The organism is Sphingomonas japonica (genome assembly GCF_006346325.1).
Taxonomy (GTDB): Bacteria; Pseudomonadota; Alphaproteobacteria; order Sphingomonadales; family Sphingomonadaceae; genus Sphingomonas; species Sphingomonas japonica.
In genome coordinates, this window is the sequence record NZ_VDYR01000001.1 from 1,124,845 (window position 1) to 1,582,885 (window position 458,041).

The window sequence follows — 458,041 nt, forward strand, 5'->3', positions numbered from 1 at the left end:
GGCACGCTGGGCGGGATCGGCGAACTGGCCCGCTCGGCACTGACGCCCGATGCGCCACCCCCGCCTGCCGCGCCGCCGCGCCGCGCCGGTCCGTTCGGCGCGATCGAGGACTGATCGGATGAACGACTGGTTCGCCAGTCCCGGGCTGTGGTGGCTGGCCGCGGCTGCGGCGTTCGCGCTCGTCGAATTGCTGGTCCCCGGCGTGTTCCTCGTCTTCCTTGCGCTCGCCGCGGGGATCACCGGCGTGTTCACCTTGCTGTTCCCCGATCTGCCGGTCGCCGGCCAACTCGCCAGCTTCGCGGCATGGGCGGTGGCGTCGGTGCTGATCGGCAAGCGCTGGTATGTCGACTATCCGGTGGTCAGCGCCGATCCGCTGCTCAACGATCGCGCCGCGCGGCTGGTCGGCGAGCAGGTGGTGGTGACGCAGGCGATCGAGAACGGCCGCGGGCGCGTGCGCCTGCACGACGGCGAATGGCCCGCCAGCGGGGCGGATGCACCCGTCGGTACGCGGCTAAGCGTGGTCGCGGTCACCGACGGGGTCGTCGTCGTCGAGCCGCGCCCATAACATACGCTCGCGCGGCAACGCCTCCGGCATCTCGTCGCGGATGAAGGCGAGCATCGCCTCTCGGACGTCTGCACGCAGATCGAACGTCTTGCCGGCATCGGCGCCGCTGACCAGCGCGCGCGCTTCGATCGCATCGGCGCGCATTTCGGTCACCTGTAGCCCGACGACACGGCCGTCCCAATTGGCGTTGGCCGCGACGATCTCGGTCAGCTTGGCGCGCAGGCGGGCGATGTCAGCCGCAGGGTCGAGATGGAAGAAGGCGGTGCCGAGCAATGCCGAGCTGCTGCGCGTCCAGTTCTCGAAGCTCTCCTCGAGGAACTTGCTGACGGGCACGATCAGGCGCCGGTCGTCCCACACCTGCACCACCACATAGGTCAGCCGGATTTCCTCGATCCGTCCCCATTCGCCGGCGACGATCACCACATCGTCGATGCGGATCGGTTCGGTGAACGCCATCTGGATTCCGGCGATCAGGTTCTTGAGGGCAGGCTGCGCCGCCGCGCCGATCGCCAGCCCGGCGATCCCCGCCGATGCCATCAGCGTGACGCCGACGGCGCGCACGCTGGGAATGCTCAGCAGCATCAGGCAGATGGTCACGAACCCGATCGCAAACACCCCGATCCGCGACAGGATCGCGCTCCGCGTCCGCCGCCGCCGCGCGTGGAGATTGTCGGCGACGCTGATGTCGGTGCTGATCTCGATGGCGCGGACGCTGCCGCGGGTCATCGCGATCGCCAGCCAGCCGATCAGCGCCGGTACGATGAGCCCGGCCGCCTGGATCCACAGCGCGTTCTGCGTCGTGTCCAGCGTCAGATACGGCCGCACCGCCGCCAGAGCGAGCACTGCGAACAGCCAGCGCGACGGCCTACGCCCCGCTTCGACGAAGACGTCATCGACAGACCCCGGCGTGCGCGCCGCTAGCTTGGCGGCCAACCGAGCGAGCAGCGCATGGATCAGGATGGCAAGGCCGATGGCGCCAAGCGTCACCGCGATGTCGGCGGCCAGTGTCGGCACCGTCCAGTCTATCCAGCGATCGAGCATGCCGAGTCAATGCGGCGGTCCGCCGATCGTTCCCCAAAAGAAAAGGGACCCGGCGGTGTACCGCCGAGCCCCGATTCCCCCTCTTGACCAATTTCTAGAGTGCGGCGCTGATCCCGACCGAGAATACGCGGCCAAGCCGATAGCGGTTGTTGAACACTTCCGTTTCGTCATCGAACGTCTGCGATTCGCGATATTCGGTGCCGGTCAGGTTGCGGCCTTCGAACTTGATCTCGAAATTGGCACCGCCGACTTCGAACCCCTGCCGTGCGACGACGTCGAGCCGAATGCCCGGCGTCTCGATCAGGTCGGGCAAGCGCACGCCGTCGGCGACCGGGCCGCGATTGGTCACGCGCTCACTGGCATAGTTGAACAGCAGCGTCAGCTGCGACAGCGTCTCGGTATCCTCGATGCCGATCTGGGCATTAACGACATGATCCGACTGCCCCGTCAGCGGCGCGCCGTCGCGGAACAAAAGGTTAGCCGCCTGGAAGGTGTCGTTGATCGGGCTCGACACCAGTTCGTCGCCGATTTTGATCTCCGACTGGGTGTAGGTGTAGTTGGCGAGCAGCAACAGCCGCCGCGTCGCGAACAGATCGCCGCCTAGGAAATCGAGCGGGATGTACTTCTGGGCTTCGATCTCGGCGCCGTACAGTTCGGCTTCGGGCGCGTTCGAAAAGCCGGTCTGGATCGATTCGCCGCCGCCGGGCAGGAACGCGATCTGCTCGATCGGATTGTCGATCTTCTTGTAGAAGCCGGCCAGCGTGAAGCGCTGATCGCGACCGAAGAACCATTCGTACCGCGCTTCGGCATTAATGAGTTCCGAATCGACGAGGTTCGGGTTGCCATAGAACAGCCGGTCGGATTCATAATCGCGATAGACCTGCCGTGCCAGCTCGCGGAACTGCGGTCGGGCGATCGTCTTCGATCCGTGCAGGCGCAGCTGCATGTCCTCGGCAAAATTCCAGGTCATCGTTGCCGCGGGCAGGAAATAGTCGTTGGCGATGGACGTCGGCGTGATGTCGGTGCCGGTCCCGGTCGGATCGGGATTGACCGTTTCGGTCGCATCTTCATAGCGCACGCCCGCGGTCAGCCGGACGCCGTCGAGCAACTCCGCCTCGGCCTGCACATAGCCCGCGTTGACGGTCAGTTCGGCTTCGTACAGCGGCGCATTGCCCGCTGCACCGCCGAAGGTCGAAGTGTTCGACAGGACGATGCCGTTCTGCTGGATCGAGAAGTCGGACAGCAGATAGTCGGGCCGCAGCTGCTGCTGCGCCAGATCGAGGTTGTTGGCCAGATACTGGAACGAGAAGAACGACGACTGGCGATCCGTGTCGGTATAGGCATAGCCCGCCGACAGCGTTACCGGACGGCCGAAATCGAATTCGTCGCTGACATCGGCGTTGCCCGACCAGATATCCTCGTTGAGGTCGCTGAATGCCACCGTCGCCGAGTTGTTGGTGAGGTTGTTGGTATAGTCGCCAACCAGCACATTGTAGGTGTAGCGGAAGAAGCGCTCGTAGGGCGACTTGCGCTTGGTGTTGGCATAGGCGCCGCGCAGGTCGAGGTCGAACCCGCCAAATTCGAATTCGCCGACCAGCTGCGACGTGAACAGCTGTCGCTCGAACCAGTTGGTGTTCTGTTCGATAAATGGCTGGACGCCGTCCGGAGTGGCCGGCGTGTTGGCGCCCGTGCCCGCACCCAGCCGACCCTGCTTGAGCGTGTCGTGGACATAGACGTTGGTGAAGCGGATGCGCTGCTCGCCGAACTCGAGCCCGGTACCCAGCAGGCCGTTCACCAGGAGGCGGTTGTCGGTCAGCACGGTGCGAAAATCGCGGGCGATCTGGCCGTCCGCCGACACTGACGTTTGCTGGATCGCATCGCGCGTGCGCCAGCTGTTGCTGAGGCCACCGGCGGCGATGAAGCCGAGCCGCGACGAATCGCCGATGTCGAACGAGGTGCCGCCGCTCAATTCGCCCGACCAGTTCGCCGGGATATGGAAATTGCTCTCCAGCAGCGTGGTCGGCGCGTTCGACAGTTGCCCGATCAGCGTCGGATCGGTGACGTTGGTACCGGCATTGCCCGCATCCTTGATGAAGCCCGGGACAGTCCGCTCGCCATCGTCATAGCCGAACACGTCGGCGCTGCCGCCGTCATAGACATAGCCGAGTTCGCTGGTGGTGACGGTGTCGAAAGCGACGGATCCGCCGACCTGAAGAAAGCTCTCCTCGGGCACGGCACGAGTCGTCAGGTTGATGACGCCGCCGCCGAATTCGCCGGCATAGTTGGCGGAATAGCTCTTTTGCACCAGCGCCGAGGCGACGATGTTGGTGGGGAAGATATCGAGCGGCACGACGCGGCGCAGCGGCTCGGGGCTCGGCAGCGGTGATCCGTTGAGCAGCGACGACGAATAGCGATCGCCGAGCCCGCGGACATAGACGAAGCCGTTGCCGACGACGCTCAACCCCGTCACGCGCTGCAATGCGCCGGCGATGTCGCCCTCGCCGGTGCGCGCGATGTCCTCGGTCGAAAGCACCTGAACGACCTGCGGCGTCGAACGCACGACATTGGGGATGTTACGGCCGATGACGACGATGTCCTCGCCATAGTCGTCGCCCGCGCCGGGTGCGGAGACCTCGACCTCCTGCTCGGTCACCGGGTCTTCGGTCGGCGACACTTGATCGACGGGCGTATCGCCGCCGGCATCGGGGCTGACGGTCGAGGACGCAGGAGGCGTCGTGGTCTGGGCAAGCGCGGCAGGCGCGACGAAGACCGTCGTGCCCATCAGCAGGCTTGCGAATGCGAGGCTCTTTTTCATGGCAAGGCTTCCGAAATCAGGGGGTCGGTCTAACGCGAAAGCCGCGGGGAAAAGGGGTTTTCGCCCTTTTCCCCGCGGCCTCATGCGTGTGCCTTACGTGCTCGGGACCGCGGTGCAGTCGCCGCTGGTCGCGCCGAAGTTTCCGCGGTTCGAGTTGCAAGTCCAGCCCTGATACCAGGTGTCGTCAGGACCGGAGATCGCGCCGATATAGCTCGTCTGGACGAAGAAATTCGCATTTCCGTCGAGCGTGCGGGCATCGAACGGGGTGACCGCCAGCGCCGCGGTATTGGGCAGATAGGTGCCCGTCAGGCCGGCAGCGTTGGTCCCGTTGGTGACGTTGTTGGTGCCGGCGTTGACCACCGCGGCCTGCTCGGCATTGGTGACCGTCACATCGCTCTGCGTCGTCTCGGCCGACAGCGGCGTGCACGCGAAGTAGATCGAGTCGAACGTCGGCGGTCCGTTTTCCTGCAGGTCGGGGTTGGCAGGACGGATCGTCGACTTGCCGCCATTGTCGGTCGTGCCGGCCACGATGTTGAGGCATGGCAGCGACGACGACAGGATGCCGTTGGCAAATGCGAAGTCGGCACCACCGCGCAGGCGCAGCGCCGCGTTGGTGACCTGGTTGGTGTTGACGAAGGTGAAGTTGGCGATCCGGCCGAACTGACGCGGCTGCGTGTCCTCGTTGCCGTTCGAATCGATCTCCATGACGTAGTTGTCGGTCTGGGTGTTGTTCGGCTTCTGGAGCACCAGCGCAAACTGGATAAACCCGCGCCAGCCCACATCGGTATCCAAGCTGTCGTCATCGGCGCCGGTGATCACCAGATACTTGGCGTTGACCGTGCCGCCGAACACCTCGATGCCATCGTCCGAGCTGTTATGGACCTGGATGTTTTCAAGCGTCGTGCCCGATCCGACACCGCCGGTGGTCAGCCCCTGCAGCTCGTTGCCTTCCGAAATCTGAGTGCCCGAATAGCGGATCTGGACATAGCGCATCACGCCCGAGCTGTCGCCGGCAGTGGCGCCGCCGTACAGCGCGTTGCCGGTACCTTCGACGACGTTCTCGCAATTGACCGATCCCCCCGGAACCGTCGCCTGGCAGTTCGAGATCGGAGCGCGGCCGGCGAGGATAACGCCGCCCCACAGGCCCTGGCTGTCGTCGGTGACGTTGCCGGTCAGGTTGTCCTGCGCGGTGAAGATGATCGGCGCGGTCTCGGTGCCTTCGGCATTGATCGTCGATCCGCGATTGACGACTAGGAAGTCGTTTGCGGCGTTGGTCGTATTGGCAAACAGCACCACGCCCGGTTCGATCGTCAGGCTACCCGCCTGCCCGCCCGTACCCGCGCCGCCGCGATCGACACCGACGTCCACGCGGCCATTGATCTGATACGCGGTACCGGCGCGCGCCGGCAGCGTCAGGTTGCTGATCAGCGTCGGCAGACGGCATGAGCGGAAATTGCCGACGGTGCCGACATCGGTGGTGCCGCTGGGGCAATCCGCCGCGGGCTGACCCGGCGTGTCGGTGGGAGTGGGGGTCGGCGTCGGCGCCGGGGTCGGTGCGGGCGTGCCCGGGACAACGATGACCCCCTCACCCGGCGAAGCGACGCTCGACGCGCCATCGCATGCGCTGAGCGCGGCGCCGGCGGCGCTGGTGAGCAGGATGAGGCTGAGGCGTTTGAAGTCGGCCATGAAAATCTCCGTTCCGGGTTTCCGGTTTGCGCTGGCGGGCAGGACTGCCCTTCGACCGACTCGGTTGTCCCCCTGTCGATCCCCAGCCCCCGCTAGAGGCCAAGCGTGACGGTTGGATGCCGTTTCCGGGACGGTTGCGTTACGGATGCGTGACGGAATGAAGACTCATGTTGCGTTTTGATGACGAGCGCCATGCGGCACGATGGGACCAGCCGATGTCTGTTGCATTGGCCGCGACAAGGGGATCCGCGGCAGTGCGCGACGTCGTGCGATCCATGCCGGCGAGACGGTCAGCCGCTGCTGCGAAAGACCATGAAAAAACCCGCCGGGATCGCTCCCAGGCGGGCCTGTGATCTGGTGGGCGCGGCAAGGATTGAACTTGCGACCCCACCCGTGTGAAGGGTGTGCTCTACCACTGAGCTACGCGCCCGAAAACGGGAAGCGGGCGGATAGACCGAAATGCTCCGGTCTGTCCAGCCCGCCAACCGTTCCGTCAGGTCCGTTCGATCAGTTGACCGAATCCTTGAGGCCCTTGCCGGCCTTGAATTTGGGCTGGGTCGATGCCTTGATCGTCATCGGCTCGCCGGTACGCGGGTTGCGGCCGGTCGATGCCTTGCGCTTCGACACCGAAAAGGTTCCGAACCCGACGAGGCGGACTTCGTCACCCTTCTTGAGCGCGCCCGAAATCGAATCAAACACGGCCTCGACGGCCTTGCTTGCATCGCCCTTGGTCAGTCCCGAATGGTCAGCGACCTGCCCGATCAGCTCCTGCTTGTTCATAACCCTCTTAACCCCTGTTATTGTTGCACTAGGAATGAATTTGGACTCGCGGCCTCACGCCGGTGCGACAGTAAGGCCGCGAGTTTTCCGCATGTCAAAGGGATTCCGCCCTTTTTGCGGCAGAATGACGGGATTTGCCCGCTTCAGTGCCGCATCGGCTCGCTCAGTCCCGAAACGGGATGGATCGGCTGCGCGGCCAGTTCGTCGGCATCGGTCCAGTCGATCGCGGTGAGCTCGCTGGTCAGTGCCAGCTTGAGCACTTCGTCGACATGGCTCACCGAAACGATGGTCAGGCCGTCGCGGATCGTCGCCGGAATGTCGGCAAGATCCTTCTCGTTCTCCGCCGGGATCAGCACGGTAGTGATGCCGCCGCGCAGCGCTGCGAGCAGCTTTTCCTTGAGGCCGCCGATCGGCAGCACGCGCCCCCGCAGCGTCACTTCGCCGGTCATCGCGATGTCGCGGCGCACCGGCACGCCGGTAAGGGTCGATACGATCGCGGTGACGATGCCGATGCCTGCCGACGGACCGTCCTTCGGCACCGCGCCTTCGGGCAGATGGATGTGGATGTCCTTGCGCGCGAACAGGCTCGGCTTGATGCCATAGGAGGGTGAGCGCGCCTTGACGAAGCTGAACGCGGTCTCGATCGATTCCTTCATCACGTCGCCGAGCTTGCCGGTGACCTTCGCCGCGCCCTTGCCCGGCACCGTGACTCCCTCGATCGTCAACAGCTCGCCGCCGACCTCGGTCCAGGCCAGCCCGGTAACCGCGCCGATCTGATGCTCCTCCTCGCCGATTCCGAAGCGGTATTTGCGCACGCCCGCAAACTCACCGAGATTGTCCGGGGTTACGGTGACGCTTTCGGCCTTACCCTCGAGGATGCGGCGCAATGCCTTGCGCGCGAGCTTGGCGATCTCGCGCTCGAGCGTGCGCACACCGGCCTCGCGCGTGTAATAGCGGATCAGGTCGCGCAGCCCGGCATTGGTGAGTTCGAACTCGCCGTCCTTGAGGCCATGGGCCTCGAACTGCTTGGCGATCAGGTGGCGCTCGGCGATCTCGACCTTCTCATCCTCGGTATAGCCCTCCAGCCGGATGATCTCCATCCGGTCGAGCAGCGGCTGCGGCAGGTTGAGCGTGTTGGCGGTGCACACGAACATCACGTCGGACAGGTCGACGTCGATCTCCAGATAATGGTCCTGGAATTTCGCATTCTGCTCGGGGTCGAGCACTTCGAGCAATGCCGACGCCGGATCGCCCCTGAAATCCTGACCGAGCTTGTCGATCTCGTCGAGCAGGAACAGCGGATTGCTGGTTCCCGCCTTTTTGAGGTTGGTGACGACCTTGCCCGGAAGCGAGCCGATATAGGTGCGGCGATGGCCTCGGATTTCGGCCTCGTCGCGCACGCCGCCCAGCGACTGGCGAATGAACTCGCGCCCGGTCGCCCGCGCGATCGATTTGCCCAATGACGTCTTGCCGACGCCGGGCGGGCCGACCAGGCACAGGATCGGGCCTTTCAGCTTGTTGGTGCGCGTCTGCACCGCCAGATATTCGACGATCCGGTCCTTGACCTTCTCGAGCGCGTAATGCTCCTCGTCGAGCACGCGTTCGGCCTCGACCAGGTCCTTTTTCAGCTTCGACTTCTTGCCCCACGGCAGACCCAGCAGCACGTCGAGATAGTTGCGCACCACCGTCGCCTCGGCAGACATCGGTGCCATCGTCTTGAGCTTCTTGAGCTCGGCAGTCGCCTTAGTCTTGGCTTCCTTCGACAGCTTCAATGTCGCGATCTTCTGCGTCAGCTCGGCGATCTCGTCGCCGTCGCCCGACTCGCTCTCATTGCCCAGCTCGCGCTGGATCGCCTTCAATTGCTCGTTTAGATAATATTCGCGCTGGGTCTTCTCCATCTGGCGCTTGACGCGGCTGCGGATCTTCTTCTCGACCTGCAACACGCCCAGTTCGCCCTCCATGAAGGCGAACACCATTTCGAGCCGCTTGCCGGCATCGACCTCGACCAGCAGCGATTGCTTGTCGGCGACCTTGACCGCGATGTTGGCGGCGACCGCGTCGGCCAGCCGCGAGGCGTCGTCGAGTTCGGCCAGCTGGACCGCGGTTTCCGACGGCAGCTTGCGGTTGAGCTTGGCATAGTTCTCGAACTGGTCGATCACCGATCGCATCAGCGCGGCTGCTTCCGGCGTGTCGCCGCCGCGCTCCTCGACGGGATCGACCTTCGCGGTCAGATGGCCTTCGCTGGCATCCAGCTCGGCGATCGACGCGCGCTCCTTGCCCGCGACCAGCACCCGTACGGTGCCGTCCGGCAGCTTGAGCATCTGCATCACCTCGGCGGTGACGCCGATATCGTAAAGATCATCGCGGCCAGGATCGTCGTTGCCGGGATCGAGCTGCGCGACGAGAAAGATTTCCTTGTCGTCCGCCATCGCCGCTTCGAGCGCGCCGACCGATTTGTCGCGGCCGACGAACAGCGGCACGATCATGTGCGGGAACACGACGATGTCGCGCAGCGGAAGGACGGGATAGGTCTGCTTCATGGATACTCCGGTGCCCGTTGCGGGCGGTTACCGACTGTATATGGTGACAGCGCGGCGTGCATCAATCGTCAACGCTGTGGTCGGTCGGACGGGGGAACCAGATGTTTCGCAGCCTGCTTGCATGCGCTTTCATTCTGACGTCGGCATCGGCGTCGGCGCAGACCGACCAGTCGGGTGCCCCGCTCGCCCCCGAACAGCGGGCGGTGACGCTCGATACCGCCGACGTCGCGATCGAAGTGTTTCCCGATGCCCAGGCGATCACCGGTGTCAGCACCCTGAACTTCGTCGCGAAGGACAGGCTGGACCGCCTGGTCGTCGACCTCGACGACAACTATGCGGTCGGCAGCATCGCGATCAATGGCAACGAGTTGCCCAAGGGTAGCTGGACCAATTGCGACGGCCGCATGACCATCGCGCTGGCCGCGCCGATCGCGGCGGGCACCCGCTTCGCCGCGACGATCCGCTATGCCGGCAAGCCGCATGTCGCTACTCGCCCGCCCTGGTTCGACGGGATCATCTGGGAAAAGACGCCTCAGGGCGCTCCGTGGATCGCGACCACCGCGCAATTCTCGGGCTGCGACCTCTATTTCCCGTGCATCGACTATCCGACCTATGAGCCGCAGCGGCTCGACCTGCACCTGACCGTTCCACAGGGCCTCAAGGCGCCGTCGAACGGTGTGCTGGTCGGCGTCGATACACTGCCCGACGGGCGCACCACCTGGAACTGGCGCGCGCGCAATCCGACACTGTATGGCGTGGCGCTCAACATCGCGCCCTATGTCGAGCTGTCGGGCAGCTACCGCAGCCGATACGGCAACCAGATACCGATGTTCTACTGGCATCTGCCGGGTCGTGAGGCGCAAGCGGCAAAGCTGTTCGCGGAATTCGCGCCAACGCTCGATTTCTTCGAAAGCGTCATCGGCCCCTATCCCTTTGCCGACCAGAAGCTCGGCGTGGTCGAGACACCGCACAAGGGCATGGAGCATCAGACGATCAACGCTTACGGCAACGACTATGCCAAGACGCCGTTCGGCTTCGACGACCTGTTCCAGCATGAATTCAGCCACGAATGGTTCGCCAACCAGCTGACCGTCGCCAACTGGGACGATTTCTGGCTACACGAGGGCTATGGCGCGTACATGCAGCCGCTGTACGGCCGCTGGCGCGAGGGCGAGGCGGTGTATGCGACGATGATGCACGAGTCGCGCCGCGGCATCCGCAATCGTTTTCCGGTCGTGTCGGGCAGTCCGAAGTCCGCGACCGACGTCTACCGGCCCGAAACCGGTCCGGCGGGGGATATCTACGTCAAGGGCGCGTGGGTGCTGCACACCCTGCGAAACCTGATCGGCGACAAGGCCTTTTTCGACCTGACGCGCCTCGCCGTCTATGGCCGCACCGATCCGCGGCCCGGCAATTTCAAGCCGGTCTATCGCACTACCCCAGAGTACATCGCCTATGCGAGGCAGGTGACGGGCCAGGATCTGCAATGGTTCTTCGACGTCTATCTGTACCAGGCGGCGCTGCCCGAACTCGTCCAGACGCGTACCGGCGACCGCCTGGTCGTCGAATGGAAGGCGCCGAATGCAAAGCCTTTTCCGCTGCCGGTCGAGATTTCGATCGACGGCAATGTTCGCAAACTGCCGATGACTGGCGGGCGCGCCGTGCTGACCGTCCCGGCCGCCGCGCACGTGGTCCTCGATCCCAACTCGCGCACGCTGCGCAAATCGGCCATCATCGACGACTATCAGGCCTGGCAGGCCGCCCAATACCGCAACCAGGGAAACTGAAGACCATGATCCGCCCGCTCCTCCTCGCTGCCTCCTCGCTCGCGCTGATCGCCGCTGCCGATCCGGGCAAGCCGCCGCTGACCGAACTGACTGCGGCATCGGGAGCGCCGCTCGATCCGGCGACCGAGAAGCTGCGGTTCGACACTGCCGACCTGGCGTTCGAGATCTTTCCAGACCGCGAGGCGATCGCGGGCGTCGCCACGCTGAACTTCACCGCGACCGCGCCGACCGACCGGCTGGTGATCGATCTCGACCGCAATTTGCCGGTGTCGGCGATCGCGATCGACGGTCAGGCGCTGGCCAGGACCGCGTGGAGCAATCCCGAAGGACGCCTGACGATCACACTGCCCCGCCCGGTCGCAGCGAACGGCAAGGTCTCGGCGAAGATCAGCTATGCCGGCACGCCGCACGTCGCGATCCGCGCGCCGTGGGACGGCGGCTTCGTCTGGTCGCAAACGCCGGGTGGCCAGCCTTGGGTGGCCACTGCGGTGCAGGGATCGGGCTGCGACCTGTTCTGGCCGTGCGTCGACTATCCGACCTATGAACCCGACAGCATCACCATGCACATCACCGTGCCAAAGGGGCTGAAGGCTCCTGCCAATGGCAAGCTGCTCGGCGTCGATGCGCTTGCCGATGGCCGCAGCCGGTGGAACTGGCGCGTCACCGATCCGACCAATTACGGCATCTCGCTGACGGTCGCGCCGTACGAACAGATCAGCGGCACGTATCAAAGCCAGTTCGGCAACACGATACCGATGTTCTACTGGTATCTGCCCGGCGAGGCCGAACAGGCTAAGGGGTTGTTTGCCGAATTTGCCCCGACGCTCGATTTCTTCGAAAGCGTGATCGGCCCCTACCCGTTCGGTGACGAAAAAGTGGGCGTCGTCGAGACCCCGCATCTCGGCATGGAGCACCAGACGATCAACGCCTATGGCAATGGCTACAAGAAGGCTGCCGAGGGGTTCGACTGGCTGTTCCAGCACGAGTTCGCGCATGAATGGTTCGCCAATCAGCTGACCGCCGCCAACTGGGACGATTTCTGGCTGCACGAAAGCTTCGGCGCGTACATGCAGCCTCTCTACGGCCGCTGGCGCGAAGGCGACGGCCGCTACACCGCGATGATGCTCAAGCAGCGCGAGACGATCGCCAACAAGTTCCCGATCACGTCGGGCGAGCCGCGCGCGGCGGAGGATGTCTACAAGCCCGAAAGCGGCCCGGCCGGCGACATCTACGTCAAGGGATCGTGGATGCTGCACACGCTGCGCAACACGATCGGCGACGACAAGTTCTTCGAAGCGACCCGCCGCCTCGTCTACGGGCGCCCCGATCCCAGGCCCGGCAATTTCGAGCCGCGCTTTTCCTCGACGGCCGAATTCCGCCAGATCATCGACCAGGTAACGGGCAAGGACTATGACTGGTTCTTCGACGTCTATCTGAGCGAAGCGGCGCTTCCCGACCTCGTCCAGACGCGGACGGGCGATACGCTGGCGCTGGAATGGAAGGCTCCCAACGGCAAGCCTTTCCCGCTGCCGGTCGAGGTTTCGGTGGACGGCAAGGTCCAGGCCGTCGCGATGACCGGCGGCCGCGGTACGGTGACCGTTCCCGCGGGCGCGCACGTCGTGATCGACCCGATGTCGCGCATCCTGATGCAATCGGACAGCATCGACGCGATGCAGGCGTTCCAGGCGAAGGCGCGCACGCAATGAGCCTGTGGCCGCGGCGTGCGGCCGAAATGGCGGCGATCTTCATGATCGGCGACGGGGTGCTCGGCCTGCTCCAGCCGCGCCGCCATGTCGAACTGTGGCAGGACGACGCGCTGGGGTCGCAGAAACTGGTCGCGCCGTTCCGTGATCGCCCGGGCCGCCGCCGGGGCTATGCGCTGGTCCAGATCGCGGCGGGCATCGCGCTCGCCACGCGCCAAGCAAGACGGTAGTCGGACCGATCGCGCTGTCCGAACATTGATCGGACATAGCCGACGGAGAACTGAATGCCGCTGACCACCGCGACTACCCAATCGCCCGATCACGCGCCGATGCCGTGGCGGGATGCCCTGCCGGTCTGGACGCTGGCGATGCCGCCGGTCGGTCTGGTCGCGGTCGCGATTGGACTCGCCAAGCTCGGCACCATCGGCATCGTCGCCGCGACGCTGATCCTGATCGGCTGCGTCCTCGCCGCGGTTCACCACGCCGAAGTCGTCGCGCACCGCGTCGGCGAACCGTTCGGCACGCTAGTGCTGGCGGTCGCGGTGACGGTAATCGAGGTGTCGCTGATCGTGTCGCTGATGCTGGCCGAGAGCGGCGACGCCTCGGCCCTCGCCCGCGACACCGTGTTCGCGGCGATCATGATCATCCTCAACGGCATCGTCGGGCTGTGCCTGCTCGCCGGGGCCGCGCGCCACCGCGAACAGCGCTTCACCCAGCGCGGGGTCAGCGCGGCGCTGTGCGTCCTCGCGGCGATGGCGGTGCTGTCGCTGGTACTGCCCAACTATACCTCGACGACGCCGGGGCCGACCTATTCGGCGTCGCAGCTGTTGTTCACCGCGGTCGTCTCGCTGATCCTCTATGGCACCTTCGTCCTCATCCAGACGGTGCGGCACCGCGATTATTTCCTTCCCGGTGGCGAGGGCGTCGCCGCCGACGTCCATGCCGCATTGCCGAGCAATCGCACGGCATGGGCTGCGTTCGGCGTCCTCGCCGTCGCGCTGGTGGTCGTCGTGCTGCTCGCCAAAGCGCTGTCGGCGACGGTCGAGCGCGCGGTGCTCGATGCCGGCCTGCCGCTGGCGATCGTCGGCGTGGTCATCGCCGCGCTGGTGCTGGCGCCGGAAAGCCTCGCCGCCTATCGCGCCGCCAAGCGCGACCGGCTGCAGACCAGTCTCAATCTCGCGCTCGGTTCGGCGCTGGCGACGATCGGGCTCACCATCCCGACGGTGGCGGTGGTGTCGCTGATGCTCGATCTGCCGCTGACGCTCGGCATCGACGGCAAGTCGGTCGTGCTGCTCGCGCTGTCGCTGTTCGTCGCGACGCTGTCGCTGGGCACCGGGCGCACCACGGTCCTGCAGGGCGCGGTGCACCTGGTGATCTTTGCCGCCTATCTGTTCACGACCGTCATTCCCTGACGGGTCAGCCCAGTCCGCCCATCGCCCGCGCCAGCACGTCACGCTCGACCAGCACCTGCGCGCGTCCCGAGCGCTTGGCGGCATAGAGCGCGGCGTCGGCGCGCTCGATGGTGCGGTCGACCGGCTCGTCGGTCACCTCCACCAGCCCTGCGGAAAAGGTCGCTATATGGTTGCCCAGTTCGGCGATCGGGCGGTCGCGGATCGAAGCCGCCAATTGCTCGAGCACGCCTCTGGCATGTGCCTCGTCGGCGCGCGGGAAATACACCGCAAATTCCTCCCCACCCCAGCGTGCGACGACATCGTCGCGGCCGACCGTCGCGCGCAGCCGGTTGCAGAAATCACGGATGACGCGGTCACCGGTCGGGTGGCCATAGGTGTCGTTGATCAGCTTGAAGCGATCGAGATCGATCAGCGCAAAGGCGCCGCCGACCCGCGCATGGAACAGCGGATCGGCCTCCAGGAAAAAGCCCCGGCGATTGAGCAGCCCGGTCAGCGGATCGCGATGCGCGGCTTGGTCGAGTGCGCTCAGCCGCGACTGCACCGCCGCTGCCGCCTCGCTGACCCTCGCCAGCAATTGCCCCATTTCGTCGGGTCCGGCCGTGCCCGATCCCCCGAACGGCTCGCCGCGCTCGATCGAGCGCACACCCTCGATCGAGATCTTGAGCGGTGCCAGCAGCTTGCGGATGCCGATCATCGCTCCGGCGGTGCCCAACAGCGTCGCCGCGAGCAGCAGCCAGGTTTCAGTCCAGGCGATGCGTCCGCGCAGGACTTCCCAACCGACGAATGCGATCAGCGGGATGTGCGTACCGACAAAGCATACGGCGAACAGCCGCAGCCCCAGGCTGTGCGGGAACAGAAACTGGCTGGCTCGATAGAAACGCACCGCTCATCCTAAACCACTGCGACGAGGGCCGTGTCGTGCCGCTCAGATCGAGCCGAACCATGCGCAGGACAGCGTGAATCTGCTGGTAATGCATGTGGTTAATGGCGCGGTACGGTGACGCACGGGAACCAACACGCCGCTGGCCGCGCCGCGTTGGCGAATGCATCAAAAAGGGCGGCGACATCGCTGCCGCCGCCCCATCCGATGTCCCGTAAAATGCTGGATCAGGCAGCGTCGCCGGCCTTTTCCTTCTTGGCATAGACGCGGACCGGTTCCTTGCGGCCTTCGATCACGTCCTTGTCGACCACGACTTCGTCGACCCCGTCCATGCTGGGCAGGTCGAACATCGTGTCGAGCAGAATGCCCTCGAGGATCGAGCGCAACCCGCGCGCGCCCGTCTTGCGCGCGATCGCCTTCTTCGACACCGCGACCAGCGCATCGTCGTTGAAGCCGAGCTTGACGCCCTCCATGTCGAACAGCTTCTGATACTGCTTGACCAGCGCGTTCTTGGGCTCGGTCAGGATCTTCATCAGCGCTTCGGTGTCGAGGTCCTCCAGCGTCGCGATCACCGGCAGGCGACCGACAAATTCGGGGATCAGCCCGAACTTCAGGAGATCCTCCGGTTCGACCTGCTTGAGCGTCTCGCCGGTCTTGCGCTCCTCGGGAGCGGCGACATAGGCGCCGAAGCCGATCGACTTGCCCTGCAGACGATCGCCGATGATCTTCTCCAGCCCCGAGAACGCACCGCCGCAGATGAACAGGATGTTGGTCGTATCGACCTGCAGGAACTCCTGTTGCGGATGCTTGCGGCCACCCTGCGGCGGCACCGACGCGGTCGTGCCCTCCATCAGCTTGAGCAGCGCCTGCTGCACGCCCTCGCCCGATACGTCGCGGGTGATCGACGGGTTCTCGGCCTTGCGGCTGATCTTGTCGATCTCGTCGATATAGACGATCCCGCGCTGTGCCCGCTCGACATTATAGTCCGACGCCTGGAGCAGCTTGAGGATGATGTTCTCGACATCCTCGCCGACATAGCCGGCCTCGGTGAGCGTCGTAGCATCCGCCATGGTGAACGGCACGTCGAGGATACGCGCCAGCGTCTGCGCGAGCAGCGTCTTGCCGCAACCGGTCGGCCCGACCAGCAGGATGTTCGACTTGGACAGCTCGACATCGGCGCCCTTGGCACCGTGGTTGAGCCGCTTGTAGTGATTGTGCACCGCCACCGACAGCACGCGCTTCGCCCGCTTCTGACCGATCACATAGTCATCGAGCACGTCGCAGATTTCCTGCGGGGTCGGCACCCCGCCGTCCTTCTTGCTCACCAGCGCCGACTTCGTCTCCTCGCGGATGATGTCGTTGCACAGTTCGACGCATTCGTCGCAGATGAAGACGGTCGGACCCGCGATCAGCTTGCGCACCTCGTGCTGCGACTTGCCGCAGAACGAGCAATAGAGGGTGCTTTTGGAGTCGCCACCGCTCAACTTCGTCATCTAATCCATCCTTGACGTCCATACGGACGCGCTAAACCACCCGCCATCCTACACGCGGGCTGAAATCCGGCAATCGACAAAATGGGGGGAGCGCCGCCCCCCACCGCGTCAGCTTGGCGCCCCGCCGCTGCCGGTCGCCGAGTTGCCGCCATCCTCGGGCACGCCCGGGCGCTTGTCGTAGACCTCGTCGACAATGCCGAACGCCTTGGCCTCGTCGGCCTCGAGGAACGTGTCGCGATCCATCGCCTTCTCGATCGCCTCTAAGGGCTTGCCGGTATATTTGGCGTAAAGCTCGTTCATCCGGCGACGGATGCGCAGGATTTCCTTTGCCTGGATCTCGATATCCGAAGCCATGCCCTGTGCGCCGCCCGACGGCTGATGCACCATGATCCGCGCATTGGTCAGCGCGACGCGCATCCCCGGCTCGCCCGATGCCAGCAGAAAGCTGCCCATCGACGCTGCCTGCCCCATGCACACCGTGCCGACGCGCGGGCGGATATACTGCATGGTGTCGTGGATCGCCATGCCGGCCGTCACCACCCCGCCCGGCGAGTTGATGTACATCCAGATGTCCTTTTTCGGGTTCTCCGATTCGAGGAACAGCAGCTGCGCGGTGATGAGCGAAGCCATCCCGTCCTCGACGCCGCCGGTGACGAACACGATCCGCTCGCGCAGCAGACGCGAAAAGATGTCGAAGCTGCGCTCGCCGCGGCTCGACTGTTCGATGACGATAGGAACCAGGGCGCTCATAGGGTCGTGCATGGAAATCCCGCTCATGTGGTTGAAGCGCCAACATCGGCGTTGGACTGCCGGGGCGCAAGGGGGTGGGTCAGCGCGTCCCGTCGCCCGGCGCAGGGTGCGCCAGATACGCCAGCCGCCGCACCTCGCGCCGGCCGCGCACCACCGTGTCGAGGATCAGCCCGGCGAACAGGTTGAGCGAGGCCAGGATCATCAACCCGGTGACGAGGATCGCCGTCGGAACGCGTGGCACCAGCCCGGTCTGCGCATAGGTTATCGCCAGCGGTACCGCGAGCACGAATGCCAGCACGGCGAGCGCCAGCGCGAGGATACCGAAGAACAGCATCGGTCGCTCGATCCGGTAGAGCGTCGCGATGGTCTGCGCGATGCGGATGCCGTCGCCCCAGGTATTGAGCTTCGATTCCGATCCCTCGGGCCTTGCGAAATAGGGCGTTTCCACCTCGCCGACCGGCATCTTGAGCTCGAGTGCATGGACGCTGATCTCGGTTTCGATCTCGAACCCCACCGACAACACGGGAAAACTTTTGACGAAGCGGCGCGAGAAGACGCGATATCCCGACAGGATGTCGGTGAAGCTGCGCCCGAACAGCCCGGCAAGGATGCCGGTCAGCGCCTTGTTGCCGAACTGATGCCCCCGGCGATAGGCGAGGTCGATCTGGCTCACCCGGCTCCCGACGACCATGTCGAGTTGCTCGTCGACCAGCCTCGCCACCAGCGCCGGCGCCGACGCGGCGTCATAGGTCGCGTCGCCGTCGGCCATGACATAGATGTCGGCGTCGACGTCGGCGAACATCCGCCGCACCACGGCACCCTTTCCCTGGATACGCTCGGTACGCACGACGGCGCCCGCTTCCTGCGCGACCTGGGCGGTGCGGTCGCGGCTGTTGTTGTCGTACACATAGATGGTGGCCGACGGCAGCGCGGCGCGGAACCCCGCCACCGTCTGCGCGATGGCGGCATCCTCGTTATAACAAGGCAGCAATACTGCGATCCGCGGCGCCGACACCATCTTCCCCTTGAACCTTCTCCCCAAAGGAGAGGGGCGTGTTACTCCGCGGCCGCTTTCTTCTTGGCAGGCGCCTTCTTCTTGGCCGGCGCCTCACTGACCGTGTCGTCCTTGCTGGCGGCGGCGGCCTTCTTGGCAGCAGGCGCCTTCTTGGCCGGAGCCTCCTCGCTCACCGCCTCGGCCGGAGCAGCAGCCTTCTTGGTTGCGGCCTTCTTCTTGGGCTCGGCAACTTCCGCCGGCGCGTCCGGCTCGGCCGGCTCGACATCCTTGGCGGTCGTCTTCTTGGCAGCCGCCTTCTTCTTGGTAGGCTTGGCGGCGGGCTCGTGATCATGCCCGCAATCCGGTCCGTGGACGTGCGGGACCATGCCCTCCTCGCTCTCGATCGCGGCTTCCAGCTCCTCGCGGCTGACTTCGCGCTCGGTCACCTCGGCCTTTTCGAACAGGAAGTCGACGACCTTGTCCTCATAGAGGGGTGCGCGCAGCTGCGCCGCCGCCATCGGCTCGGACTGGACATATTGCATGAACCGCTCGCGCTGATCCTGCGGGTACTGCTGTGCGGCCTGCGCGACCAGCCGGTTCATCTCGGCCTGGCTGACTTCGACGCCGTTCTGCTGCCCGATTTCTGACAGCAGCAGGCCCAGCCGCACGCGCCGTTCGGCGATCGCGCGATATTCGGCGGTCTCGCCTTCGAGTTCCTTGAGCGCCGCGGCCGGATCCTCCTCGCGCTGGGCTTCCTGCTGCAACTGCGCCCAGATCTGGTTATATTCGGCTTCGACCATGCCCTCGGGCACCGGGAAATCATGCCCCGCCGCCAGCTGGTCGAGCAATTTGCGCTTCATGTAGGTGCGCGTCAGCTGTCCGGTTTCGCTCTCGATCTGCCCCTTGAGCAGGCCGCGCAGCTGTTCGAGGCTTTCCAGCCCCAGCCCCTTGGCAAGCTCGTCGTCGATCTTGGTTTCGCCCGCGATCCGCACGTCCGTGATCTTGAGGTCGAACGTCGCCGGCTTGCCCTTGAGCGTCTCGACGCCGTAATCGTCGGGGAAGGTGACGTTGATCTGCTTCTCGTCACCCTTCTTGACGCCGACGATCTGGTCCTCGAAGCCCGGGATCAACCGGCCCGATCCGATCTCGATCGACATGCCCTCGCCGGTGCCGCCCTCGAACGGCACGCCGTCGACCTTGCCGACGAAATCCATCACCACCAGGTCGCCGGTCTTCGCCTTGTGCTTGGCGGGGGCGTCGTCATACTGCTTGTTCTGCGACGCGAGCTGCGCGATCTGCTCGTCGACCTTGGCGTCGTCGGCGGACACGATCAGCCGTTCCAGCTTCAGCCCCTCGATCGACGGCGTCGGCACGTCGGGCAGGATTTCCAGCTCGACCTTGACCTCGGCATCCTTGCCGCTGGCATAGCCGTCGGCCAGTTCGACCGAAGGCTGCATCGCCGGCCGCAGGTTGTTGTCGGCCACCAGCTTTTGCACGCCCGACTGGATTGCGGTGTTGAGCGCATCCTGCGCGATGGCCTCGCCGTGCATCTTGCGCACGAGGTTCGCGGGCACCTTGCCCGGCCGGAAACCGGGCATCTTGATCTGCGGCGCGACGCGGCGAACCTCGGCATCAACCTTCTTGTCGATGTCCTTGGCGGTGATCGTGATCGTGTAGGCGCGCTTGAGGCCCTGGTTCAGCGTCTCGACAGTCTGCATTCTCGCTCGCGCTTTCCTGATAGTGGAAATGGAATCATTGGTGCGGCCTCCGCCCGCAAAGCCGGGCGGAGCTGGTGCGGGCGAAGGGACTCGAACCCCCACATCTTGCGATACTTGGACCTAAACCAAGCGCGTCTACCAGTTCCGCCACGCCCGCTGAAAGGACACCGTCGGTCGGCGGCGTCTATAGCAGTCATGGGCAGTTGGGCAAGACGCCGAAATCGGCGTCCCGCGCAACGTCCGGCGCGGCAGCGCGTTGATGCGGCGAAGGAGACGTCCATGCCCGTCGAACCCCCGATCCCCGAGCGGCCGAGCGAACCCGGCCAGCCGACCACCCCGCCCGACGAAGCGCCGCCGCATCCCGGTCAGCCCGGCAACCCCGGTACGATGCCCGATGCCCCCCCACCCGAGATCTCGCCCCCCGCCCCTGATATCGACGTGCCCGACCCGATGCCCGGCGGCGACCCCGGCATCGCGCCGGGCCAGCCGGTGGCGTGAACCCGTTTGCAAAGGACCGCGACATGACCGACCCCGATCCGCATCCCGACAGCCTGCCAGCCGCCGACCATGACGATCGCAGCGACATCGAGCGCGCGGTCGAAGGCGAGAATCGAGACATCGAGAACGTGCAGGGTGGCGACACCTCGCCGCTCGAACCCAGCGGCGTTCCCGATGGCGTCGGCGGCACGGGCGGGGTAACCAAGAACCAGGACCGCGACGCGCAATAAATTTCGGCTCAGTCTTCCCCGACCCGCCGCGCGCGCACGACCTTGACCGGTGCGGCGGGCATCTCGCCCTTGAACGCGCCCTGTGTTGCCTTGGTGGGGTCGATCGGCGTGTCGAGAATCTTGACCAGCACGTCGCGCCCCTCGACGATCCGGGCAAAGGCTGCGTAGCCCAGTTTGTCCGCAGGCGCGTTGCCCGCATCCATGCCATAGCTGTTGTCGCCGACCATGATCGTGAATTCGCCCCGCGCGCTGCCGGCTTCCAGCCGTGCGACCGACAACACTCCGTCGGTGTGCGACAGGCCGGTCGCGCTGGTCGGCTCGTGCGCGATCGGCGGAAGGGTCTTCTTCGGGTCACCGAGCGCGCCGAACTGCACGAAGCCGAATTCGGGCTGCACCTTCACCACCCGGTAGAAGGTCACGCCGTCCAGCTTCTTCTCATCGACATAGCGCAGGAAGTTCTTCCCCGTGATCGGCGCCTTGTCCGTGTTAACCTCGACCGTCATCGTTCCGGCAGTCGTCTCTATTGCGACGCGCGGCAGGCTGGTTGGCGGCGCGTCCTGCGCTGCCACCGGCGCCGCGAACAGTGCGGCCAGCACTGCGACGATCGACCGCATCAGCCCAGCGCCTTTTTGAGCAGATCGTTGACGACGCCCGGATTGGCCTTGCCGCCCATCGCCTTCATCGTCTGGCCGACGAAGAACCCGAACAACTTGTCCTTGCCGCCGCGATATTCGGCGACCTTGTCGGGGTTCGCTTCCAGCACCCTGGCGATCTCCGCTTCGATCGCACCGGTGTCGCTGGTTTGTTTCAACCCGCGTTCCTCGACGATGGCACCTGCGCCCTGCCCGGTTTCGAGCATGATCTCGAACACCTGCTTACCCAGCGTGTTGGAAATCGTGCCGTCGGCGATCAGCGCCAGCAGTTCGGCGCCCTGCGCTGGCGACACAGGCGAGGTCTCGAGGTCTTTGCCCAGTCGGTTGAGCGCGCCGAACAGGTCGGACATCACCCAGTTCGCCGCCGCCTTGGCCGACACGCCGTCGCCGCATTCGGCCAGCAACGCCTCGAACCAGTGCGCGGTATCGGCTTCCGCCGTCAGCACTGCCGCATTGTACGGCGACAGGCCCAGTTCGGCGACGTAGCGGTGCCGCTTGGCATCGGGCAATTCGGGCAGGCTGGCCCGGCATTCGTCGAGAAACGCGTCGTCGAGTTCGAGCGGCAGCAGATCGGGATCGGGGAAATAGCGGTAGTCGTGCGCGTCCTCCTTCGACCGCATCGAGCGCGTCTCACCGCGATCGGGATCGTAGAGCCGCGTCTCCTGGACGATCTTCCCGCCCGCTTCGAGCACGTCGACCTGGCGCTGTGCCTCATGCTCGATCACCGCCATCACGAAGCGGACCGAATTGACATTCTTGGTCTCGGTACGGGTGCCGAATGCGTCGCCCGGCTTGCGCACGCTGACATTGACGTCGGCGCGCATCGATCCTTCCTCCATATTGCCGTCGCATGACCCCACATAGCGCAGGATCGAGCGCAGCTTGCGCACATAGGCGCCGGCTTCGGCCGGAGAGCGCATGTCGGGACGGCTGACGATCTCCATCAGCGCGACGCCCGACCGGTTGAGGTCGACATAGCTGCGCGTGGGATGCTGGTCGTGCATCAGCTTGCCGGCGTCCTGCTCGACATGGATGCGTTCGACGCCGACATCCTTGGTGACGGCGTCGGGATCCTTGTCGTCGAGGCTGATCGCGATCGTCCCCTCGCCGACCAGCGGGTGGTAGAGCTGGCTGATCTGATAGCCTTGCGGCAGATCGGCGTAGAAATAATTCTTGCGGTCGAACCGCGACCATTTGTTGATTGCCGCATCGATCGCCATACCGGTGCGCACCGCCTGGCGAATGCATTCGCGGTTTGGCACCGGCAACATCCCCGGCATCGCCGCGTCGACCAGCGACACCTGCGTATTGGGCTCAGCCCCGAACCGCGTGGATGCGCCCGAGAACAGCTTGGCGTTCGACGTCACCTGGGCATGGACCTCAAGGCCGATCACGACCTCCCAGTCGCCGGTCGCGCCGTGGATGCGGTAGGTGGAAGCGTCGGTGTCAGCCATGAGGATGCGTCTCTGGAGTAATTAGGGTGAGTTCGGGAAAATATCGATCTAACCTGCGGTCGCGTGTCATCAGTGCGGCGCCAATGTAGGCGGCATGACCGCCGATCAGAAAGTCGGCAAGGATCGTATCGCGCGCGCCACCGCGTTGACGATAAAGTTTGAATGCCTGACCGGCGCGCCAGGCAGCAACGTCGTCGATCGGCCAGCTTTCGATGCCAATGTCGGAGAAGTATTCCGATTGTTCATCGACCGTCCGAAAACGTGAAGCCGTTTCGGCTCGAATTATCAGGTTGATCCCAAACGTCTCACTATCGGCGAATGCCTCCATCGACGCCCGCGCCCAATCGCCCTCCGCCGAGCCGATTTCGATCAGGTCGATGACAACGTTCGAATCCAGCAGGATCAAGGCAATGGTTCACGAAAGTCGGCCATGTAGTCGTCGGTGCTCTGACCCGTCCTTAAATGCCGGTACTTCTCTGCCGCAGAATCGATCCGCGCCCGCATCGCCTCGCGGCGACGCTTGCGTTCCTCAATTCCCAGCGACCCCTTTCGAATGACGGCCTCTTCGCCCCCGCGCCAGTCGATCTCAACCGGCTCTCCGGCTCGCAGGCCGAGTGCGTCGCGCACGTCTTTCGGGATCGTGACTTGCCCTTTGACAGTCAAATTGGTCATCTTGCTCATGGTACAGGTAATACCATAGCGGGTATTACCTGTCTATTACCACCACACTTCCGGCCGCGCTGCAAAGCCGGCGCGTTGTTCGATCGCCAGCCCGGCGTTCAGCACGCCCTGTTCGTCGAGCGGTCGTCCGATGATCTGCAGCCCTAGCGGCAAGCCGGCCGCGTCTAGGCCGCCCGGCACGCTCATCGCCGGCAGCCCGGCGAGTGATGACGGCACCGTGAACACGTCGTTGAGGTACATCGCCAGCGGATCGGCGACCTCGCCCAGCGCGAACGCCGCCGATGGCGCCGTCGGCGTGAGCAGCACGTCGCACGTCTCCCACGCCTTTTCGAAATCCTGCGCGATCAGCGTCCGGACCTTTTGCGCCTGGGTGTAATACGCATCGTAATAGCCTGCCGACAGCACATAGGTGCCGATCAGGATGCGGCGCTTGACCTCGGGTCCGAACCCGGCCGCGCGCGTCGCGGCGTACATGTCCTGCAAATTGGCGCCGTCGGGCAGTTCGCGCTGCCCGTAGCGTACGCCGTCATAGCGCGCGAGGTTCGACGACGCTTCGGCAGGCGCGATGATGTAATAGGCCGGCAGCGCGTATCTGGTGTGCGGCAGCGACACCTCGACGATCTCGGCTCCGGCGTCGCGCATCCACTCGATGCCCTGGCTCCACAGCGCCTCGATCTCGGCAGGCATGCCATCGACCCGATACTCCTTGGGAATGCCGACCCGTTTGCCCGCCATCGATGGCGACAGTCCGGCCTCCCACTGCGGCACCGCAAGCTCGAGCGACGTCGCGTCCTTGGGATCGAACCCGGCCATCGCCTCCAGCATGATCGCACAGTCGCGCACGTCGCGCGCCATCGGCCCCGGCTGGTCGAGGCTCGACGCGAACGCCACCACGCCCCAACGCGAGCAACGGCCATAGGTCGGCTTGATCCCCGAAATGCCGGTGAACGCGGCGGGCTGGCGGATCGAGCCACCGGTGTCGGTGCCGGTCGCCGCCGGGCACAGCCGCGCCGCGATCGCCGCCGACGATCCGCCCGACGATCCACCCGGCGCCAGCGCGGCATTGCCGCCGTCATTGCGCTTCCAGGGCGAGATCACATTGCCGAAGAAGCTGGTCTCGTTCGACGAACCCATCGCGAACTGGTCGAGGTTGAGCTTGCCGAGCATCCCCGCCCCGGCGTCCCATAGCTTGCCGGAAACCGTCGATTCATAGGTCGGTACGAAGCCTTCCAGAATGTGGCTGGCCGCCGTCGTCTGCACGCCTTGCGTACAGAACAGGTCCTTCATCCCGATCGGCACACCCGCCAGCGGCGCCAGCACCTCGCCCGCGGCGCGCGCCGCATCGGCGCGCTTTGCGGCGGCGACTGCGTGGTCGGGGGTTTCGACGATAAACGCGTTGAGCGCCTTGGCCTTGCTTACCGCGATGACAAATGCGTCGGCGACGTCGCGCGCCGAGAACGCGCCGCTGCGGACGCCGTCGCGGATCGCCGCGACGCCCAGATCGGTCAACTCGGTCATTATTCGATCACCTTGGGCACCGCGAAAAAGCCGTGCTCGGCCTGCGGGGCGTTGGCCAGCACCAGGTCGCGCACGTCACCATCGGTGACCACGTCGTCGCGTAGCCGCAGCCTGTTGGGGATCACCGCGGTCATCGGTTCGACGCCGGCACAGTCGACTTCGCCCAGCTGCTCGATCCAGCCGAGGATGTTGGACAGGTCGGGCGCGAGGCGCGCCGCCTCCTCCGGGGTGATCGCGATCCTGGCGAGGCTCGCGATACGCTGCACGGTTGCGGGTTCCACAGACATGGCAGCGCGGCTAGCACCCGGTTTCGACCGCTTCAAGCGTCCAGCCGCCCCCGCCCACGGTTGCGCCATCCGCATCCATGTCGCACGGGAGCGAAATTGCCGCCCGGCAGTTTATGCTGCATTGCACAATGGAGAGCCGCACTTGGCCCGCAAGTTCCTCTATGTCGTACTGGTATTGATCGTGCTCGCCATCGCTTCCGCCTTTGCCTATCGCTATTTCGGCGCGCAGATCCTGCGCCAGACGATGGTGCCCTCGGCCGCGTTCCAGGCGCAGCCGGCGATGCCCCGCACCACCTATGCCGATGCCGATATGTGGATCGCTCGCCCCGACAAACCGAACAATCCGGCACTGTGGGTCCCTGAGGGGTTCGCCGCCGCCGAAAGCCCGCCCGCCGCGGTGTTCTTCGTCCACCCGACGTCGTATCTCGAGCGGGCGCAGTGGAATGCCCCGCTCGACAATGCCGAAGCCAACAACCGCGCGGCGATCTTCCTGCGCGGCCAGGCATCGGCGTTCAACGAAGTCGGCGCGATCTGGGCGCCGCGCTATCGCCAGGCGACGTTCGGCGCGTTCCTTACGAGCGAGGATAGCGCGAAGCAGGCGCTCGGCCTCGCCTATCGCGACGTGCTTGCCGCGTTCGACCAGTTCCTCGTCGAGGTCGGCCCCGATCGCCCGATCATCCTTGCCGGGCACAGCCAGGGGGCGCTGCACCTCACCCATCTGCTCAAGGATCGCGTCGCCGGCCAACCGCTCGCACAGCGCATCGTCGCGGCCTATGTCGTCGGCTGGCCGGTTTCCAAATCCGCCGACCTCCCCGCGATGGGGCTGCCCGAATGCGCCGCCGCCGACCAGACCGGCTGCATCCTGTCGTGGCAGAGCTTTGCCGAACCTGCCGACCCGTCGCTGATCCTCGACACGTTCGACGCCACATCGGGCTTTACCGGCGTCTCGCGCGCCGGGACCGCGATGGTATGTACCAATCCGCTGACCGGCACGCCCGACACCGCCGCGACCGCCGACGTCAATCTGGGCGCGCTGTTCCCGTCGAGCGACCTGACCAGCGCGACGCTCGAGCCCGGCCGCGTGCCTGCGCGCTGCGAGGGGCGCGGGCTGCTGATGATCGGATCGGGGCCGGAGATGGGACCCTATGTTCTGCCGGGCAACAATTACCACGTGTTCGACTACAGCCTGTTCTGGGCGAACGTCCGCGCCGACGCGGCCCGACGAATGGCGGCGTTCGCGGGCATGACCCCGGACGGTGCCGGAACATAGCGCTCGACTCCGCCGCCTGCGCGCGGAAGGAAGAGCGGGCCATGATTACCGCCGATCGCACTCCCTTTCGCCAAGCCCTGCCCGGCGGCGGCCGGTTGCTCGGCCTCGATGTCGGCACCAAGACCATCGGTACCGCGCTGTGCGACGCGGGCTGGACCTTCGCCAGCCCGGCCCCGCTCATCCGCCGCCGCAAGTTCACGCAGGACAAGGCCGATCTCGTCGCGCTCATCGCTGCGCAGTCCGTGCGCGGCCTGGTCATCGGACTGCCGCTCAACATGGACGGCAGCGATTCGCCCCGGACCCAGTCGACCCGCGCCTTCGCCCGCAACTGCGAGGATATCGCCCTGCCGATCCTGCTGTGGGATGAACGCTGGTCGACCATCGCCGTCGAGCGCGTGATGATCGAACAGGACATGAGCCGCGCCAGACGTGCCGAGCGGATCGACTCGATGGCGGCGGCGCACATCCTCCAGGCCGCGATCGACGCGCTGGTTGCCGGGTGAGGGCTCGCGCATCTCAATCGCGGTGACGATAGGCTCCGTCGAGCAGGAACCGGCGGATCGCCGGATCAGACGTGAGCCCGGCAGCGATCGCGGCTGAACGTTCGGCTTCAATGGCGTCGCCCGCAAGCGAGGCAATCCGGGCCCGGGCCGCCCACCAGGGTTGATAGCCCTCGATCCCTTCGATTGCGTCCAGCATGCCAAGCGCTGCGACCGCGTTTCCGCACTCGGCATGCGCCACGGCGCGTGCCGACAATGCCCCGGCCGTCGGAGCGAAACCCGCCAGCACGTCATACAGACGCGCGAGCGGATACGCGAAGCGCTCCCCGGTCAGGCGCTGTTGGACATGCAGCGACTGGATCGCTGCTTCGGTCTGGAACCGCCCCGGCCGCGCCTTTGCCGCGGCGTCGCGCAACAGCGATTCCGCTTCCCGCAACTTTGCCGGTTCCCAAAGGCTGGTATCCTGCGAAAGAAGCGGCACGAACTCGCCATCGGCGTCGCGGCGCGCGGGCCGGCGCGCCTCGCAATAGAGCATCAGCGCCAGCAGTCCGATCGGCTCGGGTTCGTCGGGCAGCAGTCTGACCAGCACGCGGGCGAGCCAGATGGCTTCGTCAGCCAGACCTGCCAGCCTGCCATCCGCCCCCATCACATCGTCCCAGGCCGTGCCATAGGCGGCATAGATGGCGGACAGCACCGCCTCGATTCGCTCGGCTAGGTCGGAGGCGTCGGGCACCCTGAAAGCGATTCCGGTATCCCGGATCCGCCGTTTGGCACGCACCAGTCGCTGTCCCATGCTGGCCGGCGATATCAGATAGCTTGCTGCGATCGTCGCGGCGTCGACCCCAAGGACCGTTTGCAGCATCAGCGGTGCCTGTACTTCAAGCGCGATCGCCGGGTGCGTGCAGGCAAACATCAGTTCCAGCCGCCGGTCGCTCCACCCCGGTTCGCCAGCGATTGCCCGCTCCGCATGCAACAGCAGGACGGTTTGAGCGCCCCGGACTGCCGTTCGGTCGCGTTCGGCGCTGCGACCGGCGCGGCGACGCGCGACGGCGATTAGCCAACCCAGCGGGTTGCCCGGGACGCCGTCGCGGGGCCATTGCTCGAGTGCGGCGGCAAAGGCGTCGGCCAGCGCGTCCTCGGCCGACGCGATATCTCCGCTTCTTGCTGCGACGATCGACAGCAGCCTTCCGTACGACGATCGCGCCGCCGCTTCGGCATCGCCTGCCGCGGTCCGGCGCGATCGCCCGTTCATCGCCGCGCGCTCAATGGACGGGAGCGGGCAGCACTGGCCGGATTTCGACCGACCCAGCAGTGGCGCAGGGCGCGCGCGATGCCCATTCGAGCGCGCTGTCGAGATCGGGGACATCGATGATCACATATCCGCCCAGCATCTCCTTGGTATCGGCAAAGGGGCCATCGGCGACATGCCGCCGGCCTTCGCCAACCCGCAGCGTGGTCGCCGTTTCGGGCAGTTGCAGCCCGTTGCCACTGACCATCGCTCCACTTTGCGCGATGGCGCCCATATACGCGGTCCACCCTCCCCAATAGGCGGCGGCTGCTTGCGGATGGTCGCGCTTGGCCATCTCGGCAGCGGTTTCGTTGAACATCAGCATATAGTGCATCATTGGTTCCTTTGCGTCGATCCGCGCGGCTTACAAGAGGCCGCGCAAGCGATAGCGAAACCGCTCATATCGATGTGCGATGGACGGGCGCGGTTCAGACCGCGCGACTGAAAAAATTTGTGGCAGCGATTCGGCGCGCGACAGCGCCCCGGCCACCCGCGCAGTTGGGAACTCCCGGATGCAACCTATCTGTCATCCGATGCCGACCCCTTCCCTTGCCGCTCCCGTCCGCCGGGTCATCATCCGCGAAGTCCGCGCGCTGTTCAACGACAGCGCGCGGGGGCAGAAGCCGGTGCCGCGGTCTGACAATGCGCTGTTCGCGCCGACCGACGTGACGTGGCGCGTCCACGGCGACGTTATCGCGATGCTCGCCGGCGGCGTATCGTCGCTGCTCCTTCAGATGCTTCATCCCAAGGTGCTCGCGGGCGTGTGGGACCATTCGAACTTTCGCGCCGACATGCACGGCCGCCTGCGGCGCACCGCGCGGTTCATCGCGCAGACCACCTATGGCGATCGCGATGACGCCATGGCGGCGATCGACCGCGTGCGCCGCATCCACGACCATGTCGGCGGCACGCTTCCCGACGGCAGCGCCTATCAAGCCAGCGACCCGCATCTGCTCGCCTGGGTCCACGTCACCGAAACCAGCAGCTTCCTGAACGGCTGGATCCGCTATGGCGAGCCGCGCATGTCGCGCATCGACCAGGACCGCTATTTTGCCGAAGTGGCGCGGATCGGTCAGGCGCTCGGTGCCGATCCCTTGCCGACGACGCGCGCGCAGGCGTACAAGCTGATCGCGTCATACCGCCCCGAACTGATCGTCGATGCCCGCACGCGGGAGGTCCAGCGCATCCTGCTGGCCCAGCGCGCGCCACGCCTCGTCGCCGAACCGTTCCAGGCGATGGCGATGCGGGCGGGGATCGACCTCCTTCCCGTCTGGGCACAGCGGATGCACGGACTGGAAGCAGGCATGCTCACCGCGCCGCTCGTCCGCGCCGGGACTGGCGGGATCGCACGGACGCTGCGCTGGGCCTTTTCCTGATTGCGAAACCGCTGTCCTACAGCGCTCCTGCGTGCTTTATGCCTGGCATGAATCGCGCAGCCGCCGTCTCTACCCGCACCGCCTTCTTGAACTGCGCTGCGAACCGGAGAAAGCCGTGCGACACTCTCCACTTTCTCCACTTTACCGGCCATCCAGTGCTCAAATGGTTGTCGCTTCGCAAAGCCGCGGCTAATCGGCGCGCTTGATGCAGGCGTCCGATCACAGCCCGTCCGCGGTCCTCAAGGGCCGCGAGGCGTTTCCGCACCGGCACCTGACCGGCATCTCCGGCCTTCAGCCGCACGAGATCACCTTCCTGCTCGACGAGGCCGAGCAGTGGGTCGGGGCCAACCGTGCACATGCCAAGAGCGACAAACGGCTCGAGGGGCTGACGATCATCAACGCGTTTTTCGAGAATTCGACTCGCACCCTCCTGTCGTTCGAGATCGCGGGAAAGCGGCTTGGCGCCGACGTCGTCAACATGCACGCCGCGCAAAGCTCGGTGAAAAAGGGCGAGACGCTGATCGACACCGCGATGACGCTCAACGCGATGCGCGCCGACGTCATCGTCATCCGCCACGGCAGTTCGGGCGCGGTGCAGCTGATCGCCGACAAGGTCGCCTGCCCGGTGCTCAACGCCGGTGACGGGCGGCACGAACACCCCACCCAGGCATTGCTCGACGCGCTGACGATCCGTCGGCGGCGCGGGTCGATCGCCAACCAGCGCGTCGTCATCTGCGGCGACATCCTGCACAGCCGCGTTGCCCGCTCGAATATCCTCGCGCTGACGGCGCTCGCCGCGGAAGTGCGGGTCGTTGCTCCGACCACGCTGATGCCTGCCGCGATCGAGCGGATGGGCGTCACTCCGTTCACCGATTTCGATGCGGCGCTGGCGGGCGCCGACGTCGTGATGATGCTGCGGCTGCAGAACGAACGTATGTCGGGCGCCTTCATCCCCTCGACCCGCGAATATCACCTGCGCTACGGACTCACGCCGGAACGGCTCGCGCGCGCAGCCCCCGATGCTCTGGTGATGCACCCTGGTCCGATGAACCGCGGCGTCGAGATCGCCTCGAGCGTGGCCGACGATCCCGCCCGCTCGGCGATCACCGAACAGGTCGAGATGGGCGTCGCGGTGCGCATGGCCTGTCTCGACATCCTGACCCGAAGCGCGCGCGGCGTGGAGGGTTGGGCATGAAGACGCTGCTGCACAACGCGGTTCTGGTCTGTCCGAACGGCGGCGAACGCCCCGGCAGCCTGCTGATCAAAGGCGATGCCATCGCCGGGGTCGGCACGCTCGATGCACCGTCCGACGCGGTGGCCGTCGATTGCGGCGGCAAGCTGCTGGCGCCGGCGATCGTCGATCTGGGGGTGTTCGCCATCGACAAGCCGGCTTTCGCGGCCGGCGGCATCGTTCGCGCCGCACTGATGCCCGACCAGTCGCCGGTGCTCGACGATCCCGGCATCGTCCAGCGCGCCGCCGCGATCGGCAAACCCGAATTGTGGGTCCACCCGCTGGCGGCGGCAACGCGCGGCGTCGGCGGCAGCGACCTCGCCGAGATCGCAATCCTGCGCGATGCCGGCGCGCGCGCCGTCGCCACCGGGCGCCACGCGATCGCCGATGCCGGGGTGATGCGCAAGATCCTGGCCTACGCCGCTGATTGCGGAATGGCGGTGATCGCGCATGCCGAGGACACGGCGCTGACGGCGGGTGCTGTTGCGACCGAAGGCGAGACCGCGACCCGGCTGGGCCTTGCCGCCGCCCCGGCGCTTGCCGAGGCGCTTGCCGTTGTGCGTGACCTGATGCTGGCCGAGGAGACCGGCGCGCGGCTGCATTTTCGCCAGGTCACCACCGCCGCCGCGTTCGACCTGATCCGCGCGGCCAAGCGTCGCGGCGTCAAGGTGACCTGCGGCATCACCCCTGCCCATCTGGTGCTCAGCGATATCGCGATGACCGATTTTCGCACCTTCGCGCACCTGTCCCCGCCCCTGCGCGGTGAATCGGATCGACAGGCGGCGCGCGCCGCGATCGCCGACGGCACGATCGACGTGCTGACCTCGGGGCACGACCCGCGCGGACCCGAGGAAAAGCGCCTGCCCTTCGCCGATTCGCAGCCCGGCGCTGCGGGAGCCGAGACGCTGCTCGCGCTGGCGCTCGGGCTGGTGCGCGATGAATTGTTGCCGCTGGATCGGCTGTTCGCGCTGCTTGCCCGCAATCCGGCGCAAGTGCTTGGAATAGAGAGCGGAACATTGACACAAGGCGCTCCCGCCGACCTCATTCTGATCGATCGGGATGCACCGTGGCGGATCGACGCCGACGCGATGCGTGCCAAAGCGGGCAATACCCCGTTCGACGGCCTGCCGGTTCAGGGCAAGGTCGTGCGAACCTTCAAGGGTGGTGTCGAGATCGCATTCTAGGTCAGTAGTTTTGCGGCAAAGTCACGCACGTCCCCGCCGATGTCGCTGCGCGCCAGCGCCAGCGCCAAATTGGCCTTCACGAACCCGGCCTTGTCGCCGCAATCGTAGCGATCGCCGTCGAAGGTGTAGCCATGGAACGGCTGCTTGCCGATCAGCTGCGCCATCGCATCGGTCAGCTGGATTTCGCCGCCCGCGCCGGTGGTGGGATTGTCGAGGATGCGCAGCACCTCGGGTTGGAGGATATAGCGCCCGGGCGTCATCAGATTGGACTTGGCGGTACCGCGCTTCGGCTTCTCGACGACCTCGAGCACCTCGGTGACGCGCCCATCCCTCCTGCCCGGCGTGATGATGCCGTATTTGTCGGTTTCTTCGGGCGCCACTTCGAGCGCGCCGATGACGTTGCCGCCATGCTCGGCATAGACCTCGACCATCTGCGCCATGAAGCCGGGCGTGCCGACCATCAATTCGTCGGGCAGGAACACCGCGAAGGGCTCGTCGCCGATGATGTCGCGCGCGCACCACACGGCATGGCCGAGCCCGAGCGGTTCCTGCTGCCGCACATAGACCGGCGAGCCCGGCTTCTGGCGGATATTCTCGATCGCGGCGAGGCTCTTGCCGCGGCTGCGCATCGTGTCCTCGAGTTCGTAGGAGACATCGAAATGATCTTCGAGCGCGCCCTTGCCGCGGCCGGTGACGAAGATGATCTGCTCGATTCCCGCCTCGAGCGCTTCTTCGACTGCATATTGGATCAGCGGCTTGTCGACGACGGTAAGCATCTCCTTGGGCATCGCCTTGGTCGCGGGGAGGAAGCGCGTGCCGAGCCCGGCAACCGGAAACACGGCCTTGCGCAGCGGCTTGATCGACATGGAATTTCCCCTCTTCGTGAACGGCGCCGACCTAGTCGTTGCGCAGCAGTAGCGCAAATCGGGCTCGGCTTAGTGCGGTCTTAAGCCCCGTCCGCTATGTCCCGCGCATGACCGACCGTCCCCGCATCCTCGTCATTTTCGGTACCCGCCCCGAAGCGATCAAGCTGTTCCCCGTGATCGCGGCGCTGCGCGCCGATACCCGCCTCGACGTGCGCGTCTGCGTCACCGCGCAGCATCGCGGGTTGCTCGACCAGGTGTTGTCGATCGCGGAGCTCGTGCCCGACATCGACCTCGACCTGATGGAGCCGGGCCAGAACCTCGACCGCCTCACCGCGCGGCTGCTGACCGGGCTCGGCGAGGTCATGGATGCCGAGCGTCCCGACCGCGTGCTTGTTCAGGGCGACACCGCCACCGCAATGGTCGGCGCGCTCACGGCTTATTACCGCAAGACCCCGGTGGGGCATGTCGAGGCGGGGCTGCGTTCCGGTGATATCTACCAGCCTTGGCCGGAGGAAGTGAACCGCCGCATCGTCGCGCCGATCGCCGACCAGCATTTCGCGCCGACGCAGACGTCTGCCGATGCGCTGCGCCGCGAGAATATCGATCCAGCGACGATCCATGTCACCGGCAATACCGTCATCGACGCGCTGCATGCCACCCGGAAGCGAATCGCCGCCGATCCGTCGATGGCTGCCGGCCTTGATCCGCTCATGCAGCGCTTTGCAGGCAAGCGCCTGATCCTCGTCACCACGCATCGCCGCGAGAATTTCGGCGACGGGATGGAGCAGATCGCCCGTGCGATCGGACGCATCGCCGACCGCGACGACACCGCGATCCTGTTTCCGATCCATCCCAACCCCAATGTCGTATCGGTGATGGACGCGATGCTTGGCGACCGCAGCAACGTGGCGCGCATCGATCCGCTCGATTATCCCCATTTCATCCGCGCGCTCGAGATGGCGCACATCGTGCTGACTGATTCGGGCGGCGTTCAGGAGGAAGCCCCGGCGCTGGGCAAGCCGGTGCTGGTGATGCGCGACACCACCGAGCGCCCCGAGGGCGTCGCCGCGGGCACCGCGCGGTTGGTCGGGCCGCGCGAAGACCGCATCGTTTCCGAAATCTTCACCCTGCTGGACGATAGCAATGCCTATTCGGCCATGGCGCGCGCCCACAATCCGTTCGGCGATGGCAAGGCTGCAGAGCGGATTGCAAGGGTCGTCGCGAATGGTTTCGGATTCTGAGCTGAAGGTCGTTGTCCTGGGGCTCGGCTATATTGGGCTGCCCACCGCCGCGGTGATCGCGCGCACCGGCGCCAGGGTGCTCGGCATCGACGTGCACGAGCATGTCGTCGAGACCGTCAATTCGGGCAAAGTGCATATCGAGGAAGTCGACCTCGACGGACTGGTATCGGGCGTGGTCGCGCGCGGCCATCTGCGTGCCTCGACCCGGATCGAGCCCGCGGACGTCTTCGTGATCGCCGTCCCCACCCCCTTCGACGCGGACCACGCGCCAAATATCGGCTATGTCCTGCAAGCCGCGACGACGATCGCCACCGTGCTCAAGCCGGGTGACGTCGTCATCCTCGAATCAACGTCACCGGTCGGAACCACCGACAAGGTGCGCGACATGCTGTCGCAGCTGCGCCCCGACCTCAAGGTCCCGGGCCGCACCGGCGAAAGCGCCGACATCGCCATCGCCTATTGCCCCGAGCGGGTGCTTCCCGGCCGCATCCTCGTCGAGCTGATCGACAACGACCGGGTCATCGGCGGGATCACCCCGCGCTGCGCGCGCAAGGCACTGCAATTCTATCGCCGCTTCGTCCGCGGCGCCTGCGTCACCACCACCGCGCGCGCGGCGGAAATGACCAAGCTTACCGAGAATGCATTTCGCGACGTCAACATCGCCTTCGCCAACGAACTGAGCCGCGTCGCCGACACGCTGGGCGTCGATGTCTGGGAAGTAATCCGCCTCGCCAACCGCCACCCGCGCGTCAACATCCTGCAGCCTGGCCCCGGTGTCGGCGGGCATTGCATCGCCGTCGATCCGTGGTTTCTCGTCCACGGTGCCCCCGACGACACGCCGCTGATCCGCACCGCGCGCGAGGTCAACGACGCCAAGACCGACCATGTCATCGCCAAGGCGATCGCGATGATTGAGGCGATGCCGGGCGTTCCCGTCGCGTGCCTCGGCCTCGCGTTCAAGGCGAACATCGATGATTTCCGCGAAAGCCCCGCGCTGAAGGTAGCGCTCGCGCTGGCGCACCGGTTCGGCGAGCGGGTGCGCATCGTCGAGCCCTACGCCGCCGCGCTGCCCGACGCCTTTCTGGGAACCGGCGCAGCACTGATCGACATCGATGCGGCGATTGAGCGCTGTCCGATCTTCATCGCGCTGGTCGATCACGACGTGTTCAAATCGGTGCCGCTCGATGAGCGCGTGGACAAGCACGTGTACGATACGCGCGGCATCTGGCCGGATCAGCCGCGATCGGCTTTCCACGGCGCAGCGTTTCGGCTCGCCGGATAACTAACGTCCAGGCCGCCGATTGGACAGCGGCATCGCATGCGGGTATGTGCGCGCCCTGCCTGGCCAAGCGTCCAGGAACAAAATCGATCCTTGTCGCTTCCACATGCCTTGATCGCCATGAAATTCCTGTTTCGCAAACCTCCCGTCGCGTATCGAGACTTTGCCGCTGCACCGGGCGAGCGGATTTATGCCATTGGCGACGTCCACGGTTGCATCGATCAGCTCGACGATCTGCTCGCGAGGATCGCTGTCGACGACGCGGCCCGACCCGCCGCCAGCACCAGTGTCATCTTTCTCGGCGACCTGATCGATCGCGGCCCGGCCTCGGCGACGGTTGTCGAGCGCGTGATCGGGCTTGCGCAGGCCAGCGACCGCGTGAAGCTGATCCTGGGCAACCATGAAGAGATATTTCTCGAGGCGGCCCGCGGCAAGGCAAGTGCGGCCAAGTCGCTGCTTGCGATCGGCGGCTATGCCACGCTCGCAAGCTACGGAATCACCTCCGAAGAAGCCGATCACGGCAGTTTCGAAGATCTGGCGGCGACCCTGCTTCAGCGGATTCCGCGAAGCCACGTCGATTTCCTTGCGCGCGGTCGCCAGTCGATCCGTTCCGGAGACTATCTCTTCGTTCATGCCGGCATCCGCCCCGGCCGGGCGCTGGATGCACAGAATGTGCGCGACCTGCGCTGGATTCGCGAGCCGTTCCTGTCGGCTGTTCGCAATGATGGCATGATGGTGGTGCACGGCCACACGCCAACCCGCGACGTCGACATCCGCGAGGACCGCATCGGCGTCGATACGGGCGCCTATATGAGCGGGACGTTGACCGCGATCGGCATCGAGGGGCGCGAGCGATGGTTTTTGACCGCCAGCGGTCAGCAGGCCAACCTCGCCGCCGAATAGTCAATCTAGCGGCATATCGCGCGTAGTTAGCAGTTCGGGCATGATTGGCCGCGCCTCGATTTGAGCGATTGCTGCAGCTTCGCGCGCCAGCATTGCCGCTCGCTGCCGTGCATTCATATGGGTGCCGCTGGCCAACAGCCCGCCGCCGACGCGCCGCCCGGCCCCAAGCCAAAAGCGCTGGGCGGCGCGAGGATCATACCCGGCATTGGCCATCAGATAGGCGCTGAGACGGTCAGCCTCGATCTCGGTCTGACGCCACAGCCGCCGGTTTCTGCCGAACTCTCGAAATAGTCCCCGTGCGACGCCCGCTCGAGTGAGGCGATCGGGGTGATCGAGAACGATGTGGGCGAACTCATGCGCCACGACCGCGGCCAGCTGATCGTCCTCGGGCAGGCGATTCATCAACTCCGTGGTCACCTGGATCGTCTGACCATCGGTGCCGGCATTGTCGGTGGCCGATACCTGGGCCTCCACTCTCCCGGCGCAAATGCGCTCCGTGGGAATTCGCAGCGTGCGCTGCCGGCCGCGATCGGCCAGGCTCACGTCGACCGAACCACCGCTTCCAGCCTGTTCGATCGTGCGCAGCGCCTGTTGCACGGTCGTCGCGCTGCGCACGTTGGCGGCGGCGATGTGCGTCAGCGAGCTGGTGTCGGGGATATCGAATGCCGCCGCGGGACTGCCTGGCAGCACACCCTCGACACCGATCGCAGCCTCAAAGCCGAACAGCTCGGCCGCGGCCTCCTCGTATTGACCCAGATACGCAGAGCGAGAGTGCAAGATCAGGCCGGTCGCAGGAACCAGCGTCTGGCACAGCGCGGCATTCGCTTTTGCGATGCGATAGAAGATGCCGGCCAACCGCAGATCCGCCGCTTGCAAGGCTCGAAGATCGGACTTGCGATCGAGGCCTGTCCCAGGTGCCGCTGCCGGCTTCAGCGGACGCGGCTCCGCAATGCCGGGAATCACGGTCAGTGTTGCTGCCACGCAACACAAGCGGAGTATCATTCGGCCCGTCCAACGCATCGACGCGGTTCTAGCTCGCGCGAAGGGGAATGCCAGTGGCTGCATCGCGGCAGATTTGCGGCGGCACGTGGAAGCGAGATGTCGAAAGTTGCTTGTCATATCCGCGACAAGCGAATATTGCGGCTTCGCAGCATTATCTACGAAAAGGGAATTGACGATGCGGATTGTAAAGTTTGCCGTGATCGCCGCCGCCACAGCGGGCATGATGTCGTCGGCGGTAGCGTATGCCGGCCAGTCGACCCGCTCGGGCTCGGCACTGCCGACCGCCAAGGCGCAGACGGCTCCGGTCTCGGGCGTCCGCTCGTCGGCCAACCTGAAGAAGAAGAGCAACCTCGGCGCCGAAGGTGCAGTGATCGGCGTCGCGGCTGCGGCAGCGATCGGCCTCGGCATCTACGTCGCGGTTGACGAGGAAGATGGTCCGGAAGTCGACAGCCCGGGCTGAATTCTCTGTCTAAGTTGTTTGGTATGAATGCAGCGCCGAATTATCGAGTGATAATCGGCGCTGCATTTTTTTGTGTCGCCATCGTTCTCGGTGGCGGCGGCAGTCCATCTCCAGCCCCGGAACTCGCGGTCGAGCTTTGCGCATTGATCGCCGCGGTCCTGTTCGTAGCATGCAGTCCCGCCAAAGGCGGTATGCCTCGTGACTGGGCATTACTGGCGCCGATGCTTGCGCTTCTGTGCCTGTGCATCGTCCAGCTGCTGCCGCTCCCGCCGTTACTCTGGAAGGCGCTTCCAGGCCGCGAACCGGTCATCGCCGCACTCGAGCTGGTCGAAAAATCCGATGAATGGGCGCCGATCTCGGTATCGCCTTATCGAACGCTGGCAAGCGCGCTGGCGTTAATCCCACCGATCGTCATGTTCGGCATCGTTTCCACGCTTTCCAGAGCTGAGCGCTCATTGCTGCTGCGCGTGCTTGCCGCGCTCGGTCTCGCGAGTGCGGTCGTGGGGGCAGTCCAACTGGTTGGCGGCCGGGCAAATTGGCTGCGTTTCTATGAGAATACGCATCTAGGCTTCATCACCGGATTCCAGGCCAACCGAAACGCTGCGGCTGACCTTTTGCTGATCGCTGCGTTAGCGGTGCTCGCAAGTGCGCGAGCAACCCCGCGCATTTGGGAATCCACGCTCGGCAAATCGGTTACCCTCGGTGCGATCGGGCTGTTGGCCGTCTCGACCATCCTGACCGGCTCGCGTGCGGGTGTGGCGCTGATCCTCGTTGCGGCCGTGTTCTGCGTCCTCATGCTTTCCTGGCACCGCGTATCTCTGCGGCGATGGATCATCGGGGGGGGCATCACCATATTGGCCGGTCTGGCGATTGTGGCGACGTTGAACGGTAACGCAAATCTCAACCGGACCTTCGAACGATTTGCGACACAAGAGACGCGGACGGCGATCTGGTCGGACACCAGCTATGCAATCCAGCAATACTGGCCCGTCGGCTCCGGGATCGGGACGTTTGAGCCGACCTTCATTGCCGCCGAGCGACTAGAACTGGTAGATGCCAGTCGACCCAATCGCGCCCATAACGATTATCTGGAATTCCTTTTGGAAGCCGGCTTGGCAGGCATCATCCTGGTCCTGTGGAGCGCAGCAATTCTGGCGATCCGCTCGGTCGGGCAGATCCGCCGCCCGCCAAGCCGTGAAGCAAAGCTGCACGCCGTCTTCGCGCTGGGAGCATTGGCCGTTTTTGCGTTGCATTCATTGGTGGATTATCCGATGCGCTCGATATCGCTCGCATGTGTTGCGGCATTTGCGGTCGGGCTGCTCACGCGGACGACTCACCAGTTGATGCCGATCGGCGTGAAAGCGGATCAGGGAGAAATTTTGAAATGAACTGGGGCCGATTGGCGACGTCGTTGATGCTCGCAGCGACCGTCGGCGCATGTAGTTCGGTTGCTCCGAACCTCCCCCGCGGTGCGAGCGCCTATTCGGTAATTCCCGCCGCGTCTGGAACGGATACGACAAGAAATTACGAGATCGGTCCGCTCGATGTGCTGCAGGTCACCGTCTTTCAGGAGCCCGACTTGTCGTTTGACGAGTTGCAGGTCGATGCGGCGGGGAATTTGCTGTTTCCGCTGATCGGTGATGTCAGGGCCACCGGAAAGACCGCTCGCGACCTCTCGCTGGAGATCGCGCAACGGCTCGGTGAACGCTATCTGGTCAATCCGCAGGTCTCTGTCCTCATCCGGTCCTCAGTTTCCCAGCGGGTCACTGTCGAAGGCAACGTGACCGAGCCCGGTGTTTATGACATCCGCGGCACCTCGACGTTGCTGGAGGCGCTCGCGCGAGCCAAAAGTCCTACTCGTGTCGCAAAGCTAGATGAAGTTGTGGTGTTCCGCGTCATCGACGGCACGCGAATGGGCGCAGTATTCGACGTAAAAGCAATCCGGGAAGGCGAGGCAGATGATCCGGTGTTGCTAGGCGGAGATACCGTCGTGGTAGGGTTCGACTCGGTCAAGGGTGCATTCCGAGACTTCCTCACTACCGCGCCGTTCTTTGCCGTCTTCAGTCGGTTCTAGTTCGTATGAGGAACGTCAAGTGAGTATTGGTTCGACCTCTGCGGAATCCGGCCGGAACGGATATCTCGATCTCGACGGCGATGGAGAGCGTTCGCCATATCCTGCCGGATTTGGATTGGACTTCCGCCGGATCTGGGTGCTGTTGCGCCGCAATGCGCTGATTATCGCAGGCATCGTGACCGTTGCGGCAATCATCGGTCTGATTGCGACGCTGCTGATGCAACCGACCTACATCGCGGAAGCAAGTGTGCAGATCGAGCAGGAAACCGATCGGGTGCTGGAAAGCCAATCGGTGGAACCGGTCGCCGCATATCAGGATGCCGATCGCTTCCTGCAGACGCAGACGGACATTCTGCGCAGCCGGGCGATGTCTCGCCGTGTTGCGCAGGCGCTCAATCTGCTGGACGCGAATTCATTTTTTGAAGCGATGGGCACAGAGCCGCCGGAAGAAATTCCTGGCATGACGCTTCAGCAGGCCAAGCGAGATGCGGTTGTTGATCTCTTGCTCGAGAACCTGCTGATCTCGCTACCTCAGGACTCGCGCTTGGTCACCATCGGGTTCCGCAGCCCCAATCCGCGCCTGGCTGCCCGGATTGCCAATACCTACGCTACCGAATTCATCCGCAGCAATCTCGAACGCAAGTTCGAGAGTTCCTCTTATGCCCGGGACTTTCTTTCCAAACAATTGGCTGAGACCAAGGCGCGGCTGGAACAGTCCGAGCGGGAGGTAAATGCCTATGCCCGACAAGCAGGATTAATTCGCACCGAAGATGACGTCGAGGGTGGATCCGGCCAGCAATCAGTGACGTCGGCGAGCCTGGTTCAGCTCAACGCCGCCGCTAACGATGCAATTGCGGCACGCATCGCTGCCGAGCAGAAGTGGCGCTCGGTCGAACGCACTCCGGCGCTAAGCATTCCCGACGTGCTTGCAAACCAGGCCATTCAGGGGCTGCTCCAGCAGCGATCGGAGCGCACCGCCGCGTTGCAGCAAGAACTAGAACGGCACAGGGAATCGCATCCAACTGTATTGCAGCTGCGGGCCCAGATTGGTGAAGTCAATTCGCAGATCGACACGCTTGCAGCGGGGATACGCTCTTCGATCTATAATCAATATCAATCTGCTCTGCTGCGCGAACGGTCCCTAATCGCCGAGGTCGGGCAGTCCAAGGGCGCGCGGTTGGCCGAGCAGGACCGCGGAGTTCGGTTCAACATCCTCGCGCGCGAAGCGGATACCAACCGAACACTCTATGACGGGCTGTTGCAGCGGTTCAAGGAAGTAAGCGCCGCGGCGGGGATCAGTTCCAACAACATCTCGATCGTGGATGAAGCCGAACAGCCGACCGAACCAGATTCACCGAAGTTACCGCTGAACCTTGCCTTGTCGATCCTGATTGGCCTTGCTGCTGCGTTGGGCATTGTTTTCATCCGCGAGCAGTTGGACGACGCAATTCGCGCGCCTGAGGATGTCGAGACCAAGCTTTCGGCAACGACGCTTGGCATCATCCCTGCTGTAGATGAAAGACCTATCGATCAGTTGTCCGATCCGCGCTCACCTGTCAGCGAAGCGTATAACGCGTTGCGAACTGCTCTGCTCTATTCGACATCCGAGGGCCTTCCGGCGAGCATGTTTGTAACGAGCAGTCAGGCAAGCGAAGGCAAATCGACAACCAGTCTGGCAATCGCGGTCGGACTGGCCAAACTGGGCAAAAAGGTTGTGCTAATCGACACCGACTTGCGTCGGCCCGCGATGCACATCCTGCTCGGGTTGCCCAATGGCCTGGGGCTTTCCGATCTGTTGACCTCAACCCAGTCGCTTTCTGCAGCACTGCGTCCAACTTCTCACGAGAACCTCTCCTTTGTTTCGTCGGGACCGGTTCCGCCAAGCCCGACCGAGTTGCTTGGTGGAATGCGGTTTCCGGAGATCGTCGCCGAGCTTGAGGCAGATTTCGACGCCGTTGTAATCGACGGGCCACCCGTGCTGGGCCTTGCCGACGCCCCTATCGTCGCAGGGATTGCAGCCGGAACAGTCTTTGTCGTCGAGGCCAATCGCGGGCATCGCGGCGGCACCAAATCAGCCATGCGACGTTTGCGTTCGGCTCGTGCATCGATCCTTGGCGTCGTGCTGACGAAATTCGACAACCGCAAAGCCGGGTCGGATTATGGCAATTATGGAAATGACTATTACAGCTATGGTCATCACCAGGATTGATGGATGGTTGACCTGACCGCAGATCGACCGTGACCCTGACGCGCAGTCTTGTTTGCGGGTTGGCGGTCATTCCGTTGGCTTTGCTCGGCCTGATTAATGCGCAGCAGCGTGGGGTTGATCTAGGGCTTGAGCGGGAAGCTGCCGAGTTTGGTGGAGAAGATGCCTATGCGCTGGCGGTGCGGGCAGTAGAGATCGGTGAGTTGCCGACTGCCAAGCGTCATTTGAAAGACTATGTCACGAGCAGTCCGATGGATGCCCGCGGGCTTTCGCTGGTTGGAGGACTGGCAGCGCAGGCTCAAAATGCGCTTGGCACTGACGCGGCCTTTCGGGCGGCTGCGTTGCTCGGTTGGCGCGACGTCCCAACCCAGCTTTATTGGTTTTCGACGGCACTTGCTGCGAACGATGTCACAACCGCCGCACAGCGGCTCGACGCGCTACTTCGCACTTCAACTAGCACACAGCTAACCGAACCCTTGCTCGCAACGCTTGAAGCCATCCCGGCCGGTCGCGAGGCCGTCACGGCACGTCTGGCGCTCAACCCGGACTGGGCGGCGAGTTATGTACAGTCCGTATCCACCCTGCAGAACGAGCAGGCCACTGCACGGATGGACGTCATTCGTCGCGCGCATAATGCCGGCCTGACCGTGGCTTGCGAGGATATCGGCTACACTGTCAATGCGCTCGCACGAAAGCAAAGTCTCGACATGGCGTTCGCTCTGTGGTCGATCGGTTGCGCGAATGGTCAGGCTCGAGCGAACACGTTGCGCAATGCCGATTTCGAAGAACCGCTTCCGCAGGCAGCAAGAGCGGAGTCGCCATTTGACTGGGCACTCTCCTCAAGTGGATCGATGCAGGTGTCGATCGAGCCCATTTCCGGACGAAGCGGCAACGTGCTTCAGATACGCTCGTCGGGCACCATCTCCGAGCCCAGTGCGAGCCAGATCGTACGACTGGCACCCGGAAACTACGAAGTTACATGGCAGTCATCGGCTCCGAAAACGCCAGACGAGATGATGCGGCCGGTCGTCCGGTGCCTGGAAACCGGATATTCCATCGCGACCGAGAAAATCGAGGATCGTGCGGTACGTGTCGCAATTCCTGAAAATTGTGACTGGCAAAGCTTCGCTATCGTTCCGCCGACAAGGATTTCGGCAGCGGCCGCCCCATGGTGGATCGATCAGATCAGGATTCGCCCACTCGGATGACGGATGTCGGGCAACCAGGGTGCTATAAATCAGGGGCGGGCGACGGCCCTGACGGCGATTATTCTCCGCAGGAACCCTAATGCCATCGGCTTGGTGGCGTCCAATTTTCAACAACGTACTAACAGCGCGGTTGCCGACCGCTGGCGGACCTCAGAGACCCAAGCTCCACCAGCATCCCCACAAAAGTTTCTTGTTCACGGTTTCTACCATAACCGAGCATAAGGCGCCGATGCTGCACGACAACATTCCGGTTTACCGCCTTTCGACCTCGCCAATGCCCTCTATGGACCCGGCGCTGGCATGACGGCGGTTCGCTCCCTCACCCATCTCGACCGTCTCGAGGCCGAATCGATCCATATCCTGCGCGAGGTGGCGGCCGAGGCCGAGAAGCCGGTGATGCTGTATTCGGTGGGCAAGGATTCGGCGGTGATGCTGCATCTTGCCAGGAAGGCCTTCTATCCCTCGCCCCCGCCCTTTCCCCTGTTGCATGTCGATACGACGTGGAAGTTCCGGGCGATGTACGAGCTTCGCGATCGCGCCGCGGCGGAGGCGGGAATGGAATTGCTCGTCCATCGCAATCCCGAAGCGATGGCACGGGGCATCAATCCGTTCGACCATGGCGCGCTCCATACCGACATGTGGAAGACCGATGGGCTGAAGCAGGCGCTCGACCTGCACGGGTTCGACGTGGCATTCGGCGGCGCGCGGCGCGACGAGGAAAAGAGCCGGGCGAAGGAACGCGTGTTCAGTTTCCGATCGGCATCGCATCGCTGGGATCCCAAGGCGCAGCGCCCCGAACTGTGGCGGCTCTACAATGCCCGCAAGGCCAGGGGCGAGAGCATTCGCGTGTTCCCGATCTCGAACTGGACCGAGCTCGATATCTGGCAATATATCCTGCAGGAGCGGATCGAGATCGTTCCGCTCTATTTCGCAGCGCCGCGTCCGACCGTGGTCCGCGACGGGCTGACGCTGATGGTCGACGACGACCGGTTCCCGCTTGAAGCCGGCGAGGAGCCGGTATTGAGGTCGATCCGATTTCGGACGCTAGGCTGCTACCCGCTGACCGGCGCCGTCGAGAGCGAAGCGGCGACGTTGCCCGAAATCATCCAGGAGATGCTGCTCACCACGACGTCGGAACGCCAGGGCCGCGCGATCGACCACGACCAGGCGGCGTCGATGGAAAAGAAGAAGCAGGAGGGCTATTTCTGATGGCTGGTCAGGAAAGCGCCTATCGCGTCGACGCACTCGTGGCCGAGGATATCGACGCCTATCTGGCTCAGCACCAGGCAAAATCGCTGCTGCGCTTCATCACCTGCGGATCGGTCGATGACGGCAAATCGACACTGATCGGACGGCTGCTCTACGATTCGAAGATGATCTTCGAGGACCAGCTCTCCGCGCTGGAAGCCGATTCGAAGCGGGTCGGGACGCAAGGGCAGAATATCGATTTCGCGCTGCTCGTCGATGGTCTTGCCGCCGAGCGCGAGCAGGGCATCACGATCGATGTCGCCTATCGCTTCTTCGCCACCGAAAAGCGCAAGTTCATCGTCGCTGACACGCCCGGTCACGAGCAATATACCCGCAACATGGTCACCGGTGCATCGACTGCCGACCTTGCCGTGATCCTGATCGACGCGCGCAAGGGCGTGCTGACCCAGACGCGGCGGCACAGCTACCTCGCCCATCTGATCGGCATCCGCCACATCGTCCTTGCGGTGAACAAGATGGATCTGGTCGGATACGACCGGCAGGTGTTCGACCGTATCGTCGCCGACTATCGCGCGTTCGCGAACTCCATCGGCATCGACGCGTTCACGCCAATCCCGATCTCCGGGCTGGGCGGAGACAATATCGCCAGCAGGTCGGCGATCACTCCCTGGTATTCCGGGCCCACGCTGATCGAGCATCTGGAAACGGTCGACGTGGACATCGACGCCGTCGCTACCGAACCATTCCGAATGCCGGTGCAATGGGTCAACCGTCCCAATCTCGATTTCCGCGGCTTTTCGGGGTTGATCGCCAGCGGCACCGTGCGCCCCGGCGATGCGGTGCGCATCGTACCATCGGGTCGCACTTCGAAGATCGCCCGGATCGTGGCGATGGGGGGCGATCTGGATGAGGCGCGGGCCGGTCAGTCGGTGACGATCACGCTGGCGGACGAGATCGACTGTTCTCGCGGCGATCTGATCGCAGCCGCGTCCGCACCGCCCGAGGTCGCCGACCAGTTCCAGGCGACGATCGTCTGGATGGATGCCGAGCCCATGCTGGTGGGCCGGGCATATTGGCTCAAGATTGGTGCTCAGATGGTCAGCGCCACTATCCAGGAGCCGCGCCATGCGGTGGACGTCAACACGATGGCCGAACTGTCGGTCAGGACTCTCGAGCTGAACGATATCGGCGTGGCGGAAGTCTATACCGATCGCCCGATCGCGTTTGAAGCCTATGCGACCAATCGCGACCTCGGCGGGTTCATCCTGATCGACAAGATCACCAACGCCACGGTCGCCGCCGGCCTGCTCAGCTTCGCGCTGCGCCGGAGCCAGAATGTCCATTGGCAGTCGATCGAGATCACCCGCGACGCTCATGCCGCGCAAAAGGGTCAGCGACCCAAGTTGCTATGGTTTACCGGCCTGTCGGGATCGGGCAAATCGACGATCGCCAACCTGGTCGAAAAAAGGCTGCACGCACTGGGCAAGCATAGCTTCCTCCTCGATGGCGATAACATCCGCCATGGCCTGAACCGCGACTTGGGCTTCACCGACGCCGATCGCATCGAGAATATCCGCCGCGTCGGCGAGGTCGCCAAGCTGATGACCGATGCCGGGCTGATCGTGCTGACGGCGTTCATCTCGCCGTTCAGGGCCGAGCGCTCGATGGTTCGGTCGATGTTCGCCGAACGCGACTTCATCGAGATCTTCATCAGCACCCCGCTCGCGGTCGCCGAGGAGCGCGACGTCAAGGGGCTGTACAAGAAAGCTCGGGCTGGTGACCTCAAGAACTTCACCGGCATCGACAGCCCCTATGAAGAACCCGAAGCGCCGGAACTCATCATCGATACGACGGCGATGTCGCCCGACGATGCCGCCGACCTGATCGTCAGGACCTGCTTGGCATGACACAGATGTCTGACGCCGCCCTCGCTCGCGCGATTGCGGACGCCGCGGGGCAAGTCCTGATGGCGGTGCGCGGCAGCGGGTTGTTCGCAGGCAAGGCGCTGGGAGCGGCGGGCGATCGCGTGGCGAATGCGCTGATCCTGGAAAAGCTGGCGCAGGTCCGGCCGGACGACGCCATCCTGTCCGAAGAAAGCGCCGACGACGCGGTCCGGCTCGACCGCAGCCGGGTATGGATTGTCGACCCGCTCGACGGAACTCGTGAATATTCCGAAGGGCGCAGCGATTGGGCGGTGCATGTCGCGTTGGCGATCGACGGTGCGCCGGCGGCTGGGGCGGTCGCCCTGCCTGCGCTCGGTGAAACCTTCGCGACGGATCGGCCAGCCGCGCTTCCGCCTGCCGGGCAGTCGTTGAGGATGGTGGTCAGTCGCACCCGCCCGGCTCCCGAAGCGGAAATGGTCGCTGCGGCGATCGGCGCGTCGCTGGTGCCGATGGGCTCGGCCGGGGCGAAGGCGATGGCGATCCTGCGCGACGAAGCCGACATCTATGTCCATAGCGGCGGACAATATGAATGGGACAGCTGCGCTCCGATCGCGGTGGCGGCGGCAAGCGGACTGCACGTCTCGCGGATCGACGGCTCGCCGCTCGTGTACAATCGTCGCGACGTGTACCTTCCCGACCTGCTGATCTGCCGCGAGGATATCGCAGGCCGTGTCCTCTGGCTGATCGCCAACGCCGCGAAGGCACCCGCCACCGTCCAAGCCCCTTGACTGTACCCGCCGTCATGGCACCCCAGTCGCACAGGGGGCTTTGATGGACTGGCTAAATGCCGTTGCCGGATTGCTGGTCGGGATCATCGTCGGCGTGACGGGGGTTGGTGGTGGATCCTTGATGTCGCCGCTGCTGATCCTGTTCTTCGGCGTCGCGCCGGCGACTGCGATCGGGACCGACCTGTGGTTCGCGGCGATTACCAAGTCGGTCGGCGGCTACGTGCATCATCGGCAAAGCAGCGTCGCGCTCGACATCGTCGGGTTGCTGGCGATCGGCAGCATTCCGGCGGCGATATTGACGGGTCTATGGCTGTGGCAGTTCGGCGGCACCTCGATGCGCAGCGATGTGCTGTCGCAACTGCTCGGCATCGTCCTGATCCTGACGTCGGTCGCGACCCTGCTGCGGCAGCGCGTTGCCCGCTTCGCATTGTCACTGTCGATCCGCCAACACCCCGCCTTTACGACGTTCAAACGGATTGCCACGATCCTTGCGGGAGCGCTGCTGGGGATTATGGTCACGCTGACATCGGTCGGCGCCGGCGCACTAGGCGCGACGATGCTGCTGTGTCTGTATCCCAAGCGGCTGTCGCTGCATCAGTTGGTCGGGACCGACATCGCCCACGCCGTCCCGATCGCCTTGGTCGGGGGGATCATCCACCTGCTGATCGGGACGGTCGACTGGGCATTGCTCGCCATGCTGCTGGTCGGATCGATCCCGGGGATCATCGTCGGGTCAAGACTAGCCGCGCTGATCCCCGAAGCGCTGATCCGGCCCGCTTTGGCGGTCGTCCTGGTCTTTGCCGGGCTCAAGCTAATTGTCTGATATGTCCAGCAAACCGGCAGCGACCGCGAAACGCTCCAGAAACGGGACGACCGGCCCGAGCGGGCGCGCTGTTGCATTGCGGCATCGTACAAAGAGGTGCATAGGCCGATTGATAAAGGTGCGCGATGTACGCCGCGCCATATCGCCTAGGGGGAAGCATGAACCTCGAGTCTGGGCGGATGCGACCGTCTGGTGACGCGTTGGTCGGATTCCGAACTCCCGCGTTCTCCTCTCGCCGTGCCGTGCGCGCCCGCATGTACGTCATCCTCGCTGCGATCGACATCGCATGCATTTTCGCCAGCTTCGTCGTAGCATCGGTGGTGTACGGGATGCCGCTTGCCAGCGGACAATGGGCGGTCGTGGCCAGCTCGCTGGCACCGATCTACGTCGCAGCAGCGGCCAATGGCGGTGCCTATTCGGCCGAGGTGCTGGTTACTCCCGGGCAGGGAGTCACACGATCGCTGCGTGCCTTGCTGCTCGCCATTGGCGTGCTCATGTTCCTTGCCTTCTATCTGAAGGTCGGCGCCACATTTTCGCGCGGAACCTTTGCGATCGGGTCGGTCATCGGCTTTGCTGCGCTGGCATTCGCGCGGCGTGCGTATCTCCGCCACGCCCGGATCGTGCTCAGCGGAACCGCCTACAACGTGATGCTGATCAGCGATCAGGACGACATCCACGCCGCCGACGACCACACGACAATCATTCGCGGCGACAGCTGGCTCGACCCGGAGCAGCATTGCCCCGAAATGTACAATCGACTGGCGCAGATGCTGGCGACATCGGATCGCGTCGTCATCGATTGCGCGCCGGAGCGACGCGTGGCCTGGGTCAGGTTGCTCAAGGGGGCGAATGTCCGCAGCGAAGTGATCGCGCCCGAACTGTCGCGGCTTGCCCCGCTCGGCATCGACAACTGGTCCAACCAACCGACCATCGTCGTCGCGGAAGGTCCGCTCAGCCAGGTCGATGCGGCGATGAAGCGGGCGTTCGACATCGTCGTCTCCGGATTGGCGCTGATCGTGCTCGCGCCGTTGCTGGCCGTCATCGCGCTATTGATCCGCCGCGACAGTCCCGGGCCGATCCTGTTCGTCCAGACCCGCATCGGTCAGGGTAACCGACTGTTTCGCATGCTCAAGTTTCGCAGCATGCGCACCGATCGATCGGATGGCCATGGCAATCGCTCGGCCTCGCGCGACGACGAACGTGTCACTGCGCTTGGCCGCTTCATCCGAAAGACCAGCATCGACGAACTGCCGCAGCTGATCAATGTGCTCAAGGGCGACATGAGCATCGTCGGACCCCGGCCGCATGCGGTGGGATCGCGCGCCGCGGACAAGCTGTTCTGGGAAGTCGATGACCGCTACTGGCATCGCCATGCCATCAAGCCGGGTCTGACCGGGCTGGCTCAGGTGCGTGGATTTCGGGGTGCGACCGCGATCGAACGCGACCTTACCGACAGGCTGCAGGCCGATCTCGAATATCTGAGGGACTGGTCGCTGATGAAGGATGTGATGATCATCCTGCAGACGTTCCGGGTGCTGACGCACAAGAACGCCTTCTGACATAAGGCGCTGGTTCAGGCCGGCTCGCCGAATAGGCTGAAGCTCGACGGCAGCCGCTTGCGCTGCTTTCCCCCTGCCAGCGCCGCGTCGATCGCATCGATCGCCAGCATCAGGTCGCGCTGCGGATAGGGTTTCGACAGGCAGCCGCGCGCAAACATCTTTGCCTCGCCCGGACAATGGCCCGTCACGAACAGCACGGCGATACCGTGGCCGTGTGCGATGCGCGCAACGTCGAGGCCGCTTCCGTCCGAGAGTTCGACGTCCAGGATTACCAGATCGATCGCGCTGTCGCTGGTGATCGCTTCGAGTGCGTGGAGCACGCTGTCGCAGGTGGCGACGATCTCCAGCCCTGCCTCGGTCAGGAAATGCTCGGTGTCGAACGCGACCAGCGGCTCGTCCTCCACCAACAGGATCCGCGAGATACGCCGCTTCTTCCGACCGAACAACATGATGTGCGCCTACTCCCCGCCGGCTCGTGCTTGCGCCGTCGCACCGCTCAACGCATTAGCCGTCGACACGCTGCGTATTCGCGCAATATTTGTCGCGGACCCGACCAAGGACATAGCATCATCGCCCTGCCCCCGTCCAAGCAAAGCGCAGGCGAACGTATCGCCAAGCTGCTCGCCCGTGCCGGAATCGCGTCGCGGCGCGAGATCGAGCGGATGATCGCCGAACGGCGGATCGCGATCGACGGCGTGCCGCTGGAAACGCCAGCGACCGTGCTGTCGTCGCTGCGCGGCGTGACCGTCGATGGCGAGCCGGTGCAGGCGGCGGCACCGGCGCGACTGTTCCGCTTTCACAAGCCGACCGGATTGCTGACGGCCGAGCGCGATCCCAAGGGGCGCCCGACCATCTACGACCGCATCCCGCGCGATCTGCCGCGGATGATGCCGGTCGGTCGCCTCGATCTCAACACCGAGGGGCTGTTGCTGATGACCACGGATGGCGAGCTGAAGCGCCAGCTCGAACTGCCCGCCACCGGCGTCGAACGCAGCTACCGGGCGCGCGCCTATGGTGAGATCAGCCAGGCACGGCTCGAAGACCTTATCGAGGGGATCGAGATCGAAGGTGTGCGCTACGGAGCGATCGACGCCAACCTCGAACGCCGCACCGGCGCCAATGTCTGGATCGAACTGACCCTGACCGAAGGCAAGAACCGCGAAGTGCGGCGCGTGCTCGAACATCTGGGGCTCAAGGTGTCGCGGCTGATCCGCACACGCTACGGGCCTTTCGTTCTGGGCGACCTGCCGCTGGGTCAGGTTGACGAGATCCGCCAGAACGATCTTGTCACCTTCCGCAAGTCGCTAGAGCAACCCGCAGCAAAGCGCCGCGACCTGCGCATCACCGAAACCGTCGCGCCGCGCCCTGCACCAGTGGAACCCAAGCCCTCGGCTCAGCCCGCACCGCGCATGCGCGGCGATCGCGCCGCCGCCTTCAAGGCCCGCGTCGCCTATGACGCAGCCCCCGCCCCCACCGAGCGCAAGCCGCCAGTGCGCAAGAGGCGCCCGGACGAACGCATCGAGACCCGCCGCGCCGATCTCGCCCCGCGCGACGATCAGCCTCGCCGCAAGGGCAAGGTCGGCTCGGCCCCGGCCCCATCCAAGCGCCCGCCGCGCACTCCCGCCGTACCTGCCCAAGACACCGCAACCAAGCGCCCCGCTTCACCCCGCAAGCGTCCCGGGCCGCGCCCGCCGCGGCCGGGCCGGACGCGCAAATGAGGATCATCGCCGGCGCGTGGCGCGGTCGCCCGCTGGTCGCGCCCAAGGGCCAGGCCACGCGACCGACCGCCGACCGCACCCGCGAAGCACTGTTTTCCATGCTGGTCAGCCGTCTCGGGACGCTTGAGGGCCTCGCCGTCGCGGACCTGTTTGCCGGATCGGGCGCGCTCGGCCTCGAAGCCCTGTCGCGCGGGGCGGCATCGTGCCTGTTCGTGGAGCAGGATCGCGCCGCGCTCGACGCGCTCAGGACCAATGTCGCGAAGCTCGGCGCCATCGCTGCCGACATTCGCGCGCAGTCGGTGCTGGCGCTCGGCCCGGCGACCAGGCCGCTCGACCTGATCCTGATGGACCCGCCCTATGGCACCGGCGCAGGCAGCGTGGCTCTTGAACGGATGGCCCGTCTCGGCTGGACCGGGCCGGGCACGTGGGTCAGCATCGAGACCGGCGCTCGCGAAGAGGCTGGTGCAGGTGGTTTCGAGACGGAAACGTCCCGCATCGTAGGAAAGGCAAGGCTGACCTTGCTGCGTCCGGTCTAGAGGAAGCGGCGCAACCGCACCTCCGCGGTCCTCCGTTTCCCGCCACGTTCGACCGTGAGCGGCACGACGGTATCGGGGTCCTGGCTGATCGCCCGGATCACCTGCGCCACCGGCATGCCGACGATCCGATCGCCTTCCGCGATCCCCGCCTCGGCAGCAGGGCTGCGCGCACCGACCGCGCGCACCACCACGGAGTCACCCTTGGCATCGACCCACATTCCCGACAGCCCGTATCGCTCCTCATACGCGGGCTGGCGATTGGGCATCGCCCAGAGTGTCCGGGCTTTGGTATCGGTCGACAGGTTCATCCGCTGCAGGATGTCGAGGCCGATGATTCCATCGAAGCCGTTGCCGCCGCGCGAACCGGGCTGATGCAACTGGACGAGCGGGCGTTCGAACCGCAAGGGGCCGATCGCGATGGCTTCGGCGCGGACCAGCCGCCCCAGCGGCGCGGCGCCACCGATCCCGAAAGGACGGATCACCGCCTGCGGCATGTTGGCATCCCACAGTCCGCTGGCTCTCGCCGCGGGTCCGAACAGGTTGATCGCCTTGGGCGCCCCGGTATCGAGGAGGAACCGCAGGGTGCGCCCACCGAGCACGCCCTCAGCGATGATCTTCGGAGATCCCTCGCGCGCAGCGGGAGCAGTGATCTTCGCCGGCAGCTTCACGAACCCCGCGCGGTCCGGGCGTCCTTCCGGCCATAGCCGCCATTCACCCGCATCGAAATCGAGATCGCTATCAACGACCGTGAACACGCCTGCCGCCAACGTCCCCTGGACGCCGGCACCGAACCGGGGATCGCGCAGCCCGCCAAAGGTCACGTCGCGCTGGCGCACCGCGCCGCCGAAGACTACTTCGGGCGCGCGGTAGAGGGTCATGTTCTCCAACCCGCCCAATCCGCGCATACCGATGCCGCCAAGCGACCGTAGCTTGAGTTCACGCGCCAGTCTCTCGTCGATCAGGCTGTGAAACCCGCCCGTATCGATCAGGAACGCATGGGGTGGACCGTCGCGAAACTGCACGTCGATCAGTGCGCGGCGCTGTGCGACCCGCATATTAGCAATGATCGGCGCCTGGCGTGCCGCCGCCAGAGGGATCCCTGCAACCGGCGTAATCGCCAATGTTCGCAATATCATGCGACGATCGACTGTAGCCATGGCACGGCTGATGCGACAGCCCGCCTGGCAATGCAATTGCGACAGCGGCGATGCGACGGGATCATGCGACAGCTTGCCCCGACTCGCAGCGTTCCCTACCTGTTCACCGATGTCGCTTCCCGCACCCAGCCCCGATGATCCGCCGTACCTGCGCGGCCTCAATGCCCCGCAGCGTGAAGCGGTGCTGACCACCGACGGCCCGGTGCTGGTGCTGGCCGGCGCGGGCACCGGCAAGACGGCGGCGCTCACTGCCCGGCTCGCGCACCTGCTGTACACGCGCAAGGCCTATCCTTCCGAGATCCTGTCGGTCACCTTCACCAACAAGGCCGCGCGCGAGATGCGCGAGCGCGTCGGGCGGCTGGTCGGCGATGTGGTCGAGGGCATGCCGTGGCTTGGCACCTTCCATGCGATCGGCGCCAGGATGCTGCGCCGCCATGCCGAGCTGGTGGGCCTGCAATCCAATTTCACCATCCTCGACACGGACGATCAGCTTCGCCTGCTCAAGCAACTGATCGTCGCCGCCGACATCGACGAGAAACGCTTTCCCGCGCGTGCGCTGGGTGGCCTGATCGACGGCTGGAAGAACAAGGGGATGACCCCCGCAGATCTCGACGCGGGCGAGTCCGAGCTCTACGCGAACGGTCGCGGACAGGAACTCTACGCCGCGTATCAAGCGCGGTTGAAGGCACTGAATGCCTGCGATTTCGGCGACCTGCTGCTCCACGTCCTCGTCATCCTGCGTTCGCATCGCGAGGTGCTCGAACAGTATCAGAACCGCTTCCGCTACATCATGGTCGACGAGTATCAGGACACCAACAGCGTCCAGTATCTCTGGCTCCGCCTGCTCGCGCAGGAGCGCAAGAACATCGCCTGCGTCGGCGACGACGACCAGTCGATCTATTCGTGGCGCGGCGCGCAGGTCGAGAACATCCTCAAATTCGAGCGCGATTTTCCGGGCGCAAAGGTCATCCGCCTCGAACAGAATTACCGGTCCACCCCGCATATCCTCGGCGCCGCATCGGGCGTCATCGCCAATAATGGCGGGCGGCTCGGCAAGACCTTGTGGACCGAGCTCGACGCCGGCGACAAGGTTCGAGTCGTCGGCGTGTGGGACGGCCCCGAGGAAGCGCGCCGCGTCGGGGAGGAGATCGAGGGCTGCCAGCGTTCCGGCAAAACTCTCGATGACATGGCGATTCTGGTCCGCGCGCAGCACCAGACCCGCGAGTTCGAGGACCGCTTCATCGCGATCGGTATGCCCTACCGCATCGTCGGCGGCTTCCGCTTCTACGAACGCGCCGAGATACGCGACGCGCTCGCCTATCTCCGCGTCGTCGCGCAGCCCGCCGACGATCTCGCCTTCGAACGCATCGTCAACGTGCCCAAGCGCGGCCTGGGCGACAAGGCCGTGGCCAAGGTTCACCAGCTGGCGCGTGCGCAGGGCGTCCCGCTGTTGTCCGCCGCCGCGCGCATCCTCGATACCGACGAGCTCACGCCGCAGGCCCGCCGCTCGCTCGGCAATCTGGTCGGCGACATCGCGCGCTGGCGCTCGATGGGCGAAACGCTCCCTCACCCCGAGCTCGCGCGGCAGCTGCTCGACGAAAGCGGCTACACCGCGATGTGGCAGGCGGAAAAGTCGGCCGAAGCCGCCGGTCGCCTCGAGAACCTGAGCGAACTCGTCCGTGCGATGGAGGAATATGAAAGCCTCACCGCGTTCCTCGAACATGTCAGCCTGGTCATGGACAACGACGCCAGCGCCGACGATCCCAAGGTCACGATCATGACGATCCATGCCGCCAAGGGGCTCGAGTTCGATACCGTCTTCCTGGTCGGGTGGGAGGAAGGCATCTTCCCCTCGCAACGCGCACTCGACGAAGGCGGGCTCGCCAGCCTGGAGGAGGAACGCCGCCTCGCCTATGTCGCGATCACCCGCGCCCGCCGCCGCGCGACGATCATCCACGCCGCCAATCGCCGCATCTATGGCCAGTGGACGTCGTCGCTTCCCAGCCGGTTCGTCGGTGAACTGCCACCCGAACATGTGGAGCCCGAAACCACCATGTCGGGCGGCGAAAGCCTGTGGCGCGCCAACTGGTCCGACCGCGCCGATCCGTTCGCCGACGTCGCGCGCGGCAGCGGACGCGGCCCGGGCTGGCAACGCGCCGCTGGAAGCGGCTCCGGCTTCACTCGCGAAGCCCCGCGCGTCCTCGAAAGCAAGGCCAGCGCCGTCAGCTTCGCCGCCAAGCCGCGCGGCGACATCACGCTCGGCATGCGCGTGTTTCACCAGAAATTCGGCTACGGCACCGTCGAGGAGATCGAGGGCAACAAGCTCGAGATCGATTTCGAACAGTCGGGGCGCAAGCGGGTGATGGACAGCTTCGTCACCACCGCAGATGCTGCCTAGACCAACCCTGCGGCAGCGAGCGCCTCGTCGACCAGCTGCCGGCTCTGCGCACTCGGCGAAGTCATCGGCAGGCGCAGCTCGTCTGGAAATCCCGGACGGACCCTGGCCAATGCGTATTTGACCGGTCCCGGCGACGCATCGCTGAACAGCGCGCAGTGCAGCGGGTACAACCGGTCCTGAGAAGCCAGCGCAGTGGCATAGTCCCCCGCCGCGCACGCCGCCTGAAACGCCGCACACAGCTTCGGCGCGACATTGGCAGTGACCGAGATGCAGCCGACGCCGCCCATCGCCATGAAGGCCAGCGCGGTATCGTCGTTGCCCGACAGCTGCGCGAATTCCTCGCCGCATAGCGCACGCTGCGCGGACACGCGCGACAACACACCGGTCGCGTCCTTGACGCCGACGATGACGTCGGGAAACGCCCGCTTGATCCGCGCCATGGTTTCGACCGCGATGTCGGTCACGGTGCGCGCGGGTACGTTGTAGAGCACGATCGGCAGGCCGCCGTCGCGCGCCAGCACCTCGAAATGGCGGAACACGCCTTCTTGGCTGGGCCGATTATAATAGGGCGGAACCAGCAGGGCCGCGTCGGCGCCGGCGTCGCGCGCGGCGTGCATGTGCTGAAGCGCGACCGACGTGTCGTTCGAGCCGCAGCCGGCGATCACCGGCACGCGCCCCGCCGCCTGATCGACGCAGACCCCCAGCACATGGTTGTGCTCGGCGATCGACATCGTCGCCGCCTCACCAGTGGTTCCGCACGGCACCAAGCCCGACGAACCCTCCTCGATCTGCCAGTCGATCAGCGCGCGAAACTCGGACTCGGCGAAGCGCCCATTGGCGAAGGGCGTCGCCAGCGCCGTGATCGAACCGGAAAACATGCGGAAAAAAGTGCCTGTCGATGAAATTGTTCAGCGACAGATAGGGCGGGATTCCGTATCATGTCCAGCATGCTTACTGTCCATGTGAAGACCGCGTTCCTGGTCATCGGCGCTTCGGGCGCCGCCCTTTCCGCGCATGCCTTGAATTCCGGCGTGCAGCCCATCGCTTTGTCGGAGCCTGCCGCAGACCCTGTGGCGCCGGCGGCAGTATCGGGCGCCGCGACGCCGCAATCTGCCAACGCGGCGTATGATCCGCTCAATACCGCGATCGCGACGTGGCAACGGCTTCAGCAATCCGACCGCCTGCCCTTCGGCGACTATGCCAACTTCCTGCTCGCCCATCCCGGCTGGCCGGGTGAGACCTCGCGGCAAAGCGCTGCCGAAGCAGCGCTCGACAGTGGCGCAGCGCAGCCCGACCTCGTCGTGCGCTTCTTCAACCGCTTCCAGCCGCGCACCGCCGCGGGGCATGCCCGCTTTGCCGAAGCGCTGGCGGCAAAAGGACAGATCGATGCCGCGCGGGCGCAAGCGCGTGCGGCGTGGCGCAAGGGATCGCTGCGTCCCCAGGACGAAGCCAAGCTGATCGGCGGCTTCGGCAGCGCCCTTTCACCCGACGATCACGATGCCCGCATGGACATGCTGCTGTGGCAAGGCTCGACCAGCAGCGCGCAGCGCCAGATCGCACTGGTGTCGCCGGCGAAGCGCCAGCTGTTCGCGGCGCGGCTCGCCTATCGCACCAATTCGCCGGATGCGTCGGTGCTCGGCGGCGCGATTTCGGGCGCGGCGCGGCAAGACCCGGGCTTTCTCGCCGACCGCGCGACATGGCTGCGCGACAACAGCCAGAGCCCGGCGGCCCGTGCCTCCCTGGCCCAGCCGCACCAGCTGTCGGCACGGCCCGGCAGCGTCGTCGGATGGTATAAGGTGCTGCTGACCAACGCCCGCGCCGCCGCCGCCGACAATCAGTTGTCGGTCGCCTTCGACATCGCGCGCCAGGTCGATGATGCCTATCCCCCCGGCACCGACATGGCGATCCAGTCGCCGGGCGAGCGCGACGTCTATACCGATCTCGTCTGGCTCGCCGGACAGACTGCGCTCAAGCTTAACCGCGCGCGCGACGCGGTCGGGATGTTCGATCGCTATTCCAAGCCCTATCCCACGCCGCAGACCCGGTCGAAGGGGCTCTATTGGGCAGGCCGCGCGGCCGAGGCGGCAGGCGACCGCACAACCGCCAATCAATATTATGCGCGCGCCGCGGGCTATCGCGACAGCTATTACGGCCAGCTCGGCTCCGAACGCCTGGGCCAGGCGCTGCAGCGGCCGCCCGAGTTCGTCGCCACCCCTGTCGCCGGACCGACCCGAACCGCGTTCTACAACAAGGAAACGGTGCGCGTCGCGCAGTTGCTGGGCCGCCTCGGGCGCTATGAGGACCAGTCCAAGTTCGTCCGCCAGATCGCGGCGGACGCGACCAGCGGCACCGATCATCTGCTCGCGACCGAATTGTCGCAATCGATCGGGCGCCAGGATCTAGCGGTGATGGTCGGCCGCAGCGCGTTGCAGAACGGCCTGAGCGACTTCACTGCGGCGGGCTATCCCAGCGTGGCAGTCCCCGCAGCACATCAGAATTACTACACGATCATCCACGCCATCGCGCGGCAGGAAAGCCAGTTCGATCGCGCCGCGGTCAGCCATGCCGGCGCGCGCGGGATGATGCAGCTGATGCCGGGTACCGCGCGCGAACAGGCGGGCAAGCTGGGGCTTTCGTACAATGCCGGATCGCTCACCACCGATACCAATTACAACATCCAGCTGGGATCGAGCTATTTCCAGCGCATGCTCAGCTATTTCGACGGCAGCTATCCGCTGGCGGTGGCGGCCTATAATGCCGGCCCGGGCAATGTGAACAAATGGCTGCGCGCCAATGGCGATCCGCGCAGCGGCGGCGATATGGTGCAGTGGGTGGAGGCGATCCCGATCACCGAGACGCGCAATTATGTCCAGCGCGTGCTGGAGAATGCGGTGGTGTACGACCTGCTCAACCCCGACAAGTCGCGGTCGCGTGGGCCGACCAATCTCAGCTGGTATCTGGGCAAGTCGCGGCCAGGTTGATCGGTTCGCCGATGGACCGCCCCAACTATATCACGCCGTCCGGCTATACGGCGCTCAAGGACGAATATGACGACCTGCTGACCGGCGAGCGTCCGCGACTGGTTGAGGTCGTGTCGTGGGCCGCCGGCAATGGCGATCGGTCCGAAAATGGCGACTATATCTATGGCCGCAAGCGCCTGCGCGAAATCGATCGGCGGCTTGGCTTCCTCGCCCGGCGGATGAAAGCGGCCAAAGTGGTCGATCCCGCGCGGCAGGAAGATCGCACCCGGGTGTGGTTCGGCGCGACCGTTCGGATCGTCGACGAGGATGAGCGCGAGCGCATCGTGACGATGGTGGGCGACGACGAGACAGACGCGGCGGCAGGGCGTATCGGCTGGAACGCGCCGATTGCCCGCGCGCTGCGCGGCGCCGCTGTCGGCGACGTGCGCCGCGTCACGCTTCCTGCCGGCGAGCGCGAATATGAGGTGATCGCGATTTCCTATCCCGACTGACGGCGCTAGGGGTGCGCAATGCTTATCAACAACACTGCCAACGCCCCGACCGGCAACATCGCACTGCTGATCGACGCCGACAATGCCAGCCACGTTCACCTCGATCCGGTGCTGACGGTGCTGGCCGAACTCGGCACGGTCAACGTCCGGCGCGCTTACGGCAATTGGAAGAAGCCCGGCCTCAAGAACTGGGCCGATCTGTCGCTGCGCCACGGGATCGAGCCCTATCAGCAGTTCGACATCACCAAGGGCAAGAACGCCACCGACATGAAGATGACGATCGATGCGATGGACCTGCTGTTTCGCGGGCGCATCACCGGCTTCGGGATCATGTCGTCCGACAGCGATTTCATGCCGCTGGCGCAGCGCATCCGGCAGGAGGGGATTCCCGTCTACGGCTTCGGTACCGAGCGCACACCGTCAGGCTTTCGCGAATCCTGCACTCGCTTCATCGATGTCGCCAAGCTCGGCGAGGACGTATCGACGATGCCGCTGCCGCCCGCGATCGGCCGCAACGAGACGGCCGCGGCCGAGCCTCCCAAATCCAACTCAAAGCAGAAGGTCGACAGCGACCTCGTAAAGCTGCTGATCGATGCCTATTCGGCATCCAAGCAGGACGCCAAGAAATTCGCCAGCCTGTCCGAAGTCGGCCAGCGCGCAGGCAACCGGTCGAGCTTCGACACGCGCAACTACGGCTTTGCGCGACTATCCGACCTGATCGAAGCCGTACCCAATTTCCAGGTCGAACGCCGCGACAACGGCGTGTTCGTCAAACGCATGCGCTGACGCTCCAGGCCGGCCGTCGTCCCGCTGCGGATCAGCGGGTCAGCTTCTTGTACGCCAGTCGCGTCGGGCGATCGGCGGCGTCGCCCATCCGCCTGCGCTTGTCCTCTTCATAGCTGTCGTAATTGCCCTCGAACCACTCGACATGGCTGTCGCCCTCGAACGCGAGGATGTGGGTGCACAGGCGATCGAGGAAGAAGCGGTCATGGCTGATGACCACCGCGCAGCCCGCGAACGTCTCAAGCGCCTCCTCGAGCGCGCGCAGCGTCTCGACGTCGAGGTCGTTGGTCGGCTCGTCGAGCAGCAGGACGTTGCCGCCCTCCTTGAGCATCTTGGCGATATGAACCCGGTTGCGCTCGCCGCCCGATAGCTGGCCGACCTTCTTCTGCTGGTCCTGCCCCTTGAAGTTGAACGCACCGACATAGGCGCGCGTCCCCAGTTCCTGCTTGCCGAAGCGGAAGACTTCGAGCTTGTCCGAAATCTCCTCCCAGACATTATTGGCCGGGTTGAGCGCGTCGCGCGACTGATCGACATAGCCGAGCTTCACCGTCTGGCCGACGTCGATCGTGCCGCTGTCGGGCTGCTCCTGACCCGTGATCAGCTTGAACAACGTCGACTTGCCCGCGCCGTTGGGACCGATCACCCCGACGATGCCCCCCGGTGGCAGGCTGAACGTCAGGTTCTCGAACAGCAGCTTGTCGCCATAGGCCTTGGTCAGCCCCTCGGCCTCGATCACCTTGCCGCCGAGCCGTTCGGGGATCTGGATAAGGATCTGCGCCTTGCCGACCGCTCGGTTCTCCTGATTCTTGACGAGCTCATCGAACGCCTTGATGCGCGCCTTGGACTTAGTCTGGCGCGCCTTGGGAGTCTGCCGCATCCAGGCGAGCTCGTCGGCGATCGCCTTCTGCTTGCCAGCCTCCTCGCGCTCTTCCTGCTCGAGCCGCTTGGCCTTCTTCTCCAGATAACCGGAATAATTGCTTTCATAGGTGTAGTAGCGTCCGCGATCGAGCTCGAGCACCCAATTGACGACGTTGTCGAGGAAGTAGCGGTCATGCGTCACGAGGATGACGTTGCCGGTGTATTCCTTGAGGTAGTTTTCGAGCCATGCCACGCTTTCCGCGTCGAGATGGTTGGTCGGTTCGTCGAGCAGCAGGATTTCGGGCTTTTCGAGCAGCAGCTTGCACAGCGCAACGCGGCGCTTCTCGCCGCCGGACAGGTTTTCGACCGATGCGTCGCCCGGCGGGCAGCGCAGTGCCTCCATCGCGATCTCGAGCTGGTTGTCCAGGCTCCAGCCATCGACCGCGTCGATCTTCGCCTGAAGCTCGCCCATTTCCTCCATCAGCGCGTCGAAATCGGTATCGTCCTGGGGATCGCCCATTTCCGCCGAGATCGCGTTGAAGCGATCGACGAGGTCGGCGATCGGGCGCACACCGTCCTTGACGTTCTCCATCACCGTCTTGTTGGGGTCGAGCTGCGGCTCTTGCGGCAGATAGCCGACCTTGATGCCTTCGGCGGCCCACGCCTCGCCGGTGAACTCGGTGTCGATCCCGGCCATCACCTTCATCAGCGTCGACTTGCCGGCGCCGTTGGGGCCGATGATCGCGATCTTGGCATCGGGCAGGAACTGCAGGTGAATGTTGTTGAGTACCGGCTTGTTGGCGCCGGGGAAGGTCTTGCTGAGACCCTTCATGACATAGCTGTATTGGACGGCCACTGTGGGAACTCCGGGGGATATTCGAATGCGGGAAAGTCGGGCGCGGACATAGCGATGGGCACGGCAATTGGCAAACCCGGGCGCGGCGTCTAGCGTCCGCGACGATGATCAGGATACTGCTCGCGGCCAGTGCCGCCCTCGCCTTTGGTACCCCGCTTTCGGCGCAGGACATGAACGCCGTGGCCGCACTGCGCGACGCGGCGCTGTCCGACACACTTGCATATGAGATCACCGAGGGCATCACTACCGAGGTGGGCCCGCGGCTCGCCGGAACCGAGGCCGAACAGCGCGCGCGCGACTGGTCAGTCGCCAGGCTCACCGCGCTGGGCTTCCAGAACGTCCGCGACGAGCCGTTTCCGCTCAAGACCTGGGTGCGCGGCGAGGAGCGCGCCGCGATCGTCAGTCCGTTCCCGCAGCCGCTGGTGCTGACCGCGCTCGGCAATTCGGGCGCGACACCGCCGCGCGGGATCGAGGGCGAGATCGTCTATTTCCCGACGATCGCCGATCTGCAGGCAGCGCCCGCGGCCAGCCTCAAGGGCAAGATCGCCTTCGTCAGCCATGCTATGACCGCGACGCAGGACGGATCGCAGTACACCACCTATGGCGTCGTCCGCCGCATTGGTCCTAACGTCGCGGCGGAGAAGGGTGCGGCGGCGATCCTGATCCGGTCGATTGGGACCGACTATCATCGCAATCCGCACGCTGGCGGGACCAACTTCGAGGATGGCGTCAGGCCGATCCCGGCCGCCGCGCTTGCCCTGCCCGATGCTGAGCAGCTCGAGCGCGTGCTCCGGCGCGGCAAGCCGGTCCGCGTCAAGCTGGTGCTTACCCCGAAGCAGATCGGCGCCCGGACGTCGGGCAATGTCATCGCGGAAGTTCCGGGCAGCGAACCTGCCGCCGGGATCGTCCTTGTCGCATGTCATCTCGACAGCTGGGACCTCGGAACCGGCGCGTTTGACGACGCCGCCGGATGCGGCATCGTCGCCGCGGCGGCGAAGCGGATCATGGACGCCGGGCAGCCGCGACGCACCATCCGGGTGCTGTTCGCCGGATCGGAGGAAGTCGGCGTGTTCGGCGGCAAGGCCTATTTCGAAGCCCACCGCCGCGATCCCCATGTACTGGCCGCCGAATCAGATTTCGGCGCGGATCGCATCTGGCGGGTCGATTTCAACCTGCCGGCCGCCGCCAAGCCGGTCGGCGATCGGATCGCGACCGCGCTGCTGCCGCTCGGCATTGGGCGCGGGACGGCGATCGCCGGCGGCGGCGCAGATGTATCGGCAGTGATCGCCAGCGGCGTGGCCGGGATTGACCTGCAACAGCACGGCACGCGCTATTTCGATTACCACCACACGCCTGACGATACGCTCGACAAGATCGACCCGGTCCAAATGCGGCAGAATGTGGCGGCGTGGACCGCAATGCTGGCGATCGCCGCCAATGCCCCCGAAGAAATCGGCGCAGTTCCGGCGCGGAATTAGGCCATGTTTCGGCCATCATGCGACGGGCTGCGGCTAATTTGCGATTGACGCACGCGTAGCGCACGCTAATGCGGCAGCTTCGCGACGGCATTCGGGCCGGCCGCGAAATGGATTTGCTTGGGAGCAACCGAATGAAGAAGATCGTCTTTATCGCTGCTGCCGCCGGCCTGATGTCTCTGGCGGCGTGCGGTCAGGGTACCCCTGAGGAGCAGGCGGGCGACGCCATGGCGGACAACCTGGAAATGCAGGCTGACAACATGGAAATGATGGCCGACAACGCCACCACTGAAGCCGGCGAGATGATGTACGACAACGCTGCCGACAATCTCGAGATGATGGCCGACAACGCTGACGACATCGGCGAGATGGACGGCAACATGGCCATGGAAAACGCCATGTAATCGGATCGCCTGCGGCATCGTCCGCAGGCAATGGCTCGCAAGAGGGGCGCTTCCGGATCGGAGGCGCCCTTTTTCGTGTCTTCCGCTTTTGCCTCAGTCCGGCCGCGGAGCGCAGCGCACACCGTTTCCGCCGCATCGCTTGACATCGTATAGCGCCGCATCCGCTGCGGCGAACACCATGTTCGGGGTATCGCCGCCGCCGGTCATGGCCACGCCCGCCGATGCGCCGATCTCCAGCAATACGTCGTCCCACAGGATCGGGGCAGCGATGTGCGCAAGCTGCCGCATGATCGTGCGCTGCACCGTCTGCGCCGACATCCTGTTCGGCAACACCACTGCGAACTCGTCTCCGCCGATCCGCGCGACGATGTGCGCGTCGGCAAAACCGCGCGCCAGGCGGATTGCCACTTGCCGCAGACAGGCGTCCCCGGCGGCATGTCCCCAATCGTCGTTGATCCGCTTGAACCCATCGACGTCGAACAGGATCAGCGTTGCGCCGCCATCCTCTGGTCGCTCGAAGTTTCGGTCGAGAAACGCAGACTGGAATCCGCGGCGATTGGCCAGCCCGGTGAGCGCGTCCTCGTCGGACAGCCGCCGCAGCGCCTCCCAGCGGCGACGCTCGTCGGTGATATCCTGTTTGGTGCCGTACAGCGATGTTACCCGGCCGTCGCGCAACGTCGTACCCGCGACGATCCGCATCCACCGGCGACGATGATCGGCCCCGACGATCTCCGCATCCAGCGTAAACCCGCGCCGGTTGGCGACTGAATCCGCGCGCAATCGTTCGAGCGCCCTGCGCGACTCCTTGGTATACATCTCTACCGTGGCGCCGCGTTCGATCGGCTGCCCGACCGGAAGCGCGAACAGATCGTACACTTCGGGCGTCCAGGTCAGCCGCTGGGTAGCCAGATCGCATTCCCATGCACCGATGCCCGACAGGGCCGCGGCGCGTGCATGCAGGCTGCCAAGGCGGTGCGGTGCTACCTCCTCAACGAATGCCGGCGGCGATGCGACGGGTGGCGCTGCATAGTATGATTGCTGTGAAACCTGCCCCGCCGCCACGTCCGCTTTTCCCCCCAATCCCGGTGTCGAGCAATGGTCTAGCCAGCGCGGGTTAAGGGGCAGTTATTCCGGTGACGGAACTAAAATGCCGCGCGTAGCGTGACTTGGAAGAGTTGCCCTGCCCGTTCGCGCTCGATCTCATACTCGTCGATTTCGCCCGCAGCGCGATTTTCGAGAATCTCGCCGAGCGAATCGCCATCGAACACCCGGAAATCCTCCTTCTTCTGGCGATTGAGGATATTTTGGACCGAGAAGCGCAGTACGAACCGCTCGCCGAAGCGCTTTTCGAGGAACGCTTCGAGATCGGGGTCGTAGCGCAGGTCGATGATCTCGTCGAAATTGGATTCGGTGGCCCCGCTCCGCCCCGAGATGGTCGCGCCGAAGCTCGCGCCCAGCGCGCGCAGCGACTGGATGAAGCCGACATTGTAGATGTGATGCGGCTGATTGTTGAAACGCCGATCCTCGCGCGTGAACGGGTCGATCGTGCTGCTGTCGAGATAGGTGTAGTTCGCGAACAGTCCGGTATCGGGCATCCCGAATGCCGTCAGCGGTGCCGAAAGATCGACCTCGACGCCCCAGGTCTGGCCATCGCCGATATTGCGCGGCGTATAGACGTTGCCGTCCTCGCCATTGTCACCGATCGCTACCAACTCGATCAAGTCGGTGACGTCGCGATAGAAGAAATTGATACCGGCGATGCCGCTGGTGCCCAGCCGGCGCTCATAGCCGACGTCGACCCCCCAGGCGCGCTCGTTGCGCAGCGCGGGATTGCCGATCGTGACGTCGTTGTCGCCCGGGCTTTCCTCCTGCTCATAGGGCGAGAGCAGGTCGTAATTGGGGCGGCGCACGGTACGCGCGACCGATCCGCGGAACTGCCCGTCGGCATCGGCGGCATAGCGCAGATGCAGCGACGGATTGAGCATTTCCGAGTCATAATCGACGCTTGGATCGTCCTCGACCGTCACCGAGCGCCGCGTGATCTCATAGCGCAGCCCGGCATCGATCGTCAGGTCGGGCGTCGGATTGAGGGTCAGGCGGACATAGGGGTCGTAGCGCTCCTCCTCGATATCGAACGCGAAATCGTCCTCGATCAGGTCGCCATTGTTGAAGCCGTCGCGCTGCTTCGACAGCAGATCGATGCCCGCCTTGACCTCGAGCCCACTGCCCTTGCCGAACCGCGCGAACAGCGTCCCCGAATATTCGTCGTCGCGCAGATCGATGATCGAGGTTTCCTCCTCGATCTCGTCATCCTCGAAATTCTCCACCACTTCGAGCGCCGTGGTATCCTCGCGATACGCGGACCATCCGCCGGCAAAGCCCAGTTCGATCCCGCCCAGCGGAATCACCCCGTCGCCACTCAGCGCATAGGTCTGCTGGCTGATGTCCTCGACCTGGGTGGCCCGCTCGACGAAATCCAGATCGCCGCCCTCGAACGTGTCCGATACTTCGCTTTCGGTGCGGTTGGTATCGACGAAGAACCCGCCGAGCCGGATGCGCCCGCCGCCCCCGAAGCGGTGCACGATCTCCGCGCTTCCCGACAAGTCTCTGCCGTCGCGGGTATCGTCCTGCCGCTCGAGATCGTCGAACTCGGGATCGACGATATAGTCGGCTTCGCCGCCATCGACGGTCTGCGGCACGCCGCCGAAGCGATACGAGATCTTTCGCTTGGGATTGCGGCGTTCCTGATAATTGAGAGCGGTCCAGAAATCCGTGTCCGGGCCCAGCTTCCCGGCATAGGCGATCGCGCCCGAAGGCCGGAACTCGCCATCGGCGTTGATCAACGCGCCGGCCTTGACGAAGCCGCCTTCGAACTGCGTCGATTCCTTGGTGACGATGTTGAGGGTCCCTGCCACGCCTTCGCTAGGCTGATCGGCGCGCGGGGCACGGACGATCTCGATCCGCTCGACCAGTTCGGCGGGGATGCGATCGACGAAGAAGCTGCGGTCCGCCTCACCGCCAGGGGCCCGGCGGCCGTTGATGAGCACCTGCGTGAAACCGGGAGGCAGGCCGCGGAACTGGACCTGATCATATTCGAGCACGTCCGAGGTGAAGGTCACCCCCGGCACACGCTTGAGCATTTCGCCGACCGACACCGGCTCGAAGCGCTGGAAATATTCGAGGTCGTAGCTCAGCACCGGATTGGGATCGTTGGTGCGATTGCGAAAGGCGATATCGGCGGTGACGAGGATTTCCTCGGCGCTGACGTCGCCGTCCTGCCCGGCATCGCTTTGCACCGGCTGCCCGGCCTGGCCGCTGGTCTGGGCATGAACTGGTGTCGTGGCAGCGATGACGGCAAGCGCCACACCCGCCAGCAAGTTGGCAAACCGCATGGTAGTCCCCCGAGGATGGAACCCGCCGATCGTTTCGGCCGAGTCGTCCCCTGCCGCTCAACACCCGATCGATGACGCGGCGATGGCGATATGGTTTCGGTTCGGTGACAGAACAAAGATCGCGCTGACGCAAAAGCGTCATCAATCTGCAAGATGCCGTCGCCATCGGGCGGAAGGTCTCTCTGCGGCAAAGGATCGCCACCATGCGCACCGCCCCGATTGCCAGCCTGCTGGCCACCCTGCTTGCCGGCTGCGCCCCGACCCCGCTCGACCCGCCTTGGCGGCTTGGCGAAGCGCCGCCGATCGTCAATGCCAGCGTCGAGACGTTTGTTACCACCGACCCCACCGTCGATGCCGACGACCCCGCCTTGTGGGCGGACCCGGCCGATCCGTCGCGCGCGGTGATGTTCGGAACCGACAAGACCGACGGCCTGTACGTCCACAATCTCGACGGCAGCGTGCGCCAGTTCCTGCCTAGCGGGCCGCTCAACAATGTCGATACACGGCCGGGCTTCGTGATCGACGGGCGGCCGCAACTGTTGGTCGCCGCCACAAATGACGGCAGGCTCGGCATCAACCTCTATCTGTTCGATCCGGCGACGCTGGAGACGCGCGACTGGGGCTTCGTGCCGACCGATATGGGCGAACCCTATGGATCGTGCATGGGCAAACTGGGCGACGAATATCTGCTGATCGCCAACAACAAGCTGGGCGATATCAAGCAATGGCGGCTGCGTGCTGGTGCGTCCGGTCCGGAAGTCACGATGATGGGCATCCGCAAACTCGGCGGCCAGCTGGAGGGATGCGTCGTCGATGACATGGCGGGCGTGCTCTACGTCGGCGAGGAAGATGTCGGCGTCTGGCGCTTCCCGCTCGATCCTGCACAGGGGACGCAGGCGATGCCGGTGGCGAAGGTCGACGGCGTGCGCATCACTGCCGATGTCGAGGGTATGACGATCCTGCAGGACGGCGCCAACCGCTATCTGATCGTGTCGTCGCAGGGCGACAGCACGTTCAACATCTTCCGCATCGCGCAAGGGTCCGAGACCTATGTCGGACGCTTCGCGGTCGATGACAGCGCCGCGATCGACCGCGTGACCGCAACCGATGGCGTCGATGCGTTCTCCGGCCCGATCGGGCCGTTCCCCGAAGGCGCGGTGGCGATGCACGACGATCGCGACGGGGCGGGTCCGCAGCAGAACTTCAAGATCGTCGACTGGCGCGACATCCGCGCCGCACTCAAACTGCCGCCGCGTTAACCGATCGGCTGCTCGATCGAGCGCGGCGGCTCGCTGAACCAGCGCGGCCCCGCCTCGGCCATGTGGAAACAGTCTTCCATGCGCACGCCGAACTTGCCGGGCAGGTAGATGCCGGGCTCGTTCGAGAAGCACATGCCCGGAGCCAGCAGGGTGGCCTCGCCGCGGACGAGGTTGATCGGTTCGTGCCCTTCCATGCCGATGCCGTGCCCCGTGCGGTGCGACAGGCCCGGCAGCTTGTAGTCGGGGCCATAGCCGAGCGTCGCGTAATAGCGCCGAACCGCGTCGTCGACCGACCCCGCAGGCGCTCCCGGCCGGGCGGCGGCGAAGGCGATGTCCTGGCCCTTGCGCACCTGGTTCCACACGCGGGCAATGTCGCGCGTCGGCCGCCCGACCACGAAGCTGCGCGAGATGTCGGACTGATAGCCCTCGACGGTGCAGCCGCAATCCATCAGCACGACGTCGCCCGCGACGACGCGCTGCGGCTTGCCGGTGCCATGCGGATAGGCTGCCGCCTCGCCGAGCAGGATCAGGTTGAACTCGACGCGCCCGCCCAGCTTCTGCGTCGCCTGTGTCATCAGCGCGGCGATGTCGGCGGGCGTCATGCCGACCTCGACGCGCGGATGCGTCCAGCGATAGGCGGCGAGCGTGACGTCGGCAGCCTTCTGCATCAGCGCGATCTCTGCCGGAGACTTGATCATCCGGCAGCCGCGCACGACCGGGTTGGCGGACACCAGCTGCGCCGAGGGCAACGCGCGCGCCAGCCCTTCGACCGCGAAGTGGCGCACGGTTTCCTCGATCCCGATCGAGCGACCGCTCACGCCGCGGTCGCGCAGGAACCCGGCGGCGATGGCGAGCGGGTCTTCATGCTCCTGCCACACCCGCACCTCGGCCGGGACACCCAACGATTCGCGCACCGACGGTTCCTCGAAGAACGGCGTGACGATGCACGGCTCGCCCTCGACCGGCAGGATCGCCGCGGTCAGCCGCTCGCTGCGTCCCCACCGCACGCCGGTAAAATAAGTCAGCGACGCGCCTGGTTCGATGAGCACCGCACCGATGCCGTGCGCTTTCATCAGCGCCTGCGCCCGGGTCAGCCGCCTCGCACGCTCCTCCGCACCGATCGGTACGGCGTCGGCAGTGATGTCGCTTAGCTCTGCGGCAGCCATGGTCTGTGCATAGCCACGTGCCTTCGCCGCGAGCGGTGCCGCGGCAGCCGCCGCCAGCAGCGCCCGGCGAGTCCAGATCACGCCGAAGCCTCAACTGCGCCCTGGGCATCGGTATCGGGCTCCCCCGACGACACGATCGTCGCGAGCACCAGATCGCCGATGACGTTGAGGACGGTCCGGCACATGTCGAGGAAGCGATCGACTCCAAGCACGAGCCCGATCCCGGCTGGCGGCACCCCGACCATACCCAGGATCAATGCGACCACCGGCAGCGATCCAGCAGGCACGCCCGCGGTGCCGATGCCGCCCAGAATGCACACCAGCATCACCGTCACCTGCTGGACGATTGACAGTTCGACGCCGAAGAACTGCGCAAGGAACAGCACCGTCACGCCTTCGAACATCGCCGTTCCGTTCTGATTGGCGGTGGCTCCGATGGTCAGCACGAAGCGCGCCACCTTGGGCGGGAGGTGGAGTTTCTGATCGGCGATCCGCAGCGATGTCGGCAGCGTCGCGTTCGACGACGCGGTCGAGAACGCCATTACGGACGCTTCCTGGGTATCCCGAAAGAACTGGATCGGCGATCGCTTGGCAAGCACGATCAGCAGGATCGGGAAGACGACGAACATCTGCGTCCCGAGCGCGGCGAGCACCACTCCAACGAACGCCGAGAGGCGGATCAGCAGGTCCCAGCCGAACAGCGCCGCGAGGTTGAACATGAAACAGAACACGGCGAGCGGCGCGAGGCGGATAACGACCCCGATCAGCGTCATGGCGACTTCGAACAGACCCTCGATACCGGCCTTGAGCTTCTGAACCTCGGGCCGATCCTGCGTCAGAACGATGCCGATGCCGAAGAACAGCGCGAAGAACATCACCGCGATGATATCGTTGTTCGACATCGCGGTGACGATGTTCGACGGCACGATCGACAGCACCGCTTCGACACCGGTCGGAGTTTCGGTGGTGCGCTGGAGGATGGCGTTGGCCCCGGCCCCGGCATCAGCGAGCATCGCCTGCGCCAGTGCCGGATCGACGCCGTCGCCGGGGCGCAGCACATTGACGAACACCAGGCTGACGACCACCGCGATTGTCGAAACGACGACGGTGAGCCCAAGCGTGCGCAAGCCCACGCGCTTGAGAGAGCGGATTTCGCCCATTTCGGCGATGCCTACGACCAGCGCCGAGAACAGCAGCGGTATCACGAGCATGAACAGCAGCCGCAGGAAGATCTGGCCGATCGGACCGGTAACATAGGTGGTGATCGTTTCCACCCACGGCGCGCCCGCGGCGCTCGCATAGACGATCAGCCCGCCGACCAGACCCAGTACGAAGCCGATCAGCATTTGATACTGCAGCGAAATTCCGCCCCGCTCGGTTGCCTGTTCGGCGCCGTCCATGCCGTCCCCCGTCATTATTGTGTCAGTCGGCACCGGCCCGTTTCCCAGCCCGGCCGCCTACCCACGATATGCTGTGGCCGGACGGGCGGGGGAGCGGGACAGTGCCGCATCCGCGTGAGCGGATCAAAAGATGCTCAGGCATAGGCATAGGGCCCGCCCTTGGCCAGAGCGGCCTGATAGGCGGGGCGGGCATGGATCTTGTCGAGCCAGGCGATCGTCGCCGGGCGCGACGCGTCGAGACCGCCGCGCGAGCGGGCGGCTTCGAGCGGAAAGCTCATCATCACGTCGGCGGCGGTGAAGGCGTCGCCTGCGAACCAGGGCCGCTCGCCAAGCTGCGCCTCGACATAGTCGAGATGGACGTCGATCATCGGCTGGAGTTTCTTCTGCGCGGCCTTTCCGAGCAGAGGAATGCGGCCGAGCACGAGCTTGACCAGCAGCGGCGGCATCAGCGAACCCTCGGCATAATGCAGGAAATGGCGATAGTGCAGCGCCGATCCGCGATGCGCCGGCGGGCCGAGCCGACCATCGGCCTTGTCGACGAGATATTCGATGATCGCGCCGGTTTCGGCGACGACCAGCCCGTCGTCCTCGATCACCGGTGACTTGCCGAGCGGATGCACCGCCTTTAGTTCCGGCGGCGCCAGCATCGTCGCCTTGTTCCGGCGATAGCGCTCCACCGCATAGGGCAGCCCCAGTTCCTCGAGCAGCCACAACACCCGCTGCGACCGGGAGTTTTCGAGGTGGTGGACGATAATGGTCATGCGCGGCGCTCCTCAGTCGGCATCGCAGCTCCGGCAGGAACCACGCGTGAGGCATAGGCAATAGCGAAACGGTCGCAAAGGTCGCACGAGAACGATGACCTGTCCGACCTCCTTTCCCGAACGCTCGTCACGCAGAGGACAAAATAGCTAGATCCCCACTTTTGCGGGGATGACGAGGAAGGAATGCGAGTGGAACGATCAACGGCCCGAGATGCTAAGTGGAAAAAGTGGAGACATAGCATCGCCTTCTCCACTTTCCCGACGCCACCTCATTCGTCGTCGTCATCCTCCCCGCCGGGACCGACCATCAGCTCTTCGGCGACCTTGTCGGTCCGGGTGCGAATCGCCTTTTCGAGGCGATCGGCCATCTCGGGATGCTCCTTGAGATAGGTCTTGGCATTCTCGCGCCCCTGCCCGATCCGCACCGAATCATAGCTGAACCACGCGCCCGACTTCTCGACCAGCCCGGCCTTGACGCCGAGGTCGAGGATCTCGCCGATCTTGGAGATCCCCTCGCCATACATGATGTCGAATTCGACCTGCTTAAACGGCGGTGCGACCTTGTTCTTGACCACCTTCACGCGCGTCGCGTTACCGACGATATCGTCGCGATCCTTGATCTGGCCAGTACGGCGAATATCGAGGCGCACCGAAGCGTAGAATTTGAGCGCGTTGCCGCCGGTGGTGGTTTCCGGATTGCCATACATCACGCCGATCTTCATGCGCAGCTGGTTGATGAAGATCACCATGCAGCGCGATCGGCTGATCGAGCCGGTGAGCTTGCGCAAGGATTGCGACATCAACCGCGCCTGCAGGCCGACATGGCTGTCGCCCATCTCGCCCTCGATCTCGGCGCGCGGCACCAGCGCGGCGACCGAATCGACCACCAGCACGTCGATCGCGTTCGAGCGCACCAGCGTATCGACGATTTCGAGCGCCTGCTCGCCGGTATCGGGTTGCGACACGATCAGTTCGTCGATGTTGACGCCCAGCTTCTTGGCATAGACCGGATCGAGCGCGTGCTCGGCATCGACGAACGCCGCGGTTCCGCCGCCGCGCTGCGCCTCGGCAATGACGTGGAGCGCGAGCGTGGTCTTGCCCGAGCTTTCGGGGCCATAGACCTCGATCACGCGTCCCCGCGGCAAGCCGCCCACGCCAAGGGCGATGTCGAGCCCGAGCGATCCGGTCGACACGGTCTCGACCTGCATCGTCTCCTTCGAGCCGAGCCGCATTGCGCTGCCCTTGCCAAAGGCGCGGTCGATCTGCGCCAGTGCGGCGTCGAGCGCCTTTTGCCGGTCGCCCGCGACCTTGTCGGTGGAAGCTGCCATCTTGCTGTCGATCACCTTGAGTGTTGCTGCCATCTGTCGCTCCCATCGCTAGCCCAGCCGGGCGGGTCGTTCAACGCACTGCGAGCTGCGTACAGCATTTGTTCCTTTGGAACAAGTGAGGAACGCGGGGCGGATGGACCACCGCACTGTTCATCGCAGGGGATCGGGCATTGGTGTGTGTCGCAGCCCGGTGGACTACTATGCGGCTGGCAAAACCCTCGATATAGCCGCGTGATTAAACTGAAACGGCCTCCAGAAGCGCGCAAATGCGTGGATATGAGGCCCGCGCCGATTTCGGCACCGGCGTCTCCTGTTCAAGATAAGGTTCGATGATGAAGATCGCTATTTTCGGCTTGGGTTATGTCGGCTTCACCGCAGCGTGCTGCATCGCCAGCGAAGGCCATATGGTCGTTGGGATCGATGTGAACGAAGCCAAGGTAAAGAACATCCGCGCCGGAATACCCCCGATTTCCGAACCCGGCGTGCAGGAACTCTTGGCGGACGGCCTTCGCAGCGGCCTGATTCTGGCCGCAACCACGGCGGGCGAACACCTCGATGACTGCGACATGGCGATCGTCTGCGTCGGAACACCAAGTGCGGCCGATGGCGCGCACGACATGCGCTTCATTGCCGACGTCAGCCGACAGATCGCCGCTGCCGTCAATCCGGCACGCGCGCGGCCCCTGACGGTGGCGTATCGCTCGACGATTCGACCCGGAACTATTGAGGGACTGATCGCACCGATCTTTGGCGCCGAGCTCGGCGATGCGGCGAGCAGCGCGATCGAACTGGTCTACAACCCGGAATTCCTGCGCGAGGCGACGGCGGTTCATGATTATTTCAATCCGCCCAAGATCGTCGTCGGCACGGCAGATGCCCTGCCTTCGGCGAACATGGACATACTGCACCAGAACCTGAAGGTGCCGACATTCCATGTCGGTTTTCGCGAAGCCGAGTTGACCAAGTTCGTGGACAATAGTTGGCACGCAATGAAGGTCGCGTACGCGAACGAAGTCGGCCGGGTGTGCATGCGTCTCGGCATCAGTGCCAGCCAGGTGCACGAGATCTTCATCTCCGACACGAAGTTGAACATCTCCCCCTATTACCTGCGTCCAGGCGGAGCGTTCGGCGGCTCCTGCCTGCCCAAGGACGTGCGCGCGCTGCAGCGTATCGCGGCGGACTGTGGTGCCAATACCCATCTGGTCGATTCGCTGTTGCGATCCAACGACGCGCACAAGCGCGAGTTGTTCGAACATGCGACTGCCGGGCTGGCGCCGGGCGCAAGCGTCCTTCTGGTCGGCCTGGCGTTCAAGGCAGAGACGGACGATCTTCGTGAAAGCCCCAATGTCGATCTAGCGCGGATGCTGCTCCAGGCGGGGTATGTCCTTTCGATCTTCGATCCTGCCATCGACGCATCGAAGCTCGCCGGCGCGAATCTCGGCTATGCCTTCATGCAGATCCCCCAACTCGAACAACTGCTGATCGGCCAGACCGAAGCCGAAGCCGGCGACTTCGACCGCGTACTTTCCAGCAACGCGACGATGAAGCAGCTCCGCCTCGCCGACAATTCCCCCGTGGTCGATCTCGGTGCGCTGAAGTGAGCGAGCCGGGGACTGCGGGGACAGCAGAGACGCGCCCTGCGGCGGATGTCACAACGACACGGAGACCGCTGGCCGGACGCAAGGTCCTCATCATCGTCGAGAACCTTCCGCTCCCGTTCGATCGCCGCGTCTGGCAGGAGGCACAAACACTGCGCGACGCCGGAATGACGGTGTCGATCATCTGCCCGAAGGCCAAGGGCTACGAGGCAGCCTATGAAGAACTGGCCGGCATCCACATCTATCGCCACCCATTGCCTTTGGATGCTGGCTCCGCATTCGGATATTTACTCGAATATGGCGCCGCACTGTTCTGGGAAACCGTGCTCGCGTGGAAAATCCTTTTCAAGCACGGCTTCGACGTCATTCAGGGCTGCAACCCGCCCGACCTGATCTTTCTCGTCGCATGGCAGTTCAAGCTGATCGGCAAGAAGTATATTTTCGACCATCACGATATCAATCCCGAACTATACGAGGCGAAGTTCGGAAAGCGCGGCCTCTTCTGGAGGCTTATGGTTCTGTTCGAGCGGCTTACATTCTGGTCCGCCAATGTCGTGATCTGCACCAACAACAGCTATCGTGAAATCGCACTGCGTCGCGGGCGCAAGTCGGAGGCCGACACCTTTGTGGTCCGTTCGGGCCCAGATCTTTCGCGTCTGGAGCGCCGCGCGCCGAACACGTCGCTCAACAACGGGCGCACATACCTTATCGGCTATGTTGGGGTAATGGGTGACCAGGAAGGCATCGACCTTCTGCTTGAGGCGGCACGGCACATCGTTCACGATCTGGGTCGGCAAGATATCCAATTTCGCCTCGTCGGCGGCGGGCCCAGCCTCGACAAGCTCAAGCAACTTGCCACCGAGATGGCTCTTGACAAGTATGTCACCTTCACCGGACGCGTGCCGGACGACGCGCTGTTCGACCTTCTGTCGACGGCTGACGTCTGCGTCAATCCGGATCGGGTAAATCCGATGAACGACCTGTCGACCATGAACAAGATACTGGAATATATGGCATTTTCCAAGGCGATCGTTCAGTTCGACGTCAAGGAGGGACGGTTTAGTGCAGGCGAGGCGTCGCTCTACGCCCGTGCCAACGATGCGGTTGATCTTGCGAATAACATCCTCGCGCTCCTCGCCGATCCGGCACGCGCCGACCAGATGGGGAAGCTGGGTCGATCGCGGGTCGAGAAGCTTTTTGCCTGGCCCCACCAAGTGCCGATCTTGATCTCGGCTTACCGGCGGGCATTGGGACTGTGAATAAGAGCGGCATCGCGCATGGCGATTAGCGACTTCGGTGCCGCGCCTGTCACAGCCGAGAGCGCGCCGCTGTCACCCACCCGCAGTGCGACATTGCGATACCGCACTTCAATCACCTGATTGCCCGGCGTTGCGCGATACGCCCCGAACTTCCAATATCCCGCGCTAGGTTCGCCGACATAGCCCAGCGCGCCGCGATAGCTGGCGACACGGCGGCCGTTCAACCACGCATCCAGCCTGCTGTCGGGCGGCATACCCGCTGTGAAGCGCAGATCGAGGTCATACCACTGATCGGGCACGAACGGTTCCGAGTGCAGGACGATGCGGCGGGACTTGCCCTTGCGAGCTTTGCGATCGGGGGGAACCGTAACCTGAAGCTCGATATTGCCCTTGTTGGTCAGCAAAAGCGCCAGCCAGGGGCCCCAACCACGGTTTCGCGCCGCATGCCACTGACCGATAATCAGCCTGGGTTCCTTGACCGGTATGGCGCTCGCCCGCACCGAATAGCGCTGCTCGGCGGCAACCCCGAAGGGTAGCTTGTGCTGGAAGCTCAGTTCCGACCGCTCGGCGATGCGATCGTTGGCACGGCGCATTCCGGGGACGGCTTTGAATAGATACTCCGGCCCATCGGGGCCATCGGTTATGACGACGGGATTGCGCGGATCCGATTGGAGCCGTGCCTGCCACTGCCCCACCGCAATCTCTTGCGAATGGGCAGCGAACGCGGCCGTCGAGAGTGCGCCGGCAAGAAGGGCGGAAAGAATGCGGATTGTTGTAGCCTCCTGCTTGGCGCCGGACACACGTGACAGGCCGCCCACCACACCGACACACTACCTTCCGGCCGCTATGCGTTGGATTTCCTTATGCTTTTCAGCCTTCCGAACACCATTGTTTTAACCCATCTGCCTTCGCTTGAGAAGAGCCCGCCTGCCAGCAGAAACAAGGCGAACCAGGTCAGGCCGATGCCGCCGCAGCCTATTCCGAGCGTCTCGGCGTCCGGATAGCGATTCGCCCGCAGCCACAAGACAATTACGGTCGTCGGTGCCAGCGCGATAATGGTAGCCACCAGATGACGCAGGTGGATCGAAAACAGCCGCGTCCAAGAACCTGAGATCACCTTGATCCCGAGATGCGCCATCATCAGGAAGTTGAGAGTGATCGCTACCGATACGCCCGCGGCAATCCCGGGCAGCCCCCAGTGCCCCCCCAGCGACGCGCCGACGAACACGGCAAGGGCGTACACCCATTGACGCCAGGCCCGGCGGTAGACACTGCCGCGTGCACGCGTCAGCGAGTCGCAGATCTTGTATCCCGTCCGGAAACACAGGGCGACCGCGAGCAGCTGGAACGGCAGCACCATGCCCTGCCATCTGGTGCCGAGCAGCACCGAGACGATTTCCGGCGCAAGGAGGATGAGCAGGCCACTGAGCGGCATGGTAATCATCGCCACCAGACCCAGCGCGCGTTCATAGGCGAACTGCAAACGCGCAACATCGTTCTGGATCGAAGACATTGCCGGAAACAGCACTCGATCGGCGACCCGCCCGAACAAGGTGCTGGGAACCGTGAGAAACTGATATGCGCGGCCATAAAGGCCCAGGGCGACACTGCCCATTGATACCCCCACCACCACATTGTCGATGGTGAGCGCAGCATAGCTGGCGATATGGGCTAGCGACTGGCCGGCGCCGAAATGGAACAGCTCGCTGAACGGCCGCCGTCGCACCCGCAGCGTGATCAGTGGCGGACGCTGAAGCCAGAGCAACACTGTCCGCATGATCGACTGCGCCAGCAGCGCAACGATCAACGACCAGGCGCCGAACCCGGCCCAAGCGAGACCCACGCCGACAGCTCCATATCCAAGCGCGAAACTTGCAAATTCCGCCGTCGCGAGTCGTTTGAACTGCAGATCGCGCAGAATCAAAGATTCGGACACGATCGCAAGATTGGCGATCGGCAGATAGATCGCGAGGACCCGGATCATCCCGGTCAGCCGTGCCTGATCAAACGCGTCCGCAAGCAGGGGCGCCAGCAGATACAGGATCGCGACCGCGACCAGCCCGATATAAAGGGAAACGGCGAACACCGATTTGATATGGTCATCGCCGATCCGCTCCCGCTGAACCAGCGCAGGCCCCATCCCCACCTGGCTGACTACCCGAGTGAAACCGATGATGATCTGGGCAGCCGTCGCCAGTCCGAACTCGGCTGGCGTCAGCAGCCATACGAGGACTATCAGAACGATCATGCGTGCCGCGGCTTCAGACCCAGTGCCCAGGAACTGCCACACGAAACCGTGCATAGTGCGCTTGGTCAGCGTCTCCTTCGCATGGTCTTGCGATTTTCCCGAAGGAACGTTCATCAGCTACCCGCCCCAAGATCGATGCACGCGTTTAGCCGTTCCGTGATCGACAGCAAGGCCACAGGGTCGCCTGGCCAGCCCGAAAGGATGCCATCGGTTCATTCCAGGCTTGCCGGGCACCCGGCGGACGTTCATATCCGCCGCGGATGGCAGGTTCGGGTCCACCAGGCCCCGGCCAGAGCAGATACGAAAAGCCCGGTCCAGCCGACATTTCCTGCCGCTTGCTCTAGACGTATGCGTTTGTCGCCTTGGGGCGTCCGGGTGGAGATTAGACTTTGAACATGCTCCTTCACGGGTCCTATTTCGGCTATAATTTCGGCGATACGCTCCTGTGCCAGTTGTTCGCTGCCTGGGTGAAGGACGGGCAGCCGGACACTCGGCTAATTCTTCCGCTGGCCAACGCCCGCAATTGCCGAATGATCGGCGCGGACGCACGCGGACCGGCAAACGCCCTGACAGGCGACGCTCTGATATTCGCCGGGGGCGGGTATTTCGGGCAACCGAGTTCGGGACTTAAGCGCTGGACCGCCCGCGCCTATTTGCGGCACATGCTTCTTGCCAACTGGGCGCGCCGCCGTATCCCCTATTGCATTTTGGGTACGGGGGTCGGGCCAGTTTCCAGCGCTCGGATGCAATCGGACCTGGCCAAGCTGTTCGAGGAAGCGGATATTGCGGTGGTCCGAGATCCTGAATCCGCCCAATTCCTGCATGACTGGGGGGTGCGGCGCGAAGTGGAAATCGGCGTCGATGCGGTGGTGACCGCGCAGAAAGAAGAATTGCGACGGAATGCGCATTGGGACCGTTCGGCATTGCCGGTGGTGAAGGGTCCGCTGGTGGCCCTGCATACGGAAGTGCACGCTTCGCCCGAAGAGGTCGGGATGATGGCTGAACTGATCTCCAGACTTTTGACCGAAACCGACTGGCACCTTCTCCTCCTGAGCGATGGCGTGCGGACGGGCAACCGGACAGGCTGGCACGAAAAGGTACCGGTCGATCCTGCCAGCGCCGCACGCGTGACACGGCTGGGGTATGATCGCGATCCACAGAAATTGATCGGTGTGCTCGACGCCGTCGATCTTGTGATCACCACCAAGCTGCACGTCGGCATCGTGCGCTGCGCATTGAACAAGCCCGTCATTTCGATCCCGCGTCACGCCAAGACTCCGCGCTTTTATCGCCAGATGGCTCTGTCCGACTGGTGCGTGAGCGATCCCCGCAACCGCGTCGATCTTGCGATGGAACTCGCGCACGGGTGGGAGAACGGCTTGCGCCCCTCGTTCACTGCGTTCGAAAAGGCGCGCTCGACGGGATTCTATCGGCGTCGCGTGGCATCATTTTGTGATGCCGTAGCATCGCGAGGCTAGCCTGAACGGCTGCGTCCCCTTGACGGTCGGCTGCGGCGGCCTAGACGTTTCCGCGCAGCGCAGCGAAGGCGGCCCGCCGCCCATGAAGGTAGGGTAAGTGAGAACTACAGTCAGCGGCGGGCGGCAGCAGCTTGTCCGGAAAGGTGCGCACCCAGCGGCCCCACGCAGTTTCCGCCGTCCCGCCAACACGCTCCGTCCGGCGCTTTCGGCCGGCCAATTGTTGACGATCCTTGGATTTACCGGCGTCGTTTTCCTGTCGATGATCGCGACCGCATGGACCATCGGCGTGCCCGTGCGATCGCTGGCTGCAGCAGGGCTCATGATCGTCCTTGCCATACTATGTCCCGTCGAAGCGGCGATAGCGGTGCGCCGCCTGAAATGGTTCATGCGAACGGCCCTAGTGGTGACGGCGATCGGCATGCTCGCCTCGGCACTGTCCGGCGACGGTGTTTGGGAGATCATTCAGGCGGCGGTGGAGATCAGCGTTCAGGCGCTAGTACTGATGGTGCTTACTGCAATCGTGGCTGAAATCTGCGGCAGCCGGGCGGTGTTTATGGCGTTTGTCATGGTTATAGGGGTGTCGGCCGTGGTGGCGGTGGCACAGTTCGTCGGGGTCGATGGCGCGTGGGGGCTTCGCGGGGCGATCGCATCCCTGCAAGGTGACGCGTTGGTCCTTCCCAACGACGGGCTCGACGGAAGCGGTATCCGGGCGGTCGGCCTTTCCTATTCAAAGACGATCCTGGGCGCGCAGATCTGTCTCGCTCTTGCCGCTTATTATCTCATGTTTGTGACGCCCCAACCGGACCGCCGGTCGCTTCGGCTGACGCTTTCGCAGCCGCGCGTTGCCATCGGACTGGTTCTGCTGTGCATCGTCGCCTTCGCCAGTGGCAATCGCTCGCCGATCCTTGGCGGGGCGATATTCTTTCTGCTGATCGTGTCGCAGAGCAAGCCGCGCCTCTTCACGATAACGCTGGTCGGTATCGCGACCGTGGCACTGTTGGCAGAACCGGTGCTGTCGCTGTTGCGGGCATCGGGTTCGCGCATTTTCGAAACCAGCGACAACTCCTCGTTGATTCGCGGAACCTTGACGCATTACGGGCTCATGCTGTTCCTGGACAATCCGCTTGGCTATGGCCTTTCATTCGACCCGACGCTTCATGCCGCGGAATTCGTCGCTAGGCTTCACAACGATCCTAATAAATATGCGATATTCCGGTACCCCCTGCACAATTATCTGTTCAGCATAATCAACATCTATGGCGTCCTGATACTAGGCGTCGCCTTCTGGGTTTGGGATCTGATCAGGCGCAATTTGAGTGTTTTCATCATATTTACGCCCTATGTGATACATATCATGTTTCACAATTCCGGACCATTTTATCAGAACGAGATTTTCTTCTGGTTGGTGGCAGGCGCCCTGCCGAAATTGGTCGACGAATGTCGACGCGAGGCGAGACGTGCCCTGCAGGGGCCGTCACGATCGGGAGAGCCAAATCGCGGGCCCGTGGATGACCGCGACCAGCGCGCTTCTGGATTGAACTGGGGGCGCGCCGCTCCAACGCGGGTATAGATTGGTCGACGTGGCACAATATCTCTTCATCGTCGGGCTTCCCCGATCGGGAACGAAGCTTCTTCGCGATCTGTTGAAAAATCACAGCAAGATCGCGATCCTGGCTAACGAAACCGATCTCTATCCTGTGTTTCGCGATTTCTTCACGAGGAAGCGCGGTGAGGACTGGTTCGAACTGCTGTGGCAGCAGGTCGGCGAGAGCAAGTTCTTCATCCGCCGCAATAATGCCGGCGATCCGATCGATCCGGCTCACTGGAAATCGCTTTGCCCGTCGGCGACCGCTGCGGGGGCGATGAAGGGGCTGATACTGGCCTCGATCGATCGCACCGGCGACGAAATCATCCTTGGCGACAAATCCCCCCTGCATATCACGTGCGTCCGAGAAATCCTCGGCGATTTCCCTGACGCCAAGGTACTGCACATCGTGCGCGACGGCAGGGAAGTCGCGCTTTCCGCCATCCAGGCCTGGAAAAAGGATCCGCTGCGCGCGATACAGCAGTGGACCGATGCAGTGATGTCGGCTCACCATGCCGGTTCCGCCGTCCCCGATCGGTTCCTGACGTTGCGCTTCGAAGATCTGAAGAGCAATCCTACGAGGACGCTGGAAGCAGCCTGCGCCTTTCTTGGGCTTGAATATGAGCCGGGCATGGCAGACTTGAAGGGCAGCGCCGAAGGCCTGGGACGCGCCAGGGGCAAGACGCAGGTCATGAACCTGCCAGACCGAGCCGAAAGCCTGGGGCCGCGCCAGCTGAAGCGAATGGAAGAGATCTTCGTCCCCGCATCCCGCTTGTACGGGTATGCGCTCAAGACGAGCGCCCGGCGCGAACGCCGATTGTCCGCAATCCAAATGCAGCTGCGACGGGTCATGGACATCCCCGGTGTCGTGCGGTTCCACATCCGCCAGTTCGGCTGGATCGAGGGCACGCGATACGTCTTGCGCAAATGACTGGCACGAACACGGCGGGTCACGCGTCTTTGGGCTCTAAGCACGATCGGGAAAATCCGATGACGTCCAGCCGCCCGCGCTTGTCGGTACTGGTGGTGGCTCATGCCGGCCATGTCACTGGCGGGGTGAACAATTTCCTGCGGATCATGCGAAGTTGCTATCGCGACCGGGTCGACGCATCGCGGTTCATCAACGGCGGGCGCAAAGGTGAGATGGGCGCGCTGTCGGCTATGCGCCGCATGCTCCGCGACTATGCCCGGTTCGGCATGTTGCTGCTTCGCCGCAGGTTCGACGTGCTGCACGTCAATCCGTCGCTCGATCGCAGCTCGCTACCGCGCGAGCTGCTGTTCATATGGATCGCCAGGCTATTGCGGCCGGGCATCAGGGCATTGATATTCTATCGCGGCTGGGACTGGCGAGCCCTTGAATCGATCCGGGCGTCGCGGTGGCAAAGCTGGCTGTTCGTCAAGACCAACTTCAAGGCCGATCGCATTCTGGTGCTTTCAACCAGTTTCAAGGACGCGCTGCGCGATCTGGGCGTGAATCCGGACAGGATTCATGTAAGTTCCACCATGTTTGAGGCAAAGCTGTTTACCGGCGTGCCCGAGCCCGCGCGGGTGGACCGCCAGGCCCTGTTGTTCCTGTCGCGCTTCATCCCTGCAAAGGGGGGAATCCAGACGATCGAGGCGTTCGCCGATCTGGCCAGCGAATTCGCTGGATGGCGTCTGATCATGGCTGGCGACGGGCCGGAGCGCGGCGCGCTGGAAGCCAGGGTCGCCGCGCTCGGCATAGGAACAAGGGTGTCGTTCACCGGCTATGTCAGCCACGGTGACAAGGCGGATCTACTGATGCGGTCTGCCATCTTCGTGCTGCCCACCGCCCATCCCGAGGGAATGCCTAACGCGATCCTGGAAGCGATGGCGGCCGGGCATGTCATCATCACCACCCCCGTCGGCGGCATTCCCGATATCGTCTCGGACGACGTCAACGGCGTGATCCTGCCCGATCCGAGCCGCGCCGCAGTGGCTGCGGCAATTCGCCGCTATGTCGCCGATCCCGCGCTGCTCGCCGAAACATCGCGTAACAATCGCGAAAAGGCATGGACGCTTTGGGAATCGTCGATTGTGTCCGGTCGCATGGCCGATCATTATGAGGCGATCGCAGGCAGCCAGGCGCGAAACCAAGCCCCGCCCAATTCCATCTCCGCTGCGAAGTGACGCCGCCACGCGGCTTGTCGCGCCCTAGGCGGAACGGATTGATGCGACCCGGTGACTGCTGAACCGCTTTCGCCAATTGCGCGTGTAGTGCGTCGACACGGAATACGCCGCAGCACTCAATATCAGGGTCAGTATTATCGACAACGACGCGGTGATCGGCGCAGGCAGCACCAGTAGGAGCACCAGGGCTCGCGCATGCAGGTGCCAGAGATACATCTCATAGCTGATCCGCCCCAAGAACCGAAATGCAGAACGCTCGGTAACCCATCGCAGCAGTCCTAGCCGGGTGTCGAAGAGGACGACGTTTGCGATGAGGAACAGGCCAAGTCCCTGCATGGAATAACACAGCACGCTCTGGGTAAGGTCGTCTCGCAGCAACAGGCTGGCGCAGATCAGCGCTCCTCCCCCCCCCGCTATCCAGTATTGCCGCAGCCGACCAACCCAAGGTTGCCATTTCGAATCCGCGAGCATGGCCGTCAAAAGACAACCCCACGCCAGCGAGTCAAATCGGGTGACCGTAAAATAGTAGTTGAACGACTCATGCCCTTCCAACGTGAGGAAGACCATGAAACGCAGCATCAATGGCATCGTGACCAATAGCGCGAATATCAAGATGCGATGTCCCGAACCCCTGACCAGCAAGAGCAGCAGTGGTATGAGCAGATAGAAATGTTCTTCGATCGCCAATGACCATAACAGGCCATATCCCGGAACACCTTCAGGCCATCCGAAAAGGTCGCGGCCGATGTTGTAAAAGTTGCCAAGATACAAGAATGCTGCGGTAATTCTCGGCCAGACCAATTCCTCAGGCGCAATAAGAGAGTATAGGGTCAGGGTCGGAATCGCCATGATGACCAGCGGCGGGGTCAGGCGCAGGAAGCGGCGAATATAGAATCGGGAAACCGAGAGGCCTTCGCGACATTCTGCCAAGAGCAATCGCGATATGAGAAAACCGCTGATGAAGAAGAAGATGGTGACGCCGAAACCACCGGGAATGAACCTGGAAACATCGAAATGCGCCGTTATCACGAGCAGGACGGCGACCATTCGCGCGAAATCGAGCACGGGAACATGGCCGAACTCGGCACGCTGCGAAGGAGCCGGCACTTCCGGACGTCGCGTCATGACGGTCAGCGGCCACCATCGGCAGCAGGCCGAATGACCATCACGAAATCGGATTCCAGCATGTTGCGCCCGCTCACCGAACTGCCGATCCGCGCCGCCATGTCATAAGCCAGGCCCAGCAATGGAACCGTCTTCTTGAGCTTTCCGCGCTTGCTTCGCTCGTACGTCCGGAAATACAGCAGCTCATGCCCTGCCTTGGCGATAAGGTCCGCAAGCCGATCAGGACTGATATCGGCATGATGAACCGTAGGGAACGGCGCGCGTCCCGGTTCACCGGCGTGGGGTTTCTTGAAGATATGGCGATAGACCCAGACGTGGAAACTGTGCGGTGTCAGGCGCGTGACCAGCGCCTGGAGCGAATAGCGGCTCGGGCCGGCTAGGATAACGATACCGCCCGGAACGACCGCCGCCAGGAGCTTGCGGACTACTTTCCATGGATCAGCGAGATGTTCGATCACGTCCCAGGCCACCGCTGCGTCGAACCGCGCGACGCCAAGATCGACTTCGTGAAGGTCGCCCAGTATCTTTTCGTCGGCGATGTTGCGTTCCAGCTGCTCCGGCGAGATATCGACCACGGTCAGCACCGGAACCACCTCGGTCGGAATTCGAGAAAGCGACCCCCCGCCAGCGTCGAGCAGTCGAAAGCTGGATCGTCCCTCCTGCCATTCGGAAATGACGGTGCGCAGCTCGGCTTCCATTTCATCCCGCGCGGTGGTGCGCATATGTCTAATCCTCCGACAGGCTGCACCGCATCGATCGATGCGGATACAATGGCCCTGGTGCAGCGCAAAAACGCCTTGCAGAAGTGTCATCGGCGGTCAACGCCGTGACGGGGCTCGATGGTCGGCTGACCGGAATGGACGTAACAGCACCACAGTCGATAGCGTGGCGCCGGTCAGATGCCTCAGCCCGGCGTCGCTGCGGCGACGAATGTTCGCTGGCGCGATATAGTCCGTCTGCCTAGACCGTGGCATGGACACCGTCACAGCCTATCAGGGGCTTATCGCCGGCATTGTCACCGACACCGGTTGGGACAATCGATTTCTGCACCTCAATGCCGGCCTGCTCGTGCTGTTCATTGCACGCCTGGCCACCAGACGGCCGCTGGCCACGATGATGCCGCTTGCCGTGGTCATCGTCGCAGAATTGGCGAACGAGGTGATGGATCGGCTCAATGAGGGATCGTGGCGGCTGCCGGACACCGCCCAGGATATTTGGATCACGCTGTTCTGGCCGGTTTGCCTGTCCCTGGCAGCATGGGTGCGGACGGCGTGGCCGGGGCTTGTCAATCACAGCCCCGACGAGCGACCAGGGCAGGTAGCATCCCTGACGACGCATCCAGCGCTTTCCGCTGCGTCCGTGAAATCGCGCGGGACGATTGCCGCATGCGGAGCGCTTTTGGTGGTCGTTGCCGCAGCGATCGAGATAACCGAAATCGGTGGACCACCCGTCACCGGCCCCCGAGGCCTCCCCCGCGACAAAGCGACATATCTTGCCCAGGCGGAGAAGCGCTTCGAAAAGCTCGACACCAATGACGACCAGCTGGTCAGTCCAGAGGAAATCGAGGCCCGCAGGGCCACGTTACCCTGCAATTGCTCTGGTCGATAAGGCACTGACGGCGGCGTGCATGTCTGGTCCGCTTGAACGACAGGGGAGCATGCGACGCCCGCGTCGGGCCGCCACACAAAAAACGGCTTTCCCCCGCTCAACTAGCCGCTATTCAATGGCTTCCAGCGCGATACGCCAGCCCTGCGCATGGCCTGTCGAGCCTCCCCGCCCAACCTGGAGCGCAGCAGCATGTCCGACGCCGAGAGTTCCAATCCCACGTCGGAACTCCCGGCCCATCGCCGCCCGCGATCGACGCTGACCAAGGCAGGTTTCTCGGGCACCGACGACATTTTCTTCGCCGCGGTCGAGATGACGCGGATGCCGATGATCGTCACCGATCCGCATCGCGAAGACAATCCGATCGTGTTCGCCAACGCCGCGTTCGTGCAGATGACCGGGTATGACATCAACGACCTGCTCGGGCGAAACTGCCGGTTCCTGCAGGGGGCGGATACCGATCCGACCGCGGTTGGCCAGATTCGCGAAGCGGTGGCCAACCGTTCGCAGGTCGCGGTCGAAATCATCAACTACAAGAAGGACGGGTCGGCGTTCTGGAACGCGCTCTACATCGCGCCGGTGTTCAGCAACGATGGCGATCTCGTCTACTTCTTCGCGTCGCAGCTCGATGTATCGCGGCGCCGCGACGCCGAGGAGGCGCTGCGCCAGGCGCAGAAGATGGAAGCGGTCGGCCAGCTGACCGGCGGCATCGCGCATGATTTCAACAATATGCTGACGGTGGTGCTCGGCAATCTCGACGGCGTGCTCGAACAGGAGACGTTGAGCGAGCGCGGGCGCAAGCGGATCACGCGTGCGATCGAAGGCGGGCGCCGCGCCGAACAGCTTACCCAGCAGCTGCTGGCCTTCGCCCGCAAGCAGCGGCTCGAAGGGCGGCCGACCAATCTCAACGGGCTGATCGCGTCGCTGCGCGAATTCCTGGCGCGCACGCTGGGATCGAATTTCGAGATCGAGACGCGGTTCGCGGGCGACCTGTGGACGTGCAAAGTCGATCCGGTGCAGACCGAAGTGGCGCTGCTCAACATCCTGATCAACGCGCGCGATGCGATGGCGGATGGCGGGCGCGTCGTGATCGAAACTGCCAACCGCTACCTGTCCGAGGACGACGCGCGCTCGCACGGCGACGTGCGGCCCGGATCGTACGTGACCCTGTCGATCACCGACAATGGCGAGGGCATCCCGGCCGACGTGATGCCGCGTGTGCTCGAGCCGTTCTTCACCACCAAGGACGTCGGCAAGGGTTCGGGCATGGGACTGAGCATGGTCTATGGCTTCATGCGCCAGACCGGGGGCTATGTCCGCATCTACAGTGAGGTCGGGGTAGGCACCACCGTGCGGCTGTATTTCCCGGCGCTCGAAGGCACGCAGGCGGATGCGCCGACCAAGACGAAGACGGCGGCGGTGCGCGGCGGGTCCGAAAGCGTGCTGGTGGTCGAGGACAATCCCGATGTGCGCGAACTGGCCACCGGCATCCTCACCGATTTCGGGTATCGCGTGACTGCTGCCGAGGACGGTGCGCAGGCGCTGGAAATCCTCGAGGGCGCGCAGCGCTTCGACCTGTTGTTCACCGACCTGGTGATGCCGGGCGGAATCAACGGCGTGACCCTGGCGCGGGCAGCGCGGGAAAGCCAGCCGCGGCTCAAGATCCTGTTGACCACCGGCTATGCCGAGGCGGGGCTGGCGAGCGACGTCCCCGACCTGACCGGCGAGTTCGAGCTTATCAACAAGCCCTATCGCCGGTCGGACCTGGCACAGAAGGTGCGCCGCATCCTCGACGGCGCCTCGGGCGTTTGAGCCGCGGCACGCGGCCGCTCCTGACCGTCAGGCGAGCGCGCCGAGCGCCTTTTCGACGCCGTCCATCGTGAACGGCTTGGCCAGCACCGGTCGGTCGCGATGCGCATCGGCCAGCGTGTCGCCGCCGGTGGCGACGACGAACGGGATGCCCGCGGCGGCCAGCGCGTCGGCGACCGGCCAGCTTTTTTCCCCGCCGCGCAGATTGACGTCGAGGATCGCCGCGTCGATGCCGCCCTGCTCAATCGCCGCGAGCGCAGCGGCGACGCAGTCGGCGGTTCCGGCTACCTCCCGGTCGAGCGCGTCGAGGAAATCCTCGAGCATCATGGCGATCAGGGGTTCGTCCTCGACCAGGAGGATGCGGCGTAAGCTACTCATAAGCGGCGTGCCTTGCACGGCTTGGCCCGGTTAGCCAAGCATCATTTCGCTGCCAGCACGTCTCGCGCCGCCTCGGCCAGTTGCTGTACCGAAAACGGCTTGGGCAGGAAGGCGACGTTGTCGAGGTCGATCGACTTGCGCAGCTGTTCCTCGGCATAGCCCGACATGAACAGGATCGGCAGATCGGGATAGCGCTCGCGCACATGGCGGACCATCGTCGGCCCGTCCATCGACGGCATCACCACGTCGGAGATCAGCAGGTCGGGACGCTCGCAGGTCTCGAGCAGTTCGAGCGCGGCTTCACCATTCTCGGCAGCGATCACCGTATAGCCCTGGCGCACCAGCGCGCGTTCGGCGACGGCGCGGACCATGTCCTCGTCCTCGACCAGCAGCACCAGCCCGGTGCCCCACGTATCAGCCTTGGGCCGGGCTGCGAGCGGTGCGGGCTTCGCCGCCGGCGCGGCGGCGTGGACCGGCAGGAAGATGGTGAACACCGCCCCGCCCCCCGGCGGCGATTCGGCGAAGATATAGCCGCCCGACTGCTTGATGATGCCGTACACCGTCGACAGGCCGAGCCCTGTGCCCTTGCCGACTTCCTTGGTGGTGAAGAACGGCTCCCAGATCTTGGGCAGCACGTCCGCGGGAATGCCGGTGCCGGTGTCGGAAATGCGCAGCGCCGAATAGTCGCCGACCGGCAGCACCTCGTCATCCATCTGGCGGACCTGCGAGGCCGAAATCGCCAGCGTCTCGATCGTCACGGTGCCGCCGCCCGAGGGATTGGCGGCGAGCATCGCGTCGCGCGCGTTGACCGCCAGGTTCACGACAACCTGTTCGAGCTGGCCGGGATCGGCGCGTACCGAACCGAGGCTGCGGCCGTGGCGGACCTCGAGCGCGACGGTTTCGCCGAGCAGCCGCTTCAGGAGGTTCGAGACTTCGGAGATGATGTCGGGCAGCTGGAGCACTTGTGGGCGCAGCGTCTGCTGGCGCGAGAAGGCGAGCAGCTGGCGAGTCAGGCTGGCGGCGCGGTTCGAATTGATGCGCACCTGCTGGATATCGTCGTAATCGCTATCGCCGGGGGTGTGGCGCATCAGCATCAGGTCGCAATGGCCGATGATCGCGGTCAGGATGTTGTTGAAATCGTGCGCGACGCCCCCCGCCAGCTGGCCCACCGCCTGCATCTTGGTCGCCTGCGCGACCTGACGCTTGAGCTTGCCCTCCTCGCCCGAATCCTTGAGCCCGATCAGCACCGCCGCATCGCCCAGCCCGCGGGCACCGGTCAGGGTGAGCGCGATCGCCTCGTCGGGACGGTCGGCGAGGCGCACGGTCATGTCGGCGCTGTGCTGCGCGCCGCCGCCGAAGCGGCGGATCGCGTCGGCAAGCGGCGCCTTGTCCTCGCGCACGACGATATCGCCTGGATAGAGCGGCGGCGCCGCGACCTTGACCCCGACCGCCTGGACGAAGGCGTCGTTCATGTGCACCAGCCGCCCGTCACGCCCGACCAGCGCGAGCCCGAACGGCAGCAGCGACACCAGCGCGTGGATTTGGCTCGCAGCGCTGCCGCCGACCACCGGCGCGGCGATCGCACCGCCCTCCTCGTCGAGCAGCGCGATCAGGATCGGCGCGCCGTCGCCGTCCAGCAGCGGCACCTCGACGAGGCGCAGCGGCACCGCATCGTCGCCCTCGCGCTCGAAGCGGATACGGCCGGCGCCGTCGGTGACGAGGAAGCGGGCGAAATCGCGCCCGTCGATCGCGGCTTCCTCATGCCCCATCGCGCGCAGGCGGAACACGCGGTTGGCGGCGCGCACGCGGCCCTCGGGCGTCACGAGCACCGTCATGATCCCGGCGGCGGCGAGCCGGTCGCCGGTCGCGCCGGCGATCGCTTCGGCAAGGTCGCTGCCAGACGCTTTGGCCGGATCGGCGGCGAACCGCCACACCAGCATGTCGTCGCCGGCACGCGTGACGGAAACGTCGATCTGGCCGGCCTCGCCGGTCAGCCCGGGCGCACTGGCGCTGCCGTCACGCCACGCCGCGCGTCCGGCGGCACCGAGCGCGGCGATGCCGGCATCGCCGACCGCGAGATTGGGGGGTGTCGGAAACTCGCCGAACAGCGCTTCATAGGCGTCGTTGGCGCAGACCAGCCGCCCCGAGCGATCGGTTACCGCCAATGCATCGGGCGATGCCGCCGCAAGTGCGCGCGCGACAGACCAGTCGATCACCGCTTCCGTCGCGGGAGCCTGGCGTGCGAACCGCACGGCACTGGCGATGCCGCCCGCAACGATCAGCCCCGTGGCCAGCGCTCCGGCGGCGATGGCGAGGTCGCCGAGCAGCCACAGCATCGCCAACGCCGCCGCCACCGCCGCCAGCACCGCGATCGCGATCGGCTGCCCGAGCGGCGATGCGGGTGCGGTCGGCGTCACGACGGGCGATTGCGAAGCCATATCGCCTGATTGCGGGATGCCCGGCGGGTGCGTCAAGCGGCGCTGCGCGGGGTGGACCAGGCTCACGCCGAGTGGCGGTGGCGCAGCCGCCATTTCGCCGCCATGCGCAGCCGCCAGACCCACACGGCCACGACATAGCCGACCACTGCGCTGACCAGCGCGATCAGCGTCAGTCCGATCAGCAGCGCCGGCGCGGCTTCGGAAAACAGCCAGCCGATCCATTCTCCGACGCCCGCATGCGCATCGACCAGCGCCATGAACCCCGATGCGTCGGCGCTGCGCCCGAGCAGGAAATTGCCGAGATAGACCGACGCATAGAGGATGAACGGCGTCGTCGCCGGATTGCTCAGAAAGGTCATCGCCGCGGCGACCGGGACATTGGCGCGGAACGGCAGCGCCAGCAGTGCCGCGCCGGCTATCTGCAATCCGGGGATCATAAGGAAGATGCCGACGAATACGCCAAGCGCCGTTCCGCGCGGTACCGACCGGCGGGTGAAGCGCCACAATTCCGGCGCGAGCACGCGATGCGCGACCGGGCGCAGGAAGCGGCTGCTTTCGAGTTGCTCACGCGTCGGGAATTGCGACACGATCCAGCGTGTCAGGCGGTCCTTGTCCCTGGCCATCTCAGGCAGCCATGTCAGCCGCGGTCACGCAGCAGCCGCTGCGCATCGCGTTTCCACTCGCGTTCCTTGATATGCTCGCGCTTGTCGTGGTCCTTGCGGCCCTTGGCGAGCGCCAGCTCGACCTTGGCGCGGCCCTGGCCGTTGAAGTAGACGGTGAGCGGGACGAGCGTCATCCCCTCGCGCGCGACCGCGCCATGCAGCTTGGTGATCTCGCGTTCGCGCAGCAGCAACTTGCGGGGCCGCTTGGGTTCGTGATTGAAGCGGTTGCCGTGGCTGAACTCCGGGATGTTGGCGTTGACCAGCCACACCTCGCTGCCCTTCACCTCGGCATAGCTTTCGGCGATCGAGCCCTCGCCCGAGCGCAGGCTCTTCACCTCGGTCCCGGTCAACGCGATGCCCGCCTCATACACCGTGTCGATGGCATATTCGAACCGCGCGCGCCGGTTCTCGGCGACGGTCTTGACCTTGTCGAACAGGGAATGGCGGGGACGCGACATCAGCGCCGCGAGATAGGCGGTCCGGAGCGATAAGGGAAGGCGCTGCGGCTATCCGGCCGTCTTTACCGCGCGGCACAGCTTGAGCAGTTCGCGCCGCAGCGTCGGGCCGCTGAGATGCTGCTGGACCGAGACGTGCTGCTCGCGGATGAGGACCGCGCGGATCTGCTCGATCGTCGTATAATCGCCGGTGCGCGCCAGTTCATAGGCCCGCTCGACGGTGCCCGGGCGATGCGGCTGGGGCTGCGGGTCACTCATGCCGGACCCGGGCGTTCGACGGCGACGGTCCGGTGCGGATAGCCGCGCGCCGTCAGGAGGCCCGCATAGCCGCGCGCCAGCCCGGCATGCGCCATGCGCGCCTCGGAGGAACGCGCGCGCTTGGCACGCATCAGCGAAACCTGTTCGCGGTGGAGAAGATAATTGGTGTCCATGTGGCACCCCTCGTGTTGGTAAGCGGAAGGTACCACCTCCCTGTCACGCGGCGCCTACGGAAAGTGGTTCAGGTGATGCACGGCATATAGCAGCTTTGCCGCCGAATTACGAGTGCGGTTACGGTTCGACCGTCATCAGCGCGGTCTGCGCATAGCGTTCGTCGTGACGATCGAACACCGCGCTGGGAAAGAACGGCCGGTCGCTGCCGGACAGGTCGACCAGACCGTCGAGCTTGAACAGCCCCAGCTTTTCCTCGCGCGGCGGCTGGCCATCGCGCTCGAGCGTGGTCGCGCCGACATAGAGTTCGCCATGGCGGGTGAAGATGACATGCGGCGCCAGCACGACCGCCGTGCGGTTATAGGTGGCGGTCACGCACCGGCGGCGCACGATCGCCTCGAAGATGGTGGGGGCCGGCCCGGTCGGGGCCTCGGTTTCCTGCAATGCCAGCGCGCTCATCGAAACTGCCTTACCCTAGAATGGTGCAATGCAGCAATCAACTTTTCGTATTCGAGCGGGTTCCATGCGACGCATCGACGTGCGGCGCGTTGGGGCATGTAAGGAGAAGATAATGACCAACCCCCAACCCAACAAACCCGATGGCGAGATTGACGACGACAAGGCCGAGAATGTCGAGGATCGCGGTGCTGTCGAGAACCAGGGCGAGACGACACCCGACGCCTATCCCGACAAGGCCAAGGGACAGCCGGACTACGGAGGGAACTGAGTTATCCGGCTTTGCTGCGATGGGCTTCGGTCGAGCGATAAGCACCGCGCGGGGTTTCGCGACGCTCGGTAAGAACGGTGCCCGGGTGCCGCCCCTTGAACCTCACATGGCAGCAATGGGTGGAAAGCGGACATTGCTCTCGACAGACAGCAACGAGCGCTTGCAGTGTCGGGCATGGCCGTAACCGATCAGATCGAAAACATCAGGCTTGCTTGTCGAGGCTATCTTGACCTGCTGGGCTCCGCATCCGACGAGCCGCACGAGCGTCAGGCGCAGTTGGCCGACGCACTAGATCGGCTCTGCGCTGCCTTTAATCAAGCCGACGACGTCGAGCCCGACTCAGAGGAAGTGGATGCACAAAGAGCCAATCCCCAGCAGTTTGGTGAGCAGGCAGCCGCCTCGTTTCCGGAGCTTGGCTTCTATCCCGAAGTCAACCCGCTAGACGGGTTCGAGCAGAAGATTGGCCAAGGCTGGGGCTGGGACGACTTGGTGGACATAGCCCTCGACCTCACCGAGGTACTCTGGCTACTGGAACAGGGTCGGACCAATGATGCGATTTGGACCTTTAGGTGGGGCTACCAAAACCACTGGGGCCACCATCTGCATGACTTGAGGCGGTACCTTCACAAATTGCTCTATTGGGGCTGAACGTCCGCTAATGGGCGTAAGCGGAATGACCGCTTTCGACACGCTCCGCCGCCCTCTTGTAGCCCTTAGACGGCTCGCTAGCTGCCGCGAACGTCTTAACGGTTTGACGCGCAACGCTGAAAAAAGCCGATGATCCCAGCATCCATCACAAGCTGGTTGCGCGCTCTGAAAGACGCTTCATCAAGGTGATCGATCACAACAAGGTGTCTCGCGTCTTCGCCTTGTAGTTCGAAATGAAGTTCAACCACGCCTCGTGATGCCTTCGGATCGGTAATGATAAAGTGGGCAGAGGAGGCGGAAAGGTCTTCGATTAGGATCACGCGATCAGTCCTGCCCAGCCAATCGACGCTATTCTCTCGAACGTGAAGTTCCGGCGCGGACTTGCATGTTCCTACCGCTGCAACATAGCGGCCTTGGAATTTATCGGGAACGGAGCTCACCAGGTTATCACCAAGAAGCGCGAGCAAGATGGAATGGATCACGACGCTGCCTCCGAAAGCTGGAGCGTAGTTATGCTCAACGACAAGCACGTCCGCAATTGGGCGTCACCGGTCATTCGCAATTTCAGGCCCATGGCTGGATTTGGAAACCTATCTCCGACCTGCCGACAAGAACCAGCCCCGTTTGACGCGCGTCCTCAGAACACCGCGCGCGGTTCGTCTTCCTCCAGCATCGCTTGGCGCACCAGCGGGATCGGTGGCCCGCCATAGCTCAGGAAAGCATCGTGGAATGCCTTCCATCCGCGCCGCCCGCCGCGGCTGGCGGTCCAGTCGGCGCGCAGCTTGCGGATCATCAGCTTGCCGAGCGTGTAGTTGAGATAGGCCGGATCATAGGTGCCGCGCGCCGCCTGCTGGCGGGCATTGCCCTCGTCCTGATAGCATTGCTCCTGGAACATCGCCTGCGATTGCGCCTGCGTCATGCCCTGCGCATGCAGTCCGATCGCCGACAGATAGCGGCAATTGCGCAGCAGCGCGTTCGACAATTGCCCGATATGCGTCGCCGGATCGCCGCGCAGGCCGGCTTCCCACATCATCTCCTCCGCATAATGCGCCCAGCCCTCGGCATTGGCATAGCCGACGAACAGCCGCCCGACGATCGATTCGACGCGGTTGGCATGAAGAAATTGCAGGAAGTGGCCCGGCCATACTTCGTGGACGGTAGTGAACAGCAGGTCGGGCTCGCCGGGGATGTACGCCGCCTGCACCTGGGGCGACCAGGCAGGATCGGGCGGCGAGATGTAATAGATCGACGGCAGGCCGAGCTCGTACGGCCCGGGGATGTCGATATAGGCGGAATTCTGGCGGTTATAGGGCGGGCTTTCGCGCACCATCGCCTGTTCGGTCCCCGGAATGCTGACCAGGTCCTGCGCGACGACGAATTCGCGCAGCTCGGGAATCTGCGCCCGCGCCGCGGCGACGGGACCGCCCTCGGGCTTGATCGCGTTGACCTTGGCCAGGCAATCGGCGATCGGCGCGCCGGGTGCGAACTTTGCGCATTCGGCGCGCAGGATCTGCTGGTTGCGGCGCAGGTCGGCCTGACCGATCCGGGCGAGGTCCTCAATCGGGAGATCGACCGCCTCGGTCGCCTTGAGCATCCGTGCGAACCGTTCCGGTCCCATCGCGAAGTCCTGCGTCGCGCTGTCACGCTTCGCTCCGAGCCAGTCGCGCAGCTGGCGCATCGCGGTGGCGGCCGGTGCGGCGGCGCGCTTGAGTTCGCGCTGCATCGCCGGGTCCTCGACGTCGGCAAATGCAGCCAGAGCCTCCTCGCCATAATAGTCGGCGAATCCGCCGAACGCCGCGACGCCATACTCGACATAGCTGGCGGGCAGCGGCTGATCGAGATTGGCGCGGATCTGCGCCGTCACTTGCGGAATCGCGCGCAGGAACGCCGTCATCGCGCGCATCCGCGTCGCCGCATCGGCGTATTCGCGGGCGACATAGACATTGGGGTCGAGCCCTGCTCCGACATAATAGGCCGGATTGCGATGCGGCTGATCGGCGTCCTCCAGCCAGAACAGCTTTCCTTCGACCACCTTGACCAGATAATCGCGCTCGAACGCCTGCGCGCCGGTCAGCGCCTTGTAGCCACGCGCCTTGTGCAGCGTCTGCTTGTAGAACTCGCCCTGCGCCTCGAGCCCCTCCTCGCTCCAGTCGGGAAGCCGCCCGTCATATTGGTGGCGCCCCTGATAGACGGCGAAGCCGGGGTCGAGTTCGAACCAGCGGCGCAGCGTGGCGTCGCGGAAACTGTCCCAGTCGGCGCGGCTCGGCTGGACCAGCGCGGTGTTGGCGATCGGGCTCGAAGGCTCCTCGGAACAACCGGCGATCAGCGCCAGCGATCCAAGCAAAAATCCGAAGTTACGCATACGCCATCCTCTCGATTGCGCGGAACTTGGCAGGTTCATGGTACGATTGCCACCCCGCGCTCCGGGGGAACGACTGGCAAGGCGAGCGGTTGACAGAAGCACCCCCCGGCAAAACCGAAAGGCGCCCCATGCCCTATATCAAAACGCGCGACGGCACCGATATCTACGTCAAGGATTGGGGCGACGGCCGCCCGGTCATCCTGATCCACGGTTGGCCGGTATCGGCGGACATGTGGGATGCGCAGTCGATGGCGCTGGCCGATGCAGGATTCCGCGCAATCGCCTATGATCGCCGCGGCTTCGGCCGGTCCGGTCAGCCGTGGTCGGGCTATGACTACGACACGCTGGCCGACGATCTCGCCGATGTGATGGAAGCAACCGGCGCGACCGAGGACGTGACGTTGGTCGGCTTTTCGATGGGCGGCGGCGAAGTCGCCCGCTACATGTCGCGACACGATGGCAAAGGCGTGGTCGCCGCGGCGCTGATATCCTCGGTCGTGCCCTATATGCTGAAGACCGACGACAATCCCCACGGCGTGCCGCAGGAAACCTTCAACCAGATCACCAAAGGTCTCACGACGGATCGCGCGCATTTCTATCGCCAGACGTTCCTGCCGCAGTTCCTGGGCGTCGGATACATCACCAGCCCGGTCAGTGACGAGATTCTCGACATCACTACGTCCATCGCGATGATGGCTGGCTTCAAGCCTACGCTGGCCTGTGCCGACAGCTTTGCGCACACCGATTTCCGCCCGGATTTGGCATCGTTCCGGGTGCCGACCCTGATCGTGCACGGCACCAAGGACCAGACCGTACCGATCGATGCGACGGGCCGCGCAGCGGCGAAGGGTATCGCCGGCGCGCAACTGGTCGAATATGACGGCGAGCCGCATGGTCTGGTCATCACGTCGAGCGATCGGCTGACCCAGGACCTGCTGACCTTCCTGGGCGATCCCCGAGAGCGCAGCTTCGTGGCGGCGAAGACATCGTCCGACGCGCTGATCGCCTGACGCATTGCGCGGCGCCGGTCACTCTGCCTAAGGGCAGCCATGGCCGGCGCTGCACCCCATCCCTTCTCGATCCACAATTTCCGCGCCTACTGGCTGGCGCGGCTGAGCACGACGCTGGCGCAGATGGCGATGGTCATCGTCATCGGCTGGCAAGTCTACGACATCGCCCGCGCGACGATGCCGATCCGCGACGCGGCATTCCAGCTCGGGCTCATCGGCGTGGCGCAATTCCTGCCGCTGCTGGCACTGTCGCTGGTCGCGGGCTGGGTCGCCGACCGCGTCGACCGGCGCTGGATCGCACGCGGAGCGGTCGCACTGGAGGCGGGATGCGCGCTGACGCTGGCGTGGCTGACCTATAGCGACGCGATCACCCTGCCCGCACTGTTCGGCATTGCCGCGCTGCTGGGCGTCGCGCGGGCATTCGCCGGTCCGTCGCTGCAGGCGCTGGCGCCCAATCTGGTCCCGGTGGCGGTGCTGCCGACCGCGATCGCGCTGAGTTCGATCGCGTGGCAGTCCGGATCCGTGCTCGGCCCGGCGATGGGCGGCTATCTCTACGCCGCCGCGCCGTGGCTGCCCTATACGGTGTCGGGAGGGCTGTTCGCCTTCGCCTTCGTGATGCTGATGCTCATCACGCCGGTGGCGCGGCGGACGATGACCGGGCCGACCAACCCCTTTGCGCAGATGATCGACGGGCTGCATTATGTCCGGCGCAATAGGCTGGTGTTCGGGGCGATCAGCCTCGACCTGTTCGCGGTGCTGCTGGGCGGTGCGACCGCGATGCTGCCGGTCTATGCACGCGATATCCTGCAGGTCGGCGCGGATGGGCTGGGACATTTGCGCGCCGCGCCGGCGCTGGGCGCGGTCGCGGTCGCCCTGTGGTTTTCGTTCCGGCCGCTCACCCGCAATGTCGGGGTCAAGATGCTCGGCGCGGTTGCCGTTTTCGGGGTCGCCACGATCGTCTTCGGCCTGTCGGCGCCGATCATGCTGCCGCTGTTCGGCAGCGCCGCGATCGGCAGCGATTTCGCCCCGGCGGTGCTGGTCGCACTGGGTGGGCTGTTCGGGCTGGGCGCGGCCGACATGGTTTCGGTCTATATCCGCCAGTCGCTGATTCAGTTGCACACCCCCGACGAGATGCGCGGCCGCGTCGGCGCGGTATCGACGCTGTTCATATCGGGGTCGAACGAGCTGGGCGAGGCCGAGTCCGGATTTCTCGCCGCGCTGGTCGGGCCAGTGGCGGCGGTTGTCGGCGGCGGCATCGGTGCCATATTGGTCACCATCCTGTGGGCCAGGTGGTTCCCCGAACTGCGCCGCGCGCGAAGCTTCGATCCGCCCGAGACCCTGGAATTCACCTCCGTCGCCGACGGTGCCGCCAAGGAGAAGCCAGCATGAAGGCCAACACGATCCTCGAGACGATCGGCAACACGCCCCACATCCGCGTCGCGCGGCTGTTCCCGGATGCGGAAGTGTGGATCAAGTCGGAGCGGTCGAACCCAGGCGGGTCGATCAAGGACCGCATCGCGCTGGCGATGATCGAGGCGGCCGAGGCGTCGGGCGACCTTAAGCCCGGCGGCACGATCATCGAGCCGACCAGCGGCAATACCGGCGTCGGGTTGGCGATGGTCGCGGCGGTCAAGGGCTACAAGCTGGTGCTGGTCATGCCCGAGAGCATGTCGATCGAGCGCCGCCGCCTGATGCTGGCCTATGGCGCCAGCTTCGACCTTACCCCGCGCGAAAAGGGCATGAAGGGCGCAATCGAGCGTGCGATCGAGCTGGTCGGACAGACCCCAGGCGCGTGGATGCCGCAGCAGTTCGACAATCCCGCCAATGTCGATGTGCATGTGCGCACCACCGCGCAGGAAATCCTCGCCGACTTCAAGGACGCGCCGATCGATGCGATCATCACCGGGGTCGGTACCGGCGGGCACATCACCGGCGTTGCCGAGATGCTCAAGCAGCACTGGCCCGACCTCAAGGTGTTCGCGGTCGAACCCGAATTGTCGCCGGTGATCTCTGGCGGCGCCCCCGGACCCCACCCGATCCAGGGCATCGGCGCAGGCTTCGTCCCCGGCAATCTCCATACGCAGGCGATCGACGGTGCGATCCAGGTGTCGGCGGATGCCGCCAAGGAAATGGCACGGCAGGCGGCCAGCAAGGAAGGCATGCTGGTCGGCATCTCGTCGGGAGCGACGCTGGCGGCGATCGCCGCCAAGCTGCCCGAACTGCCCGCGGGATCGCGCGTGCTGGGGTTCAATTACGACACCGGCGAGCGCTATCTGTCGGTTCCGGACTTCCTGCCCGAAGCCTGAACGGGTGGCGCCGTGCGGCGTTTCGGACTATCACAGCCCAGCTTTTTGCCGGGGGGTGGATATGCGCAATGCCCTGATCTGTGTCGCGGTGATGGCCGCGCTGCTGCTGCTGTGGCCGCTGGCGTTCGGTACGCATGGCGGCGGGCGCGTCGATGCGGCCACCGTCCGCATCGCGGTTCCGCCGGTGGCGCGCTGAGCAGGCCAAGGCTTGGCGATCGGCGCGCGGCTACCCATCTATCGCCGTTCTCCTAAAGGATCGCTCCCGCCCCCGCATGATCGCCGTCACGCCCCCTGCCCGAATGCCGTCGCCGCTGGCCATCGTGCTGGCGCTGGTGGCCATGCTTGCCCTGGCCGTGCCGGCGCTGGTCGTCGCGTACGGCCCCCGCGTCACTCCGGTCACCGAGATCGCGCAGGCGGCGCAGCGCAGCCGCCAGCGGGTGGTGCCGCCAAGCGAACTGCCGCCGGTCGAGCCGATCGAGTTCGTGCCGGTGTCACGCGACGATGCGCGGCTGTTCAATGCGTCGATCCCGTTTTCGACCGCCCCGCTGCTTGCCGCCAAGCCGTTCGCATTCACCGGCGACGATGCCAGCCGCGCGCGCGCGGTCGACTGCCTCGCCGCCGCGGTGCTGTACGAGGCAGGCGACGACACCGCCGACCAGAAGGCGGTGGCGCAGGTGGTGCTGAACCGCGTGCGCCATCCCGCCTTCCCCGGCACGGTGTGCGGCGTCGTATTCCAGGGATCGGAGCGGCGCACCGGCTGCCAGTTCACCTTTACCTGCGACGGTGCGCTGGGCCGGCGATATTCCGACGCGGCATGGGAGCGCGCGCGCGGCACCGCCGCCGCGGCCATTGGCGGCTCGGTCGACAAGCGGGTTGGCCTGTCGACGCATTATCATACCGACTGGGTGGTCCCCTATTGGAGCTCGAGCCTCGACAAGGTCAGCGAGGTCGATACGCATCTGTTCTTCCGCTGGACCGGCTGGTGGGGCACCCCGCCGGCGTTCGGCCGCGGCAACCGCGGATTGGAGCCGCTGATCGCGTCGCTGTCGCGAATTTCGGTGGCGCATGCCGCTGCCGCCGATGGAGACGCGGCAGGCACGATCGCGGTCGCCGACCTCGGCAGCGCCGAATTGCCAGGCGCGCTGCCGACCGATCCCAACACCTTTCTCGTCACGCTCGACAAGCGGCTTGTGCCCGACCAATTTGCGGCGCTGGCTGAACGAACGTGCGGCAACCGGCCCTATTGCAAGCTGATGGGATGGACCGACGCTGCGCTCAAGCCCGCGCTGCTTCCCGCCGAACCGCAGGCGATGAACGCGATGGCGTTCAGTTATCTGCGCGACCGTGCGCGCGGGTTCGAAAAGGCGCTGTGGAATTGCGATGCCTTCGAGCGCGAGGATGCCGGCCAGTGCATGAAGCGCCGCGCACCGATCCAGCTGCGCGCGATGCCGGCGACGCCGGCGCGGATGCTGCCGGGAGGCGGTCTGCGCGCGGCGCTGGGGCTCGACGCCCCGCCCAAGCCGGCGCCGCCGGTGCTGGACGGGGTGCGGCGAAAGGGCGAGGCTGCGGCGCCGGTGCCGATGATCGCGCCGACCCCGACACCTACCCCGACGCCGTAGCCTGTCGCCAGATAGCTCTCGGCCTCACGCCGCGGCGAACATCTCCGGCTCCAGAGCCATTAGCGAGTCGCTGCCTCCTTCGATCTTGCGGCGCAGCGCTCCGGCATCGGGCAGGATGCGCTCGGCGAAGAAGCGGGCGGTGATCGTCTTGGCCTCGAGGAACTTGGCGTCGCCCTCCCCCGCGGCGAGCTGCGCCTGCGCCGCGGTCAGCATGCGCAGCCACATCAGGCCGGTGGCGACGATGCCCATCAGGTGCATGTACGAATGCGCCCCTGCGCCGACATGGTTGGGATTCTGCATCCCGTTGGCCATGAACCACATCGTTGCCGCCTGCAGGTCCTTGAGCGCACGATCGAGCCGCAGCGCGAAGTCGCGGGTGGCATCGGCGCTGCTTGCGACGGCGATCTCGTCGCCGACCAGCTTGAACAGCGCCTGGATCGCCCGGCCGCCATTCTGGGCCAGCTTGCGTCCGACCAGGTCCATCGCCTGGACGCCGTTGGTGCCTTCGTAGATCATCGCGATCCGGGCATCGCGGACATATTGCTCCATCCCCCATTCGGCGATGTAGCCATGCCCGCCATAAACCTGCTGCGCATTGGTGGCGATGTCATAGCCCTTGTCGGTGCCATAGCCCTTGATCACGGGAGTGAGCAGCGAGATCAGGTCGTCGGCCAGCTGGCGCTCGGCCTCATCCTCGGCATGGTGCGACAGATCGACCTGCAGCGCCCCCCACAGGCACAGCGCGCGCAGCCCTTCGGTCAGCGCCTTGCCCTCCATCAGCATGCGGCGGACGTCGGGATGGACGAACAGCGTATCGGCCTTTTCGCCCGGCTGCGCCGGTCCGGTGAGCGCCCGCCCCTGACGGCGGTCGCCGGCGTAGATAACTGCGTTCTGATAGGCGACTTCCGCGACGCCGAGCCCCTGCAGGCCGACACCCAGGCGCGCAGCGTTCATCATGATGAACATCGCCGCCAGTCCCTTATTCTCTTCGCCGACCAGCCAGCCGGTGGCGCCGTCATAGTTCATCACGCAAGTCGAATTGGCGTGGATGCCCATCTTGTGCTCGATCGAGCCGCAGGTGACCGCGTTGCGCGCGCCGAGCGACCCGTCGTCCCCGACCAGATATTTGGGCACCACGAACAGCGAAATGCCCTTCGAACTGTCAGGCGCGCCCGGGGTCTTGGCCAGCACGAGGTGGATGATGTTCGATGTCAGGTCATGCTCGCCCGACGAAATGAAGATCTTGGTCCCGGTGATCGCATAGCTGCCGTCACCGCCTGGCTCGGCCCGTGTCTTGATGAGGCCAAGATCGGTGCCGCACTGCGGCTCGGTCAGGTTCATCGTGCCGCCCCATTCGCCCGACACCATGCGGGGGACGTACTTCTCCTTCTGCTCCTGCGACCCCTTTGCCAGCAGCGCCGCGATCGCGCCGTGGGTTAGGCCGGGATACATCGCGAACGCCATGTTCGACGAAATCATATACTCCTCGAACGCGGTGGCGACGACATGCGGCATCCCCTGCCCGCCAAATTGCTCCGGCGCGGACAGCGTCGCCCAGCCGCTTTCGACGAAGCGGTCGTACGCATCCTTGAACCCGTCGGGCGTGGTCACGCTGCCGTCGGCATGGCGGGTGCAGCCCTGCTGGTCCCCCGAATGATTGATCGGGAACAGCACCTCGGCGACGAACTTCCCGCCTTCTTCCAGCACCGCAGTCACGACGTCGGCGCTGGCGGCGGTGAAGCCGGGCCGGTTCGAATAGCGGTCGAGCCCGACGACATGGTCGAGCACGAAGCGCGTATCGCGGACCGGGGGCGTATAGCTGGGCATCGAAAATCTCCGAAAATCAGTGCTTGGACGGGGTGTCGCCGGATTCGACGATGGCGAGGAATTCACTCAGCTCGTCGATCGCCGCGTCGATGTCGCGCTTCTGCGATTCGAGCAGCGCGACCCGAGCGCGGCATTTCTCGATCGTCACCTGGCGCTGGACCTGGCGGTCGTCGCCAATGTCGTAGAGGTCGATCATCTCGCGAATTTCGCCGAGCGAGAAGCCGACGCGCTTGCCGCGCAGGATCCAGGCGAGCCGGGCGCGGTCGCGGTGCGAATAGATCCGCGCGGTGCCGCGGCGATGCGGCGCAATCAGTCCCTCGTCCTCGTAGAAGCGCAGCGCGCGGGCGGTGACGCCGAATTCGCTGCACAAGTCGGAGATCGAAAAGGCGTCGCGATCGGGACGCGGATCGATCGGGGCGAGGGCGATCTGGGGCAGGCTGGCCATGCTTGGCTATTGCCTTACCTTTACGTGAACGTCAACTAGTGGAAGGGCAGAGCGGGCGGTCGTCGGGATCGCGAAGCGCCGCCGCTTCCGATGGCGAATCGCTCAGCCGTTCCGTGGCCAGCCCCTCGAGCGAAGCGCGGCCCTCGCACGATTGCGCGCATGCCGCGGGCAGCCTGCCGGGGAACGCGATGCGGATGCCGTCATAGCGCGCGTCGAAGCGGCAGCCTTCACCGAACGCGATGGTGAGCGTATCGCCGCTGCGCGCGACCGTGCCGCGCGCCGTGCAGCGCTGTCCCTCGCCATATTCGACGAACGCGCCGATGCGATAGCGCCCTGCCCCGCCGGTGATGCACAGCCGATCCCCCGCCCGCGCATACAGCCCGACCAGATCGACCGTCGCCGGATCGATCACCAGCCCGCGTTCGATCGCTGCCGTCTCCAGGTCCGGCGGCCCCTTCGGTGCCGACGACGGTTCGATCTGGGAACATCCCGCCAGCAGCAGTGCGGCCAGCGCGACCCTCACGCGACCGGCGCCAGCCCGCCGGGTGCGATGCGGCGATAGAAGCAACTGCGCGCGCCGGTATGGCAGGCGGGGCCGGCCGGTTCGACGATGAGCCACACCGCATCCTGATCGCAATCGATGCGCGCCTCGACGACGCGCAGGATGTTGCCCGAGGTTTCGCCCTTCTTCCACAAGCGCGCGCGGCTGCGCGACCAAAATGTCGCCTCTCCCGTGGCCAGCGTCGCGGCGAGCGCGTCGGCGTTCATGTGTGCCAGCATCAGGACCTCGCCGGTCGCAGCGTCGGTAACGACGGCGGTGACCAGTCCGGCGGCGTCGTATTTTGGGTCGAGGACGAGGCCGGTTTCGCGGGGGTCGGACATCAGCAACCGTTAGCGTCACCGTGCGCCGCAGTCACCCCAGCCGCACTCCCATCCGTTCGAGCGGACCTGCAGGGGCTATTTATGCCCGCGGATCGCCTCGACCAGTTCGCCCTTGGTCATTTTCGACCGGCATTCGATCCCGATCTTCCTGGCCTCGTCGTAAAGCTCCTGCTTGCTGCGGTCCTCGAGCCTGGCCGATTCGGGATCGAGCGTCCCGGCCGCCCTGGCATTGGCGATACGCGCAGCCTTTTCCTTCGATTCGCCCTGTCTGCGCAAATCCTCGTAAAGCTTGTCGTCCTTGATCGACGGGCCGTGGTCCTTCGCCATCATCGCCTCCCTTGCTGCAGCGGAAAACGCAGCGATCGCGGCGCGGTTCACGCGGTGCATGACAAACAGGCGACAAAGCTCGGCGGCCTCCCTATATGGCGGGCCGGACACGCACAAAGCATCGGGCCTATGCTGACCACACATCCCTTCGATGACGACAAGCTGCGCGAGGAGTGCGGCATCTTCGGCGTATCCGGCGTCGAGGGTGCGGCGGCGATGGTCGCGCTCGGCCTCCACGCACTGCAGCATCGCGGTCAGGAAGCGGCGGGTATCTCGTCGTTCGACGGGCAGCAGTTCCACACCCACCGCGCGATGGGGCACGTCGCGGGCAATTTCGACCGCGACGACATCATCCGGCAACTGCCCGGACAGGTCGCTGCGGGGCATGTCCGCTATTCGACCACCGGCGAGACCTCGCTGCGCAATGTCCAGCCGCTCTATGCCGACCTGGCCAGCGGCGGCTTTGCGATCGCGCATAACGGCAATATCTCGAACGCCATGCGGCTGCGGCGCGATCTGGTGCGGTCGGGATCGATCTTCCAGTCGACCAGCGATACCGAGACGATCATCCATCTGGTTGCGATGTCGAGCTATCGTACGCTGCTCGACAAGTTCATCGACGCGTTGAAGCAGGTCGAGGGCGCCTATTCGCTGATCTGCATGACGCCCGAAGGCATGATCGCCTGCCGCGATCCGCTCGGCATCCGGCCGCTGGTGATGGGGCGGCTGGGGGATGCGGTGATCTTCGCATCGGAGACGGTTGCGCTCGACGTGGTCGGCGCCGAATTCGAACGCTCGATCGATCCGGGCGAACTGGTCATCGTCAAGGGCGGCGAGGTCAAGTCGATCCGCCCATTCGCGCCGATGTCGCCGCGCCCCTGCATCTTCGAATATGTCTATTTCTCGCGTCCCGACTCGATCGCCGAGGACCGCTCGGTCTATTCGGTGCGCAAGGCGATCGGCGCACAGCTGGCGATCGAGAACCCGGTCGATGCCGACCTGGTCGTGCCGGTTCCCGATTCGGGCACGCCGGCGGCGATCGGCTATGCCCAGCAATCGGGGATCCCGTTCGAACTCGGCATCATCCGCTCGCACTATGTCGGGCGCACCTTCATCCAGCCGGGCGACAAGGTCCGGCACCTCGGCGTCAAGCTGAAGCACAACGCCAACCGCGCGCTGATCGAGGGCAAGCGCGTGATCCTGATCGACGATTCGATCGTGCGCGGCACCACCAGCCTCAAGATCGTGCAGATGATGCGCGAGGCGGGCGCCGCGGAGGTGCACATGCGCATCGCCTCGCCGCCGACGCGGCACAGCTGCTTCTACGGTGTCGATACGCCCGAACGCGCCAAGCTGCTCGCCGCCAAGCTCGATATCGGCGGGATGACCGACTTCATCCATGCCGACAGCCTGGCGTTCGTATCGATCGACGGGCTGTACAAGGCGCTGGGCGAGGCCAGGCGCGCCGACGTTCGCCCGCGCTATTGCGACGCGTGCTTTACCGGCGACTACCCCACGCCGCTGACCGACCAGGACGAAAGCGCCCCGGTCGACCAGTTCGCCATGCTCGAAGAGCGGGTGAGCTGACGCTGCTTCCCGACAGGAGATTGACGCCGTGACCAAGCCGCTTGCCGACCAGATCGCGCTCGTCACCGGTGCAAGTCGCGGCATCGGCGCGGCGACCGCAATCGCGCTGGCCGATGCGGGCGCGCATGTCGTGCTGACCGCGCGCACCGTCGGCGGGCTTGAGGAAGTCGAGGACGCGATCCACAGCGCGGGAGGAACCGCGACGATTGCGCCGCTCGACCTGACCGAAGGCGACAGCGTCGCGCGGCTGGCGCGCGCGATCACCGAACGCTGGCAGCGGCTCGACATGCTGGTCCTGAACGCGGCGATGCTCGGCACGCTGGCGGCGGCGCCCGCGATCGACATGAAGGAGTTCACCAAGCTGCTGACGCTCAACGTCACCGCGCAGGCAGCCATGCTGGCGGCGTTCGACGGTTTGCTGCGCAGCGCACCTGCAGCAAAAGTGATCGGGCTGACTTCCAGTGTTGGTCGGCAGCCACGTGCCTATTGGGGCGCCTATGGCAGTTCGAAGGCGGCGTTCGAGACGCTGCTAGCCGCCTATGGCGAAGAAATGCGCAACGTCAGCCAGGTCCGCGTCGGCATAATCGACCCCGGCGCGACCCGCACCAGGATGCGCGAGCGCGCCTATCCGGGCGAAGACCCGGCCAGCGTCAAGGATCCCGCGGTGGTAGCGGATCGGATCGCCGCGCTGATGCGGGACGGGTTCGAGGCGGGGCATTTCGAGCGGGTTGGGTGAGCCTCCGCAGCATACGCGTTTGCTCTTAGCGCTGCGCCCTTACTCTGGCGGACTATCTGCCGCGCCGAGGCAGGGGTGCAGCTTCCCTTCCTAGTTCGACAGAACCCTGAATTTCGGCGTTCGCAAGGACGACGATAATGGCGCTGATCTACCTCAGCGCAATCCAGATCGGTCGATACGGATCAGAATGGATAGGGGATGTGCCGCTTGATCGTCATCCGCGTGATCCGCCCTTCGCTTTCACCGACGGTGACATCGACTGCCAGTTTGCCGTCGTTCATCCCGACTTGTGCATCAAAATGGACAGGCTGCCTCGTCCGGGTTCCGTCAACCCTGTTGAGGCTGTACCTGACCCCCTGACCGCCGGCGCTGACATTAAACGCTCGCTCCAAAGGCAAACTTGCCAAAAGCGCCCGCCCGTTCCCCGGCAGACATCGGTTGCCGCCGAATGCGGGGGCTCTCGCACCGTCCTCATCAACGCATTGCAACTCGAACGGTAGCGGCCGACCGCTTTTTGCCTGCTCACGCGCGACCAGAAGGCGTTGTATCAGCGCGAATTGCGACGCGCGCTTCTTTGGATTGACGGAAAAGAACGCTGCGTCGGACTTGCTGCAATCTCCGTCGGCCAAGCGAACGCTCTCACGTTCCTCGATCTTTTCGACCTGCGTGGGCATGGCGTTTACATAGCTGTTGCCGCCGGGCACGACCGGCGTAAGATGCGCGATCTTGTCGATCCGCCTGCACCAGCCCGGCCCACCGGCGGCTGGGCCAGGTACTCCGATCATCGTGACCTTATGTAAACTCCGCGCGGGAACCTCCATCCCGACAGGATGAACAACTACCCTCTCGATCGATGCCGCGTCGGGGCCAAGAAGCGCCTTGGCGAGTTGTTCGGAAGACATTGCCCGCGCCTTCTCCAGGGTGAAGGTTTGGGCAAGTTGAGCCATCGCCAACGCCGTCAGCATGATCACCAGTTCCTCCGAAGTCGCGCCTTGGACGTTCGGATCACCTTGGCGCTCATCGCCCCGCCGCCCTCAGCACTTCCGCTTGAAACGCTGCCCTTGCTGCCGACAGCGCCTGATCGGTCGCCTTGGGCCACGCCCCGACCATCGCGATGACGACCCGCGCCTTGGGATCGACCAGGATCGACTGGCCGAAGATGCCCTGCGCGCCGTAGCGGCCTTCGGGATAGGTCCACCATTGATAGCCGTAGCCATAGCCTGCGCGCGCAAAATCGGCGTGCGGGCGGGTCGCCTCCGCGATCCAGTTTGCGGGGACGGTGCCCGGCGCGCCCTCCAGCGCGAACTGGCCCATGCGGGCATAATCGCGCAAGCTGACCGACAGGCAACAGCCGCTGACTTCCTTGCCAGACGGATCGGTCATCCAGAAGGCGTCGGTCTCCATACCCGCCGGCTTCCAGACTTTTTCGCTGAGATAGGTGGCGAGCGGCTTGCCCGTCGCGCGGCCGACGAGGACGCCGATCAGGTTGGTCTCGCCGGTCTTGTAGACCCATTTTTCGCCCGGCGGCGTGTCACGCGGCAGGGTGCGCATGTACGCGACGGTCGGGTCCATGCCGGCGGGCACCGGCACCGAATACATGCGCGCGACGTCGGAATTGGCGTCGGTGTAATCCTCGTTCCATTTGACGCCCGACGTCATCGTCAGCAGTTGCGCGACGGTGACGCCGTCATAGCCGCTGCCCGTCAGTTCGGGCAGGTAGCGTGTCACCGGATCATCGACCGACGCGATCGCGCCGTCCCTGATCGCCGCGCCAACCAGCGTCGAGGTGAACGACTTGGCGACCGAGAAGCTGGTCCAGCGCTCGCCCGGCTTGAAGCCCAGGCCGTAGCGTTCGAGGCGGACCTTGCCGTCCTGCAGCACGATCAGCCCGGCCACCTTTTGCGCGGCCATGAAGGCATCGACCTTGGCCGCGTCGATCGGCAGCGGCGTGCCGGCGGGCAGCGGGCGAACGCGGGTGCCGGCCTTGACGATATGGCCGGGAAATACCTTTTCCATCGCGCGGAAATTCGCCTCGCGCTTTTCCTGCGGCCAGAACAGGATGTCGGCGCCGATCTGCTGCAGCCGGGCGGAGTTGGCGGGATCGAGCACGACATCGGGAGACACGACCGCGGCCGAGCTGTCGGCAGGCGGCGTCGCCTGCTGCGCACAGGCACACAGCGCCAGCGCACTCGCCGCGAGAATCGACCGTAGCCGCATCGTCATTCCCCCTTGATCATCGTCACCTGCGCGACATCGATGCCGCCGCCCAGGAAACCGCCTTCGCAATACACCAGATAATAACGCCACAAGTCCCGGAAGTCGCGGCCGAGGTCGCCGGGAAGACGACCTTCGGTTTCGGCCCGGTCGAAAGCCGCGCGCCACCGCCTGCAGGTTTCGGCGTAATCTGAACCGAAGCCGTCGCGGTCCTTCCAACTCAATCCATGCTGCGCAGCAATCGCTGCGAAACGCCTTTCGGAAAGCAGCATTCCGCCTGGGAAAACATAGGTCTGGATAAAATCGACATTGGCCGCATAAGCCTCGAAGATGGCGTCGTCGATCGCGATATATTGCAGCGCTGCGCGGCCGCCGGGTCGCAGCACGCGCGCGATCGTCGCGAGATATTCGGGCCAATATTCCTGGCCGACCGCCTCGACCATCTCGATGCTGGCGACCGCGTCATAGGAGCCGGTGACGCTGCGATAGTCGGCAACCTCGACCGTCACGCCGTCCAGTCCCGCCGCCGCCATCCGCGCCTCGACATGCCGCGCCTGTTCGAGCGACAGCGTCAGGCAATGGACCCGGCGTCCGGCGCGTGCGGCGAGTTCGGCGAACGATCCCCACCCGCAACCGATTTCGAGGATCGTATCGCCCGGGCGGGTCCCGGTGCGGTCGAGGATCGCCTGCAGCTTGCGCGCCTGCGCGGCCTCGAGCGATTCGTCCGGGGTGGCGAACCGCGCCGACGAATAGGTCATGCCGGGATCGAGCCAGGCGCGGTAGAAGTCGTTGCCGAGGTCGTAATGATATTCGATGTTCTGCCGCGCCCCTGCGAGATCGTTGCGCCGGGCATGGTGGCCGCGGCGCAGCAGCCGCCGGGTCCAGCCGTGCGCGCGCCCTGCCCCGCCCAGCGTTTCGCGGTTGCGCACGAACAGCGTGAACAGCGCGACGAGGTCGGACGCGACCCATTCGCCCGCAACCCAGCTTTCGTACCAGCCCGCCGACCCGCGCGTCGCCAGCCGCCACAGCGCGCGCCAGTCGCGCAGCTCGACGATGGTGAACGGCCCCGGCCCTCGCCCGCCCAGCGAGCGCGCGGAGCCGTCGGGCAGGATCGCCTCGATGCTGCCGTGCGCCAGCCCGCGGTCGATGCGATCGAGCAAGCGGTGGAACAGCGGCGTCGCCAGCGGCAGCGCGATGCCGGCGGCCAGCGCCTGGCGCGCCCGTCCCGCGTCGCGTCCCCGGTTAAGTATGGTCCCCATGATGCGCGCCTACATGCACGGCAAGCGGCGGCGAGCAAGCGCTTAAGGCGATTATCGGGCCTTGCGCGCCGCCTGCAGTGCCCGCTCGCGTGCCTCGCGGTGGCCGATGATCTTCTTGGGATAGCAGTCCGGCCGCTCGCCGGCATCCTCCGGATCGTGGATCGCGTCGCCCTTCACGCCGGCAAGTTCGGGCACCCATTGCCGGATATAGTCGCCGGCATCGAATTTGGGCGACTGCACCAGCGGCGCCATGATGCGCACGAACATGTTCGAATCGATGCCGGTGCCCGATACCCATTGCCAGTTGGTGGCGTTCGATCCGTAGTCGGCATCGACCAGACAGTCCCAGAACCAGCGCTCGCCCTCACGCCAGTCGATCAGCAGATGCTTGATGAGGAAGCTGGCCGCGATCATGCGGACGCGATTGTGCATCCAGCCGGTCGTCCACAGCTGGCGCATCCCGGCATCGACGATCGGATAGCCGGTGCGGCCCTGATGCCACGCCTTCAGATCCGCGCTCGCCGCCTTGCCGCCGCGCCAGGGCAGCGCGTCGAACTTGTCGCGGGCATTCTTGGCGGCATAGTCGGGAAACTGCAGGATGACGTTCTGCGCATAGTCGCGCCAGCCGAGCTCGCCGAGGAACACATCGACCGATCCGCCCGCATCCATCGTGCGATGCCAGACATAGCCGGGCGACACCTCGCCGAAGTGCAAATGTGGCGACAGGCGCGAGCTGCCCTCGATCGACGGAAGGTTGCGCGTCGCGTCATAATCGTCCGCGCGATCAAGGAAGCGAGCGACCCGCGCACGCGCGCCTTCCTCGCCGGGGGTCCATTCGTCGCCGAAGGCAGATGCCCAGTCGGGCCTGGTCGGCAGCAGGTCCCAGTCGGACAGGCGATCGGACTTGGGCCAGTGCGCCGGCGCCGGGATGTCGCGCGGGCGTTGGGCGGGATCGGCGGGCGGCATGGTCTGCTTGAGCGCGCGCCAGAACGGCGTGTAGATCTTGTAGGGATCGCCGCTGCCGCTGGTGATCGACCCCGGCGGGGCGAGGTAATTGCCGTCATGGCAGACGAGGTCGAGCGCCTTGGCCACGGCACTCTCGGCATTGCGCCACCAGGGTTCATAGTGGCGGAGCGCGTGGACGCGGCCCGCGCCGGTGTCCTCGCCGAGCTTTGCCAGCACCTCGGCCGACTTGCCGCGGCGCAGGATCAGCCGTGACCCCTTGTCGCGCAGGCTGGCGTCGAGCGCGGCGAGGCTGTGGTGGAGCCACCAGCGCGATGCGCCGCCCATCGCGCGATGCTTCGGAGTCTCGTCGTCGAGGACATAGACCGGGATCACCGGCCCGTCGCCGCACGCCGCAAGCAACGCCGCCTGGTCGGACAGGCGCAGGTCGCGGCGGAACCAGACAAGGACGGGATCAGTCATGCAGGCTCCGGAATGGCGGCGGCGTAGGCAGCGCCAAGGGTGAGGATCGACGCGACGTGGCGATGCGCGACCTCTAGCGCATCGCTACCATATCCGCCGCCGAGCGCGCTCGCCAGCGGGATCGCGCGCCGCGCGAAGGTTTGCGCGATCCACCGGTCGCGCCGCACCAGCCCGTCGCGGGTCAGCGCCAGCCGCCCCAGCCGGTCGCCTTCGAACGGATCGACGCCGGCCTGGTAGAGGATCAGATCGGGCGTGAAATCGTCGACCAGCGGCAGCAGCGTTTCGGCGAGCGTGGTCAGATAGGCATCGTCGCCCACGCCGTCGGGCAACGCTACGTCGCGTGTCGAGCGCGCCTTGCGCACTGGAAAATTCTTGTCGGCATGGATCGAATAGGTGGCGATGTCGGTGCGGCCGGCAGTCAGCGCGGCGGTGCCGTCGCCCTGATGCACGTCGCAATCGACGATCAGCACGCGCGCGGCGCGCCCCTCCCGGGTCAGCCGGACCGCGGCGATGGCGAGATCGTTGAACACGCAAAAGCCCGCGCCCGTATCGGCCAGCGCATGGTGGCTGCCGCCGGCGGTGTTCGCGGCGAACCCGCGTTCCAGCGCGATGCATGCGGCGAGATAGGTGCCGCCGGGCACCACCTGCGCGCGCAGCGCGACTTGCGGGGTGACCGCAAAGCCAATGCGCCGCTGCTTGATCGCGGGCACCTGCGCGGCAATCACTTCCTCGACATAGTCCGGATCGTGAACCGCCTCGAGCCACACGCGGGGCATCGGAGCGGGAACCTGCCAGTCGAGCGCGGCATCGCCATGCGCGAGCAGGTCGCGGACCAGCCCGTTCTTGTTCCATTGATAGCCGCTGCGCGATGGCGCGGGTGCGACATAGTCGGGATGGTGGACAACCGCGATCACGATTCCCTAGGTAGGCGCGCGCCACCGCCAAGCAAACCGGCGCCGAGCAGACAGGGCAGCCGATGACCGATCCGATCGACAGGACCAACCTTCCTTATCGCCCGTGCGCCGGGGCGATGCTGCTCAACCGGCACGGCCAGGTATTCGTCGGGCAACGGCTCGATTCGGTGCTCGAGGCATGGCAGATGCCGCAAGGTGGTATCGATCCCGGAGAGGCGCCGCTGGCGGCGGCGATCCGCGAGATCGGCGAGGAGACCGGCATCGCCCCGCGGTACGTCGAGCTGATCGCCCAAGCCCCCGACGAGCTGGAATATGACCTGCCCGACGATCTGATCGGCAAGGTATGGAAAGGCAAATGGCGCGGCCAGCGCCAGCGCTGGTTCCTGTTCGCCTTCACCGGCGAGGACAGCGACATCGATATCGCCACCCCCGAACCCGAATTCCGCGCCTGGCGCTGGGTCGAACCGGCCGAGCTTCCCGACCTGATCGTTCCGTTCAAGCGCGCGCTGTACCAGACGCTGCTGGAGGTTTTCGAACAACCGCTACGCACGCGGGGCCGTTTATCCGATCATCCGATTCCGTAGCGGCGATATTGTCTTATCATTGCCCGAATCTCCGGGTAGGAGCCCGCGTCGTGCCAGTATTGCTTACCCCCCTCGCGCTCGCCGCGGTGATCGCAGCTCCCGCCCAGGCGCAGGATCCGGTCCCGTTGTCCCCAGAATTGCAGGCGATGCTCGACGCGGCGATGGCGTCCGGCAACGAGGGCGAGGTCAACACCATCGTCAAATACGCCAAGCAGTTGCGGCTGGTCAGTGCCGAACAGCTGGCCAAGATCGCCGACGACTGGAAAGCCGCACGCGCCGAGGCAGCGACGCGGCGGCTGCGCGAGGCGGAGTTCTTCGAACTGGTCAAGGGTCGCGCGCAGATCGGCGGCTTTGCCACCACCGGCAACTCGCAGAATATCGGTGTCACCGGCACGCTCGACCTGACCCGCGAAGGGCTGGCCTGGCGGCACAAGCTGCGGCTGCAGGCGGACTATCAGGAAAGTTTCAACGTCACCACGCGCGAGCATTACCTCGCTGCGTACGAACCCAACTACAAAGTCAACGACCGGCTCTACGTCTATGGCGCCGCGCAGTACGAGAGCGACCGCTTCTTCGGCTACAACCACCGCATCTCGAACTCGGTCGGTGCCGGCTATACCGCGGTGCGATCGGGCGACCTGACGCTCAACCTCGAGCTTGGCCCGGCATTTCGCTACACCGACTTCACCGACGACAGCGTCGAGCGCAATTTCGCGGCGCGCGGGTCGGTCGATCTCGACTGGCGCTTGTCGTCGGCGGTCAGCATCAACCACGATACATCCGCCTATCTGCAAAGCGCCAATTCCACCGTAGCGAGCACGTCGGCGCTCAACGCCAAGCTGTTCGGGCCGTTCTCGGCGCAGCTGTCCTATGCGATCCAGTTCGAAAGCATGCCGCCGGTCGGGCGCCAGACGCTCGACACCACCACCCGCGCGGCGCTGGTCGTCGATTTCTGACGCGCAGGGCGGCGGCCGACACGGTTTCATCGGCGCGGCGGACGCGCTAGTCAGGGGCCGATGACGCTTTCCGCCTCCGAAACCACACTTGTCGAAACCGCTCGCGCCGCGCCGATGCTGGCCCAGGTCGAGGCGTGGGTCGCGGTCAATTCGGGGACCGGCAACCTGGCTGGCGTCGGTGCGATGGCGCAGCTGCTCGCCGATGCGTTCGCGGTGCTGCCGGGGGAGCTCGCGCTGCGCGATCCGGATCCGGTCGAGCGCGTCGATCCTGGCGGCACGCTGCGCGCGATAGAGCATGGGCGTCACCTGCACCTGGCGGTGCGCCCGCAGGCGCCGGTGCAGATGCTGTTCACCGGGCACATGGACACCGTCTATCCCGCCGATCACCCGTTCCAGACGGCGCGCTGGATGGACGACGGCAGCCTCAACGCGCCGGGCGGCGCCGACATGAAGGGTGGCCTCTCGCTGATGCTCGCCGCGCTGAAGGCCGTCGAGGCAAGCCCGCTCGCCGCGCGGTTCGGCTATGAGGTTGTCATCAATTCGGACGAGGAGACCGGGTCGCTGTCCTCGGCGGCGCTGCTGGCGAAGGCGGCACGCGGCAAGGTCGCGGCGCTCACCTACGAACCCGCTCTGCCCGACGGTACGCTGGCGGGCGCGCGCGGCGGCACCGGCAATTTCGCGGTGACGGTCCGCGGCCGCAGCGCGCATGCCGGGCGCAATCCCGAGGACGGGCGCAACGCAATCGTCGCCGCCGCCGACCTTGCCCTACGGCTCGATGCAGCGCGGCGTCCCGGCCTGTCGGTCAACCCGGCGCGGATCGACGGCGGCGGACCGAACAACGTCGTGCCCGACCTGGCCGTGCTGCGCGTCAACTTCCGTCCAGGCGATTCCGCCGCCATCGCTGAGGCGCAGGCCGCGCTGGACGCCGCGATCGCCGCAGTCGCCGCGCAGCACGATGTCCACATCGCCGCGCATGGCAGCTTCAATCGCCCGCCCAAGCCGATCGACCCGGGCGCGCAGCGGCTGTTCGCGGTGGTCGAGGCGGCGGGAGCTGACCTCGACATCCCGGTGGCATGGCGCGCGACCGGCGGGGTGTGCGACGGCAACAACATCGCCGCCAGCGGCGTTCCGGTCGTCGACACGATGGGCGCGCGCGGCGGGGCGATCCACTCGGCAGACGAATTCCTCATCCCCGACAGCCTGCCCGAACGCGCCGCGCTGTCCGCGCTGACCATCGCGCGCATCATCGAAAAGGGACATCCATGAGTTTCGTGCTTCGCGCCGCGCGCGACGAGGATCTGCAGCACCTTTATGAGATGGCGAAGCTGACCGGGGGCGGCTTCACCAACCTGCCGCCCGATCGGAAATCGCTGGCAGCCAAGCTGGCGCGCAGCCATGACGCATTTGCGCGCAGCGGCGACAGCGTCATCGACGAACTGTTCCTGCTCGTGCTCGAAAATGTCGAGACCGGCGACGTGCGCGGCACTTGCCAGATCTTCACCAAGGTCGGCGAGCGCTGGCCGTTCTACAGCTATCGTCTCGGCACGCTGACCAAGCATAGCGAGGAACTGGGCCGTACCTTCCGCGCCGAGACGCTGAGCGTGGTCAACGACCTCGAAGGGTGTAGCGAAGTCGGCGGCCTGTTCCTGCATCCGGGCGAACGTGCTGGCGGGCTTGGGATGCTGCTTGCCCGGTCGCGCTACCTGTTCATTCGCGCGCATCGGGCGCGGTTCGCCGACCGCATCCTCGCCGAGTTGCGCGGCGTGATCGACGAGGCGGGCGGGTCGCCGTTCTGGGACGGGGTCGCCGGACGCTTCTTCGGGATGAGCTTCCAGGAGGCCGACGAATTCAACGCGATCCATGGCAACCAGTTCATCGCCGACCTGATGCCGCGCCACCCCATCTATACCGCGATGCTGCCCGAAAGCGCGCGTGCCGCGATCGGGCTGCCGCATCCCAGCGGGCGCGCGGCGATGCGGATGCTCGAGAATGAGGGATTCGCGTTCGAGAATTATGTCGACATCTTCGACGGCGGCCCGACCATGACCGCGCGCGTCGATCAGGTGAAGACGGTGCGCGAGGCCAGCGACGCCGCGGTCGAGGCGATCGGCGATGCGGCCGAGGATGCGATCGTCGCGACCGGAACGCTCGCCAGCTTCCGCGCGGCAAGCGGACGCGTTGCCCGCGGCGAGGATGGCGTCGTGCTCGATCCTGACACCGCCCGCGTGCTGGGCGTCGGCATCGGCGACACCGTCACGCAGGTCGCGCGCTGAGATGCTGCGCGAGATCAATTTCGACGGCCTGATCGGGCCGAGCCACAATTATGCCGGGCTGAGCCCCGGCAATCTGGCAGCGACGCGCAGCCGCGGCGCCACCTCGTCCCCGCGTGCCGCCGCGCTGGAGGGGATCGCCAAGATGCGCGCCAATCTCGCGCTCGGACTGGTACAGGGCATCCTGCTGCCGCCGCCGCGCCCCGACCATCGCTGGCTCGCCGCGCTCGGCACCGAGTACCCCGCGGCCGAACCGCATCTCCAGGCGCAGGCGCTGTCGGCGTCGTCGATGTGGGCCGCCAATGCCGCGACGGTCTCCCCCGCGCCCGACACCGCCGACGGCAAATGCCATCTGACCGTCGCCAATCTGGTGACGATGCCGCATCGCAGCCACGAATGGCCCGACATGCTGGCGCAGCTGCGGCGGGCATTCGCGCACCGCGACTTCGTCGTTCACGCCCCGGTGCCGGCGCCGTTCGGCGACGAGGGCGCGGCGAACCATATGCGGCTGTGCGCCGCGCACGACGCGCCGGGCGTCGAGATTTTCGTCTACGGCGTTGCCGGCGGCCCCTTCCCCGCGCGCCAGCATGTCGAGGCGAGCAAGGCGGTGGCGCGGGTGCACGGCCTCGATCCCGCCCGCACCGTGTTCGCCGAACAGTCCGAAGCGGCGATTGCGGCCGGAGCCTTCCACAACGACGTCGTTGCGGTCGCCAACGAACGCGTGCTGTTCGCGCACGAGCTGGCCTTTGCCGACAAGGCGGCATTGTTCGGCGCCCTCGCCAGGATCATGCCGGAAGTCCAGATAGTCGAGGTTCCCGCCGACCGCATCAGCCTGGCCGAGGCGATCGCCTCCTATCTGTTCAACGCACAGCTGGTCACGCTGCCGCAGGGAGGCCAGGCGCTGATCCTGCCGAGCGAGGCGCGCGACAACCGCGCCGTGTGGTCGTGGCTCGAGGAGATGGTCGCGGGCAACGGCCCGATCCGGCAGCTCGAGGTGGTCGATGTCCGCCAGTCGATGGCCAATGGCGGAGGGCCGGCATGCCTGCGGCTGCGCGTCGTCGCCGATCCGGATACGATCGATCCGCAATTCCTGGTCGACGACGCCCGGCTCGACCGGATCGCGGCGGTCGTCGAGGCGCATTGGCCCGAGGCGATCGCGCACGATGCGATCGGTGACGGCGCGCTGATCGGCCGCATCGAGGCGGCGCATGCGGCGCTGCTCGAGGCGCTCGATCTTGTCGGGTTATTTGACAGTTAACCCTGTTCGGTCATGCGTAATTTAGGCAATTGCGCGGCTGGCCCGGTCCTTGCGTTGCGCTCGCCATGTGGTCGAAACTCAAAAGCCTGTTCACGATCAAGACCAAGTTCGAGGCGTTCCTGATCATCTATGCGCTGGGGCTGGGATCGGCCGAGCGCGGCGTCCATTACCTGCAACAATATCCCGGCATCGGCGGCTGGCTGTTGTTCGCGGCCTGCCCGGTGGCGGTGTTCATGGCCGCGGTGCGCATCCTCGACTCGGTCGAACGCTCGCAAGCGGACTGACACCGGTACCGGTGGTGCGGGCGGTGGGAATCGAACCCACACTCCTTTCGGAACCGGATTTGAGTGGGGCGAGACTTCCGTAAGTACTCGATATTGCACGGTTTTTTTCAATAGAGCCAAAAACTGTGTAAGGTTTTGTGCAAGTTTTTGACTACGTAAACCCGCCGCACGAAAAGTCTGGCGCGTCTACACAGAGGGATACTAGCCCCGGTTTATGGGGGCAAGCACGAAGGAAGGTACGGCTAAGGTCGAAAGTCGGTGCACAGGCCCCGACCAGCCCGCTCGTAGCATTGCAAAAGCTGACGACGATTGCCGCTTGCCCCGCGCGTGCCCCCCCGCCCTTCCCCAACTCGACGATCGCCTTGGCGCGTTGGCGCGGTTAGAGCCAATTCGAGACCGATTGGGTTTGCCTGCGGTCGCGCCGGCGCGCCAAACGTGTACCCGAAGCGTGCCGACCCCCTTTGGGGTCCGCGGGAGGTCGTCAGTGGTGGATGGAGCAACCGCCGAACGTGTTCACACGCAGTTGAAGGCAGCGATCATGGCTGGCGCGGTCAGCATGCACGCCAGGCTCGATATAGCCGAACTCGCCGGGCAATTCGCGGTCGGCACAACCCCGGTACGCGAGGCAGCGATGCGGCTTTGGGGCGAGCAGCTGCTTGAGGTTCATCCCAAGGGCGGGTTGCGCGCGGTCTTGGCTACCGAGGCCCGGTTGCGCGGGCTGCTCGACCTCAATGAACGGCTGGCCACCGCGGCGATCGCCAGCGCGGTCGCGACGGTAGACCGCGCGCCGAGCGCCGCGACTTCTGTCGAAGCCCGGGCGCGTGCGATCTTCCGTACGATCGCCGCGCGCACCGGCAATCCGGCATTGGTCACGTTCATCGAGGGACTGAGTGACCGATTGGCCGTCTTTCGAACGCGAGAACTCGAAATTATGGAAGACGCGGACGGCGACCTCAATCTGCTTGAAGCCGCTCTGCACGATGCGACGCAGATGCGGCGGGCGCTGCGCCGCTATCATCGCCGCCGCCTCGCAAACGCGCCGGAGTTTGTCTGGGCAGCCACCGCCAATTCCATTGCGGGCGGTGTCTGACTGACTGCTGGTGATCGCGACGCCGCCAGATCGGCAGCGTATCGGCTGGGTGATCTCGCACGGAAGCGCAAGACTCAGCCGGTCGCGATCCCCGCGACACTAGGAGAGCAACAATGCGCAATGAACATGAAAACGAGCTGATCGATCTGGGCGACGCCGTCGCCGAAACCAAGGGCACCGCGATCCTCGGCCAGGTCGATCCGCTCAGCGGATACCGGTCGGGTGCCGGGTTCTCGAACGAGGATTGAGCAACCCGGGGCGCGGAGCTTCGGCTCCGCGCCTTCCTTCCGCCGATGCCCCGCAAGGATCCAAGCACATGGTCCTGCTCAGACATTATTTCGGCCCAGATCTGCATCGTATCTGCTTTCTGATCCGCAGTTCCGTCCCGATCATTGCAAGGCCGCGAACGGCGCGGCGCATCAATGGAGGCGAACAATGCAGACCATCGACACTCACGAGTTCACCGATCTCGGCGATGCAGTCATTGAAACTAGGGGCTCGGCCATGGCGGGCGTGGTCGATCCCCTGGGCGGTTTTCGGCAAACCGCGGGTTTCGCGGCTGAGGACTGAAGGGCAGCGGCGCGGGCGCAAACCCCGCGCCGCTAAACCAGCCATGGACGCTGACCACCCTCCCCTTCGCACCGGCTGCATCGTCGGCGACCGGCTGATCGTGCTCGACCGCCGCACCTCACGCTATTTCGCGGTGCCGCACGATAGCAGCACGGTGACGCGCATCCCCGCCGCCCGATCACCAAGCCGAGCTGCTGAGCTGGGTGGACGAACGGCCACCCCGCCGCGACAACGCCCGGATCACCTGGGTCGTGCGCGCCCAGACCGCCGCGGCTGCGACCGGCACGGCCGCCAAACCGGCGACGCTCTTCCAGCTCTGGCGCGAGGAACGACGCGCGGCCCGCCGCCTGCGCACCGGGATCGGGGCCGGGCTCGACCTGCTCGCATCGGTGGCCCGCGGGGAAGAGCGCCCAAGGGCGCAGCAGGCGCTGGTCACGGCCAGCTGGCGGGCGCGGCGACTGTGGTCGGCGGAGGACCGGTGCCTGCCGCGGTCGATCGCGCTCGCCCGAGTATTGCGGGCAGAGGGAAGCGGCGCCAAGCTCGTCCTGGGAGTGACGGGGCAACCGTTCGCGACGCATGCCTGGGTGCAGGACGGCGACGTCGTACTCAATGACACCCGCGATCACGTCCGGCTCTTCATGCCCCTCCTGATCGCATGACGCCGCGCTATCTGATCCTTGCGCGCGGCGACCATGCGCAACGCCGCGCCATCGCCGAGCGCGTGACCGGTTCGACCGGCCTGGCCATAGTCGCGGAGTTGCCGACCGCGCTCGTCGTCGCCGATCGGGCCACGAATTACGGGTTGCCCCTCAAGCCCCTCGTGCTCGGCGACATGTTCGCGCGCCAGACGGGCGAACGCATCGACGAGCGCGAACGCGGAGGGTGCCTGACATCGCCCGACACAATGCTGCGCACGGCATGGGGCCGCTATTTTGCCATGTTCTCGCGGTTGGCCACGACCGCTGTGGAAAGAACCTTACTTAGTGCTGGCATGAAGGGACGCTACACCTTGCAGATCGCGTCGAGGATGCACATCTCCAAATGCGTGAGCGTCAGCATTCCTGGCGAGGTATAGGACTTCGCCAATGTCCGCTACTGGGCGGACCTGCCCGACCGCTCTGCAGCCGCAAGAGACCCAAAATCGGTTGGCGGTTCATTACCGCGTCATCGTCAATCCAGCAGTGGGTCTAAATGAAATCGACCGTTGCCCTGCTCGCCGCTACTCTGCTCAGCGGCTGCGTCACGACGCAGGAGCGACCCGCGGTCGAAGGTCCGGTAGGAATCGGCCAGACCGCCTATGTTGACGGCCCACGCGTCCACCCCTTGCGGGTAGTCGAAGACAGCCGCTGTCCGATGAACGCGCGCTGCGTCTGGGCCGGACGGGTCGTCGTGCGAGCGGCGGTGGTCACGGGACTTAAAACGCGAACGATGGACCTGATGCTTGGCGAGCCGATGCGGGTGGCCGACGGTATGCTGACGTTGGTCTCGGTCACGCCAGATCGCATGGCAGGCACACAGCCAACGAAGCGCGAGGACTATCACTTCGTGTTCGAATTCTCCGGCGGGCTGTAGCTGCGAGCGCGAGCGGCCGCCACTAGGCGATTTATTTCTTGTTTTGGAGCTACGCGTCAGTTTGTCGATCCTCGTCAGCGCTTCGCCGCGCTCGCGGTGAAAGGTGTGGCGGCCGATTTTCGCCTTGCCGAAGCTCTCGCCGGGCTGAAGCTCCACGGGGAGCGTGCCCAAGTCAGCGTCGCGGAGCGGATCGTCGTGCGTCTCGAGTAAGACGACGATGTGAGAGTGCCCCGGCCCAGAGGATACCGCTAGCAACGCTGGCCCTGGAGCGGAGGCAGGCCCGAGTGTCACGTTGCCACCGCGGTGAAGTCCTCGTGCGCCCAGCGTCGCGTAATGGAGCGGCCCGACGGGGTCGCACGGTGATCGAACGCGGATTGCCGATTTCCGCTAAGACCCAGACTCGGACGTTCAGGGCGGCGTGAGGGGTTCGCCGAAAGCGGTCATCCATTCAAGTGTTTTAGACAGCTGGAGCTTTGCCGCTTGATGGTTGGAACATCTTAACGCGTACGTTGCTAGAGCGGACATCGATCCAGTGAGCGCCGGAGTGACTGGATTTTGCAGGGAGCCGATGGCCAGCTTATGAGCCTACGCCTAGTTTGCGAGGATGCGCGCCCATCGCGTCAGGCGCGGATCCTCGCCACTTACCGCCTTAGTTCAGGCGCTCGTGCTCCAAACTATTGGATCGAATGGCCAGTGTGCCGCCTTCCAATTTGGCAAACTGATCACCGCACCGAATCTCGTTCTCAGCTGCCATACATTCAGGGAAAGTCTCGTAGATACCCAATTCTTTCCAATTGCCGTACTTACAATAAAGCGCCGCCTCATTGCACACTTGGAAGGCATTCGCGCCCGCTGGAATAATTGGCATAATCACCGCCAGAGATCCTCCAAATGCAGCCAAAACAGCTTTCGCAAATACTGTATTACGCATAAGTATTCCTTCCGAGAAAGAGTGACTATATCACCGAACACCCGAATGGATTAGTCTATTTGCTGTTAACTACTGTCCAGTTCGCTATGTTCGATACGACATAGGCTAATTTTCACATGCACGCTGTCAAGTGCTTATTATCGCACGACAAGAACGCTTGGACGAAGCGTCTAACGCCGTAGTGGAAGCTATCTGCCCGTGAGGAGATTGGAGCGTAGCCGCTGCGCCGCTCGATCGATAGGACCCGGCAGCCGATTCTCGGAAACAACCCCGGCCCCTCCTGCAGGGTCTCTGCTCAAGCGCCTTCATCTACGAAGCCGAAAGCGAGCAAGCACAGTTTGGGGCATCTTGAGTGCGCCGCACCACTAGCGAAAATCTGCTCTGGATGCGCAATCACAGATGTCCGCTAGCTGGGCGTTTCCGGTCATTCGCATTTGTGGGTTCACGACCTATCCGACCTTCCTCGATTGTACGTCATCAAAGTTGCATCATGGAATTCTCATCAGAATATCATGGCCCGGCGTCGAACGGCCAGCAGGATGTCACTCCCCAACTTCTCGAGGAGAGTGCCTCATGAACACGACACGCAATTATCTGATGGCTGGGTACATCGTCCTTCTGGGAATTCTCACTGCCATAGGCTGGCTTCAGATCGGTCAGACCGACGATGCTCCTGGCGCGGGGATGATCGGCTTATTCGCATTCCTCTCGTCGCTCATCGTTGCCTATCGAATTGCCTGAGTGAAACCATAAGCGCGATAATCAAGCTGCGGTCGCTGGAGCGCCTTTTCGCCCGCTGGGCAACCGCTGAGGCGTTTCTTACGAGTCCATCCGGCCTAACGCCCGCCACTTTCTAGCGCCTCATACCAATCGGCGTAGGGTCCCGTTCGGGCCAGATGGCGATTGAGGTCAGGCGCACCATCGTTCCACCAAACGGGCCCCCGTTCCCCCAACCCGCGCTTCGCAATATCGACGGCAGCATGCGCCGCCGTTTTCGCGGCGGCGTTGCCGGCTTTGCGAGCCTTGGCCACAGCACTGCGAGCAGCCATCAATTCCTTGACCAGCCGATCCCGCTCCTCAGGCGCTAGCGCGGGATTGGAGAGACGCCATAACGCTCGCGCACGACCCGCCTGCCCGAGATCGACGTATCGACTACCGCTGCCAGACACTCGCGCGTCACGTCATCGACGACGTTCAGCACCCGGAACCGGCGACCCGTGGCGAGTTGATCGTGGACGAAGTTCAGGCTCCAGCGCTGGTTAGGGAGTGCCAGCACCGGCGCAGGTGCCCGCGCGCCAACGGCGCGCCTTCGTCCCTTCCTGCGACGCACCGTCAAGCCTTCCTCGCGGTAGAGCCGCTGGGACTTCTTGCGGTTGATCGTGATGCCGTCCCGACGGAGCAAAATGTGCAGCCGCCGATAGCCGAACCGCCGGCGCTGCTGCGCTAGCTCGCATAGCCGCGACCGCAGGTCGCCATCATCTACCCGGCACGAGCGATACCGCATAATCGTGCGATCCGCCCCGACGACCATGCACGCCCGCCGCTCGCTCATCCCCAACGTCGCCTGAAGATGTACGACCGCTTGCCGCTTCGCGGCGGGCGCTACCATTTTTTTTGACAGCAGATCCTTCAGACCCGCATTGTCGAGCATCGTATCAGCGAGCAGCCGCTTGAGCCGCGCGTTCTCCTCCTCGAGCGCCCGCAGCCGCTTCGCGTCGGACACCTCCAGCCCGCCGAACTTGGCGTTCCACACGTAATACGTCGCGCTCGACATTCCGTGCCTGCGGCAAAGCTCCGTAACAACCGCGCCCGCCTCGGCCTCCTTCAGGATGCCAATGATCTACTCTTCCGAAAACTGCTTCCGCTTCATCTGTCCGTCCCTTCTCTGGGCCGGACTCTAGCTCCAACTGGAGGAAAGAACGGGGGTCACGTCACGACATTCAGACCACGTTCTGAGATTCTTAATTGCGACCGCTTGTTCATGTTGCAATAGGGCTAAGTTAAATGTGCTGAGTGCATGCAATGACGCGGGAGCTGGTTGGGATCTCCGACCGACGGAATAGTAGATGCGTAAGCGAAGGCGAGCGAAGCTCCAGGTGATTTAGGCGACGGCCGAGCAGCGCTCTTCTGGTAAGAAGAACGCAGGCAGGTGCCTCAAGCCGGGACGAGCTAGCAGATAGCCTTGGATGTAGCGGACGCCCATCGCGCGCAGCACGCCATATTCGGCAATAGTCTCGATGCCCTCGGCGATAATGGCGATGCCAAGAGACTGCGCTATGCGTACGACCCCCTCTACGATCATCCTGCGGGGGAGGCTTGTCTCGATCCCGCGGACGAGATCCATATCGAGCTTGATATAGTCGGTCTGGAACTTGGCCAACAGACCGAGCCCGGCATGTCCCGCCGAAGTCGTCGATGGCGGTGCCAAACCCCATCTTCCGATACGTCTCGACGATGTTTTTCACGTGATCGGTGTCGGTGATTTCCTCGTTCTCGGTGAACTCGAAGATTAAGCGGTCGGTGGGGAACCCAGTCGCACGCGCCGTCTTCAGCGTCAGTTGGATGCAGGCCGTTGGCGAATAGACGGCATTTGGGAGAAAGTTGATCGAGAGCTTGGCACCCGTATCCAAGATTCCAGCGGCCACCGCACCCTCGATTGCTGCCACCCGACATCTCTGGTCGAAAGCATATCGGTTTTCGGGTGTGACACTGGCGAGAACCTCGGCCGCGCCTTGCCCGGCGCTTCCCCGGACCAGCGCCTCGAACGCAAAGACGCGGCGTGATGCGACGTCTACGATGGGCTGGAAAGCCATTGCGATGTCGAAATCGCGGTTGCCCAACTTACAGCCTTGGCACCCGCCCTGCATGTCCGTCTTCCTCTTCGGCCAGGAAACCTATCCGACGAATGCTAAGAGGCTGTTAAGCCAGATAGGGGATGTGAAAGCCGCTCGCGACGCTTCTTTGATCTTTTTTCCCGTAGCGCTCGGGGTCAATCATGCTCTCTTTCCAGCGTCCTGCGGACAACAACGGTTCCCTTCAGGTCGCCGCCGTGAATCTTAGGTGTTTGATCCCACAGTGTGGTGGTACGATTTGACCATCACGCATGGCGGGAGGAGCTATGGGCCAAGTGCTACACGGCAGCGCCACGACGACTGAGGCAGTCCGTCGAGCGATACAGCGGAGTGAAGAGAGCGTAAGGGCGCTCGCCTGGCGCCATGGCATCAGTCCGACGACTGTGCAGAAGTGGCGCAAGCGGTTACATACTGCCGATGCCGCAATGGGGCCGAACGCCATTCATTCCACCGTCCTCACCACCGAGGAGGAGGCGGCCTGTTGCGCATCGCGGACAGATGCTGGCGGGTTACGCCGAGCGCGTCGGCAACCGCGCTCACGGACCATCCCCAGGCAACGAGGTCGAGCGCAACAGCAGTTTTTTGGGCCTGCGGCCCGGGACACGGCCACCCGGAGCAGTTCGTTCTCCATGGCCTTGTTGCCGAGCATCGACGCCTACAATCATGGGCGTCGTCTCAAGAAGCTGCGCGGCCTCACTCCCTACGAATATATCGCACGCATCTCGACAGAATATCCAAGCCGATTCAAGATAGACCCGTAAGGCCACATCCCGAGACCGAACACCTAGCGTCAGATTGAACCACCACGGTCGGTTCTATCCTTCAGTTGCTGATTACCGGATAGCACCTAGCGGCGTCACTCGCTGACTATTACAGTTGGGTCACGACGGCTATCCGGACTCATCCCATCCCTGAAAGTCGCGTGCAGTTCCGACCCGCCGATTTTGCGGCATATAACATCGTGTCCGCGCTTTCGAGCCAAGCCGCGAAGCCGGGGTGGTCGTTCCCAAGCGCAGCAACGCCGAGGCTGGCGGTAACGTTCAATATATTGCCGCCGGACAGTTGAATTGGATGGCGCGCGATCGCTGTGCGCAGCCTTTCGGCGACCATTAGAGCTTCGTTTCCGTCGGTCTCTGGCAGCAGCATGGCAAACTCCTCGCCGCCCAGCCGCCCGAACATGTCGCTCGGCCTCAGCATCGACTTTGCGATTTCTGTGAGCTCCATCAGAACTTGGTCGCCTGCCGCGTGGCCGTGCGTGTCATTTACGGACTTGAAATGATCGAGGTCGATTAAGACCAGGGTTGTAGGCCGGCCATAGCGAAGCGAACGCGCTATTTCGCGCTCCGCTTGTTCGACAAAGCCACGACGGGTAAGGGCACCTGTCAAATGATCTACTTGAGCGATCATGCGAAGTTCGAGTTCGTCGCAGACGATATTCGCAAAATTCTTCAATATCGCGATATCGGTCGGGCTAAACACACGACGGCCGCTGTCCATCGCGCACAAGGCTCCAATGTTGTATCCCTCCGGTGTCCGCAGCGGAACCCCGGCATAGCTGCGGATATGTGGTGGGCCGATCACTAACGGGCTCATCGCGAACCGCGGATCACGCCGGGCGTCCTCGATTATCAACGGCTCGCGTCGCTGAATGGTATGGGTGCAGAAAGACACCGAACGTGGGGTTTCGTTCTGGTCGATTCCGCGCTTGGCCTTGAACCATTGGCGATTACGGTCGACCAGCGTCACCGTCGCCACCGGCACGGCAAGCACAGTTCGAACTAAGGTCACGATCTTTTCGAAAGGCTCCTCGATGGTGGTATCGAGCACATCCAGGCGGTGAAGCGCCGCGACGCGTGCGTCGTCATCGTGAAGACGAGAATCAAGCATCACTCGAACCCTTCATAAATGCTCGAATTGCTACCGAAAGCTCCGAGGCATAGCTGTCCACCAAGGTGCGAACGCTGGCTTCGACCATGTCATCCCGGATCCCTGCTGCCTTCATATTGGCTATCAGCGCCGCTAAGTTTGCCTGATGCCGGTTGACGCTGTCGAGCAACTCCGCCGGGATCTCCAATGGTTCAGCTGCGCTCGGTCTGGGAAGAAGTTCATCGATCCGCATCGGCTATCCTCTCGCTACCCGCGTTACGATTGGGCTACGCCGAGAGGGTTAAGATTGCGGAAGCGGCGTTACAGCAACGCTGCCGGGCTGATCGGCTAGGCGGAGCCGCAGATTCCGGGCCGCCTGACCTCGATCATCCGAAGCGGCTCTGGCCGCTGACATCTGCATTGCGGTAGGTGTTTCGACAGGAACCGCGCGATCACGGCCCATCGACGTAAGTTGCCGCGAGCCCTTCGCTGCTGAGCCAGTGTCCAAATGCACGACGCTCGCGACATAGCGGCGGCGCTATGGCCATATCTGCCGGCCCGGAGATGGTCGTCGTAGCTTTCGATCAGAGTCGCGAACGAGTTGCTCGGATCTTCGGTGCGGAAGTGTAGTGAAAGGGGTTTGGCCATTTATCCATCCCCTGCGGACGAGAGACCGACGTTGCGGACTTCGTATCGGACGCGCTGTTCGACGGCCGGCGGCTCCGCGCGCTGACGGTGGTCGATGCGTTCACTCGTGAGGCGCTGGCGATCGACGTCGATTAGGGCATCAAAGGCGAGCAGGTGGTCGCGACGATGACGCGGATCGCGCCGTCGCGCGGGGCACTCAGGACCATCCGAGTGGACAATGGCCCCGAGTTCATCTCGAAAGCGCTCGATCGCTGGGCAAACGAGAATGGCGTCACGCTTGACTTCAGCCGGCGGGCAAGCCGACGGATAACGCGTTCGTGGAATCGTTCAACGGCCCCTGCGCGACGAATGGCCTGAACGCGCTCTGGTTCCTGTCGCTGGAGGACGCCCGAGCCAAGATCGCCGCTGAATGAACGCTGGATACTCACCCTCGAACCGGATGAGAAACCGGGGGACCTTCACATCAAAACGTGTGACTCCCTTGCTCGCGAATGCCTGATAGCTTGCCTATCCTGCCCGTCTTACCAGCCGATGTATTTGGCCTGACACTGCCCGCGTGGTACATGCGCGACGCTATTTTGACAGCGCGGCGTTTACCGACAAGGGTACGACGAGACTTTGATGACGACCACCTCCGGCCCCAAGACAAGCGATCCTCTGTTCGAGGTTGCGGGCACCGCCCGGATGGCGACCGTCTTTGTAAAAGCCATCGAAGGCCGCTTTCTGATTGCCGCTGCAAACGACGCATTCCTGGCCCTGTCCGGTTATGATCGACTAAAACTCGAAGACACATCGCTGACCAAATTCCTCGGCAGACTGACTGATGCGACGACAGCAGCGTCCGTGCGCCGGGCCGTGGAGGCGCAAAAGAGTGGCGCGTGGGAAACCCAGTGTCGCCGATCCGACGGCTCCGAGTTTCTTGCCGCCATATTCCTCACCCCGGTACCCGAGGAAGAAAACAAGATATACCGCTATTTCCTGTCACTGATCGACATCGGGGCGCCAGTCGCGAGGCTGCTCGATCAGCGCAACGAACTCCATGCGCTGTATGAAAACGCGCCTGGTTTCATTGCGACGTCAACGGGGCCGAACCACCAGTTCACCTTCGCCAACGCCGCCTACAAGAGGTTCGTACGCCGAGACGATCTGGTGGGACGAACAGTGGCCGAAGCGATCCCGGAGATCGTCACGCAGGGCTTTGTGGACCTTCTCGATACGGTGTTCAGGACAGGGGAACCGTTCGAAGGTCGCAATATAGAGATGGCGATCACAGACGCAAAAACTGGCAAGTCGCAAACTCGTTATTGTGACTTTGTCTACCAGGCGGTCCGAGATGCCGGCGGGAAAATTGTGGGGCTGTTTTGCGAAGGGTACGACGTCACCGCGCAACGCGAGTCCGCTGAAGCCTTGGCTGAGCTCCAATCCGAACTGATCCACCTGTCGCGCGTCAATGCCATGGGCGCCATGGCCACGACCCTGGCCCATGAGCTCAATCAACCGTTGAGCGCGATCACCAACTATGCGGTTGGCGCGCAGCGTCTTCTAAACGCCCCCGATAGCGATCCGGCGCGTCTCTCCAACGTTCTCCGCTCCATAGAGGAGGCCTCGCACCGTGCCGGCGAGATTATCCGCAACCTGCGGGAACTTACCCGCAGGCGCGAGCCCGCACGTATCGACTTCGATCTGAAGGTCGCGGCCTCGGAGTGCCTGCGGCTGGTTCGCGCAACGGCGTCGCCGGGGATAGCCTTTGTCGATGCGGTGCCCGACGCAATGATGCTGGCTGCGGACCGGATCCAGATCCAGCAAGTCATCATCAATCTGTTGCGAAACGCCTGCGATGCCGTGCGAGATAGCGATCGCCAGGAAATCGTCCTGGGGGCATTGAGCGACGGTACGAGTGACGTTCTTTACGTCTGCGATACCGGCCCTGGGCTCGAGCTCGAGGCGGCCCGCAATATCTTCTCCTGGTCCGATACCGCCAAGGAGGGCGGAATGGGACTTGGCCTCTCGATATGTCGGACAATCATTGAGGGTCATCGCGGGCGCATCTGGCTAGAGCAAAGCGGTCCGCAAGGGTCTGAATTCCGCTTTTCACTACCCCGCGCCTGACGTCGCGGGCGCGGGTGCCGGGGCCCTATCGCAGATCGGGGGGCGCAGGGCCCCGGCTGGTCGCGGCAACACGGCCTATCGCGACACGCCCGCTGCGAATTGTTTAGTCGGTTGACCCTTTCATACGACTTGACCAAGGCACCGCAATTCTACGGTATGCCGAAGGCACAATGCGCAAGCATCAGCTCGCAGCAAATTCGCAGAGCAGGTCTGTCAACCATTCAGCGGCACGCCGCCGATCGACCGTAGATGGGTTGCCGAGAAGCCGGGTCACGTGACGGGAAACGAACTGCGAAGGCCCAAAATACGCCATGCTCCACTCGGTAAAGCGGCGGTTCGGAATGATCTGGCGCTCCACGACACGCAAATCGTCGTGACGTGCATCCCGACGCAGCGCCACCATGAGGCGTTCGATAGCATTGGCGTCGCCTTCGATGACCTGAGCAAAATGCGTTCCGGTAAATAGCAGGGCGCCGGTCAGGCCAACGCGCGAATTGCGACGACGCGCGGTGTCGACAACGCTGCTGATTACTCGTTGTGACTGATCGCTCGAGACGGTGCTCCGGCTGATGTAGAGAAGTGACTCGATCACCGGGTCTCTCGCGCCCAGATTGCTTGTGCACCCTACCTTCGCTTCAGAGCTCATGCAGCCTCCCGCACCGCGAAGCGCGTGATCAGCGCTGGTACGCTGGCCGGGCCTTGCGCAGCGCTGTAAAGAAATCCCTGGCCAACATCGCACCCGTGAGACTTGACGAACTCGGCCTGCGCGCTGGTTTCGATGCCTTCCGCCACAGTTTCGATGCCAAGACTGCTGCCCAGACCGATCAAGGCGCGGACGATCGCTGCGTCGCCAGCATTCTTGCCGATGCCGGCAACAAAGGATCGATCAATTTTGAGGACATCGACGGGGAACTGCTTCAAATGCGTAAGCGACGCATATCCAGTCCCGAAATCGTCGAGCGCAATGCGCATGCCACGTGTGCTGAGCAGGGTGAGCGCGCGCGCCACATGATGCGCGCCGCGACCGAGAAAGACGCCTTCCGTCACCTCGAGCTCGATCACGCCCGGATGGAGCCGGCGCGCCTCAATTGCGGAAAGAAGCCGCTCTGCGAAATCGTCCCCCATGAAGTCCGCCGCACAGGTGTTGATGGCAACGTGCCCAAAGCGCAGACCGCGATCCTGCCAACAACGGATGTCGTCCAGCACGCATGCCATCATCTGGCGACTAATCTCGAGAGCGATAGGTCGATCAGCAAACGCCTGTGCAAACATTCTGGGCAAGATCGGCGTTTTTCCGACGCGGTCGCATCGAACGAGCGCCTCGAACCCGACCAGCCCCCCTGTCGTCAGGTCAATCTTCGGCTGATAGTGCGCGACGAAGCGACGCTCGTCTATCGCTTTGCGCGCAATGGTCAGCATCCGGGCATTCCGTTCGAAATCTGCAGCCAAGCCAGCGCTGAACGTTTCGGCTCGGCCGCGCGTCCGCTTTGCCTCCGCCAGCGCAAGGTCGCTGCACTTGGTCAACCGGTCTGCAGTGAGCGCATGATCGGGATAGATTGCTACGCCGATGCTGGCGTTGCAGGCGACCAGCCGGTCCTTGTATAACAGCGGCTCGTGCAGGCGCTCGGTCATCGAGCGAACAACGGACGCAACCTGCTCTTCTCTGCGAATACCGGACAGAAGGATTCCGAACTCGTCGCCCCCCAGGCGCGCGACGGTATCGCTCTTGCGCAGGACAGACTGCAAGCGGTTGGCGAACCCGCGGAGGAGCGCGTCCCCTGCGTCGTGGCCAAGCGTGTCGTTGATCTGCTTGAAGTGATCGACATCGACCAGCATCATTGCCACCCGCGTATTGTTGCGCTCGGCCTCCCGCATTGCCGCCCGCAAACGCTTTTGGAAGACCCCGCGGTGAGGCAAGCCGGTCAGAACGTCGTGTTCGGCTGCATGTTTCCACTCCTTGGATAATATGGCCTTGGCAGCCGCCTGCGCTTCGCGTTCGATATGTGATCGCCGAAGTTCGAGAAGGGATTGCACCTGAGACGCCAGGACCCGCAACGTCATCGCCTCGATCTCTGTCAAGCCGCGTGGCCTTGGCACCGGGTCAAACACGCAAAGCGACGCCATCGGCGTCCCGTCGCTCGCGAGGATGGGCATGCCTGCATAGAACCGTACCCAGGGATCGCCGACAACCAGCGGATTGGCAGCAAATCGGATATCTCGGGTGGCGTCGTTTACGACAAGAATATCCGCACTGCCGATAGCGTATGCGCAAAACGATGCCTCGATTGGCGTCTCGCTTGCTTCGATGCCGCAGCGCGACTTGAACCACTGACGGTCGTCGTCGATAAAGCTGATCGCAGCGGACTGGGTTGCGCAAATGCGCCCCGCAAGCATTGCGATATTATCGAAGTCGGCCTCGGCGCTGCTGTCGAGAATATGGTACCGCGCGATGGCTGCGCGCCTACGCGTGCGCGACCGTGATTTCATGGCACTGGGTGAAGATCGCGAGCTGCGCGCCGGTGGCTTGCCATCATCCAAGGTCATCAGGCCGCCTCCTGCTGGATCGCATCGGCGAGCGCTCTTGGCGCACCGCGCGGCGTAGTGTCCGACCAGGGAGCATCTGACGCGCGCCCGACGCGGTTGGCGAGTGCCCATCGAAATACGGCTGGACTCTGGCCCTGGACAGTGGCTGATGAGAATTTGTGATGATACAGTCGCTCACGAGTGGCACGGACAAGGTCGCGCCCACGCTTGCGCGCCAGGTCTATGTCATCGACGACGACGTCGATGTCAGGAAGTCGCTGCACTTTTTGCTGACGACAGCCGGAGTCGCCGCATGGTCGTTTGCGGATGCCGCGGATTTTCTCAACGCGCTCGATGGTCTTCGGCCAGCACCGATCCTCCTTGATGTCCGAATGCCGGGTATCGATGGGCTTGATCTTCTGGCGCTGCTTGTGGAGCGCGATATCAGCTGGCCCGTCATCATGATGACCGCGCATGGCGACGTGCCGATCGCTGTGCGCGCGATGAAGCTCGGCGCGACCGAATTCCTCGAAAAGCCCTTCCCACCGGAGATGCTCGATCAAGCGCTTGCACGGGCGTTCGCCATGCTTGACATTGTCCTGGTCCAGCACAGGACCCGCGACGAGGCACGCGGTCAGATCACTGCACTGTCCACGCGCGAGCGTGAAGTGTTGACCGTGCTCATTAAGGGCATTGCGAACAAGGAAGCGGCGGCCAGGCTCGGGCTGAGCACGCGCACGGTGGAGATGCACCGTGCCAGCGCCCTCGCCAAACTTCGGCGCAAGAGCATCGCCGAGGTGATGACCTTGTGGTTGGCCGCCGATCTTGCGGCCGGCCCAGGCAATATGGGCTAGCGTTCGCAAGGCGTTTGAAAGCTGTCGCATGGCTTAGTCGACCACATGTCTGAGCGTGGGCACCGAGATGGGTGTGTCTGATCTCAAGCCAACAAGGTTGGCGCTGCGCCACTGGACGCGGCCGTAGATGGCAGGAGAGTTGCCAATACGGACCACGAGGTGCTGCCCTGGCAGGAGACCTGGGCTTGTTTCGATCAACATGCCGCCGGAAGAGAGATTGCGAACGGTCGCGGGACGTGGTGCCCGTCCGCCAAGCAACCGCGCCGTCAGGTCGGTATCGATGCGGTACGGACGCGGATGGTGACCTTCGTCGTCACCATGATCGATGATGTCGGAGGCTTGGCCGAAAATCGCGGCGGCTCCCGGGAGACTGAAACCGAACAGGCGCCCCGCGGTCCATTTGACGACGCCAGTGTGATACGCCTTTTCATCGGTGGTCACGTGCAGCGTTTGCCCGACGGCGAGTTCGACATCGGTCTCGCCCTTAAGGCCTGCCATCGACACATCGTGGACCCACGCCTCTGAAAACACGTCGATCGGGTAGACCGTTGCCTGCAGGAACACCGAGGTTCGTTTTGCGCGACGGCGTTCGGCGGGAATTGTTTCGCGAGCATTGACCGTCGTTTGCGTGAAACGGCTGCGGAATAGCTCCATTAACATTGCCAGGTCCCTCCACGAGAATGTCGCAAGGCAATCGGACACGGATCGTTACGATGGTGTGGCGCGGCATACCGTAAATTTACCGGCATCGCGGACCACTGCGCTGGACCGATCGGGCAAGCGGCGGCGCCAATCGTTACCCCGAGGGTGTCGATCCGCTGCTCAAGGCGTTGATCGACAGCGGCGCCCCGCCCGCCCGCTGTTTCGTGGACGCGTGCGAGCCTCAAGGATCTTGGGCGTGCAATAAATGGCAGCCCAGCAAATCGCCGCCCTGATCCTCGCGACTGGCCGGTTGACCTGCGACGTCAGCCGGTCTCTCTTCAGTGGCGTTTGCTATATTTGAAATTCGCCGCCGAGACCCTGCAGCGCGTGACGGGGTCCGAACCTCCTGAGCTTGCGTCCGACAGTGGGCACCGTCTGCCCGGCAGACTCCCCGCCGCAACGACCCAGGATCGGTCATTCGCGACCGGTTAGGTGCCTCCCAGCTTCGGTCGATCGTTCACGTCTCTACAGCGGCGGCTATGGGTAAGCCGGATCGGCCGATTAGACGTCGCAAGGTTGTGGCAAGAGGAATTTGGAGCGCCTCCGAAAAGTCTCTCTAATCTGACGCTTCTTGTTGGTCCAGCCACCGACGGGCCTGCTTTGCTACTGGCAGCTACGGACCCGGAAGACCTACGTCTGGGCTGTCAGATCGGGCTGAACGATCTCCGAAAACGTCCATTCCGTCAGGTCACGATTGGACGCGAGCCCTTTCAAACGATGCTTGAGATTTATCGTCGGACGAAGGGGCGATGTTGAGGGGACAGAACAGCGCTGCCTTGTCCGGGGCCGTTATGTCCTCACGATCGTTAAGTGGCGTCAACAGGACGGAGCTTCAGATGCATCAGATTACCCAAGGCGCTGGCAAGCCGCTGCTGCTCATCCATGGATTAGGTAGCAGTGGGCACGCGTGGCGCCCAATCCTGGATGATCTGGCTGCAAAGCGATCGGTCATCGCGGTTGATCTGCCAGGCCACGGTGCGACACCGGCCGAGCCGGACAGCGGTACGTTCACCGGACTGGTCGGCAGCGTTGAACGCTATCTTGTCGCAAACGACCTGATCGGTGTTGATGTGGTTGGTAGCTCGATGGGCGCCCGGATCGTGCTGGAGCTGGCACGACGGGGGAAAGTCGGCAACGTCGTCGCGCTCGATCCGGGTGGGTTCTGGCGTGGTTGGGAACGGCTTTTCTTTCGTACCACGATAGGCCTGTCTGCACAGTTGCTGCGCGTCCTGCGATCGCGTTTGCCGGCGATCAGTCGCAGTGCCCCTGCGCGCATGGCGTTGTTGGCCCAGCTATCTGCAAAACCCTCCGCTCTGGCGCCCGAATTTGTGTGCACTGAGCTGACCGGCATCACCGATACGTCGACGTTTGACGACCTGGTCCGCGATCTTGCTAACGGCCCCGAGCAGGAAGGCCCAGCGGCTGATCCGACACAGCGCATTGTCATTGGTTGGGGCAAACAGGACCGACTGTGCCTGCCCCGTCAGGCGGCCCGTGCAATGGCGGCGTTCCCTTCCGCGACGCTGCACTGGTTCGAGCACAGCGGCCATTTTCCGATGTGGGACATGCCGCGCGAGGCGGTGGCGGTTATTCTACAAGCCACAAGGTGAAACGTCGGCATCCCCATAGAGCGCCGGATAGAAAGGTCGGTGCGGTCAATGTGGCTCAAGATCGCTCTGTCGAGCACGTGAACGGCACCAAGAAGCCGAAACCTGTTTACGCTTTTGCGATAGCACCCACGCCCTCGGCTTCCCATATAATGCGGGAAGGAGAGGCAGATGGCCGGCGGTTGGACGCGCGATGGCGCAATCCAGGATCAGATCGACGACACGGTGGCCGACGCTGTGCTGGCAGCTCGCGCAAGTATCCCGAGCGGAGCGAGTGAGCCGTCCTGCGTGATCTGTGGTGACGACATTCCTGAGGGTCGCCGCCGCGCGGTGCCCGGCGTGCGCACCTGTGTACCGTGTCAGAGTGGCCGGGACCGGCCACTGGCTACCGCGTTCAATCGGCGAGGTAGCAAGGATAGTCAGTTGCGGTGATGTCCAGCTTGTCGACGCTGCCCCTCCCGTCGGGCTAGTCCCAACTTCGGTTGTTCGGCAGCATCTTACGGATGCCTGGCATTGCGCGTTCTCCTGCTGCAAATCGGTGCGAGCCCTAGGAGCGGTATCCATTCAACCTTTGGCTGTGACGAGCGACGGACTGGCGATAGCCATCCCGCTACCAAGGACTATTGCATCCTCCACGAACCCAGTCGCGGTCTGCCCATGCCGCCGCATTGCCCATTTGCGCGCGGCAAGCCCGACATAGGACGAGGCAAGCGCTGTCCCCACCGCGATGGCTGCGCCGAGAACACGCTTATCGCGGGGCGCCAGTGCAGCGCCCGCATAGGCGGCGGTTATGCTCCGGACTGCAAGGCCGACCGGCACCGTCCGATCAGGCGCCGTTTTCATCTTGTCACCCGCCATCTCGGCCGCAGCCAAAGCAACCGTTCCCGCGGCGATCACGGCACTCAGCATCAGCTTCTGTAGCGGCAGGTCGGCCGAAATCTCCTCGCGGTGCGTGGCGGTGGCAACTACCGCCAGCGGCGTCATGCCACGCTGGCCGGCGACCAGGCCGATCAGAAAGGAACGCAACATGAGTTGTTCTCCGACAAGGTTTTACGAAGGCAATTTAGACCATGTCTGCTCGCTTGGATTAGGTGCGTGCCGGGCGAGGACCAGCATCTAAACGCTTTCCGCAGTCCCCTGATCCCGTCGGGCAGACCGTTGATACATATTCGTTGACGTCCTCGCGCTTTCCGGCCGCTGCCCGAAGCGGACAGTCATTCAAGGTAGTCGAATGCTATTCGTACAAGCGGCGTGAACCTCACCGAACAGCCGGGTGGGTGCAAAGGGGACATGAAACCGAGCTCAAGGAGCTTGGCGATTCCGTTGGAAGTGAACGGTCTGGCGATCGCCGCGTTGGTTGCCGACGGATTGCGACAGGAGGATAGGATGGCTGATGCCTCGCAACGCACCGACCAGCATGAAGCACTGAGGGTCTTCCTCGGGAAGTGGTCCGCACGCGGAATCTCGTTCGGAGGCACCGACCAAGCGGGTGATGATCCGAGAAGAAATGGACAGCCTTGGGTCAGCACGCATGAAGCGTCGTGGCATACCGGCAAGTTCTTTTTACTTCAGGACGAGCGCGCGGACATCGCGGGGGATCGCTTCGACACCTATAGTATCCCCGGCACCGATGATGATGGCCATACTTTTCGCGTAGTGTTGAGAAGCACGGCTTCTATCGCGACTACAAGGTGACCCGCGATGGTGATCGCTGGAAGTTCGATGGCGCTACGGAACGAGCGACTGTAGATTTTGAGAATGAAGGCACACGTCAGGTGTGGACTTGGGAATGGAAGCCACAAGGCAATTGGCTTCCACTCTGCGACCGGGTTGCCGATAAGGTTTTCTGAAGAACGAGGCTCTGCTCGCAACCAATTCGATGTCTGCCCGCGCTGTCCCGACCTGGTGACAGCGGATCGGCCAATCTGAATCTAGGTCGTAAACCCATAAACTACCGATTTCGGTGCAACGGCTGAGCGACCTATATTGGTGGATTGCTGCCCCAATGGTTTTGGACAATCAGCCTGTTAACACCGACTTGCTTATCGAGCGGCGGGCGGCGCATCATCGACGGATGGACGACACCCTTCGGCTTTTAGCGTCTCGAACGCTTGGACACGACGAAGCCTTGGTCAGCGCTGACGACCTATCAGCTTGGTCGATTGAACGCGGCGAAACCGTTGTCGACTTCCTTGACCACTTCGGCGCGGAGATCGCCAAAAGTTATCATGTTGGGGAATTATCCTACGCTTTCTGCGATAGCATCGTGAATGACTTATGGGGCTTGCTGCTTCAGCAGACGGTCGATGACTCAGCCGCCTCGTGGCCGCATACATTCTATCGCGTTTACGACGCGTTCGATGCCGGTGAATATAATCGTCGTGCCGATGGCACTGATGATCCAGTCGCGGAGTTCACTGATCCCGCTATTGAGGAAATCGTCGCAATGCTTCGGCGGCAGGAATTGGAAAGCGGCAAGAACGTCGCGAGCGACGGCTAATGGGCGCTAGGTCGTGAACCCATAAACGACCGCTTTCGGCGCAACGGCTGAACGACCAATATTGGGTGGTTAGCAGTCGTTCATACCTGCCAGAACGTCACCGCAAAATCGTCATCGTCATCGTCATCGATCAGTTCGATCCTGAATTGCCGATCTGGCATATCACGGCGTAATTTCGCATCCAGCATGTCCACCATTATTGCCCCGATATATCGCGCCCGCTCATCGGCAACAGCTTCAACTTCCCCGTCTCTACGAAAGTAATTTTCGAGGCTATTGTAATTCAACATGGCTTCGATCTGCTGTCGGGTGCTGTGCCCTGCCTCGTTGATCGCCAAGTTTTCGAGCGAAAAATCGTGACGAAGCACGTAGTCTTTACGAACGACAAGCTTCGGCCAAAAAAGTGCAGTGTAAGCCACCGCTTCATCGGATCGCGCTACTCCGGAGAGCCAATCCTCTGGACTGATCCCGCTGCCACTGTTTCAAGTTTGAAGTTCGGGGATCAACGCTGCCATGTCTGCCATCCTGCGATGTTACCGCGCGAAGGAACGTCTGGAAATGAGCGCTAGCCGACCGGCAGGTTTTTTATGAGTCTACGGCCTAGGAAGACCGACGTGCTGCCGTCCGCGTGCTTTTCGTGCTTTCCAATACCGACCATTCGTCCGATGAGCCGCCGCCGCCAGACCCCACCGAACGATAGTCTAAGCGGGGTAGATTGACTGCGCGTGCAGCTTTAGGCCTCGTACGAGAACACGTAGCTTTGCGAGGACACAATGGCGACCCAGATTGACCGACGATCGCTGCTCGCGGGCGCTGCTCTAGGTGGCGTGACCCTAGCGGGCGCCACTGCACAGGCTCAGTCCCGGACCGGGCAGGCAGCCCGCGAGGTCTACGAGCTTCGGACGTACCGCTTGGTCAACGGACCGATGAAGGAGCGATTGGACGCGTATCTTCGAGATGCCTTCATCCCTGCTGCGCGGCGTGCAGGCTGTGGACCGGTAGGCGCATTCACGGTGACCATCGGTCCTGGAAGCCCGGGCCTATATGTTCTCGTACCCTATCCATCGATTGAGGACTTTGTTGCCCTGCCTGGCAGGCTGGCCGGCGACAAGCGCTATGCAAAGGCAGCCGAGCCGTTTTCCAACGCCGCGCCGGGACAACCGCCGTACGCCTCACTGGACGTGAAGCTGATGCGCGCGTTTCCGCGTTTCCCCCGCGTCGAAGTTCCCGGCACATCGGGCAGCAACACGGACCGGATATTCGAACTCCGAACGTACTTCAGCCATAGCGATACGGCAGGGGCGACCAAGTTCGGAATGTTCGACACCGGTGGCGAAATCGAAATATTTCGCCGCACGGGTCTGAAGCCGGTATTCTTCGCCCAAGATCTAACAGGGCCGCGTCTGCCGAGCCTGACCTACCTGCTGACCTTTCCCGATCTCGCGGCACGCGAACGGAGCTGGAGCAGCTTTGGGTCAGATCCGGCTTGGCGGCGGTTGATCGCCACACCGGGACTTACTGACCCCGAAATCACGACAGGAATAGATAACCAGATCCTAAAACCAACGCCCTATTCGGAGATATGACTCGAGAGCTGGCGCTTACTGATCAGGCAATCGTGATTTCCTGTTGCCCGTCCTCCGCGAGCGGGAACGGGGGCGAGTTTCCACAGCGCCGCTGTTCTGCGCGTCTTCTTCGGCGAGCTTTCGCCACCGGTCGATCCGAGCAGGATCAAGCGAACCCAGCGCCACCGCAGCGACAATGGCACAACCGGGTTCTTCGCCATGGCCGCAATTCGTAAACTGGCACTCAAGCGCAACGTCGGTGACGTCGTCAAAAACCTCAGCTACGCCGGACGTCACCGCCGACATCTGAAGCTCGCGAATGCCGGGTGTATCGATAAGCCAGCCGCCCCGGGAAAGGCGGTGCATCTCACGGACGGTCGTCGTGTGCCGGCCCTTGCCGTCGTCCTCGCGGACGGCCTGCGTCGCGATGTCGGCGGATCCCGTCAGCGTGTTGATCAGCGTCGACTTGCCCACCCCTGACGATCCCACCAGCGCGACCGTTTGTCCGGCGGCGCAGTAGCGCGCCATGAGGGCGGCGCTCGTCGGATCGCGCGCGTTGACGGATTCCACACGTAAGTCGGACTGAAGCGCCCGCGCCGCATCGGCGAAGCGCCCTGGGACAGGAGTCTGGTCTGCCTTCGTCAGCACGACGACCGGCCGTACACCCACCTCGCGGGCAAGAACGAGATAGCGTTCAAGGCGCGCAACGTTGAAGTCCCGGTTACAGGAGGTAACTACAAAAAGCGTATCGATGTTTGCTGCAATAAGCTGGACCCGGCGGTCATCCCCTGGAGCTGGCCGCTTGAACAAACTCGCGCGATCGAGAATTCGCTTCAGGCCGTGGTTGTCATGATCGATCAACAGCCAGTCGCCGACTGTAGGTCGATCCTCGCCCCCCTCTGCGCCGGGTAGGGTGGATACGATAGAGTCCTCGAAACCCTCCCCCGCCACCGTAACTCTTCCACGATGCACCGACATTACTCGAACCGGCCGACAGCAAATCTTTTCCTCGGCGGAGACTTGTTTGCTGAAGAAAGCCCTCCAACCAAACTGCGCCAGAGTGACGTCGGACATGTCGACAATCCCGCCGGCCAACTTATGCGCCGACTGCGCCACCGGTATCCGGCGCTCCCTGCCCGGCCGCCCGCTTCTCCGCCTTCGCTTGCGCTTTCTTCGCGGACTCGCTGGCCTTGGTTTTCTCGCGCTCGCGGCGCTCAAAATCGTAATTGGTTTTGCGTGGGATGCCGATTACTCCAGATCCGTGGTTCCTAGTCAGGCACAATGCTCGACCGCAGGACACCGGCGGCTTGGCTACACCCATCTTCCGTCCGCGACTAGTCGGCGTCTACGCGTCGCTAGCGTGCGCCTTTCGGCAGAGGTTCTGGTGAACGTGCCCGCTCGTCGCGCCTCGTGAAGCAGAATGCCCAAAAGCCCGTATCCCGCGAGTGGTGCGAGATACCGGTAGTTGACTTCAGTTCGTGGCGGCTATTGTTTCTATGGTCGGTTATCGCAAGATCGCGACAATCGATCGCATCGCGAGGACCGTACTTGCGGCCTTGCGCTCGCATGCCGCCGTTTCGATCACCGTGGCTGTCCGCGAGCTCTACCTCATCCAAAGCGCAGCCCGAGCGATCTCTGCTTACAATTAATCAGAGGTACGCTGCCAGGGCCTGCCTTCGCAGCGTGTACGCAATCTCGCGGTTTACGGCAGGAATGCGGTGGGATGAATAACCGCGGCCGCTGGCAACGCCAAACGTGACCGCGGCGACGCCGAACAGGCGGCTGAAGATGCTTTCGGTCACGTCAGCGCTTTGAATGCTGCTTAGTGGAAGAATGATCCGGCGCCGACGCCACCACCCCGAACGGATCAGCAAGCGATCCGTGTCGAGCGCATATCGAAAGCGTCGCCAGCATAGCCATCGCGTGGTGATCAGCACGGCGACGACGGTTAGCCCGGCGGCGCCGATCCATGGCATGACCAGCGATAGGATAACGAGCGGGATCAGGAGCAAAGCGGCAGGAGCGGTAAAGCTCCAGGCATAGGCGCGCGAAATCCTCGACGTCGGGACTGACGTATCAAGCGGCCGCCAGTCGAGTTCGCCAAGGATGGAAGCAATTTCGTATTCACGGGCGAGCGGCGCAACCACATGATCGCCCTTGCTGCCATCATCGCTTGCCAAACTTTGAAGCTTCAGTTCACTCCAGCCAAGGTTGTCGCGCACGGGCCCTGAGGCGATGATCGCCGCTTGGATACGGCGGATTGGCAAGGTGACATCGGTGAGCGTGAAAAGGCCGCGGCGCCGGCGCAGCCCAGCGGAGGTGCGGTCGAGGCGGAAGCGAAATTCGCGCGCGACGGTCCGGATTACGCCGGCGGCGAGTCCGATTGCGATCAGCAGCACTGCCCCGGCAAGAACCGCGAACAGATGATACGGCAGGATCAAGTCGACGATAGGCGATCCAGCGTCCAACGCTTGGCGCCAGAAACGCCGTGCGAAGAGATCGAAGCCGGCAACGTCACCGATCGTCTGCGTGATTCCGAAAAGGGCGGCAATGATCGCCAGCGAGAAATTGAATACTCCGGCCACCAGTACGCGGCGGATGTCCATCGAAAACACTATCGGAGAGTTGGAAGCGGCATCGGCCTCGCTCGCGGTGACAACGCCCCCCGCACCGCGAAGTGATCGGACTTGGTCTCGCAGCGTTTCTGCGCGAGTCAGCGCGATCCCTGCCAGCGCACCGTCATCGTCCTTTCCTCCCGCCGAACCGCCCGTCTCAAACTTGACGCGCGCTAGACCAAGTAGCCGAAGAATCGGACCCTGGCTGATATCAACGTCCTGGATCCGGTCGAAAGGGATCGAGCGATGGGTCCGCTTAAGGATCCCGCTGTCGATGCGAATTTCATTCACGCCGACACGATATTCGAAGCGCCGCCAGTGCAGGAACACTCCACCCACCATTACAACTGCCATGACAGCAAGTAACAGCGCGGCCGTGCGCCAATTGCCGGTTGCAGCAGAACAGCCAATCGCCGCGTAGCCGCCAATCATCTGCCGCAGCCAGCTCCCCAGGCCGGTTAAGAGGTAAAGCGGATGGAGCCGTTCAGGTGTACCAACGGCTATGTCAGCTGTTCTCATGCGAAGTCCGAACGCACATTTTCACGAATGATTTCACGGATTTCAGCGGCACGCTCCGGTGCTAAGCCGTTGACGGTGACGGTACTGTTATGAGTGCCCGCGGTATGAACGACGAGGCTGGCGGTACCGAACATTTTGTCCAGCGGCCCCCGCGTAACGTCGAGGTGCTGGACGCGAACAAGTGGCACGAGCGTGTCGGTCTGGAACAGCCAACCCTGGACGCTTTGCAGGATTTGGTTGGTCAGCCGGTAGCGCAGGCGGAGATACCGACGTTGCGGGACGACGAGGACAATGGGCATCGCGATCAAAGGAACAGCGATCGAAAGCACGCCGCGGAAAGGCGTATCGCGCAGCAGGGTTTGATCGATAACGATAGCACCGATCGCCACGATGAAGGACGTTAAGGCGACCCGCGCACGAAGGACGTGACGGTAGTTTGGCTCAACGGTGAGTAGCTGTGGTTCGATTTGAGGTGCCATGCATTGTCACTACAGCGCCCAACAGCGATGGGAACCCGAATACCCAGCGTCCGCGTAGAGCGCTCGGCTTTCTGCTGCCGTTGGATTATCAGGTCCGTTCCAAGAGCCGACTGGCGGCGGTTGGACGACCGGAGGTCGGAAGCGGAAGTTCATTTGGTTGGGCGCTGAAGCGATAAGACCCAACGCCGGCCGCTGAAGGTCGCATTACCCGCTCCCGAAACATGCCGTTTATTCGCCGACACGAAATGCCAGGTATCAGCGCTGCTTCTTCGTGATGGTTGCGGTAAAGTCAGGATCCTTCTTCGCCACCCAGTCCACAAATTTGCGCACGTTCGGATTATCGAGCAGGCCCGCGACCTCCGTGCCATGCCGCTGCAATTCAGAATTGGTGAAATTGGCGATCAAGGTTTGCTGGCAGATCGAATGCATCGGCACGACGTCGCGGCCACCGCGGCTCTTGGGCACGGGATGGTGCCAGACAATGGTCTGGCCGGTCGGCCGGCCACAGAGCCAGCATGGCACCGGCGAGGCGGGGGCGTCGTTCTCCTTCGGAAGGTGATCGTAGGGATCCTGTTTCGAACGTCTGGCCATAGCTCGATCTAACTGCCTTGATTGCCGTCGCCTGTAGCGAAGCGACCCGCTGCATCATATGGAAAGTTGGCAACTGGGTCCCGTCGCCGCGGACCGATCGGGATGGAACGATGACGGCTTCGTTGAAAGCGTGGGACGCGAAATTGGTCCGCAGATGGCTGGAGCGCCGCTACGAGGCATCGCGGCTGGATCAGGCGGCGGCGGACAGGCGCGGCTATGAAGCCCGGGATGATTTCGACAAAGCCGCGGCCGAGGAATGGGCATGCCGCGCCTTGAAGAACGCCGATTGCACGAACGATCAGGCTGCGCTCGCCGCCCGCCTCAAGGAGTTGATCGGCCAGGACGAATATCCTGCGGCGGGCCTCCATGACGATACTCGGTTCGAACGGCATGTTCGCACTTATTTTCGGAAGCTAGCCAAAATGACAAAGGCGAATGAAGGCTTCGAGAAGATCTTCCGTCATCAGTGAATGCGGCGCTGCGCCCAATAGCCCCCTGTTTCGGCCACTCAAGGCTACTGAGCAGCCCCCCAGCCCGTCACTCTCATTCATTATGATCGGCGACTCGGACGATGGTTGGTCCATTGCCAGCGGAGACGCTCGCTTGTCAGGGCGAGAGGCGTGGAGACTTGCGAGCGGACGCGCGTTACCCGGCTTCCAATAACAGTAGCGAGTACCCCTAAATGGCCGACACCAGCCACGACATCCGTACCCTAAACGGCCTCATCGCCACTACGATCGACAGCGTCGACGGCTATCAGGAAGCCGCCAAGGACAGCGAAAACAGCCGCTTCACGCCGATGTTCACCAGCCGTGCTCACGAGCGCCGTCAGGTGGCAAGCAATCTGCAGGCAGAAGTGACGCGGCTAGGTGGCAGTCCTGAGGACGACGGTACGATCCTAGCCGGGGCGCACCGTGTATTCGTCAATCTGAAGTCCGCCGTAACTGGCAAGGACGACAAGGCGATCGTCAACGAGGTCGAGCGCGGTGAGGACCACATCAAGGCCAAGTTCGAAGACGCGATGAAGGACGACGAACTATCGCCGGAAACGAAGTCGGCGATCGGGGCTGCTTGGGGCTCGGTGAAAGCCGGCCACGACGAGATGCGCGATCTCAAGCACTCGATGGAAAGCTAAAACGACGGCCGTGTGCGCGGGTCTGAAACACCGGCCCGCGCACGCCGCCCTGAACGACAGGCTTTCAATGACGTCGACGGTTGCGACGTCATTCCTGGCCGTCGGGTGACCCGACCCCGTTCCAATGATTGCGTCGGCAGCGACCGAACCGCAGACAACCAGATTTGGTTTGTCGCTATTAAGTGCGGTCGCCCGTTCAGGTCCAGCAAGCAGCGCCTTTCAGGTTTCTCGGCCACGTCGGCTGAGCTTTAACGGTGGTAACATGTTTATCTGCCTCTCCTCTGCGTACTGTCGGCCAGGCGGCTTCGACGGGTGGGTTTTGGGCAGGTCGAGGGTCCGCTAAGGACGGTCATGGACTTCGACCAACTCCTTATCCAATTGTTCGGCACGGCTGAGATTGCCGACCTTGCGCCGGAGCGGCTCTCCGCCGGTATCGACCGCCTACAGGTTCAGTTAGGGCTGGAGCGCGACGGGGGACGCCGTTTCGCCCTCTGGTGCCTCGCCTACATGCTCGGCGCCGCCCCCGACCTGGATGTCGCCTTTGAGGACGAAGCCGATCGGGATTCGGCGCGAGACTTCATGGACAGCGTTGATCGCCAAATCGCCGAGGACAGGTGAGCCGATGACATTAGTACCCGAGTGCACCGCTGATGTCGGATGAATATGCTCATGGCCGGCGAGATGGCTTGCGGCTCGCTCTAGCGGTATTGGAGGCGGAAGAAGCAAGATGGGCGGCGCTACTAGGCGAGAGCCGATCGTGGCGGACCAACGCGATCCGCGAAGTTCGGCACAAGGCGTTTCAGGTTGCGCAGAAGAGAATACAGACAGCCTTGAACCGACTCACGCCGAAAGCCGATGGCGAGATCGATCCAGAATTCGCCGCTGCCCTTGAAAAGGTGGGGCTATAGCTGCCAACCATTTCGACCCATCTGCAGACGTTCGCAGCCTATTTCCGACTGCCCAACTCCGGTCGTTCGTTCATGTCGGCGTACAAGCGCTCCTAGTTGGCGAAACTCTCCCCGCCCCATCGCCACGTCTTATACGGCATCAGTTCGCGATCCGGACCGCTGTCAGCTAATGGACAGCCGAGACATAGCCGGACCGGCGACCAGCAATCAGTCGCCCTTCGGCCCCAAATAGTCGTCGCCGTAAACCGCGCGTCGCAGGTCCCGGTGGAGCGTGCCATCGAAGGGGATCACCTGTACCAGAAAGACCGCCGTGATCTTGTTTACCGGATCGACCCAGAAGAGCGTCGAGGCCCTCCCGTCCCAGAAATACTCGCCGAGAGCTCCCCGGTTCTCGCGAGCGTCTCGCGGCTGACCCGTACGGACGAAGAAGTCGATTCCGAATCCTCCGTTGCCCTTGCTGGACAGCCAAGAGCGCTCCGTCACGAGCGGGTCAAGTTGGTCGGTAGCCATCAGCTTAACCGTCGATGGCTTGAGTATGCTCACACCGTCTAGGCTGCCATTGTTCAACAGCATGCGTGCAAATTGCATATAGTCGTCCACTGATGAGACGAGCCCGGCACCGCCCATCGTGAGCTTTCGATCAGGGTTGAAGTTCAACCCCCGCTGTTCCTTCTCGGATGCACGTTGCAACTTTCCGCCAGCACCTTTCTCGTACATGGCGGCGAGCCTGGGGTAGCGATCCTCCGGCTGCGTCCAGGCGGTTTCCGTCATGCCGAGCGGGACGAAGATCTGCTCACGGACATAACGTTCGAACGGTATTCCCGTGAGCTTCTCGACAAGAAGGGCCTGCACGTCGACGGCCGCGCTGTAGCTCCACCGCCGGCCTGGGTCGGCAAGCAACGGCACCTTGGCAAGTCGGCGGCCGAACTCGGCCAAGTCATGATCAGGGTTCAATGGCTCGAGCATTGCCCACTCCCTTCCGGGATGATCGTCGCCCGCACCATAGCCAAAGCCGGCGGTGTGGCGGAGGATGTCGCGTATGAGGATAGGACGATCCGGCGCCCGCAAGATCGGCTTGCCCGACGCGTCGAGCCCGGCGAACACTCTGGTCTGGCTGAATTCTGGCAAATAGCGTGCGAGCGGATCGTCCAGGCCAAATCTTCCCTGCTCCCATAACTTCATCAGAGCGACACCCGTGACCGGCTTGGTCATGGAATAGATCTGGGCCAGGGTATCTCGCCGCATCGGGCGGTTGGCTTCGCGATCGGCCTCGCCGGCGATGCCGGAATAGACTTCGCGACCGTCCTTCCAGACCAAGGCCGAAACGCCAACGGCGCGCCCGCTGGAGACCATGGCGGCGAGCGCCCGGTCGATCCGCGCCTTGTCGATTGGGACCGCAGGGCTCGCTGCTGCGGTGGCCCTCGAAGGGCCCGGCTGCGCAACGGCTGGAACCGTGATAACGAGCGCCGCGACACTCAGAAGAAATGGCTTCACAAACGATCCTCGACGGAAAGTTCACGAGACTAGCGGTGTCGCGTCCCGCTTGGAAGGTTGCGCGACTGCCTTATGGTCAGTTGGCGAGACCACGTGGGCTGTAGCGCAAAGGCGTGAGTCCGAACGCTCACGCAGAGTTGGCTGGGCTGACCTAATGCCGGTCACTCGTCTGCCTCGAGCAGCTTGCCGTGACCGGACATTGGTTCATCTCAAATCGCCGCGCCGCTAGCGGCTCTTCGCGACCCCTGCCTATCGTGTCGCACCGAGCAATTCCCTGCGGCTGGAGCCCGTTCTCACTCGCCACCCCCACCTGTGCGTCTACGGGATGCACGCGGGCTGGCCATTCGGTGACGTTATGATCGCCATGATGTTCGCGCATCCGCAACTCAACCTCGACATCGGCACCCTTGACTTCGCCTACCCGCTCGTGCGCAGCAGCCACCATTGAGGATCGAGACGTCGATGCCGACGACGGCAAGGGTCAGCTGCTGCATGATGACGATCTGCAACTAGCCCCTTCTTCGTTGCCGGTTGCGTCCGACAGACGGTTGGGTCATTCCAAAGCCATGGGGGAAAATTCCGACGACAATGGCGGAGCGGTGCTGCGCTATGCGATACTCGACACCGCGCCTGAGCAGGGTTTTGACGATCTGACCGCGCTGGCTGCACAGATTTGTGCCGTGCCGACGGCCCTGATCTCCCTCCTCGATTTCGATCGTCAGTGGTTCAAGGCACGTGTCGGCTTCGAGCCGCATCAGACCGGACTCGATAGCTCGGTGTGTCGTCACGTCGTGCGCGAGGCGAGGACGATCGTCATTCCCGATCTTACTGCCGACAAGCGCACGCGAGACAACCCGCTTGTGACCGGCGCGCCGGCTATACGCTTCTACGCGGGCGCGCCGCTCGCCACTCGCTACGGCGTCGTGGGCGCGCTCTGCGTCATCGACACCGTGCCGCGACCGCATGGGTTGTCACCGGACCAACTGCTTGGACTGGAGCGGCTCGCGCGCCAGACCGTCGCGCTGCTCGAAGCACGGCGGGACGCGCTGGATCTGCAGGAGCTGCTGGCGGAGCAGAGTGGGGTAGAAGCGGCGCTGTCAGTGTCTGAGGGACGTTGGCGCCAGCTTTACCGGAACATGGGCCAGGGGTTCATCTACGCTCGCGTCCTACGCGATGCCGATGGCCGCATCTTCGACTGGCGCTATGAGGACGTGAACAACGCCTGGGGTGGGCTGGTCGGCATAGATGCCGACGAGGCGCGTGGACGGACGATCCGCGAGGTGATGCCAGGGGTCGAGGAGAATTGGGTTACGGGGCTGGCCGAAGTCGTCGACACCCACGAACCCGTCCGCTTCACTCAGCGAGTGGGATCGTCCAACCGCTGGTATGACGGCACCGCGCAATGGGTCGGCGGCGACGACTTCACCGTTATATTCCATGAGACCACCGCACGCGTGGAGACGGTCCGGCGCCGCGACGCTCTGCTGGTGCTAGGAGACCTGATTCGCGACAGCGTCGACACGGCTGAGATGCTGGCACGCGCGGCTGAGGTGGTCGGCATCGCTGTCGACGCATCGCGTGCGACGGTGGGCGAACTCGATCACACGCGCGAGCGAATCAAGGTGGACGCCGGCTGGGCTCTGCCCGGCATGCCGCCCATCGCAGGCGACTATCGCTTTGCAGACTATGGTCGCGTCCGCGATCAGCTTGTCCAGGGCGAGACCCTCGTCATCGACGACGTGGAGACCGATCCGCGCACGTCGGACGAGCCGGCGGGCTGGCAAGCGCTCAGGGCGCGGTCCGTGGTCAACGTGCCCGTCAGGGATGATGGGCGCACGACGGTCGTGCTCATCGTGCATCGGGAGCAGCCGCACGCCTGGACCGAGGACGAAGTAGCGTTTCTGCGCAACGCCGCCGACCGGCTGGAGATCGCGATCGCCCGGCGTCGCGATGAGGAGCGGCAGGACGTCATCAACAAGGAGATTTCGCACCGGCTCAAGAACTCGCTCTCCATGACACAGGCGATCGCCAGCCAGACGTTGCGGGGCGATGCGTCGCGCGAGGGGCTCGATGCGTTCGCGGCGCGGCTCCAGTCGCTCGGCGCTGCGCACGACGCACTGATGTCGGGCCGGTGGAAGGCTGCAGCGTTGAAGGAAGTGTTGGCCAGCGTTCTGGACAATGTCGGCGTGCTGGATCGCTGCGACGTCGTCGGCCCCGACATCAACTTGGGCGGCAGGGCGACGCTGAGCACGTCACTGTTGATCCACGAACTCGCGACCAACGCGATGAAGTATGGCGCCCTGTGCACAAACAGCGGTCGCGTTGGCATCGACTGGCGTGTCGATGATGCCGACGGCGATGGCGAGCTGGTGTTGGAGTGGACCGAGCGCGGAGGACCGCCAGCGGTCGTGCCAACGCGGAAAGGATTTGGATCGCGGCTGGTTCGTCTTGGCCTAATCGGAACCGGCGGCTCTGCCGTTCGCTATGAACAACCCGGTCTGACGGCCTGCTTTCGCGCGCCGTTGTCCCAAGTAGAGCAGGCGTAATCATGGCCGACGAAGAATTTGGCGGGCTCGCGATCGTGCTCGTCGTCGAGGACGAACCCCTTCAGCGCATGGACATGATCAACATGGCCGAAGAGGCCGGGTTCAAGGTGCTCGAGGCGCACGACGCACCTCACGCCATCGCTCTCCTGGAAGCGCGGGCCGACGTTCGCCTCGTGCTGACCGACATCGACATGCCTGGAGCGATGGACGGGCTAAAGCTCGCTGCTGCGGTTCGTCGCCGCTGGCCTCCTATCAAGATCATCGTAACCACAGCAGGGGTCGCTCCGGGGGTTGCAGACATGCCCGAGGGCGCGGTGTTTCTTCCCAAGCCGCTCAACCACCGGCGTGTCCTTGACGCTATGCATCGTCTGGTTACGTGAGCCACAGCTGACTGAAGCGTCGCAGCTTAGCTGGGCGCGTCAGGCTGAGCCACCTGCGCACTTTCGCGGAGAAGTGGAACACTGGGCCAGCGACCTTTTAGAACTGGCCGAACGCACCGACGTCTGAGCGGACCCAGAAGTGGACGTTCAGACCGCCCCTTCAGCTTCCCACAAGTGGAGTCGGTTAATTTTGAAGGCAACGAACGCTGCCCGCCCAACACTCGGTCGCTCGCGGCGCTTTGCCAGCTCCCCGAGATAGGACGTGCGTTCAATCGTCCAGATCGTTGAAGGAACCCTTCGACCACTGCGGACGACAAGTGCATCGCGGGTCTGAAATTGCTCAGCACAACCGTCATTCGACGTACACAATTTCACGACCGTTAGATCGTGATGCCCAGACGCGAGCGCACCGCGGGCAGGAACGAGCGGCCGATGGCCAGGCGCTCGCCGGACGACAGCCGGACCGACCAGGTTCCCGCATCGTTCTCGAGCGCTTCAACCCGATCGCTGTTCACCAAGGTGGAGCGATGGACGCGAACGAAGCAGTCGCCGCCCAGCCGTTGCTCGATCGCGTAGAGCCGCTCGGCGACCAGATAGCTCTTGTCGCCGCAATGCAGCCGGGCATAATCGTCCTCGCTGGTGATGCGGTCGATGTCCTTGCCCTCCAGCCGCAGCAACGTGCCGCGGAAGGGCACCCAGAAAATCGCGGCCGCCACTGGCCGCGCCGAGGCCATGGACGTGGGTTCCCGCAGGGTGGGCGCCAGCCGGCGCTCGATGCGTTCAATCGTCGCGCGCAACTGCGCCGGATCGACCGGCTTGAGCAGATATCCGACGGCATCGACCGCGAAGGCCTGAAGCGCGAACTGTTCGTAGGCGGTGACGAAGACGATCGCGGGTGCCGGCATGCGACCAACGAGCCGCTCGGCCATCGCGAGGCCGGACAGGCCAGGCATCTCGATATCAAGTAGGATGAGGTCGACGCACAGCCGATTCAGCATGGCCAGCGCCTTACCCCCATCGTTCGCGGTCGCCGCCACCTCGATCGACGGCATCTTCTCGCACAGCCGGACAAGCCGACGGATGGCGGCGGGTTCGTCATCGACGATCAGCGTGCGCATGCGATCAGCCATGCGGCAGCGCGATCGAGGCGCGATAGCCGCCGCCGGCGCGCGAACCGGCGACAAGGCGTGCGGTATCGCCATACACCACCTGCAGGCGGTCGCGGACGTTCGCCAGCCCGATGCCGAAGCCCGACGAGGCGTCGCTTCGCGCCGATCCGTCGTCCTCGACAACCAGCAGCAGCCCCCGTGCATCGGCTTCGGCGGCGATCCTGATCGTTACCACTGCGTGCGAGCCGCCAACGGCATATTTGACCGCATTCTCGACCAGCGGCTGCAGGATCAGTCGTGGCACGGGCGTGTCGGCAAGTTCGTCCGGCAGGTCGATCTCCACCCGCAGCCGATGCTCGAACCGGCGCGCCTCCAGCGCCAGATACAGGCGTTGCAGATCGACCTCGTCCGCAAGCGGAATGTCGGGCGCGCCATCGTCCTCGCTCAGCATCCGGCGCAGTAGCGCCGACAGGTCGAGGATCATGCGATCGGCGTCGTCGCCTCGTCCGGTCTGGACGAGATCGGCAAGCGCGTTCAGCGCGTTGAACAGGAAGTGCGGGTGAATTTGGTAGCGCAGCGCGCGAAGCTGCGCCTGCATGCTCGCCTTCTCGGCTGCAGCCGACCGGGCGGCGGCACGCAGGAAGAGATACAGGATCGCCCAGCCGCCGAAGAAGAAGAACCAGGAGACCGACGTGTCGATGACGGCGTAGCGCCACACCCGGACATAGCCCCAGCGCGCCACGTCGGCGGCGAGCGAGGCCGGCGGGTGCCAGCCGTAGAACAGGAACCAGTTGACGCACGCGAAGGCGATCGTGGCCGGGATCGCGCCGATCAACGCCGCCAACGCGATCCGGACGGGCCGGTCGCTGCGCACGAAGCGAAGCCCGCGCCAGAACACCAGCGTCAGCGCCGCGCCGGCAAGCGCCGCCACGATCCGGCGGACCAGCAGGTCGCTCGGCTCGGCAAAGTCTAGCAACGCGGCGCGCAGGCTCATCAACGCGATCCAGCCGATCCAGAAGCAAGCGATCGACACGATCACCGCCCGCGCAGGCAGGTCGATGGGGAGGGAGGTTGCCCGGTTCATCGGCCCCTTTTATCCCGCCCGCGGCGATGCGCCACGACGTTCGCCGATTCCTGTCGTCGTTCACCGATCGTCGGTCGCGCGGGTGGGTGCGACACGCCAGATCGATCGGCGAGGAGACGATCGATGAACACGCCCACGCTGTCCCTGACTCGCCGACGCTTTCTGACCAGTGCGGCGCTTGCCGGCGGCGCCGCGCTGCTGCCGCGAGCCGCCGGCGCCGCAGCGCTTCGACGCCCGCCGGTCGCGCGGATCGAGCCGGTCACCGAAACCTTGTGGGGCGAGCAGATCACCGATCCCTATCGCTGGCTGGAAAACGACAAGGATCGCGACCGAGCGCCGTTCATGCGCGGCCAGGATGCGTATGCGCGGCAGGTGCTGGGGGGCTATCCCGACCGACCGCGGCTGCTGGAGCGGATCGCAGCGATGTCCGGCGACGTGACCCAGGTTGTCTATCCCAAGCCCGCAGGTTCGATCCGGTTCCTTCAGAAGCGCACGGCAGGCGCGTCCAGCTATCGGATCGTCGCGCATTATCCCGACGGGCATGAACAGGTGCTCGCCGACCCCGCGACGTTCGCAGCGACGGGCAGCACCGCCGCGATCACCTGGTGGGTGCCGTCGCCGAGCGGGCGCTTCGTGGCGTTCGGCGTCGCGCTGGCGGGATCCGAGAATGCAGTCGGCCATGTTGTCGAGGTGGCCGGCGCCCGGCTGCTTGCCGAGCGGATCGTCGACGCGCAATATGCCGCCGCGGCCTGGCTGCCCGATGACAGCGGCTTCTTCTACAACCGGTTCGCGGGCCGGCCGGCGGGCAGCGCGGACTTTTACAACGATCGCAGCCTGTGGCTGCACCACGTTGGCACCGCACAGGCCGCGGATCGCAGGATCATGGCGGCGGGTATGGATGCCGGTGTGCCGATGGCCGCGATCTCCTCGCCCGAGATGCAGGTCGGCATCGGTAGCGACCATGTCGCCCTGCTGGTGCGTGACGGGTATGTCCGTTCGTTCGCGATCTATCTGGCGCGGCGCGACGCAGTGCTCGCCGGGACCGCGACATGGCGTAGGATCTGCGGCGCGGACGAGGGCGTTGCCGATTTCGCGCTGAGCGGCGACACGCTGTACGTCATCTCGAACAAACAGGCTGCGAACGGCGCCTTGCTCGCCATCGACGCGGCCACCGGAACGCTGGCGAGCGCGTGTACGCTAACCCCGGCGGGCACAACCGTGCTGGACGAGCTGAACGCCGGGCGGGACGGCACGTTCGTTACGGTGAACGACGGCGGCGAACAGAGCCTTTTCTTCCAGCCGGGCAGCGGCCCGATGCGACCTGTCGCGCTGCCCTATTCGGGCTGGGTGCAAAGCGTCGCGGTGAACCCGGCGGACGGCGCCGCGCTGATCCGGATCACCAGCTGGCTGCAACCGGGCACGATCTTCGCCATTGATGCGCGGACCACCACCACCACCAACACCGGGCTGCAACAGCGCCCCGCGATCGACCTGTCGCCGTACGAGTACCACCGTATCGTTGCGACCGTGCGCGACGGCACGCGGGTGCCGATCTCGATCGTCCGGCGCAAGGGGCCAATCGCCGCCGCGCCGTGCCTCGTCCACGCGTATGGTGCGTATCAGTGGCCGTCGCAGCCGGTGTTCGACGCGCGCGGCATCGCCTTTCTCGAAGCGGGCGGGATCATCGCCACGGCGCACGTCCGCGGTGGCGGCGAATATGGCCGCGCCTGGCACGAGGGCGGGAAGCAGGCGACCAAGCCTAACACCTGGCGCGACCTGATCGACTGTTGCGAAACGCTGATAGCACAGGGCCACACTTCGAAGCGGCAGCTGGCGATCGTCGGCGGATCGGCCGGCGGCATCGCCGTCGGGCGGGCGATGACCGAGCGACCCGACCTGTTCGCGGCGGTGATCTCAAAGGTCGGCATGTCGAACCCGCTGCGCGCCGAGTTCGAACCCAACGGCCAGCCTAACGTGCCTGAATTCGGATCGATCAAGGATGCAGCCGGCTTTCGCGCGCTCAAGGCAATGGACAGCTACCACGCGGTGAATGACGGCGTGCGCTATCCGGCGGTCCTGCTGACGACGAGCAGCAACGACGCGCGCGTCGCGCCGCACAATGCCGCCAAGATGGCCGCGCGACTGCAAGCGGCCGATCCGCGCGGCACCGCGTTGCTCCGGATCGACTTCGACGGCGGCCATGACATGAACGACCTGTCCAAGGCGAAATCGGATGCGGAATATGCCGACGATTTCGCCTTTATCCTCGCGACGACCAAAGGTCGTTAACGCGGCGGCTGCGGGCTAATTTTGCTTCCGGCGGCATAGATTGCGGTGGTGTCTCTTTGAGATCGCCGCATCCCCGCTACGACCCATAAGTGACCGTTCGGGCCGATCTATTCGATCCCCGAGACCGCCGTCCATTCATTCTGAGCCCGGCACGGACACGGCCGCGATTTAACTGGCTGCCTGAAATCACAAAATCGTGAGTGGCGGCATTCGCCTAGCCGGGACGACGCGCCCGACCTTTGCGACCGTGAAATAGCCAAGCGTGCCGACAGCTTGCCTAATCCTGGGTGCCAATTTCCCGCGCCCATTCCTCCATAGCGATCAAAACGAATTTCAGGCTTTCGCCTTTGGGAGTGAGAGAATAATCGACGCGCGGCGGGATCTCGCGATAATCTTTGCGCGCGAGCAGTCCGTCGACTTCCATCTCCTTGAGAGTTTTTGAAAGCGTGCGGTGGGTAATGCCCTTCAGACGCCGCTGGAGCTCATTGAAGCGAAGGGCCTCTGGTAGCAGCCAGTAAATGATCATTGGCCGCCACTTGCCGGCCAGGATTTGCAGCGTCCGTTCGGCGGGACAATGCCAGCCGGTAGCGGGCGGACCATTCCGGGTGTCCTCAGTATCCTCAAGGATCGTACTTGTTGCCATGTCCCCACCCGCTTAGCTTCCGGCCAACCCAGAGACAATCCTACGGAGCGGAGGGGAGAACACGCCCCCGATGGACGCAGACATTCAGCACTCGTAACCCCCTCCTCGACGATGGCGGTCCTTGCCTCGATTATGGTTTCCGAGTTCGCTCCCTGTTTAGCTATCGCGGCAATATCGAAACGATCAGCCCCTTCGCGATGTTTGACTATACCATAGAATGGCGATCGCCGACTTCAACGCGCGGCGCTTTGGCCCCACAGCCGCTTAGTCCGCTCGCTTGAAGTTGATGGACAAAAACCAGGACCGTAGCGCCGACTTTGAGCAAATGACGATCGATAAAGGAGAATGAATGATGCCGACGCTATACACCATGCCCGAAACCTGTTCGCTGTCGCCGAACATCGCGGTTGCCTGGCTCGATGCCCCGGTTGAAATCAGCAATATCGCTTATGGCGACCAGAAGAAGGATGCGTATCTCGCCATCAATCCCAAGGCTCAGGTGCCGGCGCTCCGTTTCGAAGATGGTGACGTGCTGACCGAAGCGACGGCAATCCTCGATTGGCTCGGCGCGACTTATGGAAAGGAGAGCTATGGGCGCGACAATCGGCTTGGCCGCAAGGAGGCCGAAGCCCTGGCCTTCATGACCTCGGAAGTCCACGCGACCTATGGGGGTCACTTCAATACGCAGAAATTCGCCGACAGTGCGGACGGGAAAGAGGAGGTCAAGCGCAAGACCTACGAACGGCTCGCCGACCAGTACCGGCTCCTGGAAGACACGCTGACCGCCAATGGCGGTGAATGGTATCTCGGCCAGCGGTCCTTTGCCGATACCTTCCTGTATGTGCTGACGCGGTGGATCGAAAAGACGCCGCTGTCGATCGACGACTATCCAGCGCTCAAGGCGTTTCGAGTGCGCATGGAGGCGGACGAGGGCGTGTCGAAAGCGCTTGCGCGCCAGGACATGGAGCCGATCGGATGAGCGGTCGGTCACACAGTGCGAGCGACTGGCCCGCCTTGCCCTACGCCGACTGGGCCGAAACCTGCACGGCGTTGCATCTATGGAGCCAGATCATCGGCAAGTATCGCCTTGCCCACACGCCCTGGGTCAACCATTCCTGGCACGCCACCCTCTATGTGACGCCACGCGGCCTTACGACGGGAATGGTGTCTGATGGCGGTCTGGCTTTGACACTGACCTTCGACCTGCGCGAGCATGCCCTGGTGGGGGAAACATTCGATCGCATAGACAGCTTCCCGCTGGAAGCGATGAGCGTGGCCGATTTCCTCGCCAGGACTACCGCCCTTGTCGAGAGGCTGGGCGGACGTATGGATATTCATGGTGCTCCGAGCGAGATCGCGGATGCCCTGCCCTTCGCAAAGGACACGGGGAAGCGCCCCTATGACCGGGAAGCTGTAGAGCGATTTCATCAGGCGTTGGTTCGGATCGAAGGAGTATTCGCCAAGTTCCGTACGGGATTCCTCGGCAAGGTCTCGCCCGTGCACCTCTTCTGGGGATCGTTCGATCTGGCCGTCACGCGCTTCTCGGGACGCACGGCGCCCCTCCACCCTGGCGGCGTGCCAGCGCTTCCCGATCCAGTGACGCGTGAAGCGTATAGCCACGAGGTATCTTCCGCAGGATTCTGGTCGGGTGGAGGCGGCGCGAGCGAACCGATGTTCTACTCCTACGCCTATCCCGTGCCCGACGGCTTCGCGGACCGCTCCGTCGAGCCGGCCGCCGCTCGCTTTGATCGAGATCTGGGCGAGTTCGTGCTGCCTTATGAGGCTGTACAAGCCAGCGCTGACCCGGATGGCGACCTGATGCGCTTCCTGCGATCGACCTATGCGGCGGCGGCGGATTTGGCCCAGTGGGACCGGCCGGCGCTTGAGTGCGACTTTGGCATTCCGCGGGTGCCGCGTGAAGTTCGCGGCTGAGCAAAGGGTTCCTCGCGCCATCGCCACGCGCTTGCGAGAGACGGGCGGCAAAGACTTTTGCATAGTGAGACGAACGCAAGGACCCACAAGCAGACGCTCGCGCCATTGAAGCGCTCTTCAAATTGGACGATCGTTCAGGTTCCGGGCGGGCGCAAATGAGAAAGCATGTGCGCGGCAAAGTCAGCTTTGCCCAATTCGATCCCTTGCGCTCGCAGGATCGCGTAGGCAGTCACGACGTGGAAGTAGAATTGCGGCAGCGCCCAGTCGCGAGCGTACCGCTCGGCTGTGACATCAAGCACCATGCCGATTGGTAATTCGTGCGCGATGTTGCTGACCGGGTCTACCGCGATGCCTTCCGCCTCAGCCGCTTCCACCACCGCCAGCGTCTCGGCTATTCTCCCCTGTGCCGCCGCCATGGTGCCCGGAGCTTCGCCGCCGTTGCGGCCCTCGTCGAGCAGAGCTTGAAGCGACGCCGGAAATTCGCGCCCCTGTATCCGAAATACGCCCTCCTGCGCTTGCCGGCATGCGAAGCGAACCTGCGTTGAAAGCGGAAACATGTCGGGCGCGAGCCGCGCGGCGAGCAGCACGTCCCCGTCCCCGCCCGGCCGTTGCGCCTCTGCCTTGGTGAGCCAAGCGGACAACGCGCCAAGCATTTGGACGTAGGTGGGAAGAAGCATGGCAGGCAGCATCATGGCGCTTGCTTCCCGGATTGAGCAAAGGCAGTCAAGCGGGAGAGGACCGCGAAGCTGATCGGCCAACTGGACCCAAACACGGTCGCTCGTCGTTCATTCATGGCTCCCCAACTTCGGACGCCTGTTAATATCGCCACTGTGTCCTCGGAAACCGAAGATTGGCGGTTTGGACAGCGAGCTGTTGGGCTTGTATGAGCCCCCTATGTTCCGCCAAGATCTGAAGCAAAGCGTTGGCGCGACCTCGATCGCGGCCGCGGAGGCGGCCGTCGATGCGAACGACTTCGTCGTCATCGATGTGGAAACCGCCTGCTCCCGGGTCAGCAGCATATGCCAGATTGGCATCGTCGGGTTCCGTAACGGGCAGATCACGTTCGAATACGAAGCGCTGATCGACCCGCGCGATCATTTCAGCAGCTTCAACACGCGCATCCACGGCATCGCAGCGGAACATATCCTCGGGCGGCCGTGCTTCGCCGAGGTCCACGATGTGGTCAGCGGTCATCTTTCCGAACGCGTTACGGTTGCGCACTCATACTTCGACAAGAGTGCGCTGGCGGCAGCCTGTCGCGTTCACGACCGGGCGATGGTCGATACAACGTGGCTTGACAGCGTGAAGGTTGCGAAACGGGCGTGGCCGGAGTTGCCGAGCCACAAGTTGAATGTGGTGTCTCGCCATCTCAGTATCCCGCTGAAGCACCACGACGCTCTCAGCGACGCACGCGCCGCGGGCATGATCGTCGTGAAGGCTATCGAACATACGGGGATGTCGCTGGCGGAGTGGTTGGCCCCTGCCATGCGTCAGCGGGTCCCACCTGCTCCGCCACCGGCCGCGAGCGGGCCACTCGCGGGGGAGCGGGTGGCGATCCTCGGCCAGCCTCGCAATGGTCCGCTCGCCCACCGGATCGCAGCAAGCGGCGGTCGCGTCGTTTCAGGGGTCGGGAGCACGACTACGGTACTCGCCGTAATTGCAGATGAGCCGTTCGGGTACGTTCGTTACGATGCCCAGTACCGGAAAGCAGAAGAGCTTCGACGGTCTGGTCGCGCCATCAGGATCATTTCCGAACGTCAACTCGTCGCAGAGCTAGCTGAATTCGCCTGACTGATTCGTCGGCTTGACACCGGTCACAATGCTGGGCCGGTCGCTCTCGGACCAGGGTGCAGCCCGCTGCATGATCCTGTCGAACAGATCCGACGTGAGGTGGTCAGCGAGCCACGCCTTCAGGGAAGGGAGCGGCTGATCGTCGAACCAGTCACGATCGACCCCAGCGAACTGCCTGACGAACGGCATGATAGCGGCATCTGTCAGCCCTCGAGCCGGTCCGCAAAGTTGGCCAGCGACCGCTAAACGTGCATCGAGGTCGCGCAGGAAGCGGAGGCCGATATGACGGTGAAGGTCGGGGTCCGAACCGTGACGATCGGGATATTTGTAACGGTCGAGGTGGTGCTTGAACGTGTCGTCATTGTCGGCGATCAGCGCCGGGTCGTCACGCGTAAGCCAGCCCTCGGGATCCCGAGCTTCCAAGGCCCAGCGCATAATGTCCAGACTCTCATCGATCACCGTCCCGTCCGCCGTCTGAAGTACTGGCACCGTCCCCTTGGACGAGGCCGACAACATCGCCGCCGGCTTGTCGGAAAGCCGGACTTCGCGATGCTCGTAGCACGTACCGCTCACAGCCAGCGCCAATCGTGCCCGCATCGCATACGGGCACCGACGGAAACTGTAGAGGACGTGGACAGCCATCATAGACCTATGCCGCCTAGGGCGGTCCCAAGGATAGCCTCGCGTCCGGCTCTTCTGACAAACCAGACCCACATGCGGTCATTCAGAACAACGCGAGCGCTAGCCGAAAGCGGACATCCGTTCAGTTGCGGATCTAAGGGTGTGGGTTGGTTATGGCTGCGCCCGGTCGGCCCTCGCTCGTCAGTCATTCGACACAACCTGCGTCACCAAGGCCGCGGCTCACGAGCATTGGCACGGCAAGGACCGAACCAGTGCCGCGGTGCGCGTCAGGCAAGCCGGTTGGCGAGCACTGCGTCGAGCAGGCCGGGGAAGCGCCGATCGAAATCGGATCGTCTCAGCGTGTTGATCATCTCGCGCCCGGCCTGCGTCGTCTCGACCAGCCCCGCGGCGCGCAGCAGCTTGAGGTGATTGGATAGCGTGCTCTTCGGGATCGACTCGCACGGTGCCGCGTCGGTGCAGCTCAGGCGCTCGGTCGCGGCCAAGCGCGCCACCATGCCCAGCCGATTGGGATCGGCCAGCGCGTGAAGCGCCAGATCCAGCGGAACGTCCTCCAGCCTGGGATGGGTGAAGCGGGGCATCCACCGAATATAAGACGACCGATGTAATTTAATAGTTCGGGAATGTTGAACTATAGCGGCAGCGTCCCATCTCCCGGTCTGCCGACAGCGCACGAGAGCGTGATCGCGGGCCATTCTTTTCGGAGAACTCACATGTCACTTCAGGGCAAGACGGCGCTCGTCACCGGTGGATCGCGCGGGATAGGGGCTGCGATCGCTAAGCGGCTGGCGGCTGACGGTGCGGCCGTCGCTATCACCTATTCTGGCAACAAGGCCGCCGCGGACGCCACGGTGTCGGCGATAAAAAGCGCTGGCGGTACCGCCTTTGCTTTCCAGGCGGACGCGGCAGATCCGGCGTCGCAACGCGCTGGCGTCGAACAGGCAGCAGCGGCGCTGGGCGCAATCGACATTTTGGTCCACAATGCTGGCGTGGCGGAGTTCTCCGCTGTTGCCGACGATACCGACGAGACCTTCGATCGCCAGTTTGGCGTCAACGTGAAGGGCCTGCATGTCGGCACGCGCGCGGCGTTGCCACACCTAAGCGATGGTGGACGTATCATCTTGATAGGCAGTGTCTCGGGCGAGCTCGCCTTCCCCGCGACTGCGGTCTACAGCGCGACCAAGGCGGCGGTTGCCGCACTGGCACGTGGTTGGGCGAAAGATCTCGCTTCGCGCAACATCCTGGTCAACACTGTGCAGCCGGGGCCCATCAACACCGACATGAACCCCGCCGACGGCGAGTTCGCGCAGCAGATGATCGGCTTCATCCCGCTCGGCCGCTACGGCAAGGTCGAGGAGATCGCGGGCGCGGTCTCGTTCCTCGCCGGGCCGGATGCGAGCTACATCACGGGTACCACGCTCAACGTCGATGGGGGCGCGGCGGCCTGACAGACAGCGATCGGCCCCTTCTCAGAACTTGCAGGGGCCGATAGCGCTCGGGCGAACGCGGGAGGACCCAGTTCCGGACGTTGGGGCGGGCCTGCCACCTCCCCGAACCCGGACATCCGTCAATTACGGCCGACAACGGCAGCTAGGCGCCTCATTAGTAGTCATTCAGTTGCCCCGCCTGCGATCCTGAAAGCTGTCGTTACTTCAGGCCCCACCGGAAAGGCAGTGGCGGGTGGTCTGCAGCCCGTCCGCTTGTCGCCCTTTCGAGCTTGAAGCAGACGGGCCGATCAAATTCTCCCTACGGGCGCGAGATCGCGTTCAGGATCGCCTGTTCGACTGGAGAATAGTCTCCGTCGCGCCGACACAGAGAGATGGGCTCACGCGGCAACAGGGGCGGTTGAGCCATGAACCGCGGCGCTGTTCCACGATGCCGTTGCGCGGCGTGCACGAGAAAAGGATGGCACAAATACACCGTGCCGGCCTTGCCCACAGCTAATGCCTCCGGCCGGTGCGCCGAGCCGGCAAATCCATCAGCGGCAAGCTCGCGAAGCGTCAGGCCAGCCTCCCCTGCAGGAGCGAGTTCCCTTGCAATATCGGCATGCGAGCTAACGCGAATACGGGTCGGTGCATCATCGATACCGACATCCGAAAACAGGAACAGCATTAGCAAGGCTCGCCCCTTGCTGCAGACATTGGCGCGCCACTCCATGAAGTCCGGGTGGTCGTAGCCGAAACTGACATCGATATGCCAACCATCGTCGCCGGTGGCTTCCTCGGCGGGGAAGCGCACCGGAAAGGTTCCAAGCCTATCGCGCGGATACCAGCGGCCAGCACCAACAAGCTGATCAAATGCCGCGCACAGCTTCGGCGTATTCGCCGCCTCCAGAAACGGGGCTTGGCTGAACTGGTCCAGGCGCACGACCGGAAAGGTCCATGATGCACGCTCATCAGGGTCGCAGCCGGTGGCTTTCCACAGGATCGCGCGGGCCTGCTCTGCGGTATGCTCGCTAAATGCCTCATCGATACGGACGAAGCCGTCGCGCACAAACGAAGCGATGTCATCTGCGCTGAGCGCAGGACCTGATTGGTTTCGCATAAAGTCTCTAAAAAGGCGTGGGTCATCGGGCAGCAAAGCCGCCGAGTGAGCATAAACCGGCCCGCTTAGATCAGCGGGAAGGCGGACGCGCGATTGAGAGTCATGAACTTCATGCACCCACCATACTACGCAGCGCTGTTGCTGCAACCTGAACGATCAGTCTGCGAAAGTCGGATCATAAGATTGAACGACGGAGACAGGGTCGGAAGCGGCCGGACGGCTACGCGCCCCAATCCCGGTCATTAGGTCAGTCGCCGGCGTCCCCCCAAAGCAGCCATAAGGGCCAGACGGAGTAATGTCCGCTTTAGACGACGCTGACTGGTTGGTGTGCCCGTTCTTGCCTTTGGCTAATCACGGCCAAGGAGAACGATGATGACCTACTCGCATCTTGATCCTGCCATGCGGAACCGCGTGACCTGGACCCGTCGCAACGCATTGTCATTGGCTGGGGCCGGCAGGACAGGCTGTGCCTGCCCCGTCAGGCGAGCCGCGCGATGGCGGCATTCCCCTCCGCAACATTGCACTGGTTCGAACACAGCGGCCATTTTCCGATGTGGGACATGCCGAACGAGACGACGGCGATCATCCTTCAAGCAACCCAATGAGATTTTTGCGGTAACGAGGCGGCGCGCGAGGAGACCATAGCAGCTGCGGGGATCGTAAATGATCTACAGTTGGCTGCCGGCTACTCAAAGGCGGCCCTCGGTCACGCTTGCAAGATAGCAACGGCACCCTGCCCCCCCATATGAGGTAGGAAGGAGAAGCCGATGGCCGGTGGTTGGACGCGCGATGGCGCAATCCAGGACCAGATCGACGACACAGTGGCCGACGCTGTGCTGGCAGCGCGAGCAAGTATCCCAAGCGGAGAAAGCGAGCCATTTTGTGCAATCTGCGGTGACGATGTTCCAGAGGGTCGCCGCCGGGCGATACCCGGAGTGCGTACCTGCGTGACGTGCCAGAGCGGGCGGGATCGGCCACCGGCCGCAGCGTTCAATCGGCGAGGCAGCAAGGATAGTCAGCTACGCTGATCGCTTGAGTTTCGATACTATTATCGGTCCAACAGACCCGAATTCGCCGTTCAAGGCGGTTTGCCATTCCTGAACAGCCGACGATTGTTCATCTAGCGGCCTACGGCGGGTCCAAGCAATCCAACGCAATGGCTGGACGCTTTAGATCGAGGCCGCCTTCGAAAGCAAAGCGGAGGAGCGATGCCATATCTGCTTGCGCCGGTCACGCTGACAGACATGTCGTTCCGCTCAAAGCAATAGCGATCCGGCCGGTGCCGGAAGTCGACCCGGCTTCGCCATCTCTTCCGAACGAAATGTCGCACCGCTAACGCTATCTCGGCGAAACAGCCGGCTCCATGCCGGGGGCCGCCTGGCCTTCTCAGCTGTTACGACCGCGTGCTCAACTCGCTCACCCCCGATCCATATATCCTCGTCATGACCGGCGCCGGGCTGCTGATCGCGCTGGTCGCCTGGCTGCCCCTGGCGCTGAAGCGCCTGCCGCTATCGCTGCCGATCGTCTGCATCGGTATCGGTGCGGCGATCTTCCTTCTGCCCCAGGTGACGCTTCGGCCGTTACCGGTCCGGTATCCCGAAATTACCGAACGCTTCGCCGAGTTCGTCGTAATCATCGCGCTGATGGGGGCGGGGCTGAAGATCGACCGTGTATTCGGTTGGCATAGCTGGTCGATCACCTGGCGGCTGTTGGCGATCACCATGCCGCTGGGTATTACGGCAATCACCCTGCTTGGGGAGAGGGCGCTCGGGCTTCCTTTCGCGGCAGCGCTGCTGTTGGCCGCCAGTCTTGCGCCCACAGATCCGGTGCTTGCCGCCGACGTGCAGGTGGGACCACCCAAGACCGGCGACGAGGATGAGGTGCGCTTCGGGCTTACTTCGGAGGCTGGGCTGAACGACGGTGCGGCCTTTCCGTTCGTTCACCTGGCGATCCTGCTCGCCGTCGCGCTGCCGGCGGGCGAGTCATGGGTTGCCGAATGGCTGACCTACCGCGTTCTATGGGAGGTGCTGGGCGGCATCGTCGGCGGCTGGCTGATCGGCCGGGCGTTCGGCTGGCTGACGTTCCACGTCCCCGCCGAGAGTAAGCTGGCGCAGACCGGCGATGGGCTGATCGCGTTGTCGGCAACATTCGTTTCCTATGGCCTGATCGAGATCGTGCACGTTTATGGCTTCCTCGCGGTCTTCGTCACTGCGTTGACGTTCCGTCACACGCACCGCGAGCATCAGTTTCAGGCAGATATGCACGCCATCGCCGAACAGATCGAGCGGCTGGCGATGATGGTGCTTCTGATCCTGTTCGGCGGGGCACTGGTCAGCGGATTGCTGGCGCCGGTGACCTGGATGGATGCGATCTTCGCGCTCGTAATCCTGCTGGTTGTTCGTCCGGTAACGGGATGGCTGGCGCTGTTGGGCCACCCGGCCGACCGGGGTGAGAAGCTGACGCTGGCGTTCTTTGGCATCCGCGGAGTCGGTTCGATCTATTATCTCGCCTACGGGATCAACCATATGCCGATCGCGCAGGCCGAACGGCTATGGGGCATCGTCGGCCTGGTCGTGCTGCTTTCGATACTTCTGCACGGGCTGACGATTACCCCGATCATGCGATCGCTGGACAAGCATCGCGGCGTTCGCCCTGAAAGCACGAATGCGTCCCCGCCCGCCAAGCAAGCCCGTGCGTAAGCCGGCAATTCAGGGGATCAGACTATCAGCACGCAACTGCCCGAACAGCGCAAAGAAAGCGTCGTCCGTCGGCTGATAGCCTGTGAAGCCCAGCCGACGACTCTTGGACATGTCGGTCACGACCTCGATCGGGCGACCAAGATCGGCATCGGTGTGCCAGGGCGATGCCAGCCGGCCAAGATCGGGCTCGACGAGCCCCTCGCGCTGGGCGATGAGGCGCCAGGCGCCGGCATCGTCGGCCATTTGCTGCTCCAGCGGGCGGACGATCCCGTCGAAGGGGACCGCCTCCAGCCCGAACCACTCGGCGATCCTGCCCCACATCCACTGCCAGCGGAAGACGTCACCGTTGACGACGTTGAAGGCATTGTTGTGCGCGGCATCTGTTTCCGCCGCCCATAGAAGATGGCGTGCAAGCTGGCCGGCATCCGTCATGTCGGTCAACCCTGACCACTGCGCGGCTGAACCGGGGAAGGTGAAGGGGCGACCGGTTTCGCGGCAAAGCGTCGCGTACACGGCCAGCGTCGTACCCATGTTCATGGCGTTGCCGACGGCCTTGCCGATCACCGTGTGCGGGCGGTGAACGCTCCAGGTGAAGCCGTCGCGGGCGGCGGCCGCAAACAGCTCGTCCTCCTGCGCATAGTAGAAGTTCTCGACGTCGAGCCGCGCCTGCTGCTCACGGAACGGCGTCTGCGGTAGCGTACCTCTTCCATAGGCTTCGAACGGCCCGAGATAGTGCTTGAGGCCTGTCACCAGTGCCACGTGTCGCGGCGCCGCTGCCTGTGGCAGGCCGTCAAGCAGGTTGCGGACCATCGCCGAATTGACCCGGATGTTGTCCGCCTCGCTGTCCTGCCGAAGCCAGGTGGTAAGGAATACGGCATCCGCACGGATGCCGGAAAGCGCATCTGCAGTCCCCTTGGGATCCTGCAGGTCGGCAACGACGGGCTGGACGCCGGTTTGCTTGGTTGGCCTTCGCGCGAGCCCGTGAACCGTCCAGTTCCGGTCCGTCAGTAACGCCGCCGTCGCACTGCCCACGATACCGCTCGCGCCCACCACCAATGCTGTTTTAGACATCGCGTTCATCCGATCGAGGAATGGGTGGGCCGCGTTGGTCGGCGCCCCGGTTTGACGAACGATCGTCAGCTTCCAGGTGTCCCTGGCCGCCCGCAGCCATCGCAACCGCGGCGCTGGCCGCCAGATCGCTTGCCGCAGTTCGGACCATGGGAAGCCTTTCAGCCTCGCAAGGGTCGCATTCCCGGCGTCGTCACCGGTTCATCGAGGTTCGTACCGCACGCGGCACTTCTTGGGCGTCTCGTGCAGCGCTCGCCTGTCAGCTTCGCCGATGGCGGCGGCGCACCGGACGGTCGAATATCCTCATCGAGCACATAGCAACGGACGGCACCGCAACCGCTCAAATGCTGGTCATCCTGTCTGATGTCTGATCATGCGCAATTCGCGAGGAGCTGTCCCGTTCAGACATTCTTCTGAACAGGTATCGATATAGTTGCCTCCAAGCCGGAACCCGCGCTCCGATACTGGAGATCACCGCCAACGATCGTACATAACCGCCTAATCAAGCTGGTGCCTTGACCCTCCAAGGTGGCTAGCGCCAAGCCGACGCCGTTATCGGTGACCGAAAATTCGATCCCATCGGCCTTACGCTCCAGCGTCACCCAGATGTTTCCGGCATGCCCTGACGGAAATGCGTATTTAAGCGCGTTTATGATCAGTTCGCTTCCGATCAACGAGATAACACGTCGATATTCAGGAAGTAGCTGAACGTCTTGGAGTGAAAGGGTGAGGCCAATGTCCCTGGTGCTCCCGAACAGCGCGACCAGCCTCGTCGCGATGGCATCGATCATCGGGGCACAGGGCACCGGCAGTTCCGGCTGGTCCGGAGCGCCAAGTTCGGCATACGCCCGTGCGAGCGCGCGCGCCGCGGCGCGCGGATTATCACCGACAAGACCGTGCGCCTGACCGAGGTCGAGGGATGCAAGCGAATATGACATTTGAGCGAGATTATTCGCCCGGTGCACGGCGTCCGCCGCCCATAACGAGGGGTTCGACTTCCGGGCCGTATGTGCCGAAGTATCGGCTCGTTCCTGCGTGCGACTGAACAGGTCCCGAACCATTTGCGGATCCAAGGATAGTGGTCGGTCCGCCGCGTTGCGAGGCCGTCGAATAAACATCGGCATGGCTATTTTCCCCCTGTTGCCACGCCAATTTATAGCGTCGATTTGGGGTCATATTGTTCAGGATCAACAATTCTGGATTTTATTGACGAACCGCACCCACCGGCTGTGACATTATTATTTCGTAGATTGATCGACCCTCTCGCCGTTGCTGGACCATCTTTCCAACGGACTCCGTAACCGCAAGGAAGCACTTTTGTTACGTCGATTACGCGCATCGCGCCGCAGCGGCGCGACGTTGCGTGTCGACTATGGCCGTTGGGGCAGATCGATCGAGATACTTTCCAGGATCGCCATGAGGAGATGATCCGCCGTCGGCTGGCCGACGGGCTCGACGGTCCGGAGCGCGCTGTGCTCCAGTTGAACTTCGATGGCGCTGCGCACGATCTCGATCGCTTCCTCGTGCGTCAGCGCCGATCGCGCCAGAAGCCCGTGAATCAGGCTTTCGACCAACAGCAGGGCCGCTTCGCCGTGCGGACCGGGCGGAAGCGCTTCCGACACCCGGACGGACACGTTATCATTCTCGATTTTCGACATGGTCTCGCCTGAAATTTCAGGCGAAAGCAGAAACCTCCAGCCGTCGATGCCTGTTCAGATGTTCGACGATCCCCGCGACATAGGATTCCAATAGCAATACCACCATAGGGGACTTAACTTTCAACAATGTTGAAACGCAATATTTCGTGATTGATGAACAGGGTAGACCGCGGCGATGGCCAATCGCTTCGTTCGAAAATTATCCGGATTTTCGAAGCTTACGCCGGTCGAGATCGCGGCTTTGGAGCGTGAGACCGCGCATCCGCGGAAGTTCGCGGCCCGACAGGACCTGATCCGGGAGGGTGACAGACCGGGGCCGGTATTCGTGGTTCTCGACGGCTGGGCCTTTCGCTACAAGATCCTGCCCAGCGGCACGCGCCAGATCACTGCGTTCCTGATGCCGGGCGACGCGTGTGACCTGCATATCGGCATGCTGGCGGAGATGGATCACAGCATCCAGACCGCGACCCAGGCGCGGGTCGCAACCATCGCGCGCGCCGACATGGACCGGCTGCTGAACGATCATCGCGGGATCGCTCAGGCGATGTACGTTTCACAACTGACCGACGAAGGGACGCTGCGCGCATGGATCACCAGCATGGGCCGGCGCACCAGTATCGAGCGGGTCGCGCACCTGATCTGCGAACTCTATGCGCGCGCGCACGGCATCGGACTGGTCGATGATACCGAATTCTCGCTGCCGCTGTCGCAGATCATCCTTGCCGACGCGCTGGGCATGACCCCGGTGCACATCAACCGCGTGCTGAAGGAGCTTCGCCTAGCTGGCGCGATGACGCTCAGCCGGGGCAGCGTGCTGATCCTGGACCCCGGCAAGCTGGTCCAGATCGCCGGTTTCGACGAGAATTATCTGCATCGCCGGCTTCGCGAGCCGAGTTAGATCGCTGCCGGTCGCGCCGCGCCGACAAGCTCCCAGAATTGCGCGATTCGCCGCGTGGATGAAATCCCGGATTCGAGCATGTTCGCCCCGCGCACGCCGCACGGCTCGGCTCCGAGCGTCGAGACCGGCGTGCCATGGCCCATGCCGGTGATCCTGTAGTCCTCGATCACGTCGCGCTCCGCCATGTCGCGCCACACCCGGTGCGGATAGCCGTCGATCATGTCGGTACGGTCCGGAAGGACGCCGACCCCGTGGATCGGCCGCCATTGTTCGAAGATCAGTTCGGCGTTCGAATCGTCCACCGTCCGGTCGGCGCTGCCGTGCCAGATCGACAGCGTTGGCCAGGGACCCGGATGATCGGTTGCAGACCCCACCAGGCCGGAAAGCGTCGCGGCGGTCGCACTGCCGATTCCGCGCATCCGGTTGATCGCGCCCAGCAACGTCGTCGCTGATCGAAATGGCAGGCCGGCAATTATCGCGCCGCCGGCAAACACCTCTGGATAGGTGGCAAGCATCACCGACGTCATCGCGCCGCCCGCCGACAGCCCGGTGACGAAGATACGGGCCGGATCGATAGGGTAAGCGCGCTGTACGGCGTCGATCATCTGGCGGATCGATTCCGGCTCTCCGCCGGCGCGGCGGCTGTCGCCGCGCTGGTACCAGTTGAAGCAGCGGTTGAAATTGTTTCGCCGCGCCTGTTCGGGAAGGAGCACTGCGAACCCGTTCTCGCGCGCAAGCCGCGACCATCCCGCACCGCGGTCATAGTCAGATGTTCCGTGCCAACGACCATGTCGTGATCGAGGGCAATGAGGGAAGAGTGGTCCGCCTGACCAGCCGCGCCACGATCCTGATGACGCTCGAGGGCAATCACCTTCGCATTCCCAATTCGACCGTCTTCAAGGCGGTAATCTTGAATTACACGCGCAATCCCGAACGGCGGTTCGAGTTCGATCTGGGGATCGACGCCGAGGACGATCCCGTCGATGCGATGACGGTCGGCTTGGCGGCGATCGGCGACATGGCTTTCGTGCTTAATACGCCCGCCCCCACCGCAATCATTTGCGAGATGGGCGATTCAAACATCGTGCTGCGCTTCTTCGGCTGGGTGGATCAGACGCGAACCGATTTTCTCACCGGTCGAAGCTTGGCGCTCGACACCGCCAAACGCGCGCTCGAGAGCGCAGGTTTTGCGCTACCCGAACCGATCTATCGCCTCCGCTTCGACCAGGCCCCGACCTTTGAGCTCCCGCAGCCAGGGAAGCGGGCGGAGCGTCACGGCAAGCCGCCGGTTCGAATGCAACGCGACACCATTGCGCAAGATACATTGCCCGATGCACATGTCGCCAAATTGGTCGATGAAGAACGCGCCGAAACCAAGGGCGGCGACCTGCTCGATACCCGTCGTCCGATCGAATAAACCATTCGATTGCCTGCAGTTCGCGCGTCGATAGACCGAGCGGAAATATCGACAAGGCGCTGGCAGGCGGATCGATCCGCGGTGTGAGCGGTTGGTTTTCCATGCACCTATCAAAACTCTACCGCTCGACTTCCTTGGTTGCCCTGATGCTTACCCCAATAGGTGTTCTTGGGTTGGCAAATACTGCCGTCGCTATGCAGCAACAAAATGTTCAAGTTGCGCCTGATTCTATCGACGAAAGCGCGTTGCGATCCGCTGCCGAAGCGGCGGGGGTAAGTGACGTCTATGTCGCGCACGACTGGAAACCGCTCTGGACCCAATCGACCGCCGACGAACTGGACAGGCTGGTCGCCGAGCGGCGGCGTCACGGACTTGATCGCGTCGCGATCTCGGTTGCGGAAGTGGCGGACAAAAGCCCGGCCCAGCGCGACGTCGCTCGCACGTCGACCGCGCTACGCTATGCAAAGGCATTGGCGCAGGGCAGTGTCGATCCGACATCGCTGCATGAGGTTTATACCTTCCCCAGGCCCGACAACGACCTTACCGCCGGGCTGGAGCAGGCGGCATCGGACGGTACATTGGCCGATTGGTTTGGCGGGCTGGCCCCGCAAAATGCCGAATATTCGAAACTTTCCGATGCCTATGTGCGATATCGGCAGGAGGCGGAAAGCGCTGACGCAAGCCGGATCGCGGATTCTGGGCTGATCGAGATAGGCGATACTGACGCGCGCGTGCCGGCGATCCTCGAGCAGCTTCGCGCAAACGGCTATCTTTCGACGGAGCCAAAGTCAGGCGAAGCCGCACAGACCTATGACGACCAGATGGCCGATGCCATCCGTCGCCTGCAGGCCGAATATGGCATTGCCGATGACGGGGTAATTGGTCGTGATACGCTGACCGTTCTCAACCTGGGGCCGCGCGATCGTGCCCGTGCGCTGGCAGTCGCATTGGAGCGGCGGCGCTGGCTGGCGCGGTCACCGGCGGCGACGCGAATCGACGTCAACGCCGCTGCCGCCCGAATGCGGTATTTTCGTGACGGCAACCGTACCGACAGCCGAAAGGTCATCGTCGGCGAGCCGGGCAATGAAACGCCCGCGCTGCTGTCGCCGATATACCGGCTGGTGGCCAACCCCACCTGGACGGTTCCCAAGTCGATCCAGAACGGCGAGCTGTCAGGCGTAAGCCAAGGCTATCTGGATAGCCGCAACATGGCGATCCAGGGCGGCTGGATTGTGCAGCAACCCGGCCCCGACAATGCGCTCGGGCTGGTCAAGTTCGACATGCAGAACCAGCACGCCATCTATCTGCATGACACGTCATCCCCCGAGCTGTTCGACCAAAGCCAGCGCCAGTTGAGCCATGGTTGTGTTCGCGTCGAGGACGCGCTGGGCTTCGCGCAGATGCTCGCCGAACAGCAAGGCATCACCGACGAATGGGAGAAGGCACGGGGCTCGGGCAACGAGACCTTCGTTCCGCTGCCCGAGCATATTCCGGTGCGGCTGCTATACCATAATGTTTTCGTCGATGACGCCGGCGCGGTGGCGTTCCGCACCGATCCCTATGGCTGGAACGATCCCATCGCCCAGGCGCTCGGGTTCGAGAAATCGAACACGAGACGATCGAACGCCAAAGGTGCCGATGTCGGCCCTTGAGTTGCCCATCTACGGGATCGCCGCGCGTATCCGATCGACCCTGCAACCTTCCAAAGGAATCCTTATGAACAAGCTTACCCTCGGCCTTGCCGCGCTGACGACCCTCACGCTGGCCGCGTGCAACGATAGCCCGTCCGAAAACCTGGCCGACCGCGTCGAAAACGCTGCCGGCACCCGCGCCGATAATCTCGACACGCAGGCCGACATGCTCGAAAACCGCGCCGAGCAGATCCGCGATACCGGCGAATATCGCGCCGACGCGATCGAGGCCGCCGACATGAATGTCGCAGGCATGTCGCAGGAACAGCGCGATGCGATTGTCGCCAACGAAGCGGCTGCAGTCCGCTGACGTGACGCGCGTTGACGCCCGCATGATTGCTTCCGGTCTCATTGACGCGTTTGGCCGGTAATGCGGGCGACAATTCTTCGCCTTGGTGACCAGTTGCGGCAAAGCTACTGGTTTCTGCCGACGATTATGGCGATCGCCGCGGTGCTGCTCGCCGGCGGGATGATCTGGCTCGATACCTATGTCGGGTCGGACTGGATGGACGATTTCGCCTGGCTGACCGCGTCGCGTCCAAGCGGCGCGCGTCAGGTACTGTCGTCGATCGGCGGATCGATGATCACCGTCGCGGGCACCGTCTTTTCGGTGACCATCGCGGCGGTGGTCTATGCTTCGGGCCAATATGGTCCGCGCCTGCTCAGCAATTTCATGAGCGATCGCGGCAACCAGCTGACGCTGGGCACATTCATCGCCACCTTTCTCTATTGCCTAGTCGTACTGCGCACCGTGCGGTCTGCCGACGAATCAGCGGGTGCCAGCTTCGTCCCGAACCTCGCATTGCTGGTCGGGGTGTTTCTGGCGATCTGTTCGATCGCGGTACTGATTTTCTTCATCCACCATGTCCCCAGCAAGATCCACATCAACAACGTGATCGAGGATATCGGTCGGCGTCTGCTGAAGGAAATCGACGAGCGCTTTCCCAAAACCATCGGCGGCGGCCCTGCCGAAGGTACAAACTCAGCCGAAGCGCTTCGCGTGCCCGCCACCTTCCGCGAAGGGGCGTCCGCCGAGGACGGGCAACAGCGGCAGCTGATCCGCACCAAGCACACTGGCTACGTCCAGTTGATCGAGAGTGATGCGATCATCGATCTGGCGAAACGCCACGATCTGGTCCTGCGCCTCCAATATCAGCCCGGCGATTTCGCCCATACCGGCCGCGTATTGGCCGAAGCGTGGCCGATGGACAGTTGCGACGACAAGACCGTGGCCGCGATCCGCGCAACGTTCGCGTTCGGCGCGCGACGCTCGGCGCTGCAGGATCTGCGCTTCCTGATCGACGAATTGGTCGAGATTGCCGCTCGCGCGCTGTCACCCGGCGTGAACGATCCCTTCACCGCGGTCACCTGCCTCGACTGGTTGAGCGCTGGCATGTCGGGCCTGGCCCAGCGGCAGTTGCCGTCGCATCTGCGGCTCGATGACGAGGGCGCGTTGCGGCTGATCGCACACCCGCTAACCTTTACGAATTTCATCGATCGTTCGTTCGGCGCGCTGGTGCAATATTGCGCGACCGACATGGTCGCGTCGCTGCGCTACATTCGCGCCCTGGGCGAGATATCGCTCGACTGCGACGACCCAAAGCGCATCGAGACGCTACGCACCTATCTCGACCGGCTCGACACGCTGGCGGAGGAGGGCATGACCGGCTTCAACCTGTCGCGCGTGCGCGAGCGTTCGAGCGAACTCAGCCGCGCGCTTGCCGAGCCCGACTATAAGCGACGGCTGCGCGATAGTAACGCATGGCTAGGCGGCACCGCTTGACGACGCGGTCGGCGCGAACATCAGACCAGAAAGAGATCGCCCATGTTTTTCGATGATTGGCAAGGTTTGCTGCGCGTCCTTGTCGTAGGGACGATTGCCTATGCGGCGGTGATCGCGATCCTGCGGGTCAGTGGCAAGCGAACGCTGGCAAAGATGAACGCCTTCGACCTGGTCGTCACGGTCGCACTGGGTTCGACGCTATCGTCGGTCCTGCTATCGAAGGACGTTGCCTTGGCCGAAGGCGTTCTTGGGCTGATGCTGCTGACGTGCCTGCAGTTCGGCATAGCCTGGGCATCGATCCGGTCGCGCACGGCCGAGGCGGTTGCCAAATCGAACGCGCGCATGCTGCTGAAGGACGGGGTTATCGACAAACAAGCGCTCAAGGACGAGCGCGTGACCCACGAGGAATTGCTGGCTGCGGTGCGTGGCGGTGGCCTGGGCGGTCTGGAACTGGCGGCGGCAGTCGTTCTAGAAACCGACGGAAGCTTCAGCGTCATTCCGAGTGCGCAGGCGGGGTCGCGTAGTGCGTTTCCCGGATCGTCCTGAGGGCAATGCCATCCGATCAACGCTACCGCCAGTATACCAAGGTTGGTCTGAGTATATCGGCCGCTATGGTGGCCCTATGACCAAGCTGTTGCCGAGAATTGCCATCCTTTCTGCCTGCGTGGCGTTGAGTGCGTGCGGATCCGATGAACCAGCGACATCCGAAACCGTCCCCATCCGCGTGGTCGCCCAAGCGGTGCAAATGGTCGCCGAGCAGGCCAAGGTAGAGGCGATCGGCACCGCGCGCGCGGCGACTGCCGCCGACTTGTTTCCCGAAGCATCGGGGCTCGTCACCGCTGTGCGTTTCACCGCGGGCGATTATGTGAGAAGCGGTGCCCCGCTGGTGCAGCTCGATGACCGGCGCGAACAGCTCGCGGTGCGCTTGGCCGGCGTCGCGGTCGCCGAGGCCGATCAGTTGCTCGGTCGCTATCGCAGGATCGAGGATACCGGCGCGCTGTCGGCCAGCCAGATCGAGGCGGGGGTGACCGCGTTGCAATCGGCGCAGATCGAGCTTGAACAGGCCAAGGTTGCGCTCGCCGACCGCACCGTCCGCGCGCCCTTTTCAGGCCATATGGGGATACCCCAGATCGATCGCGGCGATCGCGTGACGCCGACGACGCTGATCGCCACCATCGACGATCGTACGCGTCTGTTCGTCGATTTTCCTGCGCCCGAGGCGTTGTTCGGGCGCCTGCGTCCCGGCGCGGTGGTGACGCTGGTCCCCTATTCGGATCCCGGTCGCACGATCGACGCGAGGGTCGAGGCGGTCGACAGCTCGATCGTCGCCGATACCCGCAGCTTCACCGTCCGCACCGTAATTCCCAATCGCGACGACGCGTATCGGCCCGGCATGAGCTTTCGCGCCAACTTCGCATCGCCCGGGCGGACTCGCCTGGCGGTGCCCGAAAGCGCGGTCGTGTGGGGTGGCGACGGATCCTATCTTTGGACAGTGCGGGATGGCGTCGCCCGCCGGGTGCCGATGACGATCGCCGCCCGGCGCGACGGGCTGGTGCTGTTCACTGGCACGCTGCGGCAGGGCGACCGGATCATCGTCGAAGGCGTGCAGAAGGTGCGCGAGGGCCAGCGCGTCGAACTTGTTGCCCGGCCGTCACAGCCGGCGCAACGTGCGGTGGTCCGGGCTTCGGGGGAAGCGCAGTGAAGCAGCGCAACGACCTTCCGATGCTGGCGGTCAAGCGACCGCTGCTGATCGCAGTGCTCAACCTGCTGATTGTGATCGCGGGGCTGGCGGCGCTGTTCGGCGTCGAAATCCGCGAGCTTCCCAACGTCGATCGCCCGGTCGTCTCGGTCAACGCCACCTTCCCCGGCGCTGCGCCACAGACGATCGACGCCGAAGTTACCAGTGTGCTCGAGGACGCCGCCGCGCGCGTCACCGGCGTGCGCCGCATCCGTTCGTCGAGCGAGGAAAATAACAGCCGGGTCCGCGTCGAATTCTCCCCCGGCGTTGACCTCGATACCGCGGCGTCGGACGTCCGCGAGGCGGTAAGCCGCGTCACCAACGACCTGCCTGATCGCGTCGAGCAGGTCCGCGTCGTCAAGGCAGACGAGGACGCGCGCTCGATCCTGCAACTTGCGGTGTCGAGCCGCCGTTACGACGAAGCCGCGCTCACCACGATCATCGACAACGATATCCTGCCCGAATTGTTGAGCGCGCAAGGCGTCGCCAGCATCAGCCAGTTCGGCGCACGCGTGCAGCAGATGCGTGTGGCGATCGATCCGGTGCGGCTCAATCGCTTCGGTCTGACTGTTGGCGATGTCGCAACCGCACTGCAACGCGCACCCTATGATGTGCCGGCTGGCAGCCTCCGTTCTGAAACGCAGGAACTGCTGGTGCGCGCGCAGGCGACTGCCGCCACCCCCGAACTGGTGCGCGATGTCACCGTACGGGGCACTACGCGCGTTGGCGACGTCGCCGAGGTCTTCCTGGCCCCCGCCGATGCGACCAGCTTCGTCCGGCTCGACGGGGTGCCGATTATCGGCCTGGGGGTGATCCGACAGGCGGGATCGAACACGATCGAGATATCGAACGAAGTCCAGGCGGCGGTCGAACGCGTGAGCGAGCGCTTTCCCGATATCACGGTCGCGGTCATTTCGGACGATGCTGATTTCATCCGTGTGTCGGTGGAGGAAGTGCTGATCACGCTGTTGTTCACCGTGGTGGTGGTTATCGCGACGATCCTGCTGTTCTTCCGGTCGTTCAAGGCGACGCTAATCCCCGCGACGACGATCCCGATCGCGCTAATCGGTGTGCTCGGCGGCATCTGGCTGGCGGGATTCTCGATCAACTTGCTGACCTTGCTCGCCTTGGTGCTCGCCACCGGGTTGATCGTCGACGATGCCATCGTGGTGCTCGAAAACGCCCAGCGGCTGCAGAATGAAGGGCTTGGGCGCAAGGCGGCGGCGGTGCTCGGCACCCGCCAAGTGTTCTTCGCGGTGATCGCAACGACCGCGGTGTTGATTTCGGTATTCGTGCCGATCTCGTTCTTGCCATCGGATGCGGGGCGGCTGTTCCGCGAATTCGGCTTCGTGCTGGCGTTGGCGGTGTTGATCTCGTCATTCGTCGCGCTGTCACTGGTGCCTGCGCTGGCTGCGAAAATGAACCTTTCGACCAATGACTCGAGCGACGGTCGGCTCGCGCGCTTGGGCGGGTCACTCAACGATCGCTATGGCCGCATGGTACGCTGGTCGCTCGCCCGGCCGATATTGGTGATCCTAATCGCAGTCGGCGCGGCGGCGGCGGCGGGCTTGCTGTACCCGACGCTGCGCAACGAAGTGGTGCCCGAGGGCGATCGCGGCGTGCTCGAAGTCTATGCCGGCGGGCCGGACGGCGTGGGCATCGCCTATATGGACGGCCAGCTCGATGCGATCGAGCGCGTTCTAGAGCCGCTTGAGCGATCGGGGGTGATCCAGTCAACCTTCTCGATCGTCGGCCGATATGATCCCAACCGTATCCAGGTCACCGCCCAGCTCGCTGACTGGGGCGACCGCGATCAAAGCCAGAGCGAACTGGTCGACAGCTTACGCGCGCCGCTCGAACGCATTCCGGGATCGCGGGTGAGCCCGCGCGGGCGTGGCACGCTCGACATTGGCGGCGGCGGAAGCGACCAGATCGAGGTGGCGTTGACCGGCACCGACTATGAAGAAATCTACCGCCGCGCCCGCGCGCTGGGCGAGGCGATCGACACGCGATCGGACATGCTGGCGAACGCCGACATCTCGTACCGCCCGACCCAGCCGCAGATCGCATTGCAAGTTGATCGCCGCCGTGCCGCCGAACTGGGGGTCGATCTCGATCAACTCTCGGTAACGCTGCGCGCGATGGTGGGGGGTGATGAAGTCGTCGACCTGAATTTGGGGGATCAGGCGCTGCCGATCCTGCTGACGTCGGAGACGACCGCGATCACCAATCCGTCCGATCTGAACAACCTGTATGTCCGCACCACCGCCGGCGGGCTGACCCCGCTGTCGACGATCGTGACGATCGAGGAGGAAGGCGTTGCCGCGCAGCTCGACCGGGTCGCGCAGCGCCGCGCGATCGAAGTCACCGCCGACATCACCAGCGGCACGATCGCAGACGCCGTTACCGAAATCCGCCGCCTGGCCGACGAAACCGGCAATCAGGAAGCCGATCTAATTCTGCAGGGCGAAGCCGAGACGCTCGCGGAAACTTCGAACGCGCTGCTGCTGACCTATGGTTTTGCGCTGGTCATCGTCTTTCTCGTGCTGGTGGCACAGTTCGAAAGCCTTACCAGCGCCTTGGTGATCTTGCTGACCGTGCCCTTCGCGCTCGCCGCGGCGGTGTTGGCCCTGTTCCTGTCTGGGACTTCGCTCAACATCTATTCGCAGATCGGGCTGGTAATGCTGATCGGGTTGATGGCGAAGAACGGCATTTTGATCGTCGAGTTCGCCGACCAGTTGCGGCTCGAGGGCAAGTCGGTGCGCGAGGCAGCCGAGGAAGCCGCCACGCTTCGCCTGCGACCGATCATGATGACGCTGATCTCCACCGTCATCGGCGCGGTGCCGCTTATAATTGCTACCGGCGCAGGGGCAGAAGCGCGAACCTCGATCGGCTGGGTAATCTTCGGCGGCCTTGGGCTGGCCGGCGTGTTCACCCTCTTCCTGACTCCCGTGCTGTATGTCGTGATCGCGGGTTGGGGCAAGCCGCGCAAAGCCGACCTGACCCGCCTCAATCGCGAGCTCGACGAAGCCGCCGATGGCGATCCGACACCTGCGACCGCTACCTGATGCGCGCAGCTATCGCTATCGCGGCATCCGCCCTGCTCGCCGCCTGCGCCGCGCCGCGCGACCGCACGCCGGTAGTTGATCGCGCGGCACTGCCGCCAGCGTACCTTACAGACAATCGGCTCCCCGCCGACGCCCAAGCCGACGCGCTTTGGTGGAAGGGGTTCGGCGATCCGCGCCTGGACGCGATCGTCGAGCGCGCGCTGAGTGGCAATCTGACGATCGCGGCGGCGCGTGACCGGTTGCGCGGCGCGCGCGCGGCGGTGCTGGCCGAGCGATCGGATCGGCTGCCGTCAATCGACGGCGATGTCGGGGTCGATGGCATTGGCGGCATTACGGATCGACTATCGGTTCGTCCGGCAGGCGGGACAGGGGTGTTGTTCAATCCCGATCTGAACGGTCGCCTGTCGCGCGAGATCGAAGCTGCCGCCGCGCGCGCGAAAGCTTCGGCCTATCTTCTCGTAGATGCGCGGCGGCTGGTGGCCGCAGCGACGGTGCAGCAATATGTCGATCTGCGCCGATCCGAAGCGCAGCTGACACTGCTTGAGGAATCGACCGACCTGCAGCAGCAGACGCTGCGCATCGTCGAACTCCGCTTCGGCGCGGGCCTGTCGGCCAATCTTGATGTCCGCCGCGCCGCCGCCGATCTGGCGCAGACCGAGGCGCAGCGTGGCATCCTGCTGCTCCAGCGTTCGCAGGCCGCACGCGCCTTGTCGGTGCTGTCGGGTGAAGTGCCTCAACCGCTCCCACCCGCCGCTGCCGAACCGTCGATCCCAACCTTCGCCGGTGGGCCACCCGCCGGCGTGCCCGCCGATCTGCTGCGCCGGCGGCCCGATCTGCTGGTTGCTGAGGCCAATCTTGCCGAGGCCGCTGCCAATGTCGGGGTCGAGCAGGCAGACCTGCTCCCTGCGCTTGCGCTGTCGGGGCGGCTGTCGATTGGCGATACGTTCGGGTTGGGTTTGATCGATCGCGTGCTGGGCACCGTCGGCGCGATCCTCGACGTGCCGCTATTCGATGGCGGCCGCCGCCGTGCCGAGATCGCTGTAGCGCGTGCCGAAGCCGATGCGCGATTCGCCGATTATCGCCAGACGCTGCTAGATGCGCTGCGCGAAGTCGAAAACGCGCTGGTGGGGATCGACAGTTTCTCGGGCCGCTCGGCCAGTCTGCGTGATGCGATCGAGCAGAGCGAATCGGCCTTCAACCAGTCCAACGCGCTCTATCGCGAAGGCCTGACATCGCTGTTCGACGTTCTCGACGCCCAACGCCAGCTTATCGGCAGCCGCCAGTCGTTGATCGACAGCGACGCGCAGATCGCCTTCGCCATTATCGACCTTTACGCGGCGGTGGGCGCAACCACCGAAAGCTGACATCGACGATCAGAGGGCAAAGGCCACACGGTTAATCTGGCCGCGCCATCGCCGCCGCCACGCCCTGCGAACGTTGGACAGAGACCTGCGGGGTCGGTGCGGTTGACAGCCGCACGACCAATGACGGATGTTTGGGCTGCGGGGAACGGCACCGCAGTCCAACCCCTGGAGTGCAATGAATCACCTCGCCATCGTCATCGCGCTGGTGGGCGTGATCGGTATCGGCGCGCAATGGATCGCCTGGCGCTCAGGGCTACCCGCAATCGCGTTGATGCTGGTCGCCGGGATCATCGCGGCTTGGTCTTCGCAAGCAAGCTGCCCGTAACGGCGGCGCATACCGAGAACGTGACGGACTTGGATACACCAACCGTCTATGCCCGGATGACCACGCGCGACGGGCAGGCCTTCGACTATGTCGGCCTGCATCCGCGGCCGCCGGTGCCCGGGCAGGATACCGATCTACGCGACCGCAAGATCGAGCGAGCAGCGCTTCGGATCGCGGACGACACCGTTCCGGCGATGGCGATAGGCGATAGGCGATTTCAACGACGTTGCCTGGTCGCGCACCACCCGATTGTTCAAGCAGGTCGGTGGCTTCCTGGATCCCCGCACCGGCCGGGGCGCCTATCCGAGCTTTCCAGCCGATTTCGGCGTGGTCGGCTGGCCGCTCGATCAGATGTTCGTTTCGCCCGGCTTCACGTTTCGCTCTCTGCGCATACCGGAAGACGCCGGCTCCGACCATCGCCCGCTGGCTGCCGAACTCTGTCTTACGCCCGGGGCGCGGCGCTCGAGAATGCCGACCCCGACAAGCTCACCCCGGCAGCCCGCCACGCCGCGCGCGCCATGACCCGTTAGAAGGAAACCGGAGCTCCCTAACGCAACCGTCACTCAAGTCGAAGATGGGCATTTTAGATAGCGTCCGCGCGCTAATCTTCATAACACTGAGACCAGCGCCGCATCGACGCACAGCCCCACGACGCCGGTGCGCCACATATCGTCAAGGACGAAGTAGAACATCGCAACTCCTTTGATGGCGCGAGGGACCGGTTGGGCCTAAGTTACCGAGATGATCAGCCCTTCACTAAGCGCGTTCGATGCCGCCGCCATTCTTATCGCGCTCGCGGCCGTGCTTGGCTACCTAAACCATCGTTTTCTTCGCCTGCCCTCGTCGGTCGGGTTGACCGTCATGGGCGCGGTCGCGTCGCTCGCTGTCGTCGGCCTCGATCGGCTGCTGCCCGCCAGCACGCTCGCCGAACAGGTGTCGGCGTTCGTCTCCGACATCGATTTTCACACGACGCTCATGGACGGCATGCTGTCGTTCTTGCTGTTCGCAGGCGCGCTCCATGTCGACTGGACGGAGATGCGACGCGGACGCCTGGCGATCATGGTGCTGAGCACGGTCGGCGTGATCCTGTCGACGCTGATCATCGGTGGCGGCTTCCTCCTGCTGTCGTCGGCGCTTGGGCTTGGCGTACCGCCGCTCTGGTGCTTCGTGTTCGGCGCGCTGATCAGCCCGACCGACCCCGTCGCCGTCATGGGTGTGCTGAAGCGGGCCGCGGTGCCGCCCACGCTCCAGGCGACGGTGGCGGGCGAGAGTCTGTTCAACGACGGAGTCGGCGTGGTCGTCTTCTCGATCCTTCTGGCCGCGGCGCTCGGCACCGAGCCGTTCACGATCGGACACGCCGCGAAGGCGTTCTTCGTGGAGGCGGGCGGTGGGGCGCTACTCGGGCTCGCGGTCGGCTGGCTCGGGTTCAAGGCGATGAAGTCGATTGACGAATATACGGTGGAGCTCATGATCAGCCTTGCCGTTGTCATGGGCGGTTACAGTCTGGCGCAATTCCTTCACGTCAGCGGCCCCGTCGCCATGGCGGTCGCGGGCCTGCTGATCGGCAATGCCGGCGTGCAGCTCGCCATGAGCGACATGACCCGCGATTACATGCTCAAGTTCTGGGAATTGATCGACGAACTGCTTAACGCGGTGCTGTTCCTGCTGATCGGGCTGGAAGTGATCGCGATCGTTCCCGACCCACGCATCCTCCTGACCGGTGCGCTTGCGGTCCCGCTGGTGCTGATCGCCCGGGCGCTTGCGGTCGGCACGCCGCTCGCGGTGCTTCGATCGCGGCTGAACATGGGTCGCCTCGCGCTGCCGACCCTGATCTGGGGCGGGCTGAGGGGCGGGATATCGGTCGCCCTGGCCCTCTCGTTGCCCGATGGACCGGCCCGAAACGTCATCCTGGCCGTCACCTACGTAGTGGTGCTGTTCTCGGTAGTCATACAGGGCGGCAGCGTCGGGCAACTCATCGCCCGCCTCTCCAAGGATCGTGAGCCGAACGGGCAATAGGCCAAGCTTTGTGGGCATCCGGTATCGGTTAATGCCAGCCAGTCGTTTGGGCGTTGACTGCGACGTCACTGGCACGCCACCTTCCGAGGCGAACAGGTCATCGATTGACCCGGCTTAATCGCGGTCGCCGATCGACCATGCGTCGCGACACAAATGCGCGCGATTTTGCGACCGCTTTTGGGGGCATTTTCTAGAAGCTCGAACGTCTGATTGTAGGGCGCTTAGCTGCCGTTGCTAGCTTCATGAATAAACGTCCGCTTACGCCATCTGGCTGCCCAAAAGCGGACAGGCAGCTCTCTACCCGTCCTTTCGATTTCTGATGAGTGAACGAACGCCGGCTTTCAGGATCAGAGGGCAAATCCGCGAACGACCGGGATTACGGCGCGAACTGCCCGACCGCTCTGCAGCCGCAAGAGACCCGAAATCGGTTGGCGGTTCATTGCCGCGTCATCGTCGATGCAGCAGTGGGTCTAGATGAAATCGACCGTTGCCCTGCTCGCCGCTACTCTGCTCAGCGGCTGCGTCACGACGCAGGAGCGACCCGCGGTCGAAGGTCCGGTAGGAATCGGCCAGACCGCCTATGTTGACGGCCCACGCGTCCACCCCTTGCGGGTAGTCGAAGACAGCCGCTGTCCGATGAACGCGCGCTGCGTCTGGGCCGGACGGGTCGTCGTGCGAGCGGCGGTGGTCACGGGACTTAAAACGCGAACGATGGACCTGATGCTTGGCGAGCCGATGCGGGTGGCCGACGGTATGCTGACGTTGGTCTCGGTCACGCCAGATCGCATGGCAGGCACGCAGCCAACGAAGCGCGAGGATTATCACTTCGTGTTCGAATTTTCCGGCGGGCTGTAGCCGCGAGCGCCCGCCACTAGGCGATTTATTTCTTGTTTTGGAGCTACGCGTCAGTTTGCCGAGCCTCGCCAGCGCTTCGCCGCGCTCGCGGTGAAAGGTGTGGCGGCCGATGATCGCCTTGCCGAAGCCCTCGCCGTGCTGAAGCTCCACGGGGAGCGTGCTCAAGTCAACGTCGCGGCGCGGATCGTCGTGCGTCGCGAGTAAGACAACGATCTGAGAGTGCCCCGGCCCAGAGTATACCGCTAGCAACGCTGGCCCTGGAGCGGAGGCAGTCCTGAGTGTCACGTTGCCACCGCGGTGAACTAATCGTGCGCGCACCGACGTGTAATGGAGCGGCCCGACGGGGTCGCACGGTGATCGAACGCGGATTGCCGATTTCCGCTAAGACCCACATCGGCCGCGTCGACCACGTTGATGAATCTCTTGAGTATGACGAGATCGGTCAGCAGGTCCGGCTCCTGGCCGGAGATCACGGCGGGCGCGAGGATGAAGCAGCGGCCGCGCGTCCTTAAACCATCCCGCTCATTTTTCGGCCGCCCTTCCCTCTGCACCCAGCGATCGTCACCGACAGTCCGTGATGCCGCAGGCGGCTCGGTGGAGCGAGGCCACGCAGTGGGTTGCGGAATAGAGCGTGGTGCGGGCTCGCCCGCAGGGGCACCAATTATCGGTCTCACGCAGCTACTGGCGCATAAATATCAGTGCAAATCGTTGGGGCGAAAGCGCGTTCGCCCGCGAAATTCGGACGGCATTGCGCCCCAATGTCAGCCGTTCGATCCATCGACAGGAGACCCTGAAAGCTGCCGTGGGGCGACACCGCTCGAATGAGAAGCGAGCGCGACCGACATGTCGTACCGTGCGGCGAGATAGCTACCAGAAGTCCGTCGTGGACATGTTTGTGATGCGCCCGCTTCGTTGATCGATGCGCTTGGCCAGCCAGCTCCAAGGCGCAAGACTGCCGACTTGAAATAATAACAATTGATCAAGCCGCGCCAGCTTAACCATTGGCCTGTCGGCTTGATCGCCGCGACGAGCCGAGGATGGCTACAGGGATGCGATTACGCCGGCCTCGTCGCGATCGGGTCGCAGGATGTGCCGGAACGCGCTTTCCGCCTGTGGCTCGCTGAATAAAAAACCCTGGAGGTGTGTACAGCCAAGTTCGACAAGCGCCTGCATCTGTTCCGGAGTTTCGACCCCCTCGGCTACCACGCCCATGTTCAGGGTGCGACCTAGCCCGACGACTGCTTGGATAATAGCGCGTGCCGCCGGCGACGTCGCTATTTTGGCGACGAATGATTGATCGATCTTGACCTTGTCGAAGGGGAAGCGCTCGAAATAGCTGAGCGACGAGAAGCCGACGCCAAAGTCATCGAGGAGGATCTGCACGCCGAGGTTTCGCAGTTCGGTGAGAATGGCAAACGTATGATCGACATTTCGGATCAGCAGCCCTTCGGTAACTTCGAGTTGGAGGCGTTGAGGCGGAAGTCCAGAAAGGGCCAACGCCGCTTTCACGGTTTTGACTAGCCCGCTGCTTTCGAACTGTAATGGTGACAGATTGACGGCGACCTTGATGTCAGATGGCCACGCCGCGGCCGCCCGGCATGCTCGCAAAAGCAAGCCAGTGCCGAGCAACCCAATCATGCCGCTCTCCTCAGCGATGCCGATGAAGCGAGCCGGACTGATCGGGCCGCGCTGGGGATGCGTCCATCGAGCAAGTGCTTCGAAGCTCGTCACTTGCCCGGTCACGCTCGAGACGACCGGCTGGTAGGCGACTTCGATCTCTCCTCCTTCGATCGCCTCGCGGAGGTCGCCTTCGAGCATCCGACGCTCGCTCGCCTCGTCATCGAGTTCGCTGCTGAAGAAGCAAACGCCCCCCCGTCGACTCGCTTTGGCTCGGTACAGCGCGAGATCGGCCGCCTGTCGGAGGGTCTCGACGGTCTGGCCGTCTCTCGGCGCCACCACCACGCCGATGCTGGCGCCCGCATAGGCGACGAAACGGCCGATGGAGTAGGGCTCGCTGAGCGCTGCGATCACGAGATCGGCCAGCGTGGTCGCACGTTCGCAAGCTCCGACGGCGACGATGACAAATTCATCGCCGCCGACCCGGGCAACTATGTCGCGGTCTGATGCAAAGCGTAGAAGCCGGATTCCCGCCTCAACGAGAAGTCGATCGCCGATGGGATGGCCGAACTGATCGTTCACTGCCTTGAAGCGATCGAGATCAATCGTAAGGACGACGAATTCCTCGCCCGATCTCGTCAGCTGGTCCATCCGTTCGACAAGGCTTGCCCGATTAAGTAATCCGGTAAGCGAGTCATGGTGAGCGAGATGAAGGACGTGCCGCTCGCTTCGTCGAAGTTCGGTTACATCGTCACTCAGCCCTAGTATATATTTGCGGTCGTCGGGCGCGGTGACGACGATGCGCTTGGTCCGCAGGGTGATCGCGCATCCGTCTGTGCGGGTGAACTCACTTTCATAAGTTTCCACACCCGTGGACCGTAACACGCTCCTGTCGCGCTCGCGGTATTCCGCGCCTACATCGGGGAACAGCTCCTCGTCGGTGCGACCGATCACCGCGGCCTCCGGTAGGCCCACGATCGACTCCCCGGCTTTGTTGAACAGCAGGTACCTGCCGGTGACGCTGTCCTTGACGAAGAGCATTGCTGGCAGGTGGGCGACAATGGAGTCGAGGAAAAGCCGGGCATTCGCCCGGTCGCTCTCGAGCGCCCTGCGTGCCGATATGTCGCGCACGATCGCGGCGAAGCCGCCGCCGTCCCGCTCGCCGTCACCATGCCACCGCGCGAGCGACAGCTCGATCGGAAACTCCTCGCCAGTTGCCCGACGTGCAGAGAGCTCCATCGTCGTGCCGACCAGCGACGTTTCACCTCCCGCTCGCGCCAGCCTTAAGCCGCGATAATGGGTGTTCGTCAGCTGCTCGGGGAGGATGAGGTCGAGCGTGGAACCCAGTGCCCGAGCAGCGTCGTAGCCGAACATGCGTTCCGACGCAGGATTCCAAAAGGAGATCAGGCCATCCCATCCTACGGCTAAGATGGCGTCGGACGTGGCGGCAACAACGCTCGCGGCGATCTCGGATTGAAGCCGAGCCTTGCGACTTTCCATCCGATCGACGGCGAGGTTCGCCAGGTCCTGCAACGCAAGGCGCTGTTCGGCACGGAGCGGCTCGCGCGCCACGGTGTCAAACACGCATAATGTCCCGAGCCAGTGGCCCGAGGGCACGATCAATGGTGCGCCCGCGTAGAACCGGATACCGCCCTCGCGGTTGACTAGCGGACTGCTCGCGAACCGTTGATCAAGCGAAGCGTCCGAAACCTCCAAGAAGGACGCCGCCGCGACGGCCTGTGAACACAGCGCATGGCTACGAGGTGTTTGCGTCATCGGGATGCCGACGCGCGCCTTGAACCATTGGCGGTCTGCGTCGACGAGGCTGATCGCGGAGCTTGGCGCCGAGAGGAGAAGTGAAGCAAGACGCGTGATCTCGTCGAAGCTCGCTTCCGCAGGCGTGTCGAGGATCCTGTAGCTGTCGAGTGCCTGAAGTCGCGCCAGCTCTGCCGATTGCTTTGTCATCGTCGACGCCCAATGAAAAGGTGCGTTACGATGCACCGCCAGAGCAGCAGTCAGTACCAGCGGAATCACTAATTCCTGGTGATTATCATATGTTTAGATTAGTGACCTTTGCAAAAGAAAGATCAACATCTGTTATTATTCCAAGTTAATTGTGTAACAGTCGGGGAGAGGTTGATAACTTCTGATAATAATCGAAGGCGTTCTCAAAAGATTTGATGTGTTCCATTGGGCAGTAGCTTGCAACGGCAGGCCCAACCCTCGAGCATTACGAATACGGGTCAGGGTTGATCGCCCTCGCGGATCAAATCAACACGCGGTCCGATCGTCCTGTGGCGGGCGGTGGCGGCCGCCAGCGCCTCGACATCATCGCTGGTGAGATGAACGAAACGTTCAAGCTTTGCGATGAGGCGATTAATTATGCTCAACTATCTCACGCGCACTTAAAAGTGATATTGTTCAATGTTATAGTCCAAAGTTGGTTTTGATGATGGCGTACTGGTGTGGATCTACTATCCCAGAGCGATCGTCGGCCATTCGTACAGGCTCCGGCGGCTGAGAGATGCGACGCGCTCTCGCCTGTCTGTGGAGCGTGCTGTGACAAATCAAACCGAACACGACGATGGAGTTGGCCACCCACCAAAACCTGCCCTTATACGGGATGCCGACGGGCATGCTGCGATCTTGCTCATCGAAAGCCTGATCCACGGGCTAGTCGCGCGCTCGCTCATCAGCGGCGAAGATGCGGTCGAAATCATCGGCACGGCTTCGGAGGTCAACGACGAACTGGCACAGGAAACCGATCTACCGGCAATCACCGCGCAGCAGGCGCATACCCTCCTCAGCGATATTGCGGCCAGCCTTAGTATCGAGTTGCCAGATCGTGCTGATCGTCCGAGATAAGCAGGCGGCCGGTTTTCGAGGAATTGTCGATAACCCTAAACGACAACTTGCGGGCCCTAGCAGCTTGAGACCCGCGTGAATGACGGTCTGCTTATCGTTCCTAGCATCTAAGGGTTGTCGGTCCACTATCGGCCCAGAACTGGCGGTCACGCACATGGCTGATCAGCATGTGAAAATGATCAAAATTCCCGCATCGCAGCCAGGAAAGCCTGAAAGGCGGCAGTAGGCTGCCGTTTGGTGGGATAATAGATGTGGCATGGGGGGAGAGCCGGTGCCCAGCCGGACATTACCTCCACCAGATCGCCAGACCGAAGATGCACCGCGGCTTGATCCACCAGTAGGCAACAAATCCCGAGCCCTCGCAGCGCGGCATCACGCATGATGTCTATGTCGTTGGTAACGAAGCTGGTTGGTACCGCCTGGTTCGTGCGCTCGCCGCCGTACGCGAATTCCCAGCGGTGGATCACGCCCGACGTCGCGTGTCGATAGCTGATGCAGCGATGGCTACCAAGAGCCTCCGGATTTCCAGGACGTCCGTTCAGATCGAGGTAGGCAGGCGAAGCGACGAACACGAGTTCGAGCGGCCCACTGATCCGCGCGGAAATCATGTCCGCCTGCAGTGCTTTGTCGTGCCTCACTCCGCAGTCGAAGCGCTCTGCGACGATATCCACCATCCCGTCGTCCACGGTGAGGTCGATCGAAACTTCCGGATGGTCGCGCGAGAACTTCGGAAGTCGCGGCAGGATCAGATAGGAGGCGGCAGGTTTGTGGGCGTTGACACGGACGCGCCCGATCGGCTTGCTACGGACGCTGTCCAGTTCTCCAAGGATATCCGCGACTGAGCTCAGTGCGGGCTGCAACCTAGCGAGCAGGATCTGCCCGGCATCGGTCGGAGCGAGCGAACGAGTGGTTCTGTTGAGCAGCCGGACATTGAGGCGCGCCTCGAGACTTCGCATCGCGTGACTCAGGGCAGAAGAGGATATGCCCAGTCGTTTGGCCGCTGCGGCGAAGCTTCCTGCCTCGACGATTTCGGCGAACACCGCGAGCCCTGACCATACGTCACGATCCATTCGTGAATATCCTTCAGTAACCCATGCGGCATTCACGCCCTAATCAATCGATGTCGCTCGCTCCACATCTTTCTCGAACATTCGGAGAAACGCTATGAACCTCGCGACCCTTCGCCCGCTCGGATCGTCCGGACTGCTCGTCAGCCCTCTAGCGCTCGGGACGATGACCTTCGGAACCCCGCGCTGGGGCATGGACGAGGCGGAGAGCAGGTCGGTCTTCGATCGTTATGTCGAACTGGGCGGCAATTTCATCGATACGGCCGATGTCTATTCCGGCGGCGCATCAGAGGAGATGGTCGGCAAGTTCGTCGCCGATCCTGCGCTGCGTGAGCGGGTGGTCTTGGCGACCAAATCCGGTTTCAACACCGGAAATGGTCCTCACGAAGGTGGTCAGGGCAGACGTCATATCGAAGCTGCGGTGGATCGCTCGCTCACGCGGATGCAGACCGACTACATTGATCTCTACTGGATCCACATCTGGGATGGCATCACCCCGGCTTTGGAACTGTTGCAGACGATGAGCGGTCTCGTCGCCAAGGGCAAGATCCGCTATTGGGGTGTGTCGAATAGCCCGGCCTGGTTCGTCGCGCAGCTCGCCACCCTGGCGCGCGTTCATGGCCTGCCCGCTCCGATTGGGCTGCAGTATTTCTATTCGCTCGTCGAACGCGGGGTGGAGGACGAGCACGTGCCCTTGGCGCGGGAATTCGGCATGGGCTTCGTACCATGGAGCCCGCTTGCCTATGGCCTGCTCACCGGCAAGTATGATCGCGCGACCGTCGAAGCCGGCCCGTCGCGCACCGGCGGTGTGCCCAACAACGGAGGGGCGGCCGGTGACAGGCCCGCTGACGACAAGCGTCTCGATGGCGACAATCCCTTTGGGGACCAACTGTTCACCGATCGGAATTGGCGCATTGTCGACACACTGACGAAAGTTGCCGCGGACATGGGCGAGACACCTGCACGTGTGGCGCTCGCATGGGTCGCCGGACGCCCCGAAGTCGTATCAACGTTGATGGGAGTAAGCCGGGCGGACCAGGTAACCGACAATGTCGGGGCACTGAACCTGTCATTGCCTGCGGAAGCGCAAGCAGCTCTCGGTTCCGCCAGCGGTGAAGGCGGCAGGTTCCTCTATGAACTCTTCCGCCCGTCGGCGCGCAATCAAATGGTATTTGGAGGAGCCAACGTGATCGCTCGACCTGCGGAAAATGGAGCATGACAGCGCTAGGAAGCGGAAGTTTTAGTCCGCTTTGGCCCGATCGATTTCGACAACCGGATAGTCCGCTATTGGGCCGGGAGCGGTCGGTCGGGTTTGAGCGACCAATGCTTGCCTAGCGGACATCGCGCTGCAAACGCTCGCGTCAGTCGCTCTAGCGTCATGGCGGCGAGACGTGTATCACTCGGATAATGCACCGTTTCGTTATTCTGGTATCAGTCGAGTTCCTCGCGGGGTGCGCCTCGATCAATGGGCGGACCCCGCCAGTTTACGATTACGTACGCTCCAATCGTGACGGCAGCGAACAGGAGCGGGTTCTGATGCGCTTTTCCTCTCCGACACTCGTCGAGGTCGTTAAGACGCGCGCCCGCTGCAGCAGTGCTGCATACGTCACCGCAACTATGGACCCAGAAATCGGCTATGCCGTTAGTCTCAGCGCTGGACGCCTGCTGCCAAATGCAGAGCGAAAGGTGTTTGGTGATCTAACCCAGGTGAAAAATGGGTCGCTGCGGCTGCACATGGCGACAGACGCGGGGCCGTTAAACGAAACCATGGCGTTGCCCCTAGGGAGGCCATGGCATCTTTATGACTTTGACTTGGCAAGTCTGAACGCTGCGCTCGTGGGGCACGTGCCAAATCGGCAGCCGATTCAGTTTTCGTTACCGTTGGCGTGGAATGGCGGTCCCCCGATTCTGCGGAATCTCGGCAGCGTAACTCTGAATTTCGTCGCCGCGGAGCAGCACAACGGACAGCCGGCCTTGCGTTATCGAGCCACCGGCACGTCCGCAGCATTTACGGGAGGCCCAATCTGGCTGGATGCCCGACGCGGTCATATTTTGACTGTCGAATGGGGCACCCCAAATCACGCTGAATACCGGGACTTTACCTTGCGCCTTCATCACGTCCACCACGGCGCCAATGCTTGGCGCCGGCTGTTAAGCGGGCATCTGACCCACTGCCCGACCGGCGAATAACGCGGGAACAGCTTGCAGCGCTTCCGAAAACACAGCGAGTCGCCGCACATGCGCGATCATCCGGACCGCTGCTGACACTTCCAAGCGCTGACAGTCAGTAATCGCCCTATTTCTCGCCGTTAGCGCGCCGAATGCGCGCACCTGAAAGCAGTCGCTTGTGCGCGAGAGTTTGCCCGTTATCGTACGGGGATGACGGCTCTGACATATACCGTGCGCGACCCTCGCCCTATTGCAGCAAATGCTCGCTACACCTTTTTCTTCCAAGTCCTGTCGAGATTGCGGCTGTTGGAACGGGTGATCTAGTCAAGCTAACTTTCGAGTATAATCACGAGACTGAAGAATGGCCAGTAGAGCGCATGTGGGTCATTGTGAAAGAGGTCAAAGGTACTGATCACGTTGGCGTTCTCGATAATCAACCGTTCGAGAAGACATCTTCGCTCAAGGCGGGCGACGTAATCCACTTCCAGCGGCACCACATACTGTCAATTCGGTGGGCCCACCCGGAGATCGCTCCGCCGCCCAACCAATACCGAGAATATTGGCAGCGTTGCCTCGTAGACGAGTGTGTTCTCAACGGGTCGGAACCTGTTGAATATATTTATCGAGAAGAGCCCGACATTCATAAGGAAGGCGATAAACACTCAGACAGCGGATGGCGCATCCGTGGAAGAATGGGTGAAGCTACTGACGAAGAATTGGATGCGCGTAAGCCGCAATATGTTGCTGTCGGTGCGGTGCTCAATCAAGACGATAGCTGGTTAAGCCTGATCGATGCCCCGGTCGGCTCTCGTTTTATGCGGAATTTCGCCACCAACACATATAACGACGAGGGTTAAACGGCTGTGCCCGCTATCGCGCCCAACGCTCCCTAAAGCTGCCAGTCTCATATCCACCCAGATCGCGACGTTCAGTCGCTCGCCTAGCGCGTGGAAGCCTGAAAGCCGACCGGCTGTTTTTGGCTGGAAAGCGGACCGGCCGCTAACGTCCAGCCCTTGGCCTGAAAGCTGACAGGCGCCTAACGCCCCACCACTGGTCATTCACCCGTTAGCGAAATCTCGATTTATGGCGACGGCTTTCAGATTTGAAGGGGCACACGTCGAGCGGACGATTGATAATCGCTACGGCGTCTATCATGAATGGACTGCGTCGCTTCACCGTTGCGTTCTTCGCGATGACCGCATCCCGGTTGGGATGCCAAGTGCCAGCATGACAATGCGTTCGCTTGTCATTTCGCGGGAGCAGATCGCGGGACGTGCGTGCTCATGCGATCCGCTAAAGCGCGGGCTCCTGCCCCCCGCGCGGCGGGCTTGTCGGATCCTGCTGAAAAGGTTGGTGCGGGCGGTGGGAATCGAACCCACACTCCTCTCGGAACTGGATTTTGAATCCAGCGCGTCTACCAGTTCCACCACGCCCGCGACGTGATTGCCTATAGCGCGGCGAGCTTTCGACGCAACGCCAAAGGCGGTCGGACAGCCGCTACGCAGCTTGCCGTGTTGCCTTCCTTTTCACGGCGATCGGCTTCGGCCGCGCTTTGCGGACGTTGACGGCCGACGCGTCGATATTGTTTTTCAGGTGCCGCCCGTAGAATTTCTCGATCATCTCGACGCTGGTGCGGTGGTTCTTGGCGACCCGATAGATGTCGGCACCTTCGAGCAGCCGAAGGCAGATGTAAGTGTGCCGCAGGCTGTAGCAGGTGCGGACATGGTCATCGCGGTCGAACTTCAGGTTTAGCTCGTCGAGCACATTATTCATCAGGTCGCGCGGCGTCTTTCCGAATATACGATCGGTCGGTTTGAGCTGCTTGCGCTTGCGAATGCGCTCGAAGGGCAGGATCGCACCCGGCATCGACTTACAAAACCCGACACCGCGCTTGCCGCGTACCTCGATCTCGAGAATGCGCTCGCCCGTCCCTTTGTCCTCCACGATCTTCACGTCCCGCAACTCCAGGCGCGCCGACTCGTTGGGCCTTAGCCCGGTGTTGCCCATGATCAGGACGTAGTCGTGGAAATTTTCGCAGACCTCCCGCCATCGCGGCTTGGGCGGATTCTTCGCCCGCTCGCGTGTCGCCTCGTAAAGAATCTTGTATTCCTCGGGCGAGAACCACGCCCGATGCTTGACCTTCCCCGAGGTCTTGTAGGGTGCGGACATGTCAGGCAGCGCGTCGATCCAACCCTTACGATTGGCGGTCTTTAAGACTTGGCGCAGGGTAACGACCTCGCCGTGCAGCGTTGTCCGCGCTGGCTTCTTCGGCATCCCAGTTTTCGGGTCCACCCGGGACGTTTGGCGGTGGACCCGATATTCTTGGACCGTGCCGGCGTTGATGTCCCCCAGCGGAATCTTGCCGAAAAACGGCAGGAGGTGGACACGGACGTGGTCTGACTTCTGCTTCACGTATTCGGCGTTGCGCTCGCCAAGCGTGATAACCTCGAATTCGCGCGTGAACGCGTCGGCGGCATCAGCGAAGCTAGGACCAGTTAGCGTTCGCCGACGCCGACCGTCGGGCGGCGCGCCGGGACCGGCGACGGAAAGCTGGACGGGGCCGTCCAGCGAAGGAGCGCCACCGCGACGGCGTTGGCGATCCTCTACGCACCGCTCCATGTACCAGTCGCGGGCAAAGTCCTTGGCAGCGGCGAGGTTAACTTCCTTCGTCGTCTGCCGATGATTGTGGCTGCCAAGGTATGTCGAGCATTGCCAGAAGCGGCTGTTCTCACGCCAATAGACGTGAAGCGCTCCATCCATCAGCAGATGGCTTTCGATCGGCATTTCGAGAACTCCAAAATGTGTAAGACATGTGTAAGTCTTTTTGGAGGTCTCGACCTTGCTTAGACCATTGATTTTACTCGGTTTTTGCCTTAGTTTTTTAGGCTAAACGCGATTTTGAGTCCGGCGCGTCTACCAATTCCACCACGCCCGCAGCGGAAAGCGCGCGCATGGTACAGCGATGCGCGGTTCGTAAAGGCCCGTTTCAGCTGACCGGTGCGCGGCGGCGATAGCTGAGCGCTTCGGCGACGTGCACGCGCCCGACCGCGTCGCTGCCGGCAAGGTCCGCGATCGTGCGCGCGACGCGCAGCACCCGGGTATAGCCGCGCGCCGACAGCCGCATCGCCGCCGATGCCTGCGCGAGCAGAGCCCTGCCCGGCTCGTCGGGTGCGGCATGATCGTCGAGCAGCGGGCCGTCGGCTTCGGCATTGGTCCGCGCACCCGCATCGGCATAACGCGACCGCTGGATCGCCCGCGCCTGTGCGACCCGGGCCGCGACCTCGGCCGAGCCTTCCGCAGGCGGCGGCAGCACGAGATCGGCGGCGGTCACCGCCGACACCTCGACATGAAGGTCGATGCGGTCGAGCAGCGGGCCCGAAACCTTGGCCTGATAGTCCGCGGCACAGCGCGGGGCGCGCGCGCAGGCCAGCGCCGGATCGCCGAGATGCCCGCAGCGGCACGGGTTCATCGCGGCGATCAGCTGGACATTGGCAGGAAAGGTAACATGGGCATTGGCGCGCGCCACGCTGACCGTGCCGGTCTCGAGCGGCTGACGCAGCGAATCGAGCACCGCGCGCTGGAATTCGGGCAGCTCGTCGAGGAACAGCACGCCGAGATGCGCGAGGCTGACCTCGCCCGGCCGCACCTTGAGCCCGCCGCCGACCAGCGCCGCCATCGACGCGGAATGATGCGGTGCGCGATAGGGCCGATTGCGAGTCAGCCGCCCTCCGTTGAGCGTTCCCGCAACCGATCCGACCATCGAAACTTCGAGCGCCTCGGCCGCGTCGAGCGGCGGGAGGATGCCGGGAAGGCACGACGCCATCAGCGACTTGCCCGCGCCCGGCGGACCTATCATCAGCAGGTTATGGCCGCCGGCTGCCGCGATCTCGAGCGCGCGCTTGGCGGTTTCCTGACCCTTGACCTGCGCAAGGTCGGGACCGGCGACACGCTCTTCGGCCTCGCCAGGCGTCGCGGCGGGCAGCAATTGCAGCCCGCGGAGATGGTTGAGCAGCCCGATCAGGTCGCCGGCGGCGACGACTTCGACCGACCCCGCCCATGCAGCTTCGGAACCCTGGACGGCGGGGCATACCAGCCCCTTGCCGATCTCCGAGGCATGGAGCGCGGCAAGCAGGACGCCGGGCGATGCCGCGATGCGTCCGTCGAGCCCCAGCTCTCCGACGCAGACATAGTCGGCCAGCGTCTCGGCATCGAGCACGCCCATCGCGCCGAGCAGCCCGAGCGCGATCGGCAGGTCGAAATGCGACCCTTCCTTGGGCAGATCGGCCGGCGAGAGATTGACGGTCACGCGCTTGGGCGGAAAGGACAGGCCGATCGCGGCAATCGCACCGCGCACCCGTTCGCGGCTTTCGCCGACAGCCTTGTCGGGCAGGCCGACAAGGTTGAACGCGGGGACGCCCGGCGTCACCTGCACCTGCACCTCGACGGCGCGCGCCTCCAGGCCGAGATAGGCCACCGTCGATACGATCGCGACCATCGATTGCCCCTTGTTGCCCCTGGCCATGCATAGCCGGTTTTGCGCGACAGGGAATGGCGACCGCGTCAGATATTGCCCTGTTCCTCCTCGGGAACATCGTCGTCGGGGCGGTAGTAGAGCGCGGCGCACTCGGCCGCCAGCACGCCGCCCTCGATCGACAGGTCGTCGCGAAACGCGTCGCGGATAAAATCCACCGTATCGAGGTGGCGGTCCTCGAAATACATCCGGTGGACGTCGTCGCGCCCTGCGCCGAACACGACGCGATCGACCTTCGACCAGATCGACGCCATCGTGCACATGCCGCACGGCTGGAGCGTCGAATAGAGCGTGGCGCCGCGCAGCTCCATGTCCCCGGCAGCGGCGCCGGCGGCGCGAATCGTCATGATCTCTGCATGCGCGGTGGCGTCGTTGGTTTCGGCGGTAGCGTTGCATTCGCCTGCGAGCAGCTTGCCGTCGCGCACGATGAGCGCGGCGATCGGCGTGTCGGAGGGTTCGCTGCCCTTGGTTCGCGCCAGCGCGATCGCCTCGCGCATCCAGCGTTCGTCTTCGGCCCGGCTCACGCGGAAAGCGCCTTGGCGACGATCGGGGTGACGCGGTCGGCGATCCGCTCGACTCCGTCGGCATTGGGATGAACGCCGTCGGGCAGCATCAGCCGCCGGTCGCCGAGCACGCCATCGAGGATGAAGGGATCGAGCGGAGCCTGATATTGCCTGGCAAGGTCAGGCCAGATCGCATTGAATTGCGACGCATAGTCGCCGCCGAGATTGGGCGGAGCGAGCATCCCGGTAAGGACCACCGCTATCCCGCGCTCGTCCAGCTCGGCCATCATCGCCGCCAGATTGGCTCGCGTCTCGGCAGGCGCGATCTGGCGCAGAGCGTCGTTGCCGCCCAGCCCGAGCAATACGAGGTCGGGCGTGCGCGGGAGGTTGTCGAGCGCAAACGCCAACCGCTGGCGACCGGCGGCAGTGGTGTCGCCCGACACGCCGGCGTTAGCGACGGTTGCATTGATCCCTTCCTCCCACAATCGATCCTGCAGCGTTTCCGGCAGCCCCTCGCCGCGATCGAGGCCGTAGCCGGCATAGAGGCTGTCGCCGAACGCCAGGACCAGCCGCTCCTCGCCCGCCGGACGCGTCACGGCGGCGTCGGCGACGGAACTCGCCGAGGCACTGGGCTGCGGCGCGGGGGTCGCGTCGCCGCCGCAGCCTGCAAGCAACAGGGCTTGGAGAACCACGGCCGCGCCGCCATATCGCTTCAACATTCTTGCCAAGGTCCCGCTCTTTCCCATGAAATCAACCGATCCGGCCGATATGGTCATCGCCGCGCGCAATGTCACCTTGACGCTGGGTGCGGACGCGGCGCCGACGCATATCCTCAAGGGGATCGACCTCAGCATCGCGCGCGGCACCAGCGTCGCGCTGCTGGGACCATCGGGATCCGGCAAGTCGTCGCTGATGGCGGTATTGTCGGGACTCGAACGCGCCAGCGGCGGCAGCGTCACGGTTGCCGGGCTGGATTTCGGCTCGCTCGACGAAGACGGGCTGGCGCGGGCGCGGCGCGGGCGGATCGGCATCGTGCTGCAGGCTTTCCACCTGTTGCCGACCATGACTGCGCGCGAGAATGTCGCGGTGCCGATGGAGCTTGCCGGAATATCGGACGCGTTCGAGCGCGCCGATGCCGAACTCGCGTCGGTCGGCCTCGGCCATCGCCTCGATCGCTATCCCGCGCAGCTGTCGGGCGGCGAGCAACAGCGCGTCGCGATCGCTCGCGCGCTCGGCCCGCGCCCACCGCTGGTGTTCGCCGACGAGCCCACCGGCAATCTCGATGCCACGACCGGCGCAGCGGTGATGGACCTGCTGTTTGACCGCCGCACCGCCACCGGCGCGACGCTGGTGGTGATCACGCACGATCCGGCGCTGGCGGCGCGCTGCGACCGGATCGTTGAATTGGCGGACGGCCAAATCGTATCGGATCGCGCCGCATGAGCGATTGGGCGCTGGCGTGGCGACTCGCGCGGCGCGAGCTCAACCTGCGGTTTCGCGGGCTTCGCCTGTTGCTGGCATGCCTGTTCCTCGGCGTCGGCGCGCTCGCCGCGATCGGCAGCCTGACCCAGGCGATCACCGGCGAGCTTTCCGCGCGGGGCCAGGCGATCCTTGGCGGCGACGTGCAGTTCGACGTGTCGCAGCGGCTGGCCGATCCGGCCGAGCGCGCCGCGATGGAACGCCAGGGAACGGTGTCCGAAACGGTGCGAATGCAGGCCAATGCGATCCGCGATACGCCGCAAGGACCACGCAGCGCGCCGATCGAGCTCAAGGGCGTCGATGCCGCCTATCCGCTCTACGGGTCGTTGGCGCTGGCGAATGGCGACAGGGCCGGCGCGCTCGGTGCCGACGGCGCCTGGATCGGAAAGGCGCTGGCCGAACGGCTTGCCCTGCGACGCGGCGACGCGATCCGGTTCGGCGAAGCGCGGTTCGTCGTGGCCGGCGTCATCGCCGACGAACCCGACCGGCTCGGCGAAGGCTTCACGCTCGGACCGGTGGCGATCGTGTCGATGGCAGGGCTCGATCGTACCGGACTGGTCCAGCCGGGAAGCCTCTACGAAAGCAAGTACCGCATACGCTTTGATGGCGGGCGCGACCCGGACACCGTGGTCGAACGCTTCGAGGCGGCGTTCCCCGATGGCGGGTGGAATAGCCGGACGCGCGATCGCGGTGCCCCCGGCACCGATCGCTTCATCGGACGGATGGGCGAGTTTCTGATGCTGGTCGGGCTGTCGGCGCTGGTCATCGCCGGGATCGGCGTGGGTAACGGCGTCTCGTCCTACCTCGCTGCGCGCCGCCGCAGCATCGCCGCGCTTAAGATCCTCGGGGCGACCTCGGGCGTGATCGCCCGCATCTACCTGTTGCAGGTCGCGGTGGTCGCGGCGATCGGGATCGTCGGCGGTCTGATCGTCGGCGCGCTGGCGGTGCCGGCGATCGTCGCGCTGGCCGGCGACGTGCTGCCGGTCGCACCGAGCTTCGCGCTGCAACCGTTGCCGCTCTTGCTCGCCGCCGCATACGGCGTGCTGATCGCGCTCGCCTTCACCGCCGCGCCATTGATCGAGGCGGGGCAGGTCCCCGCCGCCGGGTTGCTGCGCGGCGCGCTCGGCAGCGCGGCGATCTCATGGCGCAGGACCGCGCCGCCGGTGCTGGCGGCGTTCGCCGGGGTGATCGCGCTGGCGCTCGGCACCGCACAGCGACCGCTGTTGAGCGGCGGATTCCTGCTCGCGGTCGCGGCGACGCTGGCCGTCCTGGCCGGGCTCGGCTGGCTGGTGCGGACGCTCGCCGCCGCCGCCCCGCGCTCTCGACGCCCGTTGCTGCGGCTGGCGATCGCAGCGCTACACCGGCCGGGAGCACGTACCGTCACGCTGGTCGTGGCGCTCGGGCTGGGGCTGACGCTGTTCGTACTGCTCGCGGGCATCCGCACCAGCATCGACGCCAATATCGAGCGCACCGTTCCCCAGCGGGCGCCTTCGCTGATCGCGCTCGACGTGCCGCCCGACCGCGAGGCCGAGTTTCGCGGCATCATCGCCGCGACCGAACCACGCGGGGTGGTAAAGACGGTGCCGACACTGCGCGGCACGATCACCGGCTATGGCACGACGCGCGTCGCCGATCTGGAGGATATTCCCGACGACGCCTGGGCCCTGCGCGGCGAGCGGGGGCTGACCTATTCGGCAGCGCTTCCCGAAGGCAGCACGCTGACCCGCGGCCAGTGGTGGCCGCCGGGTTATGCCGGGCCCCCGCTGGTTTCGCTCGACGAGCGACTGGGCGAGGCGCTGGACCTCAAGCTGGGCGATCCGATCGCCTTCACCCTGCTCGGCGTCGAGCGCACCGCCCGGATCGCGTCGTTCCGGCGGATCGACTGGGATACGCTCGGCTTCAATTTCGTCATGGTGTTCTCCCCCAACGCGATTGCCGACGCGCCGCACAATCTGGCTGCGACGGTCGAGCTGCCGCCGAACCGCGAAGGTGCCGTGATGGCAGCGCTGCTACCCCGCTTTCCGTCGGTATCGGTGATCGAGGTTCAGGGCGTGCTCGGTCAGGTCCGCACCGTCGTCGAGCAGATGGCGACCGCGATCACGGCGGCGGCATCGGTTGCCATCCTTGCCGGGATCGCGGTGCTAGTCGGCGCGATCGCCGCCGCGCGCGAGGCGCGCACCTATGACGGCGTCATCCTGCGCACACTCGGCGCGACGCGCGGCCAGGTGCTGACGGCGCAGGCGATCGAATATGCGCTGCTAAGCATGGCGCTGGCACTGCTCGCGTTGGCGATCGGGCTGGGCGGCGGCTGGTATGTGGTGACGCAGATCTTCGAGTTCGAATGGCTGCCCGACTATCGCGCGGTCGCCGTCACGCTGGCGCTCGGCATGGCGGTGACCATGGGCTTCGGACTGGCGGGCGCGTGGTCGATCCTGGGGGTGCGCCCGTCGCGCGCGCTGCGCGAACTGTAGCGGTCAGCCGCCGCTCGTCTCGCGCTCCTCGCGCCCGGCGACGGTGATCTCCCTGCCGAGCAGCGTCTTCACATAGATACGCTGGACCAGCACGAAGGTGACGACGGTGAGCGGCGCGGCGAGCAGCACGCCGAGAAATCCGAACAGGATGCCCGCGCCGCCCACGGCGAACAGCAGCACGGCGGGGGGCACGTCGACGGCATATTTCTGGATCATCGGCTGGAGGAAGTTGCCCTGGATCTGCTGGACCAGAAAGAACAGCCCGACCGTCCACAATGCGGTCGCGGGCGACACGGTGAAGGCCAGTATCACCGCGGGCGTCCCGGCGATGATCGGTCCGACAAACGGGATGACGTCAAGCAGCCCGGCGATCAGTCCCAGCCCGCCCGCTGCCGGAACGCCCAGCAGCCATAGCCCCGCGGACGTCGCCGCGGCGACGACGATCATCGACATCAATTGGCCGTTCATCCAACCGCGCAGCGCATGGGTGCAGTCGTCGAGCGCATCGTCCATCACCGGCTCGGCCCGCTTTGGAGTGAGCAGGATCACGCCGCGGCGATAGACGGCGGGATCGGCCGCCAGAAAGATCGCTCCGACCAGCACCAGCGCGAAATCGGCCAGTCCGCTGCCGATCGACAGAGCATAGCTGCCCGCGCTCGACATCAGCGACGATACGTCACCGGCACCCTGTTCGAACACCGAACGGACGCGATCGCCAAGTCCCCACGTTTCCAACTGCCCCTCGATAGCCGTCAGCGCGCCGGGAATCTTTTCGCGAATGGTATCGAATTCGCGGGCCAGCTGCGCACCGAACATCACGAAAATGCCGATGAACACGCCAAGCAGGATGAAGATCGCCAAGGTCAGCGCCAGCCCGCGAGGCAATTTCGTCCAGCGCGTCAGCAATCGTGCCATCGCGTCGAACACCACCGCCAGCACGATCGCGGCGAACACCAGCATCAGCAGGCTGGTCATTTCGATCAGCAACCAGGCCGCGCCGAGGATCGCGAGCACCGTGACGACCCGTGTCGCAAAGTTCGCGCTCGATCCGCGGCGCGGCGGTTCAGCAGGGTCGGTGTCGTGTTGAGCAGCGTGCATAGGTCCCCCGGCGCGGCCCCGTCATGGCAACGGCCCTTGCCGCCTCCATGCCGAAATCCCGCGACCGGGGATAGTTCCGACTACCAGCGCGCCTGCAACCCCAGCCGCGCGGCGATCGCGGCATGGCCGAGCCGTTCCTCGGCGCTCGCCTCGCCGGTGACGATGAAGCTGCTCTGGCCACCGCTGAGGCGAACGCGGCCGATAAAGCCGCTGTCGCGATCCTCTGGCAGCAGGGTGAAGGGATCGCCATCGCCAAACTGCGCAGTCGTGGTACCGAGCGCGCCGCCGACGATCTCGCGCCGTCCGCCTTCGACTTCGAGCCGCAGGAAGCTCGCCTGCGGATCGAGGCTGCCGAGTTCGTATCCCAGGCTGAGCGATCCGGTCGCGGCGAGTTCGTCGCTGGTACGCTCGGCCACGGTGAGGTCGAACGCCTCGCCGCCGCCGGCTTCGGTATGCGCGTCCTCGCTCAGCCGGTAATAGTCGATCGCCGCCTGCGGCCGCAGCTTGAGCCGTCGGCCGACCGCAAGTTCGTACGACATCGCGCCCTGCGCCGAATAGAGCATGCCGCCCCAGCTGCCTTCGGACACGCGCGCGAAGCTGTTGTCGGCATCGGTCGAATCGAAGCGGCGCTGGCTGCTGAAGTCGATCTTCGACACACCGCCGCGGGCGCTTGCGGCAAACCCCGACCAATTGCCGCGCCAGTGCGCCGCCAGCTCATATTGCCCGGTCAGCACCTCGTTGTCGGTGAAGCCGTCGGCGTCGGTGCCCTGGAGATAGGCCAGCGACAGCCCGACCCGGCCTGCCCCGCCCAGCGCGACCTCGCCGCCGCCGTTGATGCCCCAGCCGCCGATATCGTATGCGGCGGTGTCGCCCAGATCCTTCGACGTGCCCCATGCAACCTGCTGCAACCATAGGCTCCACCTGTCGCGCTGGAGGAAGCGCGCGGCGGGATCGTTCAGGATGCGCGCGGCGGCGCGTGACGCCATCGTCACCGATTCAAAGGTTCCGCCGGCATGATCGGGCAGGAAGCTGGCGATCCGCCGCTGGAACGTCTCGCCGTCGCCGATGCCCAAGAACGTCGTCCGGATGCCCGCATCGGTGTCGAGAATGTCGAAGATCGCATCATAGGCGGCCGATTGCGAGCGGTTGAGGCCGAGCTCGGTAGTGGTCTTGCGCGCGATCGACAGCGTCACGGTGCCCGCTTCGACGTCGGAGGCGAGGCTCGACTTGAACAGGTAGGGCAGCGTCTCGGCCACCGAGCCGAGATTGTCGGCGCCGGTCAGCGCCCCGGCATCGACGATGACATAGTCGCCGAGCGAGCCTGCGATTTCCGACACGCCGACGCGCACCGTCGCGCCTTCGCCGAAGCTGGCCGCGCCGGCGACGACATAGCGAGTGGCGCCTGCTTCGCCGATATTGACCGCGATCGCGCCGCCCTCGACGGCAAGCGACGTCAGCGCGACAGTGCCGCTGCCGGTATAGTCGAACGTGCCATCGCCGACCGACAGCGCCAGACCGCCGCTATTGGCAAGCGTGCCGCGAAATATCGTGCCGGCGCCCAGCGTCATGAGATCGTCGCCGCCGCCGAAATCGATCGCGCCATTGAGGCTCGCCGTGCCAGTCAGCGCGACGGTATCGGCGCCGCCACCGAACGAGACGTCGCCAGCCTGGCGCGCATCGCCCGACAGGCGCAGGCTGTTGTCGCCGCCGGCAAAGCTCACATCGCCACTGACCCCGCCATCGGCGATGTCGAGCAGATCGCCGCCGTCGCCGAAACGGATGTCGCCGACGATGCCGGGCGCGGTTTCGTCCTCCTCGGCGAGCAGTTGCCGCACGATCGCGCCGCCGTCATTGGCCGTCAGGTCGATCGCGATCGATCCGCCACCGTCATTGCCGCCGTCGGCCTCGATCGCGCCGGCATTCTCGATCAGGTCCAGCGTACCCGACTGGTCGAGGATGGCGATCGCAGTGCCGTCGCCGCTCGCGGCAGCACCGATGCCGCCGGTATTGCGCAGCACCGGCGCCGATGCACCCGCGGCGATGACGATCGCGCGTGCCTGGGCATCGGCGGCATTGCCTCCGCCCGCGGTCACCGTGCCGCCGATCGTGATGGCATCGGCGCTGGTGCCGCTGCCAAGCAGCAGCGCGGTCGCGTCGGCGCGCGATGTCGCCGAAAGCGTGCCGTCGATGCGCACCCCGCCATTCAGATCGACCGCGCCGCCCTGCCCGCCGATGCGGATGCCGGTGGCATCGACCCCGGCATAGACGCCCGATGCCGCGACGCCGCCGCGCACGACCAGCCCGTGCCCACCGGCATCGCCCGCGACTCCGCCGAGCGTGATCGAATCGTCGGACCCGATGCTGATCGCGGGCGAACTGCCAAAGGTGCGGACGCTGGCGGTGCCCTCATTGGCGTCGGGAGTGCCGTCGTCATCCTCGTCGGCTTCGTCGGGGTCGGTGTTGGCGGGGGGCGCATCGAGCAGCACACCGCCGCCGACATTGCCCGCGACCACCAGCGCCGAACCGCCCTGCAGCAGATCGTCGGCGTCGAGGTCGGACGGATCCGAAGGCGCGGTCGTCGCACGATAGCCGGTCGAGGCGATCGAACCCTGAACGGTCACCCGCCCGGTGACGTCGCCGTCGATCCTGACCCCGACCGCATCCGCGCCCTGCACGCCGACGGTGCCGTCAAGGCGAAGATTTCCGGTCACGTCCCGCACGTCGATGCCGACCGCATCGTCACCGATCACGGCGATGTCGCCGCTGTTGGAAAGGTTCCCGGTCAGCGCACCGCCGACGCGGATACCAGCCGAATCATTGCCCTCGATGGTGATGTCGCCGGAATTGGAGATCGATCCGGCGAAGGCGCCGGTGGTGCGGATGCCGACGCGGCGCGCGCCGCGGGCGAACGGGCCGTCGATGTCGCCGTCATCGTCCGTATCTTCCGGGGTATAGGCCTCGTCGAGGATGATGTTCCCGCTGTTAACGATCGCGCCGCTGCCCTGGTCGGTGACGAGGATGCCGTCGCTGTCGTTGACGCCGGTCTTCTGGATCGTCCCTTGGTTGGTGACATTGTTGGTGCTGTCGAGGGTGATGATCGCACCGCTCGTGGTCGGCTTGATCGATCCGGCGGCGGTGACGGTGACGTTGCCCGCAGTCGAGGTGCGTACCGGCGTCGTGGTCGCCGTCGAGATGCTGGTCTGCGCCTGTGCCTGCGGTACGAGCGCAAGCAGGATCGGTGTGAGGCTGGTGGTGGCGAGCAGGATGCGCATGAAGTCCCTCTGGCAAGATGATGCGGAGGGCGTTCCCTCTCCCTTTGCCAGACGCAGGCGTGGCCGATCTCCCGTAACCGCTCGGCGCAACTGGTCGCGCGGTCAGAACCGCCAGTCGAAGCCGATGCGGATCGTGCGCGGGCGAAGCGGCGTGATCTGGTCGCCGCTGGTGAGCTGGAACGGGCTGCCGAGCGCGAAGCGATTGCCCTGCGCATCGAGCAGATTGGTCAGCGACAGCGACAGTCCACGCCGCGCGTCACCGATCCGCGCCTCGATGCCGGTGTCGAGCCAGTCGCCTTGAAGCTGCCCGAGTACCGGACCGATACCGAGCCGCGAGTGGCCGACATAGCGGGCATTGCCGGACAGCGTCAGCGCGGTGCGCGGGCCGAGCTCGGCAAAATAGCGCGCGCCGATGCGCGCGTTGAAATCGGCGACGTTGGGCAGTTGCCCGCCGCGAGCCGACGGCGCGTCGAGCGCCGTGACCGCGGCGATCAGCGCCGCGGACGGCGCGGTGACCTCGCTGTCGTTCCAGTAGAGCGAGCCGCTCAGGTCCAGCGCCTCGCTGGGGCGCCAGCCGGCCGAAATGCCAATCGAGCTTATCCGGCCGTCGCCGATATTGGCGGTGACCGGAAAGCCCACCCCGTCGATCAGATCGGCCTGGATGTCGTGCCAGCGGGTGTGCGCCGCGGTCAGCAATATATCGAAGCGGTCGCGCGCGGGCGCCCCCAGCCGAACGCCCAGCTCTGCGGTTTCGATGCGATCGCCGGTATAGCGCTCGATGAGGTCGCTGCGTACCGCAAGGCCGCCGGGGCGGAACCCCTCCTGATAGCGCGCGAACAGGCTCCAACGCTCATCGGGTTGAACGAGGATCGCACCCGACGGCAGGAAGCGCGTCTCGGTGCGACTGGCCCCGCCGCGCGGGTCGGCACGAAACGCCACCAGTGCCGAAACGTCCTCGGCATCGCCCGACAGCCGCGAATGCGTCAGCCGCCCGCCGCCGGTCAGCGCCAACCAATCCACCGGAACCACGGTCGCCTCCCCGAACACCGTGACCTCGCCGATGCGATTGCGGACCCCGGCGACCGGCATCGCCATCCGCGCCTCCTCGCCCAGCGTGCGGTTGAGACGGGCGTCGTTGCTCAGCAGGCTGGCGCCGACCACCCATCCCGCACCATTGGCCGAGCGCTGCGCCAGCCGCGTCTCCGAAGTCAGCATGCGGATGCGGCTGGTCTGGCGGAACTGCGTGGGCTCGCCGCCGGGCTCGGTCGCGTCGAATGTTTCAGATACGTAATGGTCGATGATGCCGGTCGCCGAGCGCAACTGCAGGTCGCCCCAGTCGCGCGCGATGCGAAGTTCGCCGAGCAGATAGTCGTTGACGAACGGCTGCGCGACCGCGCTCGCCCGCGAAAGGCCGTCTTGGTCGCCATATTGCGCGTCGCGCCCGTCGATCCGCTGCCACGTTCCGCTGAGATCGACGCGCCAGCCATCGCCAGGCTCGAGCCCCAGATTGGCGCGGGCGCCTGCGGTCTCGACCCGGTTGACGTCGGCGAGGCCGCGAAGGCGATCGTCGATATAGCCGCCGTCGATCGCGCCGTAGGCGACCGCGCGCAGCCCCAGCATGTCGCCGACCAGCGGCAGGTTGAGCATACCGCCTGCGTCGACACCGGGGTCGCCATGCTGCGTGGCGAGAACGCCGCCCCAGCCCGCGGCGGCGATTCCCGACACATCGGCGCCCTGCGGCACCACCCGGACGATCCCGCCGAGCGAGCCTGCGCCATACAGCGTTCCCTGCGGCCCCTCGAGGATCTCGACGCGGGCGATATCGTACAGCCTGAGCGACGGATCGGGCGCGCTGTAGGTCAACCGCGTGTCGCCCCAATATTGCCCGACCGTCGCCTGGGTCGGCCCGGTGAAGCTCGAATCGGCGACGCCGCGAATGAACAGCTTGTTGCGGCCGGGGCCGAGATGCGTCGAGGCGAGGCTGGTGCTGGCGCCCACCAGTGCGTCGCTGCCCCGCGCCGCTTCGGCAAGCGAGATATCGGCGCCATCGGCGATGCGCGCGACGCCGGGAAACTGCGACAGCGGCACGTCGCGCTTGCTGGCGATGACGATGATGTCGGCGCCGACGGGCTCGGGCTCCGTTTCGGCGGGCGGCATGCGCGGCGGCGCAGGGCGCGGCGGTCGCGGCGGGATCGCTTCGATCAGATAGCTGTTCGCGGCGACCTTGCGCGCCCGCGCTCGCGTTCCACGCAGCATCGCCGACAACGCCTGCGCAGTCGTCAGCGTGCCCGCGACGCGGCGTACGCGCAGCCGTGCCAGCGACGGATCCCGCATGCCGATGCTCGCGCCGGTCTGACGCCCGATCGCGACGATTGCCGCGCCGAGATCGCGCGCCGCGACACGCACGGCGACGCGATCGTCGCGCGGCGGCGCGGCAGGGGTCAGCAATGCTGCCGACGCGATCAGGCTAAGGGCGTACACGATTTCTGGAGGTCAGTACCCAGCCCTCGCCCTTACGCTGCGCCGAAAGCCCAAGCAACGGCGCGGTGCGATCGAGGATCGCCGCGGGATCGCCGTCGATGGCGATCGTGCCGGTGAACGGCGCCGTCCCCGCCCCTTCGACCGCGATCGCAACGCCCAGATTGCGCGCCAGATCGGCCGCGACATCCTCGATCGCGGTGCCGCTGTAGACCAGACGCCGCGCGGTCCACGCCCCGACCGCTTCCGGCGCGACCGCCGAAACCCTGACATTGGCCGCAGCGTCATCGGCGAACAGCGCCTTGCCTGGATCGAGCCGCACCGCTTCGCTGTCCGGATTGTAGACCACCGCCCCTTCCGAAACGGTGACGCGGGTCGAGCGGTCGGTGCGCACGACGTTGAATACGGTGCCGACATCGACCAGCCGCGACGGGCCGGCCGTCACCACGAACGGATCGGCGGCATCGTGGCGGACGGTGAACAAGGCTTCGCCGCGTTCGAGCGCCGCCAGCCTCGGGCTGTCATCATCGAGGACGATGCGGCTGCCGCCGTTGAGGTCGATCCTCGATCCGTCGCTCAATGCGATCTGGCGCCGCTGGCCGGGCGCGGTTTCGATCGCGTAGGGATCGCTTCCCGCGTCGAGCGCGCTCCAGCCAAGCACGACGGCAAGCCCGGCCGCGACCGCACCGCCTCCCCAGATCAGCCGCCGCGGCCGCCGGACCGTGGGTTGGGCGAGGATCGGGCGCGGGGGTGCGGCGACGAACCACGCGGCGATCTCGGCGTCGGCCGCAAGCGCTGCTTCATATGCGACATTATGCTGCGGATCGGCTTCCAGCCAATCGGCGAACGCCTCCCAATCGGCGAAGGCCGGATCGGCCACGCGCATTGCCCAGTCGCGGGCGGCGGCGCGGATCGGATCACGGTAGGGGTCGGTCATCGCCATCTCCCTTGCGTGACGCAGACGCGGCGCTCATTCCGCATCGAACCGCTCCTTCAGTGCGTGGAGCGCGCGATAGGCGCGCTGCAGATCCTTTTCGACGGTACTCAGGCTGACGCCGAGTTCGCGCGCGATCGCCGCCTGACCCACCCCATCGAGGCGATAGCGGCGGAATATCGTCTCCGCACGCGGACCGAGCTGCGCCAGCGTGTCCTGCGCAATCCGCAGCCGTTCGCGCGACAGCAGCACGCGTTCGGCGCCGGGTACGACGCTCGCGTCGTTCGCGGCGTCGTGCCACGCTTCTTCGCGCCGGCCGCGAGCGGCGCCGGCGCGATGGCGGTCCCGCATCAGATTTTCGGCGGCACGAAACAGATACGACATCGGCTCGGCGATCGGCTCGCCGGGAGTGCTCGCGATCCGTTCCCACAGCGACTGAACCAGATCCTCGGCCGCATCGCCGGCGCCGCGCGCAGCCAGGAAGCGCAGCAATCGCGAGCGATTGGCGAGGAACACCTGTTGGAGACCGCCGGGATCGGCGCCGCTGTCCATCCTCGCGTGAAAGCAAGTTGTGGCACACTTGCCAAGCCCCTGCGACGCTTGCGTCATATGCATGTCACATGCTGAACGCAGGTGTTCAAAAATATGTTGCGTCGGGCTTGTAATGCTGCAACTGCGAACCGACCTTTCGGCCAGATGAACAAAAAGGCGTACGCAATGACGGCGCAATCGACAGGGACTCAAGCGATGCGAAACCCGATAAAGGCAGTGGCGATGGCGTCGCTGGCCAGCCTGCTGGCGGCTTGCGGCGGCGGCGGCGAGCAGCAGGGCCAGGGCGCTCCGCCGCCTCCGCAGGTCAACGTCGCGGTCCCGCTTCAGCGCGATGTCGTCGATTGGGACGAATATACCGGCCGGTTCGAGGCGATCCAGGATGTCGAGGTACGCCCGCGCGTGTCGGGACAGATCGACAGCGTAAATTTCAACAGCGGCCAGTCGGTCCGCCAGGGCGCGGTGCTGTTCACCATCGACCCGCGCCCGTACCGTGCCGCGCTCGGCCAAGCGCGCGCGCAGGTTTCGCGCGCCAACGCCACGCTCGCCAATGCCCGGTCTGAACTGGCGCGCGCCCAGAAGCTGCTCGATGCGCAGGCGGTCAGCCGCGAGGAATTCGAGCAGAAGCAGGCCGATGTCCGCACCGCCGCCGCCGATGTCGCCGCGGCGCGCGCGGCGCAGGACGAGGCCGAGCTCAACCTGTCGTTTACCACCGTCCGCGCTCCGGTTTCGGGCCGCGTCTCCGATCGCCGCATCAGCCGCGGCAATTACGTCGCGGAAGGCGAGACCGTGCTGACCCGCGTCGTGTCGGTCAGTCCGATCTGGTTCACCTTTGACGGGGCGGAAAGCTTCTACCTCAAATATCGTCGGCAGGATGCCACTGGCGAGCGCGGCTCGTCGCGCGACACCGCCAATCCGGTCGAGATCCAGCTGGCTGACGAGAGCGGCTGGAACTGGCGTGGACGCATGGATTTCGTCGACAATGCCATCGATCCGAACTCGGGCACGATCCGCGCGCACGCCGTCATCCAGAATCCCGACGGCTTCCTGACGCCCGGCATGTTCGGCCGCGCGCGGCTGCTCGGTTCGGGCACCTATCGCGCGATGCTGGTGCCCGAGGAATCGGTCGTGACCGATCAGGCGCGCAAGCTCGTCTACGTCGTCGGCAAGGACGGCAAGGTGGCACCGCGACCGGTCGTCACCGGACCACCGGTCGAGGGTCTGCGCGTCGTCAAGCAAGGGCTCGCACCGACCGACCGGGTCGTCATCACCGGCATCACCGCGCTTCAGCCGGGCATGCCGGTACAGGCGAAGTTGGTGAAGATGCAGCCGCGCGCCGAGAATACCGCGCCCGTGTCGCGGCCGGTGTCGGCGCCGCCCGCAGCCGAAGCGGCCCCGGCGAACTGACATGAAATTCCCGCATTTCTTCATCGACCGCCCGATCTTCGCTGCGGTCCTGTCGATCCTGATCCTGGTGTTCGGACTGGTCAGCTATCCCAGCCTGCCGGTCGCGCAATATCCGGAGATCGCGCCGCCGACCGTCGTCATCACCGCCAGCTATCCGGGCGCCAACGCCGAGACCTTGTCCGAAACGGTGGCCGCACCGATCGAGGAAGCGGTCAACGGCGTCGAGAACATGATCTACATGTCGTCGTCGTCGACCGGCGACGGCGCGGTGACGATCACCGTCACCTTCGCACAGGGCACCGACGTCGATCAGGCGCAGGTGCTGGTGCAGAACCGCGTCGCGTCCGCCGAGCCGCGCCTGCCCGAGGAAACGCGCCAGATCGGCGTGACCGTCCTGAAGAACTCTCCCGACTTCATCCTGGTGGCGATGTTCTCGTCACCCGACGGCTCGCTGTCGGAAGAATATGTCTCCAACTATGTCGGCACGCAGATCATCGACCGGCTGTCGCGGATCGAGGGCGTGGGCGGCACGCGCGGACTGGGCGGCCGCGACTATAATATGCGGATCTGGATCGATCCCGACCAGGCCGCCGCGCGCAACCTGACGGTTGACGAGATCACGACCGCGATCCGCGGCCAGAACGCCCAGGCCGCGATCGGATCGATCGGCCAGGCACCGTTCAACGGCAAGAGCGGCACCGCATTCCAGCTTGGGCTGCAGGCCGAAGGGCGGCTGACCACGCCCGAGGAATTCGGCGGCATCATCGTCAAGCGCGACGAATCGGGGGCCTTGACCCGGCTGCGCGACGTCGCCCGGATCGAACTGGGCGCCGAGGATTACACGATCAACGCATTCCTCAACGGCAAGCCGACGACCGCGGTCGCGGTGACGCAGCTGCCCGGATCGAACGCGCTCGACACTGCCGACCGCGTGATCGCGGAGCTGGACCGCGCCGCGGAGAGCTTTCCCCCCGGCATGACCTATAGCGTGCCGTACAACCCGACCGAATATATCTCGGCATCGATCGAGGCGGTGTATCATACGCTGATCGAGGCGATCATCCTGGTCGCGCTCGTCGTGCTCATCTTCCTGCAGAGCTGGCGCGCGTCGATCATCCCGATCCTCGCCATCCCGGTGTCGCTGGTCGGCAGCCTCGCGGTGCTTGGTGCATTCGGCTATTCGCTCAACTCGCTGTCGCTGTTCGGCATGGTGCTGGCGATCGGCATCGTCGTCGACGACGCCATCGTCGTCGTCGAGAATGTCGAGCGATTGATGGAGGAAAAGGGCATCAGTGCGCTGCAAGCGGCGCACGAGACGATGGACGAGGTCGGCGGCGCGCTGATCGCGATCGCGCTGGTGCTGTGCGGCGTGTTCATTCCGACCAGCTTCATCCCCGGCATCTCCGGCACCTTCTATCAGCAATTCGCACTGACCATCGCGTCGGCGACCGCTATCTCCGCGCTGGTGTCGCTGACGCTGTCGCCGGCGATGGCCGCGCTGATCCTGAAGCCCAAGGATCATGATCACCACGTACCCGCGCCGGGCGTGCGCGGATGGGGTACGCGGTTCGCGAACAGGTTCAATCGCGGTTTCGAATGGCTGTCGACCCGCTATGGCCGGCTGACCGCACGTGCGATCCGGATGATTGCGATCGTCGGCATCGTCTATATCGCGTTGATCGCGCTGACCGGATGGCGCTTCTACGCCACGCCGACCGGGTTCATCCCCGCGCAGGACCAGGGCTATGTCATCGTCGCGGCACAGTTGCCGCCGGGCGCCTCGCTGCAACGCACGACCGACGTGATGCTGCGCGCGCAGAAGATCGCGCTGGCGAACCCGGCCACCGAAAACACCGTCGCGTTTGTCGGCCTCGACGGCGCGAGCTTTTCGAGCGCGCCGAACACGGCGGCGATGTTCGTTCCGCTGAAGCCGCATGGGCAGCGCCCGCATGCCGATGCGGTGGCCAATGAACTGCGCGGAGCGTTCGGCCAGCAGATCAGCGAAGCCATGCTGCTGGTGATCCCGCCGCCGCCCGTCCAGGGCATCGGCACCGGCGGCGGCTGGAAGATGATGATCGAGGATCGCGAGAATCGCGGGCTGCCGGCCTTGGAACAGGCGGCAACCGCGATGATGATGAAGGCTAACCAGGCCGAGGGCATCACCGCAGCCTTCACGCTGTTCAACACGCGCACGCCGCGCCTGTTCGCCGATATCGACCGCGAACGCGCCGAACAGCTCGGCGTGCCGGTGTCGAACGTCTTTTCCACGCTCGGCACCTATCTCGGCTCGTCCTATGTCAACGACTTCAACTTTCTCGGGCGGACCTTCCGGGTGACGGCGCAGGCCGATGCGCCCTATCGCGACGACACTGCCGATATCGGCAACCTGCGCACGCGCAGCGCGGCCGGAAACATGGTCCCGCTCGACGCGGTAATGTCGCTGCGCAACGATAGCGGGCCGTATCGGGTCGTGCGGTACAACCTCTACCCGACCGCCGAGCTGCAGGGCAGCACCCTGCCCGGTTTCTCGAGTGGCCAGAGTCTTGCGACCATGGAACAGATCGCACGGGAGACATTGCCCGAGGGCATGGATTTCGAATGGACCGAACTGGCCTTCCAGCAGAAGCAGGCGGGCAATACCGCAGCGCTTGTCTTCGGCCTGGCCGTGCTGTTCGTGTTCCTGTTGCTCGCCGCGAATTACGAAAGCCTGGTGCTGCCGTTCGCGGTGATCCTGATCGTACCGATGTGCCTGCTTGCCGCGATCCTGGGCATCAACCTGATGGGGATGGACAACAACATCCTCACCCAGATCGGGCTGGTGGTTCTGATCGGTCTGGCAGCGAAGAACGCGATCCTGATCGTCGAATTCGCCAAGCATAACGAGGACCACGGCATGGGCCTGATGGAGGCGGCCGAACATGCGGCCGCGCAGCGCCTGCGCCCGATCCTGATGACCTCGATCGCGTTCATTCTCGGCACGCTGCCGCTGGTGATCGGATCGGGTCCGGGCGCCGAGATGCGGCAGGCGCTGGGCGTCGCGGTGTTCTTCGGCATGATCGGCGTGACGCTGTTCGGGCTGCTGTTCACCCCGGCCTTTTATGTGATGAGTCGCAAGGCGGGTGCCTGGGTGGCGAGCAAGACCCGCCGCCGCAAGCCTGTCCTGAACTCCGCCGAAGGGGGCGATGGCCCCGCCCCGCCCGCGGCCCCTACGGAGAAACCGGCATGAAGCGCCTTTCCGTCATCGCGCTGGGATTGATGGCATCGGCGTGCGCCGTCGGCCCCGACTATGCACCCCCCTCGACCCCTGGCGGCAGCGTCGCCACCGGCGGCTTTGCCGAAGCGCAGGCAAACGCCGCCGTCAGCCAGGCTCCGCTGCCCGACGCCTGGTGGCGGCTATATGACGATCCCGCGATCGACCGGCTGGTGACCGAGGCGCTGACCTACAATACCGATGTGCGCCAGGCCGCAGCGAATTTGAGGCGCGCGCGCGCAGTGCTGTCGGAGGCGCGCGGCGCGCGGCTGCCGACCACCGACCTGTCGGCGCAATATACGCGCAGCCGCACCGGCGGGAACAGCATCAACGCGCAAGGGTTCGGCGTACCCGGTGGCACCACCATCCCCTCGTTCGAGAACGACCTGTTCTCGCTCGGCTTCGACGCATCGTACGAGCTCGACCTGTTCGGACGCGTCGGGCGTTCGATCGAGGCAGCCAATGCCGATACCGCATCGGCCGCGGCACAGCTCGACGCGGCGCGCACCTCGGTGGCGGCGGAGACGGCGCGCGCCTATGCGCAGGTCTGTTCAAATTCGGCGCAGGCGATCGTGGCGCGCGACACGATCCGGTTGCAGCAGCAGACTGTCGATCTCACCCGCCGTCTGTTCGAGGCTGGGCGCGGCCAGCGCCGCGACCTGGAACGCGCAACGGCGCTACTCGCACAGACCGAGGCCGATCTGCCCGGTCTCGAGGCGGAGCGCCGCGCCGCGCTCTACGCGCTGGCGACGCTGACCGGCAAGCCGCCGGCGGAGATCGATGCGGTCGCTGCCGCCTGCACGACGCCGCCACGCGTTGCCGAGGTCTTGCCGGTCGGCGACGGTGCCGCGCTGATCGCCCGCCGCCCCGATGTTCGCGCTGCCGAGCGCCAGCTGGCCGCCGACACCGCGCGGATCGGCGTCGCCACCGCCGCGCTCTATCCGAACATCTCGCTATTGGGCGGGGTCAACCTCACCTCGGTCGCCGCCGACAATCTGATCGACGACGATTCGTTCGGCTTTTCGCTTGGCCCCCTGATCTCGTGGAGCTTTCCGAATGTGACCGCAGCGCGCGCACGCATCCGCCAGTCGGAAGCCACCGCGGAAGGATCGCTCGCCGCGTTCGACGGCGTGGTGCTGACGGCGCTGCGCGAAGTCGAGCAGGCGCTGGCACGCTATGCCGGCGAATTGACCCGTAATCGCGCGCTGGTGCGTGCCGAGCGCGCGTCGAGCGAGGCGGCGCGGCTGTCCAAGCTGCGGTTCGATTACGGCGCAGAGAGCTTCCTGCAGCTGATCGAATCCGAACAGGAGCGCGCCCAGAACCGGGCCGCTCTGGCTGCCTCGAACGCGGTGCTTTCGGATGCGCAGGTCACGCTGTTCAAGGCGCTCGGCGGTGGCTGGGCGGATGCGCCCGAGCCGGTACGGCGCGAGAGCGCCGGCTGATGTCGATCGCGCCGTTTCCGGCGTTCAGGCATCGACCTTTGCTGGCGCCATCAGCGCATCGGTAAACTTCTTGCGCCACCAGATGACGTCCTCGCCTTCGACATTGTCCATCATCGTGCGCCAGCGGGCGATACGTTCGTCGCGATCCATCTTGAGCGCCTGGACGATCGCGTCGGACATCTCCTCGGCGCTGTAGGGATTGATCAACACCGCCCCGCCTTCCAATTGCGCCGCCGCGCCGGCGAAGCGCGACAGGATCAGCACGCCTGGATCGGCCGGGTCCTGCGCCGCGACATATTCCTTTGCGACCAGGTTCATGCCATCGCGCAGCGGCGTCACCAGCCCAATGCGCGCAGCGCGATAGATGCCGGCGAGCTGGTCGCGCGGATAGCCCTGATTGACGTAGCGGATCGGTACCCAGTCGACATCGGCATAGGCGCCGTTGATCCGCCCCGACAATCCTTCCAGCGTCGCGCGAATCTTGCGATAGCTCTCGACCGCGCCGCGCGAAGGGGGTGCGATCTGGAGCAGGAACACTTCCTTGCGCTCTTCGGGATGTTCCTGAAGGAAGCGCTCATATCCCAGGAAGCGCTCCTCCAGCCCCTTGGAATAGTCGAGCCGATCGACCCCGACGATCAGGTCGCGTCCGACCGCGCTGTCGCGCATCCGGCGATAGGCGAGCCGCGCGGTCGGCGATTTCGATGCGGCGACGAACTCGGTGGTGTCGATGCCGATCGGCGCGGCCATCACCTGCAACTGGCGACCGTCCAGGGTCAGGACATCCCCGTCGAGTTGGGCGCCGAGATCGTCGATCGCATAGTCGCAGAAGCTGTCGAGCCATTCCTGGGTGTGAAAGCCGATCACGTCGTACGCAAACAGCGTCCGCACCAGCTCTGCCGCTTCGGGCAATGCGCCGAGCAGACGGCGCGGCGGCCAGGGGATGTGGAGGAAGAAGCCGATACGGTTGTCGCATCCCCGCTCGCGCAGCGACTGGCCGAGCGGGAACATGTGATAGTCCTGGATCCAGATCACGTCGCTCGGCTGGACCAGCGGGCGGACGGTATCGGCGAAGCGATCGTTGACCCGCTGATATCCGCCCGCGAAGCCGCGTTCATATTCCGCAAGGTCGATACGATAGTGAAACAACGGCCACAGCGTGCGATTGGCATAGCCGTTATAATATTCGTCGACGTCCTGTTCCTCTAGGTCGACCATTGCCGTCGTGACGCCGCCGCCCTGCTGAAAATGGATATGCCCGTTGAACTGATCGATCGTCTCGCCGGACCAGCCGAACCAGATGCCACCATTTTCCCGCAATGCCGCCGACAGCGCGACCGCCAACCCGCCTTGCGCCCCCGAATGCGAGTCCTTGGGTGCGGAAACACGGTTGGAAATGATGATCAGGCGGCTCAACGAATGGCACTCCAAGGTCTGCTGAGAAGAACGGCACAATTGATCATGCCGACAAGCGAATAGGTTTGCGGGTAATTGCCCCACAATTCGCCGGTCGCGGGGTCGATATCTTCCGACAACAGACCGGCTGCGGTACGCCGTGATAGCATTTCATCGAACAAGATACGAGCATCCGCATCACGACCGGTGAAATGCAGCGCTTCGATCAGCCAAAAAGTGCACACGTTGAACGCGGTTTCCGGCAGTCCGAAGTCATCCTCGGTGTCATAGCGCAGCATGTGCGAGCCGCGCCTTAACCCGTGTTCGACCGCCTCCAGCGTGCTGCGAAAGCGCGGGTCGTCAGGCTTGAGGAAGCGCAGGTCGAGCAGCTGGATCAGGCTGGCGTCGAGGTCGTCGCCGGAGAAGGTCGCCGACAATCGCTGCGTATCCTCGCGCCACGCCTTGTCCTCGATATTCGCGTGCATCGTATCGGCACGGTCCTGCCAGAAGGTCTGGCGATCTGGCAGGCCAAGCCGCTCTGCTGCATTGGCGAGGCGGTCGCACGCCGCCCAGCACATCGCCGCCGAATAGGTGTGGACCGATTGCCGCGTGCGCAGTTCCCACAGGCCCGCATCGGGCTTGTCGTACAGCGCCCAGGCACGCTCGCCAACGCGTTCGAGCGCTTCGAAATCCTCGTGCCCGGCCATGCGCAGCAATCGCTGGTCGAAGAAGGCCTGCACATTCGACAGGATGATCTGGCCATAGGCGTCGTGCTGGACCTGCTCATAGGCCTGGTTACCGATCCGTACCGGGCCCATGCCGCGATAGCCGGCCAGTCGCGGCGCCTGGACCTCGGTCAATTCCGCCTCCCCCAGCACGCCGTAGAGCGGCTGGATGTTACCGCCCTTGGCATCGTCGACGATGTTGCGCAGATAGCCGAGATAGCCTTCGAGCACGTCGAGCGCGCCCACGCGGTTGAGCGCCTGCACCGTGTAATAGGCGTCGCGCACCCAGCAATAGCGATAGTCCCAGTTGCGCTGCGATCCGGCATGTTCGGGCAGCGACGTCGTCAGAGCCGCGACGATCGCGCCGGTTTCCTCGTGCTGGCAAAGCTTCAGCGTGATGGCGGAGCGGATCACCACGTCCTGCCATTCGAACGGCGTCGCGAGGCCGCGCGCCCAATGCTGCCAATGGTGCGTGGTATAGGCCAGCATCTCCTCGACCGTGGTCGCGATGTCGCCCGAAAAGCTCTCATCCGGCCCGAGGAAGAAGTGCATCGGCCGCTCGACCCGAAACGAGCGCTCGTCCTGCATCAAACCGACCGGCGCGTTGGTCGTCAGCCGCAGCTGCAGCCCGTCGAGCAGATAGCGGACATGGTTCGACCCGCTGGTCGTGACGACATTGGGATCACCCCAGTTGCGAGTCGGGCGCAGCCGCACCCTGATCCGCGGGCTGCCCTTGATCGGGCGGACGATGCGCACGAATGACACCGGCCGATAGGTGCGTCCGAGCCGTTCAAACCGCGGACAGAAGTCGAGGATCTCGATGGAGTTGCCCCCGGCGTCGGTCAGGGTGCTGACTAGGATCGGGGTGTTGGTGCGATACTCCTGCTCGACCGAGACGCAGTCCTCGAGATCGATCGCCCAAAGCCCCACGGCATCCCCCGATGCCGGGTCGCGGCCGTCGAGGAGCGAGCAGAACAGCGGATCGCCATCGACGCGTGGAACGCATCCCCAAACGAACCGGGCAGAGCGATCGATCAGTGCGCTGACCTGGCAATTGCCGATCGGCCACAGGTCCAGCGTCGGGGTCACCGTGCAGCCGGGCATGCCGCCTCCAGCCATGCCAACGCCTCGGCAACGCCATCCAAGCGATAGACCGCCGCGCTGTCGCGATCCGGCCCGATCAGGATGCCGTCACCGCCCATCGCCGAAACCGCCTCGAACCCGTCTTCGTCCGTCACGTCGTCCCCCAGAAAGATCGGGCAGCCGTCGGAAAACGGCATTTCGCCCATCAATGTCTCGATCGCGCTGCCCTTGTGCCCGCCAGCAGCGCGTACCTCGAACACCATCTTGCCGCGCTGCAACGGCAGACCGTGTGCCTGCGCCACGGCGACCGCAAGCGCTTCGGCCTGCTTGGCGAGGTGCGGTGCCTCGCGATAATGCAGCCCGATGCCCAGCGGCTTGGACTCGACCAGAATGCCGTCGCGGCCCTCGGCGAATTCCTCGAAGCGTGCACGCACCCGCTGAAGCGCCTCGGGCGGGTCGGGCTGCTCGACGCTGCCGTCGGCGCGGGCGAATTCCAGGCCATGGCTGCCGCTGACGACAACACCGTGGTCCGGCAGCAGGCGGGCGAGCGTGTCGACGCTGCGCCCGCTGACCAGCGCCAGACGGCCGTCGAGCGCGGACGCGAGCCGCGCCAGCAAATCACGCAGGCCCGGCGGGATCGCGACATCGTCGGGCCGGTCGGCAATTTCGACCAGCGTGCCATCGAAGTCGAGGAACAGGGTGGCGCCGCGCAGCAGGTCGGTCGGGGGGCGGAGACGCGCGGATTTTTCCGGCAACGGCCGGTCGCTCGCATCGATGTCAATCATGGCCCTAGAAGCGCCCGAGCCGCGGCAGCGTTCCGACCGGATACGGTTTTTTTGCTAGGCAGCGAAACGCGCTCGATTATTCGGTGCGGGGTTGGAGAACTCCATGTCCTCGTCGATCGATCCAAAGCGGAGCGCCATCATGTCGCGCGCGTAATTCTGGTGCACGCGCCACGGCGCCTTGTCGCCCTGCCGCGGGAACCGGGAAATCCCGCGTTCGACATAACCTGAGGAGAAATCGAGAAATGGCTCGGCGGCGATCATGCCGGTGACTCGCGGCGTCACCTGGCGCATCCCGCGCGCACGCATCGTGTTGAGCAGCCGCGCGACATAGCCGGCGGTGAGGTCGGCCTTCAGCGTCCAAGAGGCGTTGGTATAGCCGAACGACAAAGCGAGATTGGGGATGTCGGAGAACATCATCCCCTTGTAGTTGATCGATTGCGATGCATCGACGCGAGCCCCGTCCACGGTGAGCGGGATGTCGCTCATCAACTGCAGGTCGAGACCCGTGGCGGTGACGACGATGTCGGCGGCAAGCGTGTCCCCCGATTCGAGCGCGATGCCCTCCGGCACGAACCGCGCGATGCGATCGGTGACGACCGCGGCGCGACCGGCATTGATCGCGTCGAACAGATCGCCGTCGGGCACGACGCACAGCCGCTGATCCCAAGGATTGTACGACGGCGTGAAATGCGTGGCGACATCATAGCCCGGGTTCAGCCGATCGCGTACCCAGCCGATCAGCCGCTGTTTCGCCTTGGCCGGCTTGCGGCGCATGAAGTTGAACGAGATCAGCCCGATGCCGACATTGCGCCAGCGGATCGCGTGATAGGCGGCGCGCGCGGGCAGGATGCGTCGCAGCACCCTTGCCATCGCATCCTCGGACGGCAGCGCGACGACATAGCTTGGCGAGCGCTGCAGCATCGTCACGTGCACCGCCGATTTCGCCAGTTCGGGGATCAGCGTCACCGCCGTCGCGCCGCTGCCGATGACGACCACGCGCTTGCCCGCATAGTCGAGCGCTTCGGGCCAGAACTGGGGATGGACGATGGTACCGGCAAAGCTGTCGCTGCCGGCGAAGTCGGGCGTGTAGCCCTTGGCGTAATTATAATAGCCGGTGCACATGTAGAGGAAGCTGCACGTCACCTGCGATCGCCTGCCCTCGTGCTCGACCGTCACGGTCCATGTCGCGTCCAGGGTCGACCAATCGGCAGCGACGATGCGGTGGCGGAAGCGGATGTGGCGATCGATCCCGTTCTCGCGCGCCGCTTCGCCAAGATACTCGAGGATCGAAGCGCCGTCGGTGATCGACTTGGCGCCGGTCCACGGCTTGAAGCGATAGCCCAGCGTGAACATGTCCGAATCGGACCGCACACCGGGATAGCGAAACAGGTCCCAGGTGCCGCCAATCGCGCCGCGCCCCTCGAAGATCGCATAGCTGCGATCGGGCGCGCGGGTCTTGAGATGATAGCCGGCGCCGATCCCGCTGATCCCCGCGCCCACGATCACCACGTCGAAATGCTCGGTCGCCATATCCGGTCCCTCCACGATACCGGCTATTCGATTTCGCTTTGAAACGGAAGCGGCCATGCCGCGCGACGATCGGTCAATAGTCCTTCGAGTAGCGCAGATTGACGCTCGACCCGCCGAACGATCCGGTCTGCGACAACAGGCTCAGCGCCTTCGACAATGCCACTTCCAGCTGGGTCGCGGTGAAGCCGCGAGCGTCGGTGATGATCTCGACATAGATGTCGTCGGTCAGATACTGGCCCGCTGCCAGCGCCGTGCCGCGGCCCCCCGCTTCGTCAGCGCCCAGGATGCGCAGCCGGTCGATGCCCGCCGCCTGGCGCAGCTCGCCCAGCGGATTGAGCCCGCCCCCGGACCCGCGCAGCGAATTGAGTGCTGCCGCGAGCTGGATCGCCTCGGTCGCCGACAGATTGGTGACCGAGCTGCCGAACAACAACCGCGCGAGCACTTCGTCCTGCGCGAGCGCGGGGGTCGAGGTGAAGCTGAGCTGCGGACGCTGCGCCGTACCGGTCACCTGGATGATCGCGGTGATACCTTCCGCAGTGGTGCTGGCGGCGATGTTGATCGTCGGATTGGTGTAATCGGGCGTGCCGGAGAAATCGACGATGCCGCGATCGAGTTCGAACCGCTTGCCTGCGAACGAATAGGTGCCGCGCACCGCTTCGATGCGGCCGGCGATGGTCGGCGCGGCCGAGGTGCCGCCGACGCGCAGATCGGCATCCCATTCGGATTCGAGTCCCATTCCGGACACGTACAGCTTCTCGTCGGCGCGGAGCCGGATCGCGAGGCGGAACAGCCCTGGCGGCCCGGCGGCGGCAGCGGCACGCTGCTCCTGGGTCTGCACGGCATCGCTCTTGCGGCGGATGCCGGAGAGCTCGGGAACTTCAGCTGCTCCCTGGCGGATGATCTGATAGCGCGCTTCGGGAATCCGGATATCGCCTTCGATCAGTCCGCCGTCCGCGCCGTTCGTGACGCGCACCGTGCCGGTCGCGGTTGCGCCAAGCATGTCGCTGCGTGCCAGCCGGGCATTGTCGAGCGTGGCGCGGATATCGACCGGAAAACCGCTGTCGGCGGCGAAGCCCACCGTTCCCTGCGCCTTGACCGTGCCATCGCCCGCGCGCGCGGTGAGTTCGGTCAGCTCGAAGCGATCATTGGTGAAACGGCCGTTGATCCGCATCGCCGACAGCCGCGTTCCGAAGCTTTCATTGTCATAGGTCAGCGCATTGGCGCGGATGACGCCGGCCAGCTGCGGACGGCTGAGACGACCGCCGAAATCGGCGGCGATGCCGATCGGTCCCGACAATTGCTGATCGGCGAGCCCGGCCAGCGAGAACAGCACGCTCGACGGACCATTATAGCGGATTCCGCCGTCGAGCGGCGCGGAAAGCAGGCGTTCGCTCCAGGAGCCACCCGCCCCCGGCGGACGCAGCGTCGCGACCATCCTTCCCACGGTGGTACCACGGCGGCGGACCAGCGCGCGCGCCTCGCCACCCGACGTGTCGAGCCGGCCGTTGAAGGCAATGTTGACCGGCTCCGACACGGTGGCGAGGCTGGAACGGGTAAAGCCGGCGATGTTGAGCTTCGCATCCGCGGTCGGGAAAACCGCGCCCGCCGCCTGCGCGAAATCGAGGCTGCCGCTCGCCGTCCCGTCCACTCCCAGCCCGGGCGACAGCGCGTTGAGCAGTTGCAGATCGAGGCTGTCGAGCCGGGTCTGCAGCGTGATGCCGCTGCCATAGCTGCCGGCGATCCGCGCCGATCCCTGATCGAACACGATCCGCGTCGGCGCGAGGCGATACTCGCCGTCCGCGATCGCGATCCGCGCCGGGTTCTGGGTGCGGAAATCGATGCCATTGCCTTCGCCGCTCAGCGCGACGAGGATCTGCTGTGGGCTGAGCCGGGCATTGGCGGCGACGCGGAACGGCACGCCCGACGATCCTTCGGCAAGCGCCTGAACGGAACCGCTGCCGCCGCGATAGTCGCCCTTGGCGCGTGCCTTGGTGACGACGAACTCGCCCTGGCGGAAATTGGCGACCTGCGCGTCGAACACCACGGCCGGCGCATCGTCGTAGAGCACCGCTGACCCGGTCAGTAGCGCGCGGCCGATGGTGATGCCCATATCGCCGGGAATGCGCGCATTGCTGGCGCGCGCATCGACCGCGACGGTCTGGAAACGGCCCTGCCCGCCCAGCCGCGCATTGCCCGCGACGCCCGATCCGGCAAAGTCGAGCGCGCCGGTGAACGGCCCGGCGTCGCTGGCCTGGATGCGGCCGTTGAAATTGATTCCGGCAAAGCGGGTGTCGCGGATATCGGCCGTCAGCCGGGGCGCGGTGCGCAGAACGACATTGGCGTTGAACGGCCCGTAATCGGTGCCGCCGGTGGCGCGGATGGCATAGGCATCACCCTGCCCGCGGATCAGTGCTTCGAGATCGACGAGGCCAACCCCTACTCCGGGACGCGGTGCACGCACCAGCACCACCGGCGCCAACAGCGATCCCGTCACGCGCGCCGAAAGCGGACCATAGGCGTCGGACACGGCATTGGCGTTGACCAGCAACGGTCCGGCCGGATCGTACCGTCCCGATCCGCCCGTCACGCGAAATAACGGCGCGTTCAGCCGGAGATTGTCGAAGGTGATGATTCCGTCCGGTCCCATCGCCAGGTTGACCGCGGTGGTCGCGTTACCGCCCAGGAAGTTGCGGATGCCGTCGTTGAACAGCTGCGACGTCTGCGCGACGATCCGGCCGCGAATGCCGAAGCCGCCGCCGGGCGCGGTGTAGAGGTCGGCATCGGTAGTGACGTCGAGGATACCGATCGACGCCACCTCATAATCGTTGACGCGGCCCTTCAGCGCGCCGGTATAGCGCCCGCTGCCGAGGTCGGCGACGACGATCGCCGTCGCGTCCACCCGGTCAGAACGGATGCGCAGGTTGTCCGACAGGATTTGATCGCCCGAATAGGCAAGGTCGCCGTTGATCGATACGTTGGTCAGCAGCCCGCCGACCGCCTCGTTGAGCCCGCCGACGCGCGCGGCGCGGGCGTTGATCGGCACGAGGATACGATCGGCATCGACCGTCGCGCGCCCTTCGGCGAACAGCTGCTCGACGACGGTCTCGCCAAAGCCGATCGACGCTGCCTGCACCTTATAGTCGACGGTCGGCGTCGCGAAGGCGCCATCGAGCGCCACCGCCGCCCGCACCGAACGCCCTGTCAAATTCTCGGCGATCGCGCCGGGGGTAAGCAGCAGCGCCTCTACCCGGAAATTGCCGAAGCGGCTGTTGCCGAGATCGAGCAGCCCCTGCGTCGCCAGCGCGAACGCGTCGGAGCGCAGCCGCAGCCGGGTATCGACGCGGCGCTGTTCGAGCATGGTCGCGTCGAGCGCGACCTGCAGATAGGGAGCCGTCAGCCGCTCAACCGGCCCTTGCAGGTACAGCCCGGGCTGCGCGCGTCCGCGCACCTGGAACGCACCGTCGCGCGCTGAGATCGCGAGGTTGGCAAGGTCCGCGCCGCCGAGCGTGCCTGCCAGCCGCCCCTGCCAGCGTGACCAGCTGCCCGCGCCGTCGATGGTCACGAACAGCGGCGCCTCCAGTTTCGCCATGCTGCCGATCAGGCCGCCAACGGGCGCATTGAGCTTGAGGTCGATGTCGAGCTTGTCGTCGTCGGGCACCGCGTCGAGCCGCACGGTCATGCGGTCGCCACCCGCGACCCCTGCTCCGGCGATCGTCGCGGCGTTGGCGACGATCCGCGCGCGACGGTCGGCGATATGCGCTTCGCCCGCGATCCGCGCGATATAGCGCTGTCCGGCAACCGCTTCGCCCAGTTCGATACGGTCGATCGCGAACCGGTTGACGTCGATGTCGAGGTCGGGAAGCAGCGGCGCGTCGGGATCGCTCGGCTGCGGGATCAGTTCGGGATTGCGCGCATAGCGCACCAGCGGGCTGGTCAGCGAGCGGACATCGACATGATTGCTGGCGAACGCAAACGGCCGCCAATCGACCGCGAGGCTTGGCGAGGTCAGGAAGACGCCCTTGGGATCGCTGACGCGCACGTCGCGCAGCGTCATCGCGCCGTATAGCGAGCCTTCGATACGGCCGACCCGGACATTGAGCCCCGACGCGGTGGTGTACCCCGCGATCTGGTCGGCGACGAGGCGGCGCCCGGGGCCGGTGTTGATCCCCAGCACGATCAGCAGCAGCAGGATCGCCAGCCCACCGATGACGATGCCGAGCCATTTGACGATCCGCTGCCACACGGGCGGCTTGATCGCCACGTGCGTTTCGGTCATCTCGGGCACCATGTCTTCGGCCATCAGAATGCCTGCCCGATCGAGATGTACAAGGCGATCAGCGATTCGCCTTCCTGACGGTTGATCGGCGTGGCGACGTCGACGCGAAGCGGCCCGAAATTGGTATAGAAGCGTCCGCCGATCCCCGCACCGAAGCGCAGGTCCTTGCCCTTGGGCAGCGATGAGTCATAGACCTGTCCGGCGTCGAGGAACGGCACGATCCCGAAATTACCGAAGCGATAGCGCGCCTCGATCGCGAACTCGTTGAGGCTGCGCCCGCCGACCGGCCGGAAGATCGTCGGCGCATCCTCCTCCTCTGGATCGGTCGGGTCGAAATCTGGATTGGGCTCTTCGGTGCGCGGCCCCAGTTCCTGGAAGCCGAACCCACGCACCGATCCGCCGCCACCCGCATAATAGCGCCGCGACGGCGCGAGGTCGTCGCGATCGATCCCTGCGATCGATCCGGCGCGTGCGCGTCCGGCCAGCACGATGCTGTCGGTGATCGGGAAATATCCGGTCGCCTCGACCATCGTGCGCGCATAGAAGCCGGCGCCGCCCTGGATCGAGGTTTCGGGGCTGAGGTTGAGCTTGAGGCGGAAGCCCTTGGTCGGATTGAGCAGGTCGTCCGACGTGTCGAACCCGGCGAACAACGGCAGCGCGCCGATGAAATAGGTGTCGCGGACACGCTCGCCCAAGTCGAAATCGAAGCGATCTTCATTGGTCCCGACTAGTTCGAAGCCATAATAATAGGTGAAGCGCTTCTGCCAGATCGGCGTCGAGTCATACGAGATGCGGCCGGCAACGGTACCGGTGAATGCTTCGAACGCTTCGTAGTCCGACCGGTTTGCGCTCGCCAGCAGCGATACGGTACGGTCTCGGCGCCCTGCGTTCGAGCGGCGGAAGGTGACCCCCAGTCCCTGCTCCTGGGTGCCGGCGATGACGTTGCCGATCAGCGCGCCTTCGGGCGGGAACAGGTTGCGATGCGTCCACGTCCCCTCGATCCGCACCCCCTGCCCCGTGCCATAGCCCGCTTCGGCGGCCAGCGTGCGCGGCGGCCCGGCGTCCTGCCGCACCAGCAGGTCGACATATTCGGTGCCGTCCGGCCCGGGCTGCCCGGTCCGCTTCGGTTCGACCGACACCGTCGAGAACAGCCCGGTGGCGACCAGCGCCTCGCGCAGGTCGTCGACCTTGCGATTGTCGTACAGCTCGTCGCGGTCGAACCGGGCAAGGACGCCGACATGCTCGGCATCGAACGCCAGATCGCCTTCGGTGGTATAGCCGCCGAAGGAGGCGCGCGGCCCCGTCGTCACCGGCAAGGTGTAGTCACCCCGGAAGCTGGTCTCGTCGAGCAGGATGTCACGCTGACCGACCTCGGCGAACGGATAGCCCTGCTGCGGCAGCTTGAGTGCGACATTGGCTTCGGCGCCCTGCACCCGTTCGGCCTCGATCGGATCGCCGACCGCAAGCGGCAGCTCGCGATCGATCAGCCCGGCAGGTACGGTCGGCTCGGCCTTCACCATGATCGAGCCGAGCTTGTACTGCTCGCCGGGCGTGGCGGTGATCACCGCGCGCAGATTGCCCGAATTGGCCGGATTCTGCTCGACGACCGAGGTGGCGGTCGCGTCGTAATAGCCAAGCGACCGCATCAGCCGGATCGCAAGCTGCTCGTCTTCGCGCGCCCGCGCGGAAACCATCACGGCATTGTCCGCTTCGCCGTCCCCTTCTTCTAGCGCGGACAGCGCCTCGAACTGGCCGTCGAGGCCCAGTTCCTCCAGCCCCGTGACCACGGTGGTGTATTTGATCTCGATGGCATCGGGGTCCTCGCCCTCGGCGAGTTCGGTTGCCGGTGTCACGTCGAACTGATCGAGCGGCACCAGCGGCTGGGCCAGCTCGCTGTCCTGCGCGGTCGGTGTCGCCGGTACCACAACCGTCCCGTCCTGCGCGGTCGCCGGGGTGCCGGGTTGCTGCGGCAACGGCGCGGCCGGGGTCTCGAAATCGGCCATCGGCTCGAGCGGGGCGTTCGGATCGTCGCTGAGCGCGGGAAGCGCGGCGTCGAATTCGGGTTCGGGAACGATCGGATCGACCTGCGGCACCGCGGCATCCGGCGTTTCGCCCGTCGACGTCGTCGCTTGCGGCACATCCGCCGACACCGACTGCTGGGCGGAAGCCGCGTATGGGAAAGCCGACACGGAGGCCAGCAACAACGTCAATCCTGCAATGTCACTACGCGTTGGTCGCACGTGCCCCCCAATGGCATGTTCTAGGGAGACGGACGCGCCATTGCCCCTTCGCACCGCCCTTAACGCATTTTGGATCGTTTCGCTCCCCTATCGAGCGAAATTTCATTGCGCATCAACACGCTGTGCCGAATTGATGCAAAAAAGACGCATCCCTATCGCAGCCTCGGCGTTGAAAGCAGCGGAAGGCGATCAGCGAAGGGACAGCATCATCGATCAGCAAGCAGCCGTAACCGCACAGCCCGGCGCCGATAGCGAGCGCCCCTGGCGCCACCCGTGGCGAGCATGGAAATCGATCCTCGGCCGCGTCTATACCATGACGGGCTTTCACAATCTGTCGCTGATGGCGGCGGGCGTCGCCTTCTATGCCTTCCTCTCGTTCGTGCCGCTGCTCGGCGCGATCGTCATGACCTATGGACTGTTCGCCGATCCGGCGACGGTGGCACGGCATATGGAGACGATCTTCGAACTGATGCCCGCCGATGCGGCGCGGTTGGTGTCGGACCAGTTGATCTCGGTCGTGACCACCGCGGCGAGCACCGTCGGCCTGTCGCTCGTCGTGGCGCTGGTGCTGTCGATCTATGGCGCGATGCGCGCGTCGAGCGCAATCATTCAGGCGCTCAACGTGATCTATGAAGAGGAGGAAGGCCGCAACATCGTCCAGACGACGTTGCTGTCGGCGATGCTGACGATCGGCGCAGTGCTCGCGGCCCTGGTAGGGCTGCTGTCGGCGGCCATCCTGGGCTATCTGCAGGCGTTCGTCGATATTCTCGGCCAGAGCGGGGTCATCCTGATCAAGGCATCGACGTGGATCGTCGCCACGCTGATCGCCAGCGCGGCATTCGCCTTCGTGTATCGCTACGGTCCCGATCGTGCGCGGGCACGCTGGCACTGGCTGTCGGTGGGATCGCTGGCGGCGACGATCCTGTGGCTGCTCGCCACCTTCGGCTTCGGCATCTACGCCGCCAACTTCGCCAATTACAACGCGACATACGGTGCATTGGGGGCGGTCGTGGTGCTGCTGATGTGGCTGTTCGTGTCGAGCTACGCAGTGCTGATCGGCGCCGAGATCAATGCCGAGGCCGAGCGCCAGACCGCGATCGACACCACCACCGGCCGACCCCGCCCGATCGGCGAGCGCGGCGCGACGATGGCCGATTCGCTCCCCAGCAAGCGCCAGATCAAGCCGCGCCGGGGAAAATACTGAAGCCGCAGGTGGATGGTCGGGGAGACAGGATTCGAACCTGCGACATCCTGCTCCCAAAGCAGGCGCGCTACCGGACTGCGCCACTCCCCGACGCCCGCGCGCCTTAGGCCAGCCTTGCTGTCACAAGCAAGCGCTATCGTTCGCGTGTCATGGCTCATTAACGACTTCCCCGTCCAGGAAGACGGAGAATTTTCCGCACGCATAACGTCAGCACTCTAACGGCTTCCAGATAAGCGACTTGGCACGCTAACGTATTCCAACTTGGTGCGGGAGGAAGTGCCGCCCAACGAGAAGGGCCGCCCCTCTCGGGGCGGCCCAGTCGTTTAGAACTCGAAGCGTTCTTGGTTCGGCTGTCGGGTCTTTGCGAAGTCGGCCTCGGTTTCGACGCGCAACCATCCGACACCGTCGTCGATCATCCGCCGCCGGTCGAGCCTGGCGCCCCACCTGTGCTTCGCCTCCCGGCCATCGATGATGCGCGCCGCGACCTTCAGTATCTCCGATACGACGAGTGTCTTGTGCGGGCCGTGAACTTCGGGCGGCAGGAGCTTGGCGATGTCCTGGTAACGCGAGGGGTCGATGTTGAGCAGCTCAATGGCATCGCGCTGGCGCATTACGGTCGCGAATGTGAATCGCGCCGCGTGATCGGCCCTGTCGAAGACGTTGGCGAGCACTTCGTCGATCGCGGGTCCGGGGGCGACCCAGATGCGATCGATCAACCGTCCCGGCGCACCGCCGATGCAGAACGGCAGGCGGCCGTCGACGAGCGCCGCGATGATCGCGGCCCACGGCTTTTCCCGCCCTCCGATCCGCTGCACCGCGAGCCTCAGCGTCAGCCTATCGCCGGGGCCTGCGTCATCGTTGGACACTGCTCGGATCCTCGCCAGCAGCGCTTCGTAGCTGGCACGCGTCACGCGCAGGTTGGGGAACAGCGCGAGCACGGCAGCACTGTCCGCGTGCGCCAGCTGACCGTCGCAGATCAGCTGCTCGACGCCATGGAGCGTGATGCCGGTCTCATCCACGATCTGCGTCGCCTCGACGCTGTCCTTCACGGCGTCGGCGATCGCCTCGACGTCCGACAGCAGGAAGCTGCCGTGCGTCCGCGCCGTGCCCCGCGTGATGCGGGGCACGATCGCCTTGGCACGGATGAGGCGCACCATGGAACTGCCGCGGATGCCGATGATCCGCGACGCCTCCTTCCCGTCCACGATCCCTGGCGCGATGCGCCTGATCACGTGCTGGTAGTGGCCGTTGACGATGTCCGGCATCGCCGCGGTGACCAGCGCGCGGTGGTCGGGCCACGCGCTCTCGCCGTGGCAGACGCGGCGCACCGCCGCGATCGCCGCCATCGCGAGCTCGTGATCCTCACCCGTCTTCTCGGCCACGAGCCGGGCGACGCTATCGGGCCAGCCCGCGATGATCTCCGAGCCGATCTCGAGCGCCGTGATCGCCTCGTCCAGCGGAGCAGCGAGCCCCCGGCGCAGCCGAGAACCGGTCCCGCCCAGGCCGACGGCCCGGCCCAGCTTGAGCCCGAGGTAGAAGACGATCCCACGGTCCTGCGCCCTGAGATCGGGATGCAGGGCGGCGCGCACGGGTCCGTGCACCTCGGGCCGGGGATCGATCAGCTTCCCCAGCAGCGAAACCCGGTCCAGCCGGTTTCCATCGATGATGCGAGGCTGATCGTTGACCCCCGCGCCCGGTTCGCGGCAGTCGTAGCCGGCCGAAACGAACGCCGTGCGGTCGTGGTCCGCCCCGCTGGTCCTGTAGACCGCGCATTGCGAGGTGCTGGTGATGGTCCGCCAGCCCAGCCGGGTGCCGCAGGACTGGCAGCGGTCGACTATGAGCGCTCCGTCGTCGACGTCCACGGGCAGGTGGATCATCTGCCACACCGCCTTGTGGTGCACGCCATTCCCCGCCGTGCTGCCCATGCGGCGACGGTCGTAGAGCACATCGCTCGCCAGCACGCGCGCGCCGAAGAAGTCGATCGTGTCCATGCCCGCGATCGGCTCGGTCAGGGCGTGAGCGCGTTCGTCCACCACTGCCTGCGGCTGATCGATCACGTGCGCGAGGGCGGCGCGGGACTGCTCCTGCCGCATTGTGATGCCGATGCCGTTCCACGTTCCAAGCCGCGCGAAGCTGAGGATGGTGCCCATGTCGGGGTGGCCATTCTCCTCGGCGGTGCGCACGAGCAAGCTGGGCAGGGACTCGCCGCCGACCGGAACGATCGGCCAGCGGACCTGCGGGAGATCGAGCGCGCTCATCGCACCACCACCTTTCCGTCGAAGACCATCGGGAACGGGTTATCCTCGCACACGCCCGTGGGCACGGCCCAGTCGTCCGTGACCCGAGACAGGTCGTAGGGCTCGATGCGGGTCGCGCCGCGGCTGACGGCGTGCACGGTCGCCTGGCGGATCAGGTTGACCGCCACGCCCACCACCCCGGCCGAGATGACGAACAGGCACCGCAGGATGCGGGGATCGTCGAGGAAGGACTGTTCGGGCACGATCCCCCGGCCGACGATGAAGTCGTCGAGCTTGCGCAGGAACGCCTTGAAGTCGGTGCGGTCCGCCTCGTTCTTGGCGTCGAGCGCCTTGATCGGTGCCGGCGCAAGCATCCTGTTCGCGAGCTGGATGTTCTTCTGGATGAGCGGCAGCGCGGCCTCGGTCCCCACGAGGCCGAGGGTCACGACGCCGTCATCCAGGATCCGCTTGATGGTGTCCGTCACGTCGCGCGCGCTCGGCGAGCGCAGCAGGTGCTGGGCCTCGTCGAAGATCACCATCTCCGTGCCGGCCCGCCGCATGGTGGCGTAGGCCCGGGTGCGGAACGTCTCCTCGGTTCCCCGGCCGGGCGGGTCATCGTGCCCCTCGAGGACAAGCGCCCAGAGGCGGCGGTTGGTGCATCCGTTGTCGACCTGAACGATCACCACTGGCTTCGCGGGGTGCTTGCCGACCGGCGGTCGCCCCGCGGCGGTCCGCGCCGCGAAGGTCTCCATCGAGGTCGTCTTGCCCGATCCCGACGCGCCGAGCGACGCGATCAGCATCTTGCGTTTGTCGCCGGACGCGACGCCCATGCGCCGCGCTTGGTCGAACGCCCCAATGACGCGCTCATGCGCGGGGTGGACGATCCTCGCTTCGTCGAACCGGCTGCCGGATTCGATGGCCGCATCGGTGTGCTCGGAGAGCGGCTCGCGTTCGCCGGTGCGCGGGACAAGGTCGTTGGGCAGCTTGGCGAGGGTGTGGTTGGAGCTCATCATGCGTGCTCCTCCATCATCTCTTCATCCGGAACCACCTGCTCCCAATCGAGATCCTGCACTTCCTTCAGCTTGGACCGGATCGCCTTCTCCGCTTCCGTCTGGACGACCGGCCGTCCGTTGGCGTCGACGTGCGTCACGGGCTTCGGCTCGGCCATCGGGTCCGAGCGCTCGTCACACGGATCCACCGGGATCACGGCGTCGTCGTGGACCACCGTCGCCGGGCCTGCGACGACGGCATTGTCCTCCAGCATCCGCGCGATCGAGCGGCGGTTCCGCAGCGACATGTCGGGGGCGAGCTCCTGGATGCGCTTGTTGAGCGACGCGCGGGCGGCCAGCTGGTCCTCCTCGGTCGAGAAGGCCATGTTCCTGGACGCGGCCCACTTCCCGATCTGCTCGTGCTGATGCAGCGAAAGCCCCTCGGCGTAGCCGATGTTGGCCGCCTCGTATTCGAGCCAGCCATGGCCCGGGACCCAGGCGTGGACACGCCCGAGGTTGGCCGTGTTGCGCTTAACCTTCAGGTTGGCCGAAGCCCCGTTGTCGCCGAGGCCGGCCTTGCGAGACTTGCGCCGACGGCCAGTGCTGTTGCGACCCTCCTCGCTGGGAGCCTCCGTGTAGTCCTCGGTGGTTGCGACCGCCTGCGCGCCAGCGAGCGCGTCCAGTCCGATCTGGACGTGTGTCGGGTGCGTGTAGCGGATGCCGTTGAGGACGAAGCCCCAGCGGTGGAGCTGAACGCCGTAGATCGTCTCGCCGAGCAGGATGCCGAAGCGGGGCGCGTCGGTCATAAGCTGTCGCCCGTGCGCCGCCATCGACCTGGTCCAGAACTGCGCCGGCTGGGTGCCGATGCCGCTATGCACCGTCATGTGGTAGACGGCGATGAAGTATTCGATGAGCTCGCGCAGCTCCGATATCGTCAGGCACGCCTCCTTCTCGGGATCGTAGCCGAACTCGCGCATCAGCTTGGGCGCATAGGTGGCGCCGGGCAGCTTATCGAGCAGGAAGGTCTTCAGCGTATGGAAGATCCGCTCCACGATCGCCTTGTCGCGGGCGCGTCGCACGCGGGCGAAGCGGAGCACGGTCCCGACGTCGAGCAATGCCTGTCCGAAGGGCATGGAGGTGTAGTTCGACCCCCGGTCGACGACGATCTCCTCGAACCGGCAGTTGATCCGCTCGAGGACAGGATAGAGTTCGAGCAGCTCCTTCGGCACGCGGTTGTAGGCGTTGGCCGCCTTGATGGTCTCGATCGCGGTATTCGCCGTCGGCGGCGAGAAGCTCAGCAGGTATCCGACGATGCAGCGCGAGGCGACGTCGACGATGAGGCAGAGGTTCGGGCGGCCTGCCGGCAGGCCGCGCTCAGCGTCGAAGCACGCGATCCCGTCGAGCACCGTGTCGTCCATCGCGCCGAGCTGGCCGATCCGCGTCGCCTGCAAGCCGAGGCCGGCGCCGCGGAAGTTCTTAGCCGCCGCGGTCTTGCCGTACTTCTTCGTGTAGCGCTCCTCGGTCAGCAGCTCGCCAATGCGGCGCCGGAGCGTTTCGCGGCTTGGGGCGGTGAGTTTATCGGTCGCCGGTCGGGCCGCGTTGAGCGCCTTCACCGCGTCCTTGAGATGCGACGTGCAGTCGCGCAGGCGCAGGCCGCGCTGGGTGTAATAGTGCTCGGCGGCATCCTCGAGCGGTTGGACGAGAGCGGGATCCAGCCGGCTGGCGCGGTTGCCCTGTCCCGAGCGGGACATCAGCTCGGCGACCGAGATGGTCTCCGGATCGCCCTTGCCGAGCCATGCGCGCACGCTCTTGGTCGTCGGGCGTTCGCCGTGCTCGGCGTCCAGGCCGAGTTCCTTCCAGACCTCGGTGATCGTCGCGGACAGCTTCGGGTGATTGGCGCCAATGCCGCGCGCGGTGATCTCGCGGACGAGCTTCCACTTCGCCAACGCGAAGGGATCAATCGCGGCCGCCTCGTCGTCGTCGTGCTCCGGCACGAACAGGCTGGCATCGACGGACTGGATGCGGATCAGCCTGTTCTCGCTGATGGCGCGTTCTGCCCAGAGCGCGTCCGGGGCGAACTTGGCTCCGGGGATCTTCGGGTGCGGGAGCTGGAACGGGCCGCCCGTGTTCAGGTTGCGAATCTCGAGGTGGCCGTCGCCGAGCGACGCGCGGATCGCGAGCGGGATCTCCCCGTATTGATACTTGCCCTCGAACAGATTGGCGACGGTCGTGTCGGCGGTCGGATCGTTATCGTATTCGTTCTTCATGGTCTTCTCCTGCGCGCATGCGGAGCCGTTCGGCCCCGGCGCGCGCGGGAGACCACGGCTGGTGATATGGCTGTGGTCTTCGGCGTCCGACGGATCTCAGGTGGGGCCGCATGGTGCGGCAGGATGTCGGATTGGGTGGATCGAGCGCCGGTTGTCCGTCGCCCGGGAGCATCGGGACGCCGCGCCACCGGGGCGGCGTCCCTGAGGTTGATGTCGGGAAGTTCTGGTTGGTCGGCTTGTCGGCGAAGGTTCGCCGGTCGTTCTAGTTGCGGTGCCCAAAGATGCGGATCGACGGTAGGCCGCGCGGCATGGGCGGCGCGGCGCGGACCAGCGACGAGTGCCCAAGCGGCACCTCGAGGTCGATCTCGACGATACGCCGCACCATCATCGCGCACGTCATCGAGAAGGCGTTGCCCTCGTGGTCGTGGATGCGCGCCGTGAACTCGCCGAGCTTCATCGGCCCGTCCGCCAGAAGCTGGCTAGCGTGGACGGCGACGTGGTCGGGGACGCGGACGCTGCGGGCGCCGTAAACGCGGTCGACGTTGTTGCGGAAGGTGCGACTACCGAGCGTTTCGGGCACGACCGGCACGTATTCCCAGCCGAGTGCGGCGGCTGCGGCCTCGCCCAGCAGACGCTGGGTGACGGCGCGCGGGCGGTAGAACGCCGCCCAGTCCGGCTTGCACTCGCAGATCTGGCGCGTGCCGTCGCGCCACAGCCGCGCCCGGTCGATGATGGTGCGGTGGCTCTCGCCGTCGATGAGTCCCTCGACCGCGAACGCCTGCGGGATGCTGGCCATCACGTCCACGACCACCTCGTCGTTCTTGTCGAGCAGGACCTCGGTCGCGCCGGTCAGCACGTGACCGGCGCGGTATCGGTAGGACGAGGCCTTGACCACGCTGGTGGCCCCGCTTCCCACAGAACCGATGGAGAGGAACGAGTGACCGTTCCTGGGCGGGATGATACGCAGGTTGGTGACGGGTCCCGCGTAGGCGTGGGACGGGAGGGGTAACGAGGCCATAAGCGACTCCATGAAAAGCGGTTCGAATCGTGAACCGATGTCTTTACATATTCCATTTTGCCGCTGGCGCAAGTGTAATCGGATATGATAACGGATTTCCCGTGAACGACGTTGAACCAGACGATACCGAGACCGAGCTGCTTCGCCGGGCGTGGCCCGATGGCGTTCCCGATGCCGAGACGCGTCTTCTCAGGTCCCTGACAGCGCAACGGCGGGCCAAGGTCATCGCGCGCCTGGGCGCACTGCTCGAGATCGAGGAAGCCAGGCGCTCGAACCCGAATGCCCATGTTGATCTGCGCACCAAGGCGGCGGCCGCCGGAGTGACGACGGACGGGTTGTTCGCGATTCGCAGGAAGTGGGAAGCATCGCGCTCGCTGGTCTCCATCGCGCCCTATCTTGGCAGGGCCGAGCGCCAGCCGACCCAGCGCGACGAGGATGATCCCGTCGTGGTCGCAGCCCGCACGCTCATCGCCGGCATGCCGGGCAGCCCGGATTCGGTGCTGGCATCGAGGCTGCGCCAGCAGTTCGGGACGGCCATCCCGAACATGATTCGCCTGGTGCGTCGCCTCCGCCGTGACGAGGCCACGGTTCCGGATCGTATCGGCGGGACGTTCGGGCGCGCGCTGCTCGTCGACCTTTCCGCCATCGACCGGGTGACGACCGATCAGCCTGCCGTCCCGATCGTGTGCGCGGTCGTGATCGAGCGGGCCAGCGGGTTGATCCTGGGAGCCGCGGTGGAGGAATCCGGCGGCGACACCCTCACCGCCCAGGTTGCCGCCGTGCGTGAGGCCATCGCGTTCGTATCGAAGCACGCGCTCGATGTCGCGGGGGACATCTCGGCGGTCGAGCTGACGATCGGCGATGGCCCAGACGCGGCCGAGGCCTTCGCTGCCGCAGAACGGCTGAAGCGCGAGGGTGTCGATCTGCGCGTGAACAGCTCGGGGCCGCGCCGATACGGTCAGCGGCTGGTCTCGCAGCTCGGCAAGCGCCTCGGTCGGCTTTGGTGGCGGCCGCGCTTCACCGCGCCGGGATCCGAGCCGTCGAAAGCGGACCTTGGTAATGCCATCGCGGTGGCCGATGCCGCCGTGCTGATCGCAGGGGAAGTCGAGGATCATAATGGCGAAATCCTCGCCGCGCTCGCCGAGGGTGGTATCGCACCCGGGTGGGGGAAACCCGATGGTGCCATGGCCGCCGCGCTTAGGCGCGTGCTCGCCGTGCTCGGTCAGCCGACGCGGTATGATCTAGTCGAAGATCAATGAGGCTGGCGGGCGCATCTGTGCCGGTGGGGGAATCGATCGGTCGCGACTGTCCTTGCCGGGCGATCGCTGACTCCTACATCTAGCTTGCCAGGGTAACGATCTCGGAAAGGTCGAGCGCGAGCCTTTCGAGCTTCGCGGCCCCAAGCCGCTCCAGCGCTGACGCGGCGGCGGGCCGGTCCTGGACGACCGCTTGCTTGAGGAACCGGATCGCGTCGGGCATCGCCGCCGGCGCGAGGCGTATATATGCCGCCTCCCGCTTGGCGCGCGAACTACCCACGAGCCTAGGTCGCAGCTTGTAGCCTGCGATGGCGGTGCCGAGCAGCGCAGTGGCCAGCAGCCCGCAGGTCTTCAGGCCGATGGGCCGCAGATCGAGTTCGACGCCCGCCCGGCGCAGCGCCACCGACAGCATGTCCCATTCCAGCCCGAACCCGTGCGGGATGGACATCGACACCGGAACTGGCTCGCCTGCTGCGGTGGTGCCGCCAAGCGCAACCGATACGACCGCCGCATCGACGATTTCCGCCAGCGCGCGTGCGACGTCGGCCGCGTGCACGTTGTCGGTGGTGCCGGTCATCGCCACCAGTTCCTTCCTGCGTCCGTCGATGGCCGTGACGAGCTGCGGCCGGATCCTGCCGCCCTGGCCGTCGTCGACGGGCATGTCGCAGACGATGAGGTCGACGATGATGTCATGGTCGAAGCCGGGTAGATCCTCCGGTCCGAGTTCGGCCAGACGCTCCCGCACGTATCGGTTCACGGTCGGGTAGCGCGGGGGCGTAAGGCCGGCCGCAACGGCCGCAGCGGAGACGCGCTGGAAGATGGCGGTCTTGCGGGCGCCGGGCTGTGCGTCGGTCTCGCGCCGGATGATATCGATGATCGCCGGATCCATCGTCGTGGGCTTCGCCCGCTTGGTCGCGCGCAGCGTGATGTCCTCGGCGCGATGGCGGGCCTGCCATGCCCTAGTCAGCAGGTAAAGCATATGGTCCCCGAGCCCGAGCGCCTTGACGGCGTCCTTGCGCGCCTGGACCCCCTTGGAGTGGATGAAGTTCTCGATGATGGTGATCCGCCGAAGCACCTCCTCCTGAAGCGCTGGTTCGACTTCCGATAGGTCGACGGTGGATGGGTCGAAGGTCATGGTGGTTCTCCGGTCGTGATTGTTGATCCGCAGCGGATGCATGCGGCTGGTTCGATGGCGCTCGGGGGCTACAGGGCGCATGCGGGGGATCGGGTCACCCTGCAGGGCGGCGCTCGAAGGTGGTGCGGAGGGGTTGCGCGCCGGGCGCACGACTGCGCGGCTGGCCGCGACTGGTTGGCTTACGCGGCGACGTTCCGTGGCTCGGCGCACCGGCTCACTGAGGCGACGTCGATCCCGGACTATGTCGCTGGCGTGCGGGCGTCGCTAAGCCGACCGACGGCGAGGCCGGGCCGTCGGTTCTGGGCGGGTCGCTCTGATCGGCATCGGCGGCGGGGTTGACCACCGCGCTGATCGACGCGCGCTGCTTGGCGAGCGTCTACAGTTACCGGCTGCGGGTCAGGCTCGAACGGTGCGCGAACGCCTCAGACTTCGATGTCGCCCGGCTTAGGGACACGGCGGACTAGCCTGCCGTGCCGCCCCGTGCAGGTCCTGTGGTGCTGAAGGACAGCAGGCTGGCCAGAAGGCCTGACAGCTCCGGCGGCTTTTCCTCTCTCGATTTCGATACAAGGAACCTGCCATCGGTCGCGACTTCGATCGTGATCGTGCCGTCCCGTCGCGTGGTCATGACCTTGCGCAGCGGCTGCCCCAGAAGGCCCGCAGGCGCGCCGAGGTCGGGGATGCCTCGGGTGCGTCGGGCATACCAGTCCCGCGTCTCCTGGGTGCCATACTGCTTGCGGCCGTCGGAGAAGATGACGAGCTCGGGGCGGCAGAAGTCGAACACCTCGTCGCAGCAGCCGTTCTCTCGCCCATGGTGCGACGCGACGTACACGTTCGTGGTTGCCAGTTTCGCGCGGAAGGTCGGGTTCTTCAGCAACTGCCGCCAACCCGCCCGCTCCAGATCGCCACCGAACAGGATCGTGAAGCCGCCGAACTGCACGAATGCGGCCAGGCTCAGATTGTTCGTGTCGGTGAAGTCGACGCCGTGGCGGTTCCAGAAGACCTGCCAGCCGACACCGCCGAGGTCGTTGGACCAGTTGCCGAGGAAGCCGGGACCGAGGCGCTGGAGAATGTCCGTCGCGGTGGCGACGCCGGCGCGCATGCCGCATTCCGCCTTCATCGACTTTAGCGCCCGTGCATCGACGGTGGGGTTGCTCACCAGCCCGCCGATCGGACAGTCGCGCCAGAGGTATGGCAGGTCTTCACAATGATCCTCGTCAAGGTTCATCAGCATCAGCGTGTCGATGCGCTCGCCCTTGTAGGCGATGGACGGATACCAGGGACCATCGCTGCATAGCCCGCAATCGAGCATCAGGCGGTGCCCGGCCGGGCCGGTGATCACCGTGCACCCACCGTGATCGACGTCGTGGATGTCGATCCTCATCACCTGCTTTTCCAATCTGTCACCTGACGCATCATGCCGTTCCCACCTTCCGGGCAACGACGTTTCCGACGAGGCGGACGGCCGCGTTGCGCGCTGACAGTGCGACGAGGACGTAGGCGAGCAGCATTCCGCCGCCGAGCATCAGGATCCGCGAGGGGTCGCTCGGCGTCCAGATAAGCAGCGCCGGCGTGATCAGCGTAAGCAGGGCGAGAAGCACGGCGCTGTCGCGAAGGATCAGAAAGCGGCGGTGATTGTCGGCGATCGCCGAATCGCCCTCCATCGCCTTCAGCCACTTATACCACAGCGCGTTCTGTTCGGTGGCGGTCATCGTGCCCGACGGAAGCAGGATGGCCAGGTCCGTCGGATCGACCCGAGGATCTTTGGGGGCAATGCCGGTGAACGCCCGACACCCGGGGGGGCGATCGCGCAGCCGCCAGAAGACGAGCACCTCCTTCAGCGAGCGGGGGATCAGCTCCTGAAGCACCAGCATCGCGACCCCGGCCAGGCCGGCGAAGCCCGCGTGCTGAAGCAGCGTCTGGATTTGGGTGGCCCGTTCGAGGCCGAGCAGCCCTGCCGCGGCAACATATGCCACCACGATCGGTGCCAGGTATTTCATGTTGATGCCAGTCTTCAGCAGGTCAGCCATCAGGGGAGCCTCAGATGCGCTTGGATGTCGTCATGCGCGACGATGATCATCAGCGTGGGCCGCAGGCCCGGTGCGTCCTTCTCCGCGTGCGCGGTCATGGCGCGGTCGTCACGACCGGACATGTGCGCCGATCCGTCCGGGTGGCTGTGCCACGTGCCGCACAGGTAGATCCGGCCGCGGGTGAGACGTGTCAACCGGCGCTCCGCCAGCGTGCCGCCGGCCTTGCCGAGCTCGAGCCTGGTATCGGTCGCCTGCGAGCCGGGCGGAAGAGTCGAGGCATGGATGATCGTGATGACGCGACGCGTCGGGTCCCAGCTGCCATACAGATAGCCTCCGGTTTCCGCCGGAAGCGCGGCGACGCGCTCGGCCGTCATGGCCGCGATGGCTGAAGGGGAGACGCGGATCTGCCAGTCGTCGGCGCTGGCCGGTCGCAAGACCGTGAACGGCCCCATTGGAACCCAGCGCGAGCCGGTCGGCCGGAGACGCTCGTCGAGCGGGTTGAGCAGGATTCCAGCTTCGTCCCGGTCACCGAGGATGGCCGTGCACGCGACCGACGCGTGCTGCTCCACCGCATGCTTGGGCAGATGCACCGTCATCGACGTGCAACCGAATCCGTAGAGCAGCGGATCGGGGCCGAGCGGGTGCCGATCCTCGAAGTTGAGCCATGCCGAGACGTCGGCATGGTCGGGCGCGAGTGCGATCGTGGCGAGCATCATGTCCGACATGGTCGGCCCGCCCGGCGGCGACACGAACGTCATGCCCAGGCGCCCCTGGTGGAACATCTCGGTCCTGATGATCGTCGCCTCCGCCGAGGCGCTCAGTTCGTCGATTCGCAGCCTAACAAGTTCGTCAGCGGTGGCGTCGATGACCAGTCGGCCCTCGGTCCTCGCCTTCAGTTCGTCGATGTCGGCGGTGGCGATGTCGTCGCGAACGACTGCCGATTTGCCCTCGTCGTGCCAGAGTGCGTCGGCTAGGCGCTTCGCCTGATCGGCCTTGTTGGCGTAGATGTCCTTGGTGCGGGCGGAATGCCGGGCCAGGTTGTGCGGGTGGATCCGGTCCTTGTCCCACACCAGCACGTCCTCCATTCCGGAGCGCGCGAGGTTGTCGTGTATCGCGCTGCCGAGCGCCCCATGCCCGAGAAGGGCGACGGGCGGCAGCGGGTCGGCGCCAGCTACCCAACGCATCAGCGATGGACGAGGCGGATAGTCGCCGACGATCGTCTCGATGCGGGAGTCGGCGTCGAGGATGTTCTTGTCGAGGTCCTGCGAGATCAGGAACGCCCGCAGTTCGAGGCTCCGGGCTGCCGGGTCGTCGGAATAGCCGAAGAAGGCGCCCAAGATCGGTGCCGGCCGCCACACCCCGATGATAACCACCATCGCCCTTCCGCCGAGCGGCGGGCGGTGGCAGCGGAAGTCGACCTCCTTCGTCAGCAGGTCGCCAACCGCCGCATCGAACGCGCGATCGACGCCGATCGCCTTCATGCCCTCCAGCAACTCCCCGCCGCTCCGCCAATTCTCGAACAGCGGGTCACGCTCGACCGCGGAGGGATCGCGCCAGACGAACAGCCAGGGGATCGCGTGCCGCTCACCGCCGAAGTTCCCGTTGTGATGGCCGATCGCCTTGATGACGTCGTGCGGCTCGAGGATCTGCGAAAAGACGGACACCTGCTTGCGCTCTTCGTCGTCGAAGTTGATCGCAACGCCTACCGCGCTGCCCGCGCCGGGGTTGGCAAGTGCATGCTCCTGGAACACGCGTGGCTCGAGCTGGCCCATCCGCAGCTTCTGGCCGACGCCGAACGGGACCGGCTCCCATCCGTCCATCATCAGGGTGCCCGTCTTGGCGTCGCGCAGGAAGTCGCGCAGGCGGGTCATGATCGCCTCGATGCCAGCGCGTTCGTAGATCGGCTGGATGCCGCCGAGCGCCAGGCAGGGCGCCGCCCGGCAGCCCGGCTCGCCCGAGCACAGATGGCCGATCTTGCGCGGAAAGTCCTCGCGGTCGCAGAGCACGTTGTAGGGTGCCGTCCGACCGAAGGCACGCCCCTCACGGTAGACGAAGTGGATGCGCTCCACCTCGCGCACGTCGGCCGCGGGCGCCTTCACCGTCGGCTCGGTCATGATGTCGAAGGTCAGAAGCTCGCCCTCGTCGAGGCGACGCAGCTCGATCGACGAAGCGACGACTCCGGCCGACTGCACGATGCGTGCGATCTCCAGCAGCTGGCTGAGATCCGGCTCGGCGACGATCACGCCTGCGACGGGTTCGTCGCCGCCGTCAGCCATAGGAGCCGCCCCCGCCGACGGCGGCCCCGCCGCCGCCCAGGCCGACGGTCGCCGGCACCTTCGACGGCGCGAGCGTCGGGCCGCCGCTGGTCAGGTTGAAGACGACATGGGCTGGCAGGTCGGCGGTCCCGTTCCCGCCGGTGCAGCGGAAGCGGCCCTCGACCGATCCAGTGATCTCGCCACCGTTGGCGAGAAGCCGGAGATACCGGCGCTTCGCGTGCCAGGACGGCGGCGTGTCGCCGCCCCGCACGACTCGGCGGCTGCTCGACACGACGTATCCGTTGCCGCGCTGCTCGCCGAGCGCCTTCAACGCCTCGGCCGACTCGGTGAACTCCTCGTCCTTGCAGCCGCCGTTAAGCACCCGCCCGATCGACCGGCGCGAGCAGTGGTGCGGTGCCAGCAGCACGTGCCACGCGAGATGGTCGGGGTTCTTGCGATGGACGTCCTTTTCCAGCCTCTCCAGCACTTCGACCGAGGTGTCGCCGCAGGTCAGGATCAGGTTCTCGCCGCCGAACCGGCGGATCGTCCACTGGATGACGAGACTCGTGGGGTTGGAGGATGCAGGCGGACAGCCTTCCGCGGTCTTGGGTATGTCCCATTCCGCGGGCGTCGGCGCCAGCAGTCGCCATTCGAAATCGGTAGCAACCGCCCCGGTGGTGAAGCGGCTGGTATCCATCACCTTGAGCCGGTTGCCGTCGCGGTCGGCGGCGGCAGTGCCTTTGAGCGCGTTGCGCCGCTTGATCTCGTCGGTGATCGGCTTCGACTGGTCGGTGACGTAGTGGGGATTGAGACCGTATGGCGTGCACCAGATCTCGTCGACGATGATCTTCGGGTCCGAATCCTCGGGATCGCTGTCCCAGCTGTCGGGCGAACCGCAGTGAAATACCTCGCAGAAGCCACCGACGTGATCTTTGTCGGGGTGGGTCGACACGAACACGTCGAGATGGTCGTTTCCACAGGCCGCCCGAATATCGGAGGCGAAGTCGGGCACCTCACCGTCATCCTCATCCTGCGCTCTGCCTGCACGATAATGGATGTCCACCATTACGACCTTGTCGTGCGCCTCCATCAGGATGCTGTCCCCGCAACCCGATGCGAACGTCGTCAGCCTGTAGTCGCCCCGCATGGCCGGGCCTCCCCTTTCTGTTGTGGGGAACGATATGGGAACAGAACCGTCGGGGTGCAAGATATGGTATCTGATAAGTTAAGAACGTCCACATGTAGATCCGGTTTGCTCCCCCCGCTACCCTGAGAAGCTCCGGTAGGGCTGCATCGAGCCGAGCGCTTTCCAAGAAGGCCCTGCCTTCGCCTTCGTGTCGGGCCAGCGCCTCAACAGGTCCAAGGTAGCTCGCGCCCCGTCCCGATCGTCACGGCGTCGAGCACTAGGCTATCCGCGTCGCGGGTGGACCCGCCAGGGGCGTCCCCTCGGCGTGAGCGTCAGCCCCAGGACCTGGGCGCGGCCTCGCAGCGCGTCCATGGTCCTGCCCATCTAGCGCGCGATCAGCGCGGTCTGCTGTCGCACGGCCAGACGCGTGCGAAGCTCGGCATCGTCGGCCTCCGTCCAGGCACGTGACCGCTTCGGCGGCGGGGGCGTTTGGTCGTCAGCTGTGGAGATGCTCACTCTCCTCGCAAGCCTTGCCCGGTCCCTCGGTCTGGATCGTCGCGTGCTCGATGCCGAAGCGCTCGTCGACGAGCCCCGTGACAGCCTTGCGCACGGTGTCGGGATCGGCACCGGGTGCCAGCGTGACGTGCATCGTGCAGCTGACGTCGTCGTTCGACATGGACCAGACGTGCAGGTCGTGCAGCCCCGCGACGCCGGAAACGCCCGAGACCGCCGCCCGCACCTCGACCAGGCGCAGCCCCGACGGCACGCCCTCGAGCAGCACGTTCGTTGTGTCCCGCAGCAGCACCCAGGTGCGCGGCAGCACCCATAGGCCGATCGCGACGGCGACGATCGGATCGATCCACGTCCAACCCGTGAACTTGATGGCCAGTGCGCCGATGATGACGCCGACGGAGCCGATCATGTCGGCCCAGACCTCGAGATAGGCGCCCTTCACGTTGAGGCTGGCGTCCTTGCCCGCGGTGAGAAGCCGCATCGAGATCAGGTTCACGACAAGGCCTATGGCCGCGACGATCAGCATGCCCCACGACTCGACCGGCTCTGGATCGGTGAACCGCTGGATCGCCTCCACGAACACGTAGATCGCGATCCCGAACAGCAGGATGGCGTTGAACGCCGCGGCCAGGATCTCGAATCGGCGGTAGCCGAAGGTGCGGCGGTCGTCAGCCGGTCGCTGCCCGACCTTGATCGCCAGCAACGCGATCACCAGCGCGGCGACGTCCGTGCCCATGTGGGCCGCATCCGACAGCAGGGCGAGGCTGTTGAAGACGAAGCCACCGACGACCTCGACGACAAGGTAGGTCGACGTGAGCGCGAGCGCGCAGCCGAGCATCTTCGCGTTCGCGCCGGCGGTGTGGTCGTGGGAATGGCCACCTGCACCATGGTCATGAGGCATTCGCGTGTACTCCGTCGGTTTTGGGATCTTCGGCGGTCGCATCCGGTTCCAGCCGCCGCTGGCCAAACCGGGCGTAGAGGGTCGGCAGCACGAACAGGGTCAGCAGCGTGGCCGAGATCAGCCCGCCGATGACCACCGTCGCCAGCGGCTTCTGCACCTCGGCGCCGGCACCGTGCCCGAGCGCCATCGGCACGAAGCCGAGCGACGCGACGAGCGCCGTCATGGCGACGGGCCGCAGCCGTGCGAGCGCGCCTTCGCGTGCGGCAGCCGCCCGATCGAGACCCCGCGCCAGCAGGCCCTGGATCGCGGACAGCATCACGAGTCCGTTGAGCACCGCGACGCCGGAGAGTGCGATGAACCCGACCGCCGCCGAGATGGAGAACGGCATGCCGCGGAGAAGCAGCGCGAGAATGCCGCCGACGAGCGCCAGAGGCACGCCGGTGAAGACGATCAGCGCGTCGCGGACCGACCCCAGCGCGCCGTAGAGCAGCAGCATGATCACCGCGAAGCAGATCGGCACCACGACCATCAGGCGGTCGCGCGCAGATGCCAGGTTCTCGAACTGGCCGCCCCACTCGAGATAGGTGCCGGGCGGCATCTTCACCCGGGCACCGATCGCTGCCCGCGCGTCCGCCACGACGCCGGCCACGTCGCGCCCGCGGACGTTCGCCTGCACGACGACGCGACGCTTGCCGTTCTCGCGGCTGATCTGGTTCGGACCGTCGATGATCTCGATGTTCGCAACCGTCGACAGCGGGACGAACCCGCCCTCGGCGGTGGGCACCGGCACCTGCGCGATCGCAGTGAGATCGGAGCGTGCGGACTCCGGCAGGCGGATCACCACCGGGAACCGCCGGTCGCCTTCGAAGATCATGCCGGCCTCGCGACCGCCGATCGCGGCGGCGACCGTGTCCTGCACGTCGCCCGCGGTCACCCCGACCCGCGACATTGCCGTGCGGTTCGGCCGGATGTCGAGCATCGGCAGGCCTTCGGTCTGCTCGACGCGGACGTCCGTCGCGCCCTCCGTCCGGCGCAGCACGCCGGCGATCGCCTCGGCGGTTGCGTTCATCTGCGCGAAGTCGTCGCCGAACACCTTGACCGCGACGTCGCCGCGCACGCCCGCGATCAGCTCGTTGAAGCGCATCTGGATGGGCTGCGTGATCTCGTAGTTGTTGCCCGGCAGGGTCGAGAGGCGCTTCTCGAGTCGCTCGACGAACTCGGCCTTGCCGAGGTTCGGGTCGGGCCACTGATCGCGGGGCTTGAGGATCACGAACGTGTCGGTGATGTTCGCCGGCATCGGGTCGGACGCTATCTCCGAGGTGCCGGTGCGCGAGAACGCGAACTGCACCTCCGGCTCCTTCGCGATCGCCCGTTCGACACTGGATTGCATCGCCTGGCTTTGATCGACCGATGTGCCGGGGATGCGGATCGCCTGGACCAGCACGTTGCCCTCGTCGAGCTGCGGCAGGAACTCCTGTCCGAGCGTCGTGAAGGCCACGGCCGACAGCGCGAGCGCGCCGACCGCGATGCCGAGCGTCGCATTGGGGCGGCGCAGCGCGGTATCAAGCCCCGGCTCGTAGCGGCGCCGGAGCGCCGAGATGATCCGGCCCTCCTTTTCCTCCACCCGATTGCTCAGCCAGACCGCAATCGCGGCGGGCACGAAGGTCAGCGACAGGACGAATGCGAAGACCAGCGCGATGATCACCGTCAGCGCCATCGGCTCGAACATCTTGCCCTCGACGCCGGTGAAGGTGAGCAGCGGCGCGTAGACCAGTATGATGATCGCCTGACCGTAGACCGACGGCCGGATCATCTCGCGGGCGGACGCGGCGACGATTGCGAGCCGGTCCTTCAGCGGCAGCGCGCCGTCGCGTCCATGCTGCGCCTCGGCGAGCCGCCGGAGCGAGTTCTCGACGATGATCACGGCGCCATCGACGATCAGCCCGAAGTCGAGCGCGCCTAGGCTCATCAGGTTGGCGGACACGCCGGCCTGCAGCATGCCGATGCTGGTGAGCAGCATCGTGACCGGGATGACCATGGCGGCGATCAGCGCGGCGCGGAAGTTACCCAGCAGCGCGAACAGCACGACGATGACGAGGAGCGCGCCCTCGGCGAGGTTGCGCGCCACCGTCGATATGGTTGAATTGACGAGGTCGGTGCGGTTCAGCACCGGCTTGACCACCACATCGACCGGCAGCGACGGCCCGATCTCCTCCAGCCGCTTCGACACGCCGGTGGAGACCGTGCGGCTGTTCTCGCCGATGCGCATCACGGCGGTGCCGACGACGACCTCGTGGCCGTTCTCGGACGCCGAGCCCATGCGCAGGCCCTGTCCGGTCCTGACCTCCGCCACCTGGCTGAGCACGATGGCTACGCCTTCGCGAGTCGCGATCACCGTCCGGGCGAGTTCGTCGGCGGTGCGGACGCGGCCGTCGGCGCGGACCGACAGGCCCTCGCCATTGCGGTTGACGACGCCAGCGCCAGCGCTGGTGTTGTTGCGCTCGAGCGCCGTGGCGAGATCCTGCAGCGTGATCTTCATCGCGGCCATGCGCTGGACGTCGGGGACGACCAGGTATTCCTTGGTGTAGCCGCCCAGCGAGTCGATGCCGGCCAAGCCTGCCGTGCCCTTGAGCTGCGGCGCGACGATCCAGTCCTGCACGGTGCGCAGGTAGGTCGCCTTGTCTGCCTCGCTGACGAGGTGGTCGCCCTCCGGGCTGATGTAGCTGCCGTCCGGCTGAAGGCCGGGCTCGCCGCTCTTGTGGTTCACCTTGTCGAGCTCGCGGTATTCGACCGTCCACATGAAGATGTCGCCTAGCCCGGTGGCGATCGGCCCCATCTCCGGGTTCACGCCTTCCGGAAGATCCTCCTCGGCCGTGCGCAGGCGTTCGGACACCTGCTGGCGCGCGAAGTAGATGTCCGTCCCTTCGTCGAAGACGGCGGTGATCTGGGCGAAGCCGTTGCGGCTGAGCGAGCGGGTGTATTCGAGACCGGGGATGCCGGCGAGCGCTGTCTCGACGGTGAACGCGACCTGCTTCTCGACTTGGTCTGGCGAGAGCGCGGGTGCGACGACGTTGATCTGGACCTGGTTGTTGGTGATGTCGGGAACGGCGTCGATCGGCAGCCGCTGGAGAGCGAGCATGCCGGCGATGGCGGCGATGGCGGTGAGCAGCAGGACGAACCAGCGCCGCTCGACCGAGAAGGTGACGATGCGGGCGATCATGGATCAGTCCTCGTGCTCGGCTTCGCCCTTTCCGAGCTCGGCCTTGAGGGTGAAGGAGTTGGTCGAGGCGATGCGCTCGCCGCCGGTCAGGCCTGCCGCGACGATGACCTGGCCGCCGTTGCGACGGCCGAGCGTCACCGGCACCGCCTTGAAGCCGGCGGCCGTGCGGACGAAGACATGCGGCTTGTCCTCAATCATCTGGACCGAGGCCGACGGCACCGCGACGGTCCGGTCGCCGCCTGCAGGCACAATGACCGACGCGTTGACGGTCTCGCCTACGCGCCAGGTGCTGCCCCTGTTGTCGAGCGTCGCGATGACCGGCACCAGCCGGGTCGTCTCGTCGAGCACGGGCGACACGAACGTGACCCGCGCCGCCTGACGGCGCCCGGGGCCCGTGACCTCGACCTGTGCACCGGGCTGCACGCGGCCCGCATCGGCGGGTAGCAGCGACATGACGACCGAGACCTTCGACAGGTTGGCGACCCGGAACAGCTCAGCGTCAGCGGTGACCGTCTGGCCGAGCGTCGCCGAGCGGGCGATCACCTGGCCCGATATGGGCGAGCGCACGGTGACGCGGTTGAGCGCGCCACCGCCGCCGCCGGTCGCGGCGAGCTGTTGCTGCGCGAGGCGCAGGGCGATGCTGGCCTGGGTCGCGGCGGTGCGGGCAGCGATCAGGTCCTGTTCCGGCGAAACGCGCTCGGCGAACAGGCGCTGCTCGCGGCGGAGCTGGGATTGCGCAAGGCCGAGCCGCGCTCGTGCGGCCTCGACCTCGCCCTTGAGCGATGCCGCCTCGCGGCTCTCGATCACCGCCAGCACGTCGCCGCGCCCAACGGATTGTCCGAGGTTCTTGGTCAGCGAGACGAGCCGGCCGCCGATGGCGGCGGACGCGACCTGCACGCCCTGCGGATCGCCTTCGATGGTGGCGCTCACCTCGATCGCGCCGGCTACGCCGCCTACGGTCGGGCGGACGACCTCGATGCCGGCCTCCGTGATCTGCTGCTGGGTGAGCGTGACCACGCCTTCCTCTGCGTGACCCTCCTCGGCCGCATGTTCCTCAGTGGCATTCTCGGCTGGCGCTTCGGTGCCGCCTCCACAGCCAGCTAGCATCAGGGCTACGGTCGCGGGGACAAGCGACCGCACAATGGTCTTCTTCATGGCTGGACTTCCGTGTTGGTGGGCGCGCGGGCGGTAAGCCGCTCCAGGCGCGCCTCGGCGTCGTGGTATGCGGCGAGCGCGTCGACCGCGGTCGCGCGGGTCTGGGCGAGCGTGCGCTCCGCCTCGAGCAGGTCGAGTTGACCGAACTTGCCCTCGCGGTAGCCGATACGGGCGATGCGTGCGGCTTCCTGCGCCGCCGCGAGTGCCGGTCCGTTTGCCGCTCGCGCGTTCGCCTCCGCGTTGGCGAGATCGGTCTCCGCCGTGGCGATCGCCTGCTGCGCGTCTAACAGGGCCACGCGCAGCAGCGCGTCCGCCTGGTCCCGCTGCGCGCGGGCGGCGTCTATGCTGGCACGGCCGTTGTTGAACAGCGGGATGGGCAGGCTGACGCCGAATACCGCCGCCACGTCGTTCGTCGCCTCGAGCCGGCGTGCGCCCGCGCTGAGGGTCAGGTCCGGAACCCGCTGGCTTCGGACCAATCGCACCTGAGCATTGGCCGTTGCGACATCAGCCTCGGCGGCGGCGAGCGCCAGCGTTCCGTCCGGAGTGGCGGGAAGCCTCGGGCCGATGCCAGCGGCGACCCTGCCGAACCAGCCGAGGTCGAGCGCGCCAAGGTCACGGCCGACGATGCGGGCCAGGTTGCCGCGCGCGAGCATCACTGCGCGTTCGGTCTGGGCGAGTGCCGTGTCCGCATTGATGCGGGCGACGTCGGCGCGCTGCTCCTCCAGCGGCGAGGCGCGACCGGCGCGGACGCGCACGTTCGCCGCCCTCAGCCCTTCGGTCGCGATGCGCTGCTGGTCACGCGCGATAAGCAGCCGGCGTTCCGATGCTACCGCCTCGTTGTAGGCCTGGGTGACCCGAAGCCGCAGGTCGGCATGGGCCACCACCACCGCAAGTCGCGCGCGGGCGGTCTGCGTGTCTGCCAAGGCGATCCGCGCCGAGCGCTTGCCGCCGAGTTCCAGCGGCAGCGACATGCCGACGGTGGTCTCGGCGCCGCGGATGCCGCTGTAGCTGCCTGTCCCGACGACGTTCTCGACTTCGACGTTGACGGAAGGATTGAGCCGCTGTGCAGCGACGCGGCGTTGCGCCTCGGCAGCGCGGACCCCCGCGGCGGAGGCACCGATGCCCGGCCCGTTCGCGCCGGCGAGTTCGAGCGCCCGATCGAGTGTGAGCCCCTCCTCCGCTGTTGCCGGCGGACTGGTCTGCGCCTGCGCCGACGATGCGCAGACGGTTGCGGCCAGCGTGGCCGCGATGATGCGATGCATGGAATGCTCCTGACGTGGAATAACGGCCGCCGGGCTCCGGCAGCGCGGCGCACGTCAGGCTATCGGCGGTCTCAGCGCGGAATCAGTCTTGACCATGGCGAGCTCGGCGCTGTCGCCGGCCATGTGGTCGCTGGTACTCGCGGGCGGGGCGGCGTGCGCGACGCGGTCGAGGGGAGCGGCGACGTGGTGCCCGTGGCAGCCACCATGGTGGTGGGGATAGCCCTTCTCGGAATCGGCAGGCACCTGGTCGGCGTCGCCGTCGACGTGGCCAGCGACTGCTGTCGCTTCGACACCCGGGATGCACATCTGCTCGTTCGCATGCGCGGCGACGCCCAGCCCCATGGAGGCCAGGAGCGCGAGGCCCATCAGGAAACGCAGCAGGCGTGACACGGGAGACCGCATAGCATCATCGGACCGACGTGTCAGCGACGGTGCGGTCACGGCCTCGGCTCCGCCTCGATCGAGGCACTCAGGTCTGCCGGGATCGGCATAGGCTGGAAGGCGCTGACATTGGAGCGCCCGGTGTTGCCGACGGGTATTCGACCGGTCAGCGCGCCGAGCGGCGCAAGGGCGAGCCGCAGCGTCTGGCCGGCGATTTCCCGCAGGTCGCATAGCCGGACGGCATAGCCAAGCATGGTCCAATGCACCCGCAAGTGCATGGGTAGATCGGGCTGTGACAGGATGTGGGCGCGTTCCAGCGCCCACCAGGCGGCACCGGTATCCCCGATGGCCGCTGAGCCGGCGTAACGATCCATCTCCAGCCCGACGAACTCGCGCAGTCTCGCGTTCGGGTGGCCCGGCATCACGCGACTTCATTCTCTAGGGTGTGGATGCGACGTTCACCGCTCAGTTCGGAGCGGGCTTGTCGGATGATCTGGACGCCGCCGGATATGCCCAACGCGGCCATGATCCCGGCGACGATCAGGTCCGGCCAGGCGGTGCCGGTGCCGAAGACGCCGGCTGCGGCGAGGACGACTGCGACGTTGCCGATGGCGTCATTGCGCGAGCAGATCCAGACCGAGCGCATGTTCGCGTCGCCCGTGCGATAACGGTAGAGCATCACGGCGACGCCCGCGTTCGCCACGAGCGCAGCAAGGCCGACGACGCCCATCACCTCCGCCTCGGGTGTTCGCCCGTTCCCGATCGCCCAGGCGGTGGCGGCGAGGACGTAGATGCCGAGGGCTGCGAGGGTCACGCCCTTGAGCAGGGCGGCCCGCGCCCGCCAGGCCAGCGCCATGCCAGCTACGCCGAGGCTTATCGCGTAGTTGGCGGCGTCACCCAGGAAGTCCAGGGCGTCGGCCTGCAGTGCCTTGGACCCGCCGGCCACGCCGGCCGCCATCTCGGCCACGAACATCACGGCGTTGACCGCCAGCGCGATCCACAGCGCGCTGCGCCAGGCTGGGTTGTTGTTGGCGTCCGGCTTTCCGGGCGCACAGCTCGTGCAGGCCATTTCCACCTCGTGCGACTCGACGTGGAAGGGTATATGCACCCTGTAGCAGCTACAGACTCAAGGGGTTTCGTGACCAACCTTACGATCGGACGACTGGCGGCCGCGACCGGCGTGAAGGTCGAGACGATCCGTTACTACGAGCGGTCGGGCCTGATTGCGCCGCCTGCCCGGACCGACGGCAACTATCGGTCGTATTCGGACGGAGACCTTGATCGGCTGCGCTTCATCCGACGGACGCGCGACCTGGGCTTCACGCTCGAGGAGATCAGGGCGATGCTGGACCTTGCCCGTCAGCGCGACCGGTCTTGCGACACGATCGACGCGATCGCTTCGAAGCACCTGGCCGACGTCGACCGCAAGATAGCGGACCTGCGGGGGCTTCGACGCGAGCTGTCGGCGATCATCTCGAATTGTGCCGGTGGCACGGTGGAGGAGTGCCGGATCCTTGAGGCCTTCGGTGACGAGGATGGTGCTAAAGGTATCACCAGCATCTGATTCGGCCCGGGCTGCCTATCCTCGATGCGCTGTCCGCCGGCCCGGCTGGCCTATGATTCGTTCTGGATGAACCGCAGCAGCGTGCCGTCGGGATCGACGAGGGCGCCGACGCGGCCACCCCAGTCCTCGGTCCTGGGCGCGTGCACGCGCGGTGCGCCGCTGCACGCCTCGGGCACGCCGGCGTCGACGCAGGCGGCATGGAAGGCGTCGATGTCGTCGAGCCGCAGGCAGCAGCTGAACCAGGAGGTCGAAGGATCGAGGTCGGGGTGCGGGAAGAACTCGAGCGTCATCGCGCCGCGGGTCAGGATCATCCAGCCGTCGTCGCGCCAACCCTCGACGAAGCCAAGGCCGGCGTAGAACCGCGATGTCGCCTTGAGGTCTCGCGACGGCAGGTTGGGCGTTGCGTGGTCGGCCATCGGCTTCGATCCGGTGATCGCCGGGGGAACGCCTGCGCGCTCCCCCGGGTCATCGTTACCGGGCGGGTGCCGCCGGCATGTCGTGGTCGGCATGTTCGCCGCCCTTCTTCATGTCCTTGCAGCAGTCCGCTCCATCCTTGCAGCAGGCCATGTCCTTGCAGCAGTCGGCGGCCGCGTAGGCAGTCGCGGGGAGAGCGAGCGTGAGGGCCGCGCAGATGATCGAGAACTTCTTCATGTCCGTATTCCTTCGATGCGTTGACGTTCGTTCATAGTCGATGTCACGCGCTCTTTGGAGGCGGCGGTGCGGGACCGCTCGCCAGCCCGGCAAGTGTGTCGGTGAGGCTGGCGACCGGCGAGAGCGTCGCTAAAGACGTCGCCCCGGCCCGCGCAGGGATGGCGACTGGAAGCGCGACGCAGGACGCGCAGGCCGCAGCGTCCGACTTGACGGGCTTGTCTGGCTTTCCCGGCAGGTCCGCGCAGTGCACCTCGTGGGCGGCAGGCGCGGACGGTATGGCCGCCATGGCCTCGCACGCCCCGCCGATGCGGAGGACGAACGCGATCGCGAGCAGCCCCAGCAGAAGGTGCCGCGCGTTCGCGAGGGATCGAGGCAGGATGCGCGCCATGCCAACCTTGTAGGGCCGCCGACATCGGACGACAACCGTGGGGCATCCGCCCGGGGCGATCGTCGGACGGTCGTGTCGTCGGTTAGCCCGTGATGGCTGCTGCGGCATGGTCCTCGGCCGGAGCGCCGCGCGGGCCGGCGGCCTTCCGTTCCGAGTAGCGGTCGACCAGCTGCTCGGCGTGCGGGCGCATCAGCACGGTGAAGCGCACCAGCTCCTCCATCACGTCGACGATGCGGTCGTAATAGCTGGACGGCCGCATGCGCCCAGCCTCGTCGAATTCCTTGTAGGCGATGGCGACCGACGACTGGTTGGGGATCGTGAACATCCGCATCCAGCGACCGAGCAGGCGCAGCGTGTTCACCGCGTTGAACGACTGCGAGCCTCCTGACACCTGCATTACGGCGAGCGTGCGGCCCTGCGTTGGCCGCCGACCCTTCATCTCCAGCGGAAGGTGGTCGATCTGCGCCTTCATGATGCCGGTGATCTGGCCGTGGCGTTCGGGGCTGCACCAGACCATGCCCTCTGACCAGAACGCGTGCTCGCGCAGCTCGTGCACGGCGGGATGGTCGTCGTCCGCCACTTGATCCGGCAGCGGCAGGTCGGACGGATCGAAGATGCGGGTCTCGGCACCGAACAGCTGGAGCAGACGCGCCGCCTCCTCGGTTGCCAGGCGTGAGAATGATCGCTCCCGCAGCGAGCCGTAGAGCAGCAGGATGCGCGGTGGTGGCTGGTCGTCGCCGAGCCCGGTCCCCGGGCGTCGGATGACGTAATCGGGGTCGAGCGCGGGCAGCACGTTTGCGTCGTTCAACTGCCGGAGACGGCTCATGTCAGGTCCTTGAGGAGATAGGCCGCGCTGCCGGGACAGAGCGAGGAGAACTGTGCGGTTTCGGCGATTGCGGCCGGTGCGCTTGCACGCTCGGCAGGCTGGTATCCACGCGCACGGAAGAAGTCCGCCACCGTCGTGGTGAGCAGGTGAAGCCGCTCTACGCCGCCGCCCCGGGCTACGGCTTCGGCATGCGCGACCAACAGGCCGCCGTGACCCTGCCGCTTGCGTCCTGGCAGGACGACCAGGGATCGCAGCAGCCGGTCGGCGCCGGTGCCTTCGACACCGACGAAGCCGATCGGCCCGTCGTCGTCCGACAACTCGAAGAAAGAGCGTCCGGGTTCGAGGAGGTCGTCAGCGGGTAGACCTGCCGCAGTCAGCGCGGGTCGCAGCACATCGTACATGCCAAGCGGCAGCACCGCGAAGATGGCTTTGCTCATGCCGGGCGTGGTGCCAGCAGGATGACGAGCGTGCCGGCCAGGCACAGGCCGACGCCAGCGAAGTCCCAGCGGTCCGGGCGGGTGTCCTCGACGATCCATAGCCATAGGATCGACGCGGCGATGTAGACGCCGCCGTAGGCCGCGTAGGCCCGCGCGGCCGTGTCGGTCGGCACCTGGGTGAGCAGCCAGGCGAACAGCGCGAGCGCCACCATGCCGGGCGCGATCCAGAGCGGCGATTTCCCGAGGCGCAGCCAAGCCCAGAATGCGAAGCATCCCGCAATCTCACCAAGTGCGGCAAGTGGATAGACAAAATAGATTGGCATCATGCGGCGCCTCCAACGGCACGTTCTTCATACCAACCACGGGTGCGCTTCACGATCGACACCACGGAAAGCATGACGGGCACCTCGACCAGCACGCCGACAACCGTGGCCAGTGCCGCGCCCGACTTCAGGCCGAAGAGAGAGATGGCTGCCGCGACGGCGAGTTCGAAGAAGTTCGACGCGCCGATGAGGGCGGCCGGAGCCGCGACGCACCACGCGACGCCGAGCCGCCGCGACAGCCAGTATGCGATGCCTGCGTTCAGGTAGACCTGGATGAGAATGGGCACCGCGATCAGCGCGATGACCACAGGCTGCGCTACGATCTGCTCGCCCTGGAATCCGAACAGCAGCACCAGCGTCGCGAGGAGAGCGACGAGCGACATGGGGCCGAGCCGCGCCAACGTGCGGTCGAGCGCGCCCTTGCCGCCGGAGGCGAGCAGAGCCCGCCGAGCGACCTGAGCGACGATGACCGGCACCACTATGTAGAGCGCGACCGACAGGAGCAACGTGTCCCAAGGCACCGTGATGGCGGCGACGCCCAGCAGCAGCGAGACGAGGGGTGCGAACAAAACGACCATCAGCAGGTCGTTCAGCGCGACCTGGCTCAGCGTGTAATTGGGTTCGCCGTCGCACAGATTCGACCAGACGAACACCATCGCGGTGCAGGGCGCTGCGGCAAGCAGGATAAGCCCGGCGATGTAGGACTGGATCTGCCCGGCTGGCAGAAGCGGTGCGAACAGCCAGCCGAGGAAGATGGTCCCGAGTGCGGCCATCGAGAACGGCTTTATCGCCCAGTTGACGAACAGCGTGACCCCGACGCCCTTCCAGTGCTGGCGGACGGAGCCGAGCGCGCCGAAGTCGATCTTCAGCAGCATCGGGATGATCATCAGCCATATCAGCGCGGCGACAATCAGGTTCACGCGGGCGAGCTCCGCGGATGCGATCGTCTCGAACGCGCCGGGCACCAATTGGCCAAGTGCGATTCCCACGATGATGCACAGCGCCACCCAGATCGATAGGAATCGTTCGAAGGTGCCCATCAGGTCAGCCGGCGGCCGTTGGCATCGACGACCTGCTCGCCATCCTCCTTGGAGAAGGCGCCCCGTTGCGAGTCCGGCAGGATGTCGAGCACCGCTTCGGAGGGGCGACACAGCTTCACGCCAAGCGGCGTCACCACAAGCGGACGGTTGATCAGGATCGGATGCGCGATCATCGCATCGATCAGCGCGTCATCGCCGACGGCTTCGTTCTCAAGCCCCAATTCGGAGAATGGCGTGCCCTTTCTGCGCAGAAGGTCGCGGGGCTTCATCCCGGCTCGATCGATCAGTTCGACGAGCAGCGCACGGGCCGGTGGCGTCTTCAGATACTCGATCACGTGCGGCTCGATGCCGGCGTTCCGGATCATGGCCAGCGTGTTGCGGGACGTGCCGCAGTCGGGATTGTGGTAGATGACGACGTCGGTCACGGCGGTCTCCAGGTCAGCAGCAGGCGAGTTCGGCGAGGAGCGGCTCGCACAGCTCAGGGCGCGACTGGCAGCAGTCCCTGGCCAGAAACAGCATCAGCGCCCGCAGTGCCGCGATGTCGGCGCGCTGGACGAAGTTGCGCCCGCGTCTTTCGGTGGTCACCAGCCCCGCCTTGGCTAGAACCGCCAGATGCGTCGAGAAGGTGCTCTGCGAGATCGCTGCACGCTCGACCAGCTGACCGGTCGTCAGGCCTTCGGGTTCATGGGCAACGAGCGCCTTGAACGTCTGGAGACGCGTCGGATGAGCCAGCGCTCCGAGCGCGGTGAGGGCTTCGTTGTCATTCACGCATCGGGATTACACGATGCATGGGCTCGCATCAAGAAGGATCGGTCTTTCCCGATGCGTTTTCTCCCTTGGTCGCGATGCGATCTCCGCGTCCGCGCTGGCATTCGTTCAGATCGTCCTGCAGCTGGCAACACACCTCCGCGCAGCCGGCGCAGCAATCCTTGATCAGGAACACAGTCAGGTGCCGGATCGTGTCGGGCACGGCGCGGTAGAAGATGTTCCGACCAGCCCGGCGGGATGCGGTCAGCCCCGCCTGCGAAAGGATCGTCAGGTGGCTGCTCATCGTGTTCGATGGGGTGCCCGTCTTCTCGGCCAACACCCCGGCGGTCATACCCTCGTCCCCGGCGCGCGCGAGCAGCGAGAAGACCGCGAGCCTGGTCGGCTGGGCCAGTGCGCTCATGACGGTGATGGCCTTCATCTTTTCCATTCCTCTAGAATAACCGAAAGAACCACGGTCACAAGGTGCCTTGTCCCGGCCTGATTCAAAACGGCACAGGTTGCCGACAGTTCGACATATCTAGAAGGGTTGAACTATTGAACCCTGTAGCTACTTTAGGGTTGCAGCCCACCTTACCGCCGGGAGGGACGCGATCGGAAGGGATCGGCGGACGGAGAATACGCATGAACATGATGACGATGTTCGATGTGGCCAGCGCGACCGCGGCGATGCCGATCGTGCGATATGAGGATCCGCTGGAGGACGACGCTCCCACTGATGCCGCGGTCACGACGACCCGCCGAGGACTCGTTCGCTTGGCACTCGTTGCCGCCGAGACGGGCGCTCGCTTCCAGCGAGAAGGCGTGGCGCACGACCCGATGAGCTGGCTGCTCGCACCCCGCGCGCTGTTCGAGGGTGCCAGCGCGATCGATGCCTGTCTCACTCGTCAGGCGTGCGTGCGCGGCATCCTCATCCACGGCCTTTCGCTCGGGCTCGACGCTGAACCCGGCGTGATCGATGACTTGGTTGGTGCGGACGATGATGGCGGATTCGATTCGCAGGCTGATTGGCGGAGCGCCGACATCCTGCCGTTCAGCCGGGCGGCCGCGCCGGCACCGCGGCTCTTCACCGCGACGGTCGTGTCGCACGACGGCTTCGAGAGCATCCAGGCCTTCCACGCGTCGCTGGCGACCGAGGAGGCCGAGGTCGCGGGCCGGCTGTATTGCCGGATGGGTGCGGCTTCGGCCGACGCGCGCATCGTCGCCGGTTTCGATCCGGCCGATCCGCTCGTTGCGGCCCTGGTCTCACCGGCGATGTGCGACACGCTCGCGCTGGTGGCTGAAGACCCCGACTCGCCGCTGGCTGCCGGCCTCGATGTGAACGTCGAGCAGCGCTTCTGCAGCTGACGGCGGGAGCCTGACGCCGGCAGACGCCGGACATCGCTTCAACGGACAATGGAGGTGATATGCGGGACGAGCCTCTCGGCCCTGATCTGCTGTGCGCCGTCGATACGGCCGATGACGTCCGCATCCTTCGGCGGCTCGATATCCGCGAGGGGCTGACCGGCGTCGGTGGCACCGTCGATACGGGCATCGGCGTGATTGTCGACTGCGAGACGACCGGCATCGGCGAGGACGACGTCATCGTCGAACTCGCCTTGCGCAGGATCCGCTTCGATCGGGATGGCGTGATCGTGAAAATCGATCGAGCGTATAGCTGGCTCGAGGATCCGGGGTCGCCCTTGCCGGACGACATCGTCCGCCTGACCGGTCTGACGGACGACGACCTGAAGGGTCAGGTCATTGACGACGACGCCGTTCGGCGGCTGCTGACTTCCGCGGACTTCGTGTGCGCGCACAACGCCACGTTCGACCGCGGCATGTTCGAGCGGCGGATTGACGGCATCGGCGACCTGGCTTGGGCGTGCTCGTGCAACGACGTGGACTGGCGGGCTCGGGGCTTCGACGGAAGGTCGCTTGGCTGGCTGCTCGCGCAGGTGGGTTTCTATCACGGTGCCCACCGCGCGACCGACGACGTGGATGCCGTGATCGCCTTGCTCGGGCACCGGTTCGAGACGGGCGGCACGGCGCTGGCGGACATGCTCGAGCGGGCGCGTGCGCCGAGCTGGCGCTTTCGTGCCGTCGGCGCGGCGTTCGATCTCAAGGATAGGCTGCGGGCGCGCGGCTACAGGTGGGACGCCACGACGAAAAACTGGTGGCGCGAGGTGCCGGACAGCAGGCGTTCGGAGGAGGAATGGTGGCTGGCTGGTCACGTCTACAGCGTCGACGCCAAACCGAAGGCCTTGGGCCCGCTGATCGAGCAGGTGACCTGGCACCAGCGATATGCGCCCGCCGCGAACCGCGGCTGAGGAAACCACAATCTGGAAGGAGACAGTTATGGCTAAGAAGCCGAAGACGACCACGGCCATCGTGCCGGTCGCGACCTCGGTCCCGCACCGGCCGCTGGCGGGCACCGACATCATGCCGGTGGAGGTGTACCACGTGCGCGATCGCCACCCGTCGGGTGATGGTCCCTGGAGCGCCGAGGCGGACAAGGTGTCGTGGATCGACCCCGACACCGGGCTGCCGTGCATCATGCGCAGGGGCAACGACGGCGCCCTGTGCGGATACGTTGGTGTCGGCCCAGACCATCCGCTCGCCGGTGTCGGTGAGGAGGCGCTGCCCCACGACCCGCCGATCATCGTGCACGGTGGTATCGACTACGCGTCTCCCTGCGAGGAGTATGAGCCGCAGGAGGTCTCGGTCTGTCACATCCGCGTGCCGCGGCAGGTGTCCGGCCGGTCGTCCGCGCCGGTGAACCCGCCCTTCGACGCCCGCACCATGGTCGCGCTGACCAAGTTGCCGGACGAGGTTTGGTGGTTCGGCTTCTCGTGCAACCAGCCCTACGACCTGGTCCCCAAGGACCGTCACCACGTCCGGGCGTTGGGGCTGGAGAACGGCAGGGTGTATCGCAACGAGCGCTACGTCGTCCGCGAGACCACCAATCTCGCGGCGCAGCTCCACGCGATTGGCGAAGGGCAGCCCATGCCCGAGCTGAAGGGCGAACGCCCGCCCGTTGGCCTCGCCGAATACGATCCGGTGCGGCGCCGGTGAGATACGAGGACATCCGCAACCCCGCGCTGCCCTGGGGTTATTGGCTTCATGCCGACTCGTCGCCCCATGGCGGCCCGCTGGTCGACGAAGAGGGACGCCGCTGGAAGACGGTGCGCGAGGCTTTCTGGGTCGGCCGGCTCGGCATGCCCGGCACGCTTATGCTGGAGGAGAACCTGGAGCGGCTGATGGCGCATCTGGCCGCGGTCAGCCGCCGCGTCGTCCATGTCGCGGAGAGCGCCCACGACCTGTTCGCCGGAGAGCAGGACTTCGATCGCTTCTACCGGACCTGGGTCTATGCGCAGGGGCTGATGGGTGGCGACCCGCCGTTCGGGACCGGCATCAGCGCCGAGGGCAACGCCGCGCTCGTCATGCTCGCGTCGACGCGGCCATCGCAGGTGCGCGGCGTCCCCGTGGGGACGGAGTCGATCCAGACGCTCGCCCCGTTGAAGGCGTCGGACGCCGAGACCGCCGCCTGGCTGGATAGGGTTGAGGCGCTTGCGGCCAAGCTGCCCTACAGATTCGAGCGCCGCGAACTGTGGCGCAAGCCCGCGGTCGCGCTGGTGGGGGATGGCCTCGGCGAGGTGGTGCCACTGCGCCGAACCCTGTGGATGCAGTCGTTCACCGACAATCCGTCGCGGGACCGCTTTCATGTCTGGCTCGCCCATCGCCTCGACCGCTGGGAGAGCTGGGGTGCGATGGCCTACGGACGGGGCGCGCCGGTCTTGACCCAGCATCTGCTGGCAATGGTCATGACGGGGCCCGACGACCCGGATGGCGGCGTCGCGCCCGGACGCGGTCGCCGGCTGCTGTGACGGCCGTCACGCGGACGGACCCGGCAACGGCCGCCGACCGGCGGCGGCTGAGGGCGGCGAGGGCTGAGGCACGCAGGCGCATCCGCGAAGCGATGCGGCGTTGCGGCGATGCGAGGCGCGAGGCGTTCCGGGAGGAGATGGGGGCGACGATCCGATCGGCATCGCCCTTTCTCATCTCGTTGGCTGCAAGCCAGGGTTGTTCGTTGGACGATCTCGCCGAACGGCTTGAGCCTTCGTCCAGATGGCCACGCTCGCCTGCGGTTTATCGGGATGACTACGCCAAGTTGCGGCACATCCGCGATATCCACCGTCATTATCTGGTGCACCCCGCTTCAGGCTGGACCAAGGCCGTCCGGCCACGTGCCAACGGCCACGGCATGACCTTCATGCGGTCGGCGGACGACTGGGCTCACCTGCAGGTCATCGATCACTCGCTCGAGGTGGAGTGCCAGATCGGGCCAGTGAAGTTCGTGACGCTGTTCGGCGAACTGAGGATAGAATTGGATCTGCGTATCCCCGCCACCTTGGCGGAGGCTTGCGTAGGGCGTGCGGCGTCGACGATCATCGACCATGCCGCCCTGCGCGGACGCGGCTGGCCCATCGTCGCGGTGGAAGATCCGGAACCCGCGGTTCTCGGACAGACGCTGATCGTCGCGACCAACGCGGCGGCCTACCGGATGCCTTGGGCACGCTAATCCGCCCCTTCGCGGCCACCGTGAACCATGGACGCGTTAGCGTGCAAGATCTTGTTAGGTTGCCAACTGGGCGGCGTTAACGTGCCATGACATCGCGGCTGGTGGGCCCGGCAGGACTTGAACCCACAACCTAGCCGTTATGAGCGGCCAGCTCTAACCAATTGAGCTACAGGCCCCCAGCGCGCGCTGGCCTTACGGCGTTGCGCTGCGCTCGGCAAGCACCGGCGGATGGCCGGCAGCGGACAGCAGATCCGCCTCGCCGGCCGGGCGCACGCCAAGCCGGTCGAGCAGGTCGAGCGCCGCGTCCCACCAGCGGTGGAATGCCGCCAGATCAGCGGCGTCGCGGACATAAGGCGTGTAGCCCGGCGCTACCGAAGGCGAATGGAACGCGAAGTTGAGCAAGCCCAGCCCGTCGCCGACCGCGACACGGATCGCCTCGAGCGCAGCGGCGAGCGGCATATCCTCCGGCGTCAACGAGACCCGCGACAACAGGCCGAGCCGCGAAAAGGCTCCTCGTGCCCTGGGCACGCGGCCGACCGCATCGAACAGGCCCGCGCCGCCACGCCGCAAACGCCCGATATGGACGGTGGTGTAGGGGATTTCGACGATTGCCCCGCCCGGTCCCGTGCGGAACGGATCGTTGCCGATCGCCGAGAAGTCCGGCCCGCACTCTCCGGCATAGCTATACCCGGCGCGCATCGAGCTGTCATAGGCATAGCCGCGTTCCGCCAGCAGCCGCATCGTTTCCGGGCCGATGCCGTACCGCCCGGCGCGATAGATTTTTGGCGGTCGGCCGAATGCCCGGGTGATCGCATCGTGCAATATATCGAGCTTCGCTTCCTGAAGCGGCGTGGGAAGATTGCCGGTGAAGCTGTTGTACTGCGTATTGTCCTCGTCGAACGGCGGATTGACCCACGGGTGCAGCTGCGTGCCGATGGCCGACACGCCGTCTTCCAGGATGCGGTGGAGGATGTCGACCGAGTGCGGACACGTCACGATCGGATGGTCGACGAGGAAGGTCATCGGCACGCCCCGATCGGCGAAGCGGGCGTGGGTCGCGGGCATCGCCCTCATCGCCTCGGTGCCGCGCGCGTTGCGCGATACCGGCTGCGACCAATCGAACTCCTCCTCGGTATCGACGAACACCGTGAAGCGCTGACCGAAGTCGGCGGGCCAATCGAAGCGGTCGGCGGCGCTGGGCGCCGGCACGCGATAGCCCGATCGGATGTCGGTCATCGGCTTTCGGGGGTCGCGCGGTCCATAGCGTCACTGTCGGCAACCGGCAGCGTCAGTGTCAAGCCGTCCGGCTCGACCGCGAAGCTGCCGCCGAGTTCGCGGGCGAGGTTCGCGACCAGCCGGAACGCGAAGCCGGTGCCGAGCAGGCTGCCGTCCTGCACCTCGTCCTCGATCGCGCATAATGCGTCGAGCGAGCGACCCCGCAACGCGGCGGGCAGGTCGACCCGGACGGTCCCGGCATGCTCGCCGCCGCCTTCCAGCGTGATCGCGATTTCCTCGTCGCGCGTCGCCGCACTCAGCACCGTCGCGATCATCCGGGCCAGCAGGCGTTCGAGCGTGCGGGCATCGGCATCGGCGAGCACCTCGCCCGGCCCAATCAGCAGGTGCGCGCCCCGCAGCGCCGAAAGCGGCCCCAGATCGCCGACGACATGCTCGACCAGCGCGCGCACCGCGACGCGTCCCGGCGAAAGCGACAGCGCCGATCCCTCGATCCGCGCCGCAAGGTCGAGATCGTCGATCGCGCCGAGCAGATCGCCGATGTTGCGGCGGATTTCGGCGGCGTAGCCGCGATACACCTCGGGCACCGGTCCGAGCAGCTGGGTGTCGATCATCTCGGCGAAGCCGGCAATGGCGTTGGCCGGCGTGCGCAGTTCATGGACCAGCTGGCGCAGCGAGTCCGCGGCGATGGCGGGTCGTGGGATGCCCTCCTCGGCACGCGGGCGCCGGGCATTGCCGCGATAGCCGGTGAAACGCCCGGTGCGGGGATCGAACACCGGCACGCCCGAAATCCGCCACGATCCCGCGACCGGCGAGACACCGCCGATCTCGAGCCTGGCATCGCGGAAGGCGGCGCGCTGGCGAAACGCGCCGATCACACCCCCGTCGGTCTGCGCCAGCGCCGAAGGCCGTGCGATCGACAGGCCGATCAACGGCGCGCGATCGGCCCCGTCGATCCAGCGCAGCAGCCCTGTGGCATCGGTTTCGAACCGGAACAGCGCGATATCGCCGCGCACGCGCCGACGCGACCGACGCTCGATCCGCCCTCCCTCGGCGCCGCGATGCGCGTCGATCCGGGCGACGACGTCGGCGATGCGGAACGGGCCGGTAGCGGCATCTAGCGGAGGCGAACCGAATGCGGCCTCGCCAAGCGCGAGGAACCCGTCTGGCAGTCTCATCCCGCGCATCGCCTGCGGGTCGTCCGGGGCGGCAGCTGCAAGCGCAGGCTGCGGGCTCGAATCGCCCAGGACGAAGTCGATCGGTCCGAAGCTGTCGAGCGCGCGAACCACGTCGCCAGGCAGATCGCGGCGGTGACGAAGGATCGCCCGCTGGCCTGGGCGCAGCGACGGGAGCAGCGCGATCCAGTCGTCGGCATCGAGCCGGGCTGTGCGCAGTAGCGGTGCCGATACCGCGAAACTGTCGTCGAGGAAAACCATCATCAGCGCGCGTGGCGGCCGCGCGTGCTCCAGGGCGCGCGCGCTTGCCAGACGCACCGCTTCGGGCACGCGGGCGCGCAGCTCGCCGAGCCGGATCAAGGCCTGTGGATCAACGCTGCGCGGCCCCCGTCCGACGAGGTCGACCAGCTGCCGCCATGTCGCCTGCGCGCCGAACGGGGTGGCGGTATCGGCAGCGAGCACCGTCTTCAGCGTATCGTCGAACCGCACCCGCTATTTCCCGAACCGTCGCGATCAGCCGCGCCGTAAGATTCTTTTAACGCCATCCCGGATGATTTGGACACCGCGTTTTCGTGGTTATCCATCGGACGTTGCATAGTGGGACAATTGCGCGTCGGCGTAATTTTATTATAGGACAGGATGCGCTGGCGACGGCGAATTATCTCAGACGGGACGCAACTGCATGGCCTTCGATCGCATCGACCGACAAATTCTTCGGCTGCTTCAGGAAGACGGCCGGATGACCAATGTCGATCTCGCCGAGCGCGTCGGTCTGACCGCTCCGCCCTGCCTGCGCCGCGTCCGCGCGCTAGAGGAGGAAGGAGCGATCCGCGGCTATCACGCCGCGCTCGATCCGGTGACATTGGGCTATTCGATCACGGTGTTCGCGATGGTCAGCCTGCGCAGTCAGGCCGAGTCGGACCTGGCGGCGTTCGAGGAACATGTCCGCGCGATTCCCGAGGTACGCGAATGTCACATGCTCAACGGCGAGATCGACTTCATCCTCAAGATCGTCGCGACCGACCTGCGCGCATTCCAGGAATTGCTGACCAGCCGCCTGACGGCCGCGCCCAATGTCGCGAGCGTAAAGACGTCGCTGACGATCCGCACCGCGAAGAACGATCCGGGCATCCCGGTCGCGGGGTGAACGAGACCGGGGAGCGGCCGATAACGGCCACCCCCCGATCGCTCGTCGCTCAGCTGCCCGTCGCGGCAGCTGGCGCAGTCGATCCGGCGCGCGGCGGGTTGTCGAGATAGGTCGTCCACAGCGACGCGATATCGGCGCGCGGCTTGGATGCCACCGCCGCGAACGACTGCTTGGCCTCCGCGGTCTGATTGGCGCGGGCGTGCGCGATGCCGAGCCGCAGGTTGACTTCCTCGGTCTTAGCTCCGCCTTTTTGCAGCGCCAGGCGGTAGAGTTCGGCTGCCTTGGCATTCTGGCCGTCCGCCAGATAGGCGTCGGCCAGCTGGCTCGCCGGGCGACCGTCGGACGCGCTCTTGGCCTTGGCCTCCTGTGCGCTCAGCGACCCCTCCTGCTTGATCGACTTGTTCGATTCGGCGAGGAGCGACGTCGCCGTGCTGCTGCGAGGCAGCTTGCCCGAGGCCAGTCCCTCGTCGATCACGGCCTTGCTTTCGTACGGCAGCCCCGCGCGAAAGGCGAGGTCGGCATATTCGATGTAATCGCTCTGGTTAGCCAGCGCGCCGGCCGACCGCATTAGCCGGAACAGATCGATGCGCGCACCGTCGTCGAGCGAGGCGTCGACGCCTTCGCGATAGACCAGGATCGTGCTGCGCCAATTCGCGGTCGTCGGATAATCGGCAAGCTGGCGCTTGAGCCAAGTCAGCGCCCCGGCCTTGTCATTCGCCTGATAGAGGCGCGACACGGTCACCTTGTACCAATCCTCCGGCACCGGTTCGCCGGCCGCCTTCTTGGCCGCGATCGCTTTTTCGATCTCGGCTGCGCCCGCCGCGACATTGCCGCCCGACAGGTTGGTCTGCGCCAGCATCAGCGGCAGGTTGGGATCGGTCGCGCCGAGCTGCTGCGCGCGAGTGAGGTAGGTCTTGGCCGCGGCCATATCCTTGGCATTATAGGCGATCTGACCGCGAACCAGCGTGTAGTTGGCGAGGTCTGCCGGCGGCGTCTTTGGATTGCGGATCAGCTCGTCGAGCTCGCGCGCCATTCCGGCATAGTCGTTCTTGCTCTGCGCGACGCCGAGCCCGAGCGCGGCGACGAAGTACTTCTCCTGATCGTTCTGCGCCAACGGCCGTGCCGTCGCCAGTCCGGCTTCGGCGGTCGCGTAATCCTTGGCAGTGATCGCGGTCTGCACCGGGACGATCGCCGCGCGAAATTCCTCGCTGATCTCGATCGGCGGCTCTTCCTGCGCCTTCTTGTCCTGCGCCGCGGCCGGGATCGGCAGCATCACCGCCACCGTGCCAGTCGACAGCATCGCGGCAAGCGCGATTTTGGAAACGAACGACATCAATTACTCTCCTTGCTGGCGGTGCGCCAATCGACGCGCCCGCAATAGATATCCGGTCGAGCCGCGACAAGCGTGGCCCGGAGTGCCCGCGAAAATCGCTGGCTTTATGGCGTTGTGCCGGTGAACGCGCTTTGAACGATGCGGGTCCGTGTCGGGCGGCGGCCCGGGACTTTGACCACCGCTGCGCCGCGCGCTACCCGGCGGCGATGATCGCTGTCCTGTCCCCCGCCAAGACGCTCGACTATAGCACAGCCCTGCCGCCGTTCGACGCGACCGCGCCACGCTTCAACGAAGAGGCGTCCGATCTGGCGCGCGCCGCCTCTCGGCTCGGCAAACGCAAGCTCGCGGCGCTGATGCATATCTCGCCGAGGCTGGCGGAACTCAACGATGCACGCTTCAAGGGGTTCGACGACCAGCCCGAGCGGCCGGCCATCTTCGCCTTTGCCGGCGATGTCTATACCGGGTTCGAGGCGCGCTCGCTCGATCCGGAAGCGATCGGCTTTGCGCAGGAGCATGTGCGGCTGCTGTCGGGGCTGTACGGGTTGCTGCGTCCGCTCGACGCCATCCGCCCCTATCGGCTGGAGATGGGAACGCGCTGGGCGCCAGGGCGCGCGAAGACGCTGTATGATTTCTGGCAGGACCGGATCGCCGACCTGCTCGCTGCCGAAGTGCTGGCGGACGGATCGGGCGTAATCGTCAACCTCGCCAGCCAGGAATATTGGCGCGCGGTGGCAGGCCGGCTGCCGCCGCGCGTGCGGGTGGTCGACATCGACTTTCGCGAGCATGGCCCCGACGGCCCGCGCTTCGTCAGCTTCAGCGCAAAGCGCGCGCGCGGCATGATGGCGCGCTGGATCTGCGAGCATCACATCACCGACCCCGAAGCACTGATCGGGTTCGACAGCGACGGCTATCGCCATGACGCCGCGGCGAGCAACGAGGCAACCCTACGGTTCGTCCGGGCATGACCGGAAGCGCAATCGTGATCGGCGCCACCGGCGGCATCGGCCAGGCCTTTGCCGATGCGCTCGACGAGGAAGGCAGCTTCGCGGGGGTATGGCGCTTCGGGCGCTCCGCAGGGGGCGCTCAGCACCTCGATCTGACCGACGAGGCAAGCATCGCCGCGGCCGCTGCGCAGGTCGCGAATGGCCCCGCCCCTGCCCTGATCCTGGTCGCCACCGGAATTCTGAGCGAAGGGGAACGCGGCCCCGAAAAGGCGATGCGCGACCTCGACCCCGATTGGCTGGCGCGGGTATTCGCGGTCAACACCATCGGTCCTGCGCTGGTCGCCAAGCATTTCCTGCCGCTGCTCGCCCGGACCGGCGAACCGGTCTTTGCGGCACTGTCGGCGCGGGTCGGCAGCATCGCCGACAATCGCCTGGGCGGATGGCACGGCTATCGCGCGTCGAAGGCCGCGCTCAACCAGATGCTGCGCAGCATTTCGATCGAGGCGAAGCGGAGATACGCTCGCACGATCGTCGTCGGGCTCCACCCCGGCACGGTCGATACCGCGTTATCCCGGCCGTTCCAGGGCAATGTCGCGCCCGGCAAGCTGTTCGACCCGGAACGCGCGGCACTGCAGTTGCTCGACGTGATCGAGGGGCTGAAACCGCACGACAGCGGCAAGGTGTTCGCATGGGATGGCGAAGAGGTGCCGTTCTGAGTTTCTTCCCGATGCGGGGGAGCGACGCAGTTCGTCACACGACCGAAACACTTGGCACCGAACCCACTCCGGGCTAGGGATATCGGCAATCCCGATCCACCGCTGAAAGCACCGATTTGACCGACGAGACCACCCTCGCGGAGCCTTCCGATATCACGCCGATCTCGATCGTCGACGAAATGCGATCGAGCTATCTCGACTATGCGATGTCGGTCATCGTCAGCCGCGCCTTGCCCGATGTCCGCGATGGCCTGAAACCGGTTCACCGCCGCATCCTCTATTCGGCATATGAAAGCGGTTATGTCGCGGGCAAGCCGTATCGCAAATCGGCGCGCATCGTCGGCGACGTCATGGGCAAATATCACCCGCATGGCGACAGCTCGATCTATGACGCGCTCGCGCGGATGGCGCAGGACTGGTCGATGCGCGTGCCGCTGGTCGATGGCCAGGGCAATTTCGGGTCGATGGATCCCGATCCGCCGGCGGCGATGCGCTACACCGAATCGCGGCTGGCCAAGGTCGCCAATGCGCTGCTCGACGATCTCGACAAGGATACCGTCGATTTCACGCCCAATTACGACGGGTCGGAAAGCGAGCCGTCGGTGCTGCCGGCGCGCTTTCCCAATTTGCTGGTCAACGGTGCCGGCGGGATCGCGGTCGGCATGGCGACCAATGTGCCGCCGCACAATCTGCGTGAGGTCGTCAACGCCTGCCTGGCGCTGGTCGATGCCTCGCTTGGCACGCGCGAATTCGTGTCGAACGAGGAATTGCAGGACATCGTCCCCGGCCCTGATTTTCCCACCGGCGCGATCATCCTGGGCCGCGCCGGCGCGCGTTCCGCCTACGAGACCGGCCGCGGCTCGATCATCGTGCGGTCGCGCTACATCACCGAACAGCGCGGCGAGCGGCGCTCGATCGTGCTCACCGAAATCCCGTTCCAGACCGGCAAGAACGGGCTGGTCGAAAAGATCGCCGAAGCCGCCAAGGAAAAGCGGATCGAGGGCGTCAGCGACATTCGCGACGAATCGAACCGCGAGGGCGTCCGCATCGTCATCGACCTGAAGCGCGACGCGACGCCCGAAGTCGTGCTCAATCAATTGTGGCGGCACACACCCGCGCAATCGAGCTTCTCGGCCAACATGCTGGCGATCCGCGGCGGACGCCCCGAACTGCTCAACCTGCGCGACATCCTAGAGGCGTTCGTCAAGTTCCGCGAAGAGGTGATCACCCGGCGCTCGAAGTTCGAACTCGCCAAGGCCCGCGACCGCGCGCATCTGTTGCTCGGCCTCGTCATCGCGGTGACCAACCTCGACGAGGTGGTCAAGATCATCCGCGGTTCGTCGAGCCCGGCCGAAGCGCGCACCAAATTGCTGATGCGCGAATGGCCGATCGAGGAGATCGCGCCCTATATTCGCCTGGTCGAAGCGGTCGAGAAGGAGCAGGTCGGCGACGGCTATCGCCTGTCCGACCTGCAGGTCCGCGCGATCCTCGACCTGCGCCTCCATCGCCTGACCGCGCTGGGCCGCGACGAGATCGGCGGCGAACTCGCCGGCCTCGCCACTGCCATTGCCGAACTGCTCGAAATCCTCGGCAACCGCGCGAAGCTCTACGAAGTGCTGCGCGGCGAGTTGGTCGAGGTGCGCGATACCTACGGCACCGACCGCAGGACCGAGATCGCCGCTGCGGCCGACGGCATCGACGACGAGGATCTAATCGAGCGCGAGGAGATGGTCGTCACCGTCACGCTCGAAGGCTATATCAAGCGCACGCCGCTCGCCACGTTCCGCGCGCAGGCACGCGGCGGCAAGGGCCGCGCGGGCATGGCGACCAAGGACGAGGACGCGATCACCAACCTGTTCGTCACCTCGACGCACACGCCGGTGCTGTTCTTCTCGACGCTCGGCAAGGTCTATCGGATGAAGGTGTGGAAGCTGCCCGAGGGCGGCCCGGCCACGCGCGGGCGCCCGATGATCAACCTGCTGCCGCTGGCCAAGGACGAGACGATCTCGACCGTGCTGCCGCTGCCCGAGGACGAGGCGGAGTGGGGCAAGCTTCACGTCGTGTTCGCGACCGCCAGCGGGACGGTGCGCCGCAATTCGATGGACGCGTTCACCAACGTGCCGACCGCGGGCAAGATCGCGATGCGCTTCGACGACAACAGCGACGATCGCCTGATCGGCGTGGCGCTGCTGACCGAAGGCGACGACGTGCTGCTGGCGAGCCGCGACGGCAAGGCGATCCGCTTCGCCGCCACCGACATCCGCGAGTTCCAGAGCCGCACCGCGACCGGCGTCCGCGGCATGACGCTGCGCAGCGGCGACACCGTGATCTCGGCGTCGATCCTGCATCAGGTCGGCACGACGCAGGAGGAGCGCGAGGAATATCTGCGCTTCGCCCCCTGGAAGCCCGACCGCGAGGGACAGCACGGCGATCCCGAGCGCTACGAACATCTGCGCGAGAACGAGCAGTTCATCTTGACGGTCTGCGCCAATGGCTATGGCAAGCTGTCGAGCGCCTATGAATATCGCCGCATCGGCCGCGGCGGCCAGGGCGTCACCAACATCGACAATATCGCCCGCAATGGTGCCGTCGTCGCGAGCTTCCCGGTACGCTTCGGCGATCAGCTGATGCTCGTCACCGATCAGGCCAAGGTCATCCGCATTCCGATCGACCAGCGCCAGACCGGCGAGGACGCCAGCGGCAACGACAAGGGCCTTCGCGTGATCGGCCGTGGATCGGCAGGCGTGCGCCTGTTCGACGTCGCGCCCGGCGAACATGTCGTCAGCGTCGCCCGCATCGACGAGGAACAGGAGCCCGAGAACGAAGCGGAAGCGATGATCGCCGAGGAAGGCATCGACGGCCCCGCCCCCGATCCCGACAAGGCGATCATGCTCGACGACGGCACCGGTCCCGGCACGATCGAAGAACGCGTCGAGGAAGAAGGCGACGACGGCGAATGACGGATCGCCCGGCCACCGCGTATAAGGTGCTGACCGCCGAGCAGATGGCGGCGCTTGAGGCCGGCGGCAGCTTTGCGGGGGCGCCGGTGGACCTGGCCGACGGGTATATACACCTGTCGACCGCCGCGCAGCTGACCGTGACGGTCGACAAGCATTTTGCCGGACAGTCGGACCTGCACGTCGCCGCGATCGATCTCGCCGCGCTCGGCAGCGCGGTACGCTGGGAGGAAAGCCGCGGCGGCCAGCTGTTCCCGCACCTCTATGCGGCGCTGCCCCTGGTGGCAGTGATCGCCTATGGCCCGCTGGAACGTGGGCAGGATGGCTCGGTGCGGCTGCCGGTCGCCGCATAGGCCAGCGGCGTGTCGCTGGCCTCAACGAACCGGCACTTGGCGAGCGCCTATGTCCTTGCGGCAGTAATGCTCGCCGGCACCACCGGCGCGCATGCACAATCGGTGGCGCTCACACCGGGCGAGGGGTTCGAGGTCGAACGTTATTCCGTCGCCCTGCGACCGGATCTCGCAACCACCTCCGTATCCGGTACCGAAACGATCGTCGTGCGCAGCACCTCCGACCGCACGATGCAGCTGGCGTTCACTGCCAACGCGCTTCGCATCAGCGACATTACCGTTGACGGCGCGCCCGCGAAGCACTCGACAAGCGCCACGGCGAGCGTGTTCGCGCTGCCGCGCGCACTGAAGAAAGGCAGCCGCGCGACGCTGCGCTTTCGGATCGCCGGCACCCCGAAACGCGGGCTCACCTCGCTGCCGGGCGGCATCTACAGCAGCTATTTCGCGTGCGACTGGATGGTCTGCCTTCAGGATGCGCCGGGTGACAAGGCACATTTCGCGCTCGACCTGTTCCTGCCCGCCGGTCTTGCATCGATCGGGGCGGGCAAAGCGGAACCGGTCGTCGCGTCCACCGACGGCCTGACCCTGCATCGCTGGCGAACGACCCGCCTCTACCCGGCCTATCTCTATGCCTTCGCCGCTGGCCCTTTCGTGCAGCGTTCCGTCACGACCGACCAGGGAGATCTGGCGTATCTCGACGCTACGGGCACCGCTGCAAAGCTGGGCAAGGCCTTTGCGGAGTCCCCCGCGATCGTTGCCTTCCTCGCCGACAAGGCGGGACTGCCGCTATCAGACCGTCGCTACGTGCAATTACTTGTTCCAGGCCGAGAAGCCCAGGAAACCGCAGGCTTCTCCTTGATCGGCAGCGGTGAACTCGATCGCGCGCGAGACGATCCGGCCGGCGGTTGGATCATCGCCCATGAAATGGCGCATGCGTGGTGGGGCAACCTCGTCACCTGTGCCAGCTGGCAGGAATTATGGCTCAACGAAGGTATCGCCACCTTCATGGTTGCCGCGTGGAAAGAGCATCGCTGGGGCGAACCAGCCTATCGCCGGGAACTCGCAGGGGCGCGGCAAAGGCTGGAGCGTGCCCGCGAGCAGGGATTCGACAAGCCGCTTGCCTGGGGCGGCACCTATCCCTCGCTCGGCGTACGGCGCGCGATTCAATACAGCAAAGGCGCCCTGTTCCTCGACCATCTGCGGACATCGATTGGCGATGCCGCCTTCTGGAGAGGGTTGCGCCGCTTCACCCGGGACAACGTGGGACAAACGGTGACAAGCGCGGATTTCGAACGGGCGATGGAACAGGCTAGCGGGCGCGACCTGTCCGCGACGTTCGCCGCGTGGGTATATGGCGGCTGACGATGCGGTCGCCTGCCGGAAACAGGTCCGTTACCTCGGCGCCCTGCCCTTCGGCCGCAAGCAACAGGGTGCGGTGGCAGACATGCGGGTCGCGCTCGAAACAGAGCAATGCGCTCGGCATCTCCGCCGCAAGGTCGCGCATGCGCGCTGCCGCCGCCTGCGCCTCGGGCAGTTCGAGCTGCCCGGCATATACCGCCTGCAACGTCGCCCGGTCGCCCTTTTTCGCGGCGTCGCGCCCCTGCTTGGGTGTCCCCAGCGCCTTGAGATGAACATAGTCGATCCCATGTTCCGCAAGCGCCGCGGCAAGCGACGTCTTGGAGAAGCCGGGGCGGCGCGACAACGGCAACTGGCGTACGTCGATAAGCCGCTTTACCCCTGCGGCGCCTAATGCGGCGATGACCTCATCGACGGTGGCGCCCTCATACCCGATGGTGAAAATCTTCATGACGGCTGAACGCCTGTGCGCCGGCATCGCTGCACCGCTCCATTCATGCACAGTCAATCCGCGATATGGCACGGTCTATCGCACGACGATACGGAACGCCGCGTGGCGATCGGTCGTTTTGTTGAAGCGTTTTCCCATCGGCTGGCGTAGCTTGTGGTGAATTCCCGTTGGAGAGTTTGATGTTGAGAATGTCCCCGGACCGCTCGCCTGCCGCCGGACGCAGCCGTCCCGTCCGCGCCGCGATCCTTGCCTCGGTGCTCGTCGGCAGCGCCGTGTTGGCCGCTTGTGCCACCCCTACACCGTACCAACCCGCCGTCGGCCAGGGTTTCAGCCGCGCGGGATATTGGGACGAGCAGATCGAACGCGACCGGTTTCGCGTCAGTTTTGCCGGCAACAGCCTGACCGCGCGCGAGACGGTCGAGCGCTACCTGCTGTTCCGCGCCGCGCAATTGACGCTCGAACAGGGCGCCGACCATTTCGTGCTGGTCGATCGCGATACCGAGCGCAAATCGCGCACTTATGTCAATCAGCCGTTCGGCCCCGGCTTCGGCTACGGCGGGTTCGGCGGCTGGAGCCCGTATTGGCGTTATCACAACCCGCGTTGGGGTTGGCGCGGCTGGAACCCCTATTGGGGCGACCCCTTCTTCGGCAACCAGATCGACGTCCGCCAGATCGATCGCTACGAAGCCGCCGCGGAAATCGTCATCGGCCGTGGTCCCAAGCCCGTAGACAATGTCCGTGCGTTCGATGCGCGCGACGTTATCGACAAGCTGGGACCGTCGGTGCGGATGCCGGAGCCGCGCTGAACCACCAGCGACTGACCGGGAGAGCGCGAGCATCGTCGCCGGGCGGATCGCGCACGCACGGTCCGGGCTACCGGCGCGGTTTGCGGGATGCTGCCTTTGCTGAAAGGATAGCTGCTATCGCATGGGCTCGACGGGCACTCCGTCGGGCTGAGGATCGCGGTAATGGGCAGATGTATGGCCGGGATCGGCACCGGCGGGCAGGCTGGGCGGACGCCACGCTCGCAGCCTACCGCGGATAGCGATTGCCGGGATTGGCGGCGCACCGTTGGCGGGGGCGGCGTAATGCGTCCGGCGCCGCGATGTTCTGCGACGGATCGGTCGCCAAGCGATACCGGTGGCTGACCGGGCATCGTGCCGCAGGCCGGTCCGCAAGCCGTCCGGTGGTGGGGGAGCGCCAAAGGCGAGATACCATACGGGCCCGGCCCGGCGGCGTCCCTCGGCCAGGTCCGAAGCGAAGACTCAAGAGCAAGCGGCGCGCGTACCGCTCACTCTCTCGGGACACCTTTCAACAACGAGGAGTTCGCATCGGGATGACCGGACGTGGCTCTTGGCGACGTGACCCGGCGCTCATCCAGCGGTAACCGGAGACCGGCTATTGATGTCTTGCATGAACGCAGGTGAGCAACCGGCAGGGTTAGCCCAGTGCGTTGCATTTCGAGTTTGGCGGCCGATACCGCCGGGATAGCTATCCGAGGAATGAGTGCAGCCGCGCGGTGTTGTGATCATCGACCCGGCGCAAGAATCGAGTGAGCTTGCCCGATGGCGAAGAATAGCGTCTCGTTGGGCAGCGCGCTGCGCTGCCGGCTATCGAAGCTCTCGACGAATCGACTGCGGGTCGGCTTACCGGCGCCATGTAATTCCACTTCGCGACCAAAGCGCCGGTTCAGGCGAACACGTCTTTCGAGGTGAGTTCGGTGCCATTGTCGCTGACGATCATCTTCGGCATGCCACGCTCGGCGTTCAGGTCCGCCACCTTTCGCACGACCCGCCGACCCGAGATCGACGTGTCCACTCCCGCCCGGAGGCATTTGCGCGTCGCGTCACCGACGATAGTGGAGCACGCGGAACCAAGCGCTTTCGTGCCTGTCGGCGCCTGGCCGTGAGGCCCTCCTCGCGGTACAGCCGATGCGTTTTCTTGCGGTCGTTCGTGATCCCAACGTCACTTGAAGATGCGCGTCCGCTTGCCCCTTCGCGGCGGGCGTCACCACTTTTTTGACAGCAGATCGACGGCTGCGCTGCCCTTCGGGTCCGACCCGCGTTGTCGAGCATCGAATCCGCCGGCAGGCGCCTAAGCCGTGCGTTTCCCCTTTCGATCGACCGCAGCCGCTTCGCACCGGACACCTCCAGCCCCCGGACTTGGCCTTCCAGGCATAGTAGATCGCGCTGAACATGCCGAGCTTACGGACCAGCTCCGTCACTTCCGCGCCCTCCCCGGCCTCCTTCAGAATGCCGATAATCTGCTCTTCCGAAAATTGCTTCTGCTTCATCTATCCGCCCCATCGTCGAGTCGCTCCCTCGCTCCGACTGACGGAAAAAACGGGATTCAGGCCAATCGGCCGCCGCAGGAGCCGCGGTGGTGGATAGCGGCGCCGTGGCGCGTCCCGGCGCATCGGCTTCTTTCCGTCGGCTGACACCGAAGGTTGCGGTTCTACCTCAACAGTGCGGCCCGCGCCGTTGTCGGCGGACGTGCTGCGCTGTCCGTCGCAAAACGCCGGAATGTCGGCACATGGCGATCACCGGCTTTCTCACCCGCAGGTTCAGTCCCTGATCGCGAAGCGCCCCATCACCGTTGCCATTGCCGCCTAAGCGGCGGTCCGACCCGATCTTGTGGACGCAACATCCAAAGTTGCCCACCAATTACGCGATCGGGCAGAACCCGGTTGACGCCCTTATCGTAAGGTTAGCTCCCGAGCTGAGTCGTGTCCCTCATCCACCGATTCTACATCGTCTCCTGCTCGACGAGCGTCTGCCCAGTGAACGCAATGCACAACCTATCGTCATGTCGGATGGTTCGGCTAACCCGGCGGACATGGGCGCCGGACAAGAGGGGGCGTCAAAGCAATCACTCCGCGCGACGCGAAAAGCTGATACGCCGATCTGATCCGTTCCCGATTGAAAACGTGGCGAGCCGCAGACTGGGCCGCCAACAGCAGCGCTGCACCGATGGTCTGTCCCTAAGAGATGATCGCGATCGGGCTGAGGCCCGATATGGGTACGCACTGACCACCCTCCTGCGCGAGAACGCCCTGGTGCCATCCCGGTGGATCCTGGCAGCTGAAGATATTGGCCCGTCGACGCGGCTGGCCGCGCTTCTTGCCGCCGCCGCGCGCTCTCGAGCCCTACGTAACGAAAACGCCCCGGAGTTTCCTCCGAGGCGCCTCGCAGGACGGAAAGTGCCGCCCCAATTCAAGACCGAGTTCAGCCGATCAGGCCGATCCCGTCAACGGTAGCTTCGAGAGCCGTAACGCCCGAGATACCGTTCAGCTGAACGATATCGGTGAACGCCTCGAGACCCTGCGCACCCTCGATTTCGCCGACATAGAAGTTGCCGCGGTATTCGAAAGCAACTGCACCGTTGTTCGCCAACGGATCGGCGCCCGACTGGAACTCCTGTTCGACGAGCTGGATCGCCGCAAGCAGGCTGGTCGACGAGTCGATCGCGAGGTCGAGAGCCGAACCTTGTTCGACGACGCCATCGCTGATCGACGCCGAGTTGGTGTTGATCACGGTTGCACCACCGAAGTCGATGACATCCGCGGTAACGTCGAGGCCGGCATTGGCACCAACACCGTCGTCGGTGTCGACGTCAAAGCCGATCACTACGTCCGGAGCGGTACGGGCCGAGTCCCCGTCCGTCGTGACGACCAGAATGTCACGAGCTGCCTCGCTCTCGGTAAGCGTGATCGTGTCGATCCCGCCGCCACCTTCGATGATGTCCGAACCTTCGCCGCCCGTGATCGCATCGCGACCCGCGCCGCCGGTGATGTCGTCATCACCGTCGCCGCCAATCACGGTGAGTTCGCGGTTGCCCGACAGTGCCGAACCATCGAACGTCAGCGTGCTGAACGTGGTCGTGTCCGCGTCGACACCGTCGCCGCCCAGTTCGCCGTCGGCGCCCAGGTCGGTGACCGTCCCGGTCAGTGCGGACGCATCGACCGTCAGACCATCGGTTGCATCGACATTGTCGTCAGTGACGCTAACTGCAAAATTGATCGTGTTGCCCGCGACGTCGTTATTGTCGCCAGCAACCGCCATGGCAGCTTCCGGCGCATTGATGACAATCGTTTCGAACCCGACAACGTCCGCTCCGAAATCAGCGTTATAGGTTGTGAGCGCCGACGTGTTGCCGACATTGACGCCAGCAGCACCAACGGTGTGGATGCTGTACGCCCCACCGATCAGCAGACGATCGTCCCCGTCACCACCATCGAACTGCGCGACGGTGAAGTCGGCATTATAGTAGGTGTTGAGCGTATCGTCGCCGTCGTCGAGCTCGATCGGGCCGTTGTTGATCGCGGTGAACAGCGGATCCTGCGCGATCCTGACCTCGTCATCTCCCGTGCCGCCAACAACGCCACCGGTGCCGGTGAAGACGAGAATACCGTCTTCGTAGACGCTGGCGTCGATGTCGTCGTCATCGGTACGAATGGTGCGGATACCCGCCGCGATCGCATCCTCGTCAAGCGTCACTTCGGCTACGCCATCACCGGCCACACCCGTACGAATGCGCGTTACCAGCTCCTCGATGCCCGAAAAGTTCTCGAACTCGCCGCCCTCAAGGACATCATCGCGCGTGACAAATACAGCGTCAGTTCCTTCGGTGCCGGTGTCGGTAACCGTGTCCTTGATGCTGACGCCGTTGAAGACATACGTATCGCTGCCTTCCTGACCATCGAGCAGATCACGCCCTGCACCGCCGGTGAGCGTGTCGTCACCAGCGCCGCCGGTGAGGACGTCGTCACCGTCACCACCGGTCAGGACGTCATCGCCCGCACCACCGGTCACATCAACTGCGAAGTCGACGGACAATTGCGAAGCATCCACTTCGAGCGTTTCACCAGCAGTCGTGTCCTCGTCGAGGCCCGAGCCGCCTAGCTCGTTGTCGTCGCCAAGATCGACGACAACATCACCGCGCAGCGCCGAACCGTCGATGACCAGCACCCCGCCCTCAGTGACGTTGCTGTCTTCAACTTCAAACGTATAGCTGACGGCGTTGCCAGCAGAATCGTCCGCATCATCGATCGCTTCTTCACCATCGGAGGCATCGATCACAATCGACTCGAACCCGGTGAAATTGTCACCAAGCGGATCAAAATATGTGAAGTTGTTGCCGACCCCGAAACCAAGATCGACAAGGCTTCCACCAAAGCGAAGCGTGTCGTTACCATCACCACCGTCGATGGAGTTGGCGGGATCGCCCGCGGGGATAGCATATCCCGCATTCACCGTGTCATCGCCATCACCGGCATTGATGTCACCGGTGTAGCTCTGAAGACCAGCCGTGATATTAATCGTGTCACCGCCCATGCCCGTGGCGATGTCGCCCGACCCGTTAACCGTGATCGCGCCTTCGTAATCGCTAGCATCGACGTCGCCGCCCGCAACGGAGGTCACTTCAACGATGCCGGCTGCCTCGGCATTCTCTCCGACAACAACGTCGCCATCGGTTTCAATCGCCTCGAAGCCGACCTTACCCTCGAACGAATTGTCGTTGATCGTCGGCGTGCCGAATACGCCGAGCGTATCGACATCATCTGCGCCCATGCCGGTGTCGGTGATGGTTTCGGAGACGTTGAACTCGCCCCCGTCGAAGAAGTAGTAGTCGCTGCCTTCGCCGCCATCCATCGTGTCGCGACCTGCGCCACCGTCAAGATAGTCGTCGCCGCCACCGCCGAGCAGACCATCGTTCCCGGCACCGCCGGAAAGGAAGTCATCGCCCGCGCCACCGGCCAGGAAGTCGATCGACCCCGAACCGAGCAGCGTGTCGTCGCCCATGCCACCATTGAGGTAAGCGCCCGCACCACCGGCCACGAAGAATTCATCCGCCACGGTGCCGACGATCACTTCTGCGAACGTTCCGCGCTGGGTGCCCGAAATGTCGCGAACGTCGAAGGTGCCGCCAGTGAAGCGAATGCCTTCGTCGTCGAAGCGCGTTACCGAGCCGACCAGACCGTCGGCATCGTCCTCGGACTGAGCCGTCAGCGCCAGATTGCCGCCGGCGTCGTTGCCATCGCCGTTACCCGCAGCCGTGCTGGTGAAGGTGATGCGAACCGGATCGGTCTGGTTGATGAACTGAACCTGGTCAATCTGCGCCGTAAGCGGCGAGCCGTCCGGGTTAAAGGTCGACGAACCGGTGTCGATCAGATCGGCACCGTTTGCGAGATCAGTGATGACGCCGTCGGCAAGGCCATCGGCCATCACAACGGTCAGTTCGTTGGTGAAGCCCGCCGAGCTGATGTTGAGGAGCGTTCCATCGATGAATTCACCGTTGAGGATCTGCCCGCCGAGCACCGGCTGCGAGTCGCCTGCCGTCGTGTCCACCCGCACGATACCCGCTTCGGCCGCTTCGGCGCCGAGCGTGATATTGTTGTAGTTGCTCGAAATCACCTCGACGCTGCTGACCTGGGTCAGATCGACGTCGACCAGCGCGTTCGGCACGGATGCGCCGCCGGCTGCATTGATCAGCACGAGCGTATCGACACCCCCGCCGCCATTGACGAGATCGACCTGCGACAGCAGCTTGCCGGGCTCGTTGATGTTCTGGACGCCGTTGATGCGGTCAGCGCCGCTTCCGCCCAGCACGGTGTCGCCACCGGTGGTCAGTTCGAACGACTGCGGCAGATCCTGGTCGTTGTCCGTGATCGTCGCGGTCAGATCCGCGTCGTCCGCAAGTTGCAGAACACCGTTCGAATCGACGTCGATCGTGACGGTCTCGTCGCCTTCGTTCATGTCGGCGTCGTCGATCACGTCGACGGTCAGCGTCGCGGTGGTCTGGCCAGCGGCGAAGGTGATCGTCTGATTGACGGCGGTGTAGTCGTCACCCGCCGTTGCGGTGCCGCCGATGGTCGTCACGTTGATCGTGATGTCCTCGTCCGACGCTTCGCTCAGGGTGAAGGTGTAGACGATGTCGTCGGTGCCTTCGATGACATCCGTCGCTTCCACGCTGAGTACGATACCGCTGGGCTCGCCAGGAGTGCCATCGCCGCCGATCTCGGTCGGCGTATCGGTGATCTCCTGATCGCCGATGGTCACCGTCGCATCACCATCCACGACAGTGGTGTCGAGCACGAACGAACCGTCGTCGAAAACGAAGGTTGGGCGATCGGCGTCGTCCAGGTCCGGGCTTGGCGCCGGGAAGGTCACCACGGTCATGTTGGGACCGGTGACGATGATCGACGAGCCGCTGCGCGAGACCGAATAGAAGGACGAAGCGCCCTCGAAGATGATCGTATCGCCGCCCGAGTTGAACGAGCTGTCAAAGGTCTGCGTACCGCCGCTGACCGATACGGTCTCTTCACCATCGGCCTTGCCGAAGACGAGGTTGTCACCGCCAGTGAGCGTAAAACCGAGCGTTTCGTCGGTATTGAGTCGAATAGTAGCCATTTCAGTTACCCCTAAAAAATCAGTCTAGATCGCGAGGTCGATGCCTCACGCGTAGCTGAAGAAGTCAAAGCCGACTGCCGCTTCGGCAGTCTCTTCGTTGAAGATGAAGTCGTCGGCGCTGACCGCATCCTCGATGATGATGCGATTCGAAGCACCGCCACCGCTGAAGTCGATGATCAGATCGTTGTCGAGCGACGAGAAGGAATAGCTCGATCCGATGTCGGCACCGTCCGTGCCGGTCACCACCACCGTGTCGCCCTCGGCGAAATCGGTGATCGTGACGTCGGTCAGGACATCGGCGTCATCCTCGAACTGGACGTCACCGGCTGCGCCCGAAACGACCACGCCCTCAACATCGAGGCTTTCGGTCACGACGTCGTCAAGGTCATTGATCGTGACCGTGACGGCCTGCTCGGCAGTGAGGCCCGGATCGCCATCGTCGGTCGCGACGACGGTGAAATCATACGTGTCCTGACCTTCAAAATCCGGCGAGGCCACGAAGCGGACTTCGCCGGTATCCTCGTCGATCGTGAACGCGTCGGCATCGGCACCGGTCAGCGAGTAGCTGATCATCGAGTCGGCGTCGGTATCGGTCGCATCGGCGTCGAATACGACGGTGCCGACATCCACATTCTCGTCGATAGCCACCGTTGCCGTCGCGGTGGCGAAGGTGGGCGCGTCGTTGACGTCGGTTACCGTGACGACGACGTCCTGGCTGACGGTGTCGGTTCCATCGCTGGCAGTGACCGTAATGTTGTATTCGGCCATCTCTTCGAAATCGGCCGAAGCGAGCAGCGTGACTTCGCCGGTGTCGGCGTCGATCGCGAACAGCGCCGCATCGTCACCCGACAGAGCGTAAGTGATGTCATCGTCATCGGCATCGGTCGCTACCGCGGTGTAGACGACGGTGTCGGTCGCCGAATTTTCCGCAACGGTCGCGGTGGCGGCGGAAGTGAACACCGGCTCGGCATTGGTCGGCGTCGGAGTGGGGGTCGGCGTAGGAGCCGGCGTGCCGCCATTGTCCTCGTCGTCATCGTCGCCGCTCAGCGCAAGCGCGAGAATGCCGCCGGCGAGCAGTACGCCGCCGACGATGAATGGCGTGTAGTCGGTCGCCTCGCTGTCCGCGCTGTCATCATAGACGGTGTTCTGAACGGCCGTCGTCGTCGTCGTGGTCTCGGCCTCGCCGGTCACCGGATCGGGCGTCGTCGTCGACGTCGACTCCTGCGTCGTCGTCGTCACGGCGCTGTCCTGCACCATCGGCGCCGCAGTGCCGGGAACCATCGCCACGGGGGCGGCGGCTACTGCCGCAGGCGCTGCGACCGCTGCCGCGCCTTCAGGTGCCACCACGATCGCGGGGGCGTTTGCTTCGGCAGCAATTGCCGCCATCTTCGCCGTCGAAACTACGTCGGCGTTCGGTTGGGAAATACGCTTAGTCATGGACACCCCCTATGGTGGTTCTCTTGGTGAAAGCGCGCAAAGCGGCCTTGAACCCGGTTCCGCGGCAGGTTTGGACGAATCGTTAGGCGATTGCAAGCGCCAACTTTTGGATGGAAACGACAAAAAATGCGCGAAATTCCGCGGGGTGCGGCACAACAGCCACACCTTTGCGCGGCACCGTTCAGACTGGCTGAAATCAAGCGATCCAACTCCGCGACACGTTGCACTGCCACGTCGGGTGGAGTGGAACAGGCGCGAAACGCGCCCTCGATGAATTAGGTTCCACAGTAACGCCCGAATGTGCGCTAGCGCTCCCCGAGCGACTCCGACACCGTCTTGGTCAGCGGCTTGGTCAGATAGCGGAACACGGTGTGCTCGCCGGTCAGAATCTCGGCTGTGGCGGTCATGCCCGGCTGTAGCTCGATGCGCTCGCCCGGACGCGGTGTGCGCATTTCGCTGGTATCGACACGGATATGGACGCGGTAGAACGAGATTTCGCCGCCGCCCTGCGGGCGTTCCTCGGTGATGGTGTCCGGACTGACGAACGTGACCGAGCCGATACCGCTGCCATAGATCGAGCTGTCATAGGCATCGAACTTGACCGACGCCTGCTGGCCCAGTCGGATGAAGGCGATATCGGCGGGCGGAACCTTGGCCTCGACGATCAGCTCGTCGCCGGTCGGCACGATCCGCATCGCCTCGTCGCCCGGCCTGAGCACGCCGCCCAGCGTCGTCAGCCGGACATTCTGGACGATGCCGTCGGTCGGCGCGAACAGCTCGGTATCGTCGAGCACCTCGGTGCGCTGGGTCAACTGCTGCGCGGCAGTGACCAGCTCCTCGTTGACGCGGCTGTATTCGGCCTGGAGGTCCTGGATATACTTGTTCTGCAAGTTGGTGATCTGACCCTCGATGTCGGACACTGCGCGCTGCATCCGCAGAATCTCCGACCGGGCGACGTCGCCGGTCTTGACCAGCGGCATGTTGAGCGCAAGCTCCTCGCGCGACAGCGCGATCATCTGGCGCAGCGCATTGACCTGCGCCGCCTGCGCACCCTTGCGCTTGATATAGAGCGAGCGTTCGTTGGCGACGAACTCGGGATAGGCAAGCGTGTCGGGCGGAAAGCGCAAGGGCCGGTCGAACAGCTCGGCCTCGACCCGCGCCAGCGTGGTCTTGAGGCCGGCGGCGCGCGCGCGCGCCTCATCGACGCCGGCGGCGACCTTGCCGGTGTCGAGCGTCATCAGCAACTGGCCGCGCTTGACCTTGTCGCCCTCGCGGACATGGATCGCCGCGATCTGCCCGCCGTCGGTCGACTGGATCACCTGCAGCCTTCCCGACGGGATCACCTGGCCCGGCGCGCGCGTGACCTGATCAAGCTTCGCCCAGAGCGACCACGCGATGAAGCCGAGCACGAATGTCGCGGTCAGCGCGACGACGATGCGGGCGGCGTGCGAGCGCGAACGGCGCATGGTCAGGCGGCTCCTTCGGTCGTGGTCTGCGCGATGCTGCGCTGGCCACCAGCTGGGGCGACACGCGCGGTGCCGCTCGTCTGGAGCCGGGCGATCACCTCCCTGGTCGGGCCGTCGAGCGTGATCCGGCCATTGCCCATCACGATGACGCGATCGACCATCGACAGCAGCGACATCTTGTGCGTGACCAGCACCAGCGTATGCCCCTCATCGATGCGATCCATCACTGCGCGCATCACCGACGTCTCGGTATTCTGGTCCAGATTGGAGCTAGGCTCGTCGAGCAGCCACAAGGACGGCTGTGCGATCAGCATGCGGGTGATGCCGGTCAACGTCCGCTGTCCGCCCGAAAGCCCCCTGCCCCCTTCGGAGATCGGCAGGTCCAGTCCCATCGGGTGCGCGCTGATCAGCCGCACCAGCCCGGTCTTCTCCGCGGCCTCCAGGATCGCCGCATCGCCCGGATCGGCGAGCCCCATCAGCAGGTTGTCGCGCAGCGTCCCGTTCACCAGCCGAACGTCCTGCGGCAGATAGCCGACCGCCTGACGCAGGATGTCCTCGGCCACCTGGCTCATGTCGAGCCCGCCGAGCGTCACCTGGCCGTGCCGCGCGGCATAGAGCCCCGCCATCATCCGCAGCAAGGTGGTCTTGCCCGATCCGATGCCGCCGATCAGCCCCACCTTCTCTCCCGCGGCGATGCTGAGGGTCGGAATGCTCAGCGTCTCCTTGGTGCCCATATAGGCGAACTCGACCCGGTCGAAGCGGATCGCCGGGCGGATCGCGTCCGGCCGCAGCCCGCCCGCTGGATGGTCCTGCGGCTGCGCAAGGATGCCGTCGAGCAGCTTGAGCGACGAGCGTGCATAGCCCCATGACACGATCATTCCGGGCAGCTGCGCCATCAACGGACCGTTGACGCGCCCGCCGATGATCGCCGCAGCGACCAGGCCACCGGTGGTCATGTTGCCCTTCGACACCTCGACCGCGCCGAATGCGATCAGGCCGACATAACCGATCTGCTGGAGCGTCTGGAACACCGACGACGCGACCGCCTGCCATTTGCGCACCGGCGTCTCGCTTGCCTGCACCGCTTCGATCAGCGCGTTCCAGCGCGACAACATATACCAGCCGCCGCGATTGGCCTTGACCGTCTCGGCCGCATCGAAGCTCTCGACGAGCAGCCCATTCTTGCGGTTGCCGGTGACCTGTGCCGCCTCGGTACCGGACCGGATCAGCCGCGACAGAATGAGCGCCAGCGTGATCGAGATCGGGAAGATCACCAGCGGGACCAGCACGATGATTCCACCCAGCGCCCAGATGACGAACAGGAAGAAGATCGCGAATGGGAAATCGGCGAGCAGGAACAGCGACGCCGATGAATACAGGCTGCGCACCTGTTCGAGCCCGCGCAATTGCGCCGCCATCGTCCCCACCCCGCCGCTGCGCGCGTCGAGCCGCACGGCCTGGGCGCGCGCGAAGAAGAATTCCGAGACCTCGGCGTCGATGTCCTGCGCTTCGCGATCCATCAGCAGCGCACGGGTCGTACGCAGCAGGAAATCGAGCAGCAGCGCCACCACCACGCCGACCGTCAGCACCCACAAAGTCGCATAGCCCGACCGCGGGATGACGCGGTCATAGACCTGCATCGAATAGAGCGATGTCGCGAGCGCGATGAGATTGACGACCACGGTCGCGACCAGCGCGGTCACGATCGCACTCTTGCGGTTCAGCAGCGCCTGACGGAACACCGCCGACGCCCGCATCGGCTTGCCGCCGCGCATGGCATCGGGAAAGGCGACGCGAAAGAAGCGCATCGAGTCGTCGTGCGCGCGTGTCTCGACCCCGGCTTCGGTCCGCACGCGCAACAGGTCGCGGCCTTCCCATTGTTCGGCGATGGCCCACCCGCCGTCCTGCGCGAACATCAGCGCGGGCAGCGCGTTGGCGCGCGGGCGCCGGTCGAGCACCTCGGGTGGGGCCCAGCCGATTTCGCTGCACAGCCTGGCCAGGGCGTCGCGATCGTCGCCGACCCCCCCGCCGAGCCCGTCGCGCCAGTGCGGTGACAGGTTGACGCCGCTGGCCCGCGCCAGTTCGCCGATCAGGTCGGTCAGCCGATCACTCATAGCTCCCGCCTCCCATGCGGGTCTGCGGTTGCCAGCGGCAGGTCCGCAACATCAGTCGCGCCGTCGATGCCATCGCCACGAATTCGGAATCGGACCGCTCGAGCTGCGACGTCGTCGCTTCGCGTACAGCATTCATCACGTCGAGCCAGGTACGCCGCCCGGCGACGAACTGCCGCAGGAAACTGGCGGTGACGCGCTGCGCGCTGTCGGCAGCCGATGCGCTGGCGCTGATCTGGCTGCGTGCGGTGGCGTTCTGGACAAGGTCGGTCCGCACCTGTTCGCGAACCTGGCGCTCGATGGTGCGTACGTCCAGCTCGGCCGAGGTCGCGCGGAGCCGGGCGGCATCGGCGCGGCGAAAATCGGAAAGCCCGCCCTGGGTCTGCGCGGTGACGGCGAGCCCGGCACGGGCACCGATGATGTCGTTATACGAGAACTGCGCCGACAGCTGCGGCAGCACCGACGCGCGTACCTGCCGCGCCTCCTCGCGCGCCACCAGCGCCTCTGCCGACAACCGGTCGCGCTCCGGGCTGCAGCGTAGCGCTTCGTCGACTGCCTGTGGCAGCAGCGGGTGATGCACCGCCGGATCATAGGTCGGGACCGCGCCGGGATCGTATCCGGCGTCGCCGACATATTGATACAGCCGCTCGATCGCCGCGCCCTGCTGCGATTCGGCGATAGCGCGGTCCTGCTCGGCCTGGGCGAAGCGCGATTGCGCCAGCGCGAGATCGGTATCCGGGCTCACTTCCTGATCGACGCGGTTCTGGATCGACTGGACGAGCCCGCGCAGCTCCTCGAGATTGGCGTCGAGGATCTGCTTGCGCTGCGCCAGCCGCGCGATGTCGAAATAGGCCTCGACGACGTCGAGCGCGACCTGTTGGACGGTTTCGTCGACCTGCGCCGAACGCGCGAGCTTTTCGGCCTTGGCACGGTCGATCGCGGCACCGATCCGGCCAAAGGTGTAGATCGGTTGATCGACGACGAGCTGGCTGCCCAGCCCCGGCCCGGTGCCGAGCGCGACGCCCTGCACGCCCAGGCTCGGCAGGCGCAGGCTCTTGGCGGCGCTGACCTCGGCGGTAGCGGCGCGTACCGAGGTCCGGCCGGATTCGATCGCCGGATAGTCGTTGGTCGCGCGTCCGACCGCCTCGAACAGTTTCGGATTGACGCCGGGCGGCGGCGTGCCCTCGACGATCTCGGCCTGCTGCGCCGGGGATGGCGGGCCGGCTACGGGTTGGACTTGCCGTGCGGCAACGGGGAACGCCAGCGCGATGGCGATGCCGGCCGCGCCTCGCGCCCCGATCACTCGCGAAAGGCCCGTTCGCTGAGCCGGGTGACCGGGGTGAAGATGTACGACAGCACCGAACGCTTGTCGCCGAGCAGGCTGACATCGACCGTCATCCCGGTGCCGAGCGGCAATTTGCGTCCGCTCTTGTCGACCAGCGTATCGCTCTTGGCGCGGACGCGCACCGTATAGAAGCTCTCGCCAGTGCGTTCGTTGATCGTCGCGTCGGGCGAGATGGTCTCGACCGATCCGTCCATGCTGCCATAGATCGCCGAGTCATATGCCGAGACGTTGATGCGCGCCGGCTGATCGATCCGGATGAAGCCGATGTCCTTGGGCAGGACCTGCGCCTCGACCAGCAGCGTGTCCTCGCTGGGGACCAGCTCGACCAATGGCGCGCCGGCCTGCACGCTGCCGCCGACGGTCGAGACCAGCACGCGGTTGATCTGTCCTGCCAGCGGCGCGGTGACGACGGTGCGCGCTACGCGATCCTGCAGCGCCGGCAGCGAGCGGGTCCGTGCGGCAAGTTCGGCCTGTGCGGTGGCAAGCTCGCCCGCCGCCTGCGCGCGCCAATCCTGGCGCAGCTGGTTGAGGGTCGAGCGCGCTTCGGCGACCGCCGATTGCGAACGCGCGATCGCCGCCTGCGCCCCGGTCACCTCGGTACGCGCGACCGCTGCATTGTTCTCGAGCTGCACCAGCGTCATGCGCGGTTCGATCCCGCGTTCCACGACGGGGCGCATCATCGTGATCTGCTGGTCGAGCGACGCCAATGCCGCGACCCGCGACTGGTACGCCGCCTCGGCCTCGGCGACCGCGCGCTGGCTCTGCACGATCCGCGATTGCGCCGCAGCGGTAAGGCTGGCGAGGTCGGCCATACGCGACTGGTGCAGCGAGCGCTCAATGCCGATCTGCTCGGTCACGGCGGGGTTGGTCGATGCAGGATAGCGCGGGCTGCGGCCTTCGACTTCGGCCTGGAGCCGCGCGATCTTGGCGGTCAGCGCGCCGGCGGTGATCTCGTTGCTGCCAAGCTCGGCGCCGGACTGGGTCTGGTCGAGCCGCAGCAGCGGTTGGCCTTTCTTCACGTCCTGGCCGGAGCGGACCAGGATCGCCTCGACGATACCGCCCTCAAGATTGGAGATTACCTGCAATCGCGAGCCGGGAATGATCCGCCCCTGCGCACGCACGGTGCGGTCGATCACGGTCAGCGTCGCCCACGCGACCGCGATCACGACGAAGCCGACGATCGCCCATAGCAGGATGTTCGATGCCGCCTTGGGGCGGATCGGGTCGGCGACATCCTCGAAATGATGCTGGCCGGGATCGTAGGGCGCGGTGGTGCTCATGGGATCGCTTCGATTGAGAGGATCAGGCGGCAGCGCGCGGGCGCTGGAGCTGGGCGAGGATCTGCTCGCGCGGGCCGTCGGCGGCGACCTTGCCCTTGTCGACGATGACGATGCGGTCGGCAAGCCTCAGCAGCCCGGTACGATGGGTAATGAGCACGAGCGTCTTGCCCTTGGTCTCGTCGACCAGCCGGTCGATCAGCTGGTTCTCGGTCTGCGAATCCATCGCGCTGGTCGGCTCGTCGAAGATCAGGATCGGCGGTCCGCCCGCCAGCGCACGCGCCAAGGTGATCGACTGGCGCTGCCCGCCCGACAACCCTTCACCGCGATCGGCGAGCTTGAGGTCGTAGCCGTTGGTGATCTGGCCCATAAAGCTGTGCGCGCCCGAAATCTCCGAAGCGCGCAGCATCTCGGTATCGTCGATATGCGGACGGTCGAGCGCGATATTCTCGCGCACCGTCCCCGACAGCAGCACGGTTTCCTGGAGGGCGGTGCCGATATTGGCGCGCAGCCCCAGCGTGTCGAACTGGCGGATGTCGGTGCCATCGATCATCACCAGCCCTTCCTGCGGCTGGTACAGGCCCAGCATCAGCCGCGCGAGCGTCGACTTGCCCGATCCGACGCGGCCGATGAACGCGACGCGCTGCCCCGGCTCGATCGTCAGGTTGAAGTCCTCGAGCGTCTTTTCGGTGGCGCCGGGATATTTGAAATCGACGCCGCGCAGCTCGATCCGGCCATTGAGCCGCGCAGGATGCAGCGGCTCGCCGAGCGGTCCCTCGGACGGAATGCTCATCAATCCGTTGATCTGGGCATAGGCGGTGCGCGTCGCCGAGATACGCGACAGCAAGGTGGCGATTTGCGTCAGCGGCTGCACCGCGCGTCCCGCCAGGATCGAGCAGGCGACCAGCGCGCCCGTGGTCATCTCGCGCTCGGCGATCAGGAACACCCCGACAATGACGACGCCGATATAGGCGATGCTGTTCGCCGACGTCGCGATCGTCACCGCGATCGTCGAAACCAGCCGTTGGCGCAGCGAGCTGTCGCTATGCTCGTCAATGGCATTGAGCCAGCGCTTGCGCATCAGGCCGGCCGCGCCGGACGTCTTGACCATCTCCAGCGAGCTGATCGATTCGACCAGAACCGACTGCTTGAACAATCCGCCGTTCATCGACTTCGCCGCCAGACGATCGAGCGCCGGGTGCGTCGCCCAGCCGGCGACGATGACGAACGGGATGATGACGATCGGCACCCAGACGATCGGCCCGCCGATCGCGCCGATGAAGATCAAGGTGATGGCGATGAACGGTACGTCGACGACTGCGGTGATCGACGCCGAGGCGAAGAAATCGCGCAGCGTTTCCAATTCGCGCATCATTCCGGTCATCTGCCCGGTCGATCCGCGCTTCATGTCCATGCGGATGCGCATCAGCCGCTCGAAGACATTGTCGCCGATCTGGCGATCGATGTCCGCGCCGGCGATATCGACGAAATAGGCGCGCAGGATGCGCAGCATGAAATCGAACACCAGCACGATGCCGACGCCGATGGCGAGCGCGGTCAGCGAATCGAATGCCAGATTGGGGACGACGCGATCGTAGACGGTCATCGTGAACAGCGAGACGATCAGGCCGAACACGTTGATCATCGCCGCCGCCAGCGCGACCTTCAGATAGATGTGCTTGTTGCGGAACATCGGCTCCGCCAGCCAGCTCGCGAAGCGCGGCTGCTTTTCCGGGACCAGTTTCTCGTTGCTCATCGGGCTTCCAATCGGGCGGGCGCGATGCCGAAGCCGTCGAGCAGCTTGCCGGTCCGCGCGAGCAGCGCATAGCGCGCAATGTCGAGTTCCGTCACCGTCTCTATGTAGCGCGAGGCGACGTTGAAATAGTTGGTCTCCGCGCTCAGCACGTCGAAGAGCGTGCCGCGCGACACACGGAAGCGCTCGACCAGCACGTCGCGCGACTGGCGCGTGGCGATATAGTTGTTCTCGATCGCGGCGGCGGATTCCGCCAGCGCCTCGACATCGGACCAGGCGATCGCGGCATCGCGCGCCGCCTCGACGCGGATACGGTCATAGGTGGCGCCTGCGCCGCGCGCACGCGCCTTGGCCTGGTCGATGCGCTGCGTCGCGCCGCCGAACAGCCGCTGCGTCAGCGTGACGCTGGCGCGCACATCGTAATCGCCAGCATTTTCGAGCAGGCCGTACCGCCCGGCATCGACCCCGACGCCCAGCCCCGGCAGCGCATCGCCGCGCGCGGCACGAGCATCCTCGCGCGCTGCGACGGCATTGAGCCGCGCCGCCTCGACTGCGGGGATGTTCTGCGAATCCGCCTCCGCGCGCTCGCGCGAAGTCGGCACCAAAGTCGCGGTCGGTGCGCGGCCCAGGCCCGGCGGCGCCGGCACGCCGATCACCTGGCGGTATTGCGCCTCGGCATTGGCGAGCGAGCGCTTGAACCCGGCGAGCTGAGTCTGTGCAGCGGCGATGTAGCTTTCGACCTGCGCGACGTCGCCGGGTGCCGATACCCCCTGTTCGACGCGCTCTGCAATCGCCGCGCGCAGCTCGGTCTGGCTGGCAAGGAACGACTCGGCCAGCCCGACCAACGCCCGATAGCCGAACACCCGGTACCAGCTGTCGACGCCGCGCAGCGCGAGCTGGACCGAGACGTCGTCGATCCCGGCGACCGACGCCTCGAGCCGGCGGTTGCCCGCGGCGATGCGGCTCTTGGCGCTGCCGAAATCGAACACCGGCGCTTGCAGCCGCAGCGTCTCGTCGGTCCGGAAGGTCGGACGCGAGCGTTCGAGGACATTTTGCGGATCGTCGGTGAAGGCGCGATCGACGGTGCGGAAATAGGACAGCGACATGTCGATCACCGGCAGCTCGAGCGTGCGCGCCTCGTTGCGCGCCGCCCGCGCCTCGTCGCGCCGTGCCTCCGCCTCGGCGATCGAGGGATGGCGCCCGACCGCGGCCTGGATTGACTGCCGGAACACCAGCGGATCCCCGCTTTCGCGCGCCAGCCGCAGGATCGGGTCGCTGCCCGGATCGATCGCCAGCGGGTCGGCGCTCGGCGCAGGGAGCACATTCCCGTCGCTGGTCGGCAATTCCTGCGGAGTAGACGACGTGTCGGGCTGCACGCCTCGTACCGGTTGCAGCAGGATCGGCGGCGGCGGCGCGGTCGTCGGCGCGGGCGTGGGCGCGGGGCTGGTGCTTGGCGCGATCGGCACGGCACGCGGCGGCGGCGGGGTCGGCGTCGCGCCGCGCTGCGGATCGGTCACCAGCGAGCTTTGCGCATGCGCGCACGGCATCGCCGCGGCCAGCACCGCCAACGCGGAACCGCACAATATGCTCGCAGAACGGATAGCTGCCACACTCGCTCCCAAAACCGTCGCGCTCGTTCGCATTGTCGTCGGCGCATCGGCAAGCGCGGGTACGGTGATCGTTCGCCCGCCACCGGTCGCCGCTGTCCTCGCAACCGGTGCCCCCGCTCCGGCCGTCCCGCACTGGGCGCCGCCACTAGCCCACGGAAAAAATGCTGTAAAGCAGTGCGACCGGTGCCAACGCCTTTTGGTCGCAGCGGGCGGTTGCCCATCCCCGGTCGTGCGTGGCATGTTCGGTGCGAAAACGAAACCGATCGGAGAGACGTGATGGCGACCGCGCTGCAGACCCCTGCCCCAGGCATCACCGACGCGGAGCGCGAGGCGCGCCAGCAGCTCGCCGCCTGCTACCGCGTGTTCGACATGCTCGGCTGGTCGGAGATGATCTACAACCACATCACGCTCAAGGTGCCGGGCGAGGATGGCGCATTCCTGATCAATCCGTTCGGACTGCATTTCAGCGAAGTGACCGCGTCGAACCTCGTCAAGATCGACATCGACGGCAACAAGCTCGATGCCTCGCCCTATCCGGTCAATCTCGCCGGCTTCACCCAGCACGCGCTGTTCCACCGCCTGCTGCCCGATGCGCATTGCATCATGCACACGCATACCACCGCCGGCATGGCGGTCAGCTCGGTCGAGGGCGGCCTGCGTCCGACCAACTTCTACGCGTGCAGCTTCGCCGGACAGATCGCCTATCATGATTTCGAGGGCGTGACGGTGCGGTCGGAAGAAGGCGAGCGGCTGATCGAGCATCTCGGCGACAAGCGCGTCATGCTGCTCAGGAACCACGGCATCCTGGTGATGGGCCGCACCCTGCCCGAAGCGTTCCTGAAGCACTGGTCGCTGCAGCGCGCGTGCGAGATCCAGGTCGCCACCGCCTCGATGGGCACGCCCATCGAAGTTCCCGACGAGATCGTCGCCATTCACCAGCGCGACCTGTCCAAGGTCCAGATCCCGGGCGGTGCCGGCGCGGCCGATTTCGCGGCGATGGTGCGCCTGGTCGACCGCACCGACCGCAGCTGGCGCGACTGATCAGCCCCCACACGAGCCTGTACGCTCCGGTGCCCGTTCGTATCGAGCGAAGTCGAGATACACGTCGAGGTAGCGCTTCTCGACTTCGCTCGAAGCGAACGGGTAAGGAAAGCGGCGCCCTGATGGAAACGACCCGGCACCGATGACCCGCTTCACCGTCAACAACCAGCCGATCGAATATCGGCTCGACCCGCAGACGCCGTTGCTGTGGGCACTACGCGACGCGTCGAACCTGACCGGCACCAAATATGGCTGCGGCAGCGGCGAATGCGGGGCATGCACGGTCGATATCGACGGCGTGCCGCGGCGATCGTGCCAGGTCCCGATCGGCACGATCGAAGGCACCTTCGTGACGACGATCGAAGGGTTGTCGCGCGACCGGTCGCATCCGGTCCAGGCGGCGCTGATCGCGTCGAACGTGCCGCAATGCGGATATTGCATCCCCGGCATCGCCATGGCCGCCGCTGCGCTGCTGCGCCGCGACCGCGCGCCAAGCGACGAGGCGATCCACGAAACGCTGTCGAATCTGTGCCGCTGCGGCATCCAGCCGCGGCTGGTCGACGCGATCAACCGCGCGGCAGCGCTGGCACGCGGCGACGAAACCGTATCGGTCGCGGCGCCGCCCGGCATCGACCGCGACGATGCCGCGCGCGCGGTCCCCGCCCTGATAGTGCCGGATGGCAACTAGCTTTCTGCTGCCTTTCATCGCAGTTCAGCCACGGCTCATCCGGCTCGGCGTAAAGCGGATACTACCCCTACAAGCCGGTTGTTCCGGGATCGGAGAGTATCGATGAAAAAGCAGTTTCTGATGGCGCTGATCGCTGCCACTGCAATGGTCCCGGCATCGGCGATCGCGCAGGAGCGCGGCGGCCGGTCGACCGAAGCTCGGGCCGAGCGACAGGCCACCCGCGCCGAACGCCGCGCCGCCCGCCCCCAGCGCCAACAGGCGCAGCGCCCGGCGCGCGCGCAGGTACGACAGGCTCCTGCCCGCGCACAGGCCCGCCAAGAACGCCGCCAGCAGCGCGTCGCCGATCGCACCGTGCGTCCGGCGCAGGCCGCGCGGCCGCAGCAGCGCATTGCACGGCAGGAGCGCCGCGACTTCCGCCAGGATCGCAATCAGGATCAGCGCGCGTTCCGGCAGGATCGCCGCCAGGATAGCCGCGCGTTCCGCAACGGCCAGGTCACTCGCCAGCAATTCCGCAGCGAACGCCGCGACGATCGCCAGGATTTCCGCAGCGAACGTCGTGACGACCGCCGGGACTTCCGCAGCGATCGTCGGGACTGGCGGGGCGACCGGGATCGGCGGGACTGGAACGGTAATAGGGATCGCCGGAACTGGGGCGGCAGTCGCTGGTCCGGCAACGACCGCGGCGCTTGGAATCGCGACTGGCGCCGCGACCGGCAATATGACTGGCGCCGCTATCGCCAGGCCAACCGCAGCCTGTATCGCCTGCCGCGCTACTACGCGCCGCGCGGCTATGACTATGGCTATCGCCGGTTCGGGATCGGATTCACGTTGAGCTCGGTGCTGTTCGGACAGAATTACTGGATCGGCCAGCCGGAATATTATCGCCTGCCGCCAGCCTATGGCCAGTATCGCTGGGTTCGCTATTACAACGACGCGCTGCTCGTCGATATCTATTCGGGCGAAGTGGTCGATGTCGAATATGATATCTTCTGGTAAGGCGCACTAGCGCACGACGGAACGACGGGGGCCCGGGGCGAAATCGCCTCGGGCCTCTTGCTATTGCACGGGTGCTTCGCGATCCTGCGGGGATGCCAACCGCAGTGAAGAAACCGCCCACGCCATCGCCGCTGCGCGCGATGATCGGCGCCACCGTGTCGGCCCGGCTTGATGCCAATCCCGCGATCACCCGCATCGCCACCGACAAGATCGACGCATTCCGCTATCCTGATTTTCTCAGCGACGCCGAATGCCGCACGCTGGTCGCGCTGATCGACAAGGGACGGCGCCCTTCGACGCTGCTGTCGGCGGCGCACGATCCCAATTTTCGTACCAGCGAGAGCTGCGATCTCGAACGCTTCGCGCCCGAAGTCCGCGCGATCGACGAGCGTATCGCCGAAACGCTCGGCATCGCGCCGGAAAATGGCGAGACCATGCAGGGCCAGCGTTATGCCCCCGGACAGCAGTTCCGCGCACATCATGACTATTTTCATCAGGGCGAGCCCTATTGGGAGGATGTCACTCGCCAGGGCGGGCAGCGCACGTGGACGGCGATGATCTTTCTCAACACCGTGGCCGAAGGCGGCGCGACCTGGTTTCCGCAGGCCGGGATGCGCGCCAAGCCGGTCAAGCGCATGCTGCTGATCTGGAACAATATGGGCGCCGATGGCGGCCCCAATCCGCTGACGCTGCACGAGGGCATGGCAGTCGTGGAAGGCACCAAATACATCGTCACCAAATGGTTTCGCGAGGGCATCTGGTACCGCGTGCGATAGACGCGGCACGCGCGGACGGGCATGACGCCGCGATGGCCCCCGTCCTCAACATATCCAGCTCTATCCTCGGTCAGCCGTGGCGCTGGCGCGCGACCGCGGCGCAGGGCATCGGCGGCGACGACCTCGTCTCGCAACTGCTGCTCGCGCGCGGCTGCCCGCCCGAGGCGCTCGACGCGCACAAGACCCCGTCGATCCGCAGCTTCATGCCGGATCCCTCGATCTTTCGCGACATGGATCGCGCCGCCGAACGGCTGGCGGACGCGGTGCAGGGCGGCGAACAGGTCGCGATCTTCGGCGATTACGACGTCGACGGCGCGACGTCGGCGGCGCTGATGATCCTGCTGCTGCGCGATCTCGGCATTGAGGCGCGCCCCTACATCCCCGACCGGTTGATGGAAGGCTATGGTCCCTCCGGGCCGGCGCTGGTCCGCCTGGCGCAGGAGGGCGCCAGCCTGATCGTGACCGTCGATTGCGGCGCGCAGGCGTTCGATGCGCTGGCGATGGCGCGCGACGTCGGCGTCGAGGTCGTCGTCGTCGATCACCACAAATGCGGCAGTGCTCTCCCGCATGCCCACGCAGTGGTGAACCCTAACCGGCTCGACGAGACCGAAGGCGCGGCGCACGGCCACCTCGCCGCGGTGGGCGTGGCATTCCTGCTTGCCGCTGCGCTGGTACGCACGTTGCGCGCCAGGGGGCATTTCACCAACCGCAGCGAGCCCAGGCTGCTCGACCTGCTCGACATCGTCGCGCTCGGCACGGTCGCCGACGTGGCCGCGCTGCGCGGGCTCAACCGGGCGTTCGTGGCGCAGGGGCTCAAGGTGATGGCCGCGCGGCGCAATATCGGCATCGCCGCCCTGCTCGATGCGTCGCGGCTGACCCGGGCGCCGACGTGCAGCGACCTCGGCTTCGCGCTCGGCCCGCGCATCAATGCCGGCGGCCGCGTCGGCCGGTCGGATCTCGGCGTGCGCCTGCTCACGACCCAGGATGCCGACGAAGCGCGCGCCATCGCCGCCGAACTCGACCGCCTCAACGAGGAACGCCGAGCGATCGAGGGCGATGTCCAGCTCGCCGCCGACGCCTTGTCGGCGGATCAGCGAGGGCGCGGCGTGGTCGTGGTCGCGGGGCGGAACTGGCACGCAGGCGTAATCGGCATCGTCGCCGGCCGGCTCAAGGAAGCGCTCGGCCGCCCGGCGATCGTCATCGCGCTCGACGAACACGGCATCGGCAAGGGATCGGGGCGCTCGATCGCCGGGGTCGACCTCGGCGCGGCGGTGCTTGCCGCCAAGGACCGGGGACTGCTGATCGCGGGCGGTGGTCACGCAATGGCGGCGGGCCTGACCATCGACGCCGCGAGGATCGACGAGTTCGCGCAATTCCTCGACGCCAGCCTCGCCGAACGCGTCGAACAGGCGATCGGCTCGCGCGCCCTGTTGCTCGATGCGGTGCTGTCGCCGGGCGGCGTCACTCCCGACCTCGTCACCGCGCTCGATGCCGGCGGCCCCTATGGCATGGGCTGGCCGCAGCCGCGCGTCGCCGCCGGGCCGGTGCGGATCATCAAGTGCGACGTCGTCGGCAACGGCCATGTTCGCGCGATCGTCGGCGGCGACGATGGCGGGTCGATCAAGGCGATGGCGTTCCGCAGCGCCGACACCCCGCTCGGCCAGGCGCTGCTCGGTGCAGGCCCCGGACGACGCCTGTGGGTCGCCGGCCGTGCGCGGATCGACGACTGGGGCAGCCGCCCCGCCGCCGAGCTGCACCTCGACGACGCCGCCTGGGCGGATTGATCGCATTTTGGCGCGCACAGCCGCTTGACCAATCCGCCGCGCTTGCCTAATCGCGCTCGCTCAAGCCTTCATGGCCCCTTCGTCTAGCGGTTAGGACGCGGCCCTTTCACGGCTGAAACACGGGTTCGATTCCCGTAGGGGTCACCATCGGCTGAAATCAGCCGTTTTTGGTAGCTGGCTTGATCAGATTTCCGGCCGTCATTCGATCGCCCGCGCTCGACGCAATCACCGTTACCTATGCGCAATTCATCGGAGATTGATGTGAGCGAACGCTTCGAACGCCATCGCCAACCGTGGACGCAGGACGAAATCCAGAAGCTGCATACGCTGGCCAAGAAGGGCATGGCGCTCAAGGCGATCGCCAAGGCGCTGACCCGCAGCGAGGAATCGGTCAAGGATCGCGCCAAGGCGGACGGGCTGTCGATCGCGAAACTGCGATAGGCGAAGGAACGACGACGCCGGGCTTTTCTCGACTTCGCCCGGAACGGACGGCATGGGGGTGCGCGTGACTTTGCGGCCGCCATTCCAATATGACGCGATCATCCTCGGCGCGGGTGCAGCCGGGCTGTTCTGCGCCGCAATCGCCGGCCAGCGCGGGCGCCGCGTCCTGCTCGTCGATCATGCCGACCGGCCGGGCAAGAAGATCCTGATCTCGGGCGGCGGGCGCTGCAACTTCACCAATGTGCATACTGCGCCCGACCGGTTTCTGTCGTCGAATCCACATTTCGCCAAGTCGGCGCTCGCGCGCTACACGCCCCGGGATTTCATCGACCTGGTGGATATCCACGGCATATCCTGGCACGAAAAGACGCTCGGCCAGCTATTCTGCGACGGCTCCGCGCGCGCCATCGTCGAGATGCTGCTGGGCGAGTGCGAGCGCGGCGGCGTCGATCTTTGGCTCGCAAATCCCGTTACCGCGGTCGACCATGCTGACGCCCGATATCGCGTCACCGTCGGCGACCGCGAAGCCAGCGCCCCGGCATTGGTGATCTCCACCGGTGGTCCCTCGATCCCCAGGATGGGCGCGACCGGCTTTGCCTATGACCTCGCCCGCCGCTTCGGGCTCAAGGTCGTCGAGCCGCGCCCAGCACTCGTTCCGCTGACATTGGGCGGCGACGATGTGCTGTTCCGCGACCTGTCCGGCGTTGCCGCACCTGTGATCGCGCGCGCGGGCAAGGCGGCGTTCCGAGAGGCGGCGCTGTTCACCCACCGCGGCCTTTCCGGTCCCGCGATCCTGCAGGTCTCTTCCTATTGGCGGCACGGAGAGCCGGTCGGCATCGATTTCATTCCGGACCGCACCAAGGGCTGGCTTCGTGAAGCGAAACGCGCCCAGCCGCGCACAAGCCTCCGCCGCGTGCTGGGCAATCATTTACCCGATCGGCTCGCCGAGACGCTGGCCGAGCGCATCGCGCTTGCCGGCGATATCGGCAACCTGCCCGACCGGCAGCTCGCGGCGGCGGAGGCGCGGCTATCCGACTGGCGTTTCACGCCCAATGGCACCGAAGGCTATGCCAAGGCGGAGGTCACTGCGGGCGGAATCGGCACCGCCGCGCTTTCTTCGCAAACAATGCAAGCCAAAACCGTTCCGGGGCTGTATGCGGTCGGCGAAGCTGTCGATGTCACGGGTTGGCTGGGCGGCTATAATTTTCAGTGGGCATGGGCAAGCGGCTGGGCTGCGGCGCAAGACCTCTGACGTAGATCGGCCGACGAATGGCCTGCCCCCAAGCGTTTTGACTGGACCGACATGCCCTATTCGAATCTCCCGCCGCTTCTTTCGGAAGCGCTCACCGCGCGCGGCTATGAAGCGCCCACCCCCGTCCAGGCGGCGGTGATCGAAGCCGAAGCCGCCGGCCGCGACCTCGTCGTTTCCGCGCAGACCGGATCGGGCAAGACTGTCGCCTTCGGGCTGGCAATGGCACAGCAGCTGCTCGAGGACGGAGCATTGCCTCCCCCGCGCCTGCCGCTCGCGCTCATCATCGCCCCGACTCGCGAACTGGCGCTGCAGGTCAGCCGCGAGCTGCAATGGCTGTATGCGGGCGCTCATGCGCGCATCACCACCTGCGTGGGCGGGATGGACGCGAGCAAGGAGCGGCGCTCACTCGGCCACGGCACGCACATCGTCGTCGGCACGCCCGGGCGGCTGCGCGATCACCTCGAACGCGGCGCGCTCGACCTGTCCGCTCTTCGCGTCGCCGTGCTCGACGAAGCCGACGAGATGCTCGACATGGGCTTCCGCGAGGATCTGGAGCAGATTCTCGATGCCACGCCGCCCGAGCGCCGCACCCTGTTGTTCTCGGCGACGATGCCCAAGCCGATCGTCGCGCTCGCCCGCCGCTATCAGCGCGACGCGCTGCGCATCTCGACCGTCGGCGAGGATCGCGGGCATGGCGACATCGCCTATCAGGCGGTGACGGTTGCACCTGCCGATATCGAGAACGCCGTCGTCAACCTGCTGCGCTTCCATGAGGCGGAGACGGCGATGCTGTTTTGCGCGACCCGCGACAATGTCCGCCATCTCCACGCGTCGTTGCAGGAACGCGGGTTCGCGGCCGTCGCGCTGTCGGGCGAGCATTCGCAGTCCGAGCGCAACCACGCATTGCAAGCCCTGCGCGATCGCCGCGTCCGCGTCTGCGTCGCCACCGACGTCGCCGCGCGCGGCATCGACCTGCCGACGCTCAGCCTCGTCATCCATGTCGAGCTGCCGCGCGATGCCGAGACGCTGCAGCACCGCTCGGGTCGCACCGGGCGGGCGGGCAAGAAGGGCACCGCAATCCTGATCGTCCCCTATCCGCGCCGCCGCCGGGTCGAAGCGATGCTGCGCGGCGCGCGCATCGCCGCCGAATGGATCGATCCGCCGACGCCCGAGAGCATCCGGATCCAGGATCGCGAACGGCTGATCGCGGCGCTGCTCGCGCCCGTCGAGCTGGACGAGGAGGACATCGCCTTGGGCCAGCGCCTGCTTGCGGAACGCTCGCCCGAGGAGATCGCGGGGGCGTTGGTTCGTGCCCACCGCGCGTCGATGCCGCTCGCCGAGGACCTGCTCGACAAGACCGCCAGTCCGCAAGGCCGTCCGGACAAGCAGCCGGTCCACCGAGCCGGGTTCGAGGATACGGTGTGGTACCGGATGGATGTCGGGCGCCGCCAGAATGCCGACCCGCGTTGGTTGCTGCCCTTGCTCTGCCGCCGCGGCCACATCACCAAGAACGAGATCGGGGCGATTCGTATCGCCGCCAACGAAACGCTGTTCGAAATCCCGCGCACGATCGCCGATCGCTTCAACAAGGCGGTGGCGCGGACGGCGGGCCAGGACGGCAGCGACGAAAGCGGCATCGCCATCGAACCGTCGACCGGCGGCGCGCCGCGCGACGCCGCCCGCCCGCCGCGGGGAGCGAAGCCGCCGGCGCGGCACCAGGCCAAGCCTTTCCGCGGGCGCAAGCCTGCCCGGTGACGGGGCTGCGCATCCTGGTCGATGCGGACGCCTGCCCGGTCAAGGATGAGATCTACCGCGTCGCCTTTCGCCACGAAGTCGCGGTGACCATCGTCAGCAACCAGCGCATCCGCATCCCCGATCATCCGCTCGTATCGCGGGTGGTCGTCGATGACGGTTTCGATGCCGCCGACGACTGGATCGCCGAGCATGGCGACGGCGGCGCAGTGGTGGTGACCGCCGACATCCTGCTCGCCGATCGCTGCCTGAAGGCCGGGGCAAGCGTGCTCGCCCCGACCGGCAAGCCGTTCACTACCAGCTCGATCGGCGCGGCGGTCGCCTCCCGCGCGATCATGGCCGACCTCCGCGCGGGCGGCGACGTGATTGGCGGCCCGGCTCCTTTTGCAAAGGCCGACCGCTCGCGGTTCCTGTCGGCGCTGGACGAAGTGCTGGTGCGGCTGAAGCGAGGGTGAGCGCCCCTAACCGTCCATCAGGCGATATCCGATCCCCAGTTCATTGACGATCCGCGTCGGCGCCGAAGGGTCGGCCTCCAGCTTCTGGCGCAGGTTGCGCACGACGATGCGCAGATACTCGATCGGCCGATCGACCGAGTGCGGCCACACCGCCTCAAGAATAGCGCGATGCGTCACCACGCGGCCGGGCGCTTGTGCCAACGCGGCGAGAACATCGAATTCCTTGCGGGTCAGATGCACCTCGCTGCCGCCCAGCGAAACCCGGTGCCGGTCGATATCGACCTCCAGCGCGCCGACCCGGACCGGCCCGACCTCCCCCCCGCGGCGATGGCGCAGTGCGGCGCGGATCCGGGCCAGCAGCTCTTCGGTGTCGAACGGCTTGGTCAGATAGTCGTCGGCACCCAGGTCGAGCGCCGCCACCTTGTCGTCGGTAGCCTCGCGCGCCGACACCACCACGATCGCCACACCCGCGCGCTTCAGGATCGGGACCAGCTCCAGCCCGTCGCGATCGGGCAGCCCCAGGTCGAGCAGCACCGCGTCCGGCCGCGCGTCATCCACCAATCCCAACGCCGCAGCCGCATTCTCTGCCTCGACCACCCGATACTCGGCGCGTTCGAGTGCCACCCGGCACAGTCGCCGGATCTGCGGCTCGTCGTCGACAACCATGATCGTCGGCCCGCTCATTCCGCCGCTTCCTCCTCGCTGGCCCGCACGATCAGCGCTTCGGGAAAGCGCAGGGTGAAGCACGCGCCGCTGCCGTCGCTGCGGTTGGTCGCCGCCACCGCGATCCCCATCGCATTGGCAAACCCGCGCACGATCGCGAGACCCAGCCCGGTACCGCCCGCCGCGCGGTCTGACCCTTCGATCCGGTCAAAGGTCTCGAACACCGCACCCTCGCGCCCAGGCGGCAAGCCCGGACCTTCGTCGAGGATCGACAGCAGCAACGCCTGCGGTTCGCGCCGCGCCTCGATGGTGATCGGCGTGCCCGGATCGGCATAGCGTCCGGCATTGTCGAGCAGGTTGATCAGGCAGTGGTGGAACAGCTGCGGGTCGATCCGCACCAGCGGCAAGCGCGGCGACACATCGAGCTGGATAGCGCGCCCGTCCAGCGTGCGCCGCGTGTCCTGAACCGCCGCGGCGACGGCGTCGGTCAGGTCCGTAGGTTCGATCCGCAGCGCGATTGCCCCTGCTTCGACGCGTGCCATATCGAGCAGATTGGCGACGAACCGCCGCAGCCGCTCGGCCTCGGCGCGGATCGTCGGCAGCATGTCGGCCTGCGGATCGCGCTCCATCGCCTCGGTCGCCGCCAGGATCGTGGTGAGCGGGGTGCGCAGGTCGTGCCCCACCGACGACAGCAGCGCCGCGCGCAGCCGGTCGCGTTCGCGCACCGCATCCACATCGCGCATCTGCTCGGCCAGCCGCACCCGCTCGAGCGCGAGCGCCGCCTGGTCGAGCAGCCCCATCAGCAGCGGCAGCTGGTCCGGCCGGATCGGATCGCGCCCGTCGTCGCGCGCCAGTCCCAACACCGCCAGCGTTCGCTCGCCCGCGACCAGCGGCTGGAACAGCCAGTCCGACGCCGTCAGCGTCGCCGATCCGCGTCCGGCCGGCTTGCCGTTGTCGAGCGCCCATTGCGCCGATGCCTGCTCCATCGTCTCCAGCACGACCGACGCCGCGGTGCTGCCCAGAATGTCGAGGCCGCCTTGTGCCTGCCCGACCAGCATCGCGCGCGCATCGAACAACCGCCCGACCTCGGCGCAGATCGCATCGGCCAGGTCGCGCGTCTCACCCAGTACGGTCAGGCGGCGCAGGAACCCGGCAAGCGTTGCGTTGGTCCGCGCGCTGGCCGCGGCGAGGTCGGCCTGCGCACGCACGCGCGACGTCAGCTGGCTGGTCGCCGTCGCGACGCCGAGCAGCACGAAGATCGACACCACGTTCTCGGGATTGGCGACGGTCAGCGTGCCGGTCGGCGGCAGGAAGAAGAAGTTGTAGGCGAGGCTCGACACGATCCCGGCGAACAACCCGGTGCGCAGGCCATAGAGACTGGCAGCGACCATCACCGGCAGCAGATACAGCAGCGACACGTTGCCGAGATCGAGGATGTGGAACAGCATTGTCGCCAGCGCGGTCACCCCGGCGACCATCCCGACCGTCGCCGCATACCCCGATGGCGCGCCCCAGCCTCCCAGCGTCCGCCGCGCGCGGATGCGGCGATCGGAGGGCGTCGTCGCCAGCGGCAGGACGTGGACCGCGACGCCCGGCGTCTCGCGCACCAGCCGATCGACGATCGACCCGTGGCGAAGCTCGAACCAGCGCGAGCGCGACGATTTGCCGACCACGAGCTGGGTCGCGCGCGATTCAGCCAGCTGGGTCTTGATCCCTTCCAGGATCGTCGCCGCAGGCACCGCCGCGACTTCGGCACCAAGCTGCGCCGCCAGGTTGAGCGTCGCGGCGATACGGCGGCGCGCGTCATCGCCCAGCGTGCGGCTGCGCGGGGTTTCGACATGCAGCGCGGTCCACGGCGCGCGCTGGGCATCGGCCACCCGCTTGGTCGCGCGCACCAGCCCGTCGGCGCCGGGCAACTCGCTGACCGCGACGACGATCCGCTCGCTCGCCGCCCAGGTGCCGCCCTCGCCCATCGCGCGGACATGCTCGAGCATCTGCGCATCGACTGCCTGCGCCGCACGGCGCAGCGCAAGTTCGCGCAGCGCCGACAGGTTCGATTTGGAAAAGAAGTGCTGCAGTGCGCGCGTCGCTTCTTGCGGAAGATACACCTTGCCGTCGCGCAGCCGCTCGATCAGCTCGTCGGGCGGGATATCGACAACCTCGATCTCCGCCATTTCCAGGATGCGGTCGGGCACCGTCTCGCGCACTCGTACCCGCGTGAAGCTGGCAACGATGTCGTTGAGGCTCTCGACATGCTGGATGTTGATCGTCGAATAGACGTCGATCCCGGCCGCCAGCAGCTCCTCGACATCCTGATAGCGCTTGGGGTGACGGCTGCCGGGCGCATTGGTGTGCGCCAGTTCATCAACCAGCGCCAGCCGCGGCGCGCGCGCCAGCAACGCGTCTAGGTCCATCTCGTCGTACGCGCGCCCGTCGAACTCCAGCCGCGCGCGGGGCAGCACGTCCTGACCCTCGATCAGTGCCTGGGTTTCCGCGCGGCCATGCGTTTCGACCACGCCGATGACGACATCGACCCCGACCTTGGCTCGTGCGCGTCCTTCCGAGAGCATCTCGTGCGTCTTACCGACGCCGGGTGCGGCCCCGAGGAAGATCTTGAGCTGGCCGCGTCCTTCCTGCGCTGCGGTCCGCAGCAGGGCGTCGGGATCGGGGCGGGCTCGGCTGGTCACTCGCGACTGGTAGCGCCGTTCGCATCCGGCTGTCGATTGGTCGGAGCGCGATCGAGCCGACGGTTGAGCAGCAGCACGTTGACGCGCGGCTCCCCGATGAAGCCGAGCAACCGCTGCTCGGTCGCGGCGTCGAGTAGCGTGCGCACCTGCGCTTGCGACAGTCCGCGTGCCTGTGCCACGCACGGTAGCTGCAGCGCAGCATTTTCGGGGGAGATATGCGGATCGAGCCCCGATCCCGACACGGTCGCCATGTCCGCGGGCATCGACCCGGTCACGCCAGCCCGTCGCTGAGCGGCAATGTCGGTTGCCACCCGTTCCTTGAGCACGGCGCTGGTCGGTCCGAGGTTCGATCCAGCCGACGCCAGCGCGTCATAGCCGTCGCCCGCCGCCGACCCGCGCGGCTGAAAATACTGCGCGCCCGTGAAGCCCTGCGCGATCAGTTCAGACCCGACGACGCGGTCGTCGTCGCGGATCAGGCTGCCATTGGCCTGGTGTGGGAACACCGCCTGCCCGATGCCCGTGATCGCCGCCGGATAGGCGAGGCCCAGCAAGGCCGCAAACAGGATCGTCAGCGTGATCGCCGGGCGCAGCGCGGAGGTGAGGTGATCGAGCATGTCGCAGTTCCTCTTAAGCCAGACCCAGACCGGTCACGGCGACGTCAATGATCTTGATCCCGGCGAACGGAGCGAGCAGGCCACCCAGGCCGTACACCGTCAGGTTGCGCCGCAGTAGCGAGCCGGCGTCCATCGGCCGGTAGGTCACGCCCTTGAGCGCCAGCGGCACCAGCAGCGGGATGATGAGGGCGTTGAAGATGATCGCCGACAGCACCGCGCTTTCGGGCGAGCCCAGCCCCATCACGTTGAGCACGCCAAGGCCCGGATACAGCGCCGCGAAAATCGCCGGGATGATCGCGAAATATTTGGCGACGTCGTTCGCCACCGAAAAGGTGGTCAGCGACCCGCGCGTCATCAGCAATTGCTTGCCCAGCCCCACCACCTCGATCAGCTTGGTCGGATCGCTGTCGAGATCGACCATGTTGCCTGCCTCGCGCGCGGCTTGGGTGCCGGTGTTCATCGCTACGCCGACATCCGCTTGGGCCAGCGCGGGTGCGTCGTTGGTGCCGTCGCCGCACATCGCCACCAGCTTGCCCTCGGCCTGCTCCTTGCGGATCAGCGCCAATTTGTCCTCGGGCGTCGCCTGCGCAAGGAAGTCGTCGACACCTGCTTCGGCAGCGATCGCGGCGGCAGTCAGCGGGTTGTCGCCGGTGATCATCACCGTGCGGATGCCCATGCTGCGCAATTCGGTGAAGCGCTCGCGGATGCCCGCCTTTACGACGTCCTTGAGGAACACGGCGCCGAGCAGCCTGCCGTCCTTCGCCACCGCCAGCGGCGTGCCCCCTGCGCGCGCAATCTCGTCGGTGATGCGGCGCAGCTCGGTCGCGGCCGCGGTCTCTCCGAGCCTCGGATGGGCCTTGAGGATCGAATCGACCGCACCCTTCTGGATGACGGCCCCGTCGATCTGCACGCCGGAGATGCGCGTCTGCGCGGTGAACGGGATCACTTCCGCCCCGCTTGGCAGCGCCGCCACCTTCACCTCAAAGGCGTCACGTGCCAGCACTACGATCGAGCGGCCCTCGGGCGTCTCGTCCGCCAGGCTCGACAGCAATGCCGCGGTCGCCAGCTCGTCCTTGTCGATCCCCGACAGCGCCCGGAACTCGCTCGCCTGGCGGTCGCCGATCGTGATCGTCCCGGTCTTGTCGAGCAGCAGCACATCGACGTCGCCCGCCGCCTCGACCGCACGCCCCGATTTGGCAAGAACGTTGAAGCGCACCAACCGGTCCATCCCGGCGATACCGATCGCCGACAAGAGCGCCGCGATCGTCGTCGGGATCAGCGTGATGAGCAGCGCCGCGAGCAACGTCACTGGCACGCTGTCGCCGGCATAGCTGGCGAATGCCGGGATCGTCCCGACCGCGATCAGGAAGATGATCGTCAGGCCCACGAGCAGGATCGTCAGCGCGATCTCGTTCGGCGTCTTTTGCCGCTCGGCGCCTTCGACCAGCGCGATCATGCGGTCGAGGAAACCCTGCCCCGGCTCGACCGTGACGCGCACCTTGATCTGGTCGGAGATCACCCGCGTTCCCGCCGTGACGGCCGAGCGATCGCCGCCCGCCTCGCGGATCACCGGCGCGCTCTCGCCGGTGATCGCGGCCTCGTTGACCGACGCCACGCCCTCGATCACCTCGCCGTCGGACGGGATCAGGTCGCCGGTCTCGACCAGCACCACCTCGCCAACGTCGAGGCGGCTGGCGGGCACCAACTCATAGGTATCGCCAACGCCGAGCAGCCGCTTGGCCTTCAGCTCGGCCTTGGCATCGCGCAAGGATGCCGCCTGCGCCTTGCCGCGACCCTCCGCCAAAGCTTCCGCAAAGGTGCCGAACAGCACCGTCAGCCACAGCCATATCACCAGCTGCAGCTTGAACCCGGTCGCAAGTCCGTCGGCGCTCACCAACAGCAGCACCGTCAGCAGCGCGGCGACGGTGGCGGTGACGAACATCACCGGATTGCGCACCAGCTGCCGCGGATCGAGCTTGCGGAATGCATCGCCGATCGCAGGAACGATCAGCTCCGCTGTGAACAGGGATTTGGTGGCGGTACGGGCCATGACAGGATTCCCGATTAGAAGGTTTCGCCGCCGATCATCGCGAGATGATCGGCGATGGGGCCAAGCGCGAGGCTGGGCAGGAAGGTGAGGCCGCCAAGGATCAAGATGATCCCGACCAGCAGGCCGACCCACAGACCGCCGGTGGTCGGAAACGACCCGGCGGTGGCCGGCGCATGCTTCTTGGCAGCGAGGCTGCCGGCGATCGCCAGCATGGCGACGATCACGAAGAACCGACCGACCCACATGCACACGCCCAGCAGGCCGTTGTAGAACGGCGTGCCCGAGGTAATGCCGCCGAACGCCGACCCGTTATTCCCGACCGCGCTGGTGAAGGCGTAGAGGATTTCCGAAAAGCCATGCGGCCCCTGATTGAGCGGCCCCGCCAATCCGGCCTCGGAGACGCTGGCGATTGCGGTTCCGCCCAGGATGAACAGCGGCAGGATGGCGATGGCCAGTACCGCCAGCTTGACCTCACGTCCCTCGATCTTCTTGCCAACATATTCGGGCGTGCGTCCGACCATCAGCCCGGCGACGAACACCGCCAGGATCGCGAACAGAAGGAAGCCGTAGATACCCGCGCCCACACCGCCGATCACGACTTCGCCGAGCTGGATGTTGAGCAGCGGGATAAGGCCGCCCAGCGCGGTGAAGCTGTCGTGCATCGCGTTGACCGCGCCGCACGACGCGGCGGTGGTGACGACCGAGAACAATGCGGAGGCGGCAATGCCGAAGCGAACTTCCTTGCCTTCCATATTGCCGCCGTCGATCCCGGCCGCGGCCAGCATCGGTGTGCCTGCGGCTTCCTGCGAATAGGTCACCGCGGTACCGATCGTGAACAGGATCAGCATCGCCGCAAGGATCGCCCAGCCCTGGCGCGGGTTGCCCACCGCCTTGCCGAAGGTCCAGGTCAAGCCGACGCCGATCGCGAAGATCGACAGCATCTGGATCAGGTTGGTGACGGCGTTTGGATTCTCGAACGGATGCGCGGAATTGGCGTTGAAGAAGCCGCCACCATTGGTGCCGAGCATCTTGATCGCTTCCTGGCTCGCGACCGGTCCCAGCGCGATGGTTTGCTGCGCACCCTCGACCGTCGTCGCGACGACCTGCTGGACAAAGGTCTGCGGCACGCCGTTGGCGATCAGGAACACGGCATAGACGATGCAGATGGGCAGCAGCAGGTACAGCGTCACGCGGGTAACGTCCGCCCAGAAATTACCGATCGTGCCCGTTTGCCGCCGCGCAAAGCCGCGGAAGAACGCAAATGCCAGCGCGATACCGGTCGCCGCCGACAGGAAATTGTGGATCGTCAAGCCCAGCATCTGGGACAGGTTCGACAGCGTCGCCTCGCCCGAATACCATTGCCAGTTGGTGTTGGTGGCAAAGCTGATCGCGGTGTTGAATGCTCCATCCGGCGTGAAACCCGCCATGCCCGGATCGTTCATTGGCAGCACGCCCTGCAACCGCAGGATTGCATACGTGAACAGCAAAAGGACGGAGTTGAACACCAGCGTGTGCAGCGCATAGCGCTGCCAGCCCTGCTCTTCGTCGGGGTCGATGCCGGCAAGTTTGTAGAAGCCGGTCTCGACCGGGCCGAGCACGATGTGCAGCGGCGTGCGCCTGCCTTCGTAAAGTGCGAACAGCCACATCCCCATCGGCTTGGCCAGCGCGATCAGGATGCCGATGAAGGCGAGGATGAGGGTCCAGCCCTGCCAGGTCATTGTCGTGGCTCCTTCAGAAGCGTTCGGGGCGCAGCAGCGCTGCGACAAGATAGACGAGCAGCGCCGCCGCGGTGATCGCGGCCAGCCAGAGGTCGAGGGTCATTGCGGCGCTCCCGTCACGCGTCGTCGCACAGCCGCGCCCAGGCGAGCGTAGCCAGGAACAGCCCGGCGAGAATGCCGAGCCAGATCAGGTCCTGCATGCGCGCTGCACCGCGATTTCTGTGTCCGATTGCGACGCGCCGCCGAAACGACAATCGGACGTGCCCGTCACCGCACCGCTCATCGTCACCGCGGCGGGCAGATCGGCCGCGTCCTGCGCCATCGCGCTGGATGCACCAAACAGGGCGAGCGGCAGCGCCGCGCCCGACAAAACCATGTTCACGATCAACGCCCTCTTGATCCGATCCCCGGCCAAACCGACCGGCGATCAAGGGCTGTCAACTAGGCGCGGCGGGGATTAGCGTTCGAGTGCGGTTGCGGTGTGGCGCATAGTATTTGCGTAAAGATCAGGCGATGCCCCGCCCTGCGATCCGCACCACCGGAACAATCGCTCCGGCGCGCGGCGGCGGCAGCGTGAAGATCGCCGCGTCGGCGCGCTGGTCGAAAATCACTTCGCCTCCTCCAACCAGTTCAGCGCTGGCGATGCGCGCCGAGCCGAGCGCACGGCTGCCCAATGCGGCAACCGCGATCGGCTCGGTCGGCCATTTCAGGAAGATGACGTTGAGCCCGCCCTGCTTGACCGTGAAACGGACGTCGCGCGCGGTGAAGCTGGCGCCCTTCTCCTCGTTGAACATTCCGCCCGACAGGTCGGTCGGGCCTTCGCCAAAGGTTCGCCACGGGCGGCTGCCATGGATCGCTATCTCGCCATGCACCTGCATCCACTGCGTGATCCCGGCGACGATCTTCTCTTCCTCGCTGTCGATCGTTCCGTCGCCGCGAACGGGGATCGAGAGCAGCAGATTCCCGTTCTTCGAAACCACATCGCACAGCCGCTGGATCACCTGCTCGGCCGGGACATAGCTTTTCTGGTCGAACCGAGCGCGGTTATAGTGCCATTCGCCGATGCAGGTGCAGGTCTGCCACGGGCGCGCGCGCAGCCGGTCGGAAAAGCCGCGCTCGACATCGTCGACCAGGACGTTCTGGTCGTAGTCGGGCAGCACCTTGGCGGTTGCCAGCACGTCGGGCGTGCCGTGCCATTCGGTCGCCCGGCTGTAATAATGTGCCACCGCTTCGAGCCCGAGATGCTCCATCGGCATCCCGAAATTGTCGAAATAGACGAGATCGGGACGATACTTGTCGACCAGGTCGTTCTGCCGCAGCAGCCATTTGCGTGCGAAGTCCGGGTTCGACGGCGGGATAAACTCCATCCAGCGCCCGTCATGCGTGTGGTGCCACGCATCCATGCTCGCCGCCGAGGCGATGCCGTCGGGCGCGACGAAGCTCGGTCCGCAATATAGTTCCTGCGGGTCGAGGCCCTCCCACCATTTGCCTTTGCCGTCGGCCGCGGTCAGCTTGAAGGCGTCGTAGCGTTCGCCGGCGCGCGGCCCTTCGGCGTCATAGCCATAGGCGGTCTGGTACCAGTGCCAGGCGTGCGCCGAATGGTTGCTAACCCCAAACTTCAGCCCCTCGCGCCGCACCGCCTTTTCCCAGCCGCCGACGATGTCGCGCTTCGGACCCACGCGCATGGTGTTCCAGGCGTGATGCGCGCTGTCATAGGCGTCGAGATTGTCGTGATGGTTGGCGAGCGCCATGAAGTATTTCGCACCCGCCGCCTTGTAGAGGCGAACCAGATATTCCGGCTCCCAATTCTCGGCTTTCCACAGATTCTCGATCTCCAGAAAGCCGCGATCCGCCGGATGGCCGTAATGCTTCAGGTGATGCCCGTAGTGCGGGTGCGACTGCTGGTACATCAGCCGCCCATACCAGTCGCCTGCCTCGGGCACGCACTGCGCCGACCAGTGCGCCCAGATGCCGAACTTGGCATCCCGAAACCATTCAGGCACGTCCCACGCCGCCGCCAGCGCCGACCAGTTCGGAGCGATGTCGCGCGCCGATGCGGGGCGCGGCAGCGTGGCCGCGCCCAGCGCGCCCCCCATCAACCCACGCCGCGAGATCCTCATACCGCGCCGCCGCTGCCCCGAACCACCGGTTTGGCACCCCACAATGCATAGAACAGGATGTAGACCTCGCACGCTGCAGTCAGCAGAAACGACAGTTGCAGGCCATAGGCATCGGCCAGCCACCCCTGCACCACCACCAGCGCACCGCCGGCGATCGCCATGATCAGCAGCCCCGATCCTTCCTCGGTCAACGGTCCCAGCCCCTTGATCCCCAGCGTGAAGATCGTCGGGAACATGATCGAATGAAAGAACCCCACCGAGATAAGCATCCACATCGCCAGCGGTCCGGTGGTGAACACGGTGATCAGCATCACCACGAACGCTCCGACCGAAAACGCCGCAAGCACGGTTTCGGCCGGGACCTTTTGCATGATCAGCGCGCCCAGGAACCGCCCGACCATCATCCCGCCCCACAGGAACGTCAGATAGCGGCCTGCCTGCTCGAAGGTCAGGTCGGCAATCTCGGGCTGGCTGACGAAATTGACGAACAGGTTGGCGACCCCGATCTCGGCGATCAGGTAGATGAAAATGGCCGGCACGCCGAACACCAGGTTGCGGTGGTTCCACAGCGAGTGCCGCTTGCGCTCCTCGCGCGCGACGCGGCTGGTCGCCTGTCCCATCGCCGGCAGCGGGAACTTGGCGATGACCAGCGCCAGCACCGCCAGCACCGCCGCCACCAGGACATAGGGCAGGATCACCGATTGCGCGTCGGCCAGCCGCTCGGCTTCGGTCAGCACCGTGCCCGCCTTCGACGTTCCACCGACCGACCGCCCGAGGATCAGATACGCTCCGAACATCGGCGCCAGCATCGTTCCGACAGAATTGAACGCCTGTACCAAGTTCAGCCGCGACGACGCGGTCTCGGGCGGGCCGATCACCGAGACATAGGGGTTGGCCGCGACCTGCAGCAGCGTGATACCGCTGGCGATGACGAACAGCATCACCAGCGTCACGCCGTACGAAGGCAGGCTCGCAGCCAGCGTCATGCCGAGCGATCCCGCCGCCATGACCAACAATCCGACTACCAGCGACTTCTGATACCCGATCCGCTCGATCAGCTTGGCCGAGGGGATCGACGCGACGAAATAGGCGATGAACCACACACTCTCGATCAGCGTCGTCTGCGTATAATTGAGGTCGAACACGCTGCGCAGATGCGGCAGCAGCGTGTTGTTGATGACGGTGATGAAACCCCACATGAAGAACAGGCTGGCAAGCAGCGTCAGCGCCGGGCGATACGATGCGCCGGCGGGCACGGCGGCCCCGGGAGTGCTCGATCGGGGGATGCCTGCCATGGTGTTCCGCTCCTGCCCTTGCGGGTCGTGTCAATTTTCTTGTCTGAGTAGATAACAGAGATCAGGCGGTCAATCGGCGGCCGGCAGCAGGCGCGCAGCGCGCGCCCCGGGCTGCCGAGAGAGGATTTTTCTGGTAGCGGTCACTATCCGATTTGTAAGACTACGAAGCCTGCCTATACCAGCACAATCGGGCGCAACGACGCCGGGGTCGAGGGGGACGGGATGCAGCGCTGGCACTACGCAATTGCGGCAGGGCTCGCGTCGGCGATTGTCGCGACGCCCCTGGCCGCCCGGCAGGCGACCGAAGTGCCGCGCATCGATAGCCGCGGCGGACAGCACGCCTTGATCGTGGACGGGGCACCGTTTCTCGTGCTTGGCGCGCAGACCAACAACAGCGCCAACTACGCGGCGATGCTGAGCCAAGTGTGGCCGATCGTCACCGCAATGCACGCCAACACCACCGAAATTCCGATTGCCTGGGAACAGGTCGAACCGGTCGAGGGCCAGTTCGACTTCTCGTTTCTCGACATCCTGCTGAAGGAGGCGCGGGCGCACGACCAGCGGCTGATCTTGCTGTGGTTCGCGACGTGGAAGAACACGTCGCCCAACTACGCCCCCGCCTGGGTAAAGCTCGACAACCGGCGCTTCCCGCGCATGACCAACGACAAGGGCGAAACGCATTACGCGCTGTCGCCGCATCATCGCTCCACGCTCGAGGCGGACAAGAAGGCGTTCGTCAAGCTGATGGAATATCTGCGCGATCACGACCGCCAAAATACCGTCATCATGGTCCAGCCCGAGAACGAGGTAGGCGTTTACGGCACTGTCCGCGACTTTTCCCCCGCCGCGCAGAAGCTGTTCGACGGACCGGTCCCGGCACCACTCCTCCGGCGATATGAAAAGCAGCCCGGTACCTGGTCCGCGGTGTTTGGCGCCGACGCCGACGAATATTTCAACACCTGGCACATCGCCGCGTTCATCGACGAGATCGCCGCCGCCGGAAAGGCGGTCAAGCCGCTCCCCATGTACACCAACGCCGCGCTCGCCGCCGCGTTCGGTCGGCAAAAGGCAGGCAGCTACGCCAGCGGCGGGCCGGTCCACCATGTCATCGACGTCTGGAAGGCGGCCGCCCCGCACATCGATTTCGTCGCGCCCGACATCTACAGTCGCGACCATGCCGCTTGGATGGAATATCTGCGCTTCTACGACCGTCCCGACAATGCGCTGATGATTCCCGAAGTCGGCAACGACGCAGAATTCGCGCGCTATTTCTACCCCGCGATCGGACGCGGCGCGATCGGCTACGCCCCGTTCGGAATGGATGCCACCGGCTATTTCAACCACCCGCTCGGCGCCCGGGATCTGGGACCGGAGACGATGGAATTGCTGACGCGGCCGTACCGCGTGTTCGCGCCGATGCAGCGCGAATGGGCCAGGCTCGCCTTGGCCGGCAAGACCTGGGGCGCCGCCGAACCGACCGATCCCAAGGCCGAGCACACTCAGGTGATGGAACTCGGCAAATACCGCGCCACGGCGACCTTCGGCCAGTGGCAGTTCGGCACCGACAAGCCCACCGGCAACCCAAAGCCGACCGGCGGGATTGCCATCGCCGAGCTTGGTCCTGACGAATATCTCGTCACCGGTTTCGACACCCGCGTCGCGTTCAGCCTGACCAATCCGGGACCGCAGGAATCGATGCTGTATGTCCGCGTCGAGGAAGGCCGCTATCACGACGGCGAATGGCAGTTCCTGCGCGTATGGAACGGCGACCAGACCGATTACGGCCTCAACTTCACCGATCGCGATATGGTGCTGCGCGTCAAGCTCGGCAGCTATCGCGGCAATCCCGTCATCCCCGTCGGCAATCCCAACTAAGGCCTTCCATGACCCGAACCCTGCTGCTCGCCGCGCTGTTCGCCTCCTCTTCGAGCATCGCCTTTGCATCCGATGTGACCAAGGTGACACACGGCGTCGTCGTCACGCCCGACAGCGGCACGGCCAAGCGCGTCCGCGTGCTCGCGTACGGCGACGACAGTTTCCGGGTGACGGCAGTCCCCGGCACCGACCTCGCCGCCGCGCCCGAAAGCCTGATGGTGATCGCGGAAGCCTCGGGCGACCCCGCGATCAGCGAAGGCGGCGGCTTCGTCACGCTCAAGCTGCCCAAAGCCACTGCCCGCATCCGCCTGTCCGACGGCCGCGTCACGTTCCTCGACGCCTCGGGACGCGAAGTCCTTGCCGAGGAAGCCCGCGCCGCGTTCCAGCCGGTGACGGTCGAGAACCAGTCCTTCGCCATAGTCAGCCAGCAGTTCAACCGCGGCACCGACGAAGGGCTCTACGGCCTCGGGCAGCACCAGAATCGCCAGATGGATTACAATGGCGAGGACGTCGAACTCGCCCAGCACAATATCGACATCGCCATCCCGTTCCTCGTCTCGACGAAGAACTACGGCCTGCTGTGGGACAATAACGGGATCAGCCGCTTCGGAAACCCGACGCCCTACGGTCTGGTCGGCGCGGATTCGCTCAAGGTGGCGAGCAACGGCAAGCCGGGCTGGACCGCACAATATTATCTCGGCGATCGTCTCGCCGTGACCCGGCAGGAAGCGGTGATCGACTATCGCTACATCAAGGATCAGGCGAAATGGCCCGCCGCCGCCAAGGCCGACACGGTCGCGGCAACCGGCGGCCAGAATACCGCCGGCAACGCCGTTCAGAAGCAGCGCGTGGTGTGGACCGGCAGCGTCACGCCGGACAAGACCGGCACCCACAAGTTCAAGCTCTATTCGTCGAGCTATGTGAAGGTGTTCGCCGACGGCAAGCAGGTACTGAATCGCTGGCGCCAGAACTGGAACCCGTGGTTCCACAATTTCGATCTGCCGATGACCGCGGGCAAGCCCGTCGATATCCGCATCGAATGGGAACCCAATGCCGGCTATATCGGCCTGCTCCACAACGACCCTCTGCCGCAAGCCGATCGCCATTCGGTGTGGATGACGTCCGACGTCGCCCGCGCGATCGACTATTACTATATCGGCGGCAGCGACCTCGACGACGTCATCGCGGGATATCGCGACCTGACTGGCGCATCCTCGATGATGCCGCAATGGGCCTATGGCTTCTGGCAGAGCCGCCAGCGCTACACGACCCAAGAGGAACTGCTCGGCGTGGTCCGCGAATATCGCAAGCGCCGCCTGCCGATCGACAATATCGTCCAGGACTGGTTCTACTGGCCCGAGGATCAATGGGGCAGCCACGCATTCGATCCGGAACGCTTCCCCGATCCGGTCGGCATGGTCGACGAAGTCCATGCGCTCGACGCCCGCATCATGATCTCGGTCTGGCCGAAATTCTATCCGAATACCAAGAATGCGCAGGAGCTGCGTGCCAAGGGCCTGCTCTACGAAGGCAACCTCACGGCAGGCGAAAAGGACTGGGTCGGCAAGGGCTATCCCAACACGATCTACGACTCCTATTCGCCCGAAGCGCGCGCGATCTACTACCGCCAGATGCGCGAACAGCTCGTCGACAAGGGCTTCGACGCGTGGTGGATGGATGCCACCGAACCCGACATCCACTCGAACCTCTCGCTCGATCAGCGTGCCGAGCGGATGGGGCCGACCGCGATCGGCCTGCCCGGTGCCGCACTCTTCAACAGCTATCCGCTCGTCCATGGCGAAGGCGTCGCGCAAGGGTTGCGCGAGACAAAACCCGACGTTCGCCCCTTCATCCTCACCCGTGCCGGCTTTGCGGGCACGCAGCGGACCAGTTCAGCCTTGTGGTCGGGCGACATCGTGTCGCGCTGGGACGATCTGCGCGACCAGATCTCGGCCGGCATCAATGTGTCGCTGTCGGGCGTGCCCAACTGGACGCACGACATCGGCGGCTTTGCGCTGGAGGATCGCTATACCAACCAGGAGCCCGAGCATCTCGCCGAATGGCGTGAGCTCAACCTGCGCTGGTTCCAGTTCGGCGCGTTCAGCCCGCTGTTCCGCAGCCACGGCGAAACCCCAAAGCGCGAGATCTATGAGATCGCCGCCGACGACCCGGCGATGTACGCGGCGATGGCCGACTATTCGAAGCTGCGCTACCGGTTGATGCCGTACATCTACACCGTCGCTGCAGACAGTGCGCTGCGCGACGGCACGATCATGCGCGGCCTCGTCATGGACTTCCCGCAGGACCGCAAGGTCTGGGACATCGACGACCAGTATATGTTCGGACCGTCGTTGCTCGTCGCCCCCGTGACCGAGTTCAAGGCCCGCTCCCGGTCGGTGTATCTGCCCACAGACAGCGGCTGGTACGACTTTGCCACCGGGGCGTATTACACTGGCGGAAGCAGCATCACCGCCCCCGCCCCCTATGAGCGGATGCCGCTGTTCGTCCGCGCCGGATCGATCATTCCGACCGGTCCCGAAATCCAGCACGTCCGCGAACAGCCCGATGGCCCGATCGTACTGCACGTCTACACCGGTGCCGACGGTCGTTTCGACTGGTACGAAGACGACGGCACCAGCATGCAGTACGCGAGTGGCGGCTTCACCCGCGTTCCGTTGGTCTGGGACGACAAGGCCGGAATACTGACGATCGGCGATCGTGTCGGGTCGTACGAGGGGATGCCGGCAGAACGCGCGATCTCGGTCCGCTTTTACGGCAGGGACAAGGCGGTCGCAGCCGACTTCTCAGAGAATGGCGCGAAGCAGGTCGTGTATGACGGGAAAGCGGTGACAATCACCAGATGACACACGCACCCCGGCGCAGGCCGGGGTATGGCTGGCGTCTGGCACGTACGCTCCCATCCACTTCGGCGCCGAGGATTGCTCCCTCTCAAATGCGCCGATAGCGTGGCGCGCATCACGATCCGAGGACATCCCATTGCCCCGCACCCTCCCGCTCGCCGCGCTGCTGCTTTCCACCGCCTGCGCTCCGATGGCCGTTCAGAACCCGCCAGCCAACGTCTCCGCGCCCGAAACCAACACCGCTGCCGAGGATGCCCGCCTCACCGCATTTCTCGACGCCGCCTATGACGCCCAGCTCGCGCTGTCGCCCGAAGCCATGACCTATCAGGGCATGAAGACCGATTACGACAAGCTCGACGACTATACCGATGCCGCCAGCCAGCGCAGCTTCGCGCTCGCCGAGCGCCAGCTCGCCGACATGCGCGCCAAGTTCGATCCGGCAAAGCTCGGCACCAGCGCCCGGCTCAGCTACCGACTGTTCGAACAGGCGTTCACGGTCCGCCAGCGCAATTTCCCGTTCCGCGATTACGGCTTCCCGGTGTCGACCAACGGCAGCCCGGCGGGCGATATCCCCGTCTTTCTCATCAACAACCACCGCGTCGACAATGCCGACGATGCGCGCGCCTATATCGCCCGCATCGTCGAGACCGAGCGCGTGATGCGCGAGGTCGCCGATCAGATGCGCCGCCAGGCTGCGGCCGGCATCGTCCCGCCGCAGATGGTGTTCGCGCCAGCCCGCGCCGACGCGAAGAAGGTGCTGGTCGGCGCCCCCTTCACCAGTGGCGAGCCCGCCCCGCTCTACGCCGATTTCGTCGAGAAGGTCGGCGCGCTCGAGATTCCGCAGTCCGAAAAGGACCGGTTGCTGACCGACGCACGCGCCGCGCTGACCGGCCCGTTCAAGCGCGGCTTCGACACTTTGTTCGCCGCGCTCGACGAGATCGAGCCCAAGGCGACCAGCAACGACGGCGCATGGCGGTTGCCCAACGGCGCGGCCTATTACGACGCCCGCCTCGCCGCCATCACCACCACCGACCTCACCGCCGACCAGATCCACCGGATCGGGCTGGAGCAGGTCGCCGCGATCCGTGCCGAGATGGAAGCGGTCAAGGTGCGGATCGGCTTCACCGGCTCGCTCGAGCAATTCTTCGCCGCGGTGAAGGCAGACCCGGCGTACAAATATCCCGACACTGCCGCCGCGCGCGAAGCCTATCTGACCGACGCGCGCGCTGTGATCGCGAAGATGATGGCCGCCGCCCCGCGCTGGTTCCACACCGTGCCCAAGGCGCCACTCGAAGTCCGCGCGGTCGAGGAATGGCGCCAGGACACCGCCGCGGTCGCCTTCTACAACCGCCCTGCACCCGACGGCTCGCGCCCCGGCATCTACTACGTCAACCTCGCCGACATGACTCAGGTGCAAAAGCCGCAGGTGGCGGGCATCGCCGTCCATGAAGGCGCGCCCGGCCATCATTTCCAGATCGCCCGTGCGATGGAATTGCCCGGCCTCCCCAAGTTCCGCAAGTTCGGCGGCTACGGCGCCTATGTCGAAGGCTGGGGTCTCTATAGCGAGCGGCTCGGTCAGGAAATGGGCGCCTACCCGACGCCTATCGACGAATTCGGGATGCTGTCGCTCCAGATCTGGCGCGCGATCCGGCTGGTGGTCGACACCGGCATCCATTCGAAACGCTGGTCGCGCGACAAGGCGATCGCCTATTTCCGCGCCAACAGCTCGGTATCCGACCGCGACACCGTCAAGGAGGTCGATCGCTACATCAACAATCCCGGCCAGGCGACCGCGTACATGATCGGTCGCCTCAAGATCGGCGAGCTGCGCGCCAAAGCCGAGCGCGAACTCGGCAACCGCTTCGACATCCGCAATTTTCACGAAGTGGTGCTCGGCAACGGCGCGCTTCCGCTCGACGTGCTCGAGGAAGAGGTCGATCGCTACATCGCGGCCAGCCGGGGGTAGCACGCTCCCGCTTGACATCGCCCACCCCGCCGCCGCATTCCCCGCCGCGATACAGGTTCGCGCAAGCGATCAAAAGGGAAGCCGGTGCGAGGGAAACCTTCTAGACCGGCGCTGTTCCCGCAACTGTAACCGATGACACCGCGCCCCATGCGCCACTGTCCTTTGAGGATGGGAAGGCGGGACGCGATCCGGCGGTGCACTCCGCCGGGCATCGGGAGCCAGGAGACCTGCCCGTATCGTCTGTCCTTTTTCCGGTCGGGAGGTGCCGGGAAATCGAAGGCACGTTTCCTTCGCGCGACAGCAACCGGGCCGGGGCACATGCTCGGGCGCGGGCTGTCGCAGCCGGCATGCCCGCGTTCCCGTCATCCCCAGCCCGTTCGCATGGGCCAGGCCGCCTCCACGCGGCCGACGAAGGGAATGACGCATGACAACCTATGACCGACACCAACCGGACCCTATCTCCGTTCGTTTCGAGCGAAGTCGAGAAACGCTGGGCGTAGCTCGCCAAACCCGTCTCTCGACCATGCTCGAGACGAACGGTTGGTGGTTGGCTTCGCTCACCCTCCTGACCCTCACCACCCCCGCCACCGCGCAGGACCGTTCCCAGTCCGAAATCACCGTCACCGCGACCCGCACACCGCAACCGATCGACGAGGTCGGCCAGCCCGTTACGGTCCTCGACCGCGATCTGATCGAACAGCGCCAGACCGTTGCCGTCTCCGACCTCATCGCCACCACCCCCGGCGTGACGATCAATCGCAACGGCAGCATCGGCAGCACCACCGGCATCTTCGTGCGCGGAGCGGAGACCGACCAGACCTTAGTCCTGATCGACGGCGTCCGCGTCAACGACCCGGCCTCGCCCGGCGGCGCATTCAACTTCGGCGACCTGCTCACCGGCAATATCGACCGTATCGAAGTGCTGCGCGGATCGAACAGCGTCGCCTGGGGCAGCCAGGCGGTCGGCGGTGTCGTCAACATCGTCAGCGCCGCGCCCACCGATACCCCGACCCTGAACGCCGCCGCCGAATATGGCTCGTTCGACACCGTTAATGCCCGCGCCAACGCTTCCGCCCGCGTCGGCCCGGCCGCGCTCAGCATCGGCGGCTCGTATTTCGAAAGCGACGGCATCTCGCAGGCCGCGATCGGTACCGAAGCGGACGGCTATCAGAACACGACGCTCAATGCCCGCGCCGACATCGCGCTGACCGACACGATCAGCGCCGACCTGCGCGGCTACTACATCCTCGGCAATCTCGATGTCGACGGCTACCTTCCCGATTTCAGCTTCGGCGACACCGACGAAACCTCGCGTACCGAACAGTGGATCGGCTATGCCGGCCTCAATTACGCCAGCAGCGACGCCCGCTGGGCCGGCCGCGTCGCCTATAGCTATTTCGAGAATGACCGCCGCAACCGTAGCCCCGACGCCGTCACCTATGACGGCTATGGCCGCACCGAACGCTTCGAAGCGCAGGCCGGGCTTCAGCCGATCGAACCGCTCAAGCTCGTGCTTGGCTACGAACATGAAGCACCGAACTATCTCGCCACCTCGTTCGGCACTACCACCAGCGGCAGGGTCAACATCGACAGCGCCTTCGCACTCGCGATCCTGTCGCCGATCGAGCCGCTGACGTTGACAGCCGGCGTCCGCCACGACGACCACAGCCGCTTCGGCGGCGCCACCACCTTCGGCGCGAGCGGTGCCTATGCGGTCGGCGATTTCGCGATCGTCCGCGCGGCCTATGGCGAAGGCTTCAAGGCGCCGACGCTTTACCAGCTGCTCGGCGACTACGGGAACCCCGATCTTGTTCCCGAAACCTCGAAAAGCTACGAGGCGGGCGTCACGCTCTTCGCGCTCGACCGGGCAATCGCGCTTGGCGGGACCTGGTACACGCGCGATACGCAAAACCTGATCGGCTTCGTCGATTGCGATACGACGATCCCGGTCTGTGCCGGCGGTGAGCGTCCGTTCGGCGTCTATTCGAACACCCGCCTGACCAGGGCCGAAGGCGTCGAGGCCACGCTCGACCTGCGTCCCTCCAACCGCCTCACCCTCGCGGCCAACTACACGCTGACTCAATCCCGCGACCGCACTCCCGGCCCGACTTTCGACAAGCGGCTGATCCGCCGCCCGGTCGATGTCGCGAATTTCTCGATCGACTGGCAATCGCCCTTCGCGGTCGCGCTCGGCAGCACGATCCGAATGGTCGGTGATTCCTTCGAGAATGGTGGCAATACGCTCTCGACCGACGGCTATGCGGTGGTCGACATCCGCGCCGGCATCGACCTTGGCGATCGGCTCGAACTCTATGGCCGTGTCGAGAACCTGTTCGATGCCGAGTATCAGACGGTTCGCGATTATGGCACCTATCCGCTGTCCGCCTATGGCGGCGTCCGGGTACGCCTGTAATGCCAAGGGCGCGGCGTCTGGCAACCGCGCTGGCGAGCCTCGCGCTTGCCGGATGCGGCATGCCCGGCGCCGCGCCGCGCGGCCCTCTTCCCGAACGCCCGCGCATCGTGTCGATGAACCCGTGCATCGACGCGATCCTCGCGCGCGTCGCCGACCCCGCGCAGGTCGTCGCGATCAGCCATTATTCGCAGGAACCGAATGCGACCTCGGTCGACCTGAAATGGGCCAGCCGGTTCGCCGTCAACTACGACACCGCCGAAGAAGTCATCACCTTCCAGCCCGACCTGGTCCTGATCGGCCCGCACGTCGCCAAGGCAACCGTCGCCGCGATCGAACGCTCGGGCGTCGCCACCGAAACCGTCGGCGTGCCGATGACGATCGCCGAGAGTCTCGCCCAGATCACCCAGGTCGCCGCCGCTATCGGCCACCCCGACCGCGGCGCGGCGCTGGTGCACGAAATCGAGACCGTCCTTGCCGCCGCCGCCCCGCGCCCCGGCACTCCCCCGATCCCGGCGCTCATCTGGCAAGGCGGCGGCCTCGTCCCGGGCTCCGGCACCCTCGCCGACGAACTGCTGGTGCGCACCGGCTTCACCAACCAGAGCGCCGCGTACGGCCTCGCCGCCTGGGACATCCTACCGGTCGAACACCTCATCGCGCGCCCGCCCGCGATCATCTTCCACGATGTAGATCACCAGGCCCGCGCGCTGCGCTCGGGCGCGGTCGCCCGGCTCGGCAAGCTAACCACCCTCGCCCCGTTCCCCGAGCACCTTCTGCAATGCGCGGGACCAAACCTGATAGAAACCACACAGGTGCTGGCTGCGGCACGCGAGGAATATCTGCGCTCCGCCAAATCCGTTCGTTTCGAGCGAAGTCGGGAAACCGATGCAAGCGCGCGGTCAGCGTTTCTCGACTTCGCTCGAACCGAGCGGAAGGTGTTTGGAACCTTCCCATGACTCGCCCTCGCATCCTCCTCGCCCTGACGCTCGCTGCCACCCTCGCCGCCGCGCTGTCGCTGATGGCCGGCAAGACCTGGGTTCCGTTCGACGCCTGGTGGAGCACCGACCCCCGCTGGTGGATCATCTTCGACCTGCGCGTTCCCCGCACATTGCTCGCGCTGATGATCGGCGCGGTGCTCGGGCTGTCGGGTGCGGTGCTGCAGGGTTATCTCCGCAACCCGCTCGCCGACCCCGGCCTTGTCGGCGTTTCCTCCGCCGCCGCGTTCGGCGCCGTCACGGCGATCTTCTTCGGCATCGGCGGCAGCGTATGGATGCTTGCGGGCAGCGCGATGGCCGCCGCCGCGCTGTCGGTCGCGCTGCTCGCCTTCCTCGTCGGGCGCAGCGCCAGCGCGGTCAGCTTCATTCTGGCGGGCACGATCCTCTCCGCGCTTGCCGCCGCACTGACGACGCTTCTGATAAGCATCGCCCCCAACCCGTTCGCCACTGCCGAAATCGTGACCTGGCTGATGGGCGCGCTCACCGACCGCGGCTATGACGAGATCGTCTTTGCCGCCCCGTTCATGGCGCTCGGCGCGCTGCTCCTTCTCACTACCGGCCGCACCCTCGATGCGCTCGCGCTCGGCGAGGACGTCGCGCGGTCGATGGGCATCAGCATCCCGCGCCTGCAAGCGATCATCGCCTTGGGCCTTGGCCTTGGCGTCGGCGCGTCGGTCGCGGTCACCGGCGTGGTCGGCTTCGTCGGCCTGATCGTGCCGCACATCGTCCGTCCGTTGGTGGGCCAGAAGCCCTCGGCGCTGCTGGTCCCCTCGATGCTCGCCGGAGCGCTCCTCCTCACTATCGCCGACAGCCTCGTGCGCATGACCCCCGGCGCGGGCGAACTCAAACTGGGGGTGGCGATGGCGCTGATCGGTGCGCCCTTCTTCTTCTGGCTGCTGTGGCGCTATCGGCGGCACATGGCATGACCGCCATCCTGCAACTCGCTCGCGCGTCCGTTACGATCGGCGCCACCCCGATCCTGACCGAAATCGACGCCACCTTCGATCCCGGCCGCATCACCGTAATCCTTGGCCCCAATGGCGCGGGAAAATCGACATTGCTGTCCCTGCTCGTCGGCCTGCGCGCGCCCGACCGCGGCGCGGCGATGCTTGGCGACCGCCCGATTGCAGGCATCCCCGCGATCGAACGCGGCCGACGCATCGGCTACCTTCCGCAAAGCGCCGAACTTCACTGGGACCTCGAAGTGCGCGACCTCGTCGCGCTTGGCCGCACCCCCCGCCGGGGCAGGTTCGGCGCGCTGTCGCCAGCCGATGACGCGGCGATCGACCGCGCGCTCGCGGAAACCGACACCGAACGCTTCGCGCACCGCCGCGCCGGCAGCCTGTCCGGAGGAGAACGCGCCCGCGTCCTCCTCGCCCGCGTGCTGGCGGGGGAGCCCGACTGGATCCTTGCCGACGAACCGCTCGCCAGCCTGGACCCCGCGCACCGCATCGAGGTGCTGACGGCGCTGCAGAACGTTGCAGCCAGCGGCACCGGCGTGGTGCTGGTCCTGCATGATCTGACGCTGGCGCATTGGGTTGCCGACGACGTGCTGCTGCTCGATCGAGGGCGCGTGGTCGCTGCCGGAAGTAACGATATCCTCACCGAGCCTGGCCTGATCGAACGTGTGTACGGCATTGCCGTCGACCGCATCGACCGCGCGGGCCAGCCGCCGCTGATCGTGCCGGTCCCGCGGCTGCACCGCGACGGAGCCGGGGGCTGACCGGGGGCCTCTGCCGCCCTACACAAAGGCGATGACGTCGCCCAAATCAGAGCTGCGCGCGCAGCTTCGCGCACGCCGTGCCGCCTTCGTCGCGAATCTCGACGATCGCTTGGCCGCGACCGACCGCGCCACGACGCATATCCTCGACCGACTGGACCCCGGCGCCACGCTGTCGGCCTATGGTGCGATCGGGGACGAAATCGATGCGATGGCGCTGCTTATCGTGGCAGCGGATCGGGGCCATGCCACCGCGCTTCCCCAAGTCACCACCCGCGACCAGCCGATGCGCTTCCTCGCCTGGCGCCCCGGCGATCCGCTCGTCCCCGGCCCGTTCGGCCTGCAGCAACCCGCCTTCGACGCTTCCGAAGTGATCCCCGACGTCATCGTCACCCCGCTTCTCGGCTTCGACCGCAGCGGAGGCCGCATCGGTCAAGGCGCGGGGTTCTACGACCGCGCGTTCGCTGCGCACCCCTTCGCGCGCCGCATCGGTCTCGCCTGGAGTGCGCAGGAAGTCGCCAGTCTTCCGCTCGACCCTTGGGACGTCCCGCTCCACGCCGTCGCGACCGAAGCCGAATGGATCACCATCGCGGGGGTGCGCTGACGCCTGCGCCCCGCTATGCGACGCCCATGACCACGCCCCCCTGCCGCGACTGGCTGTCGCACGCCATCGCCGCGATCGAAGCCGATCGCGCGCGCTCGGCCGACACCCATCTCGTCAAGCTCGCAACCGGCCCGCATCCCGGCATCGACGTCTATTTCAAGGATGAATCGAGTCACCCCTCAGGCTCGCTCAAGCACCGGCTAGCGCGCTCGCTGTTCCTGTATGCGCTGTGCAACGGCTGGATCGGCCCCGAGACCACCATCGTCGAGGCGTCGTCCGGATCGGCGGCGATCTCCGAAGCCTATTTCGCGCGCCTGCTCGGCCTGCCGTTCGTCGCCGTCATTCCCAGCGGAACGTCGTCGGCGAAGATCGCCGAGATCGAGCGGCTCGGCGGCCATTGCGAACCCGTCGCCGCCGCGGACATCTACATCGCGGCACAGCGCATCGCCGACGAAAGCGGCGGGCATTACATGGACCAGTTCACCTATGCCGAGCGCGCGACCGACTGGCGCGGCAACAACAACATCGCCGAAAGCATCTTCGAGCAGATGGCGCACGAGCCGCATCCGGTGCCGGCCTGGATCGTCGTCGGCGCCGGCACCGGCGGCACCTCGGCGACGATCGGCCGCTACATCCGCTATCGCCATTCGAGCTGTGCCCGCACCCGCCTGGCGGTGGTCGATCCCGAAGGATCGGTGTTCGCCGAGCATTGGCGCACGGGCGATCGCGGCCTCACCGCGCGCGGCAGCCGCATCGAAGGCATCGGCCGGCCCCGCGTCGAGCCGTCGTTCCTCGCCAGCGTCATCGACCGCATGATCGAGGTGCCCGATCGCGACAGCTTCGCCGCGGCGCGCGAACTGTCGGTCGAGCTGGGTCGCCGCGTCGGTCCGTCGACCGGCACCAATCTGGTCGGAGTGCTGGCCCTCGCCGACGAGATGGCCGCGAACGGCGCGAGCGGCAGCATCGTCAGCCTGATCTGCGATTCGGGCGAACGCTATATGGACACGCTGTTCGACGACGATTGGGTCGCGGCGCAGCAGTAACCAACGCCCCTCTCCTTCAGGAGAGGGGGTTGAAGCTCACCCCTCCGGCACCGCGCCGGTCAACGCGCCGTGGCAATGCTTGTACTTGCGCCCCGACCCGCACGGGCATGGCGAGTTGCGGTTTACCCGGCCTTCCCAATGCTCGGGATTGTCGCCGAGATCGGCCTGCGCCGGCTGCGGGATCTGGAATGGCGGCATTTGCTGCGGCACCGTCCCCGCCGATCCGCCGTCGAAATCGTCGCTATTGTCCTCGCCGGTGAACGGATCGAAGTGCGTCGTCAGGAAATCGGGAAGGTCGGGAAGCGACGGTGCCTCGGGCAGGCGGAAGGTCGCGTGCGCGATCGTCTTGGTGACATCCTCGCGGATCACCGCCAGCATCCGCTCGAACAGCGCGAACGCTTCCTGCTTATATTCGTTGATCGGCGTCTTCTGCGCATAGGCGCGCAGGTGAATCACCTGCCGCAGCGCATCGAGCATCGCCAGATGCTCCTTCCAGTGATGGTCGAGATTCTGCAGCAGGATCGACTTTTCGATCGACGTCCACATACTCGGCTCGAGATCGGCGACCTTGGCCTCGACCTCGGCGTCGGCCATCTCGCGGATGCGGTTCTCGACATCCTCCGGCTCGATGCCATCCTGTTCGGCGATCCACGCATCGACCGGGGGGTCGACGTTGAGGATCTCGACCGAGCGCGCCTTGAGCCCGGCGATGTCCCATTGCTCCGGATAGGTGCCGACCGGGCACGCCTCGCCGACCAGGCCGTTGACCGTCTCGCCGCGCATGTCGATCACGACGTCGCCGACCGTTTCCGCATCCATGATGTCGGCACGTTGCTCGTAGATGACCTTGCGCTGGTCGTTCATCACGTCGTCATATTCGACGACCTGCTTGCGCACGTCATAGTTGCGCGCCTCGACCTTCTTCTGCGCGGTCTCGATCGCCTTGCTCAACCACTTCGATCCGATCGCCTCGCCATCGGCGATGTTCGACCGCATCATCTTGGAGAACATCGTGTCCGGCCCGAAGATGCGCAGCAGATCGTCGTCGAGGCTCAGATAGAACCGGCTGAGTCCCGGATCGCCCTGTCGCCCCGAACGCCCGCGCAGCTGGTTGTCGATCCGCCGGCTCTCATGCCGCTCGGTGCCCAGCACGAACAGTCCGCCCGCCGCCAGCACGCGCGCCTTCTCCTCCTCGATTTCGACGCGGATGCGCTCGATCGCGGCGTCGCGCTCGGCCCCGTCGGGCATTTCGGCCAACTCGTCGCCGACCCGGAATTCCAGGTTGCCGCCCAGCTTGATGTCGGTGCCGCGTCCGGCCATGTTGGTCGCGATCGTCACCGCCCCAGCGCGGCCGGCCTGCGACACGATATGCGCTTCCATCTCGTGATAGCGCGCATTGAGGACCTTGTGCGGCACGCCTTCCTTCTCGAGATATTCGGCGAGCAGCTCGGACTTCTCGATCGACACCGTGCCGACCAGCACCGGCTGGCCCTTTTCGGCATGCTCCTTGATGCTGCGCGCGATCGCGATGAATTTGTCCTGCATCGTCTTGTAGAACTCGTCCTCCTCGTCGACGCGGCGCACTTCGACATTGGTCGGGATCGACACGACGTTCATCTTGTAGATCTGGTGGAACTCGGCCGCTTCGGTCGCTGCGGTGCCGGTCATTCCCGACAGTTTCGGGTACATGCGGAAATAATTCTGGAAAGTGATCGACGCCAGCGTCTGGTTCTCCGGCTCGATCGTCACGCCTTCCTTGGCCTCGACCGCCTGGTGCAGTCCGTCGGACCAGCGCCGCCCGTCCATCATCCGACCGGTGAACTCGTCGATGATGACGACCTTGCCGTCCTTGACGATGTAATCGGTGTCGCGCTTGAACATCATGTTCGCGCGCAGCGCCTGATTAAGGTGATGCACCACCTGCGTATTCTCGAAGTCATACAAGTTGGCGCCGATCAGCAGCCCCGCCGCCTCCAGCGCGCGCTCGGCCTTCTCGGTGCCGTCCTCGGTCAGGATGATGGACTTCTGCTTCTCGTCCTTTTCGTAATCCTCCTCGGCGAACAGCTTCACCACCGCATCGACCTGCATGTACAGTTCCGACTTGTCGTCGGTCGGACCGGAGATGATCAGCGGCGTGCGCGCCTCGTCGATCAGGATCGAATCGACCTCGTCGACGATCGCGAAGTTGAACGGCCGCTGCGTCATCGACGCGCGGTCGTACTTCATGTTGTCGCGCAGATAATCGAAGCCGAACTCGTTGTTGGTGCCATAGGTGATGTCGGAGCCATAGGCCTCGCGCCGCTGGTGATCGGTCAGGTTCGGCACGATCACACCGACGCTCATCCCCAGGAAGCGATAGACCTGCGCCATCCACTCGGCATCGCGCCGTGCCAGATAATCGTTGACGGTGACGACGTGCACGCCCTTGCCTGCCAGCGCGTTGAGATAGGTCGCAAGCGTCGCGACCAGCGTCTTGCCCTCGCCGGTACGCATCTCGGCGATCTCGCCGCGATGCAGGACGATGCCGCCGACCATCTGCACGTCGAAATGGCGCATGCCCAGCTTGCGCACCGCCGCCTCGCGCACGGTCGCGAACGCCTCGGGAAGCAGATCGTCGAGCGTCTCGCCATTCGCCAGCCGCTCGCGAAAGCGCACCGTCTGCTGGGCGAGTTCATCGTCCGACATCGCCTGCATCGCGGCTTCATGCCCCGCGATCCTGGTGACGATCGGGTTGAGCGACTTGACGTAGCGGTCGTTGGAAGAACCGAACAAGGATTTGGCTAGGCCGCCGAACATGGGCTTTTCCTGACTATGAAGTGACGCCCGCCGGTCATGGCCGCGAGCGCGAATAACGGGGATATGGGAGCGACAGCGCGCGGCTCAACCGCGCGGGGCGTCAACGCTATTCGCGGCGCCGCGCGGGACGTTCGGCTTTTGGCAGCAGCGCAGCGACGTCGCCGCCGACGCCGATAATCGCGGTCAATCCTCCCCGGGCGCGCCATCTGTCAGCAGCGCGATCGAGGTCGGCGAGATGTTCACGCGCGGACCGCGCCGAAACATGCTTGGCAGCAACATCCGCCACTGCGAGAGCACTGGCCGCCGCGACCTGGCTTTGGCGCACCGGTCCGGCCTCGGCCGAAAAGCCGGTAAGCGCTGCGAGCAGGGCATAAAGGAGCGGCAGGAAGTTCACGACCCGCTTCTTATGCCGCACTGCGATGAACGTCCACCGAATGGTGACTGCGCTCTGCCGGGAAGCCGTTGCACGTCCGTCCGACAAGCGCCAAAGCTGTCGTCATGAACCGCTCCCCGCTCGCGCCCGCGACTTTTCCCGAACTCCCCGTCATCACCGGCGTAGAGCTCCGCATCGCCCGCGCGCAGTACAAGACGTGGGACCGCTGCGACCTGACGTTCGTCACGCTTGCCCCCGGCACCGCCGTCGCGGGCGTCCTCACCCAAAGCAAATGCCCCTCGCCCGAGGTCGAATGGTGCCGCCGCGCGCTCGTCCTCGGCCAGGCGCGCGCGCTGGTAGTCAACGCCGGCAATTCCAACGCCTTTACCGGCAGCCGTGGCCGCGACGCGGTCGAGGCGATCGCGGCGCGCACCGCGGGGCATCTCGGCTGTCAGCCATCTGACGTGTTCGTCGCCTCCACCGGCGTGATCGGCGTGCCGCTGCCGATCGACAAGGCCGAAGCCGGGCTCGATGCCGCCTTCGCCGCCGACCCTTGCGGTTGGGAAGACGCCACCAATACCATCGGCACCACCGACACCTTCCCCAAGGCTGCGACCACCTCGGCGATGATCGGCGATACGCGCGTCACCCTGGTCGGGATCATCAAGGGGTCGGGCATGATCGCTCCCGACATGGCAACGATGCTCGGCTTCATCTTCACCGACGCCGCCGTCGGCGCGGAGTTCCTGCAAGCTGCGCTCCGCACCGCCAACGCCTCGACCTTTTCGTGCATCACCGTCGACAGCGACACGTCGACCAGCGACACCGTCCTTGGCTTCGCTACCGGCGCCGCCGGCAATGCCCCGATCGGCGACGAAGACGACGCCGGGGCCGACGCCTTCGTCGCCGCGCTCACCGATCTGTGCCGCCAGCTCGCGCAGCTTGTCGTGCGCGACGGGGAAGGCGCGACCAAGTTCATCGAGATCGCCGTCAGCGGAGCCGAAAGCGACCGCAGCGCGCATGTCGTGGCGATGAGCATCGCCAATTCCCCGCTGGTCAAGACCGCGATTGCGGGCGGGGATGCCAATTGGGGCCGCGTCGTCATGGCGGTCGGCAAGGCCGGCGAACCCGCCGATCGCGATACGCTGTCGATCCGCTTCGGCAGCATTCAGGTCGCGCAGGGCGGCATGGTCGTCGAGGGCTATGACGAGGCGCCCGTAGCGGCACATCTGCAGGGTCAGGACGTCGAGATCGGCGTCGACCTCGGGCTCGGCGAAGGACGCGCCACCGTTTGGACCTGCGACCTGACCCACGGCTATATCTCGATCAACGCCGACTATCGCAGCTAAGCGCTGCACCGGAGTTGCAGGCGTCGGCACTTGCCATCACGATGCAACAGGCGAACACTATCGGTGGCAAATTCGAGCGATCCGAGGGAGTGATGCAATGATCGGCTATGTAACGATCGGGACCAACGATATCCACGCGGCGCGGCGCTATTATGCGGCACTGCTCGGAAGCATCGGCGGTACCGAACTGATGCGGCTCGAAGAAAACGGCATGACCATGTACGGCACCGGCTGGGAAGCGCCGTCGATCGCGATCACAACACCGTATGACGGCAATGCCGCAGTGCCCGGCAATGGCCAGATGGTCGCGCTGGTGATGGACAGCCGCGCCAAGGTCGATTCGCTGCACGCCACCGCGCTCGAACTGGGCGGCAGCGACGAAGGCGCGCCCGGCCTGCGCGGACCGGCCGAGTTGAACTTCTACGCCGGATATTTCCGCGATCCCGAAGGGAACAAGCTCGCCGCCTTCTGCACCGCGCCGGAATAGTCGCCGCCACTTCAGGGCAGCGCCGCGACAGCATCCGATCGCGCGCAGCTTGCCAGTCGTTGTTCGTCCAGCCTGCGGTTCGCCGTCGTGGCTTTCGGCACTTCGACCGGCTGTCCGACCGCGCGCGCCGCGAATTGTCGCGGATCCAGCCCGCTGCACCGCATCAGCAGGTCGAGCATCCGCGGAGGCGTTTCGCGGGCTTCGCTCGACAGCTTGAAAGTGCCCCAGTGGATCGGCAGCGCGAAGGGCTGACCGAGCCGGTCGAACACGCGCACCGCATCGGGCGGGCCGATATGGCTGCCGGTGCCGAGCTGGCCTGGCGTGAAGCGGAACGCGCCGATCGGCAGGATCGCGAAGCGTATCGGCCCGGCCTCCCGCGCCTGCCGGGGCCATCGCCCGTCGCCGAACCCGGTATCGCCGGCGAAGAACAAATTGCCGCCGGGCAGCGTCACCACGAAACTCGACCACAGCGCGCGATTGCGGTCGGCGAACCAGCGGCTCGACCAATGGTGATTGCGCGTCACCGCCACGCCGATACCCGGCCGTATCGCCAGCGCTTCACCCCAATCGAGCGCGCGCGACCGAACACCCGCCTGCCCGATCACGCTGTCGTTGCCCAGGCTGGTGACGATGGTCGGCCGGTCACGTAACCACAGCCGCTTGAGCGTCGCGAGGTCGAGATGGTCGTAATGGTTGTGGCTGACCAGGACGAGATCAATCGGGGGCAGGTCGTCGAACGCGATTCCGGGCACAGTGGTGCGCGCGGGACCCAGGCCAAGCGGTCCGGCGGTTTCGCTCCAGATCGGGTCGGTGAGGATATTGAGCCCCTGGGTCTGCACCAGCACGCTGGCATGTCCGATCCAGGTCGCGACCATCCGGTCGCCCTCGACCCGCTCGGCAGGCTTTGACGGCTGCACCTCCACGCGGCCCGGCCAGGGGGCGTCGCCCTGCCCGGTCGCGCGGCGCATCAAGAACCCGGCGCGGCTGCCACCGCCGGGCACGCCTGCGGTATCCTCGCCATCGGGATTGAAGAAGCGCGCGCCATCGAAATGGTCGCTCGCCGCCCCGCGATAATAGACCCGGTCGAGGAAGCGCGGCACGATCGTGATCGCCAGGCATGCCGCGATCACCAGCCACAGCAGCACTGCACCGATGCGGCGGACCGCGCGCGTCATCGCGCCGACGAGGGGCTGGGGGTCATCGTGCCTCAACCCCCGGCAAGGGCGAAGGTGCCGCGAATTCGTTCAGACGCTTGCCAGCAATCCTTCGCGTGCGATCTTCTCGCGCCACACCAGCGGCGCGAGGTGATGAACATTCTCGCCCGCGCTATCGACCGCGACCGTCACCGGAAAATCCTCGACCGCGAACTCGTAGATCGCTTCCATGCCGAGATCCTCGAACGCCACGACCCTGGCCCCCTTGATCGCCCGCGCGACCAGATAGGCGGCACCCCCGACTGCCATCAGATAGGCGGACTTGGCCTCGGCGATCGCCGCGGTCGCATCCGCTCCGCGCTCGGCCTTGCCGACCATCGCCAGCAGCCCCTGGCCCAGCATCATCCGCGTGAACTTGTCCATGCGGGTGGCGGTTGTCGGGCCGGCGGGACCGACCACCTCCTCGCCGACCGGATCGACCGGGCCGACATAATAGATCACGCGCCCGGCAAACTCGACCGGCAGCGACTCGCCGGCATCGAGCATGTCCCTGATCCGCTTGTGCGCGGCATCCCGCCCGGTCAGCATCCGGCCGTTCAAGAGCAGCCGGTCGCCATGCTTCCAGCTCTGAACGACCTGGGGCGTCAGCGTATCGAGATCGACGCGCATCGCCGCCTTGTCCGGCTTCCAGTCGACATCGGGCCATTCGGACAATTTGGGCGCTTCCAGATAGGCAGGCCCCGATCCGTCAAGCGCGAAATGCGCGTGGCGCGTGGCGGCGCAGTTGGGGATCATCGCCACCGGCTTGCCCGCGGCGTGGCAGGGAAAATCATGGATCTTGACGTCGAGGATCGTCGACAGGCCGCCCAGCCCCTGCGCGCCGATACCCAGCGCGTTGACCTTGTCGAAGATCTCGATCCGCAGTGCTTCGATATCGTTCGACGGGCCCCGGGCCTTGAGCTGCCCCATGTCGATCGGCTCCATCAACGACTGCTTGGCCAGCAGCACCGCGCGCTCGGCAGTCCCGCCGATGCCGATGCCGAGCATCCCCGGCGGACACCAGCCCGCGCCCATTTGCGGCAACATCTCGAGCACCCAGTCGGCGATCGGATCGGACGGGTTCATCATCTTGAACTTGGACTTGTTCTCGCTTCCGCCGCCCTTGGCCGCGACATCGATCGACACGGTGTTCCCCGGCACCATCTCGACATGCAGCACGCTCGGCGTGTTGTCGCGCGTATTGCGCCGCGTGAAGGCGGGGTCGGCCAGGATCGATGCGCGCAGCTTGTTCTCGGGGTTCAGATAGGCGCGCCGCACTCCCTCGTCGATCACCTCTTGCAGGCTGCGCGACGTGTCGTCCAATCGGCAGTCCATGCCCCATTCTACGAAGACGTTGACGATCCCGGTATCCTGGCAGATCGGGCGGTGTCCTTCGGCGCACATCCGCGAATTGGTCAAAATCTGCGCGATCGCGTCCTTGGCGGCGGGCGATTGCTCGGCCTCGTACGCCGCGCCGAGCGCGCGGATATAGTCCATCGGATGATAGTAGCTGATGAACTGGAGCGCGTCGGCGACGCTCTCGATCAGGTCGGCGGTGCGGATGGTGACGGTCATGGCCGCGGTTTCTAACGCGCGGATGGCCAAACTCAATCGCGATCGGTCGGCGCGCCGAGCGGAAACATGTGGCGATAGGGCCGCGCCTCGTCGAGCGCCCGAGCATAGGACGGCCGCGCGAGCAGGCGGCGGCGATAGGCATGCAGGTTCGCGAAGTGCTCGGGGATCGCGTAGCTCCAGTCGGCATAGAGCAACGACGGCGCTGCCGCACAGTCGGCCATGCTGAACGCACCACCCGCCGCCCATTCCCGACCGTCCATCCAGCGGTCGAGCCACGCGTAGCTTTTGTCCAGCAGCGCGTGTGCTTCGGATACGGTCTTTGGATCGCCCTGCCCCTCTCCGCGCATCGCATCGATGACGAGCCGCTGTTGCGGGATCGACACGTAATTGTCGAACACCCGGTCCAGCCACCGCACCTCGACCGCAGCATCGGCATTCTTCGGGATCAGCAGGCTTGGGCCGGGATGATGGACCGCAAGATATTCGATGATGATCGTCGCTTCGGGGACGACACGATCGTTATCGGTCAGGACAGGAAATTTCCCGATCGGCCACAAAGCGCCGAACCTGCTCGCCACCGGATCGCTGCCGTCGAGCATGTGAAACGTGAACGGCGTATCGTTCTCGTACAGCGCCGTGAGTGCCTTCTGGCAAAAGGATGACAGCGGATGCGCAAAGAGTGCCAGCGTCGTTTCATCCATTGTCGCTCTCCTTCACCTGCCGCAATCCTAATTCGCTGCGCGTGCTTGCGTCCACTCCTCTTGATCGGCCGCACCGCGCGGCCTAGCGAACGGGCATGACCGACGCCGCGCTCCCCCGGACCCAAGAGGAAGCCGCCGCCGAACTGGCGCTTCTCGCCGCCGAAATTGCGCGCCACAACCGGCTGTACCACACCGACGACGCGCCGGAGATCGACGACGCCGCCTACGACGCGCTGGTGCGCCGCAATGCCGCGATCGAAGCGGCGTTTCCCGGACAGGTCCGTCCCGATTCGCCCTCGGTCCAGGTCGGCGCCGCGCCCGCAGCGCATCTCGCCAAGGTCGCGCATGCCCGGCCGATGTTCAGCCTCGACAACGCGTTTGCCGATGAAGAAGTCGCCGAATTCGTCCAGCGAGTGCGCCGCTTCCTCAACCTAGCGCCGGACGAGCCCGTCGCGCTCACCGCCGAGCCCAAGATCGACGGGCTGTCGTGCTCGCTGCGCTATGAAGACGGCAAGCTGGTCCGCGCGCTTACCCGCGGCGATGGCACGGTTGGCGAGGACGTCACCGCCAATGTCCGCACCCTCGCCGACATTCCGCAGGCCCTGCCCAATGACGCTCCCGACATCTTCGAAGTGCGCGGCGAGGTCTACATGGCAAAAGCGGCGTTTGCCGACCTCAACACCCGCCTGCGCGATGCTGCCGAAGCCGCGGGCGACGTCACCAAGGCGCGCCAGTTCGCCAATCCGCGCAACGCCGCCGCCGGATCGCTGCGGCAAAAGGATGCGTCGGTTACCAAGGCGCGGCCGCTGCGCTTCCTCGCGCATGGCTGGGGCGAAGCATCGGACCTGCCGGGCGAGACGCAGCACGCGGTGGTCGAGGCGCTGCGCGGGTGGAAGTTTCCTGTCGCCGAGCACTTCGCCCGCGCCGAGACGATCGATGCCGCGCTGGCGCAGTATCGCGCGATCGAGGCGATCCGCGCCGACCTGCCGTTCGACATCGACGGTGTCGTGTACAAGGTCGATCGCCTCGACTGGCAGGCGCGGCTGGGCAGCGTCGGCAAGGCGCCGCGCTGGGCACTGGCGCACAAATTCCCTGCCGAACGCGCGCAGACCACCTTGAATGCGATCGATATCCAGGTCGGCCGCACCGGCAAGCTCACCCCCGTGGCGCGGCTCGAGCCGGTCACCGTCGGCGGCGTCGTAGTCACCAACGCCACGCTGCACAATGCCGACGAAATCGTGCGGCTGGGCGTCCATCCCGGCGACCGCGTGGTGATCCAGCGCGCCGGCGACGTCATTCCCCAAATCGTCGAGAACCTGTCGCGCGACGACACCCGCGCGCCCTGGCCCTTCCCCGCCGCCTGTCCCGAATGCGGATCGGACGCGGTGCGCGAGGAAGGCGAGGTCGACATCCGCTGCACCGGCGGCCTGATCTGCCCGGCGCAGCGGATCGAGCGGCTGAAGCATTTCGTCAGCCGCGGCGCGATGGATATCGAGGGACTCGGCGGACAGCAGATCGAGGACTTCGTGCGCGACGGCCTAATCCACGCGCCCGCCGACATCTTCCGCCTGACCGAGGACCAGTTGCTGGCCCGCAAGAAGGACGGCCGCGTCTGGGCCACCAACCTGCTCGCAGCGATCGAGGCGAAGCGCCGTCCCGATCCGGTGCGGTTCCTGTTCGGACTGGGCATCCGCCATGTCGGCAGCGTCACCGCGCGCGCGTTGCTCAAGGTGTTCGCGACCGTCGAAGCGATCGCCGCCGTCGCTTCCGATCCGGAACGCCGCGCGGAGATCGAGGCGATCGACGGTATCGGCCCGGCGGTCGCGCAGGCGCTGACCGACTTTTTCGCCGAGGCCCACAACCGCGACGCGTGGGACGACCTGCTGCGCGAAGTCAGCCCTGCCCCCTATGTAGCGACCAGCCGCGACTCGTCGGTCAGCGGCAAGACGATCGTGTTCACCGGCACGCTGGAAACGCTGTCACGCGACGAGGCCAAGGCGCAGGCCGAGGCGCTGGGGGCCAAGGTGTCGGGATCGGTCTCGGCAAAGACCGACCTGATCGTCGCCGGCGCCAATGCCGGGTCGAAGCTGAAGAAGGCCGCGGAACTGGGGGTCGCCGTCATCGACGAAGCTGCATGGCGGGAGATCGTCGAGGCCGCAGGGTGATGCAATTGTGCAACGCATCAAAAGTGAATCGAGCCTTGCGGGATTTGTCACAAACCGGACACAAATCGGCGGCAGAGGCAGGCCCTGACGGCGCTCGATAGCGCCGCGTCTGTCCGCGCAACAATGCGCACTTGGGGAAAATTCATGCGGATCAAGCTCTTTGCCAGCGTGGCCTTTGCCGCGCTCACGATTCCCGGCGCGGCCTTCGCGCAGTCGGCCGGTTCGGTTGATTTCGACACGGACGCCGGCGAGGAAATCGTCGTTACCGGATCGCGCGAGACCGATGTCGGCGGTGTCGAGATCCCCGAGACGTCGAAGGCAAAGGTGTCGATCAGCGACGAGCTGATCCGCCGCCAGCGTCCGGGTCAAACGATCAACGACATCATCAACCTGGTGCCGGGCGTCAGCTTCCAGAACAACGATCCCTACGGTTCGTCGGGTGGCGGTTTCCGCATCCGCGGCTTCGATTCGTCGCGCATCTCTCAGACGCTCGACGGTATCCCGCTCAACGACTCGGGCAACTACGCGATCTACACCAACCAGCAGGTCGATCCGGAGATTCTCGAATCGGTCACCGTCGATCTCGGCTCGACCGACGTCGACAGCCCGACCGCATCGGCGGTCGGCGGCACGATCAACCTGCTGACGCGCGAGCCGAGCGAAGAGCTCTCGGCCTATTTCGCGGCATCCTACGGCGAATACGACTATAACCGCGTGTTCGGCATGATCGACACCGGCGACATCACCGGGTTCGGCACCAAGGCATTCTTCTCGGCATCGAGCGTCGCCTATGACAGCCCGTTCAACAATTACGGCGACATCGAGAAGCAGCAGTATAACGGCCGCATCTATCAGGATATCGGCTCGAACGGCGACTTCGTCTCGGTCGCCGGCCATTACAACGAGAACCGCAACAACTTCTACGGCTCGCTGCCGCTGCGTTCGGTCGATGGCGCCACGGTCGGCGGCGGTTCGAGCAACCGTTTCCCCAACTCGTTCGATGAAGCACAGTACACGATCAACTTCCCCTGTGCGCTCGACACGCCGCAGGCCGGCGTTGCCGACACTCCGTCCGGCTGCGGCACCGAGTTCGACCGCCGCTACAACCCGTCGAACACCGGCAACATCCGCGGCCGCTCGCGCTTCACGCTGGCCGACGGCTTGGTCTTCACGCTCGATCCCAGCTTCCAGTACACCAAGGCCAATGGCGGCGGCACGGTCACTGGCATTGAGAACCCCGATGCGCCGTTCTTCGGGTATGTCGGCAACAGCTATAATTTCGGTCTCGACCTGAACGGGGACGGCGATACGCAAGACCGCGTCACGCTGGTCGCGCCCAGCCAGACGCAGACGCGCCGGTACATGGTGATCTCAAACCTGATCTACGACTTCAACGACACCAACCGCGTCCGTCTCGCCTACACGTTCGATCGCGCGATCCATCGTCAGACGGGTGAGGTCGGCTTTGTGGACGTTACCGGCGAGCCTTTCGACGTGTTCCCGGTCAACGATCCGATCGTCGATGCCAATGGCAACATCGTCCAGAAGCGCAACCGCCGCTCGTTTGCGACGCTCAACCAGATTTCGGGCGAGTATCGCGGCAAGTTCCTCGAAGAACGTCTGACCGTGAACCTGGGTCTGCGCCTGCCGTTCTTCAGCCGCGATCTCGACCAGCGCTGCTTCACGACGTCGGCGAGCGGTTTCGTCGATTGCTTGGCGCCTGAGGACAACGCTGCCTATGCCGCGGCCAATCCGTACAGCGTCGATCCGGTGACCGGCGAGGTAACCGGCTTCGCACCGCCGCAGGAGCGCGAATACAACTACAATCAACTGCTCCCCAGCGTCGGCTTCATCTTCAACTTCACGCCCGAAGCCAGCGTGTTCGGCAACTGGACCAAGGGCCTTTCGGCGCCGCAGACCGACCAGCTCTATTCGGCGATCTACTTCGACGAGGGCAGCGAGTCGGCAGAACCCGAGCCGGAGACCACCAACAGCTTCGATGCCGGCTTCCGTTATGCCAGCGGCATCGTGCAGGCACAGGTGAGCGGCTTCTACATCAAGTTCGACAACCGCATCGCCACTGCGTTCGATCCGGTGCTGGGCGAGAACATCTCGCGCAACATCGGCAAGGTCACGCGCTACGGCGTCGATGGCAGCATCTCGGTAAAGCCGATCCCGCAGGTCGAAGCGTACGTGTTCGGCTCGTACCTCAATTCGGAGATCGAGGACGATCTGCTCCTGGCCAACGGCGACTTCGCTCCGACTGGCGGCAAGCAGGAGTCGGGCGTTTCGGAGTGGTCGTTCGGTGGCCGTCTCGAAGCGATGCTCGGCCCGGTCACGTTGGGCGGGCAGGCCAAGTATACGGGCTCGCGCTTCATCAACGACCTCAACCTGCCGCTGGTACAGACGGTGGACGGGGTCCCCAACACCGCGGTCTTCCCGGCCAAGGCACCGGCCTACACGCTGGTCGATCTCGATGCGTCGATCGATCTCGATCAGGTCGGGCTGACCGGCACCCGCTTCCAGCTCAACGTGTCGAACCTCTTCAACGAGTTCTACGTCGGCTACATCGCGGGCAGCTCGAACAACACCAGCGTCCCGTTCGTCCAGGTCGGCGCCCCGCGCGCCGTCAGCGGATCGCTGATCTTCTCGTTCTGATCTGGACGTCAACATCGATCTGATCGGCCGTCGCCCCACCGGGCGGCGGCCGACCTTCTTTACGAGGCCCGCGTCGTCCCTTTGCGCTCGCATGGACCATCGCTATAGCGCTGCCGTGGCCACGCTTCCCGCCCCCCCCGCTCCCGCCCCGGCCCGTCCGGGCCTGTTGTCGCGTCCATTTTTCGAAGACAAGGCGCGGGCCTTCTGGCTGCTGCAGGCGGCGGGCTGGTCGGGCTATCTGGTGCTGCGCATGGTGTCGGGCGTGTCGAACAACCCGACGCTCGAAAAGGTCATCCCGATCATCATCGAGGCGATCGTCGGCTATTGTCTGACGCTGCTCCTGTCGACGCTGTACGGCTATTATCGACGCCTGCCGCGGATCAGCGGCATCCTGGCGGTGATCGCCACGCTGCTCGCCGCAACGGTGATCTATGCGACGCTGCAGGCGCTGACCTTTCCGATCGCCTCGCTCGCCCAACCCGAACTGACCGCCAGCCGCGTGCTCGGCTATATGTTCCTGACCTTCACCGTGCTGGCCGGCTGGTCGGCGCTCTATTTCGGCATCAACTTCTACCTGATCGTCGAAGAGCAGATCGATCAGATGCAGAAGCTGGAAATCCAGGCGTCGTCGGCGCAGCTGGCGATGCTGCGCTATCAGCTCAATCCGCATTTCCTGTTCAACACGCTCAATTCGATCTCGACGCTGGTCCTGCTCAAACAGACCGATCGCGCCAATGCGATGCTCAGCCGCCTTGCTTCGTTCCTGCGCTACACGCTCGCCAACGAGCCGACCGCGTCGGTGACGCTGGCGCAGGAGGTCGAGACGCTCAAGCTCTATCTCGAGATCGAGAAGATGCGTTTCGACGAACGTCTGCGTACGCGATTCGAGATCGATCCGCGGGCAGTGCGGGCGCGATTGCCGTCGCTTTTGCTGCAACCGCTGGTCGAAAACGCGATCAAATACGCCGTAACGCCCCAGGAAGAGGGGGCGGATATCGCGATTTCTGCCCGGCTCGCCGGAGATCGGGTGCATATCGCTGTGTCCGATACCGGACCGGGGTTGATCGGCAGCAAAACTAGGCCAAGCCTTTCCACCGGCGTGGGGCTGGCCAATATTCGCGAGCGGTTGATGCAGGCATTCGGCCCGGATCACCGTTTCGGAACGGGTCCGAACCCAAAAGGCGGGTTCCGCGTTGAAATCGACATACCGTTCCAGTTCGAGGAACCGACACGCGAGGCAGCATGACCATTCGAACCATCCTCGTCGACGATGAGCCCCTGGCGATCCAGGGGCTCGAATTGCGACTGCAGGCGCACGAGGACGTCGAGATCATCGACAAATGCATGAACGGACGCGAGGCGATCCGCGCGATCAAGACCCACAAGCCCGACCTCGTCTTTCTCGATATCCAGATGCCCGGCTTCGACGGCTTTTCCGTCGTCCAGGGCCTGATGGAAGTCGAACCGCCGCTGTTCGTGTTCGTCACCGCCTATTCCGACCACGCGATCCGCGCATTCGAAGCGCAGGCGATGGACTATCTGATGAAGCCGGTCGAGGAGGCACGGCTCGCCGACACGCTCGACCGGGTTCGGTTGCGCATCTCCGAGAAGCGCGGAGCGGTCGAAGTCGATCGGTTGATGGAGGTGCTCGCGGAGGTCGCGCCGGACGCCGTCGAGAATATCGGCGAGGCCGGCCCCGACCAGCTTGCCGCCAACCGTTTCGAAAAGCTCATCAACATCAAGGATCGCGGCCAGATCTTCCGCGTCGATGTCGATACGATCGAACGCATCGACGCGGCCGGCGATTACATGTGCATCTATACCGGCGACAACACGCTGATCCTGCGCGAAACGATGAAGGATCTGGAGAAGCGGCTCGACCCGCGCCGGTTCCAGCGCGTCCACCGCTCGACGATCGTCAATCTCGACTTGGTCAAGCAGGTCAAGCCGCACACCAATGGCGAATGCTTCCTCGTGCTCGATTCGGGGGCGCAGGTGAAGGTCAGCCGCAGCTATCGCGACGTGGTGGCGCGCTTCGTCCATTGAGGCCGGGTCGCCAGCCCTGAATCCGTTCGTGTCGAGCGAAGTCGAGACATTTTGCGCAACGTCGGCAGTCCGCCGCTCGGCACGAAACAGCCGCACAACCCGCCAGAGGCGCGGGTTGCTGGCGGGTGATTATTCGGGAGCCGCCGCGTCGGCGACGCCTTCATCATCGGTATTTTCGCCGGCGTCCTGAAACCACGCCTCGACCTCGCCCGACAGCTTGATCGTCAGCGGCTGACCGTGGCGGTCGACCTTCTTGCCGAGCGCGACGCGGATCCAACTTTCGGGGATCGAATATTCCTCGACGTCGCGGCGCTCGATGCCTTTGAAACGAATGCCGATGCCGCGCTGGAGCGCAGCCTGGTCGAAATGTGGGCTGTTCGGATTGATCGACAGCCGATCGGGGGGAGTATCGCTCATCGGGCAAGCCCATAGCGCCTAATCCGGCGCGAGCAATCGCTGGCGACGAAAAGGGAGGCGACACCCGGTCGCCTCCCAGCGTGCTTCAGCAATACCGGACGCGCACACGGCGGCCCAGATAGGGGTCGTATGCCCGGCGCACGCAGCTTTGGCGGTATGCCCGGCGCGGATTGTAATAGGCGCGCGGGGCATAGCGATAGCGAGGACCGTAGCGATAGCGCGGACCGTAATAGCCGCGATCGTAATAGCCGTTGTTGTTGGATGCGATCGCCGCACCAAGCGCAAGTCCGGCGATACCACCGATCACAGCGCCGGTGGCGACGTCGCCGCCGCGGTCATAATGACGATAACGATATTGGGCTTCGGCAGGTGCGGCCACCGTCAGCGCGGTGGCGCCAGCGACCATACCGAGCACAGCTTTTGACAGCAGGTTCATGGGTCAGCCTCCTCATACTGGGCGCTACTCAGGCCCAGCGATGCGGCCTGTCTTGAAGCGCCGGAATGCCGTATCTACGCACAAGCGGCTGAATGGTGCCGGAATTCGCCGTTCATTATCGGTGCAGAAAAATGAAGGGCGCGCGCAATGGCCTATTGGCTGATGAAGTCGGAACCCGAAGCGTTTGGCTGGAACGATCTGGTCCGCGACGGCAAGACCGAATGGGACGGCGTGCGTAATCACGCCGCCGCCAATCATCTGCGTGCGATGGCTGTCGGCGACGAAGCATTATTCTATCACAGCGGCAAAGGGCCGGAGGCGGTCGCGGTGATGCGTGTGTCGCGCGCTGCACGACCGGACGGCAGCGATGGCAATTGGGTGTCGGTCGAGGTCGTCCCCTTGGCACCGCTTCCCGCGCCTGTGACGCTCAAGGCGATGAAAGCAGAGCCGGCGCTGGCGGACCTGCCGATCCTGCGCCAGTCGCGACTGTCGGTGGCACCGGTAAGCGATGCGGAGTGGAAGACCATCCAAGAAATGGCTCACCGCGCAAAGGGATAGTGCAATCTATTTGCATTTCTGGCGAACATCGCCCAGCCTCGCTGACGTCAATCGCCCGCCCTGAAGGACCGCAATGCCGATGTTTCGCCTGCTGGCTCTCGCCCTCGCCGCGTTGTTGCTCGGCGCAACTGCCCAAGCGCAGACTCCGGTCGAGCGCCACGGGCGCCTCCAGGTGTCGGGAACGCACATCGTCGATCAGGCGGGCAAGCCGGTCACGCTGCGCGGCATGTCGCTGTTCTGGAGCCAGTGGCAGCCGCAATATTACAACGCCGCCACGATCAAGCGCCTGCGCGACGACTGGAAGATCACCGTGATCCGCGCGGCGATGGCGGTCGATTCGGGCGGCTACCGCGCCAATCCCGATGCGGAGATGGCGAAGGTCGAGACCGTCATCGACGCAGCCGTCGCGAATGGCATCTACGTCATCGTCGATTGGCACGCGCACAAACCGCACGCCAAGGAAGCTGCCGCCTTCTTCGCCAGGATCGCGGCGAAATACGGCGCGCTGCCCAACCTCATCTACGAACCCTATAATGAACCGCTGGCGACGCATGCGTGGAAGACGCTGCTCAAGCCCTATCACCAGACCGTACTCGCCAGCATCCGCGCCGCCGATCCGGATAATCTTGTCGTCGTCGGCACGCGCACATGGTCGCAGGACGTCGACGAGGCCGCCGCCGATCCGATCGCCGACCCCAATCTCGCCTACACGCTCCATTACTACGCAGCGACGCACAAGCAGGAGCTGCGCGACAAGGCGGCGCTGGCGATGCAGCGCGGCGCAGCTTTGTTCGTGACCGAATATGGCGTGACCCAGGCTGATGGCGGCAGCTCGATCGACGAGGCCGAAGCGAGGCGCTGGTGGGATTTCCTCGAAGCCAGTGGCATCAGCTATGCCAACTGGTCGATCGCCGACAAGGACGAGCTGTCGGCTGCGTTTCGGCCGGGAACGCCCGGCGACGGCACATGGACGGAGGATCAGGTGACGCGGTCGGGCAAGCTGGTGCGCGACCAGATCAGGGCGATGAACGCCGACTAGATCAGTCGAGCGGGATCGGCACGCGTTCGCCTTCGACCTTCTCGCGTTTCTTGCCGATGCCGACGAGCGTGCCGACGTCGCTCAGCAGCTTGACTGGATTGGTCGCCTCCCCCGGTTCCTCGCAGCAGCTGTCGGGATCGACCAGCTTTCCGACCGCGCGTACCAGGAAGGTCGCACCGCCGAACAGATCGACACCGGTCGTGCAGCCTTGCGACAGCGTGCCGCACGGCGCGCGCGTCGCCGCCAGCGCACCCGCACCGGTCGCATCGGGGTTGCTGGGCAGCGGCCTGTTGGGTGGTGGCCGCTCGCCGGGCAGCGGCAGCCGGTAGGCGCTGCCGGCCCGGCCGCACACGACGATGTCCTCGTCCTCGCTCGGTTCGGTAGCGCATGGCTCGGCGAGCACCGACCAGCGCTGCGTCCCGTCGGCGGTCTGTTCAGGAGCAGTGACGGTGGCGTCCTGGACGGCCAGCGCCAGCACTAGCGACAGGATCATCGACGAACACCTCGTTGCGGACGCGCGCAGTCAAGCACATTCGCGCGCCCGGCAACAGGGGTTTGCTACTTATGCCGCCTTGGCGCGGCTCTGCTTCTTGCGCTCGTTGGGGTCGAGGAAGCGCTTGCGCAGCCGGATCGACTTTGGCGTCACCTCGACCATCTCGTCGTCGTCGATATACGCGATCGCCTGCTCCAGCGTCAGCCGCTTCGGCGGGGTCAGCCGGATCGCGTCGTCCTTGCCGGTCGACCGGAAATTGGTCAGCTGCTTGGACTTCATCGGATTGACCTCGAGGTCCTCGGGCTTGGCGTTCTCGCCGATGATCATGCCCTCGTAAAGCGGCTCGCCCGGCGACACCATCAGGATGCCGCGTTCTTCCAATGGCCCGAGCGCATAGGCGACCGCCTCGCCATTGCCGTTCGAGATCAGCACGCCGTTCTTGCGGCCCTCGATCTTGCCCTTGTGCGGGCCATAGCGTTCGAAGAGCCGGTTCATGATGCCCGTGCCGCGCGTGTCCGACAGGAACTCGCCATGATAGCCGATCATCCCGCGCGAGGGCGCGCTGAAGGTGATGCGCGTCTTGCCGCCGCCCGAGGGGCGCATGTCGGTCATCTCGGCCTTGCGGATCGCCATCTTCTCGACGACCGTGCCCGAATATTCGTCGTCGACGTCGATGATGACCGTCTCGTACGGCTCCTCGCGGCCCGCCTCGCCATCGCGGAACAGCACGCGCGGACGGCTGATGCCGAGCTCGAAGCCCTCGCGGCGCATCGTCTCGATGACGACGCCAAGCTGCAATTCGCCGCGCCCGGCGACCTCGAAGCTGTCCTTGTCCTCGGCCTCGGTGACCTTGATCGCGACGTTGCTCTCGGCTTCGCGGAACAGGCGGTCGCGGATCATGCGGCTGGTGACCTTGGTCCCCTCGCGTCCCGCCATCGGCGAATCATTGACGGCAAAGCGCATCGACAGCGTCGGCGGATCGATCGGCTGCGCGTGCAACGGCTCGCTCACCGAAGGATCGGCGATGGTGTTGGCGACGGTCGCGGTGGTCAGGCCGGCAAGCGAGATGATGTCCCCCGCCTGCGCCTCGTCGACCGGCACCCGCTCGAGTCCGCGGAACGCCATGATCTTCGACGCGCGACCGGTTTCGACGATCTTGCCGTCGGGGTCGAGCGCATGGATCGGCGCATTGGTCTTGATCGAGCCGGAGAACACCAGCCCGGTGAGAATGCGGCCAAGGAAATTGTCGCGGTCGAGCAGCGTCACCAGGAACTTGAACGGCCCGTCCGGGTCGGCCGATGGAGCGGGCACGTGGCGCACGATCGTCTCGAACAACGGCGTCAGCGTTCCCTCGCGGACATCGGCGTCTTCGCTCGCATAGCCATTGCGACCGCTCGCGAACAGCACGGGGAAGTCGAGCTGGTCGTCATTCGCCTCCAGGCTGACGAACAGGTCGAATACTTCGTCGAGCACTTCCTGGATACGCGCGTCGCTGCGGTCGACCTTGTTGACCACCACGATCGGACGCAAGCCGAGCGCGAGCGCCTTGCCGGTCACGAACTTGGTCTGAGGCATGGCGCCCTCGGCTGCATCGACCAGCAGGATGACGCCATCGACCATCGACAGGATGCGCTCGACCTCACCGCCGAAATCGGCATGGCCCGGCGTATCGACGATGTTGATCCGCGTGTCGCCCTCTGCCCCGTGCCACTCGACCGAGGTGCACTTGGCGAGGATCGTGATCCCGCGTTCCTTTTCCAGGTCGTTCGAATCCATCGCGCGCTCTTCGACGCGCTGGTTGTCGCGGAAGGTGCCGGATTGGCGGAAAAGCTGGTCGACGAGCGTGGTCTTGCCGTGATCGACGTGGGCGATGATCGCCACGTTGCGAAGGTTCATGCTGATTCCCGAAAACTGTGCATGCGCGAGCATTCCGCGCGATGCGGGCGCGCTTAGCGCATTTGCTGCGCTGCGGGAAGGGGGCGACGGCAGTACGCCGAACGCGGCCGTACCGACTGCCGTGGTGGTTGTGATCGATTCTATCATTCGCGTTGGCAGGCTAAAATCGCTTTTGTCGATCGATTGAGAAGCGTAGTCTGAAGGCCATTTCGTTTAACTGGGAGAAGACAGATGGACGCCATCACCGGCGGCGACCCCTTGGGTTGCCCGATGAAACAGCCCGCAGCCAAGCGCGCCTTGCTCGGACGCACCAACCGCGATTGGTGGCCGAACCAGATGTCGCTCGACATCCTGCATCAGAACGGCCTGAGCGGCGATCCGATGGGTGACGACTTCGACTATGCCGAAGCGTTCAAGGCGCTGGATCTCGCTGCGGTAAAGCGCGACCTGATCGCGCTGATGACCGACAGCCAGCCGTGGTGGCCGGCCGATTACGGACATTACGGGCCGTTCTTCATCCGCATGGCATGGCATTCCGCCGGCACCTATCGCACCGGCGACGGCCGCGGCGGCTCGTCCTCGGGTTCGCAGCGCTTCGCCCCGCTTAATAGCTGGCCCGACAACGGCAATCTCGACAAGGCACGTCGCCTGCTGTGGCCGATCAAGCAGAAATACGGCCGCAATCTCAGCTGGGCCGACCTGATGATCCTAGCCGGCAATGTGGCGATCGAATCGATGGGCGGCCCGGTGTTCGGCTTCGGCGGCGGCCGCGCCGACGTGTTCGAGCCCGAGAAGGACATCTATTGGGGTACCGAGGAGGAATGGCTCGGCGATACCCGCATCGATCCCGAGCAGGAGAAGGCGCTCGAGAACCCGCTTGCAGCGATCCAGATGGGCCTCATCTACGTCAATCCCGAGGGGCCGGGCGGTAATCCCGATCCGCTCGGCTCGGGCCGCGACATCCGCGAGACCTTCGCACGGATGGGCATGAACGACGAGGAGACCGTCGCGCTGACCGCCGGCGGCCACACCTTCGGCAAGGCGCATGGCGCGGGTGATGCCAAGCTGGTCGGGATCGAGCCCGAAGGCGGCGATATCGCGTCGCAGGGCTTCGGCTGGATGAGCACGCACGAGACCGGCATGGGCGATCACACGATCACCAGCGGGATCGAGGGCGCGTGGACGCCCACCCCGATCAAGTGGGACATGTCCTATTTCGACATGCTGCTCGACCATGAATATGAGCTGGTCGAAAGCCCCGCGGGCGCCAAGCAGTGGCAGCCGGTCGGCAATCCCGAAGAGACGCTGGCGCCCAAGGCGCACACTCCGGGCGTCAAGGTGCCGACGATGATGACCACCGCCGACATGGCGATGAAGAAGGACCCGGCCTATCGCGCGGTGATGGAGCGGTTCCGCGCCGACCCGGCGCTGTTCGCCGATGCCTTCGCGCGCGCCTGGTTCAAGCTGTGCCACCGCGACATGGGACCGAAGGCGCGCTATCTGGGCGCCGACGTGCCCGCAGAGGACCTGATCTGGCAGGACCCCATTCCGGCGGCCGACTATCCGATGATCGAGGCAGGCGACATCGCCGATCTCAAGCGCGTCATCGCCGATTCGGGGCTGTCGGTCGCCGAACTGGTGACGACCGCCTGGGCATCCGCGTCGACCTATCGCGGGTCGGACCATCGCGGCGGCGCCAATGGCGGGCGCATCCGCCTTGCGCCGCAAAAGGACTGGGACGTCAACCAGCCCGCACAGCTCGCTCGCGTGCTGTCGGTATATGAGGGCATCAAGGCCGATTTCGACGCGAAGGGGGCAAGGAAGGTATCGATCGCCGACCTGATCGTGCTCGGCGGCAGCGTCGGCATCGAGCATGCGGCAAAGGCTGCCGGCCGCACGGTCGAGGTTCCGTTCACCCCGGGCCGCACCGATGCCAGCGCCGAACAGACCGACGCCGAAGGCTTCGACGTTCTCGAACCCCGCGCCGACGGATTCCGCAACTATCTGCAGGTATCGTTCAGCGTCCCGACCGAGGAATTGCTGCTCGATCGCTCGCAGCTGCTGCGGCTCAGCGCGCCGGAAATGACGGTGCTGGTCGGCGGACTGCGCGTGCTCGGTGCCAATCACGGTGGCTCGCAGCACGGCGTACTCACCGACCGCGTCGGTCAGCTGACCAACGACTTCTTCGTCAACCTGCTCGACATGGGCACGGCGTGGAAGGAAGTCGACGAGACCGGCGACGAGGAATATGTCGGCACCTGCCGCGCGACGCACGAGCACAAATGGACCGCGACCCGCACCGACTTGGTGTTCGGCTCGAACTCCCAGCTGCGTGCGATTTCCGAAGTCTATGCGGCGAACGACGCCGGCGACAAGTTCGTCGATGATTTCGTCAAGGCATGGACCAAGGTGATGAATGCCGACCGGTTCGACCTGAACTGACGACGGATCCGGCCCCTGCATTGCGGGGGCCGGACACCGCTACGCCGGCTTCGATCCGCGCGAATGCCATCCGGCCCGGCTGAATGCGGACGATCGCACGCACCGCATCGTTCGGCGGGATTGCGCGAGCGACGCGTATTATCTACCTCATACAGTTGAACGTCGCGGCGAAGCGGGTCATTGCTTGGTGGCAACCGCCCCCGCGTGGAGGAAGATGATGGCGACCGAGACTGCGACTGCCGAACAGGCGCTCAACCTGACGCCTCCCGATCCGGTTCCCCCGGTCGCGCCTGCCAAGGCTGCGGGACTGGTCCCGGTCGACGAGGGCAAGAAGTCCGAACTCGAGGCCCGCGTCGACAGCTTCATCGACGACCTGATCGCACAGGACGTCAATTCCCCCGAATTCGGCAAGCGCGTCGATGCGATCAGCGCGATGGGCAACCGCGAAATCCGCGAAGCGTCGGGCCAGTCGAACCGTTTCCTCGACCGGCCGGTCCGCGCGATGGACCAGGAATCGGGCGTCGGCGCCGACCTCGCGCAGCTGCGCCGCACGATCGAGGACCTCGATCCCGGCAAGCAGGGCAGCCTTTTGGCTCCGAAGAAGCTGTTCGGCATCATCCCGTTCGGCAACAAGATGCGCGATTATTTCGACAGCTACAAATCGTCGCAAGGCCACATCGCCTCGATCCTGAAATCGCTGCAGTCAGGCAAGGACGAGCTGTTGATGGACAATGCCGCCATCGACGTCGAGCGCGCCAATCTGTGGACCGCGATGGGCCGCCTCGAACAGATGATCCACCTGTCCAAGACGATGGACGCAAAGCTCGAGGATCGGGCGAACGAACTCGACCACAGCGACCCGGCCAAGGCCAAGGCGATCCGCGAAACTGCGCTGTTCTACGTGCGCCAGCGCACCCAGGACCTGCTGACGCAGATGGCGGTGACGGTGCAGGGATATCTCGCGCTCGATCTGGTCAAGAAGAACAATGTCGAACTGGTCAAGGGAGTCGATCGCGCATCGACCACCACCGTCTCGGCGCTGCGCACCGCGGTGACCGTGGCGCAGGCGCTGACCAATCAGAAATTGGTCCTCGATCAGATCACTGCATTGAACACCACCACCGCCAACATCATCGATTCGACCGGCAAACTGCTGAAATCGCAGACCGCGACCATCCACGAACAGGCGGCCGCCTCCACCATCCCGGTCGAGACGCTGCAGCGCGCCTTCCAGAACATCTACGACACGATGGACGCGATCGACGTGTTCAAGCTCAAGGCGCTCGACAGCATGAAGACGACGGTCAACACGCTGTCGAACGAGGTCGAGAAGTCGAAGGGCTATATCGCGCGCGCCGAGGGCGCCTCGCAGAACGCCGGCGGCGGGAGCGATCAGTTCAAGCTGGAGGCGATGTGAAGCCGCACCTTCACTCCGTCATCCCCGCGAAAGCGGGGATCCAGCTTCTCTTTACGTACGCAGGAATCGGCAAGCTGGATTCCCGCCTTCGCGGGAATGACGAGGGATGGGGATCGGGAAAGCAATGACCGACGTCGATCGCCAGATCGCCCGCTCCAGCGAGTATCTCGACCGCACGCGCGAGCGGCGCCTGTCGCTCGACAGCCGCGCCAAGCGGCGGCGCGAGGCGGAAATCCTTAAGCGCGTCGGGCGGATCGCCGCAGCCGACGTCGCCATCATCGTCGGTGCGATGATCGTCGGCTGGTTCGTGCCGCTGGGCGTCGGCGGTGCCATGCTGGTGATGGCGCTGCTGGTCGCGACGACGCTGCTGCTGGCATTCGTCGGCGGCACGCCGGAGATCAAGGCCGAACGGCTTGCCGAAACCCCGCTCAAGGCGCTGCCGCTCCAGACCGAACAATGGCTCGAACGCCAGCGCCCCGCCCTCCCCGCGCCCGCCCAGACATTGGTCGATTCGATCGGCGTGCGGCTCGAGACGCTGGGACCGCAGCTCGCCACGCTCGACGAACGCGAACCTGCCGCGTTCGAGGTGCGCAAGCTCGTCGCCGACCAGCTCCCCGAACTGGTGCGCAGTTATCAGAGCGTTCCCGAACCGCTGCGCCGCAGCCAGCGCAACGGCCGTACTCCCGACCAGCAACTCGCCGACGGCCTCAAGGTGATCGACGACGAAATCGCCGCGATGACGAACCAGCTGGCGCAAGGCAATCTCGACCAGCTAGCGACCCGCGAACGGTTTTTGCAGATCCGCTACCAGGGGGACGGCGAGGCGGGCTGAGTCGTTTCTGTCCAATCCACCCGGGCACGCGACTGATATGGTCGCGCGCTGCAAGCCCGGGGGGAGCTATGCCGACAGACTCGCTGCGCGCACGGGTGATGCGCTGCTTCACGACATTGGGCGTCGCGGTGATCGCCGCCCTGACCGTGCCCACGGCGTCCGCGCAGTGGCAGACCATCGAGCAGCCCGGCGGCTACGCCGTCGCCCGGATCGAGATGGCTGGCCCGATCCGCGGTGTCGGCATCACTTGCGAACGCGGGGTTCCGATCCTCGCGGTGCGTCCCGAGCGCTCACCGGCGCGCAGCCCCGCCGATCTTGAGCTCGTTGCGGGGGACGGGCGTTCCGTGCGCGTGGCGCTGGCGCGCAACGGCCGCACCGATGTCTGGGTGGCGGCGATTCGCAATCCGCAGATCCTCGACGCGATCGCTGCCTCGCCAGTCAACATGGCGCTGACCGGCGCGCGTGCGCAACTTTCCAGCGACGGGGCATCGCAGGCCTTTCGCCAGGCGCTGGCAGGATGCTATCGCCCCGGCCCCGGCTCGGTAGCCGCGGCACCTGCTGCAGCGACGGGCCAACGCACGGGCGTCTTGTCCGCCGCCGACATCGCCGCGATCCAGCGCGCGGTGCGTGCCAATTACGACGGATCGGGCGTCGCTGCCGCGAACCATCTCACGCCGGCCTATCGCGCCGTCAGCGAGCGCTGCGCCCAGTTGCAGGAAGCGATCGACGGCAAGTTCGGCGAAGCCGACAGCTTCGGGATGTGCGGCGAGGATGCCAGCCCGATCTGCCAGTGCCAGGATATCGACGACGAAGCGGTGCTCGCATCGCTCAAGATCGCCGCCGAGCCGGCCGAACCCGGCGCGGCGATCGCCACGGCCCGCTTCGATCTGTTCCGCAGTCAGACCGCAGAAGCCCGCTCGCCGCGCACCATTCTGTACCGCGTCGTGCGCACCGGCAGCGGCTGGCAGATCGACGATATCCTCGCCCGGGACGGCGGCGGCGCGCGCTCAGTCGATCGAGCGCTGCTGTTGACCGGTATCCGGGAGATGGAGGGACGGCTCGGCATAAAGCCCGGCGATGCCGCGGCTACCCCGCCGCCCCCTGCCGTGGCCGGCGGCCCGCTGTCCCCCGCCGACACCGCCGCCGCCTTTCGAGCCGCCGGCTTCGTCCAGCGCGGAGCCGATTGGCGCAGCGATTGCGACGATCCGGGCACCGCCAGCTATTCGCCCGGATCGGTCGAGACCGTGCGCGACCTGAACGGTGACGGCTTCCCCGAGGCCATCCTGATCGAAAGCGGCACCTATTGCTACGGCAACACCGGCCAGGGCTATTTCATCGTCAGCAAGGGCGCGAACGGCGCATGGCGCCCGATCACCTCGGGCACCGGTATCGTCACGGTCCTGTCCAGCCGCGGCACCAGCAACTGGCTCGATCTCGAAATCGGCGGACCTGGTTTCTGCTTCCCGGTCTATCGCTGGAATGGCCGCGAATATGCCGAGTTTCGCCGGCAGTACGACGGCAAGCCCTGCGCCAACTGACCCTATCGGCGTAGCGCCGCCTGCGCCAGCCGCGTCACCGCCGCGGCGTGGATCGCGGGCGCGGTGGCAAGCACGCCGAACGCCTGCGCGCGCGGGGTGTTGAAGGTCAGTTCCTGCCCCAGCGCATCGGTGACGACGGCACCCGCCTCACGCGCGATCAGCACCGCTGCGGCGATGTCCCACTCGTGACCCCAGCGCAGCGTCGCCAGCAGGTCGGCGTCTCCCGCCGCGACCATCGCCATGCGCAGCGCGATCGCATTGGGCTTGGCGACCGCGACGAAATCGCGATCGGCCTTGGCCAGCGCATCCGCGGGAACGCGTGCCCCCGCCAGCGCGGCGCAGGTGCTGGCCGCGATCGGCTGGCCGTTTCGCGTTGCCCCGCTGGCCGCCACGGCGCGCCAATGCTCGTCGCGGGCCGGAGCATCGAGCACGCCGATCACCGGCTGCCCGTCGCGCACCAACGCGATCGACACTGCCCAGCCGCTGCGCCCACGCAGATAGTCGCGCGTGCCATCGATCGGATCGACTACCCAGACATCGCGTAGCGCCAGCCGCCCGGCATTGTCGGCAGTTTCCTCCGAAAGCCACCCGGCAGCAGGCAGCAGCGCGCCCAGCCGCGCGTGAAGCAGCGTATTGACCGCGATATCGACTTCGCTGACGAAGTCGCCGGGCGCCTTCTCCCATCTGCGCACGTTGGTGCGGAACCGATCATATGCCAGCGCCCCGCCCTCGCGCGCGATCGCCGACACCGCGTCGGCAAGCTCAATCACCGGCGACCGTCATTCCGTCGATGCGTAGCGTCGGTGCGTTGATGCCATAGCGGAATTCGAGGTCGTTGGCTGGGGTCATCCCTGCGAACATCTCGATCAGATTGCCAGCCACGGTGATCTCCGCCACCGGCCGGGTGATCGCGCCATTCTCGATCAGGAACCCCGTGGCGCCGCGGCTGTAATCGCCCGTGGTGCCGTTGACGCCGGACCCGATCAGGCCGGTGACGTAGATGCCGGTCGCGATGTCCTCGATCAGCGTGCCGGGCGGTACATGCCCGCCGGCGAGATGGACGTTGCTGGCCGAGACCCCGCCGCCGCGCGCGGCATGGCCGGTCGGCTCCAGTCCCAATTGCCGCGCCGATGCACTGTCGAGCAGCCAGGTCTTGAGCACCCCGTCCTCGACGATGGCGGTCGGCGACACCGGCAGGCCCTCGCCGTCGAACGGTCGCGAGCGCAGGCCGTGCGGCCGGTGCGGATCGTCGAGGACGGCCACGCCGGGCGGAAGGATGCGATGCCCGAGATGCTCGCGCAGGAAGCTGGTCTTGCGCGCGATCCCTGGCCCCGCCACCGCGCCGAGCAGGTGCGCGACCAGCGAATTGGCGACGCGCGGGTCGAACACGATCGGCATCGCCCCGCTGGCGACCTTGACCGGATCGCGCTTCGCCACGGCCCGCTCGCCGGCCTGCCGGCCGATCGTCCCTGCATCGTCGAGCATCGCCTGGTGGCGTACCGAATGATAGGCGGAGTCGCGCTGCATCCGGCCTTCCTCGCCCGCCAGCACGCTGGCCGACACCGAATAACCGCTGGTGCGATAGGCCGCCGCGAAGCCATGCGACGTCGCCAGAGCGACTACGGTCGCGCTCGCCGACGCCGATCCGCCCTCGGAATTGGTGACGCCCGCGACCGCGCGCGCGGCATTCTCGGCCACAGCGGCGCGGTCGCGAAGCTGTTCGGGCGACGCACTCCCGCGATCGTCGAGGTCGAGCTCGGGAGGCGCGCCGTGCAGCAGCCGATCCGCCGGGGCGAGACCCGCCCAGGGATCCTCGGGCGCCTCGCGCGCCATCGCCACTGCACGCTCGGCAAGCGCCGCGAACGACGCCGGTGCGAGCTCGGAAGACGAGATGCTCGCCGACCGCTGGCCGCAAAATACACGCAGCGCGACATCGACTCCCTCGCTGCTCGACACGTCCTCCAGCTCGCCAAGCCGCACCGACACGTCGGTCGACCGGTCCGCCACGATCGCGACGTCGGCCGCATCGGCGCCGGCGCTGCGTGCGGCGGCGATCGCGGCGTTCGCCCGCGACAGCGCTTCGTCCTTGCTCAACATCGGCGCGATCTAGGGACGCGGGGTCGCCGCGTCAAAGCGCGCTCGCCTGCCCGACCACCAGGCAGGCGCAGAACAGCGCGAATCCGGTGAAGCGGTTCGACCGGAACCGGTGCAGCGCATTGGCACCGTCGTCCGGGCGCAGCGTCGCAACCTGCCACGCCAAATGCGCCGCCGCCGGGATCAACGCCGCCAGCGCCAGCAACTGCGGGTTGAGCGACCACAGCGCGCCTGCCCACAGCAGCACCGCGACCGCGTAGAATAGCGCCACTCCCGACCGTACGCGCCTGCCCAGCGCCCGCGCCGACGATCGCACCCCGACGATGGCGTCGTCCTCGACATCCTGCAGCGCATAGATGGTGTCGTACCCGATCACCCACGCCACCGCGCCAGCGTACAGCAGCAACCCCGGCGACGTCAGTGCCCCGACGATCTCGGCCCATCCGACCAGCGCCGCCCACGAGAATACCAGGCCCAGCCATGCCTGCGGCCACCAGGTGATCCGCTTCATGAACGGATAGGCGGCGACCAGCGCCAGGCTGGCCAGCGCTACGCCCGCCGCAAGCACGCCAAGCTGGAGCAGAACGATCAAGCCGATCATGCACAAGGCGACCAGCCATACCCAGGCTGCCGCCAGCGACACCGCGCCGCTCGCCAGCGGGCGCGTCGCGGTTCGCGCGACTCGGGCGTCGAGATCGCGATCGACGATGTCGTTATAGACGCACCCCGCGCCGCGCATCGCGATCGACCCCAGCAGGAACCAGGCAAGCAAATCCCACCGCGCAATCGCTCCCCCGCCCAGCGCGATCGCCCATGCGCCCGGCCAAAACAGCAGCCACCAGCCGATCGGCCGGTCGAACCGCGCGAGCAGCGCCAGCCCGCGCAGCGTCGGTGGCAGCAGACCGACCAGCCCGCGATGCTGGGTGTCGGGAACGAAATCGTGTGGGACAGCCATATTCCGCTCTTGCCCGACTTCGCATCGAAGCGGGAGGGTATCGGCATGGCCGAACTGGCGTTTGTCCGCAAAGCCACTATCTTGCGCGGCAGCATCGCAAAGGAAATCGTTCATGCTCAATCTGTTGAGCGCAATTGCCGCCCTCACCCTCACGCCTGCGCCCGCCGCGGTGCAGGCGGCGCCCGACTGGTCCGGCGTGTGGCAGAACGGGTCGAAAAGCGTCCACATCCGCGCCCAGCGCTGCGGCGAGGCGATGTGCGGAACCGTGGTGTGGGCGAATGCCAAGGCCAAGGCGGACGCCGCTGCGGGCGGTACCGAATCGCTGGTCGGCACCCGCATCTTCCAGGATTTCTACGCCGAGGACGGCATCTGGTACGGCGAGGTCTATGTCCCCGATCTCGCGCGCAGCTTCGAAGGCACGATCGAACTCGCCGACCGCGACACGCTGATCGGCACCGGCTGCCTGTTCGGCAGCTTCGGCTGCCGCGAACAGCGCTGGACGCGGGTGAAGTAGCTTTTCAGCGCGCTCCTGCATTGGCTTCGATTGAAGTCGAGAAGCCACAGGAAAGCCAAGGCCGTTCCTCGACTGCGCTCGAAACGAACGATAGGGGATCGGAATGCCCGCCACGCCCGCCTGGCCTCCCGAATCCACGCCGCGCCTGTTCCTCGACCAGCGCCTCGAACTTGGCGCGCATATCCGTCTCGACGGACCGCAGGCGCATTATCTGATCGCCGTGATGCGGATCAGGGACGGCGATCCGATCAAGCTGTTCGACGACGCGACCGGCGAATGGCTTGCCCTCGTACGCAATATCCGCAAACGCGATCTCGAAGTTGAAATAACTGGACATCTTTGCCCCCGCGAAGCTGTCCCCGACCTGTGGCTGGTCGCCGCACCGATCAGGAAGGGTCGCATCGACTGGCTGGTTGAGAAAGCGTGCGAACTGGGCGTCGATCGGGTGGTGCCGGTGCTGACCCGCCGCACCGTGGTCGATCGTCTCAACCTGGATCGCCTGCGCGCGCACCTGATCGAGGCGGCAGAGCAATGCGGCCGCACCGCGCTCCCGTCGCTGGCCGAACCCGCCAAACTGCCCGCGCTGCTGCGCGACTGGCCCACCGATCGCGCGCTGTTCTTTGCAGACGAGACCGGCGGCGCGCCCGCGCTCGACGCGATGCGCGCCCGCCCCGGCCCCGCCGCGATCCTGATCGGTCCCGAGGGCGGCTTCGATCCGGAGGAACGCGCTGCGATCCGCGCTCATCCGCAGGCCGTCGGCATCACCCTGGGCCCCCGCATCCTGCGCGCCGACACCGCAGCCGCTGCCGCTGTTGCGCTATGGATGGCCGCAAGCGGAGATTGGTGATGCGCCATCCCTGCCCGTATCGGGAGGATTGTGCAGTCCCGCCCCCGTGCGTACATGCGCGACCATGAGCACGAAGACCGTTTCGGACGTGAGCGCAGCGGTCATCGAGGACCGGGCGCAGCTGATCGCCTATTTCGCCGATGGCGAAAAGACCCCCGACCGCTGGCGGATCGGCACCGAGCACGAGAAGTTCGTCTATCGCACTGCCGACCTGCGTGCGCCTTCCTATGACGAACCCGGCGGTATCCGCGACCTGCTGATGGCGCTCACCGAGTTCGGCTGGCGCCCGATCGAGGAAGGCGGCAAGGTCATCGCGCTCGCCGGCCCGGACGGTACCGTCAGCCTCGAACCCGCCGGACAACTGGAATTGTCGGGCGCGCCGCTCGAAAATCTGCACCAGACCTGCGCCGAAACCGGACGCCATCTCGAACAGGTCAAGGCGGTCGGGGAGAAGCTGGGCCTCGGCTTCCTCGGCCTCGGCATGTGGCCCGACAAGGCGCGCGAGGATCTGCCGATCATGCCCAAGGGGCGCTACCGGATCATGCTCGACCACATGCCGCGCGTCGGATCGCTCGGGCTCGACATGATGCTGCGCACCTGCACGATCCAGGTCAATCTCGACTATGCGAGCGAAGCCGACATGGCGCAGAAGTTCCGCGTCGGCCTGGCGTTGCAACCGCTCGCCACCGCGCTGTTCGCCAATTCGCCGTTCACCGAAAAGCGTCCGAACGGCATGCTGTCCTACCGCAGCCATATCTGGTCCGACACCGATCCGCATCGCACAGGCATGCTGCCGTTCGTGTTCGACGACGGCTTCGGCTACGAACGCTACGCCGACTATGCGCTCGATGTGCCGATGTACTTCGTCTATCGCGGCGGCCGCTATATCGACGCGGCGGGCTTGAGCTTCCGCGATTTCCTGCGCGGAGAACTGGCGGTTCTGCCGGGCGAAAAGCCGACCATAGACGATTGGGCCGACCATCTGTCGACCGCCTTTCCCGAGGTTCGCCTCAAGACCTTCCTCGAAATGCGCGGCGCCGATGGCGGGCCATGGGGTCGCATCTGCGCATTGCCGGCCTTGTGGGTCGGCCTGCTCTACGACCAGGGGGCGCTCGACGCGGCATGGGATCTGGTCAGGGACTGGAGCATCGACGAGCGCGAGACGCTGCGGTCGTCGGTGCCGCGGCTCGGCCTCGATGCTCCGCTTCGCTCCGGCACGCTGCGCGACATCGCGCGCGAGGTGATCGATATTTCCGCGCGCGGCCTATCCTCCCGCGCCCGCTTCAACGGGTCGGGCGACGACGAAAGCGGCTTTCTCGATCCGCTGCGCGACATTGTCCGTTCTGGCAAGGTGCCGGCGGAGCGTCTGCTCGAAACCTTCCACGGCCCGTGGGAACAGGATGTCTGCCGGATCTACGCGGAGAACCGCTTCTAGGAAGCGCCGGTCACAGGCCCCTCGGCCACCGGTGGCTGCGCCGCGATCGTGCGCGGACGGCCGCGCAGCATCGAAAAGAAGCGCGGGACCGGCGCATTGCGCTCCATCCACGCCCAATATTCCCGATATGCCGGGTCCTCGCCCAGATGGCGCTCCTCGGTCTTGGCGCGCCAGTAATAGACACCGCTCACCGCCGCCAGCAGCGCGGTGTTGCGTGCCGCATCGGCCCAGCTTCCGGTCACCGACAGGAACGGCAGCACGCCGAGCCACCAGAACAGGTTCTTGCTCAGATACGCCGGGTGGCGGCTGAACGCATAGGGTCCGTGGGTCAGGATGCCGCGATGCGTCAGGTTGGAAAAGCGGATGCCGAACGCCATCGTCGCCCAGGCATAGATCGCGGTCAGCCCGACCAGCGCCGCGCCCCACACCCAGATCAGCGCCGGATATCCCGCCAGCCACACCGACCAGCCATCGGGCCCATAGGTGCCGGGATGATAGTCGAGCGGGCCGCCCTCGTTCATCAGGATGAACGGCGGATAGCAGATCAGCGCCGCCATCCACCCCGCGGCATAGGGCTGCGCGGTACGGATATGCGCGTCGAGCGGCTTCAGCGTCAGCATATAGCCGACCGTCGCGAACGCCACGTCGATGACGAACATGAAGGTGATCAGCCAGTTGGCTACCGCCACCGGGTCCTTCAGCGCCTCGCTCATGTCGGTGCGGATGAACGCGCCATAGCCCGGCGGCACGATCGCCAGCATGAAGGCGAGGAAGAACGCCTTCACCCCCCACGACCGCAGGTAATTGTAGATCGCGGCGCGGTCGATCTCCTCGTCGGTGCCAATCGCCCATGCGCCCAGCGCCCAGCAGCCGTCCTTCGGCTCCACCGCGCGGCGGTCGAGGAACAGGATGTACGGGATCGACACCATGAACAGCCAGGGCGCGGCCTTTGTGAACAGCCACATCGAGAAGGCGAAATTGCCGTCCCAGTAGAACCGCCCGGTACCGTAGATCGCGGCGATCGCGCCCCAGGTCAGCCACAGTCCGGCCAGCTTGGTCAGGCTGATGTCGATCGTCTCGCGCCACGGCCGCCGGAGCGACCAGTCGATGCCGGTCGACGGATTACGGTGTACCTTGTCGACCAGCAGCGACCAGAGGATCATCGGTACACCGCACGCAGCTACGTTGGCGAGCGCCGCATACGGCCCGTCCATGTCATAGATGCGGGCGAGCGCGATCCACGCGAACAGCCCGATCAGCCCGGCGATGCCGCATCCGGTACTGACGGCGGAGCGCGGACGCGGATCGGCGGCGCTGCGCCGGACGAGGGCAGGATCGTGATACATCGCCGGTATCCGTAGCGCGCAACGGTAAGCAACCCGTAAAGCGTGATTGTCAGGATGTTTTCGGCACCGGCCCGAACGACGGCATCGATGATATTTTATACCGTAGCGGGGTTTACGTAGCGGCGAGACGGGGCTTTATTGCGGCCATTCAAATCTCCGGCTCGAAAGGCCCCTCCCGTATGATCCGCACGCTCGCGCTCGCCGCCACCCTGCTCGCGTCCTCGTCCGCTCTCGCCCAGGTCCAGAACTCCGCGCCGATGCCGGTGCCGATCGAGGACAATATCCCCGAGGCGCGCGACATCGACTATCCCGGAGTGCTGAAGCTGGACGTCGACGCCACCGATACGCAGCAGGGTATCTTCCGCGTCAAGGAGACGATCCCGGTTGCGCAGGCAGGCCGGATGACGCTGCTGTTCCCCGAATGGCTGCCCGGCAAGCATGGCCCGCGCGGCGAGATCGAAAAGCTCGCCGGGCTCAAGATCACCGCCGGCGGCCGCCAAATCCCCTGGGAGCGCGACCCGTCCGACGTCTATGCCTTCCACATCGACGTACCGTCCGGCACGCGCGAAATTGTTGCCGAGTTCCAGTTCGTGACCGCGACTGCTCCCAACCAGGGCCGCATCGTCGTCGCGCCGAGCATGATGAACCTGCAATGGGAATCGGTCAGCCTCTATCCGGCAGGCTATTTCACGCGCCGCATCCCGATCGAGGCGACGGTGAAATATCCCGCGGGCTGGACGGCGGCGTCGGGACTGCCCTCGACCAATCGCGGGTCGAGCTATGCCTATCAGCGCACCAGCTACGAGACGCTGGTCGATTCGCCGGTATTCGCCGGCCGCTACTACAAGGAGTTCGAGCTGACCCCTCGCGTCGATCTCAACGTCTTCGCTGACAAGCCCGAGGAACTGGTCGCCACCCCCGAACAGATCGACGCGCACAAGCGGCTGGTCGATCAGTCGGTCAAGCTGTTCGGCGCGCAGCATTACGACAATTACGAATTCCTTCTCGCGATCACCGAGGAGATGGGCGGCATTGGCCTCGAGCATCATCGCAGCTCGGAAAACGGCGTCGGCTACGGCTATTTCACCGATTGGGACAAGGGCCCGGGCAGCCGCAACCTGCTGCCGCACGAATTCACGCACAGCTGGGACGGCAAGTTCCGCCGCGGCGCGAACCTGTGGACCCCGACCTATGAAGTGCCGATGCGCGACACATTGCTGTGGGTGTATGAAGGGCAGACCCAATTCTGGGGCTATATTCTCCAGGCGCGGTCGGGGATGGTGTCGAAGCAGGATACGCTCGACATGCTCGCCGGCATCGCGGCATCGCTCGACAACCGCGCCGGCCGCACCTGGCGCCCGCTGATCGACACCACCCACGATCCGATCATCTCCGCGCGCCGGCCCAAGCCTTGGACATCGTGGCAGCGCAGCGAGGATTACTACAACGAGGGCCTGTTGATCTGGCTTGAGGTCGATTCGATCCTGCGGCGCGAATCCGGCGGCGCAAAATCCATGGACGACTTCGCGCGTGCGTTCTTTGGAATGAACGATGGCGACTGGGGCGTGCTGACCTATACCCACGAGGATGTCGTCGAGACGCTCAACGGCATCCAGCCCTATGACTGGGCCGGCTTCCTGCGCGACCGCGTCTACAACACCAGCAAGAACGCGCCGCTCAAGGGCTTTACCGACAATGGCTATCGCGTAGTCTACAGCGAAACGCCGACGCCCTACTTCAAGACTGCGGAGGCCGAGCGCGGCGTCAGCCTGTCCTATTCGCTGGGGATGTCGGCGAACAAGAACGGGGAGCTGACCGACGTCGCCTGGGGAAGTCCGGCGTTCGAAGCCGATCTCGACGTCGAGGATGCGATCGTCGCCGTCAACGGCGCGGCCTATTCGGCGGACCGGATCAAGGCGGCGATCACGGCCAACAAGGACGGGAAGGCGCCGATCCGGCTGAACGTCAAGTCTGGCGATCTCTACCGCGACGTGACCATCGACTATCGCGGTGGCCTGCGCTATCCGCGCCTCGAAAAGGTCGGGACCGGGGAGAACGGGCTCGATCGGCTCCTTCAACCCAAATAAGGAAACCTGAATGCGCATCGAAATGGTGCCGGTCGGCGACGATCCCCCCAACAGCCTCAATGTCATCATCGAAGTGCCCGTCGGCGGCGAGCCGGTGAAGTACGAATTCGACAAGGCATCCGGCGCGTTGTTCGTCGACCGCATCCTGCACACGCCGATGCGCTACCCGGCCAATTACGGGTTCGTACCGCACACATTGTCGCCGGACGGCGATCCGCTCGACGCGCTGGTCGTCGCGCGGTCGCCGTTCATCCCCGGCTGCGTGGTGCGGTGCCGTCCGATCGCGGTACTCAACCTTGAGGACGAGGCCGGCGGCGACGAAAAGCTGCTGTGCGTACCCGTCGACGCGACGTTCCCGTATTACAGCAAGATCGGCGAAAGCTCCGACCTGCCCGAAATCGTGATGCAGCAGATCGAGCATTTCTTCACGCATTACAAAGACCTGGAAGCCAGGAAGTGGGTGCGCGTCGGCAAATGGTCGGGGGCAGAGGAAGCGCGCCAGGTCGTGATCGAGGCAATCGAACGCGCCAGGGCGGCCAAGGCCAAGGGCGAGGAAGTCCACAGCTCCGACGTCGCCGAGGCTGGGCGCTGACCCCGCGTTGACGGCTTTGCTCCGCCCTCGCCTGCCGTGGCTGCTATGCCTGGCGGCGGGAGTCGGCGTGCTGCTGGCCTCGGCGGCATTTGGCCGCGTTCCTGGCCTGGTCCCATGCGGCCCGGCCGCCGAACTCGGCGCGATCATCGCTTTCGAACTTGCCCGCTCGGCGAGTGAGGTCGCCGCGCTTTTTGGTGCAGAGCCGTGCCGGTCCGCCCTGATCGCAGCACAGCGTCAGGCGGTGTGGGTCGATGCCCTCGCCTTCATCCCCGCCTACGCATTGTTCCTCGGCAGTGCCGCATGGGGCCTGCGCAAGGACCGCCGCATCGCGCCGCTGACGATCGCGATGGTCGCCGCCGCGGCCGTGCTCGACCAGATCGAGGGGCGTCTGCTATGGTCGATCCTGGACGCCATGCCCGGAACCGAAGCCACGCTGCTGCCACTCTACGGCGTCGTCCGGGTCAAATTCGCGCTGCTCAGCCTCGCCGCATTTGCACTGGCGGCGCTGCTCCTGCGCCGCGGCCGGATTGCAACCATCGCCGCAGTCGTGGTGGCGGGCGGCGCGCTCCTCAGCTTCGCCACGCTGGTGGTCAACGCTCATCATCCGCTGCTGATGGAGGGTCACCGAATCAGCTGGACCGCGCTGCTGATAGTGGCAGGCTGGTTCGCGGTGCGGCCGCCGGGCGAGGCTCGCTGACCGCGCCCCACCGGCCATCCTCGGTTCGGTTCGAGCGAAACCTGGAACGCCTCCCTCAAACCGTCGGCTCCAGCACCACCGCCGCCACGTCGCGCCGCTGCGCCGCATAGAGGCAAGCCACCACGATCACCGCCGCCCCCGCCAGCGTGAACCACGAAACGACTTCCCCGAAGACCGCCCATCCCAGCACCGCGGCATAGACGAACGAGGTATATTCGGTCGTCGCCAGATACCCCGCCTCGCCATGCGCATAGGCCCAGGCGAGCAGCCACAGCGACCCGATCGCGAGCGCACCGCCGGCGGCGATCTTGGGCCACTCAGCCGCCCCCGGCACGATCAACAGCCAAGGTGCCGCCAGCGCCAGGATCGACACCACGATCGCCGATTGGAAGAACGCGATTTCTCCCGGTCGCGCGGCCTGGCTCTGCACCCGCGCGACGATCAGGTTGAATGCGTACAGCACCGCCGACGCCAGGATCGCCAGCGCACCGTCGAACGCCGCCGGACCCAGGTCCGCCTGCGACTGGCCGAGCAGGATCACGCCCACCCCGCCCAGCGCCGCGACCGAAGCGAAGACGACGCGCGGCCCGACCCGCTCGCCCAGGATTGCCGCGCCCAGCATCAGCGCCAGCAGCGGCGCGATGTACGACAGGGCGATCGCCTGCGCCATCGGCACGCGCGCCAGCCCCCAGAAGAACAGGACGGCCATCGCCGCGGTGATCCCGCCGCGCAGCAGGTGCAGCCGCAGCGCCCGTCGCCTCGGCATTCCGCCGCCGCTCAGGCGCCACGCCGCCGCCCCGAACGCCGTCTGCACCGCCGTGCGCCACAGCAGCGCGTTATATACGCCGATCGCCAGCACCAGCGACTTCATGAACGCGTCCATGATAGAAAACAGCCCGATGCCCGCGGCGGCGACGGCAAAGGCGATGGCGGGCGACAGCGATCGGCTGGTCATTGGAATTCTCGATCCTGATCCGGCCCCGTGCCCCACCCACCTCGTTCGTCTCGAGCGTAGTCGAGAGACGTGCCGCGAGCGATGCGCAGGGTGTCTCGACTTCGCTCGACACGAACGGTTTCTGTGGTGCTTCCCCTTCCGGCGTACTCTATTCCGCCGTCGGCCCCTACTCCGCCGCCACTGGAACCGCCGCGTCCGCCGCCTCGATCTCCGCCGCCTTGGCTTCGACCAGCCGGACGATGTGATCGAGCATGTCGGCGCTTTCCACCGTGTGGTCGGTCACCCCCGACAGATACACCATGTGCTTGCCGTTGCCGCCGCCGGTCAGCCCGATATCGGTCTCGCGCGCCTCACCGGGCCCGTTGACGACGCAGCCGAGCACCGACAGCGACATCGGCGTGCGGATATGCTGCAGGCGTTCCTCGAGCGCCTGGACGGTGCGGATCACGTCGAACCCCTGGCGCGCGCAGCTGGGGCACGAGACGACCCGCACACCGCGGTTGCGGATGCCCAGCGCCTTCAGGATCTCGAACCCGACGCGCACTTCGTCCTCGGGTTCGGCCGACAGCGACACGCGGATCGTGTCGCCGATGCCGTACCACAGCAGCGATCCCATCCCGATCGCCGACTTGACCGTCCCGCCGACGAACCCGCCCGCCTCGGTGATGCCCAGATGCAGCGGACAATCGACCGCTTCGGCAAGTTGCTGGTACGCCGCCACCGCCAGGAACAGGTCGGACGCCTTCACCGCCACCTTAAATTCGTGGAAATCATGGTCCTGGAGCAGCTTGATATGGTCGAGCGCGCTTTCGACCAGCGCCTCCGGGCACGGCTCGCCATACTTCTCCAGCAGGTCCTTTTCCAGCGACCCGCCATTCACGCCGATGCGGATCGCGCAGCCATTGGCCTTGGCCGCGCGGACCACTTCGGCGACGCGCTGCGACGATCCGATATTGCCCGGATTGATCCGCAGGCACGCCGCGCCCGCATCGGCCGCTTCCAGCGCGCGCTTGTAATGGAAATGGATGTCGGCGACGATCGGCACCCGGCTGGCGCGCACGATCTTGCCGAGCTGCGCGGTGCTTTCGACGTCGGGGCACGACACGCGGATGATATCGACGCCCGCGTCCTCGCAGCGGCGAATCTGGTCGATCGTCGCTACCGGGTCGCTGGTCGGCGTGTTGGTCATCGTCTGTACGGTGACCGGCGCGTCGCCGCCGACCGGCACAGTGCCGACCATGATCTGGCGGCTGCGGCGGCGGACGATGTCGCGCCAGGGTCTCAGGGACATTGGGGTTTCCGTCTCGCTAACGCTTTGCTTACGCGCATTCCTCTATAGCGGCGCGCGACCATCCGCGAAAGGGCGGCACCGGTCGGCGGGACCCCAGATGCGTATCGAGCCGAGTTCGGCCTTCACGATCCGCCGCAACGAGCGGCATTACGGGCTCGACTGGCTCCGCATCGCCGCGTTCGCGCTACTGATCCTCTATCATATCGGCATGGTGTTCGGCCCGTGGCCGTGGGTGATCCACAGTCCGCACCGCTATTGGCAGGTCGTGCCGCTGCTCAGTCTGTTGTCGCCGTGGCGGCTGGCGCTGCTGTTCGCGGTGTCGGGCTATGCGTCGCGAAAGCTGCTCGCTCGCTCGGGCGGGCTCCGCCGCTTCACCGCGTCGCGCAACAGGCGGCTGCTGATCCCGTTCGCGTTCGGCATGGCGGTGCTGGTACCGATCGAGATGTACATCCAGGTCGCCGACCGCGGCTATCCGCACGGCTATCTGCATTTCTGGAGCAGCGACTATTGGCGCTGGGGCAGCTTCTACGGCAAGCAATTCCCTGCCTACGAGCATCTCTGGTTCGTGATCTATCTATGGGCCTACACGCTTGTCCTCGCGGCGGCGCTGCGGATCGGCGGCGCGCGTCTCGATTGTCTGGTGGCGCGCGCGCTGGTGTGGCTGCGCGGAGGCACCCGGATCCTGTGGGTGCCGATCGTGCTCCTCTCGATCGCCAAGCTCGGCATGATGTTCGTCATTCCCGACGAAACCGGGCTGCTGACCGACTGGACCGGCCACGCCTTCTACCTGCCGATGCTGGTCGCCGGCTTCATCCTCGCGGGCGCTCCCGCGCTCTGGCCGACCATCGCGAGCGTCTGGCGCCCCGCCGCGCTGACCGCGATCGTCGCCGGCAGCATCATCGTCGCGATCGATCTTGCCTACCTCGACACGATGCCCTCGCATATCTGGGCGATGGTCGACCGCACCGCGCGCAACGCAATGGCGTGGAGCATGGTGCTGGTCCTGTTCCTCGCCGCCGATCGCTTCCTCAACCGCGACCATCGCTGGCGCGCCACCTTGGGCGAGGCCGTGTTCCCCTTCTACCTGATCCACCATTCTGCGATCGTCGTGACCGCATGGGCGACGCTGCCGCTCGCCTTCGATCCGTGGAGCCAGTTCGCCATCCTGCTCGCTGCAACCGGCACCGCGTGCGCGCTGTTCTACCTGATCGGTCGCCGGATCGGCTGGCTCCGCCCGCTGATCGGATTACGCTCCCGGGTGGCCAGCCGGGGCTGATCTGATAGGAGGCGGCGATGTCTTCCCCCTCCGCCCCTCGCTGGAGCCTCGCCATTCATGGCGGCGCCGGTCGTTTCGAACGTGGCCGCCTCGTGCCGACCTGGGAACCCGCCGCGCGAGCCGGTCTCGCCGCTGCGCTCGACGCAGGCAGCGCCATCCTCGCCGCCGACGGCTCCGCGCTCGACGCGGTCGAAGCCGCCGTGCGCGTGCTCGAGGACGACCCGGCCTTCAACGCCGGACGCGGCGCGGTCTTCACCGCTGACGGCACGATCGAGCTCGACGCCGCGATCATGGATGGCCGCGACCGCCGCGCCGGTGCCGTCGCTGCGCAAACCTTCGCGCGCAACCCCGTCACCCTGGCCCGCGCGGTCATGGAGCAAAGCCCGCACGTGCTGCTGGTCGGCGACGGCGCCGATCGCTTCGCCGCCGCGCACGATCTTGACCCGGCGACACCCGGTTGGTTCGAGATTCCGCAGCGCCGCGCGCAACTCAACGCATCGCTGCTCGACGATGCCGATGCCTTCGATGTCGATGCCAAGTTCGGCACGGTCGGCGCGGTCGCGTGCGATCCACATGGCCATGTTGCCGCCGCCACCTCGACCGGCGGCATCACCGGCAAGCGCTGGGGCCGCGTCGGCGATTCGCCGATCATCGGCGCGGGCACTTACGCCGATGACCGCGCCTGCGCCGTCTCCGCGACCGGGGCGGGCGAGTATTTCCTGCGCGCCGGCGTCGCTCACGAGATCGCCGCGCGGATGCGCTTGCTGGGCGAGGATGCCGCCGCTGCCGCCGATGCCGTGATCGCCGACGTCACCGCGCTCGGTGGATCGGGCGGGGTCATCGTCGTCGATCCGACAGGGAGGATCGCCTGGCGCTTTTCCACCAGGGGCATGAACCGGGGCTTTGCGACCAGTGACGGCCGGCGGCACGTCGCGATCTTCGGCGACGAGGATTGAGCCTTTCGGTCGCTACGCCAGCCCGCTAGACGCGCGGACATGATCCGCCGCCTCCTCGCGCTCGTCGCCGCGCTTACCCTGACGCTCCCCTCGCCTGCCGCCGCGTACGGCGTCTATGGGCACGAGGCGATCGCCCGCATCGCCATGCGCAACGTCGCGCCGGCCACGCGCTCGCGCGCGCTCGCGCTGCTTCGCCAGGCGCGGCTGCTCGAAACACCGGGCTGCGCGGCGGCGACGCCGGAGCATGCCAGCACCTGGCCCGACTGCATCCGCGCGATGGGCGCGCGGTTCAGCTACACCTCGCCGTGGCATTACCAGAATGTCGACATCTGCCAGCCCTTCGACCTCGAAAGCGCCTGCGCCGACGGCAACTGCGTCTCCGCCCAGGTCGATCGCCAGGTCGAGCTGCTCAAGAACCGCACCATTCCGGTTCGCGAGAAAGTTGCGGCGCTCGCCTTCCTGATCCACTTCGTCGGCGACCTGCACATGCCGCTCCACGCCGGCGACCGCGGCGATCGCGGCGGCAACGACGTCAAGGCGAGCTACGGCGCCTACACCACCGACTGGCTCAACCTCCACTCGATCTGGGACACGCCGCTGGCCGAACGCGCGATCACCACCCCGCCCGACCCGGTGCGCGCCTATTCCGAGCAGGAGCGCGCGGTACTCGGCAGCGGAACGACCAAGGACTGGAGCCGTGAAGCATGGGCGGTCAGCCGCGACGTCGCCTATGCCCAGGCGCTCGGCGGCGATCCCTGCGGCCCCAAGCCGACCGGGCGCATCGAATACACCAACGCCGCGATCGAAGCGTCGATCGACGCCGAGAAGCAGCAAGTCGTCCGCGCCGGCCTGCGCCTCGCCCGCCTGCTCGATGAGGCGCTTGATCCCGCCAACGCCTTCACCCCGCAGCGGCGGCGGCGATAGGTCCACCGCAACCGACGCCCGGGTTAGCTCCCTCCGGGCCACATACTCCCCGTCATTCCCGCGAAGGCGGGAATCCAGCTTGCTTCGGAAGGTCGGCCGAGATGGCTCCGCCCCCCCCTTCCCGAGGGTGGCAGGGGCGCGTGCCCTGCAATTAACCTGTCAAAGAGCAGGGCCGTTCTGGCTCATATGATTACCGCATACAACCATATAGGTTATTTGTCAACCCTGTCCCTCGGTCCCCAGTGCCAACTCCAGCCGCCATCGGTCTTGGTCCACGCCGCCGCGAGAAACCCCGCCAGCACCACCGCCAGCACCGCCAGTCGTGTCAGGTCGTCCGGCGCGAAGCGCACCATTGCCAGCACCGCGACGAGCAGCGCGCCGGTCATCGCCCAGCCCTGCCACGTCACCGGCGTCGCGCCGAACCCGTACAGCTTGGGCGCGAACCAATATCCCTCGCGAACCCGCAACGCATCGCGATACGGCTTCAACCTGCTCCTGCGCATCACATGTCCTCCGTTTTGACCACCGGCCGCCCCCGCTTGGCGCGCACCGGTTCGCTCAGCTTCACACCACGCCGCCCCAGCGCCTCGCGCAGCAGGCACTCGACCTGCGCGTTGACGCTGCGCAGATCACCCGCCGCGCTCCGCTCGATCGCCGCATGCAGCGCGGGATCTAGGCGGAGCGGAAACGCTTTCTTGGGCGGCGCATCGGGCATCGTTACTGGTAGAGCGACCCGGCATTGACCACCGGCTGGGTGTCGCGCTCCGAACACAGCACCACCATCAGGTTCGATACCATCGCCGCGCGGCGCTCGTCGTCGAGTTCGACGACGTTCTTCTCCGACAATTGCGTCAACGCCATCTCGACCATGCCGACCGCGCCTGCCACCAGCGTGGCCCGCGCCGACACCACCGCTTCCGCCTGCTGTCGCCGCAGCATGGCCTGCGCGATCTCCTGCGCATAGGCGAGGTGCGTCAACCGGCACTCGTCGATATGCACCCCTGCCGCCGCGACCCGATCCTGGAGTTCCACCTGCAATTCGTCGCTGATGATGTCGGGGCTACCGCGCAGCGTCGTTTCCTGATGCGTGAAGTCGTCATAGGGATACCGCGCCCCGATCGTGCGCACCGCGCTTTCGATCTGGATGTGGACGAATTCCTTGTAGTCGTCGGTATCGAACAGCGCCTGCGCGGTATCCGCCACGCGCCATACCACGTTCGACGCGATCTCGATCGGGTTGCCGCGCAGGTCGTTGACCTTCAGCCGTTCCGACGTGATGTTGTGGATGCGGACCGAGATCTTCTTCTTGATCATCCACGGCCACGTCCAGCGCAGCCCTGTGGTGCGATCGGTCCCGCGATACGCGCCGAACAACAGGATCGCCGCAGCCTGGTTGGGCTGGAGCAGGTAGAAACCGACGCTCACGAATACCGCCACCAGCCCGCCGACGGCTACGCTTATCGCAGCCAGTACGTTGTCAGCGCCATCGCGAAACTGCGTGAAACCCCAGACCACCAAGCCGATCGCCAGCAGCACCACGACCAGCATTCCGTATCCGCTCATCGTCGCCGCTTCGCGCTCCGCACTCCGCCGCAGCGCCCGATCCCCTGCCACCACTTCCATCTCGACCTCCCGTTAATGTGATATCACTTTTATATCACATCCGGAACGTCGCCAAGCGAAATCGGAGAGGGCGAAACAAAACCGGCCGAGGGTGTCCCCCCGGCCGGTTTCGACATTTCTATAAGTTGCGGCGGCCTTAGTTCAACACCACCGTCACCGCGCGGCGATTCTGCGCCCAGCTCGATTCGTCAGAGCCCAGTGCGATCGGGCGCTCCTTGCCATAGCTGATCGTGGTGATGCGTCCGGCATCGATGCCGCGCGCCGCCAGATAGTTCTTGGCCGAATTGGCGCGGCGGTCGCCGAGTGCAAGGTTGTATTCGCGGGTGCCGCGCTCGTCGGCATGGCCTTCGAGCGTGACTCGGACATTGGGGTATTGCTGCAGCCACGTCGCCTGGCTGTCGAGGATGCCGCGCGCGGTCGGGTCGATGTCATAGCTGTCGAGCGCAAAGTTGATCGTGTCGCTCGACACCGACTGGCGGAAGTCCTCTGCAGAGCCCGGAACCACTGCGCCGCCCGTTGTGCCACCATTGTCCATGCCCGTGCCGGGCTGCGTCATGCCGTCGCCCGGGGCTGGCGGCAGCACTTCGGGCCGCTTCTTGGCGCAGCCTGCGGTCGCAACCAGTGCGGCGGCGAGGATGATCTTGGTCGTGGTCGTTGCCATCGGATGTTCTCCTGTCGATTCGTCGCGTCAATTGTTCGATCGGCGCAACCGTAACGCATCTCGGCGCGATCGGTGTCAAAAATACTTTCAGTCGCGTAACGGTCCCCAGCTCGGATCGGATCCATCGAGCGGCGTCGGAATACGGCGTTCATTGACCCCGGTGAGGTCCACCGACCAGGTTTCAGCCTTGCCCGATCGCCCCTGCGACGACCGGAAGAAGGTGACGACGCGGCCGTTCGGCGACCAGCTCGGCGCCTCGTCGCCCCAGCTTTCGGTCAGGATGCGCTCGCCGCCGCCCGACGGGTTCATCACGCCGATGCGAAAGCCGCCGGAAATCTTGGTGAAGGCGATCAGGTCGCCGCGCGGGCTCCACGCCGGCGTGGCATAACGCCCGCCGCCGAAGCTGATGCGCTGCTGCCCCGACCCGTCGGCGTTCATCACATAGAGCTGCTGCGTCCCGCCGCGATCGCTCTCGAACACGATGCGGCGGCCGTCGGGCGAATAGCTGCCGCCGGTGTCGATCCCCGGCGACTGGGTCAGCCGCTGCGGCTGCCCTCCCGAAGCGCGGATGCGATAGATGTCGGTGTTGCCCGACTGCGCCATCGAGAACAGCACCCACTGCCCGTCCGGCGAAAAGCGGGGCGCCAGCGTCAGCGACGCGTTCGACACCAGCGCGCGGGTGCGACCCGATCCCAGTTCGTAGATATAGATCGACGGCTTGTCGTTCTGGTACGACATGAACACGATCGACTGCTGGTTCGGCGCGAAACGCGGCGTCAGCACGATCGACTGGCCGTTGGTCAGAAAGCGGTGGTTGGCGCCGTCCTGGTCCATGATCGCCAGCCGCTTGATGCGCTTGCCCTTGGGTCCCGTCTCGGAGACATAGACGACACGGCTGTCGAAATACGGCCCCTCGCCGGTCAACCGGGTGTAGATGCTGTCGGCGCATTTATGCGCGGCACGGCGCCAGTCGGCGGGCGACACCACGAATCCCTGACGCGTCAGCTCGATGCGCGAGAACACGTCGTACAGGTAGCAGCCCACGGTCAAATTGCCGTCGCCATTGGCGCGCACGAAACCCTGCACCAACGCCTGCGCCCCGGTGCCGCCCCAATAATCGAACTGCGGCGCAGTGACCTCGGGAAAGCCGACCGCACGCAATTGCGACGGCGGCAGCGGCGTGAACAACCCCGAATTGCGCAAGTCGGTCGCCACCACATCGGCCACCTGCCGCCCCAGTTGATCGGTCGATCCAGCCGCCGTGCCAACCGCGTTCGGCGTCGGCATCCCCGGAATGGCGATCGGCATCGGCGCGGAAATGCCCCCCGTCACCGACACTTCCAGCGGCGGCGCGGACTGGCCGTCCTGCGGCGCGTCGAGCGTCGGTGGCGGGGCGATATCCTGCGCTAGCGCCGCAGGCGCAGCGAAAAGGCTCAGCAGCACGAGCGCAGGCGCGGGGTTTCTCAGCAGGCGATTCATCGACACATCTCCTAACGCAGCTGCCAATTGTAATTGATGTTGCTCCACCCGCCATTGGCGGTCGAGTAGAATTCCGCCGGCAGCCGCAGCGGCGCGCAGCCCTTGAACGCGGCGATGCCCAGATCGACGACGCGCTGCTTGTAACGTTCGTTGCCGCCATCGACTCCCGACTGGCGCACGACGCGCGGATTTCCCGCAAGCGTACCGTCGCGGTTGAGGCGCAGGTTGAGCACGCTGACGATCTCGTTCGCCCCCGGTCCCGGATTGACCTGCCGGTCGGCGCAAGGCTGGATTTGCCGCCGGATCGCATCCTGGATGCCCGCCAGCGCGCGGGCATCGACGCGCGCAGCCTGCGGTGTCGTCGATGTGCTCTCGCTGGGCCGGTCGGCGATGCCCTTGAGGAAATCGTCGCCGAGCCGCGATCCGCGCGGACGCTCGCGCGCCGCCGTCGCCGACTTGCCGGTCGCCTTCTTCGCGGCAGGCGCGGCCTTGGACTTGGGCGCGGCATCGCGCTTGGGCTGCGCCTTGGCGACCTCGCGCTTGGGCGGCGACGGCCGTTTCGGCGGGGGGGCAGCCTTGGGCGCCGGCGCGGCGGCAGGCGCCGGTTCGGGCTGCGGCTGCGGCGGGGTCGGATCGGGATCGGACACCGCTTCCGGCGCCGGCGCCGCCGCATCCTCGGGCGCGCCAAGCTCCGGCGCCATCGATTCCGCGGGCGTGATCTCGGACTGCGGCGCGGCGGCTTCCAGTCCGATCTCGTCGACCAGGCTGACCTCGATCGGCGTCGGCTTCAAAATCTCGGGGTTGGGCGTCGCCAGAAATCCGACCGACAGCAGCCCGAACAGGACGATATGTCCCGCCGCGGCCAGCCCCAGGCCGATCTTTTCGGCGCGATCCATCACAGGCGATCCCCGGTCACTCGCCCTCGCCGACGCCCGTCACCAGCGCGACGCGGTTCAGTCCGGCGCGGTTGAGTTCGCCCATCACGCGCATCACCCGGCCGTAATCGAGCCCGCGATCGGCGCGCAGCAGAACCTGCGGCGGCTGGCCGTCTTCCCCCGACGCCGCGATCTGCGCGAGCATGTCAGGCAGCGTCTCGTCGGTCACTTCCTCCTCGCCGACGAACAGCCGCCCGGCATCGTCGATCGCTACCGACACGGGCTCCTGCTCCTGGTCGAGAGGCTTGGCGCGGCTGTCGGGCAGGTTGACCGGCACGCCCGCGGTGAGCAGCGGCGCCGTCACCATGAAGATGATCAGCAGCACCAGCATCACGTCGACCAGCGGCGTGACGTTGATGTCGGCCATCGGCGCCCGCCGCCCCTTGCCGCGCGAGGAAGGCAGATTCATCGCCATGTCAGGCGCGCCCCTCCAGCTGTCGGCTCAGCGTGGCATGGAACGAGTCCGCGAATCGGTTGAGCCGGGCCTCGACCCGGTTGATGCCGTGGCTGTAGCGGTTGTACGCGATCACCGCGGGAATCGCCGCGAACAGCCCGATCGCGGTTGCGAACAGCGCCTCGGCGATGCCTGGCGCGACCACCGCCAGCGACGAGTTCTGCTCCGCGGCGATGCTGGTGAAGGCGCGCATGATCCCCCACACGGTGCCGAACAGTCCCACAAACGGCGCGACCGATCCCACCGTGGCGAGGATGTTGAGCCGGTCCGAAAGCCGGTCGATCTCGCCCGCGACCGCCGATCCCATCGCCGTCGCCAGCCGCTCGCGCGTGCCGTCGCGGTCGATCGTGCGTCCGCCGGTCGAACGCCGCCATTCCGACACGCCGGAGGAAAACACCCGCGCGATCGGCAGGTCGCTATCCGAATGCAGGCGATAGAAGGCGTCGATATCCTCTGCCTTCTTGTAATCGCTGTCGAACTTGTCGATCGCCTTGTGCGTCCGGCCGATCTTCGCCTTGAAGCTGACGATGATCGCCCAGGTCCAGATGCTGGCGAGGATCAGGCCGATCATCACCCCCTTCACCACCCAGTCGGCTTGCAGGAACAGCGCGACGGGCGACATCACCGACGCTTCGGTCATCAACGTGGGTTCCATGGGTGGCTCAGTGTCCCTTCCAGAGCAGATGCTCGAACTTTGTGATCCAGTCGGTCGGCTGACGCCGCGGTCGTCCCGATGGTGCGACGAATGCCGCCTCGACGTCCGCTTGCGCCAATATCGTCTGCCCGCGCATGACCCTTTGATGAATGAGCGCGGCTGCCGCCCTGATCTTCATCAACTTGCTCACCACGACCAGCATGTCGTCGAGCCGCGCGGGCGCAAGCCAGCGGATCGCCATGTCGCGCACCGCATAGGCGCCCTCGCCCGCTTCATGCGCGGCGCGCTGGTCGATCCCGGCCAGCCGCAGCATGTCCGATCGTGCGCGTTCCATGAAGCGCAGGTAATTGGCGTGATAGACCACCCCCGACAAGTCGGTGTCCTCGAAATAGACGCGCACCGGAAAGCGATGCTCGATGCCGTCGAACCGGCCTTCGATGGTTGCGTCGGGCGCCATTGGCCGCCGTGTAGCCGAGCCGCGCGGCAGGCGGAAGCCTCAAGACCAATGGCGCTTAATCGAACAATCCCTCCTGCACGTCGCTTGGCGGCGTCAGGCCGAGATGCTTCCACGCTGCGCCATTCAGGCAGCGCCCGCGCGCCGTCCGCGCGACCAGCCCGATCTGGATCAGATACGGCTCGATCACTTCCTCGATCGTGTCGCGTGGTTCGGATAAACCAGCCGCCAGCGTTTCGACCCCGACCGGTCCGCCGCGATAGATGTCTGCGATCATCGTCAGATAGCGCCGGTCCATCGCATCGAGCCCCAGCGCATCAACTTCCAGCCGGTTGAGCGCGTGGTCGGCGGCGCCCGCATCGACGGTATCGACGCCCGCGACATTGGCGAAGTCGCGCACCCGCCGCAGAAGCCGCCCGGCGATCCGCGGCGTCCCGCGCGAGCGCCGCGCAATCTCGCGCGCACCGTCCTCGGCAATCCCCAGCCCCAGCAGTCCCGCCGCGCGCGTCACCACCCGCAGCAACTCGTCGACGGTGTAGAATTGCAGCCGCACCGGAATGCCGAAGCGGTCGCGCAGCGGCGTCGTCAGCAGCCCTTGCCGCGTCGTCGCCCCGACCAGCGTGAAGCGCGGCAAGTCGATCCGGACGCTCCGCGCCGACGGCCCCTCGCCGATCATCAGGTCGAGCGCACGGTCCTCCATCGCGGGGTACAACACTTCCTCGACCGCGGGTGCCAGACGGTGGATCTCGTCGATGAACAGCACGTCGCCATCCTCGAGATTGGTGAGCAGTGCCGCCAGATCACCCGACTTGGCAATCACCGGGCCGGACGTGGCGCGGAATCCCACCCCCATCTCACGCGCGACGATCTGCGCTAGCGTGGTCTTGCCAAGCCCGGGCGGTCCGAAGAACAGCACGTGGTCGAGCGCCTCGCCGCGCGCCTTGGCGGCATTGATGAACACCCGCAAATTCTCGCGCGCCGCCCGCTGCCCGACAAATTCGTCGAGCGCCTTGGGCCGCAGCGCCGCATCGACGTCCTCGGGCAAGCGGGCGGGGGACAGCGTGCGGGGGTCGGTCATTTCGCCGCCTTCCGCAACGCCAGTCGCACCAGCGCGTCCAGCCCCGCCCCCGCGCCCAATTCTTCCTGCGCGGCGGTGACGGCCGAGTTCGCTTCGGCAGGCTTAAAGCCGAGGTTCATCAGCGCCGACACCGCATCGGCGCTTGCCCCCGCGACCGGCGCCGCGGCCCCCATCACGCCTGGCAGGACCCCGCCGACCTTGTCCTTCAGTTCGCGCACGATGCGCTCGGCGAGCTTTGGTCCGACGCCGTTGGCCCGCGCCACCATCGCCTTGTCCTGCGCCGCCACCGCGCGCTGGATCTCCGCCGGAGCAAGCGCCGACAGGATCGCCAGCGCGACGCGCGCGCCGACACCCTGCACGCCGGTCAGCAACCGGAACCAGTCGCGCTCGTCCGATGTGGCGAAACCGACCAGCCGAATGAAATCCTCCGCCACCAGCATCTCGGTGTGGATCGTGACCCGGTCACCGGTGATCCCGATCGCCTCGAGCGTCTTCGCCGACGCGCCGACGAGATAGCCGACGCCATTCACGTCGATCACGGCGTGATCGGCGGCAGTGGCGTGGAGCGTGCCGGTGAGGTGCGCGATCATGCGCCCTTCCTACCCGCTTTCGAGCACACTCCAAGCCGTTTCACCGCGGCGCCAATGCCTGCGCGCTTGCGGCATGGTGCGCGTGGCAGATCGCCACCGCCAGCGCATCCGCCGCATCCAGGCCATCGATGCTCACGCCGGGCAGCAACCGCGTGACCATCGCATGGACCTGCGCCTTGTCGGCATTGCCGACGCCGACCACTGCCTTCTTCACCAACCGCGCCGCATATTCGCCGACATCGATGCCGGAGCGTGCGGCGGCGCACAGGATCACGCCTCGCGCCTGGCCAAGCTTGAGCGTCGACTGCGGGTTGGCGTTTACGAAAACCTCCTCGACCGCAGCCGCGTCCGGCGCGTGATCGGCAACCAACGCCGCTACCATGGCGTCCAGATGCACGAGGCGGCGGGGAAGCGCCGCTTGCGGATCGGTTTTGAGGCGGCCGTTGCCAAGATGCGACAGCCGGTTGCCCTCGGCGCGGATCAACCCCCAGCCGGTCGTGCCCAGACCCGGGTCGAGGCCGAGGATGATCATCGAGCGCCGCGCAGCGTCACCCCAGTTTCTCCATCACCGCGTCGGACACTTCGTAATTGCCCCATACCGTCTGGACGTCGTCGTCGTCGTCGAGCGCGTCGATCAGCTTGAACAAAATAGCGGCATCGTCCTCGCCGACATCCACCATCGTCTGCGGCCGCCAGGCGAGCTTGGCACCTTCCGCCTCGCCTAACACCGGCTCCAGTGCCTTGGCGACTTCGTGAAGGTCGCCCTGCGCGGTCCAGATCTCGTGGCCATCCTCGCTCGACGTGACGTCCTCGGCGCCGGCTTCCAGCGCGGCTTCGAACACCTTCTCGGCGTCGCCGGCTTCGGCGGGATAGTTGATCAGGCCGACCCGGTCGAACGCGTGACTGACCGATCCCGATGCACCAAGGTTGCCGCCATTCTTCGATACGGCAGTGCGGACGTTGGTCGCGGTGCGGTTGCGATTGTCGGTCAGCGCCTCGATGATCAGCGAAACGCCGCCAGGGCCGAAGCCTTCGTAGCGGATTTCCTCGTAATTATCGGTGTCCCCGCCCAGCGCCTTGTCGATCGCCCGCTGGATATTGTCCTTGGGCATCGACTGCGCCTTTGCAGCGCTGACCGCCGCGCGCAGCCGCGGGTTCATATCGGGATCGGGCGTGCCCATCTTGGCCGCAACGGTGATCTCGCGGCTGAGCTTGGAGAACAGCGACGAGCGCTTCTTGTCCTGTGCACCCTTGCGATGCATGATGTTCTTGAACTTGCTATGGCCTGCCATTGCTCTCTCGAATGATGCGGAACGTCGATCGCCTTGCTACCCAAGCCGATCGCAAAAGGCGACAGTCGCTGCTCAGCTGACTGTCACCGCGGTGCCCGATACCGACACCATCAGCATCGACCCCTGATCGCCGATCACTTCATAGTCGATGTCGATGCCGATCACCGCGTTTGCGCCCTTCTCGAGCGCCTCTTGCGTGATCTCCTCGAACGCGACCTCGCGCGCCTTCTTCAGCGACTTTTCATACGCGCCCGACCGCCCGCCGACAAAGTCGCGAATGCCCGCGAACAGGTCGCGAAACACATTGGCGCCCAGGATCACCTCGCCGGCGACGATGCCGTGATAGCGGGTGACGGTCTTGCCCTCGATTGCGGTCGTGGTGGTCAGGATCATGCGGATGCTCCCTTGGCTTAAACCAGTCCCAAAGCCTGCTTGTACGTGTCGAGCAGCATCTCCGCCTCGTCGCGGTGATGCTTCTCCATCTTGCGCAGGCGCACGATCGACCGCATCGTCTTGACGTCGAAACCGGTCGACTTGGCTTCGCCATAGACGTCCTTGATGTCGTCGGCGATGCCCTTCTTCTCTTCCTCGAGCCGCTCGATACGCTCGATCAGCAGGCGCAGTTGCTCGGCGGAGATATTGTCGCTCATGGGTGTCCCGTGATGGTTAAAAGGTCAGGCCGCGTCGTCTAGCGCAACCGCGCCGCCGCGCAACCGCTTCGATCCTAAAGCTGTGGACGGCATGGCTCCGACGCGCTCAGTCGCTTCGGTTCCTGGCGACGCTGGCCGCCATGCGCTCGAGTTGCTCGGGCGTCGCCTCCGACTGATGCTCCGCCTTCCATTCGCCGTAGGGCATGCCGTACACCGCCTCGCGCGCCTGCTCCTTCGGCATCGGCTTGCCCGCATCGGCCGCGGCGTCGGCGATCCAGTCGGACAGGCAGTTGCGGCAGAACCCGGCCAGCCCCATCAGATCGACATTCTGCGCGTCGCTGCGGTGGCGCAGATGGTGCACCAGTCGGCGCAGCGCGGCCGCTGCTACGGCATCGTCGATGGCGTCGATTGAGGGCATGGTCGTCTCCGTGGTTGATCGGGCGCGATATGTGGCTATGGCCGGGCGCGCACAACCCGAGCCCCCGCCGCCGTGACGCCCGAGGATGCCGAAATGACGAAATCGATCGCCCCCCGTACCCGCAAGGTTCGCGTCCTCGCGACGCTCGGCCCCGCGAGCAACACGCCCGAGATGATCGGCGCATTGTTCGAGGCGGGGGCCGATGCGTTCCGCGTCAATATGAGCCATGGCGACCAGGCGTCGAAAATTCCGGTGATCGAGGCGATCCGCAGCCTCGAGAAGCGCTACGGCCGCCCGACCACGATCCTGGCCGACCTGCAGGGGCCGAAACTGCGCGTCGGCAAATTCGCCGACGGGCGGGTGATGCTCGAAAAAGGGGCAGTCTTCATCCTCGACCGCGATCCGACGCCGGGCGACGCCAGCCGCGTCGAACTGCCGCACCGCGAGATTTTCGAGGCGATCCAGCCCGGTGCGCGGCTGTTGCTCGACGACGGCAAGCTGGTGCTGCGCGTCACCGAGCATGAACCAGCGCGCATCGTCACTCGGGTCGAGGTCGGCGGTGCGCTGTCGAACTCCAAGGGTCTGAATGTCCCCGACGTGGTGCTGCCGATGGCGGCGCTGACCGAAAAGGATCGCAGCGACCTAGCGTTCGCGGTCGAGCAGGGCTGCGACTGGATCGCGCTGTCGTTCGTCCAGCGCCCTGAGGATCTCGCCGAGGCACGGCGGCTGATCGGCGGCAAGGCCGCGCTGCTCGCCAAGATCGAGAAGCCCAGTGCGGTGACCCGGCTCGAGGAGATTTGCGAGGCGTGCGATGGCGTGATGGTCGCGCGCGGCGATCTCGGCGTCGAACTGCCGCCCGAAACGGTGCCGCCGCTGCAGAAGCAGATCGTCGAGACCGCGCGGCGGCTGGGGCGGCCGGTGATCGTCGCCACGCAGATGCTCGAATCAATGATCACCTCGCCTTCCCCGACCCGCGCCGAAGTGTCCGACGTCGCCACCGCGGTCTATGACGGCGCCGACGCGATCATGCTGTCGGCCGAAAGCGCGGCGGGCGCATGGCCGGTGGAATCGGTGGCGATGATGAATGCGATTGCCGACGCGGTCGAGCGTGATCCGGCGCATGGCGATCGCGTGCACTTCACCGTCCTGCATCCTGATCCGACGACCGCCGACGCGCTATCGGCCGCTGCCAAGGAAATCACCTCGACGGTGACCGCCGCGGCGATCATCTGCTTCACCATGTCGGGTTCGACGGCGCGGCGCATCGCACGCGAGCGCCCTGGCGTACCGATCCTGGTGCTGACGCCGAAGCACGAGACTGCGCGCCGGCTGGGGCTGCTGTGGGGCACGCACGCGGTCCACACCCGCGACGTCGGATCGTTCGAGGAAATGGTCGCCAAGGCCAAGCGCATGGCGCTGCGCCACCGCCTCGCCAGGGCCGGCGACCGGGTGGTGGTGTGCGCGGGGGTTCCGTTCGGAACGCCGGGATCGACCAACGTGCTGCACGTCGTGCAGATCATCGGCGACGAGCTGAAGAACTACGAAAAGGGGTGAACGCCACCTGGCAGTTCGCGCCCACGCCCTTCCCCGCTGGCGTTCACTCCGCCGCCACCGCCGCTCTCGCCCGCGCTTTCCGCCGCTGCTTCAATTCCGCGCGCCATCCCCGTGCGCGCAGCCACATGATGATGCCGGTGATGCTCAGCAGCGCCGGTAGCAGCCCGCCGAGAAACACGATCACCTGCCACGCGAACGGCATCTGCTGCCCGTCATGGATGCGCCGCATCCATTGCGCGACGCTCCACGCTTCGTCGCGCCCTCCGCGCGCTGGCTCGATCCTGGCGGTACCATCGGCGTCGGTCACCGCAACGGTGCGGCCTCCGTCGAGGGCGATGCTCCATTCCGTTTTCACGTCGGTCGGCCAGCCGATCGCGCGCACGTCCCCAGGCGCCGCAGCAGCCGCACGCGCCAGCGCCGTGTCGAGCGACGTCGCGGGTTCCTCGATCGGCCTGGCCCGCATCAGCGCCCCGCGATCGGGCCCCTTGGGCCGTTCGGCGCGCACCGGCTCGACCAGAGGATTGAACAGCGCTGGGAAGCTGATCCACACCCCGGTGAACGACAGGATCGCCAGCGGAACCGAGATCCAGAATCCCATCAGATAATGGAGGTTCGTGTCGGTGTTGCGATGCCGCCGCCAGCGCAGCCCGCGCACCCATCGCCCGACCGTCGGCCACCACAGCCACAGGCCGGTCAGCGACGATGCCAGCATCGCCCAGCCGATCCAGCCGACGACCTTGCGCCCCACCTCGGGAATGAACAGCGACCCGTGAAGGATGTGCATGAACTGGATCGCGCTGGCGTTGCTGGCGGTCGTCTCGATCACGCGGGCATCGGCGGGGTCGAGATAGACGACCGTGCGCACCGGGCGCCCTTTTGCCTTGCCCGGCCGCGAAGCCTGCGCCGCCACCGGCTCGCCGCTGTCTTGCGGAAACTCGATCCGCGACAGACGCTCACCCGGCGCCAGTGCACCGCGCGCCGCGGCGGCATAGGTCTGCGGCGGCAGCACCGCTTGCCCGCTCACGGCAAAGCGATCGGGATGGAGCAGCTTCTCCAGACCGTCATGCCACACCAGCGCCGCGCCGGTGATCGAGATCGGGATTACCGCCACGGCGAGCAGCAGCCCGATCCATTTGTGAACCTGGAACCAGAAATTGCGCAACGCGATCTTGGTCATGCGTGCCTCGTCAAAGCTCCGCCCAGCGGCGCAGCAGATTGTGATAGACTCCGGTCAGCTCGACCACCGAGCGATCGTCCTGCCCTACCTGCCCGCCCAGACGCTGCACCGACTGGTCGAGATCGAACAGGATACGGCGCGCGCCGTCGTCGCGGACCATTGACTGGATCCAGAAGAACGACGCTACGCGGCAGCCGCGTGTCACCGGCTCGACGCGGTGCAGACTGGACGCGGGATAGAGGATCAGGTGCCCAGCCGGCAGCTTGACCGACTGCACTCCGAAGCGGTCCTCGATGACCAGCTCGCCGCCTTCGTAGTTTCCAGGGTCTTCGAGGAACAGCGTCGCCGACAGGTCGGAACGGATGCGGAAGTCCGACCCGCGCTGCATCCGCACGGCGTTGTCGACATGCACCCCGAACGCCTGTCCCCCGGCATAGCGGTTGAACAGCGGCGGAAACACCCTGGCCGGGAGGGCCGCCGCAACGAACAGCGGCGTCCTGCCCAGCGCATCGAGCACCAGCGCCCCCGCCTCGCGCGCCGCCGCCGATCCCTCCGCAAGCTGCTCGTTGCGCTTGGCAAGCGCCGATTGCGGACCCGACGTGACGTTGCCATCGACCCAGTCGCCCGCGGCGAGGATCGCGCGCACGCGGGCAACCTCGGCAGCATCCAGAACGTCGGGAATGTCGATCAGCAACCCCGCACTCCCATCTCAAAAGCTGTAGAACAAGCTGAGCACCGCTGATCGCCCTTCACCCGGCGTCGCCCAGCCATTGTTGCGAATACCGGTGAAATATCGCTCGTCGCCGACATTCTGGACATTGACCTGCGCGGTCAATCCATTGGCGAACGCATAGGACAGGAACGCCCGATGGATCAGATAATCGTCCGAGCGAAACTGGGTCGGCGCCGCAAGGCTCGGCGCGTTGATCGCGAAGTCGCCCTGATAGGTGAAGCCGTAGCCGAGCTGGAGCCCGAATGGCAGCGTGTAGGTGGTGAACAGGCTTCCCGAATGTTCGGGCGTCTGGATCAGCGCGCGCCCCGCCTGCGGATCGAGTACGTCGGCGCTGTTCGGACATTCCTCCACGCCCGGATTGGCGAGGCAGAAGTCGGAAACGCTCTGCAGGACCTTGGCATCGAGATAGGTGTAGTTGGCGAAGATCGACCAGGCGGGCGTGATGTTGCCCGTGGCGCCGAGCGCGACGCCATCGACCCGCGCGCGCCCGTCGAGCACCTGCAGACTGGGCTGAACCGGATCGTTCGACGCGACGCGGTAGTTGCTGCGTTCGTTGCGGAATAGCGCGGCAGTCAGCTGCAGCTTGCGCTCGAACAGGTCGAGCTTGCCGCCAACCTCGTAGCTCCTGCCGGTTTCGGGCGCGACATCGCAATTGTCGCCACATCCGGCGCGCACCGTCGCCGAGCTCGGCGTCTTGGAATTGGCGAACGCGGCATACAGGCTGGCGGTCGCAACCGGCTTGAACACGCCGCCCACCCGGTACGAGAATAGATGCTCGTCGCTCACCTGATTCAGCCCGCGGGTATAGACGCCGCCGGTCGCGGGCGTGGTGAAGGTGTCGGCGTGAAACACGGTGCGGACATTCTCCACCCGTGCACCGCCGGACAGTTCGAACATCGGCCCTAGCTCCAGCGTGTCGAACGCATAGACCGCGATGTTGCGGGTATCGCCATAGGAACGTCCGGTCAGCGTACGGTTGACCGGTCCGGTCCACACCGTTTGGGGATCGTCGAGTGCGATCGGCGGCTGGACCGGATTGGGCAGCGCGCCGCCGGGATTGCGGACCAGCTGCGCCACCTCGATCGAATAGTCTTCCTGCGCGAACGATGTGCCCACCACCAGCGTGTTGAACAGCCCGCCCTTCTCGCCCAGTTCGGCGCGCAGGTCGGTTTGGTTGTAGAGCAGGTCGTTGACCTGATCGCGCACCAGCCCGCGCGGGCCGCTGGGATAATAGAAGCCCGGCATATCGGTGCCGTCCGGGCAGGCGACGCCGAGCGGGGTCAGCCCGGTCGACAGGCAATAGGTGCCCTGCGGCGCGCTCGTCACGGAGTTCTGCTTTACCCGCTGGAACCGCGTCAGATTGCGAACCGACAGGCCATTGCCAACCTCGTGGCGGAAGGTCGCGGTCAGGCGATCGACGGTGACATCCTGCCGGTCCAGATTCTCGATCCCGAAATAGTCCGAGTCATCGACCCCCGGCAGCGGCCCGCCGATCGCTGCGTAATAGGGCACGCCGAACAGCGGCGTATTGGCGTCTTCCTGATGCACATAGGCGAAGGTCAGGCTGGTCGGTCCCTCGACGCCGAGCGTCAGCGACGGAGCGACGCCCCAGCGTTCATTCTGTTCGACATCGCGACCGGGTACATCGTTGCGGTGATAGACCGCGTTCAGCCGCACCGCGACCAGATCGCTGACGCGGGTGTTCACGTCGGCGGCGGCGCGGTAATAGTCGTCGGTGCCAATCGCCGCCTGGACGACGGTCAGGTCGCCGGGCTGCGGGACCTTGGAAACTAGGTTGATCGATCCGCCGACCGATCCCGATCCGCTGGCGACGGTGTTGGCACCGTTATAGACCTCGATCTGCTGGAGGTTGAACGGATCGGTGCGGCTATATTGCGCCGTGTCGCGAACACCATCGACGGTGATGTCGTTGTTGGCCGAATAGCCGCGCAGGTTGATCGAGTCGCCATAGCCGCCCCCGCCCTCGCCCGCGCCGAATGTGATGCCCGGCACCGTCGACAGCGCGTCGCGCAGCGTCAGCAGGTTTTGTTTGCGCAGCGTCTGGTCGCCGATAACGGTGACGGTCTGCGGCGTGTCGATCAGCGGCGCAGTGGCCTTGGGCGATTCGAGCTCGGCTTCGCGCTCGCCAGTGACGATGATGTCGGCGCGGTCGAACTGGTCGCGCTGCTGCTGCGCCTGGGTCTGCGGATCGGCAGCGGCGGGGATGTCGCGATCGTCGGCAAGGGCGGGCGCGGAGGCGATGAAGCCCACGCACGACAATGCCAGAAATGCCGGTGTCGCCGTACGGCGCACGCTGCGATCGATCACGATGGAAACCCCCGATAGCTTCTTATTCTGCAAGTTCGCTATTGAGAGCCGTTCGCATTGTCAACGCTATTGCGAGTTACTTTCACCTGTGTCGCAAGTCAGCAGCCAGCTGCGTAGCGCGCTGGCCAGATTCGGGGGATCGTCCTTGGCGATGCGAAGCGCGTCGATCGCCGCAATCAGGGCGTTGAGCGGAAGCGCCCGCGACGCCGCCTGCGCTTCCAGCCGCGCCCAGAAGATCGGCTCGAGGCTAATCGACGTCGCATGCCCGGCGATCGTCACCGAGCGTTTGACCGGGCCATGAAAGCCGCCCGGCGGCGGCTCGATCTGCGTCACTCTGCGTCGAACAGATCGGCGAGCTGGTCGACCATCGTCCCGGCGAGCTGCTCGGCGTCCATGATCGTCACAGCCTTTTGATAATAGCGGGTGACGTCGTGGCCGATGCCGATCGCGACGAGCTGCACCGGCGATTTCTTTTCGATCCAGCCGATCACCTGCCGCAGATGGCGTTCCAGATAGCTTCCCGAATTGACGCTGAGCGTCGAATCATCGACCGGCGCGCCGTCGGAGATCACCATCAGCAGCTTGCGCTCCTCCGGCCGCGCGATCAGGCGGCTGTGCGCCCATAGCAGCGCCTCGCCGTCGATATTCTCCTTGAGCAACCCTTCGCGCATCATCAGGCCGAGCGATTTCTTGGCCCGCCGCCACGGTTCGTCGGCCTGTTTGTAGAGGATGTGCCGCACGTCGTTGAGCCGCCCGGGCTGCGCCGGGCGCCCCGCCGCCAGCCACGCATCGCGTGCCTGGCCGCCCTTCCAAGCGCGCGTCGTGAAGCCGAGGATTTCGGTCCGCACGCCGCAGCGCTCCAGCGTCCGAGCGAGGATATCGGCACTGATCGCCGCGATCGAGATCGGCCGCCCGCGCATCGATCCGGAATTGTCGATCAGTAGCGTGACGACGGTGTCGCGAAAATCGGTATCGCGCTCGACCTTGTACGAAAGCGACTGCATCGGGTTGATGACGACCCGCGCCAGTCGCGCGGCGTCGAGCAACCCTTCTTCCTGATCGAAATCCCACGAGCGGGACTGCTGCGCCATCAGCCGGCGCTGGAGGCGGTTCGCAAGTTTGGTGACCGCACCCTGCAGATGCACCAGCTGCTGGTCGAGATAGGCACGCAGCCGCGTCAGTTCCTCCTCGTCGCACAGTTCGGTGGCGGCGATCTCTTCGTCGAACGCGGTGGTGAAGGCGTGATACTCGAACAGGCCGGAAGGGTCGTGCCACGGACGATTGGGGCGGACGGGCATCATCCCCTCCTCGCCCTCGTCGCTCATCTCACCATCGGAATCGTCGAAGCTGTCGGATTGCTGATCCTGGCCCTGACCTTCCTCGGTGTCGCCTTCGCGCTGTTCGCCGCGTGCCTCGACCTCGCCGTCGCCCTGCCCCTCGCTACCCTCGTCGTCGCTGTCCCCCTCGTCCTGCTCGTCGGTGCCTTCGTCTTCGCTGCCGCCGTCATCGGCGTCGTCGGGGACGAGGTCGCCTTCGGTCAGGTCGAGATCCTCGAGCAGATGCCCGACCAGCTTTGCAAAGGCATGCTGATCGTCGATCGCCAGCGCCAGCGCGTCGAGATCGCGCCCGCCCTTGTCCTCGATCCAGTCGGACACGAGCGCCATCGCGGGGGCGGTGCTGGCCGGGGCAGACTTGCCTGTCAGGCGCTCGCGTACCTTGAGCTGGATCGCCGTCGATAGCGGCACCTCATTGGCGTTGCGCGCCCGCGCCATCGGGTCGGAACGCAGCCGCATCTCGAGCGCGCGATCGAGATTGTCGCCGATCCCGACATAGCCGCGCGATCCCAGCGCCTCGATCCGCGCCGTCTCGACCGCGTCGTACACGGCGCGCGCAACCGCTTCCTTGGGCGCGCCGCGCTGATGCAGCGCGGTGTCGTGCAGCCGCAGCCGCAGCGCAAAGCCGTCGGCGAAGCCGCGTGCCTCCGCCACTTGGTCGGCGGGTAATTGCCGCGCGGGCATCGGCACCTTGATATTGCGCCCGACCTGCGTCGGCGCATCGGCCGTGAAGGCAAGTTCGACCTCCGCCTCGCCCGACAGCGCGCGCGCGGTGCCGCCTAGGACGGATTTGAAGCGGTCGAGGGGGGAGTCGGTAGTCATTCCCAGAGCACCTTGCAGCCGAAGCGCGAAATCTCGCGATCACGCGTGATGACCGTCAATCCCTCGATCAGCGCTTGCGCGGCGATCAGCCGGTCGAAGGGGTCGCGGTGCACGCCAGGCAACAAGCCCGCATGCCGAGCGTGAACATAGGAGATCGGAAGCTGGGTGAGCGCGTCGCGGCTGACCAGTTCGTCGAACCGCTCCAGCGGTTCGCGCATCACATCGAGCCTGCCGATGCGCACCTTGATCGCGATCTCGAGCGCTGACACGGGACTGACAAACACCGTTTGGGACCGCGCCTTGATCGCTTCGATCGCGCGTCCGGGCAGCGCCCGGTCGTCGAGCCACCACCAGAGCAGGGCATGCGTATCGAGCAGATAGGACAAGACCGTCAGAAGCCTTCGGCTTCAAACCGATCCAGTTCTTCATCGGTAAAGTTTGGTTCGAACCAGATATCGCTTGGCACCTGATCGCGCAGATGCGCAAGACGACCGGGTCGACGCAGATCCAACCCAATCCCGGCGGCAGGGTCCAGCGGCATCAGCCGAGCCATCGGCGCACCCGCCTTCGCCAGCACGATTTCCTCGCCCGCATGGGCACGATCGATCAGCTTCGACAAATTTGTCTTGGCATCGTGGACATTGTAGACTTTGTGCGGATCGGCCTCGGCCATCGCTCACCTCGATAGTGGACTAAGTCAGGTTAGCCCGGCTCTTGCCCAATCTCAACTCTTTCCAACCACGCTCTCCGGCAAATCCTTCCCGAATACCCGCTGGTAATATTCGGCGACCAGCGATCGCTCCGCCTCGTCGCACTTATTGAGGAACGACAATCGGAATGCGAAGCCGACGTCGCCGAAGATCAGCGCGTTCTGCGCCCAGGTGATTACCGTGCGCGGGCTCATCACCGTCGAGATGTCGCCGTTGACGAACCCCTTGCGCGTCAGGTCGGCGACGCGGACCATGTTATCGACCGCTTCCTTGCCGCCGGGCTTGTCATACTCGCCCGACTTGGCGAGCACGATCTGCGCCTCTACCTTGGCCGGCAGGTAATTGAGCGTGACGACGATGTTCCAGCGGTCCATCTGGCCCTGATTGATCTGCTGCGTGCCATGATACAGCCCGCTCGTGTCGCCCAGCCCGACCGTGTTGGCCGTGGCGAACAGTCGGAAATGCGGGTTGGGACGGATCACGCGGTTCTGGTCGAGCAGGGTCAGCTTGCCCTCCGCTTCCAGCACGCGCTGGATCACGAACATCACGTCGGGACGGCCGGCGTCATATTCGTCGAACACCAAAGCGGTCGGCGTCTGCAGCGCCCAGGGCAGCAAGCCTTCGCGAAACTCGGTGACCTGCTGGCCGTCGCGGAGCACGATCGCATCGCGGCCGATCAGGTCGATGCGGCTGATATGCGCGTCGAGGTTGATGCGGATGCACGGCCAGTTCAGCCGCGCGGCAACCTGTTCGATGTGCGTCGACTTGCCGGTGCCGTGATAGCCCTGCACCATCACGCGGCGATTATGCGCGAACCCGGCACAGACCGCGAGGGTGGTGTTGCCGTCGAACACATAGGCCGGGTCGAGATCGGGCACGCGCTCATCCGCCTCGCTGAACGCGGGGACTTCCATGTCGCTGTCGATGCCGAAAACGTCCCGCACCCTGACCATCTTGTCGGGCGCATCGAGGATCGTCGTCTCGCGGCTGTCGGGCTGGGTGTTCGAAAGTTCGTTCATGGGTGCTGCAGTTCCGCCGGGTGGTTCGGAGGGCGACATAGGCGTTTGCGCGTCCGAAACAAAGCACTCGCGCGTCAGCCGGCTGCGATGATCTTGTCCGGAAGCGCGAACAGATCGACGAACCTTGCGGCGAGGCTGCGGTCTCCCGACAGACGCAGGCTGCCCGCCGCCTCGGCGACGGAGAAGGGCATCTTGCCATAGATCAGGGCAGCAAATGTCGTCGGATCGGTGTCGAACACGACATCGGCCGCATCGGCATCACCGCGCTCGATCGCGAGTTCGTCGCGCGACAGCCGCCCGATGAAGCGGTCGGCGCCAAAGCGGAACGCCAGCGTCATTTCCAGGTCCCCGCGATCGGGGGCGATCATGGTGCGCAGCGACAGCATCGCCGATACGGGAGAGAAGGACAGCGTCGGATCATGGAGCGGCGAGCGCGTCGCCCACCGCCCCATCGTCTGGAAAATGGGTTCGGATTCATACCCCCAGGGCGTCAGTTCATAGACCTGCACTGGGACCGGCGGCGGCAGCTTGCGCCGCACCACGATGCCCGACCGCTCGAGCCCCTCGAGCCGCTGGGTCAGGATATTGGCGCTGATGCCGGACAGGCTGGCTCGCAATTCTGAAAAACGACGCGGCCCCAGCATCAGCTCGCGCATCACTAGCAACGACCAGCGCTCTCCTACGAATTCGAGTGCCAGCGCCGTCCCACAAGCGTCATCATACCAGCGCCTTGGCTTAGCTTCAGCGATTTCCGTTCCCTTTTGTAACTTCATGGTTGCTTTTTATAACTTCGCTTGGCATCACGGTCAACGTCAGCGAATCGATGACTGCGAAAGGAAATTGCGATGACTGAAACGCGCTTCGCGAAGATGCGGGGCCCGGCTCGCAGCTTCCTGATCGGCCTCGCAACCTTCGCGGTCACTGCCGTAGCCATTGCCTCGCAGCCCACGACGGCTGCCCTGATCTTCGCCTGATCTGAAAGGAGCCGTCATGCCGATCGATCCGAATTCCGACATCCGCATTACCGCTTTCGACTGGGTGCCCGATTTCGCGCGGGGACAGGTCCGCGACCTGCGTGTCCGATGGGCGCTGGAAGAAGCCGGGCGCAGCTACCGTGTCCGCACGCTGAGCGCGATGGCCGAGCGCCCGGCCGACTATTATGCCGAACAGCCGTTCGGACAGGTGCCGAGCTATCGCGACGGCACCGTCGAGCTGTTCGAAAGCGGTGCGATCGTGCTGCATATCGGCGAAACCAGCGACGCGCTGCTCCCGATCGACGCACAAGGGCGCGCCCGCGCCATGGCGTGGAGTTTCGCGGCGCTCAACAGCGTCGAGCCGTTCGTGATGCAGTTGGGCACGATCGACATTTTCGAGAAGGATGCGGAATGGGCGCGGCTGCGGCGACCCGGCGTCATCGAGATGATCGATAAGCGGCTGCTGCGCCTGTCCGATGCGCTGGGCGAGCGCGACTATTTCGAAGACCGCTTCACCGCAGGCGACTTGCTGATGACCAGCGTATTGCGCAATCTCGACGGCAAGGGGCTGGTCGAGTCCTATCCCAATCTCGCCGCGTGGAAGGCGCGGTGTGAGGAACGCCCCGCGTTTGTCGCGGCGCTTGCGGCGCAGCTCGCCGATTTCCGCGACGCGCCCGCGTCCGTGAGTGGAGAACAGCCATGAACGGCATTCCCAACGAACTGACGATCGAGCGCCGCATGGCCGTCCCGCGCGACGCGGTGTGGCGCGCCTGGACCGAGCATGCCACCGAATGGTTCTGCCCGCTGCCGTGGAAGGCGCCGGAGGTCGAGATGGATCTGCGCCCCGGCGGGATCTCGCGCGTCCGCATGGTCGGACCTGAAGGCGAGGAGATGAACCTCACAGGCGTCATCCTTGAGGTCGTGCCCGGCGAGCGGGTGGTGTCCACCGACGCGATCGCGCCCGGCTGGGTGCCGCAGACGGCGTTCATGATCTCGGTCACCGAATTCATCGCCGATGGCGATGGCACGCTGTACCGCGCCAGCGCCCGCCACTGGACCGACGAAGCGCGCCAGCAGCACGAAGCGATGGGCTTCCACGAGGGCTGGGGCAAGGTCGCCGAACAGCTCGAAGCCGTCGCACGTCGTATCGCCTGAGCAAACCAGAGGAGAGAGCGCATGACCTATGTCGATGGCTTCGTGGTTCCGGTGCCGACCGCGAACAAGGACGCGTATGTGAAGCACGCCGAGGCAGCATTGCCGCTGTTCAAGGAGTTCGGTGCGACGCGCATGGTCGAGGGCTGGGGCGACGACGTACCGCATGGAAAGGTCAACGACCTTTGGACGACGGTCGCAGCCGACGACAGCGAGACCGTGATGTTCTCGTGGATCGAATATCCCGACAAGGCGACGCGCGATGCCGCGGGCCAGCGGCTGATGACCGACCCGCGCATGAAGCAATTCGGTGATAGCATGCCGTTCGACGGCAAGCGCATGATCTATGCCGGTTTCGAAACCGTCAGCGATGCGGGCCAGGCGACGGGCACCGGCTATATCGACGGCGTGGTCCTGCCGCTGCCGACCGACGCGCGCGAAGCCTATCGCAGCTTTGCACAGGCCTGCGCGGCGGTGTTTCTCGAACATGGCGCATTGCGCGTGGTCGATGCGGTCGGCGACGACGTGCCCGACGGCAAGCACACCGATTTCAATCGCGCCATCCATCGCCAGGACGGCGAGACGGCCGGCTTCGGCTGGGTCGAATGGCCCGACAAGGTGACCCGCGACGCCGGCTGGGAAAAGGTCATGGCCGATCCGCGCATGCACGGCCAGGATGCACCGTTCGACGGCAAGCGCATGATGTTCGGCGGGTTCATCCCCGTCGTCGACGCATAAGGAGGGGGTGATGGCCAATCCGCATGGAACGCCGGTCTGGTACGAATATCTCGCCGACGACGCCGATGCGGCGCAGCGTTTCTACGCTGACGTCCTCGGGCTCGACGCCACCGACAGCGGCATGCCCGGCATCGACTATCGCCTGCTCGCCGCGCCCGATGGCGCGCAGGTCGCCGGCCTGATGAAGCGTCCCGACGGCATGGGCGACGGGCCAGTATGGCTCACCTATATCGGCGTCGACGACGTCGATGCTGCCGCGGCGAAGATCACCGAGCAGGGCGGCGCGATCCACATGCCGCCGACGACGATGCCGGGTGTCGGCCGCATGGCGATGGCGACCGATCCGCAGGGGCACGCTTTCTATATCATGCGCGGCGAAGGCGATCAGGACAGCACCAGCTTTCGCAGCAGCGATCAGGCGTCGCCGGGGCATGTCGTGTGGAACGAGCTTACCGCACAGGATCAGGATGCGGCGCTGGCATTCTATGCCGACCTGTTCGGCTGGCGGCACGAAGGTGCGATGCCGATGGGACCGCTTGGCGACTACAAATTCGTCCATGTCGGCCGTATTTGCCTCGGCGCGACGATGAACAGCTTCCCGGGAGCCCGTCCCGGATGGCAACCGTACTTCATGGTATCGGACATCGACGCAGGCGCCGCGCGTCTGACCGTCGGCGGCGGCACGATCGTCCAGGGGCCGGACCAGATCCCCGGCGGCGACTATTCGGTCGTTGCGCAGGACCCGTATGGCGCGCGGTTCGGGCTGGTCGGTCCGCGGCTGAAGGAGAGCGCGGCATGAGCAAGCTGATCACCTGCCTGTGGTTCGACCAGGGCCAGGCGCGTGAGGCCGCGCAGTTCTACGCTGCGACCTTCCCCGACAGCGCGGTCGGCACTGGCCAGCCCTCGCCCGCCGACAATCCGTCGACCCGGGCAGGCGAGGAACTGACCGTCAAACTCACGGTGCTCGGCCGCGCCTTCATCGGCCTGAATGGCGGTCCGAACTTCACGCCGAACGAGGCGGTCAGCTTCATGGTACTGACCGAGGATCAGGCCGAGACCGACCGCTACTGGAACGCGATCGTCGAGAATGGCGGCGCAGAGAGCGCCTGCGGCTGGTGCAAAGACCGCTGGGGCTTTTCGTGGCAGATCACGCCGCGGGCGCTGATGCAGGCGATGGCCAATCCCGACCGGGCAAAGGCCAAGGCGGCGATGGAAGCGATGATGACGATGAACAAGATCGACGTGGCGGCGATCGAGGCGACGCAGGGCTAACGACCTTCCAATTCCGTTGGCTTGTTCCAGGCATTCTTCATCGGGCTGCGCGCCCCTCACGCGAACGCCGCGGCACCCTTGAGATGCTGGTACGCCGCGATCACCTCCTGCAGCCGCGTCTCGTGGCTGCGGTCGCCGCCGTTCCTGTCGGGGTGGAAACGGCGAACGAGATCGGCATAGCGCTGGCGCAATGCCCGGCGGTCGGCATCCAGCGGCAGCCCGAGCGTGCGCAGCGCGTCGCGGTCGGCGCCCGACACCACGCGCCCGTCGGCACGCGGACGCTGCTCGGCCATCTTCTCGCGAAACCGCGCGCCGATCGCGTCGAGCGGATCGGAAAAATCAGCCCAGCGCGGCGGCCGGTCCGCCCCGGCGCTGGCGAACGCCCGCGTTTCCCGCTCCCAGCCCGAATAGGGCCTTTGCGCGTCATGGATCTCATCGGGGCTCATTCCGGTGAAGAAATTATACCGCGCGTTAAATTCACGGACATGATCGAGACAGAAGAAGCGGTACGGCCCCGGGCCGTCGGCGGTGCGCAGATGTTCCGCGGGCGGCGCCCGGAACTCGCCCGCTTCGACGCAGCCAGGATGGTCGCATGCATGCCCGTTGGTTTCCACGCGGCCGTGAAAGCGGCTGTTCGGTCGATCTTTCGGCTGGCTACGCGCCACGTCACTCCCCAGGCTCGGACAAACCGCCTATATAGTCGCGATGACCGACACCGCCACCGCCCCGCTGGCCGATCTGATCGCCGCCCGTCTCACCCTTGCGCTAGCCCCCACCCGCCTCTCCGTCTCCAACGACAGCGCGCAGCATGCCGGACATATGGGCGACGACGGCACGGGTGAAAGCCACTTCTCAGTCGAGATCGAAAGCGCCGCCTTTGTCGGCCAGAGCCGCGTCGCGCGCCAGCGCATGGTCAACCACGCACTCGCCGACCTGCTTGCCGCGCGTATCCATGCGCTGGCGATCCGCGCCCGCGCGCCGGGAGAGTAAGCATGGCGTACGACCTGTGGTACTGGCCGACGATCCAGGGGCGCGGCGAGTTCGTGCGGCTGCCGCTCGAGGCCGCCGGCATCGAGTATAACGACTGCGCGCGCGTCCACGGCGCCGATGCACTGGTCAAGCGGCTGAATGCACAGAGCGGGCGCACGGCCTTTGCACCGCCCTGGCTCGAGGACGACGAGCTAATTATCGCGCAGACGCACAACATCCTGGCGTATCTCGGCGACAAGCATCACCTCGCTCCCTCGGATCGCGAGGACCGGCTGTGGATTCACCAGTTGATGCTGACCATCGCCGATTTGGTCGCCGAAGTGCATGCGGTCCATCATCCGGTCGGCACCAGCGACTATTACGAGGATCAGAAGCCCGAAGCCGTGCGTGCCGCTGCGCAGTTCCGCGCCGAGCGCATGCCCAAGTTCCTGAACCATTTCGAACATGCCACCGATGCGCATGACGGCCCGTGGTTGATCGACCATCGCTGGACCTACGCCGACCTCGCGCTGTTCCAGATCGTCGAAGGGCTGCGCTACATGTTCCCCAAGCGGATGGCGACGCTCGAGCGCGATCTGCCGCGGTTGGTGGCGATGCGCGATCTGGTCGCCGACCTGCCCGGCATCAGGGCGTATCTGGCGAGCGACCGCCGCCTGCCGTTCAACCAGGACGGCATTTTCCGCCACTATCCGGAGCTCGACGCGGCATGACCAATGACGACCTGATCCTGCAGACGATCCTGCCGGTCACCCACGACCTCGGCGGGTTCAAGGTGCATCGCACGCTGCCGTCGCGGCCGCGCACGATGATCGGGCCGTTCATCTTCTTCGATCAGATGGGGCCGGCCGATCTGGCCATCGGCGACGGCATCGACGTGCGCCCGCACCCGCATATCAACCTGTCGACCGTCACCTATCTGTTCGCCGGGGCGATCGGACATCGCGATTCGGTCGGCAGCGACATCGTCATCGAACCCGGCGCGGTCAATCTGATGACCGCCGGCAGCGGCATCGTCCATTCCGAACGCTCGCCTGGAGAGGAGCGTGCAAAGGGTCCGGCGCTGTTCGGTATCCAGACCTGGCTGGGCATGCCCGAAGCGGCCGAGGAGATGGACCCGGCGTTCGAACATGTCGGCCGCGGCGACTTGCCGGTGATCGAGGGCGACCGCGCGCGCTCCCGGATCATCATGGGGTCGCTGTGGGGCCAGACCGCGCCGACCACCACCTATGCGCAGACCATCTATGCCGACATCGCGCTGTCGCCCGGCGGCAGCGTGCCGATCGACGACAGTGCCGATGAGCGCGGCGTGTATCTGGTCGAGGGCGATGCGGCGCTCGACGGATTGCCGCTCGACCCGACGACGATGGTCGTCTTGCGCCCCGGCATCACTGCGACGCTCCGGTCGGAGCGGGGGGCGCGGGTGATGCTGTGCGGCGGCGAGGCGTTCGCGACGCCCCGCCACGTTTGGTGGAACTTCGTGTCGTCGAGCCGCGAACGCATCCAGCAGGCCAAGGAAGACTGGAAGGCGGGCCGCTTCGCCAAGGTGCCGGGCGACGACAAGGAGTTCATCCCGATCCCCGAAGTGCCCAAGACGGTGAGCTATCCGTGAGCGACCTGCACCGCATTCCCCTCGCCACCGGCGTCAGCCTGGACGTGGCCACCGCCGGCGACCCCGCCGCACCAGCGCTGTTCTTCCTCCACGGCTTTCCCGAATCGCATCGCACCTGGCGGCACCAGCTACCGGAATTCGCTCGCAGCCATTTTTGCGTCGCCCCCGACCAGCGCGGGTTCGCGCGGTCGGACAAGCCCGGCGGTATCGACGCCTATACCCCCGACAGGCCCGTCGCCGACCTAGTCGCTCTTGCCGACCATTTCGGCATCGATCGCTTCACGCTCGTCGGCCACGACTGGGGCGGCGCGATCGCGTGGATGGCGGCGCTCCAGCATCCCGACCGGATCGAGCGGCTCATCATCCTCAACGCCCCCCACCCGCAAATCTTCCAGCGGACCCTCCTCGACGACCCTGCGCAGCGCGCCGCCAGCCAGTATATCCGCGCGTTCCGCAACCCGGATCTCGAAAAGCACATCGATGCGATCGGGCTCGCGGCGTTCTTCGACACGTCCTTTGCGAAGCACGTCGATCGCGCCCTGCTTGCCCCGGAGAAGGCAGCCTATCTCGACGAATGGGGGCAGCCCGGCGCGCTGACGGCGATGCTCAACTGGTATCGCGCAAGCGCGATCGTGGTGCCTGCGCCGGACGAGCAGGTCGAACGCCCGGCATTCGTCGATGCGCCGTTCCCGCCGATCGCGATGCCGACGCTCGTGATCTGGGGAATCAGGGACGGCGCACTGTTGCCATGCCAGTTGAACGGACTGGAAGCGGTGGTTCCCGACCTGACGGTCGAGCGGATCGATGCAGGCCATTTCGTGCCGTGGGAAGCACCCGAGGCGGTCAACGCGGCGATGCGGGCCTGGCTGACCGCTAGACCGTAAAGCTCTCTCCGCAGCCGCACGCACCCTTGGCGTTGGGATTGGCGAAGACGAAGCCGGCGGTGAAATCGTCCTCGACCCAGTCCATCATACTGCCGATCAGGTACAGCACCGATCCGCCATCGACGAAGAACAGCCCGCCCGGCGTTTCGATACGCTCGTCCATCGGATCGGCGGCGGTAACGTAATCGACCGAATAAGCGAGACCGGAGCACCCGCGCCGCGGAGTCGACAGCTTAACGCCGATCGCTCCTTCGGGCGCGCGCGCCATCAACGCGGCGATCCGCGCCTCCGCCGCCGGCGTCAAAAGAATCGCGGCCGGTCGCGTACGGGTTGTGGTCATCGTCATCGTCATCTCCATGCCCGCAGCTGCAACGGGTAGGGGTGCGGATTTCTTCCCCAAGGCCGCACCCCGCTTTTCCGGTCCCGGCGCCCCATCCCCTCCGGTGGTGCCGGGACCATCCTACAGCATCCCCAATTCGAGCTTTGCGTCGTCCGACATCTTCTGCGGATCCCAGGGCGGGTCCCAGACCAGATTGACCTCGGCATGGCCGACGCCCGGTACCGCGCCGACGCGCAGCTCGACTTCCATCGGCATCGATTCCGCGACCGGACAATGCGGAGTGGTCAGCGTCATCGTCACCACCGCATGGCCGTCGTCGGTCACTTCGACGCCGTAGATCAGGCCGAGATCGTAAATGTTGACCGGAATCTCCGGGTCGAAAATGTCCTTGAGCGCGGCAATGATCGCTTCATAGACTTCGCCGCCCGGCTCGCCCGCTCCGACGCCCTGCGGCTTCTGGGCCAGGAACCCGTCGAGATAGTCGCGCTCGCGCGGAAGCTCCGCATCGCTGACGCGCGCCTTGGGCGGCGCTGCGACCGCGTCGACCTGTTCGACAATGACCTTGCTCTGTTCGTTCATCCGAAAATCTTTCGTACCCGTTCGAGGCCGCGCACCAATGCCTCTACATCGGCCAAGCCGTTATACACGCCGAAGCTGGCGCGCGCCGTCGCGCTGACGCCGAGAATCTCCATCAGCGGCTGAGCGCAGTGGTGGCCGGCGCGGATCGCGACCTTTGCCTCGTCCAAGATGGTGCCGACGTCGTGCGGATGCACCCCCTCGACCTCGAAACTGACGATGCCCGCTGCGTCCTCGGGTCCGAACAATCGCACGGAATTGAGCTGGCCGAGCGCCTCGCGCGTGGCCCCGACCAATGCGGTTTCGTGCGCATGAATCGCATCGAGGCCGATACCTTCGACATAGTTGATCGCCGCATGCAGCCCGAGCGCGCCGACGATGTGCGGCGTCCCCGCTTCGAACCGCGCGGGCGGCGGAGCATAGGTGGTGCCCGAAAACGCCACCTTGTCGATCATCGCGCCGCCACCCTGATATGGGGGCATCGTGTCGAGCAGGTCCGCTTTGCCCCACAGCACGCCGATGCCGGTCGGGCCGTATAGCTTGTGGCCCGAGAACACGTAGAAATCGCAATCGAGCGCGCCGACGTCAACGCGCATGCGCGGCACCGCCTGACACCCGTCGAGCAGCAGCCTGGCACCGACCGAATGCGCCAGATCGGCGGCGCGGCGGGCGTCGAGCACCGATCCCAGCACGTTCGACACATGCGCCAGCGCGACCAGCTTGTGGGCCGGGGTCAGCATCGCCGCCATCGCGTCGAGATCGATGCGGTGATCGGCCGTCAGCGGGACGACGTCGATCGCCGCGCCCACCCGGTCGGCGACCATCTGCCACGGGACGATGTTCGAGTGATGCTCCAGCGCGGAGAGCAGGATGCGATCGCCGCTCTTGAGCTGCGTTCCCGCCCAGCATTGCGCGACAAGGTTGATCCCTTCGGTCGCACCGCGAACGAATACGCATTCGTCCACCTGCCCGCCGATGAAGTCCGCCACCCGTCGCCGCGCCGCTTCGTACGCACGCGTCATGTCGGCCGAGCGCTGGTACACCCCGCGATGAACGGTGGCATAGGTGGTGTCATAGCCGCGCGTGATCGCGTCGATCACCGCCTGCGGCTTCTGCGCGGTGGCGGCGGTGTCGAGATAGGCCCAGCCGTCGGGAATCGCGGGGAAATCCGCGACCCGGTCGAGCGGACGGGCGGCGGTCGCGACGCTCATGCCAGCACCGCGCGCGGGGTGAAGTGGAGAAAGTTCACAGTGTCGCACGCCATTTGCCAACCGCCGCCAGCGCCCGTGCGATCGGGCGAGCGGCGGGGGGCGAGCGAAGCCATCCGCTCCCGATACCAGACGCGTCCGGTGTAGGACAGCATCACAGCGCCGCGTCCAGCCATGCTTCGGCGTCGGCGGCGAACGCCTCGCGCACGGCATCCTCACCGATCCGGTCGATCGCGTCGGCGACGAACGCGCGCGTCATCAGCGCCTTGGCCCGCGCCTCCGGGATGCCGCGCGATTGCAGGTAGAACATCGCCCGCTTGTCGAGTTCGCCCACGGTCGCGCCGTGCGCGCACTTCACGTCGTCGGCAAAGATTTCCAGCTCGGGCTTCAGATTGACCGTCGCGGTGCGGTCGAGCAGCAATCCGCGCAGCGATTGCACGCCATCGGTCTTCTGCGCGCCGCGCGCGACATCGACTCGCGCGGCAAGGCTGGCAGCGGACAAGTCGGCGGCAACCGCGCGCCACGTCTGGTTGCTCGATCCGTGCAGCGCCTCATGCCGCACCGTGACCGCGCATTCCTGACGCTGCTCACCGCGCGTCAGTAGCGCGCCGCCCAGCTCGGCATAGCCGCCGTCACCGGTCACGCGCAGCGTCCCGTCGATGCGGCTGCCCATCCCGCCCGCGCCGAGGAACACGCTGACCAGGCTCGCCGCCTTGCCGATCTCGGCTTCCTCGCGCAGCGACACGAAGCCGCCGGCCTGCACGATCCGCACCGAGCGCATCAGCCGCGCGCCTTCGCCGAGCTCGATCCGGGTCAGACGATTGGCCCAGCCGGCGCCGACGAACGTCTCGACGATGCTCGCCACGGCATCGGCGGCAAGCACGATGCGGCCCGGCACATGACTTTCGCCGCCCGTGCCGACATGGACGATCTGAATGCCGGTCACCGCCTGCTCGCGTGCCAGCGTCAGCGACCAACCGGTGCCCGACGTGGCGTTGCCGAGCGGATGATCGGTCGCCGCGTCAATCGTCTCGATCACGACCACGCCGGGGGTGCTGGCGGAGGCATCGAACACGCCATCGACGAACACCAGCCGCGGGCCCTCGATCGGCAGGAAATGCGCAGACGCGTTGGCGGACCCCGCCCGCGGCGCAGCCCGCGCCGCTTCTAGCGCATCCAGGTCGGCCCAGCGCCAGGCTTCGGCGCGGCGCGAAGGAAGCGTCAGTGCGTTCACGCCGCCACCGCGCCATAACCTTCGCGCTCGAGCTCGACCGCGAGGTCCGGCCCGCCGGTGCGGGTGATGCGGCCGTCTGCCAGCACATGCACGAAATCGGGCTGCACATATTCAAGCAGCCGCTGATAGTGGGTGATCAGGATCACCGCCTTGTCCGGCTTGCGCAGGATGCGGTTGATGCCGTCGCCGACGATGCGCAGCGCGTCGATGTCGAGCCCGCTGTCGGTTTCGTCGAGGATCGCGAGGCGGGGGTCGATGATCCCCATCTGCACCATCTCGTTGCGCTTCTTCTCGCCGCCCGAAAAGCCGACATTGACCGGGCGCTTGAGCATTTCCTGATCCATGCCGAGCGCATCGGCTTGGCTCCGCGCGAGCTTGAGGAAGTCGCCGCCCGACAGCGGAGCTTCGCCGCGCGCCTTACGCTGCGCGTTTAGCGCCTCGCGCAGGAACTGGACGTTCGAGATGCCGGGAATCTCGACCGGATACTGGAAGCCGAGAAACAGGCCGGCGGCAGCGCGCTCGTGCGGTTCCATCTCGAGCAGGTCGTCGCCGTCGAACGTCACCGATCCCTCGGTCACCTCATAGGCATCGCGCCCGCCAAGCACGTAGCCGAGCGTCGACTTGCCCGCGCCGTTCGGCCCCATGATCGCATGCACCTCGCCCGCGTTCACGGTGAGGGTAAGACCCTTGAGGATCGGCTTGCCGTCGATCTCGGCGTGGAGGTTTTCAATCTTGAGCATTTAGTGACCAGTTCATTCCATTTTCGCCCCGACGCAGTCCGACCTGACGCAAGATAACGTTGATGTGTTCCGAGTCGCCGGTGGTGCGAGCCGCTTCGAATGCATCCATCAGCCCAGCGGCAGATAGGCGTTCGTTTACGGTCATAGCGGCATAATCACGCATACCACCAACCGTCACCCCGGACTTGGTCCGGGGTCCACTCCTCGGCTTGCGCAGCCGTTGATTGTTGCACGGTGGATGCCGGAACAAGTCCGGCATGACGGGTAGCAATGGGCGCGTCGGTCATCCAACCGAGCCCTCGAGCGAAATCCCCAGCAACTTCTGCGCCTCGACCGCGAATTCCATCGGCAGTTGCTGCAACACTTCCTTGGCGAACCCGTTGACAATGAGCGCCACCGCACTCTCCGCATCCAGCCCACGCTGCATCGCGTAGAACATCTGGTCTTCGCTGATCTTCGACGTCGTCGCCTCATGCTCGATCTGCGCGCTCGGATTGCGCACTTCGATATACGGCACGGTATGCGCGCCGCACTGGTCGCCGAGCAGCAGTGAATCGCATTGGGTGAAGTTGCGCACGCCCTCCGCCCCCGGAGCCACGCGCACCAAGCCGCGATAGGTGTTGTCCGACCGCCCGGCCGAAATCCCCTTCGACACGATCGTCGAGCGCGATCCCTTGCCGTTGTGGATCATCTTGGTGCCGGTATCGGCCTGCTGGCGGTTGTTGGTGACCGCGACCGAATAGAACTCGCCGACCGAGTTCTCGCCATTGAGTACGCACGACGGGTATTTCCAGGTCACCGCGCTGCCGGTCTCGACCTGCGTCCACGACACCTTGCTGTTGCGACCCTGGCACAAGGCGCGCTTGGTGACGAAGTTGTAGATGCCGCCCTTGCCGTTCTCGTCGCCGGGATACCAGTTCTGGACGGTCGAATATTTGATCTCGGCATCGTCCAGCGCGACCAGCTCGACCACCGCGGCATGGAGCTGGTTCTCGTCGCGCATCGGCGCAGTGCAGCCTTCGAGGTACGACACGTACGCGCCCTTGTCGGCGACGATCAGCGTGCGTTCGAACTGGCCGGTGTTTTCGGCGTTGATGCGGAAGTAGGTGCTCAGCTCCATCGGGCAGCGCACGCCCTCTGGAATGTACACGAAGGTGCCGTCGGAAAAGACCGCGCAGTTGAGCGTCGCGAAATAATTGTCGCGCATCGGGACGACCTTGCCGAGCCACTTGCGGACGAGGTCGGGATATTCCTTGATCGCCTCGCTGATCGAACGGAAGATCACGCCCGCCGCTTCCAGCTCCTTGCGGAACGTCGTTGCCACCGACACGCTGTCGAACACCGCGTCGACTGCGACCTTGCGCGCGCCCTCGACCCCGGCGAGCACCTTCTGCTCCTCGATCGGGATGCCGAGCTTTTCGTAGACGCGCAGGATTTCGGGATCGACTTCGTCGAGCGAGCCCAGCTTCGGCTTGGCCTTGGGCTCCGCGTAGTAATAGGCGTCCTGATAATCGATCGGGTCGATCTGCAGCTTGGCCCAGTCGGGCGCCTCCATCGTCTGCCATAGCGCGAACGCCTTTAGCCGCCAGTCGAGCATCCATTGCGGCTCGCCCTTCTTGGCGGAAATGAAGCGGACGGTGTCTTCGGTCAGCCCCTTGGGCGCGAAGTCCTGTTCGATGTCGGAATGGAAACCCCATTCATATTCGCGGTTGACCGCGGCATGGGCTTCGGCGTTCTTGGTAGCCATCATATTTCCCCGACCGCGACGCGGTCCAATTGAAGAGTCCTGTTCGCCAATTGCGTCAGCGGCACCGCGGCAAGCGCGCCGCGGACGATGCCGTTGACGCCGTTCCAATGCGGCCGGACATGGCACGTCCCCTCGACCGCGCAGTCATGCGCACCGTGATCGACGCACGCCGTCAATGCGATCGGGCCTTCGATCGCCTCGACGATGTCCGCAAGCGAAATCGCGGCAGGCGGACGCGCTAGCCGGAATCCGCCGCCGGTTCCGCGCGCGCTCTCGATCAACCCCGCCGCCGACAAGCGGCTGACCAGCCGCTGCACCGTCGGCAGCGGCAGGCCGGTCTCCCCGGCGAGCAGCGTCGCGTTGAGCCGGCCGGCCGCACCGCAATGGCGCGCGGCAGCGCTCATCATCACCACGGCATAATCGGCTTGGGCAGTCAGGCGCATGGTTTCCAATCGGAACGATTTCGTCCGATTGCATGTGGGGCCGCGAGATGCCGGCGTCAACCGGTGGGTGGCGGCTCAGGTGTCGCTGATGATCGGCGGAACCTGGCCGTGGAGCGCAGTGCGCTGGCTGATCGTCAGCTGCGACAATGCGGTCGGCGCATCGTGCAGCTGGGTGGGGGTCATGCCGGTGAACTGCTTGAGTTCGCGGATCAGGTGCGACTGATCGTAGAAGCCGTGCTCGAGCAGGTCGTCGAGGCTTTCCTGATGCGTGGCATAGGCGACCGCCGCCCTGAGCGCGCGATATTTACGGGCGAGCAATTTGGGCGGCGCGCCGTACAGCGCGTTGCACCTGCGCTCCAGCTGGCGCGCCGAAAGACCCGTGTGTGCCTCCAGCTGATGGACGTCGGGGGAAGCCGATCCGGCCAGCCAGGCGTCGACCACGGTGCTGAACACGCTCGACCGCATATCGGCCGCGACGAACACGGCGATCATCTCCTCGGCGATCACGACCTTGGCGTCGATCGTATCCGCCGCCGCCAGCCGGTCGGCAAAGGTCGAGACGCCCGGCCCCAGCACCTCGTGCGCGTCGAGCACGCGGTTGGCGCAGGCCGCGGCACTGATCCCGAACATCCCCGCCCAACCGAGCGGGGTCACTCCCATCCCGAATGCGTCGACCGGGCCGATCGCGCTCGATCGCACCGATCCGGTGGTCGGGCCGACGATATGGACCGGCGGCGCGTCCTGTTCGTGCCCGTCGGGGAAACAATAGCGGCTTGCCCCCGCCGACAATCGAAAGCGCAGTTGCGCATGGTCGGCGCGTTCGACATCGGCAAATTCGGGAAGGTCGGCGCGAAAATGATAGAACAGGGTCACGTACGGTGCCGCCGCCTCACTCGGCACGCGATAGTCGAGGCGGATCGCGTCGCTCACCCGGCCCGCGCCAATGGCTGCTCGACCGGCGCCACTTGCTGGAGCTCCTGAAAGGCGCCGGGCTGGAGCGTCAAGGCCAGAACGGGGTCGATCCGGCTGGCGATGCTCCCCGGCGTGTGCCCGGTAAAATGCCGGATTTCGCGGATCATGTGCGACTGGTCGTAGAATTGGTCGGCAACCCGGCGCGGAGCGGCACCATCCAGCAGCTGCGACGCGGCGCGCAGCGCGCGAAACTTGCGTTCGAGCAGCTTGGGCGGTGCGCCGAAATACTGGTTGACCAGCCGCACCACCTGTCGCGGCGACCACGGCACGGCATCGAACAATTGCCCGACATGGATCGGATCGTCGGGGTCGGCGCCGTCGCGCACCAGCCATGCACGGACCGCTTCGCACAGCCGCTGATGCTCGCTCGCCACCGGGCGTGCCCGCCGGTGCAGGAACTGCTCCACCAGAGGCACCATGTCGCCGATCGCGTCGATCCCGCGCAGTGCATCGAGCAGCGCGAGCCCGCCGGGGCCGAACAACGCACCGCCGTCGGTGACATGGTCGGCACGTTCATGGGCGGGAATCTGCACCAGCGAATACCAGCCTACCGGGCGCAGCGCGACGCCGAAGCAATGGAACGGGCCGTCGACGCGGTAGGCAGCCGCACCGGTGCCGGGGCCGTTGATCATGATCGGCGTCGATGCTTCGCGATGCCCCTGCGCAAAGGTCAGCGTGCCTTGGCCGCGCAGCATGAAGCGGATCTGACCGACATCGGCGCGCTCGATCCCCTCGACCACGGCGTCGTCGCATCGATAGAGATAATAGGTCGAAACCAGCGGAGCGAGGTATGCCGATGGCGCTGCGAAGTCGAGCTGCACAGGTCGCCCCCCGTTCGATCTGGAAAGCATCGCCCCCGATGCATGGTTCCAGACGAACGCTAGCGTACACCAATATGTAGTAAATGAAAAGATATCGCGACGCCCGCCCGGGACCGGAATGTCAGAAAAGGGTGGCTCGAACACCGAGATATTCGAGCCACCTGAGGTGCAAGGTCCCCCCGTTGAAAGGAACCTCTTGGGTCGCCCTGTCGCGATAGGGGGCCGGGCTGATTCGGTCTTGGACGAATCCGACAATCACGCGCAATCGGCCCATTTTGACGCAGTCTTCGCGTGCTGGCATGGCGATCGCCCATGACGAACCCGAGTCCCGTTCCGTTTCCCCGGTCGATGCTGTTGCGGATCGAAGCCGAGCGCGCGCATCGCTTGACCATCCGCGCACTGGCCGCATGGGGCGCGGCGCGCGCACCGCTCGCGCCCCGGCTATCGATGGGTCCGGCGGTCACCATCGCCGGGCTGGCGTTCCCCAACCGCCTGGGGCTTGCCGCTGGCGTCGACAAGGATGCCGAGGCGATCGACGGTTTGCTGGCGCTGGGCTTCGGGCATGTCGAGGTGGGGACGCTCACGCCCCTGCCCCAGCGCGGCAATCCCCGGCCACGGCTGTTCCGGCTGGTCGAGGATGCAGGCGTCATCAATCGCATGGGGTTCAACAATCGCGGCATCGACGCGGCGCTGCCCCGCATCGCGGCGGCGCGGCGGCGCGGCGTGGTCGGGGTCAATGTCGGCGCCAACAAGGATTCGGCCGACCGCGTCGCCGACTACGCCGCCGGGGTGCGCAAGGCCGCGGGCGTTGCCGACTATGTCACGATCAACGTCAGTTCGCCCAACACGCCGGGGCTGCGCGACCTGCAAGCGCAGCCTGCGCTCGGTGAATTGCTGGCGATCTGCAGCGATGCCCGCGCGCTGGACGGCGGAGCGCGGCGGCCCCTGTTCCTCAAAGTCGCACCCGATCTCGACCGCGCGGCGCTCGCCGCCGTGATCGACGCGGCAGTCGCCTGCGGGATCGACGCACTGATCGTCGCCAACACCACCATCGCCCGGCCTGCAGGCCTGCGTTCGATCAACGCGCACCAAGCCGGCGGGCTGTCGGGCGCTCCGCTTGCCGAACTCTCGCGCGCCAAGCTGGCACAGGCGCTCGAGATCGCCGACGGCGCGATTCCGATCGTCTCGGTCGGCGGCATCGCTTCTCCGCAGGAAGCGCTGCGGCGAGTCGAGATGGGCGCGGCGCTGGTCCAGCTCTATTCGGGGCTGGTCTATCAGGGCCCCGGACTGGTCGCGCGGATCGTGCGCGAGTTGCAACGGCTTCCCGACCCCATCAATCCCGGCTAATCCGTGCGGTGATGAAAAGACTCTTTCTCACGCTCGCCCTGTTGCTCCTCGCGCCGGTGGCGCATGCGCAGGGCGTCGTCGCATCGGCCGATCCGCGCGCGACGCAGGCGGGCCAGGCGATGCTTCGCCAGGGCGGCAGCGCCACCGACGCGGCCCTCGCGATGATGCTGGCACTCACCGTGGTCGAGCCGCAATCGAGCGGGATCGGCGGCGGCGGGTTCTTCCTCCATCACGACGGCGCGCGCGGACTGATCGAATCGATCGACGGCCGGGAAAAGGCACCGGCCGCCGCCACCCCCACCCGCTTCGTGGCCGCCGACGGCACGCCGATGGGCTTCATGCAGGCGGTGCCCGGCGGCAAATCGATCGGTGTTCCCGGCAACATCCGGCTGGCGGCGATGGCGCATGCCAAATGGGGCAAGCTCGACTGGGCGGCGCTGTTCGCGCCCGCGATCGCGCTTGCCGAGGACGGCTTCGTCGTCACCGCACCGCTGCACGGCTCCGCTGCGATGCTGGCGCAATACTGGTCCGACTTCCCCGAGATCGCCGCGCTCTATGCGCCGGGCGGCAAGGCCGTCGAGGAAGGCGCGCGGGTCCGCAACCCTCGACTGGCGCAACTGCTGAAGGACATCGCCGCGCGCGGCCCCGACGCCTTCTATTCGGGCGACCATGCCAAGGCGATCGTCACCGCGGCCACCACCGCCCGGCACAACCCTTCCGACATGACGCTCGCCGATCTCGCCGCGTATGAAGCGAAGGAACGCCCGCCGGTATGCGGCGGATATCGCGGCTATACGGTGTGCGGAATGGGTCCACCCTCGTCGGGGGCGACCACGGTGCTGCAGATGCTCGGCATGATCGAGCGGTTCGACATCGCCAAGCTGGGCAAGGAGTCGCCGCAGGCCTGGCACCTGCTGGGGGAGGCGATGCAGCTCGCCTATGCCGATCGCGAGAAATATCTCGGCGATCGCGATTTCGTCAGCGTCCCCGTCGCCGGGCTGATCGACCCGCGCTATCTGGCGCAGCGCAGCCAGGCGATCCGCCCGAACGCGGCGCTGCGCAGCTACCGGCCCGGCACGCCCCCCGGCGCAGAGCCGCGCACCGCCGCGGTCCAGTCGGAAGTGCCCTCGACCACCCATTTCGTTGCGGTCGATGGTGACGGCAACATGGTCAGCATGACGTCGACCGTCGAAGGGCCGTTCGGCAGCCAGGTCGTCGCGCAGGGCATGGTGCTTAACAACGAACTTACCGACTTCACCTTCGCGCCCGAGAGGGACGGCGCGCCGGTCGCCAACCGGGTCGAGCCCGGCAAGCGCCCGCTGTCGTCGATGTCGCCGACGATCGTCTATGGCCGCGACGGAAAGCCGCTGCTCGCGCTGGGTTCGGCGGGGGGCAAGCGCATCATCATGCACGTCGCCAAGACATTGGTCGGCATCCTCGACTGGGGGCTGAGCGCCGAGGATGCGATCGCGCTGCCCAACCTCTATTTCGACAAGGACGGCCTGATGATCGAGGACAGTCCCGCCGGAACCGCGCTGGCGGCCGGCATCGCCCGCTTTGCCCCGGCGCGCGCCGCGGACCTCGGATCGAAGCTCACCGCGCTGGAGAAGACTCCGCAAGGCTGGCGCGGCGCCGCCGATCCGCGCAGCATCGGAACCGCCCTAGCGCAATGACATTGGACCACCGGGAGCGATAAGCCCGGGGTCACCCCCAGGAGAGACGATGCGCCAGCTCGAACATTTCCCCAATCTCGTGACGATGTTCTTCACGCGCGCGCGTGAAAAGGGCGATGCGCCGTTCCTGTGGCGCAAGCAGGGCGGCAAGTGGCTGTCGATCAGCTGGGCCGATGCCGCGCGCCAGGTGGCGTCGCTGTCGGCGGGGCTGAAGGCGATCGGATGCCAGCCCGGCGACCGGGTGATGCTGGTCAGCGAGAATCGCCCCGAATGGTGCATTTCCGACCTGGCGATCATGGCGGCGGGATGCGTCACCGTGCCGACCTATGTCACCAATACCGAGCGCGACCATTTCCACATCATCGAGAATTCGGGCGCGCGAGTGATCATCGTGTCGACCGCCAAGCTCGAGCGGGTCATCGTCCCGGCCGCACTCCGCGCCTCCAGTCCGCAGGCGATCATCGGCATGGAGCCGTTCCGCACCGCGCAGTCCGGGTCGATCGACTTTCACGACTGGCAGGCGCTGATCGACGCCAACCCGGCCGATCCGGTGGCGGTCGAGGCCAATGCGACCTTCGCGCGCGAGGATCTGGCCTGCATCATCTATACCAGCGGCACCGGCGGAAGCCCACGCGGCGTGATGCAGCATCACGGCGCGATCCTCCACAACGTCTATGGCTGCTGCAAGGTGATTTCTGAGGATTTCGGCTGGGGCGACGAAGTGTTCCTGTCGTTCCTGCCGCTCAGCCACGCCTACGAACATTCGGGCGGGCAGCATTTCCCGATCGGGCTGGGCGGGCAGATCTATTACTCCGAAGGCTTGGACAAGCTGGCGAGCAATATCGAGGAAGTCGGCCCGACGATCATGGTTGTGGTCCCGCGCCTGTTCGAGGTTCTGCGCGCGCGCATCGTCAAGGCCGTGGAGAAGCAGGGCAAGCTCTCCGCCTATCTCCTGTCGAGCGCGCTGGCGATCGGCACCCGCGCGGAGAAGAAAGGCGGGGTCGCGCTCACCGACCGGCCGATGGACCTGATCCTGTCCGCGCTGCTCAAGCCCAAGATCGCCAAGCGTTTCGGCGGGAGGTTGAAGGCGATGGTGTCGGGCGGTGCGCCGCTCAATCCCGACGTCGGCAATTTCTTCCAGTCGCTCGATCTGACGCTGCTCCAGGGCTATGGCCAGACGGAGGCGGCGCCGGTGATCTCGTGCAACCGCCCCTCGGTCGGGCTCAAGATGGATACCGTCGGCCCGCCGCTCGCCAATACCGAGGTGCGGATCGCCGAGGACGGCGAGATCCTGGTCCGCGGCGAATTGGTCATGCACGGCTATTGGCGCAACGAAGCCGAGACCGCGCGCGTGCTCAGGGACGGCTGGCTGCACACCGGCGACATCGGCGAGATCGACGCCAAGGGCCGGATCAAGATCACCGACCGCAAGAAGGACATCATCGTCAACGACAAGGGCGACAATGTCGCGCCGCAGAAGATCGAGGGGATGCTGACGCTCCAGCCGGAGATCGTCCAGGCGATGATCTATGGCGACCGCCGTCCGTACATGGTCGCGGTGCTGGTGCCCGACCCCGAATGGACGCAGGAATTCTGCGCCAAGAGCGCGACCGGCTGCAACTTCGAAAAGCTGCGCCACGACCACCACTATCGTACGGCGCTCGGCGCGGCGGTCGAACGCGTCAACAAGGACCTGTCGGTGACCGAACGCGTCCGCCGTTTCATCCTCGCCGACGCACCGTTCGCGATCGAGAACGAGCAGCTGACGCCGAGTTTGAAGATCCGGCGGCACGTTCTGAAGCAGGTCTATGGGGAGCGGCTGGACGCGCTCTACAAGAATTAGGACGGCGGCGCTTCGGCGGGCCGACGGCTCGCCAGGAACGGCTTGGCCAGGCCGTGGTACAGCCGCTCCCGGCAGACGAGCGTACTGACGAGGTCGGCGATCAGCGCGGTCGCGAACAGCGGGATGATGAGCCCGCGACTGGCGGTGGTTTCGGTGATGATGATCACCGCGGTCAGCGGCGCGCGCACGACGCCGACGAAATAGCCGATCATACCGAGCAGGATGATGGGTCCGGCCGGACTGCTCGGAAACAGCCCGGTCAGCAGGTTGCCGAGCCCGGCGCCGACCGCCAGCGACGGCGCGAACACCCCGCCCGGAGCTCCGCTCAGTGCGGTGACAAGCGAGGCGACGAACTTGGCGGGTCCGAACCAGAGGGGCTGCGCCACTCCCTCGACCATCAATCGGGTCACTTCATAGCCGGTGCCCCACGTCGCGCCGCCGGTGATGATGCCGAGCAGCGCCGCGACCAACCCGCACGCGGCGGCCAGCGTCACCGGCCGCGCCTTGAGATAGCGGGCCCAGGCCGCACCGGGCGCCAACATCGCGAGAATCGCCCGGCTGAACAGGCCGCCGGTCAGCCCGCCGGCAATGCCGGCGATCGGCGTGACGATCAGGATCGTGCCAACCGCCAGCGTCTGGCGCATCGCGCCGAAATAGACGTAGTCGCCCGCAATGCCGAGGCTCACCAATCCGGCGATCATCACCGCCGCCATTACCAGCACCGCGACCTTTTGTTCGTAGGCGGCGGCGAGTTCCTCGATCGCGAACGCCACGCCGGCAAGCGGCGTATTGAACGCCGCGGCGACACCGGCCGCGCCGCCGGCGATCACGACACCAGCGCTGATCGGTACGCGCAGTACCCGGTGGATCGCGACCATCAGCGCCGCGCTCAGCTGCACCGTCGGCCCCTCGCGCCCGACCGATCCGCCGGCGCCCAGCATCGCCAGCGTCAGTCCGATCTTGGCAAGCCCGGCGCGTAGCGAAACCAGCGGATCGCGGCCAGCCGGATCGGGATCGCGCGATGCGGCGATGACCTGCGGGATGCCCGAGCCGCGCGCTTCGGGAAGCCAGCGCAGCGTCACCCACACCACCGCGGCGAATGCCGTCGGCGTCAAAAGCAGGGGCAGATAGGGAAAGGCGCGTGCCAACCGCATGAAGCCGTGCTGCGCCTGATCGCCGAGTTCGGCGAACGACAGCGCCGCCAGCCCCAGCGCGATCGCGCCGACACCGGTGGCGATGCGCCGGCCGACGACGGGGATCGCGGCGACCGTCGCCTGCTGTCCGGCATCGGCAGCATCGCGGACATTGCGGAACCAGCCGAAGCGTTTCGAACCCATGCCGCCCTTTGGGTCAACGCCACTACGGCTGCAAGGGCGGAGCCGTCAGGTTGCCGTCAGGAAGCCGGAACTTTCGCATCATCCTTGGCGCGCGCGATCACCTTGTCCGACGGCAGCACCACCATCGACCAGTCGGCACCCGGCTTGAGATACTTCGCCGCCAGCGCCTGGAACCGGACCGGATCGAGCTGGACCAGATCGCGCATCACGCCTTCCACCGCCGCCAACCGCGCAGGATCGCGCGTGCCGCCGGCGGTCTGGCGGAGCCAGAAGGTGTTGCCGCTCGCCATCCGCTGGATCAGCTGCGCCTGCGGCAGCACCGCGCGGCGCAGCTCGTCGGCCGTGATCGGCGTCGTAACCAGGTCGGCAGCGATCTTTCGGGCAAGGTCGAAGAAGAAGTCGGTCTTGTCGGGCGGCAGCATGCCGAGCGCGAGGATGCGCCCGCCGCCCGCCATGCCGACCGGCCATTCGCTCGACACCGTCGGCGTATAGCTGATCCCCGCCTGCGAGCGCAGCTGGTCGAACAATCGGTCGCGGAATACCGCGGCGACGATGTCGAGCTGGCGGCTTTCGGTGATCCCGGCCGTGCCGCTTCCGGTCGGCCATGCGATGACGGCCGCGGCCTGATTGGGCTGGCCTTCGTGGCGACGCACCACCGGTTCGGCGGTGGCGGCGGGAAAGCGCACCGGCGTCGGCGGTGCGGCATCGGCGGGTCGCGGCGCCATCGCCCCGAACGTCGCGGCTACGGCTTCCACCGCCGCTGCGCGCTCGACATCGCCGTAAACCATCACCTCGATCGGTCCCGATTTGAGGATCGGTTCCCAGAATGCGCGAAAGCTGGCGGGGGTCAGCGCCTCTGCCGCCGCGCGGCTCGGCGGACCCCAGCGCGGATCATCGGCGTGCAGCAGTCGTTCGAGATCGCGGCCGAGCACCGCATCGGGCGTGGCGTCCATCCCCGGCAACGCCGCGAGCACCACTGCCTTGGCGCGATTGACCGGGTTCGGGTCCCAGCGCGGCTTGGCTAGCTTGGCCGCCATCAAGCGCAACTGATCGGGCAGGTCGGCGGCCGTGGTTATCCCTGCCAGAGCAAAGGCATCGTCGGTCGCCGCGAATTCGAGACTGATCTGGCGGCTGCCCATCAGCCGGTCGAGTTCCTCCTGCCCCAGATCGCCGACGCCGCTTGGAAGCAGCGCGATGTCGCCTGCCCATACCGGCGTCTCGCGATCGCTGGGGATGGCGTTGAGCCCGCCACCGAAGCGGACCTGGACATAGACTTTGCTGGTTTCCGAATCATTGGGGAAAAGCAGCAGCTTGACCCCGTTGGCAAAGGTGACCTGCTCGATCGCCGGATCGGTCAGCGCGGGCACGCTCGCCGTGACGCTGCCCGGCTTGCCGAGCCGCGGCAGCCGGTCGATGCTGACGTCGCCGATCGACTGGCGCGCGGCGGCGAGTTGCGAGACGTCCTCGGTCAGCGCTGCGGCAAGCTTGGTCTGGGCTGCGGCGTCGGGGGTGCGGGTGTTGACGACCGCACGCGTCACGCCCTCGAACACCTTTTTCGACGATGCCTGGACCAGCGCCGGGGTGAAGTACTGCTTGTCGATCGCCCCGCGAAAGATGCCGTACGACCCCTCCGCCGCCGCGACGGTCTCGCCGATATCGACCGCCTCGATCAGTTCGTCGGCGATGCGCGCGCCGGGATCGACCCGCGCGGTGGCGACCGCCTGCTTCATCACCGCGTCGATCTCGGCGACTTCGCGGTCGATCTCGGCTTGGGTCGGCGGCGTCATCGCGGCGTCGGCAAAGGTCGCGCGCACGTCGCGCATCGCCGCCGCCCAGTCGTCGCCGACCGGCACGATCTGGACCAAGGTGGCGTTGGCCGACCGGGAGATGTCCTCCAGCGACGCATTGGCGGAGATGAAGCTGCCACCCGCTCGCGCGCGGCTTTCGAGGCGGCGATTGATCAGGCGGATCGCGACCTGATCGATCATCCGGCGCTGATTGAACTCGATGGTGTCTGCAACGATGTTCCACGGCCGCAGCACGCCCATCGACACCACCGGCGGCAGCGCCGGCTCGACGGTGCTGGCGGCGACCGGGCCGGTGTCGGCGGGCTTGCCGAAATCGGGCTTGACCCCGGCCGGTCCCTCGCCCTGCCAGCTGCCGAAATGCTTGACGATCAGCCGCTCGAAGATCGCCGGGTCCATGTCGCCCGAAATGACGATGACCGCGCGGTCGGGGCGGTACCAGCGTTCGTGGAAAGCGCCGACGCTCGCCGCGGTCGCTGCCTCCAGCGTCTCGATATTGCCGATCGGCGAGCGGTCGGCGAGCGGCTGTCCCGCAAAGAACAATTGCCGCGTGGCATCGCCGAAGCGCATCTGCGGCCCCGGCAATTCGCGCTGTTCGGCAAGTACCACGGGGCGCTCCGCGGCGAGCGCGGCGTCAGTGATGCTGGGGCTGTCGAGCATCCCCGACAGGATCTTCAGGCTTTCGTCGAGCCCGGCTTCGGTCGCGGCAGGCAGGTCGAGCTTGTACACCGTATTGGTGAAGGTCGTGCTGGCGTTGCTGTCCGATCCAAAGGTCACGCCCAGCCGCTGCCACACCCGCTTGGCCTCGCCGTCGGGAACATGCTGCGACCCGCGAAAGGCGAGATGTTCGAGCAGATGCGCATAGCCGCGTTCGTCATCGCGCTCCATCAGCGACCCGGCGTCGATGCGGATGCGCACCGAAACCTGCTGCGGCGGCACGCCGTTCTTGGCGACGGCATAGCGCACGCCATTGGGCAGCGTGCCGAAGGTAAAGGCCGGATCGGGCGGAAGGTCGCTTCCCTTGTACAACCACAGATCGCGCGTCGCGCCGGGGGGCGCCGGGGCAGCCACTTGCTGCGGCGCGGCGACGGGAGCGCCGGACGGCACCTGCTGCGCCGCAGCGGGCGCGATCAGGATCATGGGAAGGATGAAAAGCGCGACACGCTGCGCACGCGATACTGGCGTCATCGCGCACAGATAGCGCCTTGTCGCTCCCACCGCCAGCCGCCCGCGCCTGCGTGCCGCCGGGTCCGCGGCACGATCCGGCCTTGATCCCCCGCCCGGCGCAAGCCACATGCGGTACCATGCTGATCGAAACCGAAACGACGCCCAACCCCGCGACGCTCAAATTCCTGCCCGGCCGCACCGTGATGGACGCTGGCACGCGCGACTTCGCATCGCCCGAAGAGGCCGAGGCTTCGCCGCTCGCCACTGCCTTGTTCGCGCTGGGCGATGTGACGGGCGTGTTCTTCGGCCGCGACTTCATCTCGGTCACTGCCGCGCCCGGGGTGGACTGGCCGATGCTCAAGCCCGACATACTGTCCATCCTGCTCGATCATTTCAGCGCCAACATGCCGCTGTTCATGCCCGGCAGCGCCGCCGGCATCGCGGTTCCTCCCGAAGGGCAGGCATTCGCCGACAATCCCGAAGATGCCGAGATCGTCGCGCAGATTCAGGACCTGATCGAAACGCGCGTTCGGCCGGCGGTTGCCAATGACGGCGGCGACATCGTTTATCGCGGCTTCGATCAGGGCAAGGTCTATCTGCAGATGCAGGGAGCATGTTCGGGCTGCCCGTCGTCGAGTGCGACGCTCAAGAACGGCATCGAGCAACTGCTCAAATACTACGTCCCCGAAGTCACCGAAGTCCGCGCCGTCTGATGGGCACGCCGCTCGACGACGCCGCGCTCGACACGATCTTTCGCAGCGCTCGCACCTATAACGGCTATCTCGACACGCCGGTGCGCGAGGCCGACGTCCGTGCAATCTATGATCTTGTGAAAATGGGCCCGACATCGGCCAATCAGCAGCCCGCGCGTTTCGTCTGGTGCCTCGATCAGTCAGCCCGCGACCGGCTGGCCGACTGCGCCAGCGACAAGAATGCCGACAAGATCCGCAAGGCACCCGCCGCCGTGGTGATCGGCATGGACGAGGATTTTCACGAGCAGTTGCCGTGGCTGTTCCCGCATACCGATGCCAAGAGCTGGTTCGACGGTGATGCCGAAGGCCGCAAGGTCAGCGCGTTTCGCAACGGCTCGCTGCAGGGCGCCTATTTCATCATCGCCGCGCGTGCGCTGGGCTGGGATACCGGGCCGATGTCCGGGTTCGACGCGGAAAAGGTCAATGCGGCCTTCTTTGCCGACCGGCCCAAGGTGAAGGTCAACTTCATCTCGACCCTGGGCAAGGGCGATCCGGCAACGATCTTCGCGCGCAGCCCGCGGCCCGATTTCGAAGTCTTCAACCGCATCGCCTGATGCGGCCATCGCCATGCCGACGCTGGTAATCGAGACTGCTACGGCGGCGTGTTCGGTCGCGATGATCGACGGGAGCAGCGTGCTCGGCTCGCGACACGAAGTCGTCGGGCGCGGTCATGCCGAGCGGCTGGTGCCGATGATCGCCGAGCTGCTCGATGGCGCCGTTCCCGAGGCGATCCTGGTGGATTGCGGCCCGGGCAGCTTCACCGGCGTTCGCGTCGGCATCGCCGCGGCACGCGGGCTGGCGATCGGCTGGGGAATACCGGCGCAGGGCTATTCGTCGCTCACCCTGATGGCACGCGCGCACTTCTTTGCGCATCCGCACTGTGCCGAACTTGCTGTCCTATCGGAAGGCGGGCACGGTGAGCTGTTCATGCAAGCCTTCACCGCCTCGCCCTTTGCCGCATCGACAGCGCTGGGGTCCGTATCGCCCGAAGTTGCGCTGGAGCAGGCGGGCGCAAGGACGATCATCGGCAGCGGCGCCGCGCGGTTGCTCGAGATCGACCCCGCGCTCGATGCGCATGATGCGTTGCCGGAAGCGCGGGCGGCGGCATGGCTCCCGGCCGAACATCGCACCCTGCCGCCACGCCCGATCTACGGCCGCGCGCCCGACGCCAAGGTCGCAAGCGGCGGACCGACGCGATGAGCACATTGGCGAGCATGGTCGATCTGCGCAGCGGCGGACCGCCCGACCTGCCCGCCATCGCCGCGCTGATGACGGCCGCGTTCGACCCGCGGTTCGGCGAGGCGTGGACGCAGGCGCAATGCATGGGCATCCTCTCGCTGCCGGGCGTATGGTTGACGATCGCGCGCCAGAACGGCGCCGATGTCGGCTTCGCGCTGGCGCGATCGACCTACGAGGATGCCGAACTGCTGCTGCTGGCGACGCATCCGCATGCGCGCCGGTCCGGCGTCGGGCGCAGCCTGCTGCGCAGCGTGATCGCCGATGCGGCGGATCGCGGGGCGACACGGTTGCTGCTCGAAGTACGCGCCGACAACGAGGCAATCGCACTGTATCGCCGCGAGCAGTTCAGCAAGATCGGCGAACGGTTGGAATATTATCGCGGCGCCCATGGACGCAGTTACGATGCGCACACCTATTTTCGTCCCTTGCCACAAGCCGGATCAACTTGACGCAATGATGCTTGATCCTTCCGGTCAACAGGCCGATAGAAGCCGCCGATGGCGATATCGGCCGTCAGTACCGGGTTGGAAGGAATCTAATGGAATCGCAATCGGATATGCAAGAAACGCTGATCACGCTCACCGCGGACATCGTCGCGGCGCATGTCAGCAACAACAGTGTCGCGGTCTCCGACCTGCCGGTGCTGATCCAGAACGTACATGGCGCTCTGCAAGGTCTTGGTACCCCGGCACAGGCGGAAGAAGTCAAGCAGGAACCGGCGGTGTCGGTCCGCTCGTCGATCAAGCCCGACTTCATCGTCTGTCTCGAGGACGGCAAGAAGCTAAAGATGCTCAAGCGGCACCTGATGACGCACTATCAGATGACGCCCGAGCAGTATCGCGCCAAGTGGAACCTGCCGGCCGACTATCCGATGGTCGCGCCCAACTATGCCGAGCAGCGCCGCACGCTCGCCAAGAAGATCGGCCTCGGCACCAAGCGCCGCAAGCGCTGAACCCGACATTCGAACGCTGCGCGGCCCGGGCTTGATACCCGGGCCGGCTTGTTGCGAGTCGTTCTCGCAATAGCGCCCTTCCCTCGGCTCTCGCATGGGATTACACGGGCGGCATGCCGCGCAAGATCGATCTCGAACAGCTGTGCCACGACAAGGGGCTGCGCATCACCGAGCAGCGCCGGGTGATCGCGCGCGTGCTGTCGGAAGCGGAGGATCATCCCGACGTGGAGAAGGTCTATGCGCGCGCATCGGCGATCGATCCGGGCATCTCGATCGCGACGGTCTACCGGACCGTGCGCCTGTTCGAGGAGGCGGGCATCCTCGACCGGCATGATTTCGGCGACGGCCGTGCGCGCTACGAACCCGCACCCGAGGCGCATCACGACCATCTGATCGATGTCGAGACCGGCAAGGTCATCGAATTCGTCGATCCCGAGCTCGAGCAGCTCCAAAAGCAGATCGCCGAGCGGCTGGGCTTCCGCCTCGTCGACCACCGCATGGAGCTGTATGGCGTCTCGCTCGACCGCAAGAGCTGACGCGGCGGCGGGGATACCGGCGCCGCTGACGGCGATCCAGCGGCTGCGCGTCTTTCTGCGCATCGCGATGATGGTGCTTGCGGCGCTGATCGCGGTGCCGCTCCATTATCTCTGGCGACTGCTGCGGCTGAGTTCCCCCTGGCCGCGCATGTTCCTGGGCACCGTCGGGCGCATCTGCGGCGCACGCGTCCGCCGGGTCGGCGTGCCGCTGCGCCGCGACGTATTCTATGTCTCCAACCACCTGTCGTGGATCGACATCCTCGCGATCGGCGGCACCAGCGGATCGGCATTCGTCGCCAAGGCGGAGATCGGCGAGGCGCCGGTGGTCGGCTGGCTGTCGACGCTCAACCGCACGGTCTTCGTCAGCCGTGAGGACCGGCTGGGCGTCGCCGAACAGATCAACCAGCTGCGCGACGCCCTGACCGACAATTGGGCGATCACCGTCTTTCCCGAAGGCACCACCACCGACGGCCGCTCGCTGCTGCCGTTCAAGACGTCGATGCTCAAGGTACTGGAGCCGCCGCCGCCGGGCGTGCTGGTGCAGCCGGTGATGCTGGATTTCGGCGCGGCGGCGGAGGACATCGCCTGGATCGGCCTGGAGACGGGGAAGGACAATGCGCTGCGCGTACTGGCGCGGCCGGGTAATTTCCGTGTCGATGTCCACTTCCTCGACCCGCTCGACCCGCAGGCATTTCCCGGCCGCAAGGCAATCGCCGCGGAAAGCAGGCGCCGCATCACCGAGGCGCTGGAACGCGTCAACGGCGAACCGTTGCGGCCGTTCGCATATTGAATGACCGGCATCGGCGCAGCCGGTGCGCAGATCGCCTCCATCCACGCGAATTGTTTCGCGCAGCCGGCTTCGCTATAGGCCCGCTGAATGAAGCCCAGCCCGAAAACCTTCCACGTCAAGTCGTTCGGCTGCCAGATGAACGTCTATGACGGCGAGCGGATGGCGGAGTTGATGCTGGCCGAGGGCATGACCGCGACCGACGATGCCAATGCCGCCGATCTGGTCGTGCTCAACACCTGCCACATTCGCGAGCGCGCGACGGAGAAGGTGTATTCGGACATCGGCCGGCTGCGCAAAGGCGCGCGCCAGTCCGGCCGCTCAGCGCCGATGGTCGCGGTCGCGGGCTGCGTCGCGCAGGCCGAAGGCGAGGAGATCGTGCGCCGCGCCGGAGTCGACGTCGTGGTCGGACCGCAGGCCTATCACAACCTGCCGGCATTGGTCGCGCAGGCAGCATCGGGCGCGCCCGCGCTCGACACCGACATGCCGATCGCCAGCAAGTTCGGCGCCCTTCCCGCCCGCCGCCGGGTCGCCCCGTCGGCGTTCCTGACGGTGCAGGAAGGGTGCGACAAATTCTGCACCTATTGCGTGGTCCCCTACACCCGCGGCGCCGAAGTCAGCCGCCCGTTCGCCGCGATCGTCGATGAGGCCAAGGCGCTCGTCGACGCCGGCGCGCGCGAGATCACGTTGCTGGGGCAGAACGTCAATGCCTGGGGTCAGGACCAGGGCGGACTCGAAGCGCTGATCGTCGCGCTCGACCGGCTGCCGGGGCTCGAGCGCATCCGCTACACCACCAGCCACCCCAACGACATGACACAGGGGCTGATCGACGCCCACGCGCAGGTCGGCAAGCTGATGCCGTTCCTGCATCTGCCGGTACAGTCGGGCAGCGACCGCGTGCTCAAGGCGATGAACCGCAGCCATGATCGCGACAGCTATCTGCGGCTGCTCGACCGGGTGCGTGCGGCCCGCCCCGACATCGCGCTGTCGGGCGACTTCATCGTCGGCTTTCCCGGCGAGACCGACGCCGAATTCGCCGAGACGCTGAGCCTGGTCGATGCGGTCGGCTATGCGCAGGCGTTCAGCTTCAAATATTCGCCGCGCCCCGGCACCCCCGCCGCGACCATGCCCGACCAGATCGCGCCGGAAATCATGGACGAGCGGTTGCAGCGGTTGCAGGCCGCGCTCAACCGCGACCAAGCTGCGTTCAACGCGAAGACGCTCGGGCGGACGTGCGACGTGCTGATCGAGCGCGCGGGCAAGCTGCCCGGCCAGATGCTCGGCAAGTCGCCCTGGCTGCAATCTGTCCACCTGCTGACCGATGCCGCGATCGGCGACATGGTCGAAGTCGACATCGTCCGCGCCGACCCCAATTCGCTGAGCGGGCTGGAACGGCGGCGCGCCGCTGCCTGATCGCTGTTCGTTCGGTTCAAACCCGCTATATCAGGCTCATGTCCTCCGACCTGTTCGCCAGCACCACCCAGAATGTGACCGATTATACCGCCTCCTCGATCGAGGTGCTCGAGGGGCTGGAGCCGGTGCGCCGCCGCCCGGGGATGTATATCGGCGGCACCGACGAGCGCGCGCTGCACCACCTTGCCGCCGAGGTTCTCGACAATGCGATGGACGAGGCAGTGGCAGGGCATGCCAGCCGGATCGAGGTCACCCTGGAGGCGGGCAACCGCCTGACCATCGTCGACAATGGACGCGGCATTCCGGTCGATCCGCATCCCAAATTTCCCGACAAGTCGGCGCTCGAAGTGATCCTGTCGACGCTGCATTCGGGCGGGAAGTTCGCGGGCAAGGCCTATGCGACCAGTGGCGGGCTGCACGGTGTCGGGGTCAGCGTCGTCAACGCGCTGTCGATCGACACGGTGGTCGAAGTCGCGCGCGATCGCCAGCTCTATCGCCAGCGTTTCAGCCAGGGGCAGACGCTCGGCCCGCTCGAAAGCCTGGGCGGTACCCCCAATCGCCGCGGCACCTCGCTGGCGTTCACTCCCGACCCCGAAATCTTCGGCCCGGAAATGCATTTCAAACCGGCGCGGCTCTACAAGCTCGCGCGGTCGAAAGCGTATCTGTTCGCTGGCGTCGAGATCCGCTGGAAATGCGCGCCCGAACTGATCGCCGACGACACGCCGGCCGAAGCGGTATTCCAGTTCCCCGGCGGGCTAGCCGATCACCTCAAGGAACAGGTCGCGGGCCGTGAATGCGCGACCGCCGATTTCTTCGCCGGGTCGCAGGATTTCCCCGACAGCCAAGGCCGCGTCGAATGGGCGGTGGCGTGGCCGCTCTGGAGCGACGGGTCGTACAGCTGGTACTGCAACACCATCCCCACCCCCGACGGCGGCACGCATGAACAGGGCCTGCGTCAGGCCTTGACCCGCGGCATGCGCGCGTTCGGCGATCTGGTCGGGCAAAAGAAGGCCAAGGACCTGACCGCCGACGACGTGATGACCGGCAGCGAGCTGATGCTGTCGGTGTTCATCCGCGAGCCGCAGTTCCAGAGCCAGACCAAGGACCGGCTGACCTCGCCCGACGCCACCGGCCTCGTCGAGCGGGCGGTGCGCGACCATTTCGACCATTTCCTGACCGCCAACATGGATCGCGGCAAGGCGCTGCTCGGCTATGTCCTCGAACGCATGGACGATCGCCTTCGCCGCAAGCAGGAGCGCGAGGTCAAGCGCAAGACCGCGACCTCGGCGCGCAAGCTGCGTCTGCCGGGCAAGCTCACCGATTGCGCCGCGGATTCGCCCGAAGGGACCGAGCTGTTCATCGTCGAGGGCGACTCGGCGGGTGGTTCCGCCAAGCAGGCGCGCGACCGCAAGACGCAGGCGATCCTGCCGATCCGCGGCAAGATCCTAAACGTGGCATCGGCGACCAGCGCCAAGATCCACGCCAATCTGGAGATCGCCGACCTGATCCTGGCGATGGGCTGCGGCACCCGCAAGGACTGCATCCCCGACAATCTGCGCTACGAACGCATCGTCATCATGACCGACGCCGATGTAGATGGCGCGCATATCGCGACGCTGCTGATGACGTTCTTCTTTCAGGAGATGCCAGAGCTCGTCCGGCGCGGGCACCTGTATCTGGCGCAACCGCCGCTCTACCGGCTGACCGTCGGCGCGAAATCGCTGTACGCGCGCGACGACCTTCACCGCATCGAGATCGAGAATGGCGCATTCAAGGGCAAGAAGGTCGAGGTTGCGCGGTTCAAGGGGCTGGGGGAGATGAACCCCATGCAGCTGCGCGAAACGACGATGGACCCCAAGACCCGTTCGATGCTGCGCATCACGCTGCCGCAGGAATATGAGGAGCGCGCCGGGGTCAAGGACCTGGTCGACCGGCTGATGGGATCCAACCCGGCGCATCGCTTCGCGTTCATCCAGGAAAATGCCGCGCGGATCGACGAGAACGTGATCGATGCGTGAGCGGGCTATGGTGATGGCAGTGCTGGCTATCGGTTGTTCGCCGCTTGCTGTCAGGGCGGAGCCCGCCCCCGCCCCCATTCGGCCCTCGCAGTACACACCGCTCGACACGCGCATCGCCGACATCGCCGCGTATCTCGGCGGCAAGGGCGATTACGCCACCCTGTTCGCCGACAGCTTCCGCGCGCAGATCCCGCAGCCGCAGTTCGATGCGATCGCCATCCAACTGCGCGACGGCATGGGCGCGGTCACCAGGCCAGAGACGGTTACAAAAACCGGGCCGTGGCAGGCAACCGTACGCCTGGGATATGAGCGCGGCGTGGCGACGTTGATAGTGGTGGTCGATCCGGCCGCACCGCATCGCGTCAGCGGGTTGCGCGTGACGGGCACCGAACCGCGCGGCGACAGCATCGCCGTGCTCGACGCCGAATTCGCCAAGCTGCCGGGCAAGGCCGGGTTCGGCATCTACGCCCTTACCGATGGTCCGCCGCGCGCGATCCAAGCACAGGACGGCGATGCTGCCGCGCCGATCGGTTCTGCCTTCAAACTCTGGATACTCGCCGAAGCCGCGCGGCAAGTGCAGGCGGGCGAGCGTGCATGGAGCGACGTCGTGCCGCTCGGCGCGCCGTCGCTGCCGTCGGGAATGACGCAGGCCTGGCCGGCGGGGAGCCCGATGACGCTCCACAGCCTGGCGACGCTGATGATCGCGATCAGCGACAACACCGCCACCGATACGCTGCTCATGGCGTTGGGTCGCGACAAGGTGGGAGCGATGGCACAGCGCCTGGCACCCGACGGCGCCACCGCCACGCTTCCGATCCTGACAACCCGCGAGGCATTCCAGCTCAAGACCGCAGCGCAGGCCGACCTCGCCAAGCGCTGGACGGAGCTGAGTCCAGCCGAGCGCCGCACCGCGCTCGCCGATCGCGCAAAGGCTTTCGAGACAACCCCGCTCGATGCAGGAATGTTCGGATCCGCGCCTACCGCGCCGCAGGTCGAATGGTTCGCATCGCCTGCGGACATGGCGCGCACGCTCGACTGGCTGCGGCGTGAGGGCGGCGAGCAGGCGCTTGCGATCCTGGCGGTAAACCCCGCCACCCCCAGTATCGGCGACGTCGCCTATGTCGGGTCGAAAGGCGGGTCGGAACCGGGAGTCATCGCGATGAACTGGCTGCTGCGAACCAGCGACGGCCGCTGGCTTGCGGTCGCCGGCAACTGGCACGATCCGGCCGCTGCGATCGACGAGGCGCGGTTCCAGATGCTGATGCAACGCGCGCTGCGGCTGGCAATCGCCAAACCCTGATCTGTCCGGGCAAAAGAAAGGGCCTGCGACACGCGAATGTCGCAGGCCCTCCGTTTTTTCAACTCCGCGTTATGCGGTGTTGTCGCTACTCATCGTCAATGCTTCCAGCCGGTTGTTGGTACCCTCAGGGAAGAAGCCGCCGCTGTCGGCCGCTTCCGGCGTCAGATAGGCGATGTTATGGACCTGGCCGACGGTACGGCTGAACACGATCCCGCTGTCGTCGGTCGGAACGAGGTTCGAGGCATTGCCGATCGGTGCGACGCCCTGATCGATGTCGCTCGACCCGTCGAGGCTGTCGCGTGCGTTGGAAATAGCCTCGGTTGCTTCGATCAGCATCAGCCCAGGCGTTTCCACGCCCTTGCGATACAGCACCGTGCGTACGAGACCCGCGTGATAGGCCTCCGCCGCCAGGATGCCTGCCGCCGCTTCCAGGAACGTCTTGTTCTGGATCAAAGCCGCCCCACCCTTGTAGGCCGTCACGCCGACGTCCTCGAAGATGAAGGCGCCGAGCAGGAAATTCTCGTCGCTGGCATAGGGATCGAAGGTTTCGCCATCCCCGATCAGGCCGGCCGCGCGCGCCGCTGCCGTGAACGATCCGTTGGCATCGCCGCTGATGTTGAGCGACGGCATCGCCACCGCCGCATTGCCCAGCGCGTTGCGCAGGAAGTTGACGTGCTCGCGCTCGTCATTGGCAATTTCGCGCGCATAGGCGGCGACCAGCGGGTCGGTAAAGTTGACCCGGCGACCACCCGTGACCGTCCCTGGCGTACCCATGCCCGTCGTCATGCTGGCGGGCAGGCCCGATCCAGTGACGGCATAGACGTAGAACTGCGCTTCGAGATATTCGAGATTGAGCGCGAAGTTGAGCACATCGGCATCGGTAACCGCATTGGGGTCGGTCGGCGATGGCGTCGGGCTGGGGGTCGGAGTGGGAGCCGGCGTTGGCGCCGGCGTGGGGCTTGGCATCGGCGTCGGATCGTTATCATCGTCGCATGCGGCGAGGAACGACGCGCCGCCGACGGCGACTGCGGCGGTCCCGGCCATCTTGAAGAATTGGCGACGTGCCGCCCGGCGATCGTCGCAGGCTTCGAGGATATCGAGGATTTGCGTATTGTCAGTCATGAGATTCGCCTCCCTGTGGGGCAACAGCCTGTGAATCAGTTGGTCGCGCCGGCGCTGGCGTTGATCACGCCGTTGACCCCCATCGGGAAGAATCCGCCGCTCGTGCCCGCCGTCGCCCGGAGATAGACGATGTTGAGGACCTGAGCCGCCGATCGGCTGTACGCGATGCCGTTTGGATCGAGCGGTGCGATATTGCTCGCCGGGCCGATCATGCGAACGCCCTGATCGAGATCTTCTGTACCGTCGAGACTGTCCCGCGCGTTCGAAATCGCCTCGGTCGCATCGATCAGCGCCGGTGCGGCCATGCCCTTGGCATACAGCGTCGTGCGAACGATCGCGGCATGATAGGCCTCGACCGCCAGAATGCCGGCTGCCGCTTCCAGGAAAGTCGGATCGCTGACGAGCGGCGATGCGCCCTTGTACGCGGTGACGCCGACATCTTCGAAGATGAACGCGCCGAGCAGGAAATTCTCGTCGCTGGCATAGGGGTTGAACGCTTCGCCGTCACCGACGAGACCGGCGGCACGCGCGGCGGCGGAGAATGCTCCGTCAGCCGCAGCGCTGATGTCGATCATCGGCTGCGCGACGGCGGTGTTGCCGATCGCAGTGCGGAGGAACTCGACATGCGCGCGCTCATCTTGCGCGATCTCGCGAGCGTACCGCGCAACGAGCGGGTCTGCGAATGCCACCTGCGCGCCGCCGCGAACGGAGCCCTGCGTGCCGGTGCCGGTCAGCAGATTGGACGGAAGGCCCTCGCCGAACGCGGCATAGTAATAGAACTGCGCCTCAAGATATTCGAGGTTGAGCGCGAAATTCAGGATATCGCCATCGGTCAGCGCCGCCTGAGCGCGTAGCGGTGCGCTGCGCGATGCCATGGCAATGCCACCGGTGGCCGCCGCAGCAACCCCCATCGCCTTGAAAAAGTCACGACGACTTTCGCGACGTTCGACGCGTGCGTCGAGAACGTCGATGATTTCGGAGCTATCGGTCATGCAAGCCACCTCCCTTTTGGAGCTCAATCTTCGCAACGGAGCTTCACCGCTAACATGACCGCGATGGAATGGTTCCATTGCAAGTCGAAATACGTACGACGGCGTACCGCATGCATCCGAAACGGCGCAGCCCACGAATATCCAATGGTCGAGATGTTGGATACGGATGCAGAATGCCGGATACGCAATACAGCACTGCGAACGTCCTGGTGCGCTCGCTGGCAGCGGACGACTGGAGATCGCTCAATCCGCACCTCACGCGGATCATGGTCCAGCCCGGCGCTGTACTATGCGAACAACACGCCGACATTGATACCGTCTATTTTCCCGAGACAGCGGTTACTTCGCTTTCCGAACGTCATGGCGATACTGCCGCAGAGATAGCGATGATCGGCTGTGACGGACTGGTCGGGTGGCCGGTCGTGCTTGGCTCGTCGACGGCGTTTCATCGCGTGGTCGTGCGGCTCGACGGGGGAACCGCGCTCGCCTGCCCCGCCGCCCGCCTGATTCGGCTGTGCGCCAGCAGCGATACGCTGGCGGCGACGTTACTGCGCTACGTTCAGACGGTAACGCGCCAGTTGAGCCGGTCGATCGTCGCCAACCTGTCGGCTCCGGTCGAAGCGCGGTTGGCGCGGTGGCTGTTGATGCTGCACGATCGAACCCCGGGCGATACGCTGTCGATCACCCATCAGGAGCTTGCCGGCTTTCTGGGCGTGCGACGCGCCAGCGTGACCGATTGCCTGCACATCCTCGAAGGTGAGCGCATGCTGCGCTGCACCCGCGGTCGCATCGACATCCTTGATCGCGGTCCGTTGCAGGATCGTGCCGGCGATACCTACGGCGTCGCCGAGGATGCTTATCGCGAACTGATCGGGCCGTTCGGGAAGTCGCGGCACAGTGCCGTTCGCCCGGCGGCGCAGTTGCGGTCAGCGTTTATTGGCGCCTGACGCGAACGGCAGCTACAGCCGGGTAATCCGCGCGGTCGACAGGATCGTGCCCGTCGGCGCAGCATGCGGAGCGCCTTCGCGAGGCTCCAGCGTCAGCGCCAGCGTGGCGCCATCGGCAAATTGTTCGCGCAGCTGGGTAGGCAACAGGATTTCGGTAGCGCCGTCGCGGCGGATCAGCCCGAGCGACCGCGGCGTCTGATCGGCGGCGGGGATAACCCACAATTCCGGCTCGCCTGCGCCCTCGGGAATGGCGGTTGGGCGCACCCGTAGCAGATCGTCGGCAAGATCGAGCCGCGCTGTCAGGATCGCACCGCCCTCCCCGTCGCTCAACTGGGCGACGATGGCTTCGGTCGGCGCCGGCGCAACCGTCGTCGCCGGGGGCAGCGACGGCACCGGCCGCAGCAGCACCGCCAGCAGCAGCGCGGCAGCGATCGACATCGCGCCGACCGCAATAGCGCGCCACCTTTGCAGCGCGCGTCGCGTACGCTGGAAATCGGGCGTGATGACCGAGCCCGACCCGCCTCCAGACGCCGGTGCCGCTACGCCGGCGGCAATTGCGTCCCATACCCGTTCGCCGGGCTGGACCGGCGCGACTTCGTCGAACAACGGCGCGAAGCTTCGTTCCCATTCCGCGACCGCCTCCGCAAAGCTCTCGTCCACCGCCTGACGCTCGCGCGCGGCGCGCAGTTCCTCGCCGTCGATCAGCCGCAGCGCAAGTTCGGCCGCGAGCAGCCGATCGTCGGGAGACAGCAGCTCAGCCACCGCTCAGGCACTCGCGCAGTCGTTCGAGCCCGCGCCGGACCCAGCTCTTCATGGTGCCCAGCGGCACCGCCGCGCGGGCGGCAAGTTCCGAATAGGTGAAGCCTTCGAAAAATGCCGCGCGGATCGCGCCGGCCTGGCGGGTTTCGATCTGTTCGAGGCAATCGTTCACCAAAACGCGCTGCGCATGCGCTTCGGCAGGATCGGCTGCCGTGTCGGCGATCGCCGCGTCGTCGGAAGCCGCCGCCACGCCCTCGGCACGACGCTGCGACGCGCGCTGCCAGTCGATCGCGGTGTTGCGCGCGATCGTGCACAGCCACGTAATCGGGCTCGCACGCGACGCATCGAACGCCTCGGCGCCGCGCCACACCTTGAGATAGACCTCCTGCAGAACGTCCTCCGCTGCGTTCCTGTCCCCCAAGATACGCAGGCAGATGCCCATCAGCTTCGCCGCCGTATGGTCGTAAACGTACCGAAGCCCGTCGCGCTCACCCTGCCCCACGCGCGCGATGGCATCGGTCAGTCGATCACGGGCGGCATCGGCGGATTGCTGGGAAGTCACGGAAGCTCCAACGCGAGTGCCGCGACATTGGTTTAGTTGGAGCCGACTTGCAATGCCGCATCGCGCCCAGCAATCACCTGCAACGCTTTGCAAAAAAGGCCCGCAATCCCGGCGGGACGCGAGCCTTTTTCGGTGGTGGGCGTGGCAAGGATTGAACTTGCGACCCCTGCGATGTCAACACAGTGCTCTACCACTGAGCTACACGCCCTCCGGAAGAGGGTGCGCACTAGCCGCGCTTCGCGGCAGAGGCAAGAGGGTAAAACCGCGATCGTGCGTGCGCCGGGCCGACCGGTCAATTGCTGGTCGGCACGCGGACATTCTCGAACATGCGATCGACTTCGAGCACCAGCTCGCGCAGGTGGAAGGGCTTGGACAGCACCCGCGCATTGGGCATCGCCTTGCCGGCCTTGAGCGTCACCGCAGCGAAGCCGGTGATGAACATCACCTGCATGTCGGGCGCCATGACCCCGGCCCGCTGCGCCAGTTCGATACCGTCCATTTCCGGCATGACGATGTCGGTCAGCAGCAGGTCGAACGTCTCGTTCTCGAGCAGCGGCAGGGCGGCGGTGCCGCGATCGACCGCGCTGACCGCGTAGCCCGAGCGTTCGAGCGCACGCGTCAGATATTCGCGCATCACCCGATCGTCTTCCGCCAGCAGGATCCTGATCATTCCGTCCCTCGTTCAGCCGCCCCATCACCCCGGGCGCGCCTCTATCTATGCGGGAAGCCCTTAAGATTTTCCAGCGCCGTTGCCGCCGCGATCGACTCGGGCTACCGCAAATTCTTGCAGCCGCGCGCGCCTTTCCCGTCGTTCGACCGGCTCGGACCGGAACATCCGGCACATCCGGTGATCCTGTCGGTACCCCATGGCGGACGCGCCTATCCGCAATCGCTGCTCGACAATCTCCGCGTCCCGGCCGGGCAGCTGCGCGCGCTCGAGGATCGACATATCGACGGGGTCGCGCAGGCCGCGCTGGGCGAGAGTATCGCGATCGTGGCGCGGCGACCGCGCGCATGGATCGACCTCAATCGCCCCGAAACCGATCGCGACCCGCTGATCGACGACGGCCTGTCGCGTCACGCCACTGCGCAGCAGTCGGTGAAGGTGCGCGCCGGACTGGGGCTGGTGCCGCGCCGCGTCGGCGGGTCGGGAGACCTGTGGCAGCGGCGCTGGCCGCTCGGCGAGATCGATGCGCGAATCCGCGGGGATCACCGGCCCTATCATCAGGCGATCGCCAGCGCGCTCGATGCCGCGCATCGTCGCTTCGGTATCGCGGTACTGCTCGATCTCCACTCGATGCCCTCGCTGATCGGGACGGCGCCCGCGCAGATCGTCATCGGCGATCGCTATGGTCGCACCGCCCATCCGCGTTTCGTCGCCAGTATCGAGGCCGAAATACGCGCCGCCGGACTGCGCCCGGCGCTCAACGCGCCTTATGCCGGGGGGCATGTGCTCGACCGGCACGCCGCACCCAAGGCAGGCATCCACGCCATCCAGCTCGAGCTTGACCGTGCGCTGTATCTCGATGCCACGCACGAGGAATGCGGACCGGGGTTCGACGCCTGCGCCGGGCTGGTAAGGAGCATCATCGCCGCGCTGATCGATGCCGCCTGCCCCGGCGCGATCGCCGCGGAATAGCGCGCAATTCCTCCAAGAAAAAACCACCCCGTGCATGAAGCACGAGGTGGCCAAGGTTCAGGGAGGAGACACGCCCGGGGGCGTGTCACGCGATCCCGCGAAAGGGGGGACACGAAATCGCGCAACACCGATATAGGCGGGAAGTGTGACGGCTTCAAGAATCGGTTCGTCGCATCTGGCGTACCGATTAACGCGGCGCCTCAGACGGCCTCAGCGTGCGCCGGGCAGCATTCTGGCAAGCGTCCCGTCGCGCAGCACGAAATGATGCCGCAGCGCCGCGGCGACATGCAGCACGATCAGCGCGGCCATCAGCAAACCGAGCATTTCGTGGAGCTCGTGTCCGGCATCCCCCGCCGCGGTGCCGACCGGGAGGTACGGGATATCGAACAATCCGAACCAGCTGAGCTCGCGGCGTTTCTCGGTCCCCGACACCATCAGCCAGCCGGTCAGCGGCAGTGCGATGAGCAGGATGTAGAAGGCACCGTGGCTGATCCGCGCAGCGAGCCGCTGCCAACCTGGCAGCGTGGCTGGGGGCGGCGGCGCCGGATGCGCGATGCGCCAGCCTGTGCGCGCGATGCTCAGCACCAGCACGGTGATGCCGATCGCCTTGTGGACCGGCATCTGATTGGGGATGCCGGCAAGCAGGCTTTCCCCGAACAGTCCGATCGCGACGTTGACAAGGACGAGCACCGCGATCGACCAGTGGAATGCGATGGCCCCGCCGGTATAGCGGCGCTGGATCGCATCCTGATGGTCGATCGCGGTGGTCATGGCATCACACTCCGGCGCTGGGCTGCGGCAGCTTGCCCGAGCGCAGCTGCTTGCCGAACAGGTCGCGCATCAGGCTCAGCGAGAACAGATGTGCATAGACCAGCGGCAGCATGCCCGACTGCACCATCTTGCGCAATTGATCGCCGCGCAGTTCGTTGACCTTCTTCTCGTCGATCATCTGGAAGCCGCGATAGATGAACGGCTGCGGCGCATTGTCGGGCTGGATCGAGATTTCCCCGGCCATCAACAGATCCATCTCGCGGATCTCGCGCATGAACTGGCCGGTGCGCATGCCGGCCTGTTCGAATTGCTCTGCGAAGTTGAGGATGCCCTTGGTCAGCTCGGTCGGCTCGCCATTATCGAACAGCTTCTCGCCGTCCTCGAACGCGCCAATCGTGTCCGACGTCGGATCGAAGCACAGGCTGAGTTCGTCGCTGTCGGGACGCAGCTTGGCGAGCAGATAGGGATACCGGCGGATATAGGCAGGGATATAGACGTCGGTCTCCGTAGCCTTGCCCTCCTCGTCGAAGAACATGTTCATGCCTTCGTTCATCGCCATCAGCGCCAGCGGCACCGGATCGGCGCCGACCGAGAAAATGATCGGCATGCGCCGCGCGATCATCGGGAACTCCTCGACGGTCACCGGTATCGCGTGCTGGGTCGCGAGGAACTTGGCGGTGTCGGAACGGCGCACGCGATAGTCGCCATGCTGTGCGCTCGAAAGTGGTTCGAGCTTGTTGTAAAGCAAAGGAAGGCTGGTGGGGGCCGCGCTGGCCATGATCGTCTCTCCAATCCCGGTCAATTAAGGGTTGCGTCGCGCCCTATTGATCGCAGCCCGGCTCTGCAAGGGCGACGAGCTTGCCAGGGTTCATGATCCCCAGCGGATCGAGCGCATGCTTGATCGCCCGGATCGCGCCCAGCCGCGCAGGCGGGCCGACCCGCTCCAGCTCGGCGCGCTTCATCTGCCCGATGCCGTGCTCGGCCGAAATCGTGCCGCCCGCCGCGACGACCGCATCGTGGACGAAGCGGGTGATGCCGGGCGCGGCGTCGCGATACCAGGCCGCGGCATCGACGCCGTCCGGCGCACGCACGTGAAAATGCACATTGCCGTCGCCGAGATGACCGAAGCCGCTGGCATGGGTGCCGGGAAAGCGTGCTTCGACCGCCCTCGCGGTCTCGACCAGAAATCCGGGCATCGCGTCGACCGCGACCGCGATGTCATGCTGGACGGCAGGTCCGGCGGCGCGCTCCGCAGCCGACAAGCCGTCACGCAGCGCCCAGAACGCCTCGGCCTGGGCTTCGCTCGCGCCGATGGTTGCGTCCGCAATCCAGCCGCGCTCCAGCCCGAGCGCCAGTGCATCGGTCAGCACCACGCGCGGATCGCGATCATCGTCACCGGCCGCCACTGCCTCGATCAGCACGTGCCAGGGGTGTGATCCCGCCAGCGGCGCACGCGCGTCGGGGATATTCCGCAGGACGCGCACCAGCGATTCGCCCGGCAGGATCTCGAAACTCTCGATTGCCGGGCCGTCGATCGCGCGCAGCAGGTCGAGCGCCACCGCAGGCGATTCGAGGCCCACCCATGCCACCGCGCGATCGCGGATTGCGGGGACCAACTTCAATCGCGCGGCAGTGACGATGCCGAGCGTGCCTTCGGCGCCGACCAGCAGCTGGTCGAGATCGTAACCGCGATTATCCTTTTTGAGCGCTGCCAGCCCGTCATAGATCGATCCGTCGGGCAGCACCGCCTCCAGCCCCATCACCAATGCCCGCATCGTGCCGTGACGCAGCACCTGCGTGCCCCCCGCATTGGTCGCCACCAGGCCGCCAATGGTCGCCGTGCCGCGTGCGCCGAGCGTCAGCGGGAAGCGCAGCCCTGCCCCTGCCGCGGCATCGTGCAGCGCCTGCAATATCACGCCTGCTTCGGCGGTCGCGCTGCGTCCCGTCCCAGACAATTCGCGAATCTGGTTCATGCGACGCAGCGATATCAGCAACGCCGATCCGTCCGCAGGCGGCGTCGCGCCGCCGACCATCGATGTGTTGCCGCCCTGCGGCACCAGCGGCACGCGATGTTCGGCCGCCAGGGCAACGATCGCAGCAACTTCTCGTGTGGTCCGCGGTACCAGCATGGCGGGGCTCGCACCGTGATATCGTCCGCGCCAGTCGCCAAGCCACGGCGCGATGATCTGCGGGTCGGCGACGACCGAGGCGGCGCCGAATTGCGCGGCGACGGCGGCGATCAGGGACGACTGGTCTGGCGTCATGGCGGTACGGCGCCTATCATGCAGCGATGTTGCCTGCCACCGCTATGGTGGCGAATTCATCTGCCGTTCAAGCGCGTCACTGCATTCGGAACGCCGCATGCTCTTGCTATTGACCAGTGCCGGAATGCTTGCCGCCGCGGTAACCCCGTGGCTACCGGTGCAGGTGCAGCAGCGTGCGCAGGTTCGGATGCATCAACGGATCGTCATTCGCGTGCCGCGATTGACCGCGGCGCGGACGTCGATGGCCAACGCGCCGCTTCCGCCGATCCGTTGGGTAGAACGGGATACCGATCGCTGTATTGCCGCCTCCAGCCTCGCCGGAGCCGCGGTTACGCGTCCTGACAGTGTCGACCTTGTGTTGAGCGGGGGGCGGCGTCTGCGCGCCAACCTCGGCAGCGCCTGTCCCGCACTCGACTTCTACAATGGCTTCTATCTGCGCCCGACAAGCGACGGCATGGTGTGCGCCCGGCGCGACGCGTTTCGATCGCGATCAGGCGGCGAATGTCGTATCGAGGCGTTTCGTGCCCTGGTGCCGGCGCGCTGACCGGACAGGAGCCGGCCCCGCGTCGATCGGGCCAGCGTCAATAAGGGTTCCGGCGATCTTCGCGCCGCTCCCGGCGCGTTTCGCGTAATTCCTCGCGGGCGTCGCGGACATCGTCGCGATCGCCATAACGCTGCGCATCGCGAACGTCGCGGCGAGCTTCGCGGACGTCCTGCCGGGTGGTCGTGGCGCAAGCGGACAAGACCATTGCCGACGCGAGTGTGGCCAGAATGAGCGTACGCATACTGTGTTCTCCCAAAGCTGCCGATCAAACGTCGGGCGCCGCGGATGGGTCCAATGCCGCGGTCGGCGGGTCCTCACGCGCGGCAGCTTGACATTTTACGGTAAATCCGCGAGCCAGCGCGGACCTGTGGCGTGAGTTTGCGCCCGATTTCCGGACATCTGTATGAGCTTCGCCGATCTCGGCCTGTCTGACGAACTGCTGCGCGCCGTCGAAGAGTCGGGCTATACCGTCCCGACCCCGATCCAGGCGAGCGCGATTCCCAGCGTGCTGATGATGCGCGACCTGATCGCGATCGCGCAGACCGGGACCGGCAAGACCGCGTCGTTCGTGCTGCCGATGATCGACATTCTGGCGCAGGGCCGCAGCCGCGCGCGCATGCCGCGTTCGCTGATCCTCGAGCCGACGCGCGAGCTGGCGGCGCAGGTCGCCGAGAACTTCGAGAAATACGGCAAGTATCACAAGCTCAGCATGGCGCTGCTGATCGGCGGCGTGTCGATGGGTGACCAGCTCGCCGCGCTGGAAAAGGGCGTCGACGTGCTGATCGCCACGCCCGGCCGGCTGATGGACCTGTTCGGCCGCGGCAAGATCATGCTCAACGGCTGCTCGCTGCTGGTCATCGACGAAGCGGACCGCATGCTCGACATGGGATTTATTCCCGATATCGAGGAAATCTGCACCAAGCTGCCCAAGGCCCGGCAGACCCTGCTGTTCTCGGCGACGATGCCGCCGCCGATCAAGAAGCTGGCGGACAAGTTCCTCGACAACCCCAAGTCGATCGAAGTCGCGCGCGCAGCTTCGACCAATGCCAACATCAAGCAATATCTGGTGCCGGTCGGATCGAGCAACGCCGCCAAGCGCGACCGCCTGCGCGCGCTGCTCGGCCAGGAGGAAGTGCGCAACGCGATCATCTTCTGCAACCGCAAGACCACCGTGCGCGAACTCAACAAGAGCCTGCGTCAGCACGGGTTCAAATCGGGCGAGATCCACGGCGACATGGATCAAGGGTCGCGCATCGCCGAGCTCGACCTGTTCAAGGCCGGGCATGTCGACATCCTCGTCGCCTCCGACGTCGCCGCGCGCGGGCTGGATATCAAGGGCGTCAGCCACGTCTTCAACTTCGACGCGCCGTGGCATCCCGACGATTACGTCCACCGCATCGGCCGCACCGGCCGCGCAGGCGCTACCGGGATCGCCTACACCTTCGTCACGCCGGACGATGCCGAGAATATCGAGAATATCGAGAAGCTGACCAGCCAAAAGATCGAGCGGATCGACGGCAGCGCGGGCTCGGACGATGCCCCGAGCAGCACGGGCAAGCGCCGCGGTCGCGCCAAGCCTGCCGCAAAGGCGGCGCCCTCCCCGGCCCCTCGTCCGGCCAAGTCTGAAACCGAACCGGCCGCGCCGTCCCCGCGTCGCTCGCGGGCGCGCAAGCCGAGCTTCGACAGCCCCGCCGCGGCCGAAGCACCGTCGGTCGCCGAAGCGAGTGCCACCCCCATCGAGGTATCGCAGCCATCGCCGCGCGAAGAGCGCGCTCCGCGCCGCGAGCGCGGCCCACGTCGCGATCGCGCCGCGCACGACGAACCGCGCGCTCGCCGCTCGCCGCAGCGCGCCGACGACGACGGGGCGGACGAGGGCTGGAACGGACCGGTGCCCTCGTTCCTTGACGTGACACTGGGCCGCTGATCGCGCGCGATGTCGGGCGCCGACGACGATTTCATCACTTTCGAGCCGGCCGCTACGGTGCTGTCACCATGCGTCCTCGTCTGCGCGATCGACGCGGCGAGCGGCTGGTGTCTGGGCTGCGGACGCAGCGCCTCGGAGATTGCACAGTGGCCGTTCGCGAGCGATGCCGAACGGCAAGCGCTACTGGACCGGTTGCCTGAACGCCTGTGCCAACTCCAGTCCCGATAAGATGAAAAGGATCGCTCAGACCTCTATCGGCGGGTTTGCCGATCCGATCGAGGATGGCAGGTGAACCTGCCCCGCCGCCCCGTGCTCGCCGGAATCGCCGCATCCGTTGCCGGAGCCGTGCTGCCGCGCCACACGCTGGCCAGTCGTTCGGCACTCTCGAACCCACTGATTCTCCAGCGCGCCGATCCCCATATCTCGGCGCATGGCGGCCGATATTATTTCACGGCATCCGTGCCGGAATATGATCGTATCGTACTGCGCAGCGCGCCGGGTATCGCCGGGCTTGCCGATGCTGCCGAGGCCGTCCTGTGGCGCCGCCCACAGCAAGGCCGGATGGCGGGGCATATCTGGGCGCCCGAATTTCACCGTGCAGGCGATCGCTGGCTGATCTATTTCGCAGCGGGCGACGGCGACGACGTGTTCCGCATCCGCACCTATGTGCTGGCATGCGACGATGCCGACCCTGTCGCGGGGCGCTGGTCGCTTCTTGGGCAGTTCGAAACGCCCTGGGACAGCTTCACGCTCGACGCCACCGTGTTCGACCATCGCGGCACGCGCTATGCCTGCTGGGCGCAGGCCGAGCCCGGCATCGCCACCAACAGCAATCTGTATCTCGCGCCGCTTACCACTCCAACGACGCTGGCGGCACCGCCGGTACGACTGACTGTCCCCACGCTGCCGTGGGAAATCCAGGGTTTCAAGGTTGCAGAAGGTCCCGCACTGCTCGCGCGCGGCGGGCGGTTGTTCCTGACCTATTCGGCGAGCGCGACCGACGCGCGCTATTGCATGGGCATGCTTACCGCGCGCGACGACGCCGATATCATGGACCCGGCGGCGTGGAGCAAGTCCCCGGTCCCGGTGTTCGCCAGCGCACCCGAGCACGGCGTTTACGGGCCCGGACACAATAGCTTCGTTGTCGATGACCGCGGCCGCGATCTGCTGGTCTACCACGCCCGCGATTATGCCGCGATCAAGGGTGATCCGCTGTACGACCCCAACCGCCATACGCGCGTGCAGCCGATCCGCTATGCCGCCGACGGCACACCGGTGTTTGGGAAGCCATCGCGCAACGGGCCGATTGTCGGCACCGCCTAACCTACATCAACTGTTCGCCTTTTTTTGGCGATCGGCGAAACCTCCCGCTGTCAGGGCACGTTAGCAGTCCTGACCGGCCGCCGCCTTCGCGCGGCCCAACGGAGACCCAGCCATGGCGAAACCGCCCCCATCCCGCCCCTCCAGCGCGGCGATCGCTGCCGGGGCCGCAGCCGTCGCCGCGCTGGCCGGCGCAGCGTTATTGACGCGCAAGTCGCAGTCGCAGGGCAATGACGATGACGCCCCAGGTCGCACTGCACGCACCGGTCGCTTCGGCGACTATGCCGTGGTCGGCAAGACCGTCACCATAGCCAAGCCCGATCGCGCCCAGCTGTTCGCATTCTGGCGCGATTTCGCGAACCTGCCGCGGTTCATGGAAAATCTGAAGTCGGTAGATCACATCGAAGGCAAACGGTCGCGCTGGACGATCACGGGACCGGTCGGCGATGTCATCGTCGAGAGCGAGATTGCCGAAGAGCGTTCCGGCGAACTGATCGCCTGGCGCTCGGTCGAGGGATCGGGCGTCGATACCGAGGGCCGCGTAGCGTTTCGCGATGCGCCGGGTGGGCGCGGCACGCAGGTCGAGTTGATCGTCGCCTACAAGCCGCCGATGGGCCGCGCCGGGCAAGCCGTCGCCAAGCTGCTCCAGCGCGAACCCGCGCAGCAGGCCCGCCGCGATCTGCGCCGCTTCAAAAGCCTGATGGAGACCGGGGAGATCGCGACATCCGACAATCGGTTGAAGTTAGAGGGAGACGCCTGATGCGCGCACTCACGTTTCACGGCACGCAGGACGTTCGCGTCGATACCCATCCCGATCCCCAGATCATCAATCCGCGCGATGCGATCATCCAGGTGAGCTCGACCGCGATCTGCGGGTCGGACCTGCATCTCTACGACGGGGTGATCCCCGCGGTGATGAAGGGCGACATTCTGGGTCACGAATTCATGGGCCGCGTCGTCGAGGCCGGGCCGCATTCGACGCTGAAAAAGGGCCAGCGCGTCGTCGTGCCGTTCACCATTGCCTGCGGATCGTGTTTCTTCTGCTCCGAACAGCAATACAGCGCGTGCGACAATTCCAATCCGGTCGACAAGCGCGAAATGTCGGAAACGCTGTACGGCACGCCGATGAGCGGCCTGTTCGGCTATTCGCATCTCACCGGCGGCTATGCCGGCGGCCAGGCCGAATATGTCCGCGTGCCGTATAGCGACGTGGGGCCGATCGTCATCGAGGATGACGGGCTCGACGACGACAAGGTGCTGTTTCTGTCGGACATCCTCCCCACCGGCTGGATGGCGGCGGAGAATGCCGAGATCGGCAGCGGCGATACCGTCGCGGTATGGGGTGCAGGTCCTGTGGGCCTGTTCGCGGCGCAGAGCGCGCTGATCCTCGGCGCATCGCGCGTGATCGTGATCGACCATTATCCGAACCGTCTCAGGCTGGCCAAGGGGCTGGGCTGCGACGTCGTGAACTTTCGCGAGACCGACGTGCGCGAGGCGTTGATGGAAATGACCGGGGGCATCGGACCCGACGCCGTGATCGATGCGGTCGGCATGGAAGCGCATGGCTTCTCGGCCGACAACATGCTCGACATCGCCAAGCAGAAGGTCGGCGTCGGTGCCGATCGCGCATCCGCGCTGAAGCAGGCCATCCTGGCGGTGCGCAAGGGCGGGCGCGTATCGATCCCCGGCGTCTATGGCGGCATGACTGACAAGTTCCCGCTGGGCGCGCTGATGGAAAAGGGTCTGACGGTCAGGACCGGGCAGACGCATGTGCAGAAATATTCGCACAAGCTGCTCGACATGATCGCCGACGGCACGATCGACACCACGTTCCTGATCTCGCACCGACTTCCGCTCGAGCAGGCGGCCGAGGGCTACAGGAATTTCAAGACCAAGCAGGACGAATTCACCAAGGTCGTCCTCAAACCCGGCATGGAGAAGTAACATGGCAAACAAGCTCGCCGTCATCACCGGCGCATCGACCGGCATCGGCCTCGAACTGGCCAAGATCGCCTCGCGCGAAGGGTATGATCTGGTCGTCGTCGCCGACGAGCCCCAGATCGATGCCGCCGCCGGGGGCTTGCAAAGCGGCAGCGGTAGTGTCGAGGCCGTGGAAGCCGACCTCGCCACCTTCGAAGGCAACGACCGGCTGCTCGCCGCGGTCGGCGGCCGTCCGATCGATGTGCTGATCGCCAATGCCGGACGCGGATTGGGCCATGCCTTTATCGATCAGTCGGCCGCCGAATGGCGCCGCGTCATCGATACCAACGTCACCGGCACCACCTATCTGCTGCAAAAGGTCGCGCAGAGCATGGCGACGCGCGGCGAGGGCCGTATCCTGATCGTCGGATCGATCGCGGGGCTTATCCCCGGCAGCTTTCAGGCGGTGTATAACGGCACCAAAGCCTATCTCGACAGCTTCGCCTATGCGCTGCGCGACGAGCTGAAGGACAGCGGCGTCTCGATCACGGTGCTGATGCCTGGACCGACCGAAACCGACTTCTTCCGCCGGGCGGGCATGCTCGACACTCCGGTCGGCAAGGACGACAGCAAGGAGGATCCCGCCAAGACCGCCGCAAACGGGTGGAAGGCGATGATCGACGGGTCCGCGCACGTCGTGTCCGGGTTCAAGAACAAGGTCCAGGCGGCGATGTCGCATCTGACACCCGACAGCGTCCTCGCCGGACAGCACCGCAAGATGGCCGAACCGGAATAACAGGGCCTTTTCGCCATTCCGTGACAGCGGGGGTACGGCGTCTTGCAGCGTGCGAAGACGTCCGGCCCCTGCCGCGCGGGGGAGACGCGTCGATTCTCAGTTCGCCGCCGCGACCTGCTGGTCCGCTCCGTAGAATTGCGGCAGCCAGTTACGCGTGACCAGCACTTCACCGCCCATCTTGGTAACCTCGAACAGCGCCGCGGCGAATTCGTCGGGGACGCCGATACAGCCATGCGTGGCATAGCCCGCGTCGATCACGCTGCCATGGATCGCGACGCCGCCCCAGGTCAGCCGCTGCATGTACGGCATCGGCGCATTGTAGAGGTTCGAGATGTGGTCGCGCTTCTTCTGGAGAATCTTGAACGTGCCGGTCGGGGTAGGCTTGGAATCGGCGCCGTACAGAATGAAGGCGCGGCCGATCTCCACGCCGCCGCGATAGACGTGCAGCTTCTCGGTCGCGAGATCGACGACGATGCGAACCGGCGCTCCGGCAGGTGCCCCGCTGTCGTCCCAGGCATATTCGCCGTGCACCAGCGGCGTATCCGTCTCGAGGATGGTGGTGACGACCGGGCCCTTGTCCCCCACGCCTGCCGCCTGCGCGCCATCGGGTGCGCCGATCGCCAGCAGCGCCGCGCCGATCAGACCCAGCGTCGCGATACGGATGCGGCGGGCTGCGTTAACCAATGGCATCGATTCGTCCTCCCTGTCCGCACCGATATGCTAACGCTTCACAGCCGTGAAAAGCCCCGGATTTCGGACGTTCCGTATCGGGACGGCGCGCTGTGCGTTAACCGGTGAGCGGGATCAGCATTCCAAGCAGGCCCGCCTGTCGATTAACCATTGCCGGACCACGCGACCGCCCGACTTGACTAACCCCACCAATCGGCTATTGGCCCGCGCTCGCATTGCCGGGGTTCGTCCCTTGCCGTGCACCGTCCGAGACAGTGGGTGGCCGGGATGTGCCCGGCCTTAATCTCCCACCGAGACGGGGAATGAGTTTCACCGCTGCTCGCCTCACGGCTTGCGCGGGTCACGCCGGAAAGTTCGGCGCTGACGATCATGCCCCTCGGACGAGGGAGCCGGGCAACCGCCCGACTTCCGACGTAACCGGGTCCTTCCTGACCGGAGGGCCATTTTGAGGAGACCGGCATGGATCGTTCCCAGAAGACCGAAGCCGTTGCCGAGCTGAATCGCACCTTCAACGAGGTCGGCGTGGTGGTTGTCACCCGCAATCTCGGGATGACCGTCAAGCAATCGACGGACCTCCGCAACAAGATGCGGGCAGCCGGCGCGACCTACAGGGTCAGCAAGAACAGCCTCGCCCGGATCGCGCTCAAGGACACGTCCTATACGGGTCTCGACGACCTGTTGACGGGTCCGGTGGCACTCGGCACCTCGATCGATCCCGTGGCTGCGGCCAAGGTGATCAGCGATTTCGCCAAGACGAACGACAAGGTCGAGATCGTCGGCGGCGCAATGGGTAGCCAGGTGCTTGACGCGAACGGCATCAAGGCGCTCGCTGAACTGCCCTCGCTCGATGAACTGCGTGCCAAGATCGTGGGCCTCGTACAGGCGCCTGCGACCAAGCTCGCAACCATCACCCAGGCACCCGCGGCGCAGCTCGCCCGCGTGCTGTCGGCGTATAGCGAGAAGGAAGCCGCGTAACCGCGCGGTTTTGCTGACCTACTTTCCTGATCCAACCGATTCTAGTGGAGAATATCATGGCTGACCTGAACAAGCTCGTCGATGCACTGAGCGAACTGACCGTCCTCGAAGCCGCCGAGCTGTCGAAGATGCTCGAAGAGAAGTGGGGCGTTTCGGCTGCTGCCGCGGTTGCGGCCGCACCGGCAGCCGGCGGCGCCGGCGGCGGTGCCGCTGCTGCCGAAGAGCAGACCGAATTCGACGTGATCCTGACCGGCGACGGCGGCAAGAAGATCAACGTCATTAAGGAAGTCCGCGCGATCACGTCGCTCGGCCTGACCGAAGCCAAGGCGCTGGTCGAGGGTGCGCCCAAGGCCGTCAAGGAAGGCGTTTCGAAGGACGAGGCCGAAAAGATCAAGGCCCAGCTCGAAGCCGCTGGCGCGACCGTCGAGGTCAAGTAATCGGCCTCGCCCCGCCTGCTGGCGGGGATTGGTTGAACAAGAGGGGCGGTCCAGCGATGGACCGCCCCTTTTTCGTTATTGTGCGGCGAAACCCTGCTCGGCGGCAATCGCCGCTAGTGCCGCCCGCTCCCACGGCATCGCCAGTCGCTCCTCGCCATAAGCGAGCGCATGTCCGGCGATGGACTGGGCCGCCTCGCCCATGACGGCAGGATCGCTGTCGCGCAGCGCCGCCACGCAGTGCACCACGCGCGCGAGCACTTCGAACATGGCAGCCCCATCGCGGACGATGGGGTCGAACAGCATTGCGAAGAGATCATCAGCAGCCAACCGCGGCGCGAACACGCGATCATAGCAGGGCTGCTCCGCACCGCGCAGCGCCGCGCCATATTCGATCAGGGCGCGCAGCGCCGCGCCGAGCACTTCGATCGCAGTCCCGGGATCGTTGACCGCAGGCGACAATGCCCGTGACGCGATCTCGGACAGAACCACAAGTCCGAACCGCGGATCATGATCGAACGCTCGGTTGCGATCGATCGAGAAACAGTCGCGCAGTTCCTCGCGCGCCGCGTCGCCCGGCGAAGGTTCGACGTAAAGAAGCGTCCGGTTCGGATGCACCACCGACCCGGGAAGCAGCTGAAGATAGACGCGCAGGTCGTTGTCCTCGGCAATTTCCTGCAACGCTCCGCAGTCAATATGCGTGATTGGTCCCGTCCGCTCATGCCGGATCGGGATAGCCCCCGGACCCGCCGAACGTTGCGGCAATGCCCCCAATCCCGGGCGGGCGCCCGCCTCGCGCAGCGCTTCGATCGTCGCCCTCTCCACGCGGTGAATGGTGTCTCCGACTCTCCCGAAACGTCCGAGCGCGTCGATCCAGCGCAGCAGCGCCAGGGTGATGAGTACCAGGACGACCAGCGTGGAAAAGAACAGCAACACGCGGCCGCGAGCGTCGTACACCCCTGCCGAAAGCCCGATGATCCCGACGATCGCGAACAAGAAACTGCCGACAAAGGTCGATAGCGCATTCTGCGCCACGGGGTCCGACAGTAACAGCTTGGTCGAGCGCGGCGTCGCGTTCGAAGTCGCCGATGCATAGGCTGACACCGCGATCGACAGCGAGAACGTCGTCACTGCGAGCATGCTCGATGCGATGATGTTGAGGAGGCTCTGTACCGATCCGGATGCCAGCGTCAGATCGGGCTGATACGGCAGATAGGGCGAGATGATGGCAGCGACGACTGCGACCGCCACTGCCGCAACGCTGAACAATACGGTGCGCAACCATACCTGCTTGCCCACCTGGCGCAGCAGCCAGCCGGTCCGGCCAATCAACGCGTTGCTGGTGCTTGCCATCGCTTTCCCTACCCCGCGGCAAGGGCGGGGTCCAATGCGATAGGCTTATGGCACAGTCACCCGCTTGAACGTTGCGCCCTTCAACTCCGGCAGTGCCTTGAGCTGCGGTTCGACCGTCGCCAGATCGCCGACCACCACCAATGTCGCCTGGTCGATCGGCAGCGTCGCCTCTGCCGCCTGCGTCATCGCCTGCGGGGACACCGCCAGCACCGCCGGGACATAGTTCTGCAGCCAATTGTCGGGCAGCCCGAGGGCGTCGCGTTCGGCAAGTGTGCCGACCAGTGCGGGAGCGGTGGCGTTCTGGATCGCGAACAGCCCGGCAAGGTACCGCCCCATGCCGGTCGCTTCCTCGGCGGGCGGCGGCGTGGTCTGGAGCGTGCGCATCTCCTTGAACACTTCGCTGAGCGACGCGCCGGTCACCGCGGTGGTGACGTCGGCGTTGAACGTCCAGCGGCCGCCATAGGGCGTGTGGTCGTACGACGAGTAGGGCGAATAGGTGTAGCCCTTATCCTCGCGAATGTTGCGGGTGATGCGCGAGCTGAATGATCCGCCGAGCAGCGCGTCGGTGACGCGCAGCGGGATATCGCCGGTCGTGCCGGGAGCAGGCGCGGGATAGGCGATGCGCAGCGTCGTCTGCGGCGCGCCGGGGCGATCGACCAGCACAAGCTGCGGTCCCTTGACGGGGGTCGGCGGCAACATCCGCCGCTCCGCACCCGCTTTCCAGTCGCCGAATGCCGCCTCCACCGCGGCCTTGACCGACGCGGCATCGAACTTGCCGGCGATGTAGAGCCGCGCGCGCTTCGCACCGAAATTGTCGGCATAGAAGCGCTTCACCTGATCGATCGTATAGCCGTCGAGCTTGGCCGCGCTTGGGAACAGCGAGCCATATGGATGCTGCGTCCCGTAATAGGTCCGGGCCAGCGCGGCGTCGGCCAGGCTGCCCGGATCAGCCAGGGCCTGTGCCAGCTGCCGCGACCAGTTGCCCTTCACACGCGCGAGCTCGCCCGCCGGAAACGCCGGACGACGCGCGACGTCGCCGACCAGCGCGATCGCGTCGGCGGCGTGTTCGGACAGCACGTTCATCGACACGCTGGTGACGTCGCCGCTCACCCCGGTCGAAAGCCCGCCGCCCATGTCGGCCGCGGCGGTCGCGATCGCCGCGGCATCGCGATTGCCCGCCGCCTGCTTCATCATGTCGGCAGTCAGGTCGGACAGCCACGTGTCGCCGCCTTCGTCGACCGCGCCGGCATAGATGCGCAGCGACACCACCGTCTTCGGCGTGACGCCGTAGGGGATCAGCGTCACCTCCATGCCGTTGGCCAGCGTATAACTCTCATACGCCGGGACGTTGAACGGCTTTGGCTCGCCGATCGGCGGCGCGGGCGGGAATTGCTGCGCGATCGCCGGGGCAGCGATGCCTGCCAGCAACGCCGCGGCGAAAATCATGCGAAGGCTCGACATCATTGTGCTCCCGCGGCGGCGGGTGCCGCGGCGCCCGGCTGGATGACGTGGATCGACCGGTTGGTCGGGCGCAGATATTCCTGTGCGGTCTTTTGAATCAGCGCGGGCGTGACCTTGGCGAACCCGTCCTCGATGCGGTTGATCGCCTGCGGATCGTCGTCGAACAGCGCATAGACCGCGAGCAGATCGATCAGCCCGACACGCCCCGGCCCGTCGACCGTGCTGTAGAGCGCCGAGCGCATCTTGGTCCGCGCGCGCTCGAGTTCGGCGGTGGCAACGGGCTTCGAGCGCAGATCCTCGACGACGCTGTCGACCAGCTTCGTGATCGCTTCATGGCCGATCGTGGGATCGTGCTGGAAGCTGAACGCCCACAGCATCGGCCCCTTGTAATTGAACATGTTGCCCAGCGCGTTGATACCACCATCGACCGATCCAGTGACGCCCTCCTCCTGCACCAGCTTGGCATGGAGACGGCTGTCGTCGCCCTGCACCAGCATCATGTCGATCAGCCCCATCGCATACCATTCGGGGGTGCCGCGCGGCGGCACGTGATAGCCCGCCGAATAGCCGGGGCGCGGCGCGAGCTTGTCGACGCGGCTTTTGAACTTGGCCTCGGTCTGGCGCGGTTCGGAGATATCGGGCTGCGCGACCTTGGGCTTGTTGGGCATCGCGCCGAAATATCTCTCGACCATTGCGCGCGTCGCCGCATAGTCGAGGTCGCCGGCGACGACGAGCACCGCGTTGGACGGCCGATAGTAGTTGTCGAAGAATTGCTTCGAATCCGCCACCGTCGCTGCTTCGAGCTGGTCGAGCTCGCCGTAGAAATTGTGCGCATTGTGCCAGTTGGTGTTGGCGAGCATCGGCAGGTCGATCCACGGCCAGCCGCCATAGGGCTGGTTGAGGACGTTGACCTTGACCTCGTTGGCGACGACGCCCTGCTGGTTCTTGAGGACCACATCGTCGATTACCGGCCGCGCCATGCGATCGGCTTCCAGCCACAGCAGCCGTTCGAGCGCGTTCGACGGCGTGATCTCGAAATAATTGGTGAAGTCGAACCGGGTCGAGCCGTTGTTGAGGCCGCCGACATTGGTGATGGTGGTGTCGAATACGCCCTTGGGCGCGTTTGCCGATCCCTGGAACATCAGATGCTCGAACAGGTGGGCGAACCCGGTGCGGTCGCGCGGCTCGACGCGGAAACCGATACCGTAATAGACGCCGACCGTCACCGTCGGCGCCAGCGTGTCGCGCGACAGCACGACCTTGAGCCCGCTGGGCAGCGTGAAATACTGCATGTCGACTGCCAGCCGCGCCGCTGCGGCCTGCGCCTGCGGCGGATCCTTGGCGATCGCGGCCCCCGGCATCAGCGCCGCCGCGCCCGCCATCAACGCCAATCCAAGTCTCGCTCGCATCGCCGACTCCCCCATCGAACTGTGTTAGCGCGATGCTACAGCAACCAGTGAATCGTGCAACCGGATTGACTATCCCGCCATGCGCAGCGGCGGTGCCGCAGGCGAGACGTGCTGCCGCGCCGCAAGCCGATCGAACATCCGCGGCTCGCCGTCGAACGGCAGCGGGCCGAGCCGGTCGCTCCCGCTGCGCTCGCGGCCGATCAGGAACGCCGCCGACGCGCGCTTGCCGGTGGTCAGCCCCGAACGGAAGCGAGCGCCGACGACCAGCAGCGGCACAAACACGCGGCGCTCGCCCGCTGCGACGGCGTGGATCATCGCCTTGGGAATGGTCAGCCCGGCGTCGAACCGACGCGACTCACCCGGCGCGAGCGCGAACGGATTGTGCGTGCGCGGATCGGGAATTTCGCCGAGCAGCGCGGCAATCTCGGCATCCTGCTGGGCATGCGCGGTGCGCAGGAATGCCGACAACAGGATGTGCTCGGCGCGCGCCTCGCCGCGGTTGGTGACGACGATCGAGAAATCGACGACGCCTTCGAGTATCGTCATGCCCGCGCGATGCGGAACCAGCGCGATATCGAGCGGAGCCGCCGCCGTGGCGGGTCGCGATGCCGGGGTCAGGAACGCGGGGGCCCGAGGCGCCGCCACTTCCGGAGAGGCGGATGGCGACGTTCGGGATGCGACCGGAATTGCCGGCGCAGCGATTGGCGGCTCCGGCTCGGCGATGACTGTTGTCTCCTCCTCCTCCGCTTCGTCGCTGCCGCGGCCGCGCTTGCGGGCAAAGGCAATGCCGCCGACCGCGACCAGCACCGCCGCGATCCCCAGCAGCCACGGCCAGCCACTGGCATCGTCGCGAGGTTCGGCCGCGGACCCTGTATCGGGCATCCCGGATTGCTGCGGCGGGAGTTCGGCGGACGGTTCGACCGGCGACGGCGCAGTGACCGGCGTGGCGGCGGGCTGATCGGAAACCGGAGCCTCGACCGGCGCAGTCTCGGTCGCGACCGGATCGGCGGTTGCAGCGCGGCGATCCGGTGCGGGTGTCGCACGCGGGGGCGCGGTCGCGCGCGGTGGCACGACCACCACCGGGTCCGCCGCCGTTGCAGGCGCCTGCTCCACAGGCGTGGGCGAAGGCGTCGGCGCTGGCGCTGGAGTCGGCGCTGGCGTGCTGCCGCTTCCCGATGGCAGCGAATAGGTGATCGGCGGCGTGATGCGGCTTGGCTGCGGCGTCGGTGTAGGGGTTGGCGTGATGCCCGGGATCACCTGCGCCCGAGCGGGGGCGGCCGCGCAGAACGCCGATGACGCCAACAGGACGGCGGTGATTCTTCGTAAGTCGCGGGAACGATGCATCCTCGCGCCATACTGCCCGGCGCGGCAAAGCCCTTGCGCGATCTTCGACGATGCGATGGACCGAGCAAATCGAGCGCCAATCCGAAGCTGCGGCGGCGGATGTCGACACCGACGCCCTGCTCGACTAGCCGGGACGCGGATATCTTGCGGAGCGCATCTTGGCCCGAACCCAGGCCGCCGATTTCGAACAACGCCAGGCAGCGATCGTCGATCGCGCTGCACGGCTGTTCGCGGGATCAGGATTTCGCGGCACCTCGATCGCCGACATCGCCGCCGCGTGCGAGACGTCCAAATCGCTGATCTATCATTATTATCCGTCCAAGGAGGACGTGCTGTATGCGGTGATGGCGTCGCATGTCGATCAACTGGTCGATGACGTTGCGGCGGTGCGCGCTTCGACGGAGGGGGCGACGGGACGGTTGCGGCTGCTGCTCCAGAAATTCATGGCGCATTATGTCGGTGCCGCCGACCGGCAGAAAGTCCTGCTCAACGAACTCGCCAACCTGCCGCCGGAGCGCCGCCGGACGATCGTCGCCAAACAGCGCGGGATCGTCGAAGCAGTGCGGGCGCTGCTGATCGAGATCGACCCAATGCTCGCCGCCGATCGGGCAACGGCGCAGACCATGCTGCTGTTCGGTGCGATCAACTGGACCCACACCTGGTTCGATCCTGCCGGCGCGCTGAGTGCCGACGCGATCGCCGATATGGCGCTGGAGATGGTGGCCAAGCCGGGCTGAACGGCGGCAGTTCAGGCTATGCGTCGTAATCCAGCGCGACATCGTCGGTCAGCGGCACTGCCTGGCACGTCAGCACATATCCGGCCGCGACTTCCTCGGCACTCAACCCGTAATTGGCCTGCATCGAGACCTCGCCTGCCACCACCTGCGCGCGGCAGGTAGCGCAGACCCCGGCCTTGCACGCGAAAGGCGCCGGCAGTCCCGCAGCGCGCGCGTTCTCAAGAATGCTGCCCTTGTCAGGATCGAAGCGCAGCGTGCGCCTGCGCCCGTCGAGCGTCACCTGCACGGTGCGCCCCGCCGCCTCGGCCTGCGCGGCGCGGGCATGCGCCAGCTGCTCGGCGGTCTGCGGTCCGGCGGTGAAGCGTTCGATCAGGATGCGCTCGGCCGGGACCCCCGCCCCGCGCAGTCCCGCCTCGACTGCGTCCATCATCGGTCCGGGACCGCAGATGAACGCTGCATCGATCCGCGCCGGATCGACCAGCCCCGCCAGCACGTCGCCGACCTTGGCCGCGTCGAGCCGCCCGTTGAACAAGGCGACGTCCTCCTCCTCGTCCTCGAGGAAGTGGTGAACCACCAGCCGGTCGAGATACCGATCCTTCAGCGCGGCGATTTCCTCCAGGAACAGGATGCCGGCCGAGTGGCGATTGCCGTAGAGCAAGGTGAAGCGGCTGAGCGGCTCGGTGGCGAGCGCGGTCTTGAGCAGCGACAGGATCGGCGTGATCCCCGACCCGCCGGCAAACCCGACATAGTCGCGCGCAGCCGCGACGTCGAAGCGCCAGGTGAAGCTGCCATGCGGCGCCATCACCTCGATCTGCTGGCCCGCGGCAAGCGCAGCATTTGCCCAGGTCGAGAACCGCCCGCCGGCGATCGACTTGATCGCGACGCGCAGCTCGCCCTCGTGCGGGGCGACGCACACCGAATAGTTGCGGCGCAATTCCTCACCGTCGATTTCGGCGCGCAGCGTGACATGCTGGCCCGCACGAAATGAAAAATGCTGCGCAGCATTTTCGGGTACGGCGAAGCGCACGGACACGGCATCATCGGTCTCGCGCCGGACTTCGGCGATGGTCAGGCGGTGGAACTGGTCGGACATCCCGCCCCTCAATGACATTTGAAACGGTCGAACGGCTCGGCACAGGTCCGGCAGCGCCACAGCGCCTTGCACGGCGTCGATCCAAATCGGCTGACCTCGACCGTGTCGATCGATCCGCACTGCGGACAGGTCGCGGTCGGCGCAGTCGAAGGCGGGGCGATGCCGTATGCCGCCAGCTTGGCGCGCCCCGCCTCGGTGATCCAGTCGGTGCTCCACGCGGGGGCCAGTATCGTTTCGATGCCGACGCCGCGCATTCCCGCCGCGTCGAGCGCGTCGCGCACCGACTGCTCGATCGCCAGCGTCGCCGGACAGCCGCTATACGTCGGCGTCAGTAGCACGCGTCCGCCCCGCACCCCGCGCACGATGCCAAGGTCGACCACCGATACCGCCGGGATCTCGGGATCGGGAACATCGGCAAGGACCGCCAGCACCGCGGCTTCGTCGATTGCTTCAGCCGTCACCATGTCGCGTCGGGATAGCTGCGCGGCAGATGCTGCATCACTGCCAGCAGATGCCCGAGATGCTCGCTATGGTGTCCCTTGCGCCCGCCGACCACCGCGCGCGGCAGTTCGGGAACAGGAATGGTCGCCTCGTCCAGTACCGCCTGCAGCCGGGCGTCGAATGCGGGACGCAGCGCTGCGCGGTCGGCAGCGATGCCGGCCGCGACCATCCGTTCCTCGATCGCATCCATCGCGAACAGTTCGTCGACGAAGCGCCAGTGCCAGTCGAACCCGTCGATCATGCGCGCCCGGCTCTCGTCGGTGCCGTCACCCAGCCGGATCACCCAGTCGGCCGACAGGTCGGCATGATAGCGCACTTCCTTGACGCCCTTTGCCGCGATCGCCGCGATCTGCGGGTCGGCCGATGCGGTCAGCGCGTCGAGCAGCAGCACGTGCGCGGTGGAGAACAGGAACTGCCGCGCCATCGTCCGCGCGAAGTCGCCGTTGGGCTGCTCGACCATCACGCAATTGCGGAACTGCAGCACGTCGCGCCGGAACGCCAGCGCATCGGCGTCGCGCCCCGCCCCCTCGACGCTGGCGGCGTGATCGAGAAACAGTGTCGCCTGCCCGATCAGGTCGAGGCCGATATTGGCGAGGCTGAGATCGACCTCGAGCGCAGGCGCATGCCCGCACCATTCGCTCAGCCGCTGGCCAAGAATGAGCGCGTCGTCGCCCAGGCGCAGGAGATAGTCGAAATGCGCATCACGGTGGTCGTCGGCGACGGGCGCATCGAATGTGCCCGCATGCGACGCACGGTCGGCGCGCGCCTCGTCCTGCGGCTGGATGGTCGGCAGCGACGGCATCAGATATGCTTCACGCCGTCGGGAATCTGGTAAAAGGTCGGGTGGCGATAGACCTTGTCCTCGGCAGGCGCGAACATCGGGCCCGCCTGATCGGGATCGGACGCGACGATGTCGGCGGAACGCACGACCCAAAGGCTGACGCCCTCCATCCGCCGGGTGTAGACGTCGCGTGCATGACGCACCGCCAGTTCGCCGTCGGGCGCATGGACCGACCCGACATGGCGGTGGCTCAAGCCACCCTTCGAGCGCAGGAACACTTCCCACAGCGGCCAGTCGGGCTGGCTCACGCGGCGATCCTCGCGGCGCGCTTGGCCGCATGCGCATCGGCGGCTTCGCGCACCCACGCGCCGTCCTGCCATGCCTGGCGCCGCGCCGCCATCCGCTCCTTGGCAACCGGTCCCTCGCCGCGCACCACCGCGTAGAATTCGTCCCAGTCGATCGCGCCGAAATCATAGCCTTGCTTGTCCGCATTCCACGCAAGGTCGGGATCGGGCACGCTCAGCCCCAGGAACTCTGCCTGCGGTACGGTGATATCGACGAATTTCTGGCGCAGCGCGTCGTTGGTGTCGCGCTTGATCCGCCAGCGCATAGACTGCGCGGTATTGGGCGAATTGTCGTCGGGCGGGCCGAACATCATCAGCGACGGCCACCACCAGCGATCGAGCGCGTCTTGCGCCATCGCCTTCTGCTCGGGAGTACCCCCTGCCAGTACGGTCATGATCTCATAGCCCTGGCGCTGGTGGAAACTCTCTTCCTTGCACACCTTGACCATCGCGCGGGCGTAGGGGCCATAGGATGTGCGCTGCAACGGCACCTGGTTCATGATCGCCGCACCGTCGACCAGCCAGCCGATCGCGCCCATGTCGGCCCAGGTCAGCGTGGGATAGTTGAAGATCGTCGAATATTTGGCTTTCCCGGCAAGCAGCGCCTCGGTCATCTGATCGCGGCTGGTGCCCAGCGTCTCGGCCGCGCAGTAGAGATACAGGCCGTGCCCGGCCTCGTCCTGGACCTTGGCGAGCAGCACCGCCTTGCGCCGCAGCGACGGCGCGCGGGTTATCCAGTTGCCCTCGGGAAGCATGCCGACGATCTCGGAATGCGCGTGCTGCGAGATCTGGCGCACCAATGTTTTGCGATACGCCTCGGGCATCCAGTCCTTGGGCTCGATGAATTCGTCGGCGGCGACGCGCGCCTCGAACGCTTCGAGCAGGGCCGGGTCTTCCTGACCGATCGGTACCGGCGCTTTCGGGTCGTTCTTGCCAAGTTCAGTGGTGTACATCTGCACTCTCCTGCGGCAGCGATCGTACAATTAATCGACCGATCGGTCAATGAATCGCCTTGCGAGTCTCGCTGCGTCCCGGCATCCTCAACCGATGCAGCCCCAACCAATCTCTATCGTCAAAAGTTTCGCCGAGGGTCGCTGGCACACGCCCGCCGCCAATCTGCAATCCGTCGCCTCTGCACTGACCGGGGCCGTCGTTGCGCAGACCAGCAGCGATGGGCTCGATTTCGGCGCGATGGTCAGCTTCGCGCGGCGCGTCGGCGGCCCCGCCTTGCGCGCCATGACGTTCCGCGAACGCGCGGCGATGCTCAAGGCGCTGGCGCAGGCGGTAATGGCACGCAAGGAAGAGCTTTACGCACTAGCTGTAGCGACCGGCGCGACGCGCAGCGACAATGCCATCGATATCGAGGGCGGTGCGGGCACGCTGTTCTCCTACGCATCGAAAGGGCGGCGCGAGCTGCCCGACGACCAGTTGTGGATCGACGGCGAACCCGAACCGCTCGGGCGCGGCGGCAGTTTCGTTGGCCAGCACGTCCTGAGCCCGCGCCACGGCGTCGCGGTCCACATCAATGCCTTCAACTTTCCGGTATGGGGCATGCTCGAAAAGCTTGGCCCCACCTGGCTCGCCGGGATGCCCGCGATCGTCAAGCCGGCGCAGGCCACCGGCTATGTCTCGGAAGCGTGCGTGCAGCTATTGCTCGACACCGGGTTGCTGCCGGAAGGCGCGCTGCAACTGGTGTCGGGTTCGGCCGGTGACCTGCTCGACCATCTCGGCGGACAGGACGTCGTCGCCTTCACCGGATCGGCGGCAACCGCGCAGAAGCTGCAGAACCATTCGGTGATCGCGCGCGAGGCGGTGCGCTTCACTGCCGAGCGCGATTCGCTGAATGCCTCGATCCTGGGCCCTGACGCCGAGCCGGGCAGCCCTGAATTTGACCTGTTCGTGCGCGAGGTGGTGCGCGAGATGACCGTCAAGGCCGGCCAGAAATGCACCGCGATCCGCCGCGCGCTCGTCCCGTCGTCGCTGATCGACGACGTTCAGGATGCAGTGTCGGCCCGGCTCGCGAAGATCGTCGTCGGCGATCCCGCCGTCGAGGGCGTGCGCATGGGCGCGCTGGTCAGCCGCGCCCAGCGCGACGATGTCCGCGCGCGCGTGACCGAGCTGGCGGCCGAGGCACGGCTGGTGCACGGTTCATTGAGCGATGTCGCATTGACCGGCGACGGCCTCGAAAGCGGCGCGTTCCTGTCGCCGCTGCTGCTGCGCGCCGACGACCCCGGCAGCGCCAGCCTGATCCACGAGGTCGAGGCGTTCGGACCGGTCGCAACGCTGATGCCGTATCGCGACCTCGACGACGCGGTCATGCTCGCCAATCGCGGCAAGGGATCGCTGGTGATGTCGGTGTTCACGCACGATGCCGCGGTCGCGCGCGACGTCACGCTCGGCGCCGGAGCATTCCACGGCCGCATCCTCCTTGCCGACCGCGACAGCGCCGGGGAATCGACTGGGCACGGCTCGCCGCTGCCGGTGCTCGTCCACGGCGGCCCCGGCCGTGCAGGCGGCGGCGAGGAGCTTGGCGGGCTGCGCGGGGTCAAGCATTACATGCAGCGCACCGCGCTCCAGGGTAGCCCGGCATTGCTGTCGAAAGTGGTGCGCCAACAGCTTCCCGGCGCCCCGATCGTTGAGGGCGACCGCCATCCCTTCCGCCTGACCTTTACCGAGATCGAGCCCGGCTACAGCGTCCGCACTGCGCCGCGTACCGTGACGCTTGCCGACATCGAGCAGTTCGCGCATTTCACCGGCGACACCTTCTACGCGCATATGGACGAGGAGGCCGCGACCGCAAATCCGCTGTTCGGCGGGCGCGTCGCGCATGGCTATCTCATCCTCGCCTTCGCCGCCGGGCTGTTCGTCGATCCCGCCCCCGGCCCGGTGCTCGCCAATTACGGGCTCGAGAACCTGCGCTTCGTCCAGCCCCTCAAGCCTGGTGAAGCCATGCAGGCGGTGCTGACGTGCAAGTCGAAAGTGCTCAAGACCGACGAAATGGGCGAAGTGCGCTGGAACGTGCGGGTGACCAATCAGGACGGCGACCTTGTGGCGACCTACGACCTGCTGACGATGAACGCGCTGGTTTGAGCGCAAGCGCCGGGATGGCAAGGATGCGGCTTGCGGTTATCATTGCGAGATGTCGATGCGCACCGCCAAGCCGCTTGCCGCACGTCGCCTGTCCTCGCCGATCGGCACGCTGACGCTGGTCGCGCGCGATGCCGGGCTGGCGGCAGTGCTGTGGCCCGACGACGCTCCGACGCGGGTTCCGCTCGGCGCGATGGACGACGCCGCGGACCATCCGATCCTCGATCTGGCCGAAGCGCAACTCACCGAATATTTCCGCGGCGAGCGCACCGAATTCACCGTGCCGCTCGACTTCGCCGGCACCGCGTTCCAGCGGCAGGTCTGGGCGGCGCTGCTGACCATTCCGTTCGGCCAGACGCGCAGCTACGCAGCCATCGCCGCGCAGATCGGCCGCCCCACCGCCACCCGCGCGGTCGGTGCCGCCAATGGGCGCAACCCGATCTCGATCCTCGCGCCGTGCCACCGCGTGATCGGCGCGAGCGGAAAGCTCACCGGCTTTGCCGGCGGGCTTGGCGTCAAGAAATGGCTGCTCGCTCACGAAAGCAGCGACGCTACATTCGCGTCAGGATGAAGCCCATCCCCTGGAAATCGCCGCGCAGCGTCACGTCGACGCCGTGGTTCATCCAGTATGCGCCGCTGGCGTTGACCGGCACAGTCGCCGGCAGCGCCGCGCCGTCCATCATCTCGATCCGATATTGCGCGTCAGCGTCGAGCCCGCGCAGCTGGATCGCCGACATCGTGTCGAGCTTGTGCGTCGATCCGACCAATGTGAACAGCGCCGCCTGGCTGCGGTCGGCCGCGACGTAGAGGTTGCTCCAGCGCGCATCCGCATCGTTGGCGCGATTGAGGCGATAGAGGTCGCCGCGCTGCACCGTCTCGCGGATCTGCTTGTACGCATAGACATAGCGCTTCGCGATCGTGAAATCGATCTCCTGCCAGTCGTTCAGGTCGGTGCCGATGCCGAGCCCGCCCTGCATCGCCGACAGGAAGCGGAACGCCAGCGTCGTCTGGCGCTGGTTGACCCAGTTCGGGCTGTCGGTGACCCACGCCATCATCGCGCCGGGGGCATAGGCCTGGGTAAAGCCGTCCTGGATCTGCATGCGATCGAACGGGTCGGTATTGTCCGACGGCCACACCTGATCGGTGCGCGCCATGATGCCAAGATCGACGCGCCCGCCGCCGCCCGAACAGCTTTCGATCTCGATCGTCGGATGGCGCTTTCGCAGCTCGTCGACGATGTAATAGAGATTGTGGACATAGGCGACGTACAGCGTCTGCTGATCATCGACCTCCGCATCCGGCCAGCCGGGCTCGGACCAGTTGCGGTTATAGTCCCATTTCAGAAAGGCGATGTCGTTCTCGCGCAGCAGCTTGTCGAGCGCGGCAAGGACGTAATCGCGCACGTCGGTGCGCGCGAGATTGAGCACTAGCTGGTTGCGCCCCTGCGTCTGCGGGCGTCCGTCGAACTGCATCACCCATTCGGGATGGGCGCGGAACAGGTCGCTATCGGGATTGATCATCTCGGGCTCGACCCACAGCCCGAAATCCATGCCGAGCGCCTTCACCCGGTCGATCAACGGGGTAAGGCCCTCGGGAAACTTGGTGGGGTTCACCGCCCAGTCTCCCAGCCCTGCGCTGTCGTTGTTGCGCGCGCCGAACCAGCCGTCGTCCATCACGAAGCGCTCGACGCCCAGCGTCGCGGCGCGCTCCGCGAGCGCGATCTGGTCGGCCGCGTTGACGTCGAACTCGGTCGCTTCCCAGCTATTGTAGAGGATCTTGCGCAGCGGCACCGCACGCTCGGTCTTGCGGCCTTCGGATTCCAGCCCGTCATGCTTGGGCAGGATTTCCTGCCGCTGGAACCGATGGAAGATGCGCGACGCCTCCCCCATCCCGACATCCGAATAGCCCACGTAGAAGGTCGGGGTCAGCAGCTTAGCGCCCGGCTGCAGGCGATAGGCGAAGTCGAACGGATTGTAGCCGCCGACGATGCGGATGCGCCCGGTCACGTCCTGGTCGAGGGTGATCCGCCACGATCCGCTCCACGCCAGCGCGCCGATCCAGGCCGGGCCGCTTTCCTCGGTGGTGTTGGCGCGGGTGATCGCGAACCACGGATTGTTCTGACTGCCGGTCGATCCGCGGCGGCTTTCGAGCACGGTCGAACCGGGCTTGAGCGCGCGCTGCTGCAACGTCCATTCCGCCGCCCAGCGCCCGGTCGAATAGTGGAGTTGATAGTCGTTGGCGACCGGGAGGGTGTAGCCTGCCGCCGCCGCTTGATCGACGCGGACGTCGGCAGTGCCCTTGTTCTCGATCACCGCCGAGCGACCGATCACGCCGGTGTCGCGATCGATCCGATAGCGCAGCGTAACTTCCAGCGGCCGGTCGATATCCGAAAGCAAGACGCGGATTTCGTCGCCGTCGATTTCGTGGCTGCGATAGTTGAGCACCAGATCGCGGTTGCCGTCCGGGTAGCTGACCTTGAGCGCCGGTTCGGCATAGAGGCCCCCGCCCTGCCCGGCATATTCCTGCGGCACGATATTGGTGACGACGTCGAAGCCGCTATGCCCCGACAGTTCGGGCGCCTCGAGCGGGTCGCCTTTGTGCAGCCTTTTGCCCCAGTAGACCGATTGCAGCATGCCGCTGGCATTGATCTTGAACGCGTAGGTGACGTCGGCGCCGTCGAGGCGGAAGATGCGCGTTCCGGCATCGTAGCTGGCCTGTGCGAGCGCCGCACCCGGGCTCAGCAGCGCGCTTGCTGCCGCCAGTGCCTGCCAATGTCGTCGCTTCATCGACCCCTCCGTCTTATCATACATAAATGAACCCCACATCGCTCGGCATCGCGGAGTTTGGCGCTAGCTAACGCTTAGCTCGACGCATGTCGCCAAAAAAGTCACTCGACAAGGTCGATTTAATATCATATTTAATCTGCAAGCGGGAGAGGCCGCGGATCAAGGAGGGGAACCATGAGCATGACGAACGCACGCAGTCTGGCCATTTTGCTCGCAGGGGTCACGACGCTTGCCTGGGTGGCCCCCGCCGCCGCGCAGACGACCGATCCGTTGCAGACTTCCGACGACTCCTCTGCCGATCCGGCGCTCGACCAGGAAGGCGAAGAAATCGTCGTCACCGGCATCCGCGCCAGCCTCGAGAACGCGCTCGATATCAAGCGCGACGCGATCGGCGTGGTGGATGCCATTTCCGCCGAGGACATCGGCGATTTCCCCGATGCCAACATCGCCGAGTCGCTGCAGCGCATCTCCGGCGTGTCGATCGACCGCGTCAACGGCGAGGGCCGCGGCATCACCGTTCGCGGACTGGGGCCGGAATTCAACACGGTGCTGCTCAACAACCGCCTGCTGTCGACCGAGGTCGGCGGACGCTCCTTTTCGTTCGACATCCTCTCGTCCGAACTGATCAGCGGCGCCGAAGTCTATAAATCGTCCGAAGCGCGGCTGCAGGAAGGCGGCATCGGTTCGACCGTGATCCTGCGCACCGCGCGCCCGACCGATCGCGCCGGCACCCATTTCGCGGGCAGCGCCGCCGGTCGCCACGACAGTACGTCGGAAGAGATCACGCCGTTCCTGTCGGGCGTGCTCAGCCATAGCAACGCCGATCGGACGTTCGGCGTGCTGGTCAGCGCGGTCTACGACAAGCGCAATTTCAACCTGACCAACATCTCGACCGATGGCTGGATCATCGACCAGACGATCGACACCGACGGCGACGGCGCGACCGACACCAGCGGCGTGTCGCTGCCCCGCACGCTCAACTTCACCGCCACCGACAGCAGCCGCGAGCGGATTGGCGGCACCTTCGCGCTCGACTGGGTGTTCTCCGACCAGCTCAAATTCACGATGGACGCGCTCTATACCCAGCAAAAGGTGGCGAGCCGCACCAACCAGCTCGGCTATTATGTCGATCCCGCCCGGATCACCGATGCCACGGTCAACGCCAATGGCACCGCGACCGAATTCACGGTGCTGCCCGCGACTGCTAATGCCGGGCTGGCGTCGGACAATATCGTATCGACCGCGCCGCAGGATGCCCGCACCTATCAGATCGGCGGCAACTTCACCTGGACGCCAAATGACGAACTGACGGTCGTCGTCGATGGCGCGCATTCGAACTCGCGAGATGCGGCCGACCAGCTGTTCTACGTGGTCGGCACGCGTCAGGTCGGCGTCACCCCAACCTTCATCCTCGACGGCCCCGGCGGGCTGCCGACGATGACCAACGTGCTTCCCGCAAACGACCGTTCGCGTCCCCTGCTGCATTGCTGTTCGGAACGCGGCGGCCGCAACGGCGACACCACCAACCAGGCGACGGTCGACGCGACCTGGGACATCGACGGGCTGCTCGACAAGCTGCAGGGCGGCGTGCTGTTCACCAATCGCAAGAAGATCAGCATCGTTCGCGAATCGCCCGAGCCGCTCGGCTGCTTCTATTGCGGCTATCTCGCCGAAGCGCCGGGATCGCTGTTCAGCGATTTCAGCGCCGACGTACTCGGCCGTCCGATGACGTGGCTCGATTACGACCGCGACGCGCTGGTCGCCTATTACGGGTCGGACGCCGCGGTTTCGCAGGTCGGCGACGAAAGCCAGGCGGCGATCGACGCGCGCAACCGCTTCCTCGCCGTCTATCGCGGGAACAATAACAGCCTCGATCCGATCGATCGCGAGCGCGGGTCGGGCACGGTGCGCGAGAATACCTTCGCCGCGTATCTGCAGGCGTCGTTCGAGGGTGATTTCGGCGGCAGCCGGTGGACGGCAATGGCGGGCGGGCGCGTCATCCACACCGACCTGCACGCCACCGGTTATTCGGTGACCTTGCTCGACATCATCCAGAACCCCGCCGATCCGACCGCGGCGGTTCCGGTCTACAGCCCGACCATCCCGGTCGATGCCGACAACAGCTACACCTATTTCCTGCCGACGCTCAATTTCCGGCTCAACATCACCGAGGATCTGGTGTTCCGCCTCGCCGGATCGCGCACGCTGACCCGGCCGACGCTGAGCCGCCTGGGGCTGTCGCAGGACTTCGTGTTCCGCCCGCCCAACTCGAATACGGTGAGCGGCGGCAATCCGTTCCTGAAGCCCTTCCTGGCGTGGAATGCCGATGCCGGGGTCGACTATTATCTCAACCGGTCGAGCTATGTCAGCATCAACGGTTTCTACAAGAAGCTGCAGAACTTCATCATTTCGGGCCAGCAGCCGGAGGAGTATTTCGGCCTGACCTTCATCGCCAACCGCCCCTACAACGCCCAGAACGGCGAGGTATACGGGCTCGAGGCAGCGGTGCAGACGACGTTCGACTTCCTGCCCGCACCGTTCGACGGCTTCGGGGTCTCCGCCAACTATACCAAGGTCGAAAGCTCGATCCGGTTCGATCCGTCGCTCAGCAACCAGACGTTCAATGTCGAGGGGCTGTCGGATTCGGCCAACCTGATCGCCTTCTATGAAAAGGGGCTGTTCCAGTTCCGCGCCGCGTACAACTGGCGCGACGGCTTCCTGCGCCAGACCTTCGGGCCGCAGAGCCAGCCGGAGAATATCGGCGCGTACAGCCAGGTCGACCTGAGCGGCAGCATCAAGATCAACAACCAGCTGTCGTTCTTCGGCGAAGTCCTCAACCTCACCAACGAGAAGTTCCGCAGCTTCTCGCGCTTCGAGGAGCGGCTGATCACGCTGTCGGACCAGGGACGCCGCATCACCGCCGGGCTGCGCGCCAGCTTCTGATCGAATAAGGGGGACGGTCGCGGCTGAAGGGTCGCGGCCGTTTATTTCGTGAGCAGAAGGCAACAGGCGATGGTGGTGGTGCGCAGCCGATCGATCGCCTTGCCAAACGGCACCGATGCACAGCTGTTCACCCTAGGTGCCGGGACAGGGCTGACCGTCACCCTGTCCGATCTCGGCGCCACGCTGATCGCGATCTCGGCGCCCGACCGTGACGGCGGTGTCGACAATGTCCTGCTCGGATCACACGATCTCGCCGATTATCCGGTCGCCGGTTCGGCGCGGTCGCATCATTATCTCGGCGCGACCTGCGGGCGCTTCGCCAATCGCATCGCCGGCGCACGCTTCGTGCTCGACGGCCACGAATATCGGGTCGCCGCCAATGATCCGCCGCACCATCTCCATGGAGGAGTTGTCGGGTTCGACGCGCTCCGGTGGAATGCACAGCTCGTCACCGATGGCGTGACGATGCAGTTGGAGAGCGCCGACGGCGACCAGGGCTTTCCCGGCACGCTGACCGTGCAGGCGACGTTCCGCATCATCGACGGCGACACGCTGGAGATCGCGTACGAAGCGACAAGCGACCGGCCGACCCACGTCAACCTCACCAGCCACGGCTATTTCAACCTGGCCGGACGTGACAGCATAACGGCCGCCGACCACCTGCTGACGATCGCTGCCGACCGCTATCTGCCGATCGCCCCCGATGCGATCCCGCTCGGTACGCTCGAGCCGGTTGTCGGCACGCCGTTCGACTTTCGCACACCGCGCGCGATCGGCGAGCGGATCGACGCCGATCATCCCCAGATCGAGGCAGGCGACGGTTACAACCACTGCTTCGCACTCGATACGCCGCGTCTCGACCGCACCAGCGCAGTGCTCAGCCATCGCGGCAGCGGCCGGCGCATGGCAATCGCGACCAGCGTGCCGGGGCTGCAACTCTATAGCGGCAACGCACTGCCAGACGACGGTCTCGCCCGCGGCCGCCGCAGCGGCGTCGCGATCGAAGCGCAGCATTTTCCCGATACGCCCAATCGTCCGGGCTTTCCGGCCACGCGGCTCGATCCCGGCGAGACGTGGCGTTCGGTCACTCGGCTGACGTTCAGCGCCGACGGGTGAGCGCTTCCAGGTCCAGTGCTCTTAGCTCTCCGCAAGGTCCTAAAGCCAGCCCATCCGCCCGCCATCTGTGACGACGTCCTCGCCGGTGATGAAGCGCGCCGCGTCCGACGCCAGGAACCACGCCAGTTCGGCGACATCCTCGGGCCGACCAATATCGGCTGGGTCGATCACTTCCTTGCCGGCTGCGATATTGGGGCTGGCGTGCAGCATCGCCGTGTCGATCGCGCCGGGCAGGATCGCGTTGCAGCGGATGCCGAGCGGCTTGCCCTCGATCGCGGTCGAGCGCGTGAGGCTGACCAGCGCCGCCTTCGACGCGGCATAGGATGCGACGTCGGGCGAAGTGCGCCGCGCATGTACCGAGGCGATGTTGACGATCGCGCCGCCCGGTCGCATCGCCGCCAGCGCGCGGCCCGACAGCAGCGCAGGGGCGACGAGGTTGACCGCCAGCAGCCGCTGCCAGTCGTCGGCGCGATGCTCGGCAAGCGGTTTGAAGATCATCATCCCGGCGACGTTGACGAGCATGTCGATCCGTCCCAGCCGATCGAGCGCAGCATCGAACGCGTCGGCCACCTGCGCGGCATCACTCAGGTCGGCCGGAAGTATCAGCGCATCGGATACCGGCTCGGGAAAATCACGGTCGATCAGCGCCAGCTGCACGCCGCCCGCGGCGAACCGGCGCGCGACGGCTCCGCCGATCCCGCCTGCGGCGCCGGTGATCAGCGCGACGCACTCGCTCACCATTCGCGCAGGCTCCCGTCGCGCCCGCGCCACACCGGATTGCGCCAGCGATGTGGGCTTGCCGCCGCCTCGCGCACGCGCGCCTCGTCGATGTCGATGCCCAGCCCCGGCCCGTCGAGCGCGGCGACCGACCCCTGCGTCACCGCCAATACTTCGGGGTTGGAGACATAGGTGAGCAGGTCGGCATCGGCCTGGTTGTAATGGATGCCGAGCGATATCTCCTGAATGACGAAATTGGGCGACACGGCGCTGACCTGAAGACACGCCGCCAGCGCCAGCGGGCCGAGCGGGCAATGCGGGGCGAACGCGACATCGTAGGTCTCGGCCATCGCGGCGATGCGGCGGCATTCGGAAATGCCGCCGGCATGGCTCAAGTCCGGCTGGGCGATGTCGATCGCCCCCAGTTCGAAGAAGCGCCGGAAATCCCAGCGGCTGTAGAGCCGCTCCCCGAGCGCGATCGGCACGCCGGTGCCTTGCGTGATCTGCGCGATCGCCTCGGGCTGCTCGCTCAGCAGCACTTCCTCGACGAACAGCGGGCGGTGCGGGGCGAGTGCGTGGACCAGCTGGCGCGCCATCGGACGATGCACGCGGCCGTGGAAATCGATGCCCACGTCGATGCCGGTCGCGCGAACCGTTTCGAGCCGCTCGACCGCGGCGTCGACCGCGGCCGGGCTGTCGAGCCAGTCCATGTCCTCGGTACCGTTCATCTTGACCGCATCGAAGCCCTGTTCGCGCCGAGCTGCGGCAGCTTCGGCGACGTCGCCCGGCCGGTCGCCGCCGATCCAGGCATAGACGCGCAGCCGGTCGCGCACGCGCCCGCCGAGCAGGTCGGCGACCGGCACGCCGAGCCGCCGGCCCTTGAGGTCCCACAGCGCCTGGTCGATCCCCGACAGCGCCGACATCAGTACCGGCCCGCCACGATAGAATCCCATGCGGTAGAGCAGCTGCCAGATATCCTCGATGCGTCCGGCGGGCAGCCCGGTGATGCGATCGCGCGCCGCCTCCATCGCGCCGGCGACGGCTTCGGCATGACCCTCGAGGCTTGCCTCGCCCCAGCCGACCGCGCCATCGTCGGTCTCGATCCGGACGAACAGCCAGCGAGGCGCCACGATGAAGGTTTCGAGGCGGGCGATCTTATCCATGCGGTTCCTCGCGCTTGGGGGCGGGTTGGGATGTCGGCGCGCGCGGGCGGACGAGAAAGCCCAGGCTTCCCAGCGTTCCGGTCTGGCGCATCCGATCGATGATGACCGCGACCAGCAGGATGCCGCCGCGCACGACATATTGGTAGAAGGTGGGGACGTTGAGCAGGTTGAGCGCGTTCTGCGCCGCGCCCATGATCAGCACGCCGATCACCACCCCTGCGATGGTCCCGACCCCGCCTGCCAGCGACACGCCGCCGAGCACGCAGGCCGAGATCACCGCGAGTTCGAGCCCGATGCTGGTGTTGGGCTGGCCGCTGGTGATGCGCGCGGCGAGGATGATCCCGGCAAGCCCGGCGACCAGGCCCTGCGCGACGAACACCAGGATGCGCACCCGCGTTACCGGCACGCCTGCCAGCCGCGCCGCTTCGGGATTGCCGCCGATGGCGAGGATGTTGCGCCCGAACACCGTA

General features: G+C 65.5%; 421 protein-coding genes, 7 tRNA genes, 6 pseudogenes and 1 riboswitch (2 of these 435 running past the window's edge). Of the genes and pseudogenes, 208 read left to right on the top strand and 226 right to left on the bottom strand.

Going from position 1 to position 458,041, the window contains the following annotated elements; translation table 11 throughout:
- Together FHY50_RS05700 and FHY50_RS05705 are read left to right on the top strand one after the other, a co-directional pair.
- Window positions 1-114: the end of an SPFH domain-containing protein gene (locus FHY50_RS05700; RefSeq protein WP_140047549.1), read on the top strand. It extends 867 nt beyond the left edge of the window; only the last 114 of its 981 coding nucleotides appear in the window; the start codon falls outside the window, past its left edge; its stop codon occupies window positions 112-114.
- A 4-nt stretch (window positions 115-118) separates the two neighbouring features.
- Entirely contained in the window at window positions 119-565 is a 447-nt protein-coding gene (locus tag FHY50_RS05705) for an NfeD family protein (RefSeq protein ID WP_140047550.1), read from the top strand.
- On the opposite strand, the gene FHY50_RS05710 is transcribed toward FHY50_RS05705, so the two are convergent.
- The 6 genes from FHY50_RS05710 to lon form a co-directional block, all read right to left on the bottom strand.
- A complete protein-coding gene (locus tag FHY50_RS05710; RefSeq protein ID WP_140047551.1) occupies window positions 512-1,606 on the bottom strand; it encodes a mechanosensitive ion channel family protein in 1,095 nt (364 codons plus the stop codon). The two genes, FHY50_RS05705 and FHY50_RS05710, sit on opposite strands and share 54 nt — an antisense overlap.
- Window positions 1,607-1,700: 94 nt before the next feature.
- Window positions 1,701-4,421: a TonB-dependent receptor domain-containing protein gene (locus FHY50_RS05715; RefSeq protein ID WP_140047552.1), complete on the bottom strand. Its 2,721-nt coding sequence runs from the start codon at window positions 4,419-4,421 to the stop codon at window positions 1,701-1,703.
- 93 nt (window positions 4,422-4,514) lie between these two features.
- Window positions 4,515-6,107, bottom strand: coding sequence for a hypothetical protein (locus tag FHY50_RS05720; RefSeq protein WP_140047553.1), 1,593 nt, complete (start codon window positions 6,105-6,107; stop codon window positions 4,515-4,517).
- 355 nt (window positions 6,108-6,462) lie between these two features.
- Window positions 6,463-6,537, bottom strand: a tRNA-Val gene (locus tag FHY50_RS05725).
- A 77-nt stretch (window positions 6,538-6,614) separates the two neighbouring features.
- Window positions 6,615-6,887, bottom strand: coding sequence for an HU family DNA-binding protein (locus tag FHY50_RS05730; RefSeq protein WP_140047554.1), 273 nt, complete (start codon window positions 6,885-6,887; stop codon window positions 6,615-6,617).
- Between the two features lie 143 nt (window positions 6,888-7,030).
- The gene (gene lon, locus FHY50_RS05735) at window positions 7,031-9,427 is read right to left on the bottom strand and encodes an endopeptidase La (protein WP_140047555.1); all 2,397 of its coding nucleotides are present in this window, start codon (window positions 9,425-9,427) and stop codon (window positions 7,031-7,033) included.
- Between the two features lie 101 nt (window positions 9,428-9,528).
- Between lon and FHY50_RS05740 the strand changes: the two genes are divergently transcribed.
- Genes FHY50_RS05740 through FHY50_RS05755 form a run of 4 tightly spaced genes read left to right on the top strand, consistent with a single transcriptional unit; the run spans window position 9,529 to window position 14,329 of the window.
- Window positions 9,529-11,214: a M1 family metallopeptidase gene (locus FHY50_RS05740; RefSeq protein ID WP_140047556.1), complete on the top strand. Its 1,686-nt coding sequence runs from the start codon at window positions 9,529-9,531 to the stop codon at window positions 11,212-11,214.
- Window positions 11,215-11,219: 5 nt separating this feature from the next.
- A complete protein-coding gene (locus FHY50_RS05745) occupies window positions 11,220-12,920 on the top strand; it encodes a M1 family metallopeptidase (RefSeq protein WP_140047557.1) in 1,701 nt (566 codons plus the stop codon).
- Window positions 12,917-13,147: a hypothetical protein gene (locus tag FHY50_RS05750; protein WP_140047558.1), complete on the top strand. Its 231-nt coding sequence runs from the start codon at window positions 12,917-12,919 to the stop codon at window positions 13,145-13,147. Before FHY50_RS05745 ends, FHY50_RS05750 begins: the two co-directional genes overlap by 4 nt.
- Window positions 13,148-13,201: 54 nt before the next feature.
- Window positions 13,202-14,329, top strand: coding sequence for a calcium:cation antiporter (locus tag FHY50_RS05755; protein ID WP_208402898.1), 1,128 nt, complete (start codon window positions 13,202-13,204; stop codon window positions 14,327-14,329).
- Window positions 14,330-14,333: 4 nt separating this feature from the next.
- Here FHY50_RS05755 and FHY50_RS05760 read toward each other — a convergent pair whose 3' ends face one another.
- The 6 genes from FHY50_RS05760 to FHY50_RS05785 all read right to left on the bottom strand — a co-directional run bounded on the left by FHY50_RS05760 (window position 14,334) and on the right by FHY50_RS05785 (window position 20,321).
- Window positions 14,334-15,212 carry a GGDEF domain-containing protein gene (locus FHY50_RS05760; protein WP_140047559.1) on the bottom strand — a complete coding sequence of 293 codons (879 nt, stop codon included), beginning with the start codon at window positions 15,210-15,212 and terminating at the stop codon, window positions 14,334-14,336.
- A gap of 224 nt (window positions 15,213-15,436) precedes the next feature.
- Complete coding sequence (clpX, locus tag FHY50_RS05765; protein WP_140047560.1) at window positions 15,437-16,702, bottom strand: ATP-dependent Clp protease ATP-binding subunit ClpX; 1,266 nt, start codon at window positions 16,700-16,702, stop codon at window positions 15,437-15,439.
- A gap of 108 nt (window positions 16,703-16,810) precedes the next feature.
- On the bottom strand, window positions 16,811-17,464 hold the full coding sequence (locus tag FHY50_RS05770; protein ID WP_140047561.1) for an ATP-dependent Clp protease proteolytic subunit: 654 nt from the start codon (window positions 17,462-17,464) through the stop codon (window positions 16,811-16,813).
- Between the two features lie 67 nt (window positions 17,465-17,531).
- Entirely contained in the window at window positions 17,532-18,470 is a 939-nt protein-coding gene (locus FHY50_RS05775) for a glycosyltransferase family 2 protein (protein ID WP_140047562.1), read from the bottom strand.
- 38 nt (window positions 18,471-18,508) lie between these two features.
- Complete coding sequence (tig, locus tag FHY50_RS05780; RefSeq protein ID WP_140047563.1) at window positions 18,509-20,164, bottom strand: trigger factor; 1,656 nt, start codon at window positions 20,162-20,164, stop codon at window positions 18,509-18,511.
- Window positions 20,165-20,236: 72 nt separating this feature from the next.
- Window positions 20,237-20,321: transfer RNA gene (locus tag FHY50_RS05785), tRNA-Leu, on the bottom strand.
- A 122-nt stretch (window positions 20,322-20,443) separates the two neighbouring features.
- On the opposite strand from FHY50_RS05785, the gene FHY50_RS05790 reads away from it, so the two are divergent.
- Together FHY50_RS05790 and FHY50_RS05795 are read left to right on the top strand one after the other, a co-directional pair.
- Window positions 20,444-20,662 carry a hypothetical protein gene (locus tag FHY50_RS05790; protein ID WP_140047564.1) on the top strand — a complete coding sequence of 73 codons (219 nt, stop codon included), beginning with the start codon at window positions 20,444-20,446 and terminating at the stop codon, window positions 20,660-20,662.
- Window positions 20,663-20,685: 23 nt separating this feature from the next.
- A complete protein-coding gene (locus FHY50_RS05795) occupies window positions 20,686-20,892 on the top strand; it encodes a hypothetical protein (RefSeq protein ID WP_140047565.1) in 207 nt (68 codons plus the stop codon).
- An 8-nt stretch (window positions 20,893-20,900) separates the two neighbouring features.
- Here FHY50_RS05795 and FHY50_RS05800 read toward each other — a convergent pair whose 3' ends face one another.
- The 6 genes from FHY50_RS05800 to gatC are packed head-to-tail and all read right to left on the bottom strand — an operon-like array spanning window position 20,901 to window position 25,485.
- Window positions 20,901-21,506 (bottom strand): peptidylprolyl isomerase, encoded by a 606-nt coding sequence (locus tag FHY50_RS05800; protein ID WP_140047566.1) that lies wholly within the window; start codon window positions 21,504-21,506, stop codon window positions 20,901-20,903.
- On the bottom strand, window positions 21,506-22,999 hold the full coding sequence (gatB, locus tag FHY50_RS05805; RefSeq protein ID WP_140047567.1) for an Asp-tRNA(Asn)/Glu-tRNA(Gln) amidotransferase subunit GatB: 1,494 nt from the start codon (window positions 22,997-22,999) through the stop codon (window positions 21,506-21,508). Before gatB ends, FHY50_RS05800 begins: the two co-directional genes overlap by 1 nt.
- Window positions 22,992-23,405: a type II toxin-antitoxin system VapC family toxin gene (locus FHY50_RS05810; RefSeq protein ID WP_166745512.1), complete on the bottom strand. Its 414-nt coding sequence runs from the start codon at window positions 23,403-23,405 to the stop codon at window positions 22,992-22,994. Before FHY50_RS05810 ends, gatB begins: the two co-directional genes overlap by 8 nt.
- Entirely contained in the window at window positions 23,402-23,680 is a 279-nt protein-coding gene (locus FHY50_RS05815) for an AbrB/MazE/SpoVT family DNA-binding domain-containing protein (RefSeq protein WP_140047569.1), read from the bottom strand. Before FHY50_RS05815 ends, FHY50_RS05810 begins: the two co-directional genes overlap by 4 nt.
- Before the next feature lie 36 nt (window positions 23,681-23,716).
- Complete coding sequence (gene gatA / locus FHY50_RS05820) at window positions 23,717-25,198, bottom strand: Asp-tRNA(Asn)/Glu-tRNA(Gln) amidotransferase subunit GatA (protein WP_140047570.1); 1,482 nt, start codon at window positions 25,196-25,198, stop codon at window positions 23,717-23,719.
- Window positions 25,198-25,485 carry an Asp-tRNA(Asn)/Glu-tRNA(Gln) amidotransferase subunit GatC gene (gatC, locus tag FHY50_RS05825; protein ID WP_140047571.1) on the bottom strand — a complete coding sequence of 96 codons (288 nt, stop codon included), beginning with the start codon at window positions 25,483-25,485 and terminating at the stop codon, window positions 25,198-25,200. The genes gatA and gatC overlap by 1 nt, the downstream gene beginning before the upstream one ends.
- A 142-nt stretch (window positions 25,486-25,627) precedes the next feature.
- Between gatC and FHY50_RS05830 the strand changes: the two genes are divergently transcribed.
- Both FHY50_RS05830 and ruvX read left to right on the top strand, forming a co-directional pair.
- Entirely contained in the window at window positions 25,628-26,755 is a 1,128-nt protein-coding gene (locus FHY50_RS05830) for a DUF3089 domain-containing protein (RefSeq protein ID WP_140047572.1), read from the top strand.
- A 41-nt stretch (window positions 26,756-26,796) separates the two neighbouring features.
- On the top strand, window positions 26,797-27,258 hold the full coding sequence (gene ruvX, locus FHY50_RS05835) for a Holliday junction resolvase RuvX (protein ID WP_140047573.1): 462 nt from the start codon (window positions 26,797-26,799) through the stop codon (window positions 27,256-27,258).
- A gap of 13 nt (window positions 27,259-27,271) precedes the next feature.
- Here the strand turns inward: ruvX and FHY50_RS05840 are convergent, their stop codons facing one another.
- Both FHY50_RS05840 and FHY50_RS05845 read right to left on the bottom strand, forming a co-directional pair.
- Window positions 27,272-28,507: an RNA polymerase sigma factor gene (locus FHY50_RS05840; protein ID WP_140047574.1), complete on the bottom strand. Its 1,236-nt coding sequence runs from the start codon at window positions 28,505-28,507 to the stop codon at window positions 27,272-27,274.
- Between the two features lie 10 nt (window positions 28,508-28,517).
- On the bottom strand, window positions 28,518-28,880 hold the full coding sequence (locus tag FHY50_RS05845) for a YciI family protein (RefSeq protein ID WP_244935303.1): 363 nt from the start codon (window positions 28,878-28,880) through the stop codon (window positions 28,518-28,520).
- A gap of 196 nt (window positions 28,881-29,076) precedes the next feature.
- Between FHY50_RS05845 and FHY50_RS05850 the strand changes: the two genes are divergently transcribed.
- From FHY50_RS05850 to FHY50_RS05860, 3 genes are all read left to right on the top strand, one after another.
- The gene (locus FHY50_RS05850) at window positions 29,077-29,919 is read left to right on the top strand and encodes an oxygenase MpaB family protein (RefSeq protein WP_140047576.1); all 843 of its coding nucleotides are present in this window, start codon (window positions 29,077-29,079) and stop codon (window positions 29,917-29,919) included.
- A 205-nt stretch (window positions 29,920-30,124) separates the two neighbouring features.
- Complete coding sequence (locus tag FHY50_RS05855) at window positions 30,125-31,114, top strand: aspartate carbamoyltransferase catalytic subunit (RefSeq protein WP_140047577.1); 990 nt, start codon at window positions 30,125-30,127, stop codon at window positions 31,112-31,114.
- Window positions 31,111-32,334: a dihydroorotase gene (locus tag FHY50_RS05860; protein ID WP_140047578.1), complete on the top strand. Its 1,224-nt coding sequence runs from the start codon at window positions 31,111-31,113 to the stop codon at window positions 32,332-32,334. Before FHY50_RS05855 ends, FHY50_RS05860 begins: the two co-directional genes overlap by 4 nt.
- Here FHY50_RS05860 and galU read toward each other — a convergent pair.
- A complete protein-coding gene (gene galU, locus FHY50_RS05865) occupies window positions 32,331-33,200 on the bottom strand; it encodes a UTP--glucose-1-phosphate uridylyltransferase GalU (RefSeq protein WP_140047579.1) in 870 nt (289 codons plus the stop codon). The genes FHY50_RS05860 and galU overlap by 4 nt on opposite strands.
- A 107-nt stretch (window positions 33,201-33,307) precedes the next feature.
- On the opposite strand from galU, the gene wecB reads away from it, so the two are divergent.
- The 3 genes from wecB to FHY50_RS05880 all read left to right on the top strand — a co-directional run bounded on the left by wecB (window position 33,308) and on the right by FHY50_RS05880 (window position 36,623).
- Window positions 33,308-34,441, top strand: a complete 1,134-nt coding sequence (gene wecB, locus FHY50_RS05870; protein WP_140047580.1) for a non-hydrolyzing UDP-N-acetylglucosamine 2-epimerase — start codon at window positions 33,308-33,310, stop codon at window positions 34,439-34,441.
- Window positions 34,425-35,723 (top strand): UDP-N-acetyl-D-mannosamine dehydrogenase, encoded by a 1,299-nt coding sequence (gene wecC / locus FHY50_RS05875; protein ID WP_140047581.1) that lies wholly within the window; start codon window positions 34,425-34,427, stop codon window positions 35,721-35,723. Before wecB ends, wecC begins: the two co-directional genes overlap by 17 nt.
- Window positions 35,724-35,840: 117 nt before the next feature.
- Window positions 35,841-36,623: a metallophosphoesterase family protein gene (locus FHY50_RS05880; RefSeq protein WP_166745513.1), complete on the top strand. Its 783-nt coding sequence runs from the start codon at window positions 35,841-35,843 to the stop codon at window positions 36,621-36,623.
- Here FHY50_RS05880 and FHY50_RS05885 read toward each other — a convergent pair whose 3' ends face one another.
- A complete protein-coding gene (locus FHY50_RS05885) occupies window positions 36,624-37,604 on the bottom strand; it encodes a M48 family metallopeptidase (protein ID WP_166745514.1) in 981 nt (326 codons plus the stop codon).
- Window positions 37,605-37,800: 196 nt separating this feature from the next.
- Here FHY50_RS05885 and FHY50_RS14180 point away from each other — a divergent pair, with 196 nt between their 5' ends.
- From FHY50_RS14180 to FHY50_RS05930, 10 genes are all read left to right on the top strand, one after another.
- On the top strand, window positions 37,801-38,085 hold the full coding sequence (locus tag FHY50_RS14180) for a hypothetical protein (protein ID WP_166745515.1): 285 nt from the start codon (window positions 37,801-37,803) through the stop codon (window positions 38,083-38,085).
- Between the two features lie 23 nt (window positions 38,086-38,108).
- Window positions 38,109-39,473 carry an O-antigen ligase family protein gene (locus tag FHY50_RS05890; RefSeq protein ID WP_140047584.1) on the top strand — a complete coding sequence of 455 codons (1,365 nt, stop codon included), beginning with the start codon at window positions 38,109-38,111 and terminating at the stop codon, window positions 39,471-39,473.
- Window positions 39,470-40,159 (top strand): polysaccharide biosynthesis/export family protein, encoded by a 690-nt coding sequence (locus FHY50_RS05895; RefSeq protein ID WP_140047585.1) that lies wholly within the window; start codon window positions 39,470-39,472, stop codon window positions 40,157-40,159. The genes FHY50_RS05890 and FHY50_RS05895 overlap by 4 nt, the downstream gene beginning before the upstream one ends.
- Before the next feature lie 19 nt (window positions 40,160-40,178).
- A complete protein-coding gene (locus tag FHY50_RS05900; RefSeq protein ID WP_166745516.1) occupies window positions 40,179-42,368 on the top strand; it encodes a GumC family protein in 2,190 nt (729 codons plus the stop codon).
- Between the two features lie 29 nt (window positions 42,369-42,397).
- Complete coding sequence (locus tag FHY50_RS05905) at window positions 42,398-43,573, top strand: hypothetical protein (protein ID WP_140047587.1); 1,176 nt, start codon at window positions 42,398-42,400, stop codon at window positions 43,571-43,573.
- A 300-nt stretch (window positions 43,574-43,873) separates the two neighbouring features.
- Entirely contained in the window at window positions 43,874-44,782 is a 909-nt protein-coding gene (cysD, locus tag FHY50_RS05910) for a sulfate adenylyltransferase subunit CysD (RefSeq protein ID WP_140047588.1), read from the top strand.
- Window positions 44,782-46,689, top strand: coding sequence for a sulfate adenylyltransferase subunit CysN (gene cysN / locus FHY50_RS05915; protein WP_140047589.1), 1,908 nt, complete (start codon window positions 44,782-44,784; stop codon window positions 46,687-46,689). Before cysD ends, cysN begins: the two co-directional genes overlap by 1 nt.
- A gap of 5 nt (window positions 46,690-46,694) precedes the next feature.
- Window positions 46,695-47,453: a 3'(2'),5'-bisphosphate nucleotidase CysQ gene (locus tag FHY50_RS05920; protein ID WP_420030875.1), complete on the top strand. Its 759-nt coding sequence runs from the start codon at window positions 46,695-46,697 to the stop codon at window positions 47,451-47,453.
- A 43-nt stretch (window positions 47,454-47,496) separates the two neighbouring features.
- Complete coding sequence (locus FHY50_RS05925) at window positions 47,497-48,276, top strand: sulfite exporter TauE/SafE family protein (protein ID WP_140047591.1); 780 nt, start codon at window positions 47,497-47,499, stop codon at window positions 48,274-48,276.
- A gap of 254 nt (window positions 48,277-48,530) precedes the next feature.
- Window positions 48,531-49,835 (top strand): sugar transferase, encoded by a 1,305-nt coding sequence (locus tag FHY50_RS05930; protein WP_180345093.1) that lies wholly within the window; start codon window positions 48,531-48,533, stop codon window positions 49,833-49,835.
- 14 nt (window positions 49,836-49,849) lie between these two features.
- Here the strand turns inward: FHY50_RS05930 and FHY50_RS05935 are convergent, their stop codons facing one another.
- Entirely contained in the window at window positions 49,850-50,284 is a 435-nt protein-coding gene (locus FHY50_RS05935) for a response regulator (RefSeq protein WP_140047593.1), read from the bottom strand.
- A 186-nt stretch (window positions 50,285-50,470) separates the two neighbouring features.
- On the opposite strand from FHY50_RS05935, the gene FHY50_RS05940 reads away from it, so the two are divergent.
- Window positions 50,471-51,553 carry a pseudouridine synthase gene (locus tag FHY50_RS05940; protein WP_244935357.1) on the top strand — a complete coding sequence of 361 codons (1,083 nt, stop codon included), beginning with the start codon at window positions 50,471-50,473 and terminating at the stop codon, window positions 51,551-51,553.
- A complete protein-coding gene (gene rsmD, locus FHY50_RS05945) occupies window positions 51,550-52,089 on the top strand; it encodes a 16S rRNA (guanine(966)-N(2))-methyltransferase RsmD (protein ID WP_140047594.1) in 540 nt (179 codons plus the stop codon). The genes FHY50_RS05940 and rsmD overlap by 4 nt, the downstream gene beginning before the upstream one ends.
- Here the strand turns inward: rsmD and FHY50_RS05950 are convergent.
- Complete coding sequence (locus tag FHY50_RS05950) at window positions 52,086-53,246, bottom strand: aspartyl protease family protein (protein ID WP_140047595.1); 1,161 nt, start codon at window positions 53,244-53,246, stop codon at window positions 52,086-52,088. The genes rsmD and FHY50_RS05950 overlap by 4 nt on opposite strands.
- A 109-nt stretch (window positions 53,247-53,355) precedes the next feature.
- Between FHY50_RS05950 and FHY50_RS05955 the strand changes: the two genes are divergently transcribed.
- Window positions 53,356-55,644 carry an ATP-dependent helicase gene (locus tag FHY50_RS05955; RefSeq protein ID WP_140047596.1) on the top strand — a complete coding sequence of 763 codons (2,289 nt, stop codon included), beginning with the start codon at window positions 53,356-53,358 and terminating at the stop codon, window positions 55,642-55,644.
- Here FHY50_RS05955 and dapA read toward each other — a convergent pair.
- Window positions 55,641-56,522: a 4-hydroxy-tetrahydrodipicolinate synthase gene (dapA, locus tag FHY50_RS05960; RefSeq protein WP_140047597.1), complete on the bottom strand. Its 882-nt coding sequence runs from the start codon at window positions 56,520-56,522 to the stop codon at window positions 55,641-55,643. The two genes, FHY50_RS05955 and dapA, sit on opposite strands and share 4 nt — an antisense overlap.
- 60 nt (window positions 56,523-56,582) lie before the next feature.
- On the opposite strand from dapA, the gene FHY50_RS05965 reads away from it, so the two are divergent.
- The 3 genes from FHY50_RS05965 to FHY50_RS05975 are packed head-to-tail and all read left to right on the top strand — an operon-like array spanning window position 56,583 to window position 59,902.
- A complete protein-coding gene (locus FHY50_RS05965) occupies window positions 56,583-58,625 on the top strand; it encodes a lytic transglycosylase domain-containing protein (RefSeq protein ID WP_420030876.1) in 2,043 nt (680 codons plus the stop codon).
- Between the two features lie 11 nt (window positions 58,626-58,636).
- Window positions 58,637-59,116 (top strand): transcription elongation factor GreB, encoded by a 480-nt coding sequence (gene greB / locus FHY50_RS05970; RefSeq protein ID WP_140047598.1) that lies wholly within the window; start codon window positions 58,637-58,639, stop codon window positions 59,114-59,116.
- Between the two features lie 18 nt (window positions 59,117-59,134).
- On the top strand, window positions 59,135-59,902 hold the full coding sequence (locus tag FHY50_RS05975; RefSeq protein ID WP_140047599.1) for an NYN domain-containing protein: 768 nt from the start codon (window positions 59,135-59,137) through the stop codon (window positions 59,900-59,902).
- Window positions 59,903-59,933: 31 nt separating this feature from the next.
- Here the strand turns inward: FHY50_RS05975 and ettA are convergent, their stop codons facing one another.
- Window positions 59,934-61,613 carry an energy-dependent translational throttle protein EttA gene (gene ettA / locus FHY50_RS05980; protein ID WP_140047600.1) on the bottom strand — a complete coding sequence of 560 codons (1,680 nt, stop codon included), beginning with the start codon at window positions 61,611-61,613 and terminating at the stop codon, window positions 59,934-59,936.
- 104 nt (window positions 61,614-61,717) lie between these two features.
- On the opposite strand from ettA, the gene FHY50_RS05985 reads away from it, so the two are divergent.
- Window positions 61,718-63,091, top strand: a complete 1,374-nt coding sequence (locus tag FHY50_RS05985) for a M28 family peptidase (protein WP_140047601.1) — start codon at window positions 61,718-61,720, stop codon at window positions 63,089-63,091.
- Window positions 63,092-63,222: 131 nt separating this feature from the next.
- Window positions 63,223-63,492 carry a hypothetical protein gene (locus FHY50_RS05990; protein ID WP_140047602.1) on the top strand — a complete coding sequence of 90 codons (270 nt, stop codon included), beginning with the start codon at window positions 63,223-63,225 and terminating at the stop codon, window positions 63,490-63,492.
- A 93-nt stretch (window positions 63,493-63,585) separates the two neighbouring features.
- On the opposite strand, the gene FHY50_RS05995 is transcribed toward FHY50_RS05990, so the two are convergent.
- Together FHY50_RS05995 and FHY50_RS06000 are read right to left on the bottom strand one after the other, a co-directional pair.
- Window positions 63,586-64,554: a GGDEF domain-containing protein gene (locus tag FHY50_RS05995; protein ID WP_140047603.1), complete on the bottom strand. Its 969-nt coding sequence runs from the start codon at window positions 64,552-64,554 to the stop codon at window positions 63,586-63,588.
- Window positions 64,555-64,634: 80 nt separating this feature from the next.
- A complete protein-coding gene (locus FHY50_RS06000; protein WP_140047604.1) occupies window positions 64,635-66,884 on the bottom strand; it encodes a TonB-dependent receptor plug domain-containing protein in 2,250 nt (749 codons plus the stop codon).
- A gap of 203 nt (window positions 66,885-67,087) precedes the next feature.
- Here FHY50_RS06000 and FHY50_RS06005 point away from each other — a divergent pair, with 203 nt between their 5' ends.
- Window positions 67,088-68,143 (top strand): phytase, encoded by a 1,056-nt coding sequence (locus FHY50_RS06005; protein ID WP_140047605.1) that lies wholly within the window; start codon window positions 67,088-67,090, stop codon window positions 68,141-68,143.
- Here the strand turns inward: FHY50_RS06005 and FHY50_RS06010 are convergent.
- The 4 genes from FHY50_RS06010 to recA all read right to left on the bottom strand — a co-directional run bounded on the left by FHY50_RS06010 (window position 68,140) and on the right by recA (window position 72,831).
- A complete protein-coding gene (locus FHY50_RS06010) occupies window positions 68,140-69,390 on the bottom strand; it encodes a M24 family metallopeptidase (protein ID WP_244935304.1) in 1,251 nt (416 codons plus the stop codon). The two genes, FHY50_RS06005 and FHY50_RS06010, sit on opposite strands and share 4 nt — an antisense overlap.
- Entirely contained in the window at window positions 69,387-70,724 is a 1,338-nt protein-coding gene (locus FHY50_RS06015; RefSeq protein WP_140047606.1) for a dicarboxylate/amino acid:cation symporter, read from the bottom strand. The genes FHY50_RS06010 and FHY50_RS06015 overlap by 4 nt, the downstream gene beginning before the upstream one ends.
- 119 nt (window positions 70,725-70,843) lie before the next feature.
- Complete coding sequence (locus FHY50_RS06020) at window positions 70,844-71,470, bottom strand: glutathione S-transferase family protein (RefSeq protein ID WP_140047607.1); 627 nt, start codon at window positions 71,468-71,470, stop codon at window positions 70,844-70,846.
- 269 nt (window positions 71,471-71,739) lie between these two features.
- Window positions 71,740-72,831 (bottom strand): recombinase RecA, encoded by a 1,092-nt coding sequence (gene recA / locus FHY50_RS06025; protein WP_180345094.1) that lies wholly within the window; start codon window positions 72,829-72,831, stop codon window positions 71,740-71,742.
- Window positions 72,832-73,127: 296 nt separating this feature from the next.
- Between recA and FHY50_RS06030 the strand changes: the two genes are divergently transcribed.
- Together FHY50_RS06030 and FHY50_RS06035 are read left to right on the top strand one after the other, a co-directional pair.
- Window positions 73,128-74,399 (top strand): nucleotide sugar dehydrogenase, encoded by a 1,272-nt coding sequence (locus FHY50_RS06030; protein ID WP_243846737.1) that lies wholly within the window; start codon window positions 73,128-73,130, stop codon window positions 74,397-74,399.
- Window positions 74,396-75,655, top strand: a complete 1,260-nt coding sequence (locus tag FHY50_RS06035) for a glycosyltransferase family 4 protein (RefSeq protein WP_140047608.1) — start codon at window positions 74,396-74,398, stop codon at window positions 75,653-75,655. Before FHY50_RS06030 ends, FHY50_RS06035 begins: the two co-directional genes overlap by 4 nt.
- On the opposite strand, the gene FHY50_RS06040 is transcribed toward FHY50_RS06035, so the two are convergent.
- Together FHY50_RS06040 and FHY50_RS06045 are read right to left on the bottom strand one after the other, a co-directional pair.
- Window positions 75,631-76,476, bottom strand: a complete 846-nt coding sequence (locus FHY50_RS06040; protein WP_140047609.1) for a heparin lyase I family protein — start codon at window positions 76,474-76,476, stop codon at window positions 75,631-75,633. The two genes, FHY50_RS06035 and FHY50_RS06040, sit on opposite strands and share 25 nt — an antisense overlap.
- A gap of 23 nt (window positions 76,477-76,499) precedes the next feature.
- A complete protein-coding gene (locus tag FHY50_RS06045) occupies window positions 76,500-78,017 on the bottom strand; it encodes a lipopolysaccharide biosynthesis protein (protein ID WP_140047610.1) in 1,518 nt (505 codons plus the stop codon).
- A gap of 281 nt (window positions 78,018-78,298) precedes the next feature.
- Here FHY50_RS06045 and FHY50_RS06050 point away from each other — a divergent pair, with 281 nt between their 5' ends.
- From FHY50_RS06050 to FHY50_RS06065, 4 genes are all read left to right on the top strand, one after another.
- Window positions 78,299-79,381, top strand: coding sequence for a polysaccharide pyruvyl transferase family protein (locus FHY50_RS06050; protein ID WP_140047611.1), 1,083 nt, complete (start codon window positions 78,299-78,301; stop codon window positions 79,379-79,381).
- Between the two features lie 217 nt (window positions 79,382-79,598).
- The gene (locus tag FHY50_RS06055) at window positions 79,599-80,951 is read left to right on the top strand and encodes an O-antigen ligase family protein (RefSeq protein ID WP_140047612.1); all 1,353 of its coding nucleotides are present in this window, start codon (window positions 79,599-79,601) and stop codon (window positions 80,949-80,951) included.
- Window positions 80,952-80,961: 10 nt separating this feature from the next.
- Window positions 80,962-81,897, top strand: a complete 936-nt coding sequence (locus FHY50_RS06060) for a sulfotransferase family protein (protein ID WP_244935359.1) — start codon at window positions 80,962-80,964, stop codon at window positions 81,895-81,897.
- A gap of 59 nt (window positions 81,898-81,956) precedes the next feature.
- Window positions 81,957-83,114, top strand: a complete 1,158-nt coding sequence (locus FHY50_RS06065) for a glycosyltransferase family 4 protein (RefSeq protein WP_166745519.1) — start codon at window positions 81,957-81,959, stop codon at window positions 83,112-83,114.
- Between the two features lie 24 nt (window positions 83,115-83,138).
- Here FHY50_RS06065 and FHY50_RS06070 read toward each other — a convergent pair whose 3' ends face one another.
- Window positions 83,139-84,239: an acyltransferase family protein gene (locus FHY50_RS06070; protein WP_140047615.1), complete on the bottom strand. Its 1,101-nt coding sequence runs from the start codon at window positions 84,237-84,239 to the stop codon at window positions 83,139-83,141.
- 5 nt (window positions 84,240-84,244) lie between these two features.
- A complete protein-coding gene (locus tag FHY50_RS06075) occupies window positions 84,245-84,961 on the bottom strand; it encodes a class I SAM-dependent methyltransferase (protein ID WP_166745520.1) in 717 nt (238 codons plus the stop codon).
- A 250-nt stretch (window positions 84,962-85,211) separates the two neighbouring features.
- Here FHY50_RS06075 and FHY50_RS06080 point away from each other — a divergent pair, with 250 nt between their 5' ends.
- Together FHY50_RS06080 and FHY50_RS06085 are read left to right on the top strand one after the other, a co-directional pair.
- Entirely contained in the window at window positions 85,212-85,847 is a 636-nt protein-coding gene (locus FHY50_RS06080; protein ID WP_140047617.1) for a hypothetical protein, read from the top strand.
- Window positions 85,848-86,036: 189 nt separating this feature from the next.
- Window positions 86,037-87,656, top strand: coding sequence for a histidine kinase famiy protein (locus FHY50_RS06085; RefSeq protein WP_140047618.1), 1,620 nt, complete (start codon window positions 86,037-86,039; stop codon window positions 87,654-87,656).
- A 27-nt stretch (window positions 87,657-87,683) separates the two neighbouring features.
- Here FHY50_RS06085 and FHY50_RS06090 read toward each other — a convergent pair whose 3' ends face one another.
- The 7 genes from FHY50_RS06090 to FHY50_RS06115 all read right to left on the bottom strand — a co-directional run bounded on the left by FHY50_RS06090 (window position 87,684) and on the right by FHY50_RS06115 (window position 92,474).
- Window positions 87,684-88,031: a response regulator gene (locus FHY50_RS06090; RefSeq protein ID WP_140047619.1), complete on the bottom strand. Its 348-nt coding sequence runs from the start codon at window positions 88,029-88,031 to the stop codon at window positions 87,684-87,686.
- 41 nt (window positions 88,032-88,072) lie between these two features.
- Window positions 88,073-90,469: a response regulator gene (locus tag FHY50_RS06095; RefSeq protein ID WP_140231063.1), complete on the bottom strand. Its 2,397-nt coding sequence runs from the start codon at window positions 90,467-90,469 to the stop codon at window positions 88,073-88,075.
- Between the two features lie 62 nt (window positions 90,470-90,531).
- Window positions 90,532-91,092, bottom strand: coding sequence for a DUF2062 domain-containing protein (locus FHY50_RS06100; protein WP_140047620.1), 561 nt, complete (start codon window positions 91,090-91,092; stop codon window positions 90,532-90,534).
- A gap of 14 nt (window positions 91,093-91,106) precedes the next feature.
- Window positions 91,107-91,589 (bottom strand): SsrA-binding protein SmpB, encoded by a 483-nt coding sequence (gene smpB / locus FHY50_RS06105; protein ID WP_140047621.1) that lies wholly within the window; start codon window positions 91,587-91,589, stop codon window positions 91,107-91,109.
- Window positions 91,590-91,637: 48 nt separating this feature from the next.
- Window positions 91,638-91,844 carry a hypothetical protein gene (locus tag FHY50_RS06110; protein ID WP_140047622.1) on the bottom strand — a complete coding sequence of 69 codons (207 nt, stop codon included), beginning with the start codon at window positions 91,842-91,844 and terminating at the stop codon, window positions 91,638-91,640.
- Window positions 91,841-92,017 (bottom strand): hypothetical protein, encoded by a 177-nt coding sequence (locus tag FHY50_RS14185; RefSeq protein ID WP_166745391.1) that lies wholly within the window; start codon window positions 92,015-92,017, stop codon window positions 91,841-91,843. Before FHY50_RS14185 ends, FHY50_RS06110 begins: the two co-directional genes overlap by 4 nt.
- A gap of 118 nt (window positions 92,018-92,135) precedes the next feature.
- Complete coding sequence (locus tag FHY50_RS06115; RefSeq protein WP_140047623.1) at window positions 92,136-92,474, bottom strand: WYL domain-containing protein; 339 nt, start codon at window positions 92,472-92,474, stop codon at window positions 92,136-92,138.
- Between the two features lie 112 nt (window positions 92,475-92,586).
- Here FHY50_RS06115 and FHY50_RS14190 point away from each other — a divergent pair, with 112 nt between their 5' ends.
- Together FHY50_RS14190 and FHY50_RS06120 are read left to right on the top strand one after the other, a co-directional pair.
- Complete coding sequence (locus FHY50_RS14190) at window positions 92,587-92,742, top strand: hypothetical protein (RefSeq protein WP_166745521.1); 156 nt, start codon at window positions 92,587-92,589, stop codon at window positions 92,740-92,742.
- Window positions 92,743-92,916: 174 nt separating this feature from the next.
- Window positions 92,917-93,390 carry a DUF5063 domain-containing protein gene (locus FHY50_RS06120; RefSeq protein ID WP_140047624.1) on the top strand — a complete coding sequence of 158 codons (474 nt, stop codon included), beginning with the start codon at window positions 92,917-92,919 and terminating at the stop codon, window positions 93,388-93,390.
- A gap of 95 nt (window positions 93,391-93,485) precedes the next feature.
- Here FHY50_RS06120 and FHY50_RS06125 read toward each other — a convergent pair whose 3' ends face one another.
- Both FHY50_RS06125 and FHY50_RS06130 read right to left on the bottom strand, forming a co-directional pair.
- On the bottom strand, window positions 93,486-93,872 hold the full coding sequence (locus tag FHY50_RS06125; protein WP_140047625.1) for a hypothetical protein: 387 nt from the start codon (window positions 93,870-93,872) through the stop codon (window positions 93,486-93,488).
- Window positions 93,873-94,027: 155 nt separating this feature from the next.
- Entirely contained in the window at window positions 94,028-95,752 is a 1,725-nt protein-coding gene (locus FHY50_RS06130; RefSeq protein ID WP_140047626.1) for a DUF885 domain-containing protein, read from the bottom strand.
- Window positions 95,753-95,880: 128 nt separating this feature from the next.
- Between FHY50_RS06130 and FHY50_RS06135 the strand changes: the two genes are divergently transcribed.
- The 5 genes from FHY50_RS06135 to FHY50_RS06150 all read left to right on the top strand — a co-directional run bounded on the left by FHY50_RS06135 (window position 95,881) and on the right by FHY50_RS06150 (window position 100,687).
- Complete coding sequence (locus tag FHY50_RS06135) at window positions 95,881-96,762, top strand: alpha/beta fold hydrolase (protein WP_140047627.1); 882 nt, start codon at window positions 95,881-95,883, stop codon at window positions 96,760-96,762.
- A gap of 39 nt (window positions 96,763-96,801) precedes the next feature.
- Window positions 96,802-98,151, top strand: coding sequence for an MFS transporter (locus FHY50_RS06140; RefSeq protein ID WP_140047628.1), 1,350 nt, complete (start codon window positions 96,802-96,804; stop codon window positions 98,149-98,151).
- Complete coding sequence (gene cysK, locus FHY50_RS06145) at window positions 98,148-99,068, top strand: cysteine synthase A (protein WP_140047629.1); 921 nt, start codon at window positions 98,148-98,150, stop codon at window positions 99,066-99,068. Before FHY50_RS06140 ends, cysK begins: the two co-directional genes overlap by 4 nt.
- Before the next feature lie 61 nt (window positions 99,069-99,129).
- Window positions 99,130-99,264 (top strand): hypothetical protein, encoded by a 135-nt coding sequence (locus tag FHY50_RS14450; protein ID WP_279588145.1) that lies wholly within the window; start codon window positions 99,130-99,132, stop codon window positions 99,262-99,264.
- A 76-nt stretch (window positions 99,265-99,340) separates the two neighbouring features.
- Window positions 99,341-100,687 (top strand): cell wall hydrolase, encoded by a 1,347-nt coding sequence (locus tag FHY50_RS06150; RefSeq protein ID WP_243846740.1) that lies wholly within the window; start codon window positions 99,341-99,343, stop codon window positions 100,685-100,687.
- A 24-nt stretch (window positions 100,688-100,711) separates the two neighbouring features.
- Here the strand turns inward: FHY50_RS06150 and FHY50_RS06155 are convergent, their stop codons facing one another.
- The 5 genes from FHY50_RS06155 to FHY50_RS06175 all read right to left on the bottom strand — a co-directional run bounded on the left by FHY50_RS06155 (window position 100,712) and on the right by FHY50_RS06175 (window position 104,228).
- Window positions 100,712-102,514, bottom strand: coding sequence for an acyl-CoA dehydrogenase C-terminal domain-containing protein (locus FHY50_RS06155; RefSeq protein ID WP_140047630.1), 1,803 nt, complete (start codon window positions 102,512-102,514; stop codon window positions 100,712-100,714).
- 16 nt (window positions 102,515-102,530) lie between these two features.
- Entirely contained in the window at window positions 102,531-102,959 is a 429-nt protein-coding gene (locus FHY50_RS06160; RefSeq protein ID WP_140047631.1) for a MerR family transcriptional regulator, read from the bottom strand.
- A gap of 31 nt (window positions 102,960-102,990) precedes the next feature.
- A complete protein-coding gene (locus tag FHY50_RS06165) occupies window positions 102,991-103,482 on the bottom strand; it encodes a hypothetical protein (RefSeq protein WP_140047632.1) in 492 nt (163 codons plus the stop codon).
- The gene (gene hisI, locus FHY50_RS06170; RefSeq protein WP_140047633.1) at window positions 103,479-103,841 is read right to left on the bottom strand and encodes a phosphoribosyl-AMP cyclohydrolase; all 363 of its coding nucleotides are present in this window, start codon (window positions 103,839-103,841) and stop codon (window positions 103,479-103,481) included. The genes FHY50_RS06165 and hisI overlap by 4 nt, the downstream gene beginning before the upstream one ends.
- 75 nt (window positions 103,842-103,916) lie before the next feature.
- The gene (locus FHY50_RS06175) at window positions 103,917-104,228 is read right to left on the bottom strand and encodes a DUF7218 family protein (RefSeq protein WP_425543018.1); all 312 of its coding nucleotides are present in this window, start codon (window positions 104,226-104,228) and stop codon (window positions 103,917-103,919) included.
- A gap of 69 nt (window positions 104,229-104,297) precedes the next feature.
- Between FHY50_RS06175 and purF the strand changes: the two genes are divergently transcribed.
- Window positions 104,298-105,755 carry an amidophosphoribosyltransferase gene (purF, locus tag FHY50_RS06180; RefSeq protein ID WP_140047634.1) on the top strand — a complete coding sequence of 486 codons (1,458 nt, stop codon included), beginning with the start codon at window positions 104,298-104,300 and terminating at the stop codon, window positions 105,753-105,755.
- Window positions 105,756-105,783: 28 nt separating this feature from the next.
- Window positions 105,784-106,491 carry an SDR family NAD(P)-dependent oxidoreductase gene (locus FHY50_RS06185; protein WP_140047635.1) on the top strand — a complete coding sequence of 236 codons (708 nt, stop codon included), beginning with the start codon at window positions 105,784-105,786 and terminating at the stop codon, window positions 106,489-106,491.
- A gap of 182 nt (window positions 106,492-106,673) precedes the next feature.
- On the opposite strand, the gene FHY50_RS06190 is transcribed toward FHY50_RS06185, so the two are convergent.
- The 5 genes from FHY50_RS06190 to FHY50_RS06210 are packed head-to-tail and all read right to left on the bottom strand — an operon-like array spanning window position 106,674 to window position 112,303.
- Window positions 106,674-107,462: a hypothetical protein gene (locus FHY50_RS06190; protein WP_140047636.1), complete on the bottom strand. Its 789-nt coding sequence runs from the start codon at window positions 107,460-107,462 to the stop codon at window positions 106,674-106,676.
- Between the two features lie 46 nt (window positions 107,463-107,508).
- Window positions 107,509-108,708, bottom strand: a complete 1,200-nt coding sequence (locus tag FHY50_RS06195; protein WP_337250267.1) for a serine hydrolase domain-containing protein — start codon at window positions 108,706-108,708, stop codon at window positions 107,509-107,511.
- Between the two features lie 2 nt (window positions 108,709-108,710).
- Window positions 108,711-109,964 (bottom strand): SAM-dependent methyltransferase, encoded by a 1,254-nt coding sequence (locus FHY50_RS06200; RefSeq protein ID WP_140047638.1) that lies wholly within the window; start codon window positions 109,962-109,964, stop codon window positions 108,711-108,713.
- A 51-nt stretch (window positions 109,965-110,015) separates the two neighbouring features.
- On the bottom strand, window positions 110,016-111,389 hold the full coding sequence (locus FHY50_RS06205; protein WP_140047639.1) for a cryptochrome/photolyase family protein: 1,374 nt from the start codon (window positions 111,387-111,389) through the stop codon (window positions 110,016-110,018).
- Window positions 111,386-112,303, bottom strand: a complete 918-nt coding sequence (locus FHY50_RS06210) for a histone deacetylase family protein (RefSeq protein WP_140047640.1) — start codon at window positions 112,301-112,303, stop codon at window positions 111,386-111,388. The genes FHY50_RS06205 and FHY50_RS06210 overlap by 4 nt, the downstream gene beginning before the upstream one ends.
- A gap of 62 nt (window positions 112,304-112,365) precedes the next feature.
- On the opposite strand from FHY50_RS06210, the gene FHY50_RS06215 reads away from it, so the two are divergent.
- From FHY50_RS06215 to FHY50_RS06265, 12 genes are all read left to right on the top strand, one after another.
- A complete protein-coding gene (locus FHY50_RS06215) occupies window positions 112,366-112,887 on the top strand; it encodes an RNA pyrophosphohydrolase (RefSeq protein ID WP_140047641.1) in 522 nt (173 codons plus the stop codon).
- A 50-nt stretch (window positions 112,888-112,937) separates the two neighbouring features.
- Window positions 112,938-113,843: a DUF481 domain-containing protein gene (locus tag FHY50_RS06220; RefSeq protein WP_244935305.1), complete on the top strand. Its 906-nt coding sequence runs from the start codon at window positions 112,938-112,940 to the stop codon at window positions 113,841-113,843.
- Window positions 113,844-113,903: 60 nt separating this feature from the next.
- Entirely contained in the window at window positions 113,904-115,109 is a 1,206-nt protein-coding gene (locus tag FHY50_RS06225; RefSeq protein WP_140047642.1) for a hydrolase, read from the top strand.
- A complete protein-coding gene (locus FHY50_RS06230; RefSeq protein ID WP_140047643.1) occupies window positions 115,106-116,116 on the top strand; it encodes an arginine N-succinyltransferase in 1,011 nt (336 codons plus the stop codon). Before FHY50_RS06225 ends, FHY50_RS06230 begins: the two co-directional genes overlap by 4 nt.
- Window position 116,117: 1 nt before the next feature.
- Window positions 116,118-117,371: an N-succinylarginine dihydrolase gene (locus tag FHY50_RS06235; RefSeq protein ID WP_140047644.1), complete on the top strand. Its 1,254-nt coding sequence runs from the start codon at window positions 116,118-116,120 to the stop codon at window positions 117,369-117,371.
- 65 nt (window positions 117,372-117,436) lie between these two features.
- Complete coding sequence (locus FHY50_RS06240) at window positions 117,437-117,655, top strand: hypothetical protein (RefSeq protein WP_140047645.1); 219 nt, start codon at window positions 117,437-117,439, stop codon at window positions 117,653-117,655.
- A gap of 214 nt (window positions 117,656-117,869) precedes the next feature.
- Window positions 117,870-118,745, top strand: coding sequence for a GntR family transcriptional regulator (locus FHY50_RS14455; protein WP_140047646.1), 876 nt, complete (start codon window positions 117,870-117,872; stop codon window positions 118,743-118,745).
- 113 nt (window positions 118,746-118,858) lie between these two features.
- On the top strand, window positions 118,859-118,993 hold the full coding sequence (locus tag FHY50_RS06250; RefSeq protein ID WP_140047647.1) for a benenodin family lasso peptide: 135 nt from the start codon (window positions 118,859-118,861) through the stop codon (window positions 118,991-118,993).
- Between the two features lie 187 nt (window positions 118,994-119,180).
- Complete coding sequence (locus FHY50_RS14460; RefSeq protein WP_279588146.1) at window positions 119,181-119,315, top strand: hypothetical protein; 135 nt, start codon at window positions 119,181-119,183, stop codon at window positions 119,313-119,315.
- A 203-nt stretch (window positions 119,316-119,518) separates the two neighbouring features.
- On the top strand, window positions 119,519-119,974 hold the full coding sequence (locus tag FHY50_RS06255; protein WP_166745523.1) for a lasso peptide biosynthesis B2 protein: 456 nt from the start codon (window positions 119,519-119,521) through the stop codon (window positions 119,972-119,974).
- Window positions 119,971-120,390, top strand: coding sequence for a hypothetical protein (locus tag FHY50_RS06260; RefSeq protein WP_140047649.1), 420 nt, complete (start codon window positions 119,971-119,973; stop codon window positions 120,388-120,390). The genes FHY50_RS06255 and FHY50_RS06260 overlap by 4 nt, the downstream gene beginning before the upstream one ends.
- A gap of 116 nt (window positions 120,391-120,506) precedes the next feature.
- Window positions 120,507-120,887 carry a hypothetical protein gene (locus tag FHY50_RS06265; protein WP_208402902.1) on the top strand — a complete coding sequence of 127 codons (381 nt, stop codon included), beginning with the start codon at window positions 120,507-120,509 and terminating at the stop codon, window positions 120,885-120,887.
- A gap of 649 nt (window positions 120,888-121,536) precedes the next feature.
- Here FHY50_RS06265 and FHY50_RS06270 read toward each other — a convergent pair.
- Window positions 121,537-121,818 (bottom strand): hypothetical protein, encoded by a 282-nt coding sequence (locus tag FHY50_RS06270; protein ID WP_140047650.1) that lies wholly within the window; start codon window positions 121,816-121,818, stop codon window positions 121,537-121,539.
- Window positions 121,819-122,391: 573 nt separating this feature from the next.
- On the opposite strand from FHY50_RS06270, the gene FHY50_RS14200 reads away from it, so the two are divergent.
- Window positions 122,392-122,559, top strand: a complete 168-nt coding sequence (locus FHY50_RS14200; RefSeq protein WP_166745524.1) for a hypothetical protein — start codon at window positions 122,392-122,394, stop codon at window positions 122,557-122,559.
- A 373-nt stretch (window positions 122,560-122,932) separates the two neighbouring features.
- On the opposite strand, the pseudogene FHY50_RS06280 reads toward FHY50_RS14200, so the two are convergent.
- A pseudogene (locus FHY50_RS06280) lies at window positions 122,933-123,658 on the bottom strand (transposase); the annotation flags it as partial.
- A gap of 261 nt (window positions 123,659-123,919) precedes the next feature.
- Window positions 123,920-124,685, bottom strand: a pseudogene (locus FHY50_RS06285) (EAL domain-containing protein).
- A 251-nt stretch (window positions 124,686-124,936) separates the two neighbouring features.
- Here FHY50_RS06285 and FHY50_RS06290 point away from each other — a divergent pair.
- A pseudogene (locus FHY50_RS06290) lies at window positions 124,937-125,164 on the top strand (IS481 family transposase); the annotation flags it as partial.
- Between the two features lie 406 nt (window positions 125,165-125,570).
- On the opposite strand, the gene FHY50_RS06300 reads toward FHY50_RS06290, so the two are convergent.
- Both FHY50_RS06300 and FHY50_RS06305 read right to left on the bottom strand, forming a co-directional pair.
- Window positions 125,571-126,557 carry a GGDEF domain-containing protein gene (locus tag FHY50_RS06300; protein ID WP_140047652.1) on the bottom strand — a complete coding sequence of 329 codons (987 nt, stop codon included), beginning with the start codon at window positions 126,555-126,557 and terminating at the stop codon, window positions 125,571-125,573.
- Window positions 126,550-126,789: a hypothetical protein gene (locus tag FHY50_RS06305; protein WP_140047653.1), complete on the bottom strand. Its 240-nt coding sequence runs from the start codon at window positions 126,787-126,789 to the stop codon at window positions 126,550-126,552. The genes FHY50_RS06300 and FHY50_RS06305 overlap by 8 nt, the downstream gene beginning before the upstream one ends.
- 431 nt (window positions 126,790-127,220) lie before the next feature.
- Between FHY50_RS06305 and FHY50_RS06310 the strand changes: the two are divergent.
- Together FHY50_RS06310 and FHY50_RS06315 are read left to right on the top strand one after the other, a co-directional pair.
- Window positions 127,221-127,585: pseudogene (locus FHY50_RS06310) on the top strand (DDE-type integrase/transposase/recombinase); the annotation flags it as partial.
- Between the two features lie 220 nt (window positions 127,586-127,805).
- Window positions 127,806-129,293 carry a PAS domain-containing sensor histidine kinase gene (locus tag FHY50_RS06315; protein WP_140047654.1) on the top strand — a complete coding sequence of 496 codons (1,488 nt, stop codon included), beginning with the start codon at window positions 127,806-127,808 and terminating at the stop codon, window positions 129,291-129,293.
- A gap of 181 nt (window positions 129,294-129,474) precedes the next feature.
- On the opposite strand, the gene FHY50_RS06320 is transcribed toward FHY50_RS06315, so the two are convergent.
- Window positions 129,475-129,939, bottom strand: coding sequence for a BLUF domain-containing protein (locus FHY50_RS06320; RefSeq protein ID WP_140047655.1), 465 nt, complete (start codon window positions 129,937-129,939; stop codon window positions 129,475-129,477).
- Window positions 129,936-131,837, bottom strand: coding sequence for a putative bifunctional diguanylate cyclase/phosphodiesterase (locus tag FHY50_RS06325; protein ID WP_166745525.1), 1,902 nt, complete (start codon window positions 131,835-131,837; stop codon window positions 129,936-129,938). Before FHY50_RS06325 ends, FHY50_RS06320 begins: the two co-directional genes overlap by 4 nt.
- 161 nt (window positions 131,838-131,998) lie before the next feature.
- Here FHY50_RS06325 and FHY50_RS06330 point away from each other — a divergent pair, with 161 nt between their 5' ends.
- Window positions 131,999-132,670, top strand: coding sequence for a response regulator transcription factor (locus FHY50_RS06330; protein WP_140047657.1), 672 nt, complete (start codon window positions 131,999-132,001; stop codon window positions 132,668-132,670).
- Between the two features lie 33 nt (window positions 132,671-132,703).
- Here the strand turns inward: FHY50_RS06330 and FHY50_RS06335 are convergent, their stop codons facing one another.
- Window positions 132,704-133,324: a PilZ domain-containing protein gene (locus FHY50_RS06335; RefSeq protein ID WP_166745526.1), complete on the bottom strand. Its 621-nt coding sequence runs from the start codon at window positions 133,322-133,324 to the stop codon at window positions 132,704-132,706.
- 884 nt (window positions 133,325-134,208) lie between these two features.
- Between FHY50_RS06335 and FHY50_RS06340 the strand changes: the two genes are divergently transcribed.
- Together FHY50_RS06340 and FHY50_RS06345 are read left to right on the top strand one after the other, a co-directional pair.
- Entirely contained in the window at window positions 134,209-134,982 is a 774-nt protein-coding gene (locus FHY50_RS06340; protein WP_140047659.1) for an alpha/beta fold hydrolase, read from the top strand.
- A gap of 168 nt (window positions 134,983-135,150) precedes the next feature.
- Window positions 135,151-135,411, top strand: coding sequence for a DksA/TraR family C4-type zinc finger protein (locus FHY50_RS06345; protein ID WP_140047660.1), 261 nt, complete (start codon window positions 135,151-135,153; stop codon window positions 135,409-135,411).
- A 132-nt stretch (window positions 135,412-135,543) separates the two neighbouring features.
- On the opposite strand, the gene FHY50_RS06350 is transcribed toward FHY50_RS06345, so the two are convergent.
- Complete coding sequence (locus tag FHY50_RS06350) at window positions 135,544-136,008, bottom strand: DUF4126 domain-containing protein (protein ID WP_140047661.1); 465 nt, start codon at window positions 136,006-136,008, stop codon at window positions 135,544-135,546.
- Window positions 136,009-136,365: 357 nt separating this feature from the next.
- Here FHY50_RS06350 and FHY50_RS06355 point away from each other — a divergent pair, with 357 nt between their 5' ends.
- Window positions 136,366-136,674 carry a hypothetical protein gene (locus tag FHY50_RS06355; RefSeq protein WP_140047662.1) on the top strand — a complete coding sequence of 103 codons (309 nt, stop codon included), beginning with the start codon at window positions 136,366-136,368 and terminating at the stop codon, window positions 136,672-136,674.
- Between the two features lie 310 nt (window positions 136,675-136,984).
- Complete coding sequence (locus FHY50_RS06360; protein ID WP_140047663.1) at window positions 136,985-137,479, top strand: hypothetical protein; 495 nt, start codon at window positions 136,985-136,987, stop codon at window positions 137,477-137,479.
- Between the two features lie 80 nt (window positions 137,480-137,559).
- Here FHY50_RS06360 and FHY50_RS06365 read toward each other — a convergent pair whose 3' ends face one another.
- Window positions 137,560-137,898, bottom strand: a complete 339-nt coding sequence (locus FHY50_RS06365) for a hypothetical protein (protein ID WP_140047664.1) — start codon at window positions 137,896-137,898, stop codon at window positions 137,560-137,562.
- 354 nt (window positions 137,899-138,252) lie between these two features.
- On the opposite strand from FHY50_RS06365, the gene FHY50_RS06370 reads away from it, so the two are divergent.
- Window positions 138,253-139,065 (top strand): NIPSNAP family protein, encoded by an 813-nt coding sequence (locus FHY50_RS06370; RefSeq protein WP_140047665.1) that lies wholly within the window; start codon window positions 138,253-138,255, stop codon window positions 139,063-139,065.
- 15 nt (window positions 139,066-139,080) lie between these two features.
- Here the strand turns inward: FHY50_RS06370 and rsgA are convergent, their stop codons facing one another.
- The 4 genes from rsgA to FHY50_RS06395 form a co-directional block, all read right to left on the bottom strand.
- Window positions 139,081-140,118: a ribosome small subunit-dependent GTPase A gene (gene rsgA, locus FHY50_RS06375; protein WP_140047666.1), complete on the bottom strand. Its 1,038-nt coding sequence runs from the start codon at window positions 140,116-140,118 to the stop codon at window positions 139,081-139,083.
- Window positions 140,119-140,693: 575 nt separating this feature from the next.
- Complete coding sequence (locus FHY50_RS06385; RefSeq protein ID WP_166745528.1) at window positions 140,694-142,091, bottom strand: PH domain-containing protein; 1,398 nt, start codon at window positions 142,089-142,091, stop codon at window positions 140,694-140,696.
- An 83-nt stretch (window positions 142,092-142,174) separates the two neighbouring features.
- Entirely contained in the window at window positions 142,175-142,657 is a 483-nt protein-coding gene (locus FHY50_RS06390) for a PH domain-containing protein (protein ID WP_140047669.1), read from the bottom strand.
- A gap of 255 nt (window positions 142,658-142,912) precedes the next feature.
- Complete coding sequence (locus FHY50_RS06395) at window positions 142,913-143,248, bottom strand: hypothetical protein (protein WP_140047670.1); 336 nt, start codon at window positions 143,246-143,248, stop codon at window positions 142,913-142,915.
- A 110-nt stretch (window positions 143,249-143,358) separates the two neighbouring features.
- Between FHY50_RS06395 and FHY50_RS06400 the strand changes: the two genes are divergently transcribed.
- The 4 genes from FHY50_RS06400 (at window position 143,359) to FHY50_RS06415 (ending at window position 145,291) form a co-directional block, all read left to right on the top strand.
- Window positions 143,359-143,718, top strand: coding sequence for a hypothetical protein (locus tag FHY50_RS06400; RefSeq protein ID WP_180345095.1), 360 nt, complete (start codon window positions 143,359-143,361; stop codon window positions 143,716-143,718).
- Between the two features lie 212 nt (window positions 143,719-143,930).
- Complete coding sequence (locus tag FHY50_RS06405) at window positions 143,931-144,383, top strand: PA2169 family four-helix-bundle protein (protein ID WP_140047671.1); 453 nt, start codon at window positions 143,931-143,933, stop codon at window positions 144,381-144,383.
- 351 nt (window positions 144,384-144,734) lie between these two features.
- A complete protein-coding gene (locus FHY50_RS06410; protein ID WP_140047672.1) occupies window positions 144,735-145,001 on the top strand; it encodes a hypothetical protein in 267 nt (88 codons plus the stop codon).
- Between the two features lie 32 nt (window positions 145,002-145,033).
- Entirely contained in the window at window positions 145,034-145,291 is a 258-nt protein-coding gene (locus FHY50_RS06415; protein WP_140047673.1) for a hypothetical protein, read from the top strand.
- Between the two features lie 207 nt (window positions 145,292-145,498).
- On the opposite strand, the gene FHY50_RS06420 is transcribed toward FHY50_RS06415, so the two are convergent.
- Entirely contained in the window at window positions 145,499-146,785 is a 1,287-nt protein-coding gene (locus FHY50_RS06420) for a serine hydrolase domain-containing protein (protein WP_140047674.1), read from the bottom strand.
- Window positions 146,786-147,192: 407 nt separating this feature from the next.
- Between FHY50_RS06420 and FHY50_RS06425 the strand changes: the two genes are divergently transcribed.
- Both FHY50_RS06425 and FHY50_RS06430 read left to right on the top strand, forming a co-directional pair.
- A complete protein-coding gene (locus FHY50_RS06425) occupies window positions 147,193-149,331 on the top strand; it encodes a GAF domain-containing protein (protein WP_243846744.1) in 2,139 nt (712 codons plus the stop codon).
- A gap of 2 nt (window positions 149,332-149,333) precedes the next feature.
- Window positions 149,334-149,711 (top strand): response regulator, encoded by a 378-nt coding sequence (locus FHY50_RS06430; protein ID WP_140047675.1) that lies wholly within the window; start codon window positions 149,334-149,336, stop codon window positions 149,709-149,711.
- Window positions 149,712-150,091: 380 nt separating this feature from the next.
- On the opposite strand, the gene FHY50_RS06435 is transcribed toward FHY50_RS06430, so the two are convergent.
- Window positions 150,092-150,829 carry a LytR/AlgR family response regulator transcription factor gene (locus FHY50_RS06435; RefSeq protein WP_166745529.1) on the bottom strand — a complete coding sequence of 246 codons (738 nt, stop codon included), beginning with the start codon at window positions 150,827-150,829 and terminating at the stop codon, window positions 150,092-150,094.
- 4 nt (window positions 150,830-150,833) lie between these two features.
- Entirely contained in the window at window positions 150,834-151,904 is a 1,071-nt protein-coding gene (locus FHY50_RS06440) for a sensor histidine kinase (RefSeq protein ID WP_140047677.1), read from the bottom strand.
- A 123-nt stretch (window positions 151,905-152,027) separates the two neighbouring features.
- Here FHY50_RS06440 and FHY50_RS06445 point away from each other — a divergent pair, with 123 nt between their 5' ends.
- On the top strand, window positions 152,028-154,193 hold the full coding sequence (locus FHY50_RS06445; protein ID WP_140047678.1) for a prolyl oligopeptidase family serine peptidase: 2,166 nt from the start codon (window positions 152,028-152,030) through the stop codon (window positions 154,191-154,193).
- 277 nt (window positions 154,194-154,470) lie between these two features.
- On the opposite strand, the gene FHY50_RS06450 is transcribed toward FHY50_RS06445, so the two are convergent.
- Window positions 154,471-154,836: a winged helix-turn-helix transcriptional regulator gene (locus FHY50_RS06450; protein WP_140047679.1), complete on the bottom strand. Its 366-nt coding sequence runs from the start codon at window positions 154,834-154,836 to the stop codon at window positions 154,471-154,473.
- 349 nt (window positions 154,837-155,185) lie between these two features.
- On the opposite strand from FHY50_RS06450, the gene FHY50_RS06455 reads away from it, so the two are divergent.
- Both FHY50_RS06455 and FHY50_RS06460 read left to right on the top strand, forming a co-directional pair.
- Window positions 155,186-155,815, top strand: a complete 630-nt coding sequence (locus tag FHY50_RS06455; protein ID WP_243846746.1) for a glutathione S-transferase family protein — start codon at window positions 155,186-155,188, stop codon at window positions 155,813-155,815.
- A gap of 35 nt (window positions 155,816-155,850) precedes the next feature.
- A complete protein-coding gene (locus FHY50_RS06460) occupies window positions 155,851-156,768 on the top strand; it encodes a DUF5996 family protein (protein ID WP_243846748.1) in 918 nt (305 codons plus the stop codon).
- Between the two features lie 134 nt (window positions 156,769-156,902).
- Here FHY50_RS06460 and FHY50_RS06465 read toward each other — a convergent pair whose 3' ends face one another.
- A complete protein-coding gene (locus FHY50_RS06465) occupies window positions 156,903-157,460 on the bottom strand; it encodes a DUF1993 domain-containing protein (protein ID WP_140047681.1) in 558 nt (185 codons plus the stop codon).
- 202 nt (window positions 157,461-157,662) lie between these two features.
- Between FHY50_RS06465 and FHY50_RS06470 the strand changes: the two genes are divergently transcribed.
- On the top strand, window positions 157,663-158,559 hold the full coding sequence (locus FHY50_RS06470; protein ID WP_243846750.1) for an exonuclease domain-containing protein: 897 nt from the start codon (window positions 157,663-157,665) through the stop codon (window positions 158,557-158,559).
- Here FHY50_RS06470 and FHY50_RS06475 read toward each other — a convergent pair.
- Window positions 158,542-159,204 carry a glutathione S-transferase gene (locus tag FHY50_RS06475; RefSeq protein ID WP_140047682.1) on the bottom strand — a complete coding sequence of 221 codons (663 nt, stop codon included), beginning with the start codon at window positions 159,202-159,204 and terminating at the stop codon, window positions 158,542-158,544. The genes FHY50_RS06470 and FHY50_RS06475 overlap by 18 nt on opposite strands.
- 263 nt (window positions 159,205-159,467) lie before the next feature.
- The gene (locus FHY50_RS06480; protein ID WP_140047683.1) at window positions 159,468-159,779 is read right to left on the bottom strand and encodes an ArsR/SmtB family transcription factor; all 312 of its coding nucleotides are present in this window, start codon (window positions 159,777-159,779) and stop codon (window positions 159,468-159,470) included.
- 132 nt (window positions 159,780-159,911) lie between these two features.
- On the opposite strand from FHY50_RS06480, the gene FHY50_RS06485 reads away from it, so the two are divergent.
- A complete protein-coding gene (locus FHY50_RS06485; protein ID WP_180345096.1) occupies window positions 159,912-160,646 on the top strand; it encodes an SDR family oxidoreductase in 735 nt (244 codons plus the stop codon).
- Window positions 160,647-160,944: 298 nt separating this feature from the next.
- Here FHY50_RS06485 and FHY50_RS06490 read toward each other — a convergent pair whose 3' ends face one another.
- Window positions 160,945-161,691 (bottom strand): phytanoyl-CoA dioxygenase family protein, encoded by a 747-nt coding sequence (locus FHY50_RS06490; protein ID WP_244935306.1) that lies wholly within the window; start codon window positions 161,689-161,691, stop codon window positions 160,945-160,947.
- Between the two features lie 467 nt (window positions 161,692-162,158).
- On the opposite strand from FHY50_RS06490, the gene FHY50_RS14505 reads away from it, so the two are divergent.
- The 3 genes from FHY50_RS14505 to FHY50_RS06505 all read left to right on the top strand — a co-directional run bounded on the left by FHY50_RS14505 (window position 162,159) and on the right by FHY50_RS06505 (window position 164,441).
- On the top strand, window positions 162,159-162,347 hold the full coding sequence (locus FHY50_RS14505) for an alpha/beta fold hydrolase (RefSeq protein WP_337250278.1): 189 nt from the start codon (window positions 162,159-162,161) through the stop codon (window positions 162,345-162,347).
- 162 nt (window positions 162,348-162,509) lie between these two features.
- Window positions 162,510-162,770 carry a DksA/TraR family C4-type zinc finger protein gene (locus FHY50_RS06500; RefSeq protein WP_140047685.1) on the top strand — a complete coding sequence of 87 codons (261 nt, stop codon included), beginning with the start codon at window positions 162,510-162,512 and terminating at the stop codon, window positions 162,768-162,770.
- A 414-nt stretch (window positions 162,771-163,184) separates the two neighbouring features.
- Window positions 163,185-164,441, top strand: a complete 1,257-nt coding sequence (locus FHY50_RS06505; RefSeq protein WP_140047686.1) for a cation:proton antiporter — start codon at window positions 163,185-163,187, stop codon at window positions 164,439-164,441.
- 9 nt (window positions 164,442-164,450) lie between these two features.
- Here FHY50_RS06505 and FHY50_RS06510 read toward each other — a convergent pair whose 3' ends face one another.
- The 3 genes from FHY50_RS06510 to FHY50_RS06520 form a co-directional block, all read right to left on the bottom strand.
- Window positions 164,451-165,512: an SDR family oxidoreductase gene (locus FHY50_RS06510; protein WP_140047687.1), complete on the bottom strand. Its 1,062-nt coding sequence runs from the start codon at window positions 165,510-165,512 to the stop codon at window positions 164,451-164,453.
- A 398-nt stretch (window positions 165,513-165,910) separates the two neighbouring features.
- Window positions 165,911-166,570, bottom strand: a complete 660-nt coding sequence (locus tag FHY50_RS06515) for an ATP-binding protein (protein ID WP_166745530.1) — start codon at window positions 166,568-166,570, stop codon at window positions 165,911-165,913.
- Between the two features lie 309 nt (window positions 166,571-166,879).
- Window positions 166,880-167,167, bottom strand: coding sequence for a hypothetical protein (locus FHY50_RS06520; RefSeq protein ID WP_140047689.1), 288 nt, complete (start codon window positions 167,165-167,167; stop codon window positions 166,880-166,882).
- A gap of 175 nt (window positions 167,168-167,342) precedes the next feature.
- Between FHY50_RS06520 and FHY50_RS06525 the strand changes: the two genes are divergently transcribed.
- On the top strand, window positions 167,343-168,065 hold the full coding sequence (locus tag FHY50_RS06525; RefSeq protein WP_140047690.1) for a Crp/Fnr family transcriptional regulator: 723 nt from the start codon (window positions 167,343-167,345) through the stop codon (window positions 168,063-168,065).
- On the opposite strand, the pseudogene FHY50_RS06530 reads toward FHY50_RS06525, so the two are convergent.
- Window positions 168,062-168,796, bottom strand: a pseudogene (locus FHY50_RS06530) (extracellular catalytic domain type 1 short-chain-length polyhydroxyalkanoate depolymerase); the annotation flags it as partial. The gene FHY50_RS06525 and the pseudogene FHY50_RS06530 overlap by 4 nt on opposite strands.
- A gap of 38 nt (window positions 168,797-168,834) precedes the next feature.
- Between FHY50_RS06530 and FHY50_RS06535 the strand changes: the two are divergent.
- The 13 genes from FHY50_RS06535 (at window position 168,835) to FHY50_RS14205 (ending at window position 182,834) form a co-directional block, all read left to right on the top strand.
- Window positions 168,835-169,482 (top strand): mechanosensitive ion channel family protein, encoded by a 648-nt coding sequence (locus FHY50_RS06535; protein WP_140047691.1) that lies wholly within the window; start codon window positions 168,835-168,837, stop codon window positions 169,480-169,482.
- Between the two features lie 245 nt (window positions 169,483-169,727).
- Window positions 169,728-171,134, top strand: a complete 1,407-nt coding sequence (locus FHY50_RS06540; protein WP_243846752.1) for a L,D-transpeptidase family protein — start codon at window positions 169,728-169,730, stop codon at window positions 171,132-171,134.
- A 64-nt stretch (window positions 171,135-171,198) separates the two neighbouring features.
- On the top strand, window positions 171,199-171,483 hold the full coding sequence (locus FHY50_RS06545; RefSeq protein ID WP_140047693.1) for a hypothetical protein: 285 nt from the start codon (window positions 171,199-171,201) through the stop codon (window positions 171,481-171,483).
- Between the two features lie 60 nt (window positions 171,484-171,543).
- Window positions 171,544-172,956 carry a DUF2254 domain-containing protein gene (locus FHY50_RS06550; RefSeq protein WP_140047694.1) on the top strand — a complete coding sequence of 471 codons (1,413 nt, stop codon included), beginning with the start codon at window positions 171,544-171,546 and terminating at the stop codon, window positions 172,954-172,956.
- 42 nt (window positions 172,957-172,998) lie between these two features.
- Window positions 172,999-173,502: a DUF421 domain-containing protein gene (locus FHY50_RS06555; protein WP_140047695.1), complete on the top strand. Its 504-nt coding sequence runs from the start codon at window positions 172,999-173,001 to the stop codon at window positions 173,500-173,502.
- 76 nt (window positions 173,503-173,578) lie between these two features.
- A complete protein-coding gene (locus FHY50_RS06560) occupies window positions 173,579-174,658 on the top strand; it encodes an efflux RND transporter periplasmic adaptor subunit (protein WP_140047696.1) in 1,080 nt (359 codons plus the stop codon).
- Window positions 174,655-177,762, top strand: coding sequence for an efflux RND transporter permease subunit (locus tag FHY50_RS06565; RefSeq protein ID WP_218975204.1), 3,108 nt, complete (start codon window positions 174,655-174,657; stop codon window positions 177,760-177,762). The genes FHY50_RS06560 and FHY50_RS06565 overlap by 4 nt, the downstream gene beginning before the upstream one ends.
- Entirely contained in the window at window positions 177,762-179,126 is a 1,365-nt protein-coding gene (locus tag FHY50_RS06570) for an efflux transporter outer membrane subunit (RefSeq protein WP_140047697.1), read from the top strand. The genes FHY50_RS06565 and FHY50_RS06570 overlap by 1 nt, the downstream gene beginning before the upstream one ends.
- Window positions 179,127-179,301: 175 nt before the next feature.
- Window positions 179,302-179,451 carry a hypothetical protein gene (locus FHY50_RS06575; protein WP_166745392.1) on the top strand — a complete coding sequence of 50 codons (150 nt, stop codon included), beginning with the start codon at window positions 179,302-179,304 and terminating at the stop codon, window positions 179,449-179,451.
- Window positions 179,452-179,658: 207 nt separating this feature from the next.
- Window positions 179,659-179,973: an endonuclease/exonuclease/phosphatase family protein gene (locus tag FHY50_RS14525; RefSeq protein WP_337250290.1), complete on the top strand. Its 315-nt coding sequence runs from the start codon at window positions 179,659-179,661 to the stop codon at window positions 179,971-179,973.
- A gap of 219 nt (window positions 179,974-180,192) precedes the next feature.
- Window positions 180,193-181,467, top strand: coding sequence for a cation:proton antiporter (locus FHY50_RS06580; RefSeq protein WP_140047699.1), 1,275 nt, complete (start codon window positions 180,193-180,195; stop codon window positions 181,465-181,467).
- Window positions 181,468-181,941: 474 nt separating this feature from the next.
- Window positions 181,942-182,322, top strand: coding sequence for a hypothetical protein (locus FHY50_RS06585; protein ID WP_208402902.1), 381 nt, complete (start codon window positions 181,942-181,944; stop codon window positions 182,320-182,322).
- A gap of 353 nt (window positions 182,323-182,675) precedes the next feature.
- Window positions 182,676-182,834 (top strand): hypothetical protein, encoded by a 159-nt coding sequence (locus FHY50_RS14205; RefSeq protein WP_166745393.1) that lies wholly within the window; start codon window positions 182,676-182,678, stop codon window positions 182,832-182,834.
- A gap of 529 nt (window positions 182,835-183,363) precedes the next feature.
- On the opposite strand, the gene FHY50_RS06590 is transcribed toward FHY50_RS14205, so the two are convergent.
- Entirely contained in the window at window positions 183,364-185,973 is a 2,610-nt protein-coding gene (locus FHY50_RS06590) for a sensor domain-containing phosphodiesterase (protein WP_140047700.1), read from the bottom strand.
- Window positions 185,974-186,188: 215 nt separating this feature from the next.
- Here FHY50_RS06590 and FHY50_RS06595 point away from each other — a divergent pair, with 215 nt between their 5' ends.
- Window positions 186,189-186,389, top strand: a complete 201-nt coding sequence (locus FHY50_RS06595; RefSeq protein WP_140047701.1) for a hypothetical protein — start codon at window positions 186,189-186,191, stop codon at window positions 186,387-186,389.
- Window positions 186,390-186,498: 109 nt separating this feature from the next.
- The gene (locus tag FHY50_RS06600) at window positions 186,499-186,804 is read left to right on the top strand and encodes a hypothetical protein (RefSeq protein WP_140047702.1); all 306 of its coding nucleotides are present in this window, start codon (window positions 186,499-186,501) and stop codon (window positions 186,802-186,804) included.
- A gap of 179 nt (window positions 186,805-186,983) precedes the next feature.
- Here the strand turns inward: FHY50_RS06600 and FHY50_RS06605 are convergent, their stop codons facing one another.
- Complete coding sequence (locus FHY50_RS06605; RefSeq protein ID WP_140047703.1) at window positions 186,984-187,874, bottom strand: LysR family transcriptional regulator; 891 nt, start codon at window positions 187,872-187,874, stop codon at window positions 186,984-186,986.
- 94 nt (window positions 187,875-187,968) lie between these two features.
- On the opposite strand from FHY50_RS06605, the gene FHY50_RS06610 reads away from it, so the two are divergent.
- The 3 genes from FHY50_RS06610 (at window position 187,969) to FHY50_RS06620 (ending at window position 190,897) form a co-directional block, all read left to right on the top strand.
- Window positions 187,969-189,090, top strand: a complete 1,122-nt coding sequence (locus tag FHY50_RS06610; protein ID WP_140047704.1) for an aldo/keto reductase — start codon at window positions 187,969-187,971, stop codon at window positions 189,088-189,090.
- Between the two features lie 317 nt (window positions 189,091-189,407).
- The gene (locus tag FHY50_RS06615; protein ID WP_140047705.1) at window positions 189,408-190,061 is read left to right on the top strand and encodes a hypothetical protein; all 654 of its coding nucleotides are present in this window, start codon (window positions 189,408-189,410) and stop codon (window positions 190,059-190,061) included.
- 131 nt (window positions 190,062-190,192) lie between these two features.
- Complete coding sequence (locus FHY50_RS06620; RefSeq protein ID WP_140047706.1) at window positions 190,193-190,897, top strand: immunity protein Imm33 domain-containing protein; 705 nt, start codon at window positions 190,193-190,195, stop codon at window positions 190,895-190,897.
- A gap of 494 nt (window positions 190,898-191,391) precedes the next feature.
- On the opposite strand, the gene FHY50_RS06625 is transcribed toward FHY50_RS06620, so the two are convergent.
- From FHY50_RS06625 to FHY50_RS06645, 5 genes are all read right to left on the bottom strand, one after another.
- Window positions 191,392-191,476, bottom strand: a tRNA-Leu gene (locus tag FHY50_RS06625).
- Window positions 191,477-191,537: 61 nt separating this feature from the next.
- Entirely contained in the window at window positions 191,538-192,824 is a 1,287-nt protein-coding gene (locus FHY50_RS06630) for a site-specific integrase (protein WP_140047707.1), read from the bottom strand.
- Between the two features lie 202 nt (window positions 192,825-193,026).
- Window positions 193,027-194,535 (bottom strand): YifB family Mg chelatase-like AAA ATPase, encoded by a 1,509-nt coding sequence (locus tag FHY50_RS06635; RefSeq protein WP_140231073.1) that lies wholly within the window; start codon window positions 194,533-194,535, stop codon window positions 193,027-193,029.
- A gap of 65 nt (window positions 194,536-194,600) precedes the next feature.
- Window positions 194,601-195,095, bottom strand: coding sequence for a nucleoside deaminase (locus FHY50_RS06640; protein WP_166745395.1), 495 nt, complete (start codon window positions 195,093-195,095; stop codon window positions 194,601-194,603).
- Window positions 195,092-195,766, bottom strand: coding sequence for an arylesterase (locus FHY50_RS06645; protein ID WP_337250268.1), 675 nt, complete (start codon window positions 195,764-195,766; stop codon window positions 195,092-195,094). The genes FHY50_RS06640 and FHY50_RS06645 overlap by 4 nt, the downstream gene beginning before the upstream one ends.
- Window positions 195,767-195,818: 52 nt before the next feature.
- On the opposite strand from FHY50_RS06645, the gene FHY50_RS06650 reads away from it, so the two are divergent.
- Both FHY50_RS06650 and FHY50_RS06655 read left to right on the top strand, forming a co-directional pair.
- Window positions 195,819-196,517 (top strand): ABC transporter ATP-binding protein, encoded by a 699-nt coding sequence (locus FHY50_RS06650; RefSeq protein ID WP_140047708.1) that lies wholly within the window; start codon window positions 195,819-195,821, stop codon window positions 196,515-196,517.
- Window positions 196,514-199,024: an ABC transporter permease gene (locus FHY50_RS06655; RefSeq protein WP_140047709.1), complete on the top strand. Its 2,511-nt coding sequence runs from the start codon at window positions 196,514-196,516 to the stop codon at window positions 199,022-199,024. The genes FHY50_RS06650 and FHY50_RS06655 overlap by 4 nt, the downstream gene beginning before the upstream one ends.
- Before the next feature lie 3 nt (window positions 199,025-199,027).
- Here the strand turns inward: FHY50_RS06655 and FHY50_RS06660 are convergent, their stop codons facing one another.
- The 5 genes from FHY50_RS06660 to FHY50_RS06680 all read right to left on the bottom strand — a co-directional run bounded on the left by FHY50_RS06660 (window position 199,028) and on the right by FHY50_RS06680 (window position 207,358).
- The gene (locus tag FHY50_RS06660; RefSeq protein ID WP_140047710.1) at window positions 199,028-200,122 is read right to left on the bottom strand and encodes an AI-2E family transporter; all 1,095 of its coding nucleotides are present in this window, start codon (window positions 200,120-200,122) and stop codon (window positions 199,028-199,030) included.
- A gap of 80 nt (window positions 200,123-200,202) precedes the next feature.
- A complete protein-coding gene (locus tag FHY50_RS06665) occupies window positions 200,203-203,394 on the bottom strand; it encodes an autotransporter domain-containing protein (RefSeq protein ID WP_140047711.1) in 3,192 nt (1,063 codons plus the stop codon).
- A gap of 102 nt (window positions 203,395-203,496) precedes the next feature.
- A complete protein-coding gene (locus FHY50_RS06670; protein WP_244935307.1) occupies window positions 203,497-205,875 on the bottom strand; it encodes a TonB-dependent receptor in 2,379 nt (792 codons plus the stop codon).
- Window positions 205,862-206,809: a FecR family protein gene (locus FHY50_RS06675; protein WP_140047713.1), complete on the bottom strand. Its 948-nt coding sequence runs from the start codon at window positions 206,807-206,809 to the stop codon at window positions 205,862-205,864. Before FHY50_RS06675 ends, FHY50_RS06670 begins: the two co-directional genes overlap by 14 nt.
- A 33-nt stretch (window positions 206,810-206,842) precedes the next feature.
- Window positions 206,843-207,358, bottom strand: a complete 516-nt coding sequence (locus FHY50_RS06680) for an RNA polymerase sigma factor (protein WP_140047714.1) — start codon at window positions 207,356-207,358, stop codon at window positions 206,843-206,845.
- 195 nt (window positions 207,359-207,553) lie between these two features.
- Between FHY50_RS06680 and FHY50_RS06685 the strand changes: the two genes are divergently transcribed.
- The 3 genes from FHY50_RS06685 to FHY50_RS06695 are packed head-to-tail and all read left to right on the top strand — an operon-like array spanning window position 207,554 to window position 213,454.
- On the top strand, window positions 207,554-208,762 hold the full coding sequence (locus FHY50_RS06685) for an efflux RND transporter periplasmic adaptor subunit (protein ID WP_140047715.1): 1,209 nt from the start codon (window positions 207,554-207,556) through the stop codon (window positions 208,760-208,762).
- A 1-nt stretch (window position 208,763) separates the two neighbouring features.
- Window positions 208,764-211,988 carry an efflux RND transporter permease subunit gene (locus FHY50_RS06690; protein ID WP_140047716.1) on the top strand — a complete coding sequence of 1,075 codons (3,225 nt, stop codon included), beginning with the start codon at window positions 208,764-208,766 and terminating at the stop codon, window positions 211,986-211,988.
- Window positions 211,985-213,454, top strand: coding sequence for an efflux transporter outer membrane subunit (locus FHY50_RS06695; protein WP_140047717.1), 1,470 nt, complete (start codon window positions 211,985-211,987; stop codon window positions 213,452-213,454). Before FHY50_RS06690 ends, FHY50_RS06695 begins: the two co-directional genes overlap by 4 nt.
- Before the next feature lie 24 nt (window positions 213,455-213,478).
- Here the strand turns inward: FHY50_RS06695 and FHY50_RS06700 are convergent, their stop codons facing one another.
- The 6 genes from FHY50_RS06700 to FHY50_RS06725 form a co-directional block, all read right to left on the bottom strand.
- A complete protein-coding gene (locus tag FHY50_RS06700; protein WP_140047718.1) occupies window positions 213,479-214,867 on the bottom strand; it encodes an alpha,alpha-trehalose-phosphate synthase (UDP-forming) in 1,389 nt (462 codons plus the stop codon).
- A complete protein-coding gene (locus tag FHY50_RS06705) occupies window positions 214,864-216,690 on the bottom strand; it encodes a glycoside hydrolase family 15 protein (RefSeq protein WP_243846587.1) in 1,827 nt (608 codons plus the stop codon). Before FHY50_RS06705 ends, FHY50_RS06700 begins: the two co-directional genes overlap by 4 nt.
- Window positions 216,657-217,439: a trehalose-phosphatase gene (otsB, locus tag FHY50_RS06710; protein ID WP_140047719.1), complete on the bottom strand. Its 783-nt coding sequence runs from the start codon at window positions 217,437-217,439 to the stop codon at window positions 216,657-216,659. The genes FHY50_RS06705 and otsB overlap by 34 nt, the downstream gene beginning before the upstream one ends.
- A gap of 54 nt (window positions 217,440-217,493) precedes the next feature.
- Window positions 217,494-218,969, bottom strand: a complete 1,476-nt coding sequence (locus FHY50_RS06715) for a flavin-containing monooxygenase (RefSeq protein WP_140047720.1) — start codon at window positions 218,967-218,969, stop codon at window positions 217,494-217,496.
- Window positions 218,970-219,042: 73 nt separating this feature from the next.
- Window positions 219,043-223,269, bottom strand: coding sequence for a translocation/assembly module TamB domain-containing protein (locus FHY50_RS06720; RefSeq protein WP_140047721.1), 4,227 nt, complete (start codon window positions 223,267-223,269; stop codon window positions 219,043-219,045).
- Window positions 223,269-225,449, bottom strand: a complete 2,181-nt coding sequence (locus tag FHY50_RS06725) for an autotransporter assembly complex protein TamA (protein WP_420030877.1) — start codon at window positions 225,447-225,449, stop codon at window positions 223,269-223,271. The genes FHY50_RS06720 and FHY50_RS06725 overlap by 1 nt, the downstream gene beginning before the upstream one ends.
- 205 nt (window positions 225,450-225,654) lie before the next feature.
- Between FHY50_RS06725 and FHY50_RS06730 the strand changes: the two genes are divergently transcribed.
- Window positions 225,655-226,689 (top strand): YihY/virulence factor BrkB family protein, encoded by a 1,035-nt coding sequence (locus tag FHY50_RS06730; RefSeq protein WP_243846588.1) that lies wholly within the window; start codon window positions 225,655-225,657, stop codon window positions 226,687-226,689.
- 13 nt (window positions 226,690-226,702) lie between these two features.
- On the opposite strand, the gene FHY50_RS06735 is transcribed toward FHY50_RS06730, so the two are convergent.
- From FHY50_RS06735 to FHY50_RS06755, 5 genes are all read right to left on the bottom strand, one after another.
- A tRNA-Pro gene (locus tag FHY50_RS06735) sits at window positions 226,703-226,779 on the bottom strand.
- 233 nt (window positions 226,780-227,012) lie between these two features.
- A complete protein-coding gene (locus FHY50_RS06740; RefSeq protein WP_140047723.1) occupies window positions 227,013-228,947 on the bottom strand; it encodes a hypothetical protein in 1,935 nt (644 codons plus the stop codon).
- Window positions 228,944-229,939, bottom strand: coding sequence for a TniB family NTP-binding protein (locus FHY50_RS06745; RefSeq protein WP_140047724.1), 996 nt, complete (start codon window positions 229,937-229,939; stop codon window positions 228,944-228,946). The genes FHY50_RS06740 and FHY50_RS06745 overlap by 4 nt, the downstream gene beginning before the upstream one ends.
- Window positions 229,936-232,182 (bottom strand): DDE-type integrase/transposase/recombinase, encoded by a 2,247-nt coding sequence (locus tag FHY50_RS06750; RefSeq protein WP_140047725.1) that lies wholly within the window; start codon window positions 232,180-232,182, stop codon window positions 229,936-229,938. The genes FHY50_RS06745 and FHY50_RS06750 overlap by 4 nt, the downstream gene beginning before the upstream one ends.
- A gap of 262 nt (window positions 232,183-232,444) precedes the next feature.
- A complete protein-coding gene (locus FHY50_RS06755) occupies window positions 232,445-233,200 on the bottom strand; it encodes a hypothetical protein (protein ID WP_140047726.1) in 756 nt (251 codons plus the stop codon).
- Between the two features lie 101 nt (window positions 233,201-233,301).
- Between FHY50_RS06755 and FHY50_RS06760 the strand changes: the two genes are divergently transcribed.
- Window positions 233,302-234,459: a hypothetical protein gene (locus tag FHY50_RS06760; protein WP_140047727.1), complete on the top strand. Its 1,158-nt coding sequence runs from the start codon at window positions 233,302-233,304 to the stop codon at window positions 234,457-234,459.
- 79 nt (window positions 234,460-234,538) lie between these two features.
- Here the strand turns inward: FHY50_RS06760 and FHY50_RS06765 are convergent, their stop codons facing one another.
- The 12 genes from FHY50_RS06765 to FHY50_RS06820 form a co-directional block, all read right to left on the bottom strand.
- On the bottom strand, window positions 234,539-235,591 hold the full coding sequence (locus FHY50_RS06765; protein WP_140047728.1) for a hypothetical protein: 1,053 nt from the start codon (window positions 235,589-235,591) through the stop codon (window positions 234,539-234,541).
- Window positions 235,592-236,051: 460 nt separating this feature from the next.
- Window positions 236,052-236,972 (bottom strand): ComEC/Rec2 family competence protein, encoded by a 921-nt coding sequence (locus FHY50_RS06770; RefSeq protein ID WP_140047729.1) that lies wholly within the window; start codon window positions 236,970-236,972, stop codon window positions 236,052-236,054.
- 31 nt (window positions 236,973-237,003) lie between these two features.
- Window positions 237,004-237,618 carry a hypothetical protein gene (locus tag FHY50_RS06775; protein ID WP_140047730.1) on the bottom strand — a complete coding sequence of 205 codons (615 nt, stop codon included), beginning with the start codon at window positions 237,616-237,618 and terminating at the stop codon, window positions 237,004-237,006.
- Window positions 237,618-239,894, bottom strand: coding sequence for a ThiF family adenylyltransferase (locus tag FHY50_RS06780; protein WP_140047731.1), 2,277 nt, complete (start codon window positions 239,892-239,894; stop codon window positions 237,618-237,620). Before FHY50_RS06780 ends, FHY50_RS06775 begins: the two co-directional genes overlap by 1 nt.
- Window positions 239,887-240,963 carry a ComEC/Rec2 family competence protein gene (locus FHY50_RS06785; RefSeq protein WP_140047732.1) on the bottom strand — a complete coding sequence of 359 codons (1,077 nt, stop codon included), beginning with the start codon at window positions 240,961-240,963 and terminating at the stop codon, window positions 239,887-239,889. Before FHY50_RS06785 ends, FHY50_RS06780 begins: the two co-directional genes overlap by 8 nt.
- A gap of 532 nt (window positions 240,964-241,495) precedes the next feature.
- The gene (locus FHY50_RS06790) at window positions 241,496-242,413 is read right to left on the bottom strand and encodes a cation diffusion facilitator family transporter (RefSeq protein WP_140047733.1); all 918 of its coding nucleotides are present in this window, start codon (window positions 242,411-242,413) and stop codon (window positions 241,496-241,498) included.
- The gene (locus tag FHY50_RS06795) at window positions 242,403-245,633 is read right to left on the bottom strand and encodes an efflux RND transporter permease subunit (protein ID WP_140047734.1); all 3,231 of its coding nucleotides are present in this window, start codon (window positions 245,631-245,633) and stop codon (window positions 242,403-242,405) included. The genes FHY50_RS06790 and FHY50_RS06795 overlap by 11 nt, the downstream gene beginning before the upstream one ends.
- Window positions 245,634-245,636: 3 nt before the next feature.
- On the bottom strand, window positions 245,637-246,788 hold the full coding sequence (locus FHY50_RS06800) for an efflux RND transporter periplasmic adaptor subunit (protein ID WP_140047735.1): 1,152 nt from the start codon (window positions 246,786-246,788) through the stop codon (window positions 245,637-245,639).
- Window positions 246,785-248,050, bottom strand: a complete 1,266-nt coding sequence (locus tag FHY50_RS06805; protein ID WP_140047736.1) for a TolC family protein — start codon at window positions 248,048-248,050, stop codon at window positions 246,785-246,787. Before FHY50_RS06805 ends, FHY50_RS06800 begins: the two co-directional genes overlap by 4 nt.
- A 54-nt stretch (window positions 248,051-248,104) precedes the next feature.
- Window positions 248,105-248,440 (bottom strand): hypothetical protein, encoded by a 336-nt coding sequence (locus FHY50_RS06810; protein ID WP_140047737.1) that lies wholly within the window; start codon window positions 248,438-248,440, stop codon window positions 248,105-248,107.
- A 47-nt stretch (window positions 248,441-248,487) separates the two neighbouring features.
- Entirely contained in the window at window positions 248,488-248,853 is a 366-nt protein-coding gene (locus FHY50_RS06815; RefSeq protein WP_140231078.1) for a DUF3703 domain-containing protein, read from the bottom strand.
- Complete coding sequence (locus tag FHY50_RS06820) at window positions 248,853-249,500, bottom strand: cation efflux transmembrane domain-containing protein (RefSeq protein ID WP_140047738.1); 648 nt, start codon at window positions 249,498-249,500, stop codon at window positions 248,853-248,855. The genes FHY50_RS06815 and FHY50_RS06820 overlap by 1 nt, the downstream gene beginning before the upstream one ends.
- Before the next feature lie 69 nt (window positions 249,501-249,569).
- On the opposite strand from FHY50_RS06820, the gene FHY50_RS06825 reads away from it, so the two are divergent.
- On the top strand, window positions 249,570-249,995 hold the full coding sequence (locus FHY50_RS06825; RefSeq protein WP_244935308.1) for a MerR family transcriptional regulator: 426 nt from the start codon (window positions 249,570-249,572) through the stop codon (window positions 249,993-249,995).
- A gap of 50 nt (window positions 249,996-250,045) precedes the next feature.
- Here FHY50_RS06825 and FHY50_RS06830 read toward each other — a convergent pair whose 3' ends face one another.
- The 10 genes from FHY50_RS06830 to FHY50_RS06875 all read right to left on the bottom strand — a co-directional run bounded on the left by FHY50_RS06830 (window position 250,046) and on the right by FHY50_RS06875 (window position 254,846).
- Complete coding sequence (locus tag FHY50_RS06830) at window positions 250,046-250,411, bottom strand: bleomycin resistance protein (protein WP_140047740.1); 366 nt, start codon at window positions 250,409-250,411, stop codon at window positions 250,046-250,048.
- Between the two features lie 55 nt (window positions 250,412-250,466).
- Entirely contained in the window at window positions 250,467-250,646 is a 180-nt protein-coding gene (locus FHY50_RS06835) for a hypothetical protein (protein ID WP_140047741.1), read from the bottom strand.
- A gap of 43 nt (window positions 250,647-250,689) precedes the next feature.
- Window positions 250,690-251,034: a hypothetical protein gene (locus FHY50_RS06840; protein ID WP_140047742.1), complete on the bottom strand. Its 345-nt coding sequence runs from the start codon at window positions 251,032-251,034 to the stop codon at window positions 250,690-250,692.
- Window positions 251,035-251,116: 82 nt separating this feature from the next.
- Window positions 251,117-251,860: an arsenical resistance protein ArsH gene (gene arsH, locus FHY50_RS06845; protein ID WP_140047743.1), complete on the bottom strand. Its 744-nt coding sequence runs from the start codon at window positions 251,858-251,860 to the stop codon at window positions 251,117-251,119.
- Complete coding sequence (gene arsN2 / locus FHY50_RS06850; RefSeq protein WP_243846589.1) at window positions 251,857-252,297, bottom strand: arsenic resistance N-acetyltransferase ArsN2; 441 nt, start codon at window positions 252,295-252,297, stop codon at window positions 251,857-251,859. The genes arsH and arsN2 overlap by 4 nt, the downstream gene beginning before the upstream one ends.
- Window positions 252,294-252,620, bottom strand: coding sequence for a YnfA family protein (locus tag FHY50_RS06855; protein ID WP_140231080.1), 327 nt, complete (start codon window positions 252,618-252,620; stop codon window positions 252,294-252,296). The genes arsN2 and FHY50_RS06855 overlap by 4 nt, the downstream gene beginning before the upstream one ends.
- The gene (gene arsB, locus FHY50_RS06860; protein WP_140047744.1) at window positions 252,620-253,660 is read right to left on the bottom strand and encodes an ACR3 family arsenite efflux transporter; all 1,041 of its coding nucleotides are present in this window, start codon (window positions 253,658-253,660) and stop codon (window positions 252,620-252,622) included. The genes FHY50_RS06855 and arsB overlap by 1 nt, the downstream gene beginning before the upstream one ends.
- Window positions 253,660-254,085, bottom strand: a complete 426-nt coding sequence (gene arsC, locus FHY50_RS06865) for an arsenate reductase (glutaredoxin) (protein ID WP_140047745.1) — start codon at window positions 254,083-254,085, stop codon at window positions 253,660-253,662. Before arsC ends, arsB begins: the two co-directional genes overlap by 1 nt.
- 13 nt (window positions 254,086-254,098) lie before the next feature.
- Window positions 254,099-254,428 (bottom strand): ArsR/SmtB family transcription factor, encoded by a 330-nt coding sequence (locus FHY50_RS06870; RefSeq protein ID WP_140047746.1) that lies wholly within the window; start codon window positions 254,426-254,428, stop codon window positions 254,099-254,101.
- Window positions 254,429-254,459: 31 nt separating this feature from the next.
- Entirely contained in the window at window positions 254,460-254,846 is a 387-nt protein-coding gene (locus FHY50_RS06875; RefSeq protein WP_337250269.1) for an ArsR/SmtB family transcription factor, read from the bottom strand.
- Window positions 254,847-255,049: 203 nt separating this feature from the next.
- On the opposite strand from FHY50_RS06875, the gene FHY50_RS06880 reads away from it, so the two are divergent.
- The 5 genes from FHY50_RS06880 (at window position 255,050) to FHY50_RS06900 (ending at window position 258,986) form a co-directional block, all read left to right on the top strand.
- The gene (locus FHY50_RS06880) at window positions 255,050-255,772 is read left to right on the top strand and encodes a hypothetical protein (protein ID WP_140047748.1); all 723 of its coding nucleotides are present in this window, start codon (window positions 255,050-255,052) and stop codon (window positions 255,770-255,772) included.
- A gap of 59 nt (window positions 255,773-255,831) precedes the next feature.
- Complete coding sequence (locus tag FHY50_RS06885; RefSeq protein WP_140047749.1) at window positions 255,832-256,734, top strand: 3'-5' exonuclease; 903 nt, start codon at window positions 255,832-255,834, stop codon at window positions 256,732-256,734.
- 28 nt (window positions 256,735-256,762) lie between these two features.
- Window positions 256,763-257,479, top strand: a complete 717-nt coding sequence (locus FHY50_RS06890) for a hypothetical protein (protein WP_140047750.1) — start codon at window positions 256,763-256,765, stop codon at window positions 257,477-257,479.
- Window positions 257,476-258,291 (top strand): hypothetical protein, encoded by an 816-nt coding sequence (locus FHY50_RS06895; RefSeq protein ID WP_140047751.1) that lies wholly within the window; start codon window positions 257,476-257,478, stop codon window positions 258,289-258,291. Before FHY50_RS06890 ends, FHY50_RS06895 begins: the two co-directional genes overlap by 4 nt.
- A 203-nt stretch (window positions 258,292-258,494) precedes the next feature.
- Window positions 258,495-258,986, top strand: a complete 492-nt coding sequence (locus tag FHY50_RS06900) for a hypothetical protein (protein ID WP_140047752.1) — start codon at window positions 258,495-258,497, stop codon at window positions 258,984-258,986.
- A 99-nt stretch (window positions 258,987-259,085) separates the two neighbouring features.
- On the opposite strand, the gene FHY50_RS06905 is transcribed toward FHY50_RS06900, so the two are convergent.
- From FHY50_RS06905 to FHY50_RS06915, 3 genes are all read right to left on the bottom strand, one after another.
- Window positions 259,086-259,162, bottom strand: a tRNA-Ile gene (locus tag FHY50_RS06905).
- A gap of 16 nt (window positions 259,163-259,178) precedes the next feature.
- Window positions 259,179-260,222 (bottom strand): polysaccharide deacetylase family protein, encoded by a 1,044-nt coding sequence (locus FHY50_RS06910; protein ID WP_140047753.1) that lies wholly within the window; start codon window positions 260,220-260,222, stop codon window positions 259,179-259,181.
- Window positions 260,219-261,883: a sensor histidine kinase gene (locus FHY50_RS06915; protein WP_140047754.1), complete on the bottom strand. Its 1,665-nt coding sequence runs from the start codon at window positions 261,881-261,883 to the stop codon at window positions 260,219-260,221. Before FHY50_RS06915 ends, FHY50_RS06910 begins: the two co-directional genes overlap by 4 nt.
- Before the next feature lie 193 nt (window positions 261,884-262,076).
- Between FHY50_RS06915 and FHY50_RS06920 the strand changes: the two genes are divergently transcribed.
- Window positions 262,077-262,541, top strand: coding sequence for an Lrp/AsnC family transcriptional regulator (locus FHY50_RS06920; RefSeq protein WP_140047755.1), 465 nt, complete (start codon window positions 262,077-262,079; stop codon window positions 262,539-262,541).
- Between the two features lie 49 nt (window positions 262,542-262,590).
- Here the strand turns inward: FHY50_RS06920 and FHY50_RS06925 are convergent, their stop codons facing one another.
- Window positions 262,591-263,874: a tetratricopeptide repeat protein gene (locus FHY50_RS06925; protein WP_140047756.1), complete on the bottom strand. Its 1,284-nt coding sequence runs from the start codon at window positions 263,872-263,874 to the stop codon at window positions 262,591-262,593.
- A gap of 206 nt (window positions 263,875-264,080) precedes the next feature.
- Here FHY50_RS06925 and yaaA point away from each other — a divergent pair, with 206 nt between their 5' ends.
- From yaaA to FHY50_RS06950, 5 genes are all read left to right on the top strand, one after another.
- The gene (gene yaaA, locus FHY50_RS06930) at window positions 264,081-264,839 is read left to right on the top strand and encodes a peroxide stress protein YaaA (RefSeq protein ID WP_140047757.1); all 759 of its coding nucleotides are present in this window, start codon (window positions 264,081-264,083) and stop codon (window positions 264,837-264,839) included.
- Entirely contained in the window at window positions 264,836-265,534 is a 699-nt protein-coding gene (locus tag FHY50_RS06935) for an SDR family NAD(P)-dependent oxidoreductase (RefSeq protein ID WP_140047758.1), read from the top strand. Before yaaA ends, FHY50_RS06935 begins: the two co-directional genes overlap by 4 nt.
- Before the next feature lie 116 nt (window positions 265,535-265,650).
- Window positions 265,651-268,494: a DNA gyrase subunit A gene (gene gyrA, locus FHY50_RS06940; protein ID WP_140047759.1), complete on the top strand. Its 2,844-nt coding sequence runs from the start codon at window positions 265,651-265,653 to the stop codon at window positions 268,492-268,494.
- The gene (locus FHY50_RS06945; protein ID WP_140047760.1) at window positions 268,491-268,844 is read left to right on the top strand and encodes a DUF952 domain-containing protein; all 354 of its coding nucleotides are present in this window, start codon (window positions 268,491-268,493) and stop codon (window positions 268,842-268,844) included. The genes gyrA and FHY50_RS06945 overlap by 4 nt, the downstream gene beginning before the upstream one ends.
- A gap of 36 nt (window positions 268,845-268,880) precedes the next feature.
- Window positions 268,881-270,203, top strand: coding sequence for a M1 family aminopeptidase (locus FHY50_RS06950; protein ID WP_218975205.1), 1,323 nt, complete (start codon window positions 268,881-268,883; stop codon window positions 270,201-270,203).
- A gap of 19 nt (window positions 270,204-270,222) precedes the next feature.
- On the opposite strand, the pseudogene FHY50_RS06955 reads toward FHY50_RS06950, so the two are convergent.
- Window positions 270,223-270,648 (bottom strand): annotated as a pseudogene (locus tag FHY50_RS06955) (DUF488 domain-containing protein); the annotation flags it as partial.
- Window positions 270,649-270,827: 179 nt separating this feature from the next.
- On the opposite strand from FHY50_RS06955, the gene FHY50_RS06960 reads away from it, so the two are divergent.
- A complete protein-coding gene (locus FHY50_RS06960) occupies window positions 270,828-271,454 on the top strand; it encodes a CC0125/CC1285 family lipoprotein (protein WP_243846590.1) in 627 nt (208 codons plus the stop codon).
- A gap of 1,040 nt (window positions 271,455-272,494) precedes the next feature.
- On the opposite strand, the gene FHY50_RS06970 is transcribed toward FHY50_RS06960, so the two are convergent.
- The 9 genes from FHY50_RS06970 to FHY50_RS07010 all read right to left on the bottom strand — a co-directional run bounded on the left by FHY50_RS06970 (window position 272,495) and on the right by FHY50_RS07010 (window position 289,056).
- Entirely contained in the window at window positions 272,495-272,941 is a 447-nt protein-coding gene (locus tag FHY50_RS06970; RefSeq protein WP_140047764.1) for a transposase, read from the bottom strand.
- A gap of 931 nt (window positions 272,942-273,872) precedes the next feature.
- Window positions 273,873-278,057: a beta strand repeat-containing protein gene (locus FHY50_RS06975; protein WP_140047765.1), complete on the bottom strand. Its 4,185-nt coding sequence runs from the start codon at window positions 278,055-278,057 to the stop codon at window positions 273,873-273,875.
- Window positions 278,058-278,102: 45 nt separating this feature from the next.
- Window positions 278,103-279,494, bottom strand: coding sequence for a cadherin repeat domain-containing protein (locus FHY50_RS06980; RefSeq protein ID WP_140047766.1), 1,392 nt, complete (start codon window positions 279,492-279,494; stop codon window positions 278,103-278,105).
- Between the two features lie 305 nt (window positions 279,495-279,799).
- On the bottom strand, window positions 279,800-280,960 hold the full coding sequence (locus FHY50_RS06985; protein WP_140047767.1) for a beta-barrel domain-containing protein: 1,161 nt from the start codon (window positions 280,958-280,960) through the stop codon (window positions 279,800-279,802).
- 2 nt (window positions 280,961-280,962) lie between these two features.
- On the bottom strand, window positions 280,963-283,074 hold the full coding sequence (locus FHY50_RS06990; RefSeq protein WP_140047768.1) for an ATP-binding cassette domain-containing protein: 2,112 nt from the start codon (window positions 283,072-283,074) through the stop codon (window positions 280,963-280,965).
- Window positions 283,067-284,374, bottom strand: coding sequence for a TolC family protein (locus FHY50_RS06995; RefSeq protein ID WP_140047769.1), 1,308 nt, complete (start codon window positions 284,372-284,374; stop codon window positions 283,067-283,069). Before FHY50_RS06995 ends, FHY50_RS06990 begins: the two co-directional genes overlap by 8 nt.
- On the bottom strand, window positions 284,371-285,696 hold the full coding sequence (locus FHY50_RS07000) for an HlyD family type I secretion periplasmic adaptor subunit (RefSeq protein ID WP_140047770.1): 1,326 nt from the start codon (window positions 285,694-285,696) through the stop codon (window positions 284,371-284,373). Before FHY50_RS07000 ends, FHY50_RS06995 begins: the two co-directional genes overlap by 4 nt.
- Before the next feature lie 22 nt (window positions 285,697-285,718).
- Entirely contained in the window at window positions 285,719-287,449 is a 1,731-nt protein-coding gene (locus FHY50_RS07005) for a type I secretion system permease/ATPase (protein WP_140047771.1), read from the bottom strand.
- Window positions 287,446-289,056 carry a TolC family protein gene (locus FHY50_RS07010; RefSeq protein ID WP_140047772.1) on the bottom strand — a complete coding sequence of 537 codons (1,611 nt, stop codon included), beginning with the start codon at window positions 289,054-289,056 and terminating at the stop codon, window positions 287,446-287,448. Before FHY50_RS07010 ends, FHY50_RS07005 begins: the two co-directional genes overlap by 4 nt.
- Before the next feature lie 276 nt (window positions 289,057-289,332).
- Here FHY50_RS07010 and FHY50_RS07015 point away from each other — a divergent pair, with 276 nt between their 5' ends.
- From FHY50_RS07015 to FHY50_RS07060, 10 genes are all read left to right on the top strand, one after another.
- A complete protein-coding gene (locus tag FHY50_RS07015) occupies window positions 289,333-290,097 on the top strand; it encodes a class II aldolase/adducin family protein (RefSeq protein WP_140047773.1) in 765 nt (254 codons plus the stop codon).
- A gap of 142 nt (window positions 290,098-290,239) precedes the next feature.
- Entirely contained in the window at window positions 290,240-290,785 is a 546-nt protein-coding gene (locus FHY50_RS07020; protein ID WP_140047774.1) for a (2Fe-2S)-binding protein, read from the top strand.
- A 102-nt stretch (window positions 290,786-290,887) separates the two neighbouring features.
- Window positions 290,888-291,781: an RcnB family protein gene (locus FHY50_RS07025; protein ID WP_140047775.1), complete on the top strand. Its 894-nt coding sequence runs from the start codon at window positions 290,888-290,890 to the stop codon at window positions 291,779-291,781.
- A gap of 92 nt (window positions 291,782-291,873) precedes the next feature.
- Window positions 291,874-292,557, top strand: coding sequence for a 2OG-Fe(II) oxygenase (locus tag FHY50_RS07030; RefSeq protein ID WP_140047776.1), 684 nt, complete (start codon window positions 291,874-291,876; stop codon window positions 292,555-292,557).
- Window positions 292,558-292,589: 32 nt separating this feature from the next.
- A complete protein-coding gene (gene recJ, locus FHY50_RS07035) occupies window positions 292,590-294,341 on the top strand; it encodes a single-stranded-DNA-specific exonuclease RecJ (RefSeq protein WP_140047777.1) in 1,752 nt (583 codons plus the stop codon).
- 72 nt (window positions 294,342-294,413) lie between these two features.
- Window positions 294,414-294,488: transfer RNA gene (locus FHY50_RS07040), tRNA-Glu, on the top strand.
- A 90-nt stretch (window positions 294,489-294,578) separates the two neighbouring features.
- Window positions 294,579-294,782, top strand: coding sequence for a hypothetical protein (locus FHY50_RS07045; RefSeq protein ID WP_140047778.1), 204 nt, complete (start codon window positions 294,579-294,581; stop codon window positions 294,780-294,782).
- A gap of 64 nt (window positions 294,783-294,846) precedes the next feature.
- Window positions 294,847-296,034 (top strand): BaiN/RdsA family NAD(P)/FAD-dependent oxidoreductase, encoded by a 1,188-nt coding sequence (locus FHY50_RS07050; protein WP_420030878.1) that lies wholly within the window; start codon window positions 294,847-294,849, stop codon window positions 296,032-296,034.
- Window positions 296,035-296,085: 51 nt separating this feature from the next.
- Complete coding sequence (locus FHY50_RS07055) at window positions 296,086-297,789, top strand: DEAD/DEAH box helicase (RefSeq protein ID WP_140047780.1); 1,704 nt, start codon at window positions 296,086-296,088, stop codon at window positions 297,787-297,789.
- 5 nt (window positions 297,790-297,794) lie between these two features.
- Window positions 297,795-298,241 (top strand): YaiI/YqxD family protein, encoded by a 447-nt coding sequence (locus tag FHY50_RS07060; protein WP_140231082.1) that lies wholly within the window; start codon window positions 297,795-297,797, stop codon window positions 298,239-298,241.
- A gap of 6 nt (window positions 298,242-298,247) precedes the next feature.
- Here the strand turns inward: FHY50_RS07060 and FHY50_RS07065 are convergent, their stop codons facing one another.
- The 9 genes from FHY50_RS07065 to FHY50_RS07105 all read right to left on the bottom strand — a co-directional run bounded on the left by FHY50_RS07065 (window position 298,248) and on the right by FHY50_RS07105 (window position 309,388).
- Complete coding sequence (locus FHY50_RS07065; protein WP_140047781.1) at window positions 298,248-298,925, bottom strand: response regulator; 678 nt, start codon at window positions 298,923-298,925, stop codon at window positions 298,248-298,250.
- Window positions 298,922-301,591, bottom strand: coding sequence for a sensor histidine kinase (locus tag FHY50_RS07070; protein WP_140047782.1), 2,670 nt, complete (start codon window positions 301,589-301,591; stop codon window positions 298,922-298,924). Before FHY50_RS07070 ends, FHY50_RS07065 begins: the two co-directional genes overlap by 4 nt.
- Window positions 301,588-302,205 (bottom strand): potassium-transporting ATPase subunit KdpC, encoded by a 618-nt coding sequence (kdpC, locus tag FHY50_RS07075; protein ID WP_140047783.1) that lies wholly within the window; start codon window positions 302,203-302,205, stop codon window positions 301,588-301,590. The genes FHY50_RS07070 and kdpC overlap by 4 nt, the downstream gene beginning before the upstream one ends.
- Before the next feature lie 13 nt (window positions 302,206-302,218).
- Window positions 302,219-304,255 carry a potassium-transporting ATPase subunit KdpB gene (gene kdpB / locus FHY50_RS07080; RefSeq protein ID WP_140047784.1) on the bottom strand — a complete coding sequence of 679 codons (2,037 nt, stop codon included), beginning with the start codon at window positions 304,253-304,255 and terminating at the stop codon, window positions 302,219-302,221.
- Between the two features lie 14 nt (window positions 304,256-304,269).
- Window positions 304,270-305,973 (bottom strand): potassium-transporting ATPase subunit KdpA, encoded by a 1,704-nt coding sequence (gene kdpA, locus FHY50_RS07085; RefSeq protein ID WP_140047785.1) that lies wholly within the window; start codon window positions 305,971-305,973, stop codon window positions 304,270-304,272.
- 13 nt (window positions 305,974-305,986) lie between these two features.
- Entirely contained in the window at window positions 305,987-306,076 is a 90-nt protein-coding gene (kdpF, locus tag FHY50_RS07090; RefSeq protein WP_140047786.1) for a K(+)-transporting ATPase subunit F, read from the bottom strand.
- A gap of 84 nt (window positions 306,077-306,160) precedes the next feature.
- The gene (locus FHY50_RS07095; protein WP_140047787.1) at window positions 306,161-306,355 is read right to left on the bottom strand and encodes a TorF family putative porin; all 195 of its coding nucleotides are present in this window, start codon (window positions 306,353-306,355) and stop codon (window positions 306,161-306,163) included.
- 124 nt (window positions 306,356-306,479) lie between these two features.
- Window positions 306,480-308,069 (bottom strand): alpha-L-fucosidase, encoded by a 1,590-nt coding sequence (locus FHY50_RS07100; RefSeq protein ID WP_243846591.1) that lies wholly within the window; start codon window positions 308,067-308,069, stop codon window positions 306,480-306,482.
- Between the two features lie 20 nt (window positions 308,070-308,089).
- The gene (locus FHY50_RS07105; RefSeq protein ID WP_140047789.1) at window positions 308,090-309,388 is read right to left on the bottom strand and encodes a sugar MFS transporter; all 1,299 of its coding nucleotides are present in this window, start codon (window positions 309,386-309,388) and stop codon (window positions 308,090-308,092) included.
- 222 nt (window positions 309,389-309,610) lie between these two features.
- Here FHY50_RS07105 and FHY50_RS07110 point away from each other — a divergent pair, with 222 nt between their 5' ends.
- From FHY50_RS07110 to FHY50_RS07150, 9 genes are all read left to right on the top strand, one after another.
- Window positions 309,611-311,263: a DUF5597 domain-containing protein gene (locus FHY50_RS07110; RefSeq protein ID WP_140047790.1), complete on the top strand. Its 1,653-nt coding sequence runs from the start codon at window positions 309,611-309,613 to the stop codon at window positions 311,261-311,263.
- A gap of 8 nt (window positions 311,264-311,271) precedes the next feature.
- A complete protein-coding gene (locus tag FHY50_RS07115) occupies window positions 311,272-314,127 on the top strand; it encodes a TIM-barrel domain-containing protein (protein ID WP_140047791.1) in 2,856 nt (951 codons plus the stop codon).
- Between the two features lie 187 nt (window positions 314,128-314,314).
- Window positions 314,315-316,090 (top strand): DUF885 domain-containing protein, encoded by a 1,776-nt coding sequence (locus FHY50_RS07120; protein WP_243846592.1) that lies wholly within the window; start codon window positions 314,315-314,317, stop codon window positions 316,088-316,090.
- A 36-nt stretch (window positions 316,091-316,126) separates the two neighbouring features.
- Window positions 316,127-316,339, top strand: a riboswitch (cobalamin riboswitch).
- 298 nt (window positions 316,340-316,637) lie between these two features.
- The gene (locus FHY50_RS07125; RefSeq protein ID WP_244935309.1) at window positions 316,638-318,503 is read left to right on the top strand and encodes a TonB-dependent receptor plug domain-containing protein; all 1,866 of its coding nucleotides are present in this window, start codon (window positions 316,638-316,640) and stop codon (window positions 318,501-318,503) included.
- A complete protein-coding gene (locus FHY50_RS07130; protein WP_243846593.1) occupies window positions 318,503-319,456 on the top strand; it encodes an ABC transporter substrate-binding protein in 954 nt (317 codons plus the stop codon). Before FHY50_RS07125 ends, FHY50_RS07130 begins: the two co-directional genes overlap by 1 nt.
- A complete protein-coding gene (locus tag FHY50_RS07135; RefSeq protein WP_140047794.1) occupies window positions 319,453-320,421 on the top strand; it encodes a FecCD family ABC transporter permease in 969 nt (322 codons plus the stop codon). Before FHY50_RS07130 ends, FHY50_RS07135 begins: the two co-directional genes overlap by 4 nt.
- The gene (locus tag FHY50_RS07140) at window positions 320,418-321,218 is read left to right on the top strand and encodes an ABC transporter ATP-binding protein (protein ID WP_140047795.1); all 801 of its coding nucleotides are present in this window, start codon (window positions 320,418-320,420) and stop codon (window positions 321,216-321,218) included. Before FHY50_RS07135 ends, FHY50_RS07140 begins: the two co-directional genes overlap by 4 nt.
- Window positions 321,219-321,249: 31 nt before the next feature.
- Complete coding sequence (locus FHY50_RS07145; protein ID WP_140047796.1) at window positions 321,250-321,819, top strand: 5-formyltetrahydrofolate cyclo-ligase; 570 nt, start codon at window positions 321,250-321,252, stop codon at window positions 321,817-321,819.
- 26 nt (window positions 321,820-321,845) lie between these two features.
- Entirely contained in the window at window positions 321,846-322,862 is a 1,017-nt protein-coding gene (locus FHY50_RS07150; protein ID WP_140047797.1) for a PLP-dependent cysteine synthase family protein, read from the top strand.
- A gap of 36 nt (window positions 322,863-322,898) precedes the next feature.
- On the opposite strand, the gene secA is transcribed toward FHY50_RS07150, so the two are convergent.
- Window positions 322,899-325,658, bottom strand: coding sequence for a preprotein translocase subunit SecA (secA, locus tag FHY50_RS07155; RefSeq protein ID WP_140047798.1), 2,760 nt, complete (start codon window positions 325,656-325,658; stop codon window positions 322,899-322,901).
- 106 nt (window positions 325,659-325,764) lie between these two features.
- Complete coding sequence (locus FHY50_RS07160) at window positions 325,765-326,052, bottom strand: hypothetical protein (RefSeq protein ID WP_140047799.1); 288 nt, start codon at window positions 326,050-326,052, stop codon at window positions 325,765-325,767.
- 104 nt (window positions 326,053-326,156) lie between these two features.
- Here FHY50_RS07160 and argJ point away from each other — a divergent pair, with 104 nt between their 5' ends.
- Together argJ and FHY50_RS07170 are read left to right on the top strand one after the other, a co-directional pair.
- Window positions 326,157-327,380 (top strand): bifunctional glutamate N-acetyltransferase/amino-acid acetyltransferase ArgJ, encoded by a 1,224-nt coding sequence (gene argJ, locus FHY50_RS07165; protein WP_140047800.1) that lies wholly within the window; start codon window positions 326,157-326,159, stop codon window positions 327,378-327,380.
- A 97-nt stretch (window positions 327,381-327,477) separates the two neighbouring features.
- Window positions 327,478-327,867 carry a VOC family protein gene (locus FHY50_RS07170; protein ID WP_140047801.1) on the top strand — a complete coding sequence of 130 codons (390 nt, stop codon included), beginning with the start codon at window positions 327,478-327,480 and terminating at the stop codon, window positions 327,865-327,867.
- A gap of 11 nt (window positions 327,868-327,878) precedes the next feature.
- Here the strand turns inward: FHY50_RS07170 and FHY50_RS07175 are convergent, their stop codons facing one another.
- The 3 genes from FHY50_RS07175 to FHY50_RS07185 all read right to left on the bottom strand — a co-directional run bounded on the left by FHY50_RS07175 (window position 327,879) and on the right by FHY50_RS07185 (window position 331,336).
- The gene (locus tag FHY50_RS07175) at window positions 327,879-329,042 is read right to left on the bottom strand and encodes an MBL fold metallo-hydrolase (RefSeq protein ID WP_140047802.1); all 1,164 of its coding nucleotides are present in this window, start codon (window positions 329,040-329,042) and stop codon (window positions 327,879-327,881) included.
- Window positions 329,043-329,111: 69 nt separating this feature from the next.
- Window positions 329,112-330,635 carry a fumarate hydratase gene (locus FHY50_RS07180; protein ID WP_140047803.1) on the bottom strand — a complete coding sequence of 508 codons (1,524 nt, stop codon included), beginning with the start codon at window positions 330,633-330,635 and terminating at the stop codon, window positions 329,112-329,114.
- Between the two features lie 32 nt (window positions 330,636-330,667).
- A complete protein-coding gene (locus tag FHY50_RS07185) occupies window positions 330,668-331,336 on the bottom strand; it encodes a glutathione S-transferase family protein (RefSeq protein WP_140047804.1) in 669 nt (222 codons plus the stop codon).
- Window positions 331,337-331,431: 95 nt separating this feature from the next.
- Between FHY50_RS07185 and ligA the strand changes: the two genes are divergently transcribed.
- From ligA to FHY50_RS07205, 4 genes are all read left to right on the top strand, one after another.
- Window positions 331,432-333,501, top strand: coding sequence for an NAD-dependent DNA ligase LigA (ligA, locus tag FHY50_RS07190; RefSeq protein ID WP_140047805.1), 2,070 nt, complete (start codon window positions 331,432-331,434; stop codon window positions 333,499-333,501).
- A 144-nt stretch (window positions 333,502-333,645) separates the two neighbouring features.
- Window positions 333,646-336,159: a TonB-dependent receptor gene (locus tag FHY50_RS07195; protein WP_140047806.1), complete on the top strand. Its 2,514-nt coding sequence runs from the start codon at window positions 333,646-333,648 to the stop codon at window positions 336,157-336,159.
- Between the two features lie 91 nt (window positions 336,160-336,250).
- Entirely contained in the window at window positions 336,251-337,405 is a 1,155-nt protein-coding gene (locus FHY50_RS07200; protein ID WP_140047807.1) for a sensor histidine kinase, read from the top strand.
- Complete coding sequence (locus FHY50_RS07205) at window positions 337,402-338,205, top strand: LytR/AlgR family response regulator transcription factor (RefSeq protein WP_140047808.1); 804 nt, start codon at window positions 337,402-337,404, stop codon at window positions 338,203-338,205. Before FHY50_RS07200 ends, FHY50_RS07205 begins: the two co-directional genes overlap by 4 nt.
- Before the next feature lie 129 nt (window positions 338,206-338,334).
- Here the strand turns inward: FHY50_RS07205 and FHY50_RS07210 are convergent, their stop codons facing one another.
- Both FHY50_RS07210 and FHY50_RS07215 read right to left on the bottom strand, forming a co-directional pair.
- The gene (locus tag FHY50_RS07210) at window positions 338,335-338,622 is read right to left on the bottom strand and encodes a DUF3297 family protein (protein WP_140047809.1); all 288 of its coding nucleotides are present in this window, start codon (window positions 338,620-338,622) and stop codon (window positions 338,335-338,337) included.
- Window positions 338,623-338,707: 85 nt separating this feature from the next.
- Window positions 338,708-339,058, bottom strand: coding sequence for a hypothetical protein (locus tag FHY50_RS07215; protein ID WP_140047810.1), 351 nt, complete (start codon window positions 339,056-339,058; stop codon window positions 338,708-338,710).
- 147 nt (window positions 339,059-339,205) lie between these two features.
- Here FHY50_RS07215 and FHY50_RS07220 point away from each other — a divergent pair, with 147 nt between their 5' ends.
- Together FHY50_RS07220 and FHY50_RS07225 are read left to right on the top strand one after the other, a co-directional pair.
- Window positions 339,206-339,616 carry an EVE domain-containing protein gene (locus FHY50_RS07220; RefSeq protein ID WP_140047811.1) on the top strand — a complete coding sequence of 137 codons (411 nt, stop codon included), beginning with the start codon at window positions 339,206-339,208 and terminating at the stop codon, window positions 339,614-339,616.
- A 79-nt stretch (window positions 339,617-339,695) separates the two neighbouring features.
- Entirely contained in the window at window positions 339,696-340,655 is a 960-nt protein-coding gene (locus tag FHY50_RS07225) for a glycoside hydrolase family 5 protein (RefSeq protein WP_218975206.1), read from the top strand.
- A 1-nt stretch (window position 340,656) separates the two neighbouring features.
- Here the strand turns inward: FHY50_RS07225 and FHY50_RS07230 are convergent, their stop codons facing one another.
- A complete protein-coding gene (locus FHY50_RS07230; RefSeq protein WP_140047813.1) occupies window positions 340,657-341,148 on the bottom strand; it encodes a hypothetical protein in 492 nt (163 codons plus the stop codon).
- 69 nt (window positions 341,149-341,217) lie between these two features.
- Window positions 341,218-343,044 (bottom strand): translational GTPase TypA, encoded by a 1,827-nt coding sequence (gene typA, locus FHY50_RS07235; RefSeq protein WP_140047814.1) that lies wholly within the window; start codon window positions 343,042-343,044, stop codon window positions 341,218-341,220.
- Between typA and FHY50_RS07240 the strand changes: the two genes are divergently transcribed.
- The 5 genes from FHY50_RS07240 to FHY50_RS14370 all read left to right on the top strand — a co-directional run bounded on the left by FHY50_RS07240 (window position 343,043) and on the right by FHY50_RS14370 (window position 349,273).
- Window positions 343,043-343,231 carry a hypothetical protein gene (locus FHY50_RS07240; protein WP_140047815.1) on the top strand — a complete coding sequence of 63 codons (189 nt, stop codon included), beginning with the start codon at window positions 343,043-343,045 and terminating at the stop codon, window positions 343,229-343,231. The genes typA and FHY50_RS07240 overlap by 2 nt on opposite strands.
- Window positions 343,232-343,275: 44 nt before the next feature.
- The gene (gene katG, locus FHY50_RS07245; protein WP_140047816.1) at window positions 343,276-345,486 is read left to right on the top strand and encodes a catalase/peroxidase HPI; all 2,211 of its coding nucleotides are present in this window, start codon (window positions 343,276-343,278) and stop codon (window positions 345,484-345,486) included.
- A 217-nt stretch (window positions 345,487-345,703) separates the two neighbouring features.
- Window positions 345,704-346,903 (top strand): toxic anion resistance protein, encoded by a 1,200-nt coding sequence (locus FHY50_RS07250; protein ID WP_140047817.1) that lies wholly within the window; start codon window positions 345,704-345,706, stop codon window positions 346,901-346,903.
- Window positions 346,904-347,027: 124 nt separating this feature from the next.
- On the top strand, window positions 347,028-347,735 hold the full coding sequence (locus FHY50_RS07255) for a hypothetical protein (RefSeq protein WP_140047818.1): 708 nt from the start codon (window positions 347,028-347,030) through the stop codon (window positions 347,733-347,735).
- A 68-nt stretch (window positions 347,736-347,803) separates the two neighbouring features.
- Window positions 347,804-349,273 carry a YbjP/YqhG family protein gene (locus FHY50_RS14370; RefSeq protein ID WP_243846594.1) on the top strand — a complete coding sequence of 490 codons (1,470 nt, stop codon included), beginning with the start codon at window positions 347,804-347,806 and terminating at the stop codon, window positions 349,271-349,273.
- A gap of 2 nt (window positions 349,274-349,275) precedes the next feature.
- On the opposite strand, the gene FHY50_RS07265 is transcribed toward FHY50_RS14370, so the two are convergent.
- Genes FHY50_RS07265 through ubiA form a run of 3 tightly spaced genes read right to left on the bottom strand, consistent with a single transcriptional unit; the run spans window position 349,276 to window position 352,322 of the window.
- Window positions 349,276-350,043: a 3'(2'),5'-bisphosphate nucleotidase CysQ gene (locus FHY50_RS07265; protein ID WP_140047819.1), complete on the bottom strand. Its 768-nt coding sequence runs from the start codon at window positions 350,041-350,043 to the stop codon at window positions 349,276-349,278.
- Entirely contained in the window at window positions 350,036-351,370 is a 1,335-nt protein-coding gene (locus tag FHY50_RS07270; protein WP_140047820.1) for a TldD/PmbA family protein, read from the bottom strand. The genes FHY50_RS07265 and FHY50_RS07270 overlap by 8 nt, the downstream gene beginning before the upstream one ends.
- A gap of 31 nt (window positions 351,371-351,401) precedes the next feature.
- A complete protein-coding gene (ubiA, locus tag FHY50_RS07275; protein WP_140047821.1) occupies window positions 351,402-352,322 on the bottom strand; it encodes a 4-hydroxybenzoate octaprenyltransferase in 921 nt (306 codons plus the stop codon).
- Between the two features lie 112 nt (window positions 352,323-352,434).
- Between ubiA and FHY50_RS07280 the strand changes: the two genes are divergently transcribed.
- From FHY50_RS07280 to FHY50_RS07290, 3 genes are all read left to right on the top strand, one after another.
- The gene (locus FHY50_RS07280) at window positions 352,435-352,836 is read left to right on the top strand and encodes a DUF2147 domain-containing protein (protein WP_140047822.1); all 402 of its coding nucleotides are present in this window, start codon (window positions 352,435-352,437) and stop codon (window positions 352,834-352,836) included.
- A 103-nt stretch (window positions 352,837-352,939) separates the two neighbouring features.
- Window positions 352,940-353,683: a 16S rRNA (uracil(1498)-N(3))-methyltransferase gene (locus tag FHY50_RS07285; RefSeq protein WP_140047823.1), complete on the top strand. Its 744-nt coding sequence runs from the start codon at window positions 352,940-352,942 to the stop codon at window positions 353,681-353,683.
- Between the two features lie 64 nt (window positions 353,684-353,747).
- Window positions 353,748-355,118, top strand: a complete 1,371-nt coding sequence (locus FHY50_RS07290; RefSeq protein WP_140047824.1) for a glutamate--cysteine ligase — start codon at window positions 353,748-353,750, stop codon at window positions 355,116-355,118.
- On the opposite strand, the gene FHY50_RS07295 is transcribed toward FHY50_RS07290, so the two are convergent.
- Complete coding sequence (locus FHY50_RS07295) at window positions 355,115-356,464, bottom strand: methyltransferase family protein (protein WP_140047825.1); 1,350 nt, start codon at window positions 356,462-356,464, stop codon at window positions 355,115-355,117. The two genes, FHY50_RS07290 and FHY50_RS07295, sit on opposite strands and share 4 nt — an antisense overlap.
- Window positions 356,465-356,643: 179 nt before the next feature.
- Here FHY50_RS07295 and FHY50_RS07300 point away from each other — a divergent pair, with 179 nt between their 5' ends.
- From FHY50_RS07300 to FHY50_RS07310, 3 genes are read left to right on the top strand one after another with little or no spacing between them, the layout of a single operon-like run.
- Complete coding sequence (locus FHY50_RS07300) at window positions 356,644-358,551, top strand: M61 family metallopeptidase (protein ID WP_140047826.1); 1,908 nt, start codon at window positions 356,644-356,646, stop codon at window positions 358,549-358,551.
- A gap of 10 nt (window positions 358,552-358,561) precedes the next feature.
- Complete coding sequence (gene ppa / locus FHY50_RS07305; RefSeq protein WP_140047827.1) at window positions 358,562-359,143, top strand: inorganic diphosphatase; 582 nt, start codon at window positions 358,562-358,564, stop codon at window positions 359,141-359,143.
- 7 nt (window positions 359,144-359,150) lie between these two features.
- Window positions 359,151-359,840 carry a hypothetical protein gene (locus FHY50_RS07310; protein ID WP_140047828.1) on the top strand — a complete coding sequence of 230 codons (690 nt, stop codon included), beginning with the start codon at window positions 359,151-359,153 and terminating at the stop codon, window positions 359,838-359,840.
- 55 nt (window positions 359,841-359,895) lie between these two features.
- On the opposite strand, the gene FHY50_RS07315 is transcribed toward FHY50_RS07310, so the two are convergent.
- A complete protein-coding gene (locus tag FHY50_RS07315) occupies window positions 359,896-360,795 on the bottom strand; it encodes a DMT family transporter (RefSeq protein WP_140047829.1) in 900 nt (299 codons plus the stop codon).
- A gap of 166 nt (window positions 360,796-360,961) precedes the next feature.
- Entirely contained in the window at window positions 360,962-362,086 is a 1,125-nt protein-coding gene (gene ispG / locus FHY50_RS07320) for a flavodoxin-dependent (E)-4-hydroxy-3-methylbut-2-enyl-diphosphate synthase (RefSeq protein WP_140047830.1), read from the bottom strand.
- A 97-nt stretch (window positions 362,087-362,183) separates the two neighbouring features.
- On the opposite strand from ispG, the gene FHY50_RS07325 reads away from it, so the two are divergent.
- Genes FHY50_RS07325 through FHY50_RS07335 form a run of 3 tightly spaced genes read left to right on the top strand, consistent with a single transcriptional unit; the run spans window position 362,184 to window position 365,242 of the window.
- Window positions 362,184-363,362 (top strand): acyltransferase family protein, encoded by a 1,179-nt coding sequence (locus FHY50_RS07325; RefSeq protein WP_166745396.1) that lies wholly within the window; start codon window positions 362,184-362,186, stop codon window positions 363,360-363,362.
- A gap of 17 nt (window positions 363,363-363,379) precedes the next feature.
- Window positions 363,380-364,318, top strand: a complete 939-nt coding sequence (locus tag FHY50_RS07330; RefSeq protein WP_140047832.1) for an isoaspartyl peptidase/L-asparaginase family protein — start codon at window positions 363,380-363,382, stop codon at window positions 364,316-364,318.
- A gap of 39 nt (window positions 364,319-364,357) precedes the next feature.
- Entirely contained in the window at window positions 364,358-365,242 is an 885-nt protein-coding gene (locus tag FHY50_RS07335) for a S1/P1 nuclease (RefSeq protein WP_140047833.1), read from the top strand.
- Window positions 365,243-365,454: 212 nt separating this feature from the next.
- On the opposite strand, the gene FHY50_RS07340 is transcribed toward FHY50_RS07335, so the two are convergent.
- From FHY50_RS07340 to FHY50_RS07415, 16 genes are all read right to left on the bottom strand, one after another.
- Window positions 365,455-365,730, bottom strand: a complete 276-nt coding sequence (locus FHY50_RS07340) for a hypothetical protein (RefSeq protein ID WP_243846595.1) — start codon at window positions 365,728-365,730, stop codon at window positions 365,455-365,457.
- A 14-nt stretch (window positions 365,731-365,744) separates the two neighbouring features.
- Window positions 365,745-365,957: a type II toxin-antitoxin system antitoxin gene (locus tag FHY50_RS07345; protein ID WP_140047835.1), complete on the bottom strand. Its 213-nt coding sequence runs from the start codon at window positions 365,955-365,957 to the stop codon at window positions 365,745-365,747.
- Between the two features lie 2 nt (window positions 365,958-365,959).
- Entirely contained in the window at window positions 365,960-366,865 is a 906-nt protein-coding gene (locus FHY50_RS07350; protein WP_140047836.1) for an SPFH domain-containing protein, read from the bottom strand.
- 136 nt (window positions 366,866-367,001) lie between these two features.
- A complete protein-coding gene (pal, locus tag FHY50_RS07355; protein WP_140047837.1) occupies window positions 367,002-367,526 on the bottom strand; it encodes a peptidoglycan-associated lipoprotein Pal in 525 nt (174 codons plus the stop codon).
- A gap of 87 nt (window positions 367,527-367,613) precedes the next feature.
- Complete coding sequence (gene tolB, locus FHY50_RS07360; protein WP_140047838.1) at window positions 367,614-369,005, bottom strand: Tol-Pal system beta propeller repeat protein TolB; 1,392 nt, start codon at window positions 369,003-369,005, stop codon at window positions 367,614-367,616.
- A gap of 11 nt (window positions 369,006-369,016) precedes the next feature.
- Window positions 369,017-369,901 (bottom strand): cell envelope biogenesis protein TolA, encoded by an 885-nt coding sequence (locus FHY50_RS07365; RefSeq protein WP_140047839.1) that lies wholly within the window; start codon window positions 369,899-369,901, stop codon window positions 369,017-369,019.
- 16 nt (window positions 369,902-369,917) lie between these two features.
- On the bottom strand, window positions 369,918-370,355 hold the full coding sequence (tolR, locus tag FHY50_RS07370) for a protein TolR (RefSeq protein WP_140047840.1): 438 nt from the start codon (window positions 370,353-370,355) through the stop codon (window positions 369,918-369,920).
- A 1-nt stretch (window position 370,356) separates the two neighbouring features.
- Window positions 370,357-371,049 (bottom strand): protein TolQ, encoded by a 693-nt coding sequence (gene tolQ, locus FHY50_RS07375; protein ID WP_140047841.1) that lies wholly within the window; start codon window positions 371,047-371,049, stop codon window positions 370,357-370,359.
- Window positions 371,050-371,056: 7 nt separating this feature from the next.
- On the bottom strand, window positions 371,057-371,506 hold the full coding sequence (gene ybgC / locus FHY50_RS07380; RefSeq protein WP_140047842.1) for a tol-pal system-associated acyl-CoA thioesterase: 450 nt from the start codon (window positions 371,504-371,506) through the stop codon (window positions 371,057-371,059).
- Between the two features lie 55 nt (window positions 371,507-371,561).
- Window positions 371,562-372,581 carry a Holliday junction branch migration DNA helicase RuvB gene (gene ruvB / locus FHY50_RS07385; RefSeq protein WP_140047843.1) on the bottom strand — a complete coding sequence of 340 codons (1,020 nt, stop codon included), beginning with the start codon at window positions 372,579-372,581 and terminating at the stop codon, window positions 371,562-371,564.
- Window positions 372,578-373,171: a Holliday junction branch migration protein RuvA gene (gene ruvA / locus FHY50_RS07390; protein WP_140047844.1), complete on the bottom strand. Its 594-nt coding sequence runs from the start codon at window positions 373,169-373,171 to the stop codon at window positions 372,578-372,580. The genes ruvB and ruvA overlap by 4 nt, the downstream gene beginning before the upstream one ends.
- Window positions 373,172-373,211: 40 nt before the next feature.
- Entirely contained in the window at window positions 373,212-373,703 is a 492-nt protein-coding gene (gene ruvC, locus FHY50_RS07395) for a crossover junction endodeoxyribonuclease RuvC (protein ID WP_140047845.1), read from the bottom strand.
- A gap of 16 nt (window positions 373,704-373,719) precedes the next feature.
- Window positions 373,720-374,463 carry a YebC/PmpR family DNA-binding transcriptional regulator gene (locus tag FHY50_RS07400; protein WP_140047846.1) on the bottom strand — a complete coding sequence of 248 codons (744 nt, stop codon included), beginning with the start codon at window positions 374,461-374,463 and terminating at the stop codon, window positions 373,720-373,722.
- A gap of 72 nt (window positions 374,464-374,535) precedes the next feature.
- Entirely contained in the window at window positions 374,536-374,856 is a 321-nt protein-coding gene (locus tag FHY50_RS07405; protein WP_140047847.1) for a heavy metal-binding domain-containing protein, read from the bottom strand.
- 17 nt (window positions 374,857-374,873) lie between these two features.
- Window positions 374,874-375,113 (bottom strand): DUF2312 domain-containing protein, encoded by a 240-nt coding sequence (locus FHY50_RS07410; protein WP_140047848.1) that lies wholly within the window; start codon window positions 375,111-375,113, stop codon window positions 374,874-374,876.
- Window positions 375,114-375,219: 106 nt separating this feature from the next.
- On the bottom strand, window positions 375,220-375,531 hold the full coding sequence (locus FHY50_RS07415; protein WP_140047849.1) for a DUF1244 domain-containing protein: 312 nt from the start codon (window positions 375,529-375,531) through the stop codon (window positions 375,220-375,222).
- Between the two features lie 93 nt (window positions 375,532-375,624).
- Between FHY50_RS07415 and pyk the strand changes: the two genes are divergently transcribed.
- The gene (gene pyk, locus FHY50_RS07420; RefSeq protein WP_140047850.1) at window positions 375,625-377,085 is read left to right on the top strand and encodes a pyruvate kinase; all 1,461 of its coding nucleotides are present in this window, start codon (window positions 375,625-375,627) and stop codon (window positions 377,083-377,085) included.
- Between the two features lie 43 nt (window positions 377,086-377,128).
- On the opposite strand, the gene FHY50_RS07425 is transcribed toward pyk, so the two are convergent.
- The 9 genes from FHY50_RS07425 to FHY50_RS07465 all read right to left on the bottom strand — a co-directional run bounded on the left by FHY50_RS07425 (window position 377,129) and on the right by FHY50_RS07465 (window position 385,981).
- Window positions 377,129-378,262, bottom strand: coding sequence for a PepSY-associated TM helix domain-containing protein (locus FHY50_RS07425; protein ID WP_140047851.1), 1,134 nt, complete (start codon window positions 378,260-378,262; stop codon window positions 377,129-377,131).
- 10 nt (window positions 378,263-378,272) lie between these two features.
- Window positions 378,273-378,956 (bottom strand): Fe2+-dependent dioxygenase, encoded by a 684-nt coding sequence (locus FHY50_RS07430; RefSeq protein ID WP_140047852.1) that lies wholly within the window; start codon window positions 378,954-378,956, stop codon window positions 378,273-378,275.
- A 15-nt stretch (window positions 378,957-378,971) separates the two neighbouring features.
- Window positions 378,972-381,323, bottom strand: a complete 2,352-nt coding sequence (locus FHY50_RS07435; RefSeq protein ID WP_420030879.1) for a TonB-dependent receptor — start codon at window positions 381,321-381,323, stop codon at window positions 378,972-378,974.
- 66 nt (window positions 381,324-381,389) lie between these two features.
- Window positions 381,390-381,656: a ribbon-helix-helix domain-containing protein gene (locus FHY50_RS07440; RefSeq protein ID WP_140047853.1), complete on the bottom strand. Its 267-nt coding sequence runs from the start codon at window positions 381,654-381,656 to the stop codon at window positions 381,390-381,392.
- A complete protein-coding gene (gene cobT, locus FHY50_RS07445) occupies window positions 381,653-383,479 on the bottom strand; it encodes a cobaltochelatase subunit CobT (RefSeq protein WP_140047854.1) in 1,827 nt (608 codons plus the stop codon). The genes FHY50_RS07440 and cobT overlap by 4 nt, the downstream gene beginning before the upstream one ends.
- Window positions 383,476-383,865, bottom strand: a complete 390-nt coding sequence (locus FHY50_RS07450; protein WP_140047855.1) for a type II toxin-antitoxin system VapC family toxin — start codon at window positions 383,863-383,865, stop codon at window positions 383,476-383,478. Before FHY50_RS07450 ends, cobT begins: the two co-directional genes overlap by 4 nt.
- Window positions 383,866-383,870: 5 nt before the next feature.
- Entirely contained in the window at window positions 383,871-384,152 is a 282-nt protein-coding gene (locus FHY50_RS07455; RefSeq protein ID WP_140047856.1) for a type II toxin-antitoxin system Phd/YefM family antitoxin, read from the bottom strand.
- Window positions 384,153-384,203: 51 nt separating this feature from the next.
- Window positions 384,204-385,208, bottom strand: coding sequence for a cobaltochelatase subunit CobS (cobS, locus tag FHY50_RS07460; protein ID WP_140047857.1), 1,005 nt, complete (start codon window positions 385,206-385,208; stop codon window positions 384,204-384,206).
- Between the two features lie 74 nt (window positions 385,209-385,282).
- Entirely contained in the window at window positions 385,283-385,981 is a 699-nt protein-coding gene (locus FHY50_RS07465) for a winged helix-turn-helix transcriptional regulator (RefSeq protein WP_140047858.1), read from the bottom strand.
- A gap of 72 nt (window positions 385,982-386,053) precedes the next feature.
- Here FHY50_RS07465 and FHY50_RS14465 point away from each other — a divergent pair, with 72 nt between their 5' ends.
- The 6 genes from FHY50_RS14465 to FHY50_RS07490 are packed head-to-tail and all read left to right on the top strand — an operon-like array spanning window position 386,054 to window position 389,344.
- Window positions 386,054-386,182 (top strand): hypothetical protein, encoded by a 129-nt coding sequence (locus tag FHY50_RS14465; RefSeq protein ID WP_279588112.1) that lies wholly within the window; start codon window positions 386,054-386,056, stop codon window positions 386,180-386,182.
- A 16-nt stretch (window positions 386,183-386,198) separates the two neighbouring features.
- Window positions 386,199-386,885: a glutathione S-transferase family protein gene (locus FHY50_RS07470; protein ID WP_140047859.1), complete on the top strand. Its 687-nt coding sequence runs from the start codon at window positions 386,199-386,201 to the stop codon at window positions 386,883-386,885.
- A complete protein-coding gene (locus FHY50_RS07475; protein WP_140047860.1) occupies window positions 386,882-387,337 on the top strand; it encodes an SRPBCC family protein in 456 nt (151 codons plus the stop codon). Before FHY50_RS07470 ends, FHY50_RS07475 begins: the two co-directional genes overlap by 4 nt.
- Before the next feature lie 21 nt (window positions 387,338-387,358).
- Window positions 387,359-388,072, top strand: coding sequence for a DUF1428 domain-containing protein (locus FHY50_RS14530; protein ID WP_140047861.1), 714 nt, complete (start codon window positions 387,359-387,361; stop codon window positions 388,070-388,072).
- Window positions 388,073-388,082: 10 nt separating this feature from the next.
- Window positions 388,083-388,871 carry a VOC family protein gene (locus FHY50_RS07485; RefSeq protein ID WP_140047862.1) on the top strand — a complete coding sequence of 263 codons (789 nt, stop codon included), beginning with the start codon at window positions 388,083-388,085 and terminating at the stop codon, window positions 388,869-388,871.
- Window positions 388,868-389,344 carry a VOC family protein gene (locus FHY50_RS07490; protein ID WP_140047863.1) on the top strand — a complete coding sequence of 159 codons (477 nt, stop codon included), beginning with the start codon at window positions 388,868-388,870 and terminating at the stop codon, window positions 389,342-389,344. Before FHY50_RS07485 ends, FHY50_RS07490 begins: the two co-directional genes overlap by 4 nt.
- Window positions 389,345-389,400: 56 nt before the next feature.
- On the opposite strand, the gene FHY50_RS07495 is transcribed toward FHY50_RS07490, so the two are convergent.
- Window positions 389,401-390,009: a J domain-containing protein gene (locus tag FHY50_RS07495; RefSeq protein ID WP_140047864.1), complete on the bottom strand. Its 609-nt coding sequence runs from the start codon at window positions 390,007-390,009 to the stop codon at window positions 389,401-389,403.
- Between the two features lie 40 nt (window positions 390,010-390,049).
- Between FHY50_RS07495 and FHY50_RS07500 the strand changes: the two genes are divergently transcribed.
- The 4 genes from FHY50_RS07500 to FHY50_RS07515 are packed head-to-tail and all read left to right on the top strand — an operon-like array spanning window position 390,050 to window position 392,827.
- Entirely contained in the window at window positions 390,050-390,334 is a 285-nt protein-coding gene (locus tag FHY50_RS07500; protein WP_140047865.1) for a BolA family protein, read from the top strand.
- A 2-nt stretch (window positions 390,335-390,336) separates the two neighbouring features.
- On the top strand, window positions 390,337-391,044 hold the full coding sequence (locus FHY50_RS07505; RefSeq protein ID WP_140047866.1) for a glutathione S-transferase: 708 nt from the start codon (window positions 390,337-390,339) through the stop codon (window positions 391,042-391,044).
- Window positions 391,041-391,943 carry a pirin family protein gene (locus FHY50_RS07510; protein WP_140047867.1) on the top strand — a complete coding sequence of 301 codons (903 nt, stop codon included), beginning with the start codon at window positions 391,041-391,043 and terminating at the stop codon, window positions 391,941-391,943. The genes FHY50_RS07505 and FHY50_RS07510 overlap by 4 nt, the downstream gene beginning before the upstream one ends.
- Window positions 391,940-392,827: an alpha/beta fold hydrolase gene (locus FHY50_RS07515; protein WP_140047868.1), complete on the top strand. Its 888-nt coding sequence runs from the start codon at window positions 391,940-391,942 to the stop codon at window positions 392,825-392,827. The genes FHY50_RS07510 and FHY50_RS07515 overlap by 4 nt, the downstream gene beginning before the upstream one ends.
- Here FHY50_RS07515 and FHY50_RS07520 read toward each other — a convergent pair.
- The 10 genes from FHY50_RS07520 to FHY50_RS07560 form a co-directional block, all read right to left on the bottom strand.
- Window positions 392,817-393,173 carry a HesB/IscA family protein gene (locus FHY50_RS07520; protein ID WP_180345097.1) on the bottom strand — a complete coding sequence of 119 codons (357 nt, stop codon included), beginning with the start codon at window positions 393,171-393,173 and terminating at the stop codon, window positions 392,817-392,819. The two genes, FHY50_RS07515 and FHY50_RS07520, sit on opposite strands and share 11 nt — an antisense overlap.
- A 114-nt stretch (window positions 393,174-393,287) precedes the next feature.
- Complete coding sequence (locus FHY50_RS07525; RefSeq protein ID WP_140047869.1) at window positions 393,288-393,746, bottom strand: SUF system Fe-S cluster assembly protein; 459 nt, start codon at window positions 393,744-393,746, stop codon at window positions 393,288-393,290.
- Window positions 393,743-394,954 carry a cysteine desulfurase gene (locus FHY50_RS07530; protein WP_140047870.1) on the bottom strand — a complete coding sequence of 404 codons (1,212 nt, stop codon included), beginning with the start codon at window positions 394,952-394,954 and terminating at the stop codon, window positions 393,743-393,745. The genes FHY50_RS07525 and FHY50_RS07530 overlap by 4 nt, the downstream gene beginning before the upstream one ends.
- On the bottom strand, window positions 394,951-395,106 hold the full coding sequence (locus FHY50_RS14210; RefSeq protein ID WP_166745397.1) for a hypothetical protein: 156 nt from the start codon (window positions 395,104-395,106) through the stop codon (window positions 394,951-394,953). Before FHY50_RS14210 ends, FHY50_RS07530 begins: the two co-directional genes overlap by 4 nt.
- Window positions 395,106-396,185, bottom strand: coding sequence for a SufB/SufD family protein (locus tag FHY50_RS07535; RefSeq protein WP_140047871.1), 1,080 nt, complete (start codon window positions 396,183-396,185; stop codon window positions 395,106-395,108). The genes FHY50_RS14210 and FHY50_RS07535 overlap by 1 nt, the downstream gene beginning before the upstream one ends.
- Window positions 396,182-396,925: a Fe-S cluster assembly ATPase SufC gene (sufC, locus tag FHY50_RS07540; RefSeq protein WP_140047872.1), complete on the bottom strand. Its 744-nt coding sequence runs from the start codon at window positions 396,923-396,925 to the stop codon at window positions 396,182-396,184. The genes FHY50_RS07535 and sufC overlap by 4 nt, the downstream gene beginning before the upstream one ends.
- Window positions 396,926-397,208: 283 nt before the next feature.
- Window positions 397,209-398,672: a Fe-S cluster assembly protein SufB gene (gene sufB, locus FHY50_RS07545; protein WP_140047873.1), complete on the bottom strand. Its 1,464-nt coding sequence runs from the start codon at window positions 398,670-398,672 to the stop codon at window positions 397,209-397,211.
- Window positions 398,672-399,115, bottom strand: coding sequence for an RrF2 family transcriptional regulator (locus tag FHY50_RS07550; RefSeq protein ID WP_140047874.1), 444 nt, complete (start codon window positions 399,113-399,115; stop codon window positions 398,672-398,674). Before FHY50_RS07550 ends, sufB begins: the two co-directional genes overlap by 1 nt.
- Before the next feature lie 75 nt (window positions 399,116-399,190).
- Window positions 399,191-400,045: a helix-turn-helix domain-containing protein gene (locus tag FHY50_RS07555; RefSeq protein ID WP_140047875.1), complete on the bottom strand. Its 855-nt coding sequence runs from the start codon at window positions 400,043-400,045 to the stop codon at window positions 399,191-399,193.
- Window positions 400,042-400,908: a helix-turn-helix transcriptional regulator gene (locus tag FHY50_RS07560; RefSeq protein ID WP_166745398.1), complete on the bottom strand. Its 867-nt coding sequence runs from the start codon at window positions 400,906-400,908 to the stop codon at window positions 400,042-400,044. The genes FHY50_RS07555 and FHY50_RS07560 overlap by 4 nt, the downstream gene beginning before the upstream one ends.
- A 312-nt stretch (window positions 400,909-401,220) precedes the next feature.
- Between FHY50_RS07560 and FHY50_RS07565 the strand changes: the two genes are divergently transcribed.
- From FHY50_RS07565 to FHY50_RS07575, 3 genes are read left to right on the top strand one after another with little or no spacing between them, the layout of a single operon-like run.
- Entirely contained in the window at window positions 401,221-402,255 is a 1,035-nt protein-coding gene (locus FHY50_RS07565; protein ID WP_140047877.1) for a quinone-dependent dihydroorotate dehydrogenase, read from the top strand.
- Window positions 402,256-402,266: 11 nt separating this feature from the next.
- On the top strand, window positions 402,267-403,928 hold the full coding sequence (gene ggt / locus FHY50_RS07570; protein ID WP_166745399.1) for a gamma-glutamyltransferase: 1,662 nt from the start codon (window positions 402,267-402,269) through the stop codon (window positions 403,926-403,928).
- 49 nt (window positions 403,929-403,977) lie between these two features.
- Entirely contained in the window at window positions 403,978-405,771 is a 1,794-nt protein-coding gene (locus FHY50_RS07575) for an AMP-dependent synthetase/ligase (protein ID WP_140047879.1), read from the top strand.
- Here FHY50_RS07575 and FHY50_RS07580 read toward each other — a convergent pair.
- Together FHY50_RS07580 and FHY50_RS07585 are read right to left on the bottom strand one after the other, a co-directional pair.
- Entirely contained in the window at window positions 405,768-407,108 is a 1,341-nt protein-coding gene (locus FHY50_RS07580) for a chloride channel protein (RefSeq protein ID WP_140047880.1), read from the bottom strand. The two genes, FHY50_RS07575 and FHY50_RS07580, sit on opposite strands and share 4 nt — an antisense overlap.
- Window positions 407,109-407,164: 56 nt before the next feature.
- Window positions 407,165-410,101, bottom strand: a complete 2,937-nt coding sequence (locus FHY50_RS07585) for a M16 family metallopeptidase (RefSeq protein WP_140047881.1) — start codon at window positions 410,099-410,101, stop codon at window positions 407,165-407,167.
- A gap of 116 nt (window positions 410,102-410,217) precedes the next feature.
- On the opposite strand from FHY50_RS07585, the gene FHY50_RS07590 reads away from it, so the two are divergent.
- The 10 genes from FHY50_RS07590 to FHY50_RS07635 all read left to right on the top strand — a co-directional run bounded on the left by FHY50_RS07590 (window position 410,218) and on the right by FHY50_RS07635 (window position 419,077).
- Window positions 410,218-410,793, top strand: a complete 576-nt coding sequence (locus tag FHY50_RS07590; protein WP_140047882.1) for a NifU family protein — start codon at window positions 410,218-410,220, stop codon at window positions 410,791-410,793.
- Entirely contained in the window at window positions 410,793-411,386 is a 594-nt protein-coding gene (locus tag FHY50_RS07595; RefSeq protein WP_140047883.1) for a malonic semialdehyde reductase, read from the top strand. Before FHY50_RS07590 ends, FHY50_RS07595 begins: the two co-directional genes overlap by 1 nt.
- A 13-nt stretch (window positions 411,387-411,399) precedes the next feature.
- Window positions 411,400-412,032: a tRNA (adenosine(37)-N6)-threonylcarbamoyltransferase complex dimerization subunit type 1 TsaB gene (gene tsaB, locus FHY50_RS07600; protein WP_140047884.1), complete on the top strand. Its 633-nt coding sequence runs from the start codon at window positions 411,400-411,402 to the stop codon at window positions 412,030-412,032.
- On the top strand, window positions 412,029-412,520 hold the full coding sequence (locus tag FHY50_RS07605) for a GNAT family N-acetyltransferase (RefSeq protein ID WP_140047885.1): 492 nt from the start codon (window positions 412,029-412,031) through the stop codon (window positions 412,518-412,520). The genes tsaB and FHY50_RS07605 overlap by 4 nt, the downstream gene beginning before the upstream one ends.
- 89 nt (window positions 412,521-412,609) lie before the next feature.
- A complete protein-coding gene (locus tag FHY50_RS07610; RefSeq protein WP_140047886.1) occupies window positions 412,610-413,023 on the top strand; it encodes a Ros/MucR family transcriptional regulator in 414 nt (137 codons plus the stop codon).
- A gap of 113 nt (window positions 413,024-413,136) precedes the next feature.
- On the top strand, window positions 413,137-413,559 hold the full coding sequence (locus tag FHY50_RS07615; protein WP_140047887.1) for a Fur family transcriptional regulator: 423 nt from the start codon (window positions 413,137-413,139) through the stop codon (window positions 413,557-413,559).
- Window positions 413,531-414,349, top strand: coding sequence for a lysophospholipid acyltransferase family protein (locus tag FHY50_RS07620; protein ID WP_140047888.1), 819 nt, complete (start codon window positions 413,531-413,533; stop codon window positions 414,347-414,349). The genes FHY50_RS07615 and FHY50_RS07620 overlap by 29 nt, the downstream gene beginning before the upstream one ends.
- An 87-nt stretch (window positions 414,350-414,436) precedes the next feature.
- A complete protein-coding gene (gene miaB / locus FHY50_RS07625) occupies window positions 414,437-415,759 on the top strand; it encodes a tRNA (N6-isopentenyl adenosine(37)-C2)-methylthiotransferase MiaB (RefSeq protein ID WP_140047889.1) in 1,323 nt (440 codons plus the stop codon).
- 38 nt (window positions 415,760-415,797) lie between these two features.
- Window positions 415,798-417,777, top strand: coding sequence for a DNA topoisomerase IV subunit B (gene parE / locus FHY50_RS07630; protein ID WP_140047890.1), 1,980 nt, complete (start codon window positions 415,798-415,800; stop codon window positions 417,775-417,777).
- A complete protein-coding gene (locus FHY50_RS07635) occupies window positions 417,770-419,077 on the top strand; it encodes a serine hydrolase (protein WP_140047891.1) in 1,308 nt (435 codons plus the stop codon). Before parE ends, FHY50_RS07635 begins: the two co-directional genes overlap by 8 nt.
- 69 nt (window positions 419,078-419,146) lie before the next feature.
- Here FHY50_RS07635 and FHY50_RS07640 read toward each other — a convergent pair whose 3' ends face one another.
- The gene (locus tag FHY50_RS07640) at window positions 419,147-420,199 is read right to left on the bottom strand and encodes a ferritin-like domain-containing protein (protein ID WP_140047892.1); all 1,053 of its coding nucleotides are present in this window, start codon (window positions 420,197-420,199) and stop codon (window positions 419,147-419,149) included.
- 35 nt (window positions 420,200-420,234) lie between these two features.
- Entirely contained in the window at window positions 420,235-421,191 is a 957-nt protein-coding gene (locus tag FHY50_RS07645; protein ID WP_140047893.1) for a ferritin-like domain-containing protein, read from the bottom strand.
- A 173-nt stretch (window positions 421,192-421,364) separates the two neighbouring features.
- Between FHY50_RS07645 and FHY50_RS07650 the strand changes: the two genes are divergently transcribed.
- Window positions 421,365-422,138, top strand: a complete 774-nt coding sequence (locus tag FHY50_RS07650; RefSeq protein WP_166745400.1) for a Crp/Fnr family transcriptional regulator — start codon at window positions 421,365-421,367, stop codon at window positions 422,136-422,138.
- A gap of 12 nt (window positions 422,139-422,150) precedes the next feature.
- Here FHY50_RS07650 and FHY50_RS07655 read toward each other — a convergent pair whose 3' ends face one another.
- From FHY50_RS07655 to cpdR, 4 genes are all read right to left on the bottom strand, one after another.
- The gene (locus FHY50_RS07655) at window positions 422,151-422,900 is read right to left on the bottom strand and encodes an anti-sigma factor (RefSeq protein WP_140047895.1); all 750 of its coding nucleotides are present in this window, start codon (window positions 422,898-422,900) and stop codon (window positions 422,151-422,153) included.
- Window positions 422,893-423,459, bottom strand: coding sequence for a sigma-70 family RNA polymerase sigma factor (locus FHY50_RS07660; RefSeq protein WP_140047896.1), 567 nt, complete (start codon window positions 423,457-423,459; stop codon window positions 422,893-422,895). Before FHY50_RS07660 ends, FHY50_RS07655 begins: the two co-directional genes overlap by 8 nt.
- 133 nt (window positions 423,460-423,592) lie before the next feature.
- A tRNA-Val gene (locus FHY50_RS07665) sits at window positions 423,593-423,667 on the bottom strand.
- Between the two features lie 84 nt (window positions 423,668-423,751).
- Entirely contained in the window at window positions 423,752-424,129 is a 378-nt protein-coding gene (cpdR, locus tag FHY50_RS07670) for a cell cycle two-component system response regulator CpdR (RefSeq protein WP_140047897.1), read from the bottom strand.
- Between the two features lie 114 nt (window positions 424,130-424,243).
- Here cpdR and FHY50_RS07675 point away from each other — a divergent pair, with 114 nt between their 5' ends.
- Window positions 424,244-425,098 carry an N-formylglutamate amidohydrolase gene (locus FHY50_RS07675; protein WP_166745401.1) on the top strand — a complete coding sequence of 285 codons (855 nt, stop codon included), beginning with the start codon at window positions 424,244-424,246 and terminating at the stop codon, window positions 425,096-425,098.
- A gap of 210 nt (window positions 425,099-425,308) precedes the next feature.
- Here FHY50_RS07675 and FHY50_RS07680 read toward each other — a convergent pair whose 3' ends face one another.
- Genes FHY50_RS07680 through FHY50_RS07690 form a run of 3 tightly spaced genes read right to left on the bottom strand, consistent with a single transcriptional unit; the run spans window position 425,309 to window position 428,133 of the window.
- Entirely contained in the window at window positions 425,309-425,869 is a 561-nt protein-coding gene (locus tag FHY50_RS07680) for a cytochrome b (RefSeq protein ID WP_140047898.1), read from the bottom strand.
- Window positions 425,870-425,873: 4 nt separating this feature from the next.
- Window positions 425,874-426,647, bottom strand: a complete 774-nt coding sequence (locus FHY50_RS07685; RefSeq protein ID WP_140047899.1) for a SapC family protein — start codon at window positions 426,645-426,647, stop codon at window positions 425,874-425,876.
- 43 nt (window positions 426,648-426,690) lie between these two features.
- On the bottom strand, window positions 426,691-428,133 hold the full coding sequence (locus FHY50_RS07690; RefSeq protein ID WP_140047900.1) for an FAD-binding oxidoreductase: 1,443 nt from the start codon (window positions 428,131-428,133) through the stop codon (window positions 426,691-426,693).
- 97 nt (window positions 428,134-428,230) lie between these two features.
- Between FHY50_RS07690 and FHY50_RS07695 the strand changes: the two genes are divergently transcribed.
- Window positions 428,231-428,677 (top strand): hypothetical protein, encoded by a 447-nt coding sequence (locus FHY50_RS07695; RefSeq protein WP_140047901.1) that lies wholly within the window; start codon window positions 428,231-428,233, stop codon window positions 428,675-428,677.
- A 37-nt stretch (window positions 428,678-428,714) separates the two neighbouring features.
- Here the strand turns inward: FHY50_RS07695 and FHY50_RS07700 are convergent, their stop codons facing one another.
- Entirely contained in the window at window positions 428,715-428,918 is a 204-nt protein-coding gene (locus FHY50_RS07700) for a hypothetical protein (RefSeq protein ID WP_140047902.1), read from the bottom strand.
- Window positions 428,919-429,080: 162 nt separating this feature from the next.
- Here FHY50_RS07700 and FHY50_RS07705 point away from each other — a divergent pair, with 162 nt between their 5' ends.
- From FHY50_RS07705 to FHY50_RS07730, 6 genes are all read left to right on the top strand, one after another.
- Entirely contained in the window at window positions 429,081-430,601 is a 1,521-nt protein-coding gene (locus tag FHY50_RS07705) for a DEAD/DEAH box helicase (RefSeq protein ID WP_140047903.1), read from the top strand.
- A 9-nt stretch (window positions 430,602-430,610) separates the two neighbouring features.
- Window positions 430,611-430,829, top strand: coding sequence for a DUF1289 domain-containing protein (locus tag FHY50_RS07710; protein WP_140047904.1), 219 nt, complete (start codon window positions 430,611-430,613; stop codon window positions 430,827-430,829).
- A 60-nt stretch (window positions 430,830-430,889) separates the two neighbouring features.
- Window positions 430,890-431,924 carry a family 43 glycosylhydrolase gene (locus FHY50_RS07715; RefSeq protein WP_140047905.1) on the top strand — a complete coding sequence of 345 codons (1,035 nt, stop codon included), beginning with the start codon at window positions 430,890-430,892 and terminating at the stop codon, window positions 431,922-431,924.
- A gap of 112 nt (window positions 431,925-432,036) precedes the next feature.
- Entirely contained in the window at window positions 432,037-432,681 is a 645-nt protein-coding gene (locus FHY50_RS07720; protein ID WP_140047906.1) for an SRPBCC family protein, read from the top strand.
- Window positions 432,681-433,865 (top strand): zinc-dependent alcohol dehydrogenase, encoded by a 1,185-nt coding sequence (locus FHY50_RS07725; RefSeq protein ID WP_140047907.1) that lies wholly within the window; start codon window positions 432,681-432,683, stop codon window positions 433,863-433,865. Before FHY50_RS07720 ends, FHY50_RS07725 begins: the two co-directional genes overlap by 1 nt.
- Window position 433,866: 1 nt before the next feature.
- Complete coding sequence (locus FHY50_RS07730; RefSeq protein ID WP_140047908.1) at window positions 433,867-434,637, top strand: SDR family NAD(P)-dependent oxidoreductase; 771 nt, start codon at window positions 433,867-433,869, stop codon at window positions 434,635-434,637.
- A 96-nt stretch (window positions 434,638-434,733) separates the two neighbouring features.
- Here the strand turns inward: FHY50_RS07730 and FHY50_RS07735 are convergent, their stop codons facing one another.
- Window positions 434,734-435,327: a L,D-transpeptidase family protein gene (locus FHY50_RS07735; RefSeq protein ID WP_140047909.1), complete on the bottom strand. Its 594-nt coding sequence runs from the start codon at window positions 435,325-435,327 to the stop codon at window positions 434,734-434,736.
- Window positions 435,328-435,786: 459 nt separating this feature from the next.
- Between FHY50_RS07735 and rplJ the strand changes: the two genes are divergently transcribed.
- The gene (rplJ, locus tag FHY50_RS07740) at window positions 435,787-436,302 is read left to right on the top strand and encodes a 50S ribosomal protein L10 (protein WP_140047910.1); all 516 of its coding nucleotides are present in this window, start codon (window positions 435,787-435,789) and stop codon (window positions 436,300-436,302) included.
- A gap of 56 nt (window positions 436,303-436,358) precedes the next feature.
- Complete coding sequence (rplL, locus tag FHY50_RS07745) at window positions 436,359-436,739, top strand: 50S ribosomal protein L7/L12 (protein ID WP_140047911.1); 381 nt, start codon at window positions 436,359-436,361, stop codon at window positions 436,737-436,739.
- Window positions 436,740-436,814: 75 nt separating this feature from the next.
- On the opposite strand, the gene FHY50_RS07750 is transcribed toward rplL, so the two are convergent.
- The 4 genes from FHY50_RS07750 to FHY50_RS07765 form a co-directional block, all read right to left on the bottom strand.
- On the bottom strand, window positions 436,815-438,089 hold the full coding sequence (locus FHY50_RS07750; RefSeq protein ID WP_140047912.1) for a DUF2254 domain-containing protein: 1,275 nt from the start codon (window positions 438,087-438,089) through the stop codon (window positions 436,815-436,817).
- A 45-nt stretch (window positions 438,090-438,134) separates the two neighbouring features.
- Complete coding sequence (locus FHY50_RS07755) at window positions 438,135-439,535, bottom strand: M16 family metallopeptidase (protein WP_166745402.1); 1,401 nt, start codon at window positions 439,533-439,535, stop codon at window positions 438,135-438,137.
- 14 nt (window positions 439,536-439,549) lie between these two features.
- Window positions 439,550-440,959: a M16 family metallopeptidase gene (locus tag FHY50_RS07760; RefSeq protein ID WP_140047914.1), complete on the bottom strand. Its 1,410-nt coding sequence runs from the start codon at window positions 440,957-440,959 to the stop codon at window positions 439,550-439,552.
- A gap of 69 nt (window positions 440,960-441,028) precedes the next feature.
- A complete protein-coding gene (locus FHY50_RS07765; RefSeq protein WP_140047915.1) occupies window positions 441,029-442,216 on the bottom strand; it encodes a hypothetical protein in 1,188 nt (395 codons plus the stop codon).
- A 245-nt stretch (window positions 442,217-442,461) separates the two neighbouring features.
- Between FHY50_RS07765 and FHY50_RS07770 the strand changes: the two genes are divergently transcribed.
- On the top strand, window positions 442,462-443,040 hold the full coding sequence (locus tag FHY50_RS07770; RefSeq protein WP_140047916.1) for a TetR/AcrR family transcriptional regulator: 579 nt from the start codon (window positions 442,462-442,464) through the stop codon (window positions 443,038-443,040).
- 16 nt (window positions 443,041-443,056) lie between these two features.
- Here FHY50_RS07770 and paaE read toward each other — a convergent pair whose 3' ends face one another.
- The 5 genes from paaE to paaA are packed head-to-tail and all read right to left on the bottom strand — an operon-like array spanning window position 443,057 to window position 446,712.
- Window positions 443,057-444,133, bottom strand: coding sequence for a 1,2-phenylacetyl-CoA epoxidase subunit PaaE (gene paaE / locus FHY50_RS07775; protein WP_140047917.1), 1,077 nt, complete (start codon window positions 444,131-444,133; stop codon window positions 443,057-443,059).
- 8 nt (window positions 444,134-444,141) lie between these two features.
- Window positions 444,142-444,597: a 1,2-phenylacetyl-CoA epoxidase subunit PaaD gene (paaD, locus tag FHY50_RS07780; protein ID WP_140047918.1), complete on the bottom strand. Its 456-nt coding sequence runs from the start codon at window positions 444,595-444,597 to the stop codon at window positions 444,142-444,144.
- Window positions 444,591-445,436 (bottom strand): 1,2-phenylacetyl-CoA epoxidase subunit PaaC, encoded by an 846-nt coding sequence (gene paaC / locus FHY50_RS07785; protein WP_140047919.1) that lies wholly within the window; start codon window positions 445,434-445,436, stop codon window positions 444,591-444,593. The genes paaD and paaC overlap by 7 nt, the downstream gene beginning before the upstream one ends.
- The gene (paaB, locus tag FHY50_RS07790; protein ID WP_244935310.1) at window positions 445,436-445,723 is read right to left on the bottom strand and encodes a 1,2-phenylacetyl-CoA epoxidase subunit PaaB; all 288 of its coding nucleotides are present in this window, start codon (window positions 445,721-445,723) and stop codon (window positions 445,436-445,438) included. The genes paaC and paaB overlap by 1 nt, the downstream gene beginning before the upstream one ends.
- A complete protein-coding gene (gene paaA / locus FHY50_RS07795; protein WP_140047921.1) occupies window positions 445,720-446,712 on the bottom strand; it encodes a 1,2-phenylacetyl-CoA epoxidase subunit PaaA in 993 nt (330 codons plus the stop codon). The genes paaB and paaA overlap by 4 nt, the downstream gene beginning before the upstream one ends.
- Window positions 446,713-446,806: 94 nt before the next feature.
- Between paaA and paaZ the strand changes: the two genes are divergently transcribed.
- Window positions 446,807-448,849, top strand: coding sequence for a phenylacetic acid degradation bifunctional protein PaaZ (paaZ, locus tag FHY50_RS07800; RefSeq protein ID WP_140047922.1), 2,043 nt, complete (start codon window positions 446,807-446,809; stop codon window positions 448,847-448,849).
- A 55-nt stretch (window positions 448,850-448,904) separates the two neighbouring features.
- A complete protein-coding gene (locus FHY50_RS07805) occupies window positions 448,905-449,417 on the top strand; it encodes a methylated-DNA--[protein]-cysteine S-methyltransferase (RefSeq protein WP_140231088.1) in 513 nt (170 codons plus the stop codon).
- On the opposite strand, the gene FHY50_RS07810 is transcribed toward FHY50_RS07805, so the two are convergent.
- Window positions 449,398-451,632, bottom strand: a complete 2,235-nt coding sequence (locus FHY50_RS07810) for an alpha-galactosidase (protein WP_140047923.1) — start codon at window positions 451,630-451,632, stop codon at window positions 449,398-449,400. The two genes, FHY50_RS07805 and FHY50_RS07810, sit on opposite strands and share 20 nt — an antisense overlap.
- A gap of 174 nt (window positions 451,633-451,806) precedes the next feature.
- Between FHY50_RS07810 and FHY50_RS07815 the strand changes: the two genes are divergently transcribed.
- Window positions 451,807-454,575, top strand: coding sequence for a TonB-dependent receptor (locus FHY50_RS07815; RefSeq protein ID WP_140047924.1), 2,769 nt, complete (start codon window positions 451,807-451,809; stop codon window positions 454,573-454,575).
- 48 nt (window positions 454,576-454,623) lie between these two features.
- A complete protein-coding gene (locus tag FHY50_RS07820; protein ID WP_244935311.1) occupies window positions 454,624-455,691 on the top strand; it encodes an aldose epimerase family protein in 1,068 nt (355 codons plus the stop codon).
- A 39-nt stretch (window positions 455,692-455,730) separates the two neighbouring features.
- On the opposite strand, the gene FHY50_RS07825 is transcribed toward FHY50_RS07820, so the two are convergent.
- The 3 genes in view from FHY50_RS07825 to araH are tightly spaced (each overlapping or abutting the next) and all read right to left on the bottom strand, a layout consistent with a single transcriptional unit that may run on beyond the window.
- The gene (locus FHY50_RS07825) at window positions 455,731-456,432 is read right to left on the bottom strand and encodes an SDR family NAD(P)-dependent oxidoreductase (RefSeq protein WP_140047925.1); all 702 of its coding nucleotides are present in this window, start codon (window positions 456,430-456,432) and stop codon (window positions 455,731-455,733) included.
- The gene (gene dgoD / locus FHY50_RS07830; protein ID WP_140047926.1) at window positions 456,426-457,571 is read right to left on the bottom strand and encodes a galactonate dehydratase; all 1,146 of its coding nucleotides are present in this window, start codon (window positions 457,569-457,571) and stop codon (window positions 456,426-456,428) included. The genes FHY50_RS07825 and dgoD overlap by 7 nt, the downstream gene beginning before the upstream one ends.
- A protein-coding gene (araH, locus tag FHY50_RS07835; RefSeq protein WP_140047927.1) for an L-arabinose ABC transporter permease AraH crosses the window boundary here: on the bottom strand, window positions 457,564-458,041 show its 3' portion. Its footprint extends 533 nt past the window's final position; only the last 478 of its 1,011 coding nucleotides appear in the window; its start codon lies off the right edge, out of view; its stop codon occupies window positions 457,564-457,566. The genes dgoD and araH overlap by 8 nt, the downstream gene beginning before the upstream one ends.

Excerpts from the sequence above, each read along its gene's own strand:
- FHY50_RS05705 (WP_140047550.1), top strand. The coding sequence starts at position 119 with ATGAACGACTGGTTCGCCAGTCCCGGGCTGTGGTGGCTGGCCGCGGCT.
- FHY50_RS05710 (WP_140047551.1), bottom strand. The coding sequence starts at position 1,606 with ATGCTCGATCGCTGGATAGACTGGACGGTGCCGACACTGGCCGCCGAC.
- FHY50_RS05715 (WP_140047552.1), bottom strand. The coding sequence starts at position 4,421 with ATGAAAAAGAGCCTCGCATTCGCAAGCCTGCTGATGGGCACGACGGTC.
- FHY50_RS05720 (WP_140047553.1), bottom strand. The coding sequence starts at position 6,107 with ATGGCCGACTTCAAACGCCTCAGCCTCATCCTGCTCACCAGCGCCGCC.
- FHY50_RS05730 (WP_140047554.1), bottom strand. The coding sequence starts at position 6,887 with ATGAACAAGCAGGAGCTGATCGGGCAGGTCGCTGACCATTCGGGACTG.
- lon (WP_140047555.1), bottom strand. The coding sequence starts at position 9,427 with ATGAAGCAGACCTATCCCGTCCTTCCGCTGCGCGACATCGTCGTGTTC.
- FHY50_RS05740 (WP_140047556.1), top strand. The coding sequence starts at position 9,529 with ATGTTTCGCAGCCTGCTTGCATGCGCTTTCATTCTGACGTCGGCATCG.
- FHY50_RS05745 (WP_140047557.1), top strand. The coding sequence starts at position 11,220 with ATGATCCGCCCGCTCCTCCTCGCTGCCTCCTCGCTCGCGCTGATCGCC.
- FHY50_RS05750 (WP_140047558.1), top strand. The coding sequence starts at position 12,917 with ATGAGCCTGTGGCCGCGGCGTGCGGCCGAAATGGCGGCGATCTTCATG.
- FHY50_RS05755 (WP_208402898.1), top strand. The coding sequence starts at position 13,202 with ATGCCGCTGACCACCGCGACTACCCAATCGCCCGATCACGCGCCGATG.
- clpX (WP_140047560.1), bottom strand. The coding sequence starts at position 16,702 with ATGACGAAGTTGAGCGGTGGCGACTCCAAAAGCACCCTCTATTGCTCG.
- FHY50_RS05770 (WP_140047561.1), bottom strand. The coding sequence starts at position 17,464 with ATGCACGACCCTATGAGCGCCCTGGTTCCTATCGTCATCGAACAGTCG.
- FHY50_RS05775 (WP_140047562.1), bottom strand. The coding sequence starts at position 18,470 with ATGGTGTCGGCGCCGCGGATCGCAGTATTGCTGCCTTGTTATAACGAG.
- tig (WP_140047563.1), bottom strand. The coding sequence starts at position 20,164 with ATGCAGACTGTCGAGACGCTGAACCAGGGCCTCAAGCGCGCCTACACG.
- FHY50_RS05790 (WP_140047564.1), top strand. The coding sequence starts at position 20,444 with ATGCCCGTCGAACCCCCGATCCCCGAGCGGCCGAGCGAACCCGGCCAG.
- FHY50_RS05795 (WP_140047565.1), top strand. The coding sequence starts at position 20,686 with ATGACCGACCCCGATCCGCATCCCGACAGCCTGCCAGCCGCCGACCAT.
- FHY50_RS05800 (WP_140047566.1), bottom strand. The coding sequence starts at position 21,506 with ATGCGGTCGATCGTCGCAGTGCTGGCCGCACTGTTCGCGGCGCCGGTG.
- gatB (WP_140047567.1), bottom strand. The coding sequence starts at position 22,999 with ATGGCTGACACCGACGCTTCCACCTACCGCATCCACGGCGCGACCGGC.
- FHY50_RS05815 (WP_140047569.1), bottom strand. The coding sequence starts at position 23,680 with ATGAGCAAGATGACCAATTTGACTGTCAAAGGGCAAGTCACGATCCCG.
- gatA (WP_140047570.1), bottom strand. The coding sequence starts at position 25,198 with ATGACCGAGTTGACCGATCTGGGCGTCGCGGCGATCCGCGACGGCGTC.
- gatC (WP_140047571.1), bottom strand. The coding sequence starts at position 25,485 with ATGTCTGTGGAACCCGCAACCGTGCAGCGTATCGCGAGCCTCGCCAGG.
- ruvX (WP_140047573.1), top strand. The coding sequence starts at position 26,797 with ATGATTACCGCCGATCGCACTCCCTTTCGCCAAGCCCTGCCCGGCGGC.
- FHY50_RS05840 (WP_140047574.1), bottom strand. The coding sequence starts at position 28,507 with ATGAACGGGCGATCGCGCCGGACCGCGGCAGGCGATGCCGAAGCGGCG.
- FHY50_RS05845 (WP_244935303.1), bottom strand. The coding sequence starts at position 28,880 with ATGATGCACTATATGCTGATGTTCAACGAAACCGCTGCCGAGATGGCC.
- FHY50_RS05850 (WP_140047576.1), top strand. The coding sequence starts at position 29,077 with ATGCCGACCCCTTCCCTTGCCGCTCCCGTCCGCCGGGTCATCATCCGC.
- FHY50_RS05855 (WP_140047577.1), top strand. The coding sequence starts at position 30,125 with ATGCAGGCGTCCGATCACAGCCCGTCCGCGGTCCTCAAGGGCCGCGAG.
- FHY50_RS05860 (WP_140047578.1), top strand. The coding sequence starts at position 31,111 with ATGAAGACGCTGCTGCACAACGCGGTTCTGGTCTGTCCGAACGGCGGC.
- galU (WP_140047579.1), bottom strand. The coding sequence starts at position 33,200 with ATGTCGATCAAGCCGCTGCGCAAGGCCGTGTTTCCGGTTGCCGGGCTC.
- wecB (WP_140047580.1), top strand. The coding sequence starts at position 33,308 with ATGACCGACCGTCCCCGCATCCTCGTCATTTTCGGTACCCGCCCCGAA.
- wecC (WP_140047581.1), top strand. The coding sequence starts at position 34,425 with ATGGTTTCGGATTCTGAGCTGAAGGTCGTTGTCCTGGGGCTCGGCTAT.
- FHY50_RS05880 (WP_166745513.1), top strand. The coding sequence starts at position 35,841 with ATGAAATTCCTGTTTCGCAAACCTCCCGTCGCGTATCGAGACTTTGCC.
- FHY50_RS14180 (WP_166745515.1), top strand. The coding sequence starts at position 37,801 with ATGCGGATTGTAAAGTTTGCCGTGATCGCCGCCGCCACAGCGGGCATG.
- FHY50_RS05890 (WP_140047584.1), top strand. The coding sequence starts at position 38,109 with ATGAATGCAGCGCCGAATTATCGAGTGATAATCGGCGCTGCATTTTTT.
- FHY50_RS05895 (WP_140047585.1), top strand. The coding sequence starts at position 39,470 with ATGAACTGGGGCCGATTGGCGACGTCGTTGATGCTCGCAGCGACCGTC.
- cysD (WP_140047588.1), top strand. The coding sequence starts at position 43,874 with ATGACGGCGGTTCGCTCCCTCACCCATCTCGACCGTCTCGAGGCCGAA.
- cysN (WP_140047589.1), top strand. The coding sequence starts at position 44,782 with ATGGCTGGTCAGGAAAGCGCCTATCGCGTCGACGCACTCGTGGCCGAG.
- FHY50_RS05920 (WP_420030875.1), top strand. The coding sequence starts at position 46,695 with ATGTCTGACGCCGCCCTCGCTCGCGCGATTGCGGACGCCGCGGGGCAA.
- FHY50_RS05925 (WP_140047591.1), top strand. The coding sequence starts at position 47,497 with ATGGACTGGCTAAATGCCGTTGCCGGATTGCTGGTCGGGATCATCGTC.
- FHY50_RS05930 (WP_180345093.1), top strand. The coding sequence starts at position 48,531 with ATGTACGTCATCCTCGCTGCGATCGACATCGCATGCATTTTCGCCAGC.
- FHY50_RS05935 (WP_140047593.1), bottom strand. The coding sequence starts at position 50,284 with ATGTTGTTCGGTCGGAAGAAGCGGCGTATCTCGCGGATCCTGTTGGTG.
- rsmD (WP_140047594.1), top strand. The coding sequence starts at position 51,550 with ATGAGGATCATCGCCGGCGCGTGGCGCGGTCGCCCGCTGGTCGCGCCC.
- FHY50_RS05950 (WP_140047595.1), bottom strand. The coding sequence starts at position 53,246 with ATGGCTACAGTCGATCGTCGCATGATATTGCGAACATTGGCGATTACG.
- FHY50_RS05955 (WP_140047596.1), top strand. The coding sequence starts at position 53,356 with ATGTCGCTTCCCGCACCCAGCCCCGATGATCCGCCGTACCTGCGCGGC.
- dapA (WP_140047597.1), bottom strand. The coding sequence starts at position 56,522 with ATGTTTTCCGGTTCGATCACGGCGCTGGCGACGCCCTTCGCCAATGGG.
- FHY50_RS05965 (WP_420030876.1), top strand. The coding sequence starts at position 56,583 with ATGTCCAGCATGCTTACTGTCCATGTGAAGACCGCGTTCCTGGTCATC.
- greB (WP_140047598.1), top strand. The coding sequence starts at position 58,637 with ATGGACCGCCCCAACTATATCACGCCGTCCGGCTATACGGCGCTCAAG.
- FHY50_RS05975 (WP_140047599.1), top strand. The coding sequence starts at position 59,135 with ATGCTTATCAACAACACTGCCAACGCCCCGACCGGCAACATCGCACTG.
- FHY50_RS05985 (WP_140047601.1), top strand. The coding sequence starts at position 61,718 with ATGATCAGGATACTGCTCGCGGCCAGTGCCGCCCTCGCCTTTGGTACC.
- FHY50_RS05990 (WP_140047602.1), top strand. The coding sequence starts at position 63,223 with ATGAAGAAGATCGTCTTTATCGCTGCTGCCGCCGGCCTGATGTCTCTG.
- FHY50_RS06000 (WP_140047604.1), bottom strand. The coding sequence starts at position 66,884 with ATGCGGTTTGCCAACTTGCTGGCGGGTGTGGCGCTTGCCGTCATCGCT.
- FHY50_RS06005 (WP_140047605.1), top strand. The coding sequence starts at position 67,088 with ATGCGCACCGCCCCGATTGCCAGCCTGCTGGCCACCCTGCTTGCCGGC.
- FHY50_RS06015 (WP_140047606.1), bottom strand. The coding sequence starts at position 70,724 with ATGACGGGGGACGGCATGGACGGCGCCGAACAGGCAACCGAGCGGGGC.
- FHY50_RS06020 (WP_140047607.1), bottom strand. The coding sequence starts at position 71,470 with ATGACCATTATCGTCCACCACCTCGAAAACTCCCGGTCGCAGCGGGTG.
- recA (WP_180345094.1), bottom strand. The coding sequence starts at position 72,831 with ATGGCAGCAACACTCAAGGTGATCGACAGCAAGATGGCAGCTTCCACC.
- FHY50_RS06030 (WP_243846737.1), top strand. The coding sequence starts at position 73,128 with ATGATGAAGATCGCTATTTTCGGCTTGGGTTATGTCGGCTTCACCGCA.
- FHY50_RS06045 (WP_140047610.1), bottom strand. The coding sequence starts at position 78,017 with ATGAACGTTCCTTCGGGAAAATCGCAAGACCATGCGAAGGAGACGCTG.
- FHY50_RS06050 (WP_140047611.1), top strand. The coding sequence starts at position 78,299 with ATGCTCCTTCACGGGTCCTATTTCGGCTATAATTTCGGCGATACGCTC.
- FHY50_RS06065 (WP_166745519.1), top strand. The coding sequence starts at position 81,957 with ATGACGTCCAGCCGCCCGCGCTTGTCGGTACTGGTGGTGGCTCATGCC.
- FHY50_RS06070 (WP_140047615.1), bottom strand. The coding sequence starts at position 84,239 with ATGACGCGACGTCCGGAAGTGCCGGCTCCTTCGCAGCGTGCCGAGTTC.
- FHY50_RS06075 (WP_166745520.1), bottom strand. The coding sequence starts at position 84,961 with ATGCGCACCACCGCGCGGGATGAAATGGAAGCCGAGCTGCGCACCGTC.
- FHY50_RS06080 (WP_140047617.1), top strand. The coding sequence starts at position 85,212 with ATGGACACCGTCACAGCCTATCAGGGGCTTATCGCCGGCATTGTCACC.
- FHY50_RS06085 (WP_140047618.1), top strand. The coding sequence starts at position 86,037 with ATGTCCGACGCCGAGAGTTCCAATCCCACGTCGGAACTCCCGGCCCAT.
- FHY50_RS06090 (WP_140047619.1), bottom strand. The coding sequence starts at position 88,031 with ATGAGTAGCTTACGCCGCATCCTCCTGGTCGAGGACGAACCCCTGATC.
- FHY50_RS06095 (WP_140231063.1), bottom strand. The coding sequence starts at position 90,469 with ATGGCTTCGCAATCGCCCGTCGTGACGCCGACCGCACCCGCATCGCCG.
- FHY50_RS06100 (WP_140047620.1), bottom strand. The coding sequence starts at position 91,092 with ATGGCCAGGGACAAGGACCGCCTGACACGCTGGATCGTGTCGCAATTC.
- smpB (WP_140047621.1), bottom strand. The coding sequence starts at position 91,589 with ATGTCGCGTCCCCGCCATTCCCTGTTCGACAAGGTCAAGACCGTCGCC.
- FHY50_RS06110 (WP_140047622.1), bottom strand. The coding sequence starts at position 91,844 with ATGAGTGACCCGCAGCCCCAGCCGCATCGCCCGGGCACCGTCGAGCGG.
- FHY50_RS14185 (WP_166745391.1), bottom strand. The coding sequence starts at position 92,017 with ATGGACACCAATTATCTTCTCCACCGCGAACAGGTTTCGCTGATGCGT.
- FHY50_RS06115 (WP_140047623.1), bottom strand. The coding sequence starts at position 92,474 with ATGAGCGCGCTGGCATTGCAGGAAACCGAGGCCCCGACCGGGCCGGCC.
- FHY50_RS14190 (WP_166745521.1), top strand. The coding sequence starts at position 92,587 with ATGACCAACCCCCAACCCAACAAACCCGATGGCGAGATTGACGACGAC.
- FHY50_RS06120 (WP_140047624.1), top strand. The coding sequence starts at position 92,917 with ATGGCCGTAACCGATCAGATCGAAAACATCAGGCTTGCTTGTCGAGGC.
- FHY50_RS06130 (WP_140047626.1), bottom strand. The coding sequence starts at position 95,752 with ATGCGTAACTTCGGATTTTTGCTTGGATCGCTGGCGCTGATCGCCGGT.
- FHY50_RS06135 (WP_140047627.1), top strand. The coding sequence starts at position 95,881 with ATGCCCTATATCAAAACGCGCGACGGCACCGATATCTACGTCAAGGAT.
- FHY50_RS06140 (WP_140047628.1), top strand. The coding sequence starts at position 96,802 with ATGGCCGGCGCTGCACCCCATCCCTTCTCGATCCACAATTTCCGCGCC.
- cysK (WP_140047629.1), top strand. The coding sequence starts at position 98,148 with ATGAAGGCCAACACGATCCTCGAGACGATCGGCAACACGCCCCACATC.
- FHY50_RS14450 (WP_279588145.1), top strand. The coding sequence starts at position 99,130 with ATGCGCAATGCCCTGATCTGTGTCGCGGTGATGGCCGCGCTGCTGCTG.
- FHY50_RS06150 (WP_243846740.1), top strand. The coding sequence starts at position 99,341 with ATGATCGCCGTCACGCCCCCTGCCCGAATGCCGTCGCCGCTGGCCATC.
- FHY50_RS06155 (WP_140047630.1), bottom strand. The coding sequence starts at position 102,514 with ATGCCCAGCTATACGCCCCCGGTCCGCGATACGCGCTTCGTGCTCGAC.
- FHY50_RS06160 (WP_140047631.1), bottom strand. The coding sequence starts at position 102,959 with ATGGCCAGCCTGCCCCAGATCGCCCTCGCCCCGATCGATCCGCGTCCC.
- hisI (WP_140047633.1), bottom strand. The coding sequence starts at position 103,841 with ATGTCCGACCCCCGCGAAACCGGCCTCGTCCTCGACCCAAAATACGAC.
- FHY50_RS06175 (WP_425543018.1), bottom strand. The coding sequence starts at position 104,228 with ATGCACCGCGTGAACCGCGCCGCGATCGCTGCGTTTTCCGCTGCAGCA.
- purF (WP_140047634.1), top strand. The coding sequence starts at position 104,298 with ATGCTGACCACACATCCCTTCGATGACGACAAGCTGCGCGAGGAGTGC.
- FHY50_RS06195 (WP_337250267.1), bottom strand. The coding sequence starts at position 108,708 with ATGCGGCTACGGTCGATTCTCGCGGCGAGTGCGCTGGCGCTGTGTGCC.
- FHY50_RS06200 (WP_140047638.1), bottom strand. The coding sequence starts at position 109,964 with ATGGGGACCATACTTAACCGGGGACGCGACGCGGGACGGGCGCGCCAG.
- FHY50_RS06205 (WP_140047639.1), bottom strand. The coding sequence starts at position 111,389 with ATGACTGATCCCGTCCTTGTCTGGTTCCGCCGCGACCTGCGCCTGTCC.
- FHY50_RS06215 (WP_140047641.1), top strand. The coding sequence starts at position 112,366 with ATGACCGATCCGATCGACAGGACCAACCTTCCTTATCGCCCGTGCGCC.
- FHY50_RS06225 (WP_140047642.1), top strand. The coding sequence starts at position 113,904 with ATGACGCTTTCCGCCTCCGAAACCACACTTGTCGAAACCGCTCGCGCC.
- FHY50_RS06230 (WP_140047643.1), top strand. The coding sequence starts at position 115,106 with ATGAGTTTCGTGCTTCGCGCCGCGCGCGACGAGGATCTGCAGCACCTT.
- FHY50_RS06235 (WP_140047644.1), top strand. The coding sequence starts at position 116,118 with ATGCTGCGCGAGATCAATTTCGACGGCCTGATCGGGCCGAGCCACAAT.
- FHY50_RS06240 (WP_140047645.1), top strand. The coding sequence starts at position 117,437 with ATGTGGTCGAAACTCAAAAGCCTGTTCACGATCAAGACCAAGTTCGAG.
- FHY50_RS14455 (WP_140047646.1), top strand. The coding sequence starts at position 117,870 with ATGGGGGCAAGCACGAAGGAAGGTACGGCTAAGGTCGAAAGTCGGTGC.
- FHY50_RS06250 (WP_140047647.1), top strand. The coding sequence starts at position 118,859 with ATGCGCAATGAACATGAAAACGAGCTGATCGATCTGGGCGACGCCGTC.
- FHY50_RS14460 (WP_279588146.1), top strand. The coding sequence starts at position 119,181 with ATGCAGACCATCGACACTCACGAGTTCACCGATCTCGGCGATGCAGTC.
- FHY50_RS06260 (WP_140047649.1), top strand. The coding sequence starts at position 119,971 with ATGACGCCGCGCTATCTGATCCTTGCGCGCGGCGACCATGCGCAACGC.
- FHY50_RS06265 (WP_208402902.1), top strand. The coding sequence starts at position 120,507 with ATGAAATCGACCGTTGCCCTGCTCGCCGCTACTCTGCTCAGCGGCTGC.
- FHY50_RS06270 (WP_140047650.1), bottom strand. The coding sequence starts at position 121,818 with ATGCGTAATACAGTATTTGCGAAAGCTGTTTTGGCTGCATTTGGAGGA.
- FHY50_RS14200 (WP_166745524.1), top strand. The coding sequence starts at position 122,392 with ATGAACACGACACGCAATTATCTGATGGCTGGGTACATCGTCCTTCTG.
- FHY50_RS06300 (WP_140047652.1), bottom strand. The coding sequence starts at position 126,557 with ATGCTTGATTCTCGTCTTCACGATGACGACGCACGCGTCGCGGCGCTT.
- FHY50_RS06305 (WP_140047653.1), bottom strand. The coding sequence starts at position 126,789 with ATGCGGATCGATGAACTTCTTCCCAGACCGAGCGCAGCTGAACCATTG.
- FHY50_RS06315 (WP_140047654.1), top strand. The coding sequence starts at position 127,806 with ATGACGACCACCTCCGGCCCCAAGACAAGCGATCCTCTGTTCGAGGTT.
- FHY50_RS06320 (WP_140047655.1), bottom strand. The coding sequence starts at position 129,939 with ATGAGCTCTGAAGCGAAGGTAGGGTGCACAAGCAATCTGGGCGCGAGA.
- FHY50_RS06325 (WP_166745525.1), bottom strand. The coding sequence starts at position 131,837 with ATGACCTTGGATGATGGCAAGCCACCGGCGCGCAGCTCGCGATCTTCA.
- FHY50_RS06330 (WP_140047657.1), top strand. The coding sequence starts at position 131,999 with ATGATACAGTCGCTCACGAGTGGCACGGACAAGGTCGCGCCCACGCTT.
- FHY50_RS06335 (WP_166745526.1), bottom strand. The coding sequence starts at position 133,324 with ATGGAGCTATTCCGCAGCCGTTTCACGCAAACGACGGTCAATGCTCGC.
- FHY50_RS06340 (WP_140047659.1), top strand. The coding sequence starts at position 134,209 with ATGCATCAGATTACCCAAGGCGCTGGCAAGCCGCTGCTGCTCATCCAT.
- FHY50_RS06345 (WP_140047660.1), top strand. The coding sequence starts at position 135,151 with ATGGCCGGCGGTTGGACGCGCGATGGCGCAATCCAGGATCAGATCGAC.
- FHY50_RS06350 (WP_140047661.1), bottom strand. The coding sequence starts at position 136,008 with ATGTTGCGTTCCTTTCTGATCGGCCTGGTCGCCGGCCAGCGTGGCATG.
- FHY50_RS06355 (WP_140047662.1), top strand. The coding sequence starts at position 136,366 with ATGGCTGATGCCTCGCAACGCACCGACCAGCATGAAGCACTGAGGGTC.
- FHY50_RS06360 (WP_140047663.1), top strand. The coding sequence starts at position 136,985 with ATGGTTTTGGACAATCAGCCTGTTAACACCGACTTGCTTATCGAGCGG.
- FHY50_RS06370 (WP_140047665.1), top strand. The coding sequence starts at position 138,253 with ATGGCGACCCAGATTGACCGACGATCGCTGCTCGCGGGCGCTGCTCTA.
- rsgA (WP_140047666.1), bottom strand. The coding sequence starts at position 140,118 with ATGTCCGACGTCACTCTGGCGCAGTTTGGTTGGAGGGCTTTCTTCAGC.
- FHY50_RS06385 (WP_166745528.1), bottom strand. The coding sequence starts at position 142,091 with ATGATTGGCGGCTACGCGGCGATTGGCTGTTCTGCTGCAACCGGCAAT.
- FHY50_RS06390 (WP_140047669.1), bottom strand. The coding sequence starts at position 142,657 with ATGGCACCTCAAATCGAACCACAGCTACTCACCGTTGAGCCAAACTAC.
- FHY50_RS06395 (WP_140047670.1), bottom strand. The coding sequence starts at position 143,248 with ATGGCCAGACGTTCGAAACAGGATCCCTACGATCACCTTCCGAAGGAG.
- FHY50_RS06400 (WP_180345095.1), top strand. The coding sequence starts at position 143,359 with ATGACGGCTTCGTTGAAAGCGTGGGACGCGAAATTGGTCCGCAGATGG.
- FHY50_RS06405 (WP_140047671.1), top strand. The coding sequence starts at position 143,931 with ATGGCCGACACCAGCCACGACATCCGTACCCTAAACGGCCTCATCGCC.
- FHY50_RS06410 (WP_140047672.1), top strand. The coding sequence starts at position 144,735 with ATGGACTTCGACCAACTCCTTATCCAATTGTTCGGCACGGCTGAGATT.
- FHY50_RS06415 (WP_140047673.1), top strand. The coding sequence starts at position 145,034 with ATGTCGGATGAATATGCTCATGGCCGGCGAGATGGCTTGCGGCTCGCT.
- FHY50_RS06430 (WP_140047675.1), top strand. The coding sequence starts at position 149,334 with ATGGCCGACGAAGAATTTGGCGGGCTCGCGATCGTGCTCGTCGTCGAG.
- FHY50_RS06435 (WP_166745529.1), bottom strand. The coding sequence starts at position 150,829 with ATGCGCACGCTGATCGTCGATGACGAACCCGCCGCCATCCGTCGGCTT.
- FHY50_RS06440 (WP_140047677.1), bottom strand. The coding sequence starts at position 151,904 with ATGAACCGGGCAACCTCCCTCCCCATCGACCTGCCTGCGCGGGCGGTG.
- FHY50_RS06445 (WP_140047678.1), top strand. The coding sequence starts at position 152,028 with ATGAACACGCCCACGCTGTCCCTGACTCGCCGACGCTTTCTGACCAGT.
- FHY50_RS06450 (WP_140047679.1), bottom strand. The coding sequence starts at position 154,836 with ATGGCAACAAGTACGATCCTTGAGGATACTGAGGACACCCGGAATGGT.
- FHY50_RS06455 (WP_243846746.1), top strand. The coding sequence starts at position 155,186 with ATGATGCCGACGCTATACACCATGCCCGAAACCTGTTCGCTGTCGCCG.
- FHY50_RS06465 (WP_140047681.1), bottom strand. The coding sequence starts at position 157,460 with ATGATGCTGCCTGCCATGCTTCTTCCCACCTACGTCCAAATGCTTGGC.
- FHY50_RS06470 (WP_243846750.1), top strand. The coding sequence starts at position 157,663 with ATGTTCCGCCAAGATCTGAAGCAAAGCGTTGGCGCGACCTCGATCGCG.
- FHY50_RS06475 (WP_140047682.1), bottom strand. The coding sequence starts at position 159,204 with ATGATGGCTGTCCACGTCCTCTACAGTTTCCGTCGGTGCCCGTATGCG.
- FHY50_RS06480 (WP_140047683.1), bottom strand. The coding sequence starts at position 159,779 with ATGCCCCGCTTCACCCATCCCAGGCTGGAGGACGTTCCGCTGGATCTG.
- FHY50_RS06485 (WP_180345096.1), top strand. The coding sequence starts at position 159,912 with ATGTCACTTCAGGGCAAGACGGCGCTCGTCACCGGTGGATCGCGCGGG.
- FHY50_RS06500 (WP_140047685.1), top strand. The coding sequence starts at position 162,510 with ATGGCCGGTGGTTGGACGCGCGATGGCGCAATCCAGGACCAGATCGAC.
- FHY50_RS06505 (WP_140047686.1), top strand. The coding sequence starts at position 163,185 with ATGACCGGCGCCGGGCTGCTGATCGCGCTGGTCGCCTGGCTGCCCCTG.
- FHY50_RS06510 (WP_140047687.1), bottom strand. The coding sequence starts at position 165,512 with ATGTCTAAAACAGCATTGGTGGTGGGCGCGAGCGGTATCGTGGGCAGT.
- FHY50_RS06515 (WP_166745530.1), bottom strand. The coding sequence starts at position 166,570 with ATGGTTCGGGACCTGTTCAGTCGCACGCAGGAACGAGCCGATACTTCG.
- FHY50_RS06520 (WP_140047689.1), bottom strand. The coding sequence starts at position 167,167 with ATGTCGAAAATCGAGAATGATAACGTGTCCGTCCGGGTGTCGGAAGCG.
- FHY50_RS06525 (WP_140047690.1), top strand. The coding sequence starts at position 167,343 with ATGGCCAATCGCTTCGTTCGAAAATTATCCGGATTTTCGAAGCTTACG.
- FHY50_RS06535 (WP_140047691.1), top strand. The coding sequence starts at position 168,835 with ATGTTCCGTGCCAACGACCATGTCGTGATCGAGGGCAATGAGGGAAGA.
- FHY50_RS06545 (WP_140047693.1), top strand. The coding sequence starts at position 171,199 with ATGAACAAGCTTACCCTCGGCCTTGCCGCGCTGACGACCCTCACGCTG.
- FHY50_RS06550 (WP_140047694.1), top strand. The coding sequence starts at position 171,544 with ATGCGGGCGACAATTCTTCGCCTTGGTGACCAGTTGCGGCAAAGCTAC.
- FHY50_RS06555 (WP_140047695.1), top strand. The coding sequence starts at position 172,999 with ATGTTTTTCGATGATTGGCAAGGTTTGCTGCGCGTCCTTGTCGTAGGG.
- FHY50_RS06560 (WP_140047696.1), top strand. The coding sequence starts at position 173,579 with ATGACCAAGCTGTTGCCGAGAATTGCCATCCTTTCTGCCTGCGTGGCG.
- FHY50_RS06570 (WP_140047697.1), top strand. The coding sequence starts at position 177,762 with ATGCGCGCAGCTATCGCTATCGCGGCATCCGCCCTGCTCGCCGCCTGC.
- FHY50_RS06575 (WP_166745392.1), top strand. The coding sequence starts at position 179,302 with ATGAATCACCTCGCCATCGTCATCGCGCTGGTGGGCGTGATCGGTATC.
- FHY50_RS06580 (WP_140047699.1), top strand. The coding sequence starts at position 180,193 with ATGATCAGCCCTTCACTAAGCGCGTTCGATGCCGCCGCCATTCTTATC.
- FHY50_RS06585 (WP_208402902.1), top strand. The coding sequence starts at position 181,942 with ATGAAATCGACCGTTGCCCTGCTCGCCGCTACTCTGCTCAGCGGCTGC.
- FHY50_RS06605 (WP_140047703.1), bottom strand. The coding sequence starts at position 187,874 with ATGGATCGTGACGTATGGTCAGGGCTCGCGGTGTTCGCCGAAATCGTC.
- FHY50_RS06610 (WP_140047704.1), top strand. The coding sequence starts at position 187,969 with ATGAACCTCGCGACCCTTCGCCCGCTCGGATCGTCCGGACTGCTCGTC.
- FHY50_RS06615 (WP_140047705.1), top strand. The coding sequence starts at position 189,408 with ATGCGCTTTTCCTCTCCGACACTCGTCGAGGTCGTTAAGACGCGCGCC.
- FHY50_RS06620 (WP_140047706.1), top strand. The coding sequence starts at position 190,193 with ATGCGCGCACCTGAAAGCAGTCGCTTGTGCGCGAGAGTTTGCCCGTTA.
- FHY50_RS06630 (WP_140047707.1), bottom strand. The coding sequence starts at position 192,824 with ATGCCGATCGAAAGCCATCTGCTGATGGATGGAGCGCTTCACGTCTAT.
- FHY50_RS06635 (WP_140231073.1), bottom strand. The coding sequence starts at position 194,535 with ATGGTCGCGATCGTATCGACGGTGGCCTATCTCGGCCTGGAGGCGCGC.
- FHY50_RS06650 (WP_140047708.1), top strand. The coding sequence starts at position 195,819 with ATGAAATCAACCGATCCGGCCGATATGGTCATCGCCGCGCGCAATGTC.
- FHY50_RS06655 (WP_140047709.1), top strand. The coding sequence starts at position 196,514 with ATGAGCGATTGGGCGCTGGCGTGGCGACTCGCGCGGCGCGAGCTCAAC.
- FHY50_RS06660 (WP_140047710.1), bottom strand. The coding sequence starts at position 200,122 with ATGCACGCTGCTCAACACGACACCGACCCTGCTGAACCGCCGCGCCGC.
- FHY50_RS06665 (WP_140047711.1), bottom strand. The coding sequence starts at position 203,394 with ATGCGCATCCTGCTCGCCACCACCAGCCTCACACCGATCCTGCTTGCG.
- FHY50_RS06675 (WP_140047713.1), bottom strand. The coding sequence starts at position 206,809 with ATGACCGACCCCTACCGTGATCCGATCCGCGCCGCCGCCCGCGACTGG.
- FHY50_RS06680 (WP_140047714.1), bottom strand. The coding sequence starts at position 207,358 with ATGGACAGCGGCGCCGATCCCGGCGGTCTCCAACAGGTGTTCCTCGCC.
- FHY50_RS06685 (WP_140047715.1), top strand. The coding sequence starts at position 207,554 with ATGCGAAACCCGATAAAGGCAGTGGCGATGGCGTCGCTGGCCAGCCTG.
- FHY50_RS06690 (WP_140047716.1), top strand. The coding sequence starts at position 208,764 with ATGAAATTCCCGCATTTCTTCATCGACCGCCCGATCTTCGCTGCGGTC.
- FHY50_RS06695 (WP_140047717.1), top strand. The coding sequence starts at position 211,985 with ATGAAGCGCCTTTCCGTCATCGCGCTGGGATTGATGGCATCGGCGTGC.
- FHY50_RS06705 (WP_243846587.1), bottom strand. The coding sequence starts at position 216,690 with ATGGCTGGAGGCGGCATGCCCGGCTGCACGGTGACCCCGACGCTGGAC.
- otsB (WP_140047719.1), bottom strand. The coding sequence starts at position 217,439 with ATGATTGACATCGATGCGAGCGACCGGCCGTTGCCGGAAAAATCCGCG.
- FHY50_RS06715 (WP_140047720.1), bottom strand. The coding sequence starts at position 218,969 with ATGGCGACCGAGCATTTCGACGTGGTGATCGTGGGCGCGGGGATCAGC.
- FHY50_RS06720 (WP_140047721.1), bottom strand. The coding sequence starts at position 223,269 with ATGGCCGAAGACATGGTGCCCGAGATGACCGAAACGCACGTGGCGATC.
- FHY50_RS06740 (WP_140047723.1), bottom strand. The coding sequence starts at position 228,947 with ATGAGCGCGCTCGATCTCCCGCAGGTCCGCTGGCCGATCGTTCCGGTC.
- FHY50_RS06745 (WP_140047724.1), bottom strand. The coding sequence starts at position 229,939 with ATGATGAGCTCCAACCACACCCTCGCCAAGCTGCCCAACGACCTTGTC.
- FHY50_RS06750 (WP_140047725.1), bottom strand. The coding sequence starts at position 232,182 with ATGAAGAACGAATACGATAACGATCCGACCGCCGACACGACCGTCGCC.
- FHY50_RS06755 (WP_140047726.1), bottom strand. The coding sequence starts at position 233,200 with ATGGCCTCGTTACCCCTCCCGTCCCACGCCTACGCGGGACCCGTCACC.
- FHY50_RS06765 (WP_140047728.1), bottom strand. The coding sequence starts at position 235,591 with ATGACCTTCGACCCATCCACCGTCGACCTATCGGAAGTCGAACCAGCG.
- FHY50_RS06770 (WP_140047729.1), bottom strand. The coding sequence starts at position 236,972 with ATGAGGATCGACATCCACGACGTCGATCACGGTGGGTGCACGGTGATC.
- FHY50_RS06775 (WP_140047730.1), bottom strand. The coding sequence starts at position 237,618 with ATGGCTGACCTGCTGAAGACTGGCATCAACATGAAATACCTGGCACCG.
- FHY50_RS06780 (WP_140047731.1), bottom strand. The coding sequence starts at position 239,894 with ATGGCTGACGGCGGCGACGAACCCGTCGCAGGCGTGATCGTCGCCGAG.
- FHY50_RS06785 (WP_140047732.1), bottom strand. The coding sequence starts at position 240,963 with ATGGAGGCGCACGACAAGGTCGTAATGGTGGACATCCATTATCGTGCA.
- FHY50_RS06790 (WP_140047733.1), bottom strand. The coding sequence starts at position 242,413 with ATGCCTCATGACCATGGTGCAGGTGGCCATTCCCACGACCACACCGCC.
- FHY50_RS06795 (WP_140047734.1), bottom strand. The coding sequence starts at position 245,633 with ATGATCGCCCGCATCGTCACCTTCTCGGTCGAGCGGCGCTGGTTCGTC.
- FHY50_RS06800 (WP_140047735.1), bottom strand. The coding sequence starts at position 246,788 with ATGAAGAAGACCATTGTGCGGTCGCTTGTCCCCGCGACCGTAGCCCTG.
- FHY50_RS06805 (WP_140047736.1), bottom strand. The coding sequence starts at position 248,050 with ATGCATCGCATCATCGCGGCCACGCTGGCCGCAACCGTCTGCGCATCG.
- FHY50_RS06815 (WP_140231078.1), bottom strand. The coding sequence starts at position 248,853 with ATGCCGGGCCACCCGAACGCGAGACTGCGCGAGTTCGTCGGGCTGGAG.
- FHY50_RS06820 (WP_140047738.1), bottom strand. The coding sequence starts at position 249,500 with ATGGCCTGCACGAGCTGTGCGCCCGGAAAGCCGGACGCCAACAACAAC.
- FHY50_RS06830 (WP_140047740.1), bottom strand. The coding sequence starts at position 250,411 with ATGGCCGACCACGCAACGCCCAACCTGCCGTCGCGAGACCTCAAGGCG.
- FHY50_RS06835 (WP_140047741.1), bottom strand. The coding sequence starts at position 250,646 with ATGAAGAAGTTCTCGATCATCTGCGCGGCCCTCACGCTCGCTCTCCCC.
- FHY50_RS06840 (WP_140047742.1), bottom strand. The coding sequence starts at position 251,034 with ATGGCGCGCATCCTGCCTCGATCCCTCGCGAACGCGCGGCACCTTCTG.
- arsH (WP_140047743.1), bottom strand. The coding sequence starts at position 251,860 with ATGAGCCGTCTCCGGCAGTTGAACGACGCAAACGTGCTGCCCGCGCTC.
- arsN2 (WP_243846589.1), bottom strand. The coding sequence starts at position 252,297 with ATGAGCAAAGCCATCTTCGCGGTGCTGCCGCTTGGCATGTACGATGTG.
- FHY50_RS06855 (WP_140231080.1), bottom strand. The coding sequence starts at position 252,620 with ATGCCAATCTATTTTGTCTATCCACTTGCCGCACTTGGTGAGATTGCG.
- arsB (WP_140047744.1), bottom strand. The coding sequence starts at position 253,660 with ATGGGCACCTTCGAACGATTCCTATCGATCTGGGTGGCGCTGTGCATC.
- FHY50_RS06875 (WP_337250269.1), bottom strand. The coding sequence starts at position 254,846 with ATGAAGGCCATCACCGTCATGAGCGCACTGGCCCAGCCGACCAGGCTC.
- FHY50_RS06880 (WP_140047748.1), top strand. The coding sequence starts at position 255,050 with ATGAACATGATGACGATGTTCGATGTGGCCAGCGCGACCGCGGCGATG.
- FHY50_RS06885 (WP_140047749.1), top strand. The coding sequence starts at position 255,832 with ATGCGGGACGAGCCTCTCGGCCCTGATCTGCTGTGCGCCGTCGATACG.
- FHY50_RS06890 (WP_140047750.1), top strand. The coding sequence starts at position 256,763 with ATGGCTAAGAAGCCGAAGACGACCACGGCCATCGTGCCGGTCGCGACC.
- FHY50_RS06910 (WP_140047753.1), bottom strand. The coding sequence starts at position 260,222 with ATGACCGACATCCGATCGGGCTATCGCGTGCCGGCGCCCAGCGCCGCC.
- FHY50_RS06920 (WP_140047755.1), top strand. The coding sequence starts at position 262,077 with ATGGCCTTCGATCGCATCGACCGACAAATTCTTCGGCTGCTTCAGGAA.
- FHY50_RS06925 (WP_140047756.1), bottom strand. The coding sequence starts at position 263,874 with ATGTCGTTCGTTTCCAAAATCGCGCTTGCCGCGATGCTGTCGACTGGC.
- yaaA (WP_140047757.1), top strand. The coding sequence starts at position 264,081 with ATGATCGCTGTCCTGTCCCCCGCCAAGACGCTCGACTATAGCACAGCC.
- FHY50_RS06935 (WP_140047758.1), top strand. The coding sequence starts at position 264,836 with ATGACCGGAAGCGCAATCGTGATCGGCGCCACCGGCGGCATCGGCCAG.
- FHY50_RS06945 (WP_140047760.1), top strand. The coding sequence starts at position 268,491 with ATGACGGATCGCCCGGCCACCGCGTATAAGGTGCTGACCGCCGAGCAG.
- FHY50_RS06960 (WP_243846590.1), top strand. The coding sequence starts at position 270,828 with ATGTTGAGAATGTCCCCGGACCGCTCGCCTGCCGCCGGACGCAGCCGT.
- FHY50_RS06970 (WP_140047764.1), bottom strand. The coding sequence starts at position 272,941 with ATGAAGCAGAAGCAATTTTCGGAAGAGCAGATTATCGGCATTCTGAAG.
- FHY50_RS06975 (WP_140047765.1), bottom strand. The coding sequence starts at position 278,057 with ATGGCTACTATTCGACTCAATACCGACGAAACGCTCGGTTTTACGCTC.
- FHY50_RS06980 (WP_140047766.1), bottom strand. The coding sequence starts at position 279,494 with ATGACTAAGCGTATTTCCCAACCGAACGCCGACGTAGTTTCGACGGCG.
- FHY50_RS06985 (WP_140047767.1), bottom strand. The coding sequence starts at position 280,960 with ATGCGCCGTTCGCGCTCGCACGCCGCCCGCATCGTCGTCGCGCTGACC.
- FHY50_RS06990 (WP_140047768.1), bottom strand. The coding sequence starts at position 283,074 with ATGAGTGATCGGCTGACCGACCTGATCGGCGAACTGGCGCGGGCCAGC.
- FHY50_RS07000 (WP_140047770.1), bottom strand. The coding sequence starts at position 285,696 with ATGAGCACCACCGCGCCCTACGATCCCGGCCAGCATCATTTCGAGGAT.
- FHY50_RS07005 (WP_140047771.1), bottom strand. The coding sequence starts at position 287,449 with ATGAGCAACGAGAAACTGGTCCCGGAAAAGCAGCCGCGCTTCGCGAGC.
- FHY50_RS07015 (WP_140047773.1), top strand. The coding sequence starts at position 289,333 with ATGGCGACCGCGCTGCAGACCCCTGCCCCAGGCATCACCGACGCGGAG.
- FHY50_RS07020 (WP_140047774.1), top strand. The coding sequence starts at position 290,240 with ATGACCCGCTTCACCGTCAACAACCAGCCGATCGAATATCGGCTCGAC.
- FHY50_RS07025 (WP_140047775.1), top strand. The coding sequence starts at position 290,888 with ATGAAAAAGCAGTTTCTGATGGCGCTGATCGCTGCCACTGCAATGGTC.
- FHY50_RS07030 (WP_140047776.1), top strand. The coding sequence starts at position 291,874 with ATGCCAACCGCAGTGAAGAAACCGCCCACGCCATCGCCGCTGCGCGCG.
- recJ (WP_140047777.1), top strand. The coding sequence starts at position 292,590 with ATGGCCCCCGTCCTCAACATATCCAGCTCTATCCTCGGTCAGCCGTGG.
- FHY50_RS07045 (WP_140047778.1), top strand. The coding sequence starts at position 294,579 with ATGCGCAATTCATCGGAGATTGATGTGAGCGAACGCTTCGAACGCCAT.
- FHY50_RS07055 (WP_140047780.1), top strand. The coding sequence starts at position 296,086 with ATGCCCTATTCGAATCTCCCGCCGCTTCTTTCGGAAGCGCTCACCGCG.
- FHY50_RS07065 (WP_140047781.1), bottom strand. The coding sequence starts at position 298,925 with ATGAGCGGGCCGACGATCATGGTTGTCGACGACGAGCCGCAGATCCGG.
- kdpC (WP_140047783.1), bottom strand. The coding sequence starts at position 302,205 with ATGCTCGATCACCTCACCTCCGCGCTGCGCCCGGCGATCACGCTGACG.
- kdpB (WP_140047784.1), bottom strand. The coding sequence starts at position 304,255 with ATGGCCCGTACCGCCACCAAATCCCTGTTCACAGCGGAGCTGATCGTT.
- kdpA (WP_140047785.1), bottom strand. The coding sequence starts at position 305,973 with ATGACCTGGCAGGGCTGGACCCTCATCCTCGCCTTCATCGGCATCCTG.
- kdpF (WP_140047786.1), bottom strand. The coding sequence starts at position 306,076 with ATGACCCTCGACCTCTGGCTGGCCGCGATCACCGCGGCGGCGCTGCTC.
- FHY50_RS07100 (WP_243846591.1), bottom strand. The coding sequence starts at position 308,069 with ATGGGGGGCGCGCTGGGCGCGGCCACGCTGCCGCGCCCCGCATCGGCG.
- FHY50_RS07105 (WP_140047789.1), bottom strand. The coding sequence starts at position 309,388 with ATGGCAGGCATCCCCCGATCGAGCACTCCCGGGGCCGCCGTGCCCGCC.
- FHY50_RS07110 (WP_140047790.1), top strand. The coding sequence starts at position 309,611 with ATGCAGCGCTGGCACTACGCAATTGCGGCAGGGCTCGCGTCGGCGATT.
- FHY50_RS07115 (WP_140047791.1), top strand. The coding sequence starts at position 311,272 with ATGACCCGAACCCTGCTGCTCGCCGCGCTGTTCGCCTCCTCTTCGAGC.
- FHY50_RS07120 (WP_243846592.1), top strand. The coding sequence starts at position 314,315 with ATGGCCGTTCAGAACCCGCCAGCCAACGTCTCCGCGCCCGAAACCAAC.
- FHY50_RS07130 (WP_243846593.1), top strand. The coding sequence starts at position 318,503 with ATGCCAAGGGCGCGGCGTCTGGCAACCGCGCTGGCGAGCCTCGCGCTT.
- FHY50_RS07135 (WP_140047794.1), top strand. The coding sequence starts at position 319,453 with ATGACTCGCCCTCGCATCCTCCTCGCCCTGACGCTCGCTGCCACCCTC.
- FHY50_RS07140 (WP_140047795.1), top strand. The coding sequence starts at position 320,418 with ATGACCGCCATCCTGCAACTCGCTCGCGCGTCCGTTACGATCGGCGCC.
- FHY50_RS07145 (WP_140047796.1), top strand. The coding sequence starts at position 321,250 with ATGACGTCGCCCAAATCAGAGCTGCGCGCGCAGCTTCGCGCACGCCGT.
- FHY50_RS07150 (WP_140047797.1), top strand. The coding sequence starts at position 321,846 with ATGACCACGCCCCCCTGCCGCGACTGGCTGTCGCACGCCATCGCCGCG.
- secA (WP_140047798.1), bottom strand. The coding sequence starts at position 325,658 with ATGTTCGGCGGCCTAGCCAAATCCTTGTTCGGTTCTTCCAACGACCGC.
- argJ (WP_140047800.1), top strand. The coding sequence starts at position 326,157 with ATGAACCGCTCCCCGCTCGCGCCCGCGACTTTTCCCGAACTCCCCGTC.
- FHY50_RS07170 (WP_140047801.1), top strand. The coding sequence starts at position 327,478 with ATGATCGGCTATGTAACGATCGGGACCAACGATATCCACGCGGCGCGG.
- FHY50_RS07175 (WP_140047802.1), bottom strand. The coding sequence starts at position 329,042 with ATGACGCGCGCGGTCCGCCGCATCGGTGCAGTGCTGCTGTGGCTGGTG.
- FHY50_RS07180 (WP_140047803.1), bottom strand. The coding sequence starts at position 330,635 with ATGACCGTCACCATCCGCACCGCCGACCTGATCGAGAGCGTCGCCGAC.
- FHY50_RS07185 (WP_140047804.1), bottom strand. The coding sequence starts at position 331,336 with ATGGATGAAACGACGCTGGCACTCTTTGCGCATCCGCTGTCATCCTTT.
- ligA (WP_140047805.1), top strand. The coding sequence starts at position 331,432 with ATGACCGACGCCGCGCTCCCCCGGACCCAAGAGGAAGCCGCCGCCGAA.
- FHY50_RS07195 (WP_140047806.1), top strand. The coding sequence starts at position 333,646 with ATGCGGATCAAGCTCTTTGCCAGCGTGGCCTTTGCCGCGCTCACGATT.
- FHY50_RS07200 (WP_140047807.1), top strand. The coding sequence starts at position 336,251 with ATGGACCATCGCTATAGCGCTGCCGTGGCCACGCTTCCCGCCCCCCCC.
- FHY50_RS07205 (WP_140047808.1), top strand. The coding sequence starts at position 337,402 with ATGACCATTCGAACCATCCTCGTCGACGATGAGCCCCTGGCGATCCAG.
- FHY50_RS07210 (WP_140047809.1), bottom strand. The coding sequence starts at position 338,622 with ATGAGCGATACTCCCCCCGATCGGCTGTCGATCAATCCGAACAGCCCA.
- FHY50_RS07215 (WP_140047810.1), bottom strand. The coding sequence starts at position 339,058 with ATGAACCTGCTGTCAAAAGCTGTGCTCGGTATGGTCGCTGGCGCCACC.
- FHY50_RS07220 (WP_140047811.1), top strand. The coding sequence starts at position 339,206 with ATGGCCTATTGGCTGATGAAGTCGGAACCCGAAGCGTTTGGCTGGAAC.
- FHY50_RS07225 (WP_218975206.1), top strand. The coding sequence starts at position 339,696 with ATGTTTCGCCTGCTGGCTCTCGCCCTCGCCGCGTTGTTGCTCGGCGCA.
- FHY50_RS07230 (WP_140047813.1), bottom strand. The coding sequence starts at position 341,148 with ATGATCCTGTCGCTAGTGCTGGCGCTGGCCGTCCAGGACGCCACCGTC.
- FHY50_RS07240 (WP_140047815.1), top strand. The coding sequence starts at position 343,043 with ATGCTGATTCCCGAAAACTGTGCATGCGCGAGCATTCCGCGCGATGCG.
- typA (WP_140047814.1), bottom strand. The coding sequence starts at position 343,044 with ATGAACCTTCGCAACGTGGCGATCATCGCCCACGTCGATCACGGCAAG.
- katG (WP_140047816.1), top strand. The coding sequence starts at position 343,276 with ATGGACGCCATCACCGGCGGCGACCCCTTGGGTTGCCCGATGAAACAG.
- FHY50_RS07250 (WP_140047817.1), top strand. The coding sequence starts at position 345,704 with ATGGCGACCGAGACTGCGACTGCCGAACAGGCGCTCAACCTGACGCCT.
- FHY50_RS07255 (WP_140047818.1), top strand. The coding sequence starts at position 347,028 with ATGACCGACGTCGATCGCCAGATCGCCCGCTCCAGCGAGTATCTCGAC.
- FHY50_RS14370 (WP_243846594.1), top strand. The coding sequence starts at position 347,804 with ATGCCGACAGACTCGCTGCGCGCACGGGTGATGCGCTGCTTCACGACA.
- FHY50_RS07270 (WP_140047820.1), bottom strand. The coding sequence starts at position 351,370 with ATGTTGAGCAAGGACGAAGCGCTGTCGCGGGCGAACGCCGCGATCGCC.
- ubiA (WP_140047821.1), bottom strand. The coding sequence starts at position 352,322 with ATGGCTGTCCCACACGATTTCGTTCCCGACACCCAGCATCGCGGGCTG.
- FHY50_RS07280 (WP_140047822.1), top strand. The coding sequence starts at position 352,435 with ATGCTCAATCTGTTGAGCGCAATTGCCGCCCTCACCCTCACGCCTGCG.
- FHY50_RS07285 (WP_140047823.1), top strand. The coding sequence starts at position 352,940 with ATGCCCGCCACGCCCGCCTGGCCTCCCGAATCCACGCCGCGCCTGTTC.
- FHY50_RS07290 (WP_140047824.1), top strand. The coding sequence starts at position 353,748 with ATGAGCACGAAGACCGTTTCGGACGTGAGCGCAGCGGTCATCGAGGAC.
- FHY50_RS07295 (WP_140047825.1), bottom strand. The coding sequence starts at position 356,464 with ATGTATCACGATCCTGCCCTCGTCCGGCGCAGCGCCGCCGATCCGCGT.
- FHY50_RS07300 (WP_140047826.1), top strand. The coding sequence starts at position 356,644 with ATGATCCGCACGCTCGCGCTCGCCGCCACCCTGCTCGCGTCCTCGTCC.
- ppa (WP_140047827.1), top strand. The coding sequence starts at position 358,562 with ATGCGCATCGAAATGGTGCCGGTCGGCGACGATCCCCCCAACAGCCTC.
- FHY50_RS07315 (WP_140047829.1), bottom strand. The coding sequence starts at position 360,795 with ATGACCAGCCGATCGCTGTCGCCCGCCATCGCCTTTGCCGTCGCCGCC.
- ispG (WP_140047830.1), bottom strand. The coding sequence starts at position 362,086 with ATGTCCCTGAGACCCTGGCGCGACATCGTCCGCCGCCGCAGCCGCCAG.
- FHY50_RS07325 (WP_166745396.1), top strand. The coding sequence starts at position 362,184 with ATGCGTATCGAGCCGAGTTCGGCCTTCACGATCCGCCGCAACGAGCGG.
- FHY50_RS07330 (WP_140047832.1), top strand. The coding sequence starts at position 363,380 with ATGTCTTCCCCCTCCGCCCCTCGCTGGAGCCTCGCCATTCATGGCGGC.
- FHY50_RS07335 (WP_140047833.1), top strand. The coding sequence starts at position 364,358 with ATGATCCGCCGCCTCCTCGCGCTCGTCGCCGCGCTTACCCTGACGCTC.
- FHY50_RS07345 (WP_140047835.1), bottom strand. The coding sequence starts at position 365,957 with ATGCCCGATGCGCCGCCCAAGAAAGCGTTTCCGCTCCGCCTAGATCCC.
- FHY50_RS07350 (WP_140047836.1), bottom strand. The coding sequence starts at position 366,865 with ATGGAAGTGGTGGCAGGGGATCGGGCGCTGCGGCGGAGTGCGGAGCGC.
- pal (WP_140047837.1), bottom strand. The coding sequence starts at position 367,526 with ATGGCAACGACCACGACCAAGATCATCCTCGCCGCCGCACTGGTTGCG.
- tolB (WP_140047838.1), bottom strand. The coding sequence starts at position 369,005 with ATGAATCGCCTGCTGAGAAACCCCGCGCCTGCGCTCGTGCTGCTGAGC.
- FHY50_RS07365 (WP_140047839.1), bottom strand. The coding sequence starts at position 369,901 with ATGGATCGCGCCGAAAAGATCGGCCTGGGGCTGGCCGCGGCGGGACAT.
- tolR (WP_140047840.1), bottom strand. The coding sequence starts at position 370,355 with ATGGCGATGAATCTGCCTTCCTCGCGCGGCAAGGGGCGGCGGGCGCCG.
- tolQ (WP_140047841.1), bottom strand. The coding sequence starts at position 371,049 with ATGGAACCCACGTTGATGACCGAAGCGTCGGTGATGTCGCCCGTCGCG.
- ybgC (WP_140047842.1), bottom strand. The coding sequence starts at position 371,506 with ATGGCGCCCGACGCAACCATCGAAGGCCGGTTCGACGGCATCGAGCAT.
- ruvB (WP_140047843.1), bottom strand. The coding sequence starts at position 372,581 with ATGACCGACCCCCGCACGCTGTCCCCCGCCCGCTTGCCCGAGGACGTC.
- ruvA (WP_140047844.1), bottom strand. The coding sequence starts at position 373,171 with ATGATCGCGCACCTCACCGGCACGCTCCACGCCACTGCCGCCGATCAC.
- ruvC (WP_140047845.1), bottom strand. The coding sequence starts at position 373,703 with ATGATCATCCTCGGCCTCGACCCGGGTCTGGGCACGACCGGCTGGGGG.
- FHY50_RS07400 (WP_140047846.1), bottom strand. The coding sequence starts at position 374,463 with ATGGCAGGCCATAGCAAGTTCAAGAACATCATGCATCGCAAGGGTGCA.
- FHY50_RS07405 (WP_140047847.1), bottom strand. The coding sequence starts at position 374,856 with ATGATCCTGACCACCACGACCGCAATCGAGGGCAAGACCGTCACCCGC.
- FHY50_RS07410 (WP_140047848.1), bottom strand. The coding sequence starts at position 375,113 with ATGAGCGACAATATCTCCGCCGAGCAACTGCGCCTGCTGATCGAGCGT.
- FHY50_RS07415 (WP_140047849.1), bottom strand. The coding sequence starts at position 375,531 with ATGCCCTCAATCGACGCCATCGACGATGCCGTAGCAGCGGCCGCGCTG.
- pyk (WP_140047850.1), top strand. The coding sequence starts at position 375,625 with ATGACGAAATCGATCGCCCCCCGTACCCGCAAGGTTCGCGTCCTCGCG.
- FHY50_RS07425 (WP_140047851.1), bottom strand. The coding sequence starts at position 378,262 with ATGACCAAGATCGCGTTGCGCAATTTCTGGTTCCAGGTTCACAAATGG.
- cobT (WP_140047854.1), bottom strand. The coding sequence starts at position 383,479 with ATGACTACCGACTCCCCCCTCGACCGCTTCAAATCCGTCCTAGGCGGC.
- FHY50_RS07455 (WP_140047856.1), bottom strand. The coding sequence starts at position 384,152 with ATGGCCGAGGCCGATCCGCACAAAGTCTACAATGTCCACGATGCCAAG.
- cobS (WP_140047857.1), bottom strand. The coding sequence starts at position 385,208 with ATGAACGAACTTTCGAACACCCAGCCCGACAGCCGCGAGACGACGATC.
- FHY50_RS07465 (WP_140047858.1), bottom strand. The coding sequence starts at position 385,981 with ATGAAGTTACAAAAGGGAACGGAAATCGCTGAAGCTAAGCCAAGGCGC.
- FHY50_RS14465 (WP_279588112.1), top strand. The coding sequence starts at position 386,054 with ATGACTGAAACGCGCTTCGCGAAGATGCGGGGCCCGGCTCGCAGCTTC.
- FHY50_RS07470 (WP_140047859.1), top strand. The coding sequence starts at position 386,199 with ATGCCGATCGATCCGAATTCCGACATCCGCATTACCGCTTTCGACTGG.
- FHY50_RS07475 (WP_140047860.1), top strand. The coding sequence starts at position 386,882 with ATGAACGGCATTCCCAACGAACTGACGATCGAGCGCCGCATGGCCGTC.
- FHY50_RS14530 (WP_140047861.1), top strand. The coding sequence starts at position 387,359 with ATGACCTATGTCGATGGCTTCGTGGTTCCGGTGCCGACCGCGAACAAG.
- FHY50_RS07485 (WP_140047862.1), top strand. The coding sequence starts at position 388,083 with ATGGCCAATCCGCATGGAACGCCGGTCTGGTACGAATATCTCGCCGAC.
- FHY50_RS07490 (WP_140047863.1), top strand. The coding sequence starts at position 388,868 with ATGAGCAAGCTGATCACCTGCCTGTGGTTCGACCAGGGCCAGGCGCGT.
- FHY50_RS07500 (WP_140047865.1), top strand. The coding sequence starts at position 390,050 with ATGACCGACACCGCCACCGCCCCGCTGGCCGATCTGATCGCCGCCCGT.
- FHY50_RS07505 (WP_140047866.1), top strand. The coding sequence starts at position 390,337 with ATGGCGTACGACCTGTGGTACTGGCCGACGATCCAGGGGCGCGGCGAG.
- FHY50_RS07510 (WP_140047867.1), top strand. The coding sequence starts at position 391,041 with ATGACCAATGACGACCTGATCCTGCAGACGATCCTGCCGGTCACCCAC.
- FHY50_RS07520 (WP_180345097.1), bottom strand. The coding sequence starts at position 393,173 with ATGACGATGACCACAACCCGTACGCGACCGGCCGCGATTCTTTTGACG.
- FHY50_RS07525 (WP_140047869.1), bottom strand. The coding sequence starts at position 393,746 with ATGAACGAACAGAGCAAGGTCATTGTCGAACAGGTCGACGCGGTCGCA.
- FHY50_RS07530 (WP_140047870.1), bottom strand. The coding sequence starts at position 394,954 with ATGAGCGTCGCGACCGCCGCCCGTCCGCTCGACCGGGTCGCGGATTTC.
- FHY50_RS14210 (WP_166745397.1), bottom strand. The coding sequence starts at position 395,106 with ATGCTGTCCTACACCGGACGCGTCTGGTATCGGGAGCGGATGGCTTCG.
- sufC (WP_140047872.1), bottom strand. The coding sequence starts at position 396,925 with ATGCTCAAGATTGAAAACCTCCACGCCGAGATCGACGGCAAGCCGATC.
- sufB (WP_140047873.1), bottom strand. The coding sequence starts at position 398,672 with ATGGCTACCAAGAACGCCGAAGCCCATGCCGCGGTCAACCGCGAATAT.
- FHY50_RS07550 (WP_140047874.1), bottom strand. The coding sequence starts at position 399,115 with ATGCGCCTGACTGCCCAAGCCGATTATGCCGTGGTGATGATGAGCGCT.
- FHY50_RS07565 (WP_140047877.1), top strand. The coding sequence starts at position 401,221 with ATGACGAACCCGAGTCCCGTTCCGTTTCCCCGGTCGATGCTGTTGCGG.
- ggt (WP_166745399.1), top strand. The coding sequence starts at position 402,267 with ATGAAAAGACTCTTTCTCACGCTCGCCCTGTTGCTCCTCGCGCCGGTG.
- FHY50_RS07575 (WP_140047879.1), top strand. The coding sequence starts at position 403,978 with ATGCGCCAGCTCGAACATTTCCCCAATCTCGTGACGATGTTCTTCACG.
- FHY50_RS07580 (WP_140047880.1), bottom strand. The coding sequence starts at position 407,108 with ATGGGTTCGAAACGCTTCGGCTGGTTCCGCAATGTCCGCGATGCTGCC.
- FHY50_RS07585 (WP_140047881.1), bottom strand. The coding sequence starts at position 410,101 with ATGACGCCAGTATCGCGTGCGCAGCGTGTCGCGCTTTTCATCCTTCCC.
- FHY50_RS07590 (WP_140047882.1), top strand. The coding sequence starts at position 410,218 with ATGCTGATCGAAACCGAAACGACGCCCAACCCCGCGACGCTCAAATTC.
- FHY50_RS07595 (WP_140047883.1), top strand. The coding sequence starts at position 410,793 with ATGGGCACGCCGCTCGACGACGCCGCGCTCGACACGATCTTTCGCAGC.
- tsaB (WP_140047884.1), top strand. The coding sequence starts at position 411,400 with ATGCCGACGCTGGTAATCGAGACTGCTACGGCGGCGTGTTCGGTCGCG.
- FHY50_RS07605 (WP_140047885.1), top strand. The coding sequence starts at position 412,029 with ATGAGCACATTGGCGAGCATGGTCGATCTGCGCAGCGGCGGACCGCCC.
- FHY50_RS07610 (WP_140047886.1), top strand. The coding sequence starts at position 412,610 with ATGGAATCGCAATCGGATATGCAAGAAACGCTGATCACGCTCACCGCG.
- FHY50_RS07615 (WP_140047887.1), top strand. The coding sequence starts at position 413,137 with ATGCCGCGCAAGATCGATCTCGAACAGCTGTGCCACGACAAGGGGCTG.
- FHY50_RS07620 (WP_140047888.1), top strand. The coding sequence starts at position 413,531 with ATGGCGTCTCGCTCGACCGCAAGAGCTGACGCGGCGGCGGGGATACCG.
- miaB (WP_140047889.1), top strand. The coding sequence starts at position 414,437 with ATGAAGCCCAGCCCGAAAACCTTCCACGTCAAGTCGTTCGGCTGCCAG.
- parE (WP_140047890.1), top strand. The coding sequence starts at position 415,798 with ATGTCCTCCGACCTGTTCGCCAGCACCACCCAGAATGTGACCGATTAT.
- FHY50_RS07635 (WP_140047891.1), top strand. The coding sequence starts at position 417,770 with ATGCGTGAGCGGGCTATGGTGATGGCAGTGCTGGCTATCGGTTGTTCG.
- FHY50_RS07640 (WP_140047892.1), bottom strand. The coding sequence starts at position 420,199 with ATGACTGACAATACGCAAATCCTCGATATCCTCGAAGCCTGCGACGAT.
- FHY50_RS07645 (WP_140047893.1), bottom strand. The coding sequence starts at position 421,191 with ATGACCGATAGCTCCGAAATCATCGACGTTCTCGACGCACGCGTCGAA.
- FHY50_RS07650 (WP_166745400.1), top strand. The coding sequence starts at position 421,365 with ATGCCGGATACGCAATACAGCACTGCGAACGTCCTGGTGCGCTCGCTG.
- cpdR (WP_140047897.1), bottom strand. The coding sequence starts at position 424,129 with ATGATCAGGATCCTGCTGGCGGAAGACGATCGGGTGATGCGCGAATAT.
- FHY50_RS07680 (WP_140047898.1), bottom strand. The coding sequence starts at position 425,869 with ATGACCACCGCGATCGACCATCAGGATGCGATCCAGCGCCGCTATACC.
- FHY50_RS07685 (WP_140047899.1), bottom strand. The coding sequence starts at position 426,647 with ATGGCCAGCGCGGCCCCCACCAGCCTTCCTTTGCTTTACAACAAGCTC.
- FHY50_RS07690 (WP_140047900.1), bottom strand. The coding sequence starts at position 428,133 with ATGACGCCAGACCAGTCGTCCCTGATCGCCGCCGTCGCCGCGCAATTC.
- FHY50_RS07695 (WP_140047901.1), top strand. The coding sequence starts at position 428,231 with ATGCTCTTGCTATTGACCAGTGCCGGAATGCTTGCCGCCGCGGTAACC.
- FHY50_RS07700 (WP_140047902.1), bottom strand. The coding sequence starts at position 428,918 with ATGCGTACGCTCATTCTGGCCACACTCGCGTCGGCAATGGTCTTGTCC.
- FHY50_RS07705 (WP_140047903.1), top strand. The coding sequence starts at position 429,081 with ATGAGCTTCGCCGATCTCGGCCTGTCTGACGAACTGCTGCGCGCCGTC.
- FHY50_RS07710 (WP_140047904.1), top strand. The coding sequence starts at position 430,611 with ATGTCGGGCGCCGACGACGATTTCATCACTTTCGAGCCGGCCGCTACG.
- FHY50_RS07720 (WP_140047906.1), top strand. The coding sequence starts at position 432,037 with ATGGCGAAACCGCCCCCATCCCGCCCCTCCAGCGCGGCGATCGCTGCC.
- FHY50_RS07725 (WP_140047907.1), top strand. The coding sequence starts at position 432,681 with ATGCGCGCACTCACGTTTCACGGCACGCAGGACGTTCGCGTCGATACC.
- FHY50_RS07730 (WP_140047908.1), top strand. The coding sequence starts at position 433,867 with ATGGCAAACAAGCTCGCCGTCATCACCGGCGCATCGACCGGCATCGGC.
- FHY50_RS07735 (WP_140047909.1), bottom strand. The coding sequence starts at position 435,327 with ATGCCATTGGTTAACGCAGCCCGCCGCATCCGTATCGCGACGCTGGGT.
- rplJ (WP_140047910.1), top strand. The coding sequence starts at position 435,787 with ATGGATCGTTCCCAGAAGACCGAAGCCGTTGCCGAGCTGAATCGCACC.
- rplL (WP_140047911.1), top strand. The coding sequence starts at position 436,359 with ATGGCTGACCTGAACAAGCTCGTCGATGCACTGAGCGAACTGACCGTC.
- FHY50_RS07750 (WP_140047912.1), bottom strand. The coding sequence starts at position 438,089 with ATGGCAAGCACCAGCAACGCGTTGATTGGCCGGACCGGCTGGCTGCTG.
- FHY50_RS07755 (WP_166745402.1), bottom strand. The coding sequence starts at position 439,535 with ATGATTTTCGCCGCGGCGTTGCTGGCAGGCATCGCTGCCCCGGCGATC.
- FHY50_RS07760 (WP_140047914.1), bottom strand. The coding sequence starts at position 440,959 with ATGCGAGCGAGACTTGGATTGGCGTTGATGGCGGGCGCGGCGGCGCTG.
- paaE (WP_140047917.1), bottom strand. The coding sequence starts at position 444,133 with ATGTCCGACCAGTTCCACCGCCTGACCATCGCCGAAGTCCGGCGCGAG.
- paaD (WP_140047918.1), bottom strand. The coding sequence starts at position 444,597 with ATGGTGACGGCTGAAGCAATCGACGAAGCCGCGGTGCTGGCGGTCCTT.
- paaC (WP_140047919.1), bottom strand. The coding sequence starts at position 445,436 with ATGCCGTCGCTGCCGACCATCCAGCCGCAGGACGAGGCGCGCGCCGAC.
- paaA (WP_140047921.1), bottom strand. The coding sequence starts at position 446,712 with ATGTACACCACTGAACTTGGCAAGAACGACCCGAAAGCGCCGGTACCG.
- paaZ (WP_140047922.1), top strand. The coding sequence starts at position 446,807 with ATGCAGCCCCAACCAATCTCTATCGTCAAAAGTTTCGCCGAGGGTCGC.
- FHY50_RS07805 (WP_140231088.1), top strand. The coding sequence starts at position 448,905 with ATGCGCACCGCCAAGCCGCTTGCCGCACGTCGCCTGTCCTCGCCGATC.
- FHY50_RS07810 (WP_140047923.1), bottom strand. The coding sequence starts at position 451,632 with ATGAAGCGACGACATTGGCAGGCACTGGCGGCAGCAAGCGCGCTGCTG.
- FHY50_RS07815 (WP_140047924.1), top strand. The coding sequence starts at position 451,807 with ATGAGCATGACGAACGCACGCAGTCTGGCCATTTTGCTCGCAGGGGTC.
- FHY50_RS07825 (WP_140047925.1), bottom strand. The coding sequence starts at position 456,432 with ATGGTGAGCGAGTGCGTCGCGCTGATCACCGGCGCCGCAGGCGGGATC.
- dgoD (WP_140047926.1), bottom strand. The coding sequence starts at position 457,571 with ATGGATAAGATCGCCCGCCTCGAAACCTTCATCGTGGCGCCTCGCTGG.